General features: G+C 73.2%; 414 protein-coding genes, 1 tRNA gene, 4 pseudogenes and 1 riboswitch (1 of these 420 running past the window's edge). Of the genes and pseudogenes, 188 read left to right on the plus strand and 231 right to left on the minus strand.

The genetic code is table 11. The features are described 5' to 3' along the window. On the plus strand, window positions 1–262 hold a 262-nt coding region (locus ACYVAP_RS12905; protein WP_498860940.1), incomplete at its 5' end, for a hypothetical protein. Window positions 263–452: 190 nt separating this feature from the next. Here the strand turns inward: ACYVAP_RS12905 and ACYVAP_RS12910 are convergent. Genes ACYVAP_RS12910 through glsA form a run of 3 tightly spaced genes read right to left on the minus strand, consistent with a single transcriptional unit; the run spans window position 453 to window position 4,175 of the window. Further along, window positions 453–2,267, minus strand: a complete 1,815-nt coding sequence (locus ACYVAP_RS12910; protein ID WP_498860941.1) for a glycosyltransferase family 2 protein — start codon at window positions 2,265–2,267, stop codon at window positions 453–455. Beyond that, a complete protein-coding gene (locus tag ACYVAP_RS12915) occupies window positions 2,264–3,094 on the minus strand; it encodes a DUF5926 family protein (RefSeq protein ID WP_498860942.1) in 831 nt (276 codons plus the stop codon). The genes ACYVAP_RS12910 and ACYVAP_RS12915 overlap by 4 nt, the downstream gene beginning before the upstream one ends. Before the next feature lie 10 nt (window positions 3,095–3,104). After that, window positions 3,105–4,175, minus strand: coding sequence for a glutaminase A (gene glsA / locus ACYVAP_RS12920; RefSeq protein WP_498860943.1), 1,071 nt, complete (start codon window positions 4,173–4,175; stop codon window positions 3,105–3,107). A 61-nt stretch (window positions 4,176–4,236) separates the two neighbouring features. On the opposite strand from glsA, the gene ACYVAP_RS12925 reads away from it, so the two are divergent. From ACYVAP_RS12925 to pulA, 6 genes and pseudogenes are all read left to right on the plus strand, one after another. Next, the gene (locus ACYVAP_RS12925) at window positions 4,237–7,020 is read left to right on the plus strand and encodes an FAD-binding and (Fe-S)-binding domain-containing protein (protein ID WP_498860944.1); all 2,784 of its coding nucleotides are present in this window, start codon (window positions 4,237–4,239) and stop codon (window positions 7,018–7,020) included. A 219-nt stretch (window positions 7,021–7,239) separates the two neighbouring features. After that, on the plus strand, window positions 7,240–8,610 hold the full coding sequence (locus ACYVAP_RS12930; RefSeq protein WP_498860945.1) for a helix-turn-helix domain-containing protein: 1,371 nt from the start codon (window positions 7,240–7,242) through the stop codon (window positions 8,608–8,610). A gap of 135 nt (window positions 8,611–8,745) precedes the next feature. Next, window positions 8,746–10,268 (plus strand): annotated as a pseudogene (gene exaC, locus ACYVAP_RS12935) (acetaldehyde dehydrogenase ExaC). Between the two features lie 189 nt (window positions 10,269–10,457). Beyond that, a complete protein-coding gene (gene adhP, locus ACYVAP_RS12940) occupies window positions 10,458–11,480 on the plus strand; it encodes a zinc-dependent alcohol dehydrogenase (protein ID WP_498860946.1) in 1,023 nt (340 codons plus the stop codon). A gap of 158 nt (window positions 11,481–11,638) precedes the next feature. After that, window positions 11,639–12,667 carry an ornithine cyclodeaminase gene (ocd, locus tag ACYVAP_RS12945; RefSeq protein ID WP_137768890.1) on the plus strand — a complete coding sequence of 343 codons (1,029 nt, stop codon included), beginning with the start codon at window positions 11,639–11,641 and terminating at the stop codon, window positions 12,665–12,667. A 206-nt stretch (window positions 12,668–12,873) separates the two neighbouring features. Further along, complete coding sequence (gene pulA, locus ACYVAP_RS12950; RefSeq protein ID WP_498860947.1) at window positions 12,874–16,530, plus strand: pullulanase-type alpha-1,6-glucosidase; 3,657 nt, start codon at window positions 12,874–12,876, stop codon at window positions 16,528–16,530. Here the strand turns inward: pulA and ACYVAP_RS12955 are convergent. From ACYVAP_RS12955 to ACYVAP_RS12985, 7 genes are all read right to left on the minus strand, one after another. Next, the gene (locus tag ACYVAP_RS12955) at window positions 16,494–18,650 is read right to left on the minus strand and encodes an iron ABC transporter permease (protein ID WP_498860948.1); all 2,157 of its coding nucleotides are present in this window, start codon (window positions 18,648–18,650) and stop codon (window positions 16,494–16,496) included. The two genes, pulA and ACYVAP_RS12955, sit on opposite strands and share 37 nt — an antisense overlap. Beyond that, window positions 18,650–19,702, minus strand: coding sequence for an iron-siderophore ABC transporter substrate-binding protein (locus ACYVAP_RS12960; protein WP_498860949.1), 1,053 nt, complete (start codon window positions 19,700–19,702; stop codon window positions 18,650–18,652). Before ACYVAP_RS12960 ends, ACYVAP_RS12955 begins: the two co-directional genes overlap by 1 nt. Window positions 19,703–19,758: 56 nt before the next feature. After that, window positions 19,759–20,688 (minus strand): ABC transporter ATP-binding protein, encoded by a 930-nt coding sequence (locus ACYVAP_RS12965; RefSeq protein ID WP_498860950.1) that lies wholly within the window; start codon window positions 20,686–20,688, stop codon window positions 19,759–19,761. Between the two features lie 99 nt (window positions 20,689–20,787). Beyond that, complete coding sequence (locus tag ACYVAP_RS12970) at window positions 20,788–21,357, minus strand: DinB family protein (RefSeq protein ID WP_498860951.1); 570 nt, start codon at window positions 21,355–21,357, stop codon at window positions 20,788–20,790. A gap of 59 nt (window positions 21,358–21,416) precedes the next feature. Beyond that, window positions 21,417–22,733, minus strand: coding sequence for a uracil-xanthine permease family protein (locus ACYVAP_RS12975; protein WP_498860952.1), 1,317 nt, complete (start codon window positions 22,731–22,733; stop codon window positions 21,417–21,419). A 47-nt stretch (window positions 22,734–22,780) separates the two neighbouring features. Beyond that, complete coding sequence (locus ACYVAP_RS12980) at window positions 22,781–24,556, minus strand: DUF7937 domain-containing protein (protein ID WP_498860953.1); 1,776 nt, start codon at window positions 24,554–24,556, stop codon at window positions 22,781–22,783. 115 nt (window positions 24,557–24,671) lie between these two features. Beyond that, on the minus strand, window positions 24,672–25,091 hold the full coding sequence (locus ACYVAP_RS12985) for a YccF domain-containing protein (protein ID WP_137768896.1): 420 nt from the start codon (window positions 25,089–25,091) through the stop codon (window positions 24,672–24,674). A gap of 78 nt (window positions 25,092–25,169) precedes the next feature. Here ACYVAP_RS12985 and argS point away from each other — a divergent pair, with 78 nt between their 5' ends. Continuing rightward, window positions 25,170–26,915: an arginine--tRNA ligase gene (gene argS / locus ACYVAP_RS12990; protein WP_498860954.1), complete on the plus strand. Its 1,746-nt coding sequence runs from the start codon at window positions 25,170–25,172 to the stop codon at window positions 26,913–26,915. Between the two features lie 126 nt (window positions 26,916–27,041). After that, window positions 27,042–27,749 carry a lysoplasmalogenase gene (locus ACYVAP_RS12995; protein WP_498860955.1) on the plus strand — a complete coding sequence of 236 codons (708 nt, stop codon included), beginning with the start codon at window positions 27,042–27,044 and terminating at the stop codon, window positions 27,747–27,749. A gap of 33 nt (window positions 27,750–27,782) precedes the next feature. Here ACYVAP_RS12995 and ACYVAP_RS13000 read toward each other — a convergent pair whose 3' ends face one another. Then, window positions 27,783–28,676: an alpha/beta hydrolase fold domain-containing protein gene (locus ACYVAP_RS13000; RefSeq protein WP_137768899.1), complete on the minus strand. Its 894-nt coding sequence runs from the start codon at window positions 28,674–28,676 to the stop codon at window positions 27,783–27,785. A gap of 87 nt (window positions 28,677–28,763) precedes the next feature. Here ACYVAP_RS13000 and mtnN point away from each other — a divergent pair, with 87 nt between their 5' ends. Continuing rightward, window positions 28,764–29,525: a 5'-methylthioadenosine/S-adenosylhomocysteine nucleosidase family protein gene (gene mtnN, locus ACYVAP_RS13005; protein WP_498860956.1), complete on the plus strand. Its 762-nt coding sequence runs from the start codon at window positions 28,764–28,766 to the stop codon at window positions 29,523–29,525. Between the two features lie 6 nt (window positions 29,526–29,531). Here mtnN and ACYVAP_RS13010 read toward each other — a convergent pair whose 3' ends face one another. Next, window positions 29,532–30,470 (minus strand): Rossmann-fold NAD(P)-binding domain-containing protein, encoded by a 939-nt coding sequence (locus tag ACYVAP_RS13010; protein WP_498860957.1) that lies wholly within the window; start codon window positions 30,468–30,470, stop codon window positions 29,532–29,534. A gap of 67 nt (window positions 30,471–30,537) precedes the next feature. On the opposite strand from ACYVAP_RS13010, the gene ACYVAP_RS13015 reads away from it, so the two are divergent. Beyond that, on the plus strand, window positions 30,538–32,328 hold the full coding sequence (locus ACYVAP_RS13015) for an alpha/beta hydrolase (RefSeq protein ID WP_498860958.1): 1,791 nt from the start codon (window positions 30,538–30,540) through the stop codon (window positions 32,326–32,328). Between the two features lie 50 nt (window positions 32,329–32,378). On the opposite strand, the gene ACYVAP_RS13020 is transcribed toward ACYVAP_RS13015, so the two are convergent. Both ACYVAP_RS13020 and ACYVAP_RS13025 read right to left on the minus strand, forming a co-directional pair. Then, entirely contained in the window at window positions 32,379–33,215 is an 837-nt protein-coding gene (locus tag ACYVAP_RS13020) for a sulfurtransferase (protein ID WP_498860959.1), read from the minus strand. 43 nt (window positions 33,216–33,258) lie between these two features. After that, window positions 33,259–34,485: an endonuclease/exonuclease/phosphatase family protein gene (locus tag ACYVAP_RS13025; protein ID WP_498860960.1), complete on the minus strand. Its 1,227-nt coding sequence runs from the start codon at window positions 34,483–34,485 to the stop codon at window positions 33,259–33,261. A 140-nt stretch (window positions 34,486–34,625) separates the two neighbouring features. Between ACYVAP_RS13025 and ACYVAP_RS13030 the strand changes: the two genes are divergently transcribed. Beyond that, window positions 34,626–35,519, plus strand: a complete 894-nt coding sequence (locus ACYVAP_RS13030; protein ID WP_498860961.1) for an NAD(P)-dependent oxidoreductase — start codon at window positions 34,626–34,628, stop codon at window positions 35,517–35,519. 26 nt (window positions 35,520–35,545) lie between these two features. On the opposite strand, the gene ACYVAP_RS13035 is transcribed toward ACYVAP_RS13030, so the two are convergent. The 12 genes and pseudogenes from ACYVAP_RS13035 to ACYVAP_RS13090 form a co-directional block, all read right to left on the minus strand. Then, window positions 35,546–36,418: a siderophore-interacting protein gene (locus ACYVAP_RS13035; RefSeq protein WP_498860962.1), complete on the minus strand. Its 873-nt coding sequence runs from the start codon at window positions 36,416–36,418 to the stop codon at window positions 35,546–35,548. Then, window positions 36,415–37,263, minus strand: a complete 849-nt coding sequence (locus ACYVAP_RS13040) for an ABC transporter ATP-binding protein (protein WP_498860963.1) — start codon at window positions 37,261–37,263, stop codon at window positions 36,415–36,417. The genes ACYVAP_RS13035 and ACYVAP_RS13040 overlap by 4 nt, the downstream gene beginning before the upstream one ends. Next, complete coding sequence (locus ACYVAP_RS13045) at window positions 37,256–37,417, minus strand: iron chelate uptake ABC transporter family permease subunit (protein ID WP_498861387.1); 162 nt, start codon at window positions 37,415–37,417, stop codon at window positions 37,256–37,258. The genes ACYVAP_RS13040 and ACYVAP_RS13045 overlap by 8 nt, the downstream gene beginning before the upstream one ends. A gap of 107 nt (window positions 37,418–37,524) precedes the next feature. Further along, window positions 37,525–38,340: pseudogene (locus tag ACYVAP_RS13050) on the minus strand (FecCD family ABC transporter permease); the annotation flags it as partial. Continuing rightward, a complete protein-coding gene (locus ACYVAP_RS13055; RefSeq protein ID WP_498860964.1) occupies window positions 38,337–39,401 on the minus strand; it encodes an ABC transporter permease in 1,065 nt (354 codons plus the stop codon). The pseudogene ACYVAP_RS13050 and the gene ACYVAP_RS13055, both read right to left, overlap by 4 nt. After that, the gene (locus tag ACYVAP_RS13060; protein WP_498860965.1) at window positions 39,398–40,342 is read right to left on the minus strand and encodes an ABC transporter substrate-binding protein; all 945 of its coding nucleotides are present in this window, start codon (window positions 40,340–40,342) and stop codon (window positions 39,398–39,400) included. The genes ACYVAP_RS13055 and ACYVAP_RS13060 overlap by 4 nt, the downstream gene beginning before the upstream one ends. Window positions 40,343–40,451: 109 nt before the next feature. Next, window positions 40,452–40,994, minus strand: coding sequence for a P-loop nucleotide/nucleoside kinase family protein (locus tag ACYVAP_RS13065; RefSeq protein WP_498860966.1), 543 nt, complete (start codon window positions 40,992–40,994; stop codon window positions 40,452–40,454). Continuing rightward, on the minus strand, window positions 40,991–42,670 hold the full coding sequence (locus ACYVAP_RS13070) for an FAD-binding dehydrogenase (protein WP_498860967.1): 1,680 nt from the start codon (window positions 42,668–42,670) through the stop codon (window positions 40,991–40,993). Before ACYVAP_RS13070 ends, ACYVAP_RS13065 begins: the two co-directional genes overlap by 4 nt. Then, complete coding sequence (locus ACYVAP_RS13075; RefSeq protein WP_462589812.1) at window positions 42,667–42,993, minus strand: hypothetical protein; 327 nt, start codon at window positions 42,991–42,993, stop codon at window positions 42,667–42,669. The genes ACYVAP_RS13070 and ACYVAP_RS13075 overlap by 4 nt, the downstream gene beginning before the upstream one ends. A gap of 25 nt (window positions 42,994–43,018) precedes the next feature. After that, window positions 43,019–44,386, minus strand: coding sequence for a TFIIB-type zinc ribbon-containing protein (locus ACYVAP_RS13080; protein ID WP_498860968.1), 1,368 nt, complete (start codon window positions 44,384–44,386; stop codon window positions 43,019–43,021). Window positions 44,387–44,412: 26 nt separating this feature from the next. Continuing rightward, window positions 44,413–45,615 carry an SPFH domain-containing protein gene (locus ACYVAP_RS13085; protein WP_498860969.1) on the minus strand — a complete coding sequence of 401 codons (1,203 nt, stop codon included), beginning with the start codon at window positions 45,613–45,615 and terminating at the stop codon, window positions 44,413–44,415. Between the two features lie 107 nt (window positions 45,616–45,722). Further along, complete coding sequence (locus tag ACYVAP_RS13090) at window positions 45,723–46,283, minus strand: helix-turn-helix domain-containing protein (RefSeq protein WP_498860970.1); 561 nt, start codon at window positions 46,281–46,283, stop codon at window positions 45,723–45,725. An 87-nt stretch (window positions 46,284–46,370) separates the two neighbouring features. Between ACYVAP_RS13090 and ACYVAP_RS13095 the strand changes: the two genes are divergently transcribed. Further along, window positions 46,371–46,730 carry a hypothetical protein gene (locus tag ACYVAP_RS13095; RefSeq protein ID WP_498860971.1) on the plus strand — a complete coding sequence of 120 codons (360 nt, stop codon included), beginning with the start codon at window positions 46,371–46,373 and terminating at the stop codon, window positions 46,728–46,730. On the opposite strand, the gene ACYVAP_RS13100 is transcribed toward ACYVAP_RS13095, so the two are convergent. The 6 genes from ACYVAP_RS13100 to ACYVAP_RS13125 all read right to left on the minus strand — a co-directional run bounded on the left by ACYVAP_RS13100 (window position 46,720) and on the right by ACYVAP_RS13125 (window position 53,349). Beyond that, a complete protein-coding gene (locus ACYVAP_RS13100; protein ID WP_498860972.1) occupies window positions 46,720–48,594 on the minus strand; it encodes an ABC transporter ATP-binding protein in 1,875 nt (624 codons plus the stop codon). The genes ACYVAP_RS13095 and ACYVAP_RS13100 overlap by 11 nt on opposite strands. 170 nt (window positions 48,595–48,764) lie before the next feature. Continuing rightward, entirely contained in the window at window positions 48,765–49,691 is a 927-nt protein-coding gene (locus ACYVAP_RS13105) for a bile acid:sodium symporter family protein (RefSeq protein ID WP_498860973.1), read from the minus strand. Window positions 49,692–49,723: 32 nt separating this feature from the next. Next, complete coding sequence (locus ACYVAP_RS13110; RefSeq protein WP_498860974.1) at window positions 49,724–50,368, minus strand: response regulator; 645 nt, start codon at window positions 50,366–50,368, stop codon at window positions 49,724–49,726. Continuing rightward, a complete protein-coding gene (locus ACYVAP_RS13115) occupies window positions 50,365–51,531 on the minus strand; it encodes a sensor histidine kinase (protein WP_498860975.1) in 1,167 nt (388 codons plus the stop codon). Before ACYVAP_RS13115 ends, ACYVAP_RS13110 begins: the two co-directional genes overlap by 4 nt. Before the next feature lie 43 nt (window positions 51,532–51,574). After that, on the minus strand, window positions 51,575–52,402 hold the full coding sequence (locus tag ACYVAP_RS13120) for an ABC transporter permease (protein ID WP_498860976.1): 828 nt from the start codon (window positions 52,400–52,402) through the stop codon (window positions 51,575–51,577). Between the two features lie 32 nt (window positions 52,403–52,434). Further along, on the minus strand, window positions 52,435–53,349 hold the full coding sequence (locus ACYVAP_RS13125; protein WP_498860977.1) for an ABC transporter ATP-binding protein: 915 nt from the start codon (window positions 53,347–53,349) through the stop codon (window positions 52,435–52,437). 88 nt (window positions 53,350–53,437) lie between these two features. On the opposite strand from ACYVAP_RS13125, the gene ACYVAP_RS13130 reads away from it, so the two are divergent. Next, window positions 53,438–54,916, plus strand: coding sequence for an amidohydrolase (locus tag ACYVAP_RS13130; protein ID WP_498860978.1), 1,479 nt, complete (start codon window positions 53,438–53,440; stop codon window positions 54,914–54,916). 21 nt (window positions 54,917–54,937) lie between these two features. Here the strand turns inward: ACYVAP_RS13130 and ACYVAP_RS13135 are convergent, their stop codons facing one another. Genes ACYVAP_RS13135 through ACYVAP_RS13145 form a run of 3 tightly spaced genes read right to left on the minus strand, consistent with a single transcriptional unit; the run spans window position 54,938 to window position 56,533 of the window. Continuing rightward, the gene (locus ACYVAP_RS13135) at window positions 54,938–55,303 is read right to left on the minus strand and encodes a DoxX family protein (protein ID WP_498860979.1); all 366 of its coding nucleotides are present in this window, start codon (window positions 55,301–55,303) and stop codon (window positions 54,938–54,940) included. Continuing rightward, window positions 55,300–56,112 (minus strand): GNAT family N-acetyltransferase, encoded by an 813-nt coding sequence (locus ACYVAP_RS13140; RefSeq protein WP_498860980.1) that lies wholly within the window; start codon window positions 56,110–56,112, stop codon window positions 55,300–55,302. Before ACYVAP_RS13140 ends, ACYVAP_RS13135 begins: the two co-directional genes overlap by 4 nt. Window positions 56,113–56,119: 7 nt before the next feature. Beyond that, entirely contained in the window at window positions 56,120–56,533 is a 414-nt protein-coding gene (locus tag ACYVAP_RS13145) for a hypothetical protein (protein ID WP_498860981.1), read from the minus strand. Window positions 56,534–56,782: 249 nt separating this feature from the next. Here ACYVAP_RS13145 and ACYVAP_RS13150 point away from each other — a divergent pair, with 249 nt between their 5' ends. After that, window positions 56,783–57,724 (plus strand): serine protein kinase RIO, encoded by a 942-nt coding sequence (locus ACYVAP_RS13150; RefSeq protein WP_498860982.1) that lies wholly within the window; start codon window positions 56,783–56,785, stop codon window positions 57,722–57,724. A gap of 4 nt (window positions 57,725–57,728) precedes the next feature. Here the strand turns inward: ACYVAP_RS13150 and ACYVAP_RS13155 are convergent, their stop codons facing one another. Then, window positions 57,729–58,772 carry an ABC transporter substrate-binding protein gene (locus ACYVAP_RS13155; protein ID WP_498860983.1) on the minus strand — a complete coding sequence of 348 codons (1,044 nt, stop codon included), beginning with the start codon at window positions 58,770–58,772 and terminating at the stop codon, window positions 57,729–57,731. A gap of 24 nt (window positions 58,773–58,796) precedes the next feature. Here ACYVAP_RS13155 and ACYVAP_RS13160 point away from each other — a divergent pair, with 24 nt between their 5' ends. Both ACYVAP_RS13160 and ACYVAP_RS13165 read left to right on the plus strand, forming a co-directional pair. After that, complete coding sequence (locus ACYVAP_RS13160) at window positions 58,797–59,837, plus strand: FecCD family ABC transporter permease (protein ID WP_498860984.1); 1,041 nt, start codon at window positions 58,797–58,799, stop codon at window positions 59,835–59,837. Further along, window positions 59,834–60,919 carry a FecCD family ABC transporter permease gene (locus ACYVAP_RS13165; protein WP_498860985.1) on the plus strand — a complete coding sequence of 362 codons (1,086 nt, stop codon included), beginning with the start codon at window positions 59,834–59,836 and terminating at the stop codon, window positions 60,917–60,919. The genes ACYVAP_RS13160 and ACYVAP_RS13165 overlap by 4 nt, the downstream gene beginning before the upstream one ends. On the opposite strand, the gene ACYVAP_RS13170 is transcribed toward ACYVAP_RS13165, so the two are convergent. The 3 genes from ACYVAP_RS13170 to ACYVAP_RS13180 all read right to left on the minus strand — a co-directional run bounded on the left by ACYVAP_RS13170 (window position 60,897) and on the right by ACYVAP_RS13180 (window position 63,028). Continuing rightward, window positions 60,897–61,760: an N-acyl homoserine lactonase family protein gene (locus ACYVAP_RS13170; RefSeq protein WP_498860986.1), complete on the minus strand. Its 864-nt coding sequence runs from the start codon at window positions 61,758–61,760 to the stop codon at window positions 60,897–60,899. The two genes, ACYVAP_RS13165 and ACYVAP_RS13170, sit on opposite strands and share 23 nt — an antisense overlap. Window positions 61,761–61,762: 2 nt before the next feature. Beyond that, window positions 61,763–62,404: a TetR/AcrR family transcriptional regulator gene (locus tag ACYVAP_RS13175; protein ID WP_498860987.1), complete on the minus strand. Its 642-nt coding sequence runs from the start codon at window positions 62,402–62,404 to the stop codon at window positions 61,763–61,765. A gap of 81 nt (window positions 62,405–62,485) precedes the next feature. Then, on the minus strand, window positions 62,486–63,028 hold the full coding sequence (locus ACYVAP_RS13180; protein ID WP_498860988.1) for a TetR/AcrR family transcriptional regulator: 543 nt from the start codon (window positions 63,026–63,028) through the stop codon (window positions 62,486–62,488). Between the two features lie 107 nt (window positions 63,029–63,135). On the opposite strand from ACYVAP_RS13180, the gene ACYVAP_RS13185 reads away from it, so the two are divergent. Next, complete coding sequence (locus ACYVAP_RS13185; protein WP_498860989.1) at window positions 63,136–64,650, plus strand: MFS transporter; 1,515 nt, start codon at window positions 63,136–63,138, stop codon at window positions 64,648–64,650. Between the two features lie 3 nt (window positions 64,651–64,653). On the opposite strand, the gene ACYVAP_RS13190 is transcribed toward ACYVAP_RS13185, so the two are convergent. Continuing rightward, window positions 64,654–65,229: a VOC family protein gene (locus ACYVAP_RS13190; protein WP_498860990.1), complete on the minus strand. Its 576-nt coding sequence runs from the start codon at window positions 65,227–65,229 to the stop codon at window positions 64,654–64,656. A gap of 80 nt (window positions 65,230–65,309) precedes the next feature. On the opposite strand from ACYVAP_RS13190, the gene ACYVAP_RS13195 reads away from it, so the two are divergent. Next, window positions 65,310–66,188 carry a maleylpyruvate isomerase N-terminal domain-containing protein gene (locus ACYVAP_RS13195; RefSeq protein WP_498860991.1) on the plus strand — a complete coding sequence of 293 codons (879 nt, stop codon included), beginning with the start codon at window positions 65,310–65,312 and terminating at the stop codon, window positions 66,186–66,188. Window positions 66,189–66,195: 7 nt separating this feature from the next. Continuing rightward, on the plus strand, window positions 66,196–66,918 hold the full coding sequence (locus ACYVAP_RS13200) for a GNAT family N-acetyltransferase (RefSeq protein ID WP_498860992.1): 723 nt from the start codon (window positions 66,196–66,198) through the stop codon (window positions 66,916–66,918). Here the strand turns inward: ACYVAP_RS13200 and ACYVAP_RS13205 are convergent. The 4 genes from ACYVAP_RS13205 to ACYVAP_RS13220 all read right to left on the minus strand — a co-directional run bounded on the left by ACYVAP_RS13205 (window position 66,901) and on the right by ACYVAP_RS13220 (window position 69,517). After that, the gene (locus tag ACYVAP_RS13205) at window positions 66,901–67,383 is read right to left on the minus strand and encodes a DnaJ family domain-containing protein (RefSeq protein ID WP_498860993.1); all 483 of its coding nucleotides are present in this window, start codon (window positions 67,381–67,383) and stop codon (window positions 66,901–66,903) included. The genes ACYVAP_RS13200 and ACYVAP_RS13205 overlap by 18 nt on opposite strands. Beyond that, window positions 67,380–67,850 carry a YdcF family protein gene (locus ACYVAP_RS13210; RefSeq protein ID WP_498860994.1) on the minus strand — a complete coding sequence of 157 codons (471 nt, stop codon included), beginning with the start codon at window positions 67,848–67,850 and terminating at the stop codon, window positions 67,380–67,382. Before ACYVAP_RS13210 ends, ACYVAP_RS13205 begins: the two co-directional genes overlap by 4 nt. A gap of 154 nt (window positions 67,851–68,004) precedes the next feature. Beyond that, window positions 68,005–68,472, minus strand: coding sequence for an SRPBCC family protein (locus ACYVAP_RS13215; RefSeq protein WP_498860995.1), 468 nt, complete (start codon window positions 68,470–68,472; stop codon window positions 68,005–68,007). 4 nt (window positions 68,473–68,476) lie between these two features. Then, a complete protein-coding gene (locus ACYVAP_RS13220) occupies window positions 68,477–69,517 on the minus strand; it encodes a GNAT family N-acetyltransferase (RefSeq protein ID WP_498860996.1) in 1,041 nt (346 codons plus the stop codon). Window positions 69,518–69,666: 149 nt separating this feature from the next. On the opposite strand from ACYVAP_RS13220, the gene ACYVAP_RS13225 reads away from it, so the two are divergent. Continuing rightward, entirely contained in the window at window positions 69,667–70,734 is a 1,068-nt protein-coding gene (locus ACYVAP_RS13225; protein WP_498860997.1) for a MerR family transcriptional regulator, read from the plus strand. A 36-nt stretch (window positions 70,735–70,770) separates the two neighbouring features. Then, window positions 70,771–72,885, plus strand: a complete 2,115-nt coding sequence (locus ACYVAP_RS13230; RefSeq protein ID WP_498860998.1) for an oxidoreductase — start codon at window positions 70,771–70,773, stop codon at window positions 72,883–72,885. A gap of 4 nt (window positions 72,886–72,889) precedes the next feature. Here ACYVAP_RS13230 and ACYVAP_RS13235 read toward each other — a convergent pair whose 3' ends face one another. Continuing rightward, window positions 72,890–74,854 (minus strand): penicillin-binding protein, encoded by a 1,965-nt coding sequence (locus ACYVAP_RS13235; protein WP_498860999.1) that lies wholly within the window; start codon window positions 74,852–74,854, stop codon window positions 72,890–72,892. 39 nt (window positions 74,855–74,893) lie between these two features. On the opposite strand from ACYVAP_RS13235, the gene ACYVAP_RS13240 reads away from it, so the two are divergent. The 7 genes from ACYVAP_RS13240 to ACYVAP_RS13270 all read left to right on the plus strand — a co-directional run bounded on the left by ACYVAP_RS13240 (window position 74,894) and on the right by ACYVAP_RS13270 (window position 85,590). Continuing rightward, on the plus strand, window positions 74,894–75,808 hold the full coding sequence (locus tag ACYVAP_RS13240; protein WP_498861000.1) for a carbohydrate kinase family protein: 915 nt from the start codon (window positions 74,894–74,896) through the stop codon (window positions 75,806–75,808). A gap of 68 nt (window positions 75,809–75,876) precedes the next feature. Further along, on the plus strand, window positions 75,877–76,413 hold the full coding sequence (locus ACYVAP_RS13245; RefSeq protein ID WP_137768933.1) for a glutathione peroxidase: 537 nt from the start codon (window positions 75,877–75,879) through the stop codon (window positions 76,411–76,413). Between the two features lie 107 nt (window positions 76,414–76,520). Beyond that, window positions 76,521–77,654, plus strand: coding sequence for an SPFH domain-containing protein (locus ACYVAP_RS13250; protein ID WP_264451073.1), 1,134 nt, complete (start codon window positions 76,521–76,523; stop codon window positions 77,652–77,654). Between the two features lie 249 nt (window positions 77,655–77,903). After that, window positions 77,904–78,989, plus strand: coding sequence for a hypothetical protein (locus ACYVAP_RS13255; RefSeq protein WP_498861001.1), 1,086 nt, complete (start codon window positions 77,904–77,906; stop codon window positions 78,987–78,989). A gap of 40 nt (window positions 78,990–79,029) precedes the next feature. After that, a complete protein-coding gene (locus ACYVAP_RS13260; protein ID WP_498861002.1) occupies window positions 79,030–81,714 on the plus strand; it encodes a PD-(D/E)XK nuclease family protein in 2,685 nt (894 codons plus the stop codon). Further along, window positions 81,711–84,941, plus strand: a complete 3,231-nt coding sequence (locus tag ACYVAP_RS13265) for a UvrD-helicase domain-containing protein (protein WP_498861003.1) — start codon at window positions 81,711–81,713, stop codon at window positions 84,939–84,941. Before ACYVAP_RS13260 ends, ACYVAP_RS13265 begins: the two co-directional genes overlap by 4 nt. Beyond that, window positions 84,934–85,590, plus strand: a complete 657-nt coding sequence (locus tag ACYVAP_RS13270; RefSeq protein ID WP_498861004.1) for a nucleoside/nucleotide kinase family protein — start codon at window positions 84,934–84,936, stop codon at window positions 85,588–85,590. Before ACYVAP_RS13265 ends, ACYVAP_RS13270 begins: the two co-directional genes overlap by 8 nt. 6 nt (window positions 85,591–85,596) lie before the next feature. Here the strand turns inward: ACYVAP_RS13270 and ACYVAP_RS13275 are convergent, their stop codons facing one another. The 15 genes from ACYVAP_RS13275 to ACYVAP_RS13345 all read right to left on the minus strand — a co-directional run bounded on the left by ACYVAP_RS13275 (window position 85,597) and on the right by ACYVAP_RS13345 (window position 99,859). Beyond that, complete coding sequence (locus tag ACYVAP_RS13275) at window positions 85,597–87,087, minus strand: HNH endonuclease signature motif containing protein (RefSeq protein ID WP_498861005.1); 1,491 nt, start codon at window positions 87,085–87,087, stop codon at window positions 85,597–85,599. Window positions 87,088–87,806: 719 nt separating this feature from the next. Then, window positions 87,807–88,304 (minus strand): FBP domain-containing protein, encoded by a 498-nt coding sequence (locus ACYVAP_RS13280; protein WP_498861006.1) that lies wholly within the window; start codon window positions 88,302–88,304, stop codon window positions 87,807–87,809. 263 nt (window positions 88,305–88,567) lie between these two features. Further along, entirely contained in the window at window positions 88,568–89,455 is an 888-nt protein-coding gene (locus ACYVAP_RS13285) for an aldo/keto reductase (protein ID WP_343903485.1), read from the minus strand. 63 nt (window positions 89,456–89,518) lie between these two features. Then, window positions 89,519–90,235 carry a class I SAM-dependent methyltransferase gene (locus tag ACYVAP_RS13290; RefSeq protein ID WP_498861007.1) on the minus strand — a complete coding sequence of 239 codons (717 nt, stop codon included), beginning with the start codon at window positions 90,233–90,235 and terminating at the stop codon, window positions 89,519–89,521. Next, on the minus strand, window positions 90,232–91,023 hold the full coding sequence (locus ACYVAP_RS13295; protein ID WP_498861008.1) for an ABC transporter ATP-binding protein: 792 nt from the start codon (window positions 91,021–91,023) through the stop codon (window positions 90,232–90,234). The genes ACYVAP_RS13290 and ACYVAP_RS13295 overlap by 4 nt, the downstream gene beginning before the upstream one ends. Continuing rightward, window positions 91,020–92,021 (minus strand): ABC transporter substrate-binding protein, encoded by a 1,002-nt coding sequence (locus tag ACYVAP_RS13300; RefSeq protein WP_498861009.1) that lies wholly within the window; start codon window positions 92,019–92,021, stop codon window positions 91,020–91,022. The genes ACYVAP_RS13295 and ACYVAP_RS13300 overlap by 4 nt, the downstream gene beginning before the upstream one ends. A 23-nt stretch (window positions 92,022–92,044) precedes the next feature. Continuing rightward, window positions 92,045–93,157, minus strand: a complete 1,113-nt coding sequence (locus ACYVAP_RS13305; RefSeq protein ID WP_498861010.1) for a FecCD family ABC transporter permease — start codon at window positions 93,155–93,157, stop codon at window positions 92,045–92,047. A gap of 78 nt (window positions 93,158–93,235) precedes the next feature. After that, window positions 93,236–93,643 (minus strand): ArsR/SmtB family transcription factor, encoded by a 408-nt coding sequence (locus ACYVAP_RS13310; protein ID WP_498861011.1) that lies wholly within the window; start codon window positions 93,641–93,643, stop codon window positions 93,236–93,238. Then, on the minus strand, window positions 93,640–94,374 hold the full coding sequence (locus tag ACYVAP_RS13315) for an urease accessory protein UreD (RefSeq protein ID WP_498861012.1): 735 nt from the start codon (window positions 94,372–94,374) through the stop codon (window positions 93,640–93,642). The genes ACYVAP_RS13310 and ACYVAP_RS13315 overlap by 4 nt, the downstream gene beginning before the upstream one ends. Then, window positions 94,374–95,114: a P-loop NTPase family protein gene (gene ureG / locus ACYVAP_RS13320; RefSeq protein ID WP_498861013.1), complete on the minus strand. Its 741-nt coding sequence runs from the start codon at window positions 95,112–95,114 to the stop codon at window positions 94,374–94,376. Before ureG ends, ACYVAP_RS13315 begins: the two co-directional genes overlap by 1 nt. Beyond that, the gene (locus tag ACYVAP_RS13325) at window positions 95,107–95,805 is read right to left on the minus strand and encodes an urease accessory protein UreF (protein WP_498861014.1); all 699 of its coding nucleotides are present in this window, start codon (window positions 95,803–95,805) and stop codon (window positions 95,107–95,109) included. Before ACYVAP_RS13325 ends, ureG begins: the two co-directional genes overlap by 8 nt. Then, complete coding sequence (locus tag ACYVAP_RS13330) at window positions 95,805–97,508, minus strand: urease subunit alpha (protein WP_498861015.1); 1,704 nt, start codon at window positions 97,506–97,508, stop codon at window positions 95,805–95,807. The genes ACYVAP_RS13325 and ACYVAP_RS13330 overlap by 1 nt, the downstream gene beginning before the upstream one ends. Beyond that, window positions 97,505–97,864, minus strand: coding sequence for an urease subunit beta (locus tag ACYVAP_RS13335; protein ID WP_498861016.1), 360 nt, complete (start codon window positions 97,862–97,864; stop codon window positions 97,505–97,507). The genes ACYVAP_RS13330 and ACYVAP_RS13335 overlap by 4 nt, the downstream gene beginning before the upstream one ends. An 8-nt stretch (window positions 97,865–97,872) precedes the next feature. Further along, entirely contained in the window at window positions 97,873–98,175 is a 303-nt protein-coding gene (locus ACYVAP_RS13340; protein WP_498861017.1) for an urease subunit gamma, read from the minus strand. Between the two features lie 4 nt (window positions 98,176–98,179). Next, window positions 98,180–99,859 carry a purine-cytosine permease family protein gene (locus ACYVAP_RS13345; RefSeq protein WP_498861018.1) on the minus strand — a complete coding sequence of 560 codons (1,680 nt, stop codon included), beginning with the start codon at window positions 99,857–99,859 and terminating at the stop codon, window positions 98,180–98,182. Between the two features lie 173 nt (window positions 99,860–100,032). Between ACYVAP_RS13345 and ACYVAP_RS13350 the strand changes: the two genes are divergently transcribed. Further along, a complete protein-coding gene (locus tag ACYVAP_RS13350) occupies window positions 100,033–100,872 on the plus strand; it encodes a formylglycine-generating enzyme family protein (RefSeq protein WP_498861019.1) in 840 nt (279 codons plus the stop codon). A gap of 151 nt (window positions 100,873–101,023) precedes the next feature. On the opposite strand, the gene ACYVAP_RS13355 is transcribed toward ACYVAP_RS13350, so the two are convergent. The 7 genes from ACYVAP_RS13355 to ACYVAP_RS13385 all read right to left on the minus strand — a co-directional run bounded on the left by ACYVAP_RS13355 (window position 101,024) and on the right by ACYVAP_RS13385 (window position 110,017). Beyond that, window positions 101,024–102,781 (minus strand): glycoside hydrolase family 3 protein, encoded by a 1,758-nt coding sequence (locus ACYVAP_RS13355; protein ID WP_498861020.1) that lies wholly within the window; start codon window positions 102,779–102,781, stop codon window positions 101,024–101,026. Between the two features lie 43 nt (window positions 102,782–102,824). Continuing rightward, complete coding sequence (locus ACYVAP_RS13360; protein WP_498861021.1) at window positions 102,825–104,189, minus strand: exo-beta-N-acetylmuramidase NamZ family protein; 1,365 nt, start codon at window positions 104,187–104,189, stop codon at window positions 102,825–102,827. Between the two features lie 217 nt (window positions 104,190–104,406). After that, window positions 104,407–104,979 (minus strand): TetR/AcrR family transcriptional regulator, encoded by a 573-nt coding sequence (locus ACYVAP_RS13365; protein ID WP_240811174.1) that lies wholly within the window; start codon window positions 104,977–104,979, stop codon window positions 104,407–104,409. Window positions 104,980–105,152: 173 nt separating this feature from the next. Further along, the gene (locus ACYVAP_RS13370) at window positions 105,153–106,493 is read right to left on the minus strand and encodes an MFS transporter (RefSeq protein WP_498861022.1); all 1,341 of its coding nucleotides are present in this window, start codon (window positions 106,491–106,493) and stop codon (window positions 105,153–105,155) included. A gap of 268 nt (window positions 106,494–106,761) precedes the next feature. Then, window positions 106,762–108,045: an alpha/beta fold hydrolase gene (locus tag ACYVAP_RS13375; RefSeq protein ID WP_498861023.1), complete on the minus strand. Its 1,284-nt coding sequence runs from the start codon at window positions 108,043–108,045 to the stop codon at window positions 106,762–106,764. Window positions 108,046–108,066: 21 nt separating this feature from the next. After that, window positions 108,067–109,161, minus strand: coding sequence for a LacI family DNA-binding transcriptional regulator (locus tag ACYVAP_RS13380; protein WP_498861024.1), 1,095 nt, complete (start codon window positions 109,159–109,161; stop codon window positions 108,067–108,069). A 58-nt stretch (window positions 109,162–109,219) separates the two neighbouring features. Continuing rightward, complete coding sequence (locus ACYVAP_RS13385; RefSeq protein ID WP_498861025.1) at window positions 109,220–110,017, minus strand: sulfite exporter TauE/SafE family protein; 798 nt, start codon at window positions 110,015–110,017, stop codon at window positions 109,220–109,222. A 102-nt stretch (window positions 110,018–110,119) separates the two neighbouring features. On the opposite strand from ACYVAP_RS13385, the gene ACYVAP_RS13390 reads away from it, so the two are divergent. Beyond that, entirely contained in the window at window positions 110,120–111,331 is a 1,212-nt protein-coding gene (locus tag ACYVAP_RS13390) for a sensor histidine kinase (protein WP_498861026.1), read from the plus strand. Then, complete coding sequence (locus tag ACYVAP_RS13395) at window positions 111,328–112,035, plus strand: transcriptional regulator (protein ID WP_498861027.1); 708 nt, start codon at window positions 111,328–111,330, stop codon at window positions 112,033–112,035. Before ACYVAP_RS13390 ends, ACYVAP_RS13395 begins: the two co-directional genes overlap by 4 nt. A gap of 15 nt (window positions 112,036–112,050) precedes the next feature. Here the strand turns inward: ACYVAP_RS13395 and ACYVAP_RS13400 are convergent, their stop codons facing one another. Continuing rightward, a complete protein-coding gene (locus ACYVAP_RS13400) occupies window positions 112,051–113,238 on the minus strand; it encodes a class I SAM-dependent methyltransferase (RefSeq protein WP_498861028.1) in 1,188 nt (395 codons plus the stop codon). A gap of 44 nt (window positions 113,239–113,282) precedes the next feature. Here ACYVAP_RS13400 and ACYVAP_RS13405 point away from each other — a divergent pair, with 44 nt between their 5' ends. Then, window positions 113,283–113,768 (plus strand): P-loop nucleotide/nucleoside kinase family protein, encoded by a 486-nt coding sequence (locus tag ACYVAP_RS13405; protein ID WP_498861029.1) that lies wholly within the window; start codon window positions 113,283–113,285, stop codon window positions 113,766–113,768. A 21-nt stretch (window positions 113,769–113,789) separates the two neighbouring features. Here the strand turns inward: ACYVAP_RS13405 and ACYVAP_RS13410 are convergent, their stop codons facing one another. Together ACYVAP_RS13410 and ACYVAP_RS13415 are read right to left on the minus strand one after the other, a co-directional pair. Further along, on the minus strand, window positions 113,790–114,779 hold the full coding sequence (locus tag ACYVAP_RS13410) for a TerC family protein (protein ID WP_498861030.1): 990 nt from the start codon (window positions 114,777–114,779) through the stop codon (window positions 113,790–113,792). 250 nt (window positions 114,780–115,029) lie between these two features. Next, the gene (locus ACYVAP_RS13415; protein WP_498861031.1) at window positions 115,030–116,523 is read right to left on the minus strand and encodes an FGGY family carbohydrate kinase; all 1,494 of its coding nucleotides are present in this window, start codon (window positions 116,521–116,523) and stop codon (window positions 115,030–115,032) included. A gap of 175 nt (window positions 116,524–116,698) precedes the next feature. Here ACYVAP_RS13415 and ACYVAP_RS13420 point away from each other — a divergent pair, with 175 nt between their 5' ends. The 8 genes and pseudogenes from ACYVAP_RS13420 to ACYVAP_RS13455 all read left to right on the plus strand — a co-directional run bounded on the left by ACYVAP_RS13420 (window position 116,699) and on the right by ACYVAP_RS13455 (window position 125,002). Beyond that, window positions 116,699–117,349, plus strand: a complete 651-nt coding sequence (locus ACYVAP_RS13420) for a DUF6318 family protein (RefSeq protein WP_498861032.1) — start codon at window positions 116,699–116,701, stop codon at window positions 117,347–117,349. Window positions 117,350–117,743: 394 nt separating this feature from the next. Beyond that, window positions 117,744–118,397: a hypothetical protein gene (locus ACYVAP_RS13425; protein ID WP_498861033.1), complete on the plus strand. Its 654-nt coding sequence runs from the start codon at window positions 117,744–117,746 to the stop codon at window positions 118,395–118,397. A 121-nt stretch (window positions 118,398–118,518) separates the two neighbouring features. Next, entirely contained in the window at window positions 118,519–120,690 is a 2,172-nt protein-coding gene (locus ACYVAP_RS13430; protein WP_498861034.1) for a family 78 glycoside hydrolase catalytic domain, read from the plus strand. Window positions 120,691–120,842: 152 nt separating this feature from the next. Further along, window positions 120,843–120,923 (plus strand): annotated as a pseudogene (locus ACYVAP_RS13435) (DUF2510 domain-containing protein); the annotation flags it as partial. Between the two features lie 129 nt (window positions 120,924–121,052). After that, window positions 121,053–122,432 carry an SNIPE associated domain-containing protein gene (locus ACYVAP_RS13440; protein ID WP_498861388.1) on the plus strand — a complete coding sequence of 460 codons (1,380 nt, stop codon included), beginning with the start codon at window positions 121,053–121,055 and terminating at the stop codon, window positions 122,430–122,432. A gap of 142 nt (window positions 122,433–122,574) precedes the next feature. Continuing rightward, the gene (locus ACYVAP_RS13445; RefSeq protein ID WP_498861035.1) at window positions 122,575–122,955 is read left to right on the plus strand and encodes a hypothetical protein; all 381 of its coding nucleotides are present in this window, start codon (window positions 122,575–122,577) and stop codon (window positions 122,953–122,955) included. Between the two features lie 544 nt (window positions 122,956–123,499). Continuing rightward, window positions 123,500–124,123 (plus strand): hypothetical protein, encoded by a 624-nt coding sequence (locus ACYVAP_RS13450; RefSeq protein ID WP_498861036.1) that lies wholly within the window; start codon window positions 123,500–123,502, stop codon window positions 124,121–124,123. A gap of 213 nt (window positions 124,124–124,336) precedes the next feature. After that, on the plus strand, window positions 124,337–125,002 hold the full coding sequence (locus tag ACYVAP_RS13455; RefSeq protein ID WP_498861037.1) for a YitT family protein: 666 nt from the start codon (window positions 124,337–124,339) through the stop codon (window positions 125,000–125,002). Window positions 125,003–125,041: 39 nt separating this feature from the next. On the opposite strand, the gene ACYVAP_RS13460 is transcribed toward ACYVAP_RS13455, so the two are convergent. Further along, entirely contained in the window at window positions 125,042–126,067 is a 1,026-nt protein-coding gene (locus tag ACYVAP_RS13460) for a hypothetical protein (protein WP_498861038.1), read from the minus strand. A 231-nt stretch (window positions 126,068–126,298) separates the two neighbouring features. Here ACYVAP_RS13460 and ACYVAP_RS13465 point away from each other — a divergent pair, with 231 nt between their 5' ends. Beyond that, on the plus strand, window positions 126,299–126,796 hold the full coding sequence (locus tag ACYVAP_RS13465; protein WP_498861039.1) for a PDDEXK-like family protein: 498 nt from the start codon (window positions 126,299–126,301) through the stop codon (window positions 126,794–126,796). A 12-nt stretch (window positions 126,797–126,808) separates the two neighbouring features. Continuing rightward, window positions 126,809–127,489, plus strand: a complete 681-nt coding sequence (locus ACYVAP_RS13470; RefSeq protein ID WP_498861040.1) for a hypothetical protein — start codon at window positions 126,809–126,811, stop codon at window positions 127,487–127,489. Window positions 127,490–127,545: 56 nt separating this feature from the next. Here the strand turns inward: ACYVAP_RS13470 and ACYVAP_RS13475 are convergent, their stop codons facing one another. From ACYVAP_RS13475 to ACYVAP_RS13505, 7 genes are all read right to left on the minus strand, one after another. Continuing rightward, the gene (locus ACYVAP_RS13475; RefSeq protein ID WP_498861041.1) at window positions 127,546–128,712 is read right to left on the minus strand and encodes an McrC family protein; all 1,167 of its coding nucleotides are present in this window, start codon (window positions 128,710–128,712) and stop codon (window positions 127,546–127,548) included. Continuing rightward, window positions 128,690–131,266, minus strand: a complete 2,577-nt coding sequence (locus tag ACYVAP_RS13480) for an AAA family ATPase (RefSeq protein WP_498861042.1) — start codon at window positions 131,264–131,266, stop codon at window positions 128,690–128,692. The genes ACYVAP_RS13475 and ACYVAP_RS13480 overlap by 23 nt, the downstream gene beginning before the upstream one ends. 139 nt (window positions 131,267–131,405) lie before the next feature. After that, complete coding sequence (locus ACYVAP_RS13485; RefSeq protein WP_498861043.1) at window positions 131,406–131,783, minus strand: PH domain-containing protein; 378 nt, start codon at window positions 131,781–131,783, stop codon at window positions 131,406–131,408. A 152-nt stretch (window positions 131,784–131,935) separates the two neighbouring features. Beyond that, on the minus strand, window positions 131,936–133,207 hold the full coding sequence (locus tag ACYVAP_RS13490; RefSeq protein ID WP_498861044.1) for an Ltp family lipoprotein: 1,272 nt from the start codon (window positions 133,205–133,207) through the stop codon (window positions 131,936–131,938). Window positions 133,208–133,473: 266 nt separating this feature from the next. Continuing rightward, window positions 133,474–134,616, minus strand: coding sequence for an Ltp family lipoprotein (locus ACYVAP_RS13495; RefSeq protein ID WP_498861045.1), 1,143 nt, complete (start codon window positions 134,614–134,616; stop codon window positions 133,474–133,476). A 37-nt stretch (window positions 134,617–134,653) separates the two neighbouring features. After that, entirely contained in the window at window positions 134,654–135,280 is a 627-nt protein-coding gene (locus ACYVAP_RS13500) for a hypothetical protein (RefSeq protein WP_498861046.1), read from the minus strand. Then, window positions 135,277–135,585 carry a transposase gene (locus ACYVAP_RS13505; RefSeq protein ID WP_498861047.1) on the minus strand — a complete coding sequence of 103 codons (309 nt, stop codon included), beginning with the start codon at window positions 135,583–135,585 and terminating at the stop codon, window positions 135,277–135,279. The genes ACYVAP_RS13500 and ACYVAP_RS13505 overlap by 4 nt, the downstream gene beginning before the upstream one ends. A gap of 239 nt (window positions 135,586–135,824) precedes the next feature. Here ACYVAP_RS13505 and ACYVAP_RS13510 point away from each other — a divergent pair, with 239 nt between their 5' ends. The 8 genes from ACYVAP_RS13510 to ACYVAP_RS13545 are packed head-to-tail and all read left to right on the plus strand — an operon-like array spanning window position 135,825 to window position 145,108. Continuing rightward, window positions 135,825–136,943: an ABC transporter permease gene (locus tag ACYVAP_RS13510; RefSeq protein ID WP_498861048.1), complete on the plus strand. Its 1,119-nt coding sequence runs from the start codon at window positions 135,825–135,827 to the stop codon at window positions 136,941–136,943. Next, complete coding sequence (locus tag ACYVAP_RS13515) at window positions 136,943–137,959, plus strand: ABC transporter permease (protein WP_137768977.1); 1,017 nt, start codon at window positions 136,943–136,945, stop codon at window positions 137,957–137,959. The genes ACYVAP_RS13510 and ACYVAP_RS13515 overlap by 1 nt, the downstream gene beginning before the upstream one ends. 56 nt (window positions 137,960–138,015) lie before the next feature. Continuing rightward, window positions 138,016–139,101 carry a BMP family ABC transporter substrate-binding protein gene (locus ACYVAP_RS13520; protein WP_498861049.1) on the plus strand — a complete coding sequence of 362 codons (1,086 nt, stop codon included), beginning with the start codon at window positions 138,016–138,018 and terminating at the stop codon, window positions 139,099–139,101. 2 nt (window positions 139,102–139,103) lie between these two features. Next, a complete protein-coding gene (locus ACYVAP_RS13525; RefSeq protein ID WP_343903525.1) occupies window positions 139,104–140,654 on the plus strand; it encodes an ABC transporter ATP-binding protein in 1,551 nt (516 codons plus the stop codon). After that, on the plus strand, window positions 140,651–142,006 hold the full coding sequence (locus tag ACYVAP_RS13530) for an amidohydrolase family protein (RefSeq protein ID WP_498861050.1): 1,356 nt from the start codon (window positions 140,651–140,653) through the stop codon (window positions 142,004–142,006). Before ACYVAP_RS13525 ends, ACYVAP_RS13530 begins: the two co-directional genes overlap by 4 nt. Then, complete coding sequence (locus tag ACYVAP_RS13535; protein WP_498861051.1) at window positions 141,993–142,775, plus strand: DeoR/GlpR family DNA-binding transcription regulator; 783 nt, start codon at window positions 141,993–141,995, stop codon at window positions 142,773–142,775. The genes ACYVAP_RS13530 and ACYVAP_RS13535 overlap by 14 nt, the downstream gene beginning before the upstream one ends. A gap of 44 nt (window positions 142,776–142,819) precedes the next feature. Next, complete coding sequence (locus tag ACYVAP_RS13540; RefSeq protein ID WP_137768982.1) at window positions 142,820–143,623, plus strand: BtpA/SgcQ family protein; 804 nt, start codon at window positions 142,820–142,822, stop codon at window positions 143,621–143,623. A 3-nt stretch (window positions 143,624–143,626) separates the two neighbouring features. Further along, complete coding sequence (locus ACYVAP_RS13545) at window positions 143,627–145,108, plus strand: FGGY-family carbohydrate kinase (RefSeq protein WP_498861052.1); 1,482 nt, start codon at window positions 143,627–143,629, stop codon at window positions 145,106–145,108. Between the two features lie 66 nt (window positions 145,109–145,174). Here the strand turns inward: ACYVAP_RS13545 and ACYVAP_RS13550 are convergent, their stop codons facing one another. Next, the gene (locus tag ACYVAP_RS13550; protein WP_498861053.1) at window positions 145,175–146,443 is read right to left on the minus strand and encodes an exonuclease domain-containing protein; all 1,269 of its coding nucleotides are present in this window, start codon (window positions 146,441–146,443) and stop codon (window positions 145,175–145,177) included. 125 nt (window positions 146,444–146,568) lie between these two features. Between ACYVAP_RS13550 and ACYVAP_RS13555 the strand changes: the two genes are divergently transcribed. The 4 genes from ACYVAP_RS13555 (at window position 146,569) to ACYVAP_RS13570 (ending at window position 152,263) form a co-directional block, all read left to right on the plus strand. Then, window positions 146,569–146,889 (plus strand): nucleotide pyrophosphohydrolase, encoded by a 321-nt coding sequence (locus ACYVAP_RS13555; RefSeq protein ID WP_498861054.1) that lies wholly within the window; start codon window positions 146,569–146,571, stop codon window positions 146,887–146,889. Further along, a complete protein-coding gene (locus ACYVAP_RS13560; RefSeq protein WP_498861055.1) occupies window positions 146,876–148,627 on the plus strand; it encodes a DNA/RNA helicase domain-containing protein in 1,752 nt (583 codons plus the stop codon). The genes ACYVAP_RS13555 and ACYVAP_RS13560 overlap by 14 nt, the downstream gene beginning before the upstream one ends. 61 nt (window positions 148,628–148,688) lie before the next feature. Continuing rightward, on the plus strand, window positions 148,689–149,123 hold the full coding sequence (locus ACYVAP_RS13565; RefSeq protein WP_498861056.1) for a (deoxy)nucleoside triphosphate pyrophosphohydrolase: 435 nt from the start codon (window positions 148,689–148,691) through the stop codon (window positions 149,121–149,123). After that, window positions 149,123–152,263: a DEAD/DEAH box helicase gene (locus tag ACYVAP_RS13570; protein ID WP_498861389.1), complete on the plus strand. Its 3,141-nt coding sequence runs from the start codon at window positions 149,123–149,125 to the stop codon at window positions 152,261–152,263. The genes ACYVAP_RS13565 and ACYVAP_RS13570 overlap by 1 nt, the downstream gene beginning before the upstream one ends. Before the next feature lie 40 nt (window positions 152,264–152,303). Here the strand turns inward: ACYVAP_RS13570 and ACYVAP_RS13575 are convergent, their stop codons facing one another. Beyond that, window positions 152,304–153,119: a suppressor of fused domain protein gene (locus ACYVAP_RS13575; RefSeq protein WP_498861057.1), complete on the minus strand. Its 816-nt coding sequence runs from the start codon at window positions 153,117–153,119 to the stop codon at window positions 152,304–152,306. Window positions 153,120–153,244: 125 nt separating this feature from the next. On the opposite strand from ACYVAP_RS13575, the gene ACYVAP_RS13580 reads away from it, so the two are divergent. The 4 genes from ACYVAP_RS13580 to ACYVAP_RS13595 all read left to right on the plus strand — a co-directional run bounded on the left by ACYVAP_RS13580 (window position 153,245) and on the right by ACYVAP_RS13595 (window position 157,442). Further along, window positions 153,245–153,793, plus strand: coding sequence for a VOC family protein (locus ACYVAP_RS13580; protein WP_498861058.1), 549 nt, complete (start codon window positions 153,245–153,247; stop codon window positions 153,791–153,793). Between the two features lie 77 nt (window positions 153,794–153,870). After that, window positions 153,871–155,361 (plus strand): peptidase C69 family protein, encoded by a 1,491-nt coding sequence (locus ACYVAP_RS13585; RefSeq protein ID WP_498861059.1) that lies wholly within the window; start codon window positions 153,871–153,873, stop codon window positions 155,359–155,361. A gap of 192 nt (window positions 155,362–155,553) precedes the next feature. Beyond that, on the plus strand, window positions 155,554–156,216 hold the full coding sequence (locus ACYVAP_RS13590; protein WP_498861060.1) for a DUF6308 family protein: 663 nt from the start codon (window positions 155,554–155,556) through the stop codon (window positions 156,214–156,216). Window positions 156,217–156,389: 173 nt separating this feature from the next. After that, window positions 156,390–157,442: a restriction endonuclease gene (locus ACYVAP_RS13595; protein ID WP_498861061.1), complete on the plus strand. Its 1,053-nt coding sequence runs from the start codon at window positions 156,390–156,392 to the stop codon at window positions 157,440–157,442. A 135-nt stretch (window positions 157,443–157,577) separates the two neighbouring features. On the opposite strand, the gene ACYVAP_RS13600 is transcribed toward ACYVAP_RS13595, so the two are convergent. Continuing rightward, the gene (locus ACYVAP_RS13600) at window positions 157,578–158,192 is read right to left on the minus strand and encodes a DUF6642 family protein (RefSeq protein ID WP_498861062.1); all 615 of its coding nucleotides are present in this window, start codon (window positions 158,190–158,192) and stop codon (window positions 157,578–157,580) included. 291 nt (window positions 158,193–158,483) lie between these two features. Here ACYVAP_RS13600 and ACYVAP_RS13605 point away from each other — a divergent pair, with 291 nt between their 5' ends. The 7 genes from ACYVAP_RS13605 to ACYVAP_RS13635 all read left to right on the plus strand — a co-directional run bounded on the left by ACYVAP_RS13605 (window position 158,484) and on the right by ACYVAP_RS13635 (window position 165,099). Beyond that, a complete protein-coding gene (locus ACYVAP_RS13605; RefSeq protein ID WP_498861063.1) occupies window positions 158,484–159,425 on the plus strand; it encodes a LysR family transcriptional regulator in 942 nt (313 codons plus the stop codon). A gap of 221 nt (window positions 159,426–159,646) precedes the next feature. Continuing rightward, a complete protein-coding gene (locus ACYVAP_RS13610) occupies window positions 159,647–161,041 on the plus strand; it encodes an MFS transporter (protein WP_498861064.1) in 1,395 nt (464 codons plus the stop codon). Between the two features lie 53 nt (window positions 161,042–161,094). Then, the gene (locus ACYVAP_RS13615) at window positions 161,095–162,414 is read left to right on the plus strand and encodes a flavin-containing monooxygenase (protein ID WP_498861065.1); all 1,320 of its coding nucleotides are present in this window, start codon (window positions 161,095–161,097) and stop codon (window positions 162,412–162,414) included. Next, window positions 162,411–162,854 (plus strand): RidA family protein, encoded by a 444-nt coding sequence (locus ACYVAP_RS13620; protein WP_498861066.1) that lies wholly within the window; start codon window positions 162,411–162,413, stop codon window positions 162,852–162,854. Before ACYVAP_RS13615 ends, ACYVAP_RS13620 begins: the two co-directional genes overlap by 4 nt. Next, window positions 162,851–163,525, plus strand: coding sequence for a DUF1028 domain-containing protein (locus tag ACYVAP_RS13625; RefSeq protein ID WP_498861067.1), 675 nt, complete (start codon window positions 162,851–162,853; stop codon window positions 163,523–163,525). The genes ACYVAP_RS13620 and ACYVAP_RS13625 overlap by 4 nt, the downstream gene beginning before the upstream one ends. Next, window positions 163,525–164,658, plus strand: coding sequence for an amidohydrolase (locus ACYVAP_RS13630; RefSeq protein ID WP_498861068.1), 1,134 nt, complete (start codon window positions 163,525–163,527; stop codon window positions 164,656–164,658). The genes ACYVAP_RS13625 and ACYVAP_RS13630 overlap by 1 nt, the downstream gene beginning before the upstream one ends. A gap of 24 nt (window positions 164,659–164,682) precedes the next feature. Beyond that, entirely contained in the window at window positions 164,683–165,099 is a 417-nt protein-coding gene (locus ACYVAP_RS13635) for a hypothetical protein (RefSeq protein ID WP_498861069.1), read from the plus strand. A 22-nt stretch (window positions 165,100–165,121) separates the two neighbouring features. Here ACYVAP_RS13635 and ACYVAP_RS13640 read toward each other — a convergent pair whose 3' ends face one another. Continuing rightward, window positions 165,122–167,635: an ATP-dependent DNA ligase gene (locus tag ACYVAP_RS13640; protein WP_498861070.1), complete on the minus strand. Its 2,514-nt coding sequence runs from the start codon at window positions 167,633–167,635 to the stop codon at window positions 165,122–165,124. Window positions 167,636–167,732: 97 nt separating this feature from the next. On the opposite strand from ACYVAP_RS13640, the gene ku reads away from it, so the two are divergent. From ku to ACYVAP_RS13665, 5 genes are all read left to right on the plus strand, one after another. Further along, window positions 167,733–168,650, plus strand: a complete 918-nt coding sequence (gene ku / locus ACYVAP_RS13645) for a non-homologous end joining protein Ku (RefSeq protein ID WP_498861071.1) — start codon at window positions 167,733–167,735, stop codon at window positions 168,648–168,650. 114 nt (window positions 168,651–168,764) lie between these two features. Continuing rightward, window positions 168,765–169,949 (plus strand): zinc-dependent alcohol dehydrogenase, encoded by a 1,185-nt coding sequence (locus tag ACYVAP_RS13650; protein ID WP_498861072.1) that lies wholly within the window; start codon window positions 168,765–168,767, stop codon window positions 169,947–169,949. Window positions 169,950–169,994: 45 nt separating this feature from the next. Next, a complete protein-coding gene (locus ACYVAP_RS13655; RefSeq protein ID WP_498861073.1) occupies window positions 169,995–170,891 on the plus strand; it encodes an SDR family oxidoreductase in 897 nt (298 codons plus the stop codon). A gap of 119 nt (window positions 170,892–171,010) precedes the next feature. Beyond that, complete coding sequence (locus ACYVAP_RS13660) at window positions 171,011–171,217, plus strand: hypothetical protein (protein WP_498861074.1); 207 nt, start codon at window positions 171,011–171,013, stop codon at window positions 171,215–171,217. Between the two features lie 201 nt (window positions 171,218–171,418). Further along, on the plus strand, window positions 171,419–173,146 hold the full coding sequence (locus ACYVAP_RS13665; protein WP_498861075.1) for a DEAD/DEAH box helicase: 1,728 nt from the start codon (window positions 171,419–171,421) through the stop codon (window positions 173,144–173,146). Window positions 173,147–173,749: 603 nt separating this feature from the next. Here ACYVAP_RS13665 and ACYVAP_RS13670 read toward each other — a convergent pair. Continuing rightward, complete coding sequence (locus ACYVAP_RS13670; RefSeq protein WP_498861076.1) at window positions 173,750–174,067, minus strand: hypothetical protein; 318 nt, start codon at window positions 174,065–174,067, stop codon at window positions 173,750–173,752. 109 nt (window positions 174,068–174,176) lie between these two features. Next, window positions 174,177–174,782, minus strand: coding sequence for a LysE/ArgO family amino acid transporter (locus ACYVAP_RS13675; RefSeq protein ID WP_498861077.1), 606 nt, complete (start codon window positions 174,780–174,782; stop codon window positions 174,177–174,179). An 85-nt stretch (window positions 174,783–174,867) separates the two neighbouring features. On the opposite strand from ACYVAP_RS13675, the gene ACYVAP_RS13680 reads away from it, so the two are divergent. The 7 genes from ACYVAP_RS13680 to ACYVAP_RS13710 all read left to right on the plus strand — a co-directional run bounded on the left by ACYVAP_RS13680 (window position 174,868) and on the right by ACYVAP_RS13710 (window position 181,800). Beyond that, window positions 174,868–175,770 carry an ArgP/LysG family DNA-binding transcriptional regulator gene (locus tag ACYVAP_RS13680; protein ID WP_498861078.1) on the plus strand — a complete coding sequence of 301 codons (903 nt, stop codon included), beginning with the start codon at window positions 174,868–174,870 and terminating at the stop codon, window positions 175,768–175,770. A 124-nt stretch (window positions 175,771–175,894) separates the two neighbouring features. Then, window positions 175,895–176,275, plus strand: a complete 381-nt coding sequence (locus tag ACYVAP_RS13685; RefSeq protein ID WP_498861079.1) for a hypothetical protein — start codon at window positions 175,895–175,897, stop codon at window positions 176,273–176,275. A gap of 190 nt (window positions 176,276–176,465) precedes the next feature. Next, window positions 176,466–177,500, plus strand: coding sequence for a LacI family DNA-binding transcriptional regulator (locus ACYVAP_RS13690; protein WP_498861080.1), 1,035 nt, complete (start codon window positions 176,466–176,468; stop codon window positions 177,498–177,500). A gap of 87 nt (window positions 177,501–177,587) precedes the next feature. Beyond that, window positions 177,588–178,889 (plus strand): type 2 periplasmic-binding domain-containing protein, encoded by a 1,302-nt coding sequence (locus ACYVAP_RS13695; protein WP_498861081.1) that lies wholly within the window; start codon window positions 177,588–177,590, stop codon window positions 178,887–178,889. Next, complete coding sequence (locus ACYVAP_RS13700; RefSeq protein ID WP_498861082.1) at window positions 178,886–179,821, plus strand: carbohydrate ABC transporter permease; 936 nt, start codon at window positions 178,886–178,888, stop codon at window positions 179,819–179,821. Before ACYVAP_RS13695 ends, ACYVAP_RS13700 begins: the two co-directional genes overlap by 4 nt. A 1-nt stretch (window position 179,822) precedes the next feature. Then, complete coding sequence (locus tag ACYVAP_RS13705; protein WP_498861083.1) at window positions 179,823–180,746, plus strand: carbohydrate ABC transporter permease; 924 nt, start codon at window positions 179,823–179,825, stop codon at window positions 180,744–180,746. 58 nt (window positions 180,747–180,804) lie between these two features. After that, on the plus strand, window positions 180,805–181,800 hold the full coding sequence (locus ACYVAP_RS13710; RefSeq protein WP_498861084.1) for a glycoside hydrolase family 130 protein: 996 nt from the start codon (window positions 180,805–180,807) through the stop codon (window positions 181,798–181,800). Window positions 181,801–182,097: 297 nt separating this feature from the next. On the opposite strand, the gene ACYVAP_RS13715 is transcribed toward ACYVAP_RS13710, so the two are convergent. From ACYVAP_RS13715 to ACYVAP_RS13725, 3 genes are all read right to left on the minus strand, one after another. Beyond that, window positions 182,098–182,841 carry a DUF8175 domain-containg protein gene (locus tag ACYVAP_RS13715; RefSeq protein ID WP_498861085.1) on the minus strand — a complete coding sequence of 248 codons (744 nt, stop codon included), beginning with the start codon at window positions 182,839–182,841 and terminating at the stop codon, window positions 182,098–182,100. 95 nt (window positions 182,842–182,936) lie between these two features. Beyond that, on the minus strand, window positions 182,937–183,842 hold the full coding sequence (locus ACYVAP_RS13720; protein ID WP_498861086.1) for a hypothetical protein: 906 nt from the start codon (window positions 183,840–183,842) through the stop codon (window positions 182,937–182,939). Between the two features lie 124 nt (window positions 183,843–183,966). After that, entirely contained in the window at window positions 183,967–185,748 is a 1,782-nt protein-coding gene (locus tag ACYVAP_RS13725) for a glycoside hydrolase family 2 protein (RefSeq protein ID WP_498861087.1), read from the minus strand. A gap of 268 nt (window positions 185,749–186,016) precedes the next feature. Here ACYVAP_RS13725 and ACYVAP_RS13730 point away from each other — a divergent pair, with 268 nt between their 5' ends. The 10 genes from ACYVAP_RS13730 to ACYVAP_RS13775 all read left to right on the plus strand — a co-directional run bounded on the left by ACYVAP_RS13730 (window position 186,017) and on the right by ACYVAP_RS13775 (window position 198,147). Continuing rightward, entirely contained in the window at window positions 186,017–187,258 is a 1,242-nt protein-coding gene (locus ACYVAP_RS13730) for a LacI family DNA-binding transcriptional regulator (protein WP_498861088.1), read from the plus strand. A 265-nt stretch (window positions 187,259–187,523) separates the two neighbouring features. Beyond that, the gene (locus ACYVAP_RS13735; RefSeq protein WP_498861089.1) at window positions 187,524–189,230 is read left to right on the plus strand and encodes an ABC transporter substrate-binding protein; all 1,707 of its coding nucleotides are present in this window, start codon (window positions 187,524–187,526) and stop codon (window positions 189,228–189,230) included. Beyond that, window positions 189,227–190,207, plus strand: a complete 981-nt coding sequence (locus ACYVAP_RS13740) for an ABC transporter permease (protein ID WP_498861090.1) — start codon at window positions 189,227–189,229, stop codon at window positions 190,205–190,207. The genes ACYVAP_RS13735 and ACYVAP_RS13740 overlap by 4 nt, the downstream gene beginning before the upstream one ends. A 5-nt stretch (window positions 190,208–190,212) precedes the next feature. Next, the gene (locus tag ACYVAP_RS13745; RefSeq protein WP_240811182.1) at window positions 190,213–191,088 is read left to right on the plus strand and encodes an ABC transporter permease; all 876 of its coding nucleotides are present in this window, start codon (window positions 190,213–190,215) and stop codon (window positions 191,086–191,088) included. Beyond that, on the plus strand, window positions 191,085–192,887 hold the full coding sequence (locus tag ACYVAP_RS13750) for an ABC transporter ATP-binding protein (RefSeq protein ID WP_498861091.1): 1,803 nt from the start codon (window positions 191,085–191,087) through the stop codon (window positions 192,885–192,887). The genes ACYVAP_RS13745 and ACYVAP_RS13750 overlap by 4 nt, the downstream gene beginning before the upstream one ends. Further along, window positions 192,884–194,110: a glycoside hydrolase family 1 protein gene (locus tag ACYVAP_RS13755; RefSeq protein ID WP_498861092.1), complete on the plus strand. Its 1,227-nt coding sequence runs from the start codon at window positions 192,884–192,886 to the stop codon at window positions 194,108–194,110. Before ACYVAP_RS13750 ends, ACYVAP_RS13755 begins: the two co-directional genes overlap by 4 nt. A 265-nt stretch (window positions 194,111–194,375) precedes the next feature. Next, entirely contained in the window at window positions 194,376–195,017 is a 642-nt protein-coding gene (locus tag ACYVAP_RS13760) for an ABC transporter permease (RefSeq protein ID WP_264451873.1), read from the plus strand. Window position 195,018: 1 nt separating this feature from the next. Next, on the plus strand, window positions 195,019–196,296 hold the full coding sequence (locus tag ACYVAP_RS13765; RefSeq protein ID WP_498861390.1) for an ABC transporter ATP-binding protein: 1,278 nt from the start codon (window positions 195,019–195,021) through the stop codon (window positions 196,294–196,296). Beyond that, entirely contained in the window at window positions 196,289–197,107 is an 819-nt protein-coding gene (locus tag ACYVAP_RS13770; RefSeq protein ID WP_498861093.1) for an ABC transporter permease, read from the plus strand. Before ACYVAP_RS13765 ends, ACYVAP_RS13770 begins: the two co-directional genes overlap by 8 nt. A 2-nt stretch (window positions 197,108–197,109) precedes the next feature. Beyond that, on the plus strand, window positions 197,110–198,147 hold the full coding sequence (locus tag ACYVAP_RS13775; protein WP_498861094.1) for a glycine betaine ABC transporter substrate-binding protein: 1,038 nt from the start codon (window positions 197,110–197,112) through the stop codon (window positions 198,145–198,147). Window positions 198,148–198,165: 18 nt separating this feature from the next. Here ACYVAP_RS13775 and ACYVAP_RS13780 read toward each other — a convergent pair whose 3' ends face one another. Then, the gene (locus tag ACYVAP_RS13780) at window positions 198,166–198,699 is read right to left on the minus strand and encodes a hypothetical protein (protein WP_498861095.1); all 534 of its coding nucleotides are present in this window, start codon (window positions 198,697–198,699) and stop codon (window positions 198,166–198,168) included. A gap of 185 nt (window positions 198,700–198,884) precedes the next feature. Continuing rightward, window positions 198,885–198,994, plus strand: a riboswitch (TPP riboswitch). Between ACYVAP_RS13780 and thiC the strand changes: the two genes are divergently transcribed. Both thiC and ACYVAP_RS13790 read left to right on the plus strand, forming a co-directional pair. Beyond that, window positions 198,994–200,745 (plus strand): phosphomethylpyrimidine synthase ThiC, encoded by a 1,752-nt coding sequence (gene thiC / locus ACYVAP_RS13785; RefSeq protein WP_498861096.1) that lies wholly within the window; start codon window positions 198,994–198,996, stop codon window positions 200,743–200,745. (Overlaps the previous riboswitch by 1 nt.) A 69-nt stretch (window positions 200,746–200,814) precedes the next feature. Beyond that, window positions 200,815–202,068, plus strand: a complete 1,254-nt coding sequence (locus ACYVAP_RS13790) for an MFS transporter (RefSeq protein ID WP_498861097.1) — start codon at window positions 200,815–200,817, stop codon at window positions 202,066–202,068. Between the two features lie 447 nt (window positions 202,069–202,515). Here ACYVAP_RS13790 and ACYVAP_RS13795 read toward each other — a convergent pair whose 3' ends face one another. From ACYVAP_RS13795 to ACYVAP_RS13820, 6 genes are all read right to left on the minus strand, one after another. Continuing rightward, window positions 202,516–203,895 (minus strand): amidohydrolase family protein, encoded by a 1,380-nt coding sequence (locus ACYVAP_RS13795; protein ID WP_498861098.1) that lies wholly within the window; start codon window positions 203,893–203,895, stop codon window positions 202,516–202,518. Between the two features lie 76 nt (window positions 203,896–203,971). Next, window positions 203,972–204,907 (minus strand): FAD binding domain-containing protein, encoded by a 936-nt coding sequence (locus tag ACYVAP_RS13800; protein WP_498861099.1) that lies wholly within the window; start codon window positions 204,905–204,907, stop codon window positions 203,972–203,974. Between the two features lie 5 nt (window positions 204,908–204,912). Next, window positions 204,913–205,704 carry an ABC transporter permease gene (locus tag ACYVAP_RS13805; RefSeq protein WP_137769029.1) on the minus strand — a complete coding sequence of 264 codons (792 nt, stop codon included), beginning with the start codon at window positions 205,702–205,704 and terminating at the stop codon, window positions 204,913–204,915. Then, the gene (locus ACYVAP_RS13810; RefSeq protein WP_498861100.1) at window positions 205,701–206,600 is read right to left on the minus strand and encodes an ABC transporter permease; all 900 of its coding nucleotides are present in this window, start codon (window positions 206,598–206,600) and stop codon (window positions 205,701–205,703) included. The genes ACYVAP_RS13805 and ACYVAP_RS13810 overlap by 4 nt, the downstream gene beginning before the upstream one ends. Window positions 206,601–206,644: 44 nt before the next feature. Continuing rightward, window positions 206,645–207,469, minus strand: a complete 825-nt coding sequence (locus ACYVAP_RS13815) for an ABC transporter ATP-binding protein (protein ID WP_498861101.1) — start codon at window positions 207,467–207,469, stop codon at window positions 206,645–206,647. A gap of 25 nt (window positions 207,470–207,494) precedes the next feature. Continuing rightward, window positions 207,495–208,589 carry a periplasmic binding family protein gene (locus ACYVAP_RS13820; protein ID WP_498861102.1) on the minus strand — a complete coding sequence of 365 codons (1,095 nt, stop codon included), beginning with the start codon at window positions 208,587–208,589 and terminating at the stop codon, window positions 207,495–207,497. A 246-nt stretch (window positions 208,590–208,835) separates the two neighbouring features. Between ACYVAP_RS13820 and ACYVAP_RS13825 the strand changes: the two genes are divergently transcribed. Beyond that, entirely contained in the window at window positions 208,836–209,501 is a 666-nt protein-coding gene (locus ACYVAP_RS13825) for a nucleoside deaminase (RefSeq protein WP_498861103.1), read from the plus strand. Here ACYVAP_RS13825 and ACYVAP_RS13830 read toward each other — a convergent pair. The 5 genes from ACYVAP_RS13830 to uraH are packed head-to-tail and all read right to left on the minus strand — an operon-like array spanning window position 209,488 to window position 216,256. Next, window positions 209,488–212,370 carry a molybdopterin-dependent oxidoreductase gene (locus ACYVAP_RS13830; RefSeq protein ID WP_498861104.1) on the minus strand — a complete coding sequence of 961 codons (2,883 nt, stop codon included), beginning with the start codon at window positions 212,368–212,370 and terminating at the stop codon, window positions 209,488–209,490. The genes ACYVAP_RS13825 and ACYVAP_RS13830 overlap by 14 nt on opposite strands. Beyond that, entirely contained in the window at window positions 212,367–213,542 is a 1,176-nt protein-coding gene (locus ACYVAP_RS13835; RefSeq protein WP_498861105.1) for an XdhC family protein, read from the minus strand. Before ACYVAP_RS13835 ends, ACYVAP_RS13830 begins: the two co-directional genes overlap by 4 nt. After that, on the minus strand, window positions 213,539–214,978 hold the full coding sequence (allB, locus tag ACYVAP_RS13840; RefSeq protein WP_498861106.1) for an amidohydrolase family protein: 1,440 nt from the start codon (window positions 214,976–214,978) through the stop codon (window positions 213,539–213,541). Before allB ends, ACYVAP_RS13835 begins: the two co-directional genes overlap by 4 nt. Window positions 214,979–214,989: 11 nt before the next feature. After that, the gene (pucL, locus tag ACYVAP_RS13845; RefSeq protein ID WP_498861107.1) at window positions 214,990–215,928 is read right to left on the minus strand and encodes a urate oxidase; all 939 of its coding nucleotides are present in this window, start codon (window positions 215,926–215,928) and stop codon (window positions 214,990–214,992) included. Between the two features lies 1 nt (window position 215,929). Further along, entirely contained in the window at window positions 215,930–216,256 is a 327-nt protein-coding gene (gene uraH, locus ACYVAP_RS13850; RefSeq protein WP_137769038.1) for a hydroxyisourate hydrolase, read from the minus strand. A 255-nt stretch (window positions 216,257–216,511) separates the two neighbouring features. Here uraH and ACYVAP_RS13855 point away from each other — a divergent pair, with 255 nt between their 5' ends. Beyond that, a complete protein-coding gene (locus ACYVAP_RS13855) occupies window positions 216,512–217,594 on the plus strand; it encodes an ABC transporter substrate-binding protein (protein WP_498861108.1) in 1,083 nt (360 codons plus the stop codon). A gap of 87 nt (window positions 217,595–217,681) precedes the next feature. On the opposite strand, the gene ACYVAP_RS13860 is transcribed toward ACYVAP_RS13855, so the two are convergent. From ACYVAP_RS13860 to ACYVAP_RS13885, 6 genes are all read right to left on the minus strand, one after another. Beyond that, a complete protein-coding gene (locus ACYVAP_RS13860; RefSeq protein ID WP_498861109.1) occupies window positions 217,682–218,560 on the minus strand; it encodes a MurR/RpiR family transcriptional regulator in 879 nt (292 codons plus the stop codon). Further along, window positions 218,557–219,843 (minus strand): Zn-dependent hydrolase, encoded by a 1,287-nt coding sequence (locus ACYVAP_RS13865; protein ID WP_498861110.1) that lies wholly within the window; start codon window positions 219,841–219,843, stop codon window positions 218,557–218,559. The genes ACYVAP_RS13860 and ACYVAP_RS13865 overlap by 4 nt, the downstream gene beginning before the upstream one ends. Continuing rightward, window positions 219,840–221,120: a pyridoxal-phosphate-dependent aminotransferase family protein gene (locus ACYVAP_RS13870; RefSeq protein WP_498861111.1), complete on the minus strand. Its 1,281-nt coding sequence runs from the start codon at window positions 221,118–221,120 to the stop codon at window positions 219,840–219,842. Before ACYVAP_RS13870 ends, ACYVAP_RS13865 begins: the two co-directional genes overlap by 4 nt. 167 nt (window positions 221,121–221,287) lie before the next feature. Then, a complete protein-coding gene (locus ACYVAP_RS13875) occupies window positions 221,288–221,788 on the minus strand; it encodes a 2-oxo-4-hydroxy-4-carboxy-5-ureidoimidazoline decarboxylase (RefSeq protein WP_498861112.1) in 501 nt (166 codons plus the stop codon). After that, window positions 221,785–223,404, minus strand: a complete 1,620-nt coding sequence (locus ACYVAP_RS13880; protein ID WP_498861113.1) for an AtzH-like domain-containing protein — start codon at window positions 223,402–223,404, stop codon at window positions 221,785–221,787. The genes ACYVAP_RS13875 and ACYVAP_RS13880 overlap by 4 nt, the downstream gene beginning before the upstream one ends. Further along, the gene (locus ACYVAP_RS13885; RefSeq protein ID WP_498861114.1) at window positions 223,401–224,495 is read right to left on the minus strand and encodes an acetamidase/formamidase family protein; all 1,095 of its coding nucleotides are present in this window, start codon (window positions 224,493–224,495) and stop codon (window positions 223,401–223,403) included. The genes ACYVAP_RS13880 and ACYVAP_RS13885 overlap by 4 nt, the downstream gene beginning before the upstream one ends. A gap of 100 nt (window positions 224,496–224,595) precedes the next feature. Here ACYVAP_RS13885 and ACYVAP_RS13890 point away from each other — a divergent pair, with 100 nt between their 5' ends. After that, on the plus strand, window positions 224,596–225,288 hold the full coding sequence (locus ACYVAP_RS13890; RefSeq protein WP_498861115.1) for a YoaK family protein: 693 nt from the start codon (window positions 224,596–224,598) through the stop codon (window positions 225,286–225,288). Window positions 225,289–225,294: 6 nt separating this feature from the next. On the opposite strand, the gene ACYVAP_RS13895 is transcribed toward ACYVAP_RS13890, so the two are convergent. Continuing rightward, window positions 225,295–226,005: a winged helix-turn-helix domain-containing protein gene (locus ACYVAP_RS13895; protein WP_498861116.1), complete on the minus strand. Its 711-nt coding sequence runs from the start codon at window positions 226,003–226,005 to the stop codon at window positions 225,295–225,297. A 115-nt stretch (window positions 226,006–226,120) separates the two neighbouring features. On the opposite strand from ACYVAP_RS13895, the gene ACYVAP_RS13900 reads away from it, so the two are divergent. The 5 genes from ACYVAP_RS13900 to ACYVAP_RS13920 all read left to right on the plus strand — a co-directional run bounded on the left by ACYVAP_RS13900 (window position 226,121) and on the right by ACYVAP_RS13920 (window position 232,160). Next, entirely contained in the window at window positions 226,121–226,924 is an 804-nt protein-coding gene (locus ACYVAP_RS13900; protein WP_498861117.1) for a hypothetical protein, read from the plus strand. A 107-nt stretch (window positions 226,925–227,031) separates the two neighbouring features. Next, window positions 227,032–228,579 (plus strand): ATP-binding cassette domain-containing protein, encoded by a 1,548-nt coding sequence (locus tag ACYVAP_RS13905; protein WP_264451591.1) that lies wholly within the window; start codon window positions 227,032–227,034, stop codon window positions 228,577–228,579. Window positions 228,580–228,606: 27 nt separating this feature from the next. Then, entirely contained in the window at window positions 228,607–229,902 is a 1,296-nt protein-coding gene (locus ACYVAP_RS13910) for a sugar ABC transporter permease (protein ID WP_498861118.1), read from the plus strand. A gap of 65 nt (window positions 229,903–229,967) precedes the next feature. Next, window positions 229,968–231,068, plus strand: a complete 1,101-nt coding sequence (locus ACYVAP_RS13915) for a substrate-binding domain-containing protein (protein ID WP_264451251.1) — start codon at window positions 229,968–229,970, stop codon at window positions 231,066–231,068. A gap of 81 nt (window positions 231,069–231,149) precedes the next feature. Next, window positions 231,150–232,160 carry a LacI family DNA-binding transcriptional regulator gene (locus tag ACYVAP_RS13920; protein ID WP_498861119.1) on the plus strand — a complete coding sequence of 337 codons (1,011 nt, stop codon included), beginning with the start codon at window positions 231,150–231,152 and terminating at the stop codon, window positions 232,158–232,160. Window positions 232,161–232,178: 18 nt separating this feature from the next. Here ACYVAP_RS13920 and ACYVAP_RS13925 read toward each other — a convergent pair whose 3' ends face one another. Beyond that, the gene (locus tag ACYVAP_RS13925; protein WP_498861120.1) at window positions 232,179–233,753 is read right to left on the minus strand and encodes an efflux MFS transporter permease; all 1,575 of its coding nucleotides are present in this window, start codon (window positions 233,751–233,753) and stop codon (window positions 232,179–232,181) included. A gap of 196 nt (window positions 233,754–233,949) precedes the next feature. Between ACYVAP_RS13925 and ACYVAP_RS13930 the strand changes: the two genes are divergently transcribed. Next, window positions 233,950–234,156, plus strand: a complete 207-nt coding sequence (locus tag ACYVAP_RS13930) for a hypothetical protein (protein ID WP_498861121.1) — start codon at window positions 233,950–233,952, stop codon at window positions 234,154–234,156. Here ACYVAP_RS13930 and ACYVAP_RS13935 read toward each other — a convergent pair. Continuing rightward, window positions 234,112–235,410, minus strand: coding sequence for an MFS transporter (locus ACYVAP_RS13935; RefSeq protein ID WP_498861122.1), 1,299 nt, complete (start codon window positions 235,408–235,410; stop codon window positions 234,112–234,114). The genes ACYVAP_RS13930 and ACYVAP_RS13935 overlap by 45 nt on opposite strands. Before the next feature lie 236 nt (window positions 235,411–235,646). Here ACYVAP_RS13935 and ACYVAP_RS13940 point away from each other — a divergent pair, with 236 nt between their 5' ends. Next, window positions 235,647–235,844, plus strand: a complete 198-nt coding sequence (locus tag ACYVAP_RS13940) for a CsbD family protein (protein WP_498861123.1) — start codon at window positions 235,647–235,649, stop codon at window positions 235,842–235,844. A 127-nt stretch (window positions 235,845–235,971) separates the two neighbouring features. On the opposite strand, the gene ACYVAP_RS13945 is transcribed toward ACYVAP_RS13940, so the two are convergent. Continuing rightward, window positions 235,972–236,514, minus strand: coding sequence for a MarR family winged helix-turn-helix transcriptional regulator (locus ACYVAP_RS13945; RefSeq protein ID WP_498861124.1), 543 nt, complete (start codon window positions 236,512–236,514; stop codon window positions 235,972–235,974). Window positions 236,515–236,674: 160 nt separating this feature from the next. Between ACYVAP_RS13945 and idi the strand changes: the two genes are divergently transcribed. Genes idi through ACYVAP_RS13985 form a run of 8 tightly spaced genes read left to right on the plus strand, consistent with a single transcriptional unit; the run spans window position 236,675 to window position 243,233 of the window. After that, window positions 236,675–237,232: an isopentenyl-diphosphate delta-isomerase gene (idi, locus tag ACYVAP_RS13950; protein ID WP_498861125.1), complete on the plus strand. Its 558-nt coding sequence runs from the start codon at window positions 236,675–236,677 to the stop codon at window positions 237,230–237,232. Beyond that, window positions 237,229–238,335 carry a polyprenyl synthetase family protein gene (locus tag ACYVAP_RS13955; RefSeq protein WP_498861126.1) on the plus strand — a complete coding sequence of 369 codons (1,107 nt, stop codon included), beginning with the start codon at window positions 237,229–237,231 and terminating at the stop codon, window positions 238,333–238,335. Before idi ends, ACYVAP_RS13955 begins: the two co-directional genes overlap by 4 nt. Before the next feature lie 49 nt (window positions 238,336–238,384). Beyond that, entirely contained in the window at window positions 238,385–239,224 is an 840-nt protein-coding gene (locus tag ACYVAP_RS13960; RefSeq protein ID WP_498861127.1) for a TspO-related membrane protein, read from the plus strand. Continuing rightward, window positions 239,221–240,081, plus strand: coding sequence for a phytoene/squalene synthase family protein (locus ACYVAP_RS13965; protein WP_498861128.1), 861 nt, complete (start codon window positions 239,221–239,223; stop codon window positions 240,079–240,081). The genes ACYVAP_RS13960 and ACYVAP_RS13965 overlap by 4 nt, the downstream gene beginning before the upstream one ends. Next, on the plus strand, window positions 240,078–241,706 hold the full coding sequence (crtI, locus tag ACYVAP_RS13970; protein WP_498861129.1) for a phytoene desaturase family protein: 1,629 nt from the start codon (window positions 240,078–240,080) through the stop codon (window positions 241,704–241,706). Before ACYVAP_RS13965 ends, crtI begins: the two co-directional genes overlap by 4 nt. Then, window positions 241,703–242,041, plus strand: coding sequence for a lycopene cyclase domain-containing protein (locus ACYVAP_RS13975; protein WP_498861130.1), 339 nt, complete (start codon window positions 241,703–241,705; stop codon window positions 242,039–242,041). The genes crtI and ACYVAP_RS13975 overlap by 4 nt, the downstream gene beginning before the upstream one ends. Beyond that, window positions 242,038–242,346 (plus strand): lycopene cyclase domain-containing protein, encoded by a 309-nt coding sequence (locus tag ACYVAP_RS13980; protein WP_137769057.1) that lies wholly within the window; start codon window positions 242,038–242,040, stop codon window positions 242,344–242,346. The genes ACYVAP_RS13975 and ACYVAP_RS13980 overlap by 4 nt, the downstream gene beginning before the upstream one ends. Continuing rightward, on the plus strand, window positions 242,343–243,233 hold the full coding sequence (locus ACYVAP_RS13985; protein ID WP_498861131.1) for a UbiA prenyltransferase family protein: 891 nt from the start codon (window positions 242,343–242,345) through the stop codon (window positions 243,231–243,233). The genes ACYVAP_RS13980 and ACYVAP_RS13985 overlap by 4 nt, the downstream gene beginning before the upstream one ends. Before the next feature lie 22 nt (window positions 243,234–243,255). On the opposite strand, the gene ACYVAP_RS13990 is transcribed toward ACYVAP_RS13985, so the two are convergent. Next, window positions 243,256–244,269: an NAD(P)/FAD-dependent oxidoreductase gene (locus tag ACYVAP_RS13990; RefSeq protein WP_498861132.1), complete on the minus strand. Its 1,014-nt coding sequence runs from the start codon at window positions 244,267–244,269 to the stop codon at window positions 243,256–243,258. Between the two features lie 74 nt (window positions 244,270–244,343). Between ACYVAP_RS13990 and ACYVAP_RS13995 the strand changes: the two genes are divergently transcribed. Next, entirely contained in the window at window positions 244,344–244,937 is a 594-nt protein-coding gene (locus ACYVAP_RS13995; protein ID WP_498861133.1) for an XRE family transcriptional regulator, read from the plus strand. Between the two features lie 42 nt (window positions 244,938–244,979). Here ACYVAP_RS13995 and ACYVAP_RS14000 read toward each other — a convergent pair whose 3' ends face one another. Continuing rightward, on the minus strand, window positions 244,980–246,236 hold the full coding sequence (locus ACYVAP_RS14000) for a CobW family GTP-binding protein (RefSeq protein WP_498861134.1): 1,257 nt from the start codon (window positions 246,234–246,236) through the stop codon (window positions 244,980–244,982). A gap of 53 nt (window positions 246,237–246,289) precedes the next feature. Between ACYVAP_RS14000 and rpmB the strand changes: the two genes are divergently transcribed. From rpmB to ACYVAP_RS14035, 7 genes are all read left to right on the plus strand, one after another. Then, on the plus strand, window positions 246,290–246,526 hold the full coding sequence (gene rpmB / locus ACYVAP_RS14005) for a large ribosomal subunit protein bL28 (protein ID WP_498861135.1): 237 nt from the start codon (window positions 246,290–246,292) through the stop codon (window positions 246,524–246,526). A 31-nt stretch (window positions 246,527–246,557) separates the two neighbouring features. Continuing rightward, complete coding sequence (rpmG, locus tag ACYVAP_RS14010; RefSeq protein ID WP_137769063.1) at window positions 246,558–246,725, plus strand: 50S ribosomal protein L33; 168 nt, start codon at window positions 246,558–246,560, stop codon at window positions 246,723–246,725. A gap of 1 nt (window position 246,726) precedes the next feature. Next, window positions 246,727–247,032 carry an uS14 family ribosomal protein gene (gene rpsN / locus ACYVAP_RS14015; RefSeq protein ID WP_498861136.1) on the plus strand — a complete coding sequence of 102 codons (306 nt, stop codon included), beginning with the start codon at window positions 246,727–246,729 and terminating at the stop codon, window positions 247,030–247,032. A 35-nt stretch (window positions 247,033–247,067) separates the two neighbouring features. Then, window positions 247,068–247,319, plus strand: coding sequence for a type B 50S ribosomal protein L31 (locus ACYVAP_RS14020; protein ID WP_137769065.1), 252 nt, complete (start codon window positions 247,068–247,070; stop codon window positions 247,317–247,319). Beyond that, a complete protein-coding gene (ykgO, locus tag ACYVAP_RS14025) occupies window positions 247,316–247,441 on the plus strand; it encodes a type B 50S ribosomal protein L36 (RefSeq protein WP_137769066.1) in 126 nt (41 codons plus the stop codon). Before ACYVAP_RS14020 ends, ykgO begins: the two co-directional genes overlap by 4 nt. A 116-nt stretch (window positions 247,442–247,557) precedes the next feature. Continuing rightward, window positions 247,558–249,105 carry an FAD-dependent monooxygenase gene (locus tag ACYVAP_RS14030; protein WP_498861137.1) on the plus strand — a complete coding sequence of 516 codons (1,548 nt, stop codon included), beginning with the start codon at window positions 247,558–247,560 and terminating at the stop codon, window positions 249,103–249,105. A gap of 59 nt (window positions 249,106–249,164) precedes the next feature. Next, complete coding sequence (locus ACYVAP_RS14035) at window positions 249,165–249,497, plus strand: nucleoside triphosphate pyrophosphohydrolase family protein (protein ID WP_498861138.1); 333 nt, start codon at window positions 249,165–249,167, stop codon at window positions 249,495–249,497. 2 nt (window positions 249,498–249,499) lie between these two features. Here ACYVAP_RS14035 and ACYVAP_RS14040 read toward each other — a convergent pair whose 3' ends face one another. Together ACYVAP_RS14040 and ACYVAP_RS14045 are read right to left on the minus strand one after the other, a co-directional pair. Continuing rightward, on the minus strand, window positions 249,500–250,087 hold the full coding sequence (locus ACYVAP_RS14040; protein WP_240811186.1) for a nitroreductase family protein: 588 nt from the start codon (window positions 250,085–250,087) through the stop codon (window positions 249,500–249,502). Between the two features lie 167 nt (window positions 250,088–250,254). Next, on the minus strand, window positions 250,255–251,472 hold the full coding sequence (locus ACYVAP_RS14045; protein ID WP_498861139.1) for a Gfo/Idh/MocA family protein: 1,218 nt from the start codon (window positions 251,470–251,472) through the stop codon (window positions 250,255–250,257). Between the two features lie 281 nt (window positions 251,473–251,753). Between ACYVAP_RS14045 and ACYVAP_RS14050 the strand changes: the two genes are divergently transcribed. Beyond that, window positions 251,754–253,811, plus strand: a complete 2,058-nt coding sequence (locus ACYVAP_RS14050; RefSeq protein ID WP_498861140.1) for a S9 family peptidase — start codon at window positions 251,754–251,756, stop codon at window positions 253,809–253,811. A 64-nt stretch (window positions 253,812–253,875) separates the two neighbouring features. Here the strand turns inward: ACYVAP_RS14050 and ACYVAP_RS14055 are convergent, their stop codons facing one another. The 5 genes from ACYVAP_RS14055 to ACYVAP_RS14075 form a co-directional block, all read right to left on the minus strand. Continuing rightward, entirely contained in the window at window positions 253,876–254,781 is a 906-nt protein-coding gene (locus ACYVAP_RS14055; RefSeq protein ID WP_498861141.1) for a lipase family alpha/beta hydrolase, read from the minus strand. A 269-nt stretch (window positions 254,782–255,050) separates the two neighbouring features. Beyond that, window positions 255,051–256,418 (minus strand): serpin family protein, encoded by a 1,368-nt coding sequence (locus ACYVAP_RS14060; protein WP_498861142.1) that lies wholly within the window; start codon window positions 256,416–256,418, stop codon window positions 255,051–255,053. Between the two features lie 103 nt (window positions 256,419–256,521). Next, window positions 256,522–257,454, minus strand: coding sequence for a carbohydrate ABC transporter permease (locus tag ACYVAP_RS14065; protein WP_498861143.1), 933 nt, complete (start codon window positions 257,452–257,454; stop codon window positions 256,522–256,524). Continuing rightward, window positions 257,451–258,335, minus strand: a complete 885-nt coding sequence (locus tag ACYVAP_RS14070; RefSeq protein WP_498861144.1) for a carbohydrate ABC transporter permease — start codon at window positions 258,333–258,335, stop codon at window positions 257,451–257,453. The genes ACYVAP_RS14065 and ACYVAP_RS14070 overlap by 4 nt, the downstream gene beginning before the upstream one ends. Continuing rightward, window positions 258,332–259,666 carry an ABC transporter substrate-binding protein gene (locus ACYVAP_RS14075; protein WP_498861145.1) on the minus strand — a complete coding sequence of 445 codons (1,335 nt, stop codon included), beginning with the start codon at window positions 259,664–259,666 and terminating at the stop codon, window positions 258,332–258,334. The genes ACYVAP_RS14070 and ACYVAP_RS14075 overlap by 4 nt, the downstream gene beginning before the upstream one ends. Window positions 259,667–259,865: 199 nt before the next feature. On the opposite strand from ACYVAP_RS14075, the gene ACYVAP_RS14080 reads away from it, so the two are divergent. Continuing rightward, complete coding sequence (locus ACYVAP_RS14080; RefSeq protein ID WP_498861146.1) at window positions 259,866–261,494, plus strand: S10 family peptidase; 1,629 nt, start codon at window positions 259,866–259,868, stop codon at window positions 261,492–261,494. Window positions 261,495–261,565: 71 nt separating this feature from the next. On the opposite strand, the gene ACYVAP_RS14085 is transcribed toward ACYVAP_RS14080, so the two are convergent. The 3 genes from ACYVAP_RS14085 to ACYVAP_RS14095 all read right to left on the minus strand — a co-directional run bounded on the left by ACYVAP_RS14085 (window position 261,566) and on the right by ACYVAP_RS14095 (window position 265,816). Then, window positions 261,566–262,816, minus strand: coding sequence for a hypothetical protein (locus ACYVAP_RS14085; protein ID WP_498861147.1), 1,251 nt, complete (start codon window positions 262,814–262,816; stop codon window positions 261,566–261,568). Window positions 262,817–263,336: 520 nt separating this feature from the next. After that, complete coding sequence (locus ACYVAP_RS14090; protein ID WP_498861148.1) at window positions 263,337–263,609, minus strand: YbdD/YjiX family protein; 273 nt, start codon at window positions 263,607–263,609, stop codon at window positions 263,337–263,339. Then, window positions 263,609–265,816, minus strand: coding sequence for a carbon starvation CstA family protein (locus ACYVAP_RS14095; protein ID WP_498861391.1), 2,208 nt, complete (start codon window positions 265,814–265,816; stop codon window positions 263,609–263,611). The genes ACYVAP_RS14090 and ACYVAP_RS14095 overlap by 1 nt, the downstream gene beginning before the upstream one ends. 361 nt (window positions 265,817–266,177) lie before the next feature. Between ACYVAP_RS14095 and ACYVAP_RS14100 the strand changes: the two genes are divergently transcribed. The 8 genes from ACYVAP_RS14100 to ACYVAP_RS14135 all read left to right on the plus strand — a co-directional run bounded on the left by ACYVAP_RS14100 (window position 266,178) and on the right by ACYVAP_RS14135 (window position 274,712). After that, entirely contained in the window at window positions 266,178–267,875 is a 1,698-nt protein-coding gene (locus ACYVAP_RS14100; protein WP_498861149.1) for a sodium:solute symporter family protein, read from the plus strand. A gap of 23 nt (window positions 267,876–267,898) precedes the next feature. After that, on the plus strand, window positions 267,899–268,252 hold the full coding sequence (locus ACYVAP_RS14105; protein ID WP_498861150.1) for a hypothetical protein: 354 nt from the start codon (window positions 267,899–267,901) through the stop codon (window positions 268,250–268,252). A gap of 171 nt (window positions 268,253–268,423) precedes the next feature. Continuing rightward, window positions 268,424–269,920, plus strand: coding sequence for an NAD-dependent succinate-semialdehyde dehydrogenase (locus tag ACYVAP_RS14110; protein WP_498861151.1), 1,497 nt, complete (start codon window positions 268,424–268,426; stop codon window positions 269,918–269,920). Between the two features lie 65 nt (window positions 269,921–269,985). Continuing rightward, a complete protein-coding gene (locus tag ACYVAP_RS14115) occupies window positions 269,986–270,450 on the plus strand; it encodes a GNAT family N-acetyltransferase (protein ID WP_343903598.1) in 465 nt (154 codons plus the stop codon). Between the two features lie 268 nt (window positions 270,451–270,718). Further along, window positions 270,719–271,039 (plus strand): DUF3870 domain-containing protein, encoded by a 321-nt coding sequence (locus ACYVAP_RS14120; protein ID WP_462589598.1) that lies wholly within the window; start codon window positions 270,719–270,721, stop codon window positions 271,037–271,039. Window positions 271,040–271,193: 154 nt separating this feature from the next. Next, complete coding sequence (locus ACYVAP_RS14125; RefSeq protein ID WP_498861152.1) at window positions 271,194–272,345, plus strand: DUF819 family protein; 1,152 nt, start codon at window positions 271,194–271,196, stop codon at window positions 272,343–272,345. Beyond that, entirely contained in the window at window positions 272,342–273,475 is a 1,134-nt protein-coding gene (locus ACYVAP_RS14130) for a dipeptide epimerase (protein WP_498861153.1), read from the plus strand. The genes ACYVAP_RS14125 and ACYVAP_RS14130 overlap by 4 nt, the downstream gene beginning before the upstream one ends. Window positions 273,476–273,563: 88 nt before the next feature. Continuing rightward, window positions 273,564–274,712, plus strand: coding sequence for a C40 family peptidase (locus ACYVAP_RS14135; protein ID WP_498861154.1), 1,149 nt, complete (start codon window positions 273,564–273,566; stop codon window positions 274,710–274,712). Between the two features lie 63 nt (window positions 274,713–274,775). Here ACYVAP_RS14135 and ACYVAP_RS14140 read toward each other — a convergent pair whose 3' ends face one another. The 7 genes from ACYVAP_RS14140 to ACYVAP_RS14170 form a co-directional block, all read right to left on the minus strand. Continuing rightward, entirely contained in the window at window positions 274,776–275,618 is an 843-nt protein-coding gene (locus ACYVAP_RS14140) for a serine hydrolase (RefSeq protein ID WP_498861155.1), read from the minus strand. Window positions 275,619–275,652: 34 nt separating this feature from the next. Next, on the minus strand, window positions 275,653–276,459 hold the full coding sequence (locus tag ACYVAP_RS14145; protein WP_498861156.1) for a hypothetical protein: 807 nt from the start codon (window positions 276,457–276,459) through the stop codon (window positions 275,653–275,655). Next, window positions 276,456–277,043 (minus strand): RNA polymerase sigma factor, encoded by a 588-nt coding sequence (locus tag ACYVAP_RS14150; RefSeq protein ID WP_498861157.1) that lies wholly within the window; start codon window positions 277,041–277,043, stop codon window positions 276,456–276,458. Before ACYVAP_RS14150 ends, ACYVAP_RS14145 begins: the two co-directional genes overlap by 4 nt. Window positions 277,044–277,204: 161 nt before the next feature. Further along, a complete protein-coding gene (locus tag ACYVAP_RS14155; RefSeq protein WP_343903607.1) occupies window positions 277,205–277,552 on the minus strand; it encodes a hypothetical protein in 348 nt (115 codons plus the stop codon). A gap of 51 nt (window positions 277,553–277,603) precedes the next feature. Beyond that, window positions 277,604–278,452 (minus strand): aldo/keto reductase, encoded by an 849-nt coding sequence (locus ACYVAP_RS14160; RefSeq protein WP_137769098.1) that lies wholly within the window; start codon window positions 278,450–278,452, stop codon window positions 277,604–277,606. Window positions 278,453–278,552: 100 nt separating this feature from the next. Beyond that, complete coding sequence (locus ACYVAP_RS14165) at window positions 278,553–279,020, minus strand: NUDIX domain-containing protein (RefSeq protein WP_137769099.1); 468 nt, start codon at window positions 279,018–279,020, stop codon at window positions 278,553–278,555. Further along, window positions 279,017–279,541 carry a PTS sugar transporter subunit IIA gene (locus ACYVAP_RS14170; protein ID WP_498861158.1) on the minus strand — a complete coding sequence of 175 codons (525 nt, stop codon included), beginning with the start codon at window positions 279,539–279,541 and terminating at the stop codon, window positions 279,017–279,019. The genes ACYVAP_RS14165 and ACYVAP_RS14170 overlap by 4 nt, the downstream gene beginning before the upstream one ends. Window positions 279,542–279,656: 115 nt before the next feature. Here ACYVAP_RS14170 and ACYVAP_RS14175 point away from each other — a divergent pair, with 115 nt between their 5' ends. Continuing rightward, on the plus strand, window positions 279,657–280,613 hold the full coding sequence (locus tag ACYVAP_RS14175; RefSeq protein ID WP_498861159.1) for a sugar-binding transcriptional regulator: 957 nt from the start codon (window positions 279,657–279,659) through the stop codon (window positions 280,611–280,613). Between the two features lie 18 nt (window positions 280,614–280,631). On the opposite strand, the gene ACYVAP_RS14180 is transcribed toward ACYVAP_RS14175, so the two are convergent. Together ACYVAP_RS14180 and ACYVAP_RS14185 are read right to left on the minus strand one after the other, a co-directional pair. Continuing rightward, a complete protein-coding gene (locus tag ACYVAP_RS14180; protein WP_498861160.1) occupies window positions 280,632–281,564 on the minus strand; it encodes an aminotransferase class IV in 933 nt (310 codons plus the stop codon). A 70-nt stretch (window positions 281,565–281,634) separates the two neighbouring features. Then, window positions 281,635–282,855 carry a WXG100 family type VII secretion target gene (locus ACYVAP_RS14185; RefSeq protein ID WP_498861161.1) on the minus strand — a complete coding sequence of 407 codons (1,221 nt, stop codon included), beginning with the start codon at window positions 282,853–282,855 and terminating at the stop codon, window positions 281,635–281,637. Between the two features lie 186 nt (window positions 282,856–283,041). On the opposite strand from ACYVAP_RS14185, the gene ACYVAP_RS14190 reads away from it, so the two are divergent. Then, window positions 283,042–284,004 (plus strand): DMT family transporter, encoded by a 963-nt coding sequence (locus ACYVAP_RS14190; RefSeq protein ID WP_498861162.1) that lies wholly within the window; start codon window positions 283,042–283,044, stop codon window positions 284,002–284,004. Between the two features lie 27 nt (window positions 284,005–284,031). On the opposite strand, the gene ACYVAP_RS14195 is transcribed toward ACYVAP_RS14190, so the two are convergent. From ACYVAP_RS14195 to ACYVAP_RS14205, 3 genes are all read right to left on the minus strand, one after another. Continuing rightward, window positions 284,032–284,874, minus strand: a complete 843-nt coding sequence (locus tag ACYVAP_RS14195; protein WP_498861163.1) for a hypothetical protein — start codon at window positions 284,872–284,874, stop codon at window positions 284,032–284,034. 63 nt (window positions 284,875–284,937) lie between these two features. After that, the gene (locus ACYVAP_RS14200; RefSeq protein ID WP_498861164.1) at window positions 284,938–286,305 is read right to left on the minus strand and encodes a GHMP family kinase ATP-binding protein; all 1,368 of its coding nucleotides are present in this window, start codon (window positions 286,303–286,305) and stop codon (window positions 284,938–284,940) included. Beyond that, window positions 286,302–287,135 (minus strand): glycosyltransferase family protein, encoded by an 834-nt coding sequence (locus tag ACYVAP_RS14205; protein WP_498861165.1) that lies wholly within the window; start codon window positions 287,133–287,135, stop codon window positions 286,302–286,304. Before ACYVAP_RS14205 ends, ACYVAP_RS14200 begins: the two co-directional genes overlap by 4 nt. 136 nt (window positions 287,136–287,271) lie before the next feature. On the opposite strand from ACYVAP_RS14205, the gene ACYVAP_RS14210 reads away from it, so the two are divergent. Beyond that, window positions 287,272–287,667 (plus strand): hypothetical protein, encoded by a 396-nt coding sequence (locus tag ACYVAP_RS14210; protein ID WP_498861166.1) that lies wholly within the window; start codon window positions 287,272–287,274, stop codon window positions 287,665–287,667. 10 nt (window positions 287,668–287,677) lie between these two features. Here the strand turns inward: ACYVAP_RS14210 and ACYVAP_RS14215 are convergent, their stop codons facing one another. The 7 genes from ACYVAP_RS14215 to ACYVAP_RS14245 all read right to left on the minus strand — a co-directional run bounded on the left by ACYVAP_RS14215 (window position 287,678) and on the right by ACYVAP_RS14245 (window position 295,945). Then, window positions 287,678–288,916, minus strand: coding sequence for an MFS transporter (locus ACYVAP_RS14215; protein ID WP_498861167.1), 1,239 nt, complete (start codon window positions 288,914–288,916; stop codon window positions 287,678–287,680). A gap of 147 nt (window positions 288,917–289,063) precedes the next feature. Next, window positions 289,064–290,302 carry an NAD(P)/FAD-dependent oxidoreductase gene (locus tag ACYVAP_RS14220; protein ID WP_498861168.1) on the minus strand — a complete coding sequence of 413 codons (1,239 nt, stop codon included), beginning with the start codon at window positions 290,300–290,302 and terminating at the stop codon, window positions 289,064–289,066. A gap of 32 nt (window positions 290,303–290,334) precedes the next feature. Next, a complete protein-coding gene (locus ACYVAP_RS14225) occupies window positions 290,335–291,450 on the minus strand; it encodes a cysteine desulfurase family protein (protein ID WP_498861169.1) in 1,116 nt (371 codons plus the stop codon). Window positions 291,451–291,463: 13 nt separating this feature from the next. Then, entirely contained in the window at window positions 291,464–292,318 is an 855-nt protein-coding gene (gene nadC / locus ACYVAP_RS14230; RefSeq protein WP_498861170.1) for a nicotinate-nucleotide diphosphorylase, read from the minus strand. Beyond that, window positions 292,318–293,889: an L-aspartate oxidase gene (gene nadB / locus ACYVAP_RS14235; protein ID WP_498861171.1), complete on the minus strand. Its 1,572-nt coding sequence runs from the start codon at window positions 293,887–293,889 to the stop codon at window positions 292,318–292,320. Before nadB ends, nadC begins: the two co-directional genes overlap by 1 nt. Continuing rightward, window positions 293,886–295,193, minus strand: a complete 1,308-nt coding sequence (nadA, locus tag ACYVAP_RS14240) for a quinolinate synthase NadA (RefSeq protein ID WP_498861172.1) — start codon at window positions 295,191–295,193, stop codon at window positions 293,886–293,888. The genes nadB and nadA overlap by 4 nt, the downstream gene beginning before the upstream one ends. 41 nt (window positions 295,194–295,234) lie before the next feature. Next, entirely contained in the window at window positions 295,235–295,945 is a 711-nt protein-coding gene (locus ACYVAP_RS14245) for an NUDIX hydrolase (protein WP_498861173.1), read from the minus strand. 287 nt (window positions 295,946–296,232) lie between these two features. Here ACYVAP_RS14245 and ACYVAP_RS14250 point away from each other — a divergent pair, with 287 nt between their 5' ends. The 4 genes from ACYVAP_RS14250 to ACYVAP_RS14265 all read left to right on the plus strand — a co-directional run bounded on the left by ACYVAP_RS14250 (window position 296,233) and on the right by ACYVAP_RS14265 (window position 301,675). Beyond that, window positions 296,233–297,531 carry an MFS transporter gene (locus ACYVAP_RS14250; RefSeq protein ID WP_498861174.1) on the plus strand — a complete coding sequence of 433 codons (1,299 nt, stop codon included), beginning with the start codon at window positions 296,233–296,235 and terminating at the stop codon, window positions 297,529–297,531. A 56-nt stretch (window positions 297,532–297,587) separates the two neighbouring features. Then, window positions 297,588–298,652, plus strand: a complete 1,065-nt coding sequence (locus ACYVAP_RS14255; RefSeq protein WP_498861175.1) for a hypothetical protein — start codon at window positions 297,588–297,590, stop codon at window positions 298,650–298,652. A 112-nt stretch (window positions 298,653–298,764) separates the two neighbouring features. After that, entirely contained in the window at window positions 298,765–300,066 is a 1,302-nt protein-coding gene (locus ACYVAP_RS14260; protein ID WP_498861176.1) for a carboxylesterase family protein, read from the plus strand. 82 nt (window positions 300,067–300,148) lie between these two features. Beyond that, window positions 300,149–301,675 (plus strand): glutamate--cysteine ligase family protein, encoded by a 1,527-nt coding sequence (locus ACYVAP_RS14265; protein WP_498861177.1) that lies wholly within the window; start codon window positions 300,149–300,151, stop codon window positions 301,673–301,675. A gap of 47 nt (window positions 301,676–301,722) precedes the next feature. Here ACYVAP_RS14265 and ACYVAP_RS14270 read toward each other — a convergent pair whose 3' ends face one another. Together ACYVAP_RS14270 and ACYVAP_RS14275 are read right to left on the minus strand one after the other, a co-directional pair. Continuing rightward, a complete protein-coding gene (locus ACYVAP_RS14270) occupies window positions 301,723–302,931 on the minus strand; it encodes a bifunctional glycosyltransferase family 2/GtrA family protein (RefSeq protein WP_264451865.1) in 1,209 nt (402 codons plus the stop codon). Further along, window positions 302,928–305,129, minus strand: coding sequence for an ArnT family glycosyltransferase (locus ACYVAP_RS14275; RefSeq protein WP_498861178.1), 2,202 nt, complete (start codon window positions 305,127–305,129; stop codon window positions 302,928–302,930). The genes ACYVAP_RS14270 and ACYVAP_RS14275 overlap by 4 nt, the downstream gene beginning before the upstream one ends. 184 nt (window positions 305,130–305,313) lie before the next feature. Here ACYVAP_RS14275 and ACYVAP_RS14280 point away from each other — a divergent pair, with 184 nt between their 5' ends. The 3 genes from ACYVAP_RS14280 to ACYVAP_RS14290 all read left to right on the plus strand — a co-directional run bounded on the left by ACYVAP_RS14280 (window position 305,314) and on the right by ACYVAP_RS14290 (window position 307,629). After that, window positions 305,314–305,550, plus strand: coding sequence for a hypothetical protein (locus tag ACYVAP_RS14280; RefSeq protein WP_498861179.1), 237 nt, complete (start codon window positions 305,314–305,316; stop codon window positions 305,548–305,550). Between the two features lie 91 nt (window positions 305,551–305,641). Further along, window positions 305,642–306,679: a bile acid:sodium symporter family protein gene (locus ACYVAP_RS14285; RefSeq protein WP_498861180.1), complete on the plus strand. Its 1,038-nt coding sequence runs from the start codon at window positions 305,642–305,644 to the stop codon at window positions 306,677–306,679. 344 nt (window positions 306,680–307,023) lie between these two features. Beyond that, complete coding sequence (locus tag ACYVAP_RS14290) at window positions 307,024–307,629, plus strand: DinB family protein (RefSeq protein ID WP_498861181.1); 606 nt, start codon at window positions 307,024–307,026, stop codon at window positions 307,627–307,629. Between the two features lie 19 nt (window positions 307,630–307,648). On the opposite strand, the gene ACYVAP_RS14295 is transcribed toward ACYVAP_RS14290, so the two are convergent. Together ACYVAP_RS14295 and ACYVAP_RS14300 are read right to left on the minus strand one after the other, a co-directional pair. After that, window positions 307,649–308,863 carry a MalY/PatB family protein gene (locus tag ACYVAP_RS14295; protein WP_498861182.1) on the minus strand — a complete coding sequence of 405 codons (1,215 nt, stop codon included), beginning with the start codon at window positions 308,861–308,863 and terminating at the stop codon, window positions 307,649–307,651. A gap of 111 nt (window positions 308,864–308,974) precedes the next feature. Beyond that, window positions 308,975–309,751, minus strand: a complete 777-nt coding sequence (locus ACYVAP_RS14300) for a hypothetical protein (protein WP_498861183.1) — start codon at window positions 309,749–309,751, stop codon at window positions 308,975–308,977. A 157-nt stretch (window positions 309,752–309,908) separates the two neighbouring features. Here ACYVAP_RS14300 and ACYVAP_RS14305 point away from each other — a divergent pair, with 157 nt between their 5' ends. Both ACYVAP_RS14305 and hrpB read left to right on the plus strand, forming a co-directional pair. Then, on the plus strand, window positions 309,909–310,475 hold the full coding sequence (locus tag ACYVAP_RS14305; RefSeq protein ID WP_498861184.1) for a hypothetical protein: 567 nt from the start codon (window positions 309,909–309,911) through the stop codon (window positions 310,473–310,475). Between the two features lie 38 nt (window positions 310,476–310,513). Continuing rightward, on the plus strand, window positions 310,514–313,111 hold the full coding sequence (gene hrpB / locus ACYVAP_RS14310) for an ATP-dependent RNA helicase (RefSeq protein WP_498861185.1): 2,598 nt from the start codon (window positions 310,514–310,516) through the stop codon (window positions 313,109–313,111). A gap of 3 nt (window positions 313,112–313,114) precedes the next feature. Here the strand turns inward: hrpB and ACYVAP_RS14315 are convergent, their stop codons facing one another. Further along, a complete protein-coding gene (locus ACYVAP_RS14315; RefSeq protein ID WP_498861186.1) occupies window positions 313,115–313,777 on the minus strand; it encodes a GOLPH3/VPS74 family protein in 663 nt (220 codons plus the stop codon). 118 nt (window positions 313,778–313,895) lie between these two features. Here ACYVAP_RS14315 and ACYVAP_RS14320 point away from each other — a divergent pair, with 118 nt between their 5' ends. Genes ACYVAP_RS14320 through ACYVAP_RS14330 form a run of 3 tightly spaced genes read left to right on the plus strand, consistent with a single transcriptional unit; the run spans window position 313,896 to window position 316,650 of the window. Next, the gene (locus ACYVAP_RS14320) at window positions 313,896–314,354 is read left to right on the plus strand and encodes a DUF3817 domain-containing protein (protein ID WP_259361127.1); all 459 of its coding nucleotides are present in this window, start codon (window positions 313,896–313,898) and stop codon (window positions 314,352–314,354) included. Window positions 314,355–314,386: 32 nt separating this feature from the next. Beyond that, entirely contained in the window at window positions 314,387–315,616 is a 1,230-nt protein-coding gene (locus tag ACYVAP_RS14325; protein ID WP_498861187.1) for a methyltransferase domain-containing protein, read from the plus strand. Then, window positions 315,613–316,650, plus strand: a complete 1,038-nt coding sequence (locus ACYVAP_RS14330) for an asparaginase (RefSeq protein ID WP_498861188.1) — start codon at window positions 315,613–315,615, stop codon at window positions 316,648–316,650. The genes ACYVAP_RS14325 and ACYVAP_RS14330 overlap by 4 nt, the downstream gene beginning before the upstream one ends. Before the next feature lie 10 nt (window positions 316,651–316,660). On the opposite strand, the gene ACYVAP_RS14335 is transcribed toward ACYVAP_RS14330, so the two are convergent. The 3 genes from ACYVAP_RS14335 to ACYVAP_RS14345 form a co-directional block, all read right to left on the minus strand. Next, the gene (locus ACYVAP_RS14335) at window positions 316,661–318,190 is read right to left on the minus strand and encodes an HNH endonuclease signature motif containing protein (RefSeq protein ID WP_498861189.1); all 1,530 of its coding nucleotides are present in this window, start codon (window positions 318,188–318,190) and stop codon (window positions 316,661–316,663) included. Window positions 318,191–318,492: 302 nt separating this feature from the next. Then, the gene (locus ACYVAP_RS14340; protein WP_498861190.1) at window positions 318,493–319,071 is read right to left on the minus strand and encodes a DUF2127 domain-containing protein; all 579 of its coding nucleotides are present in this window, start codon (window positions 319,069–319,071) and stop codon (window positions 318,493–318,495) included. A 77-nt stretch (window positions 319,072–319,148) separates the two neighbouring features. Further along, the gene (locus ACYVAP_RS14345; RefSeq protein ID WP_137769132.1) at window positions 319,149–319,577 is read right to left on the minus strand and encodes a VOC family protein; all 429 of its coding nucleotides are present in this window, start codon (window positions 319,575–319,577) and stop codon (window positions 319,149–319,151) included. A gap of 240 nt (window positions 319,578–319,817) precedes the next feature. Between ACYVAP_RS14345 and ACYVAP_RS14350 the strand changes: the two genes are divergently transcribed. Further along, a complete protein-coding gene (locus ACYVAP_RS14350; protein ID WP_498861191.1) occupies window positions 319,818–320,735 on the plus strand; it encodes a sulfurtransferase in 918 nt (305 codons plus the stop codon). Next, window positions 320,732–321,208: a SufE family protein gene (locus tag ACYVAP_RS14355; protein ID WP_498861192.1), complete on the plus strand. Its 477-nt coding sequence runs from the start codon at window positions 320,732–320,734 to the stop codon at window positions 321,206–321,208. The genes ACYVAP_RS14350 and ACYVAP_RS14355 overlap by 4 nt, the downstream gene beginning before the upstream one ends. 22 nt (window positions 321,209–321,230) lie before the next feature. On the opposite strand, the gene ACYVAP_RS14360 is transcribed toward ACYVAP_RS14355, so the two are convergent. Then, window positions 321,231–322,184 (minus strand): hypothetical protein, encoded by a 954-nt coding sequence (locus tag ACYVAP_RS14360; RefSeq protein ID WP_498861193.1) that lies wholly within the window; start codon window positions 322,182–322,184, stop codon window positions 321,231–321,233. 154 nt (window positions 322,185–322,338) lie between these two features. Between ACYVAP_RS14360 and ACYVAP_RS14365 the strand changes: the two genes are divergently transcribed. Continuing rightward, the gene (locus ACYVAP_RS14365; RefSeq protein WP_498861194.1) at window positions 322,339–323,697 is read left to right on the plus strand and encodes a M20/M25/M40 family metallo-hydrolase; all 1,359 of its coding nucleotides are present in this window, start codon (window positions 322,339–322,341) and stop codon (window positions 323,695–323,697) included. Between the two features lie 18 nt (window positions 323,698–323,715). Here ACYVAP_RS14365 and ACYVAP_RS14370 read toward each other — a convergent pair whose 3' ends face one another. Beyond that, the gene (locus tag ACYVAP_RS14370) at window positions 323,716–324,393 is read right to left on the minus strand and encodes a TetR/AcrR family transcriptional regulator (protein WP_498861195.1); all 678 of its coding nucleotides are present in this window, start codon (window positions 324,391–324,393) and stop codon (window positions 323,716–323,718) included. A 94-nt stretch (window positions 324,394–324,487) separates the two neighbouring features. Between ACYVAP_RS14370 and ACYVAP_RS14375 the strand changes: the two genes are divergently transcribed. After that, window positions 324,488–324,760: an HPr family phosphocarrier protein gene (locus tag ACYVAP_RS14375; protein WP_103385081.1), complete on the plus strand. Its 273-nt coding sequence runs from the start codon at window positions 324,488–324,490 to the stop codon at window positions 324,758–324,760. A gap of 18 nt (window positions 324,761–324,778) precedes the next feature. On the opposite strand, the gene ACYVAP_RS14380 is transcribed toward ACYVAP_RS14375, so the two are convergent. Both ACYVAP_RS14380 and ACYVAP_RS14385 read right to left on the minus strand, forming a co-directional pair. After that, window positions 324,779–326,053, minus strand: a complete 1,275-nt coding sequence (locus ACYVAP_RS14380) for an MFS transporter (RefSeq protein ID WP_498861196.1) — start codon at window positions 326,051–326,053, stop codon at window positions 324,779–324,781. A gap of 188 nt (window positions 326,054–326,241) precedes the next feature. Then, window positions 326,242–326,329 (minus strand) — tRNA-Ser (locus ACYVAP_RS14385). 107 nt (window positions 326,330–326,436) lie between these two features. Between ACYVAP_RS14385 and ACYVAP_RS14390 the strand changes: the two genes are divergently transcribed. Further along, on the plus strand, window positions 326,437–328,599 hold the full coding sequence (locus tag ACYVAP_RS14390; protein WP_498861197.1) for a S9 family peptidase: 2,163 nt from the start codon (window positions 326,437–326,439) through the stop codon (window positions 328,597–328,599). A gap of 25 nt (window positions 328,600–328,624) precedes the next feature. Here ACYVAP_RS14390 and ACYVAP_RS14395 read toward each other — a convergent pair whose 3' ends face one another. From ACYVAP_RS14395 to ACYVAP_RS14410, 4 genes are all read right to left on the minus strand, one after another. Further along, a complete protein-coding gene (locus ACYVAP_RS14395; protein ID WP_498861198.1) occupies window positions 328,625–330,115 on the minus strand; it encodes a hypothetical protein in 1,491 nt (496 codons plus the stop codon). A gap of 112 nt (window positions 330,116–330,227) precedes the next feature. Beyond that, window positions 330,228–331,079: a MetQ/NlpA family ABC transporter substrate-binding protein gene (locus ACYVAP_RS14400; RefSeq protein ID WP_264450979.1), complete on the minus strand. Its 852-nt coding sequence runs from the start codon at window positions 331,077–331,079 to the stop codon at window positions 330,228–330,230. A gap of 40 nt (window positions 331,080–331,119) precedes the next feature. Then, window positions 331,120–331,827, minus strand: a complete 708-nt coding sequence (locus tag ACYVAP_RS14405) for a methionine ABC transporter permease (RefSeq protein WP_498861199.1) — start codon at window positions 331,825–331,827, stop codon at window positions 331,120–331,122. Then, window positions 331,824–332,840, minus strand: a complete 1,017-nt coding sequence (locus ACYVAP_RS14410; RefSeq protein ID WP_168197986.1) for a methionine ABC transporter ATP-binding protein — start codon at window positions 332,838–332,840, stop codon at window positions 331,824–331,826. Before ACYVAP_RS14410 ends, ACYVAP_RS14405 begins: the two co-directional genes overlap by 4 nt. Before the next feature lie 84 nt (window positions 332,841–332,924). Between ACYVAP_RS14410 and ACYVAP_RS14415 the strand changes: the two genes are divergently transcribed. From ACYVAP_RS14415 to ACYVAP_RS14435, 5 genes are all read left to right on the plus strand, one after another. Beyond that, complete coding sequence (locus tag ACYVAP_RS14415; protein ID WP_498861200.1) at window positions 332,925–333,452, plus strand: SRPBCC family protein; 528 nt, start codon at window positions 332,925–332,927, stop codon at window positions 333,450–333,452. Between the two features lie 90 nt (window positions 333,453–333,542). After that, window positions 333,543–334,454, plus strand: a complete 912-nt coding sequence (locus ACYVAP_RS14420; RefSeq protein WP_498861201.1) for an ABC transporter ATP-binding protein — start codon at window positions 333,543–333,545, stop codon at window positions 334,452–334,454. A 30-nt stretch (window positions 334,455–334,484) separates the two neighbouring features. Further along, on the plus strand, window positions 334,485–335,225 hold the full coding sequence (locus tag ACYVAP_RS14425) for an ABC transporter permease (protein ID WP_498861202.1): 741 nt from the start codon (window positions 334,485–334,487) through the stop codon (window positions 335,223–335,225). Between the two features lie 48 nt (window positions 335,226–335,273). Further along, a complete protein-coding gene (locus tag ACYVAP_RS14430; RefSeq protein WP_498861203.1) occupies window positions 335,274–336,485 on the plus strand; it encodes a sensor histidine kinase in 1,212 nt (403 codons plus the stop codon). Then, the gene (locus ACYVAP_RS14435) at window positions 336,482–337,105 is read left to right on the plus strand and encodes a response regulator transcription factor (RefSeq protein ID WP_137769147.1); all 624 of its coding nucleotides are present in this window, start codon (window positions 336,482–336,484) and stop codon (window positions 337,103–337,105) included. Before ACYVAP_RS14430 ends, ACYVAP_RS14435 begins: the two co-directional genes overlap by 4 nt. Before the next feature lie 11 nt (window positions 337,106–337,116). Here ACYVAP_RS14435 and ACYVAP_RS14440 read toward each other — a convergent pair whose 3' ends face one another. After that, entirely contained in the window at window positions 337,117–338,421 is a 1,305-nt protein-coding gene (locus ACYVAP_RS14440; RefSeq protein ID WP_498861204.1) for an ATP-binding protein, read from the minus strand. Between the two features lie 115 nt (window positions 338,422–338,536). After that, window positions 338,537–338,998, minus strand: coding sequence for a nucleoside deaminase (tadA, locus tag ACYVAP_RS14445; protein ID WP_498861205.1), 462 nt, complete (start codon window positions 338,996–338,998; stop codon window positions 338,537–338,539). A 174-nt stretch (window positions 338,999–339,172) separates the two neighbouring features. On the opposite strand from tadA, the gene upp reads away from it, so the two are divergent. From upp to ACYVAP_RS14460, 3 genes are all read left to right on the plus strand, one after another. Next, window positions 339,173–339,811 carry a uracil phosphoribosyltransferase gene (gene upp, locus ACYVAP_RS14450; protein ID WP_498861206.1) on the plus strand — a complete coding sequence of 213 codons (639 nt, stop codon included), beginning with the start codon at window positions 339,173–339,175 and terminating at the stop codon, window positions 339,809–339,811. Next, window positions 339,811–340,464, plus strand: a complete 654-nt coding sequence (locus ACYVAP_RS14455; protein ID WP_498861207.1) for a class I SAM-dependent methyltransferase — start codon at window positions 339,811–339,813, stop codon at window positions 340,462–340,464. The genes upp and ACYVAP_RS14455 overlap by 1 nt, the downstream gene beginning before the upstream one ends. A gap of 189 nt (window positions 340,465–340,653) precedes the next feature. Then, the gene (locus tag ACYVAP_RS14460; protein WP_137769153.1) at window positions 340,654–340,941 is read left to right on the plus strand and encodes a DUF1540 domain-containing protein; all 288 of its coding nucleotides are present in this window, start codon (window positions 340,654–340,656) and stop codon (window positions 340,939–340,941) included. Window positions 340,942–341,046: 105 nt separating this feature from the next. Here the strand turns inward: ACYVAP_RS14460 and ACYVAP_RS14465 are convergent, their stop codons facing one another. Continuing rightward, window positions 341,047–341,268, minus strand: a complete 222-nt coding sequence (locus ACYVAP_RS14465) for a hypothetical protein (protein WP_498861208.1) — start codon at window positions 341,266–341,268, stop codon at window positions 341,047–341,049. 199 nt (window positions 341,269–341,467) lie between these two features. On the opposite strand from ACYVAP_RS14465, the gene ACYVAP_RS14470 reads away from it, so the two are divergent. Continuing rightward, on the plus strand, window positions 341,468–342,214 hold the full coding sequence (locus ACYVAP_RS14470; protein ID WP_264451575.1) for a winged helix-turn-helix domain-containing protein: 747 nt from the start codon (window positions 341,468–341,470) through the stop codon (window positions 342,212–342,214). A 635-nt stretch (window positions 342,215–342,849) separates the two neighbouring features. Here the strand turns inward: ACYVAP_RS14470 and ACYVAP_RS14475 are convergent. Continuing rightward, entirely contained in the window at window positions 342,850–343,620 is a 771-nt protein-coding gene (locus tag ACYVAP_RS14475; protein WP_498861209.1) for a protein phosphatase 2C domain-containing protein, read from the minus strand. A gap of 150 nt (window positions 343,621–343,770) precedes the next feature. On the opposite strand from ACYVAP_RS14475, the gene ACYVAP_RS14480 reads away from it, so the two are divergent. Genes ACYVAP_RS14480 through ACYVAP_RS14495 form a run of 4 tightly spaced genes read left to right on the plus strand, consistent with a single transcriptional unit; the run spans window position 343,771 to window position 350,904 of the window. Beyond that, on the plus strand, window positions 343,771–345,372 hold the full coding sequence (locus ACYVAP_RS14480) for a MinD/ParA family ATP-binding protein (protein WP_498861210.1): 1,602 nt from the start codon (window positions 343,771–343,773) through the stop codon (window positions 345,370–345,372). Between the two features lie 35 nt (window positions 345,373–345,407). Then, window positions 345,408–348,530 carry a DEAD/DEAH box helicase gene (locus tag ACYVAP_RS14485; protein WP_498861211.1) on the plus strand — a complete coding sequence of 1,041 codons (3,123 nt, stop codon included), beginning with the start codon at window positions 345,408–345,410 and terminating at the stop codon, window positions 348,528–348,530. After that, a complete protein-coding gene (locus tag ACYVAP_RS14490) occupies window positions 348,527–349,324 on the plus strand; it encodes an SWIM zinc finger family protein (RefSeq protein WP_498861212.1) in 798 nt (265 codons plus the stop codon). Before ACYVAP_RS14485 ends, ACYVAP_RS14490 begins: the two co-directional genes overlap by 4 nt. Then, window positions 349,321–350,904 carry a serine hydrolase domain-containing protein gene (locus tag ACYVAP_RS14495; RefSeq protein ID WP_498861213.1) on the plus strand — a complete coding sequence of 528 codons (1,584 nt, stop codon included), beginning with the start codon at window positions 349,321–349,323 and terminating at the stop codon, window positions 350,902–350,904. The genes ACYVAP_RS14490 and ACYVAP_RS14495 overlap by 4 nt, the downstream gene beginning before the upstream one ends. Window positions 350,905–350,938: 34 nt before the next feature. On the opposite strand, the gene ACYVAP_RS14500 is transcribed toward ACYVAP_RS14495, so the two are convergent. After that, the gene (locus ACYVAP_RS14500; RefSeq protein ID WP_498861214.1) at window positions 350,939–352,141 is read right to left on the minus strand and encodes a serine/threonine-protein kinase; all 1,203 of its coding nucleotides are present in this window, start codon (window positions 352,139–352,141) and stop codon (window positions 350,939–350,941) included. Window positions 352,142–352,219: 78 nt separating this feature from the next. Between ACYVAP_RS14500 and ACYVAP_RS14505 the strand changes: the two genes are divergently transcribed. Both ACYVAP_RS14505 and ACYVAP_RS14510 read left to right on the plus strand, forming a co-directional pair. Beyond that, a complete protein-coding gene (locus ACYVAP_RS14505) occupies window positions 352,220–352,480 on the plus strand; it encodes a hypothetical protein (RefSeq protein WP_498861215.1) in 261 nt (86 codons plus the stop codon). Between the two features lie 156 nt (window positions 352,481–352,636). Further along, entirely contained in the window at window positions 352,637–353,875 is a 1,239-nt protein-coding gene (locus ACYVAP_RS14510; RefSeq protein WP_498861216.1) for a phosphodiesterase, read from the plus strand. Window positions 353,876–353,879: 4 nt separating this feature from the next. Here ACYVAP_RS14510 and ACYVAP_RS14515 read toward each other — a convergent pair whose 3' ends face one another. The 3 genes and pseudogenes from ACYVAP_RS14515 to ACYVAP_RS14525 all read right to left on the minus strand — a co-directional run bounded on the left by ACYVAP_RS14515 (window position 353,880) and on the right by ACYVAP_RS14525 (window position 356,644). Further along, window positions 353,880–354,509: a hypothetical protein gene (locus ACYVAP_RS14515; protein WP_498861217.1), complete on the minus strand. Its 630-nt coding sequence runs from the start codon at window positions 354,507–354,509 to the stop codon at window positions 353,880–353,882. A gap of 196 nt (window positions 354,510–354,705) precedes the next feature. Then, window positions 354,706–355,461: pseudogene (locus ACYVAP_RS14520) on the minus strand (alpha/beta hydrolase fold domain-containing protein); the annotation flags it as partial. Next, window positions 355,418–356,644, minus strand: a complete 1,227-nt coding sequence (locus ACYVAP_RS14525) for an MFS transporter (protein ID WP_498861218.1) — start codon at window positions 356,642–356,644, stop codon at window positions 355,418–355,420. The pseudogene ACYVAP_RS14520 and the gene ACYVAP_RS14525, both read right to left, overlap by 44 nt. A gap of 167 nt (window positions 356,645–356,811) precedes the next feature. Between ACYVAP_RS14525 and ACYVAP_RS14530 the strand changes: the two genes are divergently transcribed. Continuing rightward, window positions 356,812–357,276: a DoxX family protein gene (locus ACYVAP_RS14530; RefSeq protein ID WP_498861219.1), complete on the plus strand. Its 465-nt coding sequence runs from the start codon at window positions 356,812–356,814 to the stop codon at window positions 357,274–357,276. Between the two features lie 104 nt (window positions 357,277–357,380). Here the strand turns inward: ACYVAP_RS14530 and ACYVAP_RS14535 are convergent, their stop codons facing one another. Together ACYVAP_RS14535 and ACYVAP_RS14540 are read right to left on the minus strand one after the other, a co-directional pair. Beyond that, on the minus strand, window positions 357,381–358,967 hold the full coding sequence (locus ACYVAP_RS14535; protein WP_498861220.1) for a solute symporter family protein: 1,587 nt from the start codon (window positions 358,965–358,967) through the stop codon (window positions 357,381–357,383). A 1-nt stretch (window position 358,968) separates the two neighbouring features. Continuing rightward, window positions 358,969–359,325 (minus strand): DUF485 domain-containing protein, encoded by a 357-nt coding sequence (locus ACYVAP_RS14540; protein WP_462589529.1) that lies wholly within the window; start codon window positions 359,323–359,325, stop codon window positions 358,969–358,971. A gap of 168 nt (window positions 359,326–359,493) precedes the next feature. Here ACYVAP_RS14540 and ACYVAP_RS14545 point away from each other — a divergent pair, with 168 nt between their 5' ends. Continuing rightward, window positions 359,494–360,033 (plus strand): GNAT family N-acetyltransferase, encoded by a 540-nt coding sequence (locus tag ACYVAP_RS14545; protein ID WP_498861221.1) that lies wholly within the window; start codon window positions 359,494–359,496, stop codon window positions 360,031–360,033. 20 nt (window positions 360,034–360,053) lie between these two features. On the opposite strand, the gene ACYVAP_RS14550 is transcribed toward ACYVAP_RS14545, so the two are convergent. The 3 genes from ACYVAP_RS14550 to dnaB all read right to left on the minus strand — a co-directional run bounded on the left by ACYVAP_RS14550 (window position 360,054) and on the right by dnaB (window position 363,168). Next, complete coding sequence (locus ACYVAP_RS14550) at window positions 360,054–361,364, minus strand: RNA polymerase sigma factor (protein WP_498861222.1); 1,311 nt, start codon at window positions 361,362–361,364, stop codon at window positions 360,054–360,056. Continuing rightward, the gene (locus tag ACYVAP_RS14555) at window positions 361,361–361,696 is read right to left on the minus strand and encodes a YciI family protein (protein ID WP_498861223.1); all 336 of its coding nucleotides are present in this window, start codon (window positions 361,694–361,696) and stop codon (window positions 361,361–361,363) included. Before ACYVAP_RS14555 ends, ACYVAP_RS14550 begins: the two co-directional genes overlap by 4 nt. A 92-nt stretch (window positions 361,697–361,788) precedes the next feature. Then, window positions 361,789–363,168 (minus strand): replicative DNA helicase, encoded by a 1,380-nt coding sequence (gene dnaB / locus ACYVAP_RS14560; protein WP_168197987.1) that lies wholly within the window; start codon window positions 363,166–363,168, stop codon window positions 361,789–361,791. Between the two features lie 195 nt (window positions 363,169–363,363). Here dnaB and ACYVAP_RS14565 point away from each other — a divergent pair, with 195 nt between their 5' ends. Together ACYVAP_RS14565 and ACYVAP_RS14570 are read left to right on the plus strand one after the other, a co-directional pair. Next, complete coding sequence (locus ACYVAP_RS14565; RefSeq protein WP_498861224.1) at window positions 363,364–363,813, plus strand: hypothetical protein; 450 nt, start codon at window positions 363,364–363,366, stop codon at window positions 363,811–363,813. Then, entirely contained in the window at window positions 363,810–364,157 is a 348-nt protein-coding gene (locus ACYVAP_RS14570; protein ID WP_137769173.1) for a helix-turn-helix transcriptional regulator, read from the plus strand. The genes ACYVAP_RS14565 and ACYVAP_RS14570 overlap by 4 nt, the downstream gene beginning before the upstream one ends. 7 nt (window positions 364,158–364,164) lie before the next feature. Here ACYVAP_RS14570 and ACYVAP_RS14575 read toward each other — a convergent pair whose 3' ends face one another. Continuing rightward, window positions 364,165–365,298: a GtrA family protein gene (locus tag ACYVAP_RS14575; RefSeq protein ID WP_498861225.1), complete on the minus strand. Its 1,134-nt coding sequence runs from the start codon at window positions 365,296–365,298 to the stop codon at window positions 364,165–364,167. A 4-nt stretch (window positions 365,299–365,302) separates the two neighbouring features. Beyond that, the gene (locus tag ACYVAP_RS14580; protein WP_498861226.1) at window positions 365,303–366,280 is read right to left on the minus strand and encodes a phosphodiester glycosidase family protein; all 978 of its coding nucleotides are present in this window, start codon (window positions 366,278–366,280) and stop codon (window positions 365,303–365,305) included. Window positions 366,281–366,374: 94 nt separating this feature from the next. On the opposite strand from ACYVAP_RS14580, the gene ACYVAP_RS14585 reads away from it, so the two are divergent. Further along, on the plus strand, window positions 366,375–366,755 hold the full coding sequence (locus ACYVAP_RS14585; RefSeq protein ID WP_498861227.1) for a VOC family protein: 381 nt from the start codon (window positions 366,375–366,377) through the stop codon (window positions 366,753–366,755). 63 nt (window positions 366,756–366,818) lie between these two features. Here the strand turns inward: ACYVAP_RS14585 and ACYVAP_RS14590 are convergent, their stop codons facing one another. The 3 genes from ACYVAP_RS14590 to ACYVAP_RS14600 all read right to left on the minus strand — a co-directional run bounded on the left by ACYVAP_RS14590 (window position 366,819) and on the right by ACYVAP_RS14600 (window position 371,192). Next, a complete protein-coding gene (locus ACYVAP_RS14590; RefSeq protein ID WP_498861228.1) occupies window positions 366,819–368,948 on the minus strand; it encodes a hypothetical protein in 2,130 nt (709 codons plus the stop codon). A gap of 89 nt (window positions 368,949–369,037) precedes the next feature. After that, window positions 369,038–369,727, minus strand: a complete 690-nt coding sequence (locus tag ACYVAP_RS14595; protein ID WP_498861229.1) for an ABC transporter ATP-binding protein — start codon at window positions 369,725–369,727, stop codon at window positions 369,038–369,040. Window positions 369,728–370,379: 652 nt separating this feature from the next. Further along, window positions 370,380–371,192 carry an MBL fold metallo-hydrolase gene (locus ACYVAP_RS14600; RefSeq protein WP_498861230.1) on the minus strand — a complete coding sequence of 271 codons (813 nt, stop codon included), beginning with the start codon at window positions 371,190–371,192 and terminating at the stop codon, window positions 370,380–370,382. An 83-nt stretch (window positions 371,193–371,275) separates the two neighbouring features. Between ACYVAP_RS14600 and soxR the strand changes: the two genes are divergently transcribed. From soxR to ACYVAP_RS14620, 4 genes are all read left to right on the plus strand, one after another. After that, on the plus strand, window positions 371,276–371,725 hold the full coding sequence (gene soxR / locus ACYVAP_RS14605; RefSeq protein ID WP_498861231.1) for a redox-sensitive transcriptional activator SoxR: 450 nt from the start codon (window positions 371,276–371,278) through the stop codon (window positions 371,723–371,725). Between the two features lie 117 nt (window positions 371,726–371,842). After that, window positions 371,843–372,508, plus strand: a complete 666-nt coding sequence (locus tag ACYVAP_RS14610; protein ID WP_498861232.1) for a DUF4956 domain-containing protein — start codon at window positions 371,843–371,845, stop codon at window positions 372,506–372,508. Further along, window positions 372,505–373,269: a polyphosphate polymerase domain-containing protein gene (locus ACYVAP_RS14615; RefSeq protein ID WP_498861233.1), complete on the plus strand. Its 765-nt coding sequence runs from the start codon at window positions 372,505–372,507 to the stop codon at window positions 373,267–373,269. Before ACYVAP_RS14610 ends, ACYVAP_RS14615 begins: the two co-directional genes overlap by 4 nt. 24 nt (window positions 373,270–373,293) lie before the next feature. Then, window positions 373,294–374,676 carry a carbohydrate-binding domain-containing protein gene (locus ACYVAP_RS14620; protein ID WP_498861234.1) on the plus strand — a complete coding sequence of 461 codons (1,383 nt, stop codon included), beginning with the start codon at window positions 373,294–373,296 and terminating at the stop codon, window positions 374,674–374,676. A 75-nt stretch (window positions 374,677–374,751) separates the two neighbouring features. Here ACYVAP_RS14620 and ACYVAP_RS14625 read toward each other — a convergent pair whose 3' ends face one another. The 5 genes from ACYVAP_RS14625 to ACYVAP_RS14645 form a co-directional block, all read right to left on the minus strand. After that, window positions 374,752–375,639, minus strand: a complete 888-nt coding sequence (locus ACYVAP_RS14625) for a VOC family protein (RefSeq protein WP_498861235.1) — start codon at window positions 375,637–375,639, stop codon at window positions 374,752–374,754. 124 nt (window positions 375,640–375,763) lie between these two features. Further along, window positions 375,764–376,291, minus strand: a complete 528-nt coding sequence (locus ACYVAP_RS14630) for a DinB family protein (protein ID WP_498861236.1) — start codon at window positions 376,289–376,291, stop codon at window positions 375,764–375,766. Window positions 376,292–376,340: 49 nt separating this feature from the next. Further along, window positions 376,341–376,703 carry a GNAT family N-acetyltransferase gene (locus ACYVAP_RS14635; RefSeq protein WP_264451450.1) on the minus strand — a complete coding sequence of 121 codons (363 nt, stop codon included), beginning with the start codon at window positions 376,701–376,703 and terminating at the stop codon, window positions 376,341–376,343. A gap of 68 nt (window positions 376,704–376,771) precedes the next feature. Further along, a complete protein-coding gene (locus ACYVAP_RS14640; protein WP_498861237.1) occupies window positions 376,772–378,358 on the minus strand; it encodes an HNH endonuclease signature motif containing protein in 1,587 nt (528 codons plus the stop codon). Window positions 378,359–378,708: 350 nt separating this feature from the next. Continuing rightward, window positions 378,709–380,550, minus strand: a complete 1,842-nt coding sequence (locus ACYVAP_RS14645; RefSeq protein WP_498861238.1) for a hypothetical protein — start codon at window positions 380,548–380,550, stop codon at window positions 378,709–378,711. A gap of 172 nt (window positions 380,551–380,722) precedes the next feature. On the opposite strand from ACYVAP_RS14645, the gene ACYVAP_RS14650 reads away from it, so the two are divergent. The 3 genes from ACYVAP_RS14650 to ACYVAP_RS14660 are packed head-to-tail and all read left to right on the plus strand — an operon-like array spanning window position 380,723 to window position 382,944. Further along, a complete protein-coding gene (locus ACYVAP_RS14650; RefSeq protein WP_205750661.1) occupies window positions 380,723–381,664 on the plus strand; it encodes a hypothetical protein in 942 nt (313 codons plus the stop codon). A 1-nt stretch (window position 381,665) separates the two neighbouring features. Next, window positions 381,666–382,454: a ferritin-like domain-containing protein gene (locus tag ACYVAP_RS14655; RefSeq protein WP_264451453.1), complete on the plus strand. Its 789-nt coding sequence runs from the start codon at window positions 381,666–381,668 to the stop codon at window positions 382,452–382,454. Between the two features lie 55 nt (window positions 382,455–382,509). Next, on the plus strand, window positions 382,510–382,944 hold the full coding sequence (locus tag ACYVAP_RS14660) for a glycogen debranching N-terminal domain-containing protein (RefSeq protein WP_498861239.1): 435 nt from the start codon (window positions 382,510–382,512) through the stop codon (window positions 382,942–382,944). Here the strand turns inward: ACYVAP_RS14660 and ACYVAP_RS14665 are convergent. The 7 genes from ACYVAP_RS14665 to ACYVAP_RS14695 form a co-directional block, all read right to left on the minus strand. Continuing rightward, complete coding sequence (locus ACYVAP_RS14665) at window positions 382,914–383,441, minus strand: GNAT family N-acetyltransferase (protein WP_498861240.1); 528 nt, start codon at window positions 383,439–383,441, stop codon at window positions 382,914–382,916. The two genes, ACYVAP_RS14660 and ACYVAP_RS14665, sit on opposite strands and share 31 nt — an antisense overlap. Window positions 383,442–383,470: 29 nt before the next feature. Beyond that, entirely contained in the window at window positions 383,471–383,941 is a 471-nt protein-coding gene (locus tag ACYVAP_RS14670; protein WP_498861241.1) for a ribose-5-phosphate isomerase, read from the minus strand. A 29-nt stretch (window positions 383,942–383,970) separates the two neighbouring features. Then, entirely contained in the window at window positions 383,971–385,671 is a 1,701-nt protein-coding gene (locus tag ACYVAP_RS14675) for a dihydroxyacetone kinase family protein (RefSeq protein ID WP_498861242.1), read from the minus strand. A 43-nt stretch (window positions 385,672–385,714) separates the two neighbouring features. Further along, window positions 385,715–386,506: a Rossmann-fold NAD(P)-binding domain-containing protein gene (locus tag ACYVAP_RS14680; RefSeq protein ID WP_498861243.1), complete on the minus strand. Its 792-nt coding sequence runs from the start codon at window positions 386,504–386,506 to the stop codon at window positions 385,715–385,717. A 47-nt stretch (window positions 386,507–386,553) separates the two neighbouring features. Next, window positions 386,554–387,924, minus strand: coding sequence for an RbtT/DalT/CsbX family MFS transporter (locus ACYVAP_RS14685; RefSeq protein ID WP_137769188.1), 1,371 nt, complete (start codon window positions 387,922–387,924; stop codon window positions 386,554–386,556). A 41-nt stretch (window positions 387,925–387,965) separates the two neighbouring features. After that, window positions 387,966–389,063, minus strand: coding sequence for an MDR/zinc-dependent alcohol dehydrogenase-like family protein (locus tag ACYVAP_RS14690; RefSeq protein ID WP_498861244.1), 1,098 nt, complete (start codon window positions 389,061–389,063; stop codon window positions 387,966–387,968). 133 nt (window positions 389,064–389,196) lie between these two features. Further along, on the minus strand, window positions 389,197–390,144 hold the full coding sequence (locus ACYVAP_RS14695) for a sugar-binding transcriptional regulator (protein ID WP_264451426.1): 948 nt from the start codon (window positions 390,142–390,144) through the stop codon (window positions 389,197–389,199). 107 nt (window positions 390,145–390,251) lie between these two features. On the opposite strand from ACYVAP_RS14695, the gene ACYVAP_RS14700 reads away from it, so the two are divergent. Then, window positions 390,252–391,790: an FGGY-family carbohydrate kinase gene (locus ACYVAP_RS14700; protein WP_498861245.1), complete on the plus strand. Its 1,539-nt coding sequence runs from the start codon at window positions 390,252–390,254 to the stop codon at window positions 391,788–391,790. Window positions 391,791–391,880: 90 nt separating this feature from the next. Here ACYVAP_RS14700 and glpK read toward each other — a convergent pair whose 3' ends face one another. The 3 genes from glpK to ACYVAP_RS14715 form a co-directional block, all read right to left on the minus strand. Continuing rightward, complete coding sequence (gene glpK, locus ACYVAP_RS14705) at window positions 391,881–393,416, minus strand: FGGY family carbohydrate kinase (protein WP_498861246.1); 1,536 nt, start codon at window positions 393,414–393,416, stop codon at window positions 391,881–391,883. A gap of 113 nt (window positions 393,417–393,529) precedes the next feature. Then, window positions 393,530–394,261, minus strand: coding sequence for an MIP/aquaporin family protein (locus tag ACYVAP_RS14710; RefSeq protein WP_498861247.1), 732 nt, complete (start codon window positions 394,259–394,261; stop codon window positions 393,530–393,532). A 155-nt stretch (window positions 394,262–394,416) separates the two neighbouring features. After that, window positions 394,417–396,162: a glycerol-3-phosphate dehydrogenase/oxidase gene (locus tag ACYVAP_RS14715; protein ID WP_498861248.1), complete on the minus strand. Its 1,746-nt coding sequence runs from the start codon at window positions 396,160–396,162 to the stop codon at window positions 394,417–394,419. A 97-nt stretch (window positions 396,163–396,259) separates the two neighbouring features. Here ACYVAP_RS14715 and ACYVAP_RS14720 point away from each other — a divergent pair, with 97 nt between their 5' ends. Then, entirely contained in the window at window positions 396,260–397,216 is a 957-nt protein-coding gene (locus ACYVAP_RS14720) for a sugar-binding transcriptional regulator (protein WP_498861249.1), read from the plus strand. A 221-nt stretch (window positions 397,217–397,437) separates the two neighbouring features. Here ACYVAP_RS14720 and ACYVAP_RS14725 read toward each other — a convergent pair whose 3' ends face one another. From ACYVAP_RS14725 to ACYVAP_RS14800, 16 genes are all read right to left on the minus strand, one after another. Next, on the minus strand, window positions 397,438–397,998 hold the full coding sequence (locus ACYVAP_RS14725) for an ASCH domain-containing protein (protein WP_498861250.1): 561 nt from the start codon (window positions 397,996–397,998) through the stop codon (window positions 397,438–397,440). A gap of 144 nt (window positions 397,999–398,142) precedes the next feature. Continuing rightward, the gene (locus tag ACYVAP_RS14730; protein WP_498861251.1) at window positions 398,143–399,213 is read right to left on the minus strand and encodes a putative endonuclease domain-containing protein; all 1,071 of its coding nucleotides are present in this window, start codon (window positions 399,211–399,213) and stop codon (window positions 398,143–398,145) included. A 186-nt stretch (window positions 399,214–399,399) separates the two neighbouring features. Continuing rightward, window positions 399,400–400,272 carry a formate dehydrogenase accessory sulfurtransferase FdhD gene (fdhD, locus tag ACYVAP_RS14735; RefSeq protein ID WP_498861252.1) on the minus strand — a complete coding sequence of 291 codons (873 nt, stop codon included), beginning with the start codon at window positions 400,270–400,272 and terminating at the stop codon, window positions 399,400–399,402. A 27-nt stretch (window positions 400,273–400,299) separates the two neighbouring features. Next, the gene (locus tag ACYVAP_RS14740) at window positions 400,300–400,668 is read right to left on the minus strand and encodes an ArsR/SmtB family transcription factor (RefSeq protein WP_498861253.1); all 369 of its coding nucleotides are present in this window, start codon (window positions 400,666–400,668) and stop codon (window positions 400,300–400,302) included. Between the two features lie 193 nt (window positions 400,669–400,861). Next, window positions 400,862–401,338 (minus strand): SRPBCC family protein, encoded by a 477-nt coding sequence (locus ACYVAP_RS14745; protein WP_498861254.1) that lies wholly within the window; start codon window positions 401,336–401,338, stop codon window positions 400,862–400,864. A gap of 86 nt (window positions 401,339–401,424) precedes the next feature. Next, window positions 401,425–402,315, minus strand: coding sequence for an SDR family oxidoreductase (locus ACYVAP_RS14750; protein ID WP_498861255.1), 891 nt, complete (start codon window positions 402,313–402,315; stop codon window positions 401,425–401,427). Beyond that, window positions 402,312–403,295: an ABC transporter substrate-binding protein gene (locus ACYVAP_RS14755; protein ID WP_498861256.1), complete on the minus strand. Its 984-nt coding sequence runs from the start codon at window positions 403,293–403,295 to the stop codon at window positions 402,312–402,314. The genes ACYVAP_RS14750 and ACYVAP_RS14755 overlap by 4 nt, the downstream gene beginning before the upstream one ends. 55 nt (window positions 403,296–403,350) lie before the next feature. Next, a complete protein-coding gene (locus ACYVAP_RS14760; RefSeq protein ID WP_137769202.1) occupies window positions 403,351–404,016 on the minus strand; it encodes an ABC transporter permease in 666 nt (221 codons plus the stop codon). Then, window positions 404,013–404,669, minus strand: coding sequence for an ABC transporter permease (locus ACYVAP_RS14765; protein WP_498861257.1), 657 nt, complete (start codon window positions 404,667–404,669; stop codon window positions 404,013–404,015). The genes ACYVAP_RS14760 and ACYVAP_RS14765 overlap by 4 nt, the downstream gene beginning before the upstream one ends. Beyond that, window positions 404,666–405,502, minus strand: a complete 837-nt coding sequence (locus ACYVAP_RS14770; protein WP_498861258.1) for an ABC transporter ATP-binding protein — start codon at window positions 405,500–405,502, stop codon at window positions 404,666–404,668. The genes ACYVAP_RS14765 and ACYVAP_RS14770 overlap by 4 nt, the downstream gene beginning before the upstream one ends. Window positions 405,503–405,686: 184 nt before the next feature. After that, on the minus strand, window positions 405,687–406,490 hold the full coding sequence (locus ACYVAP_RS14775; RefSeq protein WP_498861259.1) for a class II glutamine amidotransferase: 804 nt from the start codon (window positions 406,488–406,490) through the stop codon (window positions 405,687–405,689). A gap of 25 nt (window positions 406,491–406,515) precedes the next feature. Then, window positions 406,516–407,343 (minus strand): amino acid ABC transporter permease, encoded by an 828-nt coding sequence (locus ACYVAP_RS14780; protein ID WP_498861260.1) that lies wholly within the window; start codon window positions 407,341–407,343, stop codon window positions 406,516–406,518. Beyond that, window positions 407,340–408,032, minus strand: coding sequence for an amino acid ABC transporter permease (locus ACYVAP_RS14785; protein ID WP_498861261.1), 693 nt, complete (start codon window positions 408,030–408,032; stop codon window positions 407,340–407,342). Before ACYVAP_RS14785 ends, ACYVAP_RS14780 begins: the two co-directional genes overlap by 4 nt. A 10-nt stretch (window positions 408,033–408,042) precedes the next feature. Then, a complete protein-coding gene (locus ACYVAP_RS14790) occupies window positions 408,043–409,020 on the minus strand; it encodes a glutamate ABC transporter substrate-binding protein (protein WP_498861262.1) in 978 nt (325 codons plus the stop codon). A gap of 33 nt (window positions 409,021–409,053) precedes the next feature. Next, on the minus strand, window positions 409,054–409,848 hold the full coding sequence (locus ACYVAP_RS14795; protein WP_498861263.1) for an amino acid ABC transporter ATP-binding protein: 795 nt from the start codon (window positions 409,846–409,848) through the stop codon (window positions 409,054–409,056). Between the two features lie 384 nt (window positions 409,849–410,232). Further along, complete coding sequence (locus ACYVAP_RS14800) at window positions 410,233–411,033, minus strand: hydroxymethylpyrimidine/phosphomethylpyrimidine kinase (RefSeq protein ID WP_137769210.1); 801 nt, start codon at window positions 411,031–411,033, stop codon at window positions 410,233–410,235. A gap of 238 nt (window positions 411,034–411,271) precedes the next feature. Between ACYVAP_RS14800 and ACYVAP_RS14805 the strand changes: the two genes are divergently transcribed. Together ACYVAP_RS14805 and ACYVAP_RS14810 are read left to right on the plus strand one after the other, a co-directional pair. Further along, window positions 411,272–411,826, plus strand: a complete 555-nt coding sequence (locus tag ACYVAP_RS14805) for a GtrA family protein (protein ID WP_498861264.1) — start codon at window positions 411,272–411,274, stop codon at window positions 411,824–411,826. Window positions 411,827–411,862: 36 nt separating this feature from the next. Beyond that, window positions 411,863–413,104, plus strand: coding sequence for an aminotransferase class I/II-fold pyridoxal phosphate-dependent enzyme (locus ACYVAP_RS14810; RefSeq protein ID WP_498861265.1), 1,242 nt, complete (start codon window positions 411,863–411,865; stop codon window positions 413,102–413,104). 76 nt (window positions 413,105–413,180) lie between these two features. Here the strand turns inward: ACYVAP_RS14810 and ACYVAP_RS14815 are convergent, their stop codons facing one another. The 5 genes from ACYVAP_RS14815 to ACYVAP_RS14835 form a co-directional block, all read right to left on the minus strand. Further along, entirely contained in the window at window positions 413,181–414,212 is a 1,032-nt protein-coding gene (locus ACYVAP_RS14815; RefSeq protein ID WP_498861266.1) for a proline-rich domain-containing protein, read from the minus strand. A 198-nt stretch (window positions 414,213–414,410) separates the two neighbouring features. After that, window positions 414,411–416,564 (minus strand): 3-hydroxyacyl-CoA dehydrogenase NAD-binding domain-containing protein, encoded by a 2,154-nt coding sequence (locus tag ACYVAP_RS14820; protein ID WP_498861267.1) that lies wholly within the window; start codon window positions 416,562–416,564, stop codon window positions 414,411–414,413. 134 nt (window positions 416,565–416,698) lie between these two features. Beyond that, entirely contained in the window at window positions 416,699–417,424 is a 726-nt protein-coding gene (locus ACYVAP_RS14825; RefSeq protein WP_498861268.1) for a hypothetical protein, read from the minus strand. A 95-nt stretch (window positions 417,425–417,519) separates the two neighbouring features. After that, complete coding sequence (locus ACYVAP_RS14830) at window positions 417,520–418,347, minus strand: hypothetical protein (protein ID WP_498861269.1); 828 nt, start codon at window positions 418,345–418,347, stop codon at window positions 417,520–417,522. 171 nt (window positions 418,348–418,518) lie between these two features. After that, window positions 418,519–419,946, minus strand: a complete 1,428-nt coding sequence (locus tag ACYVAP_RS14835) for a hypothetical protein (protein ID WP_498861270.1) — start codon at window positions 419,944–419,946, stop codon at window positions 418,519–418,521. Between the two features lie 411 nt (window positions 419,947–420,357). Here ACYVAP_RS14835 and ACYVAP_RS14840 point away from each other — a divergent pair, with 411 nt between their 5' ends. Beyond that, window positions 420,358–421,101: a GNAT family N-acetyltransferase gene (locus ACYVAP_RS14840; RefSeq protein WP_498861392.1), complete on the plus strand. Its 744-nt coding sequence runs from the start codon at window positions 420,358–420,360 to the stop codon at window positions 421,099–421,101. A gap of 25 nt (window positions 421,102–421,126) precedes the next feature. Here ACYVAP_RS14840 and ACYVAP_RS14845 read toward each other — a convergent pair whose 3' ends face one another. The 5 genes from ACYVAP_RS14845 to ACYVAP_RS14865 form a co-directional block, all read right to left on the minus strand. Further along, window positions 421,127–422,419, minus strand: coding sequence for a glycoside hydrolase family 32 protein (locus tag ACYVAP_RS14845; protein ID WP_498861271.1), 1,293 nt, complete (start codon window positions 422,417–422,419; stop codon window positions 421,127–421,129). Window positions 422,420–422,469: 50 nt separating this feature from the next. Continuing rightward, a complete protein-coding gene (locus ACYVAP_RS14850) occupies window positions 422,470–423,291 on the minus strand; it encodes a carbohydrate ABC transporter permease (protein ID WP_137769219.1) in 822 nt (273 codons plus the stop codon). A gap of 49 nt (window positions 423,292–423,340) precedes the next feature. After that, window positions 423,341–424,222: a carbohydrate ABC transporter permease gene (locus tag ACYVAP_RS14855; RefSeq protein WP_498861272.1), complete on the minus strand. Its 882-nt coding sequence runs from the start codon at window positions 424,220–424,222 to the stop codon at window positions 423,341–423,343. Then, window positions 424,219–425,604 carry a type 2 periplasmic-binding domain-containing protein gene (locus ACYVAP_RS14860; RefSeq protein ID WP_498861273.1) on the minus strand — a complete coding sequence of 462 codons (1,386 nt, stop codon included), beginning with the start codon at window positions 425,602–425,604 and terminating at the stop codon, window positions 424,219–424,221. The genes ACYVAP_RS14855 and ACYVAP_RS14860 overlap by 4 nt, the downstream gene beginning before the upstream one ends. A 163-nt stretch (window positions 425,605–425,767) precedes the next feature. Beyond that, entirely contained in the window at window positions 425,768–426,871 is a 1,104-nt protein-coding gene (locus ACYVAP_RS14865) for a LacI family DNA-binding transcriptional regulator (RefSeq protein WP_498861274.1), read from the minus strand. A gap of 138 nt (window positions 426,872–427,009) precedes the next feature. Between ACYVAP_RS14865 and ACYVAP_RS14870 the strand changes: the two genes are divergently transcribed. Next, the gene (locus ACYVAP_RS14870; RefSeq protein ID WP_498861275.1) at window positions 427,010–427,954 is read left to right on the plus strand and encodes an aldo-keto reductase family protein; all 945 of its coding nucleotides are present in this window, start codon (window positions 427,010–427,012) and stop codon (window positions 427,952–427,954) included. Window positions 427,955–427,990: 36 nt separating this feature from the next. On the opposite strand, the gene ACYVAP_RS14875 is transcribed toward ACYVAP_RS14870, so the two are convergent. The 7 genes from ACYVAP_RS14875 to ACYVAP_RS14905 form a co-directional block, all read right to left on the minus strand. Next, entirely contained in the window at window positions 427,991–428,317 is a 327-nt protein-coding gene (locus ACYVAP_RS14875; RefSeq protein ID WP_498861276.1) for a PRD domain-containing protein, read from the minus strand. Next, on the minus strand, window positions 428,314–428,841 hold the full coding sequence (locus ACYVAP_RS14880) for a CAT RNA binding domain-containing protein (RefSeq protein ID WP_498861277.1): 528 nt from the start codon (window positions 428,839–428,841) through the stop codon (window positions 428,314–428,316). The genes ACYVAP_RS14875 and ACYVAP_RS14880 overlap by 4 nt, the downstream gene beginning before the upstream one ends. Before the next feature lie 98 nt (window positions 428,842–428,939). Beyond that, the gene (locus ACYVAP_RS14885; protein WP_498861393.1) at window positions 428,940–430,187 is read right to left on the minus strand and encodes a glucose PTS transporter subunit IIA; all 1,248 of its coding nucleotides are present in this window, start codon (window positions 430,185–430,187) and stop codon (window positions 428,940–428,942) included. Between the two features lie 18 nt (window positions 430,188–430,205). Beyond that, a complete protein-coding gene (locus ACYVAP_RS14890; protein WP_498861278.1) occupies window positions 430,206–431,156 on the minus strand; it encodes a transposase in 951 nt (316 codons plus the stop codon). Continuing rightward, a complete protein-coding gene (locus ACYVAP_RS14895; RefSeq protein WP_040283886.1) occupies window positions 431,153–431,401 on the minus strand; it encodes a helix-turn-helix domain-containing protein in 249 nt (82 codons plus the stop codon). The genes ACYVAP_RS14890 and ACYVAP_RS14895 overlap by 4 nt, the downstream gene beginning before the upstream one ends. Before the next feature lie 88 nt (window positions 431,402–431,489). Continuing rightward, window positions 431,490–432,416, minus strand: a complete 927-nt coding sequence (locus ACYVAP_RS14900; protein WP_498861279.1) for a PTS transporter subunit — start codon at window positions 432,414–432,416, stop codon at window positions 431,490–431,492. Between the two features lie 190 nt (window positions 432,417–432,606). Continuing rightward, window positions 432,607–433,146 carry a hypothetical protein gene (locus ACYVAP_RS14905; protein ID WP_498861280.1) on the minus strand — a complete coding sequence of 180 codons (540 nt, stop codon included), beginning with the start codon at window positions 433,144–433,146 and terminating at the stop codon, window positions 432,607–432,609. A gap of 150 nt (window positions 433,147–433,296) precedes the next feature. Here ACYVAP_RS14905 and ACYVAP_RS14910 point away from each other — a divergent pair, with 150 nt between their 5' ends. Genes ACYVAP_RS14910 through ACYVAP_RS14925 form a run of 4 tightly spaced genes read left to right on the plus strand, consistent with a single transcriptional unit; the run spans window position 433,297 to window position 436,454 of the window. Further along, window positions 433,297–434,430 (plus strand): C2 family cysteine protease, encoded by a 1,134-nt coding sequence (locus ACYVAP_RS14910; RefSeq protein ID WP_498861281.1) that lies wholly within the window; start codon window positions 433,297–433,299, stop codon window positions 434,428–434,430. Between the two features lies 1 nt (window position 434,431). Continuing rightward, complete coding sequence (locus tag ACYVAP_RS14915) at window positions 434,432–434,818, plus strand: hypothetical protein (RefSeq protein WP_498861282.1); 387 nt, start codon at window positions 434,432–434,434, stop codon at window positions 434,816–434,818. Between the two features lie 9 nt (window positions 434,819–434,827). Next, window positions 434,828–435,952, plus strand: coding sequence for a PLP-dependent cysteine synthase family protein (locus ACYVAP_RS14920; protein WP_498861283.1), 1,125 nt, complete (start codon window positions 434,828–434,830; stop codon window positions 435,950–435,952). 31 nt (window positions 435,953–435,983) lie between these two features. Beyond that, window positions 435,984–436,454: a hypothetical protein gene (locus ACYVAP_RS14925; RefSeq protein ID WP_498861284.1), complete on the plus strand. Its 471-nt coding sequence runs from the start codon at window positions 435,984–435,986 to the stop codon at window positions 436,452–436,454. Between the two features lie 36 nt (window positions 436,455–436,490). Here the strand turns inward: ACYVAP_RS14925 and ACYVAP_RS14930 are convergent, their stop codons facing one another. The 7 genes from ACYVAP_RS14930 to ACYVAP_RS14960 all read right to left on the minus strand — a co-directional run bounded on the left by ACYVAP_RS14930 (window position 436,491) and on the right by ACYVAP_RS14960 (window position 443,457). After that, window positions 436,491–437,756, minus strand: a complete 1,266-nt coding sequence (locus ACYVAP_RS14930) for an acyl-CoA dehydrogenase family protein (protein WP_264450849.1) — start codon at window positions 437,754–437,756, stop codon at window positions 436,491–436,493. Beyond that, window positions 437,756–438,973 (minus strand): acetyl-CoA C-acetyltransferase, encoded by a 1,218-nt coding sequence (locus tag ACYVAP_RS14935; RefSeq protein WP_498861285.1) that lies wholly within the window; start codon window positions 438,971–438,973, stop codon window positions 437,756–437,758. The genes ACYVAP_RS14930 and ACYVAP_RS14935 overlap by 1 nt, the downstream gene beginning before the upstream one ends. A gap of 102 nt (window positions 438,974–439,075) precedes the next feature. Next, window positions 439,076–439,927 carry an ABC transporter permease gene (locus tag ACYVAP_RS14940; protein ID WP_498861286.1) on the minus strand — a complete coding sequence of 284 codons (852 nt, stop codon included), beginning with the start codon at window positions 439,925–439,927 and terminating at the stop codon, window positions 439,076–439,078. After that, window positions 439,924–441,072 carry an ABC transporter substrate-binding protein gene (locus tag ACYVAP_RS14945; RefSeq protein ID WP_498861287.1) on the minus strand — a complete coding sequence of 383 codons (1,149 nt, stop codon included), beginning with the start codon at window positions 441,070–441,072 and terminating at the stop codon, window positions 439,924–439,926. The genes ACYVAP_RS14940 and ACYVAP_RS14945 overlap by 4 nt, the downstream gene beginning before the upstream one ends. Before the next feature lie 29 nt (window positions 441,073–441,101). Further along, entirely contained in the window at window positions 441,102–441,812 is a 711-nt protein-coding gene (locus ACYVAP_RS14950; protein ID WP_264450853.1) for an ABC transporter ATP-binding protein, read from the minus strand. Further along, window positions 441,809–442,903 carry an acyl-CoA dehydrogenase family protein gene (locus ACYVAP_RS14955; RefSeq protein ID WP_498861288.1) on the minus strand — a complete coding sequence of 365 codons (1,095 nt, stop codon included), beginning with the start codon at window positions 442,901–442,903 and terminating at the stop codon, window positions 441,809–441,811. The genes ACYVAP_RS14950 and ACYVAP_RS14955 overlap by 4 nt, the downstream gene beginning before the upstream one ends. Then, window positions 442,900–443,457 (minus strand): DUF4242 domain-containing protein, encoded by a 558-nt coding sequence (locus ACYVAP_RS14960; protein ID WP_498861289.1) that lies wholly within the window; start codon window positions 443,455–443,457, stop codon window positions 442,900–442,902. The genes ACYVAP_RS14955 and ACYVAP_RS14960 overlap by 4 nt, the downstream gene beginning before the upstream one ends. Window positions 443,458–443,767: 310 nt before the next feature. On the opposite strand from ACYVAP_RS14960, the gene mraY reads away from it, so the two are divergent. The 4 genes from mraY (at window position 443,768) to ACYVAP_RS14980 (ending at window position 446,907) form a co-directional block, all read left to right on the plus strand. Then, the gene (gene mraY / locus ACYVAP_RS14965) at window positions 443,768–444,868 is read left to right on the plus strand and encodes a phospho-N-acetylmuramoyl-pentapeptide-transferase (protein ID WP_498861290.1); all 1,101 of its coding nucleotides are present in this window, start codon (window positions 443,768–443,770) and stop codon (window positions 444,866–444,868) included. A 25-nt stretch (window positions 444,869–444,893) separates the two neighbouring features. After that, on the plus strand, window positions 444,894–446,102 hold the full coding sequence (locus ACYVAP_RS14970) for a hypothetical protein (protein WP_498861291.1): 1,209 nt from the start codon (window positions 444,894–444,896) through the stop codon (window positions 446,100–446,102). Between the two features lie 97 nt (window positions 446,103–446,199). Continuing rightward, complete coding sequence (locus ACYVAP_RS14975) at window positions 446,200–446,658, plus strand: acyl-CoA thioesterase (RefSeq protein ID WP_462589447.1); 459 nt, start codon at window positions 446,200–446,202, stop codon at window positions 446,656–446,658. Window positions 446,659–446,724: 66 nt separating this feature from the next. Continuing rightward, a complete protein-coding gene (locus ACYVAP_RS14980) occupies window positions 446,725–446,907 on the plus strand; it encodes a type II toxin-antitoxin system ParD family antitoxin (protein WP_498861292.1) in 183 nt (60 codons plus the stop codon). 25 nt (window positions 446,908–446,932) lie between these two features. On the opposite strand, the gene ACYVAP_RS14985 is transcribed toward ACYVAP_RS14980, so the two are convergent. Both ACYVAP_RS14985 and ACYVAP_RS14990 read right to left on the minus strand, forming a co-directional pair. Beyond that, window positions 446,933–447,898, minus strand: a complete 966-nt coding sequence (locus ACYVAP_RS14985) for a GlxA family transcriptional regulator (RefSeq protein WP_498861293.1) — start codon at window positions 447,896–447,898, stop codon at window positions 446,933–446,935. Beyond that, window positions 447,895–448,695 (minus strand): class I SAM-dependent methyltransferase, encoded by an 801-nt coding sequence (locus ACYVAP_RS14990; RefSeq protein WP_498861294.1) that lies wholly within the window; start codon window positions 448,693–448,695, stop codon window positions 447,895–447,897. The genes ACYVAP_RS14985 and ACYVAP_RS14990 overlap by 4 nt, the downstream gene beginning before the upstream one ends. Window positions 448,696–448,801: 106 nt before the next feature. Here ACYVAP_RS14990 and ACYVAP_RS14995 point away from each other — a divergent pair, with 106 nt between their 5' ends. Continuing rightward, window positions 448,802–449,177 carry the 5' portion of a histidine phosphatase family protein gene (locus ACYVAP_RS14995; RefSeq protein WP_498861295.1) on the plus strand. It continues 188 nt past the right edge of the window, so 376 of the gene's 564 nt are visible here — the first part of the coding sequence; its start codon is at window positions 448,802–448,804; its stop codon lies beyond the right edge, outside the window.

Genomic DNA, 449,177 nt, shown 5'->3' on the forward strand with positions numbered 1-449,177 from the left:
CATGAAAAACTATAAACCTGACAAAAAAACAAACAACCAGCATGTAACTGCTAATCATCCGTATATTCTGCCAATCAAATATTGGCATCAACAAATAGACACGCTATTGAGATATCAAGCAACACGCGCACTCAGTATCAGAACCCTTCCGAGTTCCTCGCTCCGAGGCAACCCCTATAACTTAGGGGATCCGGTTCTCCATGTCAATTCGGTGCGGTGTGAACCGCGCCTCATCAGTTCTGAAGTTATCCGAAGCGCCTGATGGGAGTCGATTTCGCGTTCCGCCACTGCTGGCTTTCCCGCTGTCCCGATCTCCCGGGCACGAGGAAGAACATTACGTGGATCCCCGGGCCCGGTCAACTCGAGAGGCCCCTTTTCGGAGTGGCCTCGGCCACTTTCCCGCCCCGAGCGACATCACCGCAGGTCAGAGGCGGATCCAGCCCTCGAATCGCTCAGCGGGACGGGCGATCTCGGTCCCCGCCCTCGGACGGGGCGCTGTTCTGGGCGTCCACCGCCTCATGGACCACGAGGGAGGTGTACTCGTCCGCCGCGAGGGAGTCGCGCAGCGCCTCGGGGATCCGGGGCTCCGGCGATCCCAGGTGGGACGCGATGATCACCGCGTGGATCGGCGCGAACGGCCCGGTCACCGGGGCGGCGTGCAGCCGGGTGGCCAGAGCGTCGAGATCCACCCCCGCCAGATAGGCGATGTCGTCGGTGTCGAAGAGCCCCTCGACAGGGAGACCCCTCAGCGCGCGGTCCAGCGCCTCGATGTCCGTGTCCTCCAGGCGGATCACGTCGCCCTCCGAGAACTCGCCGTCCACCGGGAGCGCGGCGAGGCGCTCCCTGAGACCGGTGGGGCGCACCCAGGCGGTCCCGCCCGTCGTCCCCGCGCGCCGGCCGGCGCCGGCCGCGGCGGTGCCGCTCGGGCTCGAGGAGGACGGTGCCGGGCCCGGGGCAGGGAGAGCAGCGGGTGCGAGAGCATCAGCGGCCGCAGGTGCAGGTGCAGGCTCGGATGCGGTGACCTCAGCGGTGTCGGGATCCGCGTCCAGGGAGTGAGTTGGCGCCGGGGGCTGCTCCTCCCCCTCCTCGGCGATCGCTGCTGCCTGATCGGCGCGCGCGTCGGTCCGCTCGTCCTCGCCCTCCCCGAGCGCGTCGGCCTCCTCGCCGTCGGCCACGTCGGACGCGCCGGTGTGCTCATCCATGACCGTCTCGACGGCGCGGGGCCCGGGGCGTGACGCGGCGGGAGGGGCGAGAGAGCTCGGGGCCTCGGCGTCCTCCGTCATGGCCGTGCCGGGTGCCGTCGGTCCGAGGGGCGCCACGGACCCCTCGGGGTCGTCCTGCGCGGTGAGGGCACGAGCCTCGACCGCGGACGGCTCGGGAGAGGTGCCGTCCTCGACGACGGCGCCGTCGGCCTCCTCCCCCGAGATCTCCGGGGACAGGCGCCGACGCGCGGCGAGGGCGCGCACCACGTCCCGGAGCTGGGCGGCGCGGTGCAGCTGCCCGCGCAGGTCCTTGCCGGTCGCCCGATGGTGGAGGTCGCAGGGGATCTCCTTCACCCAGAACCCCGCGGTGACCGCGTCGATGCTGAGCCCGGTCTCCACGCCCCACCCGCCGGCGAGGGGCTGCACGGCCTCCCATGCCTCGCGGGTGATGCAGCGGGTGCCGGAGAGCGGCTGCTGCGGCTCCCATCCGGTGGCCCGGCGGATCCCGTTGCGGCTCGTGCGCACCACGATCCCCATGCCGGAGGCGCCCACCTGCGGGGGGAGCAGTGCGATCGCCATGTCCACCCCCGTCACGAGCACGGCGTCCACGAGGGGCTGCGCGGCGGAGGCGGAGGCCCCCATGTCCGCGTCGAGGAAGAGCAGCGCCCGCGGCACGGGAGCGTCGTCGGCCTCGTCGTCGACGATGACCGGCAGCGGGCCCGTGTGGCCGGCGACCCGGGGCTCGGCGTGGATCTCCTCGGTGAAGTCCGCACCGCCGTCGGCCGTCGCGGCCGCCTCCCGCAGGGCCACGAGCTGAGCGCCCGTCCCCATCGCGGCGGCCTTGCCCCGGTTCACCCGGTGGCGGACGACGACCGCGCCCGCGCCCATGGCGATCGCGGCGGTCGAGTCGGTGGAGCCGTCGTCGACGACGACCACGAGGTCGACGCCCACGAGCGTGCGCGCCGCGTCGATCGTCGCCTCGATCCGCTCCGCCTCGTTCTTGGCGGGGATCACCACGGCGACCCGCTCGGGACGGTTCGCCGCGAGCGGCCCCGCGGTGCTCATCGCAGGGTCACCTGCCGCGCGACGATGCCGCCGCGGGCGCGCCGCTCGGCGGGCGTGAGCGGGTCCGTGCTCGCGAGCGCCTCCTCGAAGCGGGAGCGGAAGGCCTCCGCCTCCGCGGCGACGCCGGCGGCCCCGTAGCCCTTGGGCAGGTCCCACACGGGGATCGTCATGCCCTCCGCGCGGAAGGAGCCCACGTACTTCGTGCCCTCGCCGATCGCGGACTCGCGCCGCGCGTGCAGGCGGGTGACGGCGTCGATGACGCGGTCCTCATCCGCGTCGAGCACCCAGCGGAGGTGCTCCTTCGCCCCGGCGTCCACCCAGAACGCGGACGGGAGGCCCTCCACCGCGGCGGTCGCCATGATCGACTCGTTCGCGTGCTGCAGCGAGTGCTCGATCTCCGCGGTGCGCTCGGCACCCGGGTCCAGCCAGAAGTCGAAGGTGTCGTGCACGGCCAGCTCGCCGATCGAGGCGGGGTCCAGCAGGTCCTGCAGCCGCGGGGACTCCGCCGTCACCTCGACGGCGGTGACCGGGGTGCCGGGATCGAAGGCCAGCGCGGAGGCGAGCGCCTGCCCGATCCCGCGGGAGAGGTCCCCTCCCGGGTAGCTCGCCTGGACGCCGACGATGACGGAGCCGTCGGAGCGGCGCACCGCGGGCCAGGCCATCGGCAGGATCGTCGCGAGCACGACGGGGACGTCCCCGTGCTCGGCGGTGGTGCGCGCCGGGGCGGTCGCGGCGGGCACCAGCTGGCGCATGGCCACCAGGTCCCGCTCGTTCGGCAGCCCCTCGAAGGGGCGTCGGACCAGGTCGTTGCTCGCGGCAGAACTCATGGACGGGAGTCTAGCGATCGTCCCCGTGCTCGACGTGCGCCGCCCGGATCAGATCGGCGGCGCGCCCGTGGAGGTCCCCCGGGGGCACGCCGTCCAGGAGGTGCAGGGCGAAGTCCGCGCTGAACCGCTCGAAGAAGAGGGTGCCGCGCACCGAGTTCCCGTGGAGGTCCAGCTGCGGGGCGTAGCTCGCGACGCCGAAGCGGGAGGGCAGCGCCGCGATGATCCCGCCGCCCACGCCGGACTTCGCGGGCAGGCCGACGTCGCTCACCCAGTCCCCCGCGTTGTCGTACATGCCGCAGGTCATCATCACGGAGAGCACCTGCCGCGCCGCGACGCGGGAGAAGACGCGCTCCCCCGTGAGCGGGTTCGTGCCGCCCGAGGCGAGGGTCGCGGCCATCACCGCGAGGTCCGTGACGGTGGTGAGCACGGCGCAGCCCTCGACGTAGCCGCCCACGACCTCCGCGGCGTCCTCCTCCATCGAGCCCGCTGCGCGCAGCATGTAGGCGAGCGCGAGGTTGCGGTCCGCGGTGCCGAGCTCCTCCTCGAAGGTCTCGCGGTGCAGCTCGAGCGGGTGCCCGGCCGCGGCGTCGAGCACGGCGCGCAGGCGCTGGGTGCGCTCGGACTGCTCGGCGCCGAGCATCGCGTGGGTGCGGATCGCGCCGATGTTCACGAGCGGGTTCTTGGGCTTCTTCGTGTGCGGGTCCAGGCTGAGGGCGTTGAACTCCTCCCCCGTGGGCTCCTCGTCCACGACGGAGTCCACGTGCTCCATGCCGTGGAGGTCGATCGCGGCGCCGTAGGCGAACGCCTTCGAGATCGACTGCACGGGGAAGGCGTGGTCGCGGCCGTTCCCGGCGTCGAGGATCTCCCCGTCGATCCCGCACAGGGCGACGCCGACGTGGTCCTCGCGGGCGCCGGAGAGGCGGGACAGCTCGGGGATCTCGCCGGCCACCTCCGCGGAGCCGATGATGCCGCGGTCCAGCAGCACCGCGTCCTGCGGGGCGGCGTCGTCGGTCTCCGTGCAGGCGGCCGCGGAGAGCTCGGTGGTCAGGCGGTCGAGGTAGATGCTCAGTGCGCTGGTCACGCCCCGACCGTACCGGTTCGCCGCGGAGGAGGGGCGGGCCGCGCGGGGATAGCGTGGGTGCATGAGCCCCGCACCGTCGCTGGACACCTCGACCGTCACCCGCCATGCGCTCTCCCACGACGCCTCCCACTACCTGCTGCTGCCCGCGGCGGTCGCGGTGCCCCGGGACGAGGCGGAGGTCGCGGCGCTGCTCGCGCGGATGGTGCAGGAGCGTCGCCCGGTGACCTTCCGCTCCGGCGGGACGAGCCTCTCCGGGCAGGCGCAGACCTCCTCGGTGCTCGCCGATGTGCGCCGCGGATTCCGCGGGGTCGAGGTGCTCGAGGGCGGCGCCCGGGTGCGGGTGGGACCGGGGGCGACGCTGCGCGAGGTCAATGCGCGGCTCGCCCCGCACGGACGGCGCCTGGGGCCGGACCCGGCCTCGGAGGCGGCGTGCACGATCGGCGGGATCATCGCGAACAACTCCTCCGGCATGGCCGCCGGCATCACGGAGAACACGTACCGCACCCTCGAGTCGCTGCGCTGCGTGCTCCCCTCCGGCACGGTGCTGGACACCTCCGACCCCCGCGCCGACGCCCTCCTGCGCGAGGCGGAGCCCGGTTTCCACGCGGGCCTCGACGCGCTCGCGGCGCGCGTGCGGGCGGATCCGGAGGCGGTGCGCGTGATCCGCGAGCGCTTCGCCCTGAAGAACACGATGGGCTACGGGATCAACGCGCTGCTCGACTTCGACGGGCCCGCCCAGATGCTCGCCCACCTCGTCATCGGCTCCGAGGGGACCCTCGCCTTCGTCTCCTCAGCGGTCTTCCGGACGGTCGCCGTGCCCGCGCACACGGCGACCGGGCTGCTCGTGCTGCCGGACCTGCGCCGCGCGACGGCCGCGCTGCCCGCCCTCACCGAGCAGGGCTTCGCGACCGTCGAGCTGCTCGACGCGCGCTCGCTCGAGGTCGCCCGCGCCCTCCCGGGTGCCCCGCAGGAGATCACCGCGCTCGACGTGCGCGGTCATGCGGCGCTGCTGCTCGAGCAGCGCGCCGACGACCCCGCGGAGCTCACGGAGCGCGTCGAGCGGGCCGAGCAGCTCGCCCGCGGGCTCGACCCCGCCGCCGGCTTCGCCATGACCACCGATCCCCACCGGCGCTCCGCCCTGTGGACGGCCCGCAAGGGCCTGTACGCGGCGCTCGCCGGGGCCCGGCCCGCCGGCTCCACCGCCCTGCTCGAGGACGTCGCGGTGCCGGTGCCGGCCCTCGAGGCGACCTGCGCGGGCCTGCAGGATCTCTTCACCCGCCACGGCTACGACGGCGCCGTGATCTTCGGCCACGCGAAGGACGGCAACATCCACTTCCTGCTCGACGAGCACCTGGACCGCGGGGACCGGCTCGAGGCCTTCACCGAGGACATGGTCGAGCTGGTGCTGGACCACGGCGGGAACCTCAAGGCCGAGCACGGCACGGGACGCGTGATGGCGCCCTTCGTGGAGCGGCAGTACGGCCCCGCGCTGCACGCCGTGATGCGGGAGATCAAGGCGCTCGTGGACCCGGAGGGGATCCTCAACCCCGGCGTGGTGCTCACCGACGACCCCCGGGCCCACATGCGGGATCTCAAGCCCGTGGTCGAGGTCGAGGAGGAGGTGGACCGCTGCGTGGAGTGCGGGTACTGCGAGCCCGTGTGCCCCAGCCGCGACCTCACCCTCACACCGCGGCAGCGGATCGTGCTGCGCCGCGACCTGCGCGCCGCGGAGCGCTCCGGGGACGAGGGCACCGCCCGGGCGATCCGCGAGGCCTACCCGTACGAGGGCCTCGCGACCTGCGCGGCGGACGGCATGTGCCAGGGCGCCTGCCCCGTGGGCATCAACACCGGGGACCTCGTGCGTCGCCTGCGCGCCGAGGAGGCCGGCCGGCTCGAGGGCGCGGCCTGGGCCGCCGCGGCCGGGAGCTGGGACACGGTCACCCGCGGGGCCTCCCTCGCGATGGGTGCGGCCGGGGCGCTGCCCCGCGCACTCCCCGCCGCGGCCACCGGGGCGGCGCGGGCGCTGCTCGGCGCGGACCGCGTGCCCGCCTACACGGCGGAGCTCCCCCGCCGGGGCGGGGCGGTGCGGCGGGGCGGGGGGCGGGGCCGCGCCTCCGCCGTGACCGCGGCCGTGCACCTCCCCGCCTGTGTCCACACGATGTTCGGCTCCGGGAGCACCGGGGGCACGGCCGGCGCCGGGGCCCCCGGGGCGCTCGCGGTGCTCGCGGAGCGGGCCGGGGTGCGTCTCGCCGTCCCCGACGACGCCGCCTCCCTGTGCTGCGGGACGCCGTTCTCCTCGAAGGGCATGACCGCGGCGAAGGAGCGCATGCACGAGCACCTGCGCCGCAGCCTGCGCACAGCGACGCAGGACGGAGCGCTGCCGGTCGTCGTCGACGCCGCGAGCTGCACCGAGGGTGTGCTCGGCGCCCTCGAGAGCCTGCACCGCGAGGGCGTGGACGTCGAGGTGATCGACGCCGTGACCTTCGCCCGCCGTCACCTCCTCCCCCGCCTCGAGATCCGCGGCCGCGTGCCCTCGGTGACCGTGCACCCCACGTGCTCGACGACCGCGCTCGGCGCGACCGAGGACCTCGTCGCCCTCGCCGAGGCCGCGGCGGAGGAGGTCGTCGTGCCCGTCGCCTGGGGATGCTGCGCCTACGCCGGGGACCGCGGCATGCTGCACCCCGAGCTCACCGCCTCCGCGACCGCCGCGGAGGCCGCCGAGGTCGCCGCCCGCCCCACCGCGGCGTACGTGAGCGCGAACCGCACCTGCGAGCTGGGCATGCACGCCGCGACCGGGCAGGAGTACCGCCACGTGCTCGAGCTGCTCGCGGAGGTCACCGCATGATCACCGCGCGCGGGGCCTCGCCCCTCGCGCGTCCTCTCCCCCGCCTCCCCGTCGGTGCCGGGCACCGTTGCCCTCCCCCGTCGCCGCGGGTACCGTCGGACCATTCCCGGCACGACGGACGACGAGGTGGATCGTGACCGACCGAGCACGGCTCGCGGGCGCCTGCGCGCGCGGGTCAGACCGCCGCGACCACGGCGGCATCGGCGACCGAGGAGCGCGATGACCGCCTCCCCGGTCCCGCCCACCGAGCGCGCCTACCAGCAGCAGGTGCTGCGCGCCCACGAGGACCTGCGCTCCGCGCTCGATCCCGCACGGGGCACGCTCGGCGCCGTCCGCGCGCCCGTGCTCGAGAGCTGGGTGCGCTCGATCGCGAGCCTCGCCGCCCGGGGCGCCGCGGCCGTCGACCCGGCGGTCGTGGACGACGATCTCGAGGAGCTGCGGCGCGAGCACCTCTTCGCCCGCGTGCTGCCGCTGCTGCGCGACCGGCTCATCGACCCCGCGGTCTCCGCCGGGCTCGTGGTCGCCCTCGGCGATGCGGGCGGCCGCCTGCTGTGGGTCGAGGGCCAGCGGCCGATGCTCGCCCGCGCCGAGCGGATGGGCTTCGCCCCCGGCGTGGACTGGTCCGAGCGGGCGATGGGCACCTCCGCCCCCGCCCTCGCCCTCTCCACGAGCACGGCCGCGCAGGTCGTCGGCGCGGAGCACTGGGTCGAGGCGGTCCATCCCTGGAGCTGCTCCGCGGTGCCCGTCCTCCACCCGCTCACCCGGCAGACCCTCGGGGTCATCGACGTCACCGGCGGCGAGGACGCCGTCGCACCGCTCGTGCTGCCCCTGCTCGCCTCCGCCGCCCGCGCCGCGGAGGAGGAGCTGCGCTCCCTGCTCGCCGAGGAGTCCGCGGGCGGAAGAAGCTCCGGATCCCCCGCGCCGACGGCCGCCTCCCCCCGGTCCTTCCCGATCGTCTCGCCCCGGCCCGCTGCTGAGGCGTCCCCCGCCGCGCGGCTGCTCGTGCTCGGCTGCCGCACGCCCCTGCTCGTCGTCGGCGGGGAGCAGGTGGAGCTGAGCGGAAGGCACGCGGAGCTGCTCACGCTCCTGCACCGGGCCGGCGACGGCCTGAGCGGCGGGGAGATCGCCCAGGACCTCCACGACTCCGGCGCTGCCGAGGGGACCGTGCGCGCGGAGCTCGTGCGCCTGCGCAAGGTGCTCGCCGCGCTGCCCGGCCCCGAGGCCTCCCGGCCCGGCCTCGCCTCCCGGCCCTACCGCCTCACGGGCGGGATCACGAGCGACCTCCACGAGGCGCGGGAGGCGATCACCCGCGGCGACGTGGACCAGGTGCTCGCGAGCTACCGCGGCGCGCTGCTGCCCTCCTCCGACGCCCCCGCGATCCGTGACCTGCGGGAGCGCACGGCCGCGCTCGTGCACCAGCTGCTCATGGACAACGGCAGCTGGGACCAGCTGTGGAGGTACTCGCAGCTCCCCGAGGCCCGGGAGGGCGAGGACGTGCTCATGGCGGTGCTGTCCCTCGCCCCGTCGGACGCCCCCGAGCGTGCGGAGGCCGTGGTGCGGCTCGAGGAGCTGCGCGGCACCGGCCTCTGAGCACCGCAGCGGCCGCGCAACGTCGCCGCAACGTGACCCGGATTACAGTCGACGTACTCCGACGCCGCCGTCGGACCCCGATCGGTCCCCGGCGACGGAACGGACGGCAGTTACGTTCGCGACGAAGGGAACCTCATGACCGTCTATGCACGCCCCGGCACCGAGGGAGCGAAGGTCTCCTTCCGCTCCCGCTACGAGAACTACATCGGGGGCCAGTGGGTGCCGCCCACCAAGGGCGAGTACTTCCAGAACCCCACGCCGGTCACCGGCGAGGTCTTCACCGAGGTCGCCCGCTCGACCGCGGAGGACGTGGAGCTGGCGCTCGACGCCGCCCACGCCGCGGCCCCACCTGGAACACGACCTCCCCCGCCGAGCGCGCGGTGATCCTCAACAGGATCGCCGACCGCATCGAGGAGAACCTCGAGCACATCGCCGTCGCCGAGACCTGGGACAACGGCAAGCCCGTGCGGGAGACCCTCAACGCGGACATCCCGCTCGCGATCGACCACTTCCGCTACTTCGCCGGCGCGATCCGCGCCCAGGAGGGCGCGCTCTCCCAGATCGACGAGGACACGGTCGCCTACCACTTCCACGAGCCGCTCGGCGTGGTCGGCCAGATCATCCCGTGGAACTTCCCTATCCTCATGGCCGTCTGGAAGCTCGCCCCCGCCCTCGCGGCCGGCAACTGCGTGGTGCTCAAGCCCGCCGAGCAGACCCCCGCCTCGATCCTCGTGCTCTTCGAGCTCATCGGCGACCTGCTCCCCGAGGGCGTCGTCAACATCGTCAACGGGTTCGGCGTCGAGGCCGGCAAGCCGCTCGCCTCGAACAAGCGCATCGCGAAGATCGCCTTCACCGGTGAGACCACGACCGGCCGCCTGATCATGCAGTACGCGAGCCAGAACCTCATCCCGGTGACCCTCGAGCTGGGCGGCAAGAGCCCGAACCTCTTCTTCGAGGACGTCGCCGCGCAGAAGGACTCCTACTACGACAAGGCCCTCGAGGGCTTCGCGATGTTCTCCCTGAACCAGGGCGAGGTCTGCACCTGCCCCTCGCGCGCCCTCGTCCAGGACAGCATCTTCGACTCCTTCGTGGCCGACGGCCTCGAGCGGGTGAAGGCCACCAAGCAGGGCGACCCGCTGGACACCGACACGATGATCGGCGCGCAGGCGAGCAACGACCAGCTCGAGAAGATCCTGTCCTACATCGACATCGGCACCCAGGAGGGCGCGAAGCTGCTCACCGGCGGCGAGCGCGCCGACCTCGGCGGCGACCTCTCCGGCGGCTACTACGTGACCCCCACCGTGTTCGAGGGGGACAACTCGATGCGGATCTTCCAGGAGGAGATCTTCGGTCCCGTCCTCGCCCTGACCCGCTTCTCCGACTACGACGAGGCGATCTCGATCGCCAACGACACCCTCTACGGGCTCGGGTCGGGCGTGTGGAGCCGGCAGCAGAACACCATCTACCGCGCCGGGCGGGCCATCCAGGCCGGCCGCGTGTGGGTGAACAACTACCACTCCTATCCCGCGCACGCCGCGTTCGGCGGGTACAAGTCCTCGGGCATCGGCCGCGAGAACCACCTCATGATGCTCGACCACTACCAGCAGACGAAGAACCTCCTCGTCTCCTACTCGGAGCAGAAGCTCGGCTTCTTCTGAGCCGACCCCGAGCCCCGACGGGGGCGGCCGAGCCGCGCCGCCCGGCGCCCGCCCCGCCCCCGTCGGCAGCACCGCGGCGACCACCGTCGCGGAGTCCGACCGAAGACAGCACGAACGGTCCGCCGGCACCCTGCCGACGTCCCGCCCTCACCCCGCGCCCGATGACGGGCCGATCAAGGAGAGAGAACGATGACCAGCACCATGACCGCCGCCGTCGTCCACGAGTTCGGCAGCGAGCTCACCGTCGAGGACTACACCCTCCCCGAGCCCGGCCGCGGCCAGGCCCTCGTCAAGCTCATCGCCTCCGGCGTGTGCCACACCGACCTCCACGCCGCCGAGGGCGACTGGCCCGTGAAGCCCTCCCCGCCCTTCGTCCCCGGCCACGAGGGCGTGGGCGTCGTCGAGAAGATCGGCGAGGGCGTCGAGGACGTCGAGGTCGGCGACACGATCGGCAACGCCTGGCTGTGGAGCGCCTGCGGCGACTGCCAGTACTGCCGCACCGGCTGGGAGACGCTGTGCGAGCAGCAGGAGAACGGCGGCTACAGCGTCGACGGCTCCTTCGGCCAGTACATGCTCGTGGACACCAAGTTCGCGGCCCGCATCCCCGAGGGCGCGGACCCCTACGAGATCGCCCCCGTGCTGTGCGCCGGCGTCACCGTCTACAAGGGCCTCAAGCGCACCGAGGTACGCCCCGGCGAGTGGGTCGTCATCTCCGGGATCGGCGGCCTCGGCCACATCGCCGTGCAGTACGCGGTCGCGATGGGCATGCGCGTGATCGCAGTGGACATCGCCCAGGAGAAGCTCGACCTCGCCACGAAGCACGGCGCGGAGATCGTCGTCGACGCGTCGAGCGAGGACCCGGTCGCCGTCATCCAGGAGAAGGTGGGCGGCAGCCACGGCGTGCTCGTCACGGCCGTGCACCCCAAGGCGTTCGGCCAGGCGATCGGCATGACCCGCCGCGGCGGGACGATCGTCTTCAACGGCCTGCCCCCGGGCGACTTCCCCGCCCCGATCTTCGACATCGTGCTCAAGGGCCTCACGATCCGCGGCTCGATCGTCGGCACCCGTCAGGACCTCGCGGAGGCGATCGATTTCTACGCGGCCGGGAAGATCCACCCGACCTTCACCAAGCGCCCCCTCGAGGACATCAACCAGATCCTCGGCGAGATGAAGGAGGGCAAGATCGACGGCCGCGTGGTCATCGAGTACTGACCTCCCCGCCGGACCTTCCCCACGGACGGGCCCGGTCGCTCCCTCGGGGCGGCCGGGCCCGTCCGTGCGTTCCCTCGGCGGCGGCCGGTGCGGGGTCCTACGATGACGGCCAGGACTCCCTGCCGGCCCACGACCGGCCCGCCCCGGAGGTGAGGACGATGACCCAGCTGCTCGACGTGACGGGTGCGGCGCGATGGATCCGGCGCGACGGCGCGGAGCGGATCCTCACCCGCATGGCGCAGTACCTCGAGGCGGACTACCGGCGCTGGGAGAGCTTCGAGAAGATCCCGCGCATCGCGAGCCACACGCCGCTCGGCGTCATCGAGCTCATGCCCACCTCCGACGGCGAGACGTACTCCTTCAAGTACGTCAACGGCCACCCCTCGAACCCCGCCCGCGGCTTCCAGACCGTCACCGCGTTCGGCGCCCTGGCCGACGTCGACAACGGCTATCCCGTGTTCCTCGCGGAGATGACGCTGCTGACGGCGTTGCGCACGGCCGCGCTCTCCGCCCTCGCGGCCCGGTACCTGGCCCGCCCGGACTCCCGCGTGCTCGCCCTCGTGGGCGCCGGCTCGCAGTCCGAGTTCCAGGCCCTCGCGATGCGCGGACTGCTGGGGATCGAGGAGCTGCGCGTGGTCGACGTCGACCCGGCGGCCATGGCCAAGCTGCGCCGGAACCTCGAGCCGCTCGGTTTCCGGATCCACGACGCCGGAACGGTGGACGAGGCGGTCGACGGGGCGGACGTCATCACCACCTGCACCGCGGACAAGACCCGGGCGACGGTGCTGCGGGCGGACCAGGTGCGGCCCGGCGTGCACGTCAACGCGATCGGCGGCGACTGCCCCGGCAAGACCGAGCTCGAGGCCGCGCTCCTCGAGCGGGCCCGCGTGGTCGTCGAGTTCACCCCGCAGACCCGCATCGAGGGCGAGATCCAGCAGCTGGCGCCGGACTTCCCCGTGACCGAGCTGTGGGAGGTGCTCACGGGCGCCGCGCCGGGACGCCGCGACGCGGAGGAGATCACGGTGCTCGACTCGGTGGGCTTCGCCATCTCGGACTTCTCCGCGCTGCGCTGCGCACGCGACGCGACCGCGGGCACGGACCTGGAGGCCTCCGTGGACCTCGTGGCCGATCCCGACGACCCGAAGGATCTCTTCTCGCTCGTGGACGTGCTCGCGCCGGTCCCGTGAACCCCTTCCCGAGCTGAAAGTTCTTGCAAGTTCTGCCTGCACGGTTGAAGGTCGCTGCCGCAGCTCGTAGGTTCGTGGCGGGTCCCCTGCGCATCGATGCCCCGGGTGGCCTGCAAGATCCGCAAGAACCGCCCCGCCCCGGTACCGCCGCGCCCCCACGCGGCCCCCACCCACGCCCGCCGGCACCGGACGAAGGAGTCCCCCGCATGCCGCTCCCCCGCCTCCTCCCCATCGCCTCGCCGCTAGCCCGGGTGCTCGCCGCGCTGAGCGGGCTGCTGCTGCTCGCCGCGTGCCTGATCGGCACCGGGCCGGCGAGCGCGCTGCCCGCCCCGCAGGCGCCAGCCGCTCCCGCCGCCCCTGCCGCACCGGACGGCACGGGGACGACCGGGACCCTCGTGACCCTCCCCGGGTCCTTCGGCACCGCGCTCGGCTGCCCCGGCGACTGGCAGCCGGACTGCACGGCGACCGCGATGACCCTCGACGCCGATTCCGGGAAGTACACGCTGGACGCCGAGCTCCCGGCCGGGGACTACATCTACAAGGTGGCCGAGGGCGGGACCTGGGACGTGAGCTACGGCGCCGGCGGCGTGCCCGGCGGGGCCGACGTGCCGCTGCACCACGAGGGCGGGGAGATCAGCTTCTGGTACGACCCCACGACCCATGTCGTCGCCACCACGGCCGACGGCCCGCTGATCACCCTCCCCGGGACGATCGACGCGGCGCTCGGCTGCCCCGGGGACTGGGCACCGGAGTGCATGGCCACCTGGATGCAGGACGCCGACGGCGACGGCCTGTACACCTTCACCACCACGGCGCTGCCCGAGGGCTCCTACGCCGTGAAGGTCGCCCACGACCGCTCCTGGGACGAGAACTACGGTGAGGGCGGCGCCGCCGGCGGCGCGGACATCCCGTTCTCGACGAAGGAGGGCAAGGTCGTGACCTTCAGCTACGACCCGCAGACGCACCTGCTGACGATCGAGACGGAGGACCCACTCGTGGCCGGCACCGGCGTCCAGCGCGCCCATCTCGTCGACGCGGACACGATCGCCTGGCCCGCGGACCTCGGCGGCGCGGTCACCGCCGGCGACGCCTTCACCCTCCTCGCCGCCCCCGAGGGCGGGATCACCGTGGAGGAGGGCGCGATCACCGGCGGGACGGCGCTCGGCTCGCTCACCCTGCGCGAGGGAGGGCTCACCGAGACCGAGCTCGAGGGCCGCGGCCACCTCGCGGACTTCCTCGCCCTGGACCTGACGGGGGTGGACCGCGATCAGCTCGCGGAGGCCCTGCGCGGCCAGCTCGCCGTCGCCCGCTCCGGGGCCGACGGGGTCACGGCGCTCACCGGGGTGCAGGTCCCCGGCGGGCTCGACGCCCTTTATGCCGAGGCCGCCGCCGGGGCCCGGCTCGGCCCCGTCGTCTCCGCGGACGGCGTCTCCCTCTCCCTGTGGGCGCCCACCGCCCGCTCCGTCGTCCTGCAGCTCCTGGACCCGTCGGACCCGGAGACCCTCGCCGATCCCGCGGCCGTGCGATCGGCCGGATACACCGAGGTCCCGCTGAAGCGGGACGCTGCCAGCGGCGTGTGGAGCGTCGAGGGGCCCGCGGACTGGGAGGACCGCGCCTACCGCTTCGCCGTCGAGGTCTACGACCCCGCGCTGGGCCGCGTCGTCACGAGCGAGGTCACCGACCCGTACTCGGTGGGGCTCACCCTCGACTCCGCCGCCTCGATGCTCGTGGACCTCGAGGACCCGCGCTGGTCGCCCGCGATCTGGGAGGACACCCCCGCCCCGGTCGTCGAGCAGTTCGCGGACCAGACCATCTACGAGATGCACCTGCGGGACTTCTCCGCCGGGGACGAGCAGCTCCCCGGGGACGTCCGCGGCACCTACGCCGCCTTCGGGCACCCCGACTCGCAGGGCTCCGCGCGGCTGCGGGAGCTCGCGGATGCCGGCATGACGACCGTGCACCTGCTGCCCACCTTCGACATCGCGACGATCGAGGAGGACCGCTCCGCGCAGGTCACCCCCGAGATCCCCGAGGCCGGGCCCGCCTCCACCGAGCAGCAGGCCGCGGTCACCGCCGCGGCTGGCGGGGACGCCTACAACTGGGGCTACGACCCCTTCCACTACATGGCGCCCGAGGGCTCCTACGCCCGCACCGGACACCAGGTGGGCGGGGAGCGCACCGCCGAGTTCCGGTCGATGGTGGGCAGCATCCACGACATGGGCCTGCAGGTCGTCGTCGACCAGGTCTTCAACCACACCGCGGCGAGCGGCCAGGCGGAGACCTCCGTGCTGGACCGCGTGGTCCCCGGCTACTACCAGCGGCTGGACCTCGACGGCGACGTCGAGAACTCGACCTGCTGCTCCAACACCGCGACCGAGAACGCGATGATGAACAGGCTGATGGTGGACTCCGTCGTCCTGTGGGCCCGCGCGTACCACGTGGACGGCTTCCGCTTCGACCTCATGGGGCACCACTCCGCGGCGACCATGCAGGACGTGCGCGCGGCCCTGGACGAGCTGACCCTCGAGCGCGACGGCGTGGACGGGAGGAGCATCTACCTCTACGGCGAGGGCTGGAACTTCGGCGAGGTGGCCGACGGCGCCCGCTTCACCCAGGCCACCCAGGGGAACCTGGGCGGCACCTCGATCGGCGCCTTCAACGACCGGCTCCGGGACGCGGTGCACGGCGGCAGCCCCTTCGACACGGACAAGCGCACGCACCAGGGCTTCGGCAACGGCCTCGTGACCATGCCCAACGGCTCCTCCCCCGATGACGAGGAGACCCAGCTGGCGGACCTGCGCCACCGCACGGACCTCGTCCGCCTCGGCATGGCCGGGAACCTCGCGGACTACGAGCTGCTCGCCTCCGACGGCACGGTCACGCGCGGCGACGAGCTGGACTACAACGGCGTGCCCGCAGGCTTCGCGACCCGGCCCGAGGAGTCCGTGAACTACGTCGACGCGCACGACAACGAGGCGCTGTACGACTTGAACGTGTGGAAGCTGCCGCAGGACGCTTCCAGCGCCACCCGGGCCCGGATGAACACGCTCTCCCTCGCCACGGTCACGCTCGGCCAGTCCCCGTCGTTCTGGGCGGGCGGCACGGACGTGCTGCGCTCGAAGTCCCTCGACCGCGACTCCTACGACTCCGGCGACCACTTCAACGCGATCGACTGGAGCGGCGAGGACACGGGCTACGGCCGCGGTCTCCCTCCCGAGGGGAAGAACGGCGAGGCCTGGGACCTCATGACCCCGATGCTCGAGGATCCCGCCAAGCGGCCGACCGCCGAGGACGTCGCCTTCTCCGAGGCGAGCACCCTGGACCTGCTGCGCCTGCGCTCCTCCTCACCGCTGTTCACCCTGGGCGACGCGGAGCTCATCGAGCAGAAGGTCAGCTTCCCCAATGCCGGTCCCGAGGCGACGCCGGGACTGCTCGTCATGCGGATCGACGACACCGCCGGTGAGGACGTGGACCCGGCCCTCGACGGCCTCGTCGTGGTCATCAACGCCTCCGGGGAGCCGATCACCGAGGAGATCGAGGGGATGGAGGGCACGAAGCTCTCCCTCTCGCGGATCCAGGCGAAGGGCGCGGACCCGGTCGTGAAGGAGTCCCGCTGGAAGAAGGGCACGGCCACGGTGCCCGCGCAGAGCGTCGCCGTGTTCGTCCAGGCGCAGCACCCGCGCGGCGACCACCCGGGCCATGGACACGGCAAGGGGAACGGGAACGGCCACGGGAACGGCCACGGGAACGGCCACGGGAACGGCAACGGGAAGGGCCGCGGGAAGGACGCCGGCGTCTCCGACGTCGCCGCGCTCGCCCCGACGGCTCAGGCCCGGGACCGCCAGATCAGCCAGAGGAAGTAGGGCGCGCCGATCACGGCGACGAGCAGGCCCGCGGGCACCTGCGCCGGGGCGATGAGCATGCGGCCCAGGAGGTCCGCGACGCCCACGAGCACCCCGCCCAGCAGCATCGCGACGGGGAGCATGCGCAGGTGCCGGCCGCCCACGAGGGCACGGGCGAGGTGCGGGGCGACGAGGCCCACGAAGCCGACCACGCCGACCGCGACCACGCTGATCGCGGCGAGCACCGCGGCGAGCGCGAGCACCACGAGGCGCGCCCGCTCGCGGGGCACGCCGAGGATCTGCGGGGTGTCCTCGTCGATCGTCAGCAGGTCCAGCTCCCGGTGCAGCGCGAGCACGACGGGCAGGGCGAGCACGAGCACGACGAGCACCGGGACGACGTCCGCGAGGGAGCGGCCGTAGGTGGTGCCGGAGAGCCAGGTGAGCACGCGCGGGGTGTCGAAGGGGTTCGAGCGCAGCAGCACGAAGGTCGTCAGCGCCGTCATCCCGTAGCCCACGCCGATCCCGATCAGCACGAAGCGCTCGGGCGCGAGTCCCGTGCCCTGCCGGGCGAGGAGGGCGGTGAGGGCGAAGGTCGCGAGGCCCATGACCACGGCGAGCGCGACCATCGCGGGCCGGCCGCCGCCGATCGTCGTCACGACGAGCGCCGCGCCGAGGCCGGCGCCCGCGGTGATGCCCAGCAGGCCGGGCTCCGCGAGCGGGTTGCGGACGGTGGACTGGACGATCCCGCCGGCGAGGGCGAGCGCGCCGCCCGCGAGCACGGCGGCGGACATCCGCGGCAGGCGCTCCCCGAGCGCGCGGGAGACGAGGGTGGGGGCGTCGCCGCGGATCCACAGCAGCAGGTCCCCCGTGCGCAGCAGGAGGCTCCCGCCGAGCAGCCCGCCGATAGCGACGGCGATCAGCAGCACCAGCAGCACACCGCCCACGATCCAGAATCTCCGGGAGGAGCGCAGGCCCGTCCGGGCCTCCGGGGGCCGGCGGGCGGGGCCCGCGTCCCGCATCCGGCGGGCGAGGACCACGATCACCACGGCGCCCAGCAGCGCCGTCGGCACCCCCGTGGGGATGCTCGCCGCGGCGGTCGCGCCGAGCGCCGCACGGACCGTCGCGTCGGCGAGCAGCACGACGAGCGCGCCGATCAGGCCCGCCGCGGGGACCAGCAGCAGATGGCGGTGCAGGGCGGGCACCCGCGAGGCGACGAGCCGGGCGAGCACGGGGGCGCCGAGACCCACGAAGGCGAGCGGCCCCGCGACGGTCACCGCGGTCGCGGTGAGCACGACCGCGGCGAGCACGGCGAGCACGCGGGTGCGCCGCACCGGGACGCCGAGCGTCGCGGCCGTGTCGTCCCCCGCGCCGAGCACGTCGAGGCGGCGGGAGAGCAGGAGCGCGATCGCGAGCACGAGCGCGATCACGGGCAGGGCGCGCAGGGAGGCGTCGAGGTTCAGCTGGGAGAGGGAGCCGCTGCCCCACGCGTACAGCCCCGTCGTCTCCTGCTCGAAGAGGATCAGCAGCATCGAGGTGCCCGCCTGGAGCGCCATGGCGACGGCGGATCCCGCGAGCACGAGCCGCGTGGTCGAGGTGCCGGCGCCGCCGGCGAGGGCGAGCACGGCGCCCGCGGCGAGCAGGCCGCCCACGAAGGCGACGCCGCCCGAGGCCCACAGCGGGACCGAGAGCCCGAGCGCGGCGACGAGGCAGATCGCGAAGTAGGAGCCGGCGGTCACCGCGAGGGTGTCCGGGGAGGCGAGGGCGTTGCGGGAGACGGACTGCAGGAGCGCGCCGGCGACGCCGAGGGCGATGCCGACGACGACGCCCGCGAGCAGCCGGGGCACGCGGGAGGCGGTGAGGATCTCCCCGATCGCGGGCCCGGTGCCGGGGCGGTCCGCGCCGAGCAGGTGGCGCAGCAGGTCCCCGACCCCGATGCCGGAGGTCCCCTGGGTGAGGTGCCACAGGCCGACGGCCGCGACGGCGAGCGCGAGCAGCGCGAGGGTCAGGACCCCTCCCGCGAGGCCGGCGACGCCGGTCCGTCCCGGCATCGCGCCGGGGGTCGGGGTGCCGTCGGCCGTGGGCCGGCCCGCGGGGGCCGGGCGGTCCCCGGTCGCCGTCGGTGCGCTCGCCGTCCGCGGCATCAGCCGGCGATGGCGTCGACGTAGGCGTCGATCGCCTGCTCCGCGGAGCGCGGGCCGCCGAAGGTCCAGATGCCGGTGGGGAACGCGTGGGCGCGGCCCTCGGTGACGGCGGGCAGCGTCGCGTAGAGCTCGTTCTTCTCGAGCTCGGTGACGTAGTCGCCGGCCGGGTCGTCGGTGCCGGTGTAGAAGAGGTTCGCCTCGCCCACCGTGGTCAGGCCCTCGATGTCGGTCTGGCCGAGGCCGTACTGCGGGTCGGTCTCGCCGGTCCAGGCGGCGGTGAGCCCGAGCTCCTCGCCGAGGGCGCTGAACAGGGCGCCCTCTCCGAAGGGGCGGATCGAGACGGTGCCGCCGTCGACCCAGCCGTCGAAGTAGACGAAGTCGGTGGTCGGGAGGTCCGCGGAGGCGACCTCCTCCTTCGCGGCGGCGACGTGCTCGTCGAACTCGCCGAGCACGACGTCGGCGCGCTCGGAGCGGCCGGTCGCGTCGCCGATCAGCGTGAAGAGCTCCTTCATGTGGCCGACCGGGTCCGCGGCATCGGCGCCGACGGTCGCGAGGACCGGCACGCCGAGCGTCTCGAGCTGGGCGATGACCTCGTCGTCCGCGGAGGATACCTCGACGATGATGAGATCGGGGTCCGCACCGGCGAGGGCGTCGAGGTTGGGCTCGCCGCGGGTGCCGACGTCGGTCGTGCCCTCGGGCAGGGTCTCCGCGGTGTCCCAGGTGGTGAAGCCCTCGACGTCGGCGACGGCGACCGGCGCGACGCACAGGCTGAGGAGGTCCTCGGTCTGCTGCCACTCGAGGACGGCGACCTTCCGGGCGGGCTTCTCGAGCTCCACGGTGCGGCCCACGCCGTCGGTGAGGGTGACGGGGTCGGTGCTCGTGGCGGTCGAGTCGGCGGCGCAGCTCTCGGAGATCGCGGCGGCCGCGCCGCCGTCGTCCGAGCCGGAGCCGGTGGCGGGATCGGCGACCTCGGTGGTGCCGCAGGCGGCGAGGGTGAGGGCGGCGGCGGAGCTCGCGAGCGCGGCGACGAGGCGCCGGGGCATGGGGGTCATCGGGTTCCTCGGGTCAGGGTGGGGTGGCGCGCGGAGGGGTCCTCGGCGCGGGGTGCTCAGGCGCGGGCTGCCGCGGCGCTGAGCGCGGGGTCGCCGGTGCGGTCGCCGGTGTGCGCGGCGTCCCGTCCCGGCTGCTCGCGGCGGGCTTGCCGGCCGCGGGCGTCGATGCGCAGGCGCCCGGTCCCGGGCTCCTGCACCACGTCGACGGGGATCTCGTAGACCGCGGTGAGGTGCTCGGACGTGAGCACCTCCGCGGCGCCGCCCGCCGCGTGGACCTCCCCGCGGCGCAGGAGGAGCACCTGGTCGGCGATGCGGGCGGCGTGGTCGAGGTCGTGGAGCACGATCCCCACGGCGGTGCCGTGGAGCTCGGCGAGGTCCCGCACGAGGTCGAGCGTCTCGATCTGGTAGCGCAGGTCCAGGTGGTTCGTGGGCTCGTCGAGCAGCACGATGCCGGTGTCCTGGGCGAGGCAGGAGGCGAGCCAGACGCGCTGCATCTCGCCGCCGGAGAGCTCGCCGACGCCGCGGTCCGCGAGGGCGGTGATCCCGGTGAGCGCCATGGCGTGGTCGATCGCGGCGCGGTCCGCCGGGGAGAGCCCGGCGAAGCGGCGGCGGTGGGGGTGGCGGCCGAAGGCCACGACCTCGCGCACCGCGAGCCCCTGCGGGCTCGAGCGGGTCTGGGTGAACAGGGTCATCGCGCGGGCGAGCTCCGTCGGGGAGAGCAGCGCGGTGGAGCGTTCGCGGGGGCCGCCGTCGGCCTGGTCCTGGAGGCGCACCTCGCCGCCGCTCAGCGGGTGGAGCCGCGCGAGGGCGCGCAGCACGGTGGACTTCCCGCTGCCGTTGGGGCCCAGGAGGGCGGTGACCGTGCCGGGTCGGAGCGCGACGTCGACCCCGTGGACGACGGGTGTGCGGCCGTAGCGGAGCACGAGCTCCTCGCCGATCAGCGCCGGGGCGCGGACGGTCGGGGTGGGGGCGGAGGACTGGGGCACGCGAGGGAGCTTAGCCTCGCCTCACCTATTTTCGAAAGCCCGTCCATGCGTCAATTCGGCATCGGTGCTCCGCTGCCGGCGCCGTCGAGGGCCGGGCCCTCAGTAGCCGGTCGCCCCGTCCACGCGCTCCCGCAGCAGGTCCATGTGGCCCAGGTGCCGGGCGTACTCCTCGATGAGATGCGTGAGGATCCAGCGCAGGTTCAGCTGCTCGCCCTTCCGCAGCCCGCGCACCGGCGCATCGAGATCCGTCCAGGCCGCGGCCGACTCCCGGGCCAGCGCGACCTCCTCACGATAGGCGGCGACGTCCGCCGCGGCGGTGGCGGCGGAGGCTCCCTCGAGGTCGCCGTCCCTCTGCTCGGGCGTCGAGTAGCGGTCCGGGACGTCGAGGTCGTGGAGCACCGCCCGCAGCCAGTACACCTCGACCTCGGTGAGATGGCGCAGGATGCCCAGCAGGCTCAGCGTCGAGGGAGGGCACGAGCGCTCCGCGAGCTGCGCGGGCGTGAGGTCCTGGATCTTCAGCAGGGCGGTCAGGCGGTACTCCTCGAGCCAGGAGTCCAGCAGCTCGCGCTCCCCGCCGAGCTTCGGGCCGCCGTCCCGGGTGTCAGCGATGCCGGTGAGGACGGGGGCGCTGAGAGACGGGTCGCTGGAGGCGGGGTCGTGGGAGGCCATGCCCCGATTCTTCCCCGACCTCGGGCCACGACGCCAGGGGATTCCCGGGCGTCGCCCGGTCAGCGCTGCGTCGGCGCGGGGCCGGCGGCGACGGGCTCCGCGGCCGCGCCCCCGGCCGGGGCGTCGGTCCCCGTGAGGCGGCCCAGGCCGCCCATGCCGTGGTAGATCGCGAGCGCCGCGAGGGTGCCCAGCGCGATGCCGGTGAAGGCGAAGCCGCCGAGCTGCCAGTGGAGGTCCGCGATCGCGATGGTGAGCGAGACGCCCGCGGTGATCTGGTTCTTGGGGCGGGAGAAGTCGACCTTGCCGTCGACCCACATGCGGAAGCCGACGATCGCGATGAGGCCGTAGAGCACGAAGGTGACGCCGCCCAGCACGCCTGCCGGGATCGTGTTGATGACCGCCCCGACCTTGGGCGAGAGGGAGAGCAGGATCGCCACGACGCCCGCGACCCAGTAGGCGGCGGTGGAGTACACACGGGTCGCGCTCATGACGCCGATGTTCTCGCCGTAGGTGGTGGTGGGCGAGCCGCCGAAGGTCGCCGAGAGCGCGGTCGCGAGGCCGTCGGCCGTGAGGGTGCGCCCCACCATGTGGTCGAGGTTCCTCCCCGTCATGAGTCCGACGCTCGTCACGTGGCCCACGTTCTCTGCGAGCAGCACCACGATCACGGGCAGGAAGATCGGCAGCAGCGTGAGGTCGAGGGTGGGGTGGTGGAACTCGGGCAGGCCCAGCCAATGGGCCTCGCGCACGGGGGCGAAGTCCACCTCGCCCCGCAGCACGGCGATGACGTACCCGACGATCACGCCGATCAGCACGCTGATGCGCCCCAGCAGCCCCTTGAACAGGGCCGTGCACAGGACGATCGCGACGAGGGTGAGCGCCGCGGTGACGGGGGCCTTCGAGAAGTTGTTCTCGTAGCTGGTGGGCACCAGGTTCAGCCCGATCAGCGCGACGATCGAGCCCATCACCACCGGCGGCATGAGCCGGGAGATCCAGCCGGTGCCGACCTTCTGCACCACCAGGCCGAGCGCCGCGAGCAGCAGTCCGGTGACGAGCACGCCGCCGAGCGCCGCACCCATCGAGTCCGCCTGCGTGGAGGCGGTGATCGGGGCGATGAAGGCGAAGGAGGAGCCCAGGTAGCTGGGGACCCGGTTCCGGGTGATCAGCAGGAACAGGAGCGTGCCGAGGCCGGAGAACAGCAGCGTGGTCGAGGGCGGGAAGCCCGTGATCACCGGCACGAGGAAGGTGGCGCCGAACATGGCGACCACGTGCTGCGCGCCGATGCCGACGGTGAGCGGCCAGGCGAGGCGCTCCTCCGGGCGGACGATCGCGGTGGGGGCGACGGTGCGGCCGTCACCGTGCAGGGTCCAGCGGAACATGGGGCGTCCTTGAGGGGAGGAGCGGGAGGGGGATGCCGGGCGGAGGGTCAGGAGCGGGGGAAGCTCTTCTTGCGCGAGCGCTCCTCGGTGACGTCGGGGACGCGCGCCAGGAGGGACTCGCGGCCGGAGCCGCGGGTGCGGAAGTCCGCGAACATCCGGGAGAGGTCCGGGGCGCCGAACTCGTCCCGCACGGGGGCGGGCACGGTGAGCATGAGCGCCGCAGCCACGCCGACCGCGAGCGCGGTGCCGCCGGTGGTCAGGCCCGCGCCGGCGCCGATCGCGATCGAGTTGACGATGATGTCGAGGAAGCCGACGACCACGAGCACCACGCTCGCCACGACGCCCGTGGCGCGGGCGAGGGCGGCGGGGCGCTCGAGCAGCGCCTTCCGGGCGAAGAGCGACACCGCGACGAAGCATGCGCAGACGGCGGCGTCGACCAGGTGCAGCACGGGGCCGCCCAGGGTGATCCCGGCGGTCCCGGTGATCGCGGCGAGCAGGTGCCACAGCACCGCCGCGGCGTGCAGGAGGGCGCTGAACTCCATCGCCCGCACCGTGTAGACGAGCCAGTCCGCGCGGCGGAAGGAGACCGGCATCGAGCGCACGAAGGAGCGGGAGATCATCAGACCGAACGCCGCGAACAGGAACGGCAGGTAGACGTAGCTCGTCGCGAAGCTCGCGGGCGCCGCGAACTGCAGCCGCACGGTGTTGTCCGCGAGCGCGAGGACCACGAGCCCGCCCACGGCCCCGGTCGAGAACACGAACCAGGAGCGGTCGCGGCCCAGGAGGTCCGGCCGCAGCGCCGAGCCGAGCACGATACCCAGCAGCACCACGGAGATCACGGTGCTGCCGAAGGTGTTGAGCGAGTACTGCCAGCCGGTCGTGAACACGCGGCCCACGATCATCACGAGCGCCACGACCAGCGCGAGGGCCGCCGCGCCGGCGACGCCCCCGAGCAGGCGGCGGGACCAGGCGCGGGCCCGCTGCTGGGGCACGTAGCCCTCGTGGGCGCGCGGCTCGATGCCCACGACCGATCCGAGCAGCATCAGCGAGACGCCCACGCCGAGGCCCACCGGGGGGCCGTCGGGCAGGGAGGCGAAGAGCACGGGCACGGAGAGCACGAGATCCGCGACGATCGTGCCGATCGCCGTGAGCAGCGCGGGCAGGAGCCCGACGATCCGCACGGCGCGCACGAGGCGCAGGTTCGGGGCGGCCGGGATCCAGCGCAGCAGGTGCACCGCGACGAGGGCCACGAGGGCGACGCCGAGCGCGATCCGGCCCACGAGGTCCACGACCGGCAGCGCGCCCAGGGTGAAGCTCGTGGTGAGCGCCGCGAGCAGGCAGATCAGGGCGAGCACGTCCCGGAGGGCGTCGAAGATGCCGAGGTCCTGGAAGCGTGCGGGGATCGTGATGGTGGAGAGCTGGGCGCGGCCGTCGTCATCCGCGTTCGGGGTCGTGCCGGAGCGCGCGTAGCTGCGTCGCGGCGCCTCGGCGGCGTCCCCGTCCTCGCCGTCGACGGCCGGGATCACCCCGGTCGCGGCGTCGGGCTCGTCGGCGCGGCCCACGGCCGGGCGGGGCCGACGGGGCTTCCCCGCGGCGCGGAGGGCGGCGGCGTCGATCTCGGAGAGGTCCGCGGTCTCGCCCTCCCCCGGCGGCAGCGCGGGCTCCTCGCGGCGGGCGAGCAGCGGGGCGGCGTAGCGGTCGAACTCCGAGCGCGAGGGCAGGCGCTCCGTGGGGAGCGTGCGCGGATCGGAGGAGGCGAAGATCCAGTCCGCGTCGTCCGGGCTGTCCCCGCGGCGTGGATCGCCTGTCCTCGTCCCTGCCATCGTCCCTGCGTCTCCTCGTCCTGCGAGCCGGTGTGCGCCCCTGCGCACTCCTCCGGGCCGAGTCTACGAAGCGCCGGCCCGCCCGGAGGCGACGGCGCGCCGCGTGTGAGGCAGGTCAGCGGGCGGTCGGGAACATCTGCGCGCGCAGCGAGGAGGAGTCCACGACGTCCTTGCCGAAGGGGAAGCAGGTCACGGGGATCAGCTTCACGTTCGCCCACGCGAGGGGCAGCCCGATGATCGTCACGGCCTGGGCGACGGCGGTGACCACGTGCCCGAGGGCCAGCCACCAGCCGGCCACGAGGAACCAGATCACGTTGCCGATCGCGCTCGCGGCGCCCGCCCGCCCGGTGTCCACGACCTCCCGGCCGAAGGGCCAGATGACGAAGCCGGCGATGCGGAAGGAGGCGAGGCCGAAGGGGATCGTCACGACGAGCAGGCACGCGAGCAGGCCCGCGACGACGTAGGCGAGGAACAGGGACCAGCCGGCGGTCAGCAGCCAGATGATGTTCAGGACCAGGGTGATGAGGGAGCGCATGGCCACCACGGTAGGGGCGGTGTGGCCGGGCCGACAGGGGGAAGACCCCCGTGTCCGCTCCCCAGTACGCTGGATCCCATGCCTGCTCCCGAGATCGCGCTGACCGAGCGCTTCCAGTCCGCCTTCGTCGCCGCCTTCGGGCCGGAGTACGCGGACGCCGATCCGATCATCCGTCCCTCCCAGTTCGCGGACTTCCAGTGCAATGCCGCGATGGGCCTGGCCAAGCGCCTGGGACGCAAGCCCCGCGACATCGCCGCGGAGATCCTCGCCGCCGTGGACCTCGGGGACGTGGCGGAGACGCCGGAGATCGCCGGACCGGGCTTCCTCAACATCCGCCTGCGCACCGACTGGGTCGCCGCACAGGCCGCGGAGCTCGCGGGGGACGAGGCGCTCGGCGTCCCCGACCCCGAGCACGTGGACACCGTCGTCATCGACTACTCGGCGCCGAACGTCGCCAAGGAGATGCACGTGGGCCACCTGCGCACCACGGTCGTGGGCGACGCGATCGCCCGCACCCTGGAGAAGCTGGGCCACACGGTCGTGCGCCAGAACCACATCGGCGACTGGGGCACCCCCTTCGGCATGCTCATCGAGCACCTCCTCGACGTGGGCGAGGACAGCGACGAGGCGGGCCTGCTGACGACCGACCCCAACGCCTTCTACCAGGCCGCCCGCGCGAAGTTCGACGCGGACCCGAAGGCGACGGGCTTCGCCGCGCGAGCCCGTGCGCGCGTCGCGACCCTGCAGTCCGGGGACGCGGAGTCGCTGCGGATCTGGACGGACCTCGTGGGCATGTCCAAGGAGTACTTCCACCGGATCTACGACCTGCTCGACGTGACCCTCACCGACGACGACCTCGCCGGGGAGTCCACCTACAACGCGGACCTCGAGACCGTGTGCGCGGAGCTCGAGGCGGCCGGCCTCGCCCGGATCTCCGACGGCGCCCTGTGCGTCTTCCCGCAGGGCTTCATCGGCCGCGATGGTCAGCCGCTGCCGCTCATCGTGCGCAAGTCCGACGGCGGCTACGGCTATGCGACGACGGACCTCGCCGCCGTGCGCCGCCGCGTGCGGGACCTCGGCGCGGACCGCATCGCCTACGTCGTGGGCACCTCGCAGGAGCTGCACCTCTCGATGGTCGCCGAGACCGCCCGCGAGGCCGGCTGGCTGCCCGCGGAGGTCGAGTCGACCCACGTGAAGATCGGCTCCGTGCTCGGTGAGGACGGCAAGATCCTGCGCACCCGCTCCGGCGCCTCGCTGCGCCTCGCGGCCCTGCTCGAGGAGGCCGTGGCGAAGGCCCGCACCGTCATCGACGAGCTGCGCCCCGACCTCCCCGAGGAGGAGCGCGCGCAGATCGCCCGGGCGATCGGGATCGGCGGCGTGAAGTACGCGGACCTCTCCACCGCGCACGACTCCGACTACACCTTCGACCTGGACCGGATGCTCGCCCTCACCGGCAACACCGCCCCGTACCTGCAGTACGCGGTGGCGCGCATCCGCTCGATCGGGCGCCGCGCCGAGGCGCAGGGCGTGACGGCCGCCGCCGTGCCGCTCGTGGAGAACGACGCGGAGCGGGCGCTCGCGCTGCAGCTGCTGCAGTACGGCCCTGTCCTCGCCCAGGTGGGGGCCACCTACGAGCCGCACCGCCTCGCCGCCTACCTCTTCTCGCTCGCGCAGGCGTTCACCGCCTTCTACGACGCCTCCCCCATCCTCAAGGAGAGCGACGAGGGCGTCCGCGCCGGGCGACTGGCCCTCGCGCGTCTCACGGAGCGGGTGCTCGTGGAGGGTCTGGACGCGCTCGGCGTGACCGCCCCGCAGCAGATGTGACGGCGCCGGGCACGGCCCCGGGTGAGGCGACCGTTACCCGACCGTGCCCGGCCGTTACCAAGCCGTGCCCCACGCACCCTGCATTCTCGCTGGCCACGGCGGCAGAAACCTCCATAGCCTGGTGCCGTGCCCCTGTGTCGACGAGCCCATGTCGCGATCTGGGGGAGCTATGCCCTGATCGGGGTGATCCACGTGCTCGCCGTCGCGGCGGAGGCCGAGACGCTGCGCCGGCTCACCCAGCCGCTGCTGGCCCCGCTGCTCATCGCCGCCGTGCTCACCGCCGCACCGCGGATGCAGCGCACGACCGTCCTCACCCTCGGCGGCCTCCTCGCCGCCTGGGCCGGGGACTCACTCGGCCAGCTGGTCCCGGACCCGAACCATCTCATCGCCCCTGTGGCCTTCCTCGTGGCGCTGCTGCTCTACGCGGCGGCCCTGGTCCCGCAGTGGGCGCACAGCCGCGACCCCATGCGCCTCGCGCTCGCGATCCCCTACGGGGCGGTCGTCATCGGGCTCTTCGTCGCGTGCGCGGACGGTGCGGGCAGCCGGCTCCCGCTCGTGGCGGCCTACGCCGTGGGCCTCGGCGTGACCGCCTTCATCGCGGCCGGCGGGAACCCGCTGACCTGGGTCGGCGGGACGCTGTTCCTCGTCTCGAGCTCGGTGCTCGCGATGGACTGGTTCCTCCCGGGCGCCGCGATCCCCATGAGCGACGTGTGGGTCATGGCGACGTACATCGCGGGCCACGGACTGCTCGTCGCCGGGATCGTGCAGCTGCTGCCCTCGCGCCGCTGGACGCCCGCGCAGTCCGGCGCCGCCCTCGTCATCGTCGAGGGCTAGAGCGCACTCCCGTTCCGGGCGGGGCGCCCCGCCTCAGCGGCCGAGCGCGCGCCCGATCGCCTCGGACTGCTCACGGTGCAGGCGGTCCACGTCCTCGCCGCGCCGCTGCCACAGCTGCAGGCCCAGACGGCCGCTCACCTCGCGCAGGGCGACCTCGACGCCCTCCTCCTCGAGCTGGAGGCGGAGCACGCGGACGTCGGAGAGGAACAGGTCCTTCATCCCGACGCCGAGGTGCACCGGCGGCAGGCCGCGATGGCCCGCGTTGATCGGGGAGAGCTCCGGGTCGTCCAGCGGCGTGCGGCCGGCGTAGGCGCGGGCGGCGTCGCGCAGCGCCCGGCGCTCGTGCACCGGGTCCGACTCGCCCGTCTCCGAGATGCCCGCGTTCGCGAGCTCGAGGTCCAGCCACGGCGACATGACGACGACCCCGCCGGGGGACGGCACGTCCTCGCGCTCGATCAGGCGCCGCGCGACGGTGAGGGCGACGCCGCCGCCGGAGTGCTGGCCCGTGAGCACCCAGGGCGCCTCGAGACGACCCGCGGCGGCGAGCGCGGCGAGCACCGACTCGGTGTCCTCGATCGCGATGGGGTGCTGGTGGTCGGGAGCCGTGCGGTAGTCGACCATGAGCGCGGCGCAGCCCTGCGCCTCCGCCTGCCGCGACAGCCATGCCCAGTCCGAGGCGAAGGGGCCGGAGACGTAGGCGCCCCCGTGGAGGTGCACGATGACGCCCTGGTCGGCGCGGTGCTCGTCGAGCCAGACGCAGCGGGTGCGGCCGATCATCTCGACCTCGACGCCGTGCCGCTTGAGCACCCCGGCCTGGGGGCGCGCACGGCGCGCCTCGCGCAGGGCGGGCAGCGACACCGCCGAGGGGATCGGGATCCGGCGCACGGTGCGCGCCCCCTGGAGCACGACGTCCCCGATGCGTCCCATTGCTGCCTCCTGCCCGCGACCCGCAGGTCGCCTCGCCGACGGTCTCCCCCAGCCTAACGAACCCGCCTGCACGATAGATTCACGGTCATGACCCATGCCTCCGACGTGCCCGTCGGCCCCGATGCCCCCGCCCGTCCCGCCGGACCGCTGCTGGTCCTCGCGGCCATGCCCGAGGAGGCGGCCGCGATCACCGCGCTCATGGCGGACGCCGAGCCGCTCGCGGTCCCGCTCGCCGGGGTCGCGGCCGTGCGCGGGGCCCTCGGCGGCCAGGACACCGCCGTGGTCACCACGGGGATCGGCGTCGCGGCCTCGACCGCGGCGGCGACCTGGGCGATCCTCTCGCTGCGCCCACGGGCGGCGGTCGCGGCCGGCTCGTGCGGCGGTCTCGCCGCCGATGTCGAGGTGGGCACCCTGATCGTGGGCGACGCCTTCACCTGGTCGATCGCGGACGCCACGGCCTTCGGCTACGCGCCGGGGCAGGTGCCGGGCGGGCCCGAGCGCCATGTCGCCGAGGCCGCGATCGCGGATCTCGCGGAGGCCTCCGCACGGGCGGTCGACGAGGGCGCGGGCGTGCGCCGCGGGCTCATGCTCGCGGGGGACGCCTTCGTCACGGCCCCGCTCGCCGCCCCCATGCGCGAGCGCTTCCCCGAGGCGCTCAGCGCGGACATGGAGACGACGGCCTCCGCCCGCACGGCCGAGGCGCTCGGGGTGCCCTTCGCGGCGCTGCGCGCCGTCTCCGACCTGTGCGGTCCCTCCGCCGGCCAGCAGTTCCACCTCGAGCTCGACGAGGTCGCGCGGACCTCCGCGCTCGCGGTCCAGGAGCTCGCCGCGCGGCTCGCCCGCGGCTGAGGGGACTCAGCCCGCGGGGTGCAGCAGCTCCTCGCCCGCGTCGAGCCGACGGAGGTTCTCGGCGATCCGATCGTCCGCGCCCACGGGCTTCCCGCCCGCGGAGTGCGGGGTGATGATCAGCCGCGGCGCGTCCCACAGCGGGTCGTCCTGCGGGAGCGGCTCGGGGTCGGTGACGTCGAGCGCGGCGCCGCCGATCGTGCCGGCGACGAGCGCCTCCCGTAGCGCCTCCTGGTCCACGGTCGCGCCGCGGCCCACGTTCACCACGACGGCGCGGTCCGGGAGGGCGCCCAGCACGGCCGCGTCGATCACGCGCGCGGTGCTCGGGGTCGCGGGGAGGATGTCGATGAGGACGTCGGTCGCGGGCAGCGCGGCGGCGACGTCGGCCTCCGCGATCACCTCGAAGCCGGACCGCTCCCCCGCGCTGCGGGCGACGCCGCGCACGTGCGCGCCGAGCCCGGCGAGCACCGGGGCGACCGTCTGCCCGATCTGGCCGAACCCCCAGATGAGCACCTCGGCGCCGACGAGGCTGTTGAGACGCTCGGGCGGGTTGAGCGGCTGCAGGCCGCCGATCGAGCGGTCCCACTCGTGGCGCGACTGCGCGGCGAGGGAGGCGGGGAGGCTGCGCAGCAGGGCGAGGACGAGGCCCACGGTGTGCTCGGCGACGGTGAGCGAGTGCAGGCCGGCCCCGGTCGTGACAACGGCCCCGTCGCGGAAGCCCGCGGCGACGATGTTCTCGACCCCGGCGGAGAGCGACTGCACGAGGCGCACGCCGGTGAGGTCCCGCGCGGCGGACTCGAGGTGGGACCGGCTGGGCCCCCACAGGACGATCGCCTCGGCGTCGTGGTGAGCGGCGGGGATCGGGGCGCGCGCGTCGACCTCGACCGCCTCCCATCCCTCGGGCAGCGCAGGGTCCAGGGGCATGGTGTCCGGGAGCAGGATCTTCATCGTCCCAGCCTACGGGGATGGACCTTCGCAGGGGGTCCGACGGAGGCCCGTGGACTAGCCTCGAACCATGCGACCAGGCCCTGGCCCCTCCGCTCCCCGCCTCGCCCACCTGCTCACCCGCACCGCCCGCACGCTCCGCTCGGTGACCCGCGCGACCCGCCGCGGGGTGCGCCGTGCGGAGGTCACCCGGCCGCTCTCGAGCGGCGGCTTCCTGGGCGCCGCGGCCGCGGGCTGGGTCGCCACGACCCCGTCGATGCTGCCGCGCACGTGGTGGATGTGGGCGGTGAACATCGGGCTGTCGCAGTCCTACGGCTACACGACCGGTGTGCTCGCGGAGCGGCTCGTGCGACGGGGCGCCGCGGCGCTGGGCCTCGAGGTCGGGATCGCCGAGGACCACCGCCGCCGCGCCCGCCTGCTCGGCGCGTCCGCGCTGGTCGGGATCTCCGCCTACTCATGGGTGCGGGGCGTGCTGCGCCAGCGCGAGATCAGCCATCTGGTGCAGCAGCGTCCCCAGAACCTCGCCACGCACCTCGTGGGGACGGCCGGAGGGCTCGGCGCCTCGCTCGGCGTGCTCGCCGCGGTGCGCGCGATCGGGGCGACCGCGGATCTCTACCGCGCCCTGCTGCGCCCGTACCTGCCCACCCGCGTGGTGGGGGCCGTGTCCCTCGTGCTGACCCTCGCGACGGTCGCCGTCGCCGTGGACCGCCTGATCCGCGGGCGCGTGCTCGAGCAGATGATCGAGCAGGCGGAGGCCGCGAACCGGCTCGTCTCCCCGAACGTGCCGCGCCCGGACTCCCCCGCCCGCTCCGGCAGCCCCGCCTCCCACGAGTCGTGGCCCTCGCTCGGGGCCCCCGGCCGCAAGATCGTCTCGGGCGGTGCGAGCCCCGAGGCGATCTCCGCGGCGGTCGGCGCGCCCGCCATGGACCCGATCCGCGTGTACGCCGGGAAGTCGACCTCCCGCACGATGGAGGAGACGGTGCAGGCGGTGCTCGCGGAGCTGGACCGCACGGGCGCCTGGGACCGCGAGGTGCTCGTGCTGTTCACGGGCACCGGGACCGGCTGGCTGCAGGAGTGGTCGCTCTCCGCGATCGAGTTCCTCACCGCCGGGGACTGCGCGACGGCCTCGATGCAGTACTCCGTCTACACCTCGGGGCTGAGCTACGTCGTGGACCGGCGCAGCCCCAAGCAGGCCGGGCGCCTGCTCTTCCAGGCCGTGCGACGCCGGCTGGACGCGATGGAGCCGGGCAGCCGGCCCCGGCTGTTCGTCGCCGGGGAGTCGCTCGGCTCGTTCGGCGGGCAGGCCGCGTTCCGGGACCTCCCGGACCTGCTCGCGAAGGTCGACGGCGCCGTCTGGACGGGCACCCCGTCCTTCACCCCGCTGTGGCAGCAGGTCGCGGGCCGCTCCCGGCCGGGATCCCCCGCGATCGCGCCGATCATCGACCAGGGCCGGCACGTGCGGGTCGTGACCCGGCCCCGGGACCTGCACCGCAACTACTGGGGCGGGCTGTACGAGCCGTGGCGCTCCCCGCGCGTGGTCTACGCCCAGCACCCCTCCGACCCGGTCGCCTGGTGGCGGCCGTCCCTGCTGTGGGAGGAGCCGGACTGGCTGCGCGAGCGCGTCGGCCACGACGTGACGCCGGCGATGCGCTGGTTCCCGTGGATCACCTTCTGGCAGGTCGCCCTGGACATGCCGCTCTCGGTGCGCACCCAGGGCGGTCACGGCCATTCCTATCGTGAGGAGATGGTCCCGATCTGGGCCGCCGTGCTGGGGCAGGACGTCGCGCCGGGCGGCGAGCACGAGCAGCGGCGCCGGCACGAGCGGATCGTGAAGGCGATCCGCCAGGTCGCCCGCGGCTGAGCCCGTCGCCCGCGGCTCGGGCTCAGCGGCTCGGGCTCAGCGGCTCGGGCTCAGGGCGTGGGGCCCGTCGCCACCGGTCGCGACGGGTCGCTGCTCCACTGCGACCACGATCCCGGGAACAGGCGCACCCGAGGGAACCCGGCGCGCTGCAGGGCGAGCACGTCGTGCGTCGCGGTGACGCCGGAGCCGCAGTAGACGAGCACCTCCTCCTCGGGGTCGAGGCCCGCGCCGGTGAAGCGCTCGCGCAGCGCCTCCGGGGACAGGAAGCGGCCCTGCTCGTCGAGGTTCCCGGCGTAGGGGAGGTTCAGCGCGCCGGGCACGTGGCCGGCGCGGGGGTCCACGGGCTCCACCTCGCCGCGGTAGCGCTCGGCGGCGCGGGCGTCGAGCACGGGGCCCGTCGCCGCGGCGACCTCGTCGATCCCGGCGATCGCGGCCGCGGGCCACTCCCGGGGGCCGACGTCGCCCGGCTCCGGGCGCACGTCCTCCGTCTGGAGCGGGCCGTCCCAGGCGGCGAGGCCGCCATCCAGGAGCGCCGCGTCCTGGCCGATCGCGCGGAGCATCCACACGAGGCGGGCGGAGGGCGAGCGGTCGGTGTCGTCGTAGGCGACCACGCGCGTGCCGGCGTCGATCCCGAGGCCGCGGAGGGTCGCCGCGAACTCCTCCGGGGACGGCAGGGGGTGCCGGCCGGCGGCGGGATCCGCGGGGGCGGCGAGCTGGGTGGGGAGGTCGACGTAGACCGCGCCCGGCAGGTGCCCCTCGAGGTAGGAGTGGCGGCCCTTGGAGCCGTCGAGCGCCCAGCGCACGTCGAGCAGGCGCACGGCCTCCTCCTGCGCGAGCAGGTCGTGGAGGGCGGGGACGTCGAGGACCGGGGGCAGCGCGTCAGTCATGGCCCGACCCTAGCGCCCGCTCCCCCGCGGCCGGGCAGCCGGCTCAGCGGCCGGTGATCCGGAGGTCCACCCGCACGAGGCGGTGGTCGGAGGTCGGGAAGGGATGCTCGCCGGTGAGCTCGCTGCCGGCCTCGCCCCTCTTCGGCCAGAAGACGCGGGCGTCAGTGACCTTGAGGTTCTTGGAGGGGAGCACGTAGTCCACGCGGAGGTTCCCGGGGCGCGGGTTCTCGGCGAAGTCCGCGGTGTCGTACCTCGGGTCCGTCCCGTGCTCGAGGTTCACGCCGCCCTGCTCCGTCGCGGCCTCGACCGCGCCGGTGCTCGTGGGGCGGGGGTCCTGGATCCGCGGGTGCTTGAGCAGCTGGTCGATCGCGCCGGGCCAGGAGTCGCCGTCGAGCGGATCGGAGTTGTGGTCGCCGAGGATCACGAAGGAGGCGCTCGTGTCGAGGCCCCCGGCGTCCCCGGCGTCGTCGACGATCCAGCGGGAGACCTTCCCGGCGCGCAGGTAGTCCGCCCACAGCCGGATCTCGTCGTTGTTGCGCCGCCGGTTGCGCTTCTCCGGCCCGTCGAAGCTGGGCGGGGTGGGGTGGGCGCACAGCACGTGGAGCGTCGAGGTGCCGATCTGCACGGGCACGTCCCAGTGGGACTTCGAGCTGAGCCGCAGCTGCGCGGAGATCTCCTCGCCGTAGAACTCGGTGGGGAGGAGGTTGCTGGGCATGTCCTTCCACAGCAGGTTCTGGAAGGTGCGCACCTGCTCGGTGAGGACCGGGAAGCGCGAGAGCAGCAGCATCCCGTACTGGCCGGGGAACTCACCGAAACCCCAGGCGTCGTTCGCGCCGCCCACGGTGCCGTCGCGGTCGAGGTCGAGACCGCTCGGCACACCGGTGTTCACCGGTGCGGAGTACACGTACGGGTAGTGCACGGGGGTGCAGCCGTTCTGGCTGACCTCGAGGTAGTTGCTGCGGAAGAGGTCCGCGCCGCGACCCTCCTCGTCGAAGTCGAACTCGTTGACGAGCAGCACGTCGGGGTTGTTCATCTGGATGACCTGGGCGACGGCCCGGATCTGCGCGTCGTTCCCGAACTCGAGGTCCTTCACGAGCTGCCCCGCGGAGGCACGGTTCAGCGAGGCGTTGTACGTCGCGATCCGCACCCCCTCGCCGCGACGCCCGAGGGCCGGCTGGGCGGCACGGGCCGCGGTGCCCGCGACGGGCACCCCCAGCCCGGCGGCGGCTGCGGCGGCGAGAGCTCCACGACGGGTGATCTTCGAGGTCATGGTCTCCATCATGCACGGCTCCCGGTGCGGCTCGCCAGCCGGGCCGGGCGTCGTGGGTGAACACTCCGAGAATGTCCGGTGCGCCTCCCGAGCGCCGGACCGGCCGCCGCCGGGAACGGTCACGGTGCGAGACTGACGGCATGAGGATCGCCTTCCTAGGAACCGGACGGATGGGCACCGAGCTGGCCCGTCACCTGCTGACCGAGCACGAGCTGACGGTGTGGAACCGCACCGCCGACCGCACCGCCCCGCTCGCGGAGGCGGGAGCACGGGTGGCGCCGACGGCGGCGGAGGCCGTCGACGGCGCCGAGCTGATCGTCACCTCGCTCTTCGGACCCGACGCGGTGCGCGAGACGGTGCTCGCGCCCGGGCTGGTCCCCGCGGGCGTCCCGTGGGTGGACACGACGACCGTCTCCCCCGCCGACGCCGACGACTTCGCGGCCGCGGTCCCCACCTACGTCGCCGTGCCCGTGGTGGGCACGCTCGGCCCGGCCCGTGCCGGTGCGCTCGGCGTCTACGTGGGCACGCCGGACGACGCGCTGCGCAAGCAGGTGCTCGGTCTGGTGGCGCCGTGGGCGGATCCGGAGCGGCTGCGGGACGTGGACTCCGCCCGGGCCGCGGCGACCGGGAAGCTGCTCGCGAACCTCGCCCTCGCGGTGAGCGCGCAGGGCCTGCGGGAGGCGCTCGCCCTGGGCGCGGCCGCCGGCGTGAGCGACGAGGAGACCCTCGACATGCTCGGCTCGACCGGCCTCGCCTTCATCGCCGGCATGAAGGGCTCTTTCGTGCGCGGCGAGCGCGGCACGGAGGGCGGTGACTTCACGGCCGATGCGATCGCGAAGGACGCCCGGCTCATGATCGACACGGTCGCCTCCGCGTCCGATGGGGCCACCGATGCCGACGGCTCCCGCCCCGGCGCGGACCTCCCCGCCCTGCGCGGGGCCCTCGCCTCGCTCGACGCGGAGATCGCCGCAGGCCACGGCGACCACGACTTCTCGACCGTGCTGCTGCCGGGGGCACGCCCCACCGGCGGCTGACCGCACGCGCCCGATCCGGCGCGTGCTCAGAGGGTGAGCGGGCCGCCGAGGGTCCAGTAGCTGCGGAAGGCGACCTGCTCCTTGGGCAGTCCGAGCTCCGCGGCGAGATGGCGCCGGATGCGCGCGGCCGCACCGGATTCCGCCGCGACCCATGCGTACAGCGCCTCCACCGGCGCGGGCGAGCACCGGACGCCCCAGGCGCGCACCCCCGCCTCGAGCGCCGCCCCCGCAGGCCCGCGGGGGCCGAGCACCTCGAGCGCGATCCCGGGCGGGAGCACGGGGAGCAGGGCGTCGGCCGGATCGGCGAGCTCGAGCAGCACGTCACCGCCCGTCCCCTCGGGGAGCGCGGCGAGGATGTTGCGGATCGCGGGCAGGGAGGACTCGTCACCTACGAGCAGCACCTGCGCCGGGTCGCGCGGCGGGGCGTAGTGGATCCCGTACCCGGTGCGGCCGGCGCGCACGTCGGGCCCGGTGAGGACGAGGCCGTCGCCCACCGCGCAGGTCGTCGCCCAGGTCGAGGCGGGGCCGGCGGGCTCGTGGACGAAGACGTCGACGTCGATCTCCTCCGCCTCGGGACGGATGCCCGAGGGGGTGTAGGTGCGCAGCACGTTGCGCTCGGCGACGGGGAGGGCCTTCCAGCGCGTGTACCACTCGCGCGGGTGCGGGGTGGGCTCGTCGAGCAGGCCGAACTCCGGCGTGGAGCCGTCGGCCATCGGCAGGACGAGCTTGATGCCCTGGTCCAGCCCCCACGGGGCGAAGCGGGCGAGGGCGGGGCCGCCCAGGGTGATCCGCACGAAGCCGGGGCTCACCTGCTCCCGTCGGCGCACCTGCACCGGGAAGGCGCTGTACTCCCAGGGCCGCGCGTCCGCGGCGGCCGTCGGGGCGGACGGTGAGCTCACCGCTTCCCCGCCTCGCGGGCCGGGAGCGGCGTGCCGCGCGGGACCACGAGCGGCCCGCCGGTGATCGGGTCCTCGATGACGACGTTGGGCAGGTCGTAGATCTCCTCGACCAGGGTGCTCGTGACGACCTCGGCGGGGGTGCCGGAGGCGACCACCCGGCCCTCGCGCATGGCGATGATGTGGTCCGCGTAGCGGGCGGCGTGGTGGAGGTCGTGGAGGACCGCGACGATCGTGCGGCCCTCGCGGTGGAGCCGCGCGAGCAGCTCCATGAGCTCGATCTGGTGGGCGATGTCGAGGAAGGTCGTGGGCTCGTCGAGCAGCAGCAGGTCCGTCTGCTGGGCGAGGACCATGGCGACCCACACCCGCTGGCGCTGCCCGCCGGAGAGCTCGTCGACCCGGCGGGCGGCGAGCTCCTCGGTGCCCGTCGCCTCGAGGGCCTCCTGCACGGCGGCCTCGTCGGCCTCGGACCACTGCCGCAGCAGGCCCTGGTGGGGGAAGCGGCCGCGGGCGACGAGGTCCGCGACCGTGATGCCGTCCGGGGCGAGGGCCGACTGCGGGAGCAGCCCGAGGCGCCGGGCGACCTCCTTCGCGGGGAGGCTCGTGATGGAGCGGCCGTCGAGGACGACCTGCCCCTTCTCCGGGGTGAGCAGGCGGGAGAGGCCGCGCAGCAGGGTGGACTTCCCGCACGCGTTGGGGCCGATGATCACGGTGAAGGAGGCGTCGGGGATCGTCACCGAGAGCTCGGGGACGATCGTGCGGCCGTCGTAGCCGAGGGCGATCGACTCGGCGTGCAGTCGGGAGGCGGGACGGTCCGGGCGGTCGGGGCGGGCGCTGGGCTCAGGCACGGCGGCGGATCTCCTGGATCAGGGTGGCGACGAGGTACAGGCCTCCGACGGAGACCGTGACGACGCCGACGGGCAGGGTGACGGGGAGGACGTGCTGGGCGACGAGGTCGGAGCCGAGCAGGAGCACGGCGCCGACGAGCCCGGCGAGGCCCAGGGAGAGATGCGGGGTCGCGGCGAGGCGACGGGCGACCTGCGGCGCGCGAGGGCGATGAAGGCGACGGGCCCGATCACCGCGGTCGCGATCGAGACGAGCAGGACCGCTACGAGCAGCGCGAGGGTGCGCAAGAGGCCGGGGCGGGCCCCGGTCGCGGTGGCCATGTCGTCACCGAGGTCGATCTGCCGCAGCCGCGGGGAGAGGACGGTGAGCACCACGAGCAGCGGCGCGGCGCACGCGAGGGCGCCCGCGAGCGGCGGGCCGGTGACCCCGTTGAGCGAGCCGGTGCCCCAGGCGGAGGCGAACATCGCCGTCTCGAGCTCGACCTCGAGCAGCATCCACGTGTTGGCGGAGGCGAGGATCGCGGCGACGCCGATCCCGATGACGATGAGGCGGAAGCCCTGGACGCCGTCGCGGCGGGCGAGCGCCCAGATCACGAGGGCGGTGAGCAGGCCGCCCGCGACCGCGCCCGCCGTCATGAGCGGCCATGACGCCTGCACCAGGACGACGCTCAGCAGCATCCCCGTGAACGCCCCGTTGGACAGCCCGAGCACGTCCGGGCTCGCGAGCGGGTTGCGGGTGACGGTCTGGACGAGGGCGCCGGCGACGGCGAGGAGGCCGCCGAGGGTGACGGCGGCGAGCATCCGCGCCATCCGCCACTCGATGACGACGGTGCGGTCGAGCGCCTCGCCGCCGCCCAGGAGCACCCGCACCACGGCGCCCGGGGAGAGCGGGTAGGTGCCGAGGCCGAGCGCCGCGACGGCGAGGACCACCAGCAGGGCGAGCAGGACCGCCCCCGTGACGAGGGAGCGGATGCGCAGGGTCGCGGACCGCCCGGCGAGGCGCAGCACCAGACGGCGGTGGCCGACGTCGAGCGGTACGCGACGGGCGGGGCGGGCGGGGCGGGTGATCGCGGTCGTCACAGCGTGCTCGCCCTCCTCCGCCGGGCGAGGGCGATGAGCACCGGGGCGCCGACGAACGCGGTCACGATCCCCACCGGGATCTCCGCGGGGGCGATGAGCACCCGGCCCAGCACGTCGGAGAGCAGCACGACGACCGGGGCGAGCAGCACGGAGATCGCGATGACGGTCCGCTGGTCGACGCCGAGGAGCCACCGGGCCACGTGCGGGACCATGAGGCCGACGAAGCCGATCGGGCCGGCGAGCGCGGTCGCCGCGCCGGCGAGGACCGTCACGGCGGCGATCACGCCGAGGCGGATGCCGCGCACGCGCGCGCCCTGGGCGCGGGCCACGTCGTCGCCGAGCGCGAGCGCGTTCAGCCCCGGGGCAAGCAGCAGCGCCCCCAGCACGCCGAGCACGAGGAACGGCAGCACCGGGCCGATCACGTCGAAGCCGCGGCCGAGCAGGGAGCCCGCGTTCCAAGAGCGCATGTGGTCGAAGGCGTCGGGGTCGCTCAGCGTCAGGCCGGTGGTGACGCCCGAGAACACGGCGCCGAGCGCCACCCCGGCGAGGTTGAGGCGGATCGGGTCCGCGGCGCCCCTCCCGGAGGAGCCGATGAGGTACACCGCGACGGTCACGACGAGCGCGCCGAGGAAGGCTAGCCAGAGCAGGGCGGAGATGTCCCGCAGGCCCAGCAGCGCGACGCCCAGGGCGACCGCGAAGGCCGCCCCGGCGTTGACGCCGAGGATCCCGGGATCGGCGAGCGGGTTGCGGGTGAAGGCCTGGATCAGCGCGCCCGCCGCGCCGAGGGCGGCGCCGACGGCCAGCCCCGCGACGGTGCGCGGGATCCGCAGCTCGGCGACGACGTAGCGCGCCTCGGCGTCGCCGCCGCCCCGCAGCACGTCGAGCACAACGGGCAGCGGCAGGGAGTTCGAGCCGATCATCAGCGAGAGCGCGACGGCGAGCAGGAGCGCCGCGCCGAGGCCCGCGAGGCCCAGCGCGGCGCGGCGGCGCCGGTGGCGGAGGACCGTCGACGACGCCGCGGGCGCCGCCGACTCCGGCGCCGACGGGGGTGCGGTCCTCACAGCTGCGCGGAGAGGATCTTCTCGATGTCGGAGAGGACGAGGTCCCCGCCCTTGGGCCCCACGCCGGAGACCCAGTAGCTCGTGTCCACGAGCGTCACCGAGGGGAACGCCTCGGCGTTCCGGGTGATCGCGGACGGGATCGTGGACTCGTCCTCGACGTCGGCGGTGGTCACGAGGACGTGGTCCGCGGTCGCGTCGAGGATGTTCTCCGGGGAGAGGTCCGCCTGCAGGCCGTCGACCCACTCGCGGTCGGGGATGGTCAGGCCCACGCACTCGAGGGCGCTGCCGGCGAAGGAGGTGGGGCCGTAGAGGCTGAGCGTGGTCTCGTCGCGGGGGCGGATGAGGTTCGCGGTGGTCCCCTCGTCGAGGTCGAGCTCCCCCTTGATCTCCTCGCAGCGCCGGTCGTAGCCGTCCAGCAGCGCCTGCGCCTGCTCCTCCTGACCGAGGGCCTCGCCGACGAGCAGGGCGTTCTCCTGCCAAGGGTCCGCCTGGGACGCCATGTAGACGGTCGGCGCGATGGCGTCGAGCTGGTCGTAGAGCTTCGAGTGGCGCGACTCGGTGCCGAGGATGAGGTCGGGCTTGAGCGCGGCGATCGCCTCGAGGTCCGGCTCGGGGACGGTGCCGACGGGCTCGACGCCGTCGACGCCGAGGTAGGCGGGGATGCCGGCGACGTTGCTCGCGACGGCGGCGCCGACGGGGGTCACGCCGAGGGCGACGGCGGTGTCGAGCTCGACCGGCTCGAGCACGACGACGCGCTGCGGATCCGCGGGGACCTCGCTCGTGCCGCGCGCGTGCTCGACGCTGCGGGTGCCGGCGCCGCTGCCGGTGCCGGCGGCGTCCGCGGCATCGTCGGCCGCGCCGCCGCAGCCGGCGAGCAGGAGGGCGGTGGTGAGGGCGGCCGCGCAGAGCGGGAGGGCGCGCCGGGAGAGGGGGACGGGCATGGGAGGGGAGCCTCTCGGGGAAGGGCCGCCCGCAGTTCATGTCGGGGCGACGATATGGTGAGGCTACCCTAAGTTCGCCGCTCGCGACGCAGGCGGTCCGCCTGCGTGGTCACCGGGCCGCGCGGTCTCCGAGCCCCACGGCGGCGAGCAGCGCGCGGGCCGTCTCGCGCGGGGAGCCGACCTGCTCCACGGACACGTCCTCCACGGCGGCGGCGTCGAGGATCGCGGTGAGCTCGTCGAAGCGGTCACGGTGCCAGGCGAGGCCCTCGGGGTCCAGGGCGTGGCGCTCGCGGAGCCGCTCCCGCACCAGCTCCCGCGGCGTGCGGATCCGCACCACGGTGAGCGGGAGGCCCATGGCCTGCTCGTAGGCGTCGCGGGCGGAGCGCTCCTCGATGACCTCGGCCGCGACGAGCACCTGCGCCCCGGCCTCGAGGTGGATCGCGGAGAGCGCCGTGAGGGCGCGCAGGGTGAGCGCCGCGTGGAAGCGGTCGCCGGGCGGGGCGGGCCAGGCACGGCGCAGGGCGTCGACGTCGAGGACCGCCCCGGGGATCCCGCGCTCCTCGAGCACGTCGCCCACTGCGTCGGCCGTGGTCGTCTTGCCGACGCCCACCGCGCCGGTGATCAGCAGCGCGCGCCCGGGGGCCGCGCTCATCGGAGGTCCGCGACGATCCCGCGGCCGGCCTCCCGGCCGGAGAACAGGCAGCCGCCGAGGAAGGTCCCCTCGAGGGCGCTGTGGCCGTGCATGCCACCGCCGCCGAAGCCGCTCGCCTCCCCCGCCGCGTACAGCCCGGGCAGGGCGCCGGTGCCGTCCGCCCGCTGCACGCGCCCACCGAGGTCCGTCTCGAGCCCGCCGAGGGTCTTGCGCAGCAGCACGTGCAGGCGCACCGCGATGAGCCCGCCCGCCGCCGGGTCCAGCAGGCGGTGCGGGGCGGCGGTGCGGATCAGCCGGTCCCCGAGGTAGCGACGGGCGCCGCGCAGCGCAGTGATCTGCGCGTCCTTGCCGAAGGCGTTGACGACCTCGGCGTCACGCGCGCGGATCGTCCGCTCGAGCGCGGCGGCGTCCACGAGCTCATCCCCCACGAGCGCGTTCATCGCGGCGGTGAGCTCGGGGACGCTCCCCGCCTGCAGGAAGTCCTCGCCGTGGTCGAGGAAGGCCTGCACGGGCCCGGGCGCCCCGGGGCGCACCCGGGCGAGGACCTGCCGCCAGTCGCGGCCCGTGAGATCGGGGTTCTGCTCGCTGCCGGAGAGCGCGAACTCCTTCGCGATGATCGCGGGCGTGAGCACGAACCACGAGTGGTCGTGGCCGGTGGTGCGCAGGTGGCGCAGCGTCGACATGGTGTCGAAGCCGGGGAAGGCCGGGGCGGGCAGGCGCCGCCCGCGGGCGTCCACCCAGAGCGAGGAGGGGCCGGGGAGGATGCGGATGCCGTGGCCGCGCCACACCGGGTCCCAGTTCCGCACACCCTCGGTGTAGTGCCACATGCGCCGCTCATGGATCCAGCTGCCGCCCGCGGCGTGGGCGGCGATCATGCCGCTGCCGTCCACGCTCTCCGGCACCCCGTGGACGATGTCGCGCGGCATGGTGCCGAGCTCCTCGGGCCAGCGCTCCCGCACGAGCTCCGCGTTGCCGCCGATCCCGCCCGTCGCCACGAGCACGGCGGGCGCGCGGAGCTCGAACTCCCCCACGACCTCGCGGCTCGATCCGCTGCCGCGCGGGGCGGGGTCCTCGGCGAGCACGTCTCCGCGCACGCCGACGGCGCGACCGCCCTCGACGAGCACCTCGGTGACCGCGCGCCGGGTGAGCAGCCGCACCTGCCCGCTCGCACGGAGCTCGGCGAGGCGGCGGGCGAAGGGCTCGACGACGCCGGGGCCGGTGCCCCAGGTGACGTGGAAGCGGGGCACCGAGTTCCCGTGCCCCTCGGCGCGGCCGTCGCCGCGCTCCGCCCAGCCCACGACAGGGAAGCTGCGATGCCCCAGGGCGTGCAGCCAGGAGCGCTTCTCCCCCGCCGCGAACTGCAGGTAGGCCTCCGCCCAGCGGCGGGGCCAGTGGTCCTCGGGGGTGTCGAAGGCGGCGGTGCCGAGCCAGTCCTGCCGGGCGAGGTCGAGGCTGTCGCGGATGCCGAGGCGGCGCTGCTCGGGGGTGTCGATCATGAACAGCCCGCCGAAACTCCACCAGGCCTGCCCGCCGAGGTCCTGCTCGCCCTCCCGCTCGAGCAGCAGCACGCTCCGCCCGCCCCGGGCGATCTCGCACGCCGCGACGAGGCCGGCGAGCCCGGCGCCGACGACGATCGCGTCCGCCTCGCCCGCGCCGGCCCCGCGCACGGAGGTCATCGCACCTGGATCCGCTGCACCCGCACGAGGTGGTCGTCCTCGTTCGAGCCGTTCATCCGGCGCGAGCGCTGGCGGTTGTTCGAGCCCACGCGGCGATCGGCGCTCCTGAGGTTGCCGACGGAGACCTCCGTCTTGCGCTCGAACTCGTGGCGCTTGTCGGTGTTGCGGTAGAAGCGGTAGATCCCGAGGTACACCGCGATGAAGACGGCGGGCCCCGCGAGGAAGGGGAAGAGGATCCCGGCGGCGCCGTCCCCGGAGGAGTTCCCGGCCAGCAGTGTGGTGACGCCGGGATCGCCGGTGAGGGCGAGCAGCAGGTCGTTCATGGGGTCCGGTCCTTCCGGTGCGGGCTCAGCTGAGGAACCATGCCAGGCCGATCGCCCCGCCGATCACGGCGGCGAGCGTCCCGAGGACGCACGAGAGCGCGAAGATCAGCGGGTGGGAGACGGGCACGGAACCCATCGTGTTGCCGTTGCGGCCGTTGACGGCGATGTAGTGGATCAGGGAGCCGTCGCCCTTGGCGCTGTCCGCGTAGCTGTACAGCCACACCGGCACGTACACGGACACCCAGCGGGTGCCGCGCACGGCGACGCCCTCCTGCTCCCAGCGCACCCCGCGGTCGAAGTTCGCGACGGTGGGCTGCACCTTGGAGCGGGCGATCGCGAGGAAGTCCTCCTCGACGTCCTGGTCGAGGTCGCGGACGTTGAGGTCACGGCGCTCGGAGGTGAAGCCGGTGAGGTAGCTCGAGTTGTAGACGACGGCGTTCGCCGTGTCGTACGGCTGGACAGCATTCAGGACGTTGTTCGTGGCCTGGGAGGCGTCCTCCGCCTGGAAGCGGCGGGCGGACTCGACGGCGAGGTCGTTGACGAGCAGGTCGAAGCCGCGCTGGACCTGGTAGACGTCCGCGTCGTAGTACTGCTCGGTGACGTAGTTGTCGCCCACCTTGCGGCGCACCGTGTACGAGCGGGTCGTGACCTCGCCCGTGCCGCGCAGCTCGGCGTGCATGTTGCCGTCCACCACCATGTAGGGGATGTAGACGCCCATGACGTTGTCCGGCACGAACTCGCGCTTGAAGCGGGGGCTCGCGAAGGTGCGGCGCTTGTCGACGAAGGCGGAGATCCGCTCGACGGCCTCCTCCCGGGTGAGGAGGAAGGGCAGCACCGCGTCGGGCACGGCCCCGCCGGGGATCTGGCTGTTGACGGAGAGGGTCTGCCGGCACCAGTGGCAGCGGGACTGCATCTGCTCGGCGATGTTGATGACGACCTCGGCGCCGCAGCCCTGGCACTTCAGGGTGACGGTGGTGAGGTCCTCACGGACGTCGGCCGTGCCGGAGGCGAGGGTGTGGCCCTGCAGCTCCGCGATCGAGGAGTCCAGACCGAACTTCTGCTCCGCGACCTCCTCGTTCCAGCGGTGGCGGCAGTACGAGCACTCCAGCGCGCGGGCGGGGATCGAGTAGCGGATCTCCGCGCTGCCGCAGCGCGGGCACTTGTGCAGGCCGTCGCCCACGGAGGAGCTCGTGTCGACGACGCGGTCGCCGCCTGCCGGCGGTCCCGTCGGGATCTGCGGGTCGGCGGGCTGCTGCGGAGGGGCGGCCTGCTGCGGGGGAGCAGGCGGCCGCTCCCCCTGCGGCGGGGTGGGCTGCCGCTGCGGGGCGGGCGGGCCGCCGGGCCCCTGGGTGGGGCCCGGCGGCTGCTGCCACGGCGGCTGCTGCGGGGGCACGGACATGACGGTTCAGCGGCCTCCGGTCACAGACCCAGGGCGTTCTTCTTCGCCGCCTCGTAATCGGCCTCGGAGATGAGCCCCTGGTCGAGCATCTGCTTGTACTGGGCGAGCTTCGCGACCGGGTCGTCACCGCTGCCCTGGGCGGGCGCCTGCTGCTGGGGAGCCGCCTGCTGCTGAGGCTGCTGCTGCGGGACGCCGGTCTGCTGGACGGGGTTCACGAGGCCGCCCGCGGCGCCCGCGCCGGCGCCGAACATGGCCAGGCCCGCGCCGCCGCCGTTCTCCCCCGCGGCCTGCACGCCGCGCGCGACGGACTGGTTGAGGTAGGACTGCGAGCGGGCGCCAGAGAGCGCATCGGCCTTCTGCACCTCGGTGAGCAGCTCGCGGGTGCGCTGGTCGTACTCGATGGAGACGATCGCGGTCTTCACGATCGCGAGGCCGCGATCGGTGGACCAGCGGTAGTTCTCCTCGACGGCGGCGGAGAGCGACTGCGCGAAGCCCACGGAGTCGCCCTGGATCTTCGTGATCCGGTTGCCCTTGTCGGGATCGTTCGTGTACTTCGAGAAGGCGGCGGCGAGCGAGCCGACGACCTCCTGGAAGAGCTGGCCGCCCGCGGGGTTGTCCACGTCGCCGAAGTCGAAGACCGGGGCGTTCGCGGAGAGGTACGTCGCGGGCAGGAAGTTGTGCACGAACAGCAGCGGGTCCACGATCCGCAGCGTGTACGAGCCGCGGGTCACGGCGCCCACCTGGGCGTTGAGGTACGCGTCGTCCCAGTAGATCTCCGACTGCGTGCCGAAGCGGTTGTCCGGGATCTCCTTGAGGTTCACGTAGAACGCGAGCTGCTGGGAGGTGGGGCGGCCGCCGAACTTGAACCGCTCCCAGGACATGCCGATCGTCGAGGCGAGGAAGCCCTCCCCCGCGAACACGGACTGGGCGTCCGGTGAGGAGTCGGAGAACTCGTAGCCGCCGGCCTCGGTGATGAGCGCCGTCGCGCGGCCGTCGATCACGGTGATCAGGCCGTAGCCCTGCGGGACCACGATCTTCGAGCCGTTGGTGATGACGTTCTCGCTGCCGCGGGTGTTCGAGCCGCGCCCCGCGTTCGTCCCCCGCGGCACCGCGGCGAACAGCGCCGCCGTCGGCGGGAGGCCGTCGGGGACCGTCAGGAAGTCCTTCCACTGGTCCGCGAGCATGCCGCCGAGAGCGCCCTTGAATGCCTGGATGAAGCCCATGGTGTCTCCTTCGATATCCCCCGTCATGTGACGCGCACCATCGTAGCGGCGGGCGCTGGACATCAGCAGGACAGCAGCTGGGCCCGAGCTCCCGGCGGGCCCGGGGTTCAGTCCTGAGTGCTCGCGGCAGACGGCGGCTCGGGGGGCTCGGGCAGCAGCACGGTCGCGAGGCTCACCCGGTGCTTCCCCTCGCCGCCGTCCTCGAGGTACGGGGCGAGGAGCGCGGCGAAACGCTCCTGGATCGCGGCGAGGTCGTCGGCGTCGACGTGGATCGGCCCGCGGCCGAAGCCCCAGAGGTCGCGCATGGCGGGGGCGTCGGCCGCGAGGGCGCGGTCCGCGTCGGCCGCGAGGTCGGCGAGGAAGACGCGCAGGGCGGAGGCGAGCTGGGCGGTGCTCATGGCCCGCAGGCCCTCCTGGTCCACGTGCGCGAGGGCGTCGCCGAGGGCGAGGGTGCGCTCGGTCGCGCCGCGCACGCGCCGCTCCTCGACCACGGTGACGACGCCCGCGTCGAGGAGCGCGCTGACGTGGCGGTACAGGGTCGCCTGGGTGACGTCGGGCAGCGCCTCGCGCAGCTGGGCGGTGGTGCGCGTGCGGCCGCCGAGCTGCTGGACGATCCGCGAGCGCACGGGGTGCAGGACGAGGTCGAGGGCGGAGGGATCCGCGGGCATGCCTTCCCCAATCATTCTCATACTGATAACGTTCTCGTTATGAGACCAGTCTATCGGGACGGGTCACGAGAAGGAGCGGTGAGGACGATGACGCACACCAGGCTCGAGAGCACCCAGCTCACCATCGAGTTCCCCGGATGGGAGGCGATGATGACCGGCCGGTCGCGGATGGCGGTGCCGCTCACCGCGGTGCGCGGCGTCCGCGCCGAGGAGGGGTGGACCCACGAGGTGCTCGGGATCCGCAGCGGGCTCGTGGTCTCCGGGTTCCGCAAGCTCGGCACCTTCCGCCACCCGGACGGCACCCGCCGGCTCGTCGCCATGCGCCGCGGCATGCCGCTGCTGCGCCTCGCCGTGGACCGGGACGTGACCGGCGTGGACGAGATCCTCGTGAGCACCCCCGAGGCCGCCCGCCTCGCCGGGATGCTCGCCGCGCCCGTCAGCCGGTGATGCCGAACTTCGCCAGGCGCTTGGTCTGCCCCGAGTCCTGCAGCGCGAGCAGCTGTGCGTAGATGCCGCCCGAGGCCGCGAGCTCCGCCGGGGTGCCGATCTCGTCGATCCGGCCGTCCTCGAGCGTGATGATGCGGTCCACCGCGGCGATCGTCGAGAGGCGGTGCGCGATGATCAGCGAGGTGCGCCCCTCCATCAGCTCGTCCAGGCCCCGCTGGACCTGCCGCTCGGCCTTCGTGTCGAGCGCCGAGGTCGCCTCGTCGAGCACGAGCACCGGCGCGTCCTTGAGGATCGCGCGGGCCACGGCGATGCGCTGGCGCTGACCGCCTGAGAGCTTGAGCCCCCGCTCGCCGATCAGCTGCTCGTAGCCGCCGGGGAAGCGGCGGATGAAGGCGTCCGCGTTCGCGCGGCGCGCGGCGTCGGCCACCTCCTCCTGGCTCGCCCCGGGGCGGCCGTAGGCGATGTTCTCCGCGATCGTGCCGGAGAACAGCGAGGCGTCCTGGAAGACGACGCCGATCCGCGAGCGCAGGGCGTCCAGCGGCAGCTGCTCCGTGTCCAGGCCGCCCACCTCGACCCGGCCCTCGCGCGGCTCGTACAGCCCCAGCAGGAGGTTGACGATCGTGGACTTGCCGCCGCCGGACTCCCCCACGAGCGCGACCTTCTCCCCGCGGTCCACCGCGAAGTCGATCCCGTGCAGCACGTCCTCGCCGTCCTCGTAGGCGAAGTCGACGCCGCGGAAGGCGATGACAGGGGCGCCGGGCACCGACTCGAGGGTGCCGACGGCCGCGGAGCCGGGAGCGCGCCGCGGCTCCTCTGCCCCGGTCCCGTCGGAGCCGTCGGAGCCGTCGGCGTCCGCCTGGGCGGCGAGCATCGCCGCGGTGCGGGCGTCGACCGGGGTCGCCATGACGCGGAAGTAGTCCTTCGAGCCGGCGATCGCGCGCTGCGAGGCGTCGATGACCCAGCTCATCGACTCGACCGGCTGGCGGGCCATACTCATGAGCTGGATCAGCAGCACCATCTCGCCGAGCGTGAAGTGGCCCTGCACGGTGCGGGTGAAGATGATCGCGTACACCGCGAAGAAGATGATGTTGAGGACCGCGCGGCGCAGCACGTCCATCGAGTGCCAGTGCGTCGACTGGGCGCGGGTGGTGGCGTCCGTGGAGCGGAAGCGGCGCGAGAAGTCGCCGAGCTCGCCGCGCTCGCGCACGAAGGACTTCACGACCCGGATCTGGCCGATCACCTCGGCGAAGCGACCCGAGGCGATGTCGATCTCGGTGTTCTTATCCCCCTCGAGCCTCTGCCACTTCACCGAGGTGAGCGAGGTGAGCCAGACGTAGATCGGGAACACGATGATCAGCAGCACCGCGAGCGGCCAGAAGTAGAAGGCGCTGATGCCGAGCACGGCGGCGGTCGTGATGAGCATGGTCGCGAAGGAGTTCGACATCGTCTTCGCGAACTGCGAGATCTCCGCGATCGAGCGGTTCAGGCGGGCGACGATCGTGCCCGTCAGCTCCGTGTCGAACCAGCGCTGCGGCAGGTGCAGCAGCTTGTCGTAGTAGCGCACCGAGAGGATCGTGCGCAGGCGGTTCGCCATGACGTCGCCGAACCAGCCGCCGACGTTGGAGACGACGGTCGTGGCGAGCTCGACGGCGAGCAGCGCCCCGGCGAGCCAGAGCACGGTGCGCACGGCGTCACCGGTGGCGAGGTCGCCGCCGACGGCGCCCGCGACGGTGTCCGTGGCGCGGCCGATGATGAAGGGGACGGCGAGGTTCGCGACGGCGGTGAGCACCGAGGCCGCGATGATCGTCAGGTAGAGGGGGGTGAGGGAGCGCGTGAACCGCACGATGCGGAGGAGGGACGACACGCGCCCAGGCTAGGCGCTGGGGCCGACCCGCGACGCGGCCGGGCCCTCCCGTTCACCGAGCGCGGAACGGTCCCGCTCCGCTCGGCCGGGGGCCGACGGGCAGGCACCCGCACCGGCGAGGCACACGGGCCGCGGACCGGCGACGCGAGGTGCGGCGCGGGCGGTCCCGATCAGTCGGAGCGGGGGCCGACGATCCCGAGGATCACGCCGACGGTGATCCTCTCCCCGTCGCGGCGGCGCCGCACTGCCCCGGTGACCAGGGCGTAGGGCACGAGCAGGACGAAGCCCACGGCGCTCAGCACGAGGATCGCGACGACCACCGACGGGTCGATGCCGTCCCCGCGGGCGACGAGCAGGGCGGCGGCGATGTTGCGCTGGCTCGAGAGGATCGCGGGGCCATCGGGCACGGTGAGCGTGGGGCCGGCGAGGTCCCCCGCGGCGCGGCCGGCGACGAAGGCCATGGCCACGAGACCCGCGGCGACGAGCAGCGCGGGCGAGAGCATGAGCTCGATGACGACGCCCGAGTTCGCGCCGAAGCCCGAGAGGAACATGAGCACCGCGGAGACCGCCGCCGCGGCGCCGGCCACGCGGGCCATCCGGTCCGCGCGCCGCGGGAACACGGCGGCGAGCACGATCCCCGCGATCATCGGCGAGAGCATCGTGCCGAGCAGCAGCCGTGCGACCGCCCAGCCGTCGACCTCGACGTCCTGCAGGAGGAAGGGCACGACGATCGGCATGAAGACGATCGACCCGAGCAGCAGCACCGTCATCGGCCCCGCGGTCTCGCCGTAGGGGATGCGGGCCATCGCGCCGAGCTGGAGCACGAAGGGGGCGCCGGCGGCGCACAGGGCGATGACGAACCCCTCCCCCGTCTGCGCCGGCAGGATCCCGCTCAGCAGCCACAGCACGAGCGTGCCCACGGCGGGGACGACGACGAAGTTCGCGCCGAGCACCGCGAGCACGGTGCGTCGGTCCCGGAGCTGGGCGCCGAAGGAGCGCAGCGGTGTGCGCAGCCCCATCGACAGCATCGAGGCGATCGCGAAGACGGGAACGCTGACATGGATCAGCCCCACCAGGATGTCCTCGATCGCACGCACCGCAGAAGCCTACGCGGCCCCGGTGCCGGGCGTCAGAGCCAGCCGTTGTCCGTGGCGGAGCGCACCGCCTCGGCGCGGTTGGTGACGCCGAGCTTCCCGATCACGGAGGAGAGGTGGTTGCGCACGGTCCCCTCGGAGAGAAACACGCGCGCCGCGATGTCACCGGTGGTCCCGCCGAGCGCGGCGGCGCGCAGCACCTCGGTCTCCTTCGCGGAGAGCGGATTCGGGCCGGCGGCGAGGGACTGTGCGGCGAGCTCGGGGTCCACGACGCGCAGGCCCTGGTGCACGCGCCGCACCGCGTCGACGAGCCGCTCGACGGGGGCGTCCTTGACCATGAAGCCGCCCGCGCCGGCCTCGAGGGTCCGGCGCAGGTAGCCGGCGCGGCCGAAGGTCGTCAGCACGATCACGCGGGTCGGCGAGCCGGAGGCGTGCAGGCGCTCGGCGACCTCGAGGCCGTCGGCCGGGCCGGGCTCGCCGCCCGCCCGGGTGCCGGCAGGCATCTGCACGTCCAGGAGCAGGACGTCCGGCCGGGCCTCCTCGACGAGGTCGAGGGTCTCCGCGCAGGTCGCCGCCTCGCCGATGACCTCGAGGTCGCTCTCGAGGCGGAGCAGCGCGGCGAGGCCGCTGCGGAGGATGGCCTGGTCGTCGGCGAGCGCGACGCGGAGCGGGGCGGTCATGCGGGGACTCCTTCGGTGAGGCGCGGGAGGCGCGCGGTGAGCCGCGTGCCGGTGTCGTCGGAGTCCACGTCGAGGGTGCCGCCGTGCTCCTCGACGCGGCGCGCGAGGCCCGCGAGGCCGCTGCGGGCGCGACCCTCGGGGATGCCGGCGCCGTCGTCGGCGACCTGCACGAGGTCCTCCTCGAGGCGGATCGTGCAGCGGGACGCGCGGGCGTGGCGCACCACGTTCGTGACGCCCTCGCGGATGACGTAGCCGAACAGCTCGGCGCGGTCGTCCGGCAGGGCGGGCAGGGCCGGGGGCACCTCCGGCCTCACGCCCGCCGCCTCGAGCACGCTGCGGGAGGAGGCGATCTCGCTCGCGGCGCGCACCTGCTGCATGCCGCTCGCCGTGGTGCGGACGTCCGCGAGGGACTGCCGGGAGATCCTCTCGATCTCGGCGAGCTGCGCCTTCGCCGCGGCGGGGTCCGCGTCCAGGAGCCGCTGGGCGAGCTGCGCGGAGACCGTGATGGTGGTGAGGGAGTGGCCGAGGATGTCGTGGAGGTCGCGGCCGATCCGCTCGCGCTCCGCGGCGACGGCGAGGACGGCGCTGCGCCGCTCCGCCGCGTCGAGCTTCTCCTGCAGGATCGAGCGCTCGATCCCCTCGGCGACGCCGAGGGAGAGCACGACGCCCACGAGCGCGAGGATGATCGCGATCGGCTGCTCAAGGACGACGGCGATCGGCACCGCGACCGCGGCGAGGCCCGGCACCACGAACCTCGCCACCCTGATCGGCAGCAGGATCCCGTGCATGACCTGCACGAACATGATCATGTAGAGGATCTCGCCGTGGATCAGGAGACCCAGCAGGCCCAGCACGACCCAGCTCGCGCCGAGCCAGACGAGGCGGTCCCGCACCGGGTAGGCGCGCATCCCCGCCGTGTACGCGAACAGCAGCGCGTAGACGAGGCACAGCGCGGTGACGACCACGGCCCGCACGGGCGACAGCTCGGTCCACGCGGGGATCAGCACGTAGAGCAGGAAGAGCAGCGAGGGCGCGTTGTAGGCGAGGGCCCCGGAGGCCCGCGCCGCCTGGTGGACGCCGCGCGGCGTGCGCGGGAACTCGAGCCCGACGGCGCCGGCCGTGCGGGACCGTCGTCGTCGCCGGCGCGCGGTCTCGGTGGTCATGGCCCCAGTCTCCCCTCTCCTGCTCCGCCGCGGTGGCGGGGCGTCAGCGTCGGGAGGCGCCGCGGGCGGCGCGGCGCAGCAGCAGCGCGCAGACCAGCGCGAGGCCGACCGCCCACGCGGCGAGCGTCACGACGCCGCGCACCGGGAGGTCCTCACCGATGATCCCCCAGGCGCCGAGCCGGCCGAGCCAGTAGGTGGGCGTGTACAGCGAGACGCTCTGCAGCCAGTCGGGGAACATCTCGAAGGGGAACCAGAGGCCGCCCACGAGGGCCAGCATCATCATGCCGATCGTGGTGACGGGGCCGACGGCGCTCGGCTTGAGCGCGAGCCCCACGGCGAGGCCCAGCAGGACCAGCGGGACCATGCCGACCCAGAGGGTGAGCAGGGAGCGCGTGAGCTCGAGGGCGCTGAGGTCGATCCCGGCGAGCAGGATGCCCGCGAGGAACACGCCGAGCAGGGCGGGCAGCACGACGACCATCGCGGCGACGAGCTTGCCGGCGACGAAGCTGCGGGGCATGAGCCCGGCGACCATGAGCTGGCGCAGCCAGCCGTTGCTGCGCTCGGTCTGGATGATCGCGCCCGCGTTGATCGCGGCGCCGAGGCCGCCGTACGCGGCCATGTTCACCATGATGAAGGTGCCGACGCTCTGCCCGGCCTCCCCGGAGGCCTGGGTGCCGTAGATCTGGTTGAACATGAGGAACATGAGCACGGGCAGGGCGATCGTGAAGAACACGAACATGCCGTTGCGCAGGGTGGTGCGGGTCGTGGCGACGGCGTAGCGGGCGGTGCGCACGAGCTGCGGGACGGTGCGCGGCCCGGCGAGGGTGTGCGAGACGGGAACGGGCTCTGCGGCGGTGGGGACAGCGGTCATGACGGGCTCCTGGGTCTCGGGGTGCGGGCTGGTCAGTGGGTGGTGAGCTGGAGGAACGCGTCCTCGAGGCTCGGGGTGGTGACGGCGATGTCGCGCGCCGCGCCGGTCGCGCCGAGCCCCCCGGGCGCGAACAGGGCCGCGAGGGTCGCATCGGAGTCGGTGGTCGCGAGGCGCAGCCGGCCGTCCTCGAGCAGGTCCACGGCGCTGACGCCGGGCAGGGCCGCGAGCGGGGCGGCGTCGGTCGCGCCGCCGCGCAGGGCGAGGGTGAGGACCCGCCCGCCGATCCGCTCCTTGATCTGGGCGCCGGTGCCGTCGGCGACGATGCGGCCGCGGTCCATGACGACGACGCGGCCGGCCTCCTGGTCCGCCTCCTCGAGGTAGTGGGTCGCGAAGAGGACGGTGCGGCCCTCCGCGGCGACGTGGCGCATGCGCTCCCAGAAGCGGCGGCGGGTCTCGACGTCCATCGCGACCGTCGGCTCGTCCAGCAGGATCACCTCCGGGTCCGGCAGGAGGGCGAGGGCGAAGCGGACGCGCTGGGCCTCGCCGCCGGAGAGGCGGGAGGTGCTCCTGCGGAGCAGGCCGGAGACATCGGCCCGCTCGATGACGTCGTCGAGCGGGAGCGGGTGCGCGCAGACCCCGGCGACGAGCGAGAGCAGCAGCCGCACGGGCACGTCCTCGAGCAGCGTGCCGTTCTGGAGCATCGCACCGACGCGCCCCTCCTGGGCGGCGGTCACGGGAGCGGTGCCGCACACCTCGACCGTGCCGGAGTCCGGGGTGGCGAGGCCGAGGATCATCTCGGTGGTCGTGGACTTGCCGGCGCCGTTGGGGCCCAGCAGGGCGAGCATCTGGCCGCGGGGGACGGTGAGGTCCACGTGGTCCACGGCGGTGAGCTCGCCGAAGCTCTTCGTGAGCCCGGTGAGCGCGAGGGCGGGGGTCGTGTCGTTCATGGCTCCACCCTCCGCCGGGGAGGCGGGGCGGGCCCATCGGCCGCCGTCACGACCTGCCCATGACGGCTGTCATGGGTACCCTGCCGGGGTGCTCGTGCGTGACGTGCGCCTGCTCGGCGCCTCCTCCCCCGTGGACCTGCTGCTGCGTGACGGCCTGATCGCCGCGATCGGCCCCGACCTGCCCCGGGAGGGCGAGGAGATCCTCGAGGCGGGCGGCGCGCTCGCGATCCCCGGCCTGTGGGACCACCACGTGCACGCGGGGCAGACGGCGCAGGGCTACGCCCGGCTCGACACCTCCGCGGCGGGCTCCGCGGAGGACGTCGTGCAGCTCGCACGGGAGGCGCTCGCGGCGCGGGAGCCGCACGACCGCTCCGCGCTCGTGGGCTTCGGGCACCGGCTCGTGGACCTCACCGGGGAGCCGACGGTCGCCGCGCTCGACGCGGTGGGCGGTGACGACGGCAGCGGGGTGCCGATCGTGCTGATCGGCGGGGACGCGCACCACGCCTGGATGAGCTCCGCCGCGCTCCGGGGCCTGGGCCTCCCGCCGCGCACGGGGATCGTCGCGGAGGACGAGTGGTTCGACGCGGTCCCGCACCTCGACGACCTGCCCGGCGTCGCCGCCGGCCTCGCCGCGGGGATCCTCCGCCTGCAGGAGGACGCGCTGGCCTGCGGGCTCGTGGGGCTCACGGACATGGAGTGGGCGGAGAACTGGCGGCTGTGGCAGGGGCGCGGGGCGCGCATGCGGGTGCGCGCGGCGACCTACGCCTCGGGGCTCGACACGGTGCCGGGACCGACGGGCACACCGCTCACGGCCGACGGCCTCGTGACGATGGGCCCGCTCAAGGTCATCGCGGACGGCTCCCTGGGCTCCCGCTCCGCTTACTGCCGCCATCCCGGCGGGCCGGTCGGCGTGCTCAGCGACTACGCCCACGAGCTGCCCGCCCTGCTGGGGCGTGCGGCGACCCTCGGTCTCGAGCCGGCGGTGCACGCGATCGGCGACGCGGCGGTGGGCGTGGTGCTCGACGCCTTCGCGGAAGCGGGCGTCGCGGGCCGGATCGAGCATGCCCAGCTGCTCGCGGACGAGGACGTGGCCCGGATGGCGGCGCTCGGGGTGCGCGCCTCGGTGCAGCCCGCGCACCTGCTGGACGACCGCGACCCCACCGAGGAGTTCCTGCCCGGCGCCGCACGGCTCGCCTACCGATTCCGCGACCTGGCGGACGCGGGGGTGGAGCTGCTGCTGGGCTCGGACTCCCCGGTCGCCCCGGTGGACCCGTGGCTCGCGATGGCCGCGGCGGTGCACCGCAGCGCCGATCATCGTCCCGGCTGGTTCCCCGACCAGCAGCTGCAGCCGCGCGAGGCGCTCGCCGCCTCGACCGACGGGATCCGCTCCCTCGCCGTGGGCGGCCCCGCGGACCTCGTGCTGCTCGAGGAGGATCCCTTCGGCGACGTGCCCCTCGGGGCCGACGGGCTCCTCGTGGACGCCGCCGCCCGCGAGGCGGCCGCACGGCTCCGCGCGGTGCGCCCGCTCGCGACCCTCGTCGCCGGGGGCCTCGCCTTCTCCCGCTGAGGATCGGAGGCCGCCGGCCGATCAGCGTCTCCCGGCTCCCACAGCCTGGGCGATGAGGACCCCCTGGAGCGGCAGTCGCCCCAGGGCGACCGCGCGACGCAGCAGAGAGGCGTCACGGGAGTCCAGCGCCATCTGGACGTTCGCCGGGAACACGGCGACCAGCAGGGCCACCGCCGCGGCACTGCCCCAGCCGCGGGTCCGGGGCGACATGAGCAACCCCGCGACGACGAGCTCGGCGCCGCCCGAGGCGAGGGTGTAGGACCGGGCGCGGCCGGGCAGCGCACGGGGCACGATCTGGTCGAACACGGACGGCGCGGCGAAGTGGAGGACGCCCATCCCCCCGAACAGGACGGCGAGGAGACGGCGATGGGGGTCGGGAGAGCTCACCCCGTGAGGGTATCGAGACGCCTGACGCGCACCCAGGGCGTGGTGGTGGAGACGCGCGTCAGACCGGAACGCTCGAGGATGGGCTCGGAGAAGGGCGTCGAGTCGCTGTGGACGTAGCGGAAGCCCTGCGCGAGGGCGGCGCGGGCGCGGGCGGCGGTGAGCGCCCGGTACAGGCCCCGGCCGCGGAAGGCGGGCAGGGTCGCCCCGCCCCAGAGGCCCACGAAATCCGTGCCGGGCACGGTGACGAGCCGCCCGGCGGAGGCCATCTCCCCGTCGACCTCGGCGACCCAGAGCTGCGTCCCTTCCCCGGCGGCGACGGCCTCGACGAGGGCATCGGCCCGGGTGGTGTCGACCTGCTGGCCGAAGGCGCGGTCGGTCATGGCGCTCACGGCGCGGACGTCCTCCGCCTCGAGCGCGCGCCGCACGCGGGAGCCCGGGGCGAGCGGGACCTCGGCGGTGAGTCCGGTGAGCGGGCCGATCATGATCGCCTCGGTCTCCTCCGCCGCGAAGCCGTGGCCGGCGAGGGCCTCCTCGAGGCCGGGGACGTGGTCGTGCCCGCGGGTCTTCCACTCGATCTCGCCGGCGCCGGCCTCCTGCAGCCTCTCGACGGCGGCGCCGACGAGGGCGGGAAGTTCGGTCTCCGCCGCGAGCGTGCGGTACGTGACGAAGCCTCCGCCGCCGGGATGCACGGCGAGGGTGAGCGGCCCGAGCCGCGCGGACCACCCGGCGCCGAGCACCTCGGTGCCCTCGCGCAGCTGCGCGTCGTAGAGGGCGAGCAGCTGCGCGGGGGCGGTGTCGGAAGTGGTCACCCGGGCATCATGCCGTGCGGGAGAACAGATCGAAGAACTCGTCGGCGAGGACGACCTCGACCTCGTCCGGCAGGTCGGAGACGAGCTCGAGCGCGTGGCTGGGCGTCCAGCTCCACGCGTTGATGAGCCCCGCGATGAACAGCGGTCCCTTCCCGCCGTGCTCCTGGATCTTCTCGAGCAGCGCCGCGCGGAGCACGTCGACGCCGCCGGGCGGGTAGAACATGCCGATCAGCGGCACGGCGGCGCCGGGCTCGGAGATCGTCCCGGCCTCGTCGGTCTGCATGATGCCGCGCAGGGGCACGTCCCGGGCGTAGGCCTCGAGGACCCGGAGCGGGAGTGCGGGGCTGACGTGATCGTCGCCTCCTCCTGAAGGGGGTGGGGTGGCTCCTGCGGGTCGGGCTGCGACGAACCCAGCGATCACTTCCCACGAGGGAACGGGGATCCGCTGAATCGGTTGAGCCGCGTCGTTCCGCCCGATCCCGCCGTGGACGTCTATTCGCTCGACGGGGCCGACGGCCGCCGTCTACGGTGTGCGCAGTCGCCGCCCCACGCGGGGCGCGCCCCGAGGAGAGGAGGACCCCATGGCTGTCACCGTGCTGACCCCTGCCGTCCTCCACCACCCCTCGACCCGCTGAGCTCCTGCGGGTCCCTCTCCCCGGGAGACACCCCCATGACCTCGTCCTTCGACTGGGACACCTTCTACTCCGCCTCGCTCGTCTCCTCCGGCCTCGCCGATCCCGACGAGTTCCCTTCCGTGCCCGACGAGCCCGGCCCCGACCAGCGCTGGTCCACGTGGCCGCAGACGGCCCACACGATGGATCGCGGCCCGCAGCCCTTCCCCGACTGGGTCGTGCAGCACGACGGCGCGATCGACACCGAGCTCGGCGTGCTCAAGACGGGCAAGGAGGCCGACGCCTTCCTGCTCGAGCGCGCCCTGCCCGAGCACCGGCGCACCGGCGCCCCCGGCGAGCGCGCGCTCTACGTCGCCAAGCGCTACCGCTCCGAGAAGCACTCCTCCTTCCACCGCACGGCGCAGTACACGGAGGGCCGGCGGGTGAAGGACTCGCGGGAGGCGCGCGCGATCGCCAAGGGCACCGCCTTCGGCCGGGAGGCGGCCGCGGACCGCTGGGCGCGCGCCGAGTTCGACGTCCTCACCCGCCTGAGCGCCGCGGGCCTCCCCGTCCCGTACCCGGTGCAGGTGCAGGGCACCGAGCTGCTCATGGAGTTCGTGGGCACCGAGCACGCGACGGACGGGACACCGGGCACGCCCACCGCCGGGGCGCGCCTGCACGAGGCCCGCCCCGAGCCGGACCTCGCGGACCGCTGGGCGGCGCAGCTGCGGCGCGTCGTCGTCACGCTCGGCGAGGAGCTGGGCCTCGTCCACGGGGACCTCTCCCCCTACAACGTGCTCGTGGACCCCCGCAGCGGCGGGCAGGACCTCGTGGTGATCGACGTGCCGCAGGTGCTGGATCTCGTGGCGAACCCGCACGGCGAGGAGTTCCTGCGCCGGGACTGCCGCAACGTGTGCACCTGGCTCGGCGCCCACGGAGCGGATCCGCGCCTCGTGGACGCCGAGGAGTGGGTCGCCGCCGCGATGCCGCGGGCCCGCTGAGGGCTCAGGCCAGGGTCTCCTGCAGCGTGGTGAGCACGTGGCGGGCGGCCGTCGGTCCGGTGTTGAGGTAGAAGGCGTCGTCGTCCACCTCGACGGCATGGTCGGCGGCCACGGCGCCGAGCGTGGGCCACAGCGCGAGCGAGGTCAGCTCGGACTCGTCGCCTCCCTGGACGCCGTAGAGGATCCAGTCGGCGTCGGCCTGGTCGAGCTGCTCGGCGCTGATGTCGACGGAGGTCGTGTCGGTGAAGGCCTGGGACTCGGGGCGGGAGAGCCCGGCGTCCTCGGCGACGGAGCCGGAGAAGGAGGCGACGCCGAACACGCGGGTGCGGTCGCCGTTCTTGCGCAGGAAGGAGACGGTCGGGTCCCCCTCGACGGCCTCGCCCATGGCGGCGGCGTCGGCGTGGAACTCGTCGAGCCAGGTCTGCGCCTGCTCGGTCCTGCCCAGTGCGTCCGCGAGCAGCAGCAGGTCCTGCTTCCAGTACAGGCCCGTGCCCTGGGTGGCGACGGTCGGCGCGATCTCGCTCGCGCTCGCGACGAAGGTCTCGACGTCGTCCTTCCCGGCGACGTTGAGCACGATGAGGTCCGGGGCGAGGTTCGCGATCGTCTCGAGGTCGGGGTCGACCCGGCTGCCCACGAAGGTGACCTCGTCGAGCTGCGCCTTCTGCTCGGCGAAGGCCTCGGCGAGGTAGGCGGGGACCATGTCACCGCCGTCGCCGGCTGTCGAGCCGACGGGGACGAGGCCGAGGGTGAGCAGGGCGTCCATCTGCCCGGTGGAGATGACGACGACGCGGGCGGGCTCCGTCTCGATGGTGGTCTCGCCGGCGAAGTGGACGACGGTGCGGGGGAAGACGCCGTCGGCCTCGCCGCTGCCCTTGCCCTCCGGCATGGTGCGCGGGGTGGTGGGCTCCGTCGCGGCGGCGACCCCGCCGCCGTCGCTCGCCGGGCTGCCGCTTCCGGTGGCGTCCGCGCAGGCGGCGAGGGCGAGCAGGGCGGCGGGGGCGGCGAGACCGAGGGCGAGGCGACGCGAAATGCGGGAAGAGGCTGTCATGTAAATAGCTTAGGGTCACCTCACGTGACGCTCCTTCATCCGTCCACCGTGACGCCGCCCGCATCCCCGCCCCGCCGCCGCGCCCTGCCGCTCGGGGTGCTGGGCGGCGGGCTGCTCGCGCTCGGGGGGCTCGTGCTGCTGAGCCTCGCGCTCGGATCGAACCCGATCGGGATCGACGAGGCCTGGCGGGGCCTCGTCCATCCGGACGGCTCGCGCGAGGCGATCATCGTGTGGCAGCTGCGGATGCCGCGCACCCTGCTCGCGATCGGCGCCGGCTGCGGGCTCGCCGTCGCAGGGGTGCTGATGCAGGCCCTCACCCGGAACCCGCTCGCGGAGCCCGGACTGCTGGGCGTCAACGCGGGCGCCTCCTTCGCGGTGGTCATCGCGATCTCCGCGCTCGGTGCGAGCGGCGTCGGGGAGTACTTCTGGTGGGCGCTGCTCGGCGCCGGGCTCGCGGCCGGTTTCGTGCACGCCGTGAGCACACGCCGCTCCCGGGCGAGCGACCACGCACGACTCGTGCTCGCGGGCGCGGCGCTCAGCGCGTGCCTCGGCGCCTGCACGGGGATCATCACCCTGTTCGACACCGACGCCTTCACCTCCTACCGCCTCTGGATGGTCGGCTCGGTCGCCGATCGCGGCACGGAGCCCCTGCTCGCGCTCGCCCCGGCGCTCGGGGTCGGCCTCCTGCTCGCGGCCGTCTCCGCCCCGGCGCTGAACGCGCTCGCCCTCGGGGACGACCAGGCGACCGCCCTCGGGGTGCGGCTTCCCGTGCTCCGCGTGACGACCTTCGCCGCGATCACGCTGCTGGCGGGGGCGGCGACGGCCGCGGCCGGGCCGATCGGCTTCGTGGGGCTCGTCGTCCCGCACGTGCTCCGGCTGCTCGTGGGGGTGGACCAGCGGCTCGTGCTCGCGCTCTCGGCGGTGCTCGGGCCGGTGCTCGTGCTCGGCGCCGATGTGCTGGGACGCCTGGTCGCGCCGCCCGGCGAGCTCGAGGTCGGCATCGTCACCGCGGCGATCGGCGCCCCCGTGCTCCTCGCCCTCGTGCTCTCGGCGAGGTCGCGATGACGGCGCCGACGGTGCGACCCCGCCTGGTCCCGGCCGGCCACACGCTGCTGCGGCTGCCGGGAGGGATCAGCCTGCTCGTGCACCGCGGCACCGCCGTCGTCACCGCCGTGCTCACGCTCGCCGCCGTCGGCCTCGCGCTCGCCACGGTCCTCACCGGCGCCTACGAGATCACCGCCGGGGAGGCTCTGCGCACCCTCACCGGCGGCGGGAGCGACCTCGACCGCTTCGTCGTGGTCGGGCAGCGCGTGCCGCGCGTGATCGCGGCGGCGCTCGTGGGGCTCGCGCTCGCGGGAGCCGGCGCGATCTTCCAGTCGCTCTCGCGGAACCCGCTGGGCAGCCCGGACATCATCGGCTTCACGACCGGCGCGGCGACCGGCGGTCTCGCGGTCATCCTGCTCGCCGGATCGGCGACCGCGGGGACCGTGGGTCTCGGCACCTTCGCGGGCGGGCTCCTCACCGCCGCCGCGGTGGTGGCCGTCGCCGCCCGGCGGGGCCTCACCGGCGACCGTATCGTGCTGGGCGGGATCGCGATCGCGGCGCTGCTCGCGGCGGTCAACGACTACCTGCTCACGCGCGCCCCGATCGAGCAGGAGGAGACGGCCCGCGCCTGGCAGCACGGGAGCCTCAACGCGATCACCTGGGGGCCGGTGCTCCCGCTCGCGATCGCCCTCGCGGTGCTCGTGCCGCTGGGCCTCTCGCAGTCGCGGTCCCTGCGCGCCCTCGAGCTCGGCGACGACCTCGCCGCCGGATTGGGCCTGCCGCTGCGGCGGGCCCGGCTGCTCGCGATCGCCTGCGGGGTGGGGCTCACGGCGGCCGGGGTCGCGGTCGCGGGGCCGATCGGGTTCCTCGCCCTCGCGGCCCCGCAGCTCGCGCGCCGCCTCGCCCGCTCCCCCGGCGTCTCGCTGCCGCCGGCGATGGCGATGGGGGCGTGCCTGCTCGTCGGCGCGGACCTCCTCGCGCAGCGCCTGCTCGCGCCGTTCCAGATCCCTGTCGGCCTCGTGACCGCCGCGATCGGCGGCGCCTACCTGGTGTGGCTGCTGCTGTTCTCGCCGCGGGCGCTCAGCGCAGCGGCGAGGGCGTGAAGGGCTCCCGCTCGGCGAGCCGACGGGCGGCGTCCGGGTCGTGTGCGGGCAGCAGGACCACGGGGCGGCTGCGCGCGAACTCCTTGATGCGGCGCAGCTGGTCGATCGCGAGCGCGGGGTCGTTGTTCACGCCGTCCGTGTGCTCCTGGTCCAGGAGGGCCTGGTCGTAGGTGACGTCGCCGCCGAGGAGGTAGGTGGCGTCGTCGGCGAGGACGACCACGGACATGTGGCCGGGCACGTGGCCCGGGGTCGGCACGCCGAGCACGCGGCCGTCGGCCGTGATCGGGTACGTGCGGTCCCAGGGGCCCAGGGCGGGACCGGTGAGGCGCAGGCGCTCCGGGGTGAAGCCCGCGGGCCAGTGCTGCGGGACGGCGCCCTCGACGGTCGCGCGGAAGGGCTTGCGGTAGAAGTCCCAGTGCTCCTCGGAGACGAGGATCCGCCGCGCGGAGGCGAGGTCGCCGAGCCCGTCGCCGTGGTCGTGGTGGAGGTGGGAGACCACGACGGCCTGGAGGTCCTCGGGGCGCAGCCCGCGCTCGGCGAGCCGGGCGCCGATGCCCTCCTCGGGGGCGACGTGGATGTCCACGGCGCGATGGAAGAACGGCTGCCACCAGGGCAGCCAGCCCTTCTCGGTGGAGTGGGGGGACTCCCCTGTGTCGAAGAGGATCGGGCCGTCGGGGTGGTCGATGAGGTAGGTGTTGATGGGCAGCGGCTCGGTCCAGCCGCGGTCCCCGGCGATCACCTTGAGACGGCGCAGGAGCACCGGGCGCGTGGCGCTCTGGGTGCGGTGGCTGGGGCGGATGCGGATGGTCCCGGTCTCCAGGACGGACAGCGACGCGGACATGGTCAGGACTCCTCAGGGGTGGGATCGGCCGGATCGGCCGACGGGGCGGGGCGACCGAGGCCGCCGACGACGGTGTGCAGGACGAGGTCCCGCAGGACGGGGGCGAGCTCGGTGACGGGCCGGCGGTCCTCCTCGCCGAGGTGGACGAGGATCGTCCAGACGACCCCTGCGGCGAGCGAGGTCGAGGCGGTCCCGGGCGACAGGGGCCCCCGGGCGAGATCCGGGGAGAGCGGGGAGCTCTCCCGGAGGCGGGTGGCGAGGAAGTCGACGGCACGGACGTGGACCTCGATGCCGCCGGGTCCGCGCAGCGCCCGGGCGAAGAAGTCCGCATGGGGCTCGAGCCGGCGGAGGATGCCGAGGAAGGCGGCCTCCATAGCCGCGGAGCGCTCGGCCTCGGGGACCGCGGGGGTGAGCGTCATCCCCGCGAAGGCCTCCTCGAGGCGGCTGAGCGCGGCGTCCGCGAAGGCGGTGGGCAGGTCGCCGAAGGCGGCGTAGAAGGTGGGCCGGGTGACGCCGGCCTCGGTGACGATGTCGGTGACGGTGATCGACTCCGGGGAGCGCTCGTCCAGGAGGCGGAGGGTGGCCTCGCGGAGTCGCCCGAGGGAGCGGCTGCCGGAGCGGGAGCCGGTCAACTCTTTACGCATGTAAAAACTGTAGGGCGCCCACAGACCCTCCGCAACGGAGAGGCGGCACCGGCGTGACGAGGGTCGCCCCGAGGGCAGGCGTCAGACCCGGCCCTCCCGCAGCCGCGCGACGACCGCGAGCAGGCCGTCGAGATCACGGGAGCCCGCGGCGGTGCCGTCGGGGGCGCTCGATCCGCCGAGCACGGCGTTGTAGTACAGCCCGTCGCCGATCAGCATGATCGCCTCGGCGGCGGCGGGGTCGCCCACCTCCTCGAGGATCAGCGCGAGCCAGCTCGCGCGGACGTCGGCGAAGGCGCGGCGGACGGGGGCGTCCTCGGTCCAGGAGAGCCGGGAGGCCGCGACGAGCGTGCGGTCGAAGGCGGTGTCCTCCCAGACGGAGGAGCGCACGTAGTAGGCGGAGGGGCCGTCGGGCGCGGAGGCCATGAGCTCGAGGTCCGCGGCGGCGAGGTCGCGCAGGCGGCCGGCGAGGCCGTCGAAGAGCGCGCTCTTCGAGGGGAAGTGGTAGAGCAGGCCGCCCTTGGAGACGCCGGCGCGGGCGGCGACGGCGTCGAGGGTCGCGGCGCGCTCGCCGTCGTCGATGAGCAGGCCCTCGAGGGCGTCGAGCAGATCTTCACGGGCGGACATGACGAGCACCATAGGCGCTCGCGCTTTACTGTACCGTCTGGACGGTTTAGCGTAAGCGTGTCGCCGGCCGTGGCGGCACCCCCGATCCGCTCCGAGGAGGCGAGACCATGTCGACCCACGTCCCTACCACCGCCGTGACCACCGCGCGGAGCCGCTGGGCCGCCCTCGTGGTGCTCGTGCTCCCGGTGCTGCTGATCTCGGTGGACAACACCGTGCTCTCCTTCTCGCTTCCCGCGCTCTCCACCGCCCTGCAGCCCAGCGGCGCGCAGCTGCTGTGGATCGTGGACATCTACCCGCTGCTGCTCGCCGGCCTGCTGGTCCCCATGGGCTCCCTCGGCGACCGGCTGGGCCGTCGCCGCCTGCTGCTCATCGGCGCGGCCGGCTTCGCGCTCGTCTCCGCCGTCGCGGCCTTCGCCCCGAGCGCCGGCGCGCTCATCGCCCTCCGCGCCGGGATGGGCGTCTTCGGCGCGATGCTCATGCCGGCGACGCTCTCGCTGATCCGCAACATCTTCACGGACGCCGAGGAGCGCCGGCTCGCGATCGCGATCTGGGCGGCCGGCTTCTCCGGCGGCTCCGCGCTGGGACCGATCATCGGCGGCCTCCTGCTCGAGCACTTCTGGTGGGGCTCCGTGTTCCTGCTCGCCCTGCCGATGCTCGTCCCGCTGCTCGTGCTCGCCCCGAGGCTCGTGCCCGAGTCCCGCGACCCGCGGCCGGGCCCCGTGGATCCCGCCTCGATCGCGCTGGTCATGGCCACGATGATCCCGCTCGTGTGGGCGATCAAGACCTTCGCCCACGACGGCGTGACGGTGGGCGTGGTGCTCGCCGCGGGCCTCGGCCTGCTGAGCGGTCTCGCCTTCGTGCGCCGCCAGCTGGTGCGCCGCGACCCGATGCTCGACGTGCGCCTGTTCGCGGTGCCCGCCTTCAGCGCCTCGATCGCCGCGAACCTGCTCAGCGTGTTCTCGCTCGTGGGCTTCCTGTACTTCGTCGCCCAGCACCTGCAGCTGGTCTCCGGCCGCTCCCCGGTGCAGGCCGGCCTGCTGCTCCTGCCCGGGCTCGTGCTCACCGTGCTCATGGGCCTGCTCGTGGTGCGCCTCGTGCGGCGGGTGCGGCCCGCCCACGCCATGGCGGTGGGCCTCGTGCTGAACGCCGTCGGCTACGCGGTCATCCTCACCGGCGGCCGCGCCGGATCCGACGCCGCCCTCGTCGCCGCGTTCATGATCCTCGGCGCGGGCGTGGGCATGGCGGAGACGATCTCCAACGACCTCATCCTCTCCGCGGTCCCCGCGCAGAAGGCCGGCGCGGCCTCGGCGATCTCGGAGACCGCCTACGAGACCGGCGCCGTGCTCGGCACCGCGGTGCTGGGCAGCGTGCTCAACGCCGCCTACCGCGCCCACGTCGAGCTGCCGGAGGGCCTCACCGCCGCGCAGTCCGCCGCCGCCGGGGAGACCCTGGGCGGGGCGACCTCCGTCGCCGCCCAGCTCCCCGCGGGCGTCGGCGAAGCGCTGCTCGACTCCGCCCGCCACGCCTTCGACTCGGGCGTGACGATCACGGCGAGCGTGGGCCTCGTGCTCATGCTCGCCGCCGCCGGGATCGTGCTGCTCACGCTCCGCCCCCGGGCCTGAACCTCAGCTCCCCGGCGCGGGGGCGGGCAGCAGGCACAGCACGTTGCCGGAGGGGTCCTCGAAGACCCGCCACGGCAGCGTGGGATCCTCCGTCACCTCGCGGCCGCCGCGGCGCACCAGCTCCGCGGCGGCCGCGTCCGGCTCCTCCCCCGGCGCGAGCCGCATGTCGAGGTGCGCACGGTTCTTGAGCGGCCCCGCGGGCGCGGACTCCGGCACGAGCCGCAGCAGCGGGCCCTCGCCGGAGGGGTGGCGGAGCCCGTCGGCCTCCGGCTCCCAGGCCGAGAGCCAGGTCCAGAAGGCGAGGTCGCGGGGGACGTCCGCGCTCTCGAGGCGGATCTCCTCGAGCCGCTCCCGCCCCTGCTCCCCCGGGCCCAGCACGAGGTGCAGCCGCTCGGGCTCCTCCTCCGCCTCCGGCACGGCGATCACGCACAGGTCCAGGAAGGCCTCCCCGGGCAGATGGATCCGGGTCTCGACACCCTCGGGCAGCGTGGTGAGCCGCTCGGTGCCCAGCCGCTCCTCCCATGCCGGCCCGGTGACGAGCGGCTCCACGGCGTCGATGACCACGTTCTCCAGATGCATGGCCCCAGTCTCGACGCCCCGCTCCGCCCTGTCGTCCCATTTCGGTTGTGGGGCCCTCCCTGTCGTGCTTGGCTCAGCCCATGACACCCTCACCGTCCCCCGCCGCCCTCCCCGATCCTCTCGCCCTCATCGACGCGGAGGCCGGCCGCTCCTCCTCCGTCCTCGCGGCGACCGACCCCGCCGCCCCCGTCCCCACCTGCCCGGACTGGACCGCCCTGGACCTGCTGTGGCACGTCACCGAGGTCCACGAGTTCTGGGCGTCCGTGCTCGCCACAGAGGCCCGCACCGACGAGGACGCCGAGAAGGCCGACGGTATGAAGGACCCCCGGCCCGAGGGCGAGGACGCCCGCGAGCACCTCGTCGAGCGGCGCGCCCGGGCCACCGCCTCGCTGCTCGCCCAGCTCGAGAAGCGTCCTGACGACCAGGCCGCATGGTCGTGGTTCTCCGCGGACCAGAGCGTGGGCTTCACGCGCCGGATGCAGGTGCACGAGGCGACCATGCACCGCGTCGACGCCGAGCTCACGGCCGGCGCCGAGACCCTCTCCCCGATCTCCGAGGAGGTCGCGGCCGACGGTCTCGACCACGCCGTGGCGGTGATGTTCGCGGCGGGCCACGACTGGATCCCCGAGTGGGCGGAGCTCTCCCCGCTCACCCTGCTGCGCCTGCTGCCCGAGGGCGGGGAGGCGCTGGACGTCGAGATCGCGCACTGGACCGGGACCCGTCCCCGCGACGGGCAGGAGTTCGACCACCTCGTCGCGCGACCGCTCCCGGAGGACGCCGACCCCGACGCCCTCCCCTTCGCGCAGGCGGAGGGCACCGCGCTCGCGATCTACCTGTGGCTGTGGGGCCGCTCGCCGGGCCTGGACCGCCTGCCCGGCGGCGCCCAGCAGGTGGAGCTCTCCGGGGACGAGGACGCCGTCCCCCACGTCATCGATCTGCTCGCCCAGGGCATGGACTGAGGACGCCGTGTTCTCCCCGCTCGTCCGCGCGCAGTGGATCCCGGATGCCGCCCGCACCACGGCGTCGGATCGGGTGGCGGTCGCCGTCGACCCCACGCTCTCCGAGCGGAGGTCCGTGTCGCTGCTGCATCCCGATGAGGGCCCGTCGATGCTCACGCTCTCCCCCGCGCGATCGGACCAGCTCGATCTCGCCGGCGGCGAGGACGTCGAGCCCGGGGAGCTCCGGACCCGGCTCGAGGGGCACGGGATCACCCTGAACGATCCGGACGTGCTGTTCTTCCTGCCCCTTGCGGCGCAGGCGGCGCTGTGCGCCGAGGGGCCCGATCCCCGCACCCGCGAGCTGACCGCCGCGGACGCCCCGCTGTTCGAGGAGTTCACCCGCGCGGCCCCGGAGGACGATCTCGACGAGGCGTTCGTCGAGCTCGATCACTGGCTCGTCGTCGGCACCCTCGTGGAGGGGCGGCTCGCGAGCGCCTCGAGCATGTACCCCTGGGGGGAGACCCGCTTCGCGGACCTCGGCGTCATCACGCTGCCGGAGCAGCGGGGGCAGGGGCTGGGCCGTGCCACGGTGAGGGGCATCAGCGCGGCGGCCCTCGATCGCGGCGACGAGCCGCAGTACCGGTGCCAGGTCGAGAACACGTCCTCGATCGCCCTCGCGGAGTCCGCCGGGTTCCGGCGGCTCGGCACCTGGGAGATCATCGACGCGGAGCGGTCACGCCCGATCGCCTGAGCTCCCGCCGAGCAGGCGGCGCCACCAGGGCCGGCGCCGCGCCGCGGTCTCCACGACCGGTGCCGGCACCACCGGCTCCTCCCGCTCCGCGCGCAGCTCGCGCCAGCGCTCGACGGCGGCGTCGGCCGGCATCTCGGGGGCGAGCATGCGGGCCATCGGGCTCGCGGCGCGATCCTCGCGCACACGCCGCGTGAAGTCGTCCGCGTACTCGCGCACGGACTGCTCGTCGGGCAGCTCGCGGAGGGTCTCGTCCCGCTGCTCGTGCTCGCGGCGCAGCAGGACGACGACGGGCAGGAGCGCGTCGCGGTCGACGTCCTCCTCGTCGAGGCGCTGCTTGATCCACCAGTCCGGGTCGTGCGTGCTCGGCAGCCTCAGCGGCTTGCCGGCGCCGGGGAGGTCGTCGAAGTCGCCGCGGGCGATCGCCTGCTCGATCTCGCCCTGGACCCTGGCCTCCTCGCGGTTCATGCCCTCCAGGATCCCAGCATGCGTGCGCGGCGCAAGCCCTCGATGCCGATCACGGCCTCCGCGGGGCGCAGCCACCAGCCCTCGAGCGGGCGGGAGCGGTCCGCGGGGGCGAGGTGCGCGGCAAGGTCGGGGCGCAGGCGGCGCAGGAACTCCTGAGCGCGCAGCTCGTGCAGCGGGTCCGAGGCGAGGACGATGCGGTCCGCGCCTTCGAGGAAGGGCACGGACAGGCGCACGTTGTCCTCGGTGGAGCGGCTCTCGGTCTCGAGGGCGAGGGCGCCCCGGTAGCCGAGCGGTCCGCGCAGGTGCGCGGCCATGAGCTCGGCCTCGGGGACGGTGGAGCGCACGGCGCCGCCGCTGAGCACGAGCAACGAGGAGGCGGCGCGGGGGTGGCGGGAGCGGAGCCCCCGCTCGAGCCGGCGCCGGTTCACGCCGTTGAGCTCACCGGGCGCGTTGCCGTAGCCGAGCACGACGACGACCTCCCGTCGCGGCGCCGCCGGGCCGGGCGACGCCGCAGCGCGGACGGCGCGGGTCGCCTGCAGGGCCGCGGCGCCGGAGAGCGCGAGCAGCCCCGCGGCGGTCGCGGCGGTGACGAGCAGCGCCCGCCGGAGACCGCTCAGCGGGTCACCGTCCCTCGACGAGGGCGGCGAGGCGGTCCACGGAGGCCTGCAGGTTCGCGCTCGTGGTGGCGCGGGCTTTGACGATCCGCGCCTCGTCCTCGAGCGCGGTCCAGTCGTAGGTGTGGGTGACGCGGGTGCGGCCGTCGCCGAGGTCCACCAGGTCCCAGCGCCACTCGTGGCCCGGGGTGGGCTCGCCCTCCGGGGCGGGCCTCCAGGCGATCGAGCGGCCCTCCTCGAAGACGGTCACATGGTTCTCGCGCACGGAGCCCTTGGTGAGGGTCATGCGGAACACCTCGCCCGCCGCGCGGACCCGCTGGCCCTCGGCGGCGGAGCCGAGGTTGTCGTTGCCGTCCCAGCGGGGCTGCTGGGCGGGATCGGCGATGAGCTCGAAGATCACCGCGGCGGGCGCGGCGACCTCGGCGGAGGCGGTGACGATCCGGGGCTGCCCGTCGACGGGCGATGACGAGGTCATGGCCTCATCCTTCCACGCGCCCCTGATACCCGACCTCGCGGAAGGCGACCTCGTAGCCGAGCTGCTCGTTGATCGCGATCATCCACGGGTTCACGTGCGAGTTGAAGGTGATCAGGCGCCGCACGTGCGGGGCGCGCGCGGCGAGCTCGCGGTGCGTGGCGACCTTGAGTGCGAGGCCCAGGCGGTGCCCGCGGTGATCGGGCATGACCAGCGTGTTCTCCTGCCAGCCGAGGGTCGCCTCCTCCCCCTGCTTGAGGTGGATGACGGAGTTCCCGGCGATGGTGCCGTCCGGCGCGATCGCGACGGACTGGTACTGGAGGATGCCCTGCTCGGCGCGGCGGCGCTCCGACGTGCGGATCCGCTCGGGCGTGTACTCCGGGGCCTCGTACTCGAGGTCCTCGTCGGGGTCGTCGAGGTCGAGCTGGCGCAGCAGCGCCCCGTAGGAGACGAGGTGCTCCTCGGGCACCGGGTCCTCCCAGATCTCTATGCGGTAGTCGGCGAGCTTCTCCTCCGCCTGCGCCCGGAGCTCGTCGAGCATCCCCGCATCCAGCGGCAGCGTGAGCGCACGGCACACGCCGATGTTCCTGCGCGACACCCCGAGCCGGGCGGCGATGCGGTTCGCGGGCAGGGACGGCTCGTCCGGGTCGCCGTCGGCCCCGATCTCGCCCCAGGCGTCGACGAGCGGTCGGCCGGACTCACGGATCGCCGGCAGGAGCGCCTCCTCGACGAGGGCGGTGCCGATCCCCCGGCCGCGGAAGGCGGGGTGCACGGCGCAGCCCACGGAGATCATCTCGAGGTTGTCCTGGAGCGGCTCGAAGGTGCCGGCGCGGCCCACGAGCTGCTCGCCGCCCTCGATCGTCTCCGCGATCGCGACCCAGCGGCGCGAGCGGTGGTAGGGGGTGTCCTCGAGGGTGCTGCGGCGTTGCGCGAGCGTGAAGGGCTGCACGCCGCCGAAGGCGTCGAGGTCGAGCGCCTCGTCGAGGGCGTTGTACTGGATGAGCTCGGCGTCGGAGGCGGGGTCCAGGGGGCGGATCGTCACGTGCATGACGGCAGTCGACCACGGCCTGACCGGCGGCGTCGACGGATTTTCCGCGACCTGCTTGACTCTGCCCCGGGGGCAGTGCCGAGCGTCGTGCGTGCCGGGATCGCCCCGGTGCCCGAGGGATCGGGCGAGGACGACCGACGGGAGACGGCGTGGACCAGGAGCCCCTGCTGAGCATCGGCGAGCTGTCCGCCGTGAGCGGGCTGAGCGCGAAGGCGCTGCGGCTGTACGACGAGTCCGGCCTCCTGCCCCCGCGGCGGGTGGACCCCTTCTCGGGGTACCGCTCCTCCGGCGCCGACCAGGTGCCGCGGGCCCGCCGCATCGCCGCCCTGCGCGGTGTGGGCATGGGCCTGGCCCGGATCGGGGTGCTGCTGGACCTCGAGCCGGCGGCCGCCGCTTGGGAGCTGCGCTCCTGGTGGCGACAGGAGCAGGCCGACTCCCTCTCCCGCGCCGCCGCCGTCGGCCTCCTCGTCCGCGATCTCGGGGAGCTCCCCGAGGAGACCGCCATGACCGACCACCCCACCCTGATCGCCGCCTCCGCCCTGCACCGCGGGCGCGTGCGGCCCGCCCAGCAGGACGCCGTCCTGCACACCGAGCTCGGCCCCGGCATCCTGCTGCTCGCCGTGGCCGACGGCTTCGGCGCGGAGGACGCACTCTCCGCCCGGATCCTCGCGGCGCTCGAGGCGGGCGTCCGGGAGGCGCTCGCCGCCGGGGCGGATCCGACGTCGGCGCTCGAGGAGGCGTGGACGGCGGCCGAGGCGCTCGTCCCCGCGGGCGGCGAGTCCGGCTCGACCCTCACCGCGGCCCTCCTCGCGGGCGGCCGCCTGCACGTGGCCCATGTGGGCGACGGGCGCGCGCTGCTCGTGCACGGCGACCGGGTCGACCCGGTGACCCAGGATCACACGCAGGTGCGCTCGCTCGTCGCCGCCGGGCGCCTCACCGCGGAGGAGGCCGAGGGCCACCCCCAGCGGGCGGTCCTGAACCGGGCCCTCGCCGCGGGCGCGCCGAGCGCGCCCGACCTGCTCATCCGCCGCATCGAGCCCGGGGACCTGGTGGCGCTGCTCTCCGACGGGGTCCATGCGGTGCTCGATCCGGCGCGGCTCGCGAGCCTGCTAACCGGCGCCCATGCACCAGAGGCCCTCGCCGCGCGGATCGTCGAGGAGGCCCTCGGGGCGGGGGCGCCGGACAACCTCGCGCTGGCGCTCGCGCGCGTCGGCTGACACGAGGGGGCGGGCGGGCCTGCGACAATGCTCGGTATGGCCAGCCCGCACCCCTCTGCCGCAGCGTCGCGGTACCGGACCCTGCTCTCCCCGCTCGACCTCGGTCCCCTGACCCTGCGCAACAGGATCGTCATGGGGTCCATGCACACGGGTCTCGAGGACCATCCCGGGGACGTCGGCCGCCTCGCCGCCTTCCTCGGCGAGCGCGCCCGCGGCGGCGCGGGCCTCATCGTCACCGGCGGCTTCTCCCCCAACCGCTCGGGCCGTCTGAGCCTGGACGGCGCGCAGGCGAGCGAGCACCTGCTGCGCCGCCACACCCGGATCACGCAGGAGGTCCACGAGGCCGACGGCCGCATCGTGCTGCAGCTGCTGCACGCGGGCCGCTACGCCGCCCAGCCGCTCGCGGCCTCCGCGACCGCGGGCCGCTCCCCGCTCTCCCCCTTCCGCTCGCGCCGTCTCACGCGCCGCGGCGTGTCCCGCACGATCGAGCAGTTCGCGACCTCCGCCCGGCGGGCCGTCGAGGCCGGCTACGACGGCGTCGAGATCATGGGCTCCGAGGGCTACCTGCTGAACCAGTTCCTCGCCCCGGCGACGAACCGCCGCCGGGACCGCTGGGGCCGCGGCGCAGAGGGCCGGCGGGCGCTGCCGCTCGCGGTCGCCGCCGCCGTGCGCGAGGCGATCGGGCCGGACGCCCTGCTCACCTACCGTCTCTCGCTCGTGGACCTCGTGCCCGGCGGGCAGACCTGGGACGAGACGATCGTGCTGGCCCGCGGCCTGCAGGAGCGCGGCGTGGACGTGCTCTCGAGCGGGATCGGCTGGCACGAGGCGCGCGTGCCCACGATCGTCACCTCCGTGCCGCGGGGCGCCTTCGTGCCGCTCACCGCGCAGCTGCGGCGCGAGGTGGACCTGCCGGTCATCGCCTCGAACCGGCTGCACGACCCGGACCTCGCGGAGTCCGTGGTCGCCCGCGGCGACGCGGACCTCGTGTCGATGGCGCGGCCGCTGCTCGCGGACCCGCACCTCCCCCGCAAGCTCGCCGAGGGCCGCTCGGGGCAGATCGTCGCGTGCATCGCGTGCAACCAGTCCTGCCTGGACAAGGTCTTCGACCACCAGCGGGCGAGCTGCCTGGTGAATCCGCGGGCGGCCCACGAGACGGAGCTCGTGCTCACCCCGGTGGTCCAGCGCCGCGCCCGGAGGGTCGCCGTCGTCGGCGCCGGTCCGGCCGGTCTCGAGGCGGCCCTCGCGGCCGCCGAGCGCGGGCACGTCGTCACCCTCTTCGAGGCCTCGCAGGAGATCGGCGGGCAGCTGCGGCTCGCCGCCCGCATCCCCGGCAAGGAGGACTACGCCCTCGCGCTGCGCTCGTGGCGGATGCGGCTCGCGGCGGCCGGGGTGGGGATCCGCCTCGGCACCCGGCCCTCCGCGGAGGACCTCCAGGAGTTCCACGACGTCATCGTCGCGACGGGCGTGACGCCGCGGCTCGTGGACCTGCCCGGCTTCGCCCCGCAGGCCGAGGCGCCCGCGGCGGGACCGCAGGTCGTCACCTACCAGGACCTGCTCGAGGAGCGCGCGGTCGCCGGGGAGCGGGTCGCGATCATCGGCGCGGGCGGGATCGGCGTGGACGTCGCCGAGTACCTCACGAGTCCCATCCCCTCGGCGACGCTCGACGCCGTGACCTGGCGCGAGCACTGGGGCGTGCTGGACCCCTCGGCGCACCGCGGCGGGGTCGCCGCGCGTCGGACGCCGCCCGAGGCCCCGGCGGATCCGCCGACGGACGGCCGCCGCGCCCGCGAGGTGCACCTGCTGCAGCGCAAGGAGACGAAGATCGGCGCGGGCCTGGGCCGCACGACCGGCTGGGTGCACCGCGCCGAGCTGCGCCGCGCCGGCGTCGTCCAGCACACGGGCGTCGCCTACGAGCGGATCGACGAGCAGGGTCTGCACCTGCTCGAGGACGGCGAGGAGCGGGTGCTCGACGTGGACACGGTCGTGCTGTGCACGGGCCAGGAGAGTGTCACCGGTCTCGCCGCCGAGCTGCTCGAGGCGCGCAGCGGCCGCCTGCCGCGCGTGCACGTGATCGGCGGGGCCGACGTCGCCGCCGAGCTCGACGCGCAGCGGGCGATCCGTCAGGCCGTCGAGGTCGCCGCGGCGCTCTGAGCGCTCACTCGAGGCCCGCGGACTGCGCGGCCTCGAGCACCTGGCGCACGAGCGGCCCGGCGGTCGTCGCGCCGTAGCCGCCGTCCTCGACGAAGGCGCAGACCACGACGTCGCCCTGGGCGGCGACGACCCACGAGTGGAGCTTCGCCTCTCCGCTGGCGTCGGTCCACTCGGCGGTGCCGGTCTTGCCGATGACCTCGCCGCCGGAGAGGTCCCCGAGCTGGCTCGTGAGCGTGCCGTCGGTGACGGTCCGCGCGAGCATGGCGCGCATGTCGGCCGCCTCCTGCTCGGTGAGCGGGGAGGCGACGTCGGTCGTGGCGTCGTCGTCCATGAGGATGCGCGGGTGGACGGTGCTGCCCGAGCTGATGCTCGCGAGCGCGGTCGCCATCGCGAGCGGGGAGGCGAGCACCTTGCCCTGGCCGATGAGGTCCGCGGTGTGCTCGGAGCCCGTGTCCTCCGGGTCCACGGAGCCCATGAACGCGTCGAGGCCCTCGGGGGCGTCCTGGCCGATGCCGAGGGTGGTCGCGGCGTCGACGAGGGCGTCCTGGGAGACGTTCCCGGACTGCAGCACCATCGCCGTGTTGCACGAGTGGGCGATCGCCTCGGCGAGGCTCATCGAGCCCACGAGGGAGCTCTCGAAGGAGTCCGCGTTCTTGTAGGAGCGGCCGTCGACGCTCGCCGTGGCGGGGCAGTCGACCTGCGTGTCCGGGGTGTCGCCGGTGCGGAGCAGGGCGAGGGCGGTCGCCATCTTGAAGGTCGAGCCGGGGGCGTACTGCCCGACGAGGCCGACGGGGTAGGACTGTCCGCTCGGGCCGAGGCCCGTGGCGAGGACCTGCCCGGTCGAGGCGCTCATGGCGATGACGGCGCTCGGCGAGTCCTGTCCGGCGACGGCCGCGGTCGCCGCCTCCTGGAGGTCCGGATCCAGGGTGATCTGGACATCGGTGCCGTCGGTCGGCTCGCTCTCCTCGACGACCTCGCTCGAGCCGTTGACCCCGCGGGCGATGATCTGCAGCCCCTCGGTCCCGACGATCTGGTCGCGGCGGGCGGCCGTCACCCCACCGGAGGAGATGAGCTCGCCCTCGACGATCTCGCCGCCCGACTCCTCCGCGTCCGTCGCGGTCGCCTCGCGGAAGGTGCCGAGCACCCCGGGGGCGTAGCTGCGGTCCGCGGCGAGCGGGAGCGTGCCCTCGACCGCGCTGTAGCCGGGGAGGGCGGCAGCCTTGTCGAGCGGGTACTGGCCCTTCGCGGAGGCACGGATCGTGAGCGCGGGGACGATGCTCGCCGTCTCCCCGGCGTCCTGCGCGTCCTTGACCTTCTGCTCGTAGGAGTCCGCGTCGATGCCGAGCAGGCCCGCGAGCTCCCGCGCGGTCCCGGCGGCGTCCTCGTTCCCGGCGATCCGGGACAGGTCGAGCCCCACGTCGATGACGTCCGTGGGCGCGACCAGGGCGTTCCCCTCCCGGTCGGTGACGGAGCCGGAGGTGCCGCGGGTGATCTCGACGTCGAGGGAGCCGGAGTCGTCGTCGAGCCCCGGGTACACGACGTTCGGGAGCATCGTCGCGGACCACGTGCCGTCGTCGCCGGAGAAGGTCGCCGTGGTCTCGTACGTCCAGGTGCCCATCGGCTCGGGCAGGTCCCAGGTCCAGGTGTACGTCGCGGTGCGGTCGCCGTCCTCCACCTCGCCGGCATCGGTGAGCGCGACGGTGGGCGCGACGCCGGTCGCGGCGACGACGGACGCGGTCACGTGCTCCCGGATCGCGGCCGCCTCCTCGGCGGTGCTCCCGGTGAGCGGGACCCCGGAGAAGTCCCCGCTGTCCAGCGCCTCCGCGAAGGCCTCCGCCTCCGTCCGGCCGCCGTCCGCCCGGGCCCGCCACACAAGCAGCCCGCCCACGACGAGGGCGATCACCGCGAGGGCGGCGACGCCGACGATCCAGGGAGCACGAGGGCGGGAGCGGCGAGCTGAGGTGGCCATGCCTCCATCGTCCACCATCCCCGCCCCTAGACTCGCCCCATGCCCCGCGTGCTCCACACCTCCCAGGCGCTCGTCGACATGGTGGTCGAGGTGCCCTCGCTGCCCGTGCGCGGCGACAACGTCAACGCCCGCTCGGAGGAGCGCTACGCAGGAGGGGCCGCGACGATCCTCGTGGCCGCCGCGCGCACCGGGGCGGAGGCCGTGCACGGCGGCGCCCACGGCACCGGCCCCAACGGCGACCTCATCCGCGAGGTGCTCACCGAGGCGGGGGTGACGCTCGCGGACTCCCCGCGGGGGGACGACGACTCCGGCTACTGCGTGGTGCTCGTCGAGCCCACCGCGGAGCGCTCCTTCGTCACCGTCTACGGGGCGGAGCGGCAGGTCACCGCCGAGTCCTTCGCGAGGCTCGACCCGCGGCCCGGGGACCTGCTGTGCATCTCCGGCTACTCGCTGTTCGAGCCCACGCGCGATCCGCTGCTCGCGCTCCTGGAGTCCCTGCCCGAGGGGGTCGAGGTGGTGCTGGACCCGGGCGAGCCCTTCGCCTCCTTCCCCGTGGAGCTGCAGGACCGGGTGCTCGCGCGCACCACCGTGTGGACCTCGAACGCGGCGGAGGCCCGGGCGATCACGGGCCTCGACGACCTCGAGGACACCCCGGAGGCGCTGCGGCGCCGGATCGGTCCGGGCACCGTCGTCGTGGTGCGGGACGGCGACCGCGGCTGCACGGTCTTCCACCACGGCCGGGGCACGTTCATCCCCGCCTTCCCGCAGAAGGCGGTGGACACCAACGGCGCCGGGGACACGCACACCGGCACGATGCTCGCCGAGCGCGCGCTCGGCGCGGACTGGGAGTCCGCGGCGACCCGGGCGAACGCCGCGGCGGCCATCGCGGTGACCCGCTGGGGGCCGCAGTCCGCCCCCACCCGGGCCGAGGTCGACGCCTTCCTGGACGACTGACCACCCCGCCGGGCGTCCCGCGCCCCTAGGATGGGTGGTCGCGACCACAGCAGGCAGGAGGCCCGTCGATGACGAAGCTCGACGCATCGGACGCTTCCGCACCCCTCCCCGGCGGGGACCGCACCCTCCACGACTTCTCCGCCCGAACGATCCGCGGGGACGTGCAGGACCTCTCCGACTACGAGGGCCAGGTGCTGCTCGTCGTCAACACCGCGACCCAGTGCACCTTCACGCCCCAGCTCGAGGGCCTGCAGTCCCTCCAGCGCCAGTTCGGCGACCGCGGCTTCACGGTGCTCGGCTTCCCGTCGGACCAGTTCCACCAGGACCCGGGGACCGACGAGGACACCGAGCAGGTGTGCACCTCGAGCTACGAGACGACCTTCCCGCTGTTCGCGAAGACCGACGTCAACGGGCCGGGCGCCCCGGAGATGTGGGCCTGGCTGCGCGCTCAGAAGGCCGGCGTGCTGGGCGGCCGCATCGCCTGGAACTTCACCAAGTTCCTCGTGGGCGCCGACGGTCACGTGCTGCGCCGCTACGCCCCGCCGGTGCCGCCGGCGCGGATCGCGCGCCGCATCGAGGTGGAGCTGCAGCGGCTCGGCCGCTGACGCGGACTCTCACCGTTCCCCGGATCCCCTCCCTTCGTCGGCCCCCTGGAACAGGGACCATTCGGTAGCGTGGCTCACATCGACCACCTCCTGGAAAGGGGAACCACATGGAAGGCGTCGTCGCCGTCCTCATCGTCCTCGTCGTCGTCGTCGTGGTGCTCGCGATCCTCGGAGCGCTGCTCTTCGGCGGGTTGCGCACCTCGATCATGTTCACCGTGCACACGCAGGAGAACGTCATCGTCGAGCGCTTCGGCAAGTTCCGTCGTGTCGCGCGACCGGGCCTGAACTTCAAGGCCCCGTTCGTGGACAGCACCACCCGGCCGATCTCCCTGCGCATCCAGCAGCTCGAGGTGAACATCGAGTCCAAGACCAAGGACAACGTGTTCGTCACCGTGCCGGTGGCCGTGCAGTACGTGATCAAGGAGGAGCAGGTCGTCGACGCGTACTACCGCCTCTCCAACCCGGAGAACCAGATCCGCTCCTACGTGTTCGACACGGTGCGCTCGGCGCTGTCCGGCCTCGAGCTCGACGAGGCCTTCGAGTCCAAGGACGACATCGCCCGCAGCGTCGAGAACACGCTCTCGGTGCGCATGCAGGAGTTCGGCTTCAACATCGTCAACACGCTCGTCCAGGACATCTCCCCGGACGCCCGCGTGCGCGACTCGATGAACTCGATCAACGCCGCCCAGCGCGACCGCGTGGCCGCGCAGTCCCTCGCGGAGGCGGACAAGATCAAGCGCGTCACCCAGGCGGAGGCCGAGGCCGAGTCCAAGCGCCTGCAGGGTGAGGGCGTCGCCGCCCAGCGCAAGGCGATCGCGCTCGGCATCGCGGAGCAGTACGAGATGCTGCGCAAGGTGGGCATCGAGTCCTCCGCGGAGCAGCTGCTGCTCATGACCCAGTACTTCGACACCATGCAGGACGTGGCCCGCAACGGCCGCTCGAACGTGCTGTACCTGCCCTCGAACCCGGGCGCCGTGGGCTCCATGGGCGACGAGATCCGCTCCGCCATGCTGCAGGCGCAGGCCGCGCACCAGGCGAACGAGGACGGCGAGCAGGCGGAGGCCCAGCAGCGCCGCACCGCGGACGCCCAGCGCGCCGAGCGCCAGCGCCGCATCAGCGCCCAGCAGGCCCGCGACGCGCAGGCCGAGGCCGAGCGCCGTGCCCAGCAGGCCGCGCAGCAGGCGGCCGACGGGCAGGTCCCGCCGTGGGCCCGCCCGGGCAGCGCGGACCCGCAGGGCTGATCCGACCGTCAGCGCCCCGCCCCGCCCCGCCCCCACATCGTCCTGGTCTGCGTGGGCCAGATGCGCGGTGATGCCTGGGGCGGGGCGGGTGCGGACTGGGCGGGCACGACCTCGCCGCCCGGCCCGAGCACGCGGAGGAGCACGCTCGACTCATAGCGGATCCGGGGGCCCGTCGGCCCCGACGGAGGTCGGGTCCCCTCCCGCCCCCGGACGGACGCCTGGCGCGGCCCGCCGATGTGGAATGGGTCCATGACCTCCACCGACGCAGACACCTCCTCCTCCCCCGCGCCCGAGGACGGCTACGCCGTCGAGAAGCGGGTCGCCCGCACCGTCGCCGTGACCCTGGGCTGGTGGGCCCACGGCGGGGTGCGGCTGCTGCTCGCGCTCGTGCTGCTCTACTACGGCGGCACGAAGCTGGTGCTGGGCCAGTTCGGGCTCTCCGACCCGGGGGACGCGCTCATCAGCCAGGGCGAGATGAGCCCCATGGGCCTGCTGTGGCGGATGGTCGCCTTCTCCCCGCTGTTCCAGCTCCTCGCGGGGGTCGCGGAGTGCGGGGCGGGGCTCGCGCTGCTGTGGCGCCGCTCGGTGCCCTTCGGCGCGGTGGTCGGGGCGGGGTCGATGGCGCTCGTGCTCGTGCTGAACCTGGGCTACGACGTCATGGTGAAGACGCCCTCGCTGATCTACCTGGTGATGTCGCTCGTGGTGCTCATCCCGTGGATGCCGCGCCTGTTCAGCGCGTTCTTCCGGCGCGGGGAGATCCCGCGGGGCCCGCTGCCCACGCTCATCCCGTGGCGGCCGGTCGCCCGGGTCACGGACGTGCTCGGTCCGATCGCCGCCGTGGCGATCGCGGCGCTCGTGATCTGGGGGTCGACCCAGCTGTACCCGCCGCGCAGCAGCGATGACTCCGTGCCCGCGGGCGTGTGGGCCGTCCAGGAGGACACCGCGCAGCCCGCCGCGCAGCTCGGTGAGGACCGTCGCTGGGCGCGCATCGCCTTCGGCGACACGGCCTACGGCGAGGACTCCCCCGTGCAGCTGCGCCTCGCGGACGGCACGCTCCTCACCGGCACCTACCGGCGCGGCGGTGAGGGCACGGTCGAGCTCGCGCTCCAGGACCTGCGGGAGGAGGGGCAGCCGGTGCGGGAGTACCTCGACGCGACGCCGCAGGAGCTGACGCTCACGATCGAGGAGCAGCCCGGCGGCACCCTGCACGTCACGGGTGACGGGGTGGACGGCGAGGACGTGGACCTCGTGCTCGCCCCGGATCCCTCGGGATCCACGCTGTACGAGCGCGGCTTCAGCTGGTCGATCCGGCCCGACGACCCGTTCAACCGCTGACCTGCGTCGGGACGTCGGCCCCCTCCTCTAGGGTGAGGTCATGCAGATCGAGTTCGGCTGGTCCCTGGACGGTGCTGCCTGGGCCGACGCCTCCTCCGCGGCCGCGACCGGCACCGTGCGCCTGGGCCCGCAGGGGCTCGTGACGCTGCTCCAGACCCGGCTCGCACTGACCCGGCCCGCGGTCGACCCGGCGGTCCGCATCGCCCAGTACGCGCGCGCCATCGCCGCGGTGGACCATCCGTGGCCGCGGGAGTCGTTCGCGGTGGACCCGTGGTCCACGGCCTCCACTCTGCTCGCCTGGCGTGACGCGGCCGTCGCCGCCGGCGCACGGCTCGAGGCGTCCGACGGCCTTCCCGAACGCATCGCGGCGCTCCGTGCGGTCGAATCCGCGGCATCGCATCTCGCCCCTGGGTCGGCCGACGACATGCGCGAGCTGGTGGATGTCCTCGCCGAGGAGGTCACGTGGTCGCTCGGCATCGAGACCCTGCGCTGCCACGAGGCCCCGACCTCGCTGCCTGGGCTGTGGCCCCAGCTGCTCCAGCTCCTCGAGGCGCGCGGGGTCGTGCTCGAGCAGGCGCGGCCCGCACAGCCGGAACGCCCCGAGCTGGTCCTCGTCGAGGCGGAGGACGAGTGGACCGCGGCGGAGGCGGCGGCCCGGCTGCTCGCCGGCCGTGACAGCGCGCCGTTGCAGCTCCTCGCCGGAGCGGACACCGTGCTCCTCGACCAAGAGCTGCACCGCAGGGGCCTGCCCGCCGTCGGCGTGGCGGAGTCCGCCGCGCACCGCACCGCCCTGCAGATCCTGCCGCTCTACCTCTCCGTCGCCGTCGCCCCCGTCGACGTGCAGCAGCTCGCCGCCCTCCTCGACCTGCGCGTACTGGACGTGCCCGAGGGCGGACGTGAGCACGTGGGTCTGGTCCCCGCCCAGGCGCGCGCCCTTCTGCTGGACGCGCTCGCGCACGAGCCGGGCACGGGCGGGACCGCCTGGCAGCAGGCGATGGCGGGCCTCGAGGCGGATGAGGAGCTCTCCGCGAGCGGGCTCGAGATGCTCCGCGCACTGTCCGCGCTGGTCACGAGTCCGCTCACGCCCGAAGACCTCACCCCGGAGCGCGTGAGAAACGTGACGGCACCGCTCGGGAAGCGCCTACGGGCGCTGGGTCAGGGAGATCCCGCCCTGGTCCGGGCCTCAACGCATCTGCAGGTGGTGCTCGACGTCCTCGACGAGCTCGAGCCGGGACGCGTGCTCCGCCAGCGGGAGCTCGCCCAGATCGTCGCCACCGCCGGAGGGCGCGCCGGCTCCCCCTTCGCCCGGCCCGGGGCGACCTCCCGCTGGCGCACCTGCTCCCGGCCGTCCCAGCTGCTGCCCATCGGCGGGGACGTGTTGTGGTGGGGCGCGGACCGGGACGACGCCGCGGCTGGCGTGACGTGGGATGCAGCGGAGGCCGAGGCGCTGACCGGGCTCGGCGCTCGGATCCTCGCACCCGCTCAGGCCACCGCCCTCGGCACGGATGCCGGTCTGCGCGGACTCCACGGCGCCGAACGCATCGTCGTCGTGCGCACCCGGCGCCGCGCCGAGAAGCCGACCGCCCAGCACGCTCTCCTCGCGCACCTCGCCGCGAGGCGTGCCGCCCCCGGGCAGGACGTCGAGAAGGTGCTGGAGGGCCTCACGCTCTCCCCGGCGGAGACCCTCGGTGCGGACGGGTTCGCCCTGGCAGGGTCCCGTCGGCCGCTCAAGGTCCCGGCTCCGTCGCGGATCGCTCCCCTGCCGTCGGACCTCACCAAGCATGCAGCGCCGGCGCCGCACCTCCTGCCCTCGAGACTCTCCTATTCCCAGGCCGAGGACCTGCTGGGTTGCCGGCAGAAGTGGACCTTCAAGAACGGCCTGCAGATCCGCGCCGCCTCGGTCGCCACCGTCCCGACCGGCAACCGGATGATCGGCACGCTCGTGCACGCCGTCGTCGAGCAGCTGGCCGGCGACGGCGAGCGGACGCCGTCGGCCCAGAGGATCGGCCGGGAGATCGACACCCAGGTGCCGCGCCTGGCCTCGGAGCTGCTGCTGCCGGGCCGCGAGGTCGAGCTCGTCGGACTGCGGGAACGGGCGGTGCGCTCGCTGGTCGAGTTCTTCGACCGGCTCGGCGCCGCGGGCATGGTGATCACCTCGGTTGAGTCGCGATTCGAGGAGCCGCTCCTGCTGCACCTGCGCCGCGGCGACGTGACGGTGCCCTTCGTCGGCTACCGGGACGTGGACGCCGAGGATGCGCGGGGTCGCCCCACGGTGATCGATCTGAAGTGGACCTATGCCGCTCGCAAGTACCCTGAGCTCTTCGAGGCCGGCGAGGCCCTCCAGCTCGCCTCCTACGCGCACTCTCTGCACGAGGAGGGGACCGACGTGGGGTATTTCCTGCTCTCGCAGGGCGAGTTCGTCTCGGCGAACCCCGCCCTGGACCCCCACGGCCGCCCCACGCTGGATGTCGAGGACCTCTGGTCCCGAGGCACCGCCGGGATGACCAGGGCACTGGACGAGATCGGCGCAGGGCGCGTCGATGCCCACAGCGGGCAGATCCTGCTCGATGCGGGTCAGGACCTGGCCACCCCGCGGAAAGATGCCGAGAAGACCTACACGAGAGCACGCGAGGCGGCCCGCGCCCAGGGCTCCCTCGTCGTCGACGCCCGCTGTGATCACTGCGAGTTCTCGCTGCTGTGCGGGATGAGAGGCGATGTCTCATGACCTTCACTCTGATCAACGCCTCGGCAGGGTCCGGCAAGACTTATGCGCTCACACAGCGCCTGGCCGACCTGATCGCCGACGGACTGGACCCGTCGGAAGTCATCGCGACCACCTTCACCGTCAAGGCCGCCGACGAGCTCACCTCCCGGGTCCGCTCGACGCTTCTGGACCGGGCGCTGGTCGAGGAAGCCCGCGGGATCGATTCCGCCGTGATCGGCACCGTGAACTCCGTAGCCGGGCGGCTCGTGAAGGACTACGCGATGGACGCCGGGATCTCCCCCGACGTCGACGTGCTCGACGACATGTCGCAGAAGACCGCGTTCTCCGCCGCGATCGCCCGCACCGCCGCCGCCCGCGGCGAGGAGCACAGCGATCTGCTGGCCAGGACCGAGCACGACGGCGACGAGGACGACACGGGTTACCGCGCCCGCCCCTCCTGGCGCAAGCAGGTGCGGATCCTCGCGAACGCGGCCCGCACCAACCTCCTCGGCGCAGTGGCGTTGCGCGAGTCGATCAAGGCGTCCTGGCAGGAGTACCGCGACAGCGCCGGACTTCCCTCGCCGGGCCCGGACGAGCGGCCCCGCTGGCTGCACTTGCTGGACGCCCGGATCCAGGAGCTCACTGCCGACCTCGATGCCTCCAGCACTCCCGACGGGGAGCCGATCGCCGGCGGCCCGATCGCCAGGGGGAGTCTGAACAAGACGAGGAACGACCTCGAGTCCCTGCGAGGCCTGCGCCGCCACCTGGCCGACCATGACCGTGCACCGTGGTCCGCGTGGATGAAGATCGCCGCAGGTCCGTTCGGTGCCGTCACGAGACGCACCCTCGCCCCGCTCAGCGAGGAGATCGCCCAGTCCTTCACGAGCTGCGGCGCATGGCAGCAGGACGTGCACGACCTCATCGCCCTGGTCCTCGACACCGCCGCGGAGTCCCTGGACGCCTACGAGCAGCACAAACGGGACCTGGGCCTGATCGACTTCATCGACCAGGAGGTGCGCGCGCTCCGACTCCTGCAGGAGTCCCCGCGCGTCCGAGAGTCCGTCGCCTCCCGCTTTCGCCTGCTCGCCGTCGACGAGTTCCAGGACACCTCCCCCGTGCAGCTCGCCCTCTTCCTCGAACTGTCCCAGCTGGTCGAGGACAAGATCTGGGTGGGTGACCCGAAACAGGCGATCTACGGCTTCCGCGATGCCGACCCCCGGCTGATGCAGAAGATCATCGCGGCCCTCGGCCGTGGGGACACGGTGTTCGGCACCGGGGAGATCCGGGACCTCGTCAACTCCTGGCGCTCGAAGGAACGTCTGGTGGAGTTCACCAATGCCGTGTTCACGAGGGTGTTCGACCCGGAAGGGACCGGAGTGGAGCACATCACCCTCGCGATCCCCGAGCAGCGGCGGGTGAAGGCGGCCGGCGGCGTGCTCGAGGTATGGCAGGCGACGAAGAACGACAACCGGGTGGTCTCCGCCGAGAAGCATGCCGCAATGATCGGTGAACAGATCCGGCAGCGGATCGACGAGGGCTCCTTCACCCCCGGCACCACAGCCGTTCTGGTGCGGACCAACACGCAGAAGAACGCCGTGGTCGCGGCGCTGCAGGCCCGTGGCGTGCCGACCGCCGGCGCGGCCCATTCCCTGCTCTCCACCCGGGAGGCGCAGCTGGTCCGCGCCGCCCTCGCGGTGACCCTCGACGCCTCCGACACCCTCGCGCTCACCGAGCTCGTCGCGCTGCTCGAGGACCACCAGGCACACAGTTCCTGGTTCGAGGAGCTCATGGCCGCCCCGGACAGGGACGCCCGACGCGGGGTGTACGCACGCTGGTGGGAGGACCGGACCCTCTCCGGACTCCACGCAGTGCGCAAGGCCTGCATCGCCTACACCCCGGAAGAGATGATCAGCGCACTGATCGACGCGCTCGACCTGCCGCAGCGGATCAAGCGCTGGAGCGGACAGGCCTCGCGACGCCGTTCCCTCGACGCGCTGCGAGCGCTTGCCAGGACGTCGACAGAGCGACGCAGCACCGAGGGCTCCCCCATCACCCTCACCGGTCTGCGGGCCGAGCTCGATGCATGGGAGGACGGACCCGACCTGTCCGGACTTCCCGACTCGGTGTGGGTGGGCACCATCCATTCCGCCAAGGGCCTCGAATGGGAGCATGTGGTCACCCACCTGATCCGGGACGCCAAGGAGCGGGACCACACCTCGGGTGTGCTCGTGCGCTCCCCCGACGAGGTCGATGTGACGCAGCCCCTCTCCGGTCGCGAGCTTCTGTTCTGGCCGAAGCTGACGGTCCCCGGCGAGGTGGCCGAGCAGCTCGCCGAGTCCGACTTCGCCCGTCGGAGAGCGACCTCGGAGGCCGAGGAGGCAGGACGACTGCAGTACGTGGCCCTCACACGCGCGGCGAGCACCTCTGTGCTCGCGATCGGCGGCGACCGGAGCGAGCTGGACTCCCTGATCGTCGGGGACTCGCCGCTGGTGCGCTGGAACGACGAGGCGGTCCTCGTCGACCGGGCGGAATCTCCCCTTCCCGCCCGGGTCACCCGCGTGAACGTCGACGAGCTGATGGAGCAGGACGTGACGACGCTGCCATCCGTCGCGGACCCGCTTTCGGTGACCGACATCCCTCTCCGGCCGGACCAGGAGAGCGCCGGACAGCTCTCCGCTCGCTTCCAGGCCTCCGGGGTCGGCTCCAGCGAGGCGCTCGGCACCGTGGGCGCGCCGCGGCGCATCGGCCCCTCGCTCGTCACGGGCGGTGGGCCGCGGTGGGAGCGGGTGGGCGAGGCGGTCCACGCCTATCTCGCGCTGCCGCTCGCCGAGCTCGATCCGGCGCAGCGGGAGACGGCCGCGGCGCGGCTCATTGAGCGCTGGCAGGTGGCGCGCACGGTGGACGAGGCAGTGCTCCACCGCGCCGGCGAGGCGTGGGCGGCCTTCCTCGCGGCGGAGTTCCCGGGCGCACGGGAGCTGACGGAGCAGCCGATCTCGTGGTGGAACGAGGACTCGCAGGTCATGGAGGGGTGGATCGACACCCTGCTCGAGCTGCCGGGCGGCGGCATCGTGCTCGTGGACCACAAGTCCTATCCGGGCGACGACCCGGTGGGGCATGTGGAGCGGCACTACCTGGGGCAGTTGGCGACGTACTCGCGGGCGCTCGCGGCGGCCGGGGCGGAGCCCTCGCGGATCCTCCTCCATCTGCCGCTGCGTGGTGAGGTGCTCGAGGTGGACGTCGATGCCTGAGCCGGTCGTGCTGGAGGGGCAGGAGGCCGTGCTCCGCGCCGCGCTGACGCTGCTCGACGAGGCGCGCCGCGCCGGGGGCCGGCGGCTGCTCGGGGTCGCCGGGGCGCCCGGGGCGGGGAAGTCGACGCTCACGGAGCTGCTCGCGCGGGAACTGCCGGAGGGCTCGTGCACCGTGGTCCCGATGGACGGCTTCCATCTCGCGGACGTCGCCCTCGACGCGCTGGGCCGGCGTGACCGCAAGGGCGCGCCGGACACCTTCGACGCGGGCGGCTATGCGGCGCTGCTGCAGCGGATCCGGGCCCAGATGCCCGGGGACGACGTGGTGTGGGCGCCCATGTTCGAGCGGGATCTCGAGCAGCCGCTCGCCGGTGCGATCGCGGTGGAGGCCGAGGTGCCGCTCGTCATCACGGAGGGCAACTACCTGCTCCTCGACGAGGGGCCGTTCGCCGGGGTGCGGGCGCTGCTGGATGCGTGCTGGTTCGTGGAGACCCCGGAGGACCTCCGCCATGAGCGGCTGATCGCCCGCCATGAGCGCTTCGGGAAGCCGCCGGCCGCGGCGCGGGACTGGGCGCTCGGGCCGGACGAGGCGAACGCCCGCCTCGTCACCGCGACCGGGCACCGTGCGGACGCGCGGGTGCGGCTGGGCTGAACAGGTTCAGAAGGGCGGGGCGTGGTCCGGGTCCCCGTCGCCCGGTGGCGCGTCGGCTCCCGGGTCGGCTCCCGTTCCTGCTGCCGCCGCTGCGGCCTCCGCCTCCGCCCGGGCACGGGCTCGCTCCTCCGCGGCCCGACGGCGCTGGACGTAGTCGTCCCAGTAGCGGGAGTAGCTCTCCGCGAGGGATTGCGTGACGAGGTCCCGGTTGGTCGTGACCTCGGTGGCGGTGAGGCCACCGATATTCCATCGTGTACGTTTGCCGTCCCCCGATCTCTCGGGGTCGATATACCTCTCGGTTTTCGCGTCATGATGAGACCAGCACAATCCGTGGAGATTGTGCGGCATCGTGGGCCCGCCATTCTCGGGGCGAAGGTGATCGAATTCCTCGACATGGTCGACCTCGCCGCTCTCCGCGATGTGCCGCTCACAGCCGGGCACGGCGCAGACGGGGTCGATGAGCAGCACGTGCTCGCGCATCGCGGCGGTGGGGCGGTAGGTGGTCGACGCGACGGGGAGGAACTCGCCGGTGATCGGATCGGTGAGTACCCGCTGGAACGAGGGTGCCTGTGCCGCGAGCTCGCGGGCCATGCCGGCGGGAATCGGGATGGTGCCTTCGAGCGTCGCAGGTGCGTCGCTCCGGCCCAACAGGGACAGCACGGGGACGACGAGGTTCAGCCGCACCCCCGCCGCAGGGACCGGCACACCCTGGGTGTCGATCTCGCCTCGCGTGAGCAGCAGATAGCGGATCGCTCCGAGCGGGAGCCGCTTCCCGGTGCGGGCGGCCTGGCCGTGGAGGTCCCAGGGGATCTCCACGCCGGTCTCGCCGGCGGCGATGCGGGCGAGCGCGTGGCGCTGCTGGTCCTGGATCGCGTGAGCGGCGGCGTCGAGGCGCTTGGCGAGGTCGAGGATCTCCGGGGCGGGCCCGGTCACGGTGAGCGTGGCGGTGCCGTCGTCGATGTGGGAGTGGTCAAGGCTGACGTCGCGCGTCTCCTCCGCGGTGGGGCCGAGGGCGGCGACCTCGTCCACCCAGGTCACGAGGAGGCGCACGAGCGTGCGGAAGCGGTCCGGGGACAGCGTCGCGAGCTCCCAGCCGGCGACCTCGGCGTCCACCCGGTGGCGCTGAGCAGAGGAGAGACGCTCGACCGCGCGGAGCAGATCGTCGAACCACCTCGTGGGGAGGTCCCCGGTGGCGACCTTCTCGAGCGAGAGCGGCAGGTCGGGGACGCCCATGTGGGCGCGGCGGAGCTGGTAGGTCGCCTGGCCGAGCCGGGCGCGCAGCGCGACCCCGGCGGCAAGGGCGAGATAGTCGCCCTCGTCACCCGCCTTCTCGTCCCACAGCAGGGCGACGTCCTTCATCTCCTCGACGTAGAGCATGGCGGCGGCGCCGCGGCGCCGGCGATGGATGCGTCGCAGCGCCTCCGCGCGGACGGCATCCTCCGAGAGGTCGGCGCGGATGGCGACGTTCTCCTCGGTCACCTCGCTGCGGCCGCGCACGGCGCGGCAGAGGGCGCGCGGCTTCGGTGGGAGGACGGGAGTCGAGGCGCCCGCCGCGACCGAGGCAGTGACTGAGGCAGAGGCAGAGGCGTCCGCATCGGCGGGGATGTCGACAGCGTGAGGATCGAGAGCCGCGGCAGGGTCTGCGACGCTCTCCAGGCCGGGCAGGGGAAGGGGCGCGGGCACCCCGCCATCGATCACCGACATCGCTCACCTCCCCTCGTCATCACTGCACCGGAATGACTGATCGGCGGCGGATCGGCGAGCAGATAAATCCCCGCCACCATCCACCAGCGACACCCCGACGCCACTCCTTCATTCTACGCCCTCCCTCCCCCAAAACCAGCACCTACCGCCGATCCGTGGAAATTGTGGATAACTCGGCGTGGGGAGGGACGATCAATTCTGGGCGGAGGGGCGGCGGGGGCGGCGACAAGCGACGGGGGGCGGCAGCGGGTCGCGCGCGAACAGCAGGCGACGGGAGGCCGGTGGCGGGTGGCAGGAGGCGAGCGGCGGGAGGCGGCGGGCGGCGCCGCTGCCCGCGGCTCGACCACGACGCACGAGCGCCCGGCGCGGAACCCGTGGCGGGTCCCGGCCGGGCGCTCGAGGCCGGCGATGTCAGCGGTGCCGGGGGTCAGGCGACGCCGGCTGTCAGGGCAGTGCCGGACGGCACGCTCGGGAGCCTGCCCACCGGCCCCACCCGTCGGCCGATCGGCCGATCAGCCGTTCGCGACGGCCCGCACGAAGGCGGCGGACCGCTCGCGCAGGCCGGCGATCTTCTGCTCCTGGTGGTAGGCGAGCAGCGCCGGGTCCTCCGTGCGCAGCTCGAAGGAGCTCGGCGCGCGGCGGACGTTGCGGGAGCAGCGGAAGTCCGCGCAGACCGACGTGCCGACGCTGTTGCCGCGCCGGCCGGAGGCGCCGCCGAGCGGGGCGACGAAGCTCGCGGCATGCACGCCGTCGACGATGTCCTCGCACCAGGCGCAGAGCATCTTCTTCGTGGGGGCGTTCTCGGTGCCGCGCAGCATCAGGGTCGCGACCTCGCCGTCCAGCTCGAGGGACACGTAGTGGAGGCGGGGGCGCTTGGCGTCCTGCCAGCCCAGGTAGTCGAGGCGCTCGAAGTCGAGGGCGTCGAGGTCGGGCAGGGTGGCGCGCTTCGCGTCACCCTTCGAGGCGTTCACGAAGGAGTCGCGGATCAGGGCATCGGTGAGGGTCAGCATGAGGGGTCCTCTCGGAGGGCATGCCTCGCAGGCCGCTTCCGGGCGGCCGGGAATTGGGCATGCAGGAGCATCAGGGTGGGGTCGACGGCGGCGCGCTCGGGGCGCGCCACGCTACGACGAGCAGGCCCGCTGGGCCGCCTCGCTCCCTGCTGGCACGGAATGCATGCCGACTCCTCTCCGGTCACGGACGCCCGCCAGGGTACGCCCGCACCCGGGGACCGGCAACGGAAATGCCCTGCCGGTCACGTCGCCCGCGCGGCCCCTCAGCCGAGGATCGTCCCGAGGTCCTCCCGCTCGGCCTCGGTGAGCTCGAGCGTCATCGCGGCGGCGGAGTCGACGATCGACTCGGGCCGGCCGGCGCCGGGGATCGGGATCACGTGGTCGCCGAGCGAGAGCTCCCAGGCGATGACGACCTGCTGCGGGCTCACGCCGTGCGCCTCGGCGACCCGCGCGACCTGCGGGAACCGCTCCCCCACGCCGCTCGCGCCGCCGCCGATCCCGCCGAGCGGGGACCACGGCACGAAGGCCGCGCCGTGCTGGCCGCAGTGGCGCAGCTCCTCGATGCTCGTGTGGAAGTAGGAGGGCGAGAACTGGTTCTGGACCGCGGCGAGACCGCCCTCGCCGAGCACCTCGAGCGCCACGTCGATCTCCTCGACGTTCGCGTTGGACACGCCGATCTCGCGGATCAGCCCCTCCTGCTGGAGCGTCGCGAGGGCCTCGACGCCCTCGGCGTAGCGGATCGAGCGGTCCGGGCGGTGCCAGTAGTAGAGGTCGATCGCGTCGACCCGGAGGTTCGTCAGCGAGGTCTCCACGGCCCGGCGGAGGTAGTCGAGGGAGCCGTCGCGGCCCCAGGACTCGCCCTCGGAGCGGGTGATGCCGCCCTTCGTCGCGACGGTGAGGGCGGAGCGGTCGCCGTCCCAGGCCGCGAGGGCCTCGGCGACGAGCTGCTCGTTGTGGCCCATCGTGTCCCAGCTGGGGGCGTAGATGTCCGCCGTGTCGATGAGGGTCACGCCGGCCTCGAGGGCCGCGTGGACCGTGCGGATCGCCTGGTCGCGGGGCACCGCGGGGGTGCGGGCGAAGGACAGCGGCATGGCGCCGAGGCCGATCGCGGAGACGGTGAGGGAGCCGATGCGGCGGGTGGGGGCAGTCATGCGGGAAAGCCTATGCCGGAGGGCCGACGGGCGTCAGCCCTTCGCTGCTCCGCTCTTCACTGCTCAGCCCTTCACTGCGCGATACCGCATCTGCAGCTGCGGTCGATGGCCCGAGGAGACGCCGTTGCGCCGGTCGAGCTCGAGCACCGCGGGCAGCGGATCCGCCGTGACCTCGGTGAAGCCCGCGGCGCGGAAGGCGGCCATCACCTGCTCGGGGTCCCCGGAGGCGAGGGCGAGCTCGGGGAGGGCCCCGCTCGCATAGGTGCTGCGGAAGTCCTCCCGGCGGGCGCCCTCGAGACCGTCGCCGACGTCGGCCCCGTCGGGGAACCAGGCGGAGTCCACCGCGACGACGATCCCGCCCGGGCGCAGCAGGCGGTGCCAGGCGGCGAGGGCGGCGGGCGCGTCGCGCAGGGTCCACAGCACGTAGCGGGAGACGATCGCGTCGAGGCTTCCGGCGGGCAGCGGCGGGTCCACGGCGTCGCCGGGTAGGAAGCGCACGGGCGAGCCCTTCGCGCGGGCCGCCTCGAGCATGCCGGGGGCGAGGTCGATCCCGATCACGCGGTGGCCGAGCCCGGCGATCGTGATCGCGGCATTGCCGCTGCCGGTGCCGACGTCGAGCACCTCGAGCGGGGCGCCGCCCGGCTCCGCGCGCAGCCCCTCCGCCCAGACGGTGCGCCACACCTCCTCGGCGCCCTCGGCGCGGGCGCGGGCCGTCTGCTGGGCGTCGTACTCCCCCGCCCAGCGGGACCAGTAGGCGGTGATCGGGTCCTGGATGCTCATCGGGTCCCCTCGGCGGGTCGCGGGTGGTGGAAGAGGAACTGGACGGTGCCGTCGGCGGCGGCGAGCGGCTCGGCGCCCACGGCGTAGACCCGCTCGAGCTGCGGGCCCTGCAGGACGGCCGACGGCGGCCCGCTCGCGAGCAGACGACCCTCGTGGAGCAGGGCGACGCGGTCGCAGTAGCGGGCGGCGAGGTTGAGGTCGTGGAGGACGACGATCGTCGCGAGCCCGAGGCCACGCACCACGTGCAGGACCTCGTGCTGGTAGCCGACGTCGAGGTGGTTGGTGGGCTCGTCGAGCAGCAGCACCTCGGGCTCCTGGGCGAGGGCGCGGGCGATGAGCACCCGCTGCCGCTCGCCGCCGGAGAGCTGCGCGACCTCGCGGCCCGCGAGGTGCAGGGCGCCCACACGCTCGAGGGCGCGGGCGGCGACCTCCCGGCCGCGGCCGGCGCCCCGATGGGGTGTCCGGCCGAGGAGCACGAGGTCCGCGACGGTCATCGGCAGCTCCCCCGCGCTCTCCTGGACCACGATCGCGAGCCGCCGCGCCCGCTCCCGGCCGCCGATCCGGGAGAGCGGCCGCCCGCCCAGCAGCACCTCCCCGCGCTCCGGCCGGAGCGCCGCGGTGAGCAGGCGCAGCAGGGTCGTCTTGCCGCTCCCGTTGGGGCCGACGAGGCCGAGGACCTCCCCCGGCCGCACCGCGAGGTCCACCCCGCGCAGCACGGGGTGCTCGCCGAAGGAGCGATGCACACCGCGCACCTCGAGCAACGGCGGTGCGGTGGAGGATGCGCTCACGAGGCGCCCCCGTCGAGCCAGTCGCCGAGCCGCTCGGCACCGTCGACGACGAGCGGGGTCGCGGGCTCGGTGAGGTTGAACAGCTGCGCGAGCACCCGCCCCTCGCGCACGGCGCGCAGGGAGCCGAGGGCGTGGGTGCCCGTCACCTCGGCGATCACGTCGGAGCCGTCGCCCTCGCCCTGGTAGAGGATCACGAGGTGGTCCGGGTCCGCGTCGATGAGCGCCTCGGTACTCGCCTCGAAGACCCGCTCCGCCGTGCCCGCGAAGACGTTCTCGAGGCCCACGGCCTCGAGCTGCGGGGAGGCCATGGAGGCGGCGCCGTAGGCGTACAGCGGCCCGCCGCCCACGGTCGGGTAGAGCACCGCGCAGGTGCCGCCGCGACGTGCGGCGGCCGTCTCACGCACCGCGTCGAGGCGGGAGGCGAGGGTCGCGATGAGCTCCTCCCCCGCGTCCTTCCGGTCGAGGACCTCGGCGTGGAGGCGGATCTCGGCGTCGAGATCGTCCCAGCTCGCGGCGGGGGCGTCGCCGCAGTAGACGGTCTGGACGAGCACCTGCGCGCCGGCGGAGGCGAGGCCCTCGCGGGTCACGCCGTCGGGGAGGCCCAGCACGAGGTCCGGGGACTGCGCGATGACGCTCTCCTGGTTGATCTGGAGATGGCCGGCTCCGTCGATGTCGTCGGAGAGCACGGGGATCGCGTCGACCCGCTGCGCGAGGTCCCCGTGGATCGTCTCGGGGTAGGAGGCGGGCGGGAACACGCCGGCCTTCGCGATCACGCGGTCGAGCACGCCGAGGCCGTCGAGCACGGTGACCGGGGCGGTCTCGAGCAGCACGATCCGCGTGGGGACGGCGGGCAGGGTCACGGAGGAGCTGCAGTTCTCGAGGGTGAGCGGGTAGGTGGTCGTGCCCTCGCCGTTCGCGGCGGCGGCGGTCCCCGAGGCAGGGGACGGCGCCGCCGTGCAGGCGGCCAGACCCCAAGCCGCGATCGGGGCGAGGGGCACCAGGAGTGCAGTACGGCGGCGCATCACGCTGCCACCCCTCGGAGGCGGCGCACGAGCACGACGAGGAAGGGGGCGCCGACGAGCGCCGTGATCACCCCGATCGGCAGCTCGCGCGGGGCGAGGACGACGCGGGCGAGGGCGTCCGCCCAGAGCAGGAACAGCGCGCCGAGGAACGCGGCGGCGGGGACGACGCGGCGGTGCGGGCCGCCCACGAGGCGCCGGGCGAGGTGCGGGACCACGAGCCCCACGAAGCCGATCGCGCCGGCGGCGGCGACCGCGGCGCCCGTGCACAGGGAGACGACGACGAGCAGGGCCACGCGGGCGCGGTCCGGGCGGATCCCGAGCGACCAGGCCGTCTCGTCGCCTGCGGCGAGCGCGTCGAGCACGGGGCCTGCGGCGGTGAGGATCAGCAGCCCCGCGACGGCGGCGAGCACGGCGAGGCCGAGGAAGAGGTCCCAGTGGCCGAGCGCGAGCGAGCCGAGCATCCAGAACATGACGGAGCGGGAGCCCTCGGCGGTGTCCGCCGTGAAGACGAGCAGGTTCGTGATCGCGGTGAGCACGTAGCCGACGGCGACCCCGGCGAGCAGCAGCCGCAGGGAGGTGACCGCGCCGTGCGAGCGGGCGAGGACGAGCACGAGCAGGGCGGCGGCGAGGGCGCCCGCGAAGGCGAGTGCGGGCTGGGCGGCGGCGCCGAGGCCGGCCCCCGCGCCGAGCAGCACCGCGGCCGCGGCGCCGGTCGAGGCGCCGCCGGAGATGCCGAGCACGTAGGGATCGGCGAGCAGGTTCCGCACCATGGCCTGCAGGGCCGCGCCGCACAGGGCGAGGCACGCGCCGACGGCCGCGCCGAGCACCACGCGCGGGGCGCGCACGCCCCAGATGATCGCGTCCTCCGCGAGGGTGGCCTGCGGGTCGACGGGCAGCCCGAGGTGCGCGGCGATGATCGCGGCGGCGCGCAGGGGCGGCACGAGCACGGGGCCGATGCCCGCGCACACGAGGACGCTCACGGCCGTGGCGACGCCGAGGCCGAGGATCCAGGCGGCGGCGCGGCGGTCCCGGGCGCGGGTGCCGAGCGGGTCCCGCGCCCCCGGGAGGATCGAGGAGGCGGCAGGCGCGGGTGGCGCCTCGAGTCGGGTCATGGTTGTGGATCCTTGCAAGTATCGGGACGGACTGCGACGGGTTGCCACGCCTTGGCACCCGGGGGTGCAGTGACGGGGTCAGGTGCGGCGGTGCTCCACGCCGGGCAGGTGCTCGGAGCCGATCTCGTGGAGGATGCGATGGCCCAGCGGATCGGCGAGGTGGTAGCGCACCTCCCGGCCCTGGCGCTCGGTGCGCAGCCAGCCCGCCTCGCGGAGCAGGGCGAGGGCGTGGGAGGTCGTCGAGTCGTGCGCGTCGGTCACGCGGGCGATGTCCGAGCTGCGGATCCCCGGGTGCGCGTGCACGGCGAAGAGGATCCGCAGGCGACGGGGATCGGCGAGCACCGAGAGGCGCTCGGCGAGACGGTCGAGGTCCTGCCCGCCCGAGAGCAGCGCGGCGGTCGCACGCACCGGGTGCTCGCCCTCGAGGGTCGAGGGGCCGACGGGGGCGTGCTCGTGCGCGTGATGGTGCGCGTGCTCGTGGGTCATGCCCCGTCCTCCCCGGCGCCCACCGCGGGCGCCCAGGACTCCATCATCGCCGCCACGCCGGTCGCGTGCGCGCTCGCGCCGAGCGCGCGGCCGATCGCCCCCGGCTGCTCGAGGTGCAGGACGCGGGGTCCGACGGGGTCAGCGTGGTCGACGGGCGCCTCCGGCGGGCGGCGGCCGAGCAGCAGGGCCGTGTCGAGCACCCGGTGCCCGCCCAGCACACCCGGTCGCGGGGACGCGCCGTCCAGATCGAGGTGCTCGATCAGCAGCGGGGTGCCGCTCGTGCTTCGGGCCTCGAGGGCCGTCGCGAGGCGGCCGCCCCGCTCCCCCGTGCGGCCCAGCACGAGGGTCTCGCGCAGCAGCAGCGCGGCGCCCTCACCGAGGGTGATCGCGGTGCGCCGACGGACGTCGGCCCCGTCGGTCACGACGAAGGGGTGCGCGCGCCAGATCAGCCGTGCGCCCACCCCGAGGCGGATGCGCACGTCGAAGCGGCTGGGCACGCCCGTGCTCTCGTAGGCGACGGTGCCGCCCACGTCCTCGATGCCGAGCGTGCAGCCGTCCCCCACCTCGACGTCCACGGCGACCTCGTCCCCGCCCAGCAGCGTCGCCCCGCTCGCGACGAGCGCGACCTGGGCGGAGGTCCCGCCGCGGGAGACGAGGCGCGGCTGCAGCAGGCCCGGGGCGAGGTGCAGGCGCACCGGCCCCGCGGCCCGCTCGACGGCGATCCGGGTCATCAGGCGTGGGAGTGCTCGTGCGGGTGCTCGTGCTCGTGGTCGTGCGTGTGCTCCTCGCCGTCGGCGTGGAAGTGCGGAGCCATCGGGCCCGGGTCCTGCGGCTCGTGGGTGCCCCCGCGGTGCGCGGCGAGCATCGCCAGCACCCAGGCGCGCAGCTCCTGGACCGAGGCCTCGTCGCTGCGGGAGAGAGCGAGCACGGGGCGGCCCTCGCGCGCCTCGAGGGCGTCGGCGACCATCTGCTCGACGTCGACCCCCACGTAGGGGGCGAGGTCGATCTTGTTGACGACGAGGAGGTCCGCGCGGCCGATGCCGGGGCCGCCCTTGCGGGCCACGTCGCCGCCGCCCGCGACGTCGAGCACGAACAGCTGTGCGTCCACGAGCGCCGGCGAGAAGGTCGCGGTGAGGTTGTCGCCGCCGGACTCGACGAGCACCACGTCGAGCGGGTCGAAGTCCGCCTCGAGCTGCTCGACGGCCGTGAGGTTCGCGGTGACGTCGTCCCGGATCGCGGTGTGCGGGCAGGCGCCGGTCTCGACCGCGCGGATCCGCTCCGGGTCGAGCACGCCGGCGGAGCGGAGGAAGCGGGCGTCCTCGTCGGTGTAGATGTCGTTGGTGATGACGCCGAGGCGCAGCTCGCCGGCGAGGGCGCGGCACACGGTCGCGATGAGCGAGCTCTTGCCGGTGCCGACGGGACCGGCGACGCCGAGCCGCAGCGAGCGGGTGGGGGTGACGGGATCAGGCACGGAACAGCCTCCTGGGCAGTGCGGACTGGGCCTCTGCCCAGTCCTCGGTCTGGGGTGCACCGGCGCTCGGGAGGAGCGCCGGGTCCTGCAGCGCCGCGAGCGGGCCGACGTGCGGCTCCATCGCGGCGCAGGCCTCGAGCACGAGCGCGGCGCCCGCACGGGGGTCACCGGGCTCGAGCTTGAGGAGGGCGGCGACGACGGTCTGCGCGTCGTCGTAGGCGACGAGCCGCACGAGCTCCGGAGCGGGCAGCCCGGCGGCCGCGGCGACGAGACCGAGCACGACGGGGCGGGGCCGCGGGGGCGCACCCGCTGTGAGGGGCGGGATCGCGCCGGGCCAGAGGACGTCGGCCAGGCGGCGCAGCCCGTCGCCGAGCACGCGCGTGATCTCCCGCTGGGCACGGCCGGGCGTGCGGGCCGCCCACTCCGCCTCGAGGGCGGCGAGCGCGGGCGCGAGCTCCTCGGGGGCGCAGGTGAGGGCGAGGTGGCGGGCGAGCACGGCGGTGCCCGCCTCGACCCGGGTCACCGTCACCTGGCGGGAGGCGAGGTAGGCGCCCACCTCGCCCCGGCACAGGCCGTCGCGCAGCGCCGCCTCGAGGGCGTTCGAGGAGACGTGCGCGCCCGCGGGCAGGCGGGAGTCCGCGAGCAGCATCGCGATCGTCGCCGGCGCCGGCGCCGAGGAGAGGGCCGGCATCAGAACATCTGGTACAGCTGCGCGAGCGGCAGGGAGCTCGCCGGGGCCGGCACGACCCGCTCGCCGTCGATGCTGATCTCGAAGGTGTCCGGCCGCACGTCGATGCGGGGCAGGGCAGTGTTGTTCACGAGATCCGCCTTCGTCACCTCGCGCGTGGAGGCGACGGGCAGCAGCTCGCGGGTGAGGCCCAGGCGCTCGCGCAGGCCGTCCTCCACCGCGGCGGGCGCCGCGAACGAGACGGAGAGGTGCCCGCCGATCGCGTCGCCGAAGGCGGGGCGCTGCATCACGGGCTGCGGGGTGGGGATCGAGGCGTTCGGGTCGCCGAGGCCCGCCCACGCGATCATGCCGCCCTTGATCACCAGGTCCGGCCGCACGCCGAAGAAGCGCGGGTCCCAGAGCACGAGATCCGCGAGCTTCCCCGGCTCGACGGAGCCGATGTGCGCGTCCACCCCGTGCGCGATCGCGGGGTTGATCGTGTACTTCGCGACGTAGCGGCGGGCGCGCTCGTTGTCCGCCGGGAGGCCGCCGCCGAGCGCCCCCACCCGGTGCTTCATCACGTGGGCGACCTGCCAGGTGCGCGTGATGACCTCGCCGATCCGGCCCATGGCCTGGGCGTCGGAGGAGGTGATCGAGAGGGCGCCCATGTCGTGGAGCAGATCCTCCGCGGCGATCGTCGTGGCGCGGATGCGGGACTCGGCGAAGGCGAGGTCCTCGGGGACGGAGGGCTTGAGGTGATGGCACACCATGAGCATGTCGAGGTGCTCGGCGACCGTGTTGACCGTGTGCGGGAGGGTCGGGTTCGTCGAGCCGGGCAGCACGTGCGGCAGCGAGGCGATCTCGAGGATGTCCGGGGCGTGGCCGCCGCCCGCGCCCTCGATGTGGAAGGCGTGGATCGTGCGGCCGCCGATCGCGCGGATCGTCGACTCCACGAACCCCGACTCGTTCAGCGAGTCCGAGTGCAGCGCCACCTGCAGGCCGTGCTCCTCCGCGGCGCGCAGGGAGGCGTCGATCGCCGCGGGCGTCGCGCCCCAGTCCTCGTGGACCTTGTAGCCGGCGGCCCCGGCGAGCGCCTGCTCCGCGAGGCCCTCGGCGGAGACGGTGTTGCCCTTGCCGAGCAGCAGCACGTTCACGGGGAGCTGGTCGAGCGCCTGGTGCATGCGGCCCAGGTGCCAGGCGCCCGGGGTGACCGTGGTGGCGCGGGAGCCCTCCGAGGGGCCCGTGCCGCCGCCGCCGATCGTCGTGATGCCGGTCGCGAGCGCCTCGTGGATCTGGGACGGCGAGAGCAGGTGCACGTGGGTGTCGAAGGCGCCCGCGGTGAGGATCCGCCCCTCCCCCGCGATGACGTCCGTCGACGGCCCGATGTGCAGGGACGGGTGGATCCCGTCCTGCACGTCCGGATTCCCCGCTTTGCCGAGCGCGACGATCCGGCCGTCCCGGAGGCCGACGTCCGCCCGCACCACACCCCAGTGATCCAGCACGATCGCATTCGTGATGACGGTGTCCAACGCACCCTCGGCGCGGGTCGTGACACCCTGCGCCATCGACTCGCGGATCGACTTGCCGCCCCCGAACACGGCCTCCTCGCCGCCGAACGTGCGGTCCTCCTCGATCTCGATCCAGAGGTCCGTGTCCCCCAGGCGCACCTGGTCGCCGGTCGTGGGGCCGTAGAGGGCGGCGTAGCGCTCCGCGTCGATGCGGCTCATCGGCGCTCCTCCCGACCGTCGGCCCCGCCGTCGCGGATCTGGATCCCGGGCACGTGGCCGCGGCCGCCCAGGCGCACGATCGCCACCTGCCGGGAGGCACCGGGCTCGAGCCGCAGGGACGTGCCGGCGGGCACGTCGAGCCGGAAGCCGCTGGCGGCGTCCCGGTCCATGGCCACGGCGTCGTTGACGTCCGGGAGGTGGAGGTGGGAGCCGATCTGGACGGGCCGGTCCCCCGTGTTCTCCAGGACGATCCCCCGGACGTCCGACGGGTCCGCGCGACGGTTCAGCTCGCGCGTGCCGGGCCGCACCCGGATCGCGCCCGGGCCCGTCGGCCCGACGAGTTCACTCTCGCTCATCGCGCTCCTCAGGCGATCGGGTGATGGAGGGTGACGAGCTTGCGGCCGTCGGGGAAGGTCGCCTCGACCTGGACGTCCGCGAGCATCTCCGCGACGCCGTCCATGACCTGGTCGCGGGAGAGCACCTCGCGGCCGGAGACCATGAGCTCCTCGACCACCGCGCCCTCGCGGGCCCGCTCGATCACCCAGGTCGACAGCAGCGCCACCGCCTCGGGGTGGTTCAGCAGCACACCGCGGGCGAGGCGGTCGCGCGCGACCATCCCCGCCGTCGCCAGCAGCAGCTTCTCGGAATCGGCGGGGGTGAAGCGCACGGACTCACTCCTTCGGCAGGACGTGCTCGCCGGTGCGGTCCGTCGTGAGGGCGAGCGAGCTGAGGTAGAGCTTCTCACCCCCGGGGCCGGGCACGGCGGAGGCGATCATGTCCGGGCGCTCGAAGTCGAGTCCCGTGACGGCGCAGGTGAGCGTCTCGCCGGAGGGGTTGCCGTCGGCGTCGAACATCGGCAGGTCGATGCCGTCGTCCGTGCGGCGCAGGTAGTAGCGACCCCGGGTCGCGATCGCCATGAGCGGGGTCGCGACCACGGCGATGCCCACCGCGAAGAGCGGGGAGAAGGGCTGGACCGCGGCGCCGAAGGCCCCGAAGAAGATCGCGATCGAGATGCCGCCGGAGAGCACGAGGGACACGATGCCCACGGGGTTCCAGTCGTAGAGCATGCCGCGACGGAACTCCGGCACCTTCGGGGACAGGCGCAGCACGTATTTGTTCAGGACGATGTCCGCTGCGACGACGCAGATCCAGCTCATGGCGAGGTTCGCGTAGAAGGACAGGATGCCGTTGAGGAAGTCGAACATGTTCGCCTCCATGAGCACGAGCGCGATCGCGAGGTTCACGCCGAGGAACACGAGGCGGCCGGGGTAGCGCTTGGTGAGGCGCGTGAAGGAGTTCGTCCAGGCGAGCGAGCCGGAGTAGGCGTTGGTGACGTTGATCTTCACCTGCGAGATGACCACGAGCACCACGGCGAGGGTCATCGCGAGCCAGGCCGGCATGAGCTGCTCGTAGGTCGCGAGGAACTGCTGGACCGGCTCGTTGGCGAACTCGCGCGCACCGGGCACGTTCGCCACGAGGTAGACGGCGAGGAACATGCCGAGGATCTGCTTGGTCGCGCCGAAGAGCACCCAGCCCGGGCCGCCCAGGATCGTCGCCGCCCACCACGAGCGGCGGTTCTGCGCGGTGCGGGGCGGCATGAAGCGCAGGTAGTCGATCTGCTCGGCGATCTGCGCGATGAGCGAGAGGCACACGCCCGCGGCGAGCATCGCGGACGCGACGTTCACGCCCTCACCGGACTCGCCGGTCCAGGTCAGGAAGGTCTGCACGGAGTCCGGGTGGGAGATGACGAGGTAGGCGACGGGGATGACCATGAGGATCAGCCACACCGGGGTGGTCGCGACCTGGAGCTTCGCGAGCACCTTCATGCCGTAGATGACCAGCGGGAAGATCAGCAGCGTCGAGATCAGGTAGCCGATCCAGCGGGGGATCCCGAGGCCCAGGTAGAGGCCCTGCGCCATGATCGACCCCTCGAGCGCGAAGAAGATGAAGGTGAACGACGCGAAGATGACGTTCGTGATCACCGAGCCGTAGTAGCCGAAGCCGCTGCCGCGGGTGATGAGGTCGAGGTCGAGGTTGTAGCGGGCCGCGTAGTAGGCGAGCGGGAAGCCGCTGAGGAAGATGATGAGCGCGGCGACGAGGATGCCGAGCAGTCCGTTGACCGTGCCGTGGGTGAGGCCGATGTTCGCGCCGATGGAGAAGTCCGCGAGGTAGGCGATGCCGCCCAGCGCGCTCGTCGCGACGACGGCGGGCTTCCAGCGCCGGTAGGAGCGCGGGGCGAAGCGGAGGGTGTAGTCCTCGAGGCTCTCCGCGGTCGCGGCGGAGGCGTCCGCCGTGGCGGAGGAGGCCGAGGGTGTGCTCTGCGGGGACGGGGCCCGGGTGTCGAGACTCATGACGGCTCCTCACGGGGGTGGACGGAGGGCAGACCTCCGCCGGGGACCCCTGGAACGTAGGGAGGAGCGGGGTCCTGGCCCCCCGCCCAGGAGTGCCGTGACCTGTTCGTGACCAACGGTCTCGTCCCTGCGAGACCCCCGGGAGGTTTCTCGGAGCGACCTACCGTGAGGTCATGACGCTCGCCGCCCCTCCCCTGATCCTGCCCGTGGGGCAGGTCAGCTCCCGCGGCCTCGCCGCCGTGCCCGTGGACCCCGAGCAGCTCGAGGGGCTCCGGGTCGACGAGGCCTGCGTGAGCGTCGCCGAGTTCGCGACCTTCGCCCGGGAGACCGGCTACGTGAGCGTCGCGGAGCGGGCCGGCGCCTCCGCCGTCTTCTCCGGGCTGCTGCGCCCCGACCTGCGCCGCGCCTCCCCCACCGTGCCCGGCGCGCCGTGGTGGCGGCTCGTCGAGGGGGCGGACTGGGCACATCCGGAGGGTCCCGGGTCCGACGTCGCAGCCGGGACGCACGCCGACGCCGGCCGCAGCGACCGCGCGGATCATCCCGTCGTGCATCTCGCCGCGGAGGACGCCGAGGCCTTCGCCGCCTGGTGCGGGATGCGCCTGCCCACCGAGGAGGAGTGGGAGCGCGCCGCGCGCGGCGGCCTCGAGGGGACCCGCTACCCCTGGGGCGACGAGCTCGTGCCCGACGGCGAGCACATGGCGAACCTGTGGCAGGGCTCCTTCCCGCTGCGGGACACCGCGGAGGACGGCTACCGCGGCACCGCTCCCGTGCGCTCCTTCCCGCCGAACGACCTGGGACTGTACGAGGTGACCGGGAACGTCTGGGAGTGGTGCGCAGCGGATGCCGCGACGGGGGCGCGCGCGGTGCGCGGGGGCTCCTACCTGGGCCGGGAGGACTCCGAGACCGGCTGCGGCATCGCCGCGCGGGCCACCCGCGAGGCCGCCGCGACCCGCGGGGACACGGGCATGCGGCTCGTCACCGACGGGGCCCTGCCGTGGACCCCCGCACGATGAGACGGGGCCTCAGCGGCGTCGTCGCGCCGCCCTCGGCAGCGCAGGGCGAGAACCCGCCGCGGCACGGGCGGGTGCGCGCCACCGCCGCGCCGGGCAGGTCCCCCGACCCGCCCGGCGCGATGGTCCCCCCACCCGCTCCTCGCGGGACCGGTCAGCCCAGACCGGCCCCGTACGCGAAGGCCTCCCCCGTGCCGTCCGCCGTCGGGATGGCGACGGGCAGGCGACCCGCCGGGCTCACCCGGCCGATGACGATCCCCGCGAGCGCGCGCAGGGAGCACCGGGCATCGGAGTACAGGGCGATCGAGGTGTCCACCTCCCCCACGTGCACCACGTCGTAGGGGTTCCGCAGGGAGGCGTGGAGCACCGGCGTGCCGGTCGCCGCGGCGTCCTCGACGGCCGTGACCTGTGCGGCCGGCGTGACGAAGGAGCTCGAGGAGGTCAGCGCCACGGCGAGGTCCGCCCCGGCGGCGTCGGCCGCGGCGCCGCGGGAAGCCTCGAGCCCCCGGTCCTCGAGCGCGGCGACGAGGGCGTCCTGCACGGCCGCGCTGCCCGCGCCGAGCACGACGACGCGCGCGCCGCGACGCAGCGGGAGCGCCGAGCCCTCCACGAGCAGGGTCGCGGCGTCCCCGGCGATCCTCTCCGCGGCGCGCAGCGCGTCGCGGCCGCCGAGCTTCCGCTCCGCCCGCCCCGGGTCCACCTCGGGCGCGCCGTCGAGCAGACCGCGCCGGGCCTTCTGGCGCAGGATGCGGCGCACGGAGGCGTCCAGACGCTCCGCGGTGATCTCCCCCGACTCGACCGCGGCGCGCACCCCGCCGATCGCGACGGCGAGGTCCGGCGGCATGAGCATCTGGTCCGCGCCCGCGAGGATCGCCTCGACGGGGACGCGGTCGTCGCCGAACATCGTGCGCACGCCCTCCATGGCGAGGGAGTCGGTGACGATGACGCCCTCGAAGCCGATCTCCTCGCGCAGCACGCCCGTGAGGATCGGATGGGAGAGGGTCGCGGGGACACCGGAGTCGTCGAGCGCGGGGACCACGATGTGCGCGGTCATGATCGCGTCGACGCCGTCCTCGACCGCGCGGCGGAAGGGCGGGAGGTCGATCTCGTCGAGTTCCTCGCGGCTGTGGTCGATGACGGGCAGGCCCACGTGCGAGTCGGTCGCGGTGTCGCCGTGGCCGGGGAAGTGCTTCACGGTCGCGGAGATGCCGCGCTTCTGCGCCTCGCGCAGCTGGGCGCTCGCGAGATCCGCGACGAGCCCCGGATCCGCGCCCACGGAGCGCACGCCGATCACGGGATTCTGCGCGTTGACGTTGACGTCGCAGAGGGGGGCGTAGTTCTGGGTGAAGCCGACGGCGGCGAGCTCGTCGGCCGTGATGCGGGCGGCCCTGCGGGCGTGCACCTCGGAGCGGCTCGCGCCGAGCGCCATCGCACCGGGCAGGGCGGTCGCGGGGGCGGGCAGGCGCTTGACCACGCCGCGCTCCTCGTCGATGCCGATCATGAGGGGCACCTCCCCGGCCTCCGCCGCGGCGCGCTGCGCCCCGGCGGTCCAGCCCGCGGCCGCCTCGATCGAGTCGACGTTCCCGGACCACGCGAAGGCGATGAGCCCGCCGACGTGATGGGTGGAGATGATCTCCGCCGTGGTGGCGACGCCCGCGCTCGTCGTGTTCTCCTCGCGCTCCTCGTCCACGGTGGCGCCGTAGCCGACGGCGATGAAGAGCTGGCCGATCTTCTGCTCGGGGCTCATCGCGGCGAGCCGCTCCTCGACCCGGGCGTCGAGGTCTCCCCCGTGATGGCCGCCCTTCGCGGGGGCGGCGACGGCGGGTGCGCCGGGGGCGAGCGGGACGGCGGCGGCGCCGAGCACGGCCGCGGCGCCGAGGCCGCGACGGGTGAGCTGCGGGGAGCGGGTCATGGGGACTCCTGGGGTGGGGAGGGAGGTGCGGGGACGGGACTGCTCAGTAGAGGCGGTGACGGCGGGAGGCGCGCTGGAAGGCGCGCACGTCCTCGCGCCAGGCGCGGACGATCGACTCCGGGTCCTCGCCCGCGTCGAGCATGAGCCGGGTGCGGGTGGTGCCGGAGAGCTTGTCGATCCAGCAGACGTCCTCCTCCGTGCGGCACTTCTCCCCCTCGCGCCAGTCGACCTCCTCGACCTCGCGCAGCAGGGCCGAGAGCACGTGGATGCCGGTGCGCACCGGCTCGTAGGCCTCCTCGTCGACGAGGTGGATCTGCACGCCGCCGCAGAACTCGCCCGCATGCTTCGAGGTCGTCGGCGTCGCGAACATCGGCCGGAAGCGCACGCCCGGGAGCTCCGCCGCGTCGAGGGCGCTGATCACGGCGTCCACGAGCTCCTCGGTGAGGAACGGGGCGCCGAACCACAGGAAGGGCGTGGTGGTGCCGCGGCCCTCGGAGACGTTGATCGCCTCGATGAGGCCGGTGCCGGCGTAGACGATCGCCGTCTCCCGGGTGGGCACGTTCGGCGAGGGCAGCACCCAGGGCAGGCGCGCGGCCGCGGCGGCGGGGTCCTCCGGGTCGTAGCCGGTCATGGGGACCACGTCGAGCTGCACGCCGCCGTCCAGGAACTCCTCCGCGAAGTAGGTGGCGAGCTCGCCCGCGGTGAGACCGTGGCGCTGGGGGATCTCCTTCAGCCCCACGAAGCTCGACAGCGCCGGGTCCAGGAGGAAGCCCTCGACGTCGGTGCCGAGCGGGTTCGGCCGGTCCAGGACCACCACCCGCTTGTCGTTCTCGCCGGCGGCCTCGAGAAGGTAGTAGAGGGTCCAGATGTAGGTGTAGAAGCGGGCGCCGATGTCCTGGATGTCGAAGACGAGCACGTCGAGATCGGCGAGCATCTCCGGTGTGGGCTTCTGCGTGGCGCCGTAGAGGGAGCGCACGGGCAGGCCGGTGCGCTCGTCGACGTAGTCCTCGACGCTGCCGCCGGCGGGCTCCGCCCCGCGCACGCCGTGCTCCGGGCCAAAGAGCGCGACGAGCTCGAAGCCGCCCTCCTCCTGCGCGTCCACGAGCAGGTCGATCGTGGAGGTGAGCGTGGAGTCCGTGCCGGTGGGGTTGGTGACCAGGCCGACCTTCGCGCCCTCCAGCAGGGAGAGCTGATCGCCCTCGAGGAGGTTCTCGACGCCGAGCCGGAACCGGTGCCTGCCCTTCCCCTTGCCGTTCCCCTTCGCGGGCGCGGAGGGCGCCGCGGCGGCTGCTCCTGCGGTCGCGAGCACGGCGCCGGCCGGCAGCGCGGAGAGGCTCGTGAGGACCCGACGGCGGCCGGGGCGGGACGCGGTGGATGCGGAACTTTCTTCCATGCTGCGTGATGCCACGGGGACTCCTGGAGGACCTCGGGAAACGGGGACCCCGACGGTCGTCTCGCCTGCCCGACCTCCGGGAACCCTGCATGACCGGCCTCATCGCCGATCACGTGCGGGATGGATGGTCACGCTAGCAAGCGTGACGCCGGCGGACAAGGGTCACCGTGACACCGCAGGCGCGCGGCGCGTTCCGGCCGCCGGCCGTCGCAGTGGAAGTTCCTTCCGGACGTCAGGCGCTCGGGGTGGTGCCCCAGGTCGCCTTGAGGTCGTCCACGTACTGCCGGAGGATCGCGACCATGTCGACGGAGTCGTCGAGCAGCCACTGCACCTGGAGACCGTCCATCAGCGCGACCATCTGACGCGCGATCGTGCCGACGGGGGCGTCGGCACGTACACGGCCGAGCTCCTGGTCCCGGATCAGGCACGCGGAGAGGGAGGCGAGCACGTCCCGGAAGTGGCCCGCCATCCAGGGGTGCGCGGGGTGGTCCTCGGTGACGGCCTCCCCCACCATCGTCGTGTAGAGGAGAACGAGCTGGTGCCTCGTGGAGTTCACGGCCGCGACGTCGACCAGCTGGTCGAAGCACGTCCACGCTTCGTCGTCGAGCCGCAGGCCGCCCTCGTTGTCCATGACGTCGCGGTAGGCGAGCACGGCGCCGAGGAGCGCCTTCTTCGAGGGGAAGTGGTGGGCGAGGCCCGAGGGGGAGATCCCTGCGGCCTCCGCGACCTGGGACATGGAGGTCGCCGCGAAGCCCTGGCGCGCGATGAGATCGACGGCGGCGCGCAGCGCGCTCTCCCTGATCACGGCGGAGTCCTGGCCCCGGGGACGACCGGGGCGACGGCGGGCGGTCCTGCCTCGTTGCGGGACAGCAGTCATGGGAGACCCTTCGGCACGGGAGGGATCGCCATCGACCCCCCGGGGACGCCGGTGCCGGAGCGGCGAGGCCGCTCCGGCACCGGTTCATTGGTACGGGCTCACTATTTCACGGAGCGGATGAACATCGTGAGCACGGCGCCGATCACGGAGGCGATCAATGCGGCGACCAAGAGCGCGGTGAAGTTCGTGCCGTTGCCCAGGTTCGCGAGCAGGAAGCCGCCGAATGCAGGAGCGAGAGACTGCGGCAGGGCGTTGGCGATGTTGAAGACGCCGAGATCCTTGCCGACCTCCTCGCGATTCGGGAGCACCTCGAGCACGAGCGCGAGGTCCACCGCGCCGTAGACACCGTAGGCGAGACCCATGATCGCCTCGACCACGTAGAAGGCAGAGACGGTGTCGGCATGCAGGAGCATGTACGTGCCGATGCCGAACACGAGGATCGAGACGGCCACGAGGGACTTGCGTCGACCGATCTTGTCCGAGAGCCAACCGCCACCAAGGCTCGCCACCATCGCGGCGACCGTGTAGATCGTGACGCCTGTGGCCACGGCGGTCGTGGCCGAGCCGGCCTCGAGCCCCAGATGGTTCGTCATGTACTGCAGACGGAACGTCGTGAACATATAGCTGGCCAGGATGATCATGAACCGACCACCCCAGGCGAGGGCGAAGTCCGGGTAGCGGATCGGGTTGCGCCAGAAGGTGGTGATCAGCTGCACGAGGTTGAAGGGATGCCGGTTCTGCGTGAGCACCGGTTCCGGGAGCATGAAGGCGTAGATCACGACCATCACGAGCCCGAGCAGCGCCGGCACCATGAACAGCATGACCATGCTGTCCTTGAACACGGGCACCATCCACGTCGCCACCATGACGGCGACGTTCGCGGCGATGTTCACGAAGCCCGAGACCTTGCCGTACTGCCGCTTGGGCAGCTGATCCGAGAGGGACGCGGTGAAGGCCGCGAAGGCCATGTTCGCCGTGGCCTGGGCGAGGAACCAGCCGATCGCCATGAGCAGCGCGCCCGGAGCGAGGGCGATCAGCAGGAGGCTCAGCGTCATGCCGAGGATGCCGGCGATGATCCAGGGACGGCGACGACCGAAGCGGCCCGTGGTGCGGTCGGAGATGCGCCCGCCGACGGCATTGAAGATGACGGCGGCGAGTGCGCCCGGTGCGATCGCGAAGGCGGTGATCGTCGCCTGCTGGGCGGGATCATCGGTGAGGGTCTGGGCCTTGTAGGCGATGGAGACCGTCGCCGGTCCCATGAGCCCGACGAAGATGCCCATCTGCCCCAGCACGATGCCGAGCACGAACCACCAGGGCTTGACCTTGTCGGGCTCGATGCCGAGGTGCGGGATCGGGAGCTTGGGACCGATGCGGTTGGGGCTGCCCTGGAGGTCGATCGTCGGATCAGGGGCGAACCCGATGCCGGGGTCATGAGTGGTCACGAGAGGACTCCTTCGTCACGTGGCGCGCATGCGTCGTTGCAAGTCGCTCGCTGCGACCTGGAGGAGATTATTAGTGCCACGCCACTAATTTGTCGATGCCGAACCATCCAGTGGTTGGTTTTGGGTCGGACGCGGCGCCGCGCCCCCTCCATGACCTGCGGCGCCCTGCGCGCTGTGTGAGCGAGCACACATGGCCCGATGCCGCGCAGCGGGACGCGACGCCGCCCCGGAAGGGCGACGCCGCGCTCGGTGCTGCGAAGGACGCGGCTCAGGCGGCGCGACGCCCCGCCGCGAGATCCAGCAGGTGGTCCAGCACGCCCTCGCCGCTCGCGCGAAGGCCGTTGTGCTCGAACTCGCTGGTCACCCAGGTGCGCATCTGCGGCAGCAGGGCCGCCGTCGCGAGCGAGAGATCGCGCGGCACGTAGGCGTCCTCGAAGTAGACCGCCGCGGCGGCCGGGACCTCGGCCGCGCGCAGGGCCTGCTCGTCGTACAGCCGCGGCCACGGGTGCGCGGCGAGGATCTCCGCCGCCTCCGCGAAGGGGGCGAGCTCGGGATCCTCGGTGATCGCCTCGTGATGCATGTGCTCCCCCGCGAGCAGCGTCGGGTCCTCCCGCACCGCGGAGGGCATCGTCCGCTCCGCGGCCCAGGCGGTCGCGGTGCCGTCGGCCCAGCAGGACTCGTGGATCACGGCGTACAGCGGGTTCCGCCCGCCGAAGGGCAGCGCCGCGGCGAGGTCGTGGGCGAAGGCCGGGGAGTCCGGGTCCAGGTCCAGCAGCAGGTGCAGCCTCTCCTGGCCGGAGGAGGCGCCCAGCAGGTGCCCGAGCCGGCGCAGCCGCTCCACGCCCACGGTCCCGCCGGGGACCCGCAGGGTGCCCACGGCGGCGCGGTCCGCGAGCGCGCGGAAGCGGTCCCGGTCCCCCGGGAAGCGGTCCCAGTAGCGCTCGGAGCGCACGGCCATGCCCTCCCAGGTGAGGCGGTAGGCGGCCTCCATGTCCGGGCCCACGCTCGGCAGCCCGCCCGTGAACAGCGCCGTCTCCACGGAGCTCGCGTGCGCGCTGAGGTAGCGCAGCGCCGTGAAGCCGCCGAAGGACTGCCCGAGCAGGCTCCAGCGCTCCGCGCCCAGGTGCTCGCGCAGCAGCTCCGCGTCCCGGGCGATCGCGTCGGCCCGGAAGTGGGTGAGGTACTCCGCCTGCTGCTGCGGGCTCGCCTCGCGCAGGGTCGCGGCGCCGTCGGCCGCCCCTTCCGGCAGCGGCGCGTCGAGGCCCACCGGGGTGGAGCGGCCGGTGCCGCGCTGGTCCAGCATCACCACGCGGAACTCGCGCAGCGCGCGGGGCAGCCAGGGCGGGGTCGAGGCGTCGAGCGGGCGCGGTGCCTCCGAGCCGGGGCCGCCCTGGAGGTAGACGAGGTAGGGCAGGTCCTCCCCGCCGGGGGCGGTGACGATGCGGGCGAAGAGCTCGATGCGCGGCGAGGCCGGGTCCGCATGGTCCAGCGGGACGGGGAGGGTGACGTCGGTCAGGTGGAGTCCGGGCAGGGACCAGGTGGTGGCGCTCATGGCCTCAGCCTAGGCCGCAGGTCAGGAGGGGACCGCGGCGTCGGCGTCCCCCTCGGCGACGCCGGCGCCGTCGCGGCTGGTGCACCCGGGGAAGAGCTCCCACTCGAAGGTGTGCAGGGTCCCGGGGCGGTCCGTGCGGTCGCGGGCGCGGTCCACGACGACCTCCGCGATCCGGGAGAAGACGTCCTGGACGCCGAAGTAGCTGATCGCGCCGAAGTACAGCGACTCCTCGGGCACGTCGCCGATCGAGATGATCTCGAGGTCCTCGGGGGTGCGCAGGCCGACCCTGTCCGCCGCGCGCTGCAGGGCGATCGCCTGGTAGCCGGTGTAGCAGATCACCGCCGCGGGCCGGTCCGGACCGGCGAGCCAGTCGAGCGCGGAGAGGTACGTGGCGCGGTCGCCTGGCTCCGTGGTGCGCACGAGCCGCTCCTGCGGTCCGTCCCCGTGCTCGCGCACCGCGTCGAGGAACGAACCCAGGCGCGGGCGGGGCGGCTCGTCCCCCGCCGGCACCGGGTGCGGCGCGAGCAGGTGCACCACCGGGTGCCGGGACCGCAGGAGGGCATAGGCCTCCCGCATCGCCGCGAAGGGGGTCGAGGAGATGACGTCGAAGCCCTCCGGCTCCATGTGCGCGGTGAAGGCGACGATGCCGGTCTGCGTCCCCACCGCGAGGCGACGGGTGAGCGAGGGGCCGTCCGGCGTGAGGTCGATGCTCGTGATGAGCGCGGCATCCGTGGAGGCGCCCTGGAGGTACTCGAACCAGCGCTCGTCGGCGAGGACGAGGGTGGAGAGGTCGTGCGGGAGCGCGGTCGCCCGCACCTGCCGGGTCAGGCTCACCCCCCACGGGTCCCCGAGGGCGCTCAGCGCGAGGACGATCCCCCCGCCGCGGCCCGTGCGCATCGCCTGCGCATGGCGGTTGGGGACGTAGCCGAGCTCCTCCGCGGCGGCGCGCACCCGCTCCTTCGTGCGCGGGGAGCCGGCGGAGCGCAGCCCGCCGCGTCCGGAGAGCACGAACGACGCCGTGGCGATCGAGACCCCCGCCCGTCGGGCGACGTCCGCCAAGGTGGTCGTGCGGCCGCGCCCCCGCGCGGATCGTCCGGACCCTGTCCCCGTGCTCATGCTCGCCCTCCCCCGGCATCGCCCCCGAGAACGCCGCGACCGGCGCCCGCCCTCGATGCTATAGGCGCCCCGCGCTCCTGCCGCGGGCCTTCTCCGCATCGTGACCTCCGGTGTGGGGATCACCGGGCGAGGGCCCCGATGATCGGGCCACCGTCTGCAGCAGCAGGATCACGCCGATGATGCCGAGCGCCCAGGAGAGCGCGCTCGCGGAGCTGCCCACCGCCCAGGTGTGCACGCGGCCCAGGGTGCGATCCGCGCGGGAGCCGAGCAGCAGACGGATCCCGCACAGCACGAGCGCCGGGGCGATCATCAGCAGGCAGTACCCGGTGAGCACGAGGGCGCCCACGCCGAGGCCCACCTCCTGCTCCGCGAGGATCCCCATCGCCGCGAGGTACGGGAGCATCGACGCGGCCTCGATCGTCCCCGCGAGCAGGGCGAGGCCCACGACGGCCCGCGGACTGCCGAGCGCGCGGCCCGCCCGCTCCGTCCACCTCCGGGCCGAGGCCTCCGGGTCCCCGCCGCGGCGGCGCACGGCCTTGGGGTCCGTGCGGAAGGACGCCCACAGCAGCGCCGCGCCGACCACGGCGATCAGCACCGTGCCCACGGTCCCCGCGAGCACGCCGCGCAGCGACTGGGCGAGCGGGAGCAGACCCGCGAGCAGGGCCACGCCGAGCACGAGGTAGAAGACGCCGATGACGCCGAGGTAGAGCAGGGTCCCGCGCACCACGTGCCGCGCACCGCCCGTCCCGGAGACCAGCAGGATCAGCGGGACGACGAGCGTGCCGATCGACGTGCCGTCCAGCAGCGCGAGCCCCACGAGGGCCAGCGGGGTGAGCGTCTCCGGGCTGAGGTCCATGCCCCGATGCTCGTGCGGACCGGGCCGGAAGGTCCTCCTCCGAAGGTGCCGATGAGCGCCGTGGCCCTGCTCACGGCAGCCCCGCGCCCGTAGGCTCGACGCGTGCCCTCCTCCTCCGACCCGGTCCCGGCCTCAGGCGCAGCGGAGAACGAGCCGCTCGACGTGCGCGCGGCGGCCGGCTACGCCGTCGCGGTCCTCGCGCTCGCGGCGATGGGCCTGGTCAACCGGCCGTTCCTGCGGCCCGACGACCCCTGGTCGCTCGGCATCTCGCTGCCGCTCATGCTCATGGCGGCCGCCAGCACCCTGTGGCGACGGCGCGCGCCGGCGGTGACGCTCGCCGTGGCCACGCCGCTCGCGGTCGCCGAGCTCCTGGGCGGCGGGCAGATGTCCGCGTACGTGCTGCTCTTCGAGGCCCTGTGGTGCCCCGTCGTCCACGGGCGGCTTCGCCTCGCCCACCTCACGACGCTCGCCGCGGCCGCCGTGGGCGCGGTGCTGGTCCTCGCCGCGGGGCTGCTCGTGCGGGACCTCGAGGCGCTGCTGGGGGTCACTGTCGTGCTCTCGATGGTGGTGCTCGTGCCGCTGCTGTGGGGATGGGAGGTGCGCCATCACCGCGAGGCGCGCGCCACGGCGGAGTCCCTCGCCTCCCTCGAGCACGAGCTCGCCGCCGAGCGCGCGGCCCTCGCCGTGGAGTCCGAGCGCCGGCGCATCGCCCACGACCTGCACGACGTCATCGCCGGTCACCTGAGCGCCGTCTCCCTGCACACCTCCCTCGCCGCGGACCTCCCGGACGCGGCCTCGCGCGAGCGCTCGCTGCGCACCGCCCGGGACTCCTCCCGCGCGGCCCTGCGGGACCTGCGCTCGATGATCGGCGTGCTCACCGCGGAGGAGGGCGCGGCCCCCACCGCGACCCTCTCCTGGGGCTCCCTCGGCGAGCGCCTGCGCGGCGGGCTGCCCGGTGCGGAGGTCCGGATCGATCCGGCGCTCGACGCCGCCGCAGGGGACGCGGGCATCGAGCCCGCCGCGCAGGCCGCTCTGCTGAGGATCGGCGCGGAGGCGGTCACGAACGCGGTGCGGCACGGGGCCGCACCGGCCTCCCTCACCGTCACCCTCGACGGGGAGGACCTCCTGCTCGCCCTCGACAACGCGATCCCGCCGGGAGCGCCCCCGCCCCGGGCCGATGGCGTGGGCCGCGGCGCGATCATCGCGCGCGCCGGGGCCGTGGGCGGCGAGGCCCGCAGCGCGCCGGACCCGTCGGCCCCCACCCGCTGGAGCGTCCGCGCCCGGCTCCCCGCGACCGGAAGGATCCCCGCATGAGCACCGTCCCCCCGCCCGATCCCCGCCCTGTGCCCGATGCCGCCGGCCCGATCCGCGTCGTCGTCGCGGAGGACCATCCGGCTGTGCGCTCCGGTCTGGTCGCACTGCTCTCGAGCGCCCCGGACATGGAGGTCGTCGCGGAGGCGGCCGACGGTCCCGCCGCCCTCGCGGCCGCCCGGGCGCACCGACCCGACGTGGTGCTCACCGACGTGCGGATGCCGGGCGCGACGGGCATCGAGGTGACCCCGCAGCTGCGGGAGACCGGCGCGAGCGTGCTGGTGATCTCCGGGTTCGACCTCGACGAGTTCGTGCTCGGGGCGCTCGCCGCGGGGGCCGACGGCTACCTCGTGAAGTCGGAGGAGCCCGCCGCGATCCTCGCCGCCGTGCGCGCCGTGCACCGGGGCGACGCGGTCCTCTCCCCCGCCGCGACCCGCGCCGTCGTCGCCGCGCTGCGCGAGCCGGCCGCGGGCCCCGCGCAGGCCGCCGTCGGCTCCCCCGCGCTCGCGGGCCCGCCGCCGCAGTTCACGCCGCGCGAGGAGGAGGTGCTCGGGGCCGTCGCCCGCGGGCTCAGCAACCAGCAGATCGCCGACGAGCTGTTCGTCGAGATCACGACGGTGAAGTCCCACCTCACCCACGCGATGCGGAAGCTGGGCCTCGACTCGCGGGTGCAGGCGGCGCTGTGGTGGCACCGGCACCACGGCTGAGCAGGGGCCCGCGGATCAGGCGGCGGGGCGGAGCCTCCACAGCGAGGTGACCTCGCGCGAGCGGGCGGCGTGCAGCGGGTCCAGCTCGTCCTGTGAGCGCGGGTGCCGCGGCGCGGTCTCCTCCCGGCCCACGACCTTCAGCCCCGATGCCTCGATCCTCCGCTCGAGCTCGCCGCGACCGCGCAGGTGCAGGTGCTCGGCGAGGTCGGAGAGCACGAGCCAGCCCTCGCCGCCGGGGCTCAGGTGATCGGCGAGACCGGCGAGGAAGCGCCCCAGCATCGCGGAGTCGGCGTCGTAGATGCCCAGCTCGAGCGGGGAGGTGGGCTCCCCCGGCAGCCACGGCGGGTTGCAGACCACCAGATCCGCGCGGCCCTCGGGGAAGAGATCCGCCTCGAGGACCTCGACCCGGTCCGTGAGCTCGAGGTGCTCGACGTTCTCCTTGGCGCACTCCACGGCGCGCGGGTTGATGTCCGTCGCGACCACGCGGGCGGCGCCCCGGCGGGCGAGCACGGCGGCTAGCACGCCGGTGCCGGTGCCGAGGTCGAAGGCCGTCAGGTCCCCCTCCCGCGGCAGCGGGGCGCGGGCCACGAGGTCCACGTACTCGGAGCGGGAGGGGGAGAACACGCCGTGACGGGGGTGCACGCGGGCGCCCAGCGCGGGGACCGGCACGCCCTGCACGTGCCACTGCCAGGCGCTCAGCACCCCCTGCAGCTCGTTGAGCGCGACGAGGGTCGGCTCGCCGAGGTCCCCGTAGGCCTCGCGGCAGGCCTCCGCGGTGTCCGGGGCGCGGCGCAGGTCCAGGCGCAGCTCCTCGTCCAGGAGCACCACGAGGCCGGAGAGCACGAGCGAGCGCTGCGCCCGGTCCTCGCGGTGCGCGCGGAACCGGCTCGCGAGGTCGATGTGCGCGGGGACGGTGCCGTGGTCCATGCGGCGGCCCACGGCCTTCAGCAGCTGCCGCGCACCGGGGAAGTCGCCCCGCCACAGCAGCCCCTCCCCCGCGCGCAGCCGGCGCAGGGCCGCGTTCGCGGTGATCGCGTCGTCCACGACGGTGAGGCGCTTCGGGGCGGGCGCACCGTTCTCGGAGTGCCAGCGCGCGGTGCGCTCCGTGCCGTGCTCGGTCCAGCGGACCATCGTCATCGAGAGCTCCTGGGATTCTGCGAGGGCGAGCCCGACGGGGGCGTCCTCGCGACGGGACCGTCCCATCGGGACCCCCAGTGTCCCAGGTCCCCGGCTCCTATCCTGGCCCGATGAGCCATGTGGTGCTGATGTGCGGCGCGGCGGGCGCCGGGAAGTCCACCGCTGCCAGGGAGCTCGAGGCGCGCGGCCTGTTGCGGCTGTCCGTGGACGTGGAGGCCTGGGAGCGGGGTCTGCGCCGCATGCCGCTGCCCGATGACGTGGGCCAGGAGATCGTCGCGGACCTGCAGCGACGCCTGCTCGAGGCGGTCGCGGCGGGGCGCGACGTGGTCGTGGACCTCTCCTTCTGGTCGCGGGCGATGCGGGAGGAGTGGCGGGCGCTGCTCGCCCCCACCGGCGCCACGGTCGAGATCCTCCACGTCGTCACCGACCGCGGCACGGCGCTCGCCCGGCTCCGCGAGCGCGCGGGCGCCCACGCGGACGACTTCGCGCTCCCGCCCGGCCTCGCCGAGCGGTACCACGAGAACTTCGAGCCGCCCGGGCCGGACGAGGGACCGGTGACGGTGCTGCGCAGCGACGGCCCGCCCACCTCAGCCTGACCTCGGGCGGCGACCGGAGGGTCAGGGCGCGTCGGCCGTGACCTCCTCCGGTCGCTTCCGCGTGGACCACAGGCTCGCGACCGTCGCGACCGCGATCGTGGCGCCGATGAACAGCAGCGAGAACCAGATCGGGATCTCCGGCACCCACAGCAGCGGCTCGCCGCCGTTGACGAAGGGCAGCTCGTTGACGTGCAGGGCGTGGAACACGAGCTTCACGCCGATGAACGCGAGGATCACGGCGAGGCCCTGGGCGAGGTAGACCAGGCGCTGCAGCAGCCCGCCGAGCAGGAAGTACAGCTGGCGCAGGCCCATGAGCGCGAAGGCGTTCGCGGTGAAGACGATGTAGGCCTGGTCGGTGAGGCCGTAGATCGCGGGGATCGAGTCGACCGCGAAGACCAGGTCGATGAAACCGATCGCGATGATCGCGAGCAGCATCGGGGTCGCGAAGCGCCGACCGTCCTTGCGGACGCTCAGGCGGTCGCCGTGGTACTCGTCCGTGACGGGCAGGACCCGCTTGACCAGGCGCATGAAGCGGCCGTCGGCCGGATCGGCGTCGTGGTCGCCGAAGGCCTGCCGCCAGGCGAGGACGAGCAGCAGCGCGCCGAAGAGGTAGAAGATCCACGAGAAGTTGCTGATGAGGGTCGCGCCCACGGCGATGAACGCGCCGCGCATGACCAGCGCGATGACGATGCCGATCATCAGCACCTTCTGCTGATAGATGCGGGGCACGGCGAAGCCGGTCATGAGGATGAGGAAGACGAAGAGGTTGTCGACGCTGAGCGCCTTCTCCGTGAGGTAGCCGGCGAAGTACTCGCCGCCGAACTGCCAGCCGGAGACGAGGCCGATGCCCACGCCGAACAGCAGCGCGAGGCCGATGTAGAACGCGGACCAGCGGGCCGATTCGCCGATGCTGGGCCCATGGGGCGTGCGCACGTGCACGAGGAACTCGAACGCGAAGAATCCGACGGTGACGGCGATCGTGATCGCCCAGACGAGAGGAGTGATCTCCACAGGGGCCTCCAGGGACCGGGGGTCGAAGGACGGGTGCCAAAGTCTCCTTCGCCCCGAGATCCCGAGGCCGACGGCCCGGGCCCGCGCGAGCGGGCCGTACTGACGAGCGCGCCGAGGTGAAGTACTCCCTCTGCGGGAGCGACGGTAGCGACCGAGTCTGGGGAGCGGCTGAACGAGGGGCCCCCACGTGGACCCTACCGCGGGGACGCCACGCAGGGGCTGCGCAAGCCGGGACGACTGGTCACCGTCGTCACGCTCGGGCGGCGAGCTCCCCGATCCGCGCGGCCGCGTCGTACAGCGCCCGGTGCGCGGGCCGCAGCGCCGCGAAGGCCTGCGCCGCGGCCGGATCCGGGGCGGTGAGCTCGCCCTTGCGCTCCGCGAGCGGGGCGATGGCGTGGCCCAGACCCAGCGCCTCGGCGCCCGCGATCGCGGTGCCCAGCAGCGTCGCGTCGGCCCCGGGGACGGGGAGCGTGAGGACGGGGCGGCCGGTGACATCGGCGAGGATCCGCCGCCACGGGGCGGAGGCCGCTCCCCCGCCGACGACCGTGAGCTCCTCGCCCGCGCTCACAGGTTCCAGCGCATGGGACAGGGCGAGGGCGACGCCCTCGAGCGTTCCCGCGTAGAGCTCCGCGGGCCCGGTGCCGGCATGGAGGCCCAGCACCGCGCCGCGCAGGGCGTCGTCCCGCACCGGGAACCGCTCCCCGCCGAGGGACGGCAGGACCAGCAGGCCCGTCGGCCCGCGGCCGTGGGTCCGCTCGCGCTCGATGAGGAGCGCGTCGGCGGCCTGCGCGTCCCTGCCGCAAAGGTACGCGTCCCGCGCCCAGGCGGCGGCCGCTCCCCCGGCGAGCACGGCAGAGATCAGCAGCTCGTCCTCCCCCAGGGCGAGGCGGTGCGAGGCCGGGTTGAGCGGCGCGGAGTCCGGGCCGGTGCCGCGCAGGCGGATGCTCGCGATCCAGCCGCTCGTGCCGAGCGACGCGTGATCCTTGCCCGGAGCGGTCCCGGTGACGCCGAGGGCCGCGGCGCCCGCATCCCCCGGGGCGAGCACGATCGGCACGCCCTCCTCGAGTCCCAGCAGGTCACGGGCACGGGCATCGGTGCGGCCCACCACCTGGCCGTGCCCGCGCGTGAGGCGCGGCAGCAGTGCCGGATCCAGGCCCGCCGCCCGCGCCACGCCGGGATGCCACTCCCTCGTGGTCGCGTCGAGCAGGCCCGTAGTGGAGGCGGTCGTCAGGTCGCACCAGAAGCCCGCGCCGAGGCGGGCGGCGAGGTGGCCGGCGGGCCCGAAGGTCAGCCCGTGCGCGCGGGCGGCGGTCTCCGGTTCCGCGTGGGCGAGACGGCGGAACATGGCCGCGCAGCTGCTGGGGTCCTGACGATTCCCGGTGGCGGCGTCCCAGTCCGTGCCCTCATGGGCGAGGCTGGCGCGGAGCTGCTGGGCATCCGTGGCGGCGCGCTGGTCCGTGTAAAGCACCGCAGGGCGCAGGGCACCGTGGCCGCCCTCGAGGACGAGGTCCTGCATCTGGCCCGTGAGGCACAGTGCCGCGATCTCGATGCCTGCCGCGGCGACCTGCCCGATCGCGGTGCGGGCCGCACGGAGCCAGTCCTCCGGATCCTGCTCCGCACCGCTGCCGGGCAGGGCCGTGGTGGCGTAGGCGGCGCTGCCCACGGCGAGTGTGCGCCCGTCCAGGTCGATCAGCGCCGCCTTCGCCGAGGAGGTGCCGAGGTCGAGGCAGAGCAGGCCGATCATGAGGCCAGAGTAAGCAGGTCAGGCAACGGATCGGAGCGACGTCCCAGGGCCGGGGCCGCGGACGCGCCGGGCGCCGAACCTGCACACGGCTGTCCACATTCCCGTCGAGTCCGTGGCGCCGCGCGTGCCCGTCTGCTTGGGTGGGCGGAATCTGCTGCACGTCGAAAGGCCCCGCATGACCCGCCGCCTCCTCACCGCCTCCGCGGCCGCCGCGCTCGTCCTCGGGCTCGCCGCCTGCGGCGATGACACCGGCGGCACCATCACGGACCCGCCCTCCACCATCGCCACCGGCGCCAGCGACGACGGCGGCGCCTCCGACGGGGGCGGGGCCGGCGGCAGCACAGGCGGAGCCTCCGACGACGGCGGCAACACCGAGGCCGCGCCTGACATCCCCGCCCCAGACCCTGCTGACTACCCGGGGATGGACGAGGAGACTGACGAGGGAGCGGAGCAGGCGTTCAAGTATTATGTCGACGTCATGATCTGGGGGTTCCAAACCGGGAACACTGAAATCCTTGAAAAATCCACATCGGGTGACTGCGAGGGATGCAAGGAGATCATTGGAGACATCGAGGCACACAAGTCAGCCGGACGATATTGGTCAAGCGTCGAAACCGAACAGCTAAGGCTTGAGACGATTGATTTCGACGGTTACAACACCGCAGTGAACTATGGCCTTTCAGTTTCGGCCCACAGCGAACCCGACCTCGAGGCCGAAGGGTCCACTCAGCGAAACGAAACTCTCTACTCTTTTGCAGGTGGACTGAACTGGGCAAACGATCACTGGGAGCTGGCCGATGTCTCGGTCGAGAGTGACGAAATCTAGGCACGACAGGCGCGTCGCCGCCTTAATAATCGCTCTTCTGATGCTTCTTCTTGGCTCAAGCCTGCAGACAGAAATGGCGCGAGCCGACATAACAACCTCGAGCGATAAGAGCGGATTTCGCTCCGAAGCAAAGAGTGGCCTATCTACGATTAAGTATCTCGCTGGCCTCTTCTCGAACGAAGCTAGGGGCTCCAACCCCAAAGATCTACCGCCCTTCTACTTCACCTCAAAGGCTGTGGAAGGCGGCGGCGGATACAACTGCACCGACCTCGGTGGCGGGCAAAGCTGCTCCATCCCCTCAGGCCAGTGCCAGGGTGGAACGAACTACTCGACCGCGTCGGGCGATTTCGTCGCGGATCCTGCACGCGCGAACCAGGGCACTTCCGGTACCGACATGGTGACAGTCGCTCGCGAAAGAGTCGAGAGAGCCACGGGCAACCGCCAGTTCCTCGGCTACGGCTGCCAGGAGCGCAGCCAAGTCGGCTCGAACACAGCACAACCAGCCGCGGCCCCGATCGTCATCACGGTGACCCGCGAGGACTTCGCGAAGCTGCCGGTCAAGCCTGCCGTCGCTCACGCCGGCCCGAGCGACGGCTGGCTGCCCGCCGGCATGCCCAACGTGCTGCACGCGGAGTCCGAGCCCCAGGTCCTCGACACCACCCTCCTCGACACCCCGGTCTCGGTCCGCGCCACCGCGCAGAGCTATCACTGGGACCTCGGCGACGGGAACACGATCGACACCGAGAAGCCGGGCAAGCCATACCCCTCGGAGGAGATCAGCTCCACCTACGCCTACGAGGGCTGGTACGACGTCACCCTCACCACCACCTTCACCGGAGAGTTCTCCGTCAACGGAGGCGAGTGGCAGCCCATCGACGGCACGATCGAGGTCGAGTCCGAGCCGATCGCGATCTACTCCAAGTCCCTCGAGTCCCGACTCGTCGACGGCGACAAGGCGCCCGACGAGAATGAGGACCCGTGGAAGCCTGAGCGGTCCTCCGCGACCGACGGTCCGCAGGACCCCGAGGCCACGCACCGGAAACTCTGACGCCACGGCCCCGCAGGGTCAGGCCTTGGCGCTCCTGGACGGCAAGTCGTCCAAGCCACATAGGCTCGCCACAGCGGCACGCCCGATGACGAGCCCGCCAGCGACGAAGGAGCACGCGAGCATGAGCACCCCGGACCTCTGGCGCCACAGCCCGGCGATCTGGGCGGCCCCTGCCGCTGAGGGTGGCCCCGAGCCGGACTGGGCGTTCCTGCGCTGCGAGGTGCACGTTGACCGCCCGGTGGCGGAGGCGGCGCTGCACCTGGCCGCATCCTCCCCGGAGCCGGGCCGGCAGTTCGTGGCCCGGGCGAGCATGAACGGCGCTGAGCTGGGGCAGGGCCCCGTCCGCGCGATCGGGGACGAGCACCGGTACTCGAGCTGGGACGCGAAGCCGTTGCTCGTCGAGGGCGCCAACGCGATCGGCGTCGTGGCGTGGACGCCGGAGGACCGCCGGGTCCAGGTGGCGCTGCGGATCCGGTACCGGGACGGCTCGGAGGAGGTCGCGGCGCCGTCGGCCGTGTGGAGGGGTCTCGCCGGGGACCGGGCGTACCGGCCGTCGGGCAGCATCGGCACGCACTACTTCGTCGCGCCGCAGGAGCATCTGGTGGGCCGCGACTACCCGTGGGGTTTCGATCAGCCCGGTTTCGACGACAGGGCTTGGCCCGCGGCGACCACCAAGGAACCCTTCGCGAGGCTCGCGCCGCATCCCACGGCGACGGTCACGACCTGCGAGGCCGCACCGGTGGGCATCGCCGCCGTCGGCCCGGGGACGCTGCGCTTCGACTTCGGCGGGACGTATGTCGGCGGGCTGTCCCTGCCGGGCCTCGGCAGGCCCGCGCAGCTGACGCTCCGCTTCGGCGAGCTGCTCGACGAGCACGGCCGGGTGCGTGCGCACATGGCGACCGGCAACCATTACGAGGACCGCTGGGAGCTCGACGGGCACGAGCCGCACCTCCGCACCTGGGGACTGCGGGTGTTCCGGTACCTCGAGATCGACGGTCTCCCGCCCGAGGCGGCGGAGTCGGTGCGGGCGCTCGGGCACGTGTACCCGCTCGGCGAGCGCACCCGGTTCCGCACCGACGATCCGCTGCTGCGGCGGGTGCTGGACCTGTGCGAGCACACGATGGTGCAGACCAACGGCCCACTGCTCGTGGACTCCTGGAGCCGCGAGCGGGAGCCCTACGAGGCGGATGCCTACCTGCAGGCGAAGGCGAACGCGGCGCTCAGCGCGGAGCAGGAGCTCGCCGGCTTCTCACTGGACTACCTGCTGCAGCGGCGCACCTGGCCCACCGAGTGGCCGTTCTACCTGGTGCTCCTCGCCGCGGAGCACGCTGAGCGCGGCGGTGACCTCGACGCCCTCGCCGCACGACGCGATCAGCTCGCCGCCCTGCTGCCCACGGACTGGATCGACCCGGCGACGGGCCTGATCCGCAAGCTCCACGGCAGCGACGGGAGCAGCAGCGTGGTCGACCACGACATCGTGGACTGGCCGCCGTCGGAGCGGGACGGCTACCTGTTCGGCCCCGTGAACACAGTCGTCAACGCCGTCGCGCACGCCGCGTTCGCGGCGATGGCGCGGATCGACGAGCTGCTCGGCCACGCGGACGCGGCGGCGCACGCCGAGCATGCCCGCCGCCTGCGCGAGGCAATGAACGCGCTGCTCTGGAACGAGGAGGCCGGCACCTTCATCGACGGCCTCGACGCGGGCGGCGCCCCGCTCCCCCACGCCGCCGCGCACGCCGGCGCCTTCGCCTCGGCCCTCGGCGTCGCGGATGCCGACCGCGCGGCCCGGATCGCGGCGCACCTCGCGCCGCTCGGCATGCCCGTCAGCGTCTACGCGGCGCCGTTCCTGCTGCGGGCGCTGATGCGCGGCGGCCGGGCCGACGCTGCTTTCGACCTGCTCGTCGCGACCGGTGACCGCTCCTGGCTCGGCATGATCGAGGCGGGGGCGGGCGCGACGATGGAGGCCTGGAACGAGCAGGTGAAGCCCAACGTCTCCTGCGCGCACCCGTGGGGCGCCTCCCCGCTGTTCCTCGTCGTCGAGGACCTGCTGGGCCTGCGCCCGCTCGCGCCCGGCTACACCGAGTTCGCGGTGGCGCCGCAGGTCCCCGAGCAGATCGGGCACCTCGGAGCCTCGGTGCCGACGGTCGCCGGGCTCGTCGAGATCGACGTCAGCGGTGGGGCCGACGGCCGACGGGCGCTGCGTGTCGGCGTCCCCGCGGGGACCCGCTGCCGCGTGCTCTGGGACGGCGCGGACCGGTTGCTCAGGCCGGGCCGACACGAATTCGCGAGCTGAACGACAGACGGTTCGGAGTGGCAGGGCAGGACGCGCGGTTTGTCCCTGCGGCGAGGCATGATGACGACGAGGACGCACGACGACGTGTCCCTCTCGTCAACACCGATCGGGACGTCACTCGTCGGCTCGTGGAGAACAAGAGGATCCAGAAGATGAATGCAGCGGCACCCGGGTGGTACACGGACCCGGCCGGTCGTCACGAACTGCGGTGGTGGGACGGTGGCCAGTGGCGCGACGCCGTCCTTGACCGCGGAGTCCGCAGTGACGACCCGCTGATGCGTGTGGCGCCGGCGGAGGAGCAGCTCGCTACCGCTTCCGCTGCAGCGAGCGAGACGCGTGCGAAGGACCATCGGCCCGTCCCGGTGGTTGGGGCCGAGGAGTCCTCGGCCGCCACAGAGCGAACGTCCGCCGGCACTGCGAAGATCACCGTCTTCTCCGCCAAGAAGATCGCCGCCCAGCTGCAGGAGGAGAACGAAAGGCTGCATGCGCGTGTGACCGCGCTCGAGGATCTCGCACGCGATTTCGGAGGACTCGAGGCGGCGGACATCGCCGCGCGTGTCGAATCGCTCCGCGCGAACGAGTCCGCCCAGCGCCGTCACGCCGAGGAGCAGCGTCACGAGGAGTCGCGGGCGCTCGCCTCGGTTCAGGACCAGATCGCACGGGCGCGGAACGAGCTGACGACTGTCGAGCAGAGCATCATCGGAGCTCGCGACCAGATCGAGCTCGAGGCCCGAGGGCTCTTCGACTACGAGCACGTGGCCGAATCGTCCGCCGCGCTCGCCTCCGAGCTGGCGGACCTGCGGGCAGCGATCAAGGACAGCAACAGGTACGACCGTGCGATCCACGCGACCTCCAACTTCACCTTCAACAACTCCGCCGCGAAGGGGAAGACCTTCGTGAACCAGATGCGCCGCATCATGCTGCGCGCCTACAACGCCGAGGCGGAGAACGCCGTCAAGACCGTGAAGACGGGAAACCTCGGCCCCGCGCAGAAGCGACTCGAGCGTGCCAAGGAGCAGATCGAGAAGCAGGGCACGATGATCGACCTCGCCGTCGTCAGGAACTATCACTCCCTCCGGCTGAGAGAGATCGAACTCGCCGCACGTCACCACGAGGCGGTTGCCGCGGAGAAGGCGCTCGAGCGGGAGCGCAGGGAGGAGCTGCGAGAGCAGCGGAAGGCCGAGCAGGAGCTGCGTGCCGAGAAGGAACGCCTGGAGAAGGAGCGATCGCACTACCTCAACTCGATCCGCCGACTCCGAGATGCCGGGGACGACGCCGGTGCCGACGAGCTCCAGGCCCGGCTCTCGACGATCGATGACGAGATCGCGCAGGCGAACTACCGCGCGGCGAACATCCGGGCCGGATACGTCTACGTCATCTCCAACATCGGTGCCTTCGGGGAGGGCGTCGTGAAGATCGGGATGACGCGTCGGCTGGACCCGATGGATCGCGTCAAGGAGCTGGGGGATGCGTCCGTGCCTTTCACCTTCGACGTGCATGCCTTGTTCTTCTCCGAGGACGCCGTCGGGATCGAGGCGAGCCTGCACCGGACCTTCGCGGATCTTCGACTAAACCAGGTGAATACCCGGAAGGAGTTCTTCCGGGTCACGCCGGCCGAGGTGCTCGATGCCCTGACCAAGCAGCGGGTCTCCGTCCTCGAGTTCCGCACCGATGTCGATGCCGAGGAGTTCCGCACCAGCCAGGCCATCTCAGCGCAGAAGGCAGGTGCCGTCACTCGCTGACGGCTCGGCTCACCAGCGGATGCGAGGCGTCAAAGGGAGCGGGGACCCGTCCAGTCCCCACGGCGCCGGATGCAGTGTCCGCACGGCCTCGGGCGGGAACGGCCCGGGCCCGGGCTCGGCGCTGAAGGAGGTACGCAGGCTCGTGACCGTCGGCGTGGACAGCGACGGGCCCAGGACCGTGTCGGTGCCCGTCGTCCTGTACGGGTGGCGACACGAAGCGGGGGTGCTGCCGCGCACCCGCACCATCGTCGCGGCGACGCGGGTGGAGGTGCCGCCCGGCGGCACGGAGGCCTCCTTTCCATTGAGCCTGGACGAGCTGGGCTCGTGGGCGAGCGGCAGCCCGCGCGCGGTGCCCGTCGTGGTCGAGCTGTGGGCGCAGCCCGTGCTCGATCCGCCCCAGGACGCGGTGCGCCTGCGCGTCAAAGATCGAGAGAAATGCCCTCTCGGACCCCCCTCCGCGAAAAGGCGAGTTAGACACAGTCGGCAAAGATCGCAGGCGAATTGCTCGACACCCAAGGCCTAGACATCCATACAGCTTTCACGGCACGAGATTACTGCTTTTATTCAGCATTCAAGTTGGACTCACCGTTTCGCAATGATCCATTCAAGCGTCTGCGAGAGGGCCGTTCTTGCACGAACTTCTCAACATCTGCAAACTCGCACAGCAAGGCCTACGGCGATCACCGGCCGCCAAGGGCGTCCCAAATATGCTCCACAGGCCGGACTTGCGCCTCGCCGCGCCCCTGAGGACTCCATGACCACTACCTCCGAGCCGAGCGTGATCCGCCGAGCCGGCCACCGAGGGCCGAACCCTTGCGCTCCTGCGTCGACAGATCTACTCTGACCCTGCAGTACCGCCGAAAGGATGCAACACGACTTTTGTAAGAGATGCTTTGGGTGCGCCACATTACCCTTCTTTGCCATGAGCTTCATGTCGGAATTGGCGACCTCTAATAGATGTCCATCTAAAGCACCCCGGCAGGAGAATGACAATGAGGCTAGTCAGGTTTCGGCAAGGCGGCGGGCGCCCGACAGATGTTGCGCGAGAGAACCTCGACGAGTTGCTCATGCTCACGGAAGCGGCCCTGGAACTTACAAACGTGAATCGCTGGGCGCAAGACAGGGTCATGTCCGAATCTCTGCGCAAAAATGATACCCCTAACATAACTCCCGCAGACCTGCGGAAGAAGGCAAAAAAGTTCCAGTACGAAACTGAGGTTGTCGACGCCTTCCTCCAACTCGGGGCGCAAAGCTTCGCTCTCCACGGATCTGAGGCACTTTGGGAGCGCCCGATGAACACAGGGGCTCGAGGTCGACCCAAATCAATCGATGTGGCCCTCTTCAACGGAAATAAGGCCGAAGAGTCGCGTATCGAGTTTGGGGCATTCTCTTCAAAGAAGGTTCGCGACGACGCCACGAAGCTGCACGAATTCAACACCCCCCTATGGCGAGGCCAGGGAGTGGAAAAGGTCAGCAATTTTTTGATCCTTCGGAAAGAGGGCGGCGAACAGGTTTCACAGGGCGGAATCAGGGAATGGTTTAACACCTGCACGGCGACCGCTGCCGACGATAGCACTGCTGAGATGAGAATCGAGGTGAGAGTCGCCTCATGTCAGGATGCATTCTCGCCGAAACAGCGAACAAAGAAATCATTCAATCTTGCAATCTTCGAAGTCCTCACCGTCGAATAATGCTCGTAAGCGAACCTGCTAACCAGTGGCAGGCAGTCGCAATTCCTCCTTCCGGAAAATTTGACCATCGCATGAGCACGCCCACTCGCCTGTGCCGCCTCGTCGGCGAGGATGCTGTAGGCCTCTGACTTGTGCATCCTGGACTGAGGTCACGATCTGATCCATCCGTTGCTTCGCATTACCCGGAAACGCTTCGACTCGTAAAGTGCTGGCATGCCCTCTGCGTCCCACCCGTCGGCGGACTCCGCGCCCGTCGACTCCTCCGCCGCCACCCCGCCGATCGACGCCGTCATCCCGCACCGCCCCACCGAGGACGTGCTCGGCGTGCTCACCGGCACCTTCCTCGCCTCGCTGGGCCTGTACCTGCTGCAGACCGCGGGCGCGGTCACGGGCGGCACCGCGGGCCTCGCGCTGCTGCTCACGCATGCGCTGTCCACGCCGTTCTCGGTGCTGTTCGCGCTGGTGAACCTGCCGTTCTTCGTGCTCGCGCTGTGGAAGAAGGGCGGGGTGTTCACGGTGAAGACGGTGATCTGCGTGGGGCTGATCTCCGTGTTCAGCCTCATCCACCCGCGCTTCCTGCCGCTCGAGCAGGTGCCGCTGCTCTACGCGGTGATCGGCGGGAACCTGCTGGTGGGCGTGGGGCTGCTGATCATCTTCCGGCACGGTGCGAGCCTCGGCGGCTTCAACATCCTCGCGCTGATCCTGCAGGAGCGGGCCGGGCTGCGCGCCGGATACGTGCAGATGGCCCTCGACGTCGCCGTCATCCTGCTCTCGCTGCTGGTCCTCGACGTGCCTCGCGTGCTGCTCTCCGCCCTGGGCGGCGTGGTGCTCAACGTGGTGCTCGCGCTGAACCACCGGCCGGGACGGTACCGGGCGTGAGGGCGGCGCCTCCGCAGAGACACCGCCCGATCGACTGACTCAGCCGGCGATCTCCTTGGGCGGGACGGCGGCGGCGAGCGCCCCGCCCACGCTCTGACCCCACATGGCCGGGAAGGCCGTGGGGAAGATCCGCAGGTCGTCGGCCCCGCCGATCCGCGCGCTGGTCGCGACGATCGCGCCTCGGCCGGAGGGCACCCCGTCGACCTGGATGCTCGGCGTCTGCTCCCCGCGCTTGTCCTGCGCGAGGGCGAGGTGGAGCCGGTCAGAGAGGTAGGAGACGTCGGCCGGACCGAAGTGGGAGGCGAGAGGCCCCGCGTAGGACTGGATCGTCACCCCGGAGTGCGTGTCCATGTCGAAGCGCTGGGCCGTCTGGGTCACGAGCGCATGGATCCACTCGTGCACGGCGCCGTTGGACAGCGCGGTGACGCGGAGGGTGTCGGCGGAGCCGTCCCGGTCCACGGTCTCGAAGAGCGCGAACAGGGCGTCGCCCATGAGGTCGTGCCGGGTCGTCGAGTCCAGCGAGAGGTGGACGTCGGACATCCCGCGGATCGCCCCGGAGTGCACGGCCGCGCCGATGGAGGTGCGGTTGCCGGCGGCGTAGCCGATGCCGAACGACTGGCCGAACATGCTGAACTGGTGCATGAGCGTGCCCCGCGCCTCGCCCGCGGTCTTCTCGTCGAAGTGGCGCTCCACCTCGAGCACGCGTCGCGGGTCGAGCTCGATCACGGCCCCGGAGGAGTACGCGCTGGCGCGCGGCTGGGCGAGCAGCTGATCCGCATGGGCCGCGAGCGAGACTGCCGTCGCCCAGTCGTCGCGGTTGATGCGGCCTGCCTTGAGCTCACCGAGCACGCCGACGATCAGCAGCACCAGGCCGATGATCCACAGCCATGAGGTCGCGAAGACAACCATTCCCAGGCCGGTGAGCGCTCCGCTGGCGGTGTTCGCGAAGATGAGCGGCAGGGCGCAGAGGATGGCGGCGACGACGACGAAGATGATGCCGAGGGTGAGCGCGGTGCGGTGAAGCTGCCTGCGGGCCCGGCCACACATCGAGGGTGCTTTGCTCATGCACCCCACCCTACTGAGCGGTCCTCGTCGCCGTCATCGGATTGTGGACGCCTGTGTACGTCCCTGCGGCCCCTGGGACGGCATGGGTTCATGTGTTGAAGGACGGCCCCTTCCAGCGGCCCCCCACTTCCGGTTCGGCGCGAGCCCCGGCCACGGGGACGGGCTCAAGGGCGTCTACGTGTTGGACCGGCACGACAGCGCCGTATCTCTTGCCCCGCTTAACATCGCCTCATGACCGCCGGCCCCGACACCGTGAGCGACATCGTCCGGAAGCTGCTGCCCTCGATGTCGCGGAGCCTCGCCGAGCAGTTCAACGTGTTCCGGGTGATGCACCACGGCACGCACGAGAAGCAGCTCTCCAACGTCTTCGCCTGGCTCCTGGAACCTGACGCAAGTCATGAGCTCGGGGACACCTTCCAGAAGATCGTGCTCGAACACGTCAACGCGGGGCTGAACTCGGAGCGGCTCCTGCCGGCGAGCGGGTACCGAGTGGCACAGGAGGTCGCGACTCCGGGAGACGACGGGCTGCCGTCCCCGCTCGGCGACGACATCGCCGACGTCGTCCTCTCCCGACCGGACGGCGCTGTCGTGATCGAGAACTTCGGGACCTCCGACGGGCACGGTCACTCCTTCGCCCGATACCTCGCCCTCGGGATGAGCGGCGAACGGCCGGCGGCCGTGGTGCTGCTGTGCCAACGCCGCGAGACGCAGCTCCTGCGCGACGGCTGAGAGAACGCCGTCGTGCTCACCTACGGCGAGGTTCTGAGCGATCTGCAGGCGCACGTCGACCGGACGCCGGCCTGGCGCAGAGGGCACCCCGACCAAGACTTCTTCATCCGGCAGATGCTCGAGCACTTCGTGGAGGGACCGGCTGCAGTGAACACCGAGGACACGATCGCTTTCCTCACGACGATGTGCGAGACGGGCGAATCCGCCCGCTACGGCCACCGCCCTCGAGACCTCGCCTCACAGGAGTTCGCGGACCTCGTCGCCGAGCACGCGCGCCGCCAGCTCGAGGACAGTCGGAAGCTCCTCGCCGATGTGAAGGGGGCCTTGCGCAGTTACGCGCGCGCGGTGCTCATGGAACAGGTCAACGCCCGAATCGGCGAGGGCCCGGTGGAGCGTGTCGTCACACGTTTCGTGGGGAAGTGGGAATGGTGCGTCGAGCTTCAGCGGGCCGATCCCTACTCGACGATCAACCTGGCATTCGGGCCGACGGTCGTCGCAGAGCAGGAGATGGTGCCCGACCCTGTCGACCTGCCCGACTTCTCCAAGCTCTTCATCACCCGAGCGCCCGTTGATGGTTCGGGCCTCACGTTGATCACCCAGACCGACGTGAGCCTGGCAGAGATTCTGGCCGGACTTTCCCCTGAAGACCCGCGGCTGCGGGACGCTGTGCTGGCCGTGGCCGCGGAGTCATGACCGGGTAGGTCAGAGAAGCGGAGGGCTCTTCACCGGCCAATGCCGGCGTCGGCCAGTCAGCCCTCGAGGCGCGCGGCGAGCCACGCGATCTGGTCGAGGAGGGCGTGCGGCGGCTGGTCCAGGTCCAGCGTGTGGCAGTGGATCGCGACGTCCGCTCCCCGGATCTCGTGCACGACCTCGACCTCATTGCCCTTGGCGTAGACAAGGTGGCCTTCGCGCAGGCCCAGCACCGTGCAGTACGCGAGGAGCTGGTAGAGATCGGCCTGGGGGTAGCCGGCGGGCTTCTCGGACTTGTACTTGGCGTCGACGACGACCTGCTGTCCCTCGTGCGAGGTCCAGAGGAAGTCGGGCCGGAGGTCGACCTGCCGGGCGACGTCGAGGTGCATCCGATGTTGCAGTGAGGCGGACCCTTGCGGGGCCAGTGCTTCACGGAGGGCGACGCCGACGAAGTCCTCGTAGATCTTCCACATGTCGAGGACGAAGCCGCTCACGTGCAGCTCTCCTCGCCGCTGCTCGAAGGAGCCCCCGGCGAGGATGCGTTCGGCGAGACGGAGCGCCGGGACATACCGCGAGTTCAACCGCGAGGGGGTCCAGCGAGGGAGCACCTCCCCGCGGCGCAGTTCGGCAACTCCTGCGAGCTGGAGCCGGAGGCGCTGGAGCGGCGGTCGACGGCGAGCGTCCAGACCGGGGATGCGAAGGAGCTTTGTAGCGGCGGCGAGGAGGATCTGGTTCTCGGCGACGTCGACGGTGAAGTCGTCATAGGTGACCTCGAGCGGCAGCCCGGCGCCGTAGCGCCGACCGATCTGATCAGCGACACGGATGCGTCCTCGAAGCACCGGCACGGAGTCGTCCACGGTCCTGTAGCCCTGGAGCAGGCCTTGATCGGTCGCCCTCTGCGCGAGGCAGACGAACGCATGCGCGAGCGCCTCGGGGAGGCTTTCCTCGGGGTCGAGCTGGACCGAGTGCTCACGCCAGTAGGCCGGAGCAGTCGCGTAACCCATGAGGAAGATCAGACGCTCCACGGGGATCTTCGGGATGACGCTGATCTGGAGGTCGTCCACCTGGACGACACCGATCTTCCGGCCGGGAACGATCTGCCACCCGGACTCTCCCGGGGCGCGGTTCAGCTCGGCGATCTCGGAGAGGGCGACCGCCCGCGCTTCGGCCTCCGTGAGCTCGATGCCGTGCGCGGGGGCGCCCTCAGTCAGTTCCAGGCGACGCATCGACCGGCTCCGCCACCGCGTCCACCGCACCGGCGACTGCGGGGAGCCCGTAGCGGGCAGCGACGGACGCGGCGTCGAGCTCTCCGAAATGGTGCTCCTCGAGCAGGGGCAGGATCGAGGTCCGCCATGCCCTCTCGAGGCCGCCGTCCCGGTGGACGGCATCCCGCATGACGTAGGACGGTCCGATCTTGAAGTCGGGGTCCTCGATCCTGCGGTTCAGCTCGTCGAGGAGGTCTGCGACGCGCCCGGGCCTGCCCGTCGCGGCGAGCCAGGAGCGGAGGATCCCGCTGGTCGGCGTTTCGGACGGGTGCAGGGGCAGGAAGGAGAAGCGTCGCCTCATCGCAGCGTCCACGAGTGCGATGGAGCGATCGGCCGTGTTCATCGTTCCGATGATGAAGACGTTCTCCGGCAGGTTGAACTCCTCGTCGGCGTAGAGCAGCTCGACGTTCTCCGTGCGGTACTCGAGGAGGAAGTAGAGCTCCCCGAACACCTTCGCGAGGTTGCCGCGATTGATCTCGTCGATGATCAGCACGTACGGATCGTTCGGGTTCTCCTTGGCCTGGGAGACGATCTTGCGCAGCGGTCCCGGCTTGAGGGCGAATCCGCCGTCGGGCTGCGGCCGATACCCCTCGAAGAAGTCTTCGTAGGAGTACGCCGGGTGGAACTGCACGAGACGCACGTTGTCTCCGGCGAGATGCTTGCCGATGGCCTGCGCGAGGTAGGTCTTCCCCGTGCCGGGCGGCCCGTAGAAGATCAGTTGCGGCCTGTCCGAGAGCAGGTCGATGCATTCCTGGAGCCAGTCCTGCGGGACGTGCAGCGCGCGTGCGAGTTCCGGCGTGGCGTCCGGCAGCTCGAGCTGCGTGACCTCAGGGGCCGGGCGCTGTGACTCCTCGGCGTCGAGGAGCGCTTCGAGGGTCTCGAGCTGCTGCGTCAGATCGACGACGTCCCGCTGGATCTTGAGCCGGGTACGGAGCCCGGAAGGGATGTCACCGAGATCGACGCCGTCGGCGTCCGCCCAGGAGACACCCCGGGTCAGGACCGCACCGCCGGCGGCCGCCGGGTGCTGCTCCACGCGTTCGGTGAGCGTGCCGATGTAGAGCCGGTTGCTGTCGACGGCCACGACCAGGTGGCCCTCCTGCATGCGAGTGAGGAAGGCGTGGAAGTCATCGACCTTCTCCCCACGGAGGTCGTAGGAGGCGTGCGCATAGTCCTCATCCACGAACTGCTTCAACTGGTCCCGGCCGATACCGGGCGCCACTGCTCGGAGGCTGGTAGCGGCCAGGGTGATCGTGCCGCTCTCCAGCCACCCCGACACGAGGTCGCGACCGCTCCCGCTGCTGCCGCGCACCATCCATGCCCGGCGCGGCACCGTGGGGAGGAGTCCCCTCTGGTCCATCTCCTCACGCAGATCCTCGAGCCGGACCTGCTTCCGAGGATCGGGGAGACCATGGTCATCGAACCGCACGCCCTCGACCTCGAGCGCCTCGCGCAGGTCGTCGCGGTTCGGCGCGCGGCCGGCGGGCACGACACGATGGTGGCCCTCCAGCCCCAGTGCCTCCTGGTGGACGTACTCGCCGACGGCGGAGGGGTTCGATCCGGTGACCGTGGCGATATCGCTGTAAGTGACCCACTCCCCCTCGCCGATCAACTTCACGGCTTCGTCGATCAAGGGATACCGGTCAGTGGTGAATCGCCCCGTGCGGGCACGTTTGGCGGCACGAGCCTGCTGGTAAGCAGCTCGGGAGCGCTCCGAGAGGTCCACGGTGCTCGGCGTCTCCTCGAGGACCTGCCGCCCCGTGTCCGTCAGGCTCCAGCCGTCGGGCAGCTTCTCGAGCCACTCCGCCGCGACCATGTCGACGGATCCCCACACGATGGCGTTCTCATACCGACTCCGGCCGTTGCCCGTCGTCTTCAGCTCGGCACCGGTGAACTGGATCCGCTTCGGCACTTCCTCGAGGATCTCGCGTCGGCGCGTGACGCCCCGATCCCTGAGCACCTCGAGCACCGTTCTCTGCAGCAGGCCGTAGCGGACGAGCTCGGTGACTGTCGAAGCGTTGGCGCTGGCGTCCGGTGCTGCATCGGGAACCCCGAATTCCACGGCGTCCTGAAACTCGTGAGCATGGTTCGCGACCTGGAAGAGCGTCATGGCGGATCCGACCTCGTACAGCGCACCCTGCGAGAACACGGTGCGGGGCACATCGCGAAGCAGCCATTCGACGGGCCTGCGGTGACGGTGCGCCGGGGCATCTGCCAGGTAGGTGTACGGGCCCGCGACTCGTCCGATGTTGATGACCGGCGCCTGCTTGCTGGGCGCGATGACGAGGTCGCCCTCGGCCATCTCGAACGCGAACCTGCGCAGCACCCCCGCCCACACCGGGAGGGCTCCCGGCTTCGCTTCGGGGTGCGTCCGTGCGAGCACGTCCTTGAGCGCCGTCTGGTCATCACCGATCTCGCGCAGGTCCCCGACCTCCTCCCACGCGATGGAGACGAACCCGCCGGCGACGAGCTCCGCGGCCGGAATCCGGTCGTTGTGGATCCCCCAGGTGACGCCCATCAGATCTCCTCTTCCTGCACCGGGATCCCCGGGGCATCCGTCTGTGCTCGCGATCATCATTCTCGTCCGCCGTGGTTCCTCGCGATTGCACCACGTCGAGGCCTCGGCCCGCCCCAGATGCGGCGGGCCGAGGAGTGCCTCATGCTGAACGCAGGACCGCGTTCGCGATGAGATGGTCGAGCCGGCGGACGTCGATCTGCTTGCCCACGGAGATCTTGATCTTCCCAGCACGGGTCCACAGCTCGATCTCGGCGCTCATGTCCAGCGTCCCGGCGTTCTCCGAGGACCACATGTTGATCGCCGAGTACGGGAGGGAGTAGATCTCGACCTTCTTTCCGCGGATCCCCTGGGCATCGCGGACGATCAGTCGCTGCGTGGTGAAGATCGCCGAGTCGCGGAAGGTCTTGTAGGCCGCCACGGCCTGTTCCCCGGGCACGAGCAGCGCGGTGACGTCCTCCGGGATCGGGCACTCCGCGACGAAGTTCCATGACGTGATCGATGCGACCGACGCGTCCATCAACAAATCCTTCTCTCTCCTGCAGTTCTGCACGCCGGGACCGGCGCGTCCGAGCAGACTGTAACGGACAGAGGGGACAAACCATCCGCAGCAGCGAGGGGCGGCCGGCTGCGCGTCGACCGCCCCTCGCTGTCACGTCTGCGGCCAGCGGGTCAGAGACCTGCCTGATCCGCCGCGTAGTTCGCATGCTCGGTCGAGAACCCGGCCCACTCGAGCTGCTGGACGAGATCCGCGCGCGAGACGGCGGGGTCGTAGCTGAGCAGCTCGTGGGCGGCCCGCACAGCCTGTCGAGGCCAGTCGACCTCACCATGATCTTCGAGATAGCCGACGGCGTACTCGGCCTGGGCGTCGGTGAACTCGTCCTCGTCCGCGAGGGTCTCGAGCAGGCCGTCGCGCGACAGGCCGCTGTAGCTCAGGTAGTCGCGTGCGGCCTCGAGGGCCTGCTCGTTCCAGTCCAGTTCCCCGCGCTTCTCGAGGTAGGAGATGGCGTACTCGGCGTCGGCCTCGCTCACGCCGTCGTAGAGGAGGTCGTCGATCAGGTAGATCTCGGAGTAGGCCATCTCGTCGAGGAGCTCCCGCGCGAGGTCGATGGCCGCCTGCTGCGAGGCGTTGGGCCCGGCGACGGCCGCGCGACGCACGCCGAGCGTGTCCTTGCGGTCGCCGTTCCAGTCGCCGACGAGGGTGGTGTCGGTGGCGCGGCCGTAGGCCTGGACGATCGCGGCGGCGCCGCCGCTGAGGCGGTTGGAGATGTAGTAGACGTTGCCGCGGCGCACGGCGAGGGTGTCCTTGGCGTCGGCGTTCCAGTCACCCACGAGGACCTTGTCGCTCGCCTTGCCGTAGTTGATGACGGAGCTGGCCTTGCCGCCGGTGAGCGAGTTGGAGAAGTAGTACGTCTGCCCGCGGCGCACCGCGAGCGTGTCCTTCCCGTCGCCGTTCCAGTCGCCGACGAGCACCGTGTCGGTGGCCTTGCCGTAGTTGAGGACGGTGGTGGCCTTGCCGCCGGAGAGGCTGTTGGTGAAGTAGTACGTCTGCCCGCGGCGCACTGCGAGCGTGTCCTTCCCGTCGCCGTTCCAGTCGCCGACGAGCACCGTGTCGGTGGCCTTGCCGTAGTTCAGGACGGTCGAGGCGCTGCCGCCGAGGGAGTTGGAGAAGTAGTAGGTCTGCCCGCGGCGCACGGCGAGGGAGTCCTTGCCGTCGCCGTTCCAGTCGCCCGCGTAGACGCGATCACTCGCCTTGCCGTAGCTGAACTCGTGGTTCGCCTTTGCCGACCACGAGTCGTTGAGGAAGTACGCCGAGCCCGAGCCGCCCACCTCGCGGCCGTCCGCGAGCGCCGGCGCCTGCACCGCCATACCCGTGCCGACCACCGCTGCCGTGGCGAGCAGCGCACCCCACGCCCGCACCACTCCGCGCTTCACTGTGCCCACTGCTGACACTCCGATCTGGCCGCTATGTGTCGGCCCGCTCTTCACCGGCCCCACTGCCGGCTTTTCAGGCGAAGCGTAAGAGAAGGGGTGGGCCTGGCGAGTCCGGAATGGGCGATTGAAGGGCACGGTTCGGTAACGGCGATCTGCGGGCTGACCAGCAGATCCCTGGCGGATGACTTCCGGTCCGCCGATCGGCGCCGAGCGGGGACGACGGAGGCGGCCGGCGTCGAGCCGGCCGCCTCCCCCGAGTTCTCCAGCGAGACAGGTCAGAGGCCGACCTTGTCCGCCGCGTAGGTGGCGTGTGAAGTGGAGAAGCCCTCCCACTCGAGCTGATCGATCAGCCCGGAACGGGAGAACGGCATCGCCTCCAGGTACTCCTTGGCCATCCTGACAGCCTCATCCCGCCACCGCACTTCACCCTTGTTCTCGAGGTAGGTCACGGCGTACTCCGCGTTCGACGTGGAGAACCCTTCCCACTCAAGCTGCCCGATAAGGCCCTCGCGCGAGAACGCCATCGTGTCGAGGTAGTCTCGCGCCATCGCGATCGCCTGCTGCTGAGCGACCGTCGGCGCCGCCGCGACGACCTGGCGCCGCACGCCGAGCGTGTCCTTGCGGTCGCCGTTCCAGTCGCCCACGAGGGTCGTGTCCGAGGTGCGGCCGTAGGCCTGCACGATTGAGGCGGCGCCGGAGCTGAGCTTGTTGGAGATGTAGTAGACGTTGCCGCGGCGCACGGCGAGCGTGTCCTTGCGGTCGGCGTTCCAGTCGCCCACGAGCACCTTGTCCGAGGAGCGGCCGTAGTAAATGACAGTGCTGGCCTTGCCGCCGCTGAGCGAGTTGGAGAAGTAGTAGACGTTTCCGCGGCGCACCGCGAGGGTGTCCTTACCGTCACCGTTCCAGTCGCCCACGAGCACGGTGTCCCCGGCGCGGCCGTAGTTGAAGACGTTGCTGGCCTTGCCGCCGGAGAGGCTGTTGGTGACGTAGTAGGTCTGCCCGCGTCGCACGGCGAGCGTGTCCTTGCCGTCGCCGTTCCAGTCGCCGACGAGGACGGTGTCGCTCGCCTTGCCGTAGTTGACGACGGTGCTCGCGCTGCCGCCGAGCGAGTTGGAGAAGTAGTACGTCTGCCCGCGGCGCACGGCGAGGGAGTCCTTGCCGTCGCCATTCCAGTCGCCGGTGTAGACGCGGTCGCCGGTCTTGCCGTAGTTGAACTCGTGGTTGGCCTTCGAGGACCACGAGTCGTTGAGGAAGTACTGCGAGCCCGAGCCGCCCACCTCGCGGCCCTCGGCGAGGGCCGGGGCCTGCGCCGCCAAGCCCGCTCCGACGACCACGGTGATCGCGAGCATCGCTCCCCATGCCCGCATCGCTCCGCGCTTCACATTGCCCACGTCTGACGCTCCGATCTGGCCGGTCACCTGCCGGTCCACTCCGTGCCGGCATCCTCACCGGCGTTCAGGCGAACAGTACGAGATGGGGCAGACCTCTCAAGCCGGGATCAGGCGGGCGTAAAGAACGATTCGATAACGGTGGACCACGGCGCGATACCTCGGTCCCGTCACCCATCTGTTCCGACATCCTCGTCGCTCGTGCCGACTCAGCCCCTTTGGCCAGCTCCCACGGGACGATCCCCAGCACGTAAACCATGACGTCCGACCCCCGAGGCTCCTCCGCGAACGCCGCCTCGATCAGATGTCGAGTACTCACCGAGGACGATCCGACCGCGCGCCTGGCGAAGGCTTCAAGAGCAGGGCCTGGCATATATTCGGAGCCGCCGATCAGGATCTCAACGATCTCGGCGACCCGCGCGTCGCCATGCTCTCCGCACGCGATACGCGTAGCGAGCTCCCCAGGAGCAAGAGCTTCGGCATCGGTCCGGGAGCGGAGGACGGGTCCTGTGCGCGCGAGATCTTGGGCGATGCGTTGCGTTCGGTCGGCGAGGCCACGTTCTCGCACAGCATCCACCACGCGCTCGGCCGGGGCGACCTGCTGTTTCCGCCAGCGATAGTAGGACTGGCGGGAGAGCTTCAGGACCCGCAGGGACACCGCGACGGGGATCCCGTCAGCGGCGAGCTCGCTCACGCGCGGGTAGAGGATTTTCCCGGCAGGTTCGCCTGCGACAGATACGCAGCCGCGCGGCGGAGGACCTCGTTCTCCTGCTCGAGCAGTCGGTTCCGGCGGCAGAGGTCCCGCAGCTCGGAGGACTCCTCACGGGTCTTGCCGGGACGGGCACCGTCCTCGACATCGGCCTGGCGCATCCAGTTCGTCAGGCAGGACTCCGAGATCCCGAAGTCCTTCGCAATCACCGAGAGCTTCTGGCCAGGTTCACGGTTCCTGGCGACGCGCACGACGTCGTCACGGAACTCCTGGGGATAGGGAGCAGGCATGGTCCACGTCCTTCCCTGCAACGCTGCTCAGCGCCACAGATCATGTGACACCTACCCGCGCATCAGTCCCTGATCATCCGATGCACGGCAGAAGGCATCATCCGCAAGCTGTCGCCCTTCTCAATCCTGTGAACTAGTAACAGATCTGAAACATCATGAGTGTGACTCTGTAACACCCGTCCTCCAAGCTCGACGTACGGCCGGATCCCCGGCCGTCGAGCGTGACGAGAGGACGAGCGATGCAGGAACGGGTCGAGCGGACGTTGCTCCGCGGCGGGCTCCCCGTCGGCGCGGTTCTGGCGGCGTTGATCGTGGGCGGCGCCCTGGTCTCGGCGCTCGGGGTCTCCCCGTGGGACGCGGCGACGACAGTCGCGACGGCCGGATTCGCCTGCGACCCGCGGTACTGCAATCTCGGCGGGACCCTGGCCCTGGCCGCCCCGATCATGTTCTGCGCCCTCGGCGCTGTGGTGAACCTGCGCAGCGGTCTCTTCAGCATCGGCCAGGAGGGCCAGTACGCGCTCGGCGGCCTGGCCGCCGCCGTCGTCGGCTCCGCGGTCTCCGCGCCGACGGGCATCCACCCCGCACTTTGCCTCCTCGCCGCCGCGGCCGTGGGCGCCGCGTGGGGCGTGGTGCCCGCGATCCTCAAGCTGTTCCTCGGCGTGAACGAGCTGATCATCTCGATCATCCTCAACACGATGGCGGGCCTGCTGCTCAACTACCTGGTGAACTACCCGCTTCGCGCCGAAGCCTCGACGGTGGGTTACACGAGGACGATCGCGGACACCGCCAAGCTTCCCGTCTTCGACCCCTCCACCAAATTCGGCCTCGCCTTCGTCCTCGCGGTGATCGCCTGCATCGGCGTGTGGTTCTACCTGTCCCGCACGACGTTCGGCTACGAGCAGCGGATGAGTGGCGAGGCCACCGCCTTCGCCCGGTACGCAGGGATGTCAGCCACGTCGGCCGTCCTTCGCGCCGGTCTGATCGGCGGGGCGCTCGCCGGGCTCGGCGGGGGCGTGCAGGTGCTCGGTGCGAACTACCGCGTGATCGAGGGCTTCAGCGACGGCACCGGGCTCACCGGCCTGACCGCCGCGATCCTCGGCGGCACCACGGCGATCGGCGCCGGCGTCGTCGGCATCCTGTACGCCGGCATCACGGTGGGCGCGGTGAACGGCCTGCAGATCATGCTCGGGGTCCCGCGTGAGATCGGGTCGACCGTCCTCGCCCTGATGATCGTGCTCGTCGCGATCCAGGCTCCCCTGCAGAAGCGCATCGAACGGGCTCGCGAGCGGCGACGCACGAACCGGCGTCTCGACGCCGGGACCCGCCCCTCCACCGAGCAGGCGGAGGTGCACGCCTGATGAACGTCGTCGCCGACTTCCTCAACTCGGGGATCCGCATGACCACCCCGATCCTCTTCGCCGCGATCGCCTCGCTGATCTCGGCCCGCGCCGGGATCCTCAACCTCGCGATCGAGTCGAAGGTTCTGCTCGGCTCGTTCACCGGGATCCTCGTCGCCGCGTGGACTGGCAGCCCTCTCGCAGGGGTGCTCGCGGCGAGTCTCTCCGGGGCGCTGATCGGCGCGATCATGGCGCTCGCCCACCGCTTCGAGGTCGACCTGGTGGTCCTCGCGATCGGCCTGAACATCCTCGTCCTGCAGCTCACGGTGTTCCTCATGCGCTCGTTCCTCGGCGGTGTGGGCACCTACAAGCCCGACGTCTCCACGCTCACCCCGATCACCGTCCCGCTGCTCGGCGATCTCCCGTTCGTCGGGCACCTCCTGAACCGCTGGAACGTCCTCGTCTACGCCGCGTTCCTCCTCGTGGGGCTGCTCGCCCTCTGGTTCCGCACGCGGGCCGGTCGGCACCTGCTCGCCGTGGGCGAGGCCCCGGGGGCGGCGGCGAGCTCCGGTCTGCCCGTGGCCCGTACCCAAGTGCTCGCGCTCATCGTCGCCGGCGCCATCGCCGGCCTCGGCGGGTCGTTCCTCTCCGTCGGCGATCTCGGGATGTTCACCCGGAACATGAGCGCCGATCGCGGCTGGATCGGCATCACCGCGGCGCTCCTCGCCCTGAACCGACCCGGCCTCCTGATCCCCGCCGCAGGCGTGTTCGGCCTGGCGAGCGCCGCGAGCATCCGGCTCCAGCAGTTCGACGTGCCCGCGAGCCTGACCCAGTTCCTCCCCCAGGGCGCGGCCTTCGTGGCCCTCGTGCTGGTGGGTCTGCGCGCCCGCTCGCGCGGCCGGTTCCTCCAGCTGTGGAGGAGCAGCTCACGGATCCCTCTGAGCAGGCGCCGGGCGCCCGTCCCCGTCGACGAGGCCGTGTCGACCACCGAGGTCGAGCCCGCCTCGGCAGCGACCACCCGCACCGGCCCGCCCTGACCCCGACCGTCTCGCCCACCACCCCGTCGCCCGAACCGCACCACCGGAGGAAAGCCATGTCCCGTCCCCGCCTCGCCCGCGCCACCGGCGCCCTCGCACTCGTCGCCATGCTCTCCCTCGCCGGCTGCGGAGGGAGCCAGGAGGCCTCAGGGTCCTCGGACGACTCCTTCACCTATGCCCTCGTCACCCCCGGTGCCGCCGGCGACGGCGGCTTCATCGACTCCGCGATCGCCGGCACGAAGCGGGCGGAGAAGGAGCTCGGCGTCACCGGCCGCGTCGTCGAGGCGGAGTCCGTCTCCCAGCAGGAGAGCGTGCTGCGCTCGACCGTGGCGACGCACCCGGACATCATCTTGGCCCCGGGCCTGGACCCGGACTCGCTGCTCGCCGTCGCCACGGAGAACCCAGATCAGCTGTTCGGCGTCCCGAGCGACATCCTCACCGAGGATCTCCCGGACAATGTGCAGGCCTTCTCCATCGACATGCACGAGGCGAGCTTCCTCGGCGGATACATCGCCGGGTCGATGACCGAGACCCACAAGGTCGGGGCGGTGCTCGGCATCGACAACCCCGGGCTGAACCAGTTCTACTACGGCTTCAAGCAGGGCGTCCTGGAGGCCTGCCCCGAGTGCACCGTCACCCCGAGCTACCTCAACGGGGAGTTCTCCGACCCGGCCGTCGGCCAGGAGGCTGCACTCTCCCTGTACCAGGGAGGCGCCGACATCATCTACGGCGTCGCCGGCCTCTCCGGGCAGGGAGTTCTCACGGCGGCCAAGCAGCAGGGCGCCTACGCGATCGGCGTCGACTCGGACCAGGATGCCGACGCCCCGGGCACGGTCATCACCTCGGTGATGAAGCGGGTCGACACCTCGACCTTCAACCTCATCGAGTCCGCGAAGAAGGACGAGTTCAAATCCGGGTTCGTCGCAGCGGGGATGGCCGACGGCGTCAGCGGGCTCTCCTGGGACGACGGCTCCACCGTCTTCGCGGACGACGGCCCCGAGGCGATGACGGCGAAGCTGCCGGAGACCGAGAAGGACGTCGACGCCCTCAGGAAGAAGATCCTCGACGGCGACCTGGAGGTCTGCGACGCGCTCAACGACCCCTCCTCGGCGGCCTGCTCCGACCTCGGTCTGGCCGGCTGATCATGCGATCAGCACGGACCCCCGTCGACGCGCCGCCCCCGGACACTCCCCGGCTCGAGCTCCGCGGCCTGCGGAAGTACTTCGCCTCCACGGGCGTGCTCGCCGTCGCCGACGTCTCGTTCGCGGTGCAGCCCGGAGAGATCGTCGCGATCATCGGGGAGAACGGCACCGGGAAGAGCACTCTGATGAACCTGCTGTTCGGGATCCACGAGCCGGACGCGGGCGAGATCCTCGTGGACGGCTCCCCCCGCACGATCACCAACCCTCAGGATGCGATCGCGGCCGGGCTGGGCATGGTCCACCAGCACTTCGAGCTGGTGCCGAGCTTCACCGTGGCGCAGAACGTCCTGCTGGGGCGCGAGCCGGTGGGGCGCGGGCTCTACGACGACCGCGCCGCCCGCGCGTTCGTGGGTACGCTCGCGGCCCGCAGCGGGCTGTCGATCGACGTCTCCCGCCGTGCCGGAGACCTGCCGATCGGCGCCCAGCAGCGGGTGGAGATCCTCAAAGCCCTCGCCGCGGAGGCCCGCACCCTCATCTTCGACGAGCCGACGGCGGTGCTCACGCCACCCGAGGCGGAGGAGCTGCTCGTCCTGATCCACGACCTCGCCGCCACCGGGCGGAGCATCCTGTTCATCTCGCACAAGCTCCCGGAGGTGCAGGCGATCGCCGATCGGATCATCGTCATGCGCCGCGGCGAGATCGTCACGACGCTCCAGCGCGGAGAGGCCGACCAGGCGGAGCTCGCCCGCCTCATGGTGGGTCGGGAGGTGGAGCAGCCACGCATGAGCTCCGACGCCTCGCCGCAGGGCACGGTGCTCGACCTCGAGGGCGTCCGCCTTCCGGGGCATGGCGGGACGGGCGAGGCGAGCCTCTCGCTGCGGAAGGGCGAGGTGCTCGGGATCGCCGGCGTGAGCGGCAACGGGCAGGACGAGCTCATCGAGGCCATCGCCGGGCTCACCCCGGTCGAGGCGGGCACTGTACACCTCCAGGGGCGCGACATCACCGGCGCCACCCCCGCCGCGATCCGTCGGGCAGGGCTCGCCCACATCGCGGCGGACCGCATGGCCGTGGGTCTGAACCTGCAGGCGAGCCTCGAGGAGAACGCGGCGGCGACGGCTTTCCGCTCCTCCCGGTTCGCCCGGCGGGGAGTCGTCCGACGGCGCGAGCGGCGTGCCTTCGCCCGCCGGCTCATCGAGGACTACGAGGTGCGCGGCTCCGCCCCCACCCGCGCGGTCCGCACGCTCTCCGGAGGGAACCTGCAGAAGATCGTGATCGGCCGGGAGCTCGCCGGCGATCCGGCGGTGGTGCTGGCCAACCAGCCGACGCGCGGGCTGGACGTCGGCTCGATCGAGTTCGTGCACCGGACGCTGCTGCAGGCGTGCGAGGCAGGGGTGGGGGTCCTCCTCGTCTCGACCGAGCTCGACGAGGTGCTCGCCCTCTCGCATCGCATCGCCGTCATGTACCAGGGCCGGCTCATCGGCCCTTTCGCGCACGACCAGATCGACAGGGAACGGATCGGACGGCTGATGGCCGCCGGGGAGGAGGCCGCATGAGCGGGCTGGAGGGAACGCGGCTCGTGGTCGCGGACGTCGTCTGGACGGGGACCGGGGACGTTCACACCCCGGGCGTCGTCGAGATCGAGGACGGCAGGATCGCCGGTGCCGGGCCGCTCCACGGGGCCCGGCCGGCCGGACCCGACGTCGTGGACCTCGGTGCAGTCGTGGTCATGCCGGGGCTCGTCAACGCCCACGCCCACACGCCGATGTCGCTGATGCGCGGGATCGGCGAAGGGCACTCGCTGCTGACCATGGAGGGCTTCCTCGCGGTGCTGCGCCGGGCGGAGGCGCACCTGACCGAGGAGCTGGTCCCCGCCTCCACGTCCGTGAGCTGCGCCGACTTCATCCGGCACGGGATCACCACCTTTGCGGACCAGTACTTCTTCGCGGACCGGATCGCCCCCGCTGTGATCGCCTCCGGCCTGCGGGCGGCCCTCGCCTGGGGCATCGTCGAGCTCGGCGACGACGACGCCCGAGCCCGCGAGCTCTCCGCCGCCACGCGGTTCGCGGAATCGATGCAGGGCGAATCCGAGGTGGTCCGCGGCTGGCTGGGACCCCACGCCTACTTCGTGGACAACCAGCCGGAGGCGATGATCGCCGCCCGGGACACCGCCGCCCGGCTCGGGGTGGGCCTCCACGTCCACTACTCCACCTCCGGCGAGGAGGACGCCTACTGCGCCGAGCACCACGGCACCACGTCGATCCGGCAGCTCATCGCCATGGGCATGCTCGAGGTCCCCACGATCCTCGCCCACTGCACGACGGTGGATCCCGCGGAGCTGCCGCTCCTCGCGGGGACTCGCGCGGCCATGGCCGTGGTGCCGTCGGTCGCGATGCAGTCCGGGGTGCCCGCCGCGCCGGTGCGCGCCGCCCTCGACGCCGGGGTGAACGTCGCCCTCGGCACCGACAACCCCTGCAACAACACGAACGCCGATCTCTTCGAGGAGATGCGCACGCTCGGGAAGCTCGCCGCGTTCACCTCCCGCGTCCCGAACCAGGTGACCCCGCGGGAGATCCTCGCGATCGCGACCACCGGCGGGCATTGCGCCCTCGGCGGCGGCCCGGCGGACGGCACCCTCGCCCCCGGCGGCGTCGCGGACCTCATCGCGCTCCCGCTCGCGCAGCTGCCCCGGGGGCCCGTGGGTGCACAGAGCCTCGAGTCGGCACTGGTCTACGGTGCGAGCGGGGCGTCGGTCACCGACTCGATGGTCGCCGGCCGGTGGCTGATGCGCGGCGGCGAGCTGCTCACGGTCGATGCCGAGGCCGCCCGCGCCCAGCAACAGAGAGATTTCGACACTCTCACGGCCAGGATGGCCGCGGCAGAAGGAGGCTCACATGGACGTGAGTGATCGGCGCAGCGCTATCGAGGAGCGGGTGATCCGTGACGGCGAGGTGCAGTTCGCGACACTGGCCGAGGAGCTGCAGGTCAGCGCCATGACCATCCGGCGCGACATCGAGGCGCTGGAGCAGGCGGGCGTGGTCCGCAGGGTCACCGGCGGGGCGATCGCGGTGACCGGCGGAGCGGCGTTCGAGCCGTCCTACGGGGCGCGGGAGATCCGCGCCGCAGGCACGAAGCGGGACATCGGTGCCGCCATCGCCTCGATGCTGGCCCCCGGCGAGGTGGTCCTGCTCGACAGCGGCTCGACCGTCGCCTCGGTCGCCGAGGCCGTGCGCGGCCGCGGTCTGGGGCTGACAGTCGTGACGCCCTCCATCAAGGTCGCCACGATCCTGGCCGACGAGCCCGGCACCACCGTGGTCCTCGCCGGAGGCGTGGTGCGTCCGGAGGAGCTGAGCCTCATCGGGCCCGATGCCGAGAAGCTCGTCTCCCGGTACAACTGCGACACCTATGTGGCGGGAGTCGCCGGCGTGGACCCGCGCCGCGGACTCACCGAGTACCACCCAGAGGAGGCTGCGGTGAAGCGGGCCGCCGTCGAGGGGGCGCGCCGCGTGATCGTCGGCGCGGACTCCGCGAAGCTCGGCCGCGTCCATCTCGTCACCATCGCCCCACTCTCCGCGGTCGACGTCCTCGTCACCGACGCGCCGAGCGATCACGTGGTGGTCCTGGAAGCGCAGTCCGCCGGGACCGAGGTCGTCACCGTCCCCGGCACCACGCACTGACGCCGTACCCATCTCCCTCTCCCTCACCGAACTCAGGAGCACACATGACCTCCCTCTTCCGCGCCGTCTTCCCCACGGTCGACAAGCCCCTCATCGCCATGGCGCACGTGCCGGCGCTGCCCGGCACCCCGCTCTACGACGCTGCCGGCGGCGTGGACGCGCTCGTCGAGCACGTCCAGAAGGACGTGGACCTGCTGGTGGACGCCGGGTTCGACGCGGTGATGTTCTGCAACGAGAACGACCGCCCGTACCAGCTGCACGCCGGCCCGGAGGCCTCCGCGGTGATGGCGCGCGTCGTCACCGAGTGCCGGCCCACGTCGATCCCGTTCGGGGTGGACTACCTGTGGGACCCGCGGATCGCGCTCGCGACCGCCGTCGCGACCGGGGCGAGCTTCCTGCGGGAGGTCGTCACCGGGGTGTGGGAGTCCGACATGGGCCTGTGGAACACCGACGCGGCCGAGACGCTGCGGGAGCGACGGCGGCTGGACGCCGGTGACACGGCGATCCTCATGAACATCTCCCCCGAATTCGCCTCCCCGATCGGCACACGCAGCTTCGCGCAGATCGCGCGTTCGACCGTCGTCTCCTCCTTGCCTGACGGCATCCTCGTCTCGGGGCCGATGGCGGGGGCGGGACCGGATCCGGCGGTGTTGCGCGAGGTGCGCGAGGTGGTGCCGGAGGAGATCCCGGTGCTGCTGAACACGGGTGCTCGTGCGGAGACGATCGCGGAGATGCTCACCGTGGCGGACGGCTGCATCGTGGGCTCGTCGCTGAAGGTGGACGGCGGCACCTGGAACCCGGTGGACGCCGATCGTGCCCGTCGCTTCGTCGACGCCGCCAAGGGCTGATCGATGCGTGCGGAGGCACCCGGCCTGCTGATCGGAATCGACATCGGCACCACCGGGGTGAAGGCGATCCTGGTGGACCCGGAGCGCGGCATGATCGCGCAGACGAATCGCAGCAATCGACTGATTTCCCCGCAGCCGGGCTGGGCGGAGGCGGATCCGCGTCAGTGGGCCGAGAACGTCGACTCCGCGCTGTCCGAGCTCGCCGGGGCCGCCGGGAGCCGATCCATCGCCGGCATCGCGACCACCGGAATGGTGCCGGCAGTGCTCCTCGTCGACGCCGAAGGTTCTCCCTTGCGGCCGGCGATCCTGCAGAACGACGCCCGGGCCCATGCCGAGGTGCGCGAGCTCGCGGCGGGGATCGACCAGGAGGCGCTGCTCGCCGCGACCGGTTCGGTGCTCAGCCAGCAGTCCGTCGCGCCGAAGGCGCTGTGGCTCTCCCGGCGCGAGCCGGAGGCGTGGAGGCGCTCCGCGGCGATCCTTGGCTCCTACGACTGGCTGCTCACGCATCTCGGCGCCGCCGTGCACGTGGAGGGGAACTGGGCGCTCGAGTCCGGTCTGTTCACCGTCCGGGGCGAGGAGCACGCCACGGTCACCGAGGCGGTGCCCGGGCTCTCGGAGCGCCTCGTGCCGGTGCGGAGCTCGGGGACGATCGTCGGCGAGCTCGATGCCGCGGCGGCGGGTCGCACCGGCATCGCCGTCGGGACGCCGCTGGTCGTGGGCGGCGCCGACCACGTGCTCTCCGCGTACAGCGCAGGCCTCGGCGACCTCGGCGACTGGCTGGTGAAGCTGGGCGGCGCCGGGGACATCCTCGCCGTCTCCCAGGAGCCCGTGGCCGATGCGCGCTTCTTCCTCGACGAGCACCCGCTGCCCGGGCTGTGGCTGCCCAACGGGTGCATGGCGACCAGCGGGAGCCTCGTCCGATGGGTGCAATCCACGCTCCGCATCGAGGGCCTCGCACAGATGGACGAGGAGGCTTCACGTCGCACCGCCGCCGAGGTGCTGTGCCTCCCGTACTTCCTGGGCGAGAAGACACCGATCAACGACCCTGATTTGCGCGGCATCTTCGCCGGCATGCACCTGGGCCATGACGCGGTGGACCTCTACCGGGCGGCGCTCGAGGGCATCGCCTTCGGCTTCCGCCACAACGCGGAGGTGCTGCGGGAGCGGGGCGTACGGCTCGAGCACGCCACCGTCACCAACGGCGGCGCGACCTCGCTGCTGTGGAAGCAGATCCATGCCTCCGTGCTGGGCACTCCGCTCGACACGGTGGTGGACCATCCCGGGGCCTCGCTCGGCGCGGCCTTCGCGGCGGGCCAGGGGGCCGGCGTCTTCGAGGACTGGTCGGAGCCGCTCGCGCTGGTGCGCCGCGGGGATACCATCGACCCGGATCCGGGTCTGGTCCCTCGATACGACGAGGCCTACGGCCTGTGGCGCGAGCTCGCCGAGGTCTCCGGGGCGACGATGCGGGCGCTCGCGCGACGGTGAACGGACACCCTCGGGCTCATCGGTGTTCAGGACGACGACGTCAGGGCTTCCGACGTCTCATCGCGCCTAGCTCGCGGCATAGCTCGGTGCCGAAGGTCGATCGATCCCTTGATCCGACCATGCCTTCTTCGCAGCACGCTTCAGCCCGTCGTTGCACTCCGGCGAACACATCCACCGTTCCCGGAACATCCAGTAGACGTCCGGGCCGATCGTCCCCTCGCAGCGCAGACACTTGTCGCCGGCGCCCGGGTGTCCGGCCGGGTGACGCAGTGCCTGACGGAGCCACGTGGAGTAATTGAGATCTTCACCTGTGAGCGCCCTGGCTTGATCGACGACATGCAGGGGCAACCACCCCGTCCTGCCCACGGCACGCTGCTCACGCGTCGCCGCTTCCAGCGCTTCTTGGCCGATGTCGAGCCGGTCGATCAGATCCTGTTCGGTCAGGATCTCGAGCGGCTGCCCCTTCTCGGCGAGGTCCATCGCCTTCTGCAGCTTGCGGCTGAACTCGGCGCCGGGCCTGAAGGTGCGAGGGTCGAGATCTCCGCTGACCAAGATGGTGGTCGCCTTTGTCACGCTCTTCTGCCAGGTGCCACCGTAGTGCTCAACCAGTGCATGGGCCTCGGCACGGGTGTGAAGAGACAGGGTGCCAGTGAAGACGACGCTCTCCCCCGCCAGCACGTCCGTCGCCGCCAGCGAGGAGAAGTCCCCAGCAGCCCGTGAACCGTCGCCGACAGGACGTGAGAGCGATCCCGGCCTCGTCGGGACCGAATGGATGCCCAATGGGTTAGCGAGTTCCGCGATCGAGTCGACCCCCGACCGGCCGGCGAGGGTGAGGAGGATTCGGGCCGCTTGGACCGCGTCAGCCTCCGCCTCGTGATGGGTGAAGTCTTCGAGCCCCAGTGCGTTGGCGACGAAAGGCAAGGAGTACGAACCGAGCGTCAACAGTCGACGAGCGATCGGCAACGTGTCATACCAGACCGTGTCCGGGACCTCGAGGTCGAACGCGGCGCTCGCCTTCCGGAACACCGAGCGATCGAAGGACGCATTGTGCGCGACGAACGGATCACCGCCGGCGAAGCTCAGCACTTCGGGGAGAACCTTCGCCCAGGAAGGAGCACCGTGTACCTCCTTCGCGGTGATGCCGTGGATGGCCACGTTCCGAGGCGCGAAATGGTCCAGACCTTCAGGGGGCGCGATCAGCCACGAGGCGGTCTCAACGATGCTTCCATCGCGGATCTTCGCCAGCCCCACCGCGCAAGCGGATGCGTGAAACGAGTTCGCCGTCTCGAAGTCGATGGCGGTCGCGTTGAGGCCCTGCCCAGGGGAGATGCGCATGGCCGGACGATACCGCCCACATGCGACAATCTGTTCTCGCGAGGTCGTTGGTGGACGGCGAACGGCTCGAGCGATGGGCTTCGATCCTCAGCCCTGGCCATCCACACGATTGCTAGGTTGAAGCCATGACCGGCGAAGACCTGCTCGAGACCCTTCGATCCTTCATGGCCGAGCGCGACTGGGGTCAGTTCCACTCCCCCGAGAACCTCGCCAAGTCGGTCTCCATCGAGGCCGCCGAGCTGCTCGAGTGCTACCAGTGGAACGGCGACGCCGACCGCGACGAGGTGGCCGGGGAGCTCGCCGACGTGCTGACCTACGCACTCCTCCTCGCGGACAAGCTAGAGCTGGACCCGGAGCAGATCGTCCGTGCGAAGCTCGAACGCACCGGGCAGAAGTACCCCGTCGAGAAGGCGAAGGGACGGAGCACGAAGTATGACCGCCTTTGAGATCGAGGAGCTCCGCTTCACCCCGGAGTCGGTGGAGGAGACGAGGGGACGACTCCCCCGCTTCACCAATTGGCCCGTCGTCTACCTCATCGAGGACGGGCACGACATCTACGTGGGCGAGACCGGCAGTGCCGACCGCCGCATGCGCCAGCACCTCAAGTCGAAGCAGAAGGAGCACCTCAAGGAGGTCCGGATCGTCTTCGATGAGCGCTTCAACGGCTCCGCCTGCCTGGATCTCGAGTCACTGCTGATCCGCCTGCTCGGCGGCGACGGCAAGTTCGACGTCCTGAACCGCAACGAGGGCATCACCAACCAGGACTACTTCCAGCGCAGCGAGTACAACGACACCTTCAAGGAGATCTTCGAGGAGCTCCGCTCGCGAGGCTACTTCGAGCGGTCGATCCCCGAGATCGAGAACTCGGACCTCTTCAAGCTCTCCCCGTACAAGGCGCTCAACACGGAGCAGGGCGTCGCCGTCCTCGACATCATGGAGGGTCTCGTCGAGGACCTCCGCCATCCCGAGGTGCGCACGATCGCCGCGATCCAGGGCGACCCCGGCACCGGGAAGACGATCGTCGGCATCTACCTCATGAAGCTCATGCGGGACCTCGCCGTGTTCGACCCGACCGACGAGGTCGAGGGCGACTCGATGTTCTCCGACCTCTTCGTCGAGGGGAACCGCGAGCTGTTCCAGGGATTGCGGATCGGCCTCGTGGTCCCGCAGAAGTCCCTCCGCAAGTCCATCAGCAAGGTGTTCCGGAAGGTGCCCGCGCTGAGCTCCACCCAGGTGCTCACCCCGTACGACGTCGCCGACGCAGAAGAGGACTTCGACGTCGTCGTGGTCGACGAGGCGCACCGCCTCACCCAGCGCGGCGCCCAGGCTCACGGCACGCTCACCAAGCGGTACGGGGAGACGACGCGCAGGCTCTTCGGAGTGGATGACCTCTCGATCAACCAGCTCGACTGGATCCGTAAGCGCTCGCGCCACACGATCCTGCTGCTGGACACGGCTCAGAGCGTTCGCCCGATCGACATCGAGCCCGAGGTGTTCGAGCGAGTCCTCGCCGAGACCCGCGAGCAGAAGCGGCTCTATCCGCTGGACACCCAGATGCGGGTGAAGGGCGGGAAGGAGTATCTCGAGTTCGCGCGCGCTCTGATCTCCGACGACCCGCCCACCGTCATGCCTGACCTCGGCGATTACGAGTTCGAGGTGTTCGACGATCTCGGTGCGATGCACCAGCGGATCCGCGAGCGGGATGCCGAGCACGGTCTCGCCCGCCTCGTCGCCGGCTACGCCTGGAAGTGGCGCAGCAAGGGGAAGAGCGGCCTGCACGACATCGAGCTCGACGGCGTCGCCCTGGACTGGAACGTCTCCGACGTCGACTGGATCGCCTCGAAGACCTCCCTCGAGGAGGTCGGGTCGATCCACACTGTGCAGGGCTACGACCTCAACTACGCCGGCGTCATCATCGGCGGCGACCTCCGCATCGATCCCGACACTGGCAAGCTCGTCGCCGACCGCAGCAACTACTTCGACACCAAGGGCAAGGCCAACAACACCATGCGCGGCCGCACCACCTCCGACGAGGACCTGCTGCGCTACATCACCAACGTGTACCGGGTGCTGCTGACACGGGGGATGCGGGGAACTTATGTGTACGTCGTGGACCCATCACTGCAGGCTCGAATCCGTTCCATTCTGAGCACGACCAACCTTTTCAGCCAACGGCACCTTTGAAGAGTTGGACACTGATTCAGTAGTGCCCAAGTCGCGTTGCCCGCCTGTTGAGGAGCCCACTGTGAACGCCAGCCCCATCGTGCGCGTCGTCGGCGCCGTCATCGTCCGTGAGGATGCCGTCTTCGCGGCCCGCCGGAACCCCGAGCGGAGCGCTGGCGGGCTGTGGGAGTTCCCCGGCGGCAAGGTGGAGCCGGGCGAGACCCCGGAGCAGGCGCTCGCCCGCGAGCTTGAGGAGGAGCTGTCCGTGACGGTCGCTGTGGGCCCGCTTGTGGACCGCAGCCTCAGCACCGTCGGCGAGAAGAGAATTGAGCTCGCCTGCTACCTGGCTACGCTCATCGGAGCCGAGCCCTCCGCGAGCACGGACCATGACGCGATGCAATGGATTCCCCTCACGGAGCTGGACCGATGGGGCTGGGCGCCCGGCGACGTTCCGATCATTCCCGGGCTGCCACAGAGGATCCGCGAGCTCCGCGCTCACGAGAGTGGGGCGCAGTGATTCCCGCGGAGCGACTCGACCCGGGCCTGTACGAACTCCTCGTCACCACCGGTCTCGCTGACCTCATCACTAACGCCGAGGCTGACGGCTTTACCGCGCCCACGACGGACGTGGACGCTGCTGAGGTCACCCACGTCCTCACGCAGCACATCAGTACCGTCGTCGAACAAGCACTCCGCGAGGCTTCGCCGGAGCAACGCATTGACCTTGCCAACTCGGTGCTGAACGCGCTGCCACTCGCGGGGCAGCAAGGACAGGTCTCGCCCGGGCCGCGTCTGCTGACGGAAGTGTCCCGGCCCGGCGCAGTTCCGCTGGATCGGCCGGCGACACGTCTCAGCGACGTGGCGCTCATGACCAACGCCCGCAATGACCCGCAGCTCGGCTCGGAGCTGCGTCGGGAGATGGCAAGCGCCGATCGCATCGACTTGCTGTGCGCCTTTGTGCAGTGGAGCGGGATCCGGGTGCTCGAGGATTCCCTCAAGGCCGCTGCCGACCGCGGCGTGCCGATCCGGGTGCTCACCACAACCTACATCGGGGCAACGGACCGACGCGCACTGGACTACTTTGTGCGCGCGCTGGGTGCCGAGGTGCGGATCAACTACGACGCGCAGTCCACGCATCTCCACGCGAAGGCGTGGATGTTTCACCGCGACAGCGGGTACACCACGGCCTACGTCGGCAGTTCGAACATGAGCCGTGCCGCGCTCGTGGACGGCCTCGAGTGGAACGTGAAGCTCTCGCGCCAAGTGACCTCCACGCTGCTCGACAAGTTCGCGTCCACCTTTGACACCTATTGGGACAGTAGGGAGTTCGCCTCCTACGATCCCGACACGGACGCCGAGTACCTTGACGCGCTCCTCGCGAAGAACGGGGGCCGCGGCCGCAGCACGTTGTTCGGCATCAGCAGCCTCGATGTGCGCCCCTACCCGCATCAGCAGGAGATCCTCGACGATCTCCAGTCCGAGCGCGAGACTCGCGGTCGGCATAAGAACCTCGTCATCGCAGCGACGGGCACCGGTAAGACGGTCGTCGCCGCCCTGGACTACAAGCGGCTGCGCCCGTCCGCGCACCAGCAACCACGGCTCTTGTTCCTCGCGCACCGCAAGGAGATCCTCGAGCAGTCACTGCGCACCTACCGCGACGTCCTCAAGGAAGAGGCGTTCGGCGAGCTCATGGTGGACGGGCACCGCCCGTTGAAAGGGACGCACGTCTTCGCGTCAATCCAGTCGATGGCGCGTATGCAGGAGCCCGAGCGATGGGATCCGGCGCACTTCGACATCGTCGTGATCGACGAGTTCCACCATGCCGATGCGAACTCCTACCGGCGCGTGCTGGACCACTTCACCCCGACGGAGCTGCTCGGCCTCACGGCGACGCCCGAGCGGGCAGACGGCGTGAACGTCACCCAGGCGTTCTTTGACGGACGGGCCGCGAGCGAACTCCGACTCTGGGACGCCCTCGAAGCAGACCTTCTGGTGCCCTTCCACTACTTCGGCATCGGCGATGGCGTGGACCTCCGCTCCCTGCGCTTCTCACGCGGCCGCTATGACCCCGGCCAACTGGAGCAGGCCCTGACCGGCAATGACGCACGCGCCGCGAAGATCCTCGCCGCCGTCGAGGACAAGGTCACCGATCCCCGGAACATGCGGGCACTGGGGTTCTGCGTCAGCGTGGAGCACGCGCGCTACATGGCACGCGTCTTCAACGACGCGAGCCTCCCGGCCCTCGCCCTCTCCGGGGAGTCACACCCTGAGGAACGACGACGTGGTCTGGAAAGCCTGCGCAACGGCGACGTGACCTGCCTGTTCGCAGTCGACCTGTTCAACGAGGGCCTCGATATCCCGATGATCGAAACGGTCCTCATGCTGCGACCCACGCAGTCCTCCACGATCTTCCTGCAGCAGCTGGGCCGCGGCCTGCGCCGCGCGGAGGGCAAGTCCGTGCTCACCGTGCTCGACTTTGTGGGCCTACAGAACGAGGCCTTCCGTTTTGATCTGAAGTACCGCGCACTGACCGGACTCTCCCGGAATCAGCTCCAACGCAACATCGAAGAGGGCTTCCCGTTCCTTCCGCCCGGCTCCCAGATCGTCTTTGATGCGGTCGCCCAAGACATCGTGCTGAGCAACGTGAAGAAGCAGCTCAAGCTCTCCACCAAAGACCTCGTCGCGGATGTACGCCAGCATCTGCCCGAGGATGTCGCCCCGGAGGACTACAACCTCGGCACGTACCTCGAGACCGCCGAGCGTTCCCTCGCCGACGTCTACGCCCCGCCGACGCGTACGTTCGGCGGGAACCAGCGGGCATCGTCCTGGTCGGCGCTCGTGGACTGGGCCTTCCCCAACGCTGAGGTGCAGGGCGAACTGTCTGTCGAGGATGACGTCTTGCTCCGGCGCGTAAGGACGCTCACCCACGTGGACGACGCCGACCGGATCGCCGCCTACCGTTCGCTCCTCGACGCGCCCGAGCTTCCCGCTGACGTCGAGACGAACCTGTACGCCGCGATGCTCTACTTCTCGATCTGGTCGACCGGTACACAGGGAGTACGCGCCGGCTTGGAAGAGCTGCGCTCACGGCCGCTCGTTGTGCGGGAGCTACTGAACCTGCTGGAGTACAATGATCACGTCGGCCGCAAGCGCCCGGAGCCCCTCCGTGGTCGCGCCTCGGCGACGCCGCTGCGCTCCCACGCCACCTACTCGCGTGAAGAGCTGCTTGCCGGACTGGGCCTTGGAACGCACGATGCCGGGACGCCGGGCGCCATCCGCGAGGGCGTGAAGTGGCTCCCCACCCTCCAGGCCGACGCCCTCCTCGTCACGCTCAAGAAATCAGAGAGCGACTACTCCCCCACCACGATGTACCGCGACTACGCGATCAACCAAGACCACTTCCACTGGGAATCGCAGAGCACCACCGGCGCCCACAGCGCCACCGGTCAGCGCTACATCAACCACGCTTCCCGCGGCTCCGACGTCATCCTCTTTGTACGCCGCTCCAAGACCGGCGACCTCGGCACGGAGCCCTACACCTGCCTCGGCACCGTCCGGTTCCAGCAGGCCACCGGATCCAAGCCGATGCAGATCGTCTGGAAGCTCGATCGGGACATGCCCGTGGATCTGTTCTTGGAGGCGAAGGCGGCCGTCTAGGTTCCGTGCCCGTCGGCCGCTCTCAGCGCGACGGTGGACGTCAGTCCTCCTCGATCACGAACTCCCCCGAGGCGTCGGTGAACAGCGCCGTCTGCCCCGGCGTCGCACTCTCCAGGAAGGCGCCCACCCAGGGGCATCGGTCGAGGAAGACGTCGACGGAGAGCACCTCGTGGTTGCTGTTGTCGGCCATGTACTCGGGCGGCTCGAGGCCGGTGACCGAGGTGACCTCGCGGCCGGTGAAGGTGACCCAGCGCGGCGGTCGCTCGGCATGGAGCTTGATGAGGAAGACGGACATCGATGCGGTCACCTCTGCGCCCGCGACGGCGCTCCTCCGTGTCACGTCCAGCAGCGCGTCGGCGCTCCCGACGGCGGCCTGCAGCGCGTCCCATCCCTGCGCGGCGACCAGGCTCGCCTCCTCGTCAGTGAGGAGGCGGAGGGTGCGCACGTGTCCCAGGACCTCGCCGCTCTCGGAGCGGACCTCGTCGAAGGCGGCGCCCCAGCGGGAGGTGGTCGCGAGGATCGCGGAGATCTGCGTGCCGCGCAGGAACGGCTCGCTGTTGCGCCAGGGCGAGCCGACCGGCGGCACGCGGCGGTTGTTCGCGATGTCGTCGCAGACGATCCGCATCGCGACGAGCGCGGCACCCTGCTGACCGTCGAGGACCTCCACCGCGATCTCGACCCGCTCGCCGGAGTCGGTGGGGATCCGGGAGGCACCGGCGGTGATGAGGGTGATCGGCCCGCTCTCGGGATGCTTCTCGACGACCATGACGCTGCCGCCGATCCGCTCCTCCAGGACGAGGGGCTCGGTGCCCAGGGCGTCGAAGACGTGATTCGGGAACGCGTCGAGGTCTGCCATGCGCCGAGTCTGGCAGAGGGGCGCCGCCGCAGCGCGGGAACACGGGGACATCGGCCGCCCCAGGCCGCGCGAGTACGTTGGCCGTGGACGCGTGCACCGCGCATCACCCGAGAGAGGACGCCCCCATGTCAGAGTCTCCTGCTCCCGCCGCCGGCCCCCTGCCCCGCGGCATCCAGCACATCGGGGTGACGGTCCCCGATCTCGACGCCGCCACGACGTTCTTCGTCGAGGGGCTCGGCGCGAAGGTCGCTTACGACGGCCTCACTCCCGAGGACGAGCCGCGCGAGGGCGAGGAGGTGGAGCGTCAGCTGGGACTGCCCTCCGGCGCCGCCATCCATCGCCAGCGCATGATCGTCATCGGCGAGGGGCCGGGGCTGGAAGTGTTCGAGATCAGCGGGGAGCAGCGAGCGGCGTCGGGCCTCGCGGACCTCGGCCTGAACCACATCTCACTGTACTGCGACGACATCGAGGGCAGCCTCGCCCGGCTCGTCGCGGCCGGCGGCACGGCCCTGTCCGAGGTGCACGGCAACAGCCGCCACGAGGACTCGCCGGGCAACGGCAGCGTCTACGTGAAGGCCCCGTGGGGCATGCTCATCGAGCTGCAGACGATCCCCTCCGGCCACTACTACGACAAGGACTCGCAGGCCGAGGTGTGGATGCCCTCCCCGCGCTGACCCCGACCGCCCCTCTCCGCGCCCGGTCGTAGAGTGGCAGGACCCTCCGCATCCCCTCGCACCAGGAGCCCTCGCCCATGCCCTGCACCACCCTGCTCGTCGGACGCAACGCGAGCGCCGACGGGTCGCCGATCGTCGCCCGCAACGAGGACTCCGGCAACGGCACCTTCGACCCGAAGAAGGTCGTCGTGGTGCAGCCCGCCGATCAGCCGCGCACCTACACCTCGGTGATCGGCAAGCGCACGATCGAGCTGCCCGGCGATCCCCTGCGGTACACCGCGATCCCGAATGCCCTTCCGGACGAGGGAGTCTGGGCCTGCGCCGGGATCAACGCCGCGAACGTCGCCATGAGCGCCACGGAGACGATCACGAGCAACCCGCGGGTGCTCGGCGCGGATCCGCTCGTCGAGCACGATCCGGCGACGGGGACGCCGGGCGGGTTCGGCGAGGAGGACTTCGTGACCCTCGTGCTGCCCTACATCCGCTCCGCGCGGGAGGGCGTCGAGCGGCTGGGGGCGCTGCTCGCCGAGCACGGCACCTACGAGATGAACGGGATCGCGTTCAGCGACGAGCAGGACATCTGGTGGCTCGAGACGGTGGGCGGGCACCACTGGATCGCGCGGCGCGTGCCGGAGGACCACTACGTGACGATGCCGAACCAGCTGGGCATCGACTCCTTCGACCTCGACGACGCCGAGGGCGCCGGCCGCGATCACCTCGCGAGCGCGGACCTTCGGGCGTTCCTCGCGACCCATCACCTCGACCTCACGCAGCGCGACGCGGAGGAGGCGGCGCCGGCGGTGTTCAACCCGCGCGAGGCGTTCGGCTCCCACAGCGACTCCGACCACGTCTACAACACGCCCCGCGCCTGGTACATGCAGCGCACCCTGAACCCGGCGAGCGAGGACTGGGACGCGGGCCTGCCCGGCGCGAGCCCCGACTCGGACGACCTCCCGTGGAGCCGCCGGCCCGAGAGCCTGCTCACCGTGGAGGACGTGAAGGACGTGCTCAGCTCCCACTATCAGGGCACCGTGTTCGACCCGTACTCCTCCCGCGGCACCGACGCCGAGCGTCGCGCGTTCCGGCCCATCGGCATCAACCGCCACAACGCCCTCGCGATCCTGCAGATCCGCCCGGACCTGCCCGAGACGCATCGTGCGCTGCAGTGGGTCGCCTATGCCTCGAACCCCTTCAACACACTGATCCCGATGTTCACGAACGTCGACGAGGCGCCCACGTACCTCGGGACCACCGAGGCGAGGGTCAGCACGGACAGCTTCTACTGGGCCTCCCGCATGATCGCCGCCCTCGCCGACGCCCACTTCCACGAGGTCATCCCCGCGATCGAGCGCTACCAGCAGCGCACCCTCGCCCTCGGCCACGCGGCCGTGCACGCCGCGACGAAGGCCGCCGACGCGGCCGACGGGGCCGCCGTGCCCGGCCTGCTCGCCGAGGCGAACACCGCCATCGCCGAGCAGATCCGCACCGCGACCGATGCCCTGCTGGGCGACGTGCTGCTCACGGCGAGCAACCACATGACGAACCGGTTCTCGCGGTCGGACTCCTGATATCTTGGCGGCACACCTGACCGGCTCGGCCCCCGCGATCCCTTTCCAGCCGAAGAGGTGGGCCCACTACATTAGCGGTGACTCGCGCCGCCGCCCGCAGCCCCCGACGAAAATGCTTTCCGCGCCAGTTGAAAACGGAGCATGTCGGACACGGAATCCAAGAATCTAGCGAGCCCTCCTGAGGAGAGACTGATGAGCATCAGAGAAGCGATCAAGAAGATCGACTTCAGCGAGGCTGAAAAACTCGCCACCGAGTACTTCGCACCCTCCTCAAAGCATCCCGGTACATGCAACTACACCGGTGCGCACTTCGAGTCCTTCCAGGCGGGGCAGAACGTCCCAAATGTCATCACGCCGTCGGACCTACTCGCCGTGCAGAATCTCGGCGTCACCGTCCCTGCGCGGGCGTCCATGGGGATCCTGGGTGATTATGCAGCGGAGATCTCCGCCCTCCTGGCCGGAATCCCACAGAATCTCGACACCAAGAGCATCCAGAGCGAGGCGCAGTTCGAGGAGGTACTCGGCGAGGAGTCACCCGCGCATGAGCTCTGGGACCTACTGCGCCACAACAGCCCCGCGGCGTCGAAGTGGGGCATCGGCCCCACGACCGCCAGCAAGATCATGGCACGGAAGCGCCCGCGCCTCATCCCCATCGAGGACTCCGTCGTCGACCGCGTCATCTCCCGTGGCGGACAGAACTCATGGAGACTATGGTGGGAGGCGCTGACCGTCGACGATTTCCTAGCGGACTATGCGGCCAGAATCCGTGAGCGTGTGGGTCACCCCCAGCTCTCCACCTTGCGCACGCTTGACATCGTCCTCTGGAAGTGGGGAACGGCGAACCCACGAGGATGAGGCAAGCGATGCGGGTGCGTAATCCCCCCGTCGAGTCCGGGGAGTTGGACCAGCACATGCTCGACCTGGGCCACGCCGCCTGGGCACGCCCCACACTCGGGGCCGTCGACGACGCGTGAACCCTTCCGACCTCAGGGGCAATCGGACGCTTCATGTTTCGCTACAGTGCGGCCATGGCGAGCACAGCATGGGTGATCCGCTCCGGCCGCTACGGCGAGCGCGACGACTGGGCGATCAAGAACAATCTCTCCGGCGGCGGATGGGATGAGGTTCCGGACCTCACCGAGATGACAACACGCGAAGAGGTCCAGCTCGTCGTCGAGGACGTCTACGCGCAGGACACCCCGGGATCACGCACCACCTCCACCGCCCAGCTCTGGGCACTGCGGGGACGCATCGCCGTCGGCGACCTCATGGCGATGCCGATGAAGACCACCCGGGAAATCGCTCTGGGCCGCGTGATCTCGCCGTACTCCTTCCTGGCCGAGAACGGTCCAGGTTTCCAGCACGTGGTCGGCGTGGAATGGGAACGGCATGTGCCTCGATCCGCGATCAAGCAGGACTTGCTCTACACCTTGGGAAGCGCGCTGACCATCTTCTCCCCGAGCCGCAACAATGCGGCCGAGCGCCTTGAGGCAGTGCTCCGGGTCGGCGCAGACCCCGGTTCACTCGACGTCGCCGCGGCGCGTCCTTCGCACGCCGCGACATCGGTCGCGACGCGGCAGCCGGACGTGGTCGACGAGCCCGAGTCCCAGCCAGACATCGACGCGATCGCCCGTGACCAGATCACCACACGCATCGCCGAAGAGTTCTCCGGTCACTCCTTCGCCCACCTCGTCGCCGAGCTGCTCCGCGCTGAGGGCTTCGAGGCGGAGGAGGCCCCGCCCGGCGCTGACGGCGGAATCGACATCACCGCCGGCCGCGGACTGCTGGGCCTCGAATCCCCTAAGCTCATCGTCCAGGTGAAGACCCCTCAGATCGGCTCGGAGGTGGTCGCCCAGCTGAACGGGCTCGTCCATACGCATGGCGCGGATTACGGGCTCCTCGCCACCTGGGCCGGCCTGTCCAAGCCCGCCCGCGACGCGGTGAAGCATCAGCGGTTCCGGGTGAAGGTGTGGGATTCAGAGGACATCGTCTCCGCGGTGCTGCGCAACTACGAGAAGCTCCCCGAGGACATCACCGAGCGCCTGCCGCTGCGACGCGTCTGGATGCTCAAGGAATCCTGACGTCAGCGCCACTCCGGCGGTCTGTACCTGACGGCCGCGCCGGCAGCGATTCAACGGCCCGATCTGAGGTGCCGCCGGCGTGACCGACGTCCTGCGAGCGAGTCCACGCCGCACCGTACGCCCGGGACAGTCCCTTCAAGAAGCAGTCTTTGAAGTGCGCAGAGCGGTCCGGTACACCTCGTTCTTCGTCGCCACGACGAGCCCGAGACGCTTGGCGAGTACAGGGTGATCTTCCTGGAGCCGCTTGAAGATGCCGTTGGACCGCACCCGCGTGGCGAGCTCCTGCAGGAGCAGCATCTCGAAGGCGGCGGCATCGGTCCAGTCGACGTTCTTGCGGTAGCCGATGACGGCTCGCGCACCGGTCTTCCTGGCGAACTGCTGCAGTCGCCTCGGATCCTCCTTGAGCGTCGAGCAGGACGCGAAGTAGACAACCTTGCCTGCACAGGCGCCGGCGAGCATCGCCTCCAGCTCGTCCATGGTGAGAGAGCCTTCGAAGTCCGCGCTCATGCTGATCGCTGCCGAGTCACCGTGCATCGCCAACCAGAGCACGCTGAACTCCGCGTACTCCTCAGAAGTCCACTTCTCGATGTAGTACTCGAACTCAGAGCGAGTGGCTACGTCTCGGTGGATCCACTGGGCGACGCCGAGCTGCTCGAGGAGTTCGAGCACCGGACGCACGCTCAGCCGGCTGGTGAGATCACTGTCCCACTCCCCCTCGAGGCAGAAGATGCCGGACGTGTTCTCTCGCATGTGTCCACTTTCCTTCGTCGGGTGTTGGTGGTCACGCTAGCTGCACGACGTTCCCTTCGCCGGCCAACGTCATTGGATACCCGGAACATCATGCGGCCACTCGCCCTCCACCCGCAGTCCCCGAGATGTGCTCGGCATGTTCGCCATGACCGCGGTGGCGTACGCAGCTGTCAGCGACGTTCTCGGTCGTGGGCCGTGCCGTCGCTGGACTCGCGCGGAGCGCGAGGAGAATGACCCCACCAGCGGACGCGCGATCCGCCCACTGCCACCTCGTTCGCGCCAGGAGCTCGCATGACGATCAGGCGACGGGACATCTCCCTCACCCAGCTGAACTACTTCGTGGCGGCCGCGGAGCACGGGAGCATGACGGCCGCAGCGGAGGAGCTGTTCATCGCGCAGTCCGCGATCTCGACGGCGATCACGCACCTCGAGCAGCAGCTGGGGGTGCAGCTGTTGATCCGGCAGCGGGCCAAGGGGCTGCAGCTCACCGCCGCGGGCGAGGATTTCCTCCAGCGTGCCCGGCAGATCCTCGCGGAGCTCGACGATGCCGTCGCCTCCGTGCACTCCGAGTCCCTCAGTGGGCGGGTGAGCGTCGGCTGCTTCCGCACGCTCGCGCCGTTCTTCCTCCCCACGCTCGCGCGTGACCTGGGCGAGCGGGCGCCGGGGCTGCGCGTGGACGTCACCGAGCTGACGGCGGACGAGGTCGCCCCCGCCCTCGCCGCGCATCGGATCGAGGTGGCGCTGACGTACGACCTCGGCCTGGACGCGACGGTGCGTCTCGAGACTCTCGCCCAGGTGCCGCTGTACGCGGCGGTCGCCCAGGATCATCCGCTCGCGGGGCGGGAGTCGGTGAGCCTCGCCGAGCTCGCGAAGGAGCCGCTGGTGCTGCTGGACCTTCCGCTTAGCCGGGACTACTTCCTGCGCACGTTCACCGATCACGGCCTCCAGTCGACGGTCCGCTACCGCTTCGAGAGCTACGAGGCGGTGCGCGCGATGGTCGCCATGGGGCACGGCTTCACGCTCCTGAACCAGCAGCCGAAGATCGAATCCACATATTCCGGCGGGAGCCTGTACCACATTCCGATCCTCGAGCAGACCCGCCCTCTCGACATCGTCCTCGCGTGGAATGACGACGGCGCTCTCCCCACCCGTCGGGCCCGCGCCTTCGCGGACATCTGCCGGGCCGTGATCGGCGGCGCCGCCGCCACCACGGACGACACTTCGCAGGCCTGACCTGCACGAATACTCGCCACCATTCCGTCATCCCGCCATCCGACGCCGGCGCCGCCCGCCCGGGCGTCACTGCTGAGACGGAAAGTCACGCTTCGATCACGGCATTTGCCCACCCCTTTCATCTGCGAAACAGAAGAACTTCCCCGCATTCCACTATTTGCGTGATTCCTCGGAGGTCCCGATTCTGGTCGGACCCATCACCCCCGAGGAGGGGATTCACCATGACCGCCACCGCCGTCCCGGACCCCCGCAGCGCCCCACTGGACCGCCGCACCGTCCGCACCAGCACCATCGCCGGCTCCATCGGCGTGCTCGTCCACTGGTTCGACTGGGCGGTCTACGCCTACATGGCGACCACGATCTCCGCCGTCTTCTTCCCCGATGCGAGCAGGACCGCCGGCCTGCTCGCCACCTTCGGGGTCTTCGCGATCTCGTTCCTCGTCCGCCCGATCGGCGCGGTCATCTTCGGCCGCCTCGGCGACAAGCTCGGCCGCACCACGACCCTCACCGTCGTCATCCTCTCGATGGCCCTGTCCACCCTCGTGCTCGGCGTCCTCCCCGGCTACGCGACCATCGGGATCCTCGCGCCGATCCTGCTCATCGCCACCCGCGTGGTGCAGGGCCTCGCCGCCGGCGGCGAGTTCGGCAGCGCCGCCGCGTTCCTCGGCGAGTTCTCCCCGGCGAAGCGCCGCGGGTTCGGCTGCAGCTGGCTCGAGTTCGGCAGCCTGCTCGGCTTCCTGCTCGCCTCCTTCATCGTGCTCGTGCTCGAGACCGTGTTCACGAGCGACCAGATCACCGGCTGGGCCTGGCGCATCCCGTTCCTCATCACCGTCCCGCTCGGCCTCATCGGGTTCTACATCCGCCGCAGGATCGAGGACACCCCCGAGTTCCGCGCCCTGCAGGAGCTCGAGACCGTCTCCTCCTCCCCCGTGCGCGAGGTGTTCCGCTCCAACTGGCGCGAGTTCCTCAAGACCTGCGGCATGGAGATCTTCATGAACGTCACCTTCTACGTCGTGCTGGTCTACCTGCTGACGTATCAGGAGGTGAACCTCGGATTCGACGCCGGCCGCGCCGCCCTCCTGTCCACCCTCGGTTCCGCCCTCGCGCTCGTCGTCGTGCCGCTCGCCGGCGCCGCCTCGGACAAGGTGGGCCGCCGCCCGGTGCTGTTCACCGCCGCGATCGCGCTCACGGTCCTCTCGGTGCCGCTGTTCGCCCTCATGCGCGTGGGCACCACCTGGGCCGCGCTCGTCTCGACCATGGGCCTCGCGCTCATCCTCGCGATCATCCTGGGCACCCACGCGGTGACCGTCGTCGAGCTGTTCCCGACCCGCACCCGGCAGACGGGCCTGTCGATCGCCTACGCCCTGACCGCCGCGCTCTTCGCCGGCACCGCCCCGTACGTGCTGACCTGGCTGATCGACACGACCGGCAGCACGATGATGCCCGGCTACTTCCTCGCCGTGGTCGGAGTCGTCGGCATCATCACCGTCGCCACGATCCGCGAGTCCCGCGGCATCGACCTCATGAAGGACGAGGACCGGGGACCCGCCGCGCCCGCCCCCGCACCGGAGGCCGTGGCGATGGCCGCGGCCCCGCCCGCGGCGCCGCTCGTCTGAGTCCCGACGACCGGCCGCCCCCACCGCATTCCCCCACCAGGAAGGTCAGCACCATGCTCACCTCACCCCACCCCACCGAGACCACCGAGGTCGTGGTCGTCGGCGCCGGGCAGTCCGGCATCGCCGCGAGCGCCCACCTCACGCGCCCCGGCATCCCCCACCTCGTCCTCGAGAAGGCCGACGTCGCCGACCGCTGGCGCCACGGCCGCTGGGACTCCCTCGTCGCCAACGGCCCCGCCTGGCACGACCGCTTCCCCGACATGGAGATCCCCGGCGTCGGCCCCGACGAGTTCGCCACCAAGGACCAGATGGCCGACTACTTCGGCGCCTTCGCCCGCAGCTTCGACGCCCCGGTCCGCACCGGCGTCGAGGTGCTCTCGGTGACACGGAAGGAGGGCGCGCCCGGCTTCCTCGTCGAGACCAGCGAGGGCACTATCGCCGCGAACGGCGTGATCGCCGCGACCGGCCCGTTCCAGGTCCCCGTCGCGCCGCGCATCATCGGCGAGGACCTGGTCCCGCACCAGATCCACTCCGCCGAGTACCGCAACCCCGATCGGCTGCCGGGCGGCGGCGTGCTCGTGGTCGGCGCCGGCTCCTCCGGCGCGCAGATCGCCGAGGAGCTCCGCGCGAGCGGACGCCAGGTGCACCTGTCCGTCGGCCCCCACGACCGGCCCCCGCGCAGCTACCGCGGCCGCGACTTCGTGTGGTGGCTCGGCGTGCTCGGCAAGTGGGACGCCACCGCCCCCGACTCCGACCACGTCACCATCGCCGTGAGCGGCGCCCGCGGCGGCCACACCGTCGACTTCCGCGAGCTCGCCGCCGCCGGCATCACCCTGGTGGGCCGCACCGAGGCCGCGACCGACAGCACGATCCGCTTCGCCGACGACCTGGGCCGCAACATCGCCGCCGGCGACGCGAACCTCCTCGAGCTGCTCGCGGAGGCCGACGCCTACATCGCCGCGAACGGCCTGGACCTGCCCGAGGAGCCCGAGGCCCACGAGCTCGGCCCGCTGCCGGACTGCGTCACCGACCCCGTCCGCTCGCTCGACCCGCGCGCCGAGGGCATCACGTCGATCATCTGGGCGACCGGCTACAAGCAGGACTTCTCCTGGCTGCAGGTCGACGCCTTCGACGAGGCCGGCCGCCCCGCGCACCTGCGCGGCGTCTCCACCGAGCCCGGCATCTACTTCCTGGGCCTGCCGTGGCTGTCCCGCCGCGGCTCGAGCTTCATCTGGGGCACCTGGCACGACGCGATGCACGTCGTCGACCACATCACGACCCGCCGCCAGTACAGCCGGTACGCGCCCGCCGCGCCGACCCCGTCGGCCGCTCCCGACCCCATCACCCGCGCCCTGGAGGAGTTCACCCGATGACCACGCACACGCGCATCCGCCCCTTCAACACGAAGGACACCTACCCCGAGCAGAACCTCGACAACGACCTGTGCCAGGCCGTCGTCGCCGGCGGCGTCGTCTACCTGCGCGGCCAGATCGGCCAGGACCTCGACACCCGCGAGTCCGTCGGCATCGGCGACGTGGAGGCCCAGGCGGAGAAGGCCATGGCCAACATCGACATGCTGCTGCGGGAGTCCGGCAGTCGCCTGGCCGACGTCGTCAAGGTGACCGTGTACCTCACCGACATCCGCTTCCGCGAGACCGTGTACCGGGTGATGGGCCGCTGGCTGAAGGGCGTGCACCCCGTGTCGACGGGCCTCGTCGTCGACGCGCTCGCCCGCCCCGAGTGGCTCGTCGAGATCGACGCGACCGCCGTGATCAGCGACCCGGCCGACGACCACGAGGTGGAGAGCGCATGACCTTCTCTATCGTCGCCCGCGACGCCCGCACCGGCGCCCTGGGCATGGTGGTGAGCTCCTCCAGCCCCGCGGTCGCCTCCCGCTGCCTGCACCTGCGCGCAGGGGTCGGCGCCGTCGCCTCCCAGAACGTCACCAACCCCGCCCTGGGCCCGGCCGTCCTGGACCGTCTCGAGGCCGGGCTCCCGGCGAGCGCGGCGCTGGCCGCCGTGCTCGAGGACGAGCAGCACCCCGCCTACCGGCAGCTCACCGTCGTCGACGCCGAAGGCAGGACCGCCGAGCACTCCGGCGAGAACGCCCTGGGCACCCGCGCGAGCGCCACCGGCGACCAGTGCGTCGCCGCCGGCAACCTGCTGGCCGACGAGGCCGTGATCCCCGCGATGGTCGCCGCCTTCGAGGCGAGCGCCGGCGAGGAGCTCGAGCGTCGCCTGCTCGCCGCGTTCCGCGCCGCCGTCGAGGCGGGCGGCGAGGCCGGGCCGATCCGCTCCGCCGGTCTCGCCGTCGTCGACGACGTCCCCTGGCGGACCACGGACCTGCGCGTGGACGACGCCGAGGACCCCCTCGGCGAGATCGCCCGACTGCTCGAGCTGTGGCTGCCGCAGAAGGCGGACTACCGCGTGCGTGCGCTCGACCCGACCGCGGCCCCGTCCTACGGCGTGCCGGGGGACGAGTGATGACGGCGGCGCTGCTGCGCACGGTCGAGGCCCATGTCGATGCCCGGCGCGAGGAGCTCGTGGGGATCAGCCACCACCTCCATGCGCACCCGGAGACCGCGTGGACCGAGCACGCCTCCGTCGCCTTCCTCACCGAGCGCTTGGAGGCCTGGGGGTTCCGCGTGGATCGGGGCGCGGCGGGCCTGCCCACCGCCTTCGTCGCCGAGCACGGCACCGGCTCGCGGACCGTCGGGATCGTCGCCGAGTACGACGCCCTCCCGGGGCTCGGCCACGCGTGCGGCCACAACGTCATCGCCGCCGCCGCGCTCGGTGCCGCGCACGCCCTGCAGACCGTCGCGAGCGAGCTCGACCTGAGGATCCGCGTGATCGGCGCGCCCGCCGAGGAGGGCGGCGGCGGCAAGATCCCCCTGCTCGAGGCCGGAGTCTTCGACGGTCTCGAGGCCGCACTGATGATCCACCCCGGGCCGGCCGACGCCGTCCTCGCCCGGCCGCGCGCCGTGGCGCATTTCGACGTGGAGTACCAAGGCATGGCCTCCCACGCCGGTGCCTACCCGCACCTCGGCGTCAACGCCGCCGACGCCTTCACCGTCGCCCAGGTCGCAATCGGCCTGCTGCGCCAGCAGCTCCCCGACACGATCCGCGTCCACGGCATCGTCCAGGAGGCGGGCACCGCACCGAACGCGATCCCCGGCAGCGCCCGCGGCTCCTGGTACGTCCGCGCGGACACGCTGGACGAGCTCGACGTGGCCTTCGAGCGGGTGCGCGCCTGCTTCGAGGCCGGGGCGACCGCGACGGGCTGCACGTGGGAGCTCACGGAGACGAGCCCCCGCTACGCCGAGTTCCGCAACGACCTCGAGCTCGCCGGGATCTTCACCCGCCTCGCCGCCGCGCAGGGCCGGGACATGGACCTCGCCGAGGACGGCCCCCGCGGCATGGCGACCGCCTCGACGGACATGGGCAACGTGTCCCAGCACGTCCGCGCGATCCACCCCTACCTCGGCATCGACTCCCTGCCCGCAGTGAACCATCAGCCCGAGTTCGCCGACGCCGCCGCCACACCGGCTGCGGACCGGGCCGTGCGGGACGGGGCGGTGCTGCTCGCGCAGACCGTCGTCGAGCTGCTCTCCCGCTGACCCGTCCCCGCTATCCTCGCCCCCATGGGGGCGACGAGGACGCACACGGGGATCATCACGCTGCTGCTGGGCACGCTGCTGCTCAGCAGCTGCACGGAGCACGTGAAGGAACACTGCAGCGGGAAGGACGGGACCACCTCCTGCACCGTCACCTTCGAGACCTCCGACGGCCAGTGGTCCACCCAGCTCGAGGGCGACGACTGGGACGAGAACGCCCGGATCAGCGGCACGTTCACGATCGAGTCGGGCAGCGGAACGCTGCTCATCGAAGGAGCGGACTCCTCCCAGGAGTACCCCCTCACCCCGGAGGAGCCCGTGGTGGTCGAGGACCTGCCGCTGGAGCTCAAGCGGGACGATGAGGACACCTGGATCTACCTCAAGGTCACCTCCGATCCGCAGATCGACGGCTTCTCCGCGCAGTACGAGTTCACCCCCAGCTGAGGCGAGGGCCGCGCGCCGCGTCTCACTCCTCCCAGCGCACCTCGTTCGCCGCCTTGTCCTGCCGCCACCCGCGCCAGACGGGGTGGCGGAGGCGGCCGTCGGCCGTGCGCTCGGTGTGCTGGACCTCGGCCACGAGGTCCGCGCGCACCCACTCGGCGTCGCGCCGGTCCGCTGAGGGCACGTCACCGACCGGGGGCGTCTTCCGAGTGCGGGAGGAGAGCGTGGCGGCGATCTGCTCGAGGTCGCGATCGCTGAATCCGGTGCCCACGCGTCCGGCGTAGCGCAGCTCGCCGTCCGAGTCGGGGACGGCCAGCAGCAGGGAGCCGATGCCCCCGGCGCGGCCGCCCCTGCCGTGCCGCCAGCCGATGACGACCACCTCCTGGTGCCGGGCGTTCTTGATCTTGATCCAGGTGCGGCTGCGCTTGCCGGGCCGGTACACGCTCGTTTCCCTCTTCGCCATGACACCCTCGAGCTGCAGTTCCTTCGAGAGCGCGATCGCATGGTCGACGTCGCCGTGGTCCGCGTGCGGCAGCTGCACGTGCCCGCTCGGCTCGACCAGGTCGAACAGGGCGTCCCGGCGCTCGCGGTACGGGGTGCGCAGCAGCGAGTCCCCGCCGCGCACGAGCAGGTCGAAGAGCATCACATGGACCTCCACGTCCTGCCGGGCCCGCTCCACGTCCCGTGGACGGGTCAGGCCCAGGCGCTGCTGGAGGCGGGGGAAGGACGGCCGGTCGCGGGCGTCGAGTGCGACGACCTCCCCGTCGAGCACGGTCTCGCCGGCCGTGAGGACCTGCGGGTCGATCACGTCCTCCAGCTCGGCGAGCTCGGGGAAGGTCGCGGTCAGGTCCTTGCCGGTGCGGCTGGTGAGGCGCACGGCGCCCGCCGTGACGGTCGCGATGACGCGCACGCCGTCCCACTTCATCTCGAACGCCCAGTCGTCCCGGTCGCGGATGTCCTCGCGGCTGCCCAGGGTGGCGAGCATCGGGGAGATCGGCTCGCCCATCGTCCCCGCATCCGCCTGCTCGTCGGATGCCGCATGGGCGGGCGCGGCGCGGGCGGGTTCGGCACCGGGCTGGTCCTTCATGAGGTGCAGCAGCCACTGGGCGCGCGCCTTCTCCTTCGCCGCCCTGCTCGTCCCCTTCCCACCCATGCCGCCGGTGTGCACGAACGCGAAGCGGCGCGGCACCCCGCCGAGCCCGCCGTCCTCGCGGCCGTGGCAGACGGCGATGATCTCCTTCCCCTCGCGCCATTTCTCGATCTCGACGGTGCCGGTGTCCCAGATGGTGACATCGCCGCCCCCGTACTCGTCCTTCGGGATGCTGCCCTCGAAGGTGCCGTACTCGAGCGGATGGTCTTCCGTCTGCACGGCCAGGCGGTTCACGTCCACATCCAGCGGCGGCCCCTTGGGCACGGCCCAGGAGACCAGCACGCCGTCGTGCTCGAGGCGCACGTCCCAGTGCAGGCTCGAGGCGTGATGCTCCTGGATCACGAACATGGGCTCCTCCGCATCGAGCGCATGCTGCGCGGCCTCGGTGCCCGGCCCGTGCTCGGGGACGGGCTCGGGAGTCCGAGCGGCGTCGCGCTTGGAGCGGTAGACCTCTAGGCGGTCCCGCGTGCCACGATCCTCGTCGGCGTGCGAGCCGTCGCCGGCCAGTCCCAGGACGGAGATCGGATCGACGCCGTCCTCGACGCGCCGCAGGACCTCCTCGAGCTCCAGCTGCTCGAGCTCCGGGTCCTCGATCTCCTCCCAGGTGCGGGGCGCGGCGACCGTGGGCCGCAGACGCCCCCGGAGCGAGTACGGGCACACGGTGGTCTTGTGGCCGTTGTTCTGGGACCAGTCCACGAGCACCTTGCCCGCGCGCCGTGACCTCGTCATGTCGCTGATGACCTCGTCGGGGTGGTCCTCCTCGAGGGACCGGGCGAGCTCGTGGGCCACCCGGGCGACCTCCTCAGCCGCTGCGGAGCCGTCCAGGGGCGCATACAGGTGGATGCCCTTCGAGCCGGAGGTGACCGGGAAGGACGCCATCCCCATGCCGTCGAGGATCTCGCGGCACCAGTGGGCGACGCGGGCGCAGTCCGCCAACCCCGCGCCCTCGCCCGGGTCGAGGTCCAGCACGAGTCGGTCGGGGTCCGACGCCGCGAGATCCGCGTCGAAGCGCCACTGCGGGGTGTGGATCTCGAGGGCTGCCAGCTGCGCGAGCCATACGAGCACGGCCGGCTCGTCGACCAGGGGGTAGGTCGAGGTGCCGTCCCGGTGCTCGATGTCCGCGCGCGGCACCCAGTCCGGGGCGTGGTCCTCGAGGTCCTTGCGGAAGAAGACCTTCCCGGGATGCTCGGCGGTGCCCACGCCGTCGACCCAGCGCTTGCGGGTGGCGGGGCGGCGGGCGGCCTGCGGGATCATCACCCCGGCGACGCGCCGGTAGTAGTCCAGCACCTCGCCCTTGGTGGTGCCCGTGGAGGGGTAGTAGACCTTCTCGAGGTGCGAGACCCTCAGCGTGCGGCCGTCGACCTCGACCTTCTGCTCACCGGTAGCCATGGGGCCACTGTGCCCCTCCTCCCGCGATCCGTCACGGGCCCGCCACGTCCCGGGTCCGGGCACTGGCCAAGCGACGGCAGTCGTGATGCCATGGGGCATGCGCGCGATATGGAGCGGTGAGATCACGTTCGGCCTCGTCAACGTGCCGGTGAAGCTCTACGGGGCGACCCGCTCGCACGACCTCTCCTTCCATCAGGTCCACGACGAGGACCAGGGACGCATCCGGTACCAGCGCACCTGCGAGGTCTGCGGGCGCGAGATCGACTACGAGCACATCGACAAGGCCTATGACGACGGCGACAAGACCGTCGTGCTCACCGACGAGGAGCTCGCGGACCTGCCGGCGGAGGACGACGACGAGATCGACGTCGTCCAGTTCGTCCCCGGGGACCAGGTGGACCCGATCCTGCTGGGAACCTCCTACTTCCTCGAGCCCGTGGGCCGCTCCTCGAAGGCGTATGTGCTGCTGCGCCGCACCCTCGAGGACACCGAGCGCACGGCCGTGGTCACCTTCACCCTGCGCTCCAAGACCCGCCTGGGGGTGCTGCGGGTGCACGAGGACCTGCTCGCCCTGCAGACCCTGCGCTGGCCCACCGACCTCAAGGACGTCGACTTCGGCCCGTCCCGGACCACGATCAGCGCGAAGGAGCGGAAGATGGCCGCCGCACTGGTCGAGCAGTTCAGCGGCGACTTCGACCCGGAGCAGTTCACCGACGAGTACCAGGAGCAGCTGCGCGAGCTGGTCGACGCCAAGCTGGAGGAGGGGGACTCCGTCGACACCGAGGCGACGTTCGGCAAGCGCACCTCGAGCGACGCGGGCGAGGGCGGCGGGAAGGTCGTCAGCCTGATGGATGCCCTCGAGCGGAGCGTGCAGAAGCGGCGGGGGGCGACGGAGAAGAAGGATTCCGCGACGAAGAAGAGCTCGACGACGAAGAAGAGCTCGACGACGAAGAAGAGCTCGTCGAGGAAGAAGGGCTCGTCGACGACCTCCCGCTCCTCGAAGAGAACCGGTTAGGCCCCGCCGGAGAGACCCCCGCGGGAGATGCGGTACCGACCGGTCGGGCGCACCCCTGGCTCCCCCGAGTGATCCCCACTACGTTGGATATCCGCCTACCTGGAGGTATCACCCGTGAGAGCAGTGACATGGCAGAAGCCCGGCGACGTGAGCGTCGAGGACGTTCCTGATCCTGTGCTCCAGGCGCCGGGGGATGCGATCGTCAGGATCACGTCGACCGCGATCTGCGGTTCGGATCTGCACCTGTACGAGGTTCTCGGCCCCTACATGACGGCGGGCGACGTCCTCGGGCACGAGGCGATGGGGATCGTCGAGGAGGTCGGCCCGGGGGTGACGCGCGTGCGCCCTGGCGATCGCGTCGTCGTCCCGTTCACCATCTCGTGCGGGGAGTGCTGGATGTGCACCCGCGGGCTCCAGTCCCAGTGCGAGACCACTCAGGTCACCGACCAGGGATCGGGCGCAGCCCTGTTCGGGTTCTCGAAGCTCTACGGGCAGGTTCCCGGCGGCCAGGCCGAGTACCTGAGGGTTCCCCATGCGGATTACGGCCTGATCACCGTCGGCGCCGACCTCCCCGACGAGCGGTATCTCTTCCTCAGCGACATCCTGCCCACCGCCTGGCAGGGGGTGATGTACGCCGATGTGCCCGAGGGAGGGACGCTCGCCGTTCTCGGCCTCGGCCCCGTGGGACAGTTCGCCGCGCGGATCGGAGTGCACCGCGGGTACCGCGTGTTCGCCATCGACCCTGTCCCCGAACGCCGTGACATGGCGGCGCGGCACGGGGTGGAGGTCTTCGATGAAGGTCCGGAGGGGATCGAGGCCATCAAGGACGCCACCGCGGGACGAGGGCCGGACGCCGTGGTCGACGCCGTCGGGATGGAGGCCCATGGCAGCCCGATCGCACGTACCGCACACCAGATCGTGGGCCACCTGCCGAAGGCGGCGGGACGCAAGGCGATGGAGACCGTCGGGGTGGACCGTCTCGCGGCGCTGCATACGAGCATCGACCTGGTGCGCCGCGGCGGGACGGTGTCGCTCAGCGGCGTGTACGGGGGCACCGCGAGCCCGATGCCTCTGCTGTCGATGTTCGACAAGCAGATCCAGTTCCGGATGGGCCAGTGCAACGTCCGCTCGTGGACCGAGGACCTCCTCTCCCTCGTGGAGGACGCCGACGATCCGCTGGGAGTGACGGACCTCGTCACCCATCGCCTGCCGCTCGAGGAGGCATCTGCTGCGTACGCGCTGTTCCAGAAGAAGCACGACGGCTGCATCAAGGTCGTGCTGGACCCCGGACGTCGCTGACCACCGTTCGTGGCCTCACGGGAATCGTCGAAGAGAGGAATGACCATGGCATCAGACCAGCTGACCTTCCAGAATCCGGTCGAGCGCTTCCCGGAGATCACCCCTCCGGAGCAGGACCAGCCCGAGCCGGGCCTCGATGCGGCGCTCGTGCCCCAGACCGATCGCGGGGAGCACTCCTACCGCGGCACGGGACGTCTCGAGGGTCGGCGTGCGCTGATCACGGGGGCGGACTCCGGCATCGGGGCAGCGGTCGCCATCGCGTTCGCCCGCGAAGGTGCTGACGTCGCCCTGTCCTACCTGCCTGCGGAAGAGGAGGACGCGCAGTACATCAGTCGTGTCATCGAGGAGAGCGGCCGCACGGCTCTCCGGCTGCCCGGCGACCTCGCGGACCCCGAGTACTGCCGAGCGGTGGTCGACGAGGCGGCCGCCGGGCTCGGCGGCCTCGACGCACTCGTGAACAACGCGGGCCGACAGATCTCGGTCGAGCACGTCGAGGATCTCGACGACGAGCAGTGGACGTCGACCTTCGACGTGAACATCCGGGCGATCTACCGGGTCTCGAAGGCGGCGCTGCGACACCTGGAACCGGGATCGACGATCGTCAACACCACCTCGATCCAGGCCTACAACCCCTCACCTCATCTCCTCGACTACGCCTCGACCAAGGCGGCGATCAACAACTTCACCAAGGGCCTCGGGCAACAGCTCGCGCCACGGGGGATCCGGGTCAACGCCGTTGCCCCCGGCCCCATCTGGACCCCTCTGCAGGTCTCTGACGGTCAGCCCAAGGACGCACTTCCCGACTTCGGGAAGAGCACCCCGCTGGGCCGGGCCGGACAGCCCACCGAGCTCGCGCCCGCCTACGTCTTCCTCACCTCGCCGGAGTCCAGCTACGTCATCGGCGAGACTCTCCATGTGAACGGGGGAACCCCGAGCCCCTGAGCACGCCTGGCGAAACGGTTCTCGTCGAACGTCGAGGACGCAGACGGCCTCGCTCGCTGCGGATCCGACGGCGACGAGGGCTCACAGGTCCATGAAGAACCCACCACAGGAGGATCACCATGACCAGCACCCCCATGCATCACCCCGATGACGACACCCGCCCCGTCCCGGAGGACCAGGGCACAGCCCACCACGATGAGCACGGCACGGACGATCCGGTGGACGAGGAGACCAAGCGTCTCGCGGAGGCCGAAGCCGCCCAGCACGACGGGCCTGCCGAAGCACAAGGAGCCGATGCCGCCGAGAGCGGCGGCTACGGTCACTGAACCGGCCCCACGCCTCGCCGCATGGGGAACCGGACCTCCGCGCGGTCCAGCTCCCGGTTGCTGACCTTCCGGCGACGCGCCGGGCGCTCATGGCCGGCGCCGTCGGGAGGCGATGCGGTGCGCGACGGTCATGCGGTCTCCCGGATGCGGGACCGGAGAGGCGCTCGCAGTCGAGGGAGCGCGCCCGGGTAACCTCGCACGGTGCCTCCTTCCCCCCGTTCCAGCACCCGCCGCCGTTCCTCCCGTCGCGGCGGCGCGAGCACCTCGACCCGGCCGCTGCCCTTCGCGGGCCCGGGCGAGCGGCTGTGGGTGCTCGACGTCCCTTACGGCACGCAGGTCGAGGGCGCCACCTGGCATCCCGCGGTGAGGATGCACCTGCACGTGGGCCGAACCCTGCCCGCGCACCTCGCGCCCTACGCACCGGGCCCGCACACCCTGGGCCGCTTCCTCGAGAACCAGCTCAACCCCGACTCCCCCGCGCCGATCCCGGAGCCGGAGGAGGATTTCGAGCCGCGGCTGAACCAGTACGAGGCGGCCGATGCGATCGCGGAGCGCGCCGCGGCGGGCGGCCGGCAGTTCCTGCTGGCGGACGAGCCGGGCGTCGGCAAGACAATCTCCGCGGTGCTCGGCGCGAGCGCGGTCGGTGACCTGAGGGGCGCGGAGCGGGTGCTCGTGGTGGCGGACCGCCCGGCGGCGATCACCATCGGCCACTGGTGCCGCACGATCACGGCGCTCGGCGACAGCGGCCTGGCGTGGGTGGTGATCACCTGGGACCGCCTGGAGAAGGTCGCCGGATACGACTGGGACGTGATCATCGCCGACGAGGCGCACGCCCTGCGCCGCACCACGACGAAGCGCTGGAAGCTGTGGGCGAGGATCTCGGGGCACGGCGCCGCGCACGCGAAGGCGCCGTTCGTCATCGTCACGACGGCGACGCCCGGCCACACCCCGCTCGAGCTGCCTTACCTCGCCCCGGCGTACGCGCAGGTGCACGGGGAGTCCATGAAGGAGTGGACGTCGGTGAAGCAGCCGGCGGTCGACTTCGCCGATGCGCTCGAGCGCCACGGCATCGCGTTGGAGAAGGGCCGCTACGGGGCGACGTGGACGGCCGACGCGACCCGCCGCGCGGAGGACCTCGCCCGCGTGCGCGGCTGGCTCGCCGACGCCCGGCCGACGGCGATGCTGCATCGCGCGGCGCCCTGGGGGCCGGTGCCGATCTCGGGCATGCCGGTGACGCTCACGCCCACGGAGCGCGCCGCCTACGAGGCCGAGTGGGGCGAGTTCTGCCGCGAGATGGACGTGGCCCGGCGCGGTCGGAACACGGCGAAGGGGCGGGCGGCGCTGCTGCGGTTCCGGCAGAAGGCGGGCCTGATCCGCGTGGACTCGACGGTCGCATGGATCGGCCAGCAGGTCGAGGCGGGGCGGCAGGTGGCGTGCTCGGTCGAGTTCGTGACGACGGCCGCGGATCCGATCGCGGAGCGGCTGCGGGACGCGGGCCTCGAGGTCGCCTCGATCTACGGCCGGGACCGCTTCGACGTCGAGGCGGAGCGGCTGCGATTCCAGCGGGGCGAGGCGAGCGTCTGCGTGTTCACGACGGTCGCCTCGATCAGCCTGCACGCCGGGGAGACGCTGCCCGGCGGGGAGACGGCGAGCACCGATCCGCGCGTGGGCGTCTTCCATCAGGCGCGGTTCTCCGGCATCGCGGGCCGGCAGGTCACGGGCCGCACGCACCGCGACCACCAGGTCTCCCCCTGGCACATCGCCTACGCGCAGGGCACCGTCGAGGAGCAGGTCAGCAAGGTGATGGTGGAGCGGATCGCCGCGGCCTCGGACACCGTGGGCGGGGACACCGAGAGCCTCGAGGACGTCGCCCAGCTGCTCGGCGCGGACTGGCTTCCCTCCGCGAGCCTCACCGAGGGCGGCGCCTGATCAGCTGCCGCGCCGCCCCTGACAGCGCACCGGCGCCGAGGGCGCGGCCGGCCACGTCTCTGTGAGCTACGTGAACACCGAGACGGGCGACGAGCTCACCATCGGCGTCGACATCTCCGACGGCACGGGCCACGACCACCTCGTCGACACCGCCCGCTGACCCCGCTCGGGGGTTTCACCGGCCCCGTCCGCCGACCCCGCGACGGCGGAGCTCACCGGCGTCGCCCGCCGGGACCTCGACGGCCGAGCTCAGCGGCACGCCCCACCGGCCTCGGCCGGCCGAGCGCCTCGACATCCCCCGCCGCCCCTCCGTCGGCCGTGCCAGGGCCTCCCCCAAGAACGCCTCACATCATGTACATGATGACGCGCGTTTTCACGGGAGGCCCTCGCCGTCCCACGCTCACGACGCCGGAGCGGCGCACCCCACGAGGGCCGCGCTCCGGGCACAACCCTGACTCCGAGAAAACAACGATCCCGGGCACACCCCTGACGCCGAGCACACCCTTGCCCCCGGAGCACCCCTGCGCAGCCCACCCCGGGCCGTCCCCCGCATGACACCCCCTGGACGACGCCCCTCGGCGATCGCCCGTCAGGATCGCGGCCTCAGCGCGCGGGGCCGCCCCGCTGGGCGAGCTTGTCCTTGATACCGCGGATGGTCTTCCCGAGTCCCGTCGGCTCCGCCTCGTCCTCCGCGGGGAGCTCCACGTAGTCGACGATCGCGCGCATGGTCGCGACGTCGATGCTGGGCGTGCCGTTCGCGAGGAGGGTGCCGATCCGGGCGCCGACGAGCTTCTCGAAGGCGGTACCGGCGGCGTCGCCGCGCTCGTCGCGCACGGAGTCCAGGCGCTGCTGGAGAAGCCGTGCGGCGACCTCGGAGGCGGGCACGGGCTCGGGATGTCCGGCGACGGTGATCTGTTCCAACTTCAGTCCCCACGGGTCGAGATCGGGAGCGCGCCGCACGCCGGGCACGCCCGCCGGGCGGCTGCGACCGGCTCTTCCACAGTACCGGGAGCCGGCGGAGTCCGGCAGATCAACCGGCGGCGAGCATTCCCGCGACCACGACCATCGTCGCGGCGACGACCCCGTCGAGCACCCGCCACGAGCGCGGGCTCGAGAACAGCCGGCCCAGGCGCCGCGCGCCCACGCCGAGCGCCGTGAACCAGACGGTGCTGCCGGCCACGGCGCCGATCGCGAAGAGCCACGCCTGCCCGCCGTGGGTCGCGGCGATCGAGCCGAGCAGGAGCACGGTGTCGAGGTAGACGTGCGGGTTCAGCCAGGTCAGTGCGAGGGTCGTCGCGAGCACGGGGGCGAGGGCGCTGCTGCGGCCCTCGCCCGCCTCGATCTGCATCGACTCCCCGCCGCGGATCGCACGGCGGGCGGCGAGGGCCGCGTAGCCGAGCAGGAACACGACGCCGGCCCAGCGGGCCACGACGACGACCTCCGGTGCGGCGCGCACGAGGGCGCCGAGCCCACCCGCGCCGGCGCTGATGAGCACGGCGTCGGAGACGATGCAGACGAGCACCACGGCGAGCACGTGCTCGCGGCGGATGCCCTGGCGCAGCACGAAGACGTTCTGGGAGCCGATGGCGAGGATGAGGGAGAGGCCGGAGAGGAAGCCGTGGAGCGCGGGGGTCATCTGCTCGACGCTAGGGCCGCTCGGCATGAAGCATGAGCAAGGATTCCTCACCCTCCTGAAGCAGCGCTTTACCTAGGCTCGGTCCATGCCGATCGACCCGTCCCTCGCCCGGACCCTGCGGATCGTCGCGGAGGAGGGCACCTTCGAGGCCGCCGCCCGCCGCCAGCACATGACGCCGTCGGCCGTGAGCCAGCGGGTGAAGCAGCTCGAGCGGTCCGTGGGGCAGCGGCTGCTCGTGCGCGCGAAGCCCGTGCGGCTCACCGCGCCCGGCGAGGTGGTGGTGCGCCTCGCCCGCGCGCAGGCGCTCATAGAGGAGGAGGCCCTCGCGGAGCTGGGCCTCGACGCGCAGGGCGAGCACCCGCGCATCGGGATCGCGGTCAGCTCCGACTCGCTCGCCACGTGGTTCGTCCCCGCCCTCGCCGCCTTCACCCGCGAGCACGACGTGCAGCTCGAGCTGCAGCGCGAGGACCAGGACGTCACCGCGCGCCTGCTCACGAGCGGCGCGGCCCTCGCCGCCGTCACCTCCGCGCCCGTCGCGCCGCCCGGCTACCGCTCCCTGCCGCTCGGCAGCCTCGTCTACCGGGCCGTCGCCGCTCCCGTCTGGATCCGGCGCTGGGCCGGGGCCGACGGCGGCGGCGCCGTGACGCCCGAGGTGCTCGCCCGTGCCCCGCGCATCGACTACGACGCCTCCGACGATCTCCAGGCCGGCTGGATGCGCGCCCGCGGCGTGGATCCCGCCCTCGCCCCGCGGCACCTCGTGCCCTCGACCCATGAGCTCGCGGACGCCGTCGTCGAGGGCCTCGGCTGGGCGATGCTGCTGACCATGCAGGCCGAGCCCCTGCTCACGAGCGGCGACCTCGTGGACCTCGGTGGGGAGCCCGTCACCACTCCCCTGTTCTGGCAGGTCGCGAAGGCGCCCTCGGCCCTGCTCGACGCGCTCACCGAGGCGGTGCTGCGCACGGCGAAGGACGAGCTGCTGCAGGAGTGAGCCGGGCGGGCGGGAGTCGGTGAGATCCGGGAGTCGACCGGAGGCAGGACGCCCCCGTCGGCTCCGTCCAGATCGGGCCGTGCTCCGCGGCGCCGCCCTGCACCACCGGGCTACCGTCGGCCCCGTGAACCGTCGCACCGCCCTCCTGCTCACCGCCGCCGCGCTCCCCACTGTGCTCCTCGCCGGCTACGACGGCGCCCCGCCGATCGAGGCGAGCGTCGCGGACGGGGTCCTCCAGGGCGACGAGGCGTGGAGCAGGGTCGTCACCTTCTCCGGCAGCGCCGAGCAGATCGAGGCATGGGTCGAGGCGAGCTTCCCCGGCGGCATCGAGTCGAAGGCGCACAAGGACGACCTCGCCGTGGCGGTCGAGCGGCTCGGCGAGGGTGTGCAGAAGAAGGGTGATCGCCTGGCCGAGGGCGTCGAGGGCTCCACCGCCTTCGTCGTCGCGGTCGGCCAGGAGGACGAGCCCGTGGTCCACGCGGCCGTCCGCCGCACCGGTCGCTGACCAGCATCGCTTCCACACCCGCAGCGCCGGCGCGACCGGCGGCGCTCGCGGTCGCGGCCACTCCCGGGCCACGCCCTTCCTGACCGCCGCCTCTTGACACCCTCTTCGCAAACCGGTTTGATGTTGTCTCGTCAAACCGGTTTGTGCCCGTCGGTCGCTCCGGGAACACCCACGAGGAGGAGGTGCCGCGATGACGCAGCCCCGCAAGGCCACCATCGGCGACGTCGCCGAGCGCGCCGGCGTCACCAAGGCCACCGTCTCCCTCGCCTACTCCGGCAAGCGCCCCGTCTCCGAGGAGACCCGGCAGCGGATCTTCGCCGCCGCCGAGGAGCTGCAGTGGACCGCGAGCCACCGCGCCCGCGCCCTCGCCACATCCCGCACCGGCGCCATCGGCCTCGTCGTCGCCCGCGACCCGGAGGTCCTCGCGACGGACGCGTTCTTCTCGAAGTTCATCTCCGGCTGCGAGCGGGTGCTCGCCGAGCACGACATGGGCCTCATGCTCCATGCCGTCACCACCCGCGACGCCGAGCAGGCCGTCTACGAGCGGCTCGCCGCCGGTCGGGCCGACGGCGCCATCCTGCTCGACGTCCGCCAGGAGGACCCGCGCTTCGCCCTGGTCCGCCGCCTGGGCCTGCCCGCCGTGGTGCTCAGCGCGGAGGAGCCCGCCGACGGCGAGACCGGTGGACTGCCCACCGTCTACTCCGACGACTCCCCCGCGATCTCCGAGATCGTGCGGCTCATGGCCGAGGCCGGGCACACCCGGATCGCGCACGTCGCCGGACCTTCCCCCTACATCCACGCCCGGATCCGCCGCGAGGCGTTCACCGCCGCGGTGGCCGAGCACGGGCTGGACGGCTCGCTCGTGGTGGAGGGCGCCTTCACCGCGGCATCGGGCCGTGACGCGACCGCGCAGCTGCTCGACCTCGCCGATCCGCCCACCGCGATCGTCTACGCGAACGACACGATGGCGATCTCCGGGCTCTCCCTCGCGCACAGCCGCGGGATCCGTGTGCCGGAGGAGCTGTCGATCTCCGGCTACGACGACTCCGAGCTCTCCGCCCACCTCTCCCCCGGCCTCACCACGGTGAGCACCGGGGCCGTGCAGCGCGGCGAGATCGCCGTGCGCACCCTGCTCGCCGCGCTCGACGGCGAGGAGCCCGGCGCCGTCCTCGCCGACCACACCGTCGTCGTCCCCCGCGGGAGCATCGCCGCCCCGCAGGGGTGACCTCGGCCCACACCCACCACCCACCCCGACCGCTGCACCGCCGCAGCATCCGTTCAGCACCGCACCGTCGCACGTCTGGAGCCCACGATGACCCTCTCCCGCCGCACCTTCGCCACCGCCGCGCTCGCCACCCCGATCGCCGCCACCGCCCTCGCCGCCTGCGGCAACGGTGGCGGCGGGGGCGGGGCCGAGGCCCAGTCCTCCCGCGGCCCCGTGACGATCTGGCTGTCCAACAACGAGCAGGAGCTCGCCTGGGGCAAGGCCGCCGTCGAGGCCTGGAACAAGGACCACGCCGACGAGAAGGTCACCGCCCAGGAGATCCCCGCCGGGCAGAGCTCCGAGGAAGCCATCACCGCCGCGATCACCGCGGGCACCACCCCCGACCTCATCTTCAACATCTCCACCGCCGCCGCTCCCGCCTGGGTGCAGCAGGGCGGCCTCGTGGACCTCTCCACGTTCGAGGACGGCGCGAGCTACATCGAGGAGCGCACCGGAGCGGACGTCGCGAAGGGCTTCGCCGACGCGGACGGCAAGTACTACCTGCTGCCGTGGAAGTCGAACCCCGTCATGGTCATGTACAACAAGGACCTCTTCGAGAAGGCCGGCCTCGATCCGGAGAAGCCCGGCATGGACACCTTCGAGGGGTTCCTCGCCGGCTGCCGGAAGATCGTCGAGTCCGGCGCCGCGAAGTCCGCGATCTGGCCCGCCCCCACGAGCGAGTTCTTCCAGAGCTGGTTCGACTTCTACCCGCTGTACCTCGCCCAGACCGGCGGCACCCAGCTCGTCGAGGACGGCAAGGCCACCTTCGCCGACGAGGACGGCCTCGCCGTCGCGAACTTCTGGGCGCAGGTCTACTCCGAGGGCCTCGCCCCGAAGGAGGCCTCCACCGACGACGCCATGGCGAAGCAGGCCACGGCGATGCAGGCCGCGGGCCCCTGGGCGATCGCCTCCTACAAGGACTCCTTCACGCTCGGCCTGATGCCCGTCCCCACCGCGGAGGCGAAGGACCCCTCCGAGATCACGACCTATGCGGACTCCAAGAACGTCTCGATGTTCACCACCTCGAAGAACCAGGCGACCGCCTGGGACTTCCTGAAGTTCGCGACCTCCGAGGAGCAGGACGGCGCCTTCCTCGAGACGAGCGGGCAGATGCCGCTGCGCACCGACCTGGTGAGCACCTACGCGGACTACTTCAAGGAGCACCCGGAGTACGCGGACTTCGCCGACCAGGCCTCCCGGGTCGTGGACGTCCCCAACGTCCCCAACTCGATCGAGGTGTGGCAGACCTTCCGCGACCAGTACTCCTCCTCGGTCATCTTCGCGAAGTCCGACGTGGAGTCCTCCCTGCAGGCCGCGGCGGAGAAGATCGACCAGCTCGTCGCCGAATGAGCACCGCGACCACCCCCGCGCCGACCCGTCGGCCCGCCTCCCGCTCCCGCCTGCCGCTCGGCGGGAAGCTCGGCCCGCAGCCGCTGGGCCTGCTGCTCGCCGCGCCGTACGTGCTGTTCCTCGCCGCGGTGATGGCCTGGCCCCTGATGCAGGCCGTCTGGATCTCCTTCCACGACTACTTCTTCACCGCCCCCACGGAGGTCGTGGAGCACCCCTTCGTGGGGTTCGAGAACTACGTGACCGCGGTGACGGACCCGCAGGTGCGGCAGTCCTTCGTGAACATCGCCGTGTTCCTCGTGATCAACGTGCCGCTCACCGCGATCCTCTCGCTCGTGCTCGCGAGCGCCCTGAACCGCGTGGTGCGCTTCGCCTCGGTGTTCCGGGTCGCGTTCTACGTCCCTTACGTCACCGCGAGTGTCTCGCTGATCGGCGTGTGGATGCTGCTGTTCTCCTCCGACGGTCTCGTCAACACGATCCTGGGCCCCCTCGCCCCGGACCCGTCGTGGCTGGTCAACAGCAGCCTCGCCATGCCGTCGATCGCTCTGTACGTGACGTGGAAGCAGCTGGGCTTCTACATCCTGCTGTACCTCGCGGCCCTGCAGAACATCCCGAAGGAGCTCTACGAGTCCGCGTCGATGGACGGCGCCGGCGCCATCGCCCGGTTCCGCCACGTGACCGTGCCCGGGGTGCGCTCGGTGACCGCCCTGGTGCTGATCCTCGCGATCATCACCGGCGCGAACCTCTTCACCGAGCCGTACCTGCTCACCAACGGCGGCGGGCCCGACGGCGCCTCCACGAGCCCGGTGCTGCTGATCTACCAGAAGGGCATCCAGCAGACGAACCCCGATGTGGCCTCCGCGATCGGTGTGCTCCTCGTGATCGGGATCGGACTGCTCTCGATGCTCGCCGCCCGCGCCGGGAAGGAGGACTGACATGCCCGACCAGAAGACATCCGACGGTCCCGTCGACGCCAGGTCGGGAGCGGTGGCCGAGGTCGCCGAGCCGTCGGCCGCGCAGGCCCGCTCCGGCGCCCGCCGTTCGCGGATCGCCCTGTACGCGGTGCTCGCGCTCGTGGCCCTCGCCTTCGTGTTCCCGTTCTGGTTCATGGCCGTCGGCGCGTTCCAGGAGAACCCCACCACCTCGCCGGCGGACCTGTTCCCCACCGGCGGCTGGACCACGCAGAACTTCACCGAGATCAACTCCCGGGTGAGCCTGCTGCGGGCCCTGCTGAACTCGCTGATCTTCACCCTCGGTGTGCTCGCGGGGACGCTGACCTTCGGCCTGCTCGCCGGCTACGCCCTGTCCCGGCTGCGCTGGCGGGGCCGCGGCGCCCTCTTCGCGATCATGCTGGGCGTCCAGGCGATCCCCTTCCAGCTCCTCATGATCCCGCTGTACGTGCAGGTCACCCGCACCTACGGACTGGGTGACACCTATCTGGGGATGATCCTGCCGTTCCTCATCAACACGACGGCCGTGTTCATCTTCCGCCAGTTCTTCCTGTCCCTGCCGGAGTCGCTGTTCGAGGCGGCGCGGATCGACGGCGCCTCCGAGCTGCGGATCCTGTTCTCGATCGCCGTGCCGCTCGTGAAGCCCGCGATCGCGACGGTCGCCCTGATCACCTTCATCGGCCCCTGGAACGAGTTCCTCTGGCCCTTCCTCATCACGAAGCAGGCGACGATGCAGCCGCTCGCCGTGGCGCTCGCGAACTACATCTCCAACGTCGCCCAGACGGCCGCGAACCCCAACGGCGCGATCCTCGCCGGGGCAGCGACCCTCGCCTTCCCCGTGGTGCTGCTGTTCGTCGTCTTCCAGCGGTTCTTCCGCGCCTCCGACGTCAGCTCCGGCATCAAGGGCTGACGCCCCCTACCCACCTGCACCTTCGTCTCGACCTCGACGCCCTACCCCTAGGAGAACCATGTCCACCGTGTCCCTCTTCGGCGGCGCCAGCTTCCCCCTCGGCCCGTTCGTCCCCCACGAGAGCAACCCGATCCTGCGCCCCAAGGGCGATTCGTGGGAGTCCGCGAACCTCTACAACCCCGCCGCGCTCGTCGTCGACGACCGGGTGGTGCTCCTCTACCGCGCCCATGCGGAGGACATCGTGTCCCACATCGGCATCGCGTTCTCCGACGACGGCGTCACCTTCGAGCGGGAGGACGCCCCGATCCTCTCCCCCGAGCACGACTACGAGCGGTTCGGCTGCGAGGACCCGCGGATCGCGTACATCGAGGGCACCTACTACCTCACCTACACCGGCTGGGACCGCACGAGCGCCCAGCTGTGCCTCGCCACCTCGACCGACCTGCGCTCCTGGACCAAGCACGGCCCGCTCTTCGAGGACTTCGACACCTTCGCGACCACGACGAACCCGCGCGGGCGCACCTGGTCCAAGGCCGGCGTCATCGTCCCCCGGCAGATCCAGGGGAAGTGGTGGATGTACTTCGGTGAGGGCTCGATCTACTGGGCGACCAGCGACGACCTGATCCACTGGACGCCCGGCACGAGCGACCGCGAGCCGATGTACTCGCCCACGCCCGGCACCTTCGACGAGGCGCTCGTGGAGATCGGCACCTCCCCCGTGCTCACGGACAGCGGGCTGCTCGTCATGCTCACCAACGGCGCGACCCGCACCGTCCACGAGGACGGCACCGTCGAGGTCGACTACCGCTGCGGCCAGATCGCGATCGACCCCGCCGAGCCCACCAAGGTCCTCGCCCGCCTACAGGACCCGTGGCTGCGCCCGCAGACCTACGAGGACACCCACGGCCTGGTCTCCAACGTCACCTTCGTCGAGGGGCTCGTGAAGTTCCGCGGCAGGTGGTTCGCCTACTACGGGCAGTCGGACACGACCCTCGCCGTCGCCATCGCGGATCCCGCGGTGCCCTTCGGCACGGGGCTGCAGGCCGACGGCTGACCGGATCTCGGTGAAGAGTCCTGGGGTGTCCTCGCCCGTCAGTACGGCCCGCGTTTTGACGACGAGGAGACTCCCGAGGGCCGGCAGTGCCGAGGGACAACAACCTGATGGCTTCTCCTTCCTGGAGAAGCTCAGGGAGTCACGTGCCAGCACCTCCGCAGGTTTCCCGCCTCCGGCGAAAGGCATCGTCGTCCAGGAGCACACGAGGTACGGGGCCAGAGGATTCAACGACCAGCGGATGAGGTTGCGCCTGTTGTGACCGCCCTCTGATTCATCGGAGGGCGGCGCCAGCCGTTCTTACGCTCGCCAGGGCACGAATCCGTCGAGCGACTCAATGGCGATCGCCTGATCGCCGACGTTCTCCGGGTCGACCATCCAACGCCCGTCTCTCCACTGCAGCGCAACCTTGATATATACGATCGCGGACTGTCCGTCCACGACCACCTCGGTGGCGATGTCCGCGCTCGCGGAATCTTCCGAGTAGCTCTGATAGCGGTACCCGACAAGAGTCGCATCCATTTCGGCAAGGGTTGAGCCCTGCGATTTCTGCTCCTCCCCGACGACACCATCATGGAACTCGCCCTCGGGGATCCAGACATCGGCGAAGCCGTCGACGTTTCCGGTCGCAGCGAACTCGTACGCCATGGCGAAGAGCGCTCCCTCGGCCGAGTGCTCGTAACAGGACCAGAGGTCGTCCTCCTGAACGAATGGTCCCACCGCCGTGGAGGTGGGAACAGAGACGCCCGCGACCATCGTCCAGCCGTCGACCTGAGGGGTGGAGCTGGGGATCGTCGAGCTCCCCTCCTTCACCTCGCACTCCCCCGGCTCGACATCCGCGCTCCCGGCCGCGGAATCTGCCGCCTCGGTGTTCGTCGCCTCCGACGCACCTGCATCAGAAGTCCCTCCGTCCGAGGCGCTGGTCGCCGCCTCGGCGGTCTCGCCCGAGGACGATGCCGATCCGCTGCCGCATCCGGCGAGACCTATCAGGAGAAGTGCCGCAGCGGCGGCGGTGGCGGAGCGGCTGAGGAGCGAGGAGCGCATGGGGGGCTGCTTTCACGGAGGAGGTCTTCTGGGGATAGAAGATCATGGCGACCCCGCCTTCGGCACCGACTCTCCAGACGTTGTGGACGGCGGCCTCACCACATCCCCGCCTCGACCTCCGCGATCGCGGCGCGCAGCACGAGCGGCGCCCGGTAGCGGGTGGCGATGCCGGCGCGCACGGAGCGGTCGATCTCGGGGTCGCCGCCCTCCGCGCTGAGCACGCCCCAGCGCACGAGGTCCTCGAGGACCGCGCCGAGGTGCGCGAGCTCCCGCAGCGCGGTGGGGTGGGGGTGCCCGGTGTACGGATCCAAGGGCACGGAGCGGATGGCGGGGTGCTGGAGCAGGCCGGCGAGGTACTCACACACCTGGCGGCAGTGGTCGAGGTCGCCGTCCATCGGCGCCCACGGCAGCAGCAGCCCCTCGGGGCGGGTGGCCAGGAGCAGCGCCTCGGTGAGGGGCTCGCGCGGGGAGGCCTCGGCGCGCAGCCACAGGTCGTGGCCCTGACGTTGCAGGCGCTGGGCGATGATCGCGGCGAGACCGTCCCGCATCGCCTGGAGCATGGCCGTCCCGGCCGCGTCGCGGAGCGCCTCCCGGTCGGGGCAGAGGGCTGTGGGCTGCAGGACGTGGTCGACGATCTCCACCCAGCCCAGCCCCCGCAGCGTCCGGGCCCGCTCGTCGAGGCCTGGGGCGGGGTCCCAGGTGCTCCAGCGGTCGCGGCGACGGGCCGAGGACCCGCTCCCGCGGCGGTAGGCGCGGACGTCCGCGACGTAGAAGGTGCCGGTGCGGGTGACGCGGCGTCCCTCCCCCACGAAGTCGAGCAGGTCCTGCAGGTGGCCGGGCCAGTCGAAGGCGGGCAGCTGGCTGCGCAGGAGCGCCCGCCCCTCGGGGTCGTCGGGGTCGACGGCCTCGGGGACGGGCACATCGCCCAGGAACCAGGGGCGCGGGACGGGACGGGGTGCGTCAGCGACGGGGGCGTCGTCCGTGTGGTCGATGAGAGTCATGCCCAGACCCTCGTCCCGCCCGCACCGACGGGCCAGCGAGCGCCGCGGAATGTGGACCCCACCGCGCTGGGGAGGAACGACCGCGGGGCCCGGGGCCCCGGGGCTCCGTCGGCCCCGCCCCGGCTCAGCCCTCCCGGCGACCCGTCACGAACGCCCTGATCACGGCCGGGTCGAGCTTCGGGTTGCGGTCGGCGTCGGCGAGCCCGTTCGCCTCCTGCAGGGTGTCGGTGAGCTGGGTGTAGCAGAACCCGGTGACGACCTCGCTCGCGTGGAGCGCGTCGAAGAGGGAGGCGACCTTCTCCTCGTACTCCTCCGGCGACGAGACCGTCGCGTAGCCCCAGGTCCCTTGGGCGGCGTAGGCGATGCCGCCGAACTCGGTGACCATGACCGGGGCGCCCTCGTGGAGGTCCACGGCGGCGTCGTCGATCGGTCGGCGGCGCTGCGGGCCGCGCCCGGCGATCAGCGCGGCGGCGGAGTCCTCGCTCGCCCAGGAGCGGCGCAGGGCGTCGGCATCGGTCGTGTAGTCGTGCAGGGCGATGACGTCCCCGCCCATGAGCTCGTAGCCGTCGTTGGAGACGACGGGCCGGCTCGGGTCCAGGGCCTTCGTGAGCGCGGTCAGGGCGAGAGTGAGCTGGCGCTGCGGGAGCGAGTCGGCGAGGTCGCGCACACCCCAGGACTCGTTGACGGGCACCCAGGTGACGACGCTCGGATGGGGCCGGCACTGCTCCACGATCTCCGTCCACTCGGCGGTGATCAGGGCCGCGGCGCGCGGGCTGTAGGCGTAGGCGTTCGCGGTCTCGCCCCAGATCAGCAGGCCCAGCTCGTCCGCCCAGCGCAGGAAGCGCGGGTCCTCGACCTTCTGGTGAACGCGGGCGGCGTTGAAGCCGAGCTCCTTGATGAGCTCCACCTCGCGGCGCCGGGCGTCCTCGCTGGGAGCGGTGAGATGGGAGGTGGGCCAGTAGCCCTGCTCGAGCACGGAGCGCACGTAGTAGGGCTCGCCGTTGAGCAGGAAGTGCCCGCGGTCGATCCCCGTGGTGCGCAGCCCCAGGTAGCTCGCGGCCTCGTCGCGCACCTCGCCGCCCTCGAGCACCTGCAGGTCCACGTCCACGAGCGCGGGATGCTCGGGGCTCCACAGCAGGCGGTCGCGGTCCTGCGTGTTGCGCACGGCGGGCACGTCGACCACGAGCTCGACGCGGGTCTCGTGCGCGCTCACCTCGACGCTCCCGAGCGCCTCCTCCCCCGCGCGCAGGGACGCCCGCACGGTCGTGCCCGGGGCGGGGCGGCGGGCGAGGCGCACGCTCAGCTCGACGCGGGCGCGCGGCATGTCGAAGGTGCTGTGCACGGCGGTGACGTGCTGCTCGGCGACCTCCTCGAGCCACACGGAGCGCCAGATGCCGGTGGAGCGGTGGTACCAGATGCCGTGCGGCTCCTCGCGCCAGTCCTGCTTGCCGCGCGGCTGCTCGGGATCGAGCGGGTCGTCGAGCGCGCGCACCACGAGCACGTGCTCCTCCCCCGCATCGAGCAGGTCGGTGAGGTCGAGGGTGAAGGACGTCTGCCCGCCGACGTGGCGGCCCACGTGGTGGCCGTCGACCCAGACGTCCGCCTCGTGGTCGACCGCGCCGAGGTGGAGGAGGGTGCGGTGCCCGGGCCGCGGGGCGGCGGTGATCGTGCGGCGGTACCAGAGCACGGGGTGGAAGGCCGTGTCGTGGATGCCGGAGGCCTCGCTCTCCGGCACGAAGGGCACGGTGATCTCGCGGTCGAAGCGGCCTGCGGCCTCGGGGGCGTACCAGCGCTCGGCGAGGCCGCGGTCCTCGTCGTCATGGGCGAAGCCCCACGCGCCGTCAAGGTCCGTCCAGGCCTCGCGGCGCAGGGTGGGGCGGGGATGGGCGGCGGCGGGCGTCGTCATGGCGGAGCATCCTTAGCACGTGGGAATCGACGGTCGCCCCAGCGTAGCGGTCACACCTCCGAAGCGCTGGACGGGACCTGCACGGCGGGCGGCGGATCCGCCCGGGAGCGACGGGACCACATCCGGCCCCCAGCGACGGCCCGGCCCGCGACCGGATCACGACCGGACCGCTCGACCCGGGACCCGCGGGCGCCGGGTCAGGTACGGTGCCCTAGCCCGACCCGTGCCCCTCCCCCGTGCGGCTCCTCAGCGAAAGGCGATGCCCGGCGTGCCCGAGAGCAAGTCCCCGACCGTCTACGACGTCGCGCGCCAGGCCGAGGTCTCGATCGCGACGGTCTCCCGCGTGCTGCGGCGGCCGGACAAGGTCGCCGCCGCGACCCGCGAGCGCGTGATGGCCGCGGTGCAGCAGCTCGGCTACGTCCCCAATGCGAGCGCGCGCGGTCTCGCGGGTCGCCGCACCGGCGTGCTCGGCCTGCTCATCCCGGGCCACGACCTGCCCACCACGAGCGACCGGGAGGACGCCCGCTCCGCCACCGGCGAGGTCGCCTTCATCGACGACCGGGACGGCTCGGCCGCGGATCCGTTCCGCAACCGCTACTTCGAGCAGCTCGTGCGCGGGGCCGAGGCCGCCGCCTGGCGCGAGGGCTACGCGCTCATGGTCGCTGCCGGCCGGGACATGGGCCGCGAGGTGGTCATGCACGACCTCGCAGGGCGGGTCGACGGACTCGCCGCCGTCTCCCGCACCGTGCCGGACGAGCTGCTGCGCACGAGCATCGGCCGCACGCCGCTCGTGCTGGTGGCGGGGCACAGCACGGCCGACGGCGACGGGGCCGACGGCGACGGCGACGGCGACGGCGAGGGAGCAGACAGCGCCGAGGGGGCCGACGTAACCGACGGGGCCGTGGACGGCGTGGGGCCCCGGGGCGCCGTCGGCACCACGGCCGACGCCGTGAGGGTGGACAACCGCGGCGGCATGCGCGCGCTCGTGGAGCACGTGCTGGCCGTGAAGCCGCCGGGGCCGGTGCTCTACCTCGCCGGCCCGCCCGACTCCCCCGACGCCGCCGGCCGCGCCGCGGGGTTCCGGGACGCGATCGGCGGGGACGGTGCCGGCAGCGACGGCGGCACCGGCCGGGACGGCACCGCCTGGACCGAGCTCCTCGGCGACTTCACCTGGCAGGGCGGACATGACGCCGTCGCCGCTCACCTCGAGCAGGACACCCCCGCCGCGGTGATCGCCGCGAACGACCAGAGCGCCCTGGGCGCGCTCGCCGCGCTGCGCGCGGGCGGCGTGGACGTGCCCGGAACCTGCGTGGTGACGGGCTTCGACGGCATCGACGAGTCGCGGTGGAGCACGCCCGCGCTCACCACGGTGCGCCAGCCGATGCTCGACCTGGGCGTGCGGGCGGTGGAGCTGCTGCTGCGCCGCATCGCCGATCCGGGAGCGCCGGCGACGGAGCTCCTGCTGCCGGTGGACGTGCTGCTGCGCCACAGCTGCGGCCCGCACCGCTGAGCCCAGCAGCGCCGGACCTCACACCGGCGAGCCCTGCCCGTCCGGGAGGATCCGCAGGCCCGTCGCGTGAACGCTCCCCCGGCGCGCGACCTCGTCATCGATACGTCTCGTCCACGCCTCGGTTCCCTGAGTTGCGCTCTCGATGTAAGCGCATACACTCGTCGGGCGCCGTCCGCCGGACCCCGTTCCCGGGAGCCCGCGACGCCGGCGCCTCGGCCGCCGACCGGCGGCATGTTCGTACGACGGCGTGAGGACGTGACACCCCGTGGCTTCCACACCACCACCCCGGCCGGGCCTGCCGGGACCCCTCGACCACGCGGCACCGCTGCGCCGCCGCACCCTCCTGGGCGGCACCGCGCTCGCGGCCGGGCTCCTCGCGAGCGGCTGCAGCCTGCAGATCACCAGCAAGCCCGATCCCACGATCGGTGACGACACCCTGCTGATCGCCGGGGACAAGGGCACGCCCACGTTCACCGCGAACTTCAACCCCTTCAACGCGAACGCCCGCAAGGCCGCCGCGATCGTCTACGAGCCCCTGATCTGGATCAACCCCCTGGACGGCACGCTCGTGCCGTGGCTCGCCGAGAGCTGGGAGCAGCCGGACCCGCAGAAGATCGTGCTGACGCTGCGCAGCGGCGCCACCTGGCACGACGGCACCCCGCTCACCACCGGGGACGTGGGCTACACCTTCCGGATGCTCAAGGAGCACCCCGCCAACGACACCGGCGGCGTCTGGAGCCGCGTCGACACCGTCGAGACGACGGACTCCACCGTCGAGATCACGCTGCTCGCCCCGGACTCCCCCGCCCTGCCCGTCATCGGCGCGATGCTCATCGTCCCCGAGCACATCTGGGCCGACGTCGAGGAACCCTCGACCTGGCGCAACGAGGAGCCCGTCGGCTCCGGCCCGTTCCAGCTCGGCAACTTCACCTCCCTCCAGTACACGCTGGACCGCTACGCGGGCTACTGGCAGGCGGACCAGATCGACGTCGAGCACCTCGTCTACCCCGCCGCGAGCGAGGAGATGGACCTGGTCACGAAGGGCTACGACTGGGCGTACGCCTACATGAGCGACGTCGAGAACACCTGGATGGCCGCGAACCCGCACAACAAGTACTGGTTCCCGCCGGGCGGCATCATCGGCCTCCACCTCAACCACGACGTCGCCCCCTTCGACGACCTCGACGTGCGCCGCGGCCTGTCCCTCGCGCTCGACGGCAAGCAGGTGGGCGAGGTCGCCGCGGAGGGCTACATGGACGAGGCCAGCCAGTCCGGCCTGCTCCTGCCCAACCAGGAGGACCTCCTGAACCCGGAGATCCCGGACCGCGGCATCATCGCCCAGGACGTCGACGCCGCGATCGCGGCCTTCGAGAAGGCCGGCTTCCGGCACGACGGCACGACCCTGCGCACGGCCGACGGCGAGCCCTTCACCTTCGCCATCACGACCGCGAACGGCTACACCGACTGGCTGCGCGCGGCCCAGGAGGTCCAGCGCCAGCTGCGCGGCGTGGGCATCGAGGCGACCATCGAGACGCCGCAGCCCGCGGCCTACGAGGCGAACCTGACCAGCGGCGACTTCGCCGTCGCGATGGGCTCCTCCAACGGGTCCGACGCCTTCCAGGGCTACTCCAACCTCCTGTGGGGCGAGTACTACGCGCCCGTCGGCGAGGCGAGCCAGAACAACCGGATCCGCTACCGCAACGACGAGGTCGACCAGCTCATCGGCGACTACCGCGCGAGCGTCGACGAGGACGAGCAGGGCCGCCTCCTGCAGCAGCTCGAGAAGATCTTCTACGACGACCTCCCCGTCATCGCCCTCTACTACGGCGGCCTCTGGGGCCTGTACAACGACGGCCGCTTCACCGGCTGGCCCAGCGCGGAGGACCCCTACGCGCCCCTGCAGACCTACCAGTCCTCTCCGCTGCGCGTCCTCACCCGGGTGCGCCGCGTCCGGAACGGAGGCGCCTCATGAGGTACATGCTCCAGCGCGCGGGGTGGTTCCTGCTGACCCTCTGGGCGGCGATCACCCTGAACTTCCTGCTGCCGCGCATGATGCCCGGCTCCCCGGCGGACGCCGCCCTCGCGAAGCTCGCGCAGAACGGCCCCGTCACCGAACAGACCCGCAAGGCCGTCGAGGCGCAGCTCGGCGTGCCCGACGGCAACCTGCTCCAGCAGTACCTCGACTACCTCCACCAGGTCGTCACGCTCGACTTCGGCGTCTCCTACGCCTTCTACCCCGAGCCCGTGACGGGCCTGGTCCTCCAGGCCCTGCCCTACACGCTCATCCTCGTGGGGCTCGTGACGATCGCGGCGTTCGTGATCGGCACCCTGCTGGGCGTGCTCGCCGCCTGGAAGCGGGGCACCTGGATGGACGCCCTGCCCGCCGTGGGCGGCAGCTTCCTGGGGACCTTCCCCTACTTCTGGACCGCCCTGCTGCTGCTGTTCTTCCTCGGCTACGTCGGCCACCTGTTCCCCACCTTCGGCGCCTACTCGGCGACCACGGTCCCCGGGCTCAGCTGGGCCTTCCTCGAGGACGCGCTCTACCACGCGGCGCTCCCCGCGACGACGATGCTGGTCACCTCCCTCGGCGGCTGGATCATCGGCATGCGCAACGCGATGATCACGACCCTCGGCGAGGACCACGTGACCTTCGCGGAGGCCAACGGCATCCCCGGTCGCACCGTCGCCCTGAAGTACGCGGCCCGCAACGCGATCCTCCCGAACCTCACGGGCTTCGGCATGGCGCTCGGCGGCGTGGTCGGCGGCTCCGTGCTCGTCGAGCAGGTCTTCGGCTACCCGGGCATCGGCTTCCTGCTGTTCAACGCCGTCACCGGCCAGGACTACCCGCTGATGCAGGCGATCTTCCTGATGATCACCGTGAGCGTCCTGGTCGCGAACCTGCTCGTGGACATCATGTACGGCATTCTCGACCCGAGGACGAGGCGATGAGCGCGATGAGCACTGCCCTGACCACCACCTTCACCGCCTCGATCCGCACCGTCTGGGGCAACCGCAAGGCACGGATCGGCCTGATCATCCTCGGGCTGTTCGTCGTGCTCGCGGTGCTCGCCCCGCTCGTCGCGCCCTACGGCCCCGAGGACAACGGCTTCGAGCGCAACCAGGGCGCCTCCGCCGCGCACTGGCTGGGCACCACCGCCGCCGGCGAGGACGTGCTGAGCCAGCTGATCTTCGGCTCCCGCATTTCCCTGCTCGTGGGCTTCGGCGCCGGCGGCATCGCCACTGTGATCTCCGTGCTCGTGGGCCTCAGCTGGGGCTACGTGCGCGGTTGGCTCGGCGACGTCATCAACTTTGTCGTCAACATGTTCCTGGTGATCCCGGGCCTGCCGCTGATGATCGTGGTCGCCACGTACCTCAGCAACGGCGGCATCTCCGTGATCGTCGCGGTCATCGCGATCACCGGCTGGGCCTGGGGCGCGCGTGTGCTGCGCAGCCAGACCCGGACCCTGCGCGGGCGCGACTTCGTGGAGGCCGCGCGGTTCTCCGGCGAGCGCGCGCCGCGGATCGTCTTCCGCGAGATCCTGCCGAACATGACCTCGCTCATCGCGGGCGGGTTCTTCGGCTCGGCGACCGCCGCGATCCTCGCCGAGGCGGGCCTGGAGTACCTGGGCCTCGGCGACTCCACCGTCATCAGCTGGGGGACGATGATCTATTGGGCGCAGAACTCCAACGCGCTCCTCACCGGCCAGTGGGCGCTGCTGTTCGCGCCCGGCCTGTGCATCGCCCTGCTCGCCACCTCGCTGACCCTCATCAACTTCGGCATCGACGGGATCAGCAATCCCCGTCTGCGGGAAGGGAGCACCGGCCGATGAGCACCGCCACGCACCGCACCACCCCGTCCACCCTCGGGGCGGAGGAGCCGCTGCTGCGGGTCCAGGACCTCTCCGTCGTCTACGAGCCGGTCGGGGCTCCCGCCACCCGGGCCGTCCGCGAGGTCTCCTTCGAGGTGGGCCGCGGCGAGTTCGTGGGCCTCGTGGGCGAGTCCGGCTCCGGGAAGTCCACGCTCGGGTTCGCGCTCACCGCGCTCTCGAAGCCTCCGGCCCGCATCGAGTCCGGCAGCATCCTGTTCGGCGACGTCGACATCGCCTCGATGAGCGCGGAGGAGCTGCGCACCCAGCGCCAGGGCGGCTTCGCCATGGTGCTGCAGGCGGGCATGAACACGCTCAGCCCCGTGCGCACGATCCGGAAGCACTTCCACGACATCTTCGCCGCCCACCGGCACGTCGCCCCGGCTGATCGGGACGACCGCGCCGCGGAGCTCGTGGGCCGCGTGTCCCTGGGCCCGGAGGTCCTGGACCGCTATCCCTTCGAGCTCTCCGGCGGCATGCGCCAGCGCGTGACGATCGCGCTCGCGCTCTCCCTCGAGCCGCAGCTGATGGTGTTCGACGAGCCCACCACCGCGCTCGACGTCCTCGTCCAGCACGCGGTGATGGACACGATCCGCGAGCTGCAGGCGCAGGAGGGCTTCACGGCGATCCTCATCAGCCATGACCTGGGCGTGGTGCTCGAGTCCGCGCACCGCGTGATGGTGATGCACGACGGCCGGGTCGTCGAGGACGCCCCGAGCGAGGACATCCTGCGCCGCCCGCAGCACGAGTACACCCGCATGCTGCTGAGCCACTTCGCGGACCCGCGTGCGGAGCACGTCGCGCTCCCCGGCCTCGAGGCACCGGTCCCCGGCGCCCGGATGCCGGACGGGTCGGCCGCGCCGACGGGGGCGGAGTCCTCGGAGGCGCCGACGACCCCGGGGACGCCGGCCCCGTCGGCCGCCTCCTCCCCCTCCGCAGGCCGCGGGCTCGAGCTGCGGGTCCAGGGCGTCAGCAAGTCCTTCGGCGCACCGCGTCGCGGGGCGCAGCCCGTGCTCGCCGTCGACGACGTCAGCTTCACCCTCGCCGCCGGCGGGGCGACCGCGCTCGTCGGCCAGTCCGGCAGCGGGAAGTCCACGCTTGCGAAGCTCATCACGGGCGTCGAGAAGCCCACCGCCGGCACGATCCACGTCGGCGACGCGGAGGTGGGGAGCCTGCGCCGCAAGGAGCTGCGGGACCTGCGCCGGAGCGTGCAGATGGTCTTCCAGGACCCGTACGCGGCGCTCAACCCGCTCAGCACCGTCGAGTACACGCTCACCCGGGCGCTGACGAACCTCACGGACCTGCGGGGCACCGCCCTGCGGAAGCGCCTGCACGAGCTGCTCGAGACCGTGGGCCTCAGCCCCGCCGCGCAGTTCGCCGCGAAGCTGCCCCACCAGCTCTCCGGCGGGCAGCGGCAGCGCGTGGTCATCGCGCGGGCGCTCGCCGCGGATCCGCAGGTGATCATCGCCGACGAGCCCGTCTCGATGCTCGACGTGTCCCTGCGCGCCGGGGTGCTGGCCCTGCTGCGCGACCTGCGCGAGCGCACCGGCATGTCCCTGCTCTACATCACGCACGACCTGCTCAGCGCCCGGCTGATCACCGACGACATCCTCGTCCTGCACGACGGCCGCGTCGTCGAGTCCGGCCCCACCGCCGAGGTCATGCGGCATCCGCAGGACGAATACACGATCCGACTGCTCGACGCGATCCCCGACCCGGCGCGTGTGCACGGCGCCCGACCCGACCGAGGAGACCTCCCGTGACCACAGCATCCACCGCGACCGCACTGACCTTCCCCGACGGTTTCCTGTGGGGCGCCGCGACCGCCGCCCACCAGATCGAGGGCAACAACGTGAACGCGAACTGGTGGGAGATGGAGCACCGCCCCGACTCCCCCGTCGTCGAGCCGAGCGGCGACGCCGCGGACAGCTACCACCGCTTCGAGGAGGACATCCGGATCCTCGCGGAGCTCGGGCTGAACACCTACCGCTTCAGCATCGAGTGGGCGCGCATCGAGCCCGAGCGCGGGTTCGTCTCCCGCGCCGAGCTCGCGCACTACCGGCGCATGATCGAGGCGTGCCTCGCGCACGACGTCGAGCCCGTCGTCACGCTCATGCACTTCACGGTGCCGCGCTGGTTCGAGCGGGACGGCTTCTGGCGCGCCGACGACGCCCCCGCGCTCTTCGCCCGCTACACGGAGACCGTGCTGCCGATCCTCGACGGCGTGCGCTACGTGTGCACGATCAACGAGCCCAACATCGCCGCGATGCTCGCGGGCGGCGAGAAGGCGGAGAACCTCGTCGCCCACGGCCTGCCCGCCCCGGACCTGCAGGTCGCCGATCAGCTCCTCGCCGCGCACCGGGCGTCCCGGGCCGTGCTCGCGCGCCGGCCCGAGATCCTCTCCGGCTGGACGATCGCCACCCAGGCCTTCCACGCGACCGGCGAGCCGGGCAGCGAGGAGATGCTCCAGGAGTACGGCTACCCGCGGGACTTCTGGTACCTCGAGAACGCGCGGGGCGACGACTTCCTCGGCGTCCAGGCGTACACCCGCACCTTCATCGGGCCCGAGGGCCCGCTGCCCGTCGAGGAGGGCGTGGAGACCACGCTGACCGGCTGGGAGTTCTTCCCCGAGGCCGCGGAGCTCGGGCTGCGCAGCGCCTGGGAGCTCAGCGGCCACGTGCCGCTCATGGTCACCGAGAACGGCATCGCCACCGGGGACGACACCCGCCGCCGCGCCTACGTCCAGGGCTCCCTCGAGGGCATCCACCGCGCGATCGCCGACGGCATCGACGTGCGCGGCTTCCAGTACTGGTCGCTGCTGGACAACTACGAGTGGGCGAGCGGCTACCGGCCCACCTTCGGGCTCGTCAGCTGGGACCCCGAGACCTTCGAACGGACGGTGAAGCCGAGCGCCCGCTGGTACGGCGGCATCGCCCGCGACAACGCGCTCCCCCTCGAGGGCGGGAACCGCCCGGACGCCCGCTGAGGGGCTTCGTTACGCCTTCGTGACCCCCACCGGGACGTTTCCTCGGATCCAGGCCTCTGACCTGCGCCGACGACCGCTTCCCGGTGGGGGTCGCTTTCCCCTCGACCGGGCTGACAGGCCCGCGACCAGCACCGTCGGCTTGCCCTCTCCCGGTCTCCCGCCTAGCGTCGACGCAGCCAGGGGCCCGACGGGAGATCGCCGGAACTGCTCCACGAGCGAGCACACGACCATCACCCGCGACCATGTCTGAGGCGATTCAGTGAACATCGGCGACTTCGTCCGATCGCGATCCGGCGAGATCCTCTTCGCCTCCTTCCAGCACCTGAGCCTGGTGGTCCAATCGGTCGTCCTCGCCACGGTCCTCGCCGTGCTCATCGCCGCCCTCGTGCACCGCAGCCCCGCCGCCCGCGGCGCCGCGAACTCCGTCAGCGCGATCGGCCTGACGATCCCCTCCTTCGCCCTCATCGGGCTCATGGTCGCCCCGTTCGGCTTCGGCGTGCTCCCCTCGGTGATCGTCGTCGTGTTCTTCGCGACGCTCCCGATCCTGCGCAACGCGATCGTCGGCCTCGGCGGCGTCGACCCGGCCCTCGTCGAGTCCGCCCGCGGCATCGGCATGAGCCGCCTCGGCACCTTCCTGCGCGTCGAGCTGCCGCTCGCCTGGCCCGTGATCCTCTCGGGGGTCCGGGTCTCCGCCCAGATGGTCATGGGCGTCGCCGCCGTCGCGGCCTTCGTGCTCGGCCCCGGCCTCGGCGGGTTCATCTTCCAGGGCCTCTCACGGCTCGGAGGGGCCGGCGCGCTCGAGTCGGTCATCACCGGCACCGTCGGCGTCATCCTCCTCGCATTCGTCCTCGACCTCGTCCTGCTCGGCATCGGCCGGCTCACCACCTCGAAGGGCATCCGTGTCTGACATCGCCCACACCACCGCCCCCGCCGTCGACCCCGCGCCGGAGGACCGCCCGATCACCGGACGCTCCATCCGCCTCGACGCCGTCACCAAGCGCTACGCCGGGCAGGAGAGGCCCGCCGTGGACGGCGTGACCCTCGAGATCCCCGAGGGCCAGGTCGTCATGCTCGTGGGCCCCTCGGGCTGCGGCAAGACGACCACGCTCAAGATGATCAACCGCCTGATCGAGCCCACCGAGGGCCGGATCCTGCTGGGCGAGGAGGACGTCACCGGCATCGACGGCGACGAGCTGCGCCGCCGGATCGGCTACGTCATCCAGGCCGGCGGGCTGTTCCCGCACATGAGCGTCGCCCAGAACATCGCGATCGTCCCCAAGATGCTCAAGTGGGACAAGGAACGGATCAGCGCCCGCATCGACGAGCTGCTGGACCTCGTGGGCCTCGAGCCCGCGGTGTACCGCGACCGCTACCCCAAGGAGCTCTCCGGCGGCCAGCAGCAGCGTGTGGGCGTGGCCCGGGCGCTCGCCGCGGATCCGCCGGTGCTGCTCATGGACGAGCCCTTCGGCGCCGTGGACCCGATCACCCGACAGCGCCTGCAGGACGAGCTGATCCGCATCCAGCAGGAGGTGCGCAAGACGATGGTCATCGTCACGCACGACTTCGACGAGGCGGTGAAGCTCGGCGACTGGATCGTCGTCTTCCGGGAGGGCGCGCAGATCGTCCAGTACGACACGCCCGAGCGGATCCTCGCCGAGCCGGCGGACGAGTTCGTCGAGAACTTCATCGGCTCCGGCGCCGCCCTCAAGCAGCTCGCCCTGCGGCGTGTGCGCGAGGTCCAGGTGGCCGACGCCGTCGTCGCCGACGCCGGCGGGGACGCCGCCGCGGCCCTGCGGCGCGCGGAGGAGGCCGGGCACGGCCACGTCGTGGTCACCGACTTCCGCGGCCGACCCATCGCCTGGCCCCACCGCCGCGCGCTCTCCCGGATGACGACGCTGCCCACCGAGCTCGACCCGGCGCTGCCCGTGGTGGGCTCCGGCGCCACGCTCAACGACGCCCTGGACACGATGCTCGTCTCGAGCGCGGGCGCGACCCTGGTCACCGGGCGCGGCGGCGTCTTCGAGGGCGTCGTCGACGTCGAGACGGTGATGGCCGCGATCTCCGCGGCCCGCGACGCCGCGGCCGAGCGTCCCAGCGATGCGCCCGTCGGCACCAACACCGGGGCCGTCGAGGCCGTGCCGGACGACGAGGCGGACGAGAGCCGCGAGGCGGCCTCCGATGTCTGAGACCTCTACGAGCACGGCACCCCCTTCCTCGCCCCCGGAGTCGGCGACCCCCGCCGCCACCGGGACCTCCGCCGCCGCAGAGGAGACCCGGCGCGGATGGCGCGCCCTCGGCGTGCAGATCGCGGTGCTGCTCGCGATCCTCGCGGGCTTCGCCGTCTGGCTCGCCGTCGCCCCGCTGAGCGACACCGAGCGCAACACCCTGAACCCGGCGACGCTGCTGAACCTCACCGGCCAGCACCTCGCCCTCACCCTCGTCTCGACCGTGCTGGTGCTGGTCATCGCGATCCCGCTCGGGGTCCTGCTCACCCGCAAGCCGTTCCGGCGGGTCGCCGAGCCGATCCTGGCGGTCGTGAACTTCGGGCAGGCGGCACCGGCCGTGGGCCTCATCGTGCTGATCGCCGCGCTCGTGCCGGACGGGTTCCGGGCCGCGGTGATCGCGCTCGTGCTCTACGCCGTCCTCCCCGTGCTGCGCAACACCATGATCGGGATCCGCGGCGTGGACCAGCGGCTCGTCGAGGCCGGCCGCGGGATGGGGATGACGGCGCTGTCCGTGCTGCTCCGCGTGGAGCTCCCGCTCGCCGTACCCGTCATGCTCTCCGGCGTGCGCACCGCCCTCGTGCTGCTGGTCGGCACCGCGTCCCTCGCCGCCTTCGTGAACGGCGGCGGCCTGGGCCTGCTCATCACCACGGGCGTGAACCTCTACCTGTTCACGGTGCTCATCGCGGGCGCCCTGCTCATCGCCCTGCTCGCCCTGATCGTGGACTGGGTGGGCCGGGTCGTCGAGCACATCGCCCGGCCGAAGGGACTGTGACCATGCCCCGCACCTCCTCCTCCCCCGCGACCTCCTCCGCGGAGCGATCCGGCGGCATCTCCCGCCGGCACCTCGGCGCCCTCGCCGGCCTCGCCCTGCTGCCCCTCGCCGGCTGCGGCCTGCGCCCCGCGACCGCCTACACACCGGACGTCGCCCCCGGCTCGATCACCCCCATCGAGGGCCTCCCCGCCGACGCCTCGCTCACAGTCACCGGCAAGAACTTCACCGAGCAGCTCATCCTCGGCAAGATCGGCGTGATCGCCGCCCGGGCCGCCGGGTTCCAGGTGGACGACCTCACCAACGTCCCCGGCTCCGTCCCCGTGCGCGAGCTCATGACCTCCGGCGACGCCGACATGACCTGGGAGTACACGGGCACCGCCTGGCTCACCTACATGGGCGAGACCGAGGGCATCCCGGACAAGCAGGAGCAGTGGGAGGCCGTGCGCGATGCCGACGTGGCCAACGGGCTCACCTGGCTGCCGCCCGCGCCGCTGAACAACACCTACGCCCTCGCCGTGCGCTCCGACGCCGTCGAGGAGCTGGGCGGCATCAGCTCCCTGAGCGAGATCGCTGACCTCCCCGTCGAGGACCGCACGATCTGCGTGGAGCCCGAGTTCAACTCCCGCGCGGACGGCTTGATCCCGCTGCTGAAGGAGTACGGCATCCCCCGCGACGCCGCCGACGGCGTCCCCGAGGAGAACATCTCGATCTACGACACGGGCGCCGTCTACACCGCGACCGCCCGCGGCTCCTGCAACTTCGGCGAGGTCTTCACGACCGACGGCCGCATCGAGAGCCTGGACCTGACGATCCTCGAGGACGACAAGGGGTACTTCCCCGCCTACAACGTCGCCCCGGTGCTCAGCACCGCGACGCTGGAGAAGCACCCCGAGCTCGCGGACGTCTTCGACCAGATCTCCCCCGCCATCACGGACGACGCCCTTCGCGCGATGAACCTGCGGGTGGACGAGGGCGGCGAGCTCCCGGCGGACGTCGCCTTCGACTTCATGGTCGAGCAGGGGTTCGTCACGCGCCCCTGAGCGGCCCCCTCCGGCAGGTCACCGCCGCACGGCCCCCGGCAGCCACCGCGACCCGAGCGCCGCGAGCCACGCCGCCGCGATCCCGATCACCGCGGCGAGCACGAGCTCGACGCCCCACAGCACGGGGCTCGGGATGCCGTGGTACATGACCGCCCACTGCGCGGGGAGGATCAGCAGGAAGCCCAGCACCAGCAGGTAGGTGAGCGGGCTGCGTCCGCGCACGATCAGCCAGCCCAGCAGCCCCACGGCCGGGCCGAGGATCGAGAGGTCCAGCATCCGCGGGAAGGGCTGCGGCAGGTCCAGGTCGCCCCGGAGGTACGGGATCACGAGGACCGTCCCGAGCAGGACGGGCACGACGACGACCGCCGCGGCGAGCGCCGCCCGCCACAGGGCGGTGGGCGCGAGGGCGAGACCTCCGGCGAGCACGAGCAGGCCGATCCCGAGCTGGAGGATGCCCTGGAGCCTCAGCAGCGAGTCGTCGTAGCCGACGAACCCGACCGGGGACCACTGCGAGAGCAGGTAGGAGCCGATCACGGTGGCGACGAGGGCCATGCCGTAGCGGGCTCCGTCCCGCCGTTCGCGACGGTCCGGAGCGCACACGGGCGCGCCGAACTGCGGCCCGTGGAAGCCGGGCCGGGGCTCGGGGAGGCCGGGCTGGGGCTGGGGCTTCGTCGCTCCTGGCGGTCCCTCCGACGGACGGCGCCGCCGGCCTTCCCGCTCCTGGGGTACGGTGCTCGCCGATCCCTCGGGTGCCCGTCGCAACGGGCTGAGATCGGACTGTCGCGGTCCGAGTACCGACCGAACCTGCCCGGGTCATGCCGGCGAAGGAAGAAGGAGAGCGACTGCATGTCCGCACGCCCTGAGAACTACCCCACCCACACCCTCGACCACCTCGAGGATCCCGAGCACGGCATCCGTGTGCCCGTCACCCGGATCACCCAGGACCCCGCCCCGAGCGGCGCGGAGAACCCGCCCGTGACCGTCTATCGCACCGCGGGCCCCGGCTGTGAGCCGGAGGAGGGCCTCGCGCCGCTGCGCGAGGACTGGATCCGCGGCCGCGGCGACGTGGAGGGCTACACGGGTCGCGGTCGGAGCCTCGAGGACGACGGCCGCAGCGCCGTGCGCCGCGGGGAGGCCAGCGCGGAGTGGCGGGGTGCGCGGCGGGAGCCGCTGCGCGGCCTCGAGGGCCGACGGGTCACCCAGATGCACTACGCCCGCCGCGGGGAGATCACCGCGGAGATGCGGTACGTGGCGCTGCGCGAGGGCTGCGACGTGGAGCTCGTGCGCAGCGAGCTCGCCGCGGGCCGCGCGATCATCCCCGCGAACGTGAACCATCCGGAGGCGGAGCCGATGATCATCGGCCGCGCGTTCCTCGTGAAGGTCAACGCGAACATCGGGAACTCGGCGGTGACCTCGTCGATCGCGGAGGAGGTCGCGAAGCTCGAGTGGGCGACCCGCTGGGGTGCGGACACCGTCATGGACCTCTCCACCGGGGAGGACATCCACACCACCCGCGAGTGGATCCTGCGCAACTCCCCCGTGCCGATCGGCACGGTCCCCATCTACCAGGCGCTTGAGAAGGTGGGCGGGGACGCGAACGCCCTGACCTGGGAGATCTTCCGGGACACGGTGATCGAGCAGTGCGAGCAGGGCGTGGACTACATGACGATCCACGCGGGCGTGCTGCTGCGCCACGTGCCGCTGACCGCGGACCGCGTGACCGGGATCGTCTCGCGCGGCGGTTCGATCCTCGCCGGCTGGTGCCTCGCCCACCATCGCGAGAACTTCCTCTACGAGCACTTCGACGAGCTCTGCGCGATCTTCGCCCGCTACGACGTCTCCTTCTCCCTGGGCGACGGACTGCGCCCGGGCTCCCTCGCGGACGCGAACGACGCCGCCCAGTTCGCGGAGCTCGACACGCTCGCGGAGCTCACGGCCCGCGCCTGGGAGCACGACGTGCAGGTCATGGTCGAGGGCCCGGGGCACGTGCCGCTGCACCTCGTGCGGGAGAACGTGGAGCGCCAGCAGGAGCTGTGCCACGGCGCCCCGTTCTACACGCTGGGCCCGCTCGTCACGGACATCGCCCCCGCGTACGACCACATCACCTCCGCGATCGGCGCCACCGAGATCGCCCAGTACGGCACGGCGATGCTCTGCTATGTCACGCCCAAGGAGCACCTGGGCCTCCCGGACCGCGACGACGTGAAGACCGGCGTGATCACGTACAAGATCGCCGCCCATGCGGCGGACGTCGCCAAGGGCCACGCCGGCGCCCGGGACCGGGACGACGCGCTCTCGAAGGCCCGTTTCGAGTTCCGCTGGCGGGACCAGTTCGGCCTGTCCCTGGACCCGCAGCTCGCGGAGGCGTACCACGACGAGACGCTCCCGGCGGAGCCCGCGAAGACGGCGCACTTCTGCTCGATGTGCGGGCCGAAGTTCTGCTCGATGCGGATCTCGCAGGACATCCGCGACACCTACGGGGACATGCCCGCCCAGGAGCGGATCGCGCTCGAGGGCATGGAGGCGAAGTCCCGGGAGTTCCGCGAGCAGGGCGGCACGGTGTACCTGCCCTCCCCATCGGTGCCCGCCCGCCCGTAGGATCGAGGGGTCCCCACCGGTGCCAGCGTCGGCAGCGATGCCCTGAACCACCCCGCGCTGGAGTCCCCGTTGAGCACCTCGACCCCCACCCTGCCGCCTGCGGCCCCCGCTCCCCTGCCCCCGGGCCGGCTGCGGCTGGTCATCCTCGCGATGGCGCTCGGCGCCTTCGCGATCGGCACCACCGAGTTCGCGTCGATGGGCCTGCTGCCGCAGATCGCCCGCTCGCTCGAGGTGAGCGTGCCGCAGGCGGGCATGCTCATCACGCTCTACGCGCTGGGCGTGGTGATCGGGGCGCCGCTCGTGACGATCGCCGCGGTGCGTGTGCCCCGGGCGAGGCTGCTGGTGGTGCTCATCGCGCTGATCGGCCTCGGGAACCTGGCCTCGGCGATCGCCCCGAGCTTCACCGTGCTCGCCCTCGCCCGCTTCGTGGCGGGGCTGCCGCACGGCGCGTTCTTCGGGGTCTCGGCGCTCGTCGCCTCGCGCCTGTCCCCGCCGGGGCGGCGCGCCCGCTCGGTGTCCCTCGTGATGCTGGGCCTGACGATCGCGACGATGCTCGGCGTGCCGGCGTCGACGGCGCTCGGGCAGTCGGTGGGCTGGCGCTCGGCGTACGTGATCGTGGTGGTGCTCGCGGCGGCGTCGACCCTCGCGATCTGGCGCCTGGTGCCGGAGCCGGAGGGCTCCACGGGCACCGGCTCGATCCGCGGGGAGCTGGGGGCGCTGCGCCGCGGCCGGGTGTGGTTCGGGCTCGGGATCGGCGCGATCGGTTTCGGCGGCATGTTCGCGGTGTACAGCTACGTGGGCGAGATCGTGCCGGGTGTGATGGGCCTCGGCGAGCGCGCCGTGCCGGTCGCGCTGTTCGTGTTCGGCGTGGGCATGACGGTGGGCAACGTGATCGCGGGCCGGCTCGCGGATCGCAGCATCTACGGGACGATCCTCCTGGGCCTCGTGGGCATGGCGATCACGCTCGCGATCTTCGCCCTGGTCGCCCAGCACGCGATCGCGGGGATGGCGCTGCTGTTCGCGATCGCGGTGACCTCGCAGCTCATGGGCCCGTCGCTGCAGCTGTTCCTGCTCGACGCCTCCCCGGACGCCCCCTCGCTCGCCGCGGCCCTGCACCACTCCGCGCTGAACATCGGCAACTCGCTCGGGGCGGCGCTCGGCGCGGCGGTGCTCGCGGCGGGCTGGGGCCTGCTAGCGCCGGCCTGGACCGGGGTGCTCCTCGCGGTGGCGGGCCTCGGGATCGCGGGCGCGTCGCTGCTGGTGCACCGGCGTTCGGTCGCGGCGACCGCGGTGGAGGACGCCCCGGTTCCGGCGGCCTGCTGAGTCAGTCCCGCGGGGGGTGCCGCCCGATATCTCGGGACAGGCTCGACAGGAGACCTCGCTCACCGCACAGGCGGTCGGTGCGCGTCAGCTCACCAGGCGCTGACCTGCACATTCGCCCCGACAGCCCTTGACTCACACTGTGCACCGCCCCGGGAGTCCTCGCCCGGGGCGGTGCTGCTGTGCGCGCCCCTGCGGTCACCGGGTCCCCTGGTCGTCTTTCGGTGTCGCATGCACGGGCCCTTCTCCCGACCACGTCCCCGACGGAGACGAGCCCCCGACGGGTGCAGCCCGAGCATCCGCTGGGAGGTCGCGACCGCCGTGACCCCGACCCGCTTCTCGACGACCTCCGGGTACACGCGCACGCCGATCTCCTGCGGCACGGGCATCTGGTCCAGCGTCGCGAAGGACTTCACCTCCGCGCACGACGGCATCTTCTGACGCTCCCGCTCACCCCAGCGCCGCCGCCTGCAGCCGCTCGGCGGCACGCCGGTGGGCGGTGAGGACCTCCGCGAGGGCGGGGGCGACGGGCTCCCCGTCCCGCACGAGCACCCGTCCCGCGACGAGCGTGTGCCAGGCACGGGCGGGGCCCGTGCGCAGCCACCCCTCGACCGGATCGGTGAGCGCCCCGGCGAGCGCGACCGGGTGCGTCTCCCACACGACGAGGTCGGCGCAGGCCCCGGGCCGCAGGTGGCCGATCTCGTCCTCCCAGCCCAGGCAGGCGGCGCTGCCGCGGGTCGCGAGGTCCAGGGCGTCGCGGGCCCGCATCGAGGCCGGGCCGTTGCGCAGCCGCCCCAGCAGCAGCGCGTTGCGGGTCTCCATCCACATCGAGGCGCTGTCCGTGGAGGCGGAGCCGTCGCAGCCGATCCCCACCGTCAGCCCGAGCTCCCGCCAGCGCAGCGCGTCCATCGTGCCGTGGCCGATCATCATGTTCGAGCTCGGGCACTGGGTGGCGCCCACCCCGGCACGGCCCAGCCGGGCGACCTCCTCCTCGGAGGGGTAGATGAAGTGCGCGAGCCAGGTGCGCTCCCCCGCCCAGCCCACCCGCTCGAGGTACTCGACCGGGCGGCAGCCGTAGACCTCGGCGCAGTAGTCGTCCTCGTCGTGGTCCTCCGCGAGGTGCGTGTGCAGGCGCACGCCGGTGCGCTCGGAGAGCTCCGCGGAGGAGACCATGATCCGCTCGGAGACGGAGAACGGGGAGCAGGGGGCGAGGGCGACGCGCGTCATGGCGCCGGGCGAGGGGTCGTGGTGCGCGGCGATCGCGGCCTCGGCGTCCGCCATGATCATGTCGTGGTCCTGGACGACGGAGGCCGGGGGCAGACCGCCGTCCTCGACGGAGCGGGTCATGGAGCCGCGGGTCGCGACGAAGCGGAAGCCGAGCGTGCGCGCCGCCCGCACCTGCGCGTCGAGGAAGCCGGGGCGGGGGTGGACGTACAGGTGGTCGGAGCTCGTGGTGCAGCCGCCCATGAGCAGCTCGACGATCGCGACGTAGGTGGAGACCTCGACGTCGTCCACGTCCAGCAGCGCCCAGACCGGGTACAGCGCGGTGAGCCAGTCGAAGAGGCTTCCGTTGATCGCGGGTGCGTAGGCGCGCGTGAGGTTCTGGTACATGTGGTGGTGCGTGTTGATCAGCCCCGGCGTGACGAGCCGGCCGCCCGCGTCGATGCGCGCGGCGGCGGCCGGAGGCGGGTCCGCGGGCCCGCCCACCGCCGCGACCCGGCCTTCCCGCAGGGCGATCCAGCCGCCGGGGACCTCGAGATCGCGGTCGACGACGAGGTGCGCGCCGTGCACGAGGGTGTCGCAGGGGGCGGGGACGGGGGTCGTGCTCATAGCGATCCTCCTGGGACGGGGTGGTGGAGTCGCCGGGGACGGGGCGCGCGATGCGCGCGGCACACGGGCCGACGGCTCAGCGCAGGTGACCGCCGGGCCCCTCGAGCGGGTGCCGGGCCTCCCGCGGCGGGGCGGGCGGTGCGGAGAGCTCCGCGGTGATCTCGCGGGCGAGCAGCAGGGTCATGCCGTGGCGCCAGGCGGGATGGCCGTGCACGTCGTCGTGGTACAGCCCCGGGGGGACCGCGGCCTCGACGAGCGCCTCGACCTGCTCCCCGCCCGCGCCGAGCGGCACCGTGAGCTGCACGGGACGCACGGTCGCGGCGGTGACCGTGAGCCTCAGGGACCCGTCCCCGAGGTCGCGGCCGATCAGCAGCACGCCCGAGCGGCCCAGGTTCGACAGCGACAGCCGCCGGAAGGCGATGCGGGAGGCGAGCGACGCGGCCGGGACGTGGAAGGAGCGGATCAGCTCGCCGGGCGCGAGCGCGGTGCGGCCGTCCCCCACCACGAGCGCGGCGACGGGCAGCGTGCGCCGGGCGCCGCCGCGGCCCCACAGCGTCGCCGTCGCGTCGAGCCCCGTCAGCAGCGAGGTCATGGGCCCCGCCGGGAGCGCGGTCGCCACGTTCCCGCCGACGGTGGACGTGTTCCAGATCTTGAAGGAGGCGACGAAGGCGTCGCAGCAGGGGCGGATCAGCGCCGTCGCTGGCCAGCGCTCCGCGGAGGGGAAGCCGGGGCGCCGCGGCTGGTGCGCGGTGCCGGGCCGCAGCAGCGCGTAGGGCGCCTCGCTCCCCGGCAGCGCGTACAGCTCGGCGATCGTGCAGGTCGCGGCGATCTCGAGGCCGTCCTCCCGCACCGTCCAGGGCTCCCAGCCGGACCGGCTCAGGTCCAGGAGCCGGCGCAGGGTCGAGCTGCCGTAGGAGAACAGGACGGTGCCGCCCGCGAGCCAGGCGTCGCGGTCGGTGAACTCGTCCGGGTCCGTGGTCGCGAGGACCTGCTCGACGGTGCCGAGGTCCATCGCGCTCAGGCCGCCGTGCCCATGCGGCGCAGCACGAGCCGCTCGAGGGCGGAGACGATCCCGTACAGCAGCAGCGACGCGAGGGTCACGACCACCACGGACGCCCACACGGACTCGTAGCGGGCGCGGGAGACGTCGGAGACGATCTGGTAGCCGATGCCCTGCCCGGTCGCGAGCCACTCCGCGAGCAGGGCTCCGGTCAGGGCTCCGGGGATCGAGATCCGCAGCGCTGTGAAGAAGGCCGGCAGCGACGCGGGCAGCGCCACCTTCCGGAAGGCCGCGAGGCGGCTGCCGCCGAACACGCCCACCACGTCGAGCATCGCCGGGGAGGCGGAGCGCAGACCCAGCACGAGCGTGACCAGCGCCGGGAAGAGCACGACGATCCCGCCCATGGCGCCCACGGTCGCGGTGCCGCGGCCGAACACCAGGATGAGGATCGGCGCCATCGCGACCAGCGGCACCGAGCGCAGCAGCATGGCCAGCGGCATGAGCGCGTCCTCGACCCCGCGCACGAGGGTGAACAGGGCGGCGACGACGAGCGCCACGGCGAGGCCGCACACGAAGCCGAGAGCGGCGTCGGCGAGGGTGTGCTGGAGGTTGCCGAGAGCGGCGGCGCGGTGCTCGGCGGCGTCCTCGTCGAGCGCGAGGTACGCCCACACGTCCAGCGGTCCCTTGCCGATGAAGCTCGAGACGTCCAGCACGCGCAGACCGGCCGCCCAGACGGCGACGACGACGGCGAGCGAGACGAGGACCCCGAGCGTGGAGCGGGAGACGTCCTTGAGGGCCTGGACGGTCATGACCGTCCTCCTTCCGTGCCGGTGGACCAGGGGGTGGCGACGCGCGCCACGAGCGCGAGCAGGGCGAAGGCGGCGCCGGCGAGGAGACCGCAGACGATCGCCACGCCCCACACCCGCTCGATCTCGAGGGACTGCTGGGCGTTGACCATCGCCGGGCCGAGGCCCCGGTCCACGCCGCCCACGTACTCGCCGAGCACCGCTCCCAGCAGCGCGCCGGGCGCCGCGATCCGCAGCGAGGTGAGCACGCCGGGCAGCGCGGCGACGATCTGCACCTTCCGCAGCTGGGTGAGGCGGGTGCCGCCGTAGACGGTGACGACGTCGAGGGCGGAGCGGTCCGCCGCGCGCAGGCCCATGATCGAGCCGACGAGGGTCGTGAAGAAGACCGACAGCCCCGCGAGCACCACGGCGGTCCCCGAGGGGGCGCCGCTCTCCGGCGGGCCCAGCACGATGAAGACGATCGGGCCGATCGCGACGAGCGGCAGGCAGTAGCTGACGACGCCCAGCTGCGTGATGACCCGCTCGAGGGCGGGCACCACCATGACGAGCCCGGCGAGCAGCAGCGCGAGCGCGTTCCCGCCGAGGTAGCCGAGCCCGGCCTCGGCGAGGGTGACCGAGGCGTTGCGGGCGTAGTAGACCGGGCCGTCGGCGACGAGCTGGGCGAGGATCGCCCCGGGCGTGGGGATCGCGCCGCCTCCGGCCGTGCCCACCCCGGAGAGCAGGGTCGCCGCGAGGATCCACCACACGGCGAGGGTCGCGAGGACGCCGATCGCGCCGATCGCCCAGCGCGGCAGGGGCCTGCGGTCGGCGGTGCGGCCCGCGCGGCGGGAGCGGCGGGCCTCGGCGGGGCCGGCGGGCGACGCGGGCGGGGCCGGCGTCGCGGGGGTCGTGGTCGTCATGGGGTCCGTGTCCTTCCGTCGTCCGTCCTCCGTCGGGCCGGCGCTCAGGCGGCCGCCGGGGCGCCGAAGAGGACCTCGGAGGCGTGGTCGCACAGGGCGTGGAACTCCGGGGTCCGCATCATCTCCGGGGTGCGGGGCCGCGGCAGGTCCACGTCGAGGACCTCGACGATCCGCCCGGGCCGGGCGCTCATCACGGCGACCTGGTCGGAGAGGAACACGGCCTCGGAGATGCCGTGGGTGACCATGAGGGTGGTCGCCGGCTTCTCCGTCCAGATCCGCAGCAGCTCGAGGTTCAGGCGCTGCCGGGTCATGTCGTCGAGGGCGCCGAACGGCTCGTCCAGCAGCAGCACCTCGGGCCGGACGACGAGCGCCCGCGCGATCGAGACCCGCTGGCGCATGCCGCCGGAGAGCTGACCGGGCTTCGCGCGCTCGAAGCCGCGCAGGCCCACGAGGTCGATGAGGTCGTCGATGTAGGGCTCGTTCTCGAGCTTCCCCGCGACCTCGAGGGCGAGGCGGATGTTCGCGCGGACGCTGCGCCAGGGCAGCAGCGCGGAGTCCTGGAAGGCGATCCCGAGGCGGGCGCTCGCCCGCAGCTGCTCGGGGCTCAGGCCGTCGACCATGGCGGTGCCGGCCGTCGGCGTCTCGAGCCCCGCGAGGATCCGCAGGATCGTGGACTTCCCGCAGCCCGAGGGGCCCAGCAGGGAGAGGAAGGAGCCGCGCTCGGTCGCGAGCTCGGTGTCCTGGAAGGCGGTGACCGCGCGGCGGCCGGAGCCGTAGGTCTTGCTCAGCCCGGAGAGGTCGATGCCGGTCGCGCCGGGGCGGGGCGCGGTCGTGCCGGCGGTGGGACGGGTGTCGATCGGCGTGCTCATGGTGGGCCTTCCGGGGAGTGCGGTGTCAGGCGGACGCGAGATCGGGCTGCGCCTCGAAGACGTCCTGCAGGAGGGTGGGGTCGAAGAAGGTGGAGGCGTCGACCTCGTGCCCGGCGAGCGCGAGCAGCTCGACGTTCTTCTGCGCGAGCTCGTCGGAGATCGTGAGCAGGCCGGAGGCGGCGGTCTCGTCGCTGACGACGAGCTCGTTCTGCGCCCTCGCCTGTCGCGTCTCCTTCTCCGGGTCCAGGCCCTGGTCCTTGCCGTAGACCTCGTAGGCGAGGCGGGCGGACTCCTCGGGGTCGGCGAGGGCGTCCTTCCAGCCGCGGACCTCCGCGGTGAGGAAGGCGAGGAGCTCCGCGCGGTGCTCCTCGATGTTCTCCCGGGTCGTCACGAACGCCCCGGAGACGAAGGGCAGGCCGTTCTCGGCGAAGGGGAGGTTCACGACGTCGATCCCGGCGAGGGCCACGGTGACGGCCTCGTTGGTGAGGGTGCCGATCTGGCCGTCGACCTCGCCGTTCATGAGGGGCTGCGGGTCGAACTGCACGGTGACCTTCTCGACGTCGGCCGGGTCGATGCCGTGCACCTGCAGGAGCGAGGAAAAGAGCACCTCGTTGGTGCCGGTCGCGACGCCGATCCGCTTCCCCACGAGATCCGCCGGGGAGGAGATCGGGTTCTGCGCGGTGGAGTAGATGGTGAAGGGGTTGCGCTGGAACTTCGCGCCGATGAGCACGAGCGGCGCCTCCTCCTCCGCGACCATGGAGCCCGCGGCGAGCGGCGTCGTCATGCCGACGAGGGCGGAGTCGGAGAGCACCATCGCCTCGGAGGAGGTGCCGCTGGGCCCGCCGGGTACGAGGGTGACGTCGGAGAAGCCGGCCTCGGCGTAGTAGCCGCGGGAGTCCGCGAAGTACTCGCCGGCGAACTCGGTGGTGCGGATCCAGTTCTGGTTGACCGTGAGGGCGCCGAGGTCCTCGCCGGCGGCAGCGGCGGTCCCGCGGGAGCAGCCGGCGAGGGCGAGCGCGGAGGCGGCGACGGAACCGGCCAGGAGGGTGCGACGCCCCGTGAGGAGTCGGCCCGTGGCGCGGCCGGCGGCGGCGTGGGTCGGGGTGCTGAGCGGGTGCATCGGGGCCCTTTCGTCGAGGGGCCGGGCGGCCGAAGGGCGGTCGGGGTGACCGCCGTCGAGGAGGGTCGTCCGGCGCGGCCCACGCTATGGAACGGCTGTTTCGCCAGGGGTGCGCTCCTGTTTCCGCCGCGTAAACCCCTGCCGGGCCCCCGCCGCGGGAAACGTCCCGGACATCTCCCGCCCCTAGCCTGGTCGCGCCCGGGAGGCTCCCCCGGGGACGTGTCGAGACCGCCGGGAGGCAGAGCCGTGGAACGACAGGATCATCAGGACCCGCAGCACCGGACCGCGCGCGCCGTCTCCTTCGGCGTGCAGCTCCCCGACTGGGTCGAGGAGGAGGTCGCCGCGCTCGGTGCGGCGCCCGCCGGAGACGGACCGGAGGCGCGGGTGACGCTCATGCGCCTGCTGAACCGCCTCGCCTCGCGGAACATGCACGAGGGCGGCGGCGGGCCGTTCTCCGCGCTCGTGCGGGACCCCGCGAGCGGGGAGATCGTCGCGGCCGGGGTGAACCGGGTGCTCGGATCGGGGCTCTCCTCGATGCATGCCGAGGTCACGACCCTGTCCCTCGCGCAGGAGCGGCGGGGCGGCTGGGACCTGGGGGCGGAGGGCTCCCCCGCGCTCGAGCTGTGGGTCAACTGGCGCCCGTGCGTCATGTGCTACGGCGCGACGATGTGGTCCGGCGTGCGGCGCCTGGTGATCGCGGGCGAGGGCCCGGAGGTCGAGGAGCTCACGGGCTTCGACGAGGGCCCCATGCCCGAGGACTGGGCGGGCCGCTTCCGCGAGCGCGGCATCGGGGTCGAGGTGGACGTGCTGCGCGACGAGGCGATCGCGGTGTTCCGCGAGTACCGCGACCTCGTCTCCCGCGGCGGCGCCACGGTCTACAACGCCCGCGGCACCGGCCTCAACGCGGGCTGAGCACCCCCGCCTCGCGCATGGCGAGGTAGAGGCGGTCGCGGCCCAGCGGCAGCGTCGTCATGCGCACGCCGATCGCGTCCCGCACCGCGTTGGCGAGGGCGGGCGCGACGGCCGTGTACGGGCTCTCGCTCATGGACTTCGCGCCGAGCGGTCCCAGGCGGTCGCTCGTGCTCGCGAAGAGCACCTCGGTGGGTGGGACGTCCGCGAGGGTGGGCACGTGGTACTGCCGCAGGATGTCGGTGCGCACACGGCCGGCGTCGTCGACGACGACCTCCTCGTACAGCGCCGCCCCGAGCGCCTGCGCGGCCCCGCCCTGCACCTGGCCGCGGCACTGCAGGGGGTTGACGACGAAGCCGGCGTCCGCCGCCTGCACGCTGCGCAGGATCCGCAGCTCGCCGGTGGCCCGGTGCACCGCGACGCGCACGCCGTGCACGTTGAAGGCGACCGAGCGGGGCGAGCCGTCCCAGTGCGCCTCCGCCTCGAGCGTGCGGCCCGCGGCGCCCGCGGAGGCGGCGAGCTCCGCCCAGGTGACGAACCGGCCGCTCGGCCGATGGCGCAGCCCCGCGGACTCCCCCGCCCAGTCGCCCGTCGCGGGGTCCGGGCCCGCCGCGCCGCCCGCCACGGGCTCCGGGCACGCGGTCCCGCCCGTCGCGCCCTCGCCGGCGAGCACGGCGTCCGCCTCGGCGGCGAGCACCCGCAGCAGGGCCTGCGCCGCGTGCAGCGTCGCCTTCCCCGCCACGACCGTGCCGGCGGAGCCGTAGGCGCCGGTGTCGTGGCCGACGATCGCCGTGTCCGACTGCCGGATCCGGATCCGCTCCGGCGCGCAGCCGAGCGCGGCGGCCGCGAGCTGCACGTGCACCGTCGTGGTGCCGTTGCCGAACTCGGCCGTGCCCACGCGCACCTCGAGGGTGCCGTCGCGGTCGAGCAGGACCCGGCTGTGGGAGAAGTGCCCGCGCGGGGGCACCGTGTCCAGCATCGACAGCGCCACACCGGTGCCGCACGCCCACTCCGGGCCCGGCTCGTCCGCGCCCCCGTCGGCCGTGCCGGCTCTGTCGACAGGGGAGGCGAGCGCCTCCTCGACGAGGTCCAGGCACTGGTCCAGGCCGTAGCTGCCGTACTCGACGTCGGCCGCGGGGTCCGGGGAGGTCGAGATCATCGGGTCCCCCTCGCGGATCACGTTGAGGCGCCGGAACGCGATCGGGTCGAGGTCCAGGGCGCGGGCGAGCTCGTCCATCGCGGACTCCACCGCGAAGGCCGTCTGGCTGAGGCCGTAGCCGCGGAACGCGCCCGAGGGCACCGTGTTCGTGTAGACCACCTCGGCGTCCACCGCCTTCGCGGGGCAGCGGTAGACGGCCAGGCACTCCCCCGTGCCGTGGTACATCGTGCCGGGTCCGTGGTTGCCGTAGGCGCCCGTGTCCGAGAGCAGGCTCAGGTGCAGGGCCGTGAGGCGGCCGTCGGCGTCCGCGCCGGCCCGCACCCGGATCCGCATGGGGTGGCGCACCGAGGTCGAGGTGAACTGCTCGCTGCGCGTGTGCTCGAGCTGCACGGGGCGTCCCGTGCGCAGGGTCGCGAGGGCGACGAGGTCCTCGGTGAACACCTCCTGCTTGCCGCCGAACCCGCCGCCCACGCGCGGGGCGATCACCCGCACCCGCTCCTCGGGCAGGTCCAGCAGCCGCTGCAGGGTGCGCTTGGCGAGATAGGGCACCTGGGTGCTGCTGCGCACCACGAGCGTGCCGTCCTCGTCGATGGAGGCGATCGCGGCGTGCGTCTCGAGGCTCACGTGCTGGACCCGCTGGGTGCGGTACACCCGGTCGGTGACGACGGCGGCGCGGGCGAGGCCCTCCTCGAGGTCGCCCACGCGCGAGTGCAGCTCCGCGACGAGGTTCGTGGCGGGGTCGGCGATGCCGGAGCCCTCCCCCTTCTCCCCGTGGAGGGCGGGGCCGGTGCGGGCCAGCTCCGGGTCGGTCACCGCGGGCAGCGGCGCGTAGTCCACGACGAGGGCGCGCACGCCCGCCTCCGCGGCGGCGACCGAGTCCGCGAGCACCGCGGCGACGCGCTGTCCGACGAAGCGGACGGTGTCGTCGAGGATCCGCGTGTCCAGGGGATCGTCGGCGAGGTGCTCGTGCTGCCCGGTCGAGAAGAGGGTGCGCGGCGCGTCCTCGTGGGTGAGCACCGTGTGCACCCCGGGCACGGCGAGCGCGGCGGTGGTGTCGATCGAGCGGATCCGGGCGTGGGCGTGCGGGGAGCGCAGGAGCTTCATGTGCAGCAGCCCGGGGAGGGAGCCGGGTTCGACGTCGAGCGTGTAGGGCTCGGTGCCGGTGACGACCCGGCGGGCGGCGGGGGCGCCCAGGCTGCCGCCGGCCGCGGCGCCCTCCTCGACCCGGGTGACGCCCGCGAGGGCCTCGCGGATCGAGCCGTAGCCCGTGCAGCGGCAGAGGTTGCCCTTGAGCGAGCGGGGGAGGTCCGCCCGGTCGCCCTCGGTGAGCGCGGCGGCGGTCATGATCATGCCGGAGGTGCAGAACCCGCACTGGAAGCCCTGCGCACAGCGGAACGCCGTCTGCACCGGGTGCTCGACGGGCGCCTCGGTCCCGGGCGTCGCCCGATCATCGGCGGCGGTCGCCGCGAGGCCGTTGATCGTCGTGACCTCGCGGCCCGCGGCGCGCACCGCGGGGACGACGCAGCTGTGCACGGGGCGGCCGTCCAGGTGCACGGTGCACGCGCCGCAGTCCCCGCCGTCGCAGCCCTTCTTCACCCCGAGCCGGCCCAGGTCCCGCAGGTAGGTGCGCAGGCACTGCCCGGGACGGGGCGGGGTCGGGGCGGGTGCGCCGTCCACGACGGTCGGGTCGGGGACGACGGGGTGGCTGGTCATGCGGGGATCCTCCCGTGGAGCGGGCCGGTGGTGGAGCGGAGGGGCTGCGGGGCGGCGCGGCCGCCGCGCACGGCGACCACCTCCGCCATGACGGAGAGCGCGAACTCCGCGGGGGTCGAGCCGCCGAGGTCGAGGCCGATCGGCGAGTGCAGGCGGTCGAGGTCGGCGGGGGTCGTGCCCCGCTCGGCGAGGCGTCGCATCCGCTCCGCGTGGGTGCGGCGGGAGCCCATGGCGCCCACGTAGGCGAGGGGCAGCGTGAGGGAGAGCGCGAGCAGCGGGTCGTCGATCTTCGGGTCGTGGCCGAGGCTGCAGACCACGCCCCGGTGGTCCAGGCGGCCGGCGGCGTGCTCCGCGGCGAGGTAGCGGTGGGGCCACTGCACCTCGATGCGGTGCGCGGCGGGGAAGCGCTCGGGGGTGAGGAAGGTGGCGCGGGGGTCGCAGACGGTCGTGTCGTAGCCCAGCAGCCGCCCCTGCTCGACGAGCGCCGCGGCGTGGTCGGTGGTGCCGGCGACGATCAGCCGCGGGGCGGGACGGTGCACGGAGAGGAACAGCTCGGGCAGCCCCGTCGCGCAGAGCTCGTCGCCCCCGAGCAGACCGGTGCGTCCGGCGGCGACGCCCTCGGCGACCCGGGCGGCGAGCCGGCGCAGGGGGATCCCGTCGGCCCCGGACGCTCCCCCGCTCCCCGTGCCCGGCTCCTCCGCGAGCAGCGCGGCGAGCGGGGCGCGCCAGGCGACGGGGTCGTCCGCGGCGGGCAGCGGGAGGGCCGCCCTCCGCCCGGGGACGTCGGTGCGCCACAGCACGGCCGCGGGAGCCTCGTCGAGCAGGGCGGCGAGCCCCGCGGCCTCGGCCCGGTCGCGGACGGGCTGGACGAGCACCTCGATGCTGCCGCCGCACATGAGGCCCACCTCCCAGGCGGTGTGGTCGGAGTAGCCGTAGCGACGGCGGTGCGGCCGTCCCTCCGCGATCACCTCGAGCGCCGTCCCGACGACGTCCGCCTCGACGCAGCCCCCGGAGAGGGAGCCGCGCACGATCCCGCCCTCGGCGACGAGCATCGAGGTGCCCACGGGCCGCGGGGCGGAGCCCTCGGCGGCGATCAGGGTCGCGAGCGCGAAGGGGCGGCCGGCGGAGAGCCACTCCTCCCCCGCGGCGGCGAGGCCCGGTCCGGCGCTCATGCCGCGGCCCCGCCCCGCCCGGTGAGGAAGCGCCCCTGCGGGGCGGCGACCCGCCCGCCCTGCGCGATCACGTCGCCGCGCAGGATCGTGGTCGTGACCTCGCCGCGCAGGGCCATGCCGTCGTAGGCGGAGATCGGGTTGCGGTGGGCGAGCTCGGCGGCGCGCAGCGTGCGCGCGGGGCGAGGGTCGTGGAGCACGAGGTCGGCGTCAGCGCCCTCGGCGATCCGGCCCTTCGCGGGCAGGCCCACGAGGTCCGCGGTGGCGGTCGCCATCCAGCGGCTCACCTGCGCGATGCCCACGCCCCGCTCCTGCGCGTGCGCGGCGACCGCGGTGAAGCCGGCCTGCAGGCCGGAGATCCCTCCCCAGGCCTGCTGGAGGTCCGGGGCGCCGCGGTGCTTCTCCTCCGCGGTGGAGGGCGAGTGGTCGGTGACGACCGTGTCGATGAGGCCCTCCTGCAGGCCCTGCCAGAGGGCGTCGCGGTTGCCGCTGTCGCGGATCGGCGGGCAGCACTTGAACTCCGGGGCGGCGTCCGGGACGGACGCCGCGTCGAAGCACAGGTAGTGCGGGCAGGTCTCCACCGTGAGCGGCAGGCCCTCCGCGCGGGCGGAGGCGATGAGGTCCAGCGCGCGGGCGCTCGAGAGGTGCAGCAGGTGCGTGCGGGCGCCCGTCTCCCGGATCGCCTCGATCAGCCCGGCGATCGCGGTGACCTCCGCGGCGTCGGGACGGGAGGCCACGAAGTCGGTGTAGGAGGCGGAGGGGACGGCGGGGGCCTGCGCGATCGTGCGGGCGTCCTCCGCGTGCACGATGACCAGCCCGTCGAAGCGGGCGACCTCACGCATGGCCTCCCGGAGCTGCCGTGCGTCCACGGGCGGGAACTCGTCCACGCCGGAGGGCAGCAGGAAGCACTTGAAGCCCCGCACCCCGGCGTCCCACAGGCCCTCGAGAGCGCCGGTGTTCCCGGGGACGATGCCTCCCCAAAAGCCCAGGTCCACGCGCAGCGCGTCCCGCGCGGCGGCCTGCTTCACGCGCAGCGCGGGCAGGTCCACCGTGGGCGGGACGCTGTTCAGCGGCATGTCCACGAGGGTGGTCACGCCGCCGAGGGCCGCGGCGGTCGTGGCGGTCGCGAAGCCCTCCCACTCGGTGCGGCCGGGCTCGTTGATGTGCACGTGGGTGTCGACGTTCCCGGGGAGCACCCGGACCCCGTCGGGGACGCGCAGCTCCTCGCCGGGCGGGGCCGACGGGCCGACGGCCCCGCCGGTCGCGACGGTCGCGTCGGCGCCGTCGAGACGCTCGATGCGGCGGATCCGCCCGCCGTCGAGGTGCAGCACGGCGGGGACGAGCTCCCCCTCGAGCAGCACCTCCGCCGCGCGGACCGTGCGGATCGTGCGCGGGAGGGCCGGGGGCGCCGCGGGGCCCGGGAGCGCGCGGTCGGGCATCGCCGGGGCCCTCAGCAGAACCCGCCGAGCCACTCCCAGGCGGCCGGCGCCTCGGGCTCCCCGTCACGGACCACCGCCGCCTGCATGAGGCCGTAGGGGCGGTCCCCGGCGACGAACACCTCGTTGTCGTTGCCGAGCTCGAACGGGGAGAGGTCCACGAGGTAGTGGTGCTTGTTGGGCATGACCATGCGGATCTCGGCGAGCTCGGGGCGGGCGCCGAGCACGGCCTCACCGATCGCGAAGAGGCTCTGCTGGAGGGACAGCGAGTGGGTGGTCGCGAAGGTCTCGAGCAGCAGGGCGCGCACCGCCGCGAAGGTCGCGTCGGGGTCCGCCTCCGGGTCCCGGAAGCGCCAGCGGGCCGTGACCTCGGTGGCGAGGATGCGATCCGTGGTCTCCGGGAGGGTCGTGTAGGCGTCGCGCGGGAAGCCGTGGAACTCGCTGCCGGTGGACTTCAGCACCACGAGGTCCTTGATCCCGCCCACCACGTGCCGCTCGCCGTCCTGGACGGTCACCGCCGCGGTGCGCACCTCGGGGCCCGTGCGGACGAAGGCGTGGTCGTGCCCGGCGCCGTCCACCTCGATGCGCTCCCAGCCGTGCGCCTCCGCCTCCCAGCGGCCGCCGGTGAGCCAGCTGCCCTGGCCCATGAAGTGGTCCGCGAGCAGTCCCAGGAACTTCTCGGGCCCGGCCACGCCGTGCTTCTTGGCGAAGGCGTAGACGGTGTTCTTCTGGGTGTCCGTCGCGATCACGCGGGCGTTGTCCCCGGTGCGGTAGCAGTCCTCGAAGTCGCCGCGGAGCATCGAGGTCACGGTGAGATCGGTGAGGACGTGGCGCGGCGTGGAGCGGTCCACGTGGACCAGGCGCACACCGGCCTTCCCGTACTGGTTGGCGCCCAGGGAGATGCCGGTCGCGGCGGGGGCGGTGGTCGTGGCGGGGGCGGTGGTCTCGGTCATCTCAGCTGCCTCGGTAGGTGGAGTAGGCGAAGGGGCTCAGGAGCAGCGGCACGTGCAGGTGCCCCTGCTCCTCGTCGATGCGGAAGGCGACCACGACCTCCGGGTAGAAGGTCTCCTGGCCGCGGGCGGCGAAGTAGGCGCCGGTGTCGAAGCGGAGGGAGGCGGTGCCCGCGGGGAGGCGGTCGGGGCCCAGGTCCCCGATCCGGCCGTCGGCGTCGGTCGCGGCGGAGGCGATCTCGCCGCCGTCCGGGCCCCGCAGGGAGACGGCCACGCCGGCGGCGGGCCGTCCGGTGCCGGAGTCCAGCACGTGGGTGGTGACGTGGCTGATGACGACCTCCTGGATCCGACGGCAGCGACGGGGCGCGGGCCCTGCGGGCCCGGTCCGCGTCCGGTCCTCCCACGCTAGGAAGCGGGTGCGGCACCACGGTTTCCCCCGTGTAAAACGTGTGTTTCAGGGGCTCCCCCTGCAGATGTAACCGCGGCGAAACAGGCCGCGGCCCCTCTTGAAACACACGATCCCTAACCTCGGGCCCCACACCCGCCCGCGGCCCCGCGGCCCACCCACGCGAAGAAGGCGATCCTCATGGAGACCACTCCCGCCCCTGTCCCTCGCCCCTCCCGGCGCACCGCCCTCGGCGCCGCCGCCGCGTCGATCGGCGCGCTCGCCCTCGCCGCCTGCGGCAGCTCCTCGGACGCCGCCTCCGGCGCCTCCGACGGCGGCTCCGGGGACTACGGCTCCCTGGACCTGAACCTCTCGTGGATCAAGAACGCCGAGTTCGCCGGCGAGTACCTCGCGGTGGACCGCGGGTACTTCGAGAAGGCCGGGTTCTCCTCGGTGAACCTCATCGCCGGCGGCCCCAGCGGCACCTCCACCGAGACGATGGTGCTCTCCGGCTCCGCCCTCATCGGCACGTCCTCCCCGCTCGGCGTCGCCCCGCTGATCAAGGACGACGAGGCGCCGCTGAAGATCATCGGCACCACCTACCAGAAGAACCCCTTCACGATCATCTCGCTCGGCGACGCGACCCCGATCACGACCCCCGCGGACCTCGCCGGGAAGCGGATCGGCGTGCAGGCCGGCGTCAACGAGACGCTCTTCGACGGCTTCCTCGCCGCGAACGGCATCGAGGCCTCCGCCCTCGAGATCGTGCCTGTGCAGTACGACCCGCAGCCCCTCGTCAACGGCGAGGTCGACGGCTTCTTCGGCTACCTCACCAATGAGGCGATCACCCTCGAGCTGGACGGGAAGGACGTCGTGAACCTGCCGCTCGCGGACAACGGGCTGCCGTTCATGGCCGAGAGCCTCGTCGTGACCCAGGAGAGCATCGAGACGAAGCGGGAGGAGCTCAAGGCCGTGCTGGTCGCCCTGATCCGCGGCTGGTCCGACGCCGTCGAGGACCCCGAGGAGGGCGCGCGGCTCGCCGTCGAGGACTTCGGCAAGGACCTGGGCCTGGACATGGAGAAGGAGACACGCCAGGCGAAGGCCCAGGTGGACCTCGTCAGCACCGACGAGACCGATGCGAACGGGCTGCTGACCATGTCCCAGGACCTCATGCAGAAGAACGTCGACGCGCTCGTCACCGCCGGATTCGACCTCACCCTCGAGGACTACTTCGACACCTCGCTGCTCGAGGAGGTCTACGAGGAGAACCCCGACCTGCGCTGAGCGGTCGGCGCCCGAGGGACGACGGGCGGGGAGGGTCGACGCCCTCCCCGCCCGTCGCGGTTCCCCCACCCGTCCTCGGCGGGCTCCTCAGCGCTGCTCGAGCTCCCCGAGCTCGTCGTAGGCGGCGGTGATCCCGCGGATGCGGCGCGCGCCGTCGCTCCCCAGGAGGTTGAGCATGCCGTCGGCGAGCAGCGCGACGAGGGACATGGCCGTCGAGTAGCTGTCGAAGGCGCCGTCGGAGTCGATCGGGCACTCGATCCAGCAGTCCGCTCCGACAGCGTAGGGCCGGGCGGTGCCGTCGCCGATGAGCAGGCAGCGCGCCGGCGAGCGCTCGATCGCCGCGGCGAGGGCCGGGAACACGGCCGGCCGACGGCGGAACCCGATGAGCACGACGACGTCCTCCTCCCCGATCCCGGCGATCTCCTCTCCCACCGCCTGCCCGGGCTGCGGCGCGAGGCGCACCCCGTCCCGCGCCTGGATCAGCTGCTGGTGCAGGTGCAGGGCGACGGGGTAGCTGTTGCGCAGGCCCACGACGAGCACCCGGCGGGCGCCGGCGAGCAGCTCCGTGCCCGTCCCGAGCGCTCCCCCGCCGAGCACGGTGAGCAGCCGGTCGTGGTTCAGCCGCTCCGTGCGGACGTGGCCCTCGATGCCCGGGCGCAGTCCCCCCGCGCTCGCGCGGGACGGCGCGGCGAGCGGGGTGCCCGACTGCCGCATGGCCCGCGTGTGCTCCTTGACCTCGCGGAAGTCCGCGAAGTCGAGCTTGCGGAACAGGCGGCTCACGGTGGCCTTGGAGACGCCGGTCTCGCGGCTGATGTCCGCGGCGCTGAACACGGCGAGGTCGCCCAGGTGCTCGAGGAGGAAGTCGGAGATCCGCCTCTCCTGCGGCGTGAGCTCGCCGTACCGCGCGTCGATGCGGGCGTCGATCCGGGGCCCGGTCAGGACGGGGGTCCCGGTCCCCCCGCTCATCGCCGGTCCCCTCCCTCGGGTGCGCCGGCTCCGGACCGCGCGACCTCGAGCACCGCCGCCTCGAGCGCCTCGAGCGCGAGGGCGACGTCCTCCGTCGTGACGGACTCGTCGGGATGGTGGCTGATGCCGTCGGCGCAGCGCACGAACAGCATGCCCACGTCGGTGATCGCGGCGAGGGCCATCGCGTCGTGCCCGGCGCGCGAGAACAGATCCGGCGGCTCCGGGTCCCCGGTCGCCCGGATCCCCGTGCGCACCGCGTCCATGAGCCGCGGGGCGCAGCGCACGGCGGGCGCCGCATGGATCTGCTCGACCGTGAGCTCGAGACGGCGCCCCGCGCAGAAGCCGCGGATCCTCTCGAGGACGAGGTCGAGCACCTCGTCGCGCAGCGCGTCGGTCTCCGCCCGCAGGTCCAGGGACATCTCCACGCGGCCGGGGACGACGTTGACGCCGCCGGGGAAGGTCTCCAGGCGGCCCACCGTCGCGATCGCCCCGTGCTCACGGGCGATCTCCTCGATGTCGAGCACCGCCCGGCTCGCCCCGATCAGCGCGTCGCGGCGGCGCTCGTAGGGGGTGCCGCCCGCGTGGCGGGCCTCGCCGGTGACGGTGAGGGCGAAGCGGCGGGCGCCCGCGATCGACGTGACCACGCCGAGCGCCCGATCCGCCTGCTCGAGGTACGGGCCCTGCTCGATGTGCACCTCGAGATACCCGGCGAGGTCCTCGGGGCGCAGGGCCGCCTCGCCCACCCGCCCGGGGTCGAGGCCGAAGTCCCGGAAGGCCTGCTCCATCGTGGTGCCCTCGGCGTCGGCCAGGGCGAGCCATCCCGGTTCCCAGGTACCGGCGAGCGCGCGGGACCCCAGGAGCGTCGCCCCGAAGCGGGTGCCCTCCTCGTCCGCGAAGGCTGCGACCTCGAGCGCGAAGGGCAGCTCGTGAGCGCGGTCGCGGAGCCGGGAGACGGCCTCCACGGCGAGCAGCACGCCGAGGATGCCGTCGTAGCGGCCGGCGTCGGGCACCGTGTCGAGGTGGGAGCCGAGCAGCAGGGCGGGCAGCCCGGGGCGGCTCCCCTCGAGCCGGCCCCGCCGGTTGCCGGCGACGTCCTGCCAGGTGCGCATGCCCGCCGTGGTGACGAGCTCGGCGGCGAGCGCGTCGTGGCGGGCGTGCTCGGGGGTGAGGTACGTGCGCTCGATGCCGTCCTCGCGGGCGGAGATCGCGGCGATCCGGTCGCAGTCCGCCATGATCCGGCGGGCCGCCTCGAGCGCCTCGGCGGAGGGGGCGAGGCGGGTCATCGGGCGGCCTCCGTCCCGGCGACGGCGCTCGCGACCGGGCCCGCGGGAGAGGCGGCGCGGGCCTCGTCCGCGTAGACCTCCTGCGCGGCACCCACGCCCCCGCCGCCGGTGACCGGCACGCCGCCGGCGCGCAGCACCTGCTCGAGCGCGGCGAGGGTGAGCAGCACCGCGTCCTTCCGGGCGTTGTAGCCCATGGTCCCGATGCGCCAGACGTTCCCGTGCAGGGGGCCGAAGCTCGTGCCGATCTCGATGCCGTAGTCCTCGAGCAGGGCGGTGCGGGCGGCGTCGCCGTCGACCCCCTCGGGGATGTGCACGGCGAGGACGTTGTTCATCCGGTGCTCCTGGTCGCCGAACAGCCGCAGCCCCAGCCCCTGCGCGCCCGCGGCCATGGCCCGCCCGTGCAGGCGGTGCCGGGCGACGGCGGCGTCCATGCCCTCCTCGACGAGCAGCCGGGCGCACTCGTGGGCCGCGTAGAGCATGCTCGTGGCCTCGGTGTGGTGGTTCAGCCGCGCCTCGCCCCAGTAGTCGAGGATCATCGCGAGGTCGAAGTAGTTCGAGCGGATGCGCGTGCCGCGGCCGGCGGTGCCGTCCGCGATGCCGGCCTCGACGTGGCGGCGCGAGAGCACGACCTCGCGGGCACGCGGGGAGAGCGAGAGGGGGGCGCTGCCCGACGGGCCCGCGAGGCACTTCTGCAGGCCCGCGGTGGCGGCGTCCACGCCCCATTCGTCCATCGCGAAGGCGTTGCCGCCCAGGGACGCGGTGACGTCGACGTACAGCAGCGCGTCGTGGCGGGCGCAGATCTCGCCGAGGCCCTCGAGCGGCTGGTTCATGGTGGTGGAGGTGTCGCCCTGCACGAGGGCCACGAGTCGGGGACGGACGCGGCCGACGGCCTCCTCGATCTGCTCGGGGGTGAACACGGTGCCCCAGTCGGTGGTGATCGTGTGGACCTCGGCCCCGCAGCGCTCGGCGATCTCCACGAGGAGGTGCCCGAAGCGGCCCATGATCGGCACGAGCACCCGGTCCCCGGGCTCGAGCAGGGAGACCAGGGCGGCCTCGATACCGGCCCGGGAGGTGCCGTCGACGAGGAGGGTCGCCTCGTTGCGGGTGCGCAGCACCTCGCGGTACAGCTCCATGGTCTGCGTCATCCAGGTGGTCATCGCGGGATCGAACTGGCCCACGAGGCCGGCGGACATCGCCCGCAGGACGCGGGGGTCCGCGCTGATCGGGCCGGGCCCCATCAGGAGCCGCTGGGGCGGGGTGATCGCAGGGATGCTCATCGGGGTTCCGTTCTGCGGTGGTGCCGGTGCTCCGCCCCAGTCAACGAAACAGACGTTTCACGCGTGTTTCGTCCACGGTTCCGTCCCGCGAAGATTGCCCTGCGCAGGCGTGACGCGCCGGTTCCGGCCGCGGGACGCGGGCGGAATGACCGTTCCAGCCCCGCCGCTCAGGCGGGGACGAGGGCCTCGAGGCGCAGCAGGGCGATCTGCCGCAGCTGCTCCGCGCGCTCGCTCCGCTCCTGCTCCTCGTCGAGCGCCAGGCGCCGCTCGAGCTCCGCGAGCATCTCCGCCTGCGAGCGGCCCGCGGCGCGGATGAGGAACACGGTGCCGAAGCGCTCCTCGTAGCGGGCGTTCGCGGCGACCCAGGCGCCGGGGTCCTCGACCCCGGCCTGCTCGGCGCGCGAGTGCGCGGCCTCCACCGCCGCGAGCCCCTGCGCCCGCTCCCCGATCCGCGGATGGTGCGCGAGCGCGCCGTGGACCTCCGCGGCGGTCCACTCCCCGGCGAGCGCGGAGGCCGTGCCCCGCAGCTGCTCGACGTCCGCGTAGGGGCGCCCTGCGAGGATCGCCCCGGTCCAGCGGTCGATCGGGGCGCAGCCGCGCAGCGGATCCTCGAGGTCCGCCGCGGGCGCCGTGTTGAACTGCGCGAGGGTGAGGCTGCTCGGGCTCATGAGGTCTCCTCGAGGGCGGCGGCGAGGTGGATCAGCTCCACGTCGGAGCCGGCGGGCCCCACCAGGGTGACACCGGTGGGCAGGCCCGCGGCGGTGCGCAGCGGGACGGTGACGGCGGGCAGGCCGGCGAGGCCCGCGAGGCAGGTCAGGCGCAGAGTCCGCTCGCGCTGGGCCTCGATGAGGGGGCCGCCGGCCGCGGAGTCCCGCAGCAGCGGCGCCACCGAGGAGGCCGCCGGCACCACGAGCACGCCGCCGCCGAGCCGCCCGCGCACCTCCTCCGCGGCGACGGCGCGCACCTCGCGGGCACGGCGCTCCTGCTCCGCGGTGACGGTGCGGGCGGTGCGGAAGCGGGCGGCGACGTCCGGGCCGAGGTCGCCCTCATGGACGCGGACCCAGTCGCCGTGCGCCTGCCACGCCTCGCGCGCCTGGATCGTCCGGAAGGCGCCCAGCCATGCGGTGTGGGCCGCCTCGTCGATCGCGGCGGCGCGCTCCATGCGCCGGCTCCCGGCCCAGCGGCGCAGTGCCGCGTCGATCGCCTCGGCGACGTCGCCCTCGGCGAGCTCCACGAGACCGGGCACGGTGCGCAGGGCGGCGCCGGCGAGCATTCCGGCCCTCCCCGTCCCGGCCGCGGCGCCGTCGGCGTCGTGCAGCAGCACGGCGGCGGCACGGGCGAGCGGCCCGGGGGTGCGCGCGAGCAGGCCCACGGTGTCGAAGCTCTGCGCGAGCGGCAGCAGCCCGTCGCGGGGGACGGCGCCGTGGGTGGTGCGGATCCCCCACAGCCCCTGGTAGGCGGCGGGGACGCGGATCGAGCCGCCCGTGTCCGTGCCGAGGCCCAGGCTCGCGTGCCCGAGGGAGACGGCGCTCGCGGAGCCGGAGGACGAGCCGCCGCTGATGCGGTGCGGGGCGCGGGGGTTCGGCGGGGTGCCGTAGTGCGTGCTGGTGCCGGCGAGGCTGTAGGCGAGCTCGTCGGTCGCGGCGATCCCGGTGACGGCGGCGCCCGCGCCCAGCAGCGCCTCGACCGCGGCGGCGTGGCGGGGCTCCGGGGAGGCCTCCGCGAGCCGGGCGGGGTTCCCGGCGCCGATCCGCTGGCCGGCGACGGCGAACAGGTCCTTGACCGCGACGGACTCCCCCGTGAGCGGGCCGTCCTCCGTGGTGGCCGGAACGAGCGGGGTGCCCACCACCCGCCAGATCCGACGGTCCAGCGCCGGCGCCGCGACCGCCACGTGCGCGACGGCGACCTTCCAGCCGCCCTCGCCGCGCTCCCACACCTGGGTCTGCTGGCCGCGGCCCCCGCGCAGCAGCTCCGTGATCGCGACGACGACGGCGTGCCGCTCGCCGAGCGCGCGCACATCGACGCGGACGATGCGCCGGGCCGGGGCGCCGCCGCGCCCGCCGCGGAAGGAGCTGATCGCCTCGTGCCCCACGAGCAGACCCGCCGCGTCGCCGCGGAGGGTGTCCGGGCCGGGGGCGAAGAGCGCGTCGAGGGTCGGGAGGTCGTCGGCCATGAGGGCCGTCTCGTAGGCCCAGAAGGCGTCCATGAGCCCGGGGACCTCCGGGCCGTGGGGCACCGGCCGGGCCTCCTCGGCGACCGGTCCCGTGCCGCCGTCGGCGCTCATCGGCCCACCCCCGCGAGGTCCTCGATCCGGATGCGGGCGTGGACGCCCTTGACCACGTCCACCACCTGCGAGATGTCGAAGTCGGTGGCGGCGCTGAGGTAGGCGTAGGCGTGCTCGGGATCGAGTCCCCAGCGGGCCCCGAGCAGGGCGATCGCCGCCCGCACGCACTCCTGGACGGCCACGTCGAGGTCCTCGTCCATGCCGGTGGGCACCAGGTACCGGGAGGTCTCGGCGAGCGGGCCGGCGAGCTCCCCGAACCGCTCGAGCGCGTCCTCCCGGGCGATGACCTCGAAGCGCAGGCGGCTGCGCAGGCTCGCCTCCATCGCCGTCAGCGCGACCTCCCCGTCCCCCTGCGCGAAGTGCGGGTCGCCCACGTAGGCGAGGGCACCCACGACCTGCACCGGCAGGTAGAGGGAGGAGCCGGCGGTGAGCAGGTTGATGTCGATGTTGCCGCCGTGGCGTCCGGGCGGCACCGAGTGCGGCCGCTCCACCTCCGCGACGGCGACGCCCATGATCCCGAGGAAGGGGCGCAGCGGGAAGCGGATCGTGCGCTCGGCCCCCTCGCGCGGGGCCATGGTGCCGAGCAGGGCGCCGTCGGCCCCCTCCTCGACCCCGGCGAAGACGCTCACCGCACCCGTGCCTCGCGGGTACTCCCCCGGCAGCGCGCCGCGACCGTGGCGGTTGGAGACCACGCCGTAGGGGACGCGCAGCGCATGGTCCACCACGGTGATCCGCAGCAGGTCGCCGGGGAGGGCGCCGTCCACGTGGATCGGCCCGGTGACCACGTGCGGGCCGTCGCGGCCGGGGTCGCGGTCCGGGTGCCCGGCGGCGATCGCGACCGCATCCGGGAGCACCTGCTCGGCGTCGACGCCGTGCGCGGCGAAGAAGCGGCGCGGGTCCCGGCCCTGGTCCTCGAGGATGCCCTCGTGGCTCACCGTGTCCAGGACCGCCTCGTCCCCGCTGCGCAGGCGCAGCACCGGGGAGTCCGCGGCGCAGGGCAGCCGGCCCCACAGGCTCGTGGCCTCCTCCGCGGGGAGATAGGCGATGCCGTCCGGCAGGTCCTCGCCGGGGCGCAGGATGGGTGTCCGCATGGGTCCTCCTCGGGTCGACGCTCACCCTAGGGACGTGCTTTTACGTGCTTGTTACACGCCCGTGCCGCCCGGGTTTCGCGAGGTCGATAGCGTCCGGGGCATGACCGAGACCTCCACCGCCGCCGTCTCCCCCGCCCGGGACACGGGGCCCGCCCTCCTGCGCCTCATGCTCGCGCTCACCTTCACCACCGGGATCGTCGACGCGATCGGCTACCTGGGCCTGGACCGGGTGTTCACCGCGAACATGACCGGCAACGTGGTGATCCTCGGGATGGCCCTCACCGGGGCGGACGACCTCCCCGTGGCGGGGCCGCTGATCGCGCTCGGCGGCTTCGTGCTCGGGGCGGTGCTCGCGGGGCGCGCGCTCGGCGGCCGCACGGGCGCCTGGAGCGCGGTGACGACCGCCCTGCTCGGCGGGGTCGCCGGGGTCGTCGTCGCCATCGGCGCGGTGCTGCTGCTGTGGGACGGGGCGCCGGAGCCCGCGCTGCTGGTGATCACCGGTGTGCTGGGCCTCGCGATGGGTGCGCAGGCCGCGACGGCCCGCGCGATCGGGGTCAAGGACGTGACGACCGTGGTCATCACCTCGACGATCACGGGCCTCGCCATGGACTCCCCGCTCGCCGGCGGCAGCGGCGCGCTGTGGCCGCGGCGCCTGCTCGCCGTGCTGCTCATGCTCGCGGGAGCGGCCGTGGGCGCCGCCCTGCTGCGCGTGCACGCCGGGGCGGGGCTGCTCGTGGCCGGGCTGATCTGCGCGGCGGTCGCCGCGATCGGCCACGCCCGCTGCCGGGGCTGAGCCGCCTCAGGCGGTCTGCAGCGCGGGCTCCACGACGTCGAAGCGGTAGCCGACGTTGCGCACCGTGTGGATCGCGGAGTCGAGGCTCTCACCGAGCTTCGCCCGCAGCCGGCGCACATGCACGTCCACGGTGCGGGTACCGCCGAAGTAGTCGTAGCCCCACACCTCCTGCAGCAGCTGGGCGCGGGTGAACACCCGGCCCGGGTGCGCGACGAGGTACTTCAGCAGCTCGAACTCCTTGAACGTCAGCTCGAGGGGCATGCCGTGCACGGAGGCGGTGAAGCTCGACTCGTCGATCAGCAGGCCGCCCGCGGAGAGCAGCGCGGGGGCCGGCTCCTCCACCGGGGCGGAGCGCAGCGCGAGCCGCAGCCGGGCGTCGACCTCGGCGGGTCCCGCGGTGGGCAGCAGGTAGTCCGCGGCGCCCCAGTCCTGGTTCGCGGCCGCGAGACCGGACTCGGCCATCACGAGGACCATCGGCAGCGCGAGCCCCGCCGCCTCGAGCCGCATCGCCATGTGCGGCGCCCAGGTGAGGTCCGCGGTCGAGTCGAAGACGACGACGTCGCACTCGGGGGCGCGGCGGAGGTCCGGGAGGTCCATTCCGCAGTAGTGCACCGTGTGCGGGAGCATCGCGAGGGCTCCGAGAGCCGGTCGCCGCAGCGCCGGGCGGGCGGGCGAGATGTGCAGGACGCGCAGTGCGGAGGACATGGGACGGCTCACCGGGAGACCCCTTTCGCTGGGGGAGGGAGGGGCGCGCCGTCGGGCCCCGAGATGGCGCCCACTTCACTGCAACGATCGTGCCAAGGACATGTCCGGGAGGTGTCGAGACCTTTTCGTGACCGTCGTGCTCACGGCGCGAGAGGAGGACGGGGGCGGCCATCCCGGCGTCGTCGAGCACGAGCGCGGCATCGCCCCGCACGAGCTGCGGCGGCACGGAGAAGGTCAGGCCGGCCACCACGATCACGAGGGTTGCGGAGACATGGTTCGTGAGCGTCATCCGCCCGAGCGGCGCGAGGACCGCCGCGAGCACCGGTCGCAGCGGCGTGCGCAGCGGGGCGGCGACCGCGCCCGCGACGACGGTGAGCGCGAGCCCCGGCCGGGCCGAGCGCTCGAACCGTCGCGGCAGGTCGAGGGAAGCGGCGGTGAAGCCGAGCAGGAACATGCCGGGCACGAGCATCAGGCCGCCGAACGTGGCGCCGACGGCGGTGAGCGCCGCTCCCCCGATCCCGGCGACCACGGTGCGCGCCCGCTCCGGGAGGAAGGCCAGCGGGAGGAGGAACAGCGTCCCGACGATCGCGCAGGGCAGCAGCGCCTCCCCCGCCTGCAACAGCTGGTGCAGGGCACCGAGCAGACCGAGCGCGAGCAGGCGGCGCAGCAGCACCGCGCGCGGCCGCGCGGCGCGTCGAGAGGCGGAGTCCCACAGCATGCCGGAGCCCACGCCGAAGAGCAGCGAGAAGATCGGGAAGAACCGCTGCTGGACGAGCAGCTGCTCGAGCACGGTGGTGAGCGGCGGGGCGCCACCTGCCCCGGGCACGCTCACCCCGAGCAGCGGCCCGTCGGGCAGGAAGGCGATCCGCCTCCGGGCGGAGCACCCCGTCCCCCTGCGGGTGGGGGCGTGCACGCCCGACTCCGACCGTGACCGAGCCGTGATGCGGAAACGGACATGGCGCCCGTCACACGCCCCTAAGATGACAACGTTGTCGGCCACCCCGGCCGCACTCGACGACGAGTGGGAGGGAAGCATCCATGAGCGATCCGCACGCGATCCTGGAGATGCGCAACATCACCAAGCTGTTCCCGGGGGTCCGGGCGCTGGACGACGTCACCATGACCGTGCGCCGCGGTGACATCCACGCGATCTGCGGCGAGAACGGCGCCGGGAAGTCGACCCTCATGAAGGTCCTCTCCGGCGTGCACCCGCACGGCAGCTACGGCGGGCAGATCCTGTTCCAGGGCGAGGAGATGGCGTTCAAGGACATCAAGTCCTCCGAGGCCGTCGGCATCGTCATCATCCACCAGGAGCTCGCGCTCATCCCCGAGCTCTCCGTCGCGGACAACATCTTCCTGGGCAACGAGATCGTCGCCGGCGGGCTCATCGACCGCCGCGAGCTGCGCCGCCGCAGCCTCGACCTGCTCGCCCGCGTGGGCCTCGAGGTGGATCCGGCGCTGCCCGTGAAGACCCTCGGCGTGGGCCAGCAGCAGCTCGTCGAGATCGCCAAAGCGCTCGCGAAGGACGTCAAGCTCCTGATCCTCGACGAGCCCACCTCCGCCCTCAACGAGGACGACTCCGCGAACCTGCTCACCCTCATGAAGGGGCTGAAGAGCAAGGGCATCACCTCGATCATGATCTCCCACAAGCTGGGCGAGATCGCCGAGGTCTCCGACGCCGTGACCGTCATCCGGGACGGGCGCACCGTGGAGACCTACGCGGTCGAGGCGGGCCACGTCGACGAGGACCGCATCATCCGCGCGATGGTGGGCCGCTCCCTCGACAACCGCTACCCCGACCACGAGCCGAACCTCGACGGCGAGGTCATCCTCGAGGTCGAGGGCTGGACCGTCGAGCACCCCACCGTGCCGGGCAAGCTCGTCTGCCGCGACGAGTCCTTCGTGGCCCGCCGCGGCGAGATCCTCGGCTTCGCGGGGCTCATGGGCGCCGGCCGCACCGAGCTCGCCCGCTCCCTGTTCGGCCGCTCCTACGGCAACTTCCTCGGCGGGCGGCTCCGGCTGCGCGGCGAGGAGGTCGAGCTGCGCACCGTGCGCCAGGCGATCCGCCACGGCCTCGCCTACGTCTCCGAGGACCGCAAGCAGCTCGGGCTGAACCTCCTGGACAGCATCAAGGACACGATCGTCTCCGCGAACCTGCCGGCCGTCGTGCGGCGCGGCCTGATCGACGACACCGAGGAGCGCAGGGTCGCCGAGCGCTACCGCCGCTCCCTGCGCATCAAGACCCCCGGGATCGACGTGGGCGTCGCGACCCTCTCCGGCGGGAACCAGCAGAAGGTCGTCCTCGCGAAGTGGCTCTTCCCCGAGCCGGACGTCCTCATCCTCGACGAGCCCACGCGCGGCATCGACGTGGGCGCGAAGTTCGAGATCTACCGGCTCATCCAGCAGCTCGCGGACCAGGGGAAGGCCGTCATCGTCATCTCCTCCGAGCTGCCCGAGGTGCTCGGCATCTGCGACCGCATCTACACCCTCTGCGAAGGGCGCATCACCGGGGAGGTGCCTCGCTCCGAGGCGGACCAGGAGACGCTCATGCGCATGATGACCACCACCGTCGGATCCGCCGCCTGACCGGCGCCGCAACGAGAGAACAGACCCATGAACGTCGTCAAGCAGATCTTCGGGACGGACTTCCGTCAGTTCACGATGGTGTTCGCCCTCGTGGCGCTCCTCCTCGGCTTCCACATCGCCTCGGGCGGCAGCATGCTCACCCCGGGCAACATGCAGAACCTCATCTCCGGCAACGCCTACGTGCTGATCCTCGCGATCGGCATGGTGATGGTCATCGTCATCGGCCACATCGATCTCTCGGTGGGCTCCGTCGCGGGCTTCGTGGGCATGTGCGTCGCGCTCTCCGCTCGCGACCTGCACTTCCCGTGGTGGGCGGCCCTGCTCGCCGGCCTCGTGATCGGCGCGCTGATCGGCTGCTGGCACGGGTTCTGGCTCGCGAAGGTCGGCATCCCCGGCTTCATCACGACCCTCGCCGGGATGATGCTCTTCCGCGGCGGCGTGATCTGGCTGAGCGGATCGGTGAGCGTCCCGGTCCCGCCGGAGCTGAACGTCCTGGGTGCCGGCTACCTGCCCGAGTGGGGCCCCGCGTGGACCTCCCTCAACAACTCGACCCTGCTGCTGGGCCTGATCGCGATCGCCCTCTACGCCTGGAGCCAGATCAGCACCTACCGCCGCCGCGTGGCCGACGGCGAGACGGAGCTGCAGCTCAGCGCCGTCATCATCCGCGTGGTGCTCGTGGGCGCCGTGCTCGCCTACGTCACCTACCTCTTCGGCAGCGGCCGCCCGGGCACCTCGTTCCCGATCCCCGGCGTGATCCTCGTGGCGCTCGTGATCATCTACCACGTCATCACCCAGCGCACGACCTTCGGCCGGCACATCTACGCGGTGGGCGGCAACAAGCAGGCCGCCGCGCTCTCCGGCGTGAGCGTGAGCCGGGTGTACTTCCTGGTGATGGCGAACATGTCCTTCCTCGCGGCCCTCGCCGGGATCCTCTTCGTCGCCCGCGCGACCTCCGCGGGACCGTCGGACGGCAACACCTGGGAGCTCGACGCGATCGCCGCCGTGTTCATCGGCGGGGCCGCGGTCTCCGGCGGCATCGGCACGGTCACCGCGACCATGATCGGCGGCCTCGTGATGGCGACCCTGAACTCCGGCCTCTTCCTCATGGGGGTCGGCCAGGACAAGACCCAGGTGATCAAGGGCTTCGTGCTCCTCGCCGCCGTCGCCTTCGACGTCTACAACAAGCAGCAGGGCCGACCCTCGATCACCGGACGCCTGTTCGGCGACCGCACGAAGGCGGAGCCGACGAACGAGCCGGTCGCGATCGCCCCGTCCCCCGGCTCCCCCGCTTCCCCCGACTCGACCTCCACCCCCTCCAGCTGATCCACGATCCGCTCCCTCCCCACCCCGAGGTCCGATGGCGGGCCCCGACCACACAAGGAGTTCTCATGAAGCGCAGGACCTTCACCATCGGCGGCCTCGCCGCCGCCGGCACCCTCCTCCTCGCCGCGTGCGGCGGGGGCCGCACGGGCACCACCACCGACAGCGGCGACGGCGGCGGGGGCAGCGGCTTCGACGCCGATGCGACCGTCGGCGTCGCCCTCCCCTGGCTCGGCACCCAGAACTGGGCCGAGGCGCAGGACCTGTTCACCGCCCAGCTGAAGGAGGCCGGCTTCACGCCCCTCGTGCAGGCGGCGGACAACAAGGTCTCCCAGCAGCAGCAGCAGATCGAGGCGATGGTCCAGAAGGGCGCGAAGGCGATCGTCGTGGGCCCCATCGACGGCACCCAGCTGGGCAGCGCGCTGAAGTCCGCGAAGGACGCCGGCATCCGGATCATCGGCTACGACCGCCTCATCGAGAACACCGACGCGGTGGATGCCGTGGTCCAGTTCGGCAGCGTCCGCACCGGCGAGCTGCAGGGCCAGTCGCTCCTGGACGGCCTCGCCGAGCGCAAGGGCGAGGGCCCGTACAACATCGAGCTCTTCGGCGGCGGCCCCGCCGATCCCAACGCGCCGAACTTCTTCACCGGCGCGATGTCCGTCCTCCAGCCCAAGATCGACGACGGCACCCTCGTCGTCGTCTCCGGTCAGGTGGACTTCCAGCAGGTCGCCACGCAGGACTGGGACAACGGCAAGGCGCAGTCCCGCATGGACTCCCTGCTCGCCTCGAACTACTCCGACAAGGAGATCCACGGGGTGCTCTCCCCCAACGACGGCATCGCCCGCGCGATCATCACCGCGTGCAAGGCCGCCGGCCAGGAGGTGCCCGTCGTCGACGGTCTCGACGCGGAGACCGAGTCGATCACCTCGATCTGGAACGGCGAGCAGTACTCCACGGTCCACAAGCCCACCAAGGACCTCGTCGCGAAGACCATCGAGCTCATCACCGCGTACCAGAAGGGTGAGGACCCGGAGGCGCCGACCGAGACCGAGAACAACGGCACGATCGACGTGCCCGTCTACGCCCTGGACCCGGTGGTCGTGACGAAGGAGAACGCCGAGGAGGTCTTCCAGGACGACCCGGACCGCCTCGCGCTGCTGAAGGGCTGACCTGCTGGCGGGATCGGCCGGCCCCGTGCTCCCGGACGACCGGGAGCACGGGGCCCTCACCCCGGGGCGGAGGAGCTGATGGTGGGCAGACGACCCACGATGAAGGACGTCGCCTCGCGCGCCGGCGTCGCCTTCAAGACGGTCTCCCGCGTGATCAACGGCGAGCCCGGCGTCTCCGAGGAGACGGCGCGGCGCGTGCGGCGCGCGGCCGCGGAGCTCCACTACCGCCGTGACGCGACCGCCGGCAGCCTGCGCCGCTCCACGCGCGGCACGGACAGCGTCGGCCTGCTCCTGGCGAGCGTGGACAACGACTTCGACGCGGCGATCCACCGCGGGGTCGAGGACGCCGCCCAGCGCCACGGCCTCAGCGTCTACGCGGCGAGCACCGACGAGGATCCCGCCCGGGAGCGCCAGCTCGCCCGCGGTCTGCTCGAGCGGCGCGTGGACGGCCTGATCCTCATGCCCTCTCCCGCGGACCTCACGTTCCTGGCCCCCGAGCTGCGCCTCGGCACCCCGGTCGTCGCCGTGGACCGGCCGCCGCACGGCATCGAGGTGGACACGGTGGCCTCGGACAACGTGAGCGGCGCGCGCGAGGGCGTCGCCCACCTGATCGGGCACGGGCACCGCAGGATCGCCGTGCTCACCCATCTCGCGAGCCTGCACACCGCGGCGCAGCGGATCGCGGGCGCCCGGGAGGCGTGGGACGCGGCGGGGCTGCGGCCATCGGACCTGGTCGTGGTCGACGACCTCTCCTCGCAGGAGGAGGTCGTGACCGCGGTGGACGCCCTGCTGGACGCCGACGCGCCGCCCACGGCCCTGTTCACCGCTCGGAACCTCGTCACGATGGGCGCGGTGCGGGCGCTGCAGCGTCGCGGCATGCAGCGGGAGGTCGCCGTGGTCGGCTTCGACGACGTCGACCTCGCGGATCTGCTGGACCCGCCGGTGACGTCCGTGCGCCAGCACCCGGCGCGGCTGGGCGCCCTCGCCCTCGAGCGCCTCGTCGTCCGCCGCCGGGATCCCGCGGCGCCGATCGAGCGTGTGGTGATCCCGCCGGAGCTGATCCTCCGCCGCTCCTGCGGCTGCGGTGGCTGAGTCTGCCGGGACGGAGCCCTACTCGTCCTGCTCCCAGGCCCCGGTCTCGACGGGCTTGCCGATGCACAGCGCGGCGACGACGCCCACGAGGGAGAGCAGCACGGGCAGCAGCAGGGAGTCGGCCATCGCCTGCGCGAAGGGGGCGTGGAGGAACTCGGGCAGGGAGCCCGTCTGCGCGCCCTCGGCCGTGGCCCCCGCGCCGCCCTGGCCGCCGGCGCCGCCGGTGACCTCGCCGATCCGGTCGGCGATGCGGGTGCTCATGAGGGTCGCGATCGCGGCGGATCCCAGCACGGAGCCGATCTGCCGCGTCTCGTTGTAGACGCCGGAGCCGGCGCCCGCGAGCGAGGGCGGCAGGTTGCGGGTCGCGGTCATCGACAGCGGGCCCCAGATGAGGGCATTGCCGAGGCCCACGAGCACGAAGGGCAGCAGGAGCAGCCAGATCGCCGTGCCGGGCTCCATGATCAGGGCGAGCCAGCCGAGGCCCGCGGCGAGCGAGGCGAAGCCGCCCACGGCGAGCCAGCGCGGGTTCACTCGGTTCATCCAGCGGCCCACGAAAGGCGCGAGCGCGCCGGAGACGAGCGCCATCGGCACGGTCATGAGGGCGGCCTGCGTGGGGTCCATGCCGAGCACCTGCTGGAAGTACAGGGTGATCGGGATGGAGAGGGTGAGCACGGTCGCGCCCATCATCGCGATCGCGATGTTGGCGACGGAGAAGTTGCGGTCGCGGAACAGGCGCAGCGGCACGAGCGGCTCGCGGCGGTTCACGGCCTGCCAGACGACGAAGGCGACCATGACGACGGCGCCCGCGATGATCAGCCCGGGCACGGAGATCGGCAGGTGGGTGTCGACGCCCGCGATGACGAGCGAGTCGGTGATGGTGCCCCAGTCGTAGGTGTCCCCCTCCTGGATGCCGAAGACGAGCATGAACAGGCCTGCGGCGGAGAGCACCACGCCGAGCCAGTCGAAGGAGTGGGCGCGGCGGGAGAAGCGGGGCACGTTGCGGGCGGCGAGCAGCAGGCCGATGATCCCGACGGGCACGTTGACGAAGAAGATCCACTCCCAGCCGGGGCCGTCGACGAGCAGGCCTCCCGCGAGCGGGCCCACGAGGGTCGCGACGCCCGCGGTGGCGCCCCACAGCGCCATCGCCTGGGGGCGGTCCTTGGGGGCGAACATGCGGGTGATCATGGACATCGTCTGCGGGGTCATCATGCCGGCGCCGAGGCCCTGCACGACGCGGGCGAGGATGAGCATCTCGACGCTGCCGGCGAGGCCGCACCACAGGCTCGAGAGGGTGAAGACGGCGAGGCCGGCCATGTACATGGTCTTCATGCCGAGCCGGTCGCCGAGACGGCCGGTGATGAGCAGCGGCACGGCGTAGGCGAGCAGGTAGGCGCTCGTGACCCACAGCAGGCTCGAGAGCTCGGTGTCGAGGTCCTCCTGCATGCGCGGGATCGCGACGGTGACGATCGTGGTGTCCACGAGGATCATGAAGAACCCCAGGACGATCGACCACAGGGCGGGCCAGGGCCGGTCCAGGCGCGGGTCGCGCTCCGCCTGACCGGACTCGGCGACGGACGGGGCGGCTTCGGCCATGGGGACCTCCGGGGGACGTGCTGGGGGCGCCCGGCGCGGGTGCCTCCGAGAATGTACGCCCGCTCCCGGACGCTCGACCACGGGGATGGCCCCCGGACGTGGCGAGCATCCCTTCCCCTCGACGCCCGGACGTGAGCGTGGGCACCGGAGCACCTGTGAGAGCGTGGACGGCCACGCCACGATCGGGAGGGGAATCATGCGTGAGTACGTGTCCGGACTGGGGCTGGGCTTCGCCGCCTGCGCCCTGTTCGCCTCGGTGCTGATGGCCTGGGAGGACGGCGGCACCGCGTGGATCGCGCTGGGCGGTCTCGTGATCCTGCTCGTCGGGATCGTGCTCCAGGGGCGCCAGTTCCGCCGCTCAGAGCGCGACGGGGCCGACCCCGCCGACGAACCCCGCCCCTGAGCGCAGCCGTCGGTCCAGCAGGACCAGCCCGACCATCGCGACGAGGCCGAGCGCCCCGGGCACGAGGAACACGTGCGGCAGGCCCAGCACACCGGTGCCGATCCCGCCGAGCGCCCCGCCGAGGGCGGAGCTGACCGCGGTGCTCGAGAGGAAGATCGCGGAGGCGGTCGCGACGGCGCCGGGCAGCAGCCGCTGGGCGACGATGATGCCGAGCACCGCGAAGATGCCCCACACGCCGCCCATGAGCACCTGGCCCGCGAAGAGGCCGGCGGCGCCGGGCGAGAGCGCGAAGAGCAGGTTCGCGCCGACGCCGAACCCGGCACCCACGACCATGAGCCGCAGCATGCCGAGGCGCCGTCCCGCGATGACGGCGAGCGGCATGAGGGCGAGCTCGACGAGCGGCTGCACGCCGATGATCGCGCCGCTCACGGCGGCGGGGAGGTGGAGCGTCCCGCTCATGTGCAGGGGCAGGTAGGCGTACTTGACGGACTCCCCCGCGTACACGCACACGTAGAGGCCCGTGAAGAGAAGCAGCGGGGCCATCGCGGCGAGCCCCGGTCGCGGGGTGTGCGCCGCGTGCAACTCCGTGGCCTCCTCGGCGGCGACCCGGCGGGCGGGGGCGCTGTCCCGGCGCAGGCCCAGCGGGGCGATCTGCAGGAGCGTCGCCGCGGCGGTGGCCAGCAGCATCGCCCGGGATCCGGCCTGCGCGGCCAGCACCGTGCCGAGCACGGGCCCCACCACCCAGCCGGCGGTGAGCGCCATCCGCACGATCGCGATGACCCCGTCGTTGCCGGGTGCGGGGCGGGCGGTGAGCTCGTCGTGCAGCGCGGCGAAGAGCTGGGAGGTGGCGGCGCCGGCGACGGCGAGCGCGAGGGCGCTCAGCACGAAGGGCATCCAGAGCTGGGTGGACAGGGCGATGCCGGCCCAGCCGAGCGCGCCGATCAGGGCGCACAGGCGGAACAGGCCGAGGCGGTTGCCGGTGCGGTCGCTGCGCGCGCCGATGAGGTAGCCGGCGACGGGCGCGGTGAGGTTGGTGAGGTAGTAGAGCCCGGCGGTGGCGAGGGAGGCGTCGAGCTCGCGCACCAGGAAGGTCGCGATCTGCGGGGCGGCGGCGGAGAACCCGAGCCCGGAGAGGAACAGGGCCGCGGTCGCGCCGCGGTAGAAGGGCACGGTCGCCACGAGGTGCAGGGCGCCGCCGCGCGCCGGGCGGGGCGCGGCGTCGGTGGCGCCGGCCTGCGGATCGGGCACGCTCATGGGACGAGCTCCTTCGGTCGTCGAGGCCGACGGGACCTGCCCCGGCAGCAAAACCCACCAGTGGTGAGTTTATTGTGGACGATCGTACCCCGCGACGGACGGAACTGCCCACTCCTCCCTCGCGCCCGTCGGACCGCCCGGTCGCGGGACGTCACGAACCCTGCCCTTCCCCGGCTCCCGTGCCTAGACTCGCAGCACCGCCGGACCCGGCGGTGGACCACGTCGAGGAGGCAGTCATGAGCACCGAGGACAAGTTCGAGAACGCGGGCGAGAAGCTGGGCGGGCAGGCCAAGGAGGGCCTGGGCAAGCTCACCGGCGACAAGGAGCTCGAGACCGAGGGCCAGGTCGACCAGTCCAAGGCCGGGCTGAAGGACAAGGTCCAGGACGCCAAGGACGCCGTGACCGGTGCCCTCAAGGGCGTGAAGAAGGACTGATCAGCTGACGCACCGGCCACCACCGTGGCCGGGCGAGCACGAGGGCGGTCCCGCACGGCGTGGCCGCCCTCGCGGCGTCTGTGCCCGCCGGTGACCGGCGGCACGACCCGGGCGCGCGGTCAGCAGGTCAGCGCCGGCCGCGCGGCGCGGGGGTCAGGGGCTCGGGGACGGACTGCTCGTCGATCTGCTCGGTGAGGGCGTCGAGGAACTCCGCGACCGCGCGACGGGAGTTTGGGGGAACCTGCTGCGCCGCCTCGAGCATGCGATCGTGCATGGTGGCGAGGCGGTCGCGGACCTCCTCGTGGGCATGGTCCGTCGCGAGCACGACGAGGGCGCGGCGGTCGGTGGGATGAGGGGTGCGGCGAAGGTGCCCGGAGCGGGTGAGCCGGTCCAGCAGCTTGCTGGTGGAGGCCCCGGAGATGCCGAGGAGCCGTGCGAGGCGCAGCAGGGTGAGCGGGTCCTCGGCGGCCTCGTGGGCGATCACGTGGCGCAGCGCCTCGAGGTCCGTGGTGTTCATGTCCATGCCTGCGCTGATGCGTCGGCGCAGGTCGTGATCGGCCTGGCGGAGGCGGCGGACCGCGGCGAGCATCGTGATCGCCGAGTCGTCCTCCTCCTCGTCGTACCAGTAGCCGCGGCGCTGGGGGTCGCCGGCGGTCGTGCGCGCATCCATGGTGCTCGATGCTACGCTGTGATCACATAGCCAGGCTATCAAAATTACTCTGTGTAAAGTTCTGCCGTGTCCGCCAGAGCGGATCGCCGCACGCCGGCCACCCGAGGGCACGGTGACGCTCCGCCGGACCGCGGTCGGCGCCGAGGGGACAGGAGAGCCCATGACCGTCACCTCAACCCAGGACCACGTCGTCCTGGTCGATGCGGACGGGCGACCCACCGGGGAGCTCGCCCTCCGCGCGGAGGTGCACTCGACCAGCACCCCGCGCCACCTCGGCTTCTCCTGCTACGTGATCCGCGAGGACGGCCGGGTGCTGCTGACGCGACGGGCCCTGGACAAGCGCACCTGGCCGGGCGTGTGGACGAACTCCCTCTGCGGCCATCCCCGTCTCGGCGAGTCGCTCCCCGACGCCATCGCCCGACGGGCCGAGGACGAGCTCGGCATGGTGCTGCGCTCGCCGAGGACGGCCCTCCCCGACTTCCACTACGTCGCCACCGATGCCTCCGGCATCGTCGAGAACGAGTTCTGCCCGGTCGCCGTCGCACGCTGTGCGACCGCACCCGACCCCCGCCCCGAGGAGGTGATGGACCTGCGCTGGGTCACCCCGGGCGAGCTCCACCAGCTCGTGCGGACCGCGCCCTGGACTCTCAGCCCCTGGTGCGCCGCCCAGGTCCCGCTGCTCGGTGCGCACCTCTCCGCCTCCGGGACCGATCGATGAGCACGGACGCGCAGTCGCAGCGACCCTCTCTCGACGCCACCATCGCCGAGACCCTCGCCGCCACGGCCCGGCGCGCCGCCCCCGGATCCGACCACGAGCACGTCGAGCTCATGGCTGCTCTGTCCCACGCGTGCAGCGGCGGCGGCCGGCTCCGCCCGCAGCTCCTGCTGGACACCTGCCGAGCCCTCGGCGGCGATCCCGCCGGCCCCGCCCTCCGCGTCGCCGCCGCGATCGAGATCCTCCACGCCGCCTTCGTCCTCCAGGACGACGTCATCGACGCCGATCCCGTGCGCCGCGGGGCTCCCACGGCGCACGCCGCGCTGACGACCGCCGCTCTCGCCGAGGGCGCTCCCCTGCGCGGCGCCCGGCGCTACGGCGACGCCGGAGGGACCCTCGCCGGGGACCTCGGGCTGATCACCGCGCTCACGGCCGTCCTGCGCTGCGGCGCTCCCGCGACGACGGTCGACCGTCTCGTCGATCTCCTGGAGAGCGCGGTGCACGCGAGCGCCGCGGGCGAGCTCGCCGACGTCGCGCCGACGGCCGTCGCGCCTGCCGGCGGGCCCTCGCCCACACCGGTCACCGCATCCTTGCGGGTCGCCGCCCTCAAGACCTCCGCCTACACGACCGAGCTGCCGCTGCGCGCCGGAGCCGTGCTCGCCGGAGCCGACGAGCAGGTCGACGAGGCGCTCGCCGCCGTCGGCCGCCCGCTCGGCATCGGCTTCCAGCTGCTCGACGACCTCGTCGGCGTCTTCGGTGACGAGTCCCGCACCGGCAAGAGCGCGCTCTCCGACCTCCGGGACGGGGCGCGCACGGGTCTGATCGCCCATGCGGAGTCGACGGACGCGTGGCCTCTCCTCCTGCCCCTCATCGGGGACCCCGATGCGGACGAGAGCTCCCTGCAGGAGGCGCGCCGACTGCTCGAGGACTGCGGGGCCCGCGCGCGCACCGAGGCTCTCGCCGAGGAGCAGCTGGATCTCGCCGTCGAGCTCGCCGTCTCCAGCGGCGTGCCGGACGGGCTGGTCGTCGTGCTGGATGCGACGCGCCGCCGGATGCTCGAGACGGCGCACGCACAGCTCGTGGGTGTGCGGGAGGTCGGCGCATGATCCCGCACGATCGCCACCCCCGTCCCCTCTTCCTCGCGGAGGACCGCTCATGACCACGTCCACGGCGCCACGCGCTCCCCGCCCGTACGGGGTCCTCCCCCGCCTCGCCACCACCGCGGCGCTCGCCATCACGGTCGTCGGCACCGCCGTGGGTGTCGGCGCGTTCGGCGGCACGCCGGTCCAGGGCGCCGGAGGCGGGCTGCTCTCGGCCGACGCGACCCCGCTCGCGCCCGCCGGCGGCGCCTTCTCCATCTGGTCGCTGATCTACCTGGGCCTCGCCGCCTACACGATCGTCCAGTGGTGGGACCCGAGGGACCGGCACCGGATCCGGGTCGCGGCGATCCTCTCGATGCTGCTGAACGCCCTGTGGATCCTCGTCGTGCAGGCGGGCATGCTCTCCCTGTCCGTCCTCGTCATCGTCGTGCTGCTCACGGTCCTCGCGGTGATCGTCCGGCGCCTCACCGCGAGTGCGCCCCGCGGGCCGGTCGAGGCGGTCGCCCTGCACGGCACCTTCGGCCTCTACCTCGGATGGGTGTGCGTGGCGACCTGTGCGAACATCGCCGCGGCCCTGCTCGGAGCGGGCTTCCGCGGCTTCTCCACGACGGGTGCAGGATCACCCGGCCCGCTCGCCGTCGGCGTGGTGATCGTCGCCGCCGTCGTGGGCACGGGCCTGGCCCTCTCCGGCCGCCGCTCCGCCGGCGCGGTCGCCCCGCTCGCCGCCGTCCTGGCGGTGGGGTGGGGGCTCGCGTGGATCGCCGTGGGGCGCCTGGCCGGTGAACCCGCCTCCGCTCTCGTCGGAGGGGCGGCAGCCGTCGCCGCCGTCGGGGTGGTCATCGCCGGGATCACCACGGCGCAGGAGCGGATCCGCGCGATCCGGAACGCGTCATGAGCGCATGCGATGCCGCACCCGGCGCGCTCTACGACCGGGTCGCACGCGACAGCGCGTCCCGCGTCATCGCGGGCTACTCCACGAGCTTCGGCTGGGCGAGTCGCCTGCTCGACGAGCCCGTCCGCACCGACGTGCGCAGCATCTACGCCCTCGTGCGGCTCGCGGACGAGATCGTGGACGACCCGGATCCACGGCTCCGGCCGGAGGACCGCTCCCGACTCCTCGCGGAGCTCGAGCAGCAGACCGGTGCCGCTCTCGCCGGGGAGCGCAGCACCAACCTCGTGGTGCACGCCTTCGCCCTCGCGGCCCGGGAGCACGGCATCGATGCGGGACTCGTGGACCCGTTCTTCCGCTCGATGCGGGCCGACCTCACCGTGACCGCGCACGATGCGGCGAGCCTGGACACCTACATCCACGGCTCCGCGGAGGTCGTGGGGCTCATGTGCCTGCGCGTCTTCGTGGGCGGCGACGAGAGCTCCTTCACCCGGCTCCGGGACCCGGCGGTGCATCTGGCCGCCGCCTTCCAGAAGGTCAACTTCCTGCGCGACCTCGCCGAGGACCATTCCCACCTGGGCCGCACGTACGGGCCCGAGCTGGACCTCGACGTGTTCGACGACGCCCGACGCGACGCGGCCCTCGACCAGATCGACGCCGACCTCCGATCCGCCGCGCAGGGGATCCCGAAGCTCCCCCCGAGCAGCCGCCGTGCCGTCGCCGCCGCGCACGGCCTGTATCGCGAGCTGGCGCTCCGACTGCGACGCACGCCCTCCGCGCAGATCCGGGTGCGTCGCGTGCGCGTCCCGGGCCCCGTCAAGGCCCGCGTGCTCGCCTCCGCGCTCCTGGGAGGTGGACGATGAGCGCGCGGGGCGGACTGCCCGGCGCGCGCCGCGTGGTCGTCATCGGCGGGGGCGTCTCGGGTCTCGCCGCGGCGACGCTGCTCGCGCGGGACGGGCACCGGGTGACCCTGCTCGAGGCCCGCGAGGAGCTGGGCGGGCGCGCGGGCACCTGGGAGCAGGGCGGGTTCCGGTTCGACACCGGCCCCTCCTGGTATCTCATGCCCGAGGTGTTCGACCACTACTTCCGCCTGCTGGGCACCTCCGCCGCCGAGCAGCTGGAGCTCCGCCATCCCGAGCCCGCCTTCCGCGTGCGCTTCGAGGACGAGGAGGAGCCGTTGGACGTGAGCCGCTCCGCTGCGCGCAATGCCGAGGCGTTCGAGCGGAGGGAGGCGGGAGCGGGACGTGCCCTCGACCGCCACCTCACCTCGGCCCGGCGCACCTACGACATGGCCCTGCGACGGTTCCTCTACACCTCGTTCGACTCCCCCGCCTCCCTCGCCCACCCGGAGGTGCTGCGGCATGCGCCGACCCTGGCGCGTCTGCTCGTGGAGCCGCTGGACTCGCTGGTCGGGCGGCGGTTCCAGGACCGACGCCTCCGTCAGGTGCTGGGATATCCCGCCGTCTTCCTGGGGACCTCCCCGGATCGTGCGCCCAGCATGTACCACCTCATGAGCGCCCTCGACCTCACTGGCGGGGTCCAGTACCCCCTCGGCGGCTTCGCCCGCGTCATCGAGGCGATGACCGCGCTCGCTCGCAGGGAAGGAGTGGACCTGCGCACGGGTGCCCGCGCGCAGCAGATCCTCGTCGACACCAGGACGCGGCGACGACCGCGCGTGACCGGTGTGCGCGTGGGTGCCGAGGGCGGCGCCGAGGAGATCCCCGCGGATCTCGTCGTGGCCGCCGCTGACCTCCACCACGTGGAGACCGCCCTCCTGCCCCCGTCGCTGCGCACCTATCCCGAGCGCTGGTGGCGTCGCCGCACACCGGGGCCGGGCGCCGTGCTCGTCATGCTCGGCGTCCGCGGCGCGCTCCCCCAGCTCGCCCACCACAGCCTCTTCTTCACCCGCGACTGGGCGGAGAACTTCGGGGCGATCGCGCAGGGGCGTGTCCCCGATCCCGCCTCGAGCTACGTGTGCCGTCCGTCGGCCACCGATCCCGGGGTCGCGCCCGCGGGCCACGAGAACCTGTTCGTGCTGGTCCCCGTGCCCGCCGATGCCGAGCTGGGACGCGGCGGGAGCGACGGCGGGGGTGATCCGCGCATCGAGGCGATCGCGGACCGCGCGATCGCCCAGGTCTCCGCGTGGGCAGGCATCCCGGACCTGGCCTCACGGGTGGTGGTGCGACGCACGGTGGGACCGGGGGACCACGCCGCGGACCTCTCCGCCTGGCGGGGCAGCATGCTGGGCCCCGCGCACACTCTCCGCCAGAGCGCCATGTTCCGGGCACGCAACGCCTCGGGGAAGGTCGACGGGCTGCTGTACGCGGGGTCCTCGACCATCCCCGGGATCGGAGTGCCGATGTGCCTCATCAGCGGGGAGCTCGTGGCCAAACGGGTGCGGGGCGACCGTTCGTCCTCGCCGCTGCCCGAACCTCTCCCCCGGCCGACCACCGCGGGAGCGGCCGCGGCACGGACGGGGGAACGATGATCGGCGGGCTGTACCTGCTGTGCCTGTGCGTGCCGCTGCTCGGCATGGGCGCGCTCGACGCGCGGTACCGCCTCGTGCTGGGGCGCGCGGTGAGGCCCGCCCTCGCCGTCCTCGCCATCGGCGCCGTGTACTTCCTCGGCTGGGACCTCGCGGCCATCGCCGCGGGCCATTACGGGCTGGGGCGCAGCCCGGCCCTGAGCGGGCTGATGCTCGCACCTCACCTGCCCGTGGAGGAGCTCGTCTTCATCGTCGTCCTCGCCTACACCACGCTGGTCCTGCACGCCCTCGTCGCGCGCGCCCTCGCCCGTCGGCGCGTAGCGGATCCCGCGCGATGACCTACGCCGCCCTCGCCGGCTGCTTCCTGCTGCCGCCGCTGCTCGTGCTCGCCCTCGCCGTGCACCGACGTCGTCCCGGTGCGTCGTGGTGGATCGCGACCTCGGCGACGATCCTGGGCCTGCTCGTGCTCACCACGGTGTTCGACAACCTCATGATCGCGGCCGATCTGTTCCGCTTCGAGCCCTCGCTGCTGCTGGGGGTCCGGATCGGTCTCATGCCCCTCGAGGACCTCGCCTGGCCGATCGCCGCCGGCCTGCTCCTGCCCGCCCTGCACCTGCTGCTCGCCCCTGCGGAGGATTCATGACGACCGCCCTCGCCCCCGGTGCCGTGCTTCGCCTGCTGGCCTCGTCCCGCCCTCTGAGCTGGGTCAACACCGCCTACCCCTTCGCTCTCGGCTACCTGGCCGGGGGTGGCGGGGTCGATGCGGTGCTCGCCGTCGGCACCCTGTTCTTCCTGTTCCCCTACAACCTGCTGATGTACGGGGTCAACGACGTCTTCGACCACGAGTCGGACCTCCGCAACCCGCGCAAGGGCGGCGTCGAGGGGATCGTCCTGGATCCCGGGCTGCACCGCACGATGCTCTGGGCCGCCGGCCTCGTCTGCGTCCCTTTCGTCCTCGCTCTCCTCGCGCTCGGGAACCCGTGGTCGTCCCTCGCCCTCGTCGTCGTGCTCGCGGCGGTGGTCGGGTACTCGGCGCCGCGGGTGCGCCTGAAGGAGCGGCCGGTCCTCGACTCGCTCACCTCGTCGGTGCACTTCGTGGGACCCGCGCTCGTGGGCCTGCTGATGACGGGCGGCGGCATCGACCGGACGGCGCTCGTCGTGCTCGCCGCGTTCCTCGCCTGGGGCATGGCCTCCCACGCCCTCGGCGCGGTCCAGGACGTCCTCGCCGATCGGTCGGCGGGGATCGGATCGGTCGCGACCGCCCTCGGCGCACGCCGGACGGTCCGCGGCGTGATCGCGCTGTACCTCGTGGCCGGAGCGCTGCTCGTGACCCTGCCCGGACCGCTCCGGCTCACCGCGCTGCTGGTGCTCCCCTACGCGCTGAGCGCCTGGCCGCTCCGCTCGCTGCCCGATGCGGAGAGCCCGCGCGCCCACGCCGCCTGGCGCCGCTTCCTCGTGCTCAACCTGCTGTCCGGGGCCGCGCTCACGATCGGCCTGCTGATCGCCGCGCTGCCCGGCTCCGGCCGGTAGGTCGTCGGCGGAGACGACCGCCTCAGTCCGCCGAGGCCGCGGACACCGCCGCGGCCTGCGCCTCGGCCATGACGAGGTCGCCGTTCACGTGCGCGCCGGCGAGCGCGCCGCCCGCGGCGGAGGCGCCCACCTGCGCCATCGGCTCCGCGACGTTGCCGGCGGCCCAGACGCCCGGCACCGCGGTCACGCCGGCCATGGCGGTCGGGACCTTCTCGCCGAACCCGCCGGGCATCTCCTCGATCCCGAGGCCGAGGCCCTCGAGACCGTCGAGTCGGGGGTGCACGCGGCTCGCGACGGCGAGCACCTCGCGCGCGAGCGTCTCCCCGCTGGCGAGGCGCACCCCGGCGACGCGGGAGCCGGTGACGGGGTCGGCCTCCTCCGCGGCGAGCACCTCGACCACGTCCTCCTCGATGATCCGCACGCCGCGCGCGGCGAGCAGGGCGCGGCCGTCCTCGGGCAGCTCGGTGCCGCGCACGAGGTAGATGACGTCCTCGCTGAGCTGGCGGAACATGAGCGCCTGGTGCACGGACCCGGGGCCCACGGCGACGATGCCGATCGCGCGGTCGCGCACCTCGTAGCCGTGGCAGTAGGGGCAGTGGACGAGGCCGTGGCCCCAGTGCTCGGCGAGGCCAGGGAGCTCCGGGAGCTCGTCGCGCACGCCGGTCGCGACGATGATCCGGCGGGCCGTGAGGCGGGCGCCGGAGGCGAGGTCGAGGTCGAAGCGGAGGTCGCCGTCGACGGGATCGGCGGGGCGGGCGGCGAGCACGGCGTCCTCGAGGATCACGCCGCCGTAGGAGCGCACCTCCTCGCGGCCGCGGGCGAGCAGCTCGAGGGGCGGCGTGCCCTCGTGGCCGAGGAGTCCGTGCACGCCTTCGGCGGGGGCGTTGCGCGGGGTGCCGGCGTCGAGGACGACGACGCTGCGCAGCGAGCGGCCCAGCTGGAGGGCGGCGTTGAGGCCGGCGGCGCCGCCGCCGATCACGGCGACGTCGACGAGCTCGGGGAGAGCGGGAGCGGTGGTGGGGACGGGTGCGGTCATGGTGGCCTCCTGGGGCGACGGGCGGATGCTCCGACGCTAGCCCCGCTTTGCGCCAAAGGACTACGCTATTGCGCATGACGCAAGAGACGTCGGTCGTCGACGACCTCGTGCGCAAACGCCTGCGGGCGCTGCGCCTCGCCCGCGGCCTGAGCCTCGGCGACCTCGCCGAGCGCACGCACCTCTCCCCCGCGACCCTCTCCCGTCTCGAGACGGGCTCCCGGCGCCTGGCCCTGGACCAGCTGGTGCTGCTCTCCCGCGCCCTGGACACGAGCCTGGACCAGCTCGTCGCGACCGAGGCGGAGGACGTCGTCATCGCCCCCGTGCGCGACCACGGCCAGGACGGCGGGCTGCGCTGGACGCTCCGCGACAGCCCGGACACGACGGTGCTGCGTCGTCGCTTCACCGCCCCGCCCGGCACCCTCGCGGGAGCGACGAGCGCAGCTGCCACGACGACCTCCGCCCAGCGCGCCCACCCCGGCCGGGAGTGGCTGCTCGTCCTCTCCGGCACGGCGCTGCTGCACCTGGGCACCCGCAGCGTGCGGGTCGAGCGGGACCACGTGGCCGAGTTCCCGACGATGCTCCCGCACGCCCTGGGCGCCGCGGACTCCCGCCCCTGCGAGGTGGTGATGGTCTTCGACCGCGAGGCGCGCCGCGCCCATCCGGGCTGACGCGCCTCGCGAGTCGGCGTCACCCCAACCCGCTTCACTCGCTCAGACGCGGGCGCCGCGCTCCCCGAGCCAGGGGGCGAGCACGTCCTCCCGGTCCATCCAGGGCGCGAGACCGCGCGCCCACTCCTCCGGGGTGACGAGGCTGCGCACGAAGGCGCGGTGCACCCGGTCGGCATCTGCCGCGACCACTCCGGTGACGACGAGCCGCGTGGTGGGCAGGTCGCGGCCGGAGTCCGCATGGGCGCCCACGGAGACCTGGCCGCCGGCGCCGTCCCAGCGGGCGATGGTGCCGGGACGGTCCGGCACCCAGAAGCGCCCGCGGCTGCGCAGCGCTCCGCCGCCGAGGGCCTCGATGTGCTCGAGCAGCCGCTCGGGGTGGAAGGGGCGCTCGGAGGAGAGGTCGAGGGTCCAGGTGCCGTGCGCGGTGGGCCCGCCGTGGGACTCGACACTGCGGGGATCACGACGGCGCAGCCCCGCGGCATGGTCGAGCAGCCCGCCGAGCAGCAGGGCGGGGTCCACCGCGTAGGGGTCGGTGACGAGCAGCTGATCGGCGGCGCGGAGGTGCTCGACGAGCTCGAGCCCGGCCTCCGCCTCGGCGCTCGGGGCGAGGTCCGCGACGACGAGCGGGGAGTACTCGAGCTGGGCGGCGAGCGCCTCCCCCACGCTGCGATGGTCCTCGAGCGCCCAGGTCACGCCGCGCTCGGCGAGGGTCTCGTCGCCGAGGAGGTCCTCGCGGGCGCTCGCGGCGGCGAGCACGACGGCGGCGCCGGAAAGGTGCCAGCGGCGCTGGTCGGCGAGGAGCGTCCCGACCACGATCTCCGGCTCGGCGCTCAGCGGCGGCGAGAGCAGCACCGCCTGGATCCGCGGATCCCCGGCGAGGCGGTCGAGCGCGGGGACGGCGTCCTCCCGCATGGCACAGGAGACGCACGGGTGGTCCAGCTCGACCTCCTGCTCCTCGATCACGCCGGCCGCCGAGACGGTCAGGCGGCGCAGCGAGCCGGCCTCGGTGTCCACGGTGTAGCGCAGCTCGACGGCGCCGGGCACGTCCAGCAGCAGGCTCGCGACGAGCCCGCCGCGCAGCACGGGGTCGATCGCCGTGACGACGGCGACAGGCAGGGTGGGTGCGGCGCCGTCCCGGGAATGCGCGGGGCCCGCGGACCGTTGTGGGATCTCGCGACCCGATGTCCCGACCTCGCGACGCGCCTCGGCCCGCTCCCCGTCAGTCCGTCCCCCTTCGTTCGGGCCCGTCCCGGCCCGGCTCCCGTCGGCCCGATGTCCGTCCTTCTGGCTCCCGGTCATCCGAGCACCTCCTCGCTTGACGATAATCATTCTCATTACTAGTATCTGGGGTCATGTCCACGCGCTGTCAAGTCACGGGAGCGGTCCCCTCCTTCGGCCGGTCCGTCTCCCACTCGAACCGCCGCAGCCCGCGGCGCTTCGACCTCAACATCCAGTCCAAGCGGTTCTTCGTCCCCTCGCTGGGCCGCACCGTGCGCCTGCAGGTCTCCGCCAAGGGCCTGCGCACCATCGACCGCCACGGCATCGAGGCGGTCGTCGCCCGGATCCGCGCCCGCGGCGAGAAGATCTGACACCCGCCCCACCCCCTGAACGGAGGCCCCCATGGCCAGGAAGAACGACGTGCGCACCACCGTGAAGCTGCGCTCCACGGCCGGCACCGGATTCACCTACATGACCAGCAAGAACCGCCGGAACACGCCGGACCGGCTCACCATGCGCAAGTTCGATCCGCGGGTGCGGGCCGTCGTCGAGTTCCGCGAGGAGCGCTGAGATGGCGAAGACCTCGAAGATCGCGGCGAACGAGCGCCGCCGCGCGACCGTCGGCCGGCACGCCGAGCAGCGCGACGCCCTCAAGCGCACGATCAAGGACCCCGCCGTCCCCCTCGCGGAGAAGCTCCTCGCCCAACGGGCGCTGCAGCGGCTCCCGCGGGACGCGAGCCCCACCCGGGTGCGCAACCGCGACGCGGTCGACGGCCGCCCCCGCGGCCACCTGCGCACCTTCGGCCTCTCCCGCGTGCGCTTCCGGGAGCTCGCCCACCGCGGCGAGCTGCCCGGCATCACGAAGTCCAGCTGGTGAGCCCCGCTCACCCCACCCTCACAGGAGGACACCCCATGCAGCAGTCCATCCACCCCGACTACCGGCCCGTCGTCTACCGCGACGCGAGCGCCGACTTCGCCTTCCTCACCCGTTCCACCGCGACCTCGGAGCGCACGATCACCTGGGAGGACGGCAACGTCTACCCCGTGATCGACGTCGAGGTCTCCTCGGCCTCGCACCCGTTCTACACGGGCCAGGCGAAGGTGCTCGACACCGCCGGCCGCGTGGAGCGGTTCCGCCGCCGCTACGGGCAGAGCGCCCGATGAAGGTCCGCAGCTCCCTGCGCTCCCTGGCCGCACGCCCGGGAGCGCAGGTGGTGCGACGCCGCGGCCGCCTCTACGTCATCAACAAGCAGGAGCCCCGCTTCAAGGGCCGCCAGAAGGGCTGACGCCCTGCTGACGTGGGGCCCGGCCCTCGCGCCGGGCCCCACGACCCGGGGCCGACGTCGGCCCGCCCCGGGTCTACCGTGGACGCATCATCCGCTCCACCCGAGACGAGGCCCCGATGACGCGCACCGCGGACGCCCTTCCCGCCGAGGTCGACGTGCTCGTCGCGGGCGCCGGCCCCACCGGCCTCATGGCCGGGCTCGTCGCGCACCGCCGCGGCCTGCGGGTGCTCGTGGTGGATCCGAAGCCGGGCCCCACTCGGGAGTCCCGCGCGATCGTGGTGCAGGCGCGCAGCGTCGAGATCCTCGACCAGCTGGGGCTCGCGGGCCCCGTGCTCGAGAGCGCGCAGCTCGCCGGCCGCATCCGCATCAAGGGCGGGGACCGCCCCGTCGAGGCGGACTTCGCCCGCGCGCAGGAGCGGGACACCCTGTTCCCGGGCGCCCGCATCTTCGAGCAGTCCCGTACCGAGGCCCTGCTCTCGGAGGCGCTCGCCTCGGAGGGCTGCCCGGTGCGGTACGGCATGGAGCTCGAGTCCTTCACGGCCGACGGCCCTGCGGAGGAGGGTCTCGAGGCGCGGCTGGCCTCCTCCCCCACCGATGCCGCCGGCACCGCGACGCGCGTGCACGCCCGCTGGCTGATCGGCGCGGACGGCGCGAGCTCGCCCGTGCGCCACCGCATGGGGCTCTCCTTCGACGGCGACACCGACGAGGCGACCTTCTGCGTCGCGGATCTCCACGACGTGGAGGGCGCCCCGGACGACGCCCTCGCCGCGTACGTCGGTGAGCAGCGCTTCGCGATCCTGTTCCCGCTGGGCCCGGGCGGTCACGCGCGCCTGATCTGGCTGCACGACGGCACCGATCCGGACCAGGAGGAGGCCCTCGCCGGGGCCCGCGACGACCTGGGGATCCGCTACGGGCGGGTGGACTGGTTCTCCTCCTACCGGGTGCACCACCGCCTCGCGAGCCGCTTCCGCGTGGGGCCGGTGCTCCTCGCCGGGGACGCCGCGCACGTGCACTCCCCGGTGGGCGGGCAGGGGATGAACACGGGCCTGCAGGACGCCCACCATCTCGCGCACCTGCTCGCGGATGTCTCCTCCGGCCTGCGGGATCCCGCGCAGCTCGCGCGCTACGAGCAGGAGCGCCGGCCGGTCGCGCTCTCCCTCATCACGGCCGTGGACCGCGCATTCGGCCTCATCGCACGGCCCGGCAGGGGCCCCGGGTTCCTGCGCCGGCGCGCGCGGGACGTGATCGCCGTGCTCGCCCCGCGGGTGCTGCGCTCGGCGGCGGGGCCATGGCTGGGCGGGCTGCTGGGCCAGTACCGGATCCACTACCACCCGGTGCCGCGCGGGGCGGTGCTGCCGCAGTGGGCCTCGGATCCCGCGGTGGGGCGCCGACTGCCGGTGCTCGCGGTGAACCGGGAGGCGCTGCGCTCGGGCCGCTGGCAGCTGCACACCTACGGCGGCGCGATCGCCGAGCGCCCAGCCGTGCCGGAGGCCGTGGACGGCCCGTTCGCCTTCCCGGCGGATCCGCGGGGCCGGCTCCGCTCCTACCAGCTGTACCTCGTGCGGCCGGACGGCTACGTCGCGGCGGCCTGGCCGCTGCACGCGGGCGCAGCCGCGACCTCCGACGTCACCGCCGCGCTCACGGCCCACGGCTTCCGGGGCTGACGCCGGGTCCCCCGTGGCGCCGTCGCGGGTACGGCGGGCGCCCGGCATAGGGTCCGGGGATGGACCTCCACGAGATCACCGCCCGCATCGAGAAGCTCTCCACCCAGTACGCGGCGGTCCACGGCGTGGACCGCTCGGCCGAGTGGGCGCTGCTCAAGCTCACCGAGGAGGTGGGCGAGCTCGCCCAGGCGCACCTGAATGCCTCCGGTCAGAGCCGTGAGCGCGGGCTCGACGACGCGGCGAAGCAGCAGGCGCTGCGGGACGAGGTGGGCGACGTGCTCGGCATGTGCCTCGTCTACGCGGGGCAGATGGGCATCGACCCCGTCGAGGCGGTCACCGGCAAGTGGTTCCGGTACGAGAAGGCGGCCGACGGCGCCGCGGCAGGCGTCTGAGCTCAGGCGAGCGGCGCCAGCAGGACCTCGTCGAGGGGGCGCCGGGCGCGCGGGGCGGCGTCCCGCTCGCGGATCTTCTCGGGGACGTCCTCGGCGGTGGTGTGCTCGCCGATCGCGATGACCGTCAGCGGGAGCTGGGCCGGGTCGAGGTCCAGCAGGGTCGCGATCGCATCCTTGTCGAAGCCGGCGGCCTGGTGGGCCCAGAGGCCCAGGTGGGCGGCCTGCACGCTCAGGTGTGCCGCGGCCTGACCGGCGTCGTAGAGGGCGTAGGGGACCGTCTCGCCGTCCCGCTCGGTCTCCGTCACGAGGACGATGAGCGCGGAGACCCGCCGCATCCACAGCTGGTTGAACTCGGCGAGGGTGTCGACGATGTCGTCGAACAGCGCGGTGCCGCGGCGGGCGGCCGCGAGGCGCCAGGGCTGCTGGTTGAAGTAGGAGGGCGTCCAGCGGGCGGCCTCGACGAGGCTCGTGAGCTCCTCGTCGCTCAGCTCGTGACCGGTCGCGAACCCGCGGGGGCTCCAGCGCTCGGCGAGCAGCGGGGCGAGGGGGACGCTGGTGGCGTTGCGGGGCTCGGTGTCGAGTGCGGTCACGGGGTGGGTCCTTCCGGGTGCGGTCACGGCGGGGCGGCGGGAGCGCCGTCGCCGACCTCCCGGTCGCCCGAAGCGCACGTTAGCACTCCCCCAAGCCCACCTTGAAGGCAGGGTGACGCACCCCGTCATCCGGGCACGTCAGCGGCCCTCGCCGCCTGACCGACGGCTCACGCCTGCCCGCCGTCGAAGTAGGCTCGGAGCTCCTCCGGCACGGGCGGCACCTCGAGCGGCACACCGCCGCTGCGGATCGACTCCGCGCCGCGGATCCCGGTCGCGACGGCCTCGCGCGCCGCGAGGGCCGAGACGTCGGTCGCGCCGCCGCTGCGGGCGAAGCGCAGGAACTCGGCGACCAGCCGCGGATCCGCGCCGCCGTGGCCGCCGTCGGTGTCCTCCGCCCGCGCGACGACCTCGACCGCGTCCGGCCGGCCGGGCCCCGAGCGGCGGGACTCCCAGAGGTGGATCTGGTCGCCGCTGCCGTCCCCCATGTTCTCGATCCGCCCGGCGTCCCCGATCACCGTGTAGTTCCGCCAGTAGTCCGGGGTGAAGTGGCACTGCTGATACGAGGCGAGCACCCCGTTGTCCAGGGTCATCTGCAGCATGGAGATGTCCTCGACGTCGACCACGGGGTTCAGCTCCTTCTGCGCGGTGGGCGGCCAGATGTCCTCGTCGTACCAGTCCCACATCCGGCGGTCGGTGTTGTCGCGACGGTCCTCGATGTCGCCGTAGACGGCGAGGTCGCCGATGCCGGAGACGCGGCGGGTGTAGCCGCCCGCGATCCAGTGGATGACGTCGATGTCGTGCGCGCCCTTCTGCAGCAGCAGGCTCGTCGCCTTCGCCCGCTCGGCGTGCCAGTCCTTGAAGTAGAAGTCGCCGCCGGTCCCCACGAAGTGGCGGCACCAGATCGCGCGCACCCGGCCGATCCGCCCCGAGTCCACGATCGCCTTCATCTGCCGCACCACGGGCATGTGCCGCATGTTGTGGCCGATGTACAGCCGGGCCCGCTTCTCCGCGGCGAGCGCGAGCATCGCGTCCGCGTCCTCGAGCCGGATCGCGAGCGGCTTCTCGCAGAAGGTGGGCAGGCCCGCGCCGAGGGTCGCGAGGGCGACCTCGGCGTGCGCGAAGTCCGGGGTGAGGATCATGACCGCGTCGACCTCGTGCTCGGCGAGCAGCTGCTCGACGCTCCCGACGGTCGCGACCTCGGCGCCGATCTCCTCCCGCGCGGTCTCGCGGCCGCGCTCGCTGGGATCGGCGACCACGGTGATCCGTGACCCCTCCCCGGGCCGATGGGCGTGGAGCGCGACGGAGTGGCGCATGCCGAATCCGATGACGCCGATGCGCAGGTCCTCGGTGGGCTCGGCTGGGGTGGCGGGGTCGAGCGGGGTCATGGCGAGGTCCTTCTCTGCGTCCGACGGCGGATCGCACCGGCTGGCGCACAACCTTTCACGCGACGCTATCGGCGCTCCCGGGGGCGGTCAAGGGATCCGGCCGGGATCCTCCCGAGGCTCGCGGGCCCACTCGATCCGGCCGGGACCCTCCGCCGCGCCGTCGGCCCCACCGCCCGAGGTCCCGGAGTGGTCACGGTCCCCCGGGCGCCCGCACCCCGCCGGGCCGTCGGTCGTAGTGTCGACGGGTCAGTGCCGTCGCTCCGGAGAGGTCCTCACCCCCGATGTCATCCAGCCCGCTCACCGCTCTGCTCGATGCCGCCCGCCTGGGCGCGCTGCTCACCACCCGGGGCGGGAGGGTCGTCGCGAAGGTCTCCCGGCCCGACGCCAAGGGCACCGCCTATCGCACGGGGCTCGTCGAGATCACCGACGCCGGCCTGCTCACCCTCACGCGCGGCGACGCCTCCGTCGGCTCCGTCGCCCTCGCGGAGGACGGCACCACCTTCTTCACCGCGAAGCGCACCGGCGAGGACGGCTCCGAGGCGGAGGACGCCCAGCTGTGGGCGCTGCCGCCGCGCGGCGAGGCCCGCGAGCTCGCCTCCCGGCCCGGCGGCTTCGGCGACCTGCACCTGGGCAAGGACGCGCTCGTCGCCCAGCTCTCCGTGCACTCCCAGGCCACGACCGAGGCCGAGCACCGCGAGCTGTCGAGCCGGCGCGAGGACGCGAAGGTCACCGCCGTGCTGCACGACGGCTTCCCCACCCGCTACTGGAGCGACGACCTGGGGCCGGCGCGCGAGGTGCTCGCCGTCGCCGAGCTCCCCCGCGACCTCTGGACCGCCGCCGCGGTCGCGGAGGACGGCGACACGGACGCCGAGAGCTCCGACGCGAAGGACACCTCCCGCTCGGTGCTGCGCTTCCGGCACGTGGCCCTGCCCCCGGGTCGCCTCGTCGACTGGGTCGCGGACGACGCCGGCACCCGCGCCCTCGTCGCGATGCAGGACTCCGTGGGCGAGCTGGTGGGCGTGCCGCACCTGCACCTCGTGGACCTCACCGGCGCCGAGGCGCCGCGCCTGATCCTCCCCGGCACCGCCGAGGTCGAGCACTCCCCCGTCTCCTTCAGCCCGGACGGCCGCCGCGCCGTCGTCTCCCGCGAGCAGACCTGGAGCGGGAGCGCCTCCCTCGACGTGCGTCCCCTGCTGCTGGACCTCCGCACCGGGGACCTCACGGAGCTCTGGCCGGAGCTGGACCGCTGGGTGCAGCCGATCTGGCTGGACGACGCGACCCTCGTCTCGGAGAGCGACGACACCGGACGCGGCTCGCTGTGGATCGGTGGCCTCGAGGACGCCGCCCCGCGCCTGCTCGCCTTCGGCCCCGAGCAGGAGCTCAGCCCCGCAGGGATCTCCGTGGCGGGCGGCGCGATCATCGCCTCCGTCTCCGGCGTCGCCTCCCCGCCGCGCCCCGTGCGGGTGGATCCCACGAGCGGCACGGTCACGGACCTCCCCCACCCCGCCGGCGCCTCCTCCCCGCAGCCCGTCTCCCCGGGCACGCTCACCGAGGTCACCGCGACCGGGGTGGACGGCACGGGCGTGCGCGCCTGGCTGCGGCTCCCCGAGGGCGAGGGCCCGCACCCGCTCGTCGTCTTCGCGCACGGCGGCCCTTGGGGGTCGTGGAACGCGTGGACCTGGCGCTGGAACCCGGACCCGTTCGTCGCTGCCGGCTACGCGGTGCTGCTGCCGGACCCGGCGATCTCCACCGGCTACGGGCAGTCGATGATCGAGCGCGGCCAGCACGAGCTGGGCGGCGCCCCGTTCACGGACGTCATGGCGCTCACCGACGCCGTGATCGCCCGGGAGGACGTCGACGCCGAGCGCACCGCCTTCGCGGGCGGCAGCTACGGCGGCTACATGGCGAACTGGGTCGCCGGGCACACGGGTGACCGCTTCCGCTGCATCGTCACCCACGCGTCCCTGTGGGACACGCGCGTCATGGGCCGCACCACGGACAACGCGGGCTGGGAGCCGCCGATGCGCACCCAGAACGACCGCTTCGACCCGAGCGCGAGCGTCGCCGACATCGAGGTGCCGATGCTCGTCATCCACGGCGACAAGGACTACCGGGTGCCGATCTCCCAGGGCCACGCCCTCTGGTACGACCTGCTCACCTTCTCCGCGACGCCCAAGGACGAGCACGGCCGTACCCGCCACCGCTTCCTGTACTTCCCCGACGAGGGCCACTGGGTGCTGGGCCGCGGCAACGCGCAGGTCTGGTACGAGACGTTCCTGGCCTTCCTCGACGAGCACGTGCGCGGCGAGCACACGGAGCGCCCCGCGACGCTCGGCTGATCCGCGACCTCGGCGATCGGCCGACGGGCCCCCGCTCCCCCGGGGCCCCGTCGGCCGATGACGCTCAGCAGGTGGGGCTCACGTCCTTGCTCGCGGGGCCGTCCTGGTCGAGGGCGTCGAGCACGATCTGGTGCACCACGGGGTCGTTGGGGCTCTGGTCGTGCGCGAAGGGGTCGCGCGGGCAGAGGTCCTGGAGGACGAGGTTGGTGACCTGCTCCTCGGGGCCGTCGAGCGCCTGCGAGGTGTAGGGCGTGACGATCTCGTCGTGCTCGGTGGAGATGACGGTGTAGTCGACGCCGGGGACCGTGTCAGGGATCGAGGCGAGCTCCTGCATGAAGGCGCTTCCGGCCTGCTGGTCGATGCAGGCGGCGCAGGTCCTGTAGGCGATGCCCTGGTCGGCGTGGGCGAGCGCGCTGCCCTCGCCGTCGTCGTCGCGGACGATCAGGCCCTGTGTGCCGTGGCTCGAGGGGGCGATGCCGACGAGGTCGTCGACCTTCGCGGCGCCGCCCTGGAAGCCGATGTACCAGCGGGGCATCATGCCGCCCTGGCTGTGGCCCACGAGGTCCACCTCCTGCGCGTCGGTCGCCTCGAGCACGCGGTCCACGAAGTCGCCGAGCTCGGTCGCGGAGTCGCGCACGGGACCGGTCGCGGGGACGACGTGGGTGACGCCGTAGTCGAAGGCGTAGACGCAGTAGCCGGCGTCGGCGAGGACGGGCGCGAGGGTCCACCAGTTCTTCGCCATCGTCTCGAAGGTGCCGTTGACGAGGACCACGGGCTCGGGGTGCTCGGCGGAGGGAACGCAGTCCCAGTCGTTCGCGCCGGGCGGGCTGATGCCGAGGGCGTCGGCGCGCGCCGTCGGCGCGGCGGCGAGGGCGAGGACGGCGATGATCGCGGCGATGAGGGCGAGCAGCGGGCGCGAGGGACGCCGTCGCAGCAGCGGTCGGGGCAGGGTCAGGGACGGGTCGGTCATGATGATCTCCTGGTCCGCCGGGAGCATCCGAGAGCCACGTTACTCATCGGTCACCGGCTTGCTGCGGGACCGTAGCAGGCTGCCCCAACGTCCGGAAGGGACATCCGCACATCGACACGGGACAGACCATCGACGCAGGTCAAAGCCCTGCGCTCGACTCAGGCGGCCGATGATCTGCGCGAGCGTGCCGGCGCCCTCCCATGTGCCGGAGCGGATCAGCGCGGTCCGCTGCGAGGAGAGGGGGACCGCGTTCCGGGGGACCGCGGCGCTTAGCGCGTCGCGCGGGGGTCCCCGACCCGGCCCGCGACGAGCGGCGCACCGGTCGAGGTCTCGAAGGCGACGAGCACGTAGGGCGCGTCGATCACGAGCTCCTTCGGCTCGGCGGGCGCGGAGGTCGCGCCGACGCTCACGGCCGTCGCCGCGGCCGCCTCCATGCCCTCCTCGTCGACGGTGATCACGGCCTTCTGCACCACACCGGTGATCCGGAGCTGCTCCTCCGACGTGATGCCGGTGAAGTCCGCGTCGTCGGTGAACGGCGCGTCCATCCCGAGCTCCTGCAGCACCGGGACGAGGTCCCCGTCCCAGCCGAGGTCGATCTTCGGGACGGTGAGGGCGACCGTGTCCGAGGAGTCGCGGATCCCGGCGAGCACCGCGCCGAGCCCCTCGGCGGTGGGATCCGCGGCGCCGTCGGCCGTCTCCGCCCAGGCGTCGAGCAGCTCCTGCGCGGTGCCGGCGGGTCGCACGAGCGCGAGACCGAGGTCGTCGCCCTCGGTGGGCAGGGCGGTCGCGGTGCACAGCTCGTCCTCGTACCAGCCGTGCGCGTCGCCGTGGAGCATCGGCGTCGTCACCTCCTCCCCGCCGTCGAGGGTGAACGGACCGTCCTCGAGGGTGAGCGGTCTGGGCCAGGCGGCCTTGAGGTGCAGGGTGTTCACGAGCACGAGCCGCGTGGCCTCGGTGAGCATGCCCTGCGGCACGAGCTCCTCGATGAGGCCCGCGGTCTCCTCCTCCACCCAGTCGTTGATGCGGGTGCGGGCCTTCTCGCGGGGGCCGTCGGCGGTGAAGTCCGCGGTCCAGACGCCGCTGCCGAACCAGCGAGCGAGCGCGTCGAGGTAGTCCTGCCCGGCGTCGAAGCCCTCCTGCGCCCAGGTGGCGCAGGCGAGGGAGGCCACGGCGGGCTCCGCCGCGTCCGGATCGTCCTCCTCGCGCTCCACCTCCCCCACGACGGCGAGCACCTGGTCGAGGGTGTTCGCGGCGGCGGCGATGGTCTCGGCGTCCCCGCCGAGCACCTGCTCCATCTGCTCCCGGGTGCTGCCCGCGGCGCCGAGCGCGGCCATGGTGAGCGCGATCTGCGCGGAGAGCGGGGAGCACACGAGGTTCACGGTCTCGCGGTCCGCCGCGGCGAGCAGCCGGGCGGTGAAGGGGAGGACGGCGGCCGCGACCTCCTCCGCGGGGCCCGCCGGCTCGCGGTCCACCTCGGCGCGCAGGTCCGGCTGGGCGGCGGAGCCCTCGTCGCCGCAGGCCGCGAGGCCCAGCGCGAGCGTGGGGAGCACGAGCCCGGCGCCCAGCACGCTGCGCCGTCGGGCCGTCGCGAGCGGTGATCGCGAGGAGCGGGTGGAGGGCAGCGGTGCGGCGTCCATGACCCCATCCTGCCCGCCCCGCCCCTCCCGCGACACAGGACGGCCCCTGCCCGGCGGCTCGTGGGAGTCGCAGGGCAGGGGCCGTGCCGGGCCCGTCGGGGCGTCAGCCCTTGACGGAGCCCTCCGTGAGGCCGCCGCGCCAGAAGCGCTGCAGCACCAGGATGAGGATCGCCAGCGGGATCACCGAGAGCAGCGCGCCGCCCACGGTGAGCTGGTAGAACTCGGGCAGGCGGTCCGTCTGCGCGCGCCAGTTGTCCAGGCCCAGGGTGATCGGGTACAGCTTCTCGTCCGCGAGCATGACCAGCGGCAGGAAGTAGTTGTTCCAGATGCCCACGAACTGGAAGAGCAGCACGGTGACGATCGCCGGCACCAGCTGCGGCAGGGCGATCCGGTGGAACAGCGCGATCTCGCCCACGCCGTCGATCCGCCCGGCCTCGAGCACCTCGTCCGGCACCGCAGCATTCGCGTAGATGGAGGAGAGGAAGAGTCCGAAGGGGCTCACGAGCGAGGGGATGAGCACCGACCAGTAGGAGTTGGTCAGGCCCACGGAGCTGAACAGGAAGAACAGCGGCAGCGCGGTGGCCGTGCCGGGCACGAGCACACCGCCCAGCACCATCGCGTAGACGAGCTTCTTGCCCCGGAAGTCGTACTTCGCGAGCGCGTAGCCGGCGGCGATCGCGAAGTAGGTCGCGAGCACGGAGCCGAGGCCGGAGTAGATCAGCGAGTTCAGCGCCCAGCGGGGGAAGATCCCGCCGTTGGCGGTGAGCACGTTGCCGAGGTTCTCGAACAGCTGGAAGCCGCCGCCGAACCAGAAGCCGTTCGTGCCGAAGAGGGCATCGGTGGACTTCGTGGCGTTGACGACCACCCAGTACACGGGCACGAGGAAGTAGATCGCGGCGATCGCGAGGATCGCCGTGACGATGATCGTGACGGCCGGGCTGCGGCCCGCGGAGCGGCTGCCGGAGCGGCCGTCCTCGACGGGGGTGCGGCGCTTGGCCGGCTTCTGCGCGGGACGGGGGCTGGTCGTGGTGCTCATCGGCGCTTCTCCATCCACTGCGAGATCCCCAGGGCGACCGCCGAGAGGACGAAGGCGGAGACGGCGATGATCACGGCCTGCGCGGCCGCCATGCCGATCTCGTTGTACTGGAACGCGTAGGCGTAGGCCGACATGTTCGGCGTGTACTCGGAGGTGATGCCCGCACTCATGGTCTGCAGCAGGCGGGGCTCCGCGAACAGCTGCAGGGTGCCGATGATCGAGAAGATGATCGTCAGCATGAGGGCCGGGCGGATCAGCGGCAGCTGGATGTCCTTGACCACCCGGAACGTGCCGGCGCCGTCGATGTGGGCCGCCTCGTAGAGCTCACCGGGGATCGCCTTCAGCTGCGCGATGATGATGAGCATGTTGTAGCCCGTGTAGGTCCAGGTCACGATGTTCGCGATGGACCACAGCACCACGCCCGGGGCGAGGAAGTCGACGTCGATCCCGATGATCCCGAGGGTGTCCACGATGGGGCTGAGGCCCGGGATGTAGAGGAAGGACCACAGGATCGTCGCGATGACGCCCGGGATGCCGTAGGGCAGGAAGTAGGTCGAGCGGAAGAAGCCCGGCCACTTCGCGCTCGCGCTCTCCAGCAGCAGCGCGAGCACGGTCGCGGCGACGATCATGACGGTCACCTGCACCACGCCGAACAGGATCATGCGCCCGATCGAGGCGATGAAGTTCGCGTTGGACAGCGCCGCGGCGTAGTTCTCGAAGCCGGCGAAGACGCTGGTGACGCCGTCCTCGCCCAGCAGTCCGCTGCGCTCCACCGTGGTGAAGCTGTAGCCGACGGCCATGATGATCGGCACCACGACGGTGCCGATGAAGAGCACCATGAACGGTGCCATGAGGATCCAGGGTGCGGTCTTCGACCTCATCGTGCCTCCTCCGCGTCCAGGCCCATGCCCTGCATGATCTCCACGATCTCCTTCTGCGCGGCGGGCAGCATGTCCACGAGCGGCACCGCGCCGCTGACAGCGTTCGTCATGCCGTCGCCGATGATCGCCATGGCGCGCTGCATGAGCGGCGCCCACGTCCATTCGAGGTTCTGGCCCGCGGCCATGGGGACGATGACGTCCTCGTTGTAGTTCTGGCCGGAGAAGAACTCGGAGGGCTCCTGGCGGGTCTTGCCGATGTAGTCCTTCGCGGGCGACCAGCCGATGCCGGAGTACTTGATCATCGCGTCGATCCCGGCGGGGTCGGTGCACATCCAGGTGAGGAACTCGAGGGCCTCGGCGGGGTGCTTCGAGTTCGAGAGCACCGCGGCGGAGGAGCCGCCGTGCGCACCGGAGGCGTAGCCGTCCTCCCAGGTGGGCATCGGGGCGACGGCCCACTTGCCGGAGCCGCCGGGGACGGTCTCGACGAGGGCGTCGGACCAGGAGCCGGAGATCGTGGCGAGGACCTTGCCGTCGCCGGCCGCCGCGTACCAGGGCGCGGTCATGGCGCCGTAGCCGGTGCCGACAAGCTTGTCCTTGAGGATCCCGTCCCAGAACTCGGCGACGCGCATCGACGCGTCGTCGACCATGTTCACGATCCAGCCGTCACCCTCGGGCTTGTACCAGACGGCGCCGGACTGCATGGCCCAGGCGACGGGATGGGAGCCGTCGGAGGGGTCGAGCGTGATGAGCGTCTTCCCGGCCTCCTGGACGGCGCCCGCGGTCTCGCGGAACTCGTCCCAGGTGGAGGGCGCCTTCAGGCCCAGCTCGCCCTCGAGGACCTCACGGTTGTAGAAGGTCGCGACGGGGCCGGTGTCCTGCGGGACGCCCCAGACGTTCTCGCCGACCTTGGCCTGGCTGATCGCGCCAGGGTCGAAGGCGGAGAGCTTGTCGTCGAAGCCGTAGCGGGAGAGGTTCACGAGGGCGCCGGCGAGCGCGAACTCGGGCACCGAGCGCAGCTCGACCTGGGCGATGTCGGGGCCGCCGCCCGCGGAGACGGCGGAGAGGATCTTCGCGTAGCCGCCGGAGTTGCCGCCGGGGATCCACGTCGTCTCGACGCGGATGCGGTCCTGGCTCGCGTTGTAGACGTCCGCGACCTTCTGGAGGTCCTTCAGCCACGCCCAGTAGGTGATGGTGACGGGTCCGTCGGTCGCAGGGATGGTGGCTTCGGCGTTGACGTCGCCGGGGTTGGGCGGCGCGCAGGCGGCCAGGGCGGCCGTCAGGGCCGCTCCTGTTCCCACCAGCGCGGAGCGCCGGGTCAGACGGGGCTTCATCGCTCTCCTTCTCTTCCTCGTCCTCGAGGTCGGGGCAACCCTACTCACGAATCCGTGTCGACGCAGTATCCGCGAGACCGTTCCCAGGTCACGTTTCGGGAACGTTCACGAATTGGTCCCGACGAACCCCGCCGCCGCACCCGGGGGGGGGACGGTCCGTCGTAGGCTCGAGCCGCACCAACCCGCGCGAAGGAGCCCTGTGAACATCGAGCCCGCCACCCCCTCCCCCGCCGAGGGCGACTCCCCCGCCGCCGCCTCTCGCGACGCCGCCTCCCGCGACGCCGCTGCGCCCTACACAGCCGCATCGGCCTCCGCGGGCCCGTCGACGGAACCGTCGGCCGCGGCAGGGAGCGCCGATCGCCGCACGCCGGCCGACCGCCTCGTCACCACCGAGCACAGCATCGACCTCCCCGGCGGCCCTCTCCGCTATCGCGCCGTGACCGGCACCGTCGTGCTGCGCGAGGAGCCCGAGGGCGGCGAGTACGGCCGCGCGAGCGCCTATGCCGAGATGTTCTCCGTCAGCTACCTCGCCCGGCCGGCCGACGGCGCCGATGGCCCCGCCGCCGCCCGGCCCGTCGTCTTCGCCTTCAACGGCGGCCCGGGCGCCTCCACCGTGTGGCTGCATCTGGGCGTGCTGGGCCCGCGACGCGTGGTCGCCGGGGACGCCGGCTCTCCCGTCGGCCCGCCCTGGGGTCTGGTCGACAACCCCGAGACGCTGCTGCGCGACGCGGACCTCGTCATGGTCGACGCGATGACGACGGGCTACTCCCGCCCCGTCCCCGGCGCGAAGCACGATCGCCACCACGGGCTCGCCGCGGACCGCGACCTCATCGCGTCCTTCGTCGTGGACTGGCTGACCCGCCACGACCGCTGGAGCTCCCCGGTGCACCTGGCCGGCGAGTCCTACGGGACCACGCGCGCCGCCGCGGTCGCCGCCCGACTGCTCGAGCGGTACTGGGTCGCGGTCGCCGGCATCGCGCTGATCTCCCCAGTGCTGGACTTCGGGACGCTCGAGTTCACGGCCGGCAACGACCGCCCCTTCGTGCACTACCTGCCCACCTACGCCGCGATCGCGCACGCGCACGGCAAGCACGAGGGGCGCCTCCTGCAGGACGTGGTCGACGAGGCGGAGGCCTTCGCGGAGCAGGAGTACCCGGCGCTGCTCGCGGCGGGCCTGCGCCTGGGGCCCGAGCAGGTCGCCGAGGCCGCCGCCCGGATCGGCGCGCTGATCGGCGTGGACCCGGACTGGGTGGAGCGGGCGGATCTGCGCGTCGAGCACATGGCCTTCCTCGCCGAGCTGCTGCGGGACCAGGGCCTGGTCACGGGCCGGATCGACGGTCGCTTCACCGCCCCCGCCGGGGACCGCAATGCCGCCCAGATGGAGACGGACCCCTCGATCGACCAGCTCGCCCCGGCCTACACGGGCGCGCTGAACCAGTACCTCGCGACCGAGCTCGGCTACCGCGACGACGTGGTCTACGAGATCATGGCCGGCCGCGTGCACCCGTGGAGCTACCAGGACTTCGAAGGCCGCTCCGTCGAGGTCGCGACGGACCTCTCCCGACTGCTGCGCCGCAGCCCGCACACCCGGGTGCTCGTCTCCCACGGCTACCACGACGCCGCGACGCCGTTCCATGCGAGCGAGCACGTGCTCGCGCACCTGCAGATCCCGCGCGAGGTCGCCGAGCAGCGGATCCGCGTCGAGTACTACGAGGCCGGGCACATGATGTACTGCCACGAGCCGAGCCGCCTCGCGCTCTCTGAGCACCTCGCGGACCTGGTCCGCGGGGCCGTCGGCGCCTGGTCCGAGCGGTCCGACGGCGTCTGAGCTGAGCAGGCCGACCGGCCGACGGGCCGACGGGCCGACGGGCCGACGGCGGATCCTGCCGCCGCGCCGGCTCAGCCCGCGGCGGTCCCGGAGCTGCTGCCGGAGCCGGTCGCCGCCCCACCCTGGGTGCTGCCGCTGCTCGAGCTGCCGGAGGAGCTGGATCCGCTCGAGGAGCTCGACCCGCTGCTGCTCGAGCCGGAGCGGCTGGAACCGCTGTCGGTCGAGCTCGACGAGCCGGAGTCCCCGGAGCTCGAGCCGCTGTCCGTGCTCGAGCTGTCGGTGCTCGAGGAGTCGGAGCTCGAGTCGCCCGTACCGGAACCGTCCGTGCTCGTGGAGCCCGAGCTCGAGCCGTCCGTGTCGGTGTCGCCCGTGCTCGAGGAGCCCGAGCTCGAGCCGTCGGTCGAGGAACCCGAGCCCGAGCCGTCGGTGCCCGTGCCGTCCGTGGTGGACGTGTCCGTGCTCGTGGAGTCCTCACCGGTCCCGTCGGTGCTCGTCCCGTCGGTGGTCGTGCTGTCGTCATCGGTGCCGCTCGAGTCGTCCGTGCCGCCGGAGTCGTCGCTGCTCGTGCGGGACTGCACGGCGTCACTCCCGGTCACCGAGCGCTGGATCTCGCCGGTCCCCGGGGAGAGCTCGACACCGATCGCCCGCTGCACGCCGAAGACGGCGGCGAGACCGATCAGCCCCATGGCGAGGGTGGTCGCGGCGATCGTCGTCCAGCGCCGGCGCGGCGATCGGGCCGCGGCGCGGCCGTCACCCTCGAGGGGGCGACCGTCAGCGTCGAGCGCGGCGAGCCCGTCCTCGGCGCTGCGCACGGCGAGCCCGTCCTCGGTGCCGTCCGCCACGACGGTCGCACCACCGTCGGCCGCCGCCTGTGCATCCGCCCCGCGCTTCCGCCGCCGCCCCCGCAGGGTCGTCACCCGCTGGACGGTCTTCAGCGCGGCGGCGCTGCGCTTGACGAAGTCCGTGTAGATCGCGACGGCCCCGGCGGAGATCACGGAGGTGAGCGCGGCGCCGATGACGGTGCCGGCCACGCCGAGGTGCCCGCCGATCACGGAGGCGGTGGCCGCGGCAGCACCGCCCGCGAGCAGGCTCGTCGGCGAGAGGCTCCGCAGCGCCGAGTCGCGCTCCTTGCCGTCGCCGCCGTCGGGCGCGGGTGTCCCGCCCGTCCCGTTCCCGGGAGGCGGGCCGCTCGGCCACGCACCGGTGGCGTGGTCGGTCCCGGCCCGTGCCGCGTCCCCTTGCCCGACGACCACCACGGCGGGCGGCCGGGCGGACTCGGAACTCGCGGCGGGCGACGTCTGGTGATGCACGGAAGAGGACATGGCACCACCGTGGAACGCTTCCGTCAGCGTTCCCCAGAGCCTTCCTCAGAGAACCCTGAAAGCCTCACGATCAGCTCCTTGACCTGCGCCGATGCAGACGACGAGCACCGTCACAGGCGGAACGTCCACACGGTCCGCGCCGGCTCCGCACGAGCGCTCCACCTCCCACGCACGGCACCTCCGCGGCGCCTCCGCATCGGCACCCGTCGACCCGTCCACGACGGTCCGACTCAAGGGGCGGCACAGGGGCCGGAGGGGGCGCCGACCGGGCCGACCCACTCGCTGCGCCCGGCCACCCCACCGACAACGGGACCTCTTCGTACGGGTCGGCCCCTCAGGGCGGGGACCCGTACGAAGAGGTCCCGTAAGCCGAGAGCCCCGGCCGCCTCAGAGGCCACGGGACGTCCTCGCGCAGAGGTGCCCCTCAGGGCGGGGACCTGCGCGATGACGTCCCGTGCCTTCAGCGGCCCCGCCGCGCCCCGCCGCCCACCGGCTGCGGCCCGGCCCCACGCCGCGCCGCTCAGCAGCAGCGGGCGCCGGGGTTCGCGTCCTGCTCGGCGTACTTCGCGCGCCAGAACGCGCGCTCGGAGAGCGGCGGGTGGGTGCAGCCGGTGATGCGGTGGTGGTGGAGGTATCGGTCGTAGGCGTCGGAGCCGAGGACCCCGCGGGCGAACCGTCGGACCTCCCGCAGCGCCGCGACCAGCCCGGCGCCCCGGGACGGGGCGGCATCCGTCGGCCCGGGTGCGCCCGGCACGGTCGACCCGGCTCCCGCCGCGCCCCCGGCCCCGCTCATCAGTGGCCTCCGCCGGCGAGGTCCTTCTCCGGGTGCTCGGCGAGGTACGCCTTCCACTGCCCGCCGAGCTCCTTCTCCGCGGGCGTCGGCACCATGCCGGAGGGGGCGAAGTACTCGGACTCCACGTACGGCGCCTCCGTGTCCAGCAGGTTCACTCCGCGCAGGGCCTGGAGGGTGCGCCACAGGGACACGATCAGCACGATGATCGTGCACACCACGAACAGGATCGAGAGGGAGCCCTGCACGGCGGTGTTGAAGACGACGGCCTGCATGTCCTCGGCCGTCTTGGCGAGGCCCAGCTCGGTCTTCCCGGCTGCGAGGGCGTCGCGGTAGGCCATGTGGTTCGCCCAGTAGCCGACCTTCGGATCGGCGGAGAAGATCTTCTGGAACGAGCCGGTGATCGTGACGACCGCGGTGAACAGCAGCGGCACGGCGATCACGAGCAGGGAGCGGCGCCGGCCCTTGCGGGCGAAGACGACGAGGCAGATCGACAGGGCGATCGCGGCGAGCAGCTGGTTGGCGATGCCGAACAGCGGGAACAGCGTGTTGATGCCGCCCAGCGGGTCGAGCACACCCATCATCAGGATCGATCCCCAGCCGGCGACCATGATCGCCGTGGTGAGCCAGGCGCCGAGCCGCCACGAGTGGTCGCGGAAGCGCTTGTTGATGCCGCCCAGGGCGTCGGAGAGCATGAAGCGGGCGACGCGGGTGCCGGCGTCGACGCTGGTGAGGATGAACAGCGCCTCGAACATGATGGCGAAGTGGTACCAGAACGCCATCATGCCGGGGCCGCCGATCAGGCGGTGCATGATCCCGGCGAGGCCCACGGCGAGGGTGGGGGCGCCGCCGGTGCGGGAGACGATCGACTCCTCCCCCACCTGCTTCGCGGTCTCCTCGAGGGTCGCGGGGTCGAGGTTCACGCCCATGAGGCCCAGGGAGTTGACGAACTGGGCGGCGCCCTCGACGGTGCCGCCGGTCGCGGCCGCGGAGGAGTTCATCGCGAAGTAGATGCCGCGGTCGATGGAGACGGCGGCGACGAGCGCCATGATCGCGACGAAGGACTCCATGAGCATGCCGCCGTACCCGATCATCCGGGTCTGCGACTCCTTCTCCACGAGCTTCGGGGTGGTGCCGGAGGCGATCATCGCGTGGAAGCCGGAGAGGGCGCCGCAGGCGATGGTGACGAAGAGGAAGGGGAACAGGGCGCCGGTGAAGACGGGGCCGTCAGTGCGGGAGGCGAACTCGGAGATCGCGGGGGTGTCGATCTGCGGGCGCACCAGGACGATCGCCGCGGCGAGCATGACGATCGTGCCGATCTTCATGAAGGTGGAGAGGTAGTCGCGGGGCGCGAGCAGCACCCACACGGGCAGCACGGCGGCGAGGAAGCCGTAGACGATGATCGCCGCGGCGAGCACCGGGCGGTCCAGGTGGAAGATGGCCTGGCCCCAGTCGCTCTCGGCGACCCAGCGGCCGGAGACGATCGCGGCGAGCAGCAGCACGACGCCGATCATGGAGACCTCGAAGACCTTGCCGGGCCGGAGGTAGCGCAGGTAGATGCCCATGAACACGGCGATCGGGATGGTGAGGCCCACGGAGTAGACGCCCCAGGCGCTCTCGCCCAGGGAGTTCACGACCACCATCGCGAGGATCGCGACGATGATCAGCATGATCGTGAGGGTCGCGATGAACGCGGCGATGCCGCCGACGATCCCCAGCTCGTCCCGGGCCATCTGGCCCAGCGAGCGTCCGTGGCGGCGCATGGAGATGACGAGGACGAGGAAGTCCTGGACGGCGCCCGCAAGGATGACGCCGACGATGATCCAGATGGTGCCGGGGAGGTAGCCCATCTGGGCGGCGAGCACGGGTCCCACGAGGGGGCCGGCGCCGGCGATCGCGGCGAAGTGGTGGCCGAAGAGGATCCGGCGGTCGGTGGGGACGTAGTCCTTGCCGTCGTACGAGGTCTCGGCGGGTGTGGCGCGGGTGTCGTCGGGCCGCACGAGCTTGTCCTGGATGAACTTCGCATAGAAGCGGTAGGCCACGAGGTAGGTGGCGACGGCGGCGAAGACGAACCAGATGGCGTTGACGGCCTCGCCGCGGGCGAGGGCGAGCATGAGCCAGCCGAGTGCGCCGGCGAGGGAGATGGCGACCCACAGGGCGATCTTCGGCGGGGTCCAGCGGCGCTCCTCGCGGCGCGCGGCGGGGTCCACGGCGGCGGGCGGCGGGGTGGCGGTGGCCGTGGCGCCCGGGGAGGGTGCGGCGTCCGGCGGCGGGCCGGCGTGCGAGGAGGGGCCGGGGGAAGCGGGGGACAAGGGGGACCTCCTGGGGTCGTCGTCGACCGGCCGCCGGGGATCGCGGCCGCCCACAGGCTAACCCGCGCAGGTCGTCCGACGCCGCTCTACCACCCCGACCCCGTCCGTGTCTCCCGTTCGCCGCCGGCGCCTCTCCCCTGTGGGCGAACACGGTGGTAGCGTGGCCGCCCGGCGGTCCCCACCGCCGCCCCGCGGCCGACGCAACAGCGCGTCCCGAGCCCGGGGCACTCCCCCATTCCTTCCCTCGAAAGCAGTCCCCATGGTCGACGTCCGCCTGGACGCGCAGTGGATCGATTACGCGATCATCGCGCTCTACTTCGTCTTCGTCCTCGGTGTGGGATGGTTCGCCAAGCGCGGCGTCTCCAACTCCATCGAGTTCTTCCTCTCCGGCCGCTCGCTGCCCGCCTGGGTCACCGGCCTCGCCTTCATCTCCGCGAACCTCGGTGCGGTGGAGATCATGGGCATGTCCGCGACGGGCGCCCAGTACGGCCTGCCCACCATGCACTACTTCTGGGTCGGCGCGATCCCGGCGATGCTGTTCCTGGGCGTCGTGATGATGCCGTTCTACTACGGCTCCAAGGTGCGCTCGGTCCCCGAGTTCATGCGCATGCGCTTCGGCACCGGCGCCCACCTCGTGAACTCGATCAGCTTCGCCGTGGCGCAGCTGCTCATCGCGGGCGTGAACCTGTCGCTGCTCGCGACGATCGTGAACCGCCTGCTGGGCTGGCCGATGTGGGTGGGGCTCATCCTCGCCGCGGCCTTCGTGCTCTTCTACATCACCGTCGGCGGGCTCTCCGCCGCGATCTACAACGAGGTGCTGCAGTTCTTCGTGATCGTCGCGGCGCTGCTGCCGCTGACCCTGATCGGCCTGCACCGCGTGGGCGGCTGGAAGGGCCTGACGGAGAAGGTCGCCGGCAATGGCATGCTCGGCTCCTCGGAGCTGCACACCTGGCCGGGCGAGCAGCTCTCCGGCTTCGACAGTCCGATCCTCTCGGTCGTCGGCATCGTGTTCGGCCTGGGCTTCGTGCTCTCCTTCGGGTACTGGACGACGAACTTCGTCGAGGTCCAGCGCGCGATGGCCAGCAAGTCGATCACCGCCGCGCGGATGACGCCGATCCTCGGCGCGTTCCCGAAGATGTTCATCCCCTTCATCGTCATCATCCCGGGCATGATCGCCGGCGTGCTGGTCACGGACCTCGCGCAGTTCAAGCAGATGGACTACGCGAAGGACGCCGCGGGCGCCGCCGCCACGGGCGTCACCTACAACGACGCGCTCCTGCTGCTCATGCGGGACGTGCTCCCCAACGGTCTGCTGGGCGTCGCGATCGCGGGCCTGCTCGCCGCGTTCATGGCCGGCATGGCCGCGAACATCTCGGCGTTCAACACGGTGGTCAGCTACGACCTCTACCAGCAGTACGTGAAGAAGGACGCGCCGGACGCCCACTACATCAAGGTGGGCCGTGTCGCGACGCTGGTGGCCTGCATCGTCGCGATCTTCACGGCGCTCATCGCCGGGCAGTTCTCGAACCTCATGGACTACCTGCAGACCCTCTTCGGGTTCTTCAACGCGCCGCTCTTCGCGACGTTCATCCTCGGCATGTTCTGGAAGCGGATGACGCCGACGGCCGGTTGGGCGGGCCTCGTGGCGGGCACGCTCTCCGCGATCGTGCTGTGGTCGAGCTCGACCTTCTTCGAGGTCTTCACGCTGCCCGGCCAGGGCCTCGCGTTCCTCTCCGCGGCGACCGCCTTCGTGGTGGACATCGTGGTCTCGGTGATCGTCACCCAGTTCACGACGCCGAAGCCGGCGCACGAGCTCAAGGGCCTCGTCTACTCCGAGACCCCGCGCGCCGACCTCGTGGACCCGGACGAGAAGGCGCTGCCGTTCTTCCGCCGTCCGGTGCCGATGGCCGGGATCGCCCTGGTGCTCGTCATCGCCCTCAACGTCGTCTTCGCGTGACCGCGGACCAAGGAGAACCTGACATGAACTCGCACAAGGACACGAGCCCCGCGGCCGACGCCGCCGCGGCCGACGGCTCGACGGCCGACGTCCCCGGCGACGCGACGGTCCAGACCGCCGGCGCCTTCGACATCCGCAACTTCATCGGCTCCCTCGTGGGCATCTTCGGTGTGGTGCTGGTGCTCATGGGGCTGTTCGCCTTCGATCCCGCGGAGTCCGCGAAGACCGACGGCATGAACGCCAACCTCTGGGCCGGGATCGGCATGGCCGTCGTCGGCGCCGCCTTCCTGCTGTGGGCGAAGCTCGAGCCGATCCGGATCGTGGTCCGGGAGAACGAGCCGGGCGCCGAGGACAAGAAGGACATCGCGGCCCTCTGACGCTCGCCCCACCGCGACACCCGTCCCACCGCCGCGCGGCCCCGCTCCCCTCTCCGGGAGCGGGGCCGCGCTCGTCGGGCCCGGTGCGGGCCTTCCCCACGGTCCACCGCGCGGGCCGTCGCGGGTGCAGGATGGAGGCGTCCGCCCGATCCCGTCCCGGAGGAGAGCACCGTGACCACCGCCGTCAGCCCCGCCCGCATCGCCGAGCTCCTCGAGCGCACGCCGCGCAGCTCCTTCGTGGACGGCGCGTTCCTGGGCGGCACGCCCGCGCTGGACGTCATCGACCCCGCGACCGGCCGCCCCCTCACCCAGGTCGTCGACGCCGACGCCCCCACGGTGGGCCTGCGCGCCCTCGACGCCGCGGCCGCCGCCCAGGAGGAGTGGGCCGCGACCACGTCCCGCGAGCGCGCCGAGATCCTGCAGCGCGCCTACACGCTGTGCCACGAGCGGGCGGAGGACCTCGCCCTGCTCATGACCCTCGAGATGGGCAAGCCGCTCGCGGAGGCCCGCGGCGAGGTCGTCTACGGGGCGGAGTTCCTGCGCTGGTTCGCGGAGGAGGCCGTGCGAGCGGGCGGTGAGTTCCGCCGGGCGCCCGCCGCGGACCACGCGATCCTCACGACCGTCCGGCCCGTCGGCCCCGTCCTCGCGATCACGCCGTGGAACTTCCCGCTCTCGATGGGCACCCGCAAGATCGCCCCGGCCCTCGCGGCCGGGTGCACCGTCGTGCTCAAGCCCGCCTCGCTCACACCGCTCACGAGCCTTGCGCTGATCCAGATCCTCGCCGACGCCGGCGTGCCCCGCGGTGTCGTGAACGCCGTGGTCACCTCGGACTCGACGGGCCTCTCGAGCACGCTCATGGCGGATCCGCGCCTGCGCAAGGTCTCCTTCACGGGCTCCACGGGCGTGGGCCGCACCCTGCTGGGCCAGGCGGCGGAGCACGTGCTGAAGGCGTCGATGGAGCTGGGTGGGAACGCCCCCTTCCTCGTGCTGCCCTCCGCGGATCCCGCGGCGGCGCTCGAGGCGGCTGTGCCCGCGAAGTTCCGCAACAACGGCGAGGCCTGCACGGCCGCGAACCGCTTCTACGTGCACGCCTCGGTGGCGGAGGAGTTCACCGCGGGCCTCGCCGAGCGGACGAAGGCCCTGCAGGTGGGGCCGGGGATCGCGGAGGGCACGACGATGGGCCCGATGATCGAGGAGAAGGCGCTCGAGAAGATCGAGGAGCTCGTCGCCGACGCCGTGGACCGCGGCGCGAAGGTCCTCGCGGGCGGCCGACGCCCCACCCCGGAGGAGCTGCCGGAGGGCTGCGAGGGCGGCTACTACTATCTGCCGACCGTCCTCGCGGACGTCCCGCTCGAGGCGCGCGTGCACCGCGAGGAGATCTTCGGTCCGGTCGCCCCGATCACCGTGATGGACGACGTCGACGAGATGGTCCGTGCCGCGAACCGCACCGAGTTCGGGCTCATGAGCTACGTCGCCGGCTCCGACCTCGCCGAGGTCACCTCGGTCGCGGGCCGCATCGAGTCCGGCATGGTCGCCGTGAACCTCGGCGTCGCCTCCGATGCCGCCGCCCCCTTCGGCGGGGTGAAGGAGTCGGGGCTGGGCCGCGAGGGCTCCCACGAGGGGCTCGACGAGTACCTCGAGAAGACCTACGTGCGCCTGCCCCTGTGACGCCGGCGGACGCGCCCGTCAGGCTCCGCCGCTGCTCCCCCGCCGACGTGCCTCGCCTCGCCGCGATGCGTCGTGCACGGGAGCGGTGGATGGAGCGTCGGGGCGTGGTGCAGTGGGCGGTCGGCTCGCTCGACGACGCCACGATCCATGCCGAGGTGGGCCGCGCCGAGTGGCACGCCCTCGACGCCGGTGGGCCGACGGGGCCCGGCGCGTTCGAGGCCGCGGTGCGCCTGGTCGACGCGGACCCGCTGTTCTGGGGCGAGCACGAGCGCGCCGCGGACCCCGCGCTCTACGCGCACGGGCTCATGACCGATCCGGCCGCCTCCGGCCGCGGCCTGGGCGCACTGGTGCTCGACCTCGCCGAGGCGGAGGCCGAGCGTCGGTCCCGACGACTGCTGCGCCTGGACTGCGCGCCGCATCTCCTCCCCTACTACCTGCCGCTCGGCTTCACCGAGGTGGGCGCGAAGGACTTCCCGACCTTCCGCACCGTCCTGCTGGAGCGCCCCGCCGGCGCGATCCGCGCCGGTTGACGTGCCAGGACCCCCGGGCACGGTCGAGCATCGGTGCCGGTGCCGGTGCCGGTGCCCGTGCCCGTGCCCGTGCCTGTGCCTGTGCCTGTGCCGGGACGCTCCAGAGATGGCTTGAAAATGAGCCAAGGGCCCGGGGCCAGGGCTATGGCTCAAAAATCGACCACGCCTGGAGCGCCACGACCACACACCTGCCGACCCCGGGCGACCCGGTGATCCGCAGGCGCGCCGACACCGAGCGCTCGGCTCCCGACCTGCATAGACTCGCGGGATGGGGACCACGATCTATCTGACCGGCGAGGCCAAGGCGCCGAGCAACAATCCGATCACGACGCAGTGGGGTTTGTTCTTCGTGGGCCTCGTCGTCGATACTGAGACCCACGTCATACGAGCTGCGGACTGCTCCGCCACCCTCCCGCTGACGATCGAGTTCGTGCGGGAGCTCCTGGTGGGGCGCTCCCTCCTCGACGACGACGCCCTGGTGGGAACCATCACCGACAGGTACCACGGCTCCTCGCAGCGGGCGCTCGCCGCCTCCGTGCGCAGCGCAGCAGCGAAGTACCGCGACTTGGCGGCCGGCTCCTCCGCCTGACCACAACCGCATATCCGCTCCGTCCGCCCGGGACCTCACCGAACCGGAACCCGTCGGAAGCATCCGCAGCGCGCCCTCGCGGCGCCCTGAGCGATGCTTCCGATTTTTTTGTCCCCGGAACCGGTCGGAGCCCTTCCCCCTCTGAGGAGTCCCCGTGATCACCGACGGCCTGCTCATGCTCGGCGTCCTGCTCGGACTGTCGTGCGTGCTCATCGTCCTGGAACGCACCACCGGCTGGAAGCTGTTCAAGTACGTCCCCGGCATGGTGCTGATGTACCTGCTGTGCGCGACCCTCAATTCGATCGGCGTGTTCGGTCAGGACGAGGCGACCCGCGCCCCCATCACCGAGGTCAAGAACGTCCTGCTGCCGGCGATGATCTTCCTGTTCCTCTTCGGCTGCGACCTGCGCAAGATCATCAAGCTGGGCCCCAAGCTCCTGCTGACGATGTTCGTCGCCTCCGCGTCCCTGTTCATCGGCATGGTGCTCGTGTACGCCCTGTTCCAGGGCGCGCTGCACCCCGAGGCGTGGAAGGTGCTCGGCGCGCTGCTGGCCTCCTGGACCGGCGGCAGCGCCAACATGGTCGCCGTGCAGGACATCCTGCAGGCGCCCGAGAACATCTTCGGCTACGCCCTGATCACCGACACGATCATGTACTCGGTGTGGCTCATGCTCATGTTCGCCTCGGTCGCGATCTCGCCGCGCTTCAACCGCTGGACGAAGGCGAACACCGCCTACCTCGACGTGCACGCGGGCGCCGCGGAGGAGGAGAAGAAGCCGATCACCGGCACCTCCCTCGCGATCGTCGCCTTCGGCGCCATCTTCGTCTCGACGCTCTCGATCTGGATCGGCGGCCTGCTGCCGGAGTTCGGTGCGGTCGTCAACGGCACCACCTGGTCGATCCTCATCGTCTCCGTGCTGGGCCTCGTCGTGGCGCTCACCCCGCTCGGCACCACGGCCGGCGCGAGCGAGATCGCGAGCCTCATGCTGTTCGTGGTGATCGGCCAGATCGCCTCGGGCTCGGACTTCTCCGCGATCACCGAGGCGCCGCTGTACCTCCTCATGGGCGCCCTCGTGCTCGTCGTGCACATCGTGATCATGCTGGCCTACGCGAAGATCGCGAAGGTCGAGCTGTTCTCCCTCGCCGTCGCCTCGACGGCGAACATCGGCGGCATCGCCTCCGCGCCGGTCGTGGCGAGCGCCTTCAACCGGCAGCTGGTGCCCGTGGGCGTGCTGTTCGCGCTGATCGGCTCGTTCATCGGCACCTTCGTGGGGCTCATCGCGGCGCAGGTGATGTCCGCGCTGTGAGCATCGACGACCGCTCCCCCGCCGCTCCCCTGCACGTGGTGGCGGTGCGCGCGCACCGCCACCGCTCCCCGCTGCTGCGCCCCTTCGTCACCGCCGCCCGCCGCACCGACTCGGTCGCCTTCGTCGTCGCGGAGGTGGAGCTCGACGGCGGCGTCGTCGGCCAGGGCTCCGCGGCGGAGACCGTCGCGGTCACGGGCGAGTCCGCCGCCACGATCCACGAGGCGCTCACGGGCCCGCTCGGCGCAGCCCTCACCGGGGCCCGCGGCACCCTGCCGGAGCTCGCCGCGCGGATCGCCGGCGCCCTCCCCGGGGCCACGAGCGCGAAGGCCGCGCTCGACGTCGCCCTGCACGACGCGGCCGCCCGTGCCGCCGAGGTCCCGCTCGTAAAGCTGCTGGGCGGCTCCACGGGGGGCGAGCTGCTCAACGACATGACCGTCTCCCTCGAGGAGCCGGAGGTCATGGCGCGGCGCGCCCGCGAGGCCGTGGACAGCGGCGAGCAGATCCTCAAGATCAAGCTGGGCCGCGACCCGGAGGAGGACCGTCGGCGGCTCGACGCGGTCCTCGAGGCGGCTCCCGGGGTGCGCCTGCGCCTGGACGCGAACCAGGGCTGGAGCCCCGAGGAGGCGATCCGCATCCTCACCGGGCTCGAGGCGGACGCCCTGCCGATCGACCTCGTCGAGCAGCCGGTCCCGGCCGCCGACGTCGACGGCCTCGCCCGGGTGCGGGCCGCGGTGGGTCTGCCGATCATGGCCGACGAGGCCGTGTGGACCGCGGCCGACGCGCGCCGTCTCGTCGACGCGGGCGCCGCGGACCTCCTCAACATCAAGCTCGCGAAGACGGGCGGGGTCCGGGAGGCGCTCGCCATCGCCGACGTCGCCCAGGAAGCGGGCCTGACCTGCATGATCGGCGCGATGATGGAGCCGCGGATCTCGATCACAGCGGCCGCGCACCTCGCCGTCGCGCATCCGGCGATCACGCTCATCGACCTCGACCCGCCCGCCTGGTTCGCCTCGCCCCTGCCCGCGGGCGGCTACGTCCAGGACGGTGCTCGTCTCCGCCTGCTGGGCGGCCCCGGGCTGGGCCTCGACCTCCTGGACCCGTCGAGCGATCCTGACAGGGGTGAGCACTGACCTCCTCCCCGCAGGACCTGGAACCCGGACCTCATCCCGATCCCCGTCGCGGCGGACCCCCGCCGCGGCCCCACCGGAAGGACCTCTCATGTCCCGGAACGACAGCACTCCCCGCAGCATCCGTCCCCTGACCGGCGCCGACGCCGGCTTCTCCCGCCGTGCCGGTCTGCGCGCCGCCGCGCTCGGCGCCGCGGGCCTCGGCGCGGCCGGCCTCGCGACCGCCGCCGGTGCCTCGAGCGCCCTCGCGGCCCCGTCGGCCGTCGCAGGCCCGTCGGCCGCCCCCACCCGCGCTCCCCGCGCCGGGGAGGAGGCCGTCGTCGCGGTCTCCGCGACCACGCTCTGGGTCGAGCCGCGCACGAACCGGCCCGGCATCGACGACCCGTCGCTCACGAACCCCGTGGATCTCGACGCGTGGAACGCGAACATGCAGGACACGGAGACGCGGCGCTGGCTCACCGGCGAGCTCGAGTCCCAGGCGGTGCTCGGCAGCCGCGTGATCGTCGACGAGGTCGACGGCGACTGGGCGCACGTGGTCGTCAGCGCGCAGCCCACCCCGCGCGACGAGCGCGGCTACCCCGGCTGGGTGCCGCTCGCGCAGCTCGTCTCCGATGACGGTTTCCTCGAGCGGGCGGCGACCGCGCCGACGGCGACCGTGACCGCGCTGACCAGCCGCCTCACCGGCACCCCGTCGGGCAACCACCCGGGGATCCCCGTCTCCTTCGACACGGTCCTGCCGGTGCTGAGGCGCACCGCGAAGGCCGTGCAGGTCGCCGTCCCCGGCGGCGAGCCCGCCTACCTCCCCGCGGCCGACGTCGTGGTCCGTGAGCCGGGCGAGACGCCGCCGCTGCCCACGGCCGACGAGGTCATCGCGACCGGTGAGCGGTTCCTGGGCCTGCGCTACCTGTGGGCGGGCGTGAGCGCGTGGGGCTTCGACTGCTCCGGGTTCACGTACACGCTCTTCCACCACCACGGCATCACCCTGAACCGCGATGCCGGCCCGCAGATGAAGGACTCGGGCCTCGAGGAGGTCGCCCGCGAGGATCTTCAGCGCGGTGACCTGGTCTTCTTCCTGACGGAGCCGGGGGCGACCTCGATCCGCCACGTCGCCATGTACGTGGGCGACGGGATGATCATGCAGGCGCCGAACGCGTCCCGCAGCGTCGAGATCATGTCCCTCGAGGAGTACGACACGGACGGCGAGTACGCGGGCGCGCGACGCGTCCCGCTCGCCGGCTGACCCGGGGCAGGGACGCACGGGGCCCGCGGCCGGTCATCGACCGTCCGCGGGCCCCGTCGCCGTTCAGGCCGGCGCGAGCACGGCGGGCGGCAGCAGCTCCCGCGCCGCCGCGACGATCCGTGCATCGGCCTCGTCCTGCGGCAGCCCGGCGGTGAGCACGGCGAGCACGCGCCGCTCGGGCGAGCCCGCCTCGCCGATCACGGCGACGTCGTGGCGGTAGCCCTCCACCCATCCGGTCTTCGAGCCGGCGTCCACGCCGTCCCGCAGCACGGTGGTGATCACGCGGATCCGCTGGGCGCGCAGGGCGTCGAGAGCGAGCGTGCGCGCGGCGTCCCCGAGCAGGTCGGGGTCCCCGGCGAGGGCGTGCACGGTGCGGGCGAGGTCCCGGGCGGAGGTCTCGTTCGTGGCGCCCGCCGTGATCGCGGATGCGTCCCCGATGAGCCGCTCCACGAGGGTCGCCGTGAGGCCCAGGCGAGCGATGGTGCCGGCGACCGCGGCGAGGCCCTGTTCCGGGGGTGCGCCGACGCCGCCGCCGAGCAGGGCCACGGTGTGGTCCGTCGCCTCGTTGCTCGAGCGGTCGATCATCCGCACGAGCAGCTCGCGCACCGCGATCGGCGCCCCCTCGGCCGGGTGCGTGGGGTCGAGGTGGTCGCCGCCCAGGGTGAAGGGGCGGCCGTCGGCGCCGACGAAACTGCGCGTCGCGGGGACCTCGGCGTCGAGGTCGAGTGCGCCGCCCTGCGCCGCCTGCAGCGCGGCGAGCAGGACGTGCAGCTTGATCGTGCTCGCCGCGTAGAAGGGACGATCCGCGTCCTGCTCGTGCAGCACACGGCCCGCCCCGTCCAGCAGGCACACGGCCACATGCTCCTCGGTGCTCGCGGCGGCGGTGGGCAGGGGCTCGGCGCTCATGCCTCGACCCTACGGCCGACGGCATCGCGCCCGCTCACGGCGCCGAGAGCTGCACGGTCCGGGTCGTGCCGTCCTCGAGCGTGAGCGTGGCCTCCGGGGTCGGGTGGGGGTCGCCGTCATCGGTGATCGGCCACCAGGACAGGAACAGCCCGTCGTCGATGCTGGCCTCGACCGGCCCGGCCGAGGTCTCCAGGACCATGCTCTCCACCTGGTCGCCCACGTGGCCGGCGACGGCGGTGTGCCCGGAGGGCTGCCATCCGTTCTGCGCCTCGGCGGAGGAGAAGGCGGTGTCCACGAAGACGGCGATCGCCCCGTCGCCCGGCACCTCCGCCGCCGCGGGCGGCTCGACGGCCGAAGTTGTCCCTCCGACGGGCTCCTGTCCCGGCACGAGCGTGGCCAGGCAGAGCAGCTCGTTCCCGTCGCCGTCCTCGCCGATCGCGAGCGTGGTGTCGCCTCGCTGCTCCTGCGCCCGCAGTCGCGGCTCGACCGGACCGGTCTCGGGGTTCGGCGTGCCCCACCAGGTGAGGCACTGCTGGGCGCCGGCGCTGTCCGGGGCGGCCGGTGACCCGGCGGCGGTCCAGGAGGCGGCGGCGGTGGTGGGTCGCAGCACCCCCAGCCCGGCGGCGGCGCCGACGCCGAAGACGCCCGCGACGACGGCGGCGAGGGCGAACCGGCGCACGCGCCTCCCCCCACGTGGCGGCACGGCGGCAAGGACGCGCCGGGGCGTCGTCCGGGGCGTGGCGAGGATGCTCTCGAGGTCCGCCCGGGCACGCTGCGGTCGAGCGGCGGGTGGGGCGGGATCGAGGCTGCGGGCGGCGGCGTCGAGATCGGCGGTCTTCATGAGGCGGGCTCCTGGGCGGCAGGACGACGGGCGGCGACGGGGAGCGAGTCCCTCCTAGGCGGTGACGGGGCGGGGCGCGCCTCCATCGAGGCGCGGAGCCGGCGGCGCGCGCGGGACAGGCGCAGCCGGAACGCGACCGCGCTGATCCCGAGGACCTCGGCGGCCTGGGCCGAGGTGAGGCCGTCGAGCACCGCGAGGGAGAGGACCTCCTGCTCGGCGGGGGCGAGGGAGTTCCATGCCGTTGCGAGGTCGATCCGCAGCACGGCGGAGTCGTCCTCGTCGTCGACGATCCCTCGCGCGGAGCCGCTGTCCACGAGTCGCACCGCGAGCGCGTCTCGGCGGCTCCCGGCGCGACGCGAGTTCGCCATGATCCCGCGCGCGATGCCGAACACCCAGGCACGTGCGTCGCCGTGGTCGGCGGGCAGGTCATCGAGCCGGCGCCAGGCGACGAGGAACGCCTCGGCCGTGACGTCCTCCGCACCGTCCTCGAGGCGACGGCGGACGAATCGCAGCACCTCGTCGTACGCGTCCTCGAAGAGCGCGACGAATCGCTGCTGGTCCTCGGAGCCCTGTGGTGTCGTCACGTCCCGTTCCTGTCCGGCATCCCGCCGGGTGTGTCACCGAGCCGATCGGCAGGCTTCACCGCTCACCATCGGAAGCGCGCACCGGCGAAGAGATGGCACCCCAGGGAGCATGCCGGTCGGGTCATGCTCCCTGGGGTGCCATCGGTATGGCCGAGGGCCGCTCAGCGCTCGCGGCGCAGCGGGTCGTCCTCGGTGAAGGGCTCGTCCTCGAAGGCGTCGACGTCCTCGTCGTCGCCGTCGAGCTCGGCGACCTCGCGGGGGTCCTCGCCCTCGGCGACCATCTCGTCGCCGTCGCGATTGCCCTGCTCCGCGGCGGCGACGTCCTCCTCGCCGAGCTCGACGGGGAAGTCCGCGGCGGAGTCGGTGCGCTCCTCGGCGTCCCGCTCGCGCTCGAGCTCGAGGATCGCGTCGGCGTCCTGGACCCCGTCGGGGCCGGTGAAGTCGCGGTCGACCTCGGGGCGGTCCTCGCCGCCGTCGGTGGTGACCTCGTCGTACGGGTTCTCGCTCATCTGATCCTCCTGGTTCTCGGTGCTGCGGATGCTGCGGGCGGTGGCCTCGGCTCAGGCGCCCTGGTGGCCGCCGAACTCGCTCGGGTTCGGGCCCTGGCGGCCGTCCTCGCCCTTGTGCAGGGCGCTGATCTGCGCGATCTCGTCCTCGGTGAGCTCCACGTCGAGGGAGGCGAGGTTCTGGGCGATGCGCTCCGGGGTGACGGACTTCGGGATGACGACGTTCCCGAGCGCGAGGTTCCAGGCGAGGATCACCTGGGCGGGGCTCACCTCGCGCGCCTGGGCGATCGCGCCGATCACCGGGTCCTCGAGCTCGCCGCCGCCCTGACCGAGCGGCGACCAGGACTCGGTGACGATGCCCTTGCTCCTGTGCAGCTCACGCAGCTCGGGCTGGGTGAAGTAGGGGTGCAGCTCGATCTGGTTGAGGACGGGCAGCACGCCGGTCTCCGCCTCGAGCTTCTCGAGGTCCTCGGCGCGGAAGTTGGAGACGCCGATCGAGCGGATGCGGCCCTGCTCGTGGAGCTCGACGAAGGCCTTCCAGGTCTCCACGGCGAGGCCCTTGCCGGGCGCGGGCCAATGGATGAGGTAGAGGTCCAGCTCGTCGAGGCCCAGATCCGCCATGGTCGCGTCGAAGGAGCGCAGGGTCGCGTCGCGGCCCTGGTCCTGGTTGGGGCACTTCGAGGTCACGAAGATGTCGTCGCGCGCCAGCGAGGAGGCGGCGAGGGCGCGGCCCACGCCCTGCTCGTTGTTGTAGCCGCGGGCGGTGTCGATGTGGCGGAACCCGGTCTCGAGGGCGATGCCCACCACCTCGGCGGCCTCGTCGTTCCCCACCTGCCACACGCCGAAGCCGAGCTGCGGGATGGAGCGGCCGTCGTGGAAGTCGATGCGCGGCGTCGTGGTCATGGGGGTGTCCTCCGTGAACGTCGATGGTGATCAGCAGGTACGGGATCCACCCTAGCCACGCCGGAGGGAACGCTCCCAGGAATCTCCGACCGTCCGGTCCTCAGGGGGCGGTGGGTCCGATGCCGACGGGCCGGCTGCTGGGATCGTCCTGCAGCCAGGCCCCCAGCTCCCGGGGGCGCACGTCGAACTCGTGGAGCCGGTCGATCGGCAGCCACACCGAGCCCACCTGGCCGGGATCGGGATCGGTGCCCAGCCCCGGCTCCTCCCCCTCCGCGAGGCCGCACCAGTAGGCGACGTTGACCTGGTGGAACGGCGGGATCGGGGCGCCGTCGACGAGTCGCCGGCCCAGCTGCACCTCGTACACACAGGCCACCTGGAAGACGTCGACGTCGGCGCCGATCTCCTCGCGGCACTCGCGCCGCAGCGCCTGCTCCTGGGTCTCGCCGTGCTCCTGGCCGCCGCCGGGCGGCCCGTACAGCTCCTCGCCGTCGGTGGTGAGGACCTGGTTCATGAGGACGTGGCCGTCGCGGACCACGAGCGCCTTCACGCCCAGGCGCGGTGAGCTCATGCGTCCTCCTCCCCGGCGAGCAGGCGCGAGGCGCGCCCGGCGAGGTCGGTGTCGTCGGCCGCGTCGAGCAGCCGGGTCACCTGCGCCTCGTCCCGCAGCACCGCCATGAGGTGCTGGAGGGCGCGCAGGTGGGCGCGGGCGTCGGTGAGCAGCGGCATGGCGATCAGCCGCACCGGCAGGCGGCGCACCTGCCCGTCCTCGCCCGTGCCGCCGCCCATCTCGCCGAAGCCGACGGGCTCGGCGAGGGTCGCGATCGCGAGGCCGGGGCGGTGCACGTACTCCGGGTCGGCGTGCGGGATGGCGGTGGGCAGCGGGGTGGGCAGGCCCGTGGGGTAGCTGCGCTCCCGCTCGAGCAGCGCGGCGGGGAAGCCCTCGGCGACGGAGCCCTCGTCCAGCAGGTGCGCGGCGAGGGTGCGCAGGGCGTCCTCGGCGTCCGCGGCGCGCAGGCCGCTGAGGGCGAGGACGATGTCGAGCTCCCCCTCGAGCACGGGGGGTTCCGGTCGCGGTTCGGTGGGCGGCATCGCTCTCCCTCGTCTGGCCTCGGGCGGTGCCCTGATTCTGGCACCATCGGCGCCGCGACGGGGAGCCCTGCGTACTCTGGGCCCGTCCCCGCCGCGCCGATCCCCTGGAGCCCCGATGCCCGCGCCCCGTGACACCGCCGTCGTCGTCCGGGCGGCGCGCCTCTACTACGAGCTGGGCCGCTCGCAGACGGAGGTCGCGGAGGAGCTGGGGCTGTCCCGCTCGAACGTCTCCCGCATCCTCACGCAGGCCCGGGACCGCGGGATCGTCGAGATCACGATCCACGACCCGGACGGCCCGCCCCGCCGTGACGAGACGCTCGAGGCGGCGCTGCGCTCCGCGTTCTCCCTGCGAGAGGTGCACGTGGTCTCCGCACCCCGCACCCCGGGGATCGACGCGGTGGCCCGCGAGGGCGCGGCGCTGCTCTCCCTGCGGGCGCCGCAGGTGGGGAGCATCGGCGTCTCCTGGGGGCAGACGGTCCAGAGCGTCGTCGCGGCGCTCGAGTCGCTGCACCTGCGGCCGGCCCCGCGGGTGCTGCCGCTCGTGGGCGGGCACAGCGCCCTGGACCAGCTCGACGCGGGCGAGTCGGTGCTGCGCACGCTCGCCTCGCGGCTCGGCGCCCGCGCGGAGACGCTCTACGCCCCGGCGGTGCTCGAATCCGCGACGGCGGTCGCGACGCTGCGCGGGGAGTCGAGCATCGGCTCGGTGCTCGAGGCGGCCGCGCAGGTGGAGCTCGCCCTCGTGGGCATCGGCTCCTCGGGCGTGCACTCCTCCCCGCACATCGTGGAGCTCATGCGCCTGGACGCCGCGGAGCGCGAGCGCTTCCTCGCCCAGCACCCCGCGGGGGACGTGTGCGGGCGCTTCGTGGACGGCGACGGGGTGCCTCTCGGCGCGCCCACGGACCAGCGGGTGCTCGCGGTGACCTTCTCCGAGCTGCTGCGGGTCCCCGAGGTGCTCGGGGTCGCGGCGGGCGCGGAGAAGGCCCCGGGCGTCATCGGTGTGCTGCGCTCCGGCGCGATCCACACGCTCGTGGTGGACACGGACCTCGCCCGGGCGATGCTCGAGCGGGCCTGACCTCCTCCTCTTCGGCGCTCAGGCGCGGCCGGCGATCGCGTCGCCGAGGCGGGCGGTGAGCGCGGCGTCCACGGGCAGGTCCACCCCGTCGAGCTGCCGGATCGGCGCGGCCAGACGGCCCGAGGAGAGCAGCCAGGCGGCATCGGCCTCCCGCACCTGCTCGATGGTCAGCAGCTCCTCGCCGCACTGGGCACCCTCGGCCCGCAGCAGGGCGAACACGCTGGCCACGCTCGTACCGGGCAGCACACCCGCGTCCACGGGGGTCGTCACCCAGCGGTCACCGAGTCGCACGAGCAGGGTCGACGTCGGCCCCTCGAGGGCGTAGCCCTCGGAGGAGACGAAGAGGACCTCCTCCGCGCCGCGCCGCTGGGCCTCGCGCAGCACGGCCATGTTCACCGCGTAGCTGAGGGTCTTGGCGCCCGCGAGCAGCCAGGGGCTCGACGCCGGCGCGGTGGTGGGCAGTCCGCGGTCCAGGGAGACGACGCTCAGCCCGGCGCGGGCGGAAGCGTAGTCGTCCGCGACGCGGGCGTGGATCCAGCAGCTGGGCACGCCGCTGCCCTCGACGCCGCGGGTGAGCGAGAGGCGCACGGTCAGCTCGGGCACCGGCGGGTGGGCGGCGACGGCCGCCTCGAGCGCGGCGCGGAGCACGTCGTGGTCGGGGCCCGCCAGGTCGATCATGGCGGCGCTGCGGGTGAGGCGGTCCAGGTGGGGGCCGACGTTCGCGAGCGTGCCGTCGAAGGCGCCGAGGGTCTCGAAGACCCCGTCGCCGCGGGTCGCGACGAAGTCGGTGACGAGGAGCTGCGCAGCCGACGGGTCCGCCTCGCGGAAGTCCGGTGCGCCGCCTGCGGCGGGACCGTAGGCGCCCTCGACGAGGATCAGCACCGGGGCGGGTGCGGCGCCCTCGGGGCGGGCCTGGTCGGTGCCGGGCTGGGCGGCGGTCGTGGACGTCATCGGTTCCTCCTGTCGGCGCGGCCGCGGGGGTGCGCGCGGCCGGGTCCAGGGTAGACCCGGCCCGGCAGGCTCAGGAGCGGCCGATCTCCGCCCCGGCACCGCCGGCCCGGGAGCTGCCCGGCCCCATGGCCTCGCCCATCATCTGCAGGATCCGCTCGAGCAGGCTCATGCCGCCCTCCTCGGTCCGGACTCCGACGTGGGAGGCGACGCTGCCGCCGCTCTGGCCGGCGCCCTCGGCGGTCCCGCCGCCGGTGCCGCCCGATGCGCCACCGCCGGACCCGCTGCCCGAGCCGCCACCATCGGCACCGCTGTCGCCCGCGCCTCCGGAGCCGGAGCCGCCACCGGACCCGCCGCCGCCGCCCGAGCCGGAGCCCCCACCGGAACCGCCGGAGGAGCCGGAGCCCCCGCCCGAGGCGCCGGATCCCTCGGACCCCGCACCCTCCTGCGAGGGCGAACCGGCGGACCCCTCCGCCGCGCCACCGCCCGCGGAGCCCGTGCCGCCGCCGGCGCCGAGCTCGTCGCCGATGCCCAGGGCGTCCCCGACCCCGAGCCCGGCCCCGAGGTCACTGCCGAGCCCGCCGCCCGCACCGGAGAGGAGCTGCGCGAGCCCCATGCCGGCGCCCACGCCCGCGAGGAAGCTCTCGAGGTCCAGGCCCTCACCGCCCGCGCCGCCCATGCCCCCGCCGAGCATGTCGCTCAGTGCGGAGCCGATGAGCCCGCCGAGCAGCCCCGCGAGCAGGCCTGACTGCCCCTCCGGGGTGTCCAGGAGTTCGCCGAGCGCCTGCTGGAGCGGGCTGCCGCGGTCGCCGAGCAGCGCGTCGAGGATCGCCGCGGGGTCGCCCGAGGCGAGGGCCTCGGAGAACGTGGCGAGCGCGTCGCCGTCGGCCCCGGAGCCCCCACCGGATCCGCCGGACGCGCCGCCGTCACCGGAGCCGGCTCCCGCGCCGCCACCGGCACCGGAACCCCCGCCGGCACCCGATCCCGCACCGCCGCCGCCCGACCCGGAGCCCCCGCCCGGGGCGTCCGGCGCCGAGGTGGCATCCTGCTCCTCCGCGTGGTGCAGCAGGCGACGGGCGTGCAGGCGCAGCTCGACCGCGCTGTCCTCGAGGCCCGCGCGCACGCTCCCGCTCCAGCGCGCGCGGAAGCGGTCCGCGTCCTCGCCCGTCCACTCGGTCCCGTCGATCGCGGAGCGCAGCTGCGCGTACAGGCCGTCCATCTCGTCGGCCCGGCGCGAGACCGTCGCACCGAAGGCGCGCAGCGCCTCCGTGTCCGCCCCGATGAAGGTGCTCATCCGTTCTCTTCCCCTGCCTCGGCCCTGGTCGTCCCCCGGTCCCGCTCACCGTAGCGGCGGTCCCCCGCCCCCGGCGATGGGGAGCACTCCCCATCGACGGGGCGCGCTGAGCACCGGCACGGCCACCCCCTCCCGGGGCATACAGTGGTCGGTCGTGACCTCCCCCAGCACGCCATGGACGCCGTGATGACGACAGAGCCACCCGCCGCCGAACGGCCCGCATCCCACCACCACGTGCCTCGATGGGCCCTGCCCGCCGCCGTCGCCGGCGGTGTGCTCGGCGCGATCCAGTCCCGGGTGAACGCGGATCTCGCCGCCGCCCTCGACGACGGCTTCGTCGCGGCGGCGATCTCCTTCGGCTCGGGGCTCGTGCTGATCCTCGTGCTGCTCGTGTTCCTGCCGCGCGTGCGCAGCCTCGCGCGGTCCTTCGTGGGGGACCTGCGCAGCGGCGCCTTCCCCTGGTACCTCGCGCTCGGCGGGCTGGGCGGAGCGACCTTCGTGCTGGGCCAGGGCCTCACGGTGGGTCTCGTGGGCGTGGCCCTGTTCATCGTGTGCGTCGTCGCGGGGCAGACGGTCACCGGGCTCGTCGTGGACCGCACGGGCCTGGGCCCCGGCGGGGTGCGGCACCTGACGCCCACCCGGCTCGTGGGCGCCCTGCTCATGGTCGCCTCGGTGGCCCTGGCGATGTCCGGCGGGATCGCGACCGACGCGACCTGGTACCTGCTCGCCCTGCCGATGGTCGCGGGCGTCGCGGTGGGCCTCCAGCAGGGGGTCAACGGCCGGGTGTCCCAGCACAGCGGCCACTTCATGGTCGCGACGCTCGGCAACTTCGTCGTCGGCACCACGGCGCTGGTCATCGCCGCGCTCGTGCACGTGGCGGTCGTGGGGGCGCCGCAGCCGCCGCCCGCGAACCCGCTGCTCTACATCGGCGGGGCGCTGGGCGTCGCCTTCATCGCCCTCGCGGCGCATCTCGCGGGTCCGCTCGGCGTGCTGACCCTCGCGATGTCCACGATCGCGGGGCAGATCATCGGCTCCGTCGTGATCGACGCGATCGCCGCGCCGGGCCATCTGACGCCGTTCACGATCGCGGGCACGGTGCTCACGCTCGTCGCCGCCGGGGTCACGGCCTCGCGGCCCCGGCGGGTCTGACGGGCGCCTCCCGGCCGACCGTCCTGCTCAGTCGGGGACGACGGCGAGCACGCGACCGCCCGCACGCCAGGCGACGTGCCAGTCCAGCGGGTCCCCGGGCAGCTCCGCGTCGATGACGGCGACGCGAGCTCCGAGCGGGGCGCCGCGCAGGTCCGCGACGGCAGTCGCGCCCTGGGGCAGCGTGGGCAGGGGGCCGGCGCCGGCGTCGGCGGCCGCGACGATCGGCAGCTCGCGGGCGGCGAGCGCGGCCTCCCGCTCCGGGTCGTCCTCCGCGCCGAGGCCGAGGACGTCGGCGAGCAGGTGCTGCTCGAGCAGCTCGCCGAGCACCTCCGCGCGCAGGGTGTCCTTGGCGGCGGCGTCCTCCCCGTGCAGCTCCACCACGCGCGCGTCGAGCTGCGCGAGGGCGGCCTCGAGCGCGTCGGCCACCTGGGTCATCCAGCCGGCGAGGTCCTCCGCGGCGAGGGTCAGGGCGAGGTCCTCGCCGATCCCGTGCACCGCACCGGGGGTCCCGGCGTCGTCGAGGGTGAGCACCACGGCCACGTCCTCCCCCTCGTACAGGGGGTAGTAGGTGGTGTGCTCGCCGAGCAGCGTGTACGGGCCCACGTCCACGCGCTCCTCGACGAGGAGGTCGAGCACACGCAACCCGCCGGCCTCGATGCCGCCGATCTCGTCGACGATCTGCTCGAGCGCGGGCGGCGGATCCGCGGCGACCTCCTCCTCGCCGGTCGCGAGGCCCGGCAGGAGGGTGACGTCCTGCGCGTGGGAGGTCGCGATCGAGCTGAGGCGGTCCACGATCGGGCGCAGGTCCCTGATGGGCAGGACGGCGGCGGGGGCGGGCCAGGACAGGTGCGAGGGGACGGGCGCGGTCATGCGCTCATCGTGGCACAGCCGCCCCCGCGATCACCCTGCCGGGAGGGCCTGTCCGCGCAGGGCTCACTCCTCGGGGTCGAGGCGGTGCGCGCCGGGCCCGGGCCGGGTGACGAGCGTCGTGGCGCGGGCACCGGCCTCGGGGAACTCCTCGCGGTACGCGGCGAGCCACCGCCGCGCGAACTGGTCTGCGAACTCCTCAGCGGATTCCTCCGCCTGCGCGCCGTCCGCCCCGTCGGCTCCGTCGGCCCCGGCGGCCCCGTCGGGCGCCTCCGGACGGCCGACGAGGGCCCACACGCTGCCGCCGAAGCCGGCGCCGAAGGCGCTCGCGGCGTGCGCGCCGAGCTCCCGGGCGAGCCGCTGCAGGCGCACCGTCTCGGGGATCTGGTTGCCGAGCCCCGTCTCCGCACCCGCCTGGGACTCGTCCACGAGCGAGCCGAGCTCCGCGAGGTCACCCTCCTCGAGGGCGAGCGCGGCGGCGGGCACGATCCGCTCCGACTCGGCGACGAACTGCTCGAGCCGGCCGGTGAGCGGGCTGTCCTCCCCCACGAGCTCCCGCAGCCGGGAGAGCGCCGCAGGGCCGGTCGCGAGGGCGTCCGCGAGGGTGGCCTCGGTGCGGCCGGTCGCCTGCTGCCAGCGGGTGACGATCTCGCGGGCGGCGAGGGAGATGCGGTTGTAGTCCGCGAGGGCGGCGCCCGTCTTCTCCGCGTCCACGCCGCTCACGGCGACCACGAGGGACAGCCCCGCGGGGAGCGCCACCTCCCGCTCGCGCCGCACGGGGCAGAAGGAGTACTGCACGAGCGCCCCCTCGACGCCGCACAGGATCGCCGTGTGGTCCTCGCTGCCGCCGAAGGTGCCCACGCCGCGGTCCCCGGCGAGCGAGCCGAAGCTCTGCCCGTTCTCCACGCAGCCCAGGTACTCGCCGAGCTGCTCGTCGGTCGTGATCTCGGTGGTGAAGGGCGGCTCGTCGGCGACGCCGGCGAGGTCGAGCAGGGCGAGGGTGAGACCCACCACGAGCGCGGAGGAGCTGGACATGCCCGCGGCGAGCGGGAGCGTCGAGGTCACGTGCACCTCGGCGCCGCGCAGGCGGCCCGGGAAGTTGGTCTCGAGCCGCTCGACGACGGTGCGCACGTAGCCGCCCCAGTGCCCGGGCGGGAAGGGGTGGCGGGCGGGGGCGTCGAGATCCACGACGACGGGATCGCCCGCGAGCGCGCTGGTCACGTGCAGCTCGCGGTCGGTGCGCTCGACGGCGCGCACGGTGTGGCCGAGGTCGACGGCGGCGAGCAGGGAGCGGCCACCCGCGTAGTCGGTGTGCTTGCCGAGCACCTCGATGCGCCCGGGCACGAACCAGGTCGCGGTGCGGGGGCTGGACCAGTCCGCGTGGGTGGGCTCCTCCGCCTCGCGGCGCAGCTGCTCGAGGACCGTCGTGCTCACAGGGACACCTCCACGCCCTCGAGCGCGCGGGCCACGGCGGCGACGTCGGCCCGGGAGGAGAGGTCGAGCACCCCGGCCTCGACGGGGACGACGGTGAACGGCTCCCCCTCGCTGATGAGCAGGCGCACGGCGTCGATGATCTCGAGCTCGCCGCGCACGGAGGGCTCGATGCGGGTGCAGGCCTCGAAGATCGAGGCGGTGAACAGCCACGCGTTCATCGAGATCGGGCAGTCCCGGCCGAGGTTCTCGAGGGTCTCCTCGTCCGGCTTCTCGATGATGTTGCGCAGCAGGTGGTGCTCGTCGACGGCGGCGACGGCGAAGGCGCTGATCCTGTCCTCGGCGATGTTGGAGCCGCCGACGAGGGCGTCCCGGTCGAAGCCGACGAGCGCGGCGCCCTGCACGGCGACGAGCGCCTCGAGCGCCTCGTGCGGGTAGAAGTTGTCCGAGTTCAGCACGACGATCCGCTCGTCTCCCGCGAAGTCCGCGGCCGCGGCGACGGCGTCGGCCGTGCCGCGCGGCTCCTCCTGAACGGCGGTGGTGACGGTGAGCCGGCCGCCGCTGCGGGAGGCCGCGTACTCGCGCAGCACGTCGTGCTCGGGACCGATCACGAGGCACACCTCGGTGATGCCGACGTCGGCGAGGGTGGAGAGCACGTAGTCCAGGAACGGCCGGCCCACGTCGATCAGGGCCTTCACCCCGCTCGCGGCGACGCTCGCCTGCGCCTCGTCGAGATCGGCGTCCGCGTCCTCGCGGCGCATGCGGGTGCCGAGCCCCCGCGCGAGGATCACGGCGCGGCGGACGGTGTCGTTGTCTTCGGTGTCGTGGCTCACCCTGCCGAGTCTACGGAGCGCCCCGGCCGCGGGAGAGCTCCCGCCACCCCGCCGGCAGCGCCACCGGGACCCGCGCCGTCCGGAGGACACCTAGGCTCGGGGGCGACCGGAAGCAGCAGACCCCAGGAGGGCAGGAATGGGCACGGAGCAGGCGTCGACGAGCACTCGCCGCTGGATCGGGCAGGCGGTCTCCTCGCTGCTCCTCGCGGGAGGCGTGCTCATGCCGTACGCGCCGTGGCTGATCCCGAACGGCCTGGCGCGCGTGATCGTCATGGTGGCGCTGCTCGCGGCGGGGCTGCTGGTCTACGGGATCGCGATCCGGCGGGCAGATCTGCCGCGGGCGGGCGCCGCCCCCACGCCCGTCGCCTCGCGACTGATCATCGTGGGGGTCATCGGGCTGGCGGTGCTCTCCGCGCTCGTGATCGAGAGCATCCATGCGCCGCTGTGGTTCCCGCTGCTGATCGTCGTGGCGGCGCTGCTGCTCCTCGCCTTCCGGCTCGACGCCCGCCCGCGCGAGCCCTCCCGGCGGTGAGCCCGGGCGCTCACGCCGCGGGGGCCTCCACGGGCCGCGGCTCGCGGGCGCAGAGCGCGGTGACCACGGCGGCGGCGACGGCGAGCGCGCCGTAGCCGATGACGATCTGCTCCACCCCGTACCAGCGGGTGAGCTGGCCCGAGACCAGGCTCGCGGCCATCGCGCCGCTGTAGGAGAGCAGGTAGACGGCGGCCATGGTGGGGGCGGTCTCCGCGGGGGTCGCGGTGGAGAGCACGGAGCGCACGCTCGCGCTCATCGCCATGCCCTGGCCGGCGCCGGCGACGACGCTCGCCGCGATGAACAGGACCACGCTGTCGAGGGCGAGCGCGGTGAGCACGCCGAGCACGCCGATCGCGAAGACGGCCATGCCGGTGCGCTGCGCGGTCCGGATGCGCATCCGCCCGCCGATCGGCGCGCCGAGCACGCTCGGCAGCATGTAGGCGGAGAACACGACCGCGAAGACGACGGCGTCGTCGGTGCCGAGGCCGTCGGCGACGACCGACGGACCGAAGGCCTGGTAGAAGGAGCCCATCGCCCAGGTGGAGACGACGACCGCGGCGAGCGCCGGCAGCAGCGGGCGGGCGGCGGCGGGCACGGCGACCCGGGGTCGGAGGGAGGCGAGGGCGCCGCGCAGGCGCGGGCCGGTCTCCGGGGCGATCGCGAGCGCGATCAGGCACAGCGTCATCGCGCCGGCGCCCACGAGGAACACGGTCGTGGTGGGGCGCGGGCCGTGCTCGACGATCAGCCCGGAGCCGAGCGCCCCGAGGGTGAGCCCGACCATCGGGGACTGCGAGGTGATCATCGTGGCGAGCCAGGCGGGGCGGCGGGGCGCGGCGTCGACCACATAGCTCATGACGGCGCTGCTCGCGATCCCGCAGCCGAGGCCGGAGAGGAAGCGGCCCAGGGCGAGCGGGGCGAGGGAGTCCACGCGGAGCATGACCAGCGCCCCGGCGAGCAGCAGCGCGGCGGCGGCGAGGGCGAGGGGGCGGCGGCCCAGGTGGGTGGAGAGCCGGCCCAGCACGAGCAGCGCGAGGATCGTCCCGGCGAAGTAGGCGACCGTGGCGAGGGAGAAGTCCCCGTCGGTGAGGCCGTCGGCCCGGCGGTAGGTCGTGAACAGCGGCACCGGCGAGGAGGACACCGCGAAGGCGAGCACGAGGGTGAGCGTCGCGGCGACGAGGGCGCGCGGGGAGGCGCGGTGCTCCGTCCCGGGGACGGTGGCGGTGACGGGCTGCGCGGGGGCGGCGGGCATGGGGCTCCAGGGGGGTCGAGCAGGGTGGGTTCTCGCGGTGACGCGGGCCGGGCGGGGCCGACGGGCGTCGTCCTCCTCCAGGATCCTCCGTCACCACGGCGCGAGGGAGTGCCCGCCGGTACCCCTCAGCGGTCCCTGCTCGCGGGCTCAGCCGCCCGGGGCGATCCGCTCCCGCAGCGCGGCGACGTCGGCCACGTCGACCTTCCCGTCGCGGGAGTCCGCGATCAGCTCGCGTGCGGCGGGCACGGAGTCCCAGGTGTTCCACAGGAGCACGCCGACGATCCGGCCGTCCTCGACATGGTGGACGACGGCCGCGCCGCCCTCCTCGTCCCACAGCTCGACGTTCTCGCCGCGGCCGTCGAGGCGGCCCACGGCCTCGTAGCCGTCGTCGAAGAGGTCGGAGTAGAACAGCGGCGTGTACGCGTACTCGGCGTCCCCGCCCGCCATGACCGTCCCGGCGACGGTCCCGGAGGCCTCGGCGTGGTCGATGTGCTCGACGTGCCGGGCGCCCAGCAGCGGGTCCTCGAAGCGGATGACGTCCCCGGCGGCGTGGACGTGCGGGACGGAGGTGCGCAGGTGGGTGTCGACGACGATCGCGCCCTGCTCGTCGAGCTCGAGGCCGGCGTCCCGGGCGAGCCCGGTGCGCAGGCGGGCGCCGAGGGCGAGCACGGCGACCTCCGCGGTGAGGGTGCGGCCGTCCTCGCCGCTCAGCGTGAGGCGCTCCCCCGCCTCGAGGCGGGCGAGGCGGAAGCCCTTCTCGAGCCGCACGCCGTGGCCGCCGTACACGCGCCCGAGGTGCGCGGTGATCGAGGGCGGGAAGAGGGTCTCGCCGATCGCCTGCCCGGAGATCGCGAGGGTGACGGAGGCGCCGGCGACGCTGAGCCCGGCGGCGATCTCGGTGCCGAGGTAGCCGCCGCCCACGACGACCACCTCGGTGCCCTCGCCCACGAGCTCGCGCAGGCGGCGGTAGTCGGCGACCTCGCGGAGGGTCACGATCTGGGGGTCCTCCGGGGCGCCGTCGAGGGTCCGCGCGGCGGATCCGGTCGCGAGCAGCAGCTCCCCGTAGCCGACGCTCTCCCCTGTGCTCAGGGTGACGGTGCGCGCCTGCGGGTCGATCGCGGTGACCTCGGTGCCGGTGAGCAGGGTCGCGCCGGTGTCATCGGCGGTGCCGAGGTCCTGCGAGGCGGGGTCCGGGTCCTCTCCCGTCCAGAGGTCCTTGGTGAGGGCGGGCCGGTACACGGGGCCGTCCTCCGCGGCGGAGACGAGCAGGATGCTCGCCCCCTCCTGCTGCTCGCGGATCGCGCGGGCGGCCTTGTCCGCGGCGATGCCGCCTCCGACGACGACGTGGTCGTAGCTGCTCTGCAGGGCGGGAGATGACGAGGTCATGGTGGCTCCTTCGCGAGGCGGACGCCGCCACCCTAGCCCTCGCCCAGCACCGCCGCGAGGGCACCGACCGCCTGCTCCGCCTGCGCGGCGGAGAGGTCCTCGGGGAGGGTGAGCCGCACGGCGGTCTGCGCGGCCTCCCGGTCGATGCCGAGGGCGGTGAGCACGTGCGAGGGCTCGTCGCTGCCGGCGGCGCACGCGGAGCCGGAGGAGGCGACGACGCCGCGCCGCTCGAGATCCAGCAGCACGGACTCGCCGCTGCGGCCGGGGACCAGGAAGGAGGCGTGACCCGGCAGGCGCGCCTCCCGGGGCCCCGTGAGCACCGCCCCCGCGCACTCCGCGGTCTCGAGCAGCAGGTCCCGCAGCGGCGCGATCCGCGCGGCCTTCTCCTCCCGCTCGGCCTCCGCGAGCTCGAGGGCGACGGCGAGCGCCACCGCGAAGGCGACGTTCTCCGTGCCGGAGCGGCGCCCGCCCTCCTGCCCGCCGCCGTGGACGAGCGGCTCGAGCGGCAGACAGCCGCGGATCATCGCGAGCCCGGTCCCCTTGGGGGCGCCGATCTTGTGGCCCGCGAGGGTGAGGGCGTCCGCGCCGAGCCCGCGCAGGTCCGTCCACCCGGCGGCCTGCACCGCGTCGGTGTGGAACAGGGCGCCCGCCTCGTGGGCGACCGCGGCCAGCGCCGCGACGTCGGAGACGGCGCCGATCTCGTTGTTCGCGGCGGCGAGGGAGACGAGCGTCGTGTCCTCCCGCAGCGCGGCCCCGAGCGCGGCGGGGGTGATGACGCCGTCGGTCCCGGGATCCACGACGGTCACCGCGAAGCCGTGCACGCGCCGCAGGAAGTCGACCGACTCGAGCACCGCCTCGTGCTCGAGGGGGGAGGTGACCAGGTGCTTCCCGCGCGGGGAGGCCAGCGCCAGGCCCTTGATCGCGAGGTTCGCGGCCTCGGTCCCGCCCGCGGTGAACACGATGTCGCTGCGGCGCGCGCCGAGCACGGCCGCGGCCCGGCGGCGGGCGTCCTCGAGTCCCGCGGCGGCGGCCTCCCCCACCGCGTGGTGGCTCGAGGGGTTGCCGAAGGTGCCGGTCAGGTACGGCCAGGCGGCCTCGAGGGCCTCCCGCCGCACGGGCACCGTCGCGGCGGCGTCGAGGTAGATCACGCGCGCCCCTCGCTCATGCGGAGACGGCCATATCGAGCCCCAGGTCGAGGCTGCGCACGGAGTGGGTGAGCGCGCCGGAGGAGATCATGTCGACGCCCGTGCGGGCGACCTCCGCGACGGTCTCCTCGGTGATCGTGCCGCTCGCCTCGACGACCGCGCGCCCGGCGACCTGCTCGACGCCGCGGCGCAGGTCCTCGAGGGAGAAGTTGTCGAGCATGATGACGTCCACGCCGCCCGCGAGCACCGGCTCGATCTGGTCGATGCGGTCCACCTCGACCTCGATCCGGGTCATGTGGCCCAGCTGCTCGCGCGCCCGGAGGATCGCGGCGGTGAGGTCGATGCCCTGCTCGCGGAGCACAGCGAGGTGGTTGTCCTTCGCCATGACCCCGTCGGAGAGGGAGAAGCGGTGGTTGACGCCGCCGCCGCAGCGCACGGCGTGACGCTCGAGGGCGCGCAGGCCGGGCGTGGTCTTCCGGGTGTCGGTGATGCGGGCGCCCGTGCCCGCGACGGCGTCCACGAGCACGCGGGTGCGGGTCGCGATCCCGGAGAGCCGCTGGACGAGGTTCAGCGCGACCCGCTCCGCCTGCACGACGGCCCGGGCGGGGCCGGTGATCTCGGCGAGCACCGTGCCGGCCGTGAAGCGGTCGCCGTCGGCCGCCCGCGGCGTGACCTGCACGGTTCCGTCGGTGAGGCGGAAGGCGGCCTCGAGCACGTCGATCCCGGCGAGCACGCCGTCCTCGCGCGCCACGAGCTGCGCGGCGGCTCTCGCGCCGGCGGGCAGGAACACCTGGCCGGTGAGGTCGCCCCAGGGGGCGTCCTCGGCGAGGGCGGCGGTGACGACGGGGTCGATCTGGGCGCGGGTGAGCATCAGCGGGTCTCCAGGGGGTGCAGGGAGGCGGGAGCGGCGGACGTGCCGGCGGGGCCGACGGTCGCGGCCTCGCCGGGGTCGTCGAGGCGGTGATGGGCGCCCACGGAGCGCGGCCGGGCGAGCGCCGCGGCGACGAGCAGGCGGCCCAGTTCGAGGAGGTTGCGGTCCTCGAGCACGTTGATCGTGCGGGGCGCGGGGGCCTGCCAGCCCTCGAGCACCGCGGCGGCCTCCCGGAGCTGCTCGCCGCTGCGCAGCAGGCCCGCACGGGACCACATCAGCTGCTGGAGATCGGCACGGGTCCAGGTCACGGGGCCCCCGGCACCAGCGGCAGCGGCAGCGGGGTCCGACCCGGCCCCGTCGTCCCCGGCCTCCGCCGCGGCGGCGGCGTCCTCCGCGGCGGCGACCCCGGCGCGCGCGCCGAGCACGGCCCCCTCGAGCAGGGAGTTGGAGGCGAGGCGGTTCGCCCCGTGCACGCCGGTGCGGGCGCACTCCCCCGCGGCGAGCAGCCCCGGCAGGCTCGTGCGGCCGTCGAGGTCCGTGCGGATCCCACCCATCCAGTAGTGGGCGGCGGGGGTGACGGGGATCGGCGAGCGCCCCCAGTCCAGACCCGCGGCGCGCACGGCGGCGTCGATCGTCGGGAACCGCTCGCGCAGCCGGTCCCCGCCGATCCCCGTCGCGTCGAGCCGCACGGGCAGCCCGCCCTGGGCGGCCATGGTGCGCGCGATCGCGCGGGCGACGACGTCCCGCGGGGCGAGCTCGGCGCGCGGATCGACGGCGGGCAGGAAACGTCGACCGTCGGCGTCGCGCAGCACCGCGCCCTCCCCGCGCACGGCCTCGGAGACGAGGAAGCCGCCGGGCACGGCGAGCGAGGTGGGATGGAACTGGTAGAGCTCGAGATCCGCGAGGGCCGCGCCCGCGCGGGCCGCCGCGGCGACCCCGTCACCGGTCGCGACCTGCGGGTTCGTGGTGTGGGCGAAGAGCTGGCCGGCGCCGCCGGTCGCGAGCAGCACCGCTCCGGCGCGCACCGGTACCGAGAGTCCGTCGGCCCCGAGGAGCCGCGCCCCGCGCACGCGCCCGTCGTGGACGACCAGGTCCGCCAGCGCGGTGCGCTCGAGCACGCGGATCCCGCGCTCGCGCACAGCGGCGACGAGCGCGAGCTCGATCGCGCGGCCGGTCGCGTCGCCCCCGGCGTGGAGGATCCGCGGGCGGCCGTGGGCGCCCTCGAGACCGAGCGCGGGGGCGCCGTCCTCGTCCCGGTCGAAGGCGACGCCGCGCTCCACGAGGCGGGCGATCGCGGCGGGCCCCTCCTCGCAGAGCAGGTGCACGGCCGCCTCCTCGGCGAGGCCGGCCCCGGCGGCGAGCGTGTCCCGGGCGTGGTCGGCGGCGGTGTCCCCGGGGCCGACGGCCGCGGCGATCCCGCCCTGGGCGTGGAGGGTCGCGCCCGCGGCGAGCGCGCCCTTGGTCACGAGCAGCACGTCCGCGTCCCCGCCGATCTCGAGGGCAGCGGTGAGCGCGGCGATCCCGGAGCCGACGACCAGCACGTCGGCGTGCAGCGCCCCGGGGGTCGTCACCGAGCGCTCCCGGCGAGCGGCGCGGGCTTCGCGGCGAGCATCCGCTCGAGGGCCACGCGGGCGGGCTCGGCGACGTCCGGGGAGACGCTCACCTGGTTGACGACCTCGCCGCGCAGCAGCGCCTCGAGCGTCCAGGCGAGGTAGCCGGGGTGGATGCGGTACATCGTCGAGCACGGGCACACCACGGGGTCCAGGCAGAAGATCTCGTGCTGCGGGTGCTGGGCGGCGAGCCGCTGGACGAGGTTGATCTCGGTGCCGATCGCGAAGGTCGTCGGCTCCGTCGCGCCCTCGATCGCGCGGCGGATGACGTCCGTCGAGCCGGCCTCGTCGGCCGCGTCGACGACCTCCATCGGGCACTCGGGGTGGACGATGACGCGCACGTCCGGGTGCTCGGCGCGGGCCTTGTCGATCTGGGCCACGGTGAAGCGCTTGTGGACCGAGCAGAAGCCGTGCCAGAGCAGCACCCGCGCATCGCGCACGGTCTGCTCGTCGTTGCCGCCGAGCGGGCGGCGCGGGTTCCACATGGCCATCTCGTCGAGACCGATCCCCATGGCCTTCGCGGTGTTGCGGCCCAGGTGCTGGTCCGGGAGGAAGAGCACGCGGCGGCCCCGCTCGAAGGCCCAGGCGAGCACCGTGGAGGCGTTCGAAGAGGTGCAGACGATGCCGCCGTGGCGGCCCACGAAGCCCTTGATCGCGGCGGAGGAGTTCATGTACGTCACCGGGATGACGGGAGCCAGAGCGTCGCCGTCGGCGCCCTCGTCCTCGAGCACCTCCATGAGCTGCTCCCAGCACTCCTCGACCTGGTCGATGTCCGCCATGTCCGCCATCGAGCAGCCGGCGGCGAGGTTCGGGAGGATCACGGCCTGCTCGGGGGTGGAGAGGAGGTCCGCGGTCTCCGCCATGAAGTGCACGCCGCAGAAGATGATCGCCTCCGCCTCGGTGCGGGCCTTCGCCGCGGTCGCGAGCTGGAAGGAGTCGCCCACGTAGTCGGCGTACTGCACGACCTCGTCGCGCTGGTAGAAGTGGCCGAGCACGACGACGCGGTCGCCGAGCTCCGCCTTCGCCGCGCGGATCCGACGGTCGAGCTCCTCGGCGCTCGCCTCGCGGTAATCGGCGGGGATCTCACCCTGACGCGGTGCGACGGCGGGGATCGCATCGGCCATCGAGGCGCCGGGACCGTAGCCGGGGTCCTCGCGGTCCACGTCCCAGGGGGCGTCGAGCAGGCGGGTGGAGCAGGAGCTGCCGGCGGCGGCGCCGGCGGAGATGTCGCGCAGCGTGAGCTCGACCGAGGCGGTGGTGGTCATCGGTGGCCTCCGTGGTTCAGGGATGGTGGTGGGACGGCGAGTCAGGCCCGGGTGAGCGGGCCGTTGTCGGCGAGGTGGATGGACTCGTCGTGGCGGAACAGCCGGGCGGGGCGGTGCCGCCCGCCGGTGCGGAACTCGTCGGTCGGGACGAGCCGGCCCGACGCCTCCATCTGGCGCCGGAAGTTCGCGGGGTCGAGCGGTCGCTGCAGCACGGCCTCGTGGACGCCGCGCAGCTCCGCGAGGGTGAAGGTCTCCCCGAGGAAGGCGGCGGCGATGCGGGAGTACTCGAGCTTGTTGCGCAGGCGCCACAGGGCGTACTCGACGATGAGGTTGTGGTCGAAGGCGAGCTCGGGCAGCTCGTCGGCGAGGAACCACTGGACGTTGACCCCGGCCACGCCGGCGTCGGCCTCCTCCGGTCGCACCATCGCCCAGTAGACGATCGAGACGGTGCGCTCAGCGGCGCTCGGGGCGCGGTCCGGGCCGCCGAAGGCGTAGAGCTGCTCGAGGTAGCGCGGGCGCAGCCGGGTGGTCTCGCCGAGGGTGCGGCTCGCGGCGGCGCCGAGCCCTTCGCTGGCCCCGAGCGGGCCGCCGGGGAGCGCCCATCGCCCCTGGTGAGGGGCGCGGATGCGGCGCACGAGCGGGAGGTGCACGGCGAGGCGGCGCGTGGTGGGGTGCGGGCGCAGCGCGAAGATGACCGTGGAGACGGCGAGCGCGACGCGCTGCTGCTCCTCCGGGGTCGCGGGCTCGCCCATGGCCGTCCACCTCCTGTTAAAGTCACCGGCACCTTTACGTGTGGCGAGGAGCTTAGGCTCAGGCGGACCAGAAGCCGGAGGGATGACCCAGGTCTCGTGATCCGGATCACAGATCCGATGACTCGAACTCCCCGGACCGACGGCGCGCCGACCCGCCCGCTCCCCTCGCCGCCCGCGGCGTGTGAGGCCCGTCGCCTCGCACCCCATCCGCGCCCTGACCTGCCTAGGCTCGGTGGGGCCGTCCGCCCCGGGGCCCGAAGGCCCGCGCACGGCAGAAGGCGAGGACCATGACCACCACCGCCCCCGCGCGCCCCGCTCCCGGCAGCCGCAGGCCCGGCCGGATCGCAGCCGCCTCGATGATCGGCACCGCCCTCGAGCAGTTCGACTTCTACCTCTACGCCTACTTCGCGGCGTTCTTCGTGGGGCCGCTGTTCTTCGACCCGCTGGGACCGGCCGGATCCACACTCGCCTCCTTCAGCACGATCGCCGTCTCCTTCGTCATCCGCCCCGTGGGCGCGATCCTCTTCGGCCACATGGGCGACCGCCTGGGCCGGCGCGCCACGCTGCTGTGGACCGTGTCGATCATGGGCGTCGCGACCGGCCTGATCGGCCTCCTGCCCACCTATGCGCAGGCCGGCTGGCTCGGCGCGATCGGGCTCGTGGTGCTGCGCCTCGCGCAGGGCATGTCGCTCGGCGGGGAATGGGGCGGCTCCGTGCTGCTCGCGACCGAGCACGCGCACCCCGTGCGCCGCGCCTTCGCCGCCGCGATCCCCCAGCTGGGCTCACCGATCGGCTCGATCCTCTCCGCGGCGCTGTTCCTCGTGCTGCCCACGCTCCTCACCGAACAGGCGATGGCGGACTGGGGCTGGCGCGTGCCCTTCCTCATCGCCTTCCCGCTGCTGCTCATCTCGCTGTACCTGCGCCGCTCGATCGAGGAGACCCCCGAGTTCGCGCGGCTCTCCCGCGAGAAGCGTCGCGAGCGCATGCCCGTCTCCGAGCTGCTGCGCTCGCGGCCGCTGGCCCTCGTGCTCGCGATCGGCGCCGCCCAGCTGGGAATCGGCTCCTACGCGCTCATGAACACGTACACGATGAACTACGGCGCGGCCGTGCTCGGCTTCCCCTACACCGAGCTGCTCACGGCCGCGACGATCGGCGCCCTGCTGCAGCTGGTCACCGTGCCCCTGTTCGGTGCGCTCGCGGCCCGCACGAGCTCCTGGCTGGTCGTCGCGATCGGCGCCGCGGGCACGGCGCTCATCGCCCTGCCGATGTACGCGCTGCTGGGCTCGGCGACCTTCGGCATGCTCGTCGCGATGATGGTGATCGGCGGGATCCTGCCCACCATGTCGTGGGCGGCACTCGGCGGGCTCATGGCCGATCTGTTCCCCGGTCGATTCCGGGCCTCCGCGCTCTCCCTCGCCTATGCGGTCGCGGCGACCGTGAGCGGCTTCGTCCCGCTGCTGACCGGCGCGCTCGGCGGCCTCACCGGGCAGGCCTGGTGGCACCCGGCGCTCGTGCTGATCGCCCTCTCCGTCGTGACCCTCGCCGCCGCGATCGGCGCCGGACGGATGCGCAGGCAGGACGCCTGACCCCGTAGGGTCTTCTGCGGCGTCGCAGGGGGCGGCGCCGCCGATGAAGGGCCACCATGCCTCACGACCTCGACCTCACGCCGCTCCGCCGACGAGTCCCCGTGGCGTCGTGGTGGCGGGCTCTCGCGAGCGACCCCCAGCTCCTCATGGGCGTCACCTGCGGCGCCCTCATGGTGCTCGCCCCGACGATCGCACTTCCCGCCGCGCTCGGGATGCACGCGCAGGCAGGCGTGCTCTGGTTCCTCACGATCCTGCTCGCCCTCGGCCTCGGGGTGCTCGGCATCCTCGCCGTCCCCGTGAGGGCGTCCGCCCGCCTGGACGCCTTCGCCCGGGCGAACGGGATGGTCGTGAGCCGCTCCGTGACGGCGCGGCACTACGCCGCGGCGCCCTTCCGGGAGGGCCGGCGGTTCATCCGGGAGTCCGTGCGCACGGGCGACGAGCTCTTCGTCGAGGTGGGCAACTCCCTCCTCACCGACGTCGTGGGGCTGTCCGTCTCACCGTCGGGGATCCGCCCGCGACAGAACGCCACCCCCGAGGTGTTCCTCCGCGCCCGGCTCCCCGCCTCCGTCGGCCACACCGACGCCTCCGGCCCCACCCGCGCCGCACCCGGCCCCGAGGGCGCGATGGGCCTCCTCACCGCCGACCTCGACCGGGAGCTGCGCGACCTCGCCGGGCACTACACGATCGGCGTCACCGGCCGGGACCTGACCGTGCTCGGGACGGGGTGGCTGAAGGTCGGCTCGACGGATCAGCTCGCCCGGGCCTTCACGCTCATCGACGTCCTCGCCGCCCGGGCGACCGCCATGGCCGGTGCCACCTCGGTGGCCCCGTCCGCGCCAGCCCCCGCCCGGGCCACCGCGGTGACCGCGCCGGCTCCCGACCCCGACCTCACGGCCCCGCGCCGGAAGGTGCACCCCCTCGTCGCCATCCCCGTGACACTCGGCCTGCTGATCATCCTCCCGGTGCTCTTCGGCCTCGTGATGTCCCGGATCGACGGCCACCTCCGCGGCAACGAGGTCGGGACCATGCTCGTCATCGGGATCTTCCTCGCCGTGTGCGTCGGTGCGCTTCGGCTCGCCCTGTGGCTGCTGACCGCGCGCCGCGACCCCGACCACGAGTGACCCGTCCACAGCGGGCCCGCGGCACTTGCCCTCCACCCCTCCGAGGTCTAGGTTCTCCCCTCAGGTGACACGTTTCACCATCCCCCGGTCACCCCCGGACACAGGAGTTCGCATGGCCGTCGGCCCCGCTCGTCCCGCTCGTTCCGCCCACCCCACGGGTTCGCGCCGCTCGGTGCTCGCCGCCGCGGCCGTCGCCGCGCCGCTGGGCCTCGTCGCGACCGCCGGCGCCCCCGTCGCGCGGGCGACCGGCCCCACCGGGCGCTCCACGACCTTCGACCTGCACTGCGAGGTCCTCGACAGCGGCGAGCAGGTCACCTCCCTCGTCATCGACGCCACCCGTCGCGGCCGGCTGCTCGCCGGCGACGCCCTCCCCTCGACCTTCTCCGTCAGCGTGCGCGGCACGAACCCCGTCTCCGGCGCGGTCGTCGTGGACACCGAGCGCACCGTCACCGCCGTCGCCGTGGACCGCGCGGGCACGGTGACGATCGCGCTCGAGCACGGTTACGGGGTCGAGGGCGCGAACACGCTCGACTACCTGGTCGACGAGGGCCGCAACGTCCAGCTCGACCTCGAGTACACGGTCCTGCAGCACTCCCCGCTGCCCGCGAACGGCAAGGGCGCCGGCTCCGCCTGGCTCGGCGAGCTCACCCAGGGCGACCTCGTCTCCCCCGAGGTGGACGCCTTCACCTCCCACGTCACCGACTCGGGGATGAACTACCGCCTCTTCTCCCCCGCGACCCGCGGGCGGTCCCGCGCGCTCCCGCTCGTCATCTGGCTCCACGGCGGCGGCGAGGGCGGCATCGGGGAGGGCGGTGCGGTGCGCTACGACAACGAGGTCCACCTGCGCGCGAACCGCGGCGCCCTGGGCCCCGCGACCGCCGAGGCGCAGGAGATCCTGGGCGGCGCGCACGTCGTCGCCCCGCAGTGCACCTCCGCCTGGATGCTCGACGGCCCCGCCTTCGCGCCGCTGGTCTCCGAGGTCATCGCCGAGGTGCAGCGCACCCGCCGGGTGGACCCGGACCGCATCCACGTCATGGGCTGCTCCAACGGCGGCTACATGACGCTCAAGATGGTGGTCGAGAACGGCGGCGAGTTCGCCTCCGCCGTCCCGATCTGCGGCGTCGTCGACACCTTCTACGGCTCGACCGACCCTCTGGTCAGCGACGCCGAGCTCGTCGCCATCCGCACCCCCACCTGGCTGATCGCCGCCGCGGACGACACCACGGTCGACCCTCGGGCGAACACCGTCCACGCGCACGAGCTCATCGAGGACTCCCTGCTGAGCCTGTACGAGGACGTCACCTACGACGGCGTCTCCTATCCCGGACACTGGTCCTGGATCTACGCCGCCCGCAACGACCCCCGCGCCGAGGGCGAGAGCCTCTGGGAGTGGATGGCCGCCCAGCACCGGTGACCGCCCGCGGGCGCGGGGCGCGACCGGCCCGCCCGGCGTGCCAGGATTGGCCAGCGCATCCACGCACCGCCGGGAGGTCACCATGGGACGCGAGATCGGCTCGACCGAGTACACGCGCGGCCAGCGCACGCGCTACCGCCACGAGCTGCGGAGGAATCTCGACCTCTTCGAGACCTTCCTCGACACCGCCGAGTTCGTCGACGAGGGCACGATCGGGGTCGAGCTCGAGCTGAACCTCGCCGACGCCGAGACCATGGCGCCCTCGCTCACCGCGGACGACGTCCTCGCGACCCTCGCCGAGCGCGCCGGGGCCGACGCCGACGACGGCGACTACACGCACGAGATCGGCCGCTACAACGTCGAGGCGAACCTCCCCGTCTCCGCCCCGCACGGCCGCGGCCTCGCCGATCTCGAGCGGTCCCTCGGCGAGCGCATGCAGCGCGCGGACTCCGCGGCACAGGAGCACGGGGCGCGCGTCGTCCCCGTCGGCCACCTCCCCACGATCTCCGCCGAGCTCTACGAGGGTGAGGACTGGCGCGCACCCGGCCACCGCTACGCGGCGCTCGAGGCGAGCGTGCTGGAGGCGCGCGGAGAGGAGATCGCGCTGCGCATCAACGGCGAGGGCAAGGGCCTGGACGCGACCTTCGACTCGATCGCCCCGGAGTCCGCGTGCACCTCGCTGCAGCTGCACCTGCAGGTCCCGCCCGAGCAGTTCGCGGCCGCCTGGAACGCGGCGCAGGCGATCGCCGGGCCGCAGGTCGCCCTCGCCGCGAACTCCCCGTTCCTGCTGGGCAAGCGGCTGTGGCACGAGACCCGCATCCCCGCCTTCGTGCAGGCCCTCGACACCCGGCCACCCGAGTACGCGGCCCAGGGCGTGCGGCCGCGCGTCTGGTTCGGCGAGCGCTGGATCACCTCGATGTTCGACCTCTTCGAGGAGAACGTGCGCTTGTTCCCGGCGCTCATCCCCGAGTCGCGGCAGATGGCGGAGGAGCCGCTGCTCACCGAGGGCGCCTCGCCGCGCCTGCACGAGCTCATGCTCCACAACGGCACCGTCTGGCGCTGGAACCGGCCGATCTACGATCCCGGCACGGACGTCCCCCACCTGCGGCTGGAGAACCGTCTCCTGCCGGCAGGGCCGACGGCCGCGGACATGGCCGCGAACGCCGCGTTCTTCTACGGGATCGTCCACGCGCTCGTCTTCGAGCGGCGGCCGCTGTGGTCCCGCATGAGCTTCGAGCAGGCGGACGACGCCTTCCAGCAGTGCGCCCGCTGGGGCCTCGAGGCGCGGATCCGCTGGCCGCGGGTCACGGGCCGCGTGCGCGTCGCCGATCTGCTGCTCGACCAGCTGATCCCGCAGGCCATGGCCGGCCTGCGGGAGCTCGGCGCGGATTCCGCGGTGGTGGACCGCTACGAGTCGATCCTCACCGCGCGCGCCCGCTCGGGCCGCAACGGCGCCCGCTGGCAGATCGACACGGTCACCTCGCTCGAGCTGCGCGGCATGGACCGTCCCGCGGCGCTCGCGGAGATGACCCGCCGCTACCGCGCTGGCGTCGACTCCGGGGACCCCGTGCACGAGTGGCCCGTCCCCGCCCGCACCCCGCGGGTCTGAGCCGTCCGGCCCGGACTCGCAGGGCGAGGCCCTGACCGCCCGGCGGCTCAGTCCCGCCAGCGCCGCATGACGACGAACTTCGTGACCGTCGCGATGACGGTCGCGGCGAAGAGCGCGACGGTCTGCACGCCGGTGGGCGCGGCGGGCCACACGCCGCCCAGCACGGCGAGCGATCCGGCGGTGAGCGCCCAGGTCAGCAGGAGGATCGCGAATCCCTGCAGCTGGTGCAGCAGCGCCCCCTCCTTCGAGCGGACCCCGAAGGTCCAGCGCCGGTTCAGCGCGGTGTTCACGACGGTCGCGATCGCGAGGGCCGTGAGGTTCGCGCCCTGGGAGCCCAGCAGTCCCAGCGCGTGCAGCAGCGCGAAACCGCCCAGGTGCAGGACCGTCGTGAGACCGCCGACGAGCGCGAAGCGGATCACCTGCCCGCCGGTCTGGTGCGAGGGCCGTGTGCGCCCCATGCGGGCGCGGATGTCCTCCACGGGGAGGCGGCCGGAGGCGAGGGAGCGCCGCACGCGGGCCACCCCGCGCAGGTCGTCGCGGGCGGTGCCGACGACGTCGACCCGGGAGTCGGGGTCGTCGTACCAGTCCACCGGCACCTCGTGAATACGCAGCCCGCAGCGCTCGGCGAGCACGAGCAGCTCGGTGTCGAAGAACCAGGCGTCGTCCTCGACGAGCGGCAGCAGCTCGGCGGCGACGTCCGCCCGGATCGCCTTGAACCCGCACTGGGCGTCGGTGAACCCGGCGCCCAGCAGCACGGAGAGCAGGGCGTTGTAGCACCGGGAGACGAACTCGCGCTTCGTGCCGCGCACCACCCTCGAGGAGCGGTGCAGGCGCGTGCCGATCGCGAGGTCGCTGTGCCCGGAGAGCAGCGGCGCGACGAGCGGCCACAGCGCGTCGAGGTCCGTGGAGAGGTCCACGTCCATGTACGCGAGCACGAGCGCGTCGGAGTCGGCCCAGGTGCGGCGCAGCGCCCGCCCCCGGCCCCGCTCGGTGAGCTCGACGACGGCGACCTCGGGGTGGGTCGCGGCGAGATCGCGGGCGATCTCCGCGGTGCCGTCGTCGGAGCCGTTGTCCGCGATCGTCACCCGGTAGGGGTACGGGAACGTCGCCTCGAGGTGCCCCAGGAGCCGCTGCACGCAGGCGCCGACGGTGTGGGCCTCGTTCAGCACCGGCACGACGACGTCCAGGACGGTCGTGCCGACGGGCGGCTCGGCGACCACCTGCGGCCGGGGGTCGGTCACGGCGCCCGCGCTCACGAGGCCGTCCCGGTGGCGTCGGCCCCGGAGAGCGGCTGGGTGAGGTCGTAGAACTGCGTGTCGCCGATGGTGACGGTCTCGTAGTTCTCCGCGGCCCACTCCTGGATCTCGGAGCCCGTGTCCGCGCCGCCGTTCTGCTGGCCGCCGAAGCCGCTGCTGGTGGCGAGGTAGTGGATCTCGCCGTCGGCCACGTACTGCTGGAACTCGGCGAGGGTGGGGCTCGGGTCGCTGCCGTTGAAGCCGCCGATCGCCATGACGGGCTGCTCGGTGGCGAGCTGCAGCGCCGCGGCGTTCTGCGAGCCGATGGTCGCGGCGACCCAGGTGTACTGGTCCGCGTCCTCGAGCAGCGCGTCGACGACCTCCTGGGAGGGGGTCTCGCCGTCGAGCAGGCCGCTCATGCCGCCGCCTCCGCCGGCGCCGCCCGCGGCCGTCCCGTCGGTCCCGGACTGCCCACCGGGAGCGGAGGGCATCTGGCCGGTCTGGCCCTGGCCCTGCGTCTGGCCGGTCTGACCGCCGGGTGCGGCGGGCATCTGGCCCTGCCCCTGGCCCGTCCGGCTGGGCGGCTGGCCGCCGCCCTGACCGCCCATGCCGCCGCCGGGGCCCCCGCCCTGGCCGCCACCACCGGGCATGCCGCCCCCGGGACCGCCGCCCATGCCGCCCTGGGAGGCGGGGCCGGCGGTGACGATCGAGCCGGTCTTCGCGGTGCTCACCGTGTTCGCGGCGAAGGCCGCCTGCCCCGCGAAGGCGGAGACGAGGGCGAGCGCCGCGACGCCGATGAGCATGCTGCGCCGCAGCCGCGGCGCGAGCACGATGCCGATCGCGGCGAGCACGCCGGTGACGCCGACGACGATCGGCAGCGCGACCGGGTACGCGCCGGTCCGCTCGAGGAGCACGCAGCCCCAGGCGGCGGTCACGAGCATGACGAGCGCGAGGATCGCGCGCACCCACCAGCGGCCGCGGCGCTCCCACAGCTCCCCGGCGCCGATGCCCACGAGGGCGGCGATCGCGGGGGCGAGGGCCACCGTGTAGTAGTCGTGGAAGATGCCGGCCATGAAGCTGAACACGAGCATCGTGACGATCAGCCAGCCGCCCCACACCATGAGCGCGGCGCGGCGCAGGTCGGTGCGCGGGGCGCGGAAGCGCAGAGCCGCGGCGGCGACGAGCAGCAGCAGCGCGGCGGGCAGCAGCCAGGAGATCTGGCCGCCGCTGGAGTCGCCGAACATGCGCAGCAAGCCCGTGCTCCCCCAGCCGCCGCTGTTGCCGCCACCGCCGCCGCCCACGGAGCCGGTCTCGTCGCCGGTGAGGCGGCCGAACCCGTTGTAGCCGAAGGTCAGCTCGAGGAAGGAGTTCGTCTGGCTGCCGCCCACGTAGGGCCGCCAGCTCTCCGGCACGAGCTCGACGATCGCGACCCACCAGCCGCCGCCCACCACGAGCGCGGCGACGGCCGCGAGCAGCCCGAGGATGCGGCGGCGCAGGGTGGTCGCCGCGAAGAGCGTCCAGGCGAGGCCGAAGAACGGCACCACGAGGAAGGCCTGCAGGGTCTTGGTGAGGAAGGCGAACCCGATGAGCGCGCCCACGACCGCCATCCAGCGGATCGAGCCCTTCTCGATCGCACGCAGGGTCGCCGCGGCCGCGAGGGTCATGAGCAGCACGAGCAGCGCGTCGGGGTTGTCGAAGCGGAACATGAGCACCGCGACAGGGGTGAGCGCCATGGCGAGCCCGGCGAGCAGGCCGGCGCCGATCCCCGAGTGGCGGCGCACGGTGCGGGCGACGACGGCGACCGTCGCGATGCCCATGAGCACCTGCGGGAGCAGGATCGCGAAGGAGCTCAGCCCCAGGATCCGCACGGAGATCGCCATGAACCACAGGGAGGCCGGCGGCTTGTCCACGGTGATCGCGTTGCCCGCGTCGAGGGAGCCGTAGAAGAAGGCCGTCCAGCTCTCGGAGCCGGCCTGCGCGGCGGCGGCGTAGAACTCGTTGGCGTAGCCGTTGACGGTGAGGTTCCAGAAGTACAGGACGGCGGTGCCCAGGAGCAGCGCGGCGAAGGCCGCGACCGCCCACCAGGGGTCGGTGGGGCGCAGGCGGTCGCGGAGCCCGGCGCGGTGCGCGCGGCCCGGCGGCGCGGGAGGTGCGGCGTCGGTCGAGGGCGGGGTCGCCGGGGCCGACGAGGGCTCGACGGACGGAGGTGTGGTCGTCATGTCCACGAGGGTCGGCGCGGACCCTATGCATCTGCTGTGCGGCGCCCATGGTGGTGTTGAGAGACCATCGGCGCAGGTGGCACGGTGACCGCGCTCACCACGCCCACAGGCGCGGGTCTCCGTGCACACGCCCGGCCCGTGCCCCGCACAGCGGATCGACAGCTCGGGGTCGCACCGTCGTGCCATGACCTTCTCCACCGTGCGCACCGCTCCCGCCCCGACCGTCGGCGTCCACCCCGCTGTCGACCCCGTCGACCCCGAGGACATCGCCGACGGCGCCCCCGTCGGCCCTGCCGCCGACGGCGCACCGGCCGCCGCGGCGCCCGCGTCGGCCCCGGCGCTCTCGCCGGTGGAGTGGGCGGGCCGCAAGCCGGCCGTCCCCGCACGCCTCGCGCGCAGCGTGCGCCGCCACCGCGGCTGAGGCGCCGCCCGCCGCGGCGCACCGCGCCGGACACCCGCCCAGGATCCGAGATCTCGTCTCGGATCCTGGGCGGGCGCCCTATCGTGAGCGGGTGACCGCGAACTCCCCCTCCCCCTCCTCGACCCCATCCGGCTCCTCCCCCGCCGCCGACCGCGCGAAGGAGGACCGCTCCGCGCGCATCGCCGTGACGGTGTTCCCGCTGCTCGTCCTCGCGGCCGCCGCGGCCGGCTTCCTGCTGCCGGACACCACGAAGCAGCTGGTCCCCTACGTGAACCTGCTGCTCGGCATCATCATGTTCGGCATGGGGCTCACGCTGACGATCCCCGACTTCGCCCTCGTGGTGCGGCGCCCGCTGCCCGTCCTCATCGGCGTCGTCGCCCAGTACCTGATCATGCCGCTGCTGGGCCTCGGCGTGACCGTGCTGCTGCAGCTCCCGCCGGAGCTCGCCGCGGGCGTGATCCTCGTGGGCTGCGCCCCGGGCGGCACCTCCTCGAACGTCATCAGCTACCTCTCCAAGGCGGACACGGCGCTCTCGGTCACGATGACCTCGATCTCGACGCTCCTCGCCCCGATCCTCACGCCGCTGCTGACCCTGTGGCTCGCCGGCCAGTACATGCCGGTGAACGGCGGCGAGATGGCGCTGTCGATCGTGAAGATCGTGCTCGTGCCGGTCGTGCTGGGCCTCGTGGTGCGCCTGCTGCTCTCGCGCCTCGTGGACCGGATCCTGCCGGTGCTGCCCTGGCTCTCCACGATCGCCATCGCGATGGTCGTGCTCGCCGTGGTCGGCAACAGCGCGGACAAGGTCCTCGAGGCCGGCGCGGTCGTGCTGCTCGCCGTCATCCTCCACAACGTGCTCGGCTACCTGCTCGGCTACGGCTTCGCCCGCGTGCTCAAGCAGCCCGTGCGCGCCGCCCGCACCGTCTCGATCGAGGTGGGCATGCAGAACTCGGGCCTCGCCGCAGGCCTCGCCGCCCAGTACTTCTCGCCCGCCGCGGCACTGCCGGGCGCGGTCTTCTCGATCTGGCACAACCTCTCCGGCGCGGTGCTCGCGATGATCTACCGCCGCTTCGGCACGGACGACGACGCCGTGACGCCGGCGCGCGAGGGGACCCCCTCCACCGACGCCTGATCCACGCCGATCCCACCCGATTCAGGCCCGGTGCGCTGGGTCACATTCCGCCGGATCCGCCGTTCACGCATGAGCCGCTGACCTGCAGTGATGCCGCGATGACCAGCGCCTGCCCAGCTGGGGGCACCCGCTCTCAGGTTCTTGGCAGGGGTGCTCCAGCGAACCTTCCGGGAGCCCGTGTGTAGTAATCCCATCGCGTCACGGAGGACCTGCTGACTGAGGAGGAGGCAGAGTCCACGGTTCCGGGACGCGGGGGAAAGGGATGGCCCCGGCTCGTGGGGACGAGCCGGGGCACCTTTTTGTGCGGACACATCCTGTCACCCCTCTCGGCGCACACTGGCCCGATGACGACACCGGATCCCACCCCGCCGCGCGACGACGCCAAGGACACCCTGCACCGCTACCTCCGCGAGGCGAGCACGGCCCTCGTGAGCAAGGTCGAGGGCCTCCCCGAGCGGGAGCTGCGCCTGCCCCGCACCCCCACCGGCACCACGCTGCTGGGCCTCGTGAAGCACGTGGCGAACGTCGAGGCCGGCTACTTCGGCGAGACCTTCGGCCGCGCCTACCCGGCACCCGAGGAGCTCGTGCCGGAGGAGGCGGTCGACGCCGATCCGCAGGCGGACTGGGTCGTCGGCCCCGAGGAGAGCGCCGTGCAGGTGCTCGGGACGTACGCGCGGGTGCGCGCCTTCGCCGACGAGACCATCGCCCTCCTGCCCCTCGACGCGACCGGGCACGTGCCCTGGTGGGGCGAGCGCGGCGAGGTCACCCTGCACCGGATCCTCGTGCACGTGGCCACGGAGATCGCCCGCCACGCCGGGCACGCGGACATCCTCCGGGAGCAGGTGGACGGCGCCGCCGGGCTGCGCGGCGCCGGGGACAACCTGCCCGGCGCGGACTACGACCTCGCCGCGTACCGGGCCCGGCTGCAGGCGATCGCCGACTCCTTCTGAGCCGCCGCTCCCCCGCCCGTCAGGCGAGGGCCGCGTCGAGCGCCCGCCGGAGCCGCTCGAGACCGGCCTCGAGCACGGGGGTGGGGGTCGCGATGTTGAAGCGCTCGAAGCCCGCCCCCTCGGGCCCGAACACGGTGCCCTCGTCGAGGAACAGGGCGGCCTCCCCCGCGGTGAGACGGGCGAGGCGCTCGGCGTCCAGGCCCAGCGGCCGCAGGTCCACCCAGCTCAGGAAGGTGCCCTCGAGCGGTGCGACACGTGCGCTCGGCATGTGCTCGGCGAAGAACGCCGTGAGCACGGCCTGGTTGCGGCCCACGAGCGCGATGAGCTCGTCGAGCCAGCCCTCGGCGCGCGTGTACGCGGCCTGGACGGCGACCGCGCCGAGCACGTCGGGGTTGTCGAAGCCGAGGTCGTCGCGCGCCCGCGTGAAGCGGTCCCGCAGCCCCGGGTCCGGGATGACCGCGTTCGCGATGCCGAGGCCGGCGATGTTGAAGGACTTGCTCGTCGAGGTGAGCACGAGGGTCCGCTCCGCGAGCGCGGGGTCCACCTCGGTGACGACGGTGTGCCGGTGCCCGGGCTGGACGAGGTCGTGGTGGATCTCGTCGCTGATGAGCAGCAGGTCGTGCTCGACGACGATCCGGGCGACGGCCTCGAGCTCCTCCCGCTCCCAGACCCGGCCGGTGGGGTTGTGGGGGCTCGCGAAGAGCAGGGCGGTGGTGCGCGGGTCCCGGGCCTGCTCCTCGAGCAGGTCGAGGTCGATCCGGAAGCGGCCCTCGCGCTCCACGAGCGGGTTGCGCACCACGCGCCGGCCGCTCGACTCGATCGAGGGGAACATCGGGTAGTAGGCGGGCGTGTTCACGATGACGCCGTCGCCGGGCGCGGTGAACTCGCGGATCGCGAGGGTGAAGGCGGGGATCACGCCGGGCGTCACGCGCACCCACTCCGGCTCCACGTGCCAGTCGTGGCGCCGCGCGAACCAGCCGGTCACCGCGTCGAGGTAGGCCTCCGTCGGGACCGTGTAGCCGAGCACGAGCCCGCCGGCGAGCGCCTCCTGCAGGGCCTCGATGATCTCGGGCGCGTTGGGCAGGTCGAGGTCCGCGACGGACAGCGGGGCGATCGGCCCGTCGTGGCCGGTGAGGTCCGTGCCGTGCGCGGCGGCCGCGCGATGCATCGCCGCCCACTTGGAGGAGCCCATGGCGGTGCGGTCCACGAGGGTCTCGAAGTCGTAGCGGGTCATGCTGGCGGTTCCTCCTGGGGCGCGGGCGGGCGGTCCCAGGCTAGGAGCTGCGGCGCCGACGCCCGCCGCCTGTCACGGACTGTGAACGGCGCGTGGTGCCGTCGGGGGTGCTCAGCGGCGCAGGTCGATGCCGAACACGCGCCGGATCTGCGCGACCGCGTGCCGGGTGAAGCGGCGGTCCGACGGGGTCGAGGCGAAGGGGACGAAGAGTCCCGGATGGTCGGGGTGGGTGACGCGGCCGTGGCCGGATCCCGGGGTCACCACGAACCCGGCCTCCTGCATGCGCACGAGCAGCTCGCGCCGGGAGGTGGGGTGGCGGGTGCCGGTGCCGCCGCGGGCGCTGCGACCGGCGGCGAGATCGGCGAGGTCGAGCGCGGGCTCGTACTCCTCGGGCCGCACGGACAGCGCGTAGGGCGTCGAGAACAGGCCGATCACGGCGTTGTCCGCGCGCCGCACCTGCACCACGATCCCGCCGCGGCGGAAATGGTCGCTCGTGCCGGCGTCCGCGGTCCAGGCGTCCTCGGGGTCCGCGACGGCGAGCACGATCTGCTCGCTGTCCACCTCGTCCACGCCGACGGTGCGCACGAGCCCCTCGTCGATCCGCAGCGGCCTCGGCAGAGGACGGGGGTCGTCGGCGCGGAGCGAGTGCACGGCCTCGGCGGGCGGCGCCGGCTCGGGGCGCGGCAGCTCGACGGTGCGGGCGCGGCGGCGGGGCAGCGGGGCCGACGGACTGCGGGAGGGATCAGCGGCCTCGGCGACATCCCCGCCGTCGGCACCTTCCTGCGACCCGCCGCCGGGCCGCGCGCTCCAGTCGACAGGCCGCACGCGCTGCGCGGGCGGGGTGCTCCCGGCGAGCGCCGCCGGCGTCGGTCGCGGGCTCCTGACCATGCGGTCCCCTCCTCGTCACGTTCGCCGTGTTCGCGGCGTTCCTCCGCGTTCCGGCAGGTCCTGCCGCTCCCCCGATGGTGCCACGGACGGGACCCGGGGATAAGGTCGGCCCGTCGCGGTGTCCCGCCGCGGCCCCTGACCCCGGAGGACTCCCCGCGTGACCCGCACCGCCGCCCGTCGCCCCTTCCACCGCTCCGGCCTGGGCGTCCTCACGTCCGTGCTCGCCGTGGGCCTGATCGCGGCCGGCTGCACGAGCGGCGTCGAGGACCCGGTCGCGGACCCGACCGCCTCCTCCTCCGCCTCCGAGGCGGGCGGCGCGAGCGGCGCCTCCGACGGCGGCGACGGCACCGTCGTCCTCGCGCCCTCCGACGGCGGCGGCACCGGGCAGGCCACCGTCGAGGTCGCGAGCGACCCGTATCCGGTCACCCCGGCGCCCGAGGGCTTCGAGCCGCCCGCCGCGTGCACCGGCGAGGGCGCCTATCTCACCGAGGTGGGCTCGCCGTCCACACCGGACCTCCCCGAGCGCGGCGGCGAGTCGCTGAGCATCGAGGCCACCTCCATCGACGGGGACAGGGCGGTGCTCAGCGCCACCGTCGACGGCAGCTCCCGCGCGATCGAGCCGGCGGCGATCGGCGAGACCGTCTCGATCGAGGACCAGTGGACGATCTCCGTGACGAGCATCTGCGGGGACACGGACCAGGTCGAGTTCGACCTCATCGACTGACCCCGTGCCGGCGCGGACCGCTCGGCTAGCCTTCCACGGTGACCGCGCCGCATCGCTTCGACCTCGACCGGATCGGCGAGGGCCTGCCCGTCGCCGCCGCCCGCGCGGAGCTCGAGGCGGCCGCCGCGACGGGCGCGCTCGTCGTCACCGCGCCGCCCGGCACCGGCAAGACGACCCTGCTGCCGCCGCTGATCGCGAACCTCCTCGCCGAGCGGTCCCCGACGCCCGCCGCATCGACCCTGGTCACGCAGCCGCGGCGGGTGGCGGTGCGCGCCGCCGCGCGCCGGATCGCCCAGCTCGACGGCAGCCGCCCGGGCGGCCCCGTCGGCTTCACCGTTCGCGGCCAGCGGGAGGTCGGGGCGTCCACGCGCCTGGAGATGCTCACCCCGGGTGTGCTGCTGCGGCGCCTGCTCGCGGATCCCGAGCTGCCCGGCGTGGGCGCGGTGCTGCTCGACGAGGTGCACGAGCGCTCCCTCGAGACGGACCTGCTGCTCGGCATGCTCGCCGAGGTGCGCCTGCTGCGGGAGGACCTGCTGGTCGGGGCGATGTCCGCGACGCTCGACGCCACTGCGGTCGCCGATCTGCTGGGCGGCGCCGCGATCGTCGAGGTGCCGAGCGCCCTGCACCCGCTGCGCCTGGACCTCGCGCCGCCGCCCACCCCGCGGCTCGACGCCCGGGGCGTGACCCGCGAGTACCTCGACCACCTCGCCCGCACCGCCGCCCGCACCCGGGCGGAGGAGGACTGCGACGCGCTCGTCTTCATGCCCGGGGCGCGGGAGGTCGAAGAGACGGTCTCCCGCCTGCGCGGCCTCGTCGGCGACGGGGTCGAGGTGGTGCCCCTGCACGGCCGCCTCGACGCCGCCGCACAGGATCGCGCGACGGGCGGCCGGCGCCCGGGCGAGCCGCCGCGGATCGTGGTCTCGACGGCGATCGCGGAGAGCTCGCTGACCGTGCCGGGCGTGCACCTCGTGGTCGACGCGGGCCTGTCCCGCGAGGTGCGCCGCGACCGCGGCCGGGACATGACGGGCCTGGTCACGGTGAGCGCCTCGCGGGCCGCGATCGAGCAGCGCGCGGGCCGCGCCGCCCGCACCGGCCCCGGCCGCGCGGTGCGGGTGCTCTCCCCCGCGGACCTCGCCGGCATGCCCGCGCACTCCGCCCCGGAGATCACCGCGGCGGACCTCACCGACGCCGCGTTGCAGCTCGCCTGCTGGGGCACGCCCCGCGGCGAGGGGCTCGCCCTGCTCACGCCGCCGCCGGAGCGGGAGATCCGCGCCGCCGAGGAGACCCTGCGGGCGATGGGCCTCGTCGACGAGGACGGCCGGGCGACCCCCGCGGGCGAGCGGGCCTCTCGCTGGCCCGTCGGGGTGCGCGAGGCGCGCGCCCTCGCGGACGGCGCCCTCGCCCTCGGCGCCCCGCGCCCCGCGGCGGAGGCCGTCGCCGCGCTCTCCGGCGACCACCGGCCCGTCGGCGCGGACCTCCCGCGCCTGCTGCGGGACCTGCGTGCGGGGCGGGCGCCGTCCTCGGCCGCCTGGCGCCGGGAGGTCGAGCGGCTCGAGCGGCTCGTGCGCGGCGAGCGTCGGGACGCGCCCCCGTCGGCCCCGCCGTCGCTCACCGCGGGCGGCGAGGAGGAGCGCGTGGGCGCCGTCCTCGCGCTCGGCCGGCCTGAGCGGATCGCCCGCCGGGTCGACGACGGCCCCCGCGGCGAGCACCGCAGCTACCTGCTCGCCTCCGGCACCCGCGCGGCGCTGCCCGCGGAGTCGACCCTGCGCGGCGCCCCGTGGCTCGCCGTGTGGGAGGTGCAGCGGGCGGAGGGACGCGCGGCCGACGGCACCGGCGCCGTCATCCGCGCCGCCGCACCGCTCACCGAGGCCGATGCCCTGACGATCGGCGCCGGCCTGCTGGTGCGTGACCGGGACGCCCGCCTCGAGGACGGCGCGGTGCGCGTGCGGGAACGGCGGCGCCTCGGCGCGATCGAGCTGTCCTCCACCCCGGTCGCCGCGACCGCCGAGGATGCCGCCCCCGCTGTGCTCGCCGCCGTGCGGGCCGAGGGGCTCGGGGCCCTGCGTCTCCCGGAGACGGCCCGTGACGTGCGCGCCCGCCTCGCGCTCGTGCACCGCGAGCTCGGCGATCCGTGGCCCGCGATGGACGAGGCGTCCCTGCTGGACACGCTCGACGTCTGGCTGGCGCCGCAGCTCTCCGGCCGACGGGGCCGCGCCGCGACCCGCCTCGACACGATCGACGTGACCGCCGCACTCCGCACCCTGCTGCCCTGGCCGGAGGCCGCCGCGCTCGACGAGCTGGTGCCGCCGCGGCTCGCGGTCCCCTCCGGCAGCAGCGCCCGCATCGACTACCCGGATCCCGACGACCCGGGCGCCCGCCCCGTGGTCGCCGTGAAGCTGCAGGAGCTGTTCGGCCTCGCCGAGACCCCGCGGCTCGTGCAGGGCCGGGTGCCGGTGCTCTTCCACCTGCTCTCCCCGGCCCGCCGCCCGCTCGCCGTCACCGACGACCTGCGCTCCTTCTGGGACGGGCCCTATCAGGACGTGCGCAAGGAGATGCGCGGCCGCTACCCGAAGCACCCCTGGCCGGAGGACCCGTGGACCGCGCCGGCGACGGCCCGCACCACGCGGCGCTCCTGACCCTCAGCTCTGGGCCATCGTCCCGCTCGTGCTCGTGGACAGCGCAACGTTCATCGCGGTGATCATGTCGCGCAGCGCCCTCGCGGCGGGCACGTCGACCCCCAGCTCGCGGACCCTCCGCTCCATCGCACGGTGCGAGAGCCCGCCGGACTCCGCCCGGAGGATCCGGTGCGCGTTCCTCAGGGCGAGCAGGATCTCGAGGACCACCGCGTCCTGCAGGCTCGCCCGCTGATGCCCCTGGAGCACCTGCGCCAGCCGCGCCCGCAGCGTCTCCTCGGTGCGGGGCCCGCCGTCGCCGCGGGACGGCACCGCGGGCCAGGACGTCGTGAACCAGCCCTTCACCCGCTCCACCTCCCCCGCCGCGACGAAGGCGTCCCCCACGATCCGCGTCACGTCCAGCCCGGACTCCCGCAGCAGGTTCACGGCCCGGGGTCGTCGACGGTCCTCGAGGCCCGCGAGCACGTGATCGAGCTCCGGCACCCCGGTCGGCGCCGGGTCCTGCACCTCGACGCGGGGTCCGCGCCCCGGGGTCAGCGCGATGCGCTCGCGCAGCACGAGCTCGGACAGCGCACCGGCGATGAGCGCCTGGCGCCGGTAGGTGGTCGACCGCTGCCGTCCGGCCTCGTCGGTCAGGAGCAGGAACAGCTCTCCGGGGATCGTGGTCATCCGCCCAGTGTCGCCTCCGGCACCGCAGGAGGGAACCCCGGGCCCGAAGTCCCGGTGAACCTCCAGCCGTGCCTGGCAGGATCGGCCGGACGCCCTCCCGCCCCGACCCGAGGACCCCATGCGCTCTGCCTTCTCCCCCGCCCGCCTCTACGGCGCCCTCGCTCTCGCGGAGGCCGTGACCTGGGCCCTCCTGCTGATCGGCATGTTCCTCAAGTACGGACCGCAGGTCACCGAGCTCGGCGTGCGGATCGGCGGTGGCCTGCACGGCTTCGTGTTCCTCGCCTTCGTCGTGGCGACCGTCGTCGTCGCGATCGACCAGCGCTGGCGGGCCGGCGAGCTGCTGCTGGGCCTCGCCTCCGCGATCGTGCCCTTCGCGACGATCCCCGCGGAGCGCTGGCTGCTGCGCCGCGGGAAGGTCGGCGAGCAGTGGCGTCTGCGGGAGGAGCCCGCGCGCACCGCGCCGGAGAAGCTCGTCTCGCTCGCCGTGCGCCGCCCGGTCCCGTCGGCCGTGATCGCCGTGGTGCTGGTCGCCGTGGTGTTCTCCGCGATGCTCGTGGTGGGCCCTCCCGGGAGCTGATCGCCCTCCGCGACCGCCCGTAGACTTCCCCGGTGCAGTGCCACCACTTCGACGCCGGGGAATGCCGCTCCTGCACCCTGCTGCCCCTCCCGCGCACCCGCCAGGTGCAGGAGGCCGGCGCACGGATCCGGGAGCTGCTCTCCCCCTTCGTCGACCCCGCCGCCGGCGCCGCGACCGGTGACGTGTGGGGGCCGCCGGTCCTGGGCGCCGAGTCCGGCTTCCGGGCGCGCGGCAAGATGGCCGTCTCCGGCACCGCACAGGAGCCGGTGCTGGGCCTGCCCGGTCAGGCCGAGGGTGCGGACCTCTGCGACTGCCCCCTCTACCCCGCGGGCGTCGAGGCCGTGCTCGAGGGCGTGAAGGCCCTCGTGCGCCGCGCGCAGGTGCCGCCCTACAGCGTCGCCCGACGTCGCGGCGAGCTCAAGAACGTCCTGGTCACCGCCTCGCCCGACGGGGAGCACGTGGTGCGCCTGGTGCTCCGCACGGACGCCGCGCTGGGGCGGATCCGCGAGCACCTGCCGCGGCTGCTGGAGGAGCACCCCTCGATCGTCGCGGTCTCCGCGAACCTCCATCCCGAGCACACCACGCGGGTGGAGGGCGAGGAGGAGGTGCCGCTGTGGGGTGCCGCCTCGATCGGCGTGCGCACCGGGGACGTGGTGCTGCGGGCGCGACCGCGGTCCTTCCTGCAGACCCACACGGAGGTCGCCGGGCAGCTGTACCGCCAGGGCGCCGCCTGGATAGCCGAGGCGCTCGCGGACGCCGGCACCTCTCCCGAACCCACCGCGCCCGGGCCCCGCGTCTGGGACCTGTACTGCGGCCTCGGCGGCTTCGCCCTGCACACCGCCCTCGCCGCGCCCACCGCCCGCATCACCGGGGTCGAGGCCACGCCCGAGGCGATCGACGGCGCCCGCGAGGCGGCCGCGGCGCACGGGCTCCCGGTCACCTTCCTCGCCGACGACGCGACCGCCTGGGCGCGCCGCGAGGCGGAGGGTCCGGAGGGTCCGCCGGATGCCGCGATCGTCAACCCGCCGCGGCGCGGGATCGGCCCCGAGCTCGCCGGCTGGCTCGAGGGCTCCGGCGTCGCCGACGTCGTCTACTCCAGCTGCAACCCGGCCACGCTCGCCGCGGATCTCGCCGCCATGCCCTCGCTGCGGATCGTCGCCGCCCGCTACGTCGACATGTTCCCGCACACGGAGCACGCCGAGGTGATCGTGCGACTGCGCCGCACCCCGACCGCCGTCCCCTCCCCGAAGGATCCCCGATGACCACCGCCCCGGCCGCCGAGGTCGCCCGCGTCCAGCTGCTGTCCCTGGGCGGCACGATCTTCATGCACCAGGACGCGGACGGCCAGGGTGCCGTGCCCTCCGACGATGCGGGCGCCCGCCTCGCCGCGGGGCTCCGGGGCGCGGGCGGCTCCGGCGGGATCGAGCTCGTGCACGAGGAGATCGCGAACGTCTCCTCCGCCTCGGTGCGGACCTCCCACCTGCGCACGGTCCTGCAGCGGGCGCGCGCCGCTGTGGACGCGGGCGCCCTCGGCGTGGTCCTCACCCACGGGACGGACACGCTCGAGGAGACGGCGTTCCTGCTGAACCGGTTCTGGGACCGGGACGCGCCGCTCGTGGTCACCGGCGCGATGCGCCCCGCGAACGCCGCGGGGGCCGACGGGCCCGCGAACCTGCAGGACGCGGTGCATGCGGCGGCGTCGCCGCTCGCCCGGGGGCTCGGCGTGCTCGTCGCCTTCGACGCCGCGCTGCATCTCGCGGACCGGGTCACGAAGGCATCCTCGCGGTCGGTCTCGGCCTTCGCCTCGGAGCCGTCGGGCCCCCTCGCGCTCGTCGACGGGCCGCTGCTGCGCCCCCTGTTCCCGGCGCCGATGCGGCCGGCGCTCGTGGGCGGCGACCTGCCGGAGGAGCTGCCGACGGTGGCGACGGTGATGAGCGGCCTCGGCGACGACCTCACGCTGCTCGATGCCTTGGCGAGCAACGGGTCGGCGGCGGGACTGCGGGGCATCGTCGTCGCGGGCGCCGGCATGGGCCACGTCGCGGCGGGCGCCGTCCCGCGGCTCACGGCCCTGCTCGAGGCCGGGGTGCCGGTGGTCGTCGCGACGCGGGTGGCGAGCGGCGGCACCTCGGAGACCCACTATGCCTACCCCGGCGCGGGGGCGGATCTGGTGGCGCGCGGCATCGTCATGGCGGGTCTGCTGTCCCCGCAGAAGGCGCGTCTCCTACTGCAGGCGCTGCTGGCCACCGGCGCCGATGCCGCGGCGATCCGGGAGTCGTTCGCCGGCTTCGGCTCCTGAGGGGTCGGCGCTAGACCGCGGCGTCCCGCAGCGACGGGGCGAGCGAGGTGTACTCGTGGCCCGTGGGGGTCGTGATGCGCAGGACCTTCCCCGACGCCACGGCGGCGTCACCGGCATCGGCATCGGCACTACCGGGCACGATGGCGGCGCTGGGCACGAGGGTGGCACCGGGCACGAGGCCGGGCTCGAGGCGCGAGTCCCAGCCGGGCATCTCCCGCACGTGGTTGAAGCGCTCGCAGTGGCCGACGCCGTTGCTGAGGTCGGTGGCGCCGCCGTCGGCCGCGCGGTGCACGTGGTCGATGTCCCGGATCGGCGCATCGCACCAGGGCGTGCGGCAGTGCTGATCGCGCAGGCTGATGAAGCGGCGCACGGAGCCGGTGAAGAAGCGACGGCGGGTGTCCATGCCGTTCAGCTCCCCGGTGGCGGGATCCGTGTACAGCCGCCGGATCCAGCGCGAGGCCTCCTCCGGCGGGGCGATCGGCAGGGTGGTGCCCTGACGGTCCGACGGCGATGACTGCGATGGGTGCGGCGATGTTGCCTGCGACGGCGGTGGCGGAGGTGGAGGCGGCGAGATGACGCCGCGCGGCGGCGGTGCGCCGCCGGGTGGCAGTGGTCCAGTGCTGGGCGGAAGCAATCCGGTGCCGGGTGGCACCGATGTGCGATGCGGGGTGCGGAGCGCCGCGGTCGCCCCGAGCGCGAGGCCGCGGGCGACGCCGCCGGGGAGGGGCATGCCGTCGAGGGTGGCGGTCTCCTCCGCGCCGGCGAGCAGCGTGCGGTCCGTCATGAGCAGCTGGATCTCGATGGGCATTCCGACCATGGGGGACCGACCTGTCACGCGCTCCACGAGGAGATCCGCCATGACGGCCCCCGCGGGCAGCGAGCCGCTCTCCCCCTTGGCCCGGGCGGTCGCCGCCGCGGAGCGGAGCGCGGCGATCATGGCCACGCCGTCCTCGACGGGGACGAGGGCGTGGAGATGGCTCATGCCGTCCGGGGCCGGCCGCAGGCCCACACGCCGGGAGGCGACCGCGAGGGAGCGGCGGCGGACGGCGGCCTCCGGATCCAGGGACTGCGCGAGGGCGAGGGCCCGGCGGCCGGCGGCTCCGGCCGTCAGGGACGGGAGGACCGGGGCGAGGGCCTCGTCGACCCGGTCGCGGTCCTCCTCGTCCAGGAGCAGGACGTTCCGCGCCACCTGGCTCGCGCCCCAGTCGCTGATCCGGCCGCCCTCGAGGAGGCGCAGGGTGCGGGGAAGGCTCTCGACCAGCACACGATGGAAGGTGAGCTGGTCCGAGGCCTGCTTGGGGGTGATCCGGCGGGCGAGGGCGAGCTGATCCGCGATCCCCCTGCCCAGGTCCTTGCGGGGCACGCCGAGCCTGCGCTGCTCCTCCAGCTGCGCGTCGCGGAAGGCGACCTCCGCCCGCGCCTGGACCGCGCTCAGCGAGGCCTTCGCCGACTCGAGCGCGGCGATGAGGTCGATCTGGACGGCACCGGGGATCGCGGAGAGCTGCTCCGACGAGGGCGCACCGGCGAGCAGATCCGCCATGTCACGCATCCATTCTTCGACCATCATTCCCCCTCCCCCAAGCGTCAGATCAATTATCCACGTCGACACACACCCATCGATCTGACCTGCGTCGTTCAGTGGATATATTCTCCCGGAACACCCGTTCGACAACAACGCCTACTCGCCAGTAACATGAAATTGTGGATAACCACAGAGTGGGGAGGAACGATTCATCGCTCCTCCCCTGGCCGGCTCCTCGGCTATGGGGAGGAACGGCGGGATCGGGGGCCGATCGAGCCGCGGAGCCGCGGAGCCGCGACGCTCAGCGCACGGGGGCGGGGTCAGGACCCGCTGCCGCCCCGGAGCGAAGACGTCGCGTCCGTCCCACGGCGCGGACGGAAGGCGGCGAGGGTGCTGCGCCAGGTCTCGTGGAGGGTGCGCCCGTGGCGCCATTCGCGCCAGGTCAGCAGGATGATCGCGAGGTCCAGCACGGTGAGCAGCGCCATGCCCCACGTCGGCCCCACCACGAGGGCATAGACCTGGTAGACGAGGAACACGCCGAGCACCCCGATCGCCCAGGGGTAGACCCGGCGGGACCCCAGGAGGAGGGCGGCGACGATCGCGACCTTCACGACGCCGTGGAGGAGCACGTAGGCGGCGAGGAAGGTCGTGGTCCCCGTGTCGAGGTGGGCGAGGGAGTGCAGGAGCGCGCGGGCGATCGCGTCGTCGGGGTCCTCGCGCAGCTCACCGGCGGTGAGCAGACGGGCGAGGTGCTGCAGCTGCGCGGGGGTCGTGACGAGGAGCAGCACCCCGCCGATCAGCTCGAGCAGGCCGTCGATGCCCTTCCCCACCACGCCGACGAGGAAGACGAGGTCCAGGACCGGGCGGGAGCGATGGGCGTGCGGACTCGTGGCGACCATGCCGACTCCCCTCCCCCGGCGCAGGGTGCGACCGATGCGGCGAAGCGTAGCGCCGGGGGCCGGGAGGGCTCTCGGCGTCAGACGACGGAGTGCCGCACGAGGCAGAAGGGATGCCCGGCCGGGTCGAGGTAGACCTTGAACGACCCCGAGGCGGAGGGCTGGTGCTCGTGGACCGTCGCGCCGAGGGAGAGGACGCGCGGCTCGGCCTCCTCGACGTCGCTCACGGAGAAGTCGAGGTGGAACTGCTGGGGGTGGGTGCCCGTCGGCCAGGTCGGGGCGACGTAGTCGTCGATCCGCTGGAAGGCCAGGGTCGCCTCGCCCTCGAGGTTCTCCGGGGTGATGCCGCCGCGCGGCGGGGTGAGGGTCGTCCAATCGCGGTCGGAGCCCTCCTCGATGCGCCAGGTCAGCAGCTTCGCGTAGAAGGTCCCGAGCTCGAGCGCGTCCGGGCAGTCGAGGACGACGAGGTCGAGGCGGGGGATGACGGGGTCCTGGTCCAGGTTCTCCATGACGACACGGTAGGGCGCGAGGAGTGCTCCGGGAAGGCACTTCGCAGGTTCCGGCCCGCGGCGTCGCCCGCCGGACGCCCCGGGGACGCACGCTGTTCACACGAGCACCCCGCGGCACCATCGTCGCCTCCCGGGTGACAGACTGGTGGGGTCCGCATCGCCGGCGCGCGAGCGGCCCCGGACGGCGCCCCCGCGCCGCCCGCCCCGGCCCTCACGCCGCGCCGCATCGAAGGAGGCCCCATGCCCATCGCCCTCGACCCGAGTCCCGCACTGCAGGAGTTCGCGCATCCCGAGAAGCTCGTGACGACCGAGTGGCTCGCCGAGCGGATCGCCGCCGGCGAGGCCGACGGCCCCGAGCTCGTCGTCGTCGAGTCCGACGAGGACGTGCTGCTCTACGAGACCGGGCACATCCCCGGCGCCGTGAAGATCGACTGGCACCTCGACCTCAACGACACGGTCACCCGCGACTACGTGGACGGCGAGGCCTTCGCGGCGCTCATGGACCGCCACGGCATCACGCGCGGGACCACCGTCGTGCTCTACGGCGACAAGTCGAACTGGTGGGCCGCCTACGCCCTGTGGGTGTTCGAGCTGTTCGGCCACGCGGACGTGCGTCTGCTCGACGGCGGCCGTGCCGCCTGGCAGGCCGAGGGGCGCGAGCTGACCACCGCGGAGCCCACGCGCGCCGCGAGCAGCGGGTATCCCGTGATCGAGCGCCAGGACGCGCCGATCCGCGCCTTCCGCGACGACGTGCTCGGCTTCCTCGGCGGGCAGCTGATCGACGTCCGCTCCCCCGCCGAGTACACCGGCGAGCGGACCCACATGGCGGACTACCCGCAGGAGGGCACCGTGCGCGGCGGGCACATCCCCACCGCGCGCTCCGTGCCGTGGGCCCGCGCCGCCGCGGAGGACGGCCGCTTCAAGCCGCGCGCCGAGCTCGAGGCGATCTACCTGCAGGAGCTCGGCTACGACGCCGCGCAGCCGACGATCGCGTACTGCCGGATCGGGGAGCGCTCCTCCCACACCTGGTTCGTGCTGCGCTACCTGCTGGGCTTCGAGGACGTCCGCAACTACGACGGCTCGTGGACCGAGTGGGGCAACGGCGTGCGACTGCCCGTCGCGGTGGGCACCGAGCCGGGCGAGGCGCCGGCCCGATGAGCCCGATCGACCACACCGTGCCCGACGCCCAGGACGCCCTGCCGGAGGCCTTCCAGGAGATCGCCGACGACTTCCACGCCCTGGGCCCGAAGGACCGCCTGCAGCTGCTGCTGGAGTTCTCGCAGTCGCTGCCGGAGCTGCCCGAGCGCTACGCGGAGCACCCCGAGCTGCTCGAGCCGGTCCCCGAGTGCCAGTCCCCGATCTTCCAGGTCACGGAGGTGGAGGGCAGCGGTCGCGAGGCGATCGCACGGCTGTTCTTCTCCGCCCCGCAGGAGGCGCCGACGACCCGCGGCTTCGCCTCGATCCTCGCGGAGGCGCTCGACGGGCGCACCGTGGGCGAGGTGCTCGACACCCCGGAGGGCGTGACCCGGGGGCTGGGCCTCGCGGAGGTCGTGAGCCCGCTGCGGCTGAACGGCATGGCGGGCATGCTCGCCCGCATCAAGCGTCAGCTGGTGGAGAAGGCCGGGGCCTGAGCCCGCGCCGGGCGAGCCCGGGTCAGCTGCGGTCGCCGCGGCGGTCGTAGGCCTTCCGCAGCTTCCCGGCACCGTCCTTCGCGGCGTGGAACACCTTCTGACCCGCCTCGGAGCGGTAGAAGTCGTTCGCGGCGCCGAAGGCCCGGCGGCCGGTCTCCGAGTTCGCGAAGCGCCAGGCCGCGTCGAGCGGCACCTTCGCGCCCTGCGCGCCGGCGGTGCCGCGGCCGCCGTCCGCGTCGGTGGTGCCGGCCGACGGCGACGTCCCCGACGGCTCGCCCCGACCCGGGCGCCCCTCGCGCTCCGCCGCGGGGGCGGGGTCGCAGCGGCCGGCCTCGATCTCCTCGTGGCGACGTCGGGCGATCTGCAGCTCGAGCGGCGTGCGCACGAGCCGCACGAGCGCCTCGCGCACCTCCTCGCGGATCGTCGCGGCCTCCTTCGCCACGAACTCCTCCTCGCTGCGCGGGGTGCCCTCGGGCAGCAGGGTCGCCTCGCCGCGGGAGTCTCGGTAGGCGAGCTCTGCCTGCTGCAGCGCCCAGGCGCGGTCCAGCAGGTAGGAGACCAGATCGGCGGCGGCCTCGGGTCCCAGGCCGTAGCCGTCCCGAGCGGTCGCGGAGCGCAGCAGGGCGCGGGCGTCGTCCGCCTCGAGGGTGCTCGGGGCGATGTCGAGGGCGCCGATGACGTCCTGCGTGAACAGCTGGAACTCGGCGTCGCCGGGGATGTCGGCGCGGCGCAGCTCGGCGCGGCCGAAGTCCGGGGGCAGGGTCACGTGGCGCACGCCGTCGCGCGCGAACTCGTCCTGCGCGGCGCGGCGGGCGAGCCGACGGGCGGAGCGGACCACGGCGGCCGCGTCGGCGGAGCGCGGCAGGTCGGGGTCGATCGCGCGCGCCTCGGCGAGCAGGCGCGAGCGCTCACGGGCGGCGGCGCCGAGCGGCAGTGACGGGAGCGTGCGGGGCAGCGGGAGACGTCGCGGGGACATCGGGTCACCTCCGGGATCGGCCTGGACCCCCATCGTAGGGCGGCCCGCTCCCGTGACGCCGGGTGACCTGGCTGTGGGCCGCGCAGTGCGGGGGGCGCTACCGTGGCGGGAGCACGTCCGAACCCGCCGGCCAGCACCTCCAGGAGCCCCCTCCATGCCCATCGCCGATCCCACCGCCGCCGAGCTCGAGCAGCTGCAGGACGAGGCGGTGCGGCTCACCCAGGAGCTCATCCGCATCGACACCTCGAACTTCGGCGGGAACGATCCGGAGACCTGGGGCAAGGGCGAGACGGAGGCCGCCGACCACGTGGTCGCGCAGCTGCGCGAGGTGGGGCTCGAGCCGGAGGTGTACGAGTCCGCGCCGGGCCGGCCGACGGTGGTCGTCACCCTCCCCGGTGAGGACCGCGAGCGGGGCGGGCTCATCATCCACGGCCACCTCGACGTGGTCCCCGCGCGGGCGGAGGACTGGAGCGTGGACCCGTTCGGCGGGGAGATCCGCGACGGGATGCTCTACGGCCGCGGCGCCGTGGACATGAAGGACATGGTCGGGATGATGCTCGCGCTCGTCCGTCACATCGCCCGCACGGGCGCCACTCCCCCGCGGGACCTGCGCCTGATCTTCTTCGCGGACGAGGAGAACGGCAGCGTGTGGGGCGCGAAGTGGCTGGTCGCGGAGCATCCCGAGCTGTTCGAGGGGTACACCGAGGCGATCAGCGAGGTGGGCGGCTACTCGATCACCCTGCCGGAGCAGGCGACCGGCGAGGACGTGCGCGCCTATCTCGTGCAGACGGCGGAGAAGGGCTACGCGTGGGGCCGGCTGCGGGCCACGGGCCGGGCCGGCCACGGCTCCGTGCCCAACGACGAGAACGCGATCGTGCGCCTTGCGCGGGCGATCACCGCGATCGACGAGCACGAGTTCCCGATCGAGTACGTGGCGAGCGTGCGGGCCCTGTTCGACGGGGTCACCGAGATCACCGGCACCGCCTGGGACGAGGAGGACGTCGACGCGTTCCTGCCGCTGCTGGGCGGGGCGCGGCAGTTCGTCACGGGGACCCTGCGGGACTCCGCGAACATCACCCAGCTCGACGCGGGATACAAGGTCAACGTTATCCCGCAGACGGCGGAGGCGGGCTTCGACGTGCGCTACCTGCCCGGGCACCTCGACGAGGTGCTCGACCTGCTGCGCGAGCTCGCGGGGGAGCACGTCGAGGTCGTGATCGACAACCTCGGCATCGACACCGACGCCCCGCGCGAGGGCGCGCTGTACGACGCGATGTCGGCGGCCCTGCAGGCGGAGGACCCGGGCTCGAAGGTGCTGCCGTACTGCCTGAGCGCGGGCACCGACAACAAGCCGCTGACCCAGCTGGGCATCGCCGGCTACGGCTTCACGCCGCTGCAGCTGCCCGCGGATCTCGACTTCGCGCCGCTGTTCCACGGCATCGACGAGCGGGTGCCGGTGGACGCGATCCGCTTCGGCGCGAGGGTGCTGCTGCGCCTCGTGCAGAGCTGCTGAGGCGCGGGGGCGGGCCGATCAGGGCGTCGGCGCCGCCGTCGTCCCCGGCTCGTCGTCGACGCGCACGGGGACCTCGGGAATCGGGTCCTCGGGGCCGACGCCCGTGAACCAGGGCGGCAGGACGCGCAGCAGGATCGTGAGCAGCTCCTGCGGGTCGAGCTCCTCCCCGGCGAGGGCCTTCTCCTCGGTGTCCAGCAGCCACGCGGCGATGACGTGGATGTAGCCGCCCGCGAGGAAGCGGGACAGCTCCCGCTGCGGGAGGTGCGCGGGCACGGCGTCCCCGAGCCGCTGGAAGGCGTACTCGAAGAGCTCGGCGTAGATCCGCACGAGCCCCATGTAGGGGCGCTGGGTGAACTTCCAGTCGATCGCACCGCGCAGGAAGGCATGGTGCTCGACCACGTAGGCGGAGGTCGCCGCGGCGGAGTACTGGACGATCTCCTGCACGCTGCGGCCCTGGTGGAACAGGGCGACCGTCTCGACGTGGATCCCGTCGAGCAGCTCGTGGACCATCGCGCCGATGAGGTCGTCGAGGCCTCCGAAGTGGCTGTAGAAGGCGGCACGGCTGACGCCCGCCCGCTTGGCCAGCGCGTTGACGGTGACCTCGCCGTCCGCGGCGCTCAGCTCGCGGGCGGCGGCGTAGATCGCTGCGCGGGTACGGGCCGGACGGGGGTCCGGGGCGCGCTCATCGGATGCCATCCGCACATCGTAAGGCCGCACTCGGGCGAACCGGGACACGGCGCGACGGCGGTACCCTTGCCCCCGACCGCCGCAGCACAGAGAGGCACTGCCGATGGCACAGCGCACCGTGAGGATCGCGAGCACGAGCGGGCTCCACGCCCGCCCCGCCGCGATCTTCTCCCAGGCCGCGACGGAGCAGTCCGTCGAGGTCACCGTCCAGAAGCAGGGGGGCGACGCCGTCCCCGCGCGGAGCATCCTCATGCTCCTGACGATCGGCGCCGACCACGGTGACGAGGTCACGCTGCGGGCCGAGGGCGAGGGCGCCGAGGAGGCCGTCGACGCGCTCGCGGCGCTGCTCGAGAAGAACCTCGACGAGGAGTACTGAGCCCTCCCTCCCGAGCGGTCAGGCGGTGCGCGGACGCACCCGGATCGCCGCGAAGCCGACGACCGCGACGAGCGCGGAGCCCGCGCCGAGCAGCATGGCCGTGTCCGGGCCGCGCGCGTCGACGATCGCACCGCCCACGACCGCGCCGATCATGATCGCGATCTGGAAGGCCGTGACCTGCAGCGCCACGGCGGACTCGACGCGCGTGGGCTCCGCCGTGGCGACCCACAGCTGGGTGAGCACGGGGACCATGTTGAAGCTGACGCCCCAGGCGACGACCGCGAGGGCGAGGACGGCCGTGTGCTCGGTGAGCGCCATGCCCACGAGGGCGAGGGCGAGCAGGGAGAGCGCCGCGACGAGGGCGGGGCGCAGGCGGCGGCTGCCCCAGCCGCCCAGCAGGTTCCCGGCGAGACCGCCGAGGCCCCAGGCGAGCAGCAGCACGGCGACCGCGGAGGCGTCGACCGCCTCGATCGCGACACGGATGTACGGGTAGGCGGCGAAGTTCGCGAAGGCGGCCACCATGATGACCGCGACGCCCGCGACGAGGCGGCGGTTCGCGAGGGCCGCGCGCATCATGGCGAGGCCCGCGCCGGGAGAGGCCGGGACCCGCGGCAGCAGCAGCGCGAGGATCACGCCCGCGAGCGCGGTGACCACGGCGACGAGCACGAACACGGCGCGCCAGCCGATCACGTCGCCGAGCACCGAGGAGACGGGCACGCCGACGATCGTCGCGGTGCTCGTGCCGAGGGCGACGGTCGTCGAGACGAGCGGGCCGCGACCGGTGACCTGCACACCGACGGGGAGCGCGAAGGACCAGAAGCCGGCGATCGCGGCGCCCAGCAGCACGCGGGCCGCGAGGACCACGGCGAGGCTCGGCGCGATCGCGACGACGAGGTTGGAGACGACGGCGAGGCCCAGCAGGGCCAGGAGCACGGTGCGGCGGTCCGCGCGCGGCACGATCGAGGCGATCGTGGGGGCGGTAAGAGCACCGGCGAGGGCGGTCGCCCCGACGGTGAGGCCGGCGCGGCCCTCGGTGACGGAGAGGTCCGTGGCCATGCCGGGCAGCACGCCGGCGGGGATGAACTCGGCGCTGACCAGCGCGGCGGTCCCGGCGGAGAGCGCGAGGGCGATGACCACGGGGTGGTGGGTGCGGCCCTGTTCGGGAGTGACGGGCACGGTGGGTTCTGCGGCGTCCTCGAGGGCTCCGGGCATGATCACGGGGACCTCGAGGGTCGTGGTGGGGACGGCGGGAGCGGGGGTGCCCGTCTCGCAGGAGGAGGGGGACGATGCCATGGGGAAATCCTCCACCCGGAGGTTCCGCGCTGGCGAGACCCCCGGACCGCTCTGGTGACGGGCACCACGACCACGCTCCGGGACGCGCTTGTCCGCCCCACGAGACCGTCGCGGGGCCCGGACACGACGAAGGCCCCCACCGTGCGGTGGGGGCCTTCGCGGACCGGGAAGACATCCCTGGTCACGAGCGGTAGCGGCGGGATTTGAACCCGCGGTACGGGGTTACCGTACACATCATTTCGAGTGATGCACCTTCGGCCGCTCGGACACGCTACCGCCGATCACCTTACCGGCCCGCCCGCCCGCCGTTCAATCCGTCCTCCCCACCTGCGAGCGGGCTCACAGCGCCCCGCCGCCCGCGCGCCGCGGATAGGCTCGCCGTCATGACCTCGAGCTCCACCGCCCCGGGCGCCGCCACCGGCCCCGACGCCCCGCGTCCCGCCCACCGCGAGACCCTCCGCACGCACCACGGGGACACTGTCACCGATCCCTACGAATGGCTCCGCGACAAGGAGGATCCACAGGTCATCGCGCACCTCGAGGCGGAGAACGCCTATGCGGACGCCCGCACCGCGCACCTCGCGGGCCTCCGTGAGGAGCTCGTGCAGGAGTTCGTGGGCCACACCCAGGAGACCGACCTCTCCGTGCCCGTGCGCCGCGGCGACTGGTGGTACATCACCCGCACCACCGCCGGGGACGACTACCCCGCCTTCACGCGCGTCGCCGAGTCGCCGGACCTGCCCTGCGGCGCGGGCGGCGTGCCCGCGATCGAGCCCGGGGAGCCGCTGCCCGGCGAGCAGATGCTGCTCGACGCCCAGGCCGCCGCGAAGGACGCCGAGTTCTTCTCCCTCGGCGGCCTCGCCCCCTCCCCCGAGCACGACCTGCTCGCCCACGCCGTGGACCTCGCGGGCGACGAGCGCTTCACGATCGTCGTCACCGACCTGGCGACCGGGACCGTGATCGACGAGTCCGTCACCGGCACCGGCTACGGCCTCGCGTTCTCCGCCGATCAGCAGTGGATCTTCTACGCCCGCGTGGACGACGCGTGGCGCCAGCACCAGATCTGGCGGCACCGGATCGGCGGCGACCCGTCGGCCGACGAGCTCGTGCTCGAGGAGGCCGACGAGCGGTTCTCCGTCTGGTTCGAGCGCTCCCGCGACGGGAAGGCCCTCGTGCTGCAGTCGAGCTCGACGACGACGGCGGAGGCCTGGATCCTCGACCTCGCCGATCCGACGGCCGCCCCGCGTCCCGCGGGCGGGCGCCGCGACGGCGTCGACTACACCGTCGAATGGGCCGGCGACCGCCTCCTCGTCGTGCACAACGACGGGGTGGAGGGCTTCGCCCTGGCCGAGGCCCCGCTCGACGCCGCGGACTCCTCCGCCTGGACGCCGCTGCTGAGCGCCGGGGAGGGCGAGCGACTGCTGGGCGTCGAGTCCTTCGCCGGCTGCGTCGCCCTCGAGCTGCGCGCGGGCGGCCTCGCCGCGGTGCGGGTCATCCCCCGCCGGGCCGACGGCTCCCTCGACGTCGAGGCCGCCTGGGACCTCACCCACGGCGGGGAGCTCGACGTGGTCGAGCTCGACACGAACCCCGCCTGGGACTCCCCCGCCCTGCGCTACCAGCTCACGAGCCTGCTCACCCCCGCGACGGTCGCCCAGGTCGACGTCGCCTCCGGCGAGCGCACCGTGCTGCGCCGCACCCCCGTGCCCGGCTACGACCCCGAGCTGTACCGCGAGCAGCGGCTCTGGGCGCAGGCGGAGGACGGCACCGCCGTGCCGATCTCCCTCGTGGCCCGCAAGGACGTGCCCGCGGACGGCACCGCCCCCGGCTACCTCTACGGCTACGGCTCCTACGAGGTGAGCATCGACCCGTCCTTCGTGCCCACGCGCCTGTCCCTCCTGGACCGCGGACTCGTCGTCGCGATCGCGCACGTGCGCGGCGGCGGCGAGATGGGCCGCGACTGGTACGAGCAGGGGAAGATCCTCGCGAAGAAGAACTCCTTCTCCGACTTCGTCGCCGCGGCCGCGCACCTCGTGGACCAGGGCCTCGTGGCTCCGGACCGGCTCTCCGCGGAGGGGCGCAGCGCCGGTGGCCTGCTCATGGGCGGCGTCGCGAACCTCGCGCCGGAGCGCTTCCGGGCGATCATCGCCGGCGTGCCCTTCGTCGACGCGCTCACCACGATCCTCGACCCGAGCCTGCCGCTCACGGTCGGCGAGTGGGAGGAGTGGGGCAACCCGCTGCAGAGCGAGGAGGTCTACCGGTACATGAAGGAGTACACGCCCTACGAGAACGTGCGCGCCGTCGAGTACCCGGCGATCTTCGCCTCGACCTCCCTCAACGACACCCGGGTGTTCTTCGTCGAGCCGGCGAAGTGGGTCGCACGGCTGCGGGAGACGGTCACCTCGGACCAGACCGAGCGGCCGATCCTCTTCCGCTGCGAGATGGTCGCCGGGCACGGCGGCCGCTCGGGCCGCTACCGCAAGTGGGAGCAGCGGGCGGACGAGCTCGCCTGGCTGCTCGACCAGCTGGGGGCGACGGCGCGGGTCTGAGCGGATCGGCCGCGGCGGCGTCCGTCTAGCTCAGCAGGACGAGGACGTAGCCGACGACGGGCACGAGGAGCAGGCCGCCGACGACGAGCGACGACAGGACGAACGCCCGATCCCACCGTTCGGGCCGCGGCCACGGACGCGCCGAGGCCAGCCGGGGCACGCCCTGCAGCGCCGGCTCCAGCAGCTGATGGAGCCGGCTGCGCCCGCGCCGGGAGAGCAGGCGCCCGGGGACGAAGAGCCTCTCCCCCTCGCGGTCGAACAGGATCAGGTCGCCCCAGGGGGTCTCCTCGACGGCGAGCAGGCGGTCGAGCCCGACGACGTCGTGGTCCTCCTCGGGGTCGTACTCGTACGGCGAGCCGCCGCGTCCGAAGCCCATGCCGTCGACCTGGATCCGGTCCTCTGTCACCAGCACCCGCAGGCCCCGCCGGGCGGTGCCGCCCACGACGGCCCGGAGCGAGGGCCGGAGGACCTCCGCCCCGGCCGGCACGTCGTCCCCGTGGGCCCGGATCAGCGGCACCGTGCGGACCACGGGGAGCGCGGAGAGCTCCGGATGCGCGCGGGGGTCCAGCCGCTCCGGGTCCACCGCCGCGTGGAGGGTGCGCACCGCCGCGTCGAGGGCCGCGCGCACACCGGCCGCCGTGGGCGCCGTCGCGGGCGGGAGGCCATGCACGGCGCGGTCCCGCTCGCGCCGGCGGTCGGGGGCCCAGCCCTGCGCGGCGGCGGCCAGGTCGGCCTCGGAGACCGCCCGGAGGCGGCGGAGCAGGCCGGTCACGAGGTCGGGGCGACCTCGCTCCGGGACGAGCGGAACGGCGGACAGCACGAGGTGCACGTGCTCCCTCAAGGGAGTGGACTCCACTCGGATCACAGGGCCGTCCTCGGGGCGGCGATACGGCGCGATATCCGCGGCGAGGACCTCCTCCGCGAGGAGGTCGTGCAGGATCCCCGCGGCGACCTCGCCCTCGGCGCTGCGCGGCAGCAGCACCGAGGACAGCACACTGCTCTCGACGTCGACGGGTCCCACCACGGCCCGGTCCTCCGGGAGCGGGGCCGCGGCGCGCCGGGACACGGGCTCGACCTCGAAGGTTTCGCCGATCAGCGACTCCTGATCCGTGCAGAACACGCGGGGCACCTCGCCGTGCACGGGGTCGAGCGCGCGCAGCAGTCGCCGCACCTCCTCCGTCGCGCCCTCGGCGTCCCTGGCGACCGGCTGCAGGACGGCCGCGGTGTCGCCCGTGCGCAGCAGCAGGTCGTGGTGCCACGCCGGGCCGGGCTCCTGCTCGGGGACGCGCCCGTCGAGATCGATGTCGCGCGCGAACAGGAAGGGCAGGCGGTGCCAGAGCGCGGTGACGTCGGCGAGGGAGCCGCGCAGGCTCAGGCTGCTCGCGTCGGTGCCGATCTCGAAGTGGATCAGCACCACCTCGGGGCCGTGCAGCGCACGGCGCAGGGCGGCGAGCGCGAGGCGCAGGGCCCCCGTGTGCTCGACCTTCTCGTCGAGGGTCCCGCGGGCCCAGAGCACGCCGATCTCCGCGGAGTGCGCCCACGGCTCCGGCGCGTGGTCGACGAGGTGCCAGGTGGTGCCGGGCCCGGCGCTCAGCGCCGGGCCCGGGGTCCCCTCGATGATCTCCGGCTCAGAACGCCGGGATGACCGAGCCGTCCTTGTAGGTGTCCGTGATGAAGGTCTTGACGTCCTCCGAGTGGAGGAGGTCGTCGAGCTTCTTCAGGGCCGCGTTGTCCTTGTCCTCGGTGCGCACGGCGAGGAAGTTGGCGTAGGGGTTGCCCTCGCCGGCCTCGAGCACGAGCGCGTCCTCGGAGGGGACGAGGTCCGCCTCGATCGCGTAGTTGCCGTTGACGACGGCCGCGTCGTAGTCCGCGAGCGTGCGGCCGATGAGCGCGGCGTCGACCTCGGAGAAGGTGAGGTTCTTGGGGTTCTCGGCGACGTCGTCCGGGGTGGCCTCGGTGGGCTCGATGCCGTCGGTGAGGGTGATGACGTCGTTGTCGGCGAGCAGGGCGAGGGCGCGGCCGCGGTTGGTCGGGTCGTTCGGGATCGCGATCTCGCCGCCGTCGGGCAGCTCGTCGATGCTCTTCAGCGCGTCGGAGTACAGGCCCAGCGGCTCGATGTGCACGCCCTCGAAGGCCGTGATCTCGTAGCCGTTCTCCTTGATCTCGGTGTCGAGGTACGGCTTGTGCTGGAAGTAGTTCGCGTCCACCTCGCCGTCGGAGAGCAGGCGGTTGGGGACCTTGTAGTCGGACTGCTCCTGCAGGTCGAGCTTCAGCCCGGCGCCCTCGGCGAGGTTGTCGGAGACGAACTGGAGGATCTCCAGGTGCGGCTTCGGGGTCGCGGCGACGCGGATCGTGGTGACGCCGCCGTCGGAGGCGAGGGAATCACCGTCGGAGGAGCCCCCGCCGCAGGCGGCGAGGCCGGCGGCCGCGAGGCCGACACCGGAGACGGCGAACAGGGAGCGACGGTTCAGGATGCTCATGAGGGATGGTCCTTCCGAGGAGGGGTGGGGAGGCGGGGGCTCAGGCGGTGCGGGCGCGGTGGTCGACGGCGCGCGCGAGGCGCGAGCCGATCCACTGCACGGCGATGACGATGAGGACCAGCAGGATCACCGTCGCGACGATGATCTCCGTCTGGTAGCCGGTGTAGCCGCGGTTGTAGGCGAGCTGGCCGAGGCCGCCGCTGTTCACGGAGCCGGCCATCGCGGTGTAGCCGATGACGGCGATCGTGGTGGTCGTGATCGAGCCGATGATGCCGGGCAGCGCCTCGGGGATCAGCACCTGGCGGATCACCTGCCAGCGGGTCGCGCCCATCATCTGCACCGCCTCGATCTTCCCGGCGGGGATCTCGCGCAGGTTCAGCTCGAACAGCCGCGCCGCGAAGGGCACGGAGGCGATGACCAGGGCGAGCATCGCCGCGTTGGGGCCGGTCGAGCGGCCCAGCAGCAGCTGGCTGAGCGGGATCAGCGCGATGATGAGGATGAAGAAGGGGAACGAGCGCAGCACGTTCACGACGAAGCCCACGACCCGGTTCGCGGCGCGCACGGCGGGGCGCGGCGAGGACTCGGTCTCGAAGAGCGCGACGCCGAGCGGCAGGCCGAGCAGCACGGTCAGCACCATGGTGCCGGCCGTCATGTAGAGCGTGACGAGGATCGACCACCAGAGGCTGCCGGTGCCGGACCACTCGGTGAAGGCGCGGTTCTGCGCCCACTCCTGCAGGGTCTCGATCATGCGGCCACCTCCCGGGCGACGACGCCGGCCTCGGTGAGCTCGGCGGTGAGGGCGGCGAGGAGCTCGGGCCCCGCGGGGCGGCCGTCGGCCCCGCGCAGCGCGAGCTGCACACGGCCCACCTGGCGGCCGCCGATGGTCTCGATGGTGCCGGCGACGATCTGCGCCTGGGCGCCGTGGCGCTCGGCGGCACGCACGAGGTCCTCACTCGTGCGGAGCGTGCCGGAGTCGCCGTAGTCGCAGGTGAGGATCGTGCCGACCACGCCCGTGGGCACGGGCGGCAGCGGGATCAGCTCGCCGGAGAGCGGGCCGTGGGGATCCGCGGCGACGTCGACGAGGTCGCCGGTCTGGGTGACGCGGCCGTCCTGCAGCAGGGTCACGGTGTCACAGACCTCGCGGACCACCGCCATCTCGTGCGTGATGATGACGACCGTGATGCCGAGGCGCTCGCGGAGGTCCGCGAGCAGCCGCAGGATCTGGCGGGTGGTGCCGCCGTCCAGGGCGCTCGTGGGCTCGTCGCACAGCAGCACCTTGGGCTCCGCGGCGAGGCCGCGGGCGATGCCGACGCGCTGGACCTGGCCGCCGGAGAGCTGGGCGGGGTGGTTGTGCTCGCGGCCGGAGAGGCCCACGAGCTCCACGAGCTCGGCGACGCGCGCCTCGCGCTGGGCGCGGGGCACGCCGGCGATCTCGAGCGGGTGGGCGATGTTCTGGGCCGCGGTGCGGGAGTCCAGCAGGTTCGCGTGCTGGAACACCATGCCGAGGTTCCGCCGCGCGCCGCGCAGGGCGGCGCCGTCGAGGGCGGCCACGTCCGTGCCGTCGATCTCGACGCGGCCCGAGGTGGGCTTCTCGAGGCCGGTCAGGCAGCGGATGAGCGTGGACTTGCCCGCGCCGGAGCGGCCGACGATGCCGTGGATGCGGCCGGCGTCCAGGTGGAGGTCGATGCCGTCGAGCGCGACGACGGGGTCTCCGCCGCCGGGGGCGGGGAAGACCTTGCGCAGTCCGTCGAGAGTGATCACGTCAGGCAGTGAAGCATCCAAGCGCCCCTTTCCGGCACCCCTGTTCATACGGAGAAACGAAGTTCACAGGACTACCCTCGGCCCATGAGCGACCACCTGCCCCGCTTCGGCGACGCCCCCGCCGGCCCCTCCTCGACCCTCGGTCCGGACGGTCGTCTGGCGATCCGTCGCCTGCTCCCCGGCACCGTCGAGGACGCCTGGAGCGCCCTCACCGACCCGGCGCAGACCGCGACCTGGTTCGGCACCTGGCGCGGCGACCCCGCCACGGGGATCGAGGTGCAGATGGACGCCGAGGAGGGCCGGCCGTGGATGGAGGCGAGGGTCCTCGTGTGCGACGGCCCGCGGCGGCTCGAGCTCGAGACCGGGGAGGCGGGCGACCCGTGGGTCCTCGAGCTCACGGTCGAGGAGGCGGGCCCCGGGTGGACGGCGGTGACGCTGCGCCAGCGGGTCGCGGAGGCGGAGGCCGCGGCGATGATCGGCCCCGGCTGGGAGTTCTACCTCGACCGCCTGGTCGCCTCGCGCACGCGCGGGGACGTGACGGCCATCAGCTTCGAGCCGGACTACGTGCCCGGCCGCTGCGACCACTTCCGGGCGCTGTACCCCGCGACCTGAGGAATGTCATGACCGGGGCGTGAGGATCGCACCGGAGCCGATGACCGGGCGCCCTGCCGCCCCGCCGCCCGCGGCGGAAGGCTGGTCCCCATGACGAACAGCACCGCAGACCCCGTCCTCTCCGCCAGGGGGCTCACCCGCCGCTACGGCCGCGGCGCCTCCGCCTACACCGCCGTCGACGGCATCGACCTCGAGGTCCGCCGCGGCGAGCTCTTCGCGCTGCTCGGCACCAACGGCGCCGGGAAGACCTCGACCCTCGAGGTGCTCGAGGGCCTCGCCCCGGCGAGCGCCGGCACCGTGAGCGTCCTCGGCATGGATCCCGTGGCGGACCGCCGCGCGGTGCGCCCCCGCCAGGGCCTCATGCTCCAGAGCGGCGGCTTCCCCGCGGACCTCACGGCCGCGGAGGCGCTGCGCATGTGGACCTCGACGCTCTCGGCCCCGCGCCCCGTCGGCGAGCTGCTGGCCGCCGTCGACCTCACCCACCGCGCCGGGACCCGCATCTCCTCCCTCTCCGGCGGCGAGGTGCGACGCCTCGACCTGGCCTGCGCGATCGCCGGGGACCCCGAGCTGCTCTTCCTCGACGAGCCCACGACGGGCCTGGACCCCGAGTCCCGCTCCCGCGCCTGGGAGCTCGTGCGGGGCCTCAAGGAGCAGGGCACCACGATCGTGCTCACCACCCACTACCTCGACGAGGCGGAGTCCCTCGCGGACCGGCTCGCGATCATGCACCAGGGCCGGATCGTCCGCGAGGGCACGGTCGACGAGGTCGTCGCCGGGCATCCCTCCCGGATCCGCGCCGACCTCCCCGAGGACGCCCCGCTCCCCCCGCCGCTGCACGGGGAGGCCGTGCTGCGCGGCGGCCGGCTCGAGGTCTCCACCGAGGCCCTCGCCGAGGACCTCCACACGCTGCTCACCTGGTCCCGCGCGGAGCAGGTCCCGCTGCGCGGCCTCGACGCGCGCGCCGCGAGCCTCGAGTCCGTGTTCCTCGCCCTCGCCTCCTGACACCCCGCCCCACCCACGGAAGGACCTCCCATGCCTGCCATCGTCGGCCTCTCCCGCGCCGAGCTCACCCTCCTGGTGCGCAACCGCACCCAGCTCTTCCTCGCCCTCGCGTTCCCGCCCGCTATCACGGTCTTCTTCGCCGCGCTGCTGAAGGACCAGCAGCTCGCGCCCGCCCAGCTGATCCCCCTGCTGGGCGCCCAGTTCGTCATCGCGCTCGTGTTCATCGTCTACTACAACCTGCTCTCCACCTATGTCGCGCGGCGCCAGGAGCTCGTGCTGAAGCGCCTGCGCACCGGCGAGGCCTCGGACGCGACCGTGCTCGCCGCGGCCGCCGTGCCCGCGCTCGCGATCGCCGCCGTCATGACCGTGCTCATGACCGTGCTCGCGATCGTGCTCATGGACCTGCCGCTGCCCGAGCGGCCGGTGCTCGTCATCGCCGGGATCGCCGCGGGCGCGCTCGTCATGGTCCCGCTCGCCCTGCTCACCGCGAACCGCACCCGCACCGTCGAGGCGGCGGGCGTGACCTCCCTGCCCGTGATCGCCCTGCTCGTGATCGGCGCCGGCGCGATCCCCACGGACGGCCTGCCCGAGGTCGCGCAGCGGGCGATCTCCCTCATCCCCTCGGCCGCGATGGACGACCTGCTCCAGCTCGGCTGGCTCGCGGAGGATCCGTGGTCCGCGGCGCTGAAGCCCCTCGGCGTGCTCGTCGCCTGGCTCGTGCTCGGCCTGTGGGCGGTGCGGCGGGAGATGCGCTGGGAGCCGCGCGGCTGATCCGGCCCGGAACACCTGCGGACCGCCTGACCTGAGAGGATGACCATCATGACGCGGACGATCGAGGGGAAGGCGCCGGGCGTCGGCCGGCCGTGGGAGGTGTTCCGCGACTACACCATCTGGTCCGTCGCGCTCCTCGTCGGCTCCATCCCGGCGCTCGCCGCGCTCTTCCTCCGCGCGGCCGGCGAGGGCGTCCCGGGGACCGTCACGACCGTCGCCCTGGTGGGGGTCTCGACCGTGCTCTGCAGCGTGGCCGGGTGGCAGGTGACGGCCGCCTGGGCCCGGCGCCCCGCCGCTCCCGGCCCGGCCGGCTCCCTCCCCCGCGTGGGCTGGATGCGCGGCCCGCTGCACACCCTGGTCCTGCCCGTGCTCCCCGCCATCGCCTCGCTCGTGGTGCTCGCCCTCGGTGCGACGACGGTGAACGTCGCGGTGGGGTGCGTGATCGGCGGGGTCTCGACGCTCGCCCTGCGCGTCCCGTGGACCTGGGCGGGCGGCGCGATCACCGTGGCGGCCCTGCTCATGGTGCCGCTGGGCCTCTCGCTGTTCGCCGCGGTGATCCTCGCAGTCGTGCTCACGAGCCTCGTGGGCGCGTGCCGCAGCTCCCTGTGGCTCGCCGCCCTGGTGCGCGAGCTGGACCTCGCCCGGGTCGCTCAGTCGCGGCTCGCGGTCGCCGAGGAGCGGCTGCGCTTCGCCCGCGACCTGCACGACGTCACCGGCCGGGACCTCTCCGCGATCGCCGTGACCGGGGAGCTCGTCGCCCAGCTGGTCGAGCGGGGCGATCCGCGGGCGGCCGAGCACAGCCGGGAGGTGGCCCGGATCGCCCGCGGCTCCCTCGCCGAGACGCGGGCGCTCGTGCGCGGGTACCGCGAGGTGGACCTCGCCGCCGAGCTGCGGGGCACGGTGTCGCTGCTCCGCTCGGCCGGGGCGTCGGTGACGGTGCTCGGCGGGGCGGAGGACGTCCCGGCCGCGCTCGCGGAGCCCGCCGCCTGGGTGCTGCGCGAGGGCGGCACGAACGTGCTGCGCCATGCGGACGCCCGGTCGGTGCGGATCCGCCTGGGCGCCGAGGGCGTCGAGGTCGACAACGACGGGCTGCGCCCGCAGCCGGGGCGGGCCGGGCAGGAGGAGCACGTGGAGGGCAGCGGGATCACGGGCCTGCGGGAGCGCTTCGGCGAGCGCGCGAGCATCACCGCGGGCCGGGAGGGCGAGCGCTTCGTCCTCCGCGCCGCGTTCACGGGGACCACGGAGACGAGGGAGCGATGACGGAAGGGATCGAGAGGACCACGGTGATCCTGGTCGACGACGAGCACCTGATCCGCTCGGCGCTCGCCACGATGCTCTCGCTCGAGGAGGACCTAGACGTGGTCGGCGAGGCGTCGAGCTGCGCCGAGGGCGAGGCGCTCGCGCGGCGCCTGCAGCCGCAGGTCGCGCTGCTGGACCTGCAGATGCCCGACGGCGACGGCCTCGAGCTCGCGCGGCGGGTCGCGGCGGTCTCCCCCGCCACGCGGGTGCTGGTCGTGACCTCGCACGCGCGGCCCGGCTACCTCAAGCGCGCCCTCGCCGAGGGGGTGCTGGGCTTCCTGCCCAAGACCGCGGCCGCCGGGGAGCTCGCCGCCGCGGTGCGGACCGTCGCCGCGGGCCGCCGGGCGATCGACCCCGAGCTCGCCGCGGAGACGATCTCCTCGGGCGACTCCCCGCTCACCCCCCGCGAGGCCGACGTCCTCGAGTACGCGGCCGACGGCGCCCCGGTCGACCAGATCGCCCGCCGCGCGCACCTCGCCGAGGGGACGGTGCGCAACTACCTCTCGAGCGCGCAGGCGAAGCTGCAGGCCGCGAACCGGCACGAGGCCGCCGCGATCGCCCGCCGCCACGGCTGGATCTGAGGGCGGCGGCGCTACAGCCGCCCGAGCGCCTCGATGTCCTCGAAGAAGTCGGAGACGACCTCCGCGCTCACGGTCGGGCGGAGGCCGGAGAGCGCCTCGAGGTAGTCCGCGGTCGACGGCCCGGACCCCTGCTCACCGTCGGACGGCGCCGCGACGGCCCGCTCGAAGGCACGCTGGGCGGCACGGCGGGCGCCGTGCTCGATGTCCGCGGGGGTGAGGCCCTCGCTCGCCGCGACGAGCGCCTCGGGGTCCACCTCGGCGGCGACCGCGGGCGGCACGTAGCGGCCCCAGATCGCGTGGCGGGCGGCGGCGTCGGGCAGGCCGATGGGCAGCACGTAGTCGAAGCGGCCGTGGCGCAGCAGGGCGCTGTCCAGGGAGCGGATGAAGTTCGTGGCGCAGATCAGCAGGCGGTCGTCCTGGTCGCGCACGGCGGGGATGATCTTCAGCAGCTCGTTGGTCACGCCCTGCGTGGGCGAGGGCGGGTCGCCCTTGCGGTGGGAGGCGATCTCCTCGACCTCGTCGATGAAGACGACGGCCTTCTCGAGCTCGGAGATCCGCGAGAAGGTCTCGCGCAGGGCGGAGGCGAGCCCGGCCGGGTCGCCGCCGAGCCGCGAGGGGAACACCTCGACGAAGGGCCATTGCAGGCGGGAGGCGACGGCCTTCGCGAAGGTGGTCTTGCCGGTCCCCGGCGGGCCGAAGAGCACCACGGCCCGCGGCGGCACCACGCCGAAGCGCTCGGCGACCTCGGGCTGCGAGAGCGGCATGACGAGCCGGCGCTCGAGCAGCTCCTTCTCCGCGGTCATGCCGCCCACGGCGTCCCAGGCGCCGCGGGGCAGGATCCGGCCGCCGAGCTCGCGCAGCAGGGCGAGGTCCCGGGCCTGGACGGGGATGCGGCGCTCGGCGTAGCGCAGCTCGTGCTCGAGCGTGAAGCCGGCGCCCGCGAGCACGTCCCGCGCGAGCGGGTCGTCCGCGGGGACGAGGCTGCACAGGGTCGCGATGCCGCTCAGGGCGAGGCGCCGTTCGAGGGCGTCCAGGAGCGTGCGGCCCAGGTCGCCGTCCCGGTGGTCCGGGTGGACGCCGAGGTAGACGATCCAGCCCTGCTCGTGGGCGGCGCGGCCGACGGCGGCGCCGAGCAGCGGGCCGTCCTCGTCGGCGAGGGCGACGACGGCGACGTCGGCCTGCGCGGAGGCGAGGACCTCGGAGAGGCCGTAGACGGGTTCCCGCTCGCTGACGTCCGCGGCGCGGGTCGCGTCCCAGAGGGCGACCAGGCGGCCCAGGTCGTCGGAGCGGATCTCGCGGATGATCGGTGCGGCCACGGCGGGTCCCCTGTCCTCGGCGGCGGGGCCTCGAGCCCGCCGGTGAGCTGGATCACAGGCCAGGATCGTACGACACGGACGGCGGGCGGCCCGGCGGCGTCCCGCGGGCGGGACCTCAGCGCCGGCGGCGCGCGCGGAAGAACTCCCGCAGCAGGTCCCCGCACTCCTGCCCGCGCACGCCGGTGGTGAGCTCGACCCGATGGTTCAGCCGCGGCTCCCGCACCAGGTCGTAGAGCGATCCGGCGGCGCCGGCCTTGGGGTCCATCGCCCCCACGACGACCCGCTCCACGCGCGAGAGCACGATCGCCCCGGCGCACATGGTGCACGGCTCGAGGGTGACGACGAGCGTGCAGCCGGCGAGGTTCCAGCGGCCCTGCACGCGGGCGGCCTCGCGCAGGGCGAGCACCTCGGCGTGGGCCGTCGGGTCCTCGTCGGCCTCGCGGCGGTTGCCGGCCACGGCGAGCACCTCGCCGCCGGGGCCGACGACGACGGCGCCGATGGGGACGTCCGCCGGGTCGCGGTCCGCGGCGGCGCGCGCCTGGTCCAGGGCGAGGCCCATCAGCTCGTCGTCGGTCATGGGGCCATCCTCCCCCGGCTCAGGCGCGCTCCCCCACCACCCGGTACCGCGCCTCGAGGACGCCGGCGTCCGCGGGCTCTCGCACGAGGTCGCTGAGCAGAAGCGGTAGCGGGCCATGGTGACGAGTATCCGGTCGATGCCCGACGTCCGGGAGCCTCCGGTAGATTCGCCCCCATGCGCACGCTCGAGATCGACCACCCCCTCGTCGCCCACAAGCTCACGGTGCTGAGGAACAAGGAGACCCACTCCTCGGTGTTCCGCCAGCTGGCCGACGAGCTCGTGACGCTCCTGGCCTACGAGGCGACCCGCAACGTCGCCGTCGCCCCTGTCGAGCTCGAGACCCCGGTGACCCCGATGACCGGCACGAAGCTCGCGAACCCCAAGCCGATGGTGGTGCCGATCCTGCGTGCCGGCCTCGGCATGCTCGACGGCCTCACCCGCCTGCTGCCCACTGCGGAGGTCGGCTTCCTCGGCATGGTCCGCAACGACGAGACCCTCGAGGTCACGACCTACGCGAACCGCCTCCCCGACGACCTCTTCGGCCGCCAGTGCTTCGTGCTGGACCCGATGCTCGCGACCGGCCACACGCTCATCGCGGCCGTCGACTACCTCCACGAGCGCGGCGCCCGGGACATCACCTGCGTGACGCTGCTCGCGGCGCCCGAGGGCCTCGCCGCGATGGAGGCGCAGATCGATCCGGCGATCGACCTGACGATCGTCACCGCCTCGATCGACGAGAAGCTCAACGAGAAGGGCTACATCGTCCCGGGCCTCGGCGACGCGGGCGACCGCCTCTTCGGCGTCGTCGACTGATGACGCACCGCTCCCCGCACCCGGACCGCTCCCCGCTCGAGCACTGGGAGGAGCGCTACGGCTCCGCCCCGATCTGGTCGGGGAAGGTCAACGCGACCCTGGCCGACGTCGCCGCCGCGTGGACCCCGGGGCGCTCGATCGACCTGGGCTGCGGGGAGGGCGGGGACGTGCTCTGGCTCGCCGAGCACGGCTGGGACGCCCTGGGCCTGGACCTCTCCCCCACGGCGATCGGCCGCGCACGCGAGGAGGCCGCCCGCCGGGGCGCCGCGATCACCGGTCGCGCCCGCTTCGAGGCGCAGGACCTCTCCGCCTGGGAGCCGGCGGCGGGGAGCGCGGATCTCGTGACGGCGTCCTTCCTGCACTCCGACGTCGCGCTGGACCGGACGGGCATCCTGCGCCGCGCGGGCAGCGCCGTCACCGCCGGCGGGCGCCTGGCAATCCTGTCCCATGCGGCGCCGCCGCCGTGGTCCGCCGCCCTGCACGAGGGCCACGGCCCGCGGATGCTCGGCGCGGCCGAGGAGCTCGAGCTGCTCGCCCCCGCGGAGGAGGACTGGGAGGTCGAGGTCGCGGAGGACCGCTCGCGCCCGGTGACCGCACCCGACGGCTCCCCCGCGGCGCTGCTCGATGCGCTGATCGTCCTGCGCCGGCGCTGAGCTCTGCGGCTACCTGCACGGATTCCCGCACGATCGATCTTTTCAAAAAGGTCCCTGTTTTCTATTCGGCGGATGTTCTCGAATAGACGCAGGCAATGCATTCCTTGGTAGAATTCTCGGCGAAATCGGTCCACACTGGCGCCAGCGCCCCCGGCGCGATCCGCAGCACCGCCGCCCCCAGGAGGACCCATGACCGCCGTCGACATGCCACGCGTCTCCGAGTGCACCGTCTCGGGATGCTCCTACAACCACGAGCACGCGTGCGGCGCCTTCGCCGTGACCGTCGGCCAGGACACCTCCTGCGCGACCTTCATCCCGCTGGACGTCAAGGGCGGCCTCAGCAAGGTCGTCACCCAGGTGGGCGCCTGCCAGAAGGCGGACTGCATCCATAACCAGGACCTCGAATGCACGGCGGAGTCCGTGCGCGTGGGTGCCGGCGCCGACGCCGCGGACTGCCTCTCCTACGAGAAGCGCTGAGCGAGACCTCCGACCCCCTGCCGCGACCCCCGCGCCTCTCCCCGCACGCCCGCCGTCCCCACCCCGGGGACGGCGGGCGCTGTGCGTCCGGGCCTGCTTGACACATCAGGCTCCACGGAACGCCCAGGTCAGAAGGACCTCGACCCCCTCGCGGTCCCGGAATGTGAACAGCCCCTTGCTCCCGGGGCGGCTTCCCGGCATGCTTCCTGGCATGTCATCGATCAGCACGCGCACCACAGTGCGCACCGCGCCGGCCGCCCTCCGGGCTGCCCGCGCCATGATGTGCTCGATGATGATGATGTGCATGATGATGCGCATGATGCGCATGATGCGCATGATGCGCCGTCAGCCGAGCCTCTGATCGCTCGAGACACCCACGGGGTCGGCTGACAGGAGCCGGCCGGAAGGCGCGGGCTCCAGGTGCCCCCGGGAGTACAGCCCCTTCGATCCGCCACCGGCAGGATCACGCAGGGATCCCGGATCCACCACCCGCCGCGAACCGCGCCGCACCCTGGAGATCCGCATCATGACCATCGCCCTCGATCGCCCCACGACCTTCGACCGCACGCCTGCCCGCCCGGTCACCGGCCGTCCGCTGCAGCGGGCCGCCGCCCCCGTGGAGGACGGCGTCACCATCACCCTGACCCTCACCCTCCCCGCCGGCACCGGCGACGTGGAGGCGGCGCTCATCGCCGACGAGCTCCGCAGCCACGCGCAGCGCCAGACCGCGACCCGCCAGGGCCGCACGTCGGTCTCGGTGAACAGCCCGCACACGTTCCGCGCCACCGGCGCCGTGCGCTCGCTCCCGCCGCGCCGCACCGGCGAGGCGGCGATCAGCCCGCTGCGTCCCCGCCGCGGCGGGGTCGTCTCCCCCAACTCCCCGGCCCGCCGGGACGCGGAGGCCGCGCGCCGCCGGGCCCGGCAGGCCACGGCCGTGAGCCCGTCGAGCGCCTCCTCCGCCCCGGACGACTCGCTCGTCGCGGACCTCTACGGCCGCCGCGTGCGGATCGACGGCACGGACGTCGACCTCACCTACAAGGAGTTCGAGCTGCTGGCCCACCTCGCGCGCAACGCGCGACGCACCGTCTCCCGCGAAGAGCTCATGGAGACGGTCTGGGCCGGTGCGCCCGAGGAGACCGGCGAGCGCACGGTGGACGTGCACGTGCGTCGTGTGCGCACCAAGCTCGGCCGCTACCGCAAGCTCATCTCGACGGTGCGCGGGGCGGGCTACCGCCTGGATCCCGGCAGCGACGTGAGCATCCTCGGCGCCTGAGCGCAGGACGACGGCGGCCGTCCCGGGACCAGGTCCCGGGACGGCCGCCGTCGCGGCTCGCGCGCGTGCGCGAAGGGGTGGAGAGGAAAGAGATGAGCGGCCCGGAGCGCTCAACCGCACGAGGCGGGGGCTCACGGACCGCTCATCAGGCCTGTCGTCCGTCAGGGGTGGGTGCGGGCGAACAGGCAGGACGGGCAGCCAAAGGTGGGGGAACCTGGCACAGAGCCCGTCCGGCCGCTCCCCATGAGGGGGGTCCTGAGAAGCGGCACATCTATGAAGTTATCACCGGGGGCACCGCGGAGGAGCCCCCTCGAGCAGCTCGTCCCGGATCCTCCGGGGCCTTCCCCGAAGACCCCTCCGGGCCGTCCGCTCGAGATCGAGTCTATGCCCCTCCGCGCCTCGTGACAACGCATGACGCCGGCGTGTTTTCGCAGGTAGCACCCAGTAACTGAGAAAACGTTGAAAAAGTGAGCAGCGGCCCGGGCTCGTGGGCAGTCGTCAGAAACGACGCCCGGCCTGGACTCCTCCCGCTCTGTCGAGCCCTCGGCGGGGCCGGTCGCCTGCCGCCGCCCGGGACGCCCGCGGGCTCGGCGTGCCCTTCGCCACAGAGGACGCGCCCGGCGGGCCGTGGGCGCTCAGGCCTCGTCGAGTCCCTCGAGCACCAGGAGCGTCGCGTCGTCGTGGATCTTCCACTGGCGGCGCGCCGGATCGAGCGCGAGCTCCGCCTCGCGGATCCGGTCGAGCAGAGCCTCGGGATCGGTGCGCAGCGCGGCGGCGAGGCCGCCGTCGTCCACGAGCCCCAGCAGGTCCACCGCGCGCGTGACCCCGTCGGAGACGAGGTGCACACGGCGCAGGTCCGCGAGCGGGACGGCGCCCACGAGCGCCTCCGCCGCCGCCTCCACCTCGTGCCGCGCAACCCAGAAGCCGCCCGGGGCGTTGCGCAGCGACTCGACCACCTCCGGGTCCCGGTGCGCACGGACCGTCTCCTCGACCCGCTCGTCGCTGATCCGCTCGATCGTGCCGTCGGCGTGCTCGAGCAGCACGGAGGAGTCCGCGAGGACGAGGTGCTCGAGGAGTCCCGCGCGCACGCGCACGGCGAGCACCGTCGCGGAGGGGCCGCCGCGATCCAGATCGCACGTGCCCGCGTGCAGCGCGGCGACCTCGCCGATCGCACGGGCGAGGCCGACGCGCAGGTCCGCGCCCTCGTCCTGGAGGGCGAGCAGGAGGCGGGCGGTCAGGGTGCGGGCGTACCAGGCCACCGAGTGGGAGCAGCCGGCGCGGAACCGGGCCGGCATCCCGGCCCCGTCGATCAGCACGGCCGCCGCGCCGAGCACCCCGGCCACGTCCTCGTTCGGACGCTCCGGGTCCTCGGGGGCGGCGGCTCGGGTCAGGAGGCGGGCGCGCATGGCGTCACGCTAGCCGACGGCCGCGGGAGTGGCGCCGTCCACCATCGGCGCCCCGGGCGGGCGCGCGGGGGCCGAGCGCCCGTACAGTGGTGCGGTACGCGTGTCGCGCCGTCCGGGCGCCGGCCGTCCGGACCTGGGAAGGGACCATCGATGATCGCGCAGGCGCGGATCACCTCCGACACCTCTGCCACCGTGCATCTCCCCACGGGGACGGTCGAGCTCGAGGGCGAGGACCTGGTGGAGATCCGGTCACGGGTCAAGCAGGTCTTCATCACCGCCGCCCAGGAGGCCGACGCCCCCGTCGACGTCGTCATCGTCGAGCCGGACGTGCACCACCACCTGCGGGTCGAGCCCTCGGGCCGGATCACCGGCCGCGAGGCGGACGACCGCCCCTTCTACGGCCCCTCCGCGGACACCCCGCTCGAGGCCCCCTCCGCCGCGGAGACCACGGGCCAGCACGCCGCGATCGGCTCCCCCGCGACCGACGAGCACCCCGCCCTGGACGAGGACGGGAGCGTGCGCCCCAGCCGCGCCCACCGTCGCCGCGCCGCCGCGCTGCCGCCCGCGGGGGACCAGCACGGCGAGCACACCACCGCCTCCGCGGCCGACGCCCCCTCGCCGTGGGCGCCCGCCGCGGCGCGCTCGGCAGGGTCGGCAGGGTCGGCAGGGACAGCGGGATCCGCGGCGTCGGCCCGTTCGGCTGCGTCGGCGAGCTCCGCGGCACCCGCGCCGTCGGCCGCCTCGGCGCACCCGGCCGCACCGGCCGGCGCCCCTGCTCCCGCCGCGCGCCCGCTCCCCTCCGTGACGGCCGCCGCCTCGCGACCCACGCTGCAGGACCTCCAGTCCTCGACCGCGAAGGGCGTGCACGTCAAGGCCGCGCAGGGATGGCAGGGCACGCTCACCAAGCTCACGGGCGGCCGGATCTCCCCGCGCCCGGGTCGCAAGGAGCGCCTCGAGCACGAGCGCCTCGAGCGCATCCGCCGCCCCCTCGAGGGCCCCCGCAACATCGCCGTGGTGAACCTCAAGGGCGGCGCCCACAAGACCACCTCCTCGCTCATGATCGCGGCGACGCTCGGCGTGACGCGCGGCGGCAATGTGCTGGCCTGGGACAACAACGAGACCCGCGGGACGCTCGGCTGGCGCGGCGTGCCCACGGACCACCACCGCACGGTCGTCGACCTGCTCCACGACATCGAGAGGATGCAGGGCCCCCACGCGAGCGCGGCGGATCTCGACCCCTACGTGCGCCCCCAGGGCGGCATGCGCTTCGACATCCTCGCCTCGGACGAGGACCCGGGGTCGATGGCCTCGATCGACGCGGAGGCGTTCAGCGAGCTCAACGACTCGCTCTCCCGCTTCTACCGGATCAAGGTCATCGACACCGGCAACAATGTGCGCGCCTCGAACTGGCTCGCCGCCGTCGAGAACGCGGACCAGCTGGTCATCGTCTCGACCGTCCGCGAGGACACCTTCAACGCGGCCGCCTGGATGATCGACGAGCTGCGCGCCACGGGGCTCGCCGGCCAGGTCGACCACGCCGTGACGATCCTGTCCCACGGCTCCGCCGGGAAGTTCGACCCGACCCTGCGCAAGCGCCTGCTCGCGCACTTCGGCGCGCACACCCGCGCGGTCGTCGAGGTGCCCTTCGAGAAGCAGTTCGTGGACGGCTCGCACCTGGACTGGTCGCGGATCCACCCGCGCACCAAGGACGCCTGGCTCGACGCGACCGCCCTCATCATCGACGGTCTCTGAGCCCGTCCGTCGGACCCGACGGCCACACTGCCGAGATGCCCTCCCGTCACCTGCACCTCGTCGTCGACGACGACCTGGGCCCCGCCCTGTGGGTGCGGGAGCAGACGGCGCCGGGCCGCGCCCGCGCCGCCGAGGACCTCACCGCGCTGCAGGAGACGGCCCCGGAGCCGCTCGCCTCGGCGCTCGCGGTGCTGCCCGATCGTCTGCGCCACCGGGTGCGGCTGCACGGCCGTGCAGGGGCACCGGACCGCCGTGTGCCGGCCGCCGCGCTCACCGGCCCCGAGCTCATGGGGCTCGTGGAGGCGGTGCGCGCCCTGCTCGAGGCGCGGTTCGGCGAGGAAGCCCTCGAGAGGGTGAGCGCCCTCATCGCGCAGGGCACACCGGTGCTGCTCGGCGAGGACGTCGCCGCCATGCCCGATCTCCAGGCGGCGACCGTGCTCGACGTCGAGGCCGCCCGTCTCGTGGCCCGCCGCGACCTGCGGATCCTCGGCACGGAGCGGCACGGCCTGGCGGGGCTCGTCTGGCGGGGACCGGCCCCGGACCGGCCCCCGCTGCTCGACGCGCTCGTCGACGCCCGCGCCCGCGCCGCCTTCGCCGCGCATGTCGGGAGCGTAGGCGCCGAGGACAGGGACGGGGACGAGAAGGACCCGCTCGGCGTGCTGCCCGCGCTCACGGCCGACGGCGAGCTCGGCGGGGACCTGCCGGCGCAGCGGGCCGTCGCGGCCGCGCTCGAGGCGTTCCGCGACTCGGGCCGCGCCGTCGTGCTCGCCTCGACGGACGACGAGCTCGTGGTGCGCCTGTTCGAGCCGGAGCCCGGCAGCACCGACTGGCTGCTGCAGACCTGCCTGCGCCAGGAGGACGGCACCGTGCACCCGGTGGATGCCCTGCGCGCCGTCGGCGACCTCACCGCCGCGGGCGCCGCGGAGGCGGCCGCCGCGATCATGCAGCGCTCCCCCGTGGTGCGGGGCGCCCGCGTGGACACGACGGGGCTGGACTGGGTCCTCACGACCCCCGAGGTCTCCACCCTGCTCGCGGAGGACGCCGCCGCCCTCGAGCGGGCCGCCGTGACCGTGCTCCTCCCCCGCGGCTGGACCGCCCAGCGCACGACCGTGCGCGCCGAGCAGGCGGACGAGCCCGAGGACGCCCGGAAGAAGGGCTCCGGCGTGGGGATCGGGGCGATGGCGAGCTTCCGCTGGCGGGTCGCCGTCGGGGACACGGAGCTCACCGAGGAAGAGATGGAGGAGATCCGCGAGGCGCAGTCGGAGATCGTCCACCTGCGCGGGCAGTGGGTGCGGCTGGACACGACGACCCTGCGCGCCGCGGAGCGCTTCCTCGACGCCTTCGCCGCCCGCACGGGACAGCCGCGCCGGCCGCGCACACCCGAGGAGCAGGCCGCCGCGGAGCGTCGCCGTGAGCAATGGCGGCGCGCGCAGGATGCCCGACGGCAGGGCGAGGCCGGAGGACCCGGGGCCCCCGAGCCGGAGCCGGAGCCGCGGCTCACCCCGGCGGAGTTCACGGGCGACACGACCTGGGCGGAGATCTTCTCCCTGCTGCTCTCCCCCGACGCCGCGGACATGGGCTTCGGCTACGACGCGATGACGTCGACGGGCGGCGAGGGCCTCGCGCGGCTCCTCCCCGGCGGCCGCGGGCCCGAGACGCTGCCCTCCCCCGCGACCCTGCAGGCGACGCTGCGGCCGTACCAGCAGGACGGCCTGGACTGGATGTGGGCGCTGGACCGCCTGGGCCTCGGCGGGATCCTCGCCGACGACATGGGCCTCGGCAAGACGATGCAGGTGCTCTCCCTGCTGTGCCGCGAGCGCGAGCAGGGTGATGACTCACCGGCACCCGGCCCGACGCTGCTCGTGTGCCCCATGTCCGTCGTCGGCGCCTGGCAGCGGGAGGCCGCGCGCTTCGCCCCGCAGCTGCGGGTGCACGTCCACCACGGGGGCGCGCGGCTGCGCGACGCCGGCTTCGCGCAGCTCGCGAGGCGGCACGACGTGGTCCTCACGACCTACTCGCTGCTCGCCCGGGACCTCGAGCTGCTGCGCTCCGTGCCCTGGCACCGGATCGTGCTCGACGAGGCGCAGCACGTGAAGAACCCGGGCACGCAGGTCACGCGCGCCGCCCGCAGCCTGCAGGCCCCGCACCGGCTCGCGATGACGGGCACCCCGGTCGAGAACCGCCTCGGGGACCTGCACTCGCTCATGGAGGTCGTGAACCCGCGCCTGCTGGGCAGCGCCGCGCAGTTCGCCGAGCGCATCGCCGACCCGATCGAGGAGGAGGGGGACGAGGGGGCGCTCGCGCGGCTGAAGTTCGTCACCTCGCCCTTCGTGCTGCGACGGGTCAAGACGGACCGCTCGATCATCAAGGACCTCCCGGAGAAGACCGAGCTCACCCGGGTCGTGAACCTGACCCCCGAGCAGGCCGGGCTCTACGAGGCGATCGTCGAAGAGCTCATGGCCTCGGTCGACGGCGCCGCCGAGAACCAGCGCCGCGCGCTCGTGGTCTCGACGCTCACCCGCCTCAAGCAGGTCTGCAACCATCCTGCGCACTACCTCGGCGACGGCTCCGCGCTCGTGCGGGGCGGTGCGCACCGCTCGGGGAAGCTCGAGCTCGTCGACGACCTGCTCGAGAACGCCTTCGCGGACGGGGAGAAGGTCCTGCTGTTCACGCAGTTCACGCAGTTCGGGCACCTGCTCGCCCCGTACTGGGAGGAGCGCTTCGCGGGCTACGGGATCGACGTGCCCTTCCTCCACGGCGGCGTCGCCAAACCGGACCGGGACGCGATGGTGGCGCGGTTCCAGGAGCGCACGGACGAGCCGGGGCTCATGCTGCTGAGCCTGCGCGCGGGCGGCACGGGGCTCACCCTCACGGCCGCGAACCACGTCGTGCACCTGGACCGCTGGTGGAACCCGGCGGTCGAGAACCAGGCGACGGACCGCGCCTTCCGGATCGGGCAGCGCCGCGACGTCACGGTGCACAAGCTCGTCTCCGCGGGGACCGTCGAGGAGCGGATCGACGGGGTCCTCGCGGACAAGCAGCAGCTCGCGGATCTCACGATCGCCCCCGGGGAGGACTGGATCGCCTCCCTCGACGACGCGGCCCTGCGCGACCTGCTGAGCCTCGACGCGGCCGACTCCTGGGAGGGCGACGGATGAGCATCCCGCTGCGATCACGGCGCGGCGCGATCGGGAAGGGCTGGCACGCCGTCGCCCTCCGCACCGCCGCGGAGCTGCTGCTGGGCCCGGGCCGGGCGAGCGGCGGCCGGGCCGACGCCCGCGCGGGCCGCGTGCAGTGGCTGGACCTGTCCCCCGGCCGGGCCCGCGGCGCGGTGCTCGGCGCCGACGGCGAGGTCCACGAGGCGCAGCTCGACCTCGCGCCGCTGGTCGGGGCGGACCGCGCGGTGGTGCTGCGCCTCGCCCGCGCGCACCCGGAGCTGCCGGCGCGGCTCGCGAGCGGCACGTACCCCGAGGAGATCGAGCGGGAGCTCGCGCGCGAGGAGGTCTCGCTGCTGCCGCGCGGCGCCTCCGAGCTCTCCCACGACTGCTCGTGCCTCGACTGGCCGGGCCCGTGCCGGCACGTCGCGGCGCTCGTCTACGTGCTGGTCGAGTCCGTGGACGAGGATCCGACGGGCCTGCTGACCCTGCGCGGCCTGTCCCTCGGCGACCTGATCGCGCCGCGGGACGAGGCTCCGGCGGGCGGCGTCCCCTCCGGCGCGGGGGCCGACGACCCGGAGGATGCGTCGGAGGCGGAGCCGGGCGCCCCGGGTGCCGGGGGCGAGGGCACTCCGGGGCAGGGCGCCGTGGATCCGCGGCGCCTGGACCCGGCGCCGCTCGCCGCCGTGATCGGCGAGCGCCCGGCGGCGCTGCTCGCGAGCTTCTTCGCGGCCGCCGAGCTCGAGGACGACGACCCCGAGGGCACCCCTCCGGTTCCCCCTACAGTGGAGCCATGACCTCCCCGAACGTCGCCCCCGACCCCTCCGCCGCAGGAAGCACCGTCCCCGAGGAGGCGCTCCGCGAGATCACCGCGCTCTTCGAGGAGGCCGTCGCGACGCACCGCACGGCGGGGATCACGTGGGCCGTGATCGGCGGCCACGCGCACGCTGAGCCCGTCCTCGCCCACGGGGCCGCAGGGCACCGGGCGCTCGAGGGAGGCCTCCCCGCCGCGGGCTCCTCCCCGATGGACCGGTCGACGGTCTCCCGCATCGCCTCGATGACGAAGTCCTTCACCGCGGCGACGGTGCTCGCCCTGCGCGACGAGGGCCGCCTGCGCCTGGACGACCCGGTCTCTGTGCACGTCCCCGAGGCGGCGGGCGCCTTCGAGCAGGAGCCGGGCGACCCGGAGGTCACCCTGCGCCACCTGCTCACGATGAGCGCGGGCCTGGTCACGGACAACCCCTGGGGCGACCGGCAGGAGGCGATGACCCGGGAGCGCTTCGCGGAGGTGCTGGGCGGGGGCCTCGGCCACGTGCACGCGGCGGGCACCGGCTTCGAGTACTCCAACACCGGGTACGCCCTGCTGGGCCGCGTGATCGACGAGGTCACCGGGACCCCCTACGCCGAGGAGATCCGGCGCCGCTTCCTCGGGCCGCTCGGCCTCGACGCGACGGGGTGGTCCGCCGCGGAGGTCGACGCCGACCGCCTCGCCACCGGGCACCGTCTCGCCGATCGCACCGACGCCACCCGCTTCGAGCAGGTGCCGCTCGACTCCCCCGGCGTGTACGGCGCGATGGCCGGCCTGTTCTCCACGGTGGACGACGTCGCCGCCTGGGCACGCTTCCTCGCCGCGGCCGACGCCCCCGCCGCGGCCCCCGCGGCGGGCGAGCACGCGGGACTGCTCTCGATCGCCTCCCGCCGGGAGATGCAGCAGGGCCACCGGCTCCAGCCGTGGGCCGCCCTGCCCGCCGGGGAGGACGGCCGCTCCCCCGGCTTCGACCGGGTGCGCGCCTACGGCATGGGCCTCGTCGTCGAGACCTTCCCGGACCTCGGCGACGTCGTCTCCCATTCGGGCGGCTACCCCGGCTACGGCTCGTTCATGGTGTGGCACCGCGACAGCGGCGTCGGCATGGTGGCCCTCGCGAACAGCAAGTACGCCCCCGCGACCCCGCTGTCGATGGAGGCGCTGCGGATCCTGCGCCGCCACCGCCCCGCCCTGCTCGCACGCCGCGCCCCGCAGGCCTCCCCGCGCGCCCTCGAGGCGGCGGCCGGCGCCCTGGCGTGGCTGCGCACCGACGACCCGGCCCTCGTGGAGGCGTGGTTCGCGGACTCGATGCTGCTGGACGTGCCGCTCGTCGAGCGCCGTCGTCGCCTCGACGCCGCCCTCGCCGCGGCCGGGCTCACAGCCGCGGACCTCGAGACGCTGACCCCGGGTTCGGCGCGGGCTCTGAGCCGCGCCCACCTGCGCTGGCGCCTCGCGGGCCGCGGGGAGGGCGCCTCGGGGACGGCCCCCGTGGACGTGCAGGTGGACCTGCTGCTGGACCCGCGGCGGGAGGCGCTGCTGCAGGCGCTCGACGTCACCGCCGTCGCCCGCTGAGGGGCGTCGGACGGCAGGGTTCAGAAGACAGGGTTCAGAACACCGACAGCAGCACCGCGGCGACGATCGCGCCGAGCACGAGGGCGGAGCCGCCGCCGATCCCGATCGCCATGTAGGTGCCGGTGCGGTCCACGGGCTGCTGGCCGGTCCCCGTGCCGGTGGCGCCCGTCCCCGTGTAGCCGGTGCCGGCCCACTGCTGGCCGGTCTGCGGGGAGCCGACCCCCGGCGACGGCACCCCAGGGGAGTGCTGGGCCCGGCCCTGCGGAGCGGGAGCGGCGGAGGCCGTCGTCGGCACGTACCCCTGCTGCACCCGGCCCGCGCGGATCGCCTCGAGGGACGGCGCGGCGGCGGACTGCGCGGGCCGCTCGGGGCGAGCGACGCCGGGGGCGTTCTCCGGCATCGGCGCGAGGGTGTCGTCGAAGCGCAGCGGGGTGCCGTCGGCCAGGGTGAGCGGGTAGCCCGAGGGCACGCGCGGCAGGTCGCGGCGCACGGCCTCGGCGTCCTGGTAGCGCTGGTCCGGCTGCGCGGCGAGCAGACCGCGGATCACGGCGGAGAGCTTGGGGGTCACACCGCGCAGGTGCTGGTCGAGCTCCTCCGGGCGGAAGGCGCCGTCGTGCAGCTTGAGCGGCCCGTTGAGCGCGACGAGAGCGACCACCCCCGCCGCGTAGAGGTCGTGGGAGGGGGTGGGCTCGGCCATCGAGAACAGCTCGGGCGCCATGTAGCCGGGGGTGCCGTTGACCATGCCGACGTGCGTGAAGCGGACGTCGGACTCGTGCACGGCGATGCCGAAGTCCGCGAGCCGGGCATGGGGCCTCGCGGCGCCGCGGGCCTCGAACATGATGTTCGCAGGCTTCACGTCGCGGTGGATCCAGCCCTCGCGGTGCACGTGCGCGAGGCCGTCGAGGAGCTGGTCGAGGATGACGACGACGGCGGGCTCGGAGAGCTTCCCGCGGCGCTTGACGACCGATTCGAGGGTCCCGCCGCTCACGAGCGGCATGGCGATGACGACGTGCTCGTCCTCCGCGCCCCAGCCGTAGGGGGTGAGCAGGTGCGGGTGGTCGAAGCTGACGCCCTTCTCGCGCACGAAGCGCATGAGGTCCGCCGAGTCGCGCTGGCGCAGCACCTTCGCCGCGCACACCGCCTGCGCCTTGGCGTCCCAGGCGCGCCAGACCGACCCGGAACCGCCGGTGGCGATCAGGTCGATGAGCGCGAACCGCCCCACGATCACGTCTGCCATAAGGGGGCCAGCATATCGGCGGCGTCGCCCCGGCGTTATCCTGGCCGCTCCGGTGTGGACGCAGGAGGAGGGGATCCGATGGGCGGCGACGGCCTCGCAGGCTTCCTGGACCCCGTGGCCTTCTCCTGGATGATCCTGCTGCTCCTGCTGCTGGGGACCCTCCTGCTCACGATCGGCTCCGCGGTCTGGATGCTGCTGCAGCCCGACGAGCCCGAGCTCGACACGACCCCGCTCGTGGACGACGCCGTGCGCCGGGACCGGGAGGCCGCCGCGCTGCTGCGCCGCCGCCTCGACGCGGACGCCGGCCGCACCGACACCACGGCGCCCGAGCTGCGCTGAGGCCCGTCGCCCGACGCCCGGGGTGAGGGCATCCGCCCGCTCCGCACCTCGTGTTCACCCCCGCGCCCCTCCCTGCTCATCCGGTCCTCGCACCGCGGAAATCCCCGCTCCCTAGCGTGCTCCGCACAGGCGCCGGCGGACGGGGGAGGGATGGCGATGAGGTCAGGACGCACCCTCCTCCTCGCGGTGGACGGTCTCGCCCCGGAGGACGCCGCGCCGCTGCGCGAGGCCGCCCGCGTGCCGGCCACGGCCGGGGAGCTGACCGTCCGCCCCGGCGGACCCTCCGAGCCGGCCCCCGCGCTCGCCTCCGTGCTCACGGGGACGACGGTCGCCCGCACCCACGTCGCCTCGGAGATGCCCTTCCTCCCGGGCGCCCCGGGAGTCGTCTCCGCCTGGTACGCCTCCGCGCTCACGGCCCCCACCCTGCTCGACGCCGCCGAGGGCGAGGGCGCCGTGACCGCCGCCCTGCAGTGGCCCGCGACGGCCGGCGCCGGCGTGTCCCTCTGCCTCCCGCTCGTGGAGGACGTGCGCCATTACCGCAACCGCTGGGAGATGGCGGAGTCCACGAGCTCGCCGCGCATGGTCGCCGAGCACCTCGCCCCGCGCCGCGAGGCCGGGGTGCAGCTCTCGCAGGTCCCGCCGGACGCCCTCGTCGCCGAGATCGCGGCGGAGGTGCTCACCCGCTCCCCCGTCGGCCTCGCGGCCGTGCGGCTCACGGGACTCGCCCGCGCGCGCCGGGAGGACGGGGTCGGCTCCCCCGCCGTGCGCCGCGCCCTCGCGGACCTGCTCGACGCGGTCGCCCAGATCGCCGCGGCCTTCGGGGCGGGGCCCGACGATCGCACCGTCCTGGTCCCGGGGCGCCCGCTCGTGCCGACGGTGCTGCTCGTGCACCCGAACACGGCGCTCGCCGCGCGCGGCCTGATCCGCACCGACGGGCCGCGGCTCGCGTCCTTCCGCGCCCTCGTCTGGCCCGACGGCCCGCGCGGGGCGCTGCACGTGCGGCGCGAGGAGGGGGAGGCGGTGCGCCGCCTGGCCCTCGACGTGCTCGGCGAGCTCGCCGAGCACCATCACCTCACGCTGCGCGAGGTCGACGACGGCGTGGGCGCCACGGGGCAGACCGACGTCATCGCGGTGCTCGAGGGGGCGCCGGGGACCGTCGTCGGCCTGTCCCCCACGAACCGGCCGCTCGTGGACGGGGACGACCCGTACTACGCGGGGCCGCGCGCGGTCACGGACCCCTCCGCGGTCTCGACGGCGCTGCTCGTGGGGCCGGGCCTGCCCGCCTCGCCCGTCGAGGGGAGCTGGGCGGATCTCGGGGCGACCCTCGCCGCGGCGCTCGACCTCCCGCTGCCCGCCGCCACGGGCCGGGCGCTGCGCTCCCCCGCGCCGGCCTGAGGGCTCAGCGCTCGCGCAGCCGCGCCCAGAGGCGGGCGAGCAGGCCGGGCTCCGGGGGACGCAGACGGTCGCGGAGCTCGTCGAGGGCGGGCGCGTCGTAGGCGATGTGGTGGGCGCCGTCGTGCACCGCGGGATGCGGCGGGAAGGCGTCGGCCTCCTGCGGCGTGACCTCGATGCCGAGGCCCAGCGCCACGTGCCGCTCACCGTCGGCGTCGAGGACGACCTCGAGGGAGTCCGCCCCTGCGCCGCCGGGCAGGTGGAGCTCCGCGTCGACGTCGGCCTGCAGGCGATCCATCGCCGCGGCGAGGCGCTCGGCGAGGTCGGGCTGGGCGTGCACGCGCTCGCGCAGCGGGATGACCACGAGGTTGCCGCCGACGTCGGTGATCGCGTCCGCGACGTGGTGGGTGCCGCGGCGCTCCCCGTGCTCGTGCAGCGCGAGGCGCTGGATCACGAGGCGGAGCGTGCCCTGCGGCGCCACGGTCCCGAGGAGCGCGGCGAGCGCGGCCGTCGCCGGGGAGCTGCCGTCCCAGGGGACGGTGGTGCCGATCTCGAAGGGATCGACGGTCGCCTCCGGTGCGGAGGCCTCGTCCGGAGCGTCGATCTCATCCGGATCAGGTGGGAAGGTGCTGGCCACGGCCCCATCCTACCGAGCGGTCGGGACGTTCTCAGTGCGCGTCCGCGGTCGCGGTACGGGCACCCACGGCGGCGCGCACGGCCGCGATCTGGGACCGCCAGGCGCGCTGCGCGGCGACGCCCGGCCGCACGATCGGGAAGCCGGCGCCGTGGCCGGGCTCCTCGTGGAGCACGGCCTCGCCGCCCGCGGCGCCGATCCGCTCGACGAGCGCGCGGGAGTCCGGGGCGAGCAGGTCGTCCCCGCCCACGGCGAGGTGCACGGGCGGGAGGCCCTCGAGGTCACCGCGCAGCGGGCTGATCCGCGGGTCCTCGCGGTCCGCGCCGTCGGCGTACATCCGCGCGGCCTGCCGGTGCTCGCCGTCGAGGCGGTGCTCCGCGGTGAGGTCCGCCCAGGGGGCGGAGAGCAGCAGCAGGGACGGCTCGGTCACGCCGAGCGTGGCGAGCTGGGCCTGCACGCCGAGGGCGAGGCCGGCGCCGGCCTCGTCGCCGGAGAGCACCCAGCGCCCGGCGGGGAGCAGCGCGGCGCGGTCCAGGGCGTGGAGGGCGTGGAGCACGTCCTCGTCCGCCCGCGGGAAGGGGTGCCGCGGGGCGAGCGAGTAGTGGATCATCGCGGCGGCGACGTCGGCCCGCCGGGCGACCTCCTCGAGCCAGGTCCAGTGCTCTGTGCGCTCGCCGCGCAGGTAGCTCCCGCCGTGCAGGTGCACGATCACGCCGCGCGCGGCCTTCTGCTCGTCGATCCAGGTCACGGGGACGTGCCCGTGGCGGCGCCGGCGCACGCGGTCGCGGCTCGCGACCGATCGCGGGGGCGTGGTCGGGGACTGGGTGGCGAGGATCCTCAGGGCGCCAAGCGTGCCGATGCTCATGGGAGGAATCCTCGCACGAGAGCCTCCCGGAGGGCAGGGACCTGCGTCAGGCGCCGTCGGCCGGAGTCGCGCGGAGGGCGAGGTCGTCATCCACGGTGCCCGGACGCGCGGCCACGAAGCCTGCCACGCCGAGCACCACGCCGGTCAGCGCGAGGAAGGAGAGCACCGCGGGGATCGACCCGGTCGCGTCGAGCAGGCCGCCGGCGATCAGCGGGCCGACGGCCGCGAGGACGTAGCCGAGAGGCTGCGCGATCCCCGAGAGCCGGGCGGTGACGGCCACGGCGCGGGTGCGGGCGGGGATGAGCGCGATCGCGGTCGGGAAGGCGAGACCGGCGATGCCGAGCACCGTCGCCCAGACGAAGGGGCTCACCTGCGGGAGGAGCATGAGCCCCACGTAGCCGGCGGCGGTGAGCACGCCGTAGCCCGCGCAGATCCAGGGCAGGCGGCGGGAGCGGGAGACGAGGGTCGGGACGATCAGACCGCCGACGATGCCGAAGGCGCTCAGCACGCCGACGACGACCCCGGCGGTCGCGGCCGAGGTGCCCTCCGAGGTGAGGATCTGCGGGAGCATGCCGAACTGGCAGTAGGCGTTGAGCGACTGCATGCCGAACATGACGGTGAGCGCGACCGCGCGCGGCGAGCGCAGGATGCGGCCATGCACCCGCCCCTCGGGCGGGGGCGGCGGGAAGTCGTGGCCGGTGCGCGTGAGCACGACGGCCCAGACGAGCACGGGCGCGACCCCGATGAGCCCCCACAGCGGGAGGGAGTGGCGCCAGCCGTCGGCCTCACCGCCCGCGAGGGGCACGGCGAGCATCGCGGCGGCGGTGGCACCGCCGGCGAGGACGACGGAGTAGAGGGTCATGAGGCCCACCACGCGGGTGCCGCCGTGCTGCTTGATCCAGGCGGGCAGCAGCACGTTGCCGAGGGCGGGGCCCAGCAGGGCGACCACGGAGAGCAGCACGAACAGGCCGAAGCCGTCGACGGTGGGCCGCAGCAGCAGGCCGAGGGCGACGAGCACGAAGGAGGCGAGCACGGTGCCGGTGAGGCCGAGCACCCGCGCGACCGGCACGGCGAGCGAGCCGACGATGCCGAAGGTGAGGCACGGGAGGGCGGTGAGCAGGCCGGAGGCGACGGCGCCCTGGCCGTAGTCCGCGACGATCTCCGACATGAGAGGGCCCACGGAGGTCGCCCCGGGGCGGAGGTTCAGGGCGAGGAGCCCGACGGCGATCACGGCCAGGAGGGGGCCGACGTCACGGCGGGAGGAGGGGGTCACCCGTCCCTTCTACACCCCGCGGGCGCGCCGCGCCGCCGACGTCCGGTTCGCGGGGGTGCGTCCGGTCCTCGCTGTGATCCACGCCGCGCCGTGCGGGCGACCCCCCGGAATTGGTTGCCTTTTCATCTATCGTGGCCGCTCCGCATTCCCCCTCCGGAAGGACGACCATGTCTTCGCACGCCGCCCGTTCCACGACCTCCCACCTGGGTCTCCTGATCGCCCGCCTCGTGCTGGGCGTCATCTTCCTGCTCCACGGCTACCAGAAGGTGGTCCAGTGGGGCTTCCCCGCCGTCACCGATGCCTTCGCCGGCATGGGCGCGCCGATGCCGGGGATCACCGGCCCCATCGTCGCCGTGCTCGAGCTCGTGGGCGGCGCCCTGCTGATCCTGGGCCTGCTCACGCGGGTGGCCGGCGTGCTGCTCGCGATCGACATGGTGGGCGCCGTCGTGCTCGTCCATGCGCAGAACGGCGTGTTCGTCGACGCGGGCGGCTGGGAGCTCGTGGGCGCGCTCGGCGCCGGGGCGCTCGCCCTCGCCGCCGCCGGCCCGGGCCGCTTTGCCCTCGACGCGCTGGGCGGCGGCTCCCGCCGCCGGCGCTCCGCGGCCCGCTCCTCCGCGACCGCGGAGGCCTGAGCGGTCACCGCGGCGGCCCGCGCAGCCGGACCGCAGTGGACCGTCGGCCCCGCCCCTCCTCGGGGACGGGGCCGACGTCGTCCTGCGGACGGCGGGAGGGACGCTCAGTGGTCGACGGCGGCCTTCTCGGAGCCCGCGCCGGTGAGCGAGCGGACCTCCATCTCCGCCTGCTTCAGCTCGTCGCCCGGCCCGGAGGTGATCGAGCCGAGCCAGCCGAGGAGGAAGCCGAGCGGGACCGAGACGATCGCCGGGTTCGTCAGCGGGAACCAGGCGAAGTCCACGCCCGGGAACATGGCCTTCTCGCCGCCGGAGACCACCGGGGAGAAGAGGATCAGCACGACCGCGCTGATGAGACCGCCGTAGATGCTCCACAGCGAGCCGCGGGTCGAGAACCGCTTCCAGTACAGGGAGTACAGGATCGAGGGCAGGTTCGCACTCGCCGCGACCGCGAAGGCGAGGGAGACGAGGAAGGCGACGTTCTGCTCCGCGGCGAGCACGCCGCCCACGATCGAGATCGCCGCGATGACGACCGCCGCCGTGCGGGCGACCCTCACCTCGCGCGCCGGATCCGCCTCGCCGCGCTTGAGCACGCCGTTGTAGATGTCGTGCGCGAAGGAGGCGGAGGCGGTGATCGTGAGGCCCGCGACCACCGCGAGGATCGTCGCGAAGGCGACCGCGGAGATGATCGCGAGCAGCACCGAGCCGCCGAGGGCGTAGGCGAGGGCGGGGGCCGCCGAGTTCGAGCCGCCGGGCAGCGAGCCGATGACGTCCACGCCCACCATCGAGGCGGCCGCGAAGCCGAGCACGAGGGTGCACAGGTAGAAGAAGCCGATGAGGGCGATCGCCCAGGTCACCGAGCGGCGCGCCTCCCTCGCGGTGGGCACCGTGTAGAAGCGCATGAGCACGTGCGGGAGCCCGGCGGCGCCGAACACGAGCGCGATCGCGAGGGAGACGAAGCCGAGCTTGCTCGATCCGGTCTCGCCGTACTGGAGCATCGGGTCGAGGATCTTCGTGCCGTCCGGGTGCGCCTCGACGGCCCGCTCGAGCACGGTCGAGAAGTTGAAGCCGTTCAGCGCGAGGATCCAGACGGTCGTCACGCCCACCGCGCAGATGAGCAGGACGGCCTTGATGATCTGCACCCAGGTGGTGCCCTTCATCCCGCCGATCAGCACGTAGGCGATCATCACGATGCCCACGACGACGATCACGGCGCTCTGCCCCACCCGGCCGTCGATGCCGAGCAGGAGCGAGACGAGCGCGCCCGCGCCGGCCATCTGCGCGAGCAGGTAGAAGAAGGTCACGGCGAGGGTCGAGCTCGCGGCGGCGGTGCGCACGGGCCGCTGGCGCATGCGGAAGGACAGGACGTCGGCCATCGTGAACTTGCCGGTGTTGCGCAGCGGCTCGGCGACGAGCAGCAGCGCGACGAGCCAGGCGACGAGGAAGCCGACGGAGTAGAGCAGGCCGTCGTAGCCGTAGAGCGCGACGGAGCCGACGATCCCGAGGAAGGACGCGGCGGAGAGGTAGTCGCCGGCGATGGCGATGCCGTTCTGGCGTCCGGAGAAGCTGCGGCCGCCGTGGTAGAAGTCCGCGGCGCTCGTGTTCTGCCGGGAGACCCGGATGACGACCGCGAGGGTGACCACGACGAAGGCGAGGAAGATCGCGATGTTGAGGACGGGGTTGCCGACGTCCATGTCAGTCCTCCCCCTCGATCTCGACGCGCAGCCGCTCCGCGAGCGGGTCGAGCTTCCGGTTGGCGTGGCGGATGTACAGCCAGGTGATGAGGAAGGTCATGACGAACTGGCTGATGCCGAGCAGGATGCCGAGGTTCACGTGGCCGATCACGGGGATCGCCATGAGCCCCTCCGCGTACGTGGACAGCAGCACGTAGGCGAGGTACCAGACCAGGAAGGCGGCGGTCATGGGGAAGGCGAAGCTGCGGAAGGAGGTGCGCAGCTCGCGGAAGTCCGCGGAGTCCTGCACCTCCCGGTAGCGCTCGGGGGAGGGTTCGGGGGCCGGGCCGGGGGGCGGCACGGGCGTCGATGACGTCATCGCGGGCACAACTCCTTCGTTCTGCGCGGGTCCGAGGTGGGGAGTCCTCGGACGGCACCGAACCTAGCAGGCGTGACGCCGGTCACGCGGGAGGGTGTGGACCGCGGCGGCGCCCGGGGACGCCCGCGGGCTAGCCTGCTCCTCTCCCCGTTCCCGAAGGACCCCTCCATGACCAGCACCGACCCCGGCACGGCCGCCGCCCCGCGCCCCCGGATCCGCGCCGCGCGCGCGGAGGACCTCGCGGGCGTCGGGGCGATCCGCGAGCACGCGATCCGCACCTCGACCGGGCTCTGGACGGACGAGCTGCCCACCCCCGGCCAGCTGGAGGAATGGTTCCGCGAGCACCTCGAGCGCGGGGCGATGCTCGTCGCGGTCGATCCCGCCCTCGAGGGACCGGAGGCCGTGCTCGGCTACGCCTCCTACGGTCCGCTCGTGCCGAAGAACGGCTACCGCTTCACCGCGGAGAACTCCGTGTACCTGCGGCCCGAGGCCCAGGGCCGCGGGCTGGGCACGGCCCTGCTCGGGGCGCTGCTGGACCTGTGCCGCGAGCACGGCATGCACTCCGTGGTCGCGCTCGTCGAGGCGGGGAACACCGCCTCGATCCGGCTCCACGAGCGCTTCGGCTTCGTCGAGGCGGGGCGCCTCGTCGAGGCGGGCTGGAAGTACGACCGCTGGTGGGACCTGGTGCACCTGCAGCTGCGGCTCTGAGCTCGCCCACCACGACCGACTCACGGGAGCGGACTCGGGCCTGCCCCTCGCCTGAGCAGCGCGTCCTCCGCGGCGTTGCCCGGGCAGCGCAGCGCCTCCTGCGTCGCGGCGGCGGACTCCTCCTCGCGCCCCGCCACCCGCAGCAGCTCGGCGCGGGCCACGTGGAAGGGGCGGTAGTCGGCGAGGTCCTCCGCGACCCCGTCGAGCTCCGCGAGGAGCAGGGTGAGATCGTCGCCGCGGCGGGCGCGGGCGACGGTGCGGTTCAGCTGCACCATCGGCCCCGGCCAGTGCCGCAGCAGGTGGTCGTAGAGCTCGACGACCTCGTCCCCGTCGACGTCCTCGGCGCGCTCGGGCACGCAGCGGGCGGCCGCGATCGCGCCCTGCAGCAGGTAGGGGCCGCGGTGCCCGCCGCGCAGGGCGTCGAGGACGAGCTCGTCCGCCCGGTCCACGGCAGAGCGGTCCCAGCGCGTGCGGTCCTGCGCGTCGAGCGGGACCGGCAGCCCCTCCGCGTCGGTGCGGGTCCCGGCGCGGGCCTGCACGAGCAGCGCCTGGGCGAGGAGGCCGTGCACCTCGCCCTGCCCGGGCAGGAGGTGCTTCAGCAGCTCGAGCAGCCGCACCGCCTCCCCCACGAGGTCCGGGCGGTCGTGCCGCTCCCCGGCGGGGGCGGTGTGGCCGGCGGCGAGCACGAGGGAGATCGCGTCGAGGACCGCGGTGAGGCGGCCGGGGAGCTCCTCCGGCTCGGGGATGCGGCAGGGGATGCCGCTGAGCGCGATGCGCCGCTTCGCCCGGGTGAGGCGGGCGCCCATCGTCGGCACGGGCACGAGGAACGCCGCCGCGATCTCCTCGGTGCTCAGGCCCAGCACGAGACGCAGCACGAGCGCCACGCGGGACTCGGGGGCGAGGGCGGGGTGCGCGCACAGGAACAGCAGGCGCAGCCGCTCGTCGCGGACCACGACCTCGGACTCGTCGATCACGCGGGGGTCGCCGTCGGACGTGCCCCCGTCGGCCGCGCCGCCGTCGGCCCCTCCCCCGGTGTCCCAGAGCAGCAGCGGGAGCTTGCGCCGGAGGGTCTGCTCGCGGCGGCGGGCGTCGAGCGCGCGGCGCCGGGCGGTGACGGTGAGCCAGGCGCCGGGCCGCTCGGGCACCCCGTCCCGCGCCCACTGCTCGAGGGCCTGGGCGAAGGCCTCCGCGGTGGCGTCCTCGGCGAGGTCGAGGTCCCGCACGGCGCCGGCCGTCGCCGCGAGCACCGCGGCCCAGTGGTCGCGGTGCGCCGCGGCGACGGCACGATCGACGGCGGCCCGATCGGCGGGCGCGCCCGTCGGCCCCCTCATGCGGTCATGGGCCGCACCTCGACGCCGCCGCCCTGGTGGAGGATCGGGTTGCGGCGCGCCACGGCGATCGCCGCGTCGAGGTCCGGGACGTCGAGCACGTAGAAGCCGACGACCGTCTCCTTCGCCTCGAGGTAGGGGCCGTCGACGAGGCCGCCGGCGCGGATGGAGGTGGTCGCGGTGTGCTCCGCGAGCGGGCTGCCGAAGGTCATGACGCCCTCGGCGACCATCTCCTGGGCGTAGGAGTCGTGCTCGGCGAGCTCGGCGGCGAGCTGCGCCTCGTCCGTGGTGCGCCGATCCTCCGGGTGGTACATGAAGACGGTGTAGCGGGGCATGGCGGGATCCTTCCCTCGGTCCGGCGCCTCTCGCCGGCTCTCACCCTGTCGTCGCACAGCCTCCCCCGGATCGACAGCCCTGTCAGGCCGGATCAGCCGCTGAAGCCGCCCCCGCCACCGGGCATGTCCTTGAAGCGCGAGTAGTGGCCCTCGAAGGCGACCGGGATGGTGGCGGTCGCGCCGTTGCGGTGCTTGGCGACGATGAGGTCCGCCTCGCCGGCGCGGGAGGACTCCTTCTCGTAGTAGTCCTCGCGGTGGATGAGGAGGATGAGGTCGGCGTCCTGCTCGATCGAGCCGGACTCGCGCAGGTCGCTCATCATCGGCTTCTTGTCCTGTCGCTGCTCGCTGCCACGGTTCAGCTGCGAGATCGCGATGACGGGGACCTCGATCTCCTTCGCGAGCAGCTTGAGCGCACGGGAGAACTCCGAGACCTCCTGCTGGCGGGACTCGACCTTCTTGCCCGAGCTCATGAGCTGCAGGTAGTCGATGACGACGAGGGAGAGGTCGTGCTTCTGCTTCAGGCGCCGGCACTTCGCGCGGATCTCCATGAGCGACATGTTCGCGGAGTCGTCCATGAACAGCGGGGCGTCGGCGATGCGGCTCATGGCGCGGGCCATGGCCTGCCAGTCGCGGTCGTCCATGGAGCCGTCGCGCATGCGGTTCATCGGCACCTGCGCCTCGGCGGAGAGCAGACGCATCGTGATCTCGGTCTTGTCCATCTCGAGGGAGAAGATGACGCTGGACTTGCCGTTGTGGATCGAGGCGGAGCGCAGCACGTCCATGCCGAGCGTCGTCTTGCCCATCGCGGGGCGGCCGGCGAAGATGATCAGCTGGCCGCCGTGGAGGCCCTGGGTGAGGTCGTCGAACTCGGCGAAGCCGGTGGGCACGCCGGTGACCTGGCCGCCGCGGTTCTGGGTCGCCTCGATCTGGTTGAGGGTCTCGTCGATGACCTCGCCGAGCGGCACGAAGTCCTCGCTCTGGCCGCGCTCGGTGACGGCGTAGACCTGCGCCTGCGCCTCGTTGATGACCTCCTCGACCTCGCCGCCGTCGGTCGCGTAGCCGAGCTGGACGATGCGGGTGCCGGCCTCGACGAGGCGGCGCAGGGTGGCCCGCTCGACGACGATCTCGGCGTAGTAGCCGGCGTTCGCCGCGGTGGGGACCATGTCGATGAGGTCCGCGAGGTAGGCGCCGCCGCCCACGCGCTGCAGCTCGCCGCGCTTGGAGAGCTCGTCGGAGACGGTGACGAGGTCCGCCGGTTCGCCGCGGCCGTAGAGGTCGATGATCGCCTCGAAGATCAGCTCGTGCGCGGGGCGGTAGAAGTCGTTGCCGCGCACCGTCTCGACGACGTCGGCGATCGCGTCCTTGGACAGCATCATGCCGCCCAGCACGCCGCGCTCGGCGTTGAGGTCCTGGGGCGGGGTGCGCTCCAGGCCGCGATCGGGACCGGCTTCGAAGGCTTCTGCTGTCGTCACCGGACCAGTGTAGGAACCCGGGCGGATCCTCGGGCCCCAGGGGGCGGCCGATGGGGGTGATGTGCGTCTGGGGAGGAAGGACCACGGTCGACGATGCCCGCGCCACCCCTTGACGTCGGGCGGTGCACCGGAGGTACAGTGCTGACACGCATTGCACCACTGGTACACATCCCATGCACCGGATCGGAGACGACCATGAGCTCGGACGCGACCACGACCACGCGGGCCCACGCGAGCCTGCTGCCCTTCGCCCTCGCCCTGATCGCCGCGAACGCGGCGGTGCACGTGATCCTCGTGCTCGCGGGCAACCGGATCACCGTCCTCACCACGCTCCCCCTCCTCGCCGTCGCGATCGGCATGGCGATCTACCTGCTCACGAGCGGCCGCGCGCTGGGCCGGGTGCGCTACGGGCGCTTCGTCGCGCACGCGCTCTGCTACGCGACCGTCAACGTCGGCTACCTCCTGCACGCCTACCTGCTGATCGGCCTCGGCTCCCCCGCGATCGCCGGGAGCGGCAGCGGCACGGCGATCGATCCGACGTGGCTCGGCGCCTCCCTCGGCATGGCCGGCCTCTGGGGCCTGGGCCTGATCCTCCACGGCGTCGGTGCCGTGCTGGACCGCGGCTTCGAGGCGCCGCGCCGATGACCGGCGCGGCGGGCCTCGGCCCCGAGGACGCCGAATGGGCGGGAGAGCTCGCGCGCTCCTGGGTCGAGGTCTACAAGAAGTCGGCGACCACGCTCGCGCTGCTGCGCCTGATCGACGCGCACGGCCCGCTCCCCGCGGCGGGCCTCGCCCCGCTCTTCGAGGAGACGACGGGCTGGACCCTCACCGAGCGCGGGCTCTACCGCACGCTGCGGCGGCTCGCGGAGTCCGGGGTGCTCGCCATGGAGCGGGTCGACGTGGCCCGCACGGGTGCGAAGCGGCAGGACTTCTCGCTCACCGCCGTCGGCCGCGACTACCTCGAGCGGATCGAGCGCGAGCTCGTCTGAGGCGCCCTCACCCGTGCTCCCGCCGCCGGAACACGATCAGCTTCTGGACCACATAGCTGAGCACGAACAGCAGCAGGTCGGAGGTGATCTTCGCGGCCACGAGCGGCATGCCGAGCGCGGTGAGGGCGCCGACGATCGCGACGCCGCCCGCGAGCACGACCGCGGCGAGCGCGACGTAGCCACTCAGCGCGCGGCGCAGCGGGGAGCGGCGGCCGGAGCGGAACACGAGGTGGCGGTTGATCGCGAAGTTCGCGCCGCCGCTGACCACCCGGGCGAGGGTCATGCCGAGCCAGACGGGCGCCCCGAGCGCGACGGCGCCGAGAAGCAGCCCCGTGTCGATCGCGAAGGCGGCGAGGCCGCTGCCCGCGAAGGTGAGGACGGGGGCGAGCACGCGCAGGGAGTCCCGCAGCGGGCGGAAGTGGCTCGTCGCGTTCTCGTCGACGTACACGGTCGCGATCGGCAGCTGCCGCAGGGTGATCCCCTGCCGGGCGGCGGCGACGAGCATCGTGTACTCGTACTCGTAGCGGTCCCCGGGCACGGTCCCGGCCCAGTCGAGCAGGGTCGCGGGGATGCCGCGCAGGCCCGTCTGGGTGTCGCCCAGGCGCACCCCGGAGACGGCCTCGAACAGGCGGGCGCTCACGGCGTTGCCGAACCACGAGCGCAGCGGCACCTCACCGCGGGCGAAGGAGCGCACGCCGAGCACGATCTCCCCGGGGCCGGAGGCCGCGCGCGGGCCGTCGAGCGCCTCGATCACGCGGAGCACGTCGGCCAGGGTGTGCTGGCCGTCGGCGTCGGCCGTGACCACGCCGCGGCCGGGCAGCTCGGACTGCACGAGGGTGAAGGCGGCGCGGAGGGCCGCCCCCTTGCCGCGGTTCACGGGCAGGTGCAGCACGCGGGCGCCGAGCACCTCGCACACGTCGAAGGTGACGGCGTGCTCGGGGCCGGAGCCGTCGTCGACCACGACCGACTCGACGCCGTGAGCGGCGAGCGCGGCGACGAGCTCGACGAGCTCCGGGCCGGGCTCGAGCGCCGGGATGACGACGACCGCGGAGGGCGTCGTCGGCGCGTCGGGGCGGAACGGGGCCGGTGCGGGGGCCGTGCGGGAGGTCCCGGTGGGTCGCTTCTGGAACTGGATGGTCATGTCGTCACCCCGCCACGTAGAGGATGTCGCTGGTGGCGCGCTCGCCACCGTTGCTGGGCTGGTTGACGATCTCGCCGTCGAAGATCATGACGCACGAGCCGCCTCCGTCGAGGTTGTAGCCGGTGGTGCAGCCGAGGTCGGCGAGGATCTCGCCGAGCTCCGGCAGACCCACGCCGCGCGAGTAGCCCTCGCTGCGACCGTCGACCACGAGGAACACCAGGTGGTTGTCGCCGATCACGCCGATCGCGGTGCGCGGCTGCTCGCCCTGGATCGAGTGGTTGCCGACGTTGGTGTCCACCTCGACGTCCTCGACGCCGTCCGGCACGGCGCCGTCGACGAGGACGGCGGGGCCGAAGCTGAGGGTCTGCCAGACGCCGGCGTCGAGCAGCTCCTGGGCGCTCGTCGCGGTCTCGTCGTAGACCTCGACGTGACCGTCGGCGTAGAAGGCGAGACCGTCACGGGCGGGCTCGTCGCGGTAGATCACGCCGTTGCGGATCTCGATGCCGGTGTCGCGGAAGCCGTAGTAGTCGCCGTTGATCGCGAGCACGGCGTCGTGGTCGGAGGCCATGGTGCTGGGCTCGGCGGTGATGTTCTCGCCGAACTCGTCCTGGGCGAAGGCGGAGCGGATGATGCTCGCGTCGCTCACCTCGATCTCCGCCGCGTACCAGGCGAGGGCCTCGGAGCCGGAGCCGGTCGCGGTGGAGGTCAGCGTGATCGTGGTGGTCGAGGAGGTGTAGCCGGTCTCGGTGAAGGCGCCGTCGGTCGCGAGGGCGGCCGTGGTGGCGGAGGTGCCGGCGGCCTCCTCGGCGGCGGAGACGCTCGAGACCTGGACCTTCTCCCGCAGGAAGCGGTCGTAGGCCCAGGCGGCGGAGCCGCCGGTGCCGGCGAGGACCGCCACGCCGCCGCCCAGCAGGGCGCGGCGGGTGACGGTGCGACGGCGGGTGCGTGGGGTCGTGGGGGCGGGGCCCGGTGGTGTGCTCATGCCGAGAAGAGTCCGGCGGCGGGCTGTGCCGGGAGCCGCGGCACGGCTGTGGGGGTGCTGTGCGCCTGTCGGGCCCGCCTCCTACGGTGGCCCCATGACCGCCCCCATCGCTCCCCTCGCCTCCGTCTCGATCGACTGCCCGGACCCGGGCGCACTCGCCCCGTTCTACAGCGCCCTGCTGGGGCTCTCCGAGGCCTTCGCCGCCCCGGACGGCTCCGTGGTCGCCCTCTCCGGCGCCGGTCCGATGATCACGCTCATGCGGGCCGACGACTACGTGGCCCCGCAGTGGCCGGATGGCCCGCAGCACCAGCAGATGCACCTCGACCTCGCGGCCGAGGACCTCGACGCCGCGGCGGGGGCGGTGCTCGCGATCGGCGGCACTGAGGCGGGGACGCAGCCCGATCCGGAGCGCTGGCGGGTCATGCTCGACCCCGTGGGCCACCCCTTCTGCCTGAGCGCGGTGCGCCCGGACTGACCCCTTCAGGTGAGGTCAGGTGCTCCCTGCCGGGCAACGGTCGATCACCGATCTCCTGCACGTCTATTCCGAGCCCCCGGGACGCCATCGAGCGAGCTCACGAGCCTGAGTCGCGGCACCGACCAGGGCGACGCCGCATGCGGCCAGCAGAGGCAGTGCGATCGTCGCTACGAAGTAGTCGGCGGGGAGTCGTGCGTCGAGCGGCGGGAGCGTGAGGGGGTAGGTGAGGACCATCGTGGTGAGGCCTCCGCTCACGACGGCGACGATCAGGGGGAGGAGAACTCGGCCGATGACGATCAGAGCCGCACTGCCTCTCCCAGCACCCCACATGGACAGCACACCAGCTCGACGTGATGCCGCACCAGTGTCCCCAAGCACCGCGGCGGCGAGGGCGAGACCCAGCAGGACGGTCGCCGCGCCAGCCCCGACGGTGTTCCACCGCGCCTTGTCTCTCGATTGGGCGAGCCCGGCGATCCAAGAGTCCCCCACGGCGGAGACCTCAGGGGCGGGAAGCACCTTCTGTGCGAGTTCACGCTTGATCCCGTCGACGGGCAGATCCGTGCCGCCGCGGCTCACGGCATAGAGCTCCCCCTCAGATGCCGTGAACGGATCCGCGACGCGGATCGACGCTCGATCGGGGTCGCCCGGCCCTGCGAGCAGGCGCACCCGAGGGTCGAGGTCGGCCCCGTCGAGTTCCACCTCTCCATCGACGCAGGTCAGGGAGAGGTCCTCGAGCGCCGCACAGTCTCCGGTGATGACCGTGGGCAACGCCGTGCGGTCATCGAAGACGAGAGAACGGGCGAGGACTGCACCGCCTTCTGCTCCCAGCGCTTCACGCAATGCCGACTGCTGAGCGGGGGTCTCGACGAAGCCCGCGATCTCCAGGACGCTCGTGCCGTACTCCTCCTGGATGGACTGGGCCTCGCGCACTTTCGAGTTGTTGAGCGTCGACAGCACGAGCGACACCGCGACGAGAACCACCAGCAAGGCCGTCCCCGTCGCCAGACGGCGCACCGCCTTCGGGTCCCCGAGAAGTTGACGGCCGGCGATGATGAGGGCCGCCGCACCAGTGCGTCGACCGAGCGCGATGACGCCCCTCGCGACGAGGGCGGTCGATGCCCCGATGAAGGGGCCGATCGCCAACGCGACGAGGGCGACGGAGCCGTAGACGAGCCAGATGCGGGGAGTGTTGTCCTCCCATCCGGCGGTGCCCACGAGTGTGATCACGGCGAGCAGGCAGACCGCGGGGAGCCCGAGGATCTTCCAGGCCCTCTCCGGCCGATCTGCCACGTGCACCCTCGTCCCTCGAGATCTGCGAGGGACGTTCATGAGCATCGCGATCATGAGGCACAGCAGCCACCCGACGATGAGCCCACCAGCCATCAGGGGAGACGAGGCGCGCGCGTCCCGCGCCAGCAGGGTGTACCCGGACCCCGGTACCGGGAAGTCCACGACCAGCAGCAGTGCGGAGAGTGCCACTGCGGCGGCGCCACCGATGACCAGAGGGACCCCGAGCGACCCTCTCAGAACGGCGAGCCGCACTCGGGGCCCGGCCCCCAGGACTCGGAGGACCAGGAGCCGTCGATCCCGTCTCCGCGAGCCGGCTCGGGCAGCAGCCGCCATGAGCACCACGCCCGGAGCGAAGAAGGTCAACCCGAACTCGGTCAGCGCCATCGGCAGCGTGGGTTGGTAGGCGGCGCCCCCGATCAGTCCCACCTGGTCCACGCCCGCATCGAACGGGACGCCGAGCTCGCCGAACGGGAGACCCGTGACCTGGGGGAGGACGTCGTCCGTCGGCCGAACATAGGCGATCCTCTCTGTCCGTGACACCACGCCATCCATCCCGATGGTGTGCCCGGCGCCGTGGCCGTACCGGTCGGTGATCTCCTCCCCAGCACGGGTTCCCGCTAGAGCGGGGGAGAGGACGACCTCACCGGGTTCGGGCCACACGCTCAGCCCGGGAGGCAGCTCCGCCCCCTGGCCGGGTACGAGCACGATCACGTGCACCCATCGTCCCTCGGCGGTGTCGGCGATGATGCGCCATCGCGGTCCGGAGTCCACCCGATCGACACCCGTCGCCCAGGAGACCGGGATGCGGGAGAAGTCCCTCTCCACCCGATTGTGGTACGTGCCGACGAGCAGACCGGCGAGCATCATCACCAGTGTCAGCGCGGTCGTCGCGACGATGAGCATGGCTGCGCTGACCCTACGCTCAGGTGTCCCTGCATCCATCTGCGCTCCGAGCGCAGCCCACGTCCCGAGTCGGTCCGCGCCGTCACGGTTCATCCGACGTGCCCTAGTGTCGCGACGCCGTCCGGCCTCGAACGGAGCTCGTGGACGGACTGAGCTCGCCGCGCCAGCGTCTCGTCATGGGTGACGAGCAGGAGGGCGCTCCCCCATCGGTCGGGGATCGACAGGATCGCGTCTCCGACGACGTCCCGGAACTCTGCGTCGAGAGAGCCTGTGGGCTCATCGGCGAGCACCAGTCGGGGACGCGTCACCAGCGCGCGGGCGACGGCGACGCGCTGCCGCTCGCCGCCGGACAGCACACCTGTCGTGCTACCACCGGTGGGGACCTCCAGTTGTTCGAGCAGTGACTCGGACCGTTCGAATGCCTCCGCACGCGGCACTCCTGCCAGAAGCGCCGCGACGGCGACGTTCTCGACCGGGGCGAGCTCGTCGATCAGCTCTCCGTGCTGAAACACCATCGAGACCGTGTCCCGGAGATAGTGACGGCGTTCCCGCGCCGAGAGCACCCCCACCTGCTTCCCATCCACGACGATCTCCCCGGAGGAGACCTTCACCATCCCGAGGATCGCCGAGAGGATCGACGACTTCCCCGAGCCGGATCGACCGATGATCGCCGAGGACTCACCCTCGTGGACACGGAGAGACACGTCATCCACGACGGTTCTACGGCCATATCTGATGGCGACATCGTCGATGTCGAGCAGCGCAGCGTTTTTATCCATGACCCCTCACCACGACGGGCGATCGCCCCTCTCCATCGAGGGGCGATCGCCGTTGACACACCTGATGACCGAGAACTCGTGTCAGATGTACTTCCTGGTCGCGCAGGTATCACCCGACACCGGATGATCATTGCAGGCCTGGAACGACGCGACACGCGTACTTCCACTCATCGTCGCACTCTGGGTCTCCCTGTAGGCGTTCGTCACCAACTGGTACCTGCTGGAGGAGTTGTTCCGCCAGTAGTTCGCATAGGCCCTGTTCCCGTCTGCGGCTCCATCACGGACGGTGATCTGCGTCCGCGCGTCATTGACGGAGGCGACGGAGGCGCCACTCTCGGCCGACGACGTCCACCCCTGCGTTCGCGGCCGCCGCGCCTCCGAAGATCACCATCGCCGCGCACGCACCGACGACCCCGGCCTTGACAGACTTCTTCCCCATCATCAGATCCTCCTTGATCCTGTGGGCCACTTCTGGACCCCTGTCCGGAAGATTATGCAGGGGGGGAGTTACCGTCAAGAGCCGCCTCGAAACTGGTCGAAACCCCCTCCCGGTGGTACGTCGCGAGTCCACCTCGGTGAAGACGGGAGCGCGGCTCGCAGGCCGTCCACCCACAGCGAGGGCCTCCGACACCCATGGCATCGGGCGCGCCGCTCAGGTGAGGTCGTCGTGTTTCCCGCCGGCCCAGGCGGCGTGCCGCTCGGCGGAGAACAGGACCGCCGCGCGGGCATCGCGGAGGACGGAGCCCGCGAAGTTGCCGTGGATCCGTTCGAAGGGCTCGGCCGCGGCGGCCCGCGCGACGCGCAGGGCGACCGCGCCGGAGAGCGGCACGCGGTTGGGGTAGGAGCGCATGAACGCGACGGTGCGGCCGTCGGGGTTCGGGGCGATCGTGTCGCCGCTGAGCAGCACGCCGGCGCCGTCGGCCCCCGTCCAGCGGACCACGGCGCTGCCGGGGAAGTGCCCGCCCAGCTGCACGGCCCGCACGCCCGGCAGGATCTCCTCCTCCCCCTCCCAGAGGTGGAGGCGGGCGGGCTCGAGGGCGAGCCAGCCGGCGTCGGCCCGGTTCACCCACACGGGGGCGTCGTCGATGGCGGCGGACCACGCGGACTGCAGGCCGAACATGTGCGGGTGGCTGGGGACGATCGCGCGCAGCGGGCCGAGGGCGCGGACGGCGGCGACGGCCTCGTCGGTGATCGCGGGCGGCACCTCGACCATGACCGTGCCGTGCGGCGTGGTCAGCACCTTCGCCTCCTGGCCGATGCCGACCCCGCCGTCGACGCGCAGCGCGTGCAGGCCGGGCTCCCGCTCGACGACCTCGATCGGGGCTGGATCTACAGGATCGGCAGGGTCGTGCCAGCGCTGCACGCCGTCGGACGGGAGGTACTGGCGCTCGTCCGCGCAGATGGCGCAGACCTCGGGCAGGTGGGCGGGGTCGTGCTCGACGCCGCAGGTGGCGCACTGGATCATGAGGGCTCCTCGGTGGTCGGTGCCCCCAGCATGGAACCTCGAGCGCACTTGAGGTCAAGAGCTCGCGCGAGGAGACTTCGCGCATGCTCGAGGACCGTCTGACCATCGGCGAGGTCGCCGCCCGCGCGGGCGTGGCCCCCTCCGCGATCCGCCACTACGAGACGCTCGGCCTGCTCACGAGCGAGCGGACGAGCGGGAACCAGCGGCGCTACGCCCGCACCGTGCTGCGACGCATCGCCGTGATCCGCGCGGCCCAGCACGTGGGCCTCTCGCTCGCCGAGATCGCGGAAGCGTTCTCCCGCTTCCCGCCGGACCACGCGCCCACCAAGCGGGACTGGGCGCGGCTGGCGCGGGAGTGGCGGCCGCGGCTCGACGCCCGGATCCGTGAGCTCGAGCAGGTGCGGGACGGGCTGTCGATGTGCGTGGGCTGCGGCTGCCTCTCCATGCGGCAGTGCGCGATCTACAACCCGGACGACGAGCTCGGGGCGGACGGGCCGGGCGCCCGTCGGCAGTTCCCCCACCCTGCTCCCTGACCGCATCCACCTGCTGTTCACCTCACATACATCTGCGACAGGGCGGCCATAGGGGATCCATAGGCACGGGACGGAGGGTTGCTCCCATCGACACCCCCGAATCCCGAGGAGCACCCCATGTCCGCCTACCTGCTGTACGCCCTGGACCTCGTGGCCGTGCTGACGCTGACCTTCGGCGTCTACTGGCCGCGCCACCGCCGCCGTGACCTCGTCGTCGCCTTCCTCGGCATCAACGTGGGCGTGCTCGCCGTCGCCGCGCTGCTCGCCGGCTCCGCGGTCACCGCGGGGCTCGGCCTGGGCCTGTTCGGCGTCCTCTCGATCATCCGCCTCCGCTCCGACGAGCTCGCCCAGCACGAGATCGCCTACTACTTCGCGGTGCTCGCCCTGGGCCTCGTGGCCGGGCTGTCCGTGACGCCCACGGTCCTCTCGGTCGTGTTCATGGTGCTCATCGTGGCGACCATGACGATCGTCGACCATCCCGCCCTCCTCGGCGCGCACCGCCGGCAGCTGGTGACGGTGGACCGGGCGATCGCCGACGAGGCCACCCTGCGGGCCCACCTCGAGGAGATGCTCGGGGCCGACGTCACCGCGCTGACGGTTCAGCGCCTGGACACCGTCGCCGACACGACCCTCGTGGACGTGCGGTACCGGCTGCGGGCGGGCCGCCGCTCCGCCGGCCACCTCACGGCGCCGGCCGACCCGTCCACCGGGCGGGCGACCACCCCGACCGAAGAGCCCGCGCTCGCCGCCCGCACCACCGAGTCGCCGGTGATGGCCCGATGAGCGCCGTCGACACGCTCCCGCCCGTCGCTCTCGAGGAGATCGCCGAGCGCGCCGCCCTCATGACCCGCGTGGACCGCAAGTACCTCGTCCCCCGTGAGGACGTGGAGGCGCTGATCGCCGGCTCCCCCGCCGAGCTGCGGGCCCTCGAGATCGACGGCAGCCGCCATCAGGCCTACCTCTCCGTCTACTACGACACGGAGGACCTCTCCTCCTACCGGGCGGCCGCCACCGGGCGCCGTCGGCGGTGGAAGGTGCGACGCCGGATCTACGTCGACTCGGGCGCCTCGTTCCTCGAGGTGAAGACCCGCACCGGCCGCGGCGAGTCCGCGAAGCTCCGGATCGCCCTCCCGGCCGACTCCCCCACCGTCCTCACCGACCCGCTCACCGGCACGGCGCTCGAGTTCGTGCACACGGTCCTCGAGGAGGCCGGCTGCGAGCTCCCCGCGGGCGAGCTGCGCCCCGTGCTCACCACCACCTACGACCGCTCCACCGTGCTGCTCGGCGCGGAGGACGCCCGCCTCACCCTCGACGAGGCGCTGGTCTGGACCGATCCCACGGGCGAGGCCCGTCGGCTCCGGGACCAGGTGGTCGTGGAGACCAAGGCCGGCACCCGCCCCAGCAGCGTCGACCGGGCGCTGTGGCGGGCGGGGCACCGGCCCCAGCGCCTGTCGAAGTACGCGACCGGCCTGGCCCTGCTCGACCCCGAACTGCCCGCGAACCGCTGGCACCGCACCACCTCCCGCCTCGACACCGCCGCCTGAGACCGCACCCCGAAAGGACCCGTCATGACCTCCACGACCCCTCGCCGCCGCGGCCTGCGCCACCTCACCGCCACCATCGCCGCGGGCGCCGCGACCCTCGCCCTCGCCGCGTGCGGCGCCGCGACCGCCACGAGCACCACCACCAGCACGAGCACCAGCACCAGTTCCGCAGCTGTCGCGACCGCGGCCTCGGACGAGGGCCGCACCAACGACCTGCTCTCCAGCCTCGACCTCACCACCCTCGACACCCACTACGACGATGACGACCTGACCTGGGACTCCTCCGAGGAGCAGACGGTCACGCTCTCCGACTCGGGTTCCAGCTCCGACTCCGACGGCGTCACCGTGGACGGCTCGACCGTCACCATCACCGAGGGCGGCGTGTACCGGGTCTCCGGGACGCTCTCCGACGGGCAGCTGGTCATCGCCGCCCCCGACGACGAGACCGTCACGATCATCATGGACGGCGCCTCGATCACGAACAGCTCGGGCACCGGCATCGCCGTGACCAGCGCCGACGAGGTCACCCTGTACCTCGAGGAGGGCACCGAGAACTCCGTCGAGGACGGCTCCGGCTACGAGGTCTCCGACGACTCCACCCCCGTCGCGGCGATCGCCTCCGCCTCCGACCTCACGATCGCGGGCAGCGGCTCGCTCACCGTCACCGGCAACACCAACGACGGCATCTCCACCAAGGACGGCCTCGTCATCGCGAGCGGCACCGTCACCGTGAACGCCGCCGACGACGCCGTGCGCGGCAAGGACTACGTCTCGATCCTCGACGGCACCCTCGACCTCACCAGCGGCGGCGACGCCATCAAGTCCGACAACTACGAGGACGAGGACCGCGGCTGGGTGCTCATCAGCGCCGGCGACATCACGATCGACTCCGGCGACGACGGCATCGACGCGGAGCAGGCGGTCGAGGTCCTCGACGGCACGCTCACCATCGAGCAGTCGGTCGAGGGCATCGAGGCGCAGGACGTGATGCTCGTGGGCGGCACCACCTCGATCACCGCCTCCGACGACGGCGTGAACGCAACCGCCGCGAACACCGCCGACTCGACCGACGACACCACCGCGGACTCCGGCGAGACCGGCGGCCCCGGCGGCGGTGGCGGCGGCGAGGAGGACGACGGCTCGTGGCTGTCGGTCTCCGGCGGCACCCTCACGATCGACGCGGACTTCGACGGCCTCGACTCCAACGGCTCGATCTCGCTGACCGGCGGCACGCTCGACATCACGAGCGCCGACAACGGCGGCGACTCCCCCGTCGACGCGAACGGCGACATCACCTTCGACGGCGCGACCCTCACCGCGAACGGCACACAGATCACCTCCGCGGAAGATCTCAGCTCCGGCGGCATGGGCGGCGGGGGCGGCATGGGCGGCGGCCCGCAGGGCTGATCCGCCGGATCCCGTCGCAGCTCCGGCATGACGACACAGGGCGGGCCGTCCCCTCGGGGGCGGCCCGCCCTCCTGTCAGCCCTGCTGAGCGCGGGAGAGGTCGATGATCTGCAGCGATCCGCCCTGCGGGTCCGCGATGGTCGCCACGCGGCCGAAGGGACTGTCCATCGGGCCGTCGAGCACGCTCCCACCCAGGGCCGCGACCTGCTCGGCGGCCCGGTCGCAGTCCTCGACGGCGATGTAGGGGCGCCAGTAGCTGGGCACCTGCTCGGGGAGCCACGGCGAGGCGTCGCAGAGTCCGGCGCTCGCGCCCTCGCCACCGCGGTCCGTCGCGTAGCGGAAGGAGTCGTCGTCCGAGGGCATGCGCACCGCGTCCCAGCCGAAGACGCCGCGGTAGAAGGGCTCGGCGGCGTCGAAGTCCTTGGTCATGAGCTCGAACCAGGCGGGCGTGCCGGGGGTGCCGGGCTGGTCGAAGCCGGCGAAGGGGGCCGCCTGCCAGAAGCCGACGGCGGCGCCGGAGGGATCCTGCGCGACGGACATGTGGCCGAGGCCCGGCACCTCCATCGGCGGGAACAGCACGGTGCCGCCCACGGCGGGGATCGCCTCCGCGGTCGCGGCGGCGTCGTCGGTCGCGAGGTAGACGGTCCAGGCGGTGGGCTGCTCGGCGGGGTCGGGGACACTGCCGTCGGGGTTCATCGCAGCCATGAGCCCGCCGACGGGGTGCCCGTCGCGCGTCGCCATCGTGTAGTGCCCGAACTCCTCGCCGGTATCCGTGAGGTCCCAGCCGAAGAGCTCGCCGTAGAAGCTCTTCGCTCCCTCGATGTCATGGGTGAACAGGTCGATCCAGCAGGGGGTGCCGGCGCGCGGCGCGGGGCGGGAGTCGGTGGCGGCGGGGTTCTGCGCGGTCGTGGAGTTCTGCGCGGTCGTGGGGTCCTGCGGCGTCGTCGGGCTCTGCTCGGACATGACTGCTCCTCGATGGGTCAGCTGCGCCCCGGTGGGCGCGGGTCGTCGCCGCGAACGCTACTCGCGGCCCGTCGGGCGGGGAAGAGGACCGTCCGCGCGGAAGCGAGCCGGCGGCGGGACGGTCTCAGCCGCGGTCGGTGGTGCCGAGCACGTAGGCGGCCTGGCCGAGGTGCTGGGCGGCGTCGTCGATGATGCTGACCAGGCGCACCGCCCGGGTGATGGGTTCGCCGTCGTACTCCCCGATGGCCTCGTCGAGGTCGGCGTCGGTGAGAGTGCCGAGGTGGTCGTGGAGGGCGTCGGCGGCGGCGAGCACGTAGTCGACGAGGGCGTCGCCGTCCTCGACGACGATCGCGCGGGCCTCCCCCTCGCTGTGCCCGTAGCCGACGGCGCGGCCGGCCTCCCCGAGGCCGAGCCTCTCGCCGAAGCCCTGGGCGGTCCAGACCTCAGGCTGTCCCGAGAGGTGGGCGAGCTGCACGTCGATCTCGCGGCCGGTGTGCCAGAGCAGCCAGGCGAGGGAGTTCGGGTGGCCGGCGGGGTGGGCGTTGAGCACGGCGGGGTCGAGCTGCCCGCGCAGCGCCTCGGCGGCGTCGCGGGGGCGGGAGGCGAGGTCGAGCAGGATGCGGCGGGCGAGGGTTCCGGAGCTGCGCGTCATGGTGACGACGCTACTCCTCGGGTGGGACCGTCGGCGGTCGGGGTCCGGGTCAGTCGGGGGCGATGACGCCGGCGGACTCCTCGGGGTGGCGCTGGAGCCAGCTCTCGATGAAGGGGCACACGATGATGATCCGGAGGCCGGCGGCGCGGGATTCGCGGAGGGCGGTGCGGGCGAGCACGGAGGCCACTCCCCCGCCGCGCTGGGCGGGGTCGGTGACGGTGTGGAGCAGTTCGATGCGGCCGCGCCGGCGCTCGTAGGTGGTGATGCCGACGACCTCGCCGTCGCGCACCGCCTCGAAGCGGCGTGCCCGGGTGTTGTCCCGCACCTGCACGCGACCGGGTGGGCCGGGCGGCGGGCGCTCGGTGGTGGGCCGGTTGTCGGGGTCGTAGGAGGTGTCTGCCTCGGCGGTCATGGCCGTCTCCTCGGGCCGGGCTCCCTACGCTACGGCAGTTCGGCGCGCCATGGCAGGGCTCCGCCGGGTCAGAACGGCGGCGGGACGTCGAACGGATCGGGTGGCGGAGGCGGGAGCGGAGGAAGCGGCGGCGGGGGCGGCGGGTCGATCCCGGCGGGCCCCTGCCAGTCCTCGTAGTACTCGACGAGCTGGGCGCTGCGACGGAGCAGGTACTCCTCGTGGAGCTCGTCCTCCACGGAGCGGGCGAAGAACCCGGCCGCCTCGAGCTCCCGCTCGAGGGCGGCGTCCCGCTTCGCCCGGAGCCCCGCCTGGTAGCGGTCCCAGGCCGTGCGGAAGTCCGCGGCGAGGACCTGTGTCACGAGGTCACGCTGCGCCTCGACCTCCGTGGAGGTCAGCTCTCCCACCGTCCACCTCGTGCTGCCGGTGTCGGTGCGTTCCGGGTCGAGAGCCCTGCTGGTCTTCATCCGATGGTGGGTGCGGCACAGCCGGTGCAGGTTCTCCGGGCTCGTGGCACCGCCCCTGCCCGGATGGAGATGGTCGAATTCCTGGATATGGTCCGATTCCCCGATATCCACGACCTGCCGCGAACAGCCGGGCACGGCACATATCGGGTCGACGACCTTGAGATATTCCACCATCGCCGTGGACGGTCGGTACGTCGTCGCCGCGACGGGGAGGAATTCCCCGGTGACCGGATCCGTCAGAACCCGGTGCCAGGCGGTCGCGTTCGCCGCGAGGTCACGGGCCATGGCCGGAGGGATCGGCACCGTCCCGTCCAGCATCCCCGGCGCATCCGTCACGCCGAGGAGGGACAGGACGGGGACGACGAGGTTCATCCGCACCGCGGCGGCGGGGACAGGGACGCCGTCGGTCCCGATCTCGGAGCGGGTCAGGAGGACGTAGCGGATCGCACCGAGCGACATCGGAGCCCCGGTGCGAGCGGCGTCACCGTGGACGTCCCAGGGGATCGCCACCCCCGCTTCGCCGGCGCCGATGCGGGCGAGCGCGTGGCGCTGCGCATCCTGGACGGCATGCGCGGCGCGGTCGAGGCGCTTGGCGAGGTCAAGGATCTCCGGGGCGGGGCCGGTCACGGTGAGCTGCGCGGTGCCGTCGTCCTCGCTGGGGAGGACGAGCTCGACGTCCCGCTTGGACTCGGCGGTGCCGCCCGCCGCGGCGGCTGTGTCGACCCAGGCGACGAGCTGCCGCAGCAGGGTCCAGAACCTGTCCGCCGGGAGCGTCTCGAGCTGCCAGGACGAGACCTGCTCGTCGACGAAAGCACGCTGAGCAGCGGTGAGACCGCGGACGGAGCGGAGCAGGTGATCGCACCATTCCGGAGGCAGGGCGCCGGACCCGACCTGGGCGAGACATCGCGGGAGATCGGTGACGGCCATGCGCGCATCACGGAGGCGGCCGGCGGCGCGTCCGAGCTTGGCGCGCAGCACCACGCCGACCGCGACGGCGTTCAGGTCACCGTCGTCCCCCGCGTCCTCCACCCAGAGCTCCGCGAGGTCCGTCAGCTCCGCGACGTAGGCGGCCGCCTGCACCTCGCGGCGCCGGCGCAGGATCCGCTGCAGCGCCGCCGACTCGGGCGAGCCCTCCTCGACCTCCGCGCGGGCATCGAGGTTCTCCTCCGTGACCCCGCTGCGCCCTCGCACGGCGCCCCGCAGACGGCGCGGGAGGGAGCGAGCGTCCAGGGCGACGGGAGGGGCGGCGGCGCCCGAGGAAGCCTGCGGGGCAGACGCCGAGGAGTCGGGCGGGACGGGCACCGAAGGGACCGCGAGGACGGACGCCAGGGGGTGCTGGGAAGCAGGGGCCTGCCCGGAGACAGCCTGGACCGGAGCCGACATCCCCACACCTCCTCGTGCTCATCGCGGCCGGTGATCCCCATGAATCCCCGCCGTTCCGCTCCACTTATTTTAGAACGTCTGATCGACGAAAGCGAGCACATCGAGAGAACCCATCGAAAATGTGGATAACGTCGAGTGGGGAGGAAAGGCGGCGGGATTCAGGCCTCCGCGGAGAGCCGGCCGACGAGGGCGTCGATCCGCTCGAGGTCGTCGGCCTCGGCGTCCTGGTTGCGCCACTGCGCCTGGGCCTGCAGCGCGGCGGCGAGCGCCGCCTCCCGCTCCCCACGGCGCTCGAGCAGCAGCGCATGCTGCTCGTCGAGGTAGGCGCGCCAGTACAGGGCACGCTCCTCGTGACCGCCCGGGGCGAGGCCGATCACCTCGCGGGCGCCGTCGAGCAGCTGAGGCAGCTCCTCGGCGTCGGGCTCCGCGGCGGCGACCGCCACGAGCTCCCCCACCCGCGCATCGACCCGGTGGTCCCACAGCAGGGCCGAGGGCAGCAGGAGGCGTCCGCCGTCGGGCCGGGTGCGGCGCTCGATCGCGCGGGCGGCGGCGCGCGCGGTCGGCGTCTCGCCGAGGTCCATCGCACGGCGCAGCACGAGCGCGAGCGCCTCGAGCTCGATCCGCAGGAACGGCCCGCGCCGCGGGGCGGGGGTCGCGAGGTCGTCGCTCAGCCAGCGGGCGTCCGCCGCCACCCGACGCAGCTGGAGCAGGGAACCGCGCAGGTCACCCTCGCGCTCATACAGCGTCGCGAGCAGACGCGCGGCCTCGAGATCGGTCGACCGGTCGCGGTGGTCGCGCGCGATCCGACGCACCTCCTCGAGCGCCTCGCGGGCCTCGTCGGCCCGCCCCACCCGGATCCGCTGGCCGGCGACCGCGAGCAGCGGTCCCGTGCGCAGCTCGTCCCGCCGCAGTGAGCGCTGGAGGGAGGCGAGGCGGCCCGCCGCGAAGGAGGCGTCCCGCTCGAGGCCCGCCGCGGTGAGCGCCTCGAGCAGGTCCGTCACGAGGCCCACGCGCAGCGGCGCGTCCTCGACGCGGCGCATGACGCCGAGCGCATCGAGGGCGTGGCGCACCGCGGCGAGCGGGTGCGAGGCGCGCAGGGTGCGGGCAAGGACGGCGTGGGCGGCGATGCGCACCCGGTGCGGATCGGCCCGGCGCGAGGCCTCCGCCTCGGGGTCGGCGTCCACCTCCTCGAGCAGCTCGAGGGCGTCGAGCGCCGCCGTCGTCGCGGAGTCCGTGAGACCGGCGGCCTCGAGCGCCTGGGCGAGCCGCAGGCGCAGCAGCGGCTCAGGCGCGCCGAGCAGGTCCGCGCGCGCCGCGGGCAGGGCGTCGAGGGCCGCGCGCAGGACGCGGATCCGCCGACGGGGGTCCGTCGCGGTCGCGGCGGGATCTGCGGGGCCGACGGGGGCGGAACCGAGGGGCGCCGGGCCGATGGCGCCGCGGGCACGACGGTGCGGGACGTCGAGCTCGCGGACCACGGCGAGCAGCTCGGGGGTGACCGTCACGGCGGCGGCGCGGCGCCGACCGGCGCGGGAGGCATCGACCCCGGAGCCGCCGTCGGCCGGCTCCCGGAGCACTCCCCGCTCGAGGAGGACCTGCGCGGTCGCCGCCGCCTGGGCCGCGTATCCCGCACGGCGCTGCGCGCGCAGCAGGTCGCCGGCGGCGGCGGCGACCTCCTCGTCGGTGCCCACGCGCGCGAGCGCCGCGAGGCGGGCGGAGGCGAGCACGGCGAGGTCCGCGGCGACAGGAGAGGGAACAGGGGCATGGCCGACGACGGAGCCGCCCTCAGGGAGCGGCATGGCGGCGAGGGCCACCGCCTCGCGATAGCGCTCCGCGTGCGTGAGATCGCTCACACGCTGGGCGAGCTCGAGCGGCGTGCGCGGGGCGGGCAGCGGGAGCTCCGGTGGCCGCAGCGCGACCCGCAGCTCCTCGGGATCGGGGAGGCCGACCTGGTCGTCGCGGCCGCCGGTCTCCGGGAGGGAGGAGGCACCGGGGACGATCACGCGACGAACCTACCAACGAACCCTTCGCGCATCTTGGGGAGACGGGGACCACCCGAGAACGCCCCTCACCGGGCGCGACGCCGAACCTCCGGAGCCGTAGGATGGACGCGGTGCCCAGGGCCCCCGGGGCTCGTCCGGGCACCGTCGGCAGGCATGGTGAGGAGCCCCTTTCGTGACGATCAGCGCGGGCGCGACGATCCGACCTGTCACGGACCCCGCACGCGGGCTCCACGACGGGCACCTCCACCTCGACGACAGCATCGACCGCGTGGTCGTGACCGACGTCGACCTCGACGGCTACCTCGAGACGCCCCACCGTCGGCTCCCCGTGGACACGGCCGCCGTGGCCGCCCAGCCCCTCGACCCGGCCGTCGCGCGCACGCTCGGCGTGATCCAGCGGCTCGAGGGATCCGCGCTCGCGGAGTCCCGCGCCATGCTCGCCACCTGGACCGGCAACGAGGCGCGCGTGACCGCGTTCCTCGCGACCTGGCTCGTGGAGCGCTACTGGCAGGCCCGCGCCCTGCGCGACGTGCTCACCCTCGACGACCCCGTCGAGCGCCCCCGCCCGCTCGCCGCCGCCGGCCCGGCGACGACGCTGCGCCGGATCCACGTGGCCCGCGTGCAGCCCCTGCTCTCCCCGCTGTGGACCGTGCTCGCCGGCGAGGCCGTCACCGCCGGCCACATGATGCGCCTCGCGATCCAGGAGACCTGGCTGCGCGAGGCCCTCACCCTCCTCGCGGGACGGCTCGACGGGGAGGCCCGACGAGTCGCCCTCGAGGTCGCCGGCCGCCACGACGACGCGATCGCGTTCCTCCGCGCGGAGGCGACCGCCCGCGTCACCCGCTCGCGCCGCGAGGCGATCGCCGCGCGGCTCGTGCTCACCCTCGACGACCCCCTGCACGGCGGCGGCGTCCCCGACCCGGACCTGCCCGCCGCCCTCGCCGAGCTCGGCGCCGACCCCGCCGATCTCGCCGCCCTCGACCGCGCGCGCCACGACCTGGTGCGCCTCCTGCCCGGGGCGGACCTCCCCCTGGGCCCCTCCTCCCGCGTGAGCGCGCGCACCCGCGCCGCCCTCCCCTCGCTCACCGCTCGCGACTCCGGAACAGGAGCCTGAGATGGCCTTCGACCTCGACAAGTTCACGACGACCTCCGAGCCGCTCCAGTACGACGACCTCGACTTCTCCCTCTTCGAGAGCCAGCCGCTGGACGAGGCGACGCTGCGGGACCTGCGCTACATGTGCGACGTCGAGTTCCACACCAGCTGCTACCTGCGGGACATGCTCGTCACCCCCTCCCATCACGAGGAGGACGCCGGCGGCTTCATGACCATGTGGAACCGCGAGGAGTTCTGGCACGGCAAGGCCCTCGCGGACGTCCTCGCCCGCCACGGCATCCTCGTGGACTACGACGAGGTCAAGGCCAAGCGCGTGAAGCTCGGCTGGTACAACGCGCTCGCGGCGTTCAAGCAGTCCGCGCTGACGAACCTCGCGGGCACCGACTTCGTCGCCGTCCACATGACCTGGGGCGCCGCGAACGAGCTCTCCGCCGTCGCCGCCTACCGCCGCCTCGCCGCGATGGTCGAGCACCCCGTGCTCTCCCCCCTCCTGCAGCGCATCGCCCAGCAGGAGACCCGGCACGTCGCCTTCTACACGACGCAGGGCCGCGAGCGCCTCGAGGCCTCCACGACCGCGCAGAAGCTCACCCGCATGATCCTCGCGAAGGTGTGGCGGCCCGTCGGCTCCGGCGTCATGGACGACTCCGAGGTCAAGCACGTCATGGGGCACCTCTTCGAGGGGCACTTCGACGAGCTCGACAAGCTCGACAAGCGCGTCCAGAAGATGCCCGGCCTCGACGGGCTGACGATCTTCCGCGGCGCCTTCGCCCGCCTCGGTCTGGCGGCCTGAGCGGGGCTCCCCCGACCGCCCCGGAGCGATCCGGCCGCCGTGCGACGATGCACCGATGAGCCGACGACGGAGCGCCTCGGAACCCCCGCGATCCCTGCGGATCGATCCCGCGCGCTCGCACCAGGGCCACCAGCCCTTCGTGCACGACAGGCTGCTCGTGCTCCGCGCGCCGCTGCAGATGTGGTCCGCCCCGGACGGCGAGCTGCGCGGCGAGGGCGCCGACGGAGTGTACGAGGGCGACACCCGTGTGGTCTCCGACCTCCGCCTGGAGCCGCACGCCCCGGAGGCCTCCGCACCCCCGACGCTCGCCCGCGGTCTGCTGCGCGCTGCGGAGGGGTTCGGAGACCGCCTGCCCGAGCTCTTCGGCGGGCACGCGGCCACCGAGGTCGAGCCGCCGCTCCCCTACCCCGCCTCCTGCCGCCCCCAGGCGTGGGCGGCCGCGAGCGCGGTGCCGGTCGCTCAGGCGCTCGGCGTGGTCCCGATCCAGTAGCGCCGCAGGGTGCGGCCGTCGTCGTCCTGCACCGCGTCCTCGAAGCGGCCACCGCAGCGCTCGATCACCGCGCGCGAGGCGGGGTTCTGCTCGTCGCAGATCACGAGCACCTCGTCGACGCCGCGGCGGCGGGCGAAGGGGAGGATCCCCCGCAGGGCCTGCGTCGCGAGGCCGCGGCCGCGGGCCGACGGTCGCACGCCGTAGCCGACGTGCCCGCCGAACCGTGCGAGGAAGTCGTTCAGCTCGTGCCGCAGGGCCACGCTGCCGAGGTACTCGCCGTCCTCGACCAGCCAGCGGTAGGTGCAGGTGACGAAGCCCGGCCCGGCGGGCTCCGCCTCCTCGGCGAGCAGCTGCGCCACCCAGGTCTCGAAGCCGTCCCGCTCGAGCAGCGAGGCCATGTCACGGATGCCCGCGCCGTCCTGGTGGGCGCCGTCCCATTCGCGCATCGAGGCGCGGAAGGACGGGAACAGGGCGGGGTCCGGGGCGACGAGGTCCATCGCGCGAACCTACCAAGCCGGAGAGGGCGTCAGCCCTTCTCGAGGGAGCCGTCGTAGGCGCAGATCGCGTCGACCTTCTCGGCGGAGGAGGAGGTGGGGTCGAACTCGAGGTCCAGCCACACCTTCACGAGCTCCTTCGCGAGCTCGAGGCCGATCACGCGCTCGCCCATGCAGAGGACCTGCGCGTTGTTCGAGAGGACGGAGCGCTGCACCGAGTAGAGGTCGTGGGCGGTGACGGCGCGGATGCCGCTCACCTTGTTGGCGGCGATGGCGACGCCGAGGCCGGTGCCGCAGATGAGCAGGGCGCGGTCCGCCTCGCCGGCGGCGACCTTCTCCGCGGCGGCGACGGCGACGTTGGGGTAGAGCTCGCCGTCCTCGCGGCCTCCGACGCCGACGTCGGTCACGGAGGCGACGCGGGGGTCGTTCTCGAGCAGCTCCTTCAGGGCGGACTTGTGGCCGTAGCCGGCGTTGTCGGATCCGGTGATGATGCGCAGGGCCATGGGGTTCTCCTCAGTGGTGGTGGTGCAGGTCAGGACAGGTGCTCGCCGAGCAGCGTGACAATGCGGGAGAAGGAGATCGCGCCCGGGTCCGGGGTGCCCACCGACTTCTCGCCGTGGGTGCGGGCGCGGCCCTTCGTGGCGACGATGTCCGCGGTGGCGTCCGCCGCGGCGGTCGCCTTCCGGGCGGCCTCGACGATCGCGGGGCCGGCCGCGCTGCTCGCCGCGGCGAGGGACTCGCGGAAGGGGACGGCCGCGTCGACCATCGTCTTGTCCCCCACCTGGGCGCCGCCGAGGCGCTCGATCGCCTCGACCGCCTTGATCAGCCCCGTGAGCAGGGCGTCGCTCGTGACGGCGGCGTCGTCGGCGAGCGCCCGGCCGAGGCTCGTGAGCGCGACGCCCCAGAGCGCACCGGAGGTGCCGCCCGCCTCCGCGGACCACGCCGCTCCGGCCTGCACGAGGACCGTGCGGGCGCCCGCGCCGCCCTCGACGCTGTGCTGCGCGGCCGCGCGCGCGGCACGGATGCCGAGCAGCATGCCCTGCCCGTGGTCGCCGTCCCCGGCGACCTGGTCCATGCGCCCGAGCTCCGGCTCGAGCCCCGTGAGCAGCTCCTCCACCGCGCCGAGCACCTCGAGCACGCGCGCGGCGCCCTCCTGCGACTCCGCCGTGGCCTCCGGGATCGGGTCCTCGCCCGGGGCGTAGACCTCCCCGCGCTCCTCGCCGAGCGGACCCTCCACGACGGCGCCGCGGCGGAAGGCCGGGGCGTCCGCCGGGGCGAGCCACAGCCGCTCGAGCTCCTCGTCCAGGCGCATCACCGTGAGCGAGAGGCCCGCCATGTCCAGGCTCGTCACGTGCTCCCCCACCTCGGGGCGCACCACGGTGAGGCCGCGCTCCGCGAGGAGGCCCGCGACGTGCTTCCACACCACGAACATCTCCTCGTGCTTCACGGTGCCGAGGCCGTTGAGGACCACCGCGACGCGGTCCGAGTCGAGCTCGGGGGTCTCCTCGAGCACGCCGTCCACGAGCACGCGGGCGAGCTCCGCCGCGCTCGGCATGTCCACCTCGTCGATGCCCGGCTCGCCGTGGATGCCCAGGCCGATCGCCATCCGCCCCTCGGGGACGTGGAAGAGGGCGTCCTCCGCACCCGGCAGGGTGCAGCCGTCAAAGGCGACGCCGAGCGAGCGGGTCGCGTCGTTCGCCTTCCACGCGAGGCGCTCCGCCTCGTCGAGGTCCGCGCCCTCCTGGATCGCGGCGCCCGCGACCTTGAAGACGGTGAGGTCGCCGGCGATGCCGCGCCGGTCGCGGTGGTCCCCGCCCTGCCCCGAGGCGATGTCGTCGCTCACGGCGACGATGCGCACGTCGATCCCCTCGGCGCGCAGCTTCTCCGCCGCGACGCCGAAGTGCAGCACGTCCCCGGCGTAATGGCCGAAGCCGAGGATCACACCGCCGCCGTTCTCCGCGTTCCGCGCGACCGCGTGGACCTGGTCCGAGGACGGCGAGGAGAACACGTTCCCGCAGGGCGCGCCGTGCGCGAAGCCCGGCCCCACCCAGCCGGCGAAGGCCGGGTAGTGCCCCGAGCCGCCGCCCACCACGAGGGCGGGCTGCCCCGCGGGGGTGGCCGCGGCGCGGACCACGCCGCCGTGCACGCGCAGCAGCTCCTCGGGGTGCGCGGCGACGAGGCCCTCGACGGCGTCGGAGGGGAAGGACAGGGGATCGTCGAACAGGTACGTCATGGGAGCGTCTCCAGGTCAGGGGTGCGGGGAACGGGGCCGGAGCTCAGGCGGCCGTGTAGCCGCCGTCGATCGAGAGGACCGAACCGGTGACGAAGGAGCTCGCGTCGGAGGCGAGGTACACGGCGGCGCCCGCGAGCTCGTGCGGCTCCCCCGGGCGCTTCATCGGCGTCATGAGGTTCCACTGGTCGATCTGCGGGCCGCCGGCCTCGTAGAAGCCGCGGGTCAGCTCGGTGCGCATGTACCCCGGGGCGATCGCGTTCACGCGCACGCCGCGCTCGGCCCACTCGAGGGCCGCGGAGCGGGTGAGGTTGTGGACCGCGGCCTTCGAGGCGTTGTAGGACGCCTGGGTCTGCGGGACGTTCGCGATGATGCCGCTCATCGAGCCGGTGTTGATGATGCTGCCGTGGCCGCGCTCGAGCATCCTCCGGCCGACGGCGGAGAGCACGTGGTACACGCCGTCGAGGTTGAGGGTCATCACCGCGCGCCACTTCTCGACGTCGCCGTCCTCGAGCGGGTGGTGGATCGTGCGGCCAGCGTTGTTCAGCAGGATCTCGATGCCGCCCACCTCGTCGTCGATCGCGGCGACGGTCTGCTCGACCTCCGCCTGGTCGGTGACATCGAGGTGGCGGTAGTCCACGCGCACGCCGGTCTCGGCGGCGAGGTCGCGGGCGGCCTGCCCGCCGGTTGCGTCGTCGATGTCGGCGAGGACGATCGGGGCGCCGTGCTGGGCGAGGCCGCGGGCCATGGCGAGGCCCAGGCCCTTCGCGCCGCCGGTGACGAGGGCGGTGCGGCCGGTGAGGTCGAACAGCGGGGACGGGGTGGGGGTGGTGCTCATGGGGTGCTCCTTCGTGAGGTGCTGCGGAGAGGGGGTGCCGGGTGGGGTCAGGCGGCCTCGTCGGCCGACTCGAGGACGGGGCCGTGCAGCCGCGGCTGGTGGACCTTGAGGAAGTAGGTCATGGCGAAGGCGCACGCGTAGAGGGCCACGAACGCCCAGACCACGGCCACGTTCCCGCCGAGCGGGCGGACGATCGCGACGACGGCGCTGCCCAGGAAGGTCGCCCCGCCCGCGGCGGTCGTGTACATGGCCATCGCGGCGCCGGTGTGCTCCGGGGCGATCGCCGGCATGATCGCGCCGAGCGGCACGAAGCCGGCGAGCATGATGCCGAAGACGGTGCCTGCGGCGACCGAGACGGCGAAGCCCCAGTCGGAGCCGGCCGTGACCATGTGCGGCACGTACCACCACAGCAGCAGGCCGATCGCGGAGCCGAGGATGCCGAACCAGCGCACGGTCGTCACCCAGCCGACCCGGTCGCCGAGGGCGCCGAAGGCGGCGTTGAACAGGATGTTGCCGGCGTAGACGATCGACGTCATGACGAGCCACTGGGACTGGCTCCAGCCCAGTCCGCCGTCGGCCACGGAGCCCGCGATGACGTTGGGCAGGATGATGAACATGCCGAACTCGGGAGCGGTGTTGATGAGGCGGGTCAGGAAGCCCATCGCGATGCGCTTGTTCGTGAAGGTGAGGCGCACGCCCGCGGTGATCACCTGGCTCGCGGTCTCGCCCGCGGGGGCGAGGCGGCGCGAGCCGTGCCCCTCGCGGACGCCGAACCAGGCGACGAGGAAGCCGGCGATCACGAGGACGCTCGAGCCGAGCATGGCGGCGGACTCGCCGGCGAAGCCGCCGCCGAGGCGCGGGATGAGGAACGCCGCGACGAGGGAGCCGAGGGTGGGCAGACCGCCCGTGAACATGACGTAGAACCAGCCGACGCCCGCGCCGTTGCGCTCCTTGTCCACGACGTGGTTGATCCACACGAGGAACGCGAAGGCGAACAGCGGGAAGCCGAAGCCGCGCAGGAAGTAGCTCAGCGCCACCAGCGGCACCGACTCGATCGCGAGGGATCCGAGGAAGGCGAGCTCGAAGACGACCCACACCCCGACGCCGAGCGCCATCACGCGGCGCGGCCCGAAGAGGTCCGAGAGGGCGCCGGCGAGGTAGGAGCCCACGAGCACCGCGAGCGAGTAGGCCGCGATGATCTTCGCGGCGAGGTCGATCTTGTCGTCGCCGCCGCCGAAGGCCTCGGCAATGTGCGTGGAGACGAAGTTCGACTCCACGCCGTTGCCCGTCATGAACAGCAGCACGCCGAGGAAGCCCCAGCGCAGGACGTGGGGGATGCCGAGGCGGTCCAGGAAGGTCTCGCGCCCGGCCCCGGGGGCGGTGCCCGCCGAGGACGAGGTGGTCGAGGGGAACGTCATGTCTACACTCCTTCGTGCACGGGGGAAGGGGGAGGGGCGGATCAGAGGCCGGGGACGATCGAGACCTTCACGGAGGCGCCGGAGGAGTCGCCGACGGTGTCGAGGGCCTTCTGGACGTCGCCGAGGCCGAACTGGTGGGTGCAGATCTCGTCCATGGGCAGCACGCCGGACTCGATGATCCCGATCGCGGCGGGCCAGCAGTTCGGGCCCAGGTGGGCGCCGAGGACGTCGAGCTCCTTGTCGTCGGAGATGATCGACCAGTCGACGGTGACGTCGTCCTTGAAGACCGAGTACTCGACGAAGCGGCCGAGCTTGCGCAGCAGATTCAGGCCCTGGGAGACGGCGCTCGGGTGGCCCGTGCACTCGATGTAGACGTCCGCGCCGTAGCCGCCGGTGAGCGCCTTGATCTCGGCGACGACATCGACCTTCGAGGGGTTCAGGGTGAGGTCCGCGCCGCACTTCGCGGCGAGGGCGAGCTTGTCGTCGTCGAAGTCGAGGGCGATGACCTGCTTGGGGGTCTTGTGGCTCGCGCCGATGATCGCGCCGAGGCCGATCGGGCCGCAGCCGGCGACCACGACGACGTCGTCGAAGGTGAGCTGCGCGCGCTCGACGGCGTGCAGCGAGCAGGAGAGCGGCTCGGAGAACGCCGCGTGGTGGGGCGGGAGGTCCTTGCTGACCTGGTGGGCGCGGGCGAGGGAGGGGACGATCATGTACTCCGCCATGGCGCCGCTGTAGTGCTTGAAGCCGAACATGTCGTGGGGGCCGCACATCCAGTACCAGCCGCGCCGGCAGTACATGCACTCGCCGCAGGGGACGATCTGCTCGCAGGCGATGCGGTCGCCGATCTGCACGCCGTGGTGGGCGAGGGCCTCCTCCGAGCCGGCGACGACCTCGCCGACGAGCTCGTGGCCGGGGGTGATGCCGGGCTCGACCCAGCGGTCGCGGTTCTCGTCGCCCCAGAACTTCGCGGCGCCGTGGTAGCACTTCAGGTCGCTCGCGCAGACGCCCACGGCCTCCACGCGCAGCAGGAGCTCGTCCGCGGCGGGGCGCGGGACGTCGATCTCCTCGAGGCGGTAGTCCTCCGGCGCGTGCATGACGACGGCCTGCATCGTGCTGGGGATCTGGGGGGACTGGCTCATGGGGGACACATCTCCTTCGATACGTTCCGGCCCGGCGGCGCGGACGTGTCGAGACTAGGCAAACCTACGAACATTCGTCAAGCACAAATGTTCCGATTGAGGGCGCCGCAGGTCAGAGGAGGAATCAGGAGGCTCAGACCGCGGGGTCGGGATGCGCGAGCACCGCGAGCGCCGTCGGCTCGTCGGTGATCAGCGTCGAGAACAGCCCCGCCCGGGCGCCCGCGAGGATCGACGGTGCCTTGCGGACGTCCGCCGCGAGCGCGATCGCGTCCGGGATGTCCCGCATCAGCTCCCGCGAGGGCCGCACCAGGCGGTCCGAGCCCGGGAAGGCGACCGCCTCGCCCGCGGCGTCGTAGAAGTGGAGGTTGATGTCCCCCACCGCCGGCTCGAGCAGCGGCTCGTCCCGTGGCACGACGGAGGTCAGCGACTCACGGCCGCGGTACGGCTCGCCGACGCCCACCACCACCGCGCGCGCCCGCCGCCACAGGTCCGTGATCGCGAGGAAGCTCGGATCCGCCTGCAGCGAGTCCCACAGGCTCGGCGAGGGCTGCGCCGGAGCGAACATGAACCGCGGCTCCGCATGCGTGCGATCCGCGAAGCGCCGCACGATCTCGTTCGTCTGGAACGACGGATCGGGCTCCTGCTGCCCGCCCACCGTGGGCGCCACGATCACGCCCGGCAGCTCCGGCAGCCCCGCCATGCCGCTCACCGCATAGGTCGTCTTCCCCGAGGACAGCAGCAGCACGTCCCCGCGCCGCAGGCCCAGCCCCCGCAGCTCCTCCCCCAGCAGGTCGCCGATCCCCCGGAAGCCCCGCTGCACCTGGTCGCCCGCCGCGATCCGCACCCGGGCGACGCCCAGGCGCTCCCGCAGCCGCAGCTCGAGGTCCGCGAGATCCCCCGTGCTCGGGTCGAGCACCTCGAAGCGCACCATGCCGATGCGCCGCGCCTCCGCGATGAGCTTGGAGACCGTGGGCCGCGAGACGTGCAGCAGCTCCGCGATCTCCGCCTGGCGCAGATCGTCGAGGTAGTACGCCGAGGCGGCGCGGTGCAGCAGCTGCACGTCCATCGTCGTCTCGAGCACGGGCTCTCCTCCGCAGCGGGGTCACGGGGCGGCACCCCGACGGTGACAGGATAGGGGCGGCGTCGAGGCCGTCCTGCCCGATGCCGTCCCGAGACGGAGGACAGGGCATGCGAGCAGGCGTGACGCGGGCACCGCGCACGGACGCACCGCGCGGGGTCACCCCCGCCGTGCTGGGGGTCGACGTCGGCACCTCCGCGAGCAAGGCGATCCTCGTGACGCTCGACGGCACCGTCCTCGCGACCGCCGTGCGCGAGCACACCGTGGAGCGGCCCCGCCCCGGGCACGTCGAGATGGACGGCGGGATCTGGTGGGACGAGCTCGTCTCCATGGCCGCCGAGCTGCTCACCGGCCCCGCCGGCGACGGCGTCGAGGTCACCGGGATCGGGCTCTCCGGCATGGGACCGTGCGTGCTCCTCGCCGGGGCCGACGGCACCCCCGTGCGTCCCGCGATCCTCTATGGCGTGGACACCCGCTCCGGCATGCAGATCGACCGCCTGCGCGCCGAGCTCGGCGACGACGCGATCCTCGAGCGCTGCGGCTGCGTGCTCACCGCCCAGGCCGCCGGACCCAAGATCGCCTGGGTCGCCGAGGAGGAGCCCGAGGTCTACGCTCGCGCCCGTCGGCTCTTCATGACCGCGAGCCACCTCGCCTTCCGCCTCACCGGGCAGTACGTGCTCGACCACGCCTCCGCGAGCCAGGCCGCACCCCTCTACGACCTGCGGTCCGGGCGCTGGGACGAGGAATGGGCCGCGCGCGTCGCCCCCGGCATCGAGCTGCCCGAGCTGCGCTGGGCCGGCGAGGCCGCCGGGACCGTCACCGCGCAGGCCGCCGCGGCGCTCCCCGGGATCGCCGCGGGCATCCCCGTCATCACCGGGACCATCGACGCCTGGGCCGAGGCCCGCGGCGCCGGCACCGAGCACCCCGGCGACATGATGCTCATGTACGGCACCACGACCTTCCTCGTCGCCCGCACCGCGGAGCTGCTCCCCGGCCGCGAGCTCTGGGCGACCGCCGGCACCGCGCCCGGCGGCTGGACCCTCTCCGGCGGCATGGCGGCCTCCGGCGCGATCACCGGCTGGCTGCGCGAGCTCACCGGCGGGGACGACTACGGCGACCTCGTGGGCGAGGCCGCCGCGAGCGGGCCCGGCGCGCGCGGCCTGCTCATGCTCCCCTACGTCGCCGGGGAGCGCTCCCCGCTGCACGACCCCGACGCCCGCGGCGTGATCGCCGGGCTCACCCTCTCCCACACCCGCGGCGACCTCTACCGCGCCGCTCTCGAGGCCGCCGCCCTCGGCGTGCGCCACCACCTCGAGGCGATGGCCGCCGCCGGCGCCCGCATCGACCGGGTCGTCGCCGTGGGCGGCGGCGCCCGCACGGACCTGTGGCCGCAGATCGTCTCCGACGTCACCGGGCTCCCCCAGCGCATCCCCCGCTGCACGATCGGCGCCTGCTACGGCGGGGCGATGCTCGCCGCGGAGCTCGCCCACGGCATCGACACCGGCCCCTGGCAGGGCACGGACCACGAGGTGCGCCCCGACCCCGCCCTGCGGGAGACGTACGACGAGCTCTACGGCCTGTATCGGGACCTCTATCCCGCGACCCGGGACGTCGCCCACGCCCTCGCCCGGCGGCAGCGGGAGGCCTGAGGCGGGCACGACGAGGGCCGGCGGTCACCTCCCTCGGGAGGTGACCGCCGGCCCCTGGCGTCGGACGCGGTCGATCAGCAGATCAATGAATCAGCCGTTCAGAGCCTCGACGTCGTCGTCCACCCAGTCGAAGGTGCGCTCCACGGCCTTCTTCCAGAGGCGGAGGCTGCGCTCGCGGGTCTCCGGATCCATGTCCGGCTCCCAGCGCTTGTCCTCGTCCCAGTTGTCGATGACGTCCTGCTCGCCGGACCAGAAGCCCACCGCGATGCCGGCCGCGTAGGCGGCGCCGAGGGCGGTGGTCTCGATGACCTTCGGACGCACCACGGGCACGCCGAGGATGTCGGCCTGGAACTGCATGAGCGTCTCGTTCATGACCATGCCGCCGTCGACCTTGAGCTCGGTGAGGTCCACGCCGGAGTCCGCGTTCATCGCCTCGAGCAGCTCGGCGGACTGGTAGGCGGTCGCCTCCAGGGTGGCCCGCGCGATGTGGTTCTTGGTGATGTAGCGGGTCAGGCCCACGATCGCGCCGCGCGCGTCGGCCTTCCAGTAGGGCGCGAAGAGGCCCGAGAAGGCCGGGACCACGTAGCAGCCGCCGTTGTCGTCGACCTGCTTGGCGAGGTCCTCGATCTCCGGGGCGGTCCTGATCAGGCCGAGGTTGTCGCGCACCCACTGCACGAGCGAGCCGGTCACGGCGACCGATCCCTCGAGCGCGTAGATCGGCTTGCTGTCGCCGATCTTGTAGGCGACGGTCGTGAGCAGGCCGTTCTCGCTGCGCACCAGCTCCTCGCCGGTGTTGATGAGCATGAAGTTGCCGGTGCCGTAGGTGTTCTTGGCCTGGCCCACCTCGAAGCAGGCCTGGCCGAAGGTCGCGGCCTGCTGGTCGCCGAGGATGCCGGCGATCGGGGTGTCGATGAGCAGGTCGTTCTTGCGACCCTTGCCGTACACCTCGGAGGAGGACCGGATCTCAGGGAGCATGGACAGCGGGATGCCCATGTCCTTCGCGATGTCCTCGTTCCAGTCGAGGGTGTCGATGTTCATGAGCATCGTGCGCGAGGCGTTGGTGACGTCGGTGACGTGCACGCCGCCGTTGACGCCGCCGGTCATGTTCCACACGAGCCACGAGTCGGTGTTGCCGAAGAGCAGGTCGCCCTTCTCCGCCTTCTCGCGGGCGCCGTCGACGTTGTCGAGGATCCACTTCACCTTGGGGCCGGAGAAGTAGGTGGCGAGCGGGAGGCCCACGCGCTCCTTGTACTTGTCCGCGCCCTCGTCGCCGCCCAGCTCGTCGCAGATGCGCTGCGTGCGGGTGTCCTGCCAGACGATCGCGTTGTAGACGGCCTCGCCCGTGGTCCTGTCCCACACCACCGCGGTCTCGCGCTGGTTGGTGATGCCGACGGCGGCGAGCTGGTGACGGTTGATGTCGGCGTTGACGAGCGCCTGGCCCACGACGTCGCGGGCGTTCTTCCAGATCTCGGCGGGATCGTGCTCGACCCAGCCGGCCTTGGGGAAGATCTGCTCGTGCTCCTTCTGACCGGAGGCGACGATCTGGCCGCCGTGGTCGAAGACGATCGCACGGGTCGAGGTGGTGCCCTGGTCGATCGCGAGGATGTACTGCGGTGCGTCGGACATGGTGACTCCTTCGTCGGATGGTTTCACGGTACGGGGTGGGAGCGGCGGCGGGGACGGATCGGGCGGATCGCCCCCGCCGCGCGGCTCACGGGGTGGGGCTCAGGTGCTGCGGATCAGAAGAACAGGATCGAGGCGACGCCGGCGAGCACGCCGCCGATCAGCGGGCCGACGACCGGCACCCACGAGTAGCCCCAGTCCGAGGAGCCCTTGTCCTTGATCGGCAGCAGCGCGTGCGCGATGCGGGGGCCGAGGTCACGGGCGGGGTTGATGGCGTACCCGGTGGGGCCGCCGAGGGACGCGCCGATCGCGACGACCAGCAGGGCCACGGCGAGCGGGCCGAGCTCGTGCGGGGTGTTGCCGAACTGGATGATCACGAAGACGAGCACGAAGGTCGCGATGATCTCGGTGACCAGGTTCCAGCCGTAGGAGCGGATGCCGGGGGCGGTGGAGAAGGTGCCGAGCTTGGTGGGGCCGTCGGGCGTCGCGTCGTAGTGCTGCTTGTAGGCGAGGTACGCGAGGACCGCGCCGAGGATCGCGCCGATCAGCTCCGCCACGAAGTAGGTGATCGTGGTCCCGAAGGTGACCGGGATGCCGGGGCCGTACTCGGAGGCGCCGCTGACCAGCAGGCCCACGGTGACGGCAGGGTTGAGGTGGGCGCCGGTCTTGTAGGCGACCCAGACGCCGGCGAACACACCGAGGCCCCAGCCCCAGTGGATCATGAGCGGGCCGCCGTTGTGGCCGCCCGTCTTGTTCAGGGCGTGGTTCGCGACCACGCCGATGCCCAGCAGCATGAGCATCGCGGTGCCCGCGATCTCCGAGAGCAGGATCGTTCCGATGATTCCCATAGGTTCTCCTCGTCGAGAGCCGTCCCGCAGGTGGCGGGCCGGGGGCCCCGGTGGTGCCGGGGCGGGGTGCGCACGCTGGCGCGGGGGCGGTGCGAGGGCGGGCTCCGTGCCCGCCCTCGGGGCGCCGGGGAGGGTGAGCCCCGGCGCCGACCGGATCAGGCCCTGACGGGCACCTCCGGGACCGCGGCGATCGCCGCGGCGACCTCCGCGTCGGTATGGGTCGCCTCGCCGGCGAGGCGGGCGTCGATGTAGGCGCGGTAGGTCTCGACCTCGCGCTGGGCGGTGGCATCGTCCCAGCCGAGCTCGGGGGCGATGAGGGCGGCGATCTCCTCGGCCGCCGCGACGCCGCGGTCCCGGGTCTCGTAGTCCAGGCGGGTGCGGCGCTGGAGGACGTCGGCCAGGTGGCGGGCGCCCTCGGCGCGCACCGCGTAGACGGCCTCGGCGCGCACGTAGCGGGGGGCGTGCTCGAGCGGGGTCGCGAGCGAGGGGTCCTCGTCGATCAGCGTGAGGACGTCCCGCAGCAGGGTGCCGTAGCGGAAGATCAGGCGGTCGATCCGGATCTCCTCCCAGCCGTGCTGCACGGCGATCGCGCCCTTGTCCCGCTTCAGCTCGGCGAGGCCCTGCGCGCCGATCACGGGGACCGTGCGGGTGAGGCTCGGGCGGCCCGGGAAGCTCGAGCGGATCGCGAAGTCGACGACGTCCTCCGCCATGACGCGGTAGGTGGTGTACTTGCCGCCCGCGATCGCGGTGAGGCCCGGCTCCACCTCCATGACGGTGTGCTCGCGGGAGACCTTCGTGGACGTCGAGCTGTCCGAGCCCTTCTTCACCGGCTGCAGCAGCGGGCGCAGGCCCGTGTAGACGCCGATGACGTCCTCGCGGGTGAGGTCGTGGGAGAGCACGGCGTTCGCATGCTCGAGCACGTAGTCGATGTCGTCGGAGGTCGCGCCGACGGCCGTCGGGTCCTCCTTCCACGGGGTGTCCGTGGTGCCGATGACCCAGTACTCGTCCCACGGGATGATGAAGAGGACGGACTTCTCGGTCTGCGTGATGATGCCGGTGTCCGGCACGGCGCGGATGGCGTCGCGGGCGACGGTGATGTGGATGCCCTTGGAGGCGAGGACCTCGAGGCCGGCGTCGGCCCCGGCGAGCTCCTGCTGGTCCTGGGTCCAGACGCCGCCGGCGAGGATGACCTCGCGGGCGTGGACGTCGAACTCCTCCCCGGTCTCCTCGTCGCGCACGCGCACGCCGACGACGCGCTCGCCCTCGTGGAGGTAGGAGACGACGGAGGTGTAGTTCGCGACCGCGGCGTCGTGCTGGGCGGCGGAGCGCACGAGCATCATGACGAAGCGGGCGTCGTCCACCTGCGCGTCGAAGTACTCGAGGGCGCCGACGATCTTCTCGCCGTCCAGGCCCGGGAACACCTCGAGCATCTTCTCGTGCATGAGGTGGCGGTGGAAGGGCACCGCGCGCTTGCGGCCCACGGACTGCATGGCGTCGTAGAGGGTCACGCCGGCACCGATGTACGTGCGGTCGATCACCTTGCGGAAGAACGGGAAGACGAACTTGATGGGCCGCACCAGGTGGGGGGCCGTCGTCTCGAGCAGCAGGTCGCGCTCGCGCAGGGCCTCGGCGACGAGCTTGAAGTCGAGCATCTGCAGGTAGCGCAGGCCGCCGTGCATGAGCTTCGAGGAGCGGGACGAGGTGCCCGAGGCCCAGTCGTGGCGCTCGACGAGGCCGACGGAGAGTCCGCGGGTCGAGGCGTCGAACGCGGCGCCGGCGCCGTTGACCCCGCCGCCCACGACGAGCACGTCCAGCGGCGACTCGGAGGTGGCGGCGCGGAGCCGGGACAGGTGCTCGGCACGATTCTCGGGGGTGAGGGCGGACCGCTTCGATGCGGACATTCGAGGAGCTCCTTCGCTGAGGCCGTGTTCGCCGACCATCGTGGAACTGCTGTGCATCGTTGGCAAGCCAGGTGCACGAACGTGCAAGACTGGGGTCATGAACCCCGGGAACCGCCTCGATCACGCCTTCGAGGCTGCACGGATGTACTACGACGAGGGCCACACGATGGAGACCATCGCGAGCACCCTCAGCGTCTCGCGATCCACCGTCTCCCGCCTCCTGCGCGATGCCCGGGATGCCGGGCTCGTCACCATCAGCCTCCACCCGCCCGGCGCCTACCGGGCCGACGACCTCCGCCGCCGCATCACCGAGCGCTTCGGCGTGCAGGCCCACGTGGTCGCCGCGCCCGAGCCCGGAGAGCGCGAGCGCCTGCAGGCCGTCGCCCAGGCCGGCGCCGACCTCCTCGCCGAGGCGATCGAGCCGGACATGACCATCGGCCTCGCCTGGGGCACTACGATCTCCGCGCTCGTGGGGAAGCTGCACCCCACCCCCACCCCGGGACTGCGGATCGTGCAGCTCAACGGCGCCATCAACACCGAGGGCTCCGGCATGACCTACGTGTCCGCCGTTCTCGCCAAGGCCGCGGGGCTGTGGGACGCGACCGTCCACCACTTCCCCGTGCCGGCCTTCTTCGACCACGCCTCCACCAAGGAGGCCATGTGGCAGGAGCGCTCCGTGCAGCGGGTCCTGCACGTACAGCGCCAGTGCACGCTCGCCGTGTTCAGCGTGGGCGCCTTCGACGCCGAGGTCCCCAGCCACGTCTACACCAACAACTACCTCACCGCCGAGGACCGCCGCTCCCTGCGGGCCGACGGCGCCGTGGGCGACGTGTGCACCGTCTTCCTCCGGGCCGACGGCACCTGGCAGGGCGTGGGCATGAACAGCCGCGGCACCGGACCGACCCCCGCCCAGCTCGCCCGCATCCCCCGCCGCCTGCTCCTCGCCGCCGGCAGCCGGAAGGCCGTGCCGCTGCGCGCCGCCCTCCGCGCGGGCGTCGCCACCGACCTCGTCGTCGACGAGGTCACCGCCCAGAGCCTGCTCGCCCTGGGGTGAGCGGGCGGAGCCGGTGCGGCCCGGCAGTCCTTCGCATCGCCGGCCCGCCCTCGCACCCCGGGCCCCGCCGCTCCTCCGTCGATGGTCCGATTCCGTTCCATCCGGGGCGCCGATCTGGAACGGAATCGGACCATCCGTGAGCCGGACGGGGAGCGATCAGGCCGTGAGCCCGGCGAGCAGCGCCGGATAGGCAGCGTGCGCGAGCCGTGACGAGACCGGGGTCAGCTCTCCGGACGTGCGGGATGCACGACGCGGAAGCGCTCGCAGACCACGGGCATGTCCGGCGCGAACCCGGCGGCCCGGTAGTCGTGCCAGAAGCGCTCGTGGATCTCGCGCCAGGCAGCAAGGCTGCGGTCCCCCTCCCCCTCGGCGTGCGCGTGCTCGGCCGTCACCTCGTCGAAGGGCACCACGTCGACGCCGGTCACCTCGAGCACCGCGCGCGGCGTTCCCGCACCGTCGAGGATCACGGAGAGGAGGCCGACGACGGGCATCGGCTCGCTGTCCGGCTCGTCGTAGTCCGCGAGGGAGCTCGCGGTGGCGGTCTTCGTCCCGTCGAGCACGAGGGCCAGCAGGCCGTCGGCGTGCTCGGGCGTCGCGCCGAAGGCCCAGGCCTCGGGCGGATCGGCCGGAAGCTCGGGGTGGGCGGCGCGCGCCTCGGCCCAGAAGCTGCGGACGGCGGCGTCCGATGCGACGGGGACGGCACCGGCGTCGGCGCCAGCCGCGGCAGGAGCGGCAGGAGCGGAGTCGGAGGCGGAGGCGGGAGCAGCGTCGTCGGAGGTCACGACACGATCCTAGGGAGCTCCCGCGAAGGTCCGATTCCGTTCCGTTGCGGGCTCTGATCTGGAACGGAATCGGACCATCGGCCGCGAGAGGCGGGTCGCTCCCCGGGGCGCGCGCACCGGAGCAGCAGCCGGGCCACGCTGCCGTCACCGATCCATACGTGCCGAGGGGTGCGTCGCGACGACCGTGGCGAGCCGGCGTCGGATCCGTGCGGCGTCGGGCACCACCGCGCCGTGACGCGCCAGGGCGTCCCGGACCCGCAGCAGGATCCGCAGCGGCCGCCGGAGGTCATCGCCGTTCGCGCGCACGAGCGTCCACCCCATCCCCGCCAGCTGGTCCCGCCGCTCCTCGTCGCGGCGCCACTGCCCCTTCGTGGTCCGATGCCCGTCGCCGTCGTACTCGAGCCCGAGCCGGACCTCCTCCCATGCCAGGTCGATGTAGCGCACGCTCCGGTCGCGGGGATCGGTGACACGCAGGTTCGGCACCGGCCGAGGGAGCCCGACGGCCGCGATCACCAGGCGCATCACCGTCTCGCCCGGGGAGCGGACCTCCGGCAGCGCCATCCCGAGCGCACGGCGCGCCGCTGGCGTCCCTGCTCGACCGGGTGTCGACGCGAGCACGGCCCGCAGCGCCTCGACGCTCTGCCCCGGGAAGCGGGCCTGCGGTCCGATCATCGCCTCGACCACGGCGACGAGGTCCCACGGGCGCAGCGTGGTCCCGAGCTGCCGGAGCACCTCGCCCTGGGCCGGGAGGCGAAGCTTGCCCACCTGGGACGTCGCCACCGGGCCGCCCCGATGGACCACCGCCCCGCGCCCGATCCGGGTGCGCCCGCCCCGAGGGAGGAGGCAGTGCAGCACGGGCGGCGCCGCGCCGTCGCCGAGCGCGGTGCCGGGTGGCACGGCGGGGACCACGAGGGTCCCGTCGCCCAGCTGCTCCGTGACCGGGAGCAGCCCGATCCCGCCCTCGATCCGGGCCGGCAGCGGCAGCCCCCACAGCAGCGCGGCCGTCGTGTGGCTCGGCACGCTCCCCGGCATCGCCCTGTTCTGCAGCACCCAGGCCATCGCGTTCAGCGAGCACGGGAACGCGGTGGGCGTGAGGTAGCCGGGGAAGACGGTCGTGAAGGAGTCCGAGGCGAGATCGCGCGGGTGCATGCCGAGCGAGATCCAGACGGAGCGGTGCTCCAGGACGCCGGCGAAGCGGGGCAGGGCAGGGGGCATGGGCCGACGCTACGAGCGGACCAGGGCTCCGCGCCGGCGGGGGCTGCGGCTGTGGAGAAGGGCGCGGTGGGGAGGAGAGGCGCGCCGGACGCCACACCCACGATGGTCCGATTTCGTTCCAGTTAGACGCCAGAAGTGGAACGGAATCCGACCATCCGGCGGCGGGGGGAAAAAAAAGGGGTGCGCTCAGCCCTCGACGGCGGAGAGGTCGAGGCGGTCCTCGCCGGTGTAGACGTTGAGGCGGCCATCGCCGTCGTCGGCCGCGCGGGTGAAGCCGAGGAGCGTCATGCCGAAGGCCTCGGCGGTGTCCACGGCGAGGGAGCTCGCGGCGGAGACGCAGGCCAGCAGCGGCACCCCGGCGAGCGCGGCCTTCTGCGCGATCTCGAAACTCGCACGGGAGGAGACGAGCAGGAAGCAGTCGGCGAGCGGCAGGCGGTCCTCGAGCAGCGCCCAGCCGATGACCTTGTCCACCGCGTTGTGACGGCCCACGTCCTCCCGGACCACGAGGATCTCGCCGTCGAGGCCCACGAGCGCGGCCGCGTGGACGCCGCCGGTGCGGGCGAAGACGGGCTGGCGCTCCCCCAGCTCACGCGCCGCCTGCAGCACGACGCGCGGGTCGATCCGCCAGTCGGCCCCGAGGGTGAAGCGGCCGCGCCGTCGGACCGCCTCGATGCTCTCCGCCCCGCACACGCCGCACGCGGAGGAGGTGGTGAAGGCGCGGGAGGCGACGGGCAGCAGCTGCGGCCGCGTGGTCGTGAACTCCATGACGTTGTAGGTGTTGCGGGGCAGGCCGGTCTCGTCCTCGACGACGGCGCCGTCGCAGTAGCGGGCCTCGGCGACGTCCTCGCGGCGCTCGATGAGCCCCTCGCCGTGGAGGAAGCCGTGGATCAGCTCGACGTCGTGACCCGGGGTGCGCATCGTGAGCGAGAGCCGCTGCCCGTTCAGGCGGATGTCCAGCGGCTCCTCGACGGCGACGTGGTCGCCCTTGCGGCCCGCGTACAGCTTCCCGTCGCGGACGCGGACGGTGCGCACGCGCGCGGTGTCGGTGACCCTGCCCATCCCTCGAGGATAGTCGCGGCGGGCACGTCAGGGGGACGTCGGCCCCGGCCCCTCGGACTGCTCCGCGGCCGCCTTGAGCCCGGCGAGGCGGCCCTCCCAGCCGACGGCGACGAAACCCAGGAGGTCGGAGACCTCGCGCACCCGCTCCGGGGTCACGGCGTGCACGCGCCGACGAGCGCTGCGCTCGGCGCGCACGAGCCCGGCCTGCTCGAGGACCGTGAGGTGCTTGGCGACGCCCTGGCGGGTGAGCTCGAGGTCCCGGGCGACGGCGCCGGCGTCGTCCGGCCGCTCGGCGAGGCGCACGAGGATCCGGCGGCGGGTGCGGTCCGCGAGGGCGGGCAGCAGGAGGTCCGCCGCGGGGTCGAGGAGCGCGAGCGCGGCCGACGGGGCGCTCACTCCGCCGCCTCGCACACGGTGCGGGCGACGTCCAGCTCCTCGAGGGCGGTGGGGTCGGGGGCGGCGGTGCCGGCGGTGGATCCGCTCATGAGGGGCTCCTCGGTCGGGCGGGGCCTGTCCCGCGTGACCTCAGCGTGGCATGACGGAGCCCGTAGTGCAACCCTTTAGTTGCACTACGGGCGTCCTCGGCGGCTCAGGCCTCGCTGACGGCGGCCGCGAGCAGGTTCAGCGACTGCTCGAGCTCGGCCTCCGTGATGAGCGGGAAGCCCACCTTCTCGAGCACCTTCTTGTCCGTCACCTTGTCCCACGAGTAGGTGAGCACGACCTCGGTGGTGGAGGCGTCCTGGGCGCGCAGCTCGTAGAGCCACTCCCAGCCCTTCGGGGCGTCCGGGGCGTCGTCGTTCGCGGGCTGCCAGCCCACCATCTTGTTCTCGTCGAAGGCGGTGACGTGGTTGTGGATGCGGTAGTCGCCGCCCTGGTCCTCGCGGTGCATGTTCATCACGAACTTCTCGCCGGACTTCGTGATGCGCTCCGTGTCCTCAGAGGACCGGACGCTGCCGGAGCCGTCGAAGGACGGGTGCTTCGCCGGCAGCGTGAGCAGCGCGAAGATGTCCTTCGCGGGGGCGTCGATGATGCGGGAGACGGTCACGTGCGTGTCGGAGGTCGTCATGCCCCCACCTTGCCGCAGTCCCCGGCCGCTGTCACACGATTCCCGACCACCAGGTCGTTCCTGCTGGTCAGCGGCGGGTCATCGCCTCAGTCCCGGACGACGTCCTCGAGGCGCAGCGGCTCGCGGCCCAGCACCTCCGTCACGTGCCCGCTCACCGCGGCGAGCGCGCCGGAGGCGATCGCGGTGTACGTGCTGATCCAGGCATCGACCTCCCAGTCCGGCGCCCCGTAGGGCGCGCGGGACGCGCGGGCCTCCTCCATCGTCTCGTCGACGTAGCGGTGCTCGAGGCCCGTCGCGGCCGTGAGCCGCTGCGCGATCTCCCCCAGCGTGGGCGCCTCGGCGCCCGTGAGCTCGAGGACCCTCCCCGCGAAGGCCGACGGGGCCGCGAGGATCCGCGCGGCGACCTGGGCGACGTCCTCCCGCGCGACGAAGGCGCAGCGCCCCTCGCCGGCGGGGCCGCGCAGGGTGCGGTCCTCCCCCGCCCAGGGCTGCAGCACGTCGAGGTAGAAGCAGTCCCGCAGCAGGGTCCAGCGCATGCCGGAGGCCTCCGCCGCTTCGCGGATCGCGTCCTCGGTGGCGCCGTGGTCCCGGGCGAGGGTGAACTCGGCGTCCGAGGCCGCCCCCGTGAACGAGGTGTAGACGAGGTGGCGCACGCCGGCCGCCGCGGCGGCCGTGACCGCCGTGCGGTGCTGGTCGACCCTGTCCGCGCTCTCCCCGGCGGAGACGAGCAGCAGCGTCTCCACCCCGGCGAAGGCGGCGGTGCAGGCCTCGAGGTCCCCGTAGGTCGCGACGGCGACCTCGGCCCCGTCGATCCGCGGGGCGCGCTCGATGGAGCGGACCACGAGCCGCAGGTCGGCGCCCAGCCCGGCCTGCGCGAGGAGCGCCGCGACCCGGCCGCCGAGCTGACCGCTCGCGCCGGTGACGGCGATCCGCGCGTGCACCGGCGCCGCCGCCCCAGCGGTGCCCGGCGTGCTCATGAGCCCAGCAGACCCTTCTCGGTGAGCCAGGCCTTCGCGATCGTCGCGGAGTCCTGCTTGTCGGTGACGCTCTTGGTGTTGAGCGCGATGAGCTCCTCGGTGGTGAGGGCGTCGGTGACCTTCTTGATCGCGGCGGCGGCGTCCTCGTCGATCCGCTCGGAGACGAGCGGGGCGACGTTCTGCGGGAGGATCATCGACTCCGGGTCCTCAAGGGTGACCAGGTCGTTCGCGGCGATGGACGGGTCCGCGGTGTAGATGTCCGCGAGCTGCGTGGTGCCGTCGAGCAGCGCCTGCAGGGTGAGGGGGCCGCCGGAGTCGGAGACGGGGACGACGGTCACGTCGGCGTCGTAGACGCTCTTCGCGCCCTGGGGGCCGTAGGGGCGCTCCTCGAACTCGGGGTTCGCGGCGATCTTGAGGTCCTCCACCCCGGCGAGGTCGCCGATCGCGGCGAGCTGGTTCTGGGAGGCGAAGTCCTTGGTCGTCGTGTAGGAGTCCTGGTCGGTGGCCTCCGCGTGGGGCAGCACGCGCAGGCCGTCCGGGAGGGCCTCGCCGAGGGCTGTCGCGAGATCGTCCGCGGTGCCGGTCGCGGCGGACTCGTCGAGGTACTGCAGGAGGTTCCCGAGGTACTCGGGGAGCAGGTCGATCGCCCCGGACTCGAGCTCCGGCATGTACACGTCCCGCTGACCGATCTGGTACTGCCGCTCGACGCTCGCGCCGGAGTCCTCGAGGACCTGCGCGAACAGCTCGGCGATGATCTCGTTGGAGTAGTACTGCTGCGAGCCGATGACGAGGGCGCCGGTCGCGGGGCCACCGCCGTCGGACGACCCGCCGGAGGAGGAGCCGGACTCCTTCGCGAGGGGGTCCTCGTTCGAGCAGGCCGCGGCGCCGGCGGCGACGAGGCCGGTGCCCGCGAGCGCGGCGAAGGAGCGTCGGCCCAGGGCGGGGCCGCGCGAGGGACGGGGGGTACGGGATGCGGTCATGGTGTCCTCCTGGACGCGGGCGGGGCGGATCGGGTGAGGGGCGGGTGGAGCCGGGTCAGGTGCGGGCGGCGCCGCGCGGCGCGGTGAGCCGCTCCACGAGGCGCAGGGCGAGGTCGATGACGAGCGCGAGGGCGACCACGAGGATCGACCCGCCGAGCATCTGCGGGTAGTCGGAGAGGTTCAGGCCCAGGAAGATGAAGCGCCCCAGGCCGCCGTTGCCGATGTAGCTCGCGAGCATGACCGTCGCGACGACCTGCACGGCCGCGAGCCGCACCCCGCCGATCAGGAGCGGGAGGCCGAGCGGCACCTCGACCCGGGTGAGGATCTGCCACTCGGTCATGCCCTGGGCGCGGGCGGCGTCCACGGTGCGCGGGTCCACGGCCTCGCATGCGGAGTAGGCGCCGGCGAGCAGCGAGGGGATCGCGAGGATCACGAAGGCGAGCACGGGCGCGGTGAGCCCGATCCCGAGCCACAGCCCGAAGAGGGTCACGAGGCCCAGGGTGGGCAGGGCGCGGGCGGCGCCGCTGAGCGCGACGACGGGGCCGCGGCCGCGGCGGGTGTGGCCGACGAGCAGTCCCACCGGGATCGCGACGAGGGCGGCGATGCCGACGCCCAGGAGCGTGTACCAGAGGTGCTCGAGCAGGCGCACGGGGATCGAGCCGGGGCCGGACCAGCGGGTGGGGTCGGCGATCCAGGCGAGGGCCTCGAGGAGCTGGGTCATGCTCGTGCCCCCTTCCGGCGCGGGGTGCGCGCCCAGGGCAGGGCGATCCGGGCGCCGAGGACGATCATCAGGTCCAGGAGCAGGGCGAGGGCCACGGTGAGCACGATCCCGGAGAGGATCTCCTCGAGGATGCCCCGCTGGAAGCCGTCGATGAAGAGCATGCCGAGGCTCGGCACGCCGAGCACGCCGCCCACGGTCACGAGGGACACGGTGGAGACGGCGAGGACGCGCAGCCCGGCGACGAGGGCGGGACCGGCGAGCGGCAGCTCGACCTGCCAGAACCGCTGGAGGGGGGCGTAGCCCTGGGCGGTCGCGGCGCGCAGGGTGTCCCCGCTGACGGCGCGCAGGGCCTCCGAGGCGCTCGGCACCATGAGGGCGAGGCCGTAGATCGTGAGCGCGACGACGATGTTCAGGGGGCTGCGGATCGAGGTGCCGAGGAACAGCGGCAGCACGATGAACAGGGGCAGCGAGGGGATCGCGTAGAGCAGCCCGGCGCCCGCGGTGAGGGAGGTGCGCAGCCAGCCGCGCACGGCGATGAGCTTCGCGATCGGCAGCGAGAGCACGAAGGCGAGCAGGATCGGCGGGAGCGCCTGCACGAGGTGGGCGAGCAGGCGGGAACCGAGCAGGTCGAGGTTCTCGAGGACCCAGGTCATGGGCGGCCCGCCCCGCCGGCGGGGGCCTCGAGGACGCCCGCGGCGCGGCCGTCGGCGTCGACGACGACGCGGCGGCCGTCGACCTCCTCGACGTGGAGGGTGCGGGTGCCGCGGTCCGCGCCGACGAAGCTGCGCACGAAGTCGTCCGCCGGGGCGGCGAGGATCTCCTGCGGGGTGCCCTGCTGGGCGACGACGCCGCCGGGGCGCAGCAGCACGACGCGGTCCCCGAGCAGGAAGGCCTCGTCGATGTCGTGGGTGACGAAGACGATCGTCTTGTGCAGCTCCTTCTGGATCCGCAGCATCTCCTGCTGGAGGTCCGCGCGGACGATGGGGTCCACCGCGCCGAAGGGCTCGTCCATGAGCAGGATGTTCGGATCCGCGGCGAGGGCGCGGGCGACGCCCACGCGCTGCTGCTGGCCGCCGGAGAGCTGAGAGGGGTAGCGGCGGGCGAGGGCCGGGTCCAGGCCCACGGTCTCGAGCAGCTCGAGGGCGCGGGAGCGGGCCTCGCGCCGGGAGGTGCCGCGCAGCACGGGCACGGTGGTGACGTTGTCCAGCACGCTGCGGTGCGGGAGCAGCCCGGAGGCCTGCATCACGTAGCCGATCGAGCGGCGCAGGCGCACGGGGTCGAGGGCGGCGACGTCCTCGCCGTCGATCGCGACGCGGCCGCTGCTGGGATCGACCATGCGGTTGATCATGCGCAGCAGGGTGGTCTTGCCGGAGCCGGAGGTGCCCACGAGCACGACGGCCTCGTGCGAGGCGATCTCGAGGCTGAAGTCCTCGACGGCGGTGGTCCCGTCGGGATAGGTCTTGCCGACGTTCTCGAAGGCGATCAACGGGGCCTCCCGTGCGGGGTGCGGTTCAGGGCGTCGTACAGGTGTTCGAGGGACGTGCACGGCCGACACTACTGCATCGTCGCCCTCGTGGCAGGACATGCCCGGCGGCTCTCCCCGACGTCGAGGCGGACATGCCGAGACGAGGCACCTCGCAACCGCGCTGCGCCGTGCCGCGGGGACGGGCTCAGAGCGGCGGGTGCTCGGTGACGGCGAGCGTGGTGCGGCCGATGCTCAGCGCCCCGCCCTGCGGCAGGGTCACGAAGTCCGCCTGCTCGTAGCCGGTGGAGCTCACGAGCACCCGCTCGGTGTCCTGGCGCCAGCGCAGGTCGTACACCTCGCGGGGCTGGTCCGCGGGGGCCTGCGCCGGATCGTGCTGGGCGAAGGCGATGAGCGCGTCCGGCGTCGTGAGCAAGCAGTTCAGGGACTCCGGCGGCCGTCCCGCGATCTCCTCGAGCCAGGCGGTGAGCTCCGCCGCGGCGCGCTGCACGGCGAGCGCCCAGTCCTGCGGGGACGGGCCCGCAGCGGCAGCGCCGTCGGCCGCCTCCCGCGCATGCGCGGTGATCAGCGAGAGGAACAGCTCCGAGTCCGTGGTGCCCTCGGGGCGGCGCCCGCCGCGCGCGAGGATCCGCTCCCGCAGCTCCGGTGAGAGGTCGAACTGACCGTTGTGGCTGAAGGTCACCTCCCCCTCGACGAAGGGGTGCGTGTTCGTGAGCTCGAGGGCGAGGCCCACGCTCGCCCGGCGCAGGTGCACCGCGATCACCTCGCCGTGGGCCTCCGCGACCGCGTCCCCGTAGGCGTTCGAGGCGAGCGCCGTGTCCGTTCCCTTGCGCACCTCCGGCGTGCGGGAGCGGTGCGGATCCGGGTACCAGGCCACGCCCCAGCCGTCCTTGTGCCGCTCGGAGAGCGCGGTGAACAGGGGCAGCTCCGCCGGCACGATCCGCTCGAGCGGGCGCGGGGTGGAGCTGACGACGCCGAGGAGTCGGCACATGGGGAGGTCCTTCCGTCAGGCCGGGTCAGCCCGTCGCGGCACGGCGCCGCATACGGGCGTCGAGCAGGTGCGCTGCGCGCGTGAGCAGGATGTTCAGCACGATGTAGATCCCGGAGACCACAAGATACGTCTGCACGAGATAGCGGGTGATCGAGACCATCGTCTTGCCCTGGAACTGCAGCTCGTTCACGCTCACCACGTACCCGAGCGTCGAGTCCTTCAGCAGGCTCACGAGCGCGAGCACGAGGCTCGGCAGCACGAGCCGCACCGCCTGCGGCAGGATCACCGCGCTCATGGTCTGCCCCGAGGTCAGGCCGATCGCCGCGCCCGCCTCGTGCTGGCCTCGGTCCACGGCCCGGATCCCCGCCCGGAACACCTCCGCCGTCGTCGCGGAGCTCACGAGGATCATCGGGATCACGAGCATCCAGAAGCGCGGGAAGGTCACCCCGTAGGCGGGCAGGGCCAGCAGGAACGCGTAGACCACGAGCAGCATCGGGATGCCGCGGAAGAACTCGATCCACGCCGCGGCCACCCCGCTCAGCACCCGCAGCCGGGACAGCCGGCCGAGCGCGAGCAGCAGACCGAAGGGGAAGGCGACCACGGCCGCGACGACCGTCGCCCGCAGGGTGCCCAGCAGACCCTCGCCGAGGAAGGCGAGATAGTCGCGGCGCAGGTACGGCAGCCACTTGTCTGCCGCGAGCTGGCCGTTGCGGCCGAACTGCCACAGCCCCAGCCCGAGCACGGCGGCGATGGCCAGCACCGAGAGGACGGAGAGGACGCGGATCCGCGCCCGGCCGCGGGGGCCGGGCGCGTCGAAGAGCACCTGGGTGGCGCTCGCGCTGCGGGTGCTCATGCCTGCGCCGCCCCCTGGAGCCGCACGGACGGTCGCAGCCGGCCCGAGCCGCCCGGCGCGAGGCGCGCCTCGAGGCGGCGCCCGCCGTAGGCCGCGAGCAGCGACAGCGCGAGGTAGACGACGCCCGCCACGAGGAACAGCAGCACCGCCTCCGCGGAGCGGATGTTCAGCTGCTGCGTGACGTACGTGGTCTCGCCGACGGAGATCGCCGCGCACAGCGAGGAGCCGATCAGCGTGCCGATGAAGACGTTCACGAGCGGCTGGACCATCGTGCGGAACGCCTGCGGGAGCACCACGTAGCGCAGCACCCCGAAGAAGCCCAGCCCGATCGAGCGGGCCGCCTCCGCATGGCCCACGGGCACCGTGTTGATGCCCGAGCGGATGTTCTCCCCCACGAAGGCGGCGCTCGAGAGGGTCAGGCCCAGCACGCCGCACCAGAAGTACGGCAGCACGAGGCCCGCGTCCGGCAGCCCGAAGGCGAGCAGGATCAGCAGACTCAGCAGCGGGATGTTCCGGAAGATCTCGACGTACACCGTCCCCGCCCAGCGCAGCGGCGGGATCGGGCTGACCCGGCACACCGCGACCACGGTGCCCAGGACCAGCGCGAAGGCGTAGCCGAGCAGCGTCAGGGCGATCGTGGTGCCGATGCCCTGCAGCAGCAGGGGCCAGTTCTCGACGAGGATCTGCATCCGGGTCGCCTCAGGCGGGGAGGTCGCCGACGGTGGGCGGCTCGGGGGCGTCGCCCTCGATGACCTGGCCGATCGTCGCCTCGTAGAGCTTCTTCCAGGTGCCGTCGGACTCGATCGCCTCGAGGAAGGCGTTGACGAGCTCGAGGGCGTCCGCGTGCTCCTTGTTCAGCCCGATCCCGTAGGGGTCCTCGGTGAAGGGCTCCCCCACCACGGTGACCTCGGGATCGGCCTTCGAGTTCCCCAGCAGCACGCCCTGGTCCAGCACGTACGCGTCCACGCGCTTCTGCTTGAGCGCGGCGACGCAGGACTCGTTGTCCGCGAGGGTCTCGACGTCTCCCGGGTCCTTCACGTTGTCCTCGATCGCCTGGATGCCGGTCGAGTTGGACTGGGTGACGAGCTTCTTGCCGGTGAGGTCCGCGGGGCCGGTGATCGAGTCCTTGTCCTCGGTGCGCACCTGGATGGAGGTGCCGGAGAGGTAGTACGGGCCGGCGAAGTCGATCTTCTCGAGGCGCTCAGGGGTGATCGAGTAGGTCGCGATCACGCAGTCCACGGTGTCGTTCTGGACCATCGTCTCGCGGGTCTCGACGGTCGTGTCGATGTACTCGACCTTCTCCTCACCGCCCTCGCCGAGGATGTAGCGCGCGAGCAGCTGGGTGATGCCCGCGTCGAAGCCGGTGACCTTGTCGGTCGCCGGGTCGATGATCGAGAAGACCTGGTTGGCGGTGGTGCCGCCGCGCACGAGCTTGCCCTTCTCCTTGATCGCGGTCGCCCAGGCGCTGCCGGAGATCGCGGAGTCCTCCGCGACGGGGCCGCCGGCGATGACGGCGTCGTACTCGCCGCTCGCCGCGCCGCCGTCGCTCGCCCCCGAGCCGTCGAGGGACGGGGCGTCGGTCGAGTCGGAGGAGCAGGCGGCGAGGGCGGCGACCGCGGGCACGGCGGCCGCGGCGGCGAGCAGGGAACGGCGGCCGGGACGGATCTGGCGGGTCATGAGGGGCTCCTGGGGTCGTGGGATCGGGTGGGGTCAGTGCGGGAGGATCGTGGAGAGGAAGTCCCGGGCCCGCTGCGTGCGCGGGGCGGTGAAGAACTGCTCGGGCTCGCCCTCCTCGACGATCTCGCCGCGGTCCATGAACACGACGCGGTCGCACACGTGGCGGGCGAAGCCCATCTCGTGCGTGACCACGAGCATCGTCATGCCGCGCTCGGCGAGGGAGCCCATGACGTCGAGGACCTCGTTGATCACCTCGGGGTCCAGGGCCGACGTCGGCTCGTCGAAGAGCAGCGCCTTGGGGTCCATGGCGAGCGCCCGGGCGATCGCGACGCGCTGCTGCTGCCCGCCGGAGAGCTCGGCGGGGAGGCTGTGCGCCTTGTCCGCGAGGCCCACCCGCTCGAGCAGCTCGCGCGCCCGCTGCTCGGCGTCGGCCTTCGAGGCGCCGCGCACCTTGCGCGGGCCGAGCGTGATGTTGTCGATCGCGCGCAGGTGCGGGAAGAGGTTGAAGGACTGGAACACCATGCCGACGTCGGAGCGGAGCCGGGTGAGCTCGCGGCCCTCCTCCGGCAGCAGCTCGCCGTCGATGCGGATCTCGCCGGAGGTGATGGTCTCCAGGCGGTTGATGCAGCGGCACAGGGTCGACTTGCCCGAGCCCGAGGCGCCGATCACCGCGACGACCTCGCCGCGGCGCACGTCGAGGTCCACGTCGTTCAGCGCGACGAAGTCCCCGAAGTGCTTGCTCACGCCGCGCACGGAGATCAGCGGCGGCGCAGGGTCCGGGCCCGCGCCCTGGGCGGCGGGATCGGCGTCGGGGAGGCTGTGATCCATGTCCCGATCCTGGGCAGTTCGAGGGCGCTTGTCCACTTGTGTGACCGGATGGCCGGGATCCGGGACGCTTCCGTGACCTCGGCGGGCCGGCGCGGGGGCGGGCAGGGGCGGGCAGAGGGAATACGGGACCTCTTCGTACGGGTCACCCCCGGAATCGAGGGGACCCGTACGAGGACGTCCCGCGGCCCCGACGGCCGGGTGGGCGGGAGCGCGGGGAAAGCCGGGCTGGGCCGCGGGCGGGCATGACGGGTTCCCGACGTGACGACGGGACGTCTTCGCGCAGATGTCCCCGAGATCGAGGGAACCTGCGCGAAGACGTCCCGTGGCCTGGCGCCGGGCCGGCGGGCCGGTTCGGGCCGGCGGGCCGCGCCGGGCCGTGGCGGGTCAGGCCCGGTAGGCGCCCTGGTAGACGGCCTCGAAGGGGGCGTGGCCGCCCTGGCGGTTCTCGATCGAGCTCGTGACCACGGCCTTCGCGGTGCGCGCGGCCTCGAGCTCGCTCGCACCCTTGGCGAGCTCCGCGGTGACGGCGGCGGCGAGGGTGCAGCCGGCGCCGGAGACCCGCTCCTCGCCGATCTTGGGGCTGGACAGCTGGACGATCTGCTCGCCGTCGTAGAACACGTCCACCGCGTCGACGCCGGGGAGGACCACGCCGCCCTTGGCGAGGACGGTGACGTCGTACGTGTCGTGGATGCGCTTCGCGGCCTCGGTGAGGTCCTCGACGGTCTCGATCGACTCCATGCCGGAGAGGGAGAGCGTCTCGAAGTGGTTCGGGGTGACGAACGTGGCGAGCGGCAGGATCTTCTCCTTGAGCGCGTTGTCCGTGTCCAGCGCGGCGCCGGGCTCCTGGCCCTTGCAGATGAGCACCGGGTCCAGGACGACGTTCGTGAAGTCGCGCTCCGCGAGGGAGGCGGCGACCGCGTCGATCGTGGCGGGCGTGCCGAGCATGCCGATCTTCACCGTGTCGATGTCGTGCACCGCGGTGGTCGCCTCGATCTGGTCGCGGATGACCTGCGGCTCGACGGGGACGAAGCGGTGGCCCCAGTCGTTCTTCGGGTCGAAGGAGACGATGCAGGTGAGCGCCGCGGTGCCGAAGGTGCCGAGCTGGTGGAACGTCTTGAGGTCCGTCTGCGCGCCGGCGCCTCCAGTGGCCTCGGATCCGGCGATGGCGAGGGCGACGTGGGTCATGGTGGCCTTCCGTGAAGAGGTGGTCCCCGGCCTCCGGGGCCCGTGGCGGGCCCCTGGTCCGGGTGTCCGCGCGCTCCCAGGTAGCCGCGTCGCCGCCGGGCGCGCGGTCATGACCGGCGCCGGCAGGACGGGTCCCGTCGCTGCGGATCTGCCGCGCGCTCCCAGGGACGTCCGTTCCGGTCCCGTCGCAGCGGCAGGACTCCCAGGGTAGCGCCCGCCCTCCGGTACAGTGCCGTGCGTGTCGAAGCCCGGGACCCGCCAGAGCGCGCCGGCCGGGAACAGCCAGAGCGCTCCGGCCGCGGCCCCGTCGGCCCCGGTCCCGCCCGCCTCCCGCTCCGCACGGCTCCGGGCGTTCCTGCTCTCGCACCTGCGGCCGTCCCTCGCCTTCCTCACCGTGGGCGGGATCGTCTTCCTGCTCGACGCCGCGATGTACAACCTGCTCGTGTTCTGGACGCCCGGCGGCGGCTGGGGCGAGGGCGTGCTGCACGCGCACCCGATCCCCGCGAAGATCCTCACGATCGCCGTCGCCTCGTGCTTCACGTACCTCGGCAACCGGCTGTGGACCTTCGGCGACCGGCCCGCGCCGCACACGACCCGCTCGATCCTCGCCTTCGTGATCGTCAACGTGATCGCCGCGGGCCTGCAGCTCGCGTGCCTCGGCTTCTCCCGCTACGTGCTGGGCCTCGACTCCCCGCTCGCGGACAACATCTCCGGCACGCTCATCGGCCAGGTCGTCTCGACGTCGTTCCGCTACGTCACCTACGGCCGGTTCGTCTTCCCCCGCGAGCGCTGAGGCCCGCCGCGCGACGGCTCTGCGACACTGCCGGGCATGGACGTGAACGGACCCTGGACCCGGGCCTCGCAGGCCGCCGGACTGCTCGTGGACGGGCAGGCCCGCCCCACCGTCTTCGCGCGGATGTCCGCGCTCGCCGCCCGCACGGGCGCCGCGAACCTCGGCCAGGGCTTCCCGGACACGGACCCGCCGGAGGTCGTCGCGGAGGCCGCGGTCGCCGCGATCCGGGCCGGCCGCAACCAGTACCCGCCGGGGGCGGGCGAGGCGGTGCTGCGGGAGGCCGTCGCCGAGCACCAGCAGCGCTTCCACGGACTCGTCTGGGATCCCGCGAGCGAGGTGCTCGTGACGACGGGGGCCACCGAGGCGCTCGCCGCGACCCTGCTCGCGCTGGTCCGGCCCGGCGACGAGGTCGTGACGCTCGAGCCGTTCTACGACCAGTACGCGGCGGTGATCGCGCTCGCGGGCGGCGTGCACCGCACGATCCCCGTCTCCTCCCGCGTGGACGAGCGCGGGGACCTCGTGCTCGAGGTCGAGGAGTCCGCGGTCGCCGCCGCGTTCTCCGCGCGCACCCGGCTCGTGCTCGTGAACACCCCGCACAACCCGACGGGGCTCATGCTCCCCACCCCCGTGCTGCAGCGGCTCGTGGACGAGGCCGCGGCGGTCGACGCGGTGCTCGTGACCGACGAGGTCTACGAGCACCTCACCTACGACGGCGCCGTGCACACCCCGCTCGCCGCGCTGCCGGGCGCGCAGGACCGCACCGTCTCGATCTCCTCCGCCGGCAAGACCTTCTCGGTGACCGGCTGGAAGATCGGCTGGGTGACGGCGCGGCCGGAGCTGCTCACGGCGATCACGGGCGTGAAGCAGTGGCTCACGTACACCTCCGGGGCGCCCTTCCAGGGGGCGGTCGCGGAGGGCCTGCGCCTGCCCGACGAGGCCTTCACCGCGATCGCGGAGGACCTCCGTGCGCGCCGTGACCTGCTCGTGGGAGGCCTGCGCGAGATCGGCTTCCGCGTCGCCGTCCCGGCCTCGGGCTACTTCGTCGTCGCCGACGCCGCCCCGCTCGGCGAGGCCGACGCCGCGGCCCTCGCGGAGCGGCTCCCGGCAGAGGCCGGGGTGGTGGGGATCCCGCTCAGTGCCTTCTACCGTGAGGGCGCAGCGGCGCAGGCGCCCGGCGGAGACGCCCGCGCGTACCTGCGGCTCGCCTTCTGCAAGGACGTGCCGACGATCGAGCAGGCCCTCGAGCGGCTCGACGCCTGGGCGGCCCCGCGCCGCTGAGCTCGGGCGCCGGACGCACGACGGCCCGCCGTCCCCGAGGGGAGGGCGGGCCGCGGCGGTGTTCGGGCGGTGCCGATCAGGCGGCCTTCACCCAGACCTTCTCGCCGGTGAAGTCCAGGAGCGAGGTGAAGGTGAAGGAGCCCTTCTTCGCCTGGTCGGCGGGGATGATGATGCCTTCCTCCCACTCGCCGGTGCCGCCGTCGTAGAGCGTGCCCACGTCGATCGAGGAGTGCGGGGTGACCGTGCCGGCGTCGGAGTAGGAGTTGCCTTCCGGGGTCACGTACTCCCCGGACACCGAGAGGAACGGCTCGAGCGAGTCCGAGCCGTGGTAGGTCACCGTGATCGGCACCAGGATGTAAGTGCTGCCGTCCTCGGGGTCCTCGTTGAAGCTGTTGGCCTTCTTGACCTCGTCGGTCGCCTCCCAGTTGATCTCACCGACGGTGACGTCGATCGTCCCGCCGTTGCCGTCCTCGAGCGTGAAGGTCTCGCCGATCGAGTACGGGTTGTCCTTCGTCCCCTTGTCGCCGGCGGCCTGGGTGGTCGGCTCCTCCGTGGTGGGATCCGTGGTCTCGGGCTCGGTGGTCGGGTCCGTGGTCTCCGGCTCGGAGGTGGTGGTGCTGGGCGGATCCGTCGGATCGTCGCCGCCGCTGTTCGAGAACAGGAAGATGCCGCCGCCCACGACCACGAGGAGCACTGCGAGCACGGCGCAGCCGATGCACACGAACAGTGCGATCTTCCCGCCGTTGCCCCTCTTGGGCGGCTCGCCGCCCTGGGGCGCGCCGCCGAAGGCCGGGGTGAAGGAGGGGTTCTGCGGGTCGCCGAAGCCGGGCGCCGGGGTGCCCTGCCCGAAGGAGGGCTGGCCGGCCCCGTTCGCCGAGGGCTGGCCGTAGCCGTTCGCGGACGGCTGGCCGTACCCGCCCGCCTGGCCGTACTGGCCGGCGGCGTCGTACTGCCCCGGGGAGTCGTACTGGCCGGGCTGCTGGGCGAAGTCCCCCTGACCGGCGGCCGGATCCTGCTGCCAGCTGCCCTGCTGGCCTGCGGGGTCCTGCCCGCCGAGGCCGTCGTCCGACGGCGGCTGCCCCCAAGGGTTCTGCGGTGGCTGCGACATGCTCCTGCCGGCGCCGATGCCACGGCGCCGTCCCCTTCCTCGTGTCATGCCTGGACGTCGGGCCGCGGCCCGATCGCCACATCGTAAGGGGCGGGAGACCTCCCTCACCCCGTCGGGCCGCGCCCGCACGGTCACGACATGACAACGGCCGCCGGGTCCCGCGGGCCCCGGCGGCCGTGCCGCTCCTGCTCCGGGGACTCAGGAGCGGGCGAAGCGGTCCCCGTGGAAGCGGCGGCCGGCGGCGCGCTCGGAGGCGCCCACCTGGTCGAGGTACGGCGTGATGCCGCCGCGATGGCGGGGGAAACCGGCGCCGAGGATCATCCCGAGGTCGATCTGGTCGGGGCTCTCGACGACGTGCTCGTCGAGCATGAGGCCGATCTCCTCGGCGAGGCCGTCCTGGACCGCCTCGAGCAGGGCGTCGCCCACGGGCGCGCTGCCGCTCGCCCCGCCGGCGCCGAAGACCTCGCCGATGGCCGCGGAGACCGGTGCGTGCACGGCGCCCTTGACCCGGTCGGTGAAGCGGCCGCCGCGCTCGGCCATCTCGTGCAGGCCCGGGGAGGCGTGGAACCGCTCGCCGAGCTCGCCGCGCAGCACCTCCCCCACGTGGTCGGCGACCTTGAGGCCCACGAGGTCGAGCAGGGTGAAGGGCCGCATGGGCAGGCCCAGCGGGTCCAGGGAGGCGTCGACCTCGGCGGGATCGGCGCCTGCGTCGAGGGAGGCGAGCACGGCGCCGAGCACGCGGAACAGGAGCCGGTTGACGATGAACCCGGGGGCGTCGGCGCTGCGCACGCCGAACTTCCGCAGGCGGCGCACCACCTCGAGGCCGGTGGCGAGGGTCGCGTCGTCCGTCTGCTCGGTGTGGATCACCTCGACGAGCGGCATCTTCGCGACCGGGTTGAAGAAGTGCAGGCCGACCACGCGCTCGGGGTGCGCGAGGCCCTCCGCCATGGCGGCGACGGAGAGGGAGGAGGTGTTGGAGACGAGCAGCGCCTCCGGGGAGAGCACGCCTTCGAGCTCCTGGAACACGGAGCGCTTGATCGCGAGCACCTCGGGGACGGCCTCGAGGACGAGGTCGCAGCCGGCGAGGTCGGCGACGTCGGTCGTGACGGAGAGCCCGGCGGCGACGGCGCTCGCGGCGCTCTCGTCGAGCAGGCCGCGGGAGGCGGCCTCGGCGACGACCTCGCGGGCGTGCGCGAGGCCCTTCTCCGCGATGGCGGCGTCGAGGTCGCGCATGATGACGGGGACCTGCAGGCCCAGGGCGAGCTGCGCGGCGATCTGGGAGGCCATGAGGCCCGCGCCGGCGACGCCCACGGAGCGGATCTCGCGCGCGCCCTCGACGGGCCGGCGGCCGGGCTTGCCGTGACGCAGGAGCTCCGCGGCGTGGATCGCCCCGGCGGCGGCGGGGGTCGCGGCGAGCTCCGTGAGGGCGGTCGCCTCGCGGGCGAGGGCGTCCTCGAGGGTCGAGCCGGGCAGCTGCTGGAGCAGGTCGAGGGCGCGGGAGACGGACGGCGCGCCCTGGCTCTCGAGGCGGGCGGCCCACTCGCGGCGGGTCTCCGTGGAGGTGTGCGGGGCGTCGAGGGCGTCGGCGAGCTCCTCCGCCTCGGGGCTGCCGGCGGCGGGCAGCGGGGCGGTGCGGCCGGCCCAGGCGGTCGTGCTCCCGGCGCCGTCCTCGGCCTCCTCGTCGTCGTGGGCGGCGACGATCGCGGCGAAGGCGTCGAGCGCGGCGGGGAGGTCCTCGGCGAGCTCGTCGACGAGCCCGATCTCGAGGGCCTGCGCGGCGGAGAGCTGCTTGTCGCGGGCGGGGTCCTCGAGCACCATCCGCACGGCGGTCTCGGGGCCGACGACGCTCTGGAGGAGGGTGGTGCCGCCCCAGCCGGGGAGGATGCCGAGGCCGGTCTCCGGGAGGCCGATGCCGCGGGCGCCGGGGACGGCGGTGCGGACGTCGGCCATGAGGGCGACCTCGAGGCCGCCGCCGAGGGCGGCACCGTTGAGGTGGGCGAGCACGGGGACGGGGCTCGTGCGCACGCGGACCTGGAGGGCGTGCGCGCGCTCGGTCATGGCGGGGACGCTGCCGGCGGCCTGCGCGTCGGCGAACATCGAGAGGTCGGCGCCGGCGAGGAAGACGCGGCCGGTGCCGGTGAGGGCGATCGCGCCGATCTCCCCGGCCTCCGCCCGGTCGAGCGCCGTGTCGATCGCGCCGGTCACGGCCTCGATGGACTGCGGGCCGAGGGTCGCGGGGCGACGCTCCTCGCCCTCCGGCGGGGCGAGCGTGAGGACGGCGACGGTGCCGAGGGCGGGGTGGTCGAGGTCCTCCGTCAGGACGCGGGTGACGTGCTCGGTGTAGCTGCTCATCAGGGGGGTGCCTTTCGCGGACTCGTCGTCGAGGTCGTGCGCCACGGATGTGTAGTACCGCGGGTTTCACATAGATCATGCCGCGCGGCCGGGCCGCTTGTCCACCGCGGCCGTGGCTCAGCCCCTCCGTGGCCTCAGGGCAGCTCCCAGGAGAAGTCCCCCTCGCCGCTCGACGCATCGATGATCACGCCGTCCTCCTCGCCCGCCGGGACGACGAACAGGGCGGTGAAGGCGACCGTCCCGCCGTCCTCGAGCGGCGGCAGCTCGCCGAGCGAGCCCGGCACCACCCCGGGGGACATGTCGTCCACGTAGACGAGATCGGTCTCGGCGCCCAGCCAGAGCTCGTCGGTGAGCACGAGGCTGCCGGGACCCTCGTAGGCCACCGTCCCCTCGACGCTCACGAGCGTGAAGCCGGGGCGCGGCAGGTCCTCGTGGCCGGGGATCGTGCCGCCGACCTCCGCGCTGTCGATGCCCACGCTCATGGTGCCGCCGTCCCAGGTGCCCCAGGCGACCGTGTGCTCGCCGACGGTCCCGGGGTGGTCGTAGCCGCCCGTGCCGTCGTCGACCACGGTGCCCGAGGAGTCGGTGACGACACCGTCCACCTCGTCGCTCCCGGAGTACGTGTCCAGGGCGAGGTCGTCGCCCTGGCTCAGCCGCAGCGCGACGAGCACGGTGCCGGCGACGATGCCGAGGGCGAGCAGCAGCCCCACGACGACGGTCGCGGTGATCACCGGGAGCACCCATCCGGGCCGGGCGCCGCGGGGCGCCGACGGCGGGGCGACGGCTCCGGGGGCCGACGGCACGGCGGGCGCGAGGGGCGGGGCGCTCTCGTGCGGGGCACGGAAGGACGGCAGGCTCATGATCCGGATGCTAGGGGTGCGCACACCCGTCCACAAGTCACGGTTCGGTCACCGTGCGCGCAGGTCAGACGGGGTTCTGCGAGGGGCGGGCCGGATCAGCCCAGCGCATAGTGCAGCGGCTCCCCGTCGTAGGGCTGGAGCACGATCCGCGCGCCGTCCATCTGGGTGGAGACGAGCACGAAGGCGCAGCGGGCGCTCGCGTGCTGGCCGTCCCGGATCGCGCCGACGGTGTCGATCGCGTCCGGCGCCATGCCGGGCAGGACGTCCGTCGCGTAGCCGAGGTCGGTCTGCGCGGAGAACCACATCTCGGAGAGCGGCTGGAACTGCCCGGGCCCCTCGTAGGAGATCTCGAGGGTGACGAGCACGAGCTGGTGGCCGTCCTCGACGACATCGGTGCCCGGTGCGTGGGGGAGCTCGGCGTCCGGGTCCACCTCGGTGGCCCGCACGTGCACGGTGCCGCCGTCCCAGGTGGGCCAGCTGAGGGTGTCCTCGCCGACGGTCGCGGGATCGGAGAAGCTGCCGTCGGGGGCGGCGCCGCCGCCCGCCCGGTCGACGCTGCCGGGACGCAGCGACGGGTCGCCGGTCGCGGGCGTCGAGCGCGGGCCGGGATCCGTGGGGGTCGTGGCCGTGGTGGGTGCCGTGCGGAGGCGCTCGGCGGTGTCGAGCGCGCCGGCGACGATCACGAGGCCGGCGAGCAGCCCGATCACCAGGAGGGCGACGACGCTGACGATCGCCCAGGGCGGGAAGGGTCGGTCCCCCGCCTCCGCCTCGTCGCGCTCCGGGCCGGGTGCCGCCGCGGGTGCGGCGTGCGCGTCGCGTGCCGCGTAGTCGGGCAGCGCCGTCCCGTCCTGCCCTGCGGGCTCGTCCGACGGCGACGGGTCCCCGAGGGGATCGGCGTCGGTCGGCGCGGGACGCTCGGACATGGCCTCGATCCTAGGCCCGGACGCACGGCCGGCGCCGACTCGTCGTCGGCGCCGGCCGGGGCCGGATCCCGCGGTCCCCCGACCGCGCCCCCTGATCCGTCCCCTTCCGCTCCCGTCCCGCACCCGGTACGGACGGAGCCCGCTCCGCCGGCCCGTGGGCCAGCGGCCGTGTCAGTCCTCCGGCAGCGCCGTGAAGACGTAGGTGAGGTCCTCGTTGACCTGCGAGGTGGCGTAGTAGGTGCCGTCCGCGCCGTCGGTCCCGTCGAGGGTGCACACCGCGTGGTGGCCCTCGTCGAGCACGGTGCAGTCGCTCGTGATGCCCGCGGGAAGGTCGCCGTCCGCGGCCTGGCCGAGCATCACCGCGTTGATCGAGGCCTCCTCGAGGTCCTCCGCGGTGGCCTCCGAGGCGGAGGGCGCGTCGGCCCAGGAGACCGAGATCTCGGCGCCCTTCGCGACCGGGAGCTTCTGCGCCGCGTCCGGGTCCTCGAGGACGAGCAGCGCCCGGCCGAAGGGGGTCCGCACGAGGCGCACGGTGGACTTGTCCTTCTCCCCCGTGTCCGGGTTCGTGGACGTGCAGTGGGAGGCGCGGCCGTCGAGCACGGCCTTCCCGGTGCAGACGGCGTCGTAGCCGCCGAAGTACTCACCGCCGGCGATGGACGTCGCGCTGACCGAGGTCACGGCGCGATCCTGGTAGAGGTGCTCGAGGCCGACGCCGCCGCCCTCGTTCCCCACCCGGCTCGTGGAGACGGTGCCCGCCCAGCTCGAGGGGAGCGTGACGCCGGAGCCGTCCGCGTCGAGCGCGGTGACCACGTAACCCGGCCCGCCGTCGATCGCGGTCTGCTGGGTGAGGTAGTAGGTGCCGTCGCCGCCACCGGAGCCGGTGATCGTGCAGGTGCCGTGGGCGCCGCGATCCAGGACGGTGCAGCCTGCGGCGAGGTCCTCCGGGAGGTCGCCGTCGGAGCGGGCTCCCATCATCACCGCGCTGATGACGGTGTGCTCGAGGTCGGAGGCCGTGACCTTCGCGGGCGAGGGGGCGTCGGCGCCCCAGTACCCGATCTGCGCACCCTCGGGCACCGTCGCCCGAGGGGCGTCCTGGTCATCGGCGGCGACGATCAGGGCACGGCCGGCGAAGGGCGTCGCCACGAGACGGACGGTCGCCCGGAGCTGTTCGCCCGAGTCGTCGTCGGTGAAGGTGCAGCGGGAGGCACGGCCGTCGAGCACGGCCTTCCCGGAGCACACGGCGTCGGGGCCGGCGAAGAACTCCTGGCCGGCGATCGTCGCGGCGCTCATCGAGCTCGCCCCACGGCTCGCGCCGTAGAGGTAGTCCACGGCGACGTAGGAGGAGGAGCTGCCGATCTCGCTCGCGGAGATCGTGCCGTCCCACGAGTCGGGGACGTCCACGACGGGGGCGGCGGCGTCGCCCGTGCCCCCGGCGACGTCCCCCGTCCCGGCGGCGACGTCGGCGGGAGCGGCGGCGGCGCCGACCCCGCCGGCGAGCCCGGCGGCCGTCCCGCCGCCCGCGGCGAGGATGCCGACGGCGGCGAGGGCGAGGATCCTGGTGCGGCGGCCGCCTGCTCTGCGGCTGATGGTGTGATGCATGACTGTTCCCCCTGGATCGGGATCCGTGGCCGACGGCCGGGACCCGCGGTGCGCCCACCGAGCGGCGGGCGCGAAAGAACTTTACGAAGTCTTGAACATCTTTGCCAGTCTCTTTACAAGATCGTCACATCTCTGACGCGCGTCCATCAGCGCAGGCCACAGGGCATTTCTTCCGACGCCGTCCGCCTCGCACGGTGCTACCGACCCGTCACCGAACAGATCCCCGCCGGTCGAGGAGCCGCAGCGCCGAGGCCGTGCTCGACCCCCGAGCGGCTCCCCGCGGGCGATGACCCGGCGCCCCCCGCGGTCAGCGTTCGTCACATACCGTCCCGCGCGCGTGACCGCGTGCGCGGGACGGACCTACGGTGAGCTCCTCGCACCACCGCGCAGAGAGGGCGATCCGTGGCCACGATCGAGAACGTCGCGCAGCCGAAGCAGCCGCAGCAGGATCCGTCGCCGAGCGACGCCCCGTACGCCGAGGAGAGTGTGCTGGACCGCCCCGCCTGGTCCGCGCTCACCGGAGCCCATGCGCACCTCGCGATCGGCAACGAAGTCGTCAAGCACTACCCCGCGGACGTCTCCCCCTTCGTCGGGGTCCGCGACTGGGAGGACCCGGGCGTCTGGGGCGCGATCCTCGAGGTCTTCGGGCACGACGCCGTCGTCGGCGTCTCCCATGCCGATCCCGTCATCCCCGACGGCTGGACCTGGGAGTACCGCGTGCCCGGCGTGCAGCTCGTCCAGACCGACGCCCTCGCCCCGCGTCCCTTTGCCGAGGCGGAGGAGCTGGGCCTCGCGGACGCCGAGGAGATGATCGCCCTCGTCGAGCGCACCAAGCCCGGCCCCTTCCTCCCCCGCACCGTGGAGATGGGCCGCTACGTGGGCGTGCGCCGCGAGGGCCGCCTCGTCGCCATGGCCGGCGAGCGCCTCCACCCCGACGGCTGGACCGAGATCAGCGCCGTGTGCGTGGACCCCTCCCAGCGCCGCCAGGGCCTCGCCTCCGCGCTCGTGCTCGACGTCGCCCACGCCGTGCAGCAGCGCGGCGACCGGGCGCTGCTCCACGCGAGCGCCGCGAACACCGGCGCGATCGCGGCCTACGAGAAGCTCGGCTTCGCGCTGCGGCGCACGCTCGTCTTCGGCGGCGTGCGCACGCCCTGAGCCCCGCCGCTGCCCCGCTCTCCGCTCAGGGCAGGCGCAGCTCCCAGGCCTGCTCGACCTCGCCGCGGAAGCGCACCGCGTCCCCGCCCTCGGGGTAGAGGCGCACGGTCGACGGGGTGCCGGAGGTGGGCAGCAGCTCGAGGATGCCCGCGTCGAGCAGGAGCGTCGCGGGGCCGCCCGCGTGCGCGAGCAGAGTCTCCTCGGCGCCGCCCGCCCGGTGCAGCGTGACGGTGACGGGGCCGGCCGTGCGGACCTCCGCCCGCAGCGGCGCGGTGACCTCGAGCGTGCCCTCCTGGACGGTCAGCTCCTCCCCGCGCAGGGCGGTGAGCTCGGCGGGCGCGGAGGAGACGAGCAGGTCGCCCTCGAGGCGCAGCTCGCGCGGGAAGGTGAGACAGCCGGCCCATCCCTGGGCGTCGGTCTGCTCCTGCGTGCGGCCGGCGTGCTCCCAGGACCAGCCCCACAGCAGCACCCGCTCGCCCTCCGCATCGACGACGGCCTGCGGCGCGTAGAAGTCCGGGCCCGTGTCCACGGAGCCGCCGGTGCGGGGCGCGAAGCGGGGCAGGCCGTCCTCGCCCGTGGTCAGCGAGCCGAGCAGGTAGGCCGACTCGGTGATCGAGCCGGGGACGCGCTCGGAGCGGTACCAGAGCGAGACGAGCAGGGCCCACTCCTCGCCGAGACGCACGAGCTGCGGGCACTCCCAGATCTCCGCCGGGACGTGCTGGGCTGCGACGGGATCGTGCCCGGTGAGCAGGGTGCCGCGGTACTCCCAGCGCTCGAGGTCCGTCGCGTCGTAGAGCAGGATCGCGGGGACCACGTCCTCGCCCTCGCGGATCCCGGCGCCCTGGATCGCCCAGCGGTGGCCGTCGAGCGTGAGCACGAACGGGTCCCGTACGCCCTCGAGGTCGAGCTCCTCGGGCACGGGGGCGGCGACGACGGAGCGGGTGACGCCCTGCAGCTGCGCGTCGGTGCGGGCGACGACGACCTGGGAGAGGTCGTTGCGCACGCCGTCCACGCCCGAGTAGACGAGGGTGGGCAGCGCCGTGCCGTCCTCCGCGGTGTCCACGAGGCCCACGCCGCTCCAGCAGCCGCCGCGGTCCGCCTCGCCGGGACGGGGCACGGGGCCGTGGGGCTCCTCGCGCCAGCGCACGAGGTCCGGGGAGGACATGTGGCCCCAGAGGATGTCGCGGTGGCGGGGCTCCTCGGGGTGGTGCTGGAAGTAGACGTGCCAGCGCCCGTCGTGGTGGAGGATCCCGTTGGGGTCGTTGAGCCAGCCGCGGGGGTGGACGCGGTGCAGGGACGGGAAGTGCAGGGCGGTCATGGGGGTCTCGTCTCTCTCGCGGGGCGGATGGGGATCGGCGTGGGCAGAGGTCATTTCGAGGCGCCGGCGGTGAGGCCCTCGCGGAGGTAGCGCTGGCCGAAGAGGAACACGACGACCGCGGGGACCATCGACAGCACCACCCCGGCGAGGACCACGGAGATCGACCCCGTGCCCAGGTTGCCCTGGAGCGTGACCAGACCCAGGGGCAGCGTGTAGTTCTGCTCGGAGATCATGAAGATCAGCGGGCGGAAGAACTCGTTCCAGTGGAAGTTGAAGGCGAGCACCCCCACGATCGCCATGCCCGGCAGGGCCAGCGGCGCGTAGATCGAGGAGAAGGTGCGCCAGGGGCTCGCCCCGTCGATCGCGGCGGCCTCGCCGAGCTCGAGCGGCAGGCCCAGGAAGTACTGGCGCATGAGGAAGGTGCCGAAGGCCGTGGGGATCGCGGGGAGGATCAGCGCGAGCAGCGTGTCGGAGAGGCCCATGCCGCGGATCAGCATGAACACGGGCACGATCGTGACTTGCGCGGGCACCATCATCGTGGAGAGCACGATCGCGAAGAGGGCGTTCTTGCCGCGGAACTCCATGCGGGCGAAGACGTAGCCGGCCATCGCGGCGGTGATCATCTGGCCCACGGCGATGACCCCGGTGACCAGGGCGCTGTTGAGCACGAGCAGCGGCACGCCGATCTGCTCGAACACCGCCGCGTAGCTCGAGAAGTCGGGGCTCAGCGGGAAGAAGCTCGGAGGCAGGGAGAAGGACTCCGCGGCGGGCCGCAGCGAGGTCGTGAAGGTCCACCAGACGGGGCCCAGGGTGAGCACCGCGGCGACGGCGAGCGCGGCGTAGCGGGCGAGGGAGGGGAGCTTGCGGGTCATCGGACGCCTCCGGACGGAGAGGGGTGAGGGGTCATGGGAGGGACGCTCCTCACTGGTAGAAGACGAAGCGGCGGGCGAGGCGGAACTGGGCGGCGGTGACCAGCATGATCAGCACCATGAGCACGAGGCCGATCGCGCTCGCGCGGCCGAACTCGAGCTCCCGGAAGGCGCTCTCGTAGATGACCATGACGACCGTGCGGGTCGAGTCGCCGGGGCCGCCGCGGGTGAGCACGTAGGGCTGGTCGAAGACCTGCAGCGCGGAGATGATCGCCATCACCGAGGCGACGAGCACCGTGGGGCTCACGAGCGGCAGCGTGAGGTGCCGGAAGCGCCGCCACCCGGTCGCGCCGTCGATCGCTCCGGCCTCGTAGACCTCCTGCGGCACCGCGGCGAGGCCGCCGATGAACAGCAGGAACGAGAAGCCGAAGTTCTGCCAGACGTACACCGCGATGACGACGACCATCGCCCACTGCGGGCTGGTCAGCCAGGGCACGGCGGGGATCCCGACGAGCGACAGCGCCCAGTTGATGACGCCGTAGCTCTCGTTGAAGAGGTACTTCATGAGGATCGAGACGCTCGCCGCGGAGAGCACGAGCGGGAAGAAGAAGGTGGAGCGGAAGAACACCCGCAGCCAGGCCGGCATCCGCGACTGCACGAGCACCGCGAGCAGCATGGCGATCGCGAGCTGCGCGGCGACCGCGACGACCACGAACACGGCGGTGTTGAGGAAGGAGACGGCGACGGTGGAGTCCGCGGCGAGGTCGGTGAAGTTGTCCAGTCCCACGAACCGCGGCGAGGTGATGATGTCCCAGCGGAAGAAGGCGAGGACGAGGGAGCCGACGATCGGCACGAGGACGAACAGGCCCACCCCGAGCATCGTGGGGGCCAGGAAGATCCAGCGCAGCAGGGTGCTGCGGGAGTCGGTGGTCATGCGTCCTCCTCGGTGAAGACGGCGCGCAGGTCGCGGTCCAGCGCGGCGAGGGAGCGGGCCACGCCGTCGGCCCCGCCGGAGAGCGCGGTGGAGATGTTGCGGATGAGGGCGGTCTCGACGGCGGCCTGCTGGGGCGGCGCGGGGATCGGGCCGGAGGTCGGGAAGCGGTCGAGGGTGTCGTAGAAGCGGGACCAGTGCTCGGGGCCGATGCCCGTGTAGAGCGAGTCGGTGACCATGGAGCGCCGGGTGGGCGTGGTCGACGGTGTCGGGAAGGCGAGCTGCATGGCCTGCTTGGAGGCGGTGAACTTGATCCACTCCCAGGCCTGGTCGGCCTTCTCCGTCGTCTTCATGACCGCGTAGCCGGCGGCGCCGAACTGGTGGCGCTGGGTGCGCCAGCGGGGGAAGAACTGCACGTCGTACTGCTCGGGGGTCATGCCGCCCTCGGCGAGCCCCTGGACCCAGTAGCCGCCGGCGGGGGTGGAGCCGATGCGGCCGGAGGCGAAGAGCCCCACGAGGGTGTTGCCGCCGCCCTCCTCGGGGCGCACGGCGAGGCCGTCCTGGACGAGGGTGCGGAGGTACTCGACGCTCTCGTGGACCCGCTCGTGGGTCGCGTTGGAGCCGGTCCAGAGGTAGCCGCCGGAGCGCTCCTCGCCGGGATAGAAGGTGGACCACAGCTGCTCGCCGCCCTGCGCCCTCTCCTCGGTGAGGAAAGAGGTGTCGTTGACGTAGAGCCAGGGGACGATCCCGCCGAAGAGGCGGTTGGTCCAGTAGTAGGGGGTCGCGTCGCCCTGCATGCCGCGCAGCAGCTCGGTGAAGTCGTCGCGGGTCCAGTCCTCGCCCGGCATCCCGAGCCCGTTGCGCTCGAGGACGTCGAGGTTGAGGTACATGTTCGCGGCGTTGAAGTCGAGGGGCAGCTGGTAGAGCGAGCCCTGGTACATGAACGCCTCGATGAGGCTGGGGTGGACGTCCTCGAAGTAGTCGCGCACCGCGTCGGCGTCGCGCAGCAGGTAGTCGTCCAGCGGCAGGGCGAGGCGTTCGGCGAAGAGCTGGGCGCCCTCGGTGGCGGTGTAGACGACGTCCGGCTGGGTGCCGGAGGCGACCATGGTGAGGATCTTCGCGAAGAAGTCGCCCCAGTCGGTGGCCTGCACGGACTGGATGCGCACGGGGATGTCCGGGTGCTCCTCCATGAAGGCGTCGGCGATCTGCTGGCGGCCGGCGGCGTCCTGGGCGGTGCCGAGGATGAGCACGGTGAGGGCGTCGTCGCCGCGGCCGGGGATGTCGCTCCCGGTGAGCCGGGGCCACGCGGCGGCGGTGCCGGCGACGCCGACGAGACCGGCGGCGCCGAGCAGCGCGCGGCGGGTGAGGGGTGATCGGGTGGCCATGCGGTCCTCTTCGTCGAGCAGCGGCACAGGGGGGTGATCCGAGACCTCACTTCTTCACGTGTCGAAGCGAGGTGGGATGAGTATGCGGCGCAGCTTTCACACGTGTCAAGGCCGGCCGACGGATCCCTGTCCGGACCGCGCTGGAGGGGCCGGGGCGCGGGGCTCAGCCGGCCGGAGGGCGCGCCACCGAGGAGCGCTCGACGAGCGGGCACGCGACGACGACCGTCCCGGCCGCAGCGGCCGCATCGGCCCCGTCGGCCCCGTCGACAGCACCGGCCTCGGAGTCCCCGTCGACCTGCTCCTCCGCGCCCGCGTCGACGAGGTCGAGCAGGGCGGTCATCGCGGTGCGGCCCATCTCCGCGTGCGGCAGGGCGATCGTCGTGAGCGGCGGGGTGAGCACCTCGGCGAAGAAGTCCTCGTCGTCGAAGCCGATCACCGAGAGCTCCCGCGGCACCGCGACCCCGGCGACGGCCGCCGCATGGATCGCGCCGGCGGCCACCCGGTCGCGGATGCAGAACAGCGCGGTGGGCGGTACCGGCTCGGCGAGCAGCTCCGCGGCGGCGCGGAAGCCGTCGTCCATCTGCCAGCCCGTGCGCACGATCCGCGGGGCGAGCCCGGCCGCCTCGAGCACCTCGGTGAAGCCCTGCTGCCGCTCGCGCGTGGCGACCGAGTCGTCGTCCCCGGAGAGCATGACGATCCGCCGGTGCCCCACCTCGAGCAGGCGCCGTGCCGCGCGGCGCGCGCCCTGGAGATCGTCCGGGACCACCGCGACGGGGGCCGCCGCCTCCTCCTGGGGCAGGGCGTCGCAGTTCAGCAGCACGAGCGGGATGCCCGGCGGCGGGGTGGGCGCCGTGATGCGGGTGCGGCCCATCGCCGCGTAGACCAGGCCGTCGACCTGGCGCTCCGCGAGCATCCGCACGGCGCCCTCCACGGTCGCCTCGCGCAGGGAGAGATCCGCGGTGAGCACCATGTACCCGCGCTCGGCCGCGGCCATCGAGGCCTCGCGGACCATCCGGCCCGCCCACGGTGACGTCGCGATCTCGTCGCTGATCAGGCCGATCGTGCGGGTGCGCCGCTCGCGCAGGGACATGGCGACCGCGGATCGCGTGTACCCGAGCTCCGCGGCGGCCGCGAGCACCTTCTCCTGGTTCACCGTCGAGACGGTGCCCTCGGTGCGGCCGTTCAGGACCATCGAGACCGTCGCCCGGGAGACGCCGGCACGCTCGGCGACATCGGCGGAGGTGGGACGGCGAGCGGCGGGGGTCACCGTGCCAGCCTACGGCGACGCGGCCGGGTCCCGTGCCCGATAAGACGGAATACCGCAGGCCGCGAGGCGTTGGGGGGACAGGAAGGCACCGCGCCGTCACACCGCGGTCGCCACGCACCACGACCAGAAGGAGCCCCCATGGCCCGCATCCCCCGCACAGATATCGACGTCCTGCCCCTCGTCCTCGGCGGCAACACCTTCGGCTGGACCTCCGACGAGCAGGCCTCCTTCGCCGTGCTCGACGCCTTCGTCGCCGCGGGCGGCACCGCGATCGACACGGCCGACGGCTACTCCGCGTGGGTCCCCGGCAACTCCGGCGGCGAGTCCGAGACGATCCTCGGCGCCTGGATGGAGGCTCGCGGCAACCGCGACCAGGTGGTCCTCGCGACCAAGGTCGCCTCGAAGCCGGACCGCCAGGGCCTCGCCCGCGAGAACGTGCTCGCCGCGCTCGACGAGTCGCTGCAGCGCCTGCGCACCGACCACGTCGACCTGTACTACTTCCACTTCGACGACGAGAACGTCTCGATCGAGGACCAGGTCGCGACCGCGCGCGAGGTGCTCGACTCCGGGAAGGCGCGTCACCTGGCGCTGTCGAACTACTCCCCCGAGCGCCTGCGCGCCTTCCTCGAGACCGCCCGCGAGCAGGGCGTGACGCTGCCCGTCGCCCACCAGCCGCAGTACAACCTGCTGCACCGCGCGGAGTTCGAGCAGGAGTTCGCACCGATCGCCGCGGAGTTCGAGCTCGCGACCTTCCCCTACTACGCCCTCGCCTCCGGTGTGCTCACGGGCAAGTACCGCACGGCGGCGGACGCCGAGGGCGCCCCGCGCGGCGGCGCCGCGACGGAGCTGCTGGGCCGGCCCGGGACCCCCGCGGTGCTCGAGGCGCTGCACGCGGTCGCCGAGGCGCACGGCGTCGAGGTGACCTCGGTGTCCCTCGCGTGGCTGCGGGCGAAGGGCGTCACCGCCCCGATCGCCTCCGCCTCCCGCCCGGAGCAGGTCGCCGCGCTGATCGCCGGCGCGACGCTCGAGCTGGACGCCGCGGAGGTCGCCGCGCTGGACGAGGCCTCGCAGCCCTTCGCCTGATCCCCGTCGGCCCCGGAACCCGGAGGTCCCCTGCGCTCAGGGGACCTCCGGGGCCCGATCCATCGTCATCCGCGCGACGTGCAGGGCGAGGTAGGCGACCTCGTCCGGGGTGAGGCGGTCGCCGAGGCGCAGCTGGACGATCGTCGCGAGCTGCTCCGCCGTGCGCACGGCCTCCGGGTAGCTCTCCCGGATCGAGCGGCCGATGGTCGACTCCTGGCCGTCGAGCTGCCGGTGCTGGTGGATGCGCACGAACATGTAGCGCACGTGCGTGATGAAGCGGGCGGCGGTCATCGAGCTGCGGGAGACATCCACGCCGTAGCGCTCGCCGATCACCGCGAGCAGCTGCTGGATGGCGCCCGTCATCGTGTACGTGAAGGAGAGGTCCCGGAGGCGAAGCCCGCGTTGACCAGGTGCAGCGTGAGCGCCGTGGCCTCCCCCGCGGCGAGCGGCGGGTCCACGTGGAGGTTGATCTCCTCGAGCAGCCGCTCCGCCTGCGCGTACTCGGTGCCGTAGAGGGTCTGCACCTCCGCGCGCAGCGGGTACTCGATCTCCTGCCCCTTCCGGGCCCGCTCGAGGGCGCCCGCGACATGGTCCGCGACGGCGATCGCGAGGGTGGGTCGCGTGGACTCTCGTCCCTCGATCCCGGCAGCGCGCAGGGCGAGGACGACACCGCGCAGCACGTCCTGGTCGATCATCGCGAAGACCTCGGCGAGGTGATCGGGGTCGCGGCCGTCGGAGGGGACGAACACCCGCACGATCAGCTCCGGGTCCACCTCCTGGCCGGGGCGGGCGCGGAAGCCGATCCCGCGGCCGGTGAGGATGACCTCCTGGCCCTGGCCGTCACGGGAGATGACGACGTTGTTGTTGAGGACCCTCAGCACCTTCATGTCCGCTCACCTCCTTCGCGCTCGGGACACATCCTCCCAGCACGGGCGCGGGCGCGCACCGGCCCCCGAGGGGAGCGGTGCGCGCCCGGCCCGATCGCTCAGCGGCGGACGGCCACCACCGGGGCGCCCGCGGCGACCTGCTCGCCCACGGCGAGCGGGCGCACCTCGGTGAGGCTCGCGGTGTTGATGACGGTGACCAGCGTGAGGGCGGGGTGCCCGGCCGCACGGATCGCCGCGAGGTCCACCTCGGCGAGGAGGTCCCCGGCGCGCACCTGCTGGCCGGCCTCGACGCGCACGTCGAAGCCCTCGCCGTTCATCTGCACGGTGTCGATGCCGACGTGCACGAGCACCTCGACGCCGCCCGCGCCGCGGATCCCGAAGGCGTGCCCGGTGCCGGCGACGGTGATGAGCTCGCCGTCGAGCGGCGCGAGGACGGTGCCGTCGGCCGGCTCGACGCCCACGCCCTCGCCGAGGGCGCGGGAGGCGAAGACCGGGTCGCCGGCGTCGTCGAGGTCCAGCACGCGACCCGCGACCGGGGAGACGATCTCGAGATCGGCCTCGGCGAGCAGGGTCGCGGTGGGGGCCGCACCGCCCGCGGTCCCGGCGGCGGCGTCGGCGCCGTCGGTCGTGGCGGTGGCGGCGCCGGCGACCGGGGCGGTCGTCGTCGCGGAGGTCGTGCTCGTCGCGGAACCGGAGGACTCCGGCGCGGCGGTCGCCGCGGCGCGCTCGTCGGCCTCGCGGAGGTCCCGCGCGGCGTTCGCCGCCGCACGCTGCTCGCGCGGCATGTAGTCGGAGAAGTAGACGAGCACCATCGCGGTGACGAAGGCCGCCGCGATCGCGATGACGTACACGGGGATCGGATCGAAGACGGGGATCGTCAGCAGCGAGGTGAACGCGAAGGCGCTCGTGTCCACGCCGCCCAGCAGGCCCACGATCAGGCCGCCCACGAGGCAGCCTACGAGCATGCGCGGGTAGATCCGCTTGAAGCGCAGGTGGATGCCGTAGAGGGAGGGCTCGGAGATGCCGCCGAACAGGCCCGCGGCGAGTGCACCCGTGGCGGTCTGGCGCATCTCCGGCTCGCGGTGGCGCAGGGACAGCAGGAGCACGCCGGCGGTCGCGCCGAAGCAGGCGAAGTTCCAGGCGCCCATGGGGCCCTGGATGAAGTCGTAGCCCAGGGCGTTGATGTTCTGCAGCATGAGCGCGTTCAGCGGCCAGTGCAGGCCCAGCGGCACCAGGAACGGGTAGAGCAGCGGGATGAGGATCGCGAAGACGATCGGGGCGTTGCCGTTGAGCCAGGCGAGGCCCGCGCCGATCCCGTTGCCGGCCCAGATGCCGAGGGGGCCGATGAGGAAGGCTGTCCCGCGTCAAGTAGTTGGCAGGATTTCCTTGGTTTTGAATGTCGGGGTGGTGGGGTCGGCCAGGCCCAGGTGCACCTCCTTGGGCCGGTTCCATGAGATGGCCTCGTGGGGCCGGAGCTCGTTGTACTCGATCCGGTAGTCCACGGCCCGCTCGGCGAGCACGATCGCGTCGTCGATCTCGTCCAGGTAGAGCCGTTCGTACTTCAGCGTGCCGAAGCCGCGTTCACGGGACCCGTTCTGCCCCGGGGTCTTCACTCGGGTGCGCACGTGGTGTAGCTCGGGGTGGGCGGCGATGAAGGACTCGAAGCGGAAGGACCGGAACGGCCCGCCGTTGTCCGTCACGATGGTCACCACGGGCAACAGCTCACCGGTCTCGGGATCGACCGGGCAGGCCTCGACCAGCGGGTGACCGAACATGGCCTCGTAGTCGGCCAGGGTCAACTCGATCGCGTCGATCGCGTCGTGCTGGTTCCCGGTGGGCGAAACGTGGAAGGGGTGCTCGTACTTGGACCAGTAGTCCCGGCACCCGGCCAGCCGCCAGGTCCCTCCGGTGGTGGTCTCGAACTCGCTGAAGTCCAGCTGCCAGACTTGGTTCGGACCGGTCGGCTCGGTGGCGAACGCGGCCTTGCGCCGCTCGGCCAGCTTCCGTCGCTCCCGTTGGTACTGCGCGGGCAGAATCAGCCCCTCGTCGCGCAGGATCCGCAGCACGGTCGCCTCGGAAACCACATGCCCGTCGTGGCGGACCATCGCCCAGATCTTCCGATGCCCCCACGCCGGATGGGCCAACGCGTGCTTGACCACCAGTTCCCTGGCGGCCTGCCGTGCCGGTTGCGGCCACGGTCCCTTCACCGCCGTCCCGGTGCGGGCCTTGGCCTGCCAGCGGCGCCAGGTCCGCTCGGGCATGTCGAAGAGCTGGCAGAACCTCGCGGTCGACATGCCCGCTTCCACGCGGATCACCTCGAGGTCCTCGAAGGGCCCAGCCGGCCCTCCGCGGACTTCTTCCACACCCTGGCCTCCAGGTGTGCCTCGCCCAAGGCCTGGGTCAGCTCGGCGACCTCGGCCTCCAGCTGTTCCTCTCGGGAGGATGGTCCGGACCTGCCGGCCACCAGGGCGGTCTTGCCGGCTTCCAGGAACTCGGCCTTCCACCGTCCGATGGACTGCTCACTGACTTTCTCCTTGCGTGCCGCTTCGGCGATGGACATCTCGCCGGCCAGCAGTTCAGCACTATCCGGGTCTTCTTCTCCGCCGGAATCGAGGGTGGTCTACCCATGTCTGACTCTCCTTCAGGACCTACATAACGGCCCTGCCACTAAGTCTGACGCGCGACAAGGCGGTCACCGGGATCATGATGAGCATCGAGAAGAACGGCACGAAGACGAGCTGCACGTTCGCGGGGAAGATCTTCGCCAGGCCCTTGTAGACGAGGGCGAGCAGGGCGACCATCAGCAGCGGCACGAACACCTGGCCGCCGTAGTCGTTCAGCTGCATGGGCAGGCCGAACACGGTCGCCGTGCACTGCTCGGTGCCGAGCGTCGCGTTGGTGGTGCAGGTGACGCCCGGGATGGTGCCGGCGCCGGAGAGCATGCCGGTGAAGTTCGGGGTCATGACGGCGGCCATGACGGCGGCGCCCACCCACGGGTCGATCTGGAGCTTCTTGGCGGCGTTGTAGGCGACCATGAGCGGCAGGAAGTACAGCACCGAGCGCCACATCGCGTCGACGAACACCCAGGTGGCGGACTTGTTCTCGGCACGGAAGTCGACCACGCCGAGGGCGTCGAGCACCGAGGCGATCGCGATGATCAGTGAGGCGCCCAGCAGCACGCCCATAAGCGGGCGGAACGAGTCGGAGAGGTACTCGGAGACGTTGTCGAGCCAGGCGAAGCGGCCGCGGCCCTTGGCGCGGATCGCGGCCTTGACCTCGGCGTCGCTCTGCGGGCGGGGCGCGGGGCCGCCGCTCATGGAGGGCAGGTTCATGATCTGGGAGTAGACGCCGGCGACGGCGCCTCCGATGACGACCTGGAAGCGGTCGCCGGACTGCGGCACGGTGCCCATGACGCCGGGGAGGGCGTCGAGCGCGGTGCGGTCCACCTGCTCGGCGTCGTGCAGCTGGAAGCGCAGCCGGGTCGCGCAGTGGGTGAGGCTCTCGATGTTCGCGGGTCCGCCGACGCCGCGGACGATGTCCTCGGCCTCCGACGTGGTCGAGCTGGGAGTGTTCATGATGCGTCCTCGCATCCTTCGCGGGTCGTGGGCACGTGGCGGCGACGACGCCGGCCGTACCCGGGGCACAAAAAAAGACCCGGACCGCGCAGTGCGGTCCAGGTCTTGATCCACCATCACGGTGGATGACAATCCTGTGAACGAAGAGTTCGCCGGGGAGCATAGCACGCGCCCGGCGCCGCTCCCGCTCTCAGCCGATGCCGAGCGCCTCCGCGGTGCACGGATCGGCGTCGACGCGGGCGTCCGCGATCGTGAAGCGTCCCTGCTCATCGAGTTCGAACCGTGCCCCGTGCCGATCGGTCGCGACGAGGTGGTGCAGTGCGCCACGTCGGTGCACGCGGCCCAGGTCGGTGAAGCCGTGCTCGGCGAGCACCTCCTCCACGGGTTCCGCGTACTCGTCCCAGCCCGCGCGCTCGGTGAGGTCCCCGTCGAACGACTGTCCCGACTCCCATTGGCCGGCCCGGTACAGACAGGTGCCGCCGTCCTCCGTCACGGACTCCGACGGCGCGAGATAGCTGAACTCTCGCCCACTCGATGCGAGGGCGCCGGAGACGCCGGCGGCGACGTCCTCGTAGTGGCCGACGGCCTCGTCCGCCGGAAGCGGCTCCGCACCGAGGGAGCAGCCGGTGAGCAGGGCGGCCGTCGCGAGCACGAGCGAGGCACGGACCGGGGACGTTGACGGCCGACGGGGCCCTGCGGTTCTGCGTGCCGCTGCTGATGCGGATGCCATGCGGGCTCCTCTGCTGAAGATCAGAAGCTGCACCCGGGGAGGAACGGGTTTCCACAGGGCAGTCCTCCCCATCGTAGGAGGCTGCGGCCGCGGCTAGGGTCTGTCCACAACGAAGCCCGGAGCATCCCGGGCCGCGACGACGGGGGCGGCATGAGCGAATTCCTGGGGGCGGACACCGACGAGCTCCTCGACATGGGACAGGGGATCGAGCAGCGCGCCGAGCGCCTCGACGATTTGGCGACGACACTCGCAGCCACGGTGACGGGGGTGCCCTGGACAGGACCGGACCGGGATGCGTTCCTCGACCGCTTCGAGTCCACGGTGCGCACCGCGCTCATCGAGGCGGGGGCCCGGCTCGGCAACGGCGCCCGGGCGATCTATCAGCACGCCGCTCAGCAGGACCTCGCCTCGAGCACCGACGGCAGCATCGATACCGCGCGCTACGCGGAGCTGCTGGGCGGGGAGTCCTGGTCCGACGTCATCAACACCGTCCAGGACGCGTGGGAGACGGCCAACCCGTTCTCGGATCCCCTCACGATCGACGACCTCGGCGGCCGCTACGTCGACTCCCCCGAGGGCAGGGACTTCGATCCCTCCTCGGTGGACCTCTCCCCGGAGGCGATCCGCGAGCAGGTCATGCGACAGGGTGCGATCGGGGACTGCTGGTTCCTCTCCGGGCTCATGGCCGCTGCGCAGACGGATCCCGCCTTCCTCTCGAAGAACGTGACGCTGCGTGAGGACGGCACCTGGGACGTCACCCTCTATGAGGACGGCGAGCCCGTGGTCGTGAACGTCTCGCCGGACCAGCTCGCCCGGGACGGTGCCCGGGTGGACTCCGACGGCAACAGGAACACATGGAACGGTGACGCCATCGGCTACATGTCGATCTACGAGCAGGCCGCGATCAACCATCTGGGTCCGAACTACGAATCCGTGGTCGCGGACTCCCCGCAGGCAGGTCTCGAGCTCATCACCGGGGCCGAGGCGGAGGGCTCGACCTTCCTCGACGGCCACCCTTCGATCGAGTCGCTCGACACCGCCATCGCCGAGGGCAGGCCGGTCACGGTCATGACGGACCCGCTCATGCCGTTCAACTCGGACCTCGCCGCCGCGCACGTCTACCAGGTGCGGTCGGTCGACACCGCGAAGAACGAGGTGGAGCTCGTGAACCCCTGGGGCGACGGGGCGAGCAAGCCGCATGTGGTGCGGGTGCCCATGGACATGTTCTACGACAACAACATCACGATGACCGGCGTCGGGGCGCCGAAGGGAGAGTGGGGCTGAGATGGACGCGCACCTCGAGGACCGCACGCCGGCAGAGGCGACGCTCCATCGGCTCCGGCTCGCCGCCCGCGCTCCCATCGGCAGCGCGATCATCGGCTGCTCGGGAGCCCGTGTCGAGAACCCGGGACACGGCGAATCGGCGACGCCCGCCGAGGCCGCCGGAGTGCCGCGGGCCTCCCTCGATCTCGTCGAGCCGGGCAGCGCGACCCCGCCTCGGACGCTGATCGTCGAGGAGGGGGCCGAGATCGACCTCGACTCGGGCCGCCTGCACGTGCTCGCCGTGCATCCCTGGGCACCTGGCACGCCTTCCGGAGTCGAGCTCCTCCACGTCCCCTGGGCAGACCCGGCGACCGACGACCTCGCCGACAGGGAACGCGGCCCGCGATAGGTTCGCGCCATGGCCTCCCCCTCCCCCGCCCCGGATCCGCTCGCCGCGCTCGAGGACGTGGACCGCAGCGATCCCGCGCTGCGGGACTGGGTCGCGGAGCGCGTGCGGCGCCTCGAGGCGGACGACCGCCGCTCCGCGGACACGCACCTGCTGCGGCTCGCCCTGCCGGCGGAGTGGGGTGTGGACCTGTACCTCAAGGACGAATCGACCCACGTCTCCGGGAGCCTCAAGCATCGCCTCGCCCGTTCCCTGTTCACGTACGCCCTGGTCAACGGCTGGCTGCGGCCGGGGATGCCGGTGATCGAGGCGAGCTCCGGCTCGACCGCGGTGAGCGAGGCGCACGTGGCGCGGATGCTCGAGGTGCCCTTCGTGGCCGTCGTCCCGCGCAGCACGAGCGCACGGAAGGTCGCGCTCATCGAGGCCGCCGGCGGCAGCTGCCACTACGTGGACCACGCCGAGCAGATGAGCCGGGCCGGCCGCGACCTCGCCGCGGAGCGCGGCGGTCTGTTCCTGGACCAGTTCACGCACGCCGAGCGTGCCACCGACTGGCGCGGCAACAACTCGATCGCCGTCTCCGCGATGGAGCAGATGAGCCTCGAGCCGCACCCGGTGCCGCGCTGGATCGTGGTGGGCGCAGGGACCGGCGGCACCAGCGCGACCTTCGGCCGGTACCTGCGCTACCGGCGCCTGCCCACGGGCCTGTGCGTCGCCGACGTCGAGGGCTCCGCCTTCTTCCCCGGTTGGCGCGACGCGGACCGCGGTGCCGCCACGGACGCGTCCTCGCGGATCGAGGGCATCGGCCGGCCGCGCATGGAGCCGAGCTTCGAGCCGGGCGTCGTGGACCGGATGATCCGTGTGCCGGACGCGGCCTCCGTCGCCGCGGCCCGTCACCTCTCCGAGCGCCTGGGCCGCCGCGTCGGCGCCTCGACGGGGACGAACCTCGTGGCGGCGGCGCGTCTGGTCACCGAGCTGCGGGAGCGGGGCGAGCAGGGCTCCGTGCTGACCCTGCTGTGCGACAGCGGCGACCGCTACGCGGGCACCTACTTCGACGACGACTGGGTCGCCGCGCAGGGCTGGGACCTCGCCCCGTGGCGGGCCCGGCTCGAGGAGACGCTGCCGCTCGTGCCCGCCTGACCCGTACGGTGGAGGGAACCGAGGAGGCCAGATGGACACCGACACCAGCACCGACGCCCGCACCGAGTATGCCCACCACGAGGACCAGGCCCCGGCCCGCTCCGTGCCCTGGCCGGTGCACGCCGTGGCCGCGGCGCTGATCGGCGCGGCCTACGCGGTCCTCATCTCGGTCTCGCAGCTGGGGATGGTGACCCGCGTCCTCCTCGCCGCGGCCCTCGTGGTCGGCGGGCTGATGCTGACCGTGTTCGCACGGCGACACTGGTGGGGCGAGATCGGCCTGTTCTACCCGGTGACCCGGCTGCGCGGCGCGGGGCTCGCCCTGCGCCTCGCCTGCGCGGTGTGCATCGGTCTCGCCGCCGGGTTCAGCAGCTGGCTCGCCGAGCACACCTCGGCCCTCGAAGCAGCCGGCGTCGGGATCCTCCTCGGCGCGGTCATGTTCGTCATGGTGCGACAGGACGACAGCCGGCTCGTCGCCCAGCGCGGGGCGGGCCGTCAGGGGTGACCCCGACGCCCCGCCCCACGGCGGTGCGAGCGTCGATCACACGAACGCGCTGACCCCGGTGATGCGGCGGCCCACGATGAGCGACTGCATGGTGTCGGTGCCCTCGTAGGTGTGCAGGGCCTCGAGGTCGCTGCGGTGGCGCACCACGCGGTTCTCGAGCAGGATGCCGGAGCCGCCGAGGAGGTCACGGGCGTCGGCGGCGATCTCGCGGGCGGCGCGGGTGTTGTGCACCTTGGCGAGCGACGCCTGCTCGGGCAGCAGGGTCCCGGCCGCCTCGAGCTCGGCGAGGCGCACGCAGTACAGCTGCATCGAGGTGAGGGTCTGCAGCATGTCCGCGAGGCGCACCTGCACGTGCTGGGCCTTCGCGAGCGGGCGGCCGAACTGCACGCGGGTGGTCGCATGCTCGAGGGCGGCCTCGTAGCAGGCGGTCGCATGGCCCAGGGCGCCCCAGGCGACGCCCGCGCGGGTCGCGAAGAGCACGCGCGAGGTGTCCTTGAAGGAGCGGGCGCCGGGCAGGCGCGCGTCCAGCGGGAGGCGCACGTCGGTCAGGCGGATGTGCGCCTGGTGGATGGCGCGCAGGGCGACCTTGCCGCGGATGATCTCCGCCTCGTAGCCGGGCAGGGACTGGTCCACGAGGAAGCCGGAGACCTGGCCGTCGAGCGCCGGGTCCGACGGGTCCTGGATGCGGGCCCAGACGACGGAGACGTGGCCGCCCGCGCCGTTGCCGATCCAGCGCTTCTCGCCGCTGAGCACCCACTGGTCGCCGTCGCGGCGGGCCATGGTCTCGAGCGAGACGGAGTCGGAGCCGTGGGTGGGCTCGGTGAGGGCGAAGGCGCCGAGCTCGGTGCCGGCGGCGAGGGGGTCCACCCAGCGGGCCTTCTGCTCGTCGGAGCCGAGCAGCGCGATCGAGCGGAGGGCGAGGCCGCCCTGGACGCCGACCATGGTGCCGAGCGAGCCGTCGATGCGGGAGAGCTCCATGTTGACCAGGCCGGTGGCGAGCGGGCTCAGGTGCCGGTGGCCGGGGAGCTCGAGGCCGTCGGTGAAGAGGTCCTTCTCGCCGAGCGCCGCGAGCAGCTCGGTGGGGTACTCGTAGTCCTCCCACGCCTGGTTCAGGCGGTCGAGGTGGGCGGCGAAGGAGCGGGCGTCGACCCAGGCCTCGAGGTCCTCACCGCTCACCTGCTGGAAGAGGGCGAAGTGGTCCGCGGGCGGCGGGAGCAGCTCGGCGGGGGTCGCGGCGGACGGGTCCGGCGCGCTCACGACGGGGGCGGAGCCGATGCTCGTGCTCTGCTCGGTGGTGGTCATCAGGACATCCTCTCGACGATGAGGGCCATGCCCTGGCCGCCGCCCACGCAGAGGGTGGCCAGGCCCAGGGAGGCGTCGCGCTCCTGGAGGCCGTGGATCAGGGTGGTGGTCATGCGGGCACCGGTGGAGCCCCAGGGGTGGCCGAGCGCGATCGCGCCGCCGTGCACGTTGAGCTTGTCGTGGTCGATGCCGAGATCCTCCGCGGAGGGGATGACCTGGGCGGCGAAGGCCTCGTTGAGCTCGACGAGGTCGATGTCGCCGATGCTCATGCCGGCGAGCGCGAGGGCGCGGCGGGTGGACTCGACGGGGCCGAGGCCCATGATCTCGGGGCTGAGGCCGGAGACGCCGGTGGAGACGATGCGGGCGAGCGGGGTGAGGCCCAGCTCCTTCGCGCGGACGTCGGACATGATGACGAGGGCGGCGGCGCCGTCGTTCAGGGGGCAGCAGTTGCCGGCGGTGACCGTCCCGCCCTCGCGGAAGACGGGGTCGAGCCCGGCGACGGCGTCGTAGGTGACGCCCGCGCGCGGGGAGTCGTCGGCGGAGACGACGGTGCCGTCGGCGAGGGTGACGGGGGTGATGTCGCGGTCGAAGAACCCGGCGGCGCGGGCGGCCTCGGCACGGTTCTGGGAGCGGACGGCGTACTCGTCCTGCTCCTTCCGGGAGACGCCGCGCAGCTCGGCGACGTTCTCGGCGGTCTGCCCCATGAGGATGTACGGGTCGGGAAGCTGGCCGTCCTCGCGCGGGTCGTGCCAGGGGGCGGGGATCGCGCGGGAGGCGCGGGCGTCGGTGCGCTCCCAGGCCTCCTGGAAGAGCGGGTCGCGGGCGTCCTCCTCCATGAGCTTGCCGGTGCTCGTGGAGATCGACTCGACGCCTGCGGAGATCACGGCGTGCGCCTCACCGGCGCGGATGGCGTGGAAGGCGGCGCGGGTGGTCTGGATCGAGGAGGCGCAGAAGCGGGTGACGGTCGCGCCGGGGACGGTGTCCAGGCCCAGGCGGATCGCGACGGTGCGGGCGAGGTTGCCGCCCTGGTAGCCCTCGGGGATCGCGCAGCCGAGCTGGAGGTCGTCGATGGTGGCGGGGTCCAGCGCGGGGACCTGGTCGAGGGCCGCGCGGATCATCTGACCGGCGAGGTCGTCCGGGCGGACGTCCTTGAGGGAGCCCTTGCGGGCCCGGCCGATCGGGGAGCGGGCGGCGGACACGATGACGGCCTCGGGCACGAGGGTCTCCTTCGACGACGGTGTCTGGACGGGCGCGGGGCCCGTCGGGCACCGCGAATGTACCCGATACTAGCGGTTCTAGATAACTCCGCAAGGGGCCTCTCAGCGGCGCCTCGGGGACAGCACGGCGCGGGCGATGAGGTCGATCACCGCGCCGAGCAGGCCGATCACGAGGATCACCGCGAGCATCTCGTCATAGGCGAGGCGATCCCGGGCGTTGAGGATCTCGTAGCCCAGACCGCTGGTCACGCCCAGCATCTCCGCCGGCACCAGGACCACCCAGGCGATCCCCAGCGCGAGCCGCACCGATTGCAGCACCGCAGGGCGCACCGACGGGACGACCACCGTGCGCAGCACCTCGCGGCGCCCGGCACCCAGCGTGTGGGCCACCGCGACATAGCGCTGGTCGATCGACGCGACGGCGGAAGCGGTGCCGACGAGGATCGGCCAGACCGACGCGGCGGCCACCAGGAAGACGACAGGGGCGGAGCCCACCCCCAGCAGCGCCACGGCGACGGGGGCCCAGGACAGCGGCGAGATCATCCGGAGGAACTGGACCGGAACGGCCGTGGCCCAGCGGGTGGGGCGGTGCAGACCGATGAGCGCACCGGCCGGGATCCCCAGCAGGGCGGCGATCAGCAGGCCGGAGAGCAGCCGGAGCGTGCTCGTGACCAGATCCTGCAGCAGCACACCGGTGGACAGCAACGACCCCAGGGCCGAGGGGACGCGCCATGGGGACAGCGCGGAGAGCATGGGGCTGCCCGCACCGCCCACGGCGGTGAAGGCCCACCACGCGAGCACCGTCGCGGCAGCGCCGATCACGGCCCAGAGCAGGACCGTGCGGCGCCCCGGTCCGGGCGTCGGAGCCGCGGCGCCGGAGGCACCCCGGCCCGGGACGCCGCTCCCGGCAGGATTCTGCTCGGCGGGCTCCACATCGGTGGGCACGATGCTCATGGGGCGATCTCCTCGGGGTCGTCCAGTCCTGCGAGCGAGCCGGGGTCGAGCCGGCTCGCGGCGTCACGCAGCGCGGCGTCGTCGACGACGAGGTCGTGGGCCGCGGCCGCATCGATCCTCGCGAGCTCGCCGAGCGGCGCGTCCAGCAGGGTCCCGCGCATCTCCTCGACCAGACGCGTCGTGAAACCGGGCCGCAGCACCGGGGTGAAATCGATGGTCTCCCCTCGCCAGGAGGGGTTGACGACGTGGGCATGACCCGCGTCCTGCCTGGTCAGAGCGGCGCGGATCGCGGGGAGCGGCTGCGGGAGATAGGTGCCGGCGAGCTCCTCCGCGACAGCGTCACGATCCTCGCGGCAGGCCTGCTGGGCGAGCACGAGCGCATCGGCGACGGCCTGCAGCTGCTCGGGCGGCCGCCGGAGGAGGCTCCCGCTCGCCACGGTCACGCAGCAGGGATGCGAATGCCACACGTCGCCGAGGAACCGGCCGATCGTCCCGACGCCCTTCGTCTCGCCCATCGCGTTGAACGGGTCCGCCACGGTGTACCCGCCGATGGATCCCGCGTCGAGAGCGGGGAGCATGTCGGCCGGCGCCATCGGGACGAGGGTGACCTCGCCTCGCGCGGCGGACGGCGTCCGGCGCACCACGGGGGTGAGCCCCTCCGCACGGAGCATCTGCTGGACGATCACGTTGTGGATCGAGTACCAGGCGGGGATCGCCAGGGTGCGACCGGCGAGCGCGGCCGTCTCCGGCACGTCCCGGCCCAGGGTCAGCGCCGAGCCGTCGACATGGTTCGCCCCCACCACACGGATGTCCGCCCCGAGGTCCAGACGCATCTGCAGCGCCATCGGGAACAGCAGGTGCACGAGGTCCACACCGCCGGCGAGGAGCGTCTCCCCCATCGATGCCCAGGACCTCAGGCGCACGGGCTCGGCGACCGCCACCCCGGCCTGCGCGAAGAGGCCCCGGGCGTGGGCGATCAGCAGCGGTGCGGCATCGGTGATCGGGAGATAGGCGATCCGCAGCGGCCCGTCCGGATCGGGTGCGGCCGCCCGACCCTGCCGGACGCCGAGGCCGAGCCCCGCCCCGGCGGCACCCGCGAGCGCCGTGGCGCCGGCACCGCCGAGGAGGGCCCGGCGCGTCGGCAAGGGCGCACCCCTGCCCGCGCCACGACTGCTCACGAGGACGCCTCCGCCGGTCGGGCCCGGTAGTGGGCGAGAACCTCGTCGCGCCCGGTGCCGTCCTCCCGCGGGCGCCATCGGGCGGTGATCCCGCGGGCGCCGTCGAGGTAGACGACGTGGTCGGCGACGGTGAGCGCCTCGTCGACGTCATGGGTCACGAGCACCGCCGTGATCCGCAGCCGGGTGAGCACCTCCCGCAGCCAGACCTGCAGGTCCGAACGGATCGCCGGGTCCAGCGCCGAGAACGGCTCGTCCAGCAGCACCACGGCCGGGTCCACGGCGAGCGCGCGCCCCAGCGCGACACGCTGGGCCTGCCCGCCGGAGAGCTCGGCGGGGAGCGCCTCCGCGAGCTCCGCGATGCCGAGGTCGTCGAGCAGCTCCGCCACGCGTGCCGCGCGGAAATGCTCCCGGTTGGCGGCGAAGCGCCCTCCGAGGGCGATGTTCTCGGCCACCGTGAGCCACGGGAAGAGGTCCGGCGACTGCGGGACCAGGGTGGGCCTGCGCGGGTCGGCTCCGCGCTCGACGACGCCTCCCTGTGGGGTATCGAGACCGGCCAGGATCCTCACGAGCGTGGACTTGCCGGCGCCCGACGCGCCGAGGACGCCCATGGTCTCGTGCTCCTGGACCACCAGGTCGAGGTCCTGGAGCACGGGCCGCGGGGAACCCGGGTACCAGCGGGTCACGCCCCGCAGGGCGAGCACCGTCACGGGGCCGCCTCGCCGTCGGTCGGGCGTGAGGGCCCCTGGGGGGCGCCCGCTCCGGCGAGCAGGTGACGCAGGTGGGTCTCCGTCGGGGATTGGACCGGCAGGAACGCGGCCTCGCGTGCCCGGCGGGAGGTGTCCGATCCGAGGGCGTACCCTCGGCCGCCGACGACCTTCTGCTCGAGCCGCGTGGCGCGGCCTGCGAGCAGCGCCGCATCCAGCCGGGCGGAGACCAGCTCCCTCGCCGGGACCGAGGGGGACGCCTGCGCTCCGCTCTTGAGCGCGGAGCGCAGCGTCTCCCAGCCCTCGGCCATCTCGCGGGCCTCCTCGGCGAACACCCGGCGCGAGGCGGCGTCGGCACCGCCCTCCGCGGCGTCGAGCGCCGCCCCGGCGAGTCCGAGGCACATGGCCGTCTGCAGGAGCAGGAAGGGGGCCCTGACCCGGTTCCGGAACGTCGCGAGGTCCGCGGTGAGCACGTCGCGCCCGGCGATCAGCGTCCTGTCGAGCCGGAGCACGCCGGAGGAGGTGCCGTCGAGCGCCGTGAGCCCGAGCAGCGGCACGACGGTGACCCCGGCCGCTTCCCGCTCGACGCGGACGACGGCACGGCGGCCGTCCTCCCAGCGCACGGGGGCGATGACCCAGCCGCCCGATCGGAGGTTCGAGCACCACGGGAGGGTCCCGCTCACCTCGATCGCGCCTCCCGGCCGGTCCGCGGCGACGAGCGGGATCTCCCCCAGCCCGGCCTCCTCCTTGAAGGCGGGGGCCATGCCGGAGGCGAGCGCGACGGTGCCCTCACGCACCCCTGCGGGCAGCTCGCTCGCCGTGGCCTCGTGGTATTCGAGGGCGGAGCGGTGACCCCACAGGGAGAAGGCCGTGGCGGTGCAGCGCCGGGCGAGGGCGTGCACCAGCTCGATCGCGAGCGGCAGCGGGGCCGCGAGGAGACCGTGCTCGCCGAGCTCACGCAGGGAGTCCCAGAGGTCGACCTCGCACTGATCGACGCCGCGGGCCCGGCGGCCCACCGCGTCGAGGACCGGACCTGCCGACGGGGGCAGGGTCACCAGGCCCAGCTCGGCCCGCCGGCCCGACTCCGCGGTCACCGGCTCTGCGCGCCCAGGTCGATCGCCCCGAGCGCCCAGATCCTGTCGATCGGGGTCTCGACGGCCTCGCGGGCCCGCACGACGGCGTCCTCATCCGGCGCGTCGTAGAAGCACAGGCACTTCGCGGTGTCCTCGCGCACGTAGGTGCGCAGGAAGGAGGTCTCGGGGACCTGCGCGTACTTGGGCGCGTTGGCCTTCTTCCGCGCGAGGTACTTCTCCATCGTGATCTCGGCGGGGATGTCCCACTCGACGAGGAAGCCGGCACCCCGACGCAGCGCCTTGATGTCCTCGAGCTCGGCACCGACCAGGCGCACCTCGTCAGGCCCCTGGACCGCACCCGCGGTCTCCGCGAGGGCCGGGGTGATCGCTGCGGCGTCCGCGGCGGATCCGGACTCGAGGATCGCGAAGAGCCGGGAGTGGTCGGCGGCGACCTGCGACTCGATGAGCTCCGTCGACGCGCTCCCGCCCGTCGCGGCGGCGAGGGCGTCGATCACTCCCTGGCTGCCCTCTCGCGTGGGGGTCGACGGCTCGATCTCGAGGAGGAACAGGGGCATGGCAGTCCTTTCGTCCGGGTCTCCGCCTCGACATCTGCGCCGAAGCAGAGCTTATGCACCGCATTAGCTTGGCACACCAGTCGTTCGTTGACGAACCACCTGGGCACGACGGATCCACGAAGGGGCAGGTCGGCGGCGGCCGACTCCGGGCGCGGGGGACGGTCGGCGCACGCGCCCGTGGCCTAGCCTTGCGCGCAGGGGCACGAGACGACGGCTCCGACGCCGCTGCCCGCCGACGAGCCCGAGGACGCCCGACCGTGACCACTCCCCTGCCCAGCACCCCGCCCGCGACGATCCCGGGGGCGCGCGCGTGATCCCCGTGCTCGTGGGCGCCGCGGTCGCCCTGGTCGTCGGCATCATCGGCACGTACTTCTACACCGGGCTCGCGAAGCGGAGGGGCTGGGCCCAGTACGTCCGCGCGGACGGCCCCACCAGCCACCACTCCAAGCGCGGCACCCCGCAGATGGGCGGCATCGCGATCTTCGGCGCCGCCCTCGCCGGGTACGCCGCAGCGCACCTCGTGACGTGGACGGCGCCGTCGGTCTCCGGGCTCCTCGTCCTGTTCCTCATGCTGGGTCTCGGCTTCATCGGCTTCCTCGACGACTGGACGAAGATCCGCCGCGAGCGCTCGCTGGGCCTGAACTCCGGGCAGAAGCTCGTCGGGCAGACGGTCGTCGCGATCGTCTTCGGGATCCTCGCGACCCGCTTCGCGCGCGACGGGCTCACCCCGGCGAGCCACCGCATCTCGCTGGTGCGGGACACCGGGATCGACCTCGCCGTGCTCGGCGCGATCGCCGGCACCGCCCTGCTCATCGTGTGGATCGTCCTCATGATCACCGCCACCAGCAACGGCGTGAACCTGACCGACGGGCTCGACGGGCAGGCCGCCGGCGCGGCCGCCATGGTGCTCGCCGCCTACACGCTGATCGGCATCTGGCAGGCGCTCAAGTCCTGCGCGAACCTCGCGACCGCCGGCTGCTACGACGTGCGCGACCCGCTCGACCTCGCCGTCGTCGCCGCCTGCGTGGGCGCCGCCTGCATCGGCTTCCTCTGGTGGAACACGCCGCCCGCCGCGCTGTTCATGGGGGACACCGGATCGCTCGGCCTCGGCGGCGCGCTCGCAGGCCTCGCGATCCTCAGCCGCACCGAGCTGCTGCTCATCGTGCTCGGCGGCCTCTTCGTCTTCGAGACCGTCACCGTGATCCTGCAGGTGAGCGTCTTCAAGGCGACCAAGCGTCGCAACGGCGGCGTGGGGAAGCGGCTGTTCCTCATCACCCCGATCCACCACCACTTCGAGCAGCTCGGCTGGAGCCAGGTCACCGTCTCCGTGCGCTTATGGATCATCAGCGCCGTGTGCGTCGCCGCGGGCCTCGGCCTCTTCTACGGCGAGTGGGTGCTGCTCGCCTCCTGAGCGGCACCCCATGGTGGAATGCACCATGCCCAACTCCTCCTCCCCACTGGTGCTCATCCTCCTGAGCGTCGAGCACCTCACGCCGGAGAGACGGGCGGAGATCGGCACGGTCTTCGACGCCCAGCCCCTCCTCCGGCCAGGGAAGGTCGGCCAGGACCCGCCGAGGACACGAGTCGGATCGACACTCGTTCCCCACCTCGCCGAGCCGGACCTCCCCCTGTTCCTCTTCGGCGGGGAGGGCGCTCGAACCGAGGAGAGCGCCACCTGGATCTTCGAGCTCGAACCCGCATGGATCGTGGTCGGCGGGAGAGGCGACGCAGAGGAGGTCGTTCGCCCGGTGAGCTCCCTGACGATCGCCATCGGCCCCGAGCGTGCCGCCGCATTGGGGGCTCACGGCCTCGAAGTCTTCCTCGGCGAGATCGGAGACGCGATCGGAGCCGCCTACGGCTGCATCTTCCCCGAAGCCACCTACGACCAGCTCAATCGCTGGTACTCGGACGGACCAGCCCGTCCCGATCTCTCCTGGGGGCTGGGGAGCGTCTACTGGATGCAGTACCTCGGGCCGGCCTTCGTGGAACGACGCCCGGCCCTGGCGCAGCTCGAGCGTTCCGCGACGACACCGCGAGGAGCGGTGATCCACCGTGCCACGGAGCGGCCCGAACACTCGCTCGAGAACTCGGGCAGTCCGCTCGAGGGGGAGTGGCGAGCTCCTCTGCTCTCCGCCCTCGGCGAGGACGTCATCCTGATCTCGCTCGAAGAGCGGGACACGATGCCCTCGCTGGAGCACCATGCGTCATTCGACCCCGGGCGGGTCGGCCCTCCAGAGGACCTCGCGCGCCGGGTCCGCGAGGACGCGGAGCGACGCCGACGACGACGGGAGGCGGAGTACGACCGCGCCCGGACTCGGCGTCTGCGGCTGGAGGGACGACGGACCCCTCCTCATGTGCACGGGATGGCGGAGTGGTCCACGAACGTCGACGCCGATGAGGTCCCGCGCTTCTGGAGGACGCTGCGAGAAAGCCTCGCCCCGGAGATCACCAGCCCTTACGCGGGTGCGCTCGGCCGGGAGATCGCGAACACGCCGACCGGTGCCGGTGATCGTGTGGAAGTGGATTCCCCGCATGGACCGTTCGCCGTGGCCTGGTGGTCCGACGATGAGGAATCCCTCGTCCTCGCCCTCGAAGGGCCTGGCGACCTCGTGGAGCGATGGGAGGACTTCTTCGAAGCAGGCTGATGAAGCCTCAACTTGGGAGGAACGTGCTGGTCACCACACGTTCCGTGCGCAACACCGGCGCCCCGCGACGGCCGCGGCGGCGCTACGCTCCGGCACCATGAACGACGCCTCCGCCGAACCCGTCATGTCCTTCCGCACCCGCAAGTGGGTGCGCCCCGAGGACCTCAACGCGAACGGCACGCTGTTCGGCGGCAGCCTGCTGCGCTGGATCGACGAGGAGGCCGCGGTCTACGCGATCATCCAGCTCGGGCAGCAGCGCGTCGTCACGAAGTACATGTCCGAGATCGTCTTCGTCTCCTCCGCGCGCGAGGGCGACATCGTGGAGATCGGCCTCGTCGCCACCGCCTTCGGCCGCTCCTCGCTCACGATGCGCGCGGAGGCCCGCAACCTGTTCACGCAGAAGAGCATCCTCACGATCGAGGAGATGGTGTTCGTGCACGTCGACGAGCAGGGCCGCCCCGCGCCCCACGGCTTCACCGAGATCACCTACGACCGGGACCGCGTCCCGGCCCGTCACCGCGCCTCCGAGGCGGAGGGGACGTCGGCCCGGTCGTGAGCGCCTGCTGAGACTGCCTTCCGGCACCCCTTTCACCGCACCGCTCATCGTCGGTAGTTTCAGGTGATGGCACCGACGAGCACGCCCACCCGCCCCGAGGATCTCCGCGCCGTGCTCCGTTCCGCACTCGAGGCCCGGGAGAACAGCGGCGAGGCGGAGCCCTTCGACGTCGATGCCTTCATCGCCGGCAAGATCACCGAGACCGACTCGGACCCGCACGGAGGGCGGAAACCCTCGCTCCACCTGTGAGCAGGCAGGCGACAGCCGCGAGGGCTCACCCCGCCTCGCCGCCGCCGTCGCGGAAGGTCGCGCGGTAGGCGGTCGGGGAGGTCCCGACGATCACGCCGAAGTGCCGCCGCAGGTTCGTGTCCGTGCCCAGGCCCGTGGCCTGCGCGATCCGGGTGACGGTGAGATCGGTGGCCTCGAGGAGCTCGCGGGCGCGGTCGATGCGGGCACGCAGCACCCACTGCAGCGGGGTGAGGCCGGAGTCGGCCGTGAAGCGCCGGGAGAAGGTGCGCGGGGAGACGTTCGCGCGCCGGGCGAGGGCCGCGAGGGTGAGGTCGCCGTCGAGGTGCTCGAGCGCCCAGGCGCGGGAGCGGGCGAAGTCGTCGCCGAGGGGCTCGGGGATGCTGCGGGGCACGTACTGGGCCTGCCCGCCGCTGCGGTAGGGGGCGCTCACGAGGCGCCGCGCGACCTGGTTGGCGAGGTCGACGCCGTGATCGCGCCGCACGAGGTGCAGGCACAGGTCGATGCCGCTCGCGGCGCCCGCGCTCGTGAGCACCTGGCCGGCGTCGACGAAGAGCACGTCGGCGTCGACCTCGACCTGCGGGTACCGCTCCTGGAGGACGTGCGTGTAGTGCCAGTGGGTGGTGGCGCGCCGGCCGTCGAGCAGCCCGGCGGCGGCGAGGGTGAAGGCTCCGGTGGAGATCGCGGCGATGCGGGTGCCGCGCTCGTGGGCGGCGCGGAGGGCCGCGATCACGGCGGGCGGGGTGGTGACGGTGGCGGGGTCGCGGAACCCGGGGACGAGGATCGTCCCGGCCCGCTCGAGGGCGTCGAGCCCGTGGCCGACGGCGTAGGCGAGGCCGTTCCAGCCCTCGACGGTGCCGGCCCGCTCCGCGCAGACCTGCACCTCGTAGGGCATGCCGGGCCGCTTCGCGAAGACGTGCGCGGCGATGCCGACGTCGAGCGCCTTCGCGCCGTCGAGGACGAGCACCGCCACCCGGTGGTCGGCGCCGGTCACGGGCGGCCGACGATCAGGCGCAGGGACCCATGGAAGGCGGGGAGGGTGCGCAGGTCGCCGTGCCGGGCGTCCCAGACCCCGGAGTCGAGGTCCGCGCGCAGGGTGCGCACGAAGCGCTCCTCGACCTCCGCGCCGACGAAGCTCCACGCGGAGTTCGCGCGCCGCGCCCCGGGGTCCAGCAGCATCTCCGGGCGCCCGTAGTACGCCTCGGAGAAGCCGTCGACGCAGGCGAGCGGGATGGGCAGCGCGTGCACCTCGACGCTCCCGCCGAGGCCCTCGCGCAGCGCCTCGATCGCGGGATAGCGGCCGGCCTCCGCGGCGATCACCACCGGGGCGTACTCGGTGATCCACGAGAGGTCCAGTGCCGCGGGGTCGCAGGTGAGGACGACGACGGGGCCGCGGGTGACGCGCCGCAGCTCCGCGAGGCCGCCGCGCAGGTCCTGCCACTGGTGCACGGTGAAGGAGGCGAGCGCGGCGTCGAAGGCGAGGTCCTCGAAGGGGAGCTGCTCGGCGACCGCGTCGATCACCGGGGCGGAGCCCGCGGGTCGCTGCGCGCGCATCGCGGCGCTCGGCTCGACGGCGGTGACCTCGAGATGGTCCGGCTCGTAGGACCCGGCGCCGGCACCGACGTTCACGAGGGTGCGCGCCGGCCCGAGCGCCTCCCGGATCGCGGCGGCGAAGGCCGGCTCGGGGCGGCGGTAGCGGGAGTAGCCGGGGCCGATCCGGCCGTAGTCCGCGTCACCGGCGCTGCCGTCGAGGGTCGGGCCGGGGGTCGTCGCGCTGCGTTCGAGGTCCATGACGCCATCCCACTACGCCTCCCCGCCGTGCACCATGTGCCGCGCGGACGCCCACCGCACGGATCGCGCCAGGGCTGCCGACGGGGGGCTCCGCTACGTTGACCCGATGGAGACGATCCTGCTGGTGCGACATGCGGAGGCGGACGGGCACGACGGGGAGGACCCGCCGCTCGGCCCGCGCGGCATGCGGCAGGCGGGCCTGCTCGGGGAGCGGCTCGCGGGCACCGGGGCGACCCGGCTGCTGCACGGGCCGCGGCGTCGTGCCCGGCGGACGGCGGAGATCCTCGCCCCGCACCTGGGCCTCGCCCCCGAGGAATCCGCCCTGCTCGAGGACCGCACCCCGTTCCCCTCCCCCGACCGTCGGGACGACTACCCGTCGCACCGCGAGGACTTCCTGCGCCAGGTGCCCCTCGAGGAGCGCGACGAGGACGGCGCGGCGCTCGCCGCCGCCTGGGATCACCTGAGCGCCCCGGGCGGGGCGG

Source organism: Brachybacterium horti, from assembly GCF_054777615.1.

Coding starts and splice junctions, on each gene's coding strand:
- ACYVAP_RS13235 (WP_498860999.1), bottom strand. CDS start 74,854: ATGGCCACCTCAGCTCGCCGCTCCCGCCCTCGTGCTCCCTGGATCGTC.
- ACYVAP_RS12975 (WP_498860952.1), bottom strand. CDS start 22,733: ATGTTCCGCTGGACCCTGCACGGTGACGGCCGCACCGTCGCCCCCACC.
- ACYVAP_RS13480 (WP_498861042.1), bottom strand. CDS start 131,266: ATGGGCGTCACCTGGGGGATCCACAACGACCGGATTCCGGCCGCGGAG.
- ACYVAP_RS14620 (WP_498861234.1), top strand. CDS start 373,294: ATGACCTCCACGACCCCTCGCCGCCGCGGCCTGCGCCACCTCACCGCC.
- pucL (WP_498861107.1), bottom strand. CDS start 215,928: ATGACCGAGACCACCGCCCCCGCCACGACCACCGCCCCCGCCGCGACC.
- ACYVAP_RS14330 (WP_498861188.1), top strand. CDS start 315,613: ATGACCACCGCCCCGGCCGCCGAGGTCGCCCGCGTCCAGCTGCTGTCC.
- ACYVAP_RS13595 (WP_498861061.1), top strand. CDS start 156,390: ATGGCGAGCACAGCATGGGTGATCCGCTCCGGCCGCTACGGCGAGCGC.
- ACYVAP_RS13000 (WP_137768899.1), bottom strand. CDS start 28,676: ATGGGACGCATCGGGGACGTCGTGCTCCAGGGGGCGCGCACCGTGCGC.
- ACYVAP_RS13090 (WP_498860970.1), bottom strand. CDS start 46,283: ATGCCCGCGGATCCCTCCGCCCTCGACCTCGTCCTGCACCCCGTGCGC.
- ACYVAP_RS13805 (WP_137769029.1), bottom strand. CDS start 205,704: ATGACCGTCCAGGCCCTCAAGGACGTCTCCCGCTCCACGCTCGGGGTC.
- ACYVAP_RS13725 (WP_498861087.1), bottom strand. CDS start 185,748: ATGACGACGCCCGCCGCCGCCCATCCCCGCCCCACCCTGCGCCGCGAG.
- ACYVAP_RS13190 (WP_498860990.1), bottom strand. CDS start 65,229: ATGCATCTGGAGAACGTGGTCATCGACGCCGTGGAGCCGCTCGTCACC.
- ACYVAP_RS14320 (WP_259361127.1), top strand. CDS start 313,896: ATGCGCTCTGCCTTCTCCCCCGCCCGCCTCTACGGCGCCCTCGCTCTC.
- ACYVAP_RS13220 (WP_498860996.1), bottom strand. CDS start 69,517: ATGCACGTGACGATCCGCCCCCTGGACCCCGCCTCCGACGCCGAGCTC.
- ACYVAP_RS14365 (WP_498861194.1), top strand. CDS start 322,339: ATGCCCATCGCCGATCCCACCGCCGCCGAGCTCGAGCAGCTGCAGGAC.
- ACYVAP_RS13990 (WP_498861132.1), bottom strand. CDS start 244,269: ATGACCGCACCCGTCCCCACCACCGCTCCCGCTCTCCCCGAGCTCGTC.
- ACYVAP_RS14675 (WP_498861242.1), bottom strand. CDS start 385,671: ATGACGTACCTGTTCGACGATCCCCTGTCCTTCCCCTCCGACGCCGTC.
- ACYVAP_RS13280 (WP_498861006.1), bottom strand. CDS start 88,304: ATGCTGACCCTCACCGATGCCCTGATCCGCGACTCCTTCGTGAACGCC.
- ACYVAP_RS13810 (WP_498861100.1), bottom strand. CDS start 206,600: ATGACGACCACGACCCCCGCGACGCCGGCCCCGCCCGCGTCGCCCGCC.
- ACYVAP_RS13635 (WP_498861069.1), top strand. CDS start 164,683: ATGGGGGCGACGAGGACGCACACGGGGATCATCACGCTGCTGCTGGGC.
- ACYVAP_RS13265 (WP_498861003.1), top strand. CDS start 81,711: ATGACCTTCACTCTGATCAACGCCTCGGCAGGGTCCGGCAAGACTTAT.
- ACYVAP_RS13540 (WP_137768982.1), top strand. CDS start 142,820: ATGACCTCCCTCTTCCGCGCCGTCTTCCCCACGGTCGACAAGCCCCTC.
- fdhD (WP_498861252.1), bottom strand. CDS start 400,272: ATGGGCAGGGTCACCGACACCGCGCGCGTGCGCACCGTCCGCGTCCGC.
- ACYVAP_RS14715 (WP_498861248.1), bottom strand. CDS start 396,162: ATGTCCGCATCGAAGCGGTCCGCCCTCACCCCCGAGAATCGTGCCGAG.
- thiC (WP_498861096.1), top strand. CDS start 198,994: ATGTCCGCACGCCCTGAGAACTACCCCACCCACACCCTCGACCACCTC.
- ACYVAP_RS13305 (WP_498861010.1), bottom strand. CDS start 93,157: ATGACCCGACTCGAGGCGCCACCCGCGCCTGCCGCCTCCTCGATCCTC.
- ACYVAP_RS14460 (WP_137769153.1), top strand. CDS start 340,654: ATGACCGCCGTCGACATGCCACGCGTCTCCGAGTGCACCGTCTCGGGA.
- ACYVAP_RS14335 (WP_498861189.1), bottom strand. CDS start 318,190: ATGGCGGATCTGCTCGCCGGTGCGCCCTCGTCGGAGCAGCTCTCCGCG.
- ACYVAP_RS13580 (WP_498861058.1), top strand. CDS start 153,245: ATGTCAGAGTCTCCTGCTCCCGCCGCCGGCCCCCTGCCCCGCGGCATC.
- ACYVAP_RS13910 (WP_498861118.1), top strand. CDS start 228,607: ATGAACGTCGTCAAGCAGATCTTCGGGACGGACTTCCGTCAGTTCACG.
- ACYVAP_RS14400 (WP_264450979.1), bottom strand. CDS start 331,079: ATGAGCATCCTGAACCGTCGCTCCCTGTTCGCCGTCTCCGGTGTCGGC.
- ACYVAP_RS13110 (WP_498860974.1), bottom strand. CDS start 50,368: ATGACCGCCCCGCTCCGCGTCGCGCTCGCCGACGACCAGGCCATCCTC.
- ACYVAP_RS13150 (WP_498860982.1), top strand. CDS start 56,783: ATGACCTCGTCCTTCGACTGGGACACCTTCTACTCCGCCTCGCTCGTC.
- ACYVAP_RS13095 (WP_498860971.1), top strand. CDS start 46,371: ATGACGCACACCAGGCTCGAGAGCACCCAGCTCACCATCGAGTTCCCC.
- ACYVAP_RS13745 (WP_240811182.1), top strand. CDS start 190,213: ATGAGCACTGCCCTGACCACCACCTTCACCGCCTCGATCCGCACCGTC.
- ACYVAP_RS12915 (WP_498860942.1), bottom strand. CDS start 3,094: ATGAGTTCTGCCGCGAGCAACGACCTGGTCCGACGCCCCTTCGAGGGG.
- ACYVAP_RS13940 (WP_498861123.1), top strand. CDS start 235,647: ATGAGCACCGAGGACAAGTTCGAGAACGCGGGCGAGAAGCTGGGCGGG.
- ACYVAP_RS14870 (WP_498861275.1), top strand. CDS start 427,010: ATGGCCCGCATCCCCCGCACAGATATCGACGTCCTGCCCCTCGTCCTC.
- ACYVAP_RS14060 (WP_498861142.1), bottom strand. CDS start 256,418: ATGGACGCCGCACCGCTGCCCTCCACCCGCTCCTCGCGATCACCGCTC.
- ACYVAP_RS13625 (WP_498861067.1), top strand. CDS start 162,851: ATGACCTTCTCTATCGTCGCCCGCGACGCCCGCACCGGCGCCCTGGGC.
- ACYVAP_RS14145 (WP_498861156.1), bottom strand. CDS start 276,459: ATGAAGACCGCCGATCTCGACGCCGCCGCCCGCAGCCTCGATCCCGCC.
- glpK (WP_498861246.1), bottom strand. CDS start 393,416: ATGTCCGACGCACCGCAGTACATCCTCGCGATCGACCAGGGCACCACC.
- ACYVAP_RS13655 (WP_498861073.1), top strand. CDS start 169,995: ATGGCATCAGACCAGCTGACCTTCCAGAATCCGGTCGAGCGCTTCCCG.
- ACYVAP_RS14920 (WP_498861283.1), top strand. CDS start 434,828: ATGGCCTCCCCCTCCCCCGCCCCGGATCCGCTCGCCGCGCTCGAGGAC.
- ACYVAP_RS13395 (WP_498861027.1), top strand. CDS start 111,328: ATGAGCACCGTCCCCCCGCCCGATCCCCGCCCTGTGCCCGATGCCGCC.
- ACYVAP_RS14575 (WP_498861225.1), bottom strand. CDS start 365,298: ATGACCATCCAGTTCCAGAAGCGACCCACCGGGACCTCCCGCACGGCC.
- ACYVAP_RS14815 (WP_498861266.1), bottom strand. CDS start 414,212: ATGTCGCAGCCACCGCAGAACCCTTGGGGGCAGCCGCCGTCGGACGAC.
- ACYVAP_RS13120 (WP_498860976.1), bottom strand. CDS start 52,402: ATGACCGCTGTCCCCACCGCCGCAGAGCCCGTTCCCGTCTCGCACACC.
- ACYVAP_RS14455 (WP_498861207.1), top strand. CDS start 339,811: ATGACGCACCGCTCCCCGCACCCGGACCGCTCCCCGCTCGAGCACTGG.
- ACYVAP_RS14800 (WP_137769210.1), bottom strand. CDS start 411,033: ATGACCCACGTCGCCCTCGCCATCGCCGGATCCGAGGCCACTGGAGGC.
- ACYVAP_RS13945 (WP_498861124.1), bottom strand. CDS start 236,514: ATGGATGCGCGCACGACCGCCGGCGACCCCCAGCGCCGCGGCTACTGG.
- ACYVAP_RS14160 (WP_137769098.1), bottom strand. CDS start 278,452: ATGACCACGACGCCGCGCATCGACTTCCACGACGGCCGCTCCATCCCG.
- ACYVAP_RS14550 (WP_498861222.1), bottom strand. CDS start 361,364: ATGAGGGGGCCGACGGGCGCGCCCGCCGATCGGGCCGCCGTCGATCGT.
- ACYVAP_RS13710 (WP_498861084.1), top strand. CDS start 180,805: ATGTCCACCGTGTCCCTCTTCGGCGGCGCCAGCTTCCCCCTCGGCCCG.
- ACYVAP_RS14020 (WP_137769065.1), top strand. CDS start 247,068: ATGCAGCAGTCCATCCACCCCGACTACCGGCCCGTCGTCTACCGCGAC.
- ACYVAP_RS14250 (WP_498861174.1), top strand. CDS start 296,233: ATGACCACCACCGCCCCCGCGCGCCCCGCTCCCGGCAGCCGCAGGCCC.
- ACYVAP_RS14435 (WP_137769147.1), top strand. CDS start 336,482: ATGACGGAAGGGATCGAGAGGACCACGGTGATCCTGGTCGACGACGAG.
- ACYVAP_RS13175 (WP_498860987.1), bottom strand. CDS start 62,404: ATGCGTAAAGAGTTGACCGGCTCCCGCTCCGGCAGCCGCTCCCTCGGG.
- ACYVAP_RS14275 (WP_498861178.1), bottom strand. CDS start 305,129: ATGACGACCACACCTCCGTCCGTCGAGCCCTCGTCGGCCCCGGCGACC.
- ACYVAP_RS14155 (WP_343903607.1), bottom strand. CDS start 277,552: ATGAGCGAGAACCCGTACGACGAGGTCACCACCGACGGCGGCGAGGAC.
- ACYVAP_RS14390 (WP_498861197.1), top strand. CDS start 326,437: ATGACCTCGAGCTCCACCGCCCCGGGCGCCGCCACCGGCCCCGACGCC.
- ACYVAP_RS14915 (WP_498861282.1), top strand. CDS start 434,432: ATGGACGCGCACCTCGAGGACCGCACGCCGGCAGAGGCGACGCTCCAT.
- ACYVAP_RS13180 (WP_498860988.1), bottom strand. CDS start 63,028: ATGTCCGCCCGTGAAGATCTGCTCGACGCCCTCGAGGGCCTGCTCATC.
- ACYVAP_RS13545 (WP_498861052.1), top strand. CDS start 143,627: ATGCGTGCGGAGGCACCCGGCCTGCTGATCGGAATCGACATCGGCACC.
- ACYVAP_RS13600 (WP_498861062.1), bottom strand. CDS start 158,192: ATGCGAGAGAACACGTCCGGCATCTTCTGCCTCGAGGGGGAGTGGGAC.
- ACYVAP_RS12930 (WP_498860945.1), top strand. CDS start 7,240: ATGACCGCCTCCCCGGTCCCGCCCACCGAGCGCGCCTACCAGCAGCAG.
- ACYVAP_RS14775 (WP_498861259.1), bottom strand. CDS start 406,490: ATGTGCCGACTCCTCGGCGTCGTCAGCTCCACCCCGCGCCCGCTCGAG.
- ACYVAP_RS14750 (WP_498861255.1), bottom strand. CDS start 402,315: ATGAGCACGCCGGGCACCGCTGGGGCGGCGGCGCCGGTGCACGCGCGG.
- ACYVAP_RS13720 (WP_498861086.1), bottom strand. CDS start 183,842: ATGACTCTCATCGACCACACGGACGACGCCCCCGTCGCTGACGCACCC.
- ACYVAP_RS13550 (WP_498861053.1), bottom strand. CDS start 146,443: ATGCGCATCTCCCCTGGGCAGGGCCTCAACGCGACCGCCATCGACTTC.
- ACYVAP_RS14470 (WP_264451575.1), top strand. CDS start 341,468: ATGACCATCGCCCTCGATCGCCCCACGACCTTCGACCGCACGCCTGCC.
- ACYVAP_RS14190 (WP_498861162.1), top strand. CDS start 283,042: ATGACGACAGAGCCACCCGCCGCCGAACGGCCCGCATCCCACCACCAC.
- ACYVAP_RS14925 (WP_498861284.1), top strand. CDS start 435,984: ATGGACACCGACACCAGCACCGACGCCCGCACCGAGTATGCCCACCAC.
- ACYVAP_RS14295 (WP_498861182.1), bottom strand. CDS start 308,863: ATGACCCGCTACGACTTCGAGACCCTCGTGGACCGCACCGCCATGGGC.
- ACYVAP_RS14855 (WP_498861272.1), bottom strand. CDS start 424,222: ATGACCACCGACTCCCGCAGCACCCTGCTGCGCTGGATCTTCCTGGCC.
- ACYVAP_RS13355 (WP_498861020.1), bottom strand. CDS start 102,781: ATGACCCGCTCCCCGCAGCTCACCCGTCGCGGCCTCGGCGCCGCGGCC.
- ACYVAP_RS14425 (WP_498861202.1), top strand. CDS start 334,485: ATGCCTGCCATCGTCGGCCTCTCCCGCGCCGAGCTCACCCTCCTGGTG.
- ACYVAP_RS13415 (WP_498861031.1), bottom strand. CDS start 116,523: ATGATCGGCCTGCTCTGCCTCGACCTCGGCACCTCCTCGGCGAAGGCG.
- ACYVAP_RS13590 (WP_498861060.1), top strand. CDS start 155,554: ATGAGCATCAGAGAAGCGATCAAGAAGATCGACTTCAGCGAGGCTGAA.
- ACYVAP_RS14265 (WP_498861177.1), top strand. CDS start 300,149: ATGGGACGCGAGATCGGCTCGACCGAGTACACGCGCGGCCAGCGCACG.
- allB (WP_498861106.1), bottom strand. CDS start 214,978: ATGCCCGACCGCGCGCTCCCGGGCCCCGCGGCGCCCCCGGCCCTCCCG.
- ACYVAP_RS13230 (WP_498860998.1), top strand. CDS start 70,771: ATGGCCAGCCCGCACCCCTCTGCCGCAGCGTCGCGGTACCGGACCCTG.
- ACYVAP_RS14415 (WP_498861200.1), top strand. CDS start 332,925: ATGAGCGACCACCTGCCCCGCTTCGGCGACGCCCCCGCCGGCCCCTCC.
- ACYVAP_RS13195 (WP_498860991.1), top strand. CDS start 65,310: ATGACACCCTCACCGTCCCCCGCCGCCCTCCCCGATCCTCTCGCCCTC.
- ACYVAP_RS14380 (WP_498861196.1), bottom strand. CDS start 326,053: ATGGCATCGTCCCCCTCCTCCTGCGAGACGGGCACCCCCGCTCCCGCC.
- ACYVAP_RS13995 (WP_498861133.1), top strand. CDS start 244,344: ATGACGCAAGAGACGTCGGTCGTCGACGACCTCGTGCGCAAACGCCTG.
- ACYVAP_RS13465 (WP_498861039.1), top strand. CDS start 126,299: ATGACCGCCGGCCCCGACACCGTGAGCGACATCGTCCGGAAGCTGCTG.
- ACYVAP_RS14970 (WP_498861291.1), top strand. CDS start 444,894: ATGCCCAACTCCTCCTCCCCACTGGTGCTCATCCTCCTGAGCGTCGAG.
- pulA (WP_498860947.1), top strand. CDS start 12,874: ATGCCGCTCCCCCGCCTCCTCCCCATCGCCTCGCCGCTAGCCCGGGTG.
- ACYVAP_RS14615 (WP_498861233.1), top strand. CDS start 372,505: ATGAGCGCCGTCGACACGCTCCCGCCCGTCGCTCTCGAGGAGATCGCC.
- ACYVAP_RS13185 (WP_498860989.1), top strand. CDS start 63,136: ATGTCGACCCACGTCCCTACCACCGCCGTGACCACCGCGCGGAGCCGC.
- ACYVAP_RS13455 (WP_498861037.1), top strand. CDS start 124,337: ATGCCCTCTGCGTCCCACCCGTCGGCGGACTCCGCGCCCGTCGACTCC.
- ACYVAP_RS14930 (WP_264450849.1), bottom strand. CDS start 437,756: ATGACCACCACCGAGCAGAGCACGAGCATCGGCTCCGCCCCCGTCGTG.
- ACYVAP_RS13980 (WP_137769057.1), top strand. CDS start 242,038: ATGACCTACGCCGCCCTCGCCGGCTGCTTCCTGCTGCCGCCGCTGCTC.
- ACYVAP_RS14180 (WP_498861160.1), bottom strand. CDS start 281,564: ATGACGTCCACGACCGCCGCCCAGCCCGGCACCGACCAGGCCCGCCCC.
- ACYVAP_RS14350 (WP_498861191.1), top strand. CDS start 319,818: ATGCCCATCGCCCTCGACCCGAGTCCCGCACTGCAGGAGTTCGCGCAT.
- ACYVAP_RS14115 (WP_343903598.1), top strand. CDS start 269,986: ATGCGTCGTGCACGGGAGCGGTGGATGGAGCGTCGGGGCGTGGTGCAG.
- ACYVAP_RS13560 (WP_498861055.1), top strand. CDS start 146,876: ATGACCGCCTTTGAGATCGAGGAGCTCCGCTTCACCCCGGAGTCGGTG.
- ACYVAP_RS12970 (WP_498860951.1), bottom strand. CDS start 21,357: ATGGCCTCCCACGACCCCGCCTCCAGCGACCCGTCTCTCAGCGCCCCC.
- ACYVAP_RS13270 (WP_498861004.1), top strand. CDS start 84,934: ATGCCTGAGCCGGTCGTGCTGGAGGGGCAGGAGGCCGTGCTCCGCGCC.
- ACYVAP_RS13605 (WP_498861063.1), top strand. CDS start 158,484: ATGACGATCAGGCGACGGGACATCTCCCTCACCCAGCTGAACTACTTC.
- ACYVAP_RS13165 (WP_498860985.1), top strand. CDS start 59,834: ATGACGGCGCCGACGGTGCGACCCCGCCTGGTCCCGGCCGGCCACACG.
- ACYVAP_RS13290 (WP_498861007.1), bottom strand. CDS start 90,235: ATGAGCATCCAGGACCCGATCACCGCCTACTGGTCCCGCTGGGCGGGG.
- ACYVAP_RS14990 (WP_498861294.1), bottom strand. CDS start 448,695: ATGGACCTCGAACGCAGCGCGACGACCCCCGGCCCGACCCTCGACGGC.
- ACYVAP_RS13205 (WP_498860993.1), bottom strand. CDS start 67,383: ATGAACCGCGAGGAGGCCAGGGTCCAGGGCGAGATCGAGCAGGCGATC.
- ACYVAP_RS13690 (WP_498861080.1), top strand. CDS start 176,466: ATGACGCAGCCCCGCAAGGCCACCATCGGCGACGTCGCCGAGCGCGCC.
- ACYVAP_RS13770 (WP_498861093.1), top strand. CDS start 196,289: ATGTCTGAGACCTCTACGAGCACGGCACCCCCTTCCTCGCCCCCGGAG.
- ACYVAP_RS13250 (WP_264451073.1), top strand. CDS start 76,521: ATGGAAGGCGTCGTCGCCGTCCTCATCGTCCTCGTCGTCGTCGTCGTG.
- ACYVAP_RS14140 (WP_498861155.1), bottom strand. CDS start 275,618: ATGAGCGCCGAGCCCCTGCCCACCGCCGCCGCGAGCACCGAGGAGCAT.
- ACYVAP_RS14120 (WP_462589598.1), top strand. CDS start 270,719: ATGGGGACCACGATCTATCTGACCGGCGAGGCCAAGGCGCCGAGCAAC.
- ACYVAP_RS14290 (WP_498861181.1), top strand. CDS start 307,024: ATGACGACACCGGATCCCACCCCGCCGCGCGACGACGCCAAGGACACC.
- ACYVAP_RS13525 (WP_343903525.1), top strand. CDS start 139,104: ATGCGATCAGCACGGACCCCCGTCGACGCGCCGCCCCCGGACACTCCC.
- ACYVAP_RS14790 (WP_498861262.1), bottom strand. CDS start 409,020: ATGACCCGCCAGATCCGTCCCGGCCGCCGTTCCCTGCTCGCCGCCGCG.
- ACYVAP_RS14845 (WP_498861271.1), bottom strand. CDS start 422,419: ATGACCGCCCTGCACTTCCCGTCCCTGCACCGCGTCCACCCCCGCGGC.
- ACYVAP_RS14960 (WP_498861289.1), bottom strand. CDS start 443,457: ATGCCCCTGTTCCTCCTCGAGATCGAGCCGTCGACCCCCACGCGAGAG.
- ACYVAP_RS13350 (WP_498861019.1), top strand. CDS start 100,033: ATGACGCTCGCCGCCCCTCCCCTGATCCTGCCCGTGGGGCAGGTCAGC.
- ACYVAP_RS13025 (WP_498860960.1), bottom strand. CDS start 34,485: ATGACCTCGAAGATCACCCGTCGTGGAGCTCTCGCCGCCGCAGCCGCC.
- crtI (WP_498861129.1), top strand. CDS start 240,078: ATGAGCGCGCGGGGCGGACTGCCCGGCGCGCGCCGCGTGGTCGTCATC.
- ACYVAP_RS13255 (WP_498861001.1), top strand. CDS start 77,904: ATGACCTCCACCGACGCAGACACCTCCTCCTCCCCCGCGCCCGAGGAC.
- ACYVAP_RS14495 (WP_498861213.1), top strand. CDS start 349,321: ATGACCTCCCCGAACGTCGCCCCCGACCCCTCCGCCGCAGGAAGCACC.
- ACYVAP_RS14490 (WP_498861212.1), top strand. CDS start 348,527: ATGAGCATCCCGCTGCGATCACGGCGCGGCGCGATCGGGAAGGGCTGG.
- ACYVAP_RS14535 (WP_498861220.1), bottom strand. CDS start 358,967: ATGGACGTCGGCAACCCCGTCCTCAACATCGCGATCTTCCTCGCCTTC.
- ACYVAP_RS14375 (WP_103385081.1), top strand. CDS start 324,488: ATGGCACAGCGCACCGTGAGGATCGCGAGCACGAGCGGGCTCCACGCC.
- ACYVAP_RS13965 (WP_498861128.1), top strand. CDS start 239,221: ATGAGCGCATGCGATGCCGCACCCGGCGCGCTCTACGACCGGGTCGCA.
- ACYVAP_RS14745 (WP_498861254.1), bottom strand. CDS start 401,338: ATGACGACCTCCGACACGCACGTGACCGTCTCCCGCATCATCGACGCC.
- ACYVAP_RS14480 (WP_498861210.1), top strand. CDS start 343,771: ATGATCGCGCAGGCGCGGATCACCTCCGACACCTCTGCCACCGTGCAT.
- ACYVAP_RS14710 (WP_498861247.1), bottom strand. CDS start 394,261: ATGGGAATCATCGGAACGATCCTGCTCTCGGAGATCGCGGGCACCGCG.
- ACYVAP_RS13890 (WP_498861115.1), top strand. CDS start 224,596: ATGACCGAGACCTCCACCGCCGCCGTCTCCCCCGCCCGGGACACGGGG.
- ACYVAP_RS14665 (WP_498861240.1), bottom strand. CDS start 383,441: ATGGACCTCGTCGCCCCGGACCCCGCCCTGTTCCCGTCCTTCCGCGCC.
- ACYVAP_RS14170 (WP_498861158.1), bottom strand. CDS start 279,541: ATGCCGCCCACCGAACCGCGACCGGAACCCCCCGTGCTCGAGGGGGAG.
- ACYVAP_RS14545 (WP_498861221.1), top strand. CDS start 359,494: ATGACCAGCACCGACCCCGGCACGGCCGCCGCCCCGCGCCCCCGGATC.
- ACYVAP_RS13610 (WP_498861064.1), top strand. CDS start 159,647: ATGACCGCCACCGCCGTCCCGGACCCCCGCAGCGCCCCACTGGACCGC.
- ACYVAP_RS14940 (WP_498861286.1), bottom strand. CDS start 439,927: ATGAGCATCGTGCCCACCGATGTGGAGCCCGCCGAGCAGAATCCTGCC.
- ACYVAP_RS14680 (WP_498861243.1), bottom strand. CDS start 386,506: ATGAGCACCACCCCCACCCCGTCCCCGCTGTTCGACCTCACCGGCCGC.
- ACYVAP_RS13430 (WP_498861034.1), top strand. CDS start 118,519: ATGAGCACCCCGGACCTCTGGCGCCACAGCCCGGCGATCTGGGCGGCC.
- ACYVAP_RS13915 (WP_264451251.1), top strand. CDS start 229,968: ATGAAGCGCAGGACCTTCACCATCGGCGGCCTCGCCGCCGCCGGCACC.
- ACYVAP_RS12955 (WP_498860948.1), bottom strand. CDS start 18,650: ATGCCGCGGACGGCGAGCGCACCGACGGCGACCGGGGACCGCCCGGCC.
- ACYVAP_RS14590 (WP_498861228.1), bottom strand. CDS start 368,948: ATGCTCATCGTCGCGACGACCGCGCTGACACTGGTGATGATGCTCGCC.
- ACYVAP_RS13575 (WP_498861057.1), bottom strand. CDS start 153,119: ATGGCAGACCTCGACGCGTTCCCGAATCACGTCTTCGACGCCCTGGGC.
- ACYVAP_RS13385 (WP_498861025.1), bottom strand. CDS start 110,017: ATGGACCTCAGCCCGGAGACGCTCACCCCGCTGGCCCTCGTGGGGCTC.
- ACYVAP_RS14755 (WP_498861256.1), bottom strand. CDS start 403,295: ATGACCGCATCCCGTACCCCCCGTCCCTCGCGCGGCCCCGCCCTGGGC.
- ACYVAP_RS13510 (WP_498861048.1), top strand. CDS start 135,825: ATGCAGGAACGGGTCGAGCGGACGTTGCTCCGCGGCGGGCTCCCCGTC.
- ACYVAP_RS13420 (WP_498861032.1), top strand. CDS start 116,699: ATGACCCGCCGCCTCCTCACCGCCTCCGCGGCCGCCGCGCTCGTCCTC.
- ACYVAP_RS13750 (WP_498861091.1), top strand. CDS start 191,085: ATGAGCACCGCCACGCACCGCACCACCCCGTCCACCCTCGGGGCGGAG.
- ACYVAP_RS14780 (WP_498861260.1), bottom strand. CDS start 407,343: ATGAGCACCCGCAGCGCGAGCGCCACCCAGGTGCTCTTCGACGCGCCC.
- ACYVAP_RS14065 (WP_498861143.1), bottom strand. CDS start 257,454: ATGAGCACCACGACCAGCCCCCGTCCCGCGCAGAAGCCGGCCAAGCGC.
- ACYVAP_RS13065 (WP_498860966.1), bottom strand. CDS start 40,994: ATGAGCGCGGCCCCCGGGCGCGCGCTGCTGATCACCGGCGCGGTGGGC.
- ACYVAP_RS13475 (WP_498861041.1), bottom strand. CDS start 128,712: ATGCGTCGCCTGGAACTGACTGAGGGCGCCCCCGCGCACGGCATCGAG.
- ACYVAP_RS14085 (WP_498861147.1), bottom strand. CDS start 262,816: ATGTCCTCTTCCGTGCATCACCAGACGTCGCCCGCCGCGAGTTCCGAG.
- ACYVAP_RS13450 (WP_498861036.1), top strand. CDS start 123,500: ATGCTCACGGAAGCGGCCCTGGAACTTACAAACGTGAATCGCTGGGCG.
- ACYVAP_RS14625 (WP_498861235.1), bottom strand. CDS start 375,639: ATGTCCGAGCAGAGCCCGACGACGCCGCAGGACCCCACGACCGCGCAG.
- ACYVAP_RS14700 (WP_498861245.1), top strand. CDS start 390,252: ATGCGAGCAGGCGTGACGCGGGCACCGCGCACGGACGCACCGCGCGGG.
- ACYVAP_RS14655 (WP_264451453.1), top strand. CDS start 381,666: ATGGCCTTCGACCTCGACAAGTTCACGACGACCTCCGAGCCGCTCCAG.
- ACYVAP_RS14880 (WP_498861277.1), bottom strand. CDS start 428,841: ATGAAGGTGCTGAGGGTCCTCAACAACAACGTCGTCATCTCCCGTGAC.
- ku (WP_498861071.1), top strand. CDS start 167,733: ATGCGCGCGATATGGAGCGGTGAGATCACGTTCGGCCTCGTCAACGTG.
- ACYVAP_RS13245 (WP_137768933.1), top strand. CDS start 75,877: ATGACGAAGCTCGACGCATCGGACGCTTCCGCACCCCTCCCCGGCGGG.
- ACYVAP_RS13515 (WP_137768977.1), top strand. CDS start 136,943: ATGAACGTCGTCGCCGACTTCCTCAACTCGGGGATCCGCATGACCACC.
- ACYVAP_RS14405 (WP_498861199.1), bottom strand. CDS start 331,827: ATGATCGAGACCCTGCAGGAGTGGGCGCAGAACCGCGCCTTCACCGAG.
- ACYVAP_RS14355 (WP_498861192.1), top strand. CDS start 320,732: ATGAGCCCGATCGACCACACCGTGCCCGACGCCCAGGACGCCCTGCCG.
- ACYVAP_RS14910 (WP_498861281.1), top strand. CDS start 433,297: ATGAGCGAATTCCTGGGGGCGGACACCGACGAGCTCCTCGACATGGGA.
- ACYVAP_RS13530 (WP_498861050.1), top strand. CDS start 140,651: ATGAGCGGGCTGGAGGGAACGCGGCTCGTGGTCGCGGACGTCGTCTGG.
- ACYVAP_RS14580 (WP_498861226.1), bottom strand. CDS start 366,280: ATGAGCACACCACCGGGCCCCGCCCCCACGACCCCACGCACCCGCCGT.
- ACYVAP_RS13075 (WP_462589812.1), bottom strand. CDS start 42,993: ATGAACGACCTGCTGCTCGCCCTCACCGGCGATCCCGGCGTCACCACA.
- ACYVAP_RS14635 (WP_264451450.1), bottom strand. CDS start 376,703: ATGACCGCCGAGGCAGACACCTCCTACGACCCCGACAACCGGCCCACC.
- ACYVAP_RS13325 (WP_498861014.1), bottom strand. CDS start 95,805: ATGCCGGCCCTCTCCTCGGCGCCGGCGCCGGCGACGATCGCGATGCTG.
- ACYVAP_RS14795 (WP_498861263.1), bottom strand. CDS start 409,848: ATGGATCACAGCCTCCCCGACGCCGATCCCGCCGCCCAGGGCGCGGGC.
- ACYVAP_RS14185 (WP_498861161.1), bottom strand. CDS start 282,855: ATGAGCACCTTCATCGGGGCGGACACGGAGGCGCTGCGCGCCTTCGGT.
- ACYVAP_RS14035 (WP_498861138.1), top strand. CDS start 249,165: ATGGACCTCCACGAGATCACCGCCCGCATCGAGAAGCTCTCCACCCAG.
- ACYVAP_RS14300 (WP_498861183.1), bottom strand. CDS start 309,751: ATGGTCAGGAGCCCGCGACCGACGCCGGCGGCGCTCGCCGGGAGCACC.
- ACYVAP_RS14135 (WP_498861154.1), top strand. CDS start 273,564: ATGTCCCGGAACGACAGCACTCCCCGCAGCATCCGTCCCCTGACCGGC.
- ACYVAP_RS14585 (WP_498861227.1), top strand. CDS start 366,375: ATGACCGCCCCCATCGCTCCCCTCGCCTCCGTCTCGATCGACTGCCCG.
- ACYVAP_RS13865 (WP_498861110.1), bottom strand. CDS start 219,843: ATGACCCGCCTCGCCCCCTCCGCCGAGGCGCTCGAGGCGGCCCGCCGG.
- ACYVAP_RS13885 (WP_498861114.1), bottom strand. CDS start 224,495: ATGCGGACACCCATCCTGCGCCCCGGCGAGGACCTGCCGGACGGCATC.
- ACYVAP_RS14825 (WP_498861268.1), bottom strand. CDS start 417,424: ATGAGCCTGCCGTCCTTCCGTGCCCCGCACGAGAGCGCCCCGCCCCTC.
- ACYVAP_RS14215 (WP_498861167.1), bottom strand. CDS start 288,916: ATGCCCGCCGCCCCCGCGCAGCCCGTCACCGCCACCGTCCCCGGGACG.
- argS (WP_498860954.1), top strand. CDS start 25,170: ATGCCTGCTCCCGAGATCGCGCTGACCGAGCGCTTCCAGTCCGCCTTC.
- ACYVAP_RS13680 (WP_498861078.1), top strand. CDS start 174,868: ATGCCGATCGACCCGTCCCTCGCCCGGACCCTGCGGATCGTCGCGGAG.
- ACYVAP_RS13620 (WP_498861066.1), top strand. CDS start 162,411: ATGACCACGCACACGCGCATCCGCCCCTTCAACACGAAGGACACCTAC.
- ACYVAP_RS14785 (WP_498861261.1), bottom strand. CDS start 408,032: ATGCAGATCCTCGTCGAGAACTGGCCCCTGCTGCTGCAGGGCATCGGC.
- ACYVAP_RS14165 (WP_137769099.1), bottom strand. CDS start 279,020: ATGAGCTCACCGCGCCTGGGCGTGAAGGCGCTCGTGGTCCGCGACGGC.
- ACYVAP_RS14820 (WP_498861267.1), bottom strand. CDS start 416,564: ATGAGCAGCTACACCGAGCACGTCACCCGCGTCCTGACGGAGGACCTC.
- ACYVAP_RS14210 (WP_498861166.1), top strand. CDS start 287,272: ATGGGCACGGAGCAGGCGTCGACGAGCACTCGCCGCTGGATCGGGCAG.
- ACYVAP_RS13930 (WP_498861121.1), top strand. CDS start 233,950: ATGCGTGAGTACGTGTCCGGACTGGGGCTGGGCTTCGCCGCCTGCGCC.
- ACYVAP_RS14485 (WP_498861211.1), top strand. CDS start 345,408: ATGCCCTCCCGTCACCTGCACCTCGTCGTCGACGACGACCTGGGCCCC.
- ACYVAP_RS13260 (WP_498861002.1), top strand. CDS start 79,030: ATGCAGATCGAGTTCGGCTGGTCCCTGGACGGTGCTGCCTGGGCCGAC.
- ACYVAP_RS14875 (WP_498861276.1), bottom strand. CDS start 428,317: ATGACGGGCGCCATCCAGCAGCTGCTCGCGGTGATCGGCGAGCGCTAC.
- ACYVAP_RS13905 (WP_264451591.1), top strand. CDS start 227,032: ATGAGCGATCCGCACGCGATCCTGGAGATGCGCAACATCACCAAGCTG.
- rpmB (WP_498861135.1), top strand. CDS start 246,290: ATGTCCACGCGCTGTCAAGTCACGGGAGCGGTCCCCTCCTTCGGCCGG.
- ACYVAP_RS14420 (WP_498861201.1), top strand. CDS start 333,543: ATGACGAACAGCACCGCAGACCCCGTCCTCTCCGCCAGGGGGCTCACC.
- ACYVAP_RS14500 (WP_498861214.1), bottom strand. CDS start 352,141: ATGGCAGACGTGATCGTGGGGCGGTTCGCGCTCATCGACCTGATCGCC.
- rpsN (WP_498861136.1), top strand. CDS start 246,727: ATGGCGAAGACCTCGAAGATCGCGGCGAACGAGCGCCGCCGCGCGACC.
- ACYVAP_RS14670 (WP_498861241.1), bottom strand. CDS start 383,941: ATGGCCCTGCGCATCATCACCGGATCCGACAACGCCGGCTACGGCCAC.
- ACYVAP_RS13740 (WP_498861090.1), top strand. CDS start 189,227: ATGAGGTACATGCTCCAGCGCGCGGGGTGGTTCCTGCTGACCCTCTGG.
- ACYVAP_RS13705 (WP_498861083.1), top strand. CDS start 179,823: ATGCCCGACCAGAAGACATCCGACGGTCCCGTCGACGCCAGGTCGGGA.
- ACYVAP_RS13380 (WP_498861024.1), bottom strand. CDS start 109,161: ATGAGCACGGGGACAGGGTCCGGACGATCCGCGCGGGGGCGCGGCCGC.
- ACYVAP_RS13630 (WP_498861068.1), top strand. CDS start 163,525: ATGACGGCGGCGCTGCTGCGCACGGTCGAGGCCCATGTCGATGCCCGG.
- ACYVAP_RS14000 (WP_498861134.1), bottom strand. CDS start 246,236: ATGACCGGGAGCCAGAAGGACGGACATCGGGCCGACGGGAGCCGGGCC.
- ACYVAP_RS14765 (WP_498861257.1), bottom strand. CDS start 404,669: ATGACCTGGGTCCTCGAGAACCTCGACCTGCTCGGTTCCCGCCTGCTC.
- ACYVAP_RS13400 (WP_498861028.1), bottom strand. CDS start 113,238: ATGGGACGGTCCCGTCGCGAGGACGCCCCCGTCGGGCTCGCCCTCGCA.
- ACYVAP_RS14105 (WP_498861150.1), top strand. CDS start 267,899: ATGAACTCGCACAAGGACACGAGCCCCGCGGCCGACGCCGCCGCGGCC.
- ACYVAP_RS13020 (WP_498860959.1), bottom strand. CDS start 33,215: ATGACTGACGCGCTGCCCCCGGTCCTCGACGTCCCCGCCCTCCACGAC.
- ACYVAP_RS13330 (WP_498861015.1), bottom strand. CDS start 97,508: ATGAGCCGCATCGACGCGGAGCGCTACGCCGCCCTCTACGGCCCCACG.
- ACYVAP_RS13425 (WP_498861033.1), top strand. CDS start 117,744: ATGGTGACAGTCGCTCGCGAAAGAGTCGAGAGAGCCACGGGCAACCGC.
- ACYVAP_RS13485 (WP_498861043.1), bottom strand. CDS start 131,783: ATGGACGCGTCGGTCGCATCGATCACGTCATGGAACTTCGTCGCGGAG.
- ACYVAP_RS13715 (WP_498861085.1), bottom strand. CDS start 182,841: ATGCGCTCCTCGCTCCTCAGCCGCTCCGCCACCGCCGCCGCTGCGGCA.
- ACYVAP_RS14860 (WP_498861273.1), bottom strand. CDS start 425,604: ATGGCCACCCGATCACCCCTCACCCGCCGCGCGCTGCTCGGCGCCGCC.
- ACYVAP_RS13405 (WP_498861029.1), top strand. CDS start 113,283: ATGAGCCATGTGGTGCTGATGTGCGGCGCGGCGGGCGCCGGGAAGTCC.
- ACYVAP_RS13780 (WP_498861095.1), bottom strand. CDS start 198,699: ATGGCCCTCGTCGCCACCGTGATCGGCTCCTACCTGCTCTCGCAGTGG.
- ACYVAP_RS14630 (WP_498861236.1), bottom strand. CDS start 376,291: ATGACGCGCAGCTCCGGAACCCTCGCCCGCCGCATCCTGCTCGACCTC.
- upp (WP_498861206.1), top strand. CDS start 339,173: ATGCGCACGCTCGAGATCGACCACCCCCTCGTCGCCCACAAGCTCACG.
- ACYVAP_RS14565 (WP_498861224.1), top strand. CDS start 363,364: ATGAGCTCGGACGCGACCACGACCACGCGGGCCCACGCGAGCCTGCTG.
- ACYVAP_RS14245 (WP_498861173.1), bottom strand. CDS start 295,945: ATGGGCGAGCCCGCGACCCCGGAGGAGCAGCAGCGCGTCGCGCTCGCC.
- ACYVAP_RS13675 (WP_498861077.1), bottom strand. CDS start 174,782: ATGACCCCCGCGCTCCACGGCTTCCTCTCCGGCCTCTCCCTCATCCTC.
- ACYVAP_RS14045 (WP_498861139.1), bottom strand. CDS start 251,472: ATGACCCCGCTCGACCCCGCCACCCCAGCCGAGCCCACCGAGGACCTG.
- ACYVAP_RS14720 (WP_498861249.1), top strand. CDS start 396,260: ATGAACCCCGGGAACCGCCTCGATCACGCCTTCGAGGCTGCACGGATG.
- ACYVAP_RS14570 (WP_137769173.1), top strand. CDS start 363,810: ATGACCGGCGCGGCGGGCCTCGGCCCCGAGGACGCCGAATGGGCGGGA.
- ACYVAP_RS14255 (WP_498861175.1), top strand. CDS start 297,588: ATGCCTCACGACCTCGACCTCACGCCGCTCCGCCGACGAGTCCCCGTG.
- ACYVAP_RS13795 (WP_498861098.1), bottom strand. CDS start 203,895: ATGAGCACGACCCCCGTCCCCGCCCCCTGCGACACCCTCGTGCACGGC.
- ACYVAP_RS14830 (WP_498861269.1), bottom strand. CDS start 418,347: ATGTCCGAGCGTCCCGCGCCGACCGACGCCGATCCCCTCGGGGACCCG.
- ACYVAP_RS14075 (WP_498861145.1), bottom strand. CDS start 259,666: ATGAAGCCCCGTCTGACCCGGCGCTCCGCGCTGGTGGGAACAGGAGCG.
- ACYVAP_RS13925 (WP_498861120.1), bottom strand. CDS start 233,753: ATGGCCGAAGCCGCCCCGTCCGTCGCCGAGTCCGGTCAGGCGGAGCGC.
- ACYVAP_RS13070 (WP_498860967.1), bottom strand. CDS start 42,670: ATGACCTCCGTGCGCGGGGCCGGCGCGGGCGAGGCGGACGCGATCGTC.
- ACYVAP_RS14345 (WP_137769132.1), bottom strand. CDS start 319,577: ATGGAGAACCTGGACCAGGACCCCGTCATCCCCCGCCTCGACCTCGTC.
- ACYVAP_RS14555 (WP_498861223.1), bottom strand. CDS start 361,696: ATGCCCCGCTACACCGTCTTCATGTACCACCCGGAGGATCGGCGCACC.
- ACYVAP_RS13375 (WP_498861023.1), bottom strand. CDS start 108,045: ATGAGCGCCACCACCTGGTCCCTGCCCGGACTCCACCTGACCGACGTC.
- idi (WP_498861125.1), top strand. CDS start 236,675: ATGACCGTCACCTCAACCCAGGACCACGTCGTCCTGGTCGATGCGGAC.
- ACYVAP_RS14340 (WP_498861190.1), bottom strand. CDS start 319,071: ATGGTCGCCACGAGTCCGCACGCCCATCGCTCCCGCCCGGTCCTGGAC.
- soxR (WP_498861231.1), top strand. CDS start 371,276: ATGCTCGAGGACCGTCTGACCATCGGCGAGGTCGCCGCCCGCGCGGGC.
- ACYVAP_RS13345 (WP_498861018.1), bottom strand. CDS start 99,859: ATGAGTCTCGACACCCGGGCCCCGTCCCCGCAGAGCACACCCTCGGCC.
- ACYVAP_RS13010 (WP_498860957.1), bottom strand. CDS start 30,470: ATGAAGATCCTGCTCCCGGACACCATGCCCCTGGACCCTGCGCTGCCC.
- ACYVAP_RS12980 (WP_498860953.1), bottom strand. CDS start 24,556: ATGGCAGGGACGAGGACAGGCGATCCACGCCGCGGGGACAGCCCGGAC.
- ACYVAP_RS14730 (WP_498861251.1), bottom strand. CDS start 399,213: ATGCCCCCTGCCCTGCCCCGCTTCGCCGGCGTCCTGGAGCACCGCTCC.
- ACYVAP_RS14530 (WP_498861219.1), top strand. CDS start 356,812: ATGTCTTCGCACGCCGCCCGTTCCACGACCTCCCACCTGGGTCTCCTG.
- ACYVAP_RS13505 (WP_498861047.1), bottom strand. CDS start 135,585: ATGCCTGCTCCCTATCCCCAGGAGTTCCGTGACGACGTCGTGCGCGTC.
- ACYVAP_RS13870 (WP_498861111.1), bottom strand. CDS start 221,120: ATGAGCATCCCTGCGATCACCCCGCCCCAGCGGCTCCTGATGGGGCCC.
- ACYVAP_RS14540 (WP_462589529.1), bottom strand. CDS start 359,325: ATGACGTCATCGACGCCCGTGCCGCCCCCCGGCCCGGCCCCCGAACCC.
- ACYVAP_RS13820 (WP_498861102.1), bottom strand. CDS start 208,589: ATGCACCCGCTCAGCACCCCGACCCACGCCGCCGCCGGCCGCGCCACG.
- ACYVAP_RS13585 (WP_498861059.1), top strand. CDS start 153,871: ATGCCCTGCACCACCCTGCTCGTCGGACGCAACGCGAGCGCCGACGGG.
- ACYVAP_RS13315 (WP_498861012.1), bottom strand. CDS start 94,374: ATGACCCGGATCGCCGTCGAGCGGGCCGCGGGGCCGGTGCGCCTGCAC.
- ACYVAP_RS13615 (WP_498861065.1), top strand. CDS start 161,095: ATGCTCACCTCACCCCACCCCACCGAGACCACCGAGGTCGTGGTCGTC.
- adhP (WP_498860946.1), top strand. CDS start 10,458: ATGACCAGCACCATGACCGCCGCCGTCGTCCACGAGTTCGGCAGCGAG.
- ACYVAP_RS13115 (WP_498860975.1), bottom strand. CDS start 51,531: ATGACCACCGAGACCGCGCGCCGGCGACGACGACGGTCCCGCACGGCC.
- ACYVAP_RS13835 (WP_498861105.1), bottom strand. CDS start 213,542: ATGAGCGCCGGACCGGGCCTCGCCGCCGCGGGGGAGGAGTGGCTCTCC.
- ocd (WP_137768890.1), top strand. CDS start 11,639: ATGACCCAGCTGCTCGACGTGACGGGTGCGGCGCGATGGATCCGGCGC.
- mtnN (WP_498860956.1), top strand. CDS start 28,764: ATGACCCATGCCTCCGACGTGCCCGTCGGCCCCGATGCCCCCGCCCGT.
- ACYVAP_RS13660 (WP_498861074.1), top strand. CDS start 171,011: ATGACCAGCACCCCCATGCATCACCCCGATGACGACACCCGCCCCGTC.
- ACYVAP_RS14905 (WP_498861280.1), bottom strand. CDS start 433,146: ATGGCATCCGCATCAGCAGCGGCACGCAGAACCGCAGGGCCCCGTCGG.
- ACYVAP_RS13285 (WP_343903485.1), bottom strand. CDS start 89,455: ATGACTGCCCCCACCCGCCGCATCGGCTCCCTCACCGTCTCCGCGATC.
- ACYVAP_RS14980 (WP_498861292.1), top strand. CDS start 446,725: ATGGCACCGACGAGCACGCCCACCCGCCCCGAGGATCTCCGCGCCGTG.
- ACYVAP_RS13855 (WP_498861108.1), top strand. CDS start 216,512: ATGGAGACCACTCCCGCCCCTGTCCCTCGCCCCTCCCGGCGCACCGCC.
- ACYVAP_RS13535 (WP_498861051.1), top strand. CDS start 141,993: ATGGACGTGAGTGATCGGCGCAGCGCTATCGAGGAGCGGGTGATCCGT.
- ACYVAP_RS14175 (WP_498861159.1), top strand. CDS start 279,657: ATGCCCGCGCCCCGTGACACCGCCGTCGTCGTCCGGGCGGCGCGCCTC.
- ACYVAP_RS13875 (WP_498861112.1), bottom strand. CDS start 221,788: ATGAGCCCGAGCAGCCTCACCCTCGCGCAGTTCAACACGGCGCCCGCG.
- ACYVAP_RS13960 (WP_498861127.1), top strand. CDS start 238,385: ATGACCACGTCCACGGCGCCACGCGCTCCCCGCCCGTACGGGGTCCTC.
- ACYVAP_RS13030 (WP_498860961.1), top strand. CDS start 34,626: ATGAGGATCGCCTTCCTAGGAACCGGACGGATGGGCACCGAGCTGGCC.
- ACYVAP_RS14070 (WP_498861144.1), bottom strand. CDS start 258,335: ATGAGGTCGAAGACCGCACCCTGGATCCTCATGGCACCGTTCATGGTG.
- ACYVAP_RS14510 (WP_498861216.1), top strand. CDS start 352,637: ATGAGGTCAGGACGCACCCTCCTCCTCGCGGTGGACGGTCTCGCCCCG.
- ACYVAP_RS13955 (WP_498861126.1), top strand. CDS start 237,229: ATGAGCACGGACGCGCAGTCGCAGCGACCCTCTCTCGACGCCACCATC.
- rpmG (WP_137769063.1), top strand. CDS start 246,558: ATGGCCAGGAAGAACGACGTGCGCACCACCGTGAAGCTGCGCTCCACG.
- ACYVAP_RS14055 (WP_498861141.1), bottom strand. CDS start 254,781: ATGACCGACCCGTCCCTGACCCTGCCCCGACCGCTGCTGCGACGGCGT.
- ACYVAP_RS14195 (WP_498861163.1), bottom strand. CDS start 284,874: ATGACCGCGCCCGTCCCCTCGCACCTGTCCTGGCCCGCCCCCGCCGCC.
- ACYVAP_RS13240 (WP_498861000.1), top strand. CDS start 74,894: ATGCCCCGCGTGCTCCACACCTCCCAGGCGCTCGTCGACATGGTGGTC.
- ACYVAP_RS14610 (WP_498861232.1), top strand. CDS start 371,843: ATGTCCGCCTACCTGCTGTACGCCCTGGACCTCGTGGCCGTGCTGACG.
- ACYVAP_RS13695 (WP_498861081.1), top strand. CDS start 177,588: ATGACCCTCTCCCGCCGCACCTTCGCCACCGCCGCGCTCGCCACCCCG.
- ykgO (WP_137769066.1), top strand. CDS start 247,316: ATGAAGGTCCGCAGCTCCCTGCGCTCCCTGGCCGCACGCCCGGGAGCG.
- ACYVAP_RS13215 (WP_498860995.1), bottom strand. CDS start 68,472: ATGACCTCGTCATCGCCCGTCGACGGGCAGCCCCGGATCGTCACCGCC.
- ACYVAP_RS13460 (WP_498861038.1), bottom strand. CDS start 126,067: ATGAGCAAAGCACCCTCGATGTGTGGCCGGGCCCGCAGGCAGCTTCAC.
- tadA (WP_498861205.1), bottom strand. CDS start 338,998: ATGACCGACGACGAGCTGATGGGCCTCGCCCTGGACCAGGCGCGCGCC.
- nadA (WP_498861172.1), bottom strand. CDS start 295,193: ATGACCACCACCGCCTCGGTCGAGCTCACGCTGCGCGACATCTCCGCC.
- ACYVAP_RS13880 (WP_498861113.1), bottom strand. CDS start 223,404: ATGAGCGCCGACGGCGGCACGGGACCGGTCGCCGAGGAGGCCCGGCCG.
- ACYVAP_RS14975 (WP_462589447.1), top strand. CDS start 446,200: ATGAACGACGCCTCCGCCGAACCCGTCATGTCCTTCCGCACCCGCAAG.
- ACYVAP_RS14895 (WP_040283886.1), bottom strand. CDS start 431,401: ATGTCCATCGCCGAAGCGGCACGCAAGGAGAAAGTCAGTGAGCAGTCC.
- ACYVAP_RS14660 (WP_498861239.1), top strand. CDS start 382,510: ATGAGCCGACGACGGAGCGCCTCGGAACCCCCGCGATCCCTGCGGATC.
- nadC (WP_498861170.1), bottom strand. CDS start 292,318: ATGCTCACCCGCGCCCAGATCGACCCCGTCGTCACCGCCGCCCTCGCC.
- ACYVAP_RS14505 (WP_498861215.1), top strand. CDS start 352,220: ATGGGCGGCGACGGCCTCGCAGGCTTCCTGGACCCCGTGGCCTTCTCC.
- ACYVAP_RS14600 (WP_498861230.1), bottom strand. CDS start 371,192: ATGATCCAGTGCGCCACCTGCGGCGTCGAGCACGACCCCGCCCACCTG.
- ACYVAP_RS13520 (WP_498861049.1), top strand. CDS start 138,016: ATGTCCCGTCCCCGCCTCGCCCGCGCCACCGGCGCCCTCGCACTCGTC.
- ACYVAP_RS13060 (WP_498860965.1), bottom strand. CDS start 40,342: ATGCCCGTCCCCCTCTCCCGGCGCGCCCTCCCGCTCTGCGCGGCCGCC.
- ACYVAP_RS12925 (WP_498860944.1), top strand. CDS start 4,237: ATGAGCCCCGCACCGTCGCTGGACACCTCGACCGTCACCCGCCATGCG.
- ACYVAP_RS13640 (WP_498861070.1), bottom strand. CDS start 167,635: ATGGCTACCGGTGAGCAGAAGGTCGAGGTCGACGGCCGCACGCTGAGG.
- ACYVAP_RS13085 (WP_498860969.1), bottom strand. CDS start 45,615: ATGGGCTTCATCCAGGCATTCAAGGGCGCTCTCGGCGGCATGCTCGCG.
- ACYVAP_RS13170 (WP_498860986.1), bottom strand. CDS start 61,760: ATGTCCGCGTCGCTGTCCGTCCTGGAGACCGGGACCATCCGCATCCGC.
- ACYVAP_RS14315 (WP_498861186.1), bottom strand. CDS start 313,777: ATGACCACGATCCCCGGAGAGCTGTTCCTGCTCCTGACCGACGAGGCC.
- ACYVAP_RS13125 (WP_498860977.1), bottom strand. CDS start 53,349: ATGAACGACACGACCCCCGCCCTCGCGCTCACCGGGCTCACGAAGAGC.
- ACYVAP_RS12985 (WP_137768896.1), bottom strand. CDS start 25,091: ATGCGCTCCCTCATCACCCTGGTCCTGAACATCATCTGGCTGCTGACC.
- ACYVAP_RS14360 (WP_498861193.1), bottom strand. CDS start 322,184: ATGTCCCCGCGACGTCTCCCGCTGCCCCGCACGCTCCCGTCACTGCCG.
- ACYVAP_RS14685 (WP_137769188.1), bottom strand. CDS start 387,924: ATGACGTTCCCCTCGACCACCTCGTCCTCGGCGGGCACCGCCCCCGGG.
- ACYVAP_RS13975 (WP_498861130.1), top strand. CDS start 241,703: ATGATCGGCGGGCTGTACCTGCTGTGCCTGTGCGTGCCGCTGCTCGGC.
- ACYVAP_RS14475 (WP_498861209.1), bottom strand. CDS start 343,620: ATGCGCGCCCGCCTCCTGACCCGAGCCGCCGCCCCCGAGGACCCGGAG.
- ACYVAP_RS13775 (WP_498861094.1), top strand. CDS start 197,110: ATGCCCCGCACCTCCTCCTCCCCCGCGACCTCCTCCGCGGAGCGATCC.
- ACYVAP_RS13935 (WP_498861122.1), bottom strand. CDS start 235,410: ATGAGCGTGCCCGATCCGCAGGCCGGCGCCACCGACGCCGCGCCCCGC.
- ACYVAP_RS14430 (WP_498861203.1), top strand. CDS start 335,274: ATGACGCGGACGATCGAGGGGAAGGCGCCGGGCGTCGGCCGGCCGTGG.
- ACYVAP_RS13700 (WP_498861082.1), top strand. CDS start 178,886: ATGAGCACCGCGACCACCCCCGCGCCGACCCGTCGGCCCGCCTCCCGC.
- ACYVAP_RS14030 (WP_498861137.1), top strand. CDS start 247,558: ATGACGCGCACCGCGGACGCCCTTCCCGCCGAGGTCGACGTGCTCGTC.
- ACYVAP_RS14100 (WP_498861149.1), top strand. CDS start 266,178: ATGGTCGACGTCCGCCTGGACGCGCAGTGGATCGATTACGCGATCATC.
- ACYVAP_RS13815 (WP_498861101.1), bottom strand. CDS start 207,469: ATGAGCACGCCGATCGACACCCGTCCCACCGCCGGCACGACCGCGCCC.
- ACYVAP_RS14835 (WP_498861270.1), bottom strand. CDS start 419,946: ATGCATCACACCATCAGCCGCAGAGCAGGCGGCCGCCGCACCAGGATC.
- ACYVAP_RS13310 (WP_498861011.1), bottom strand. CDS start 93,643: ATGACCCACGAGCACGCGCACCATCACGCGCACGAGCACGCCCCCGTC.
- ACYVAP_RS13555 (WP_498861054.1), top strand. CDS start 146,569: ATGACCGGCGAAGACCTGCTCGAGACCCTTCGATCCTTCATGGCCGAG.
- ACYVAP_RS12910 (WP_498860941.1), bottom strand. CDS start 2,267: ATGAGCACCGCGGGGCCGCTCGCGGCGAACCGTCCCGAGCGGGTCGCC.
- ACYVAP_RS13800 (WP_498861099.1), bottom strand. CDS start 204,907: ATGGACCTCGGCACCGTCGAGCAGGTCCTCGCGACCACGGACCCGGAC.
- ACYVAP_RS14220 (WP_498861168.1), bottom strand. CDS start 290,302: ATGACCTCGTCATCTCCCGCCCTGCAGAGCAGCTACGACCACGTCGTC.
- ACYVAP_RS13155 (WP_498860983.1), bottom strand. CDS start 58,772: ATGACAGCCTCTTCCCGCATTTCGCGTCGCCTCGCCCTCGGTCTCGCC.
- ACYVAP_RS14900 (WP_498861279.1), bottom strand. CDS start 432,416: ATGAACACTCCCAGCTCGACCACGTCGGAGGCCGAGGACATCGTCCGC.
- ACYVAP_RS14090 (WP_498861148.1), bottom strand. CDS start 263,609: ATGAGCGGGGCCGGGGGCGCGGCGGGAGCCGGGTCGACCGTGCCGGGC.
- ACYVAP_RS14810 (WP_498861265.1), top strand. CDS start 411,863: ATGGACGTGAACGGACCCTGGACCCGGGCCTCGCAGGCCGCCGGACTG.
- ACYVAP_RS14050 (WP_498861140.1), top strand. CDS start 251,754: ATGTCATCCAGCCCGCTCACCGCTCTGCTCGATGCCGCCCGCCTGGGC.
- ACYVAP_RS13335 (WP_498861016.1), bottom strand. CDS start 97,864: ATGAGCGAGAGTGAACTCGTCGGGCCGACGGGCCCGGGCGCGATCCGG.
- ACYVAP_RS13830 (WP_498861104.1), bottom strand. CDS start 212,370: ATGACCAGCCACCCCGTCGTCCCCGACCCGACCGTCGTGGACGGCGCA.
- ACYVAP_RS13985 (WP_498861131.1), top strand. CDS start 242,343: ATGACGACCGCCCTCGCCCCCGGTGCCGTGCTTCGCCTGCTGGCCTCG.
- ACYVAP_RS14260 (WP_498861176.1), top strand. CDS start 298,765: ATGGCCGTCGGCCCCGCTCGTCCCGCTCGTTCCGCCCACCCCACGGGT.
- ACYVAP_RS12960 (WP_498860949.1), bottom strand. CDS start 19,702: ATGACCCCCATGCCCCGGCGCCTCGTCGCCGCGCTCGCGAGCTCCGCC.
- ACYVAP_RS13015 (WP_498860958.1), top strand. CDS start 30,538: ATGCGACCAGGCCCTGGCCCCTCCGCTCCCCGCCTCGCCCACCTGCTC.
- ACYVAP_RS14280 (WP_498861179.1), top strand. CDS start 305,314: ATGACCTTCTCCACCGTGCGCACCGCTCCCGCCCCGACCGTCGGCGTC.
- ACYVAP_RS14690 (WP_498861244.1), bottom strand. CDS start 389,063: ATGAGCCAGTCCCCCCAGATCCCCAGCACGATGCAGGCCGTCGTCATG.
- ACYVAP_RS14760 (WP_137769202.1), bottom strand. CDS start 404,016: ATGACCCAGCTCCTCGAGGCCCTCGCCTGGATCGCCGACCCCACCCGC.
- ACYVAP_RS13860 (WP_498861109.1), bottom strand. CDS start 218,560: ATGAGCGGGGGGACCGGGACCCCCGTCCTGACCGGGCCCCGGATCGAC.
- ACYVAP_RS14850 (WP_137769219.1), bottom strand. CDS start 423,291: ATGACCCGCAAGCTCCCCTCCCTCGCCCGCTACGCCGCGCTCGCCGTC.
- ACYVAP_RS14465 (WP_498861208.1), bottom strand. CDS start 341,268: ATGCGCATCATGCGCATCATCATGCACATCATCATCATCGAGCACATC.
- ACYVAP_RS14595 (WP_498861229.1), bottom strand. CDS start 369,727: ATGGATAAAAACGCTGCGCTGCTCGACATCGACGATGTCGCCATCAGA.
- ACYVAP_RS14370 (WP_498861195.1), bottom strand. CDS start 324,393: ATGGCATCCGATGAGCGCGCCCCGGACCCCCGTCCGGCCCGTACCCGC.